The sequence below is a fragment of the Nocardia asteroides genome (genome assembly GCF_900637185.1).
Classification (GTDB): domain Bacteria; phylum Actinomycetota; class Actinomycetes; order Mycobacteriales; family Mycobacteriaceae; genus Nocardia; species Nocardia asteroides.
This window is the reverse complement of record NZ_LR134352.1, coordinates 1259138-1720510: the sequence shown is the minus strand read 5'-3', so window position 1 is coordinate 1720510 and position 461373 is coordinate 1259138. Positions and strand designations below refer to the sequence as shown.

The window sequence follows — 461373 nt, the reverse complement described above, 5'->3', positions numbered from 1 at the left end:
CGGCAGGTAGACCGTGTCCATCCGGTCGCCGGAGCCGTCGGCGGTGGCCAGCGCCACCGGCTTGGCCGACTCGGCCAGCGGCAGCTTCGTGCCGGCGAGCAGCGTCACCGCGGCCCGCTCTGCCGGACCGTCCACCGCGCTGCCCTGCGCGGCCACACCCGGGTTCTTGGTCCAGTTCAGGCAGGCCACCGGGGCGTCCTCGGCCGACAGGATGCGCGGCTTGCGTTCGGGGAAGTCGTCGATCGGCAGTGTGTGCAGCACCGGCATCCGGTCCAGGACGTCCGGGGCCAGCTGGGCGATCTCGCGCATGCCCCGTGAATCGGCGTTGCGCAGCAGGTCGGCGGTGAACTCGGACACGCGCTGCACGCCGTCGGCCAGCACCACGTACATCGTCTCCTGGCCCGCGGCCTGCACCCCGGTCACCGAGATGATGCCGCCGATCGGCACATTCGACAGCTTGCCCGGCCCCGGCTCGCCCGCGCGGTCGATGGCGGGCACGGCCAGCGGCGGCGCCTGCGTCGTCGCGCCGAGCAGCGCGCTGCCGATCGGGCGGACCTGCTTGCCGGTGAAGTCGAGGGTGCGCGCGACCACGGAATTGTTCGGGTCGATCTCGGCCCTGGTGCCCTGGTACACCAGGTAGGTCTTGTCGTCGCGGCGCACCAGCAGCGCGTCGTCGGCGCCGGTGGCGCCGATGCGGTCGCCGGTCTCCAGCTGCCCGACGATGGCGGTGGTGATGCCGCCGGTGGCACCGGACGCGCTGCCGGATGCGGAGAGCTGGGTGGTCTCGCACAGGGTCCAGTTCGAGCTCGCGCCCTGCTTGGAGCCGGGCATGGCGGCGGGCGCGCCGGGAATGCCGAGCAGCGGGCCGCGTGGCATCGAACCGAGTTTGTCGTCCTTCACCGATTTCGGGGTCTGCGCCTCGCCCGCGATCAGCCGGGCCGAAGCCAGATTGAGGACCGGGTGGAGAGTTTTCTCTCCCTCTTTCGCCTCGACGACCACATACATGGCGCCGCTCTGCTTACCGCTCACGATCAGCGCGTCGCCGATCGCGCCCTGCGGTTTGAGAAAGCCGAGGATGGCCGCGCCCGCCACGATGATCAGCCCGAGCACCGCGCCGACCATCATCGACCTGCTCTGCGACCGCATGGGATCGTGCAGCATGCGCACGTCCCGGCGGACCAGCGCGTGGTCGAGCCTGCGCAGCAGGAAACGATAACCGTTGACCTGGGCCTTGGTTGTCAGCTGTGCCGGCACAGGGACTCCATTGCTGCGTTGATCACCATCTCGTCGGACACGGTACCGTAAATCCGGAATTGTCCTTCACCATGATTCGACGGATGCCAAGCAGGGACAACGATTTTGAACGACAGTATGAACGCCGGGCAAACCGGCGGCGACAATGCCTACGACACGCTGCGTGACCCGGAATTCTGGTTGTTCCGAATGTATCCGTTGCGTGCGTGTGTGCCGGTCGCGGTGCTCGCGGCGATCGTGGCCTGGGTGGTCCTGGCGACCACGGATTCGGGATATGGGGCGATCGGCGGCGCTGTCGCGGTCCTGCTGATCGGGCTCGTCCCGATCCGGCGGCGCACCCTCGCGGTGCGGTTCGGCGAATGGCTGGGGCGCCGGGTCCGCGGCCGGACCGAAACCCTCGACCGGGCGCCCGCGTTCGACGTGCCGCTGCCCGAGGGCGGCGGCTGCGGCGTGCGCTGGGACGGCGACCTGCTGCTTACCATGCTCCGCATCGATCCGCCGCCGGACACGCTCACCCTGCTGCGCCGCGGCACCCTGAGCGCGGATCAGCTGTTGCCGCTCACCGAGGTCGCGCGCTGCCTCGATCAGTTCGACGTGGAACTGGTGAGCATCGACGTCATCGCGACCGGCGCGCGCACCGCGGGCACCGGCGCCGCCGCGCACCTCTACGACCGGATCCTGGGCCCGCTGCCCGCCATCGCGCACCGCACCTGCTGGCTGGTGCTGCGCCTGGACCCGGTGGCGAACGCGGCGGCGGTGGACAAACGCGGCGGCGGCGCGACCGGCGCGCTGCGCACCATGATCATCGCCACCCGCCGGGTCGCCAACCGGCTCGCCACCCACGGCATCGACGCCGCGGTGCTCACCGCCACCGAGATGAACAGCGCGGTGCGCGAACTGACCCACGGTTTCGACCCGCTGACCCTGACCGAGTCGGCGCACGGCCTCGAGTCCGAGTTCGGCAGGCACCTGACCCACTACCAGCTCACCGCGCCGATGATCGGTACCAACGGGCTGGCCGAGATCTGGTCGCTGCCGTCGCTGTCGACGACGGTGACCCTGCGCCTGCATCCCGGCTCGCGGCGCATCGGCCGCGCGTCCGACAAGGCGGGCACCGTCGTGCTCAATGCCGTCGTCCGGCTCGATTCGGTGGCGCCCTACGAGCAGGTGCCGGTCGCCGGACTGCGCGAACTGCCGGGCAGTCAGCGCCGGATCCTGCTGGACACCTTGCCGATCGGCGCCGCCGACGACCTCGGCGGCCGCGACGGCTACCGCGGCACCCTCACCGCACTCACCGACATCTCCGTGCCGACGACCGGATGTGGTCAGCTCATCGGCGCCGACGAGCGCGGTCAGGGCATCGCGGTCCCGCTGATCGGCGCGGGCACCCGGCACGTGGACGTGATCGGGAACCTGGACCTGGCTCAGCAGGTGGTCCTGCGCGCCACCGCGCTCGGCGCCCATGCCGTCGTGCACACCACCCGCCCGCAGGCGTGGCAGTCGATGGTGGCCAACCTGGCCACCCCGCAACTGCTCTCGATCGCCCCGCGCGCGGCCGGCGCGACACCGCAGACACCGCCGGGGCCGCCGCCGGTACCCGCCGCGCCGTATCCGACGACGACCGTGCTGGTCTTCGACGGCATCGCCCCGACCAGCCACCTGGGTGGGGCCACCATCGTCGAGGTTCGCACCGCCGAACGCGATTCGGAGGCGCTCGCCCCCGACGTCACCCTCGTCCAGGACCCGTACGCGCCCAACCGGATCACGGTGCGGACGAGTACCGGCAGCGCCACGGTGTCGATGGTGACGACCCCTGACGAGATGCACTACATCGGCGAATCACTCGCGGCGAGATGAGTTCGGACTGATCGACGACCTGAGCCCGAACTCAGCGCCGACCAACCCCGCACGGGCCGACCTCGAGGAGGCCCCGCCCGCGCAGCGGGCGTAGCGGCCCGGCCCGACGAAAACGGGGCGAGACCATGTGCCGCAGGCACGAGTCTCGCCCCGTTTTCGTTGGGCCCCAAGGGGACCGCGCTCGAGCGCGCCGGCGCTCCGACAACTCAGAAGTCGGCGAAACCGTCGCCGACTTTGCCGTCGGCCTCGAGCGCGCGGTTGAGCGCGGACTCGACCTGCGCGGCGAGCTTGTCGAGCTTGTCGAGGGTGTCGGTCAGCTCGGTGGTGACGTTCTTGTGCGCGGTGTCGAAGTTCGAGATCGCGTTGTCACCCTGCAGGTTGTTGCGGAAATCCGAAGCGGCGCCCTCGAGTTCGTCGATCTCGCCCTTCATCTTCCCGCCGTAGGTCTGCAGGTCGCTGAACAGCTCGTTCATCGCCGCGGGATCGTAAAGAATGGTCATGAGCTCAGTTCCTGTTCGTGTCTGATGCGCGGTCAGAGGTTGGTGTAGCTGCCGCCACCGCTGGAGGCGCCACCGCCGGACAGGCCTTGGCCGTCCATGTTCACCAGGGTGGACTTACCGGTGTTGACGGCTTCGGTGAGCCGGTCGAACTTCTTGTTCAGCGCGTCGGCCTCGTCGTGCCAGGCCTGGGCGACCTTCACGAACTCGTCGGAAGCGTCACCCTTCCAGCCACGCAGCACGGCCTGGGCCGCGTCGTCGATCTGGCCGACCGACGTGCGCAGGTTGTTGATCGTGCCTTCGAGCTTGGAGACGACGCCGTCTACGCCGCCGGCTTCTACACCTACTGGTCCCTGAGGGGGCATGTGCCGAACCTTTCCTACTTGATGGTTGAAACGAGAGATGGCTCAATCGGGCCGCCACCCCCCACCGGGAAGCCCCTCGAGGAGCGCACCGACGGCCTGGGTGAGGCGATGATCGGTGCCCGGAGTTATGGTCGACCACACCTGCCCGTCGGGCGCCGTCATCGGCGCGACGACGATCCGGCCGCGCGCGGTGTCGTACACCGCGACCGCGCCAGGGGCTCGGGTGGTCAGCCCGTCATGGTGGACTACGGCGACGATCTCGGTGTAGCCATGGCAGGAGCCGAAGGCCGCGCCGAGGACGGTCGCCTGGTGCGCGTCGATACCGAGCGCATACATCGCGTCCACGTACTGGGAGGTTGTCTCGGCCGCGTCCAGCCGGGCGGCCAGGTCGTCGGCCGCGACGCTCACCCCGGCCACCTCGGCGGGCGCGCAGTGCGGCAGCGCGGCCAGCAGCAGCCGGGTGAGTTCACGGTCGGAGCCGTCGATGGTGCTGGTGCCGATCTCGAAATCGGCGCCTAGGCGCACCGCGCTGGCGTGACCCGCGCCGCGGCGGGCCAGGCAGATGCGTCTGCGGTCGTCCTCGCCGAAGCTGCGGGCGACCAGTTCGGCATCGGGCTGGGCCAGGGTGTACAGCGCGTCCGCCAGCTCGGGTTCGACGTCACCGTAGGCGTCGAAAATGCCTGCGGCGGTGAGTTCGGCGACGGCGGCGTCGCGAGCGGCTCGCCACGCGTCGAAGCTGTCCTGCTGCGGCCCGACCGCCAGGACCAGGGGCAGGGTCTGCACACCCAGGCGTTCGGCGACGGCCAGCAGCGAGTCGTTGGTGAGGGTGGTCATGGCCTGCCCTCCGTGGTGGCGGAGGTGCCGCCGGTCTGCGGCGCGGCGCGTTCGGCGACGCCGAGTACCGCCGGGGCGGCCTGGATCTCACCCTCGGCGACCAGCTGGTCGGACTCCTCGTAGGCCAGGCCCGCGCGCGGGAAGCGGGCGGCGGAGTCCTGGCCACCCGCACCGGGCGCCATCGCACCGGGAACGAGCGGGGCGGCCTGCCCGGTGGGCGTGGCGACCGGCGTCGTCTGCGGCGTGCTGACCGTCGCGGTGGACTGCACGAAAACCGGTGCGCGATAAGCGGTTTGCACGGGCGCGGGCAACGACGGCAAGGCGCCGAGCCCGATCGCCCCGATGCCGGGGGCCACAGCGCCCGGCGTACCGGGCGTCTCGGGCTTCGCCGATCGCTCGCCCGCCAGCGCGGCCTCCGGTGCGATCGGCGGCGGCGGGGCGTGCAGCCACGGGGTGGCCAGCGGCTCGGTGGCCGCCTCATAGCTGCGCATCACCCGGGAGGCGACCGCCTTCGCGACATCGGACTCGGCGTCGGTCTGCGCCGCGATCGCCTTGATCGGCGCACCGAGCGCGGTGCCGACCTGTTCCAGCGCCTGCTGCATCGCGGTGATGGCCGCGATGTCGGCGGTGTTCGGCATCGCCAGGGCCGCGACCTCGTAGGCCAGGACCTGGGCTTGCAGCCGGGCCGCGTTCGCGGTCGCCGCCGCGGCGGTCTCGAGCAGCCACTCGCGCAGGGTCGAGATCCGTTCCCACACCTGTTCGCTGCGCCCGGATGTCCAGGAGCCACGCAGGGTTTGCAGCACCTGCTCGTAGTCGAGCACGGCCGCGCCGAAGGCCGCGGCGAGCCGCGTCCAGGCGGCGGCCGCGTCGGCCATCGGCAACGGTCCGGCACCGGTGGTGAGGTCGGTGGCGAGCTTCTGCGGCTCGCGCGCCTCCCACACCACTCCGGTGAAACCGGGCTGCGGTGGTTCGATCATCGGTGATGGACGCCTTTACGCCGCGGGTCCGGTGAAGCCGGTGGTGTTGTCGGTTTCCATCTGATCGAACTCCGACACCTGCGCACGCAGGGTGGCGGCGAGCTTGCTCATCTCGTGAGCGCCGGCCTCCGCACCGGTGAGGTAATCGTCGGCGACACCGTTGGCGGTGGTCGCGGCGCGCGCGGACACCTCGTCGGCGCCCGCGGGCACCACCCGCAGGGTAGGCGCCACCGCGTTCAGCTCGGTGGTGAGCCGGTCGGCGATCCCGTCCAGTGCCGCGGCGGCCTTGCTCGCCGCAGCCGAATCGAATTCGAAGGTGTTACTCATCTGCCACTCCTGTCGTGGTCGTCCCGCGTCACAGTGAGAGTTCTTTGTCCGGCGGCGCTTCGGTGGTCGCCGGTTCGGCGGCACCGACGACCGGGGTCGCCACTCCCGCGATCTGGCCGACGACCTCGTCACCGTGGTTGCCGGTCACCAGCTGGGAATGCACGGCCTCGTTGCCGCCGCCGTCCACGGCCCGAGCCAGCGGCATACCGGCGCCGCCCGCTCCGCCCATCGGCATGTAGCCCGGGGACGTACCACTCGCCGAGGCGGTGGTCATGGAGGCGCCACCGGTGGTGCTGCCTCCGGTGCCGACCGCGCCGGTGGCACCGACGGTGGACAGCCCGCCACCGCGGCCGCCCTGCCACGGGCTCAGCGGCGACGAGGCGGCTGCCGCGCCACCGATCGCGCCGACGCCACCGATCGCGCCGCCACCGCCGCCCGCGCCGGCCAGCCCCTCGGCGGTCTCGGCGTCGGTATCGGCGATCTCGGTGCCGGTGGTGGCCGAATCCCCGGTGGTCCCGGTCGTGCTGGTCGACAGCGAGCTCACCTGTCCGGCCAGCGTGCCCAGCGACGACACCGCGGTGCTCGCCGTGCTGATCAGCGGCGAGATCAGGCTCATCAGCTGGCTCAGCGATTCACTGCTCGCGTCGACACCGGTGGGCGCGTTGGTGACCTGCACCTTCTCCCCCGCCTGCGCCATCTCCCCGCTGCGCGCGACCATCTCGGCCTTGGTCTCGGCCGTGATCGCCAGGCCCTCGGCCATGGCTTCCATCGTCGCCGCGATCAGCACTGCCTGGCCGCCCGGCGTGGCCGCGTAGAGCGGAGCGAGGGCCAAAGTGGCGGAATAGCGGGCGATCACCGCGGCCAGCTTGGCGCCGCCGACCGCGACATTGCCCGCCGCGTGGGTGAGCACCGCCTTCTCCTGCGTGCTCTGTGCCGCGAGCTTGGCGCCGTCGGATTGGGCGGCGGTCGCCTTGTTCGTCGCCTCCATCGCCGCGGCGCTCTGCCACAGCTGCATCACCGTCTGCAACGCGGTCGACCCGAGCGACATCGCCGTCTCCAGCACCGAGGTGATGTTCGACAGCGCGTCGGTGGGATTCGACGACGTGCCGTTCGCGGTACCGGTACCGCCGAGCGCACCGGTGCCGAAGGCGGAGGCGAGGTCGGTGAGCGGACGCATCAGCGCGGTCAGATCGATCGTCGGCAGCGCGGGCATCTCCGGCAGCTGGATGAACTCCGGCAGCTGTGGCAGCTGCGGCAGTCCCATCGAGCTGAGTACCTGGCTCACCGGCTGGTCCAGCATCGGCGCCAGGGAACTACCGCGCAGCAGCTCGAGCACGGTCGGATCGACCGATGCCGCCGCGCTTCCCCCGGGATACGTCATGGCTACAGATCGACCGCGGCGATGCCCAGCTTGGCCGCACCGTCGGCGCCCTCGTACGTCGCCGCGGCCTGCGTGGCGGTGAGCGCGGTACCCGCGTGCACGGCGGCGAGCTGCGCCACCGACGTCAGGTGATTGGCCTGGGCGTAGGCGAACGACAGCAGGAATTCCTGGCCGATCAGGCCGAACACGGGCACAGCCGCGGCCATCGTCGCGGCCTGGTCGACCGCTCCGGCCTGGGCGACCCCCGCCGCCATGGTGGCCGAGGCCCCCGCGTACGCGCGGACCGCATCGGGAACTACCGCAACGTGATTCATGGCTCTCGTCCAATCTCGAAACAGCCCATGGTGTTTCGTTACCTTATCTACCCGTCGGAAACCCGCGCCACACAAATCGGCGGTTAAGACCAGTTGAATCTCACGTGCCGGTTTGGTTGTACGCGTTCACCAGCTCGGCCCGTTCGGCGAAGGCGCGATGCGCGGCCGCCTGCGCGGTCCGCACCAGCGTGCTCTCGAAGTCCGCCGGCGACAGCGCGCCGACCGCCGCGGTGAACTCCAGTCCGACCAGCGCGCCAGCCCCGTCGACGGTCACCGTCACCGCGCCGTCGGGCGAGGTTTCCTGCGCCCGGATGCGATTGGTGGCCTCGGACAGATCCTGCAGCCGGTAGAGCTGACCCTGCACCTTCGCGATCAGCTCGTCCATGGTTTCGACCATCGCCGTGTCCTCCCCGCTCGCTAGACCGACCGCAGCCAGCTGTCGGGCTCGGTGTCGTAGTCCTGCTCCTCGACGATCTCCGCCGCCGCGACCTCGGCCTCGGTCGGCAAGCCCGTCGCCGCCAGCAGCGCCGGATCGAACCCGGCCGCCGCCAGCTGATTACGCCGGGCCAGCCCGGCCCGCTTGGCCGACTTCTGGCACAGCCGCAGAATCTCGGCTGCCAGATCGGCGGGGTCGCGGCGCAATTGATCCGCGTCGACGGTGATGCCCACCGGCAGACCCTGCTCGGTGGTGCGCACCGCGATCGCCCCGGTCAGCGAGGACGCGCTGAACTCGGTCGGAAACTCTTCCATCGATTCCCCTCCCATCCGCACTACGCCCGATCATCCCTGATGGCTCTGACAACTTCGGCGATCTGGCTGTTGATCAGCGACACCACCCGCCTGCGATCGGCGCCGACCGCCACCGGTGGCGTGCCGGGCACGATCACATAGCGACCGTCATCGGTCAGATCGCGCCAGCCCAGGCGCAGCCGCAGGATGCCGCGCGGGCCGAATCGCGACCAGCCCTGCTCGATGTCGATGAACCCGTCGCGGTCCAACCTGGCCTGTTGAAAAGTCTGAGTCTGCACCGCGGAATCGTCGTCGTAGTGCTGCACCAGCGAACGGCCGTAGCTGTGGTCGAACTGATCGCTGTCCGGTTCGTCGAGGCGGATCTCCTGGCCGCGGCCCGCCTCGGCCTCGGGCAGGTGATCGGCGATCACGTCACCGAGGGTCAGCGCACCGTGCCGCGTGACGACGAATCCTTCGGCGTGATACAGGGTTTCACCCGGCCGTTGCCGCACCAGATATCCCAGCTCGCCCTTGCGCGCGGCGAGCATGCGCACCGAGTAGGCGGGATCGAGCAGCTTGTCCCCGCCACCGTAGCCGCGCACCGCGATCCGGATGTCGGGGTGGGTGAGGACGTCGATGATCTCGTCGAGCTCGTGCCCCCACCGCCGCCGGATCCGCGCCCACGCTTCCTTGCGCGCGACTTCGGCTTCGTCCGCGTCGCCCGCCGCGCCGGTGTGGATGAACGGGTCGGGCATGTACTCCTCGTCGATGCCCGACCACAGCGCGTCGAACTCGTCGCCGGTGAATTCCCAGGTGGGCGTCACTGTTCCACCACCGGCCTCGCCACGATCGGCGCGTCACCGATGGCCTCGTCCAGGTGGTCCACCGAGTCGAGGTAGTCGGCCCGCTTGTGTTCCTTCTGCTGGCCCTGACCACCCGCGCCCGCGCCACCCATCGGCGCCATGGGCATGCCGCCCATCGGCGAGCCCGCAGCCGAGGACGCGATGCCGGTGCGGAAACCCTCGGCGCCGGTCACGGCCGAGGCGCGCGGGAACAGCTTGGACGCACTGTCCAGGCTCGGCGACAGCGCCGCGGCTCCCCCGCCCGCGCCGCCACCGCCCGCGCCCGAGCCGCCGCCACCGCCGCCGCCCTTGCTCGCGGCGCTGAGCGCCTTCTTGGCTTGATCCTGCAGCGAACTGAGCGCGGCCGAGCTCGGGATGCCGGCCAGGGAGCTCTGTTCGGCAGCCGAAGCCGCCTGTTCCAGAGCCGATTGCGCGGCGGAACTGGCCTGTTCGAGACCGGACTGCAGCGCCGAGGTCAGCTGATCGGCACCCGACGATCCACCCGAGCTGCCGCCGTTCTGACCGCCGGAACCGTTCTGACCGCCGGTGTTGTTCTTGCCGCCGGTGTCGCTGCCCGACTTCTGTTCCTGCAGCTCGGCGAGCGCCCGATCGAAGGCCGCCAGGGATTCACCGGATTTCGAGCTGCCCGAGCCGGAGCCCGAGCCCGAACCCGACCCGCTGCCGTTCCCACTGCCGCTGCCGTTGCCGTTGCCATTCCCGTTGCCGTTCCCGGTTCCATCGCCCGTGGTGGGCGCGGTGGGCTCGGGCAGCGTGGGAATGTGGCTCGTCGTGCTGTTGAGGCCGGGGACATAGGTGTTCCACATGACCTGGCGGCCGTTCTTGGCGCAGGTCTCCTTGTCCGCCTGGGCCTGGGTGCCATTGGGGTCCGAATAGCAGCGGGGCAGCATGAGCGCCGTCGCCAGCCCCTTGGAGGTGGCGTTGATCCAGCCCACGCTGTAATCGAGCGCCGCGCCGACCTGCTTGGTCTGCTCGACCAGCAGTCCGTTGGCTTCGTGATAGGCCGACATCGCCGACATGGCACGGGTGGCGCCGCCCGGGCTGGTCCAGCTCTTCTTGCTCGCTTCGACTTTGGCGTTCAGATCGTCGAATCCGGTTTTGAGCAGGTCGGCCAGATCGCCCCAGAACAGCGCGGTGTGCGCCAGGCTGCTGGGCACCGTCGACAGCGACGACAGGATCACCTGCAGTTCGCTGTAGTTGTAGTTGGGCGTCTCGGCCTTCATCCCGGCCGGATCGAAAGTCTTACCGTCGGCGAGGATCTTCGGCAGGTTCACCGCGGTGGCCACCGCCGGATACTGGATGACCGTGGGCGGCAGGACCACCTTCATGCTCGCGCTGCGGCCCTGCTCGATCTTGGTGCGCAGCGATTCCAGATCGACTTTGCTGCCGTCCTCGGCGCCCTTGTAATGCCGGGCGGCGTCGAGAAAGGTGTTGGCGACGTTGTCGAGGACGGTCTCGTGCTTGCCGAGCACGGTCTTGAGCTGACCGGCCTTGCCCTCGAACTGCTTGGCGAGCTGTTTGCCCGACTCCAGCGAGGAGAAATCGGGCAGGTTCCCGACGCCCTCGGCGGCGGACTTGACGGAATTGACCCAGTAGCGGGCGTTGTTGGCGGCTTCGACCAGGTTCGGCAGCGCCGACGGCTCGAGCATCAGCGATCCGTCCGAGGCTGCCGAACGCAGACCCGCCCACTGATCCTGCGCCGATGGTCCCGTCATGAAGTCGACCCTCCCTGTCCGTACCGGTGCCGCCTCGCGCCCCGCCTGGCACCGCTACCACGACACCGCCGATTCGCACGGCTTGCTAACGATTCTACGGTCTGACAGATGAATTCCGCATGTACAGCGACGATCCCGCCGGTGGCGATGGCTGGACCATCCGCCGACGACGCCGCGCTCACCAGCTCGCGTCGGTAGCGGCGCGCGACGGATCCCGCGAGCCGTCCTCGTCGGCCGACAGCCGTTCCCGCTCCGGCGAATTGGGCGGCTCCAGCGAGGCCTCCACCGGTTGCGGAATGGCGAATCCGTCCATGTCGTCGACCAATTCGGTGATCTTCGGCAGGCGTGCGCGCTCCTGCTGGATCGGCGCCATCATCTCCTGCGTCAGGCGCGCGACCTCGGTCGCGGCCTGCTGGGCGGCCTCGGTGACGGCCTTGGCGATCTCGGTGTAGGTGAGATCGTCGATGTCGGGGGTGAACTTCGTTTCGATCACCTTGTAATCCGCGTTGACCGTGACGGTCACCCGCTTGCGCACGGTGGCGCTGGCGACGATCTTCGCCCGGTCCTGCTGCACCCGCGCGATCGCCTGCATCTGCTTCTGCACCGTCTCGAGGATGTCCGCCATCTGCGCCTTGGCGTGTTCGTTGGTCATACCCGATTCCCTCCGCCTGCCGAGCCGTCCCGCCCGGCTCTTCGGTGAGCGAGCACACCACACCCGCACCGACCGCGCAACAGCACCGGCGGTCAGCTCACTCGGCCAGGCCCACGTGGTGGGTGCCGAGCAGACCGGCCAGATTCAGTTCGAACCAGGCGGCGTCGACGTGATAGGTGTCGGCGGGGAAGACCCGCGTGAAGGCCTCCCTGGCCACGGCCGCGCGCTCGGCGGCCTCGACCAGTCCGAGCACGCCCTCTTTCTGCGCCTGCGAGGCCCGCTCGCCGAGCAGCCCGGTGAGCACGTCGACGACAGTCCTGGTGTCCCACATCCCCGGCACCGCGGGAGCGAGCGCGTCGGCGCCGACGGAGGCGCCCCGGTACCAGCGGCCGCCCTCCCACCAGTAGCAGAAGGTGAGCAATCCGCTCTCGGCTCGCCGGTTGAGCACCGGCGCCGCGACCCAGTCGGGGGCGCCGAGATAGAAGTCCGGCATCGGCAGGTCTTTGTTGTAGACAGCGTCGAGTTCCGGTGCGTTCCACACCCCGCCGGAGAGCACGGCGCGGTCACCGGGCAGCAGGCACAGGGTGGAACCACTGAACTTGGACCCCTCGAAGACATGGAACGCCGGCGTCACCCGCGGCCCCCACTTGGAGCCGACCGCCACGAAAGCGGCCGCGATCAAAGCCCATCGGCGCGCCATCGGCACGAGCGCGGGGAACTCCACATCCGGCGCCGAGCCGACGGCGTGCCGGCCCGCGGCGATGTCCGCGCGCGCCTGCTCGGCGGCGGCCACCGGTCCCCGCAGCTGCCGGTTCCCGTGATAGATATAGGCGGCCAGCCAGATCGGCAGGTGATCGCGCGGATAGATCTCGATGTCGGTGCGATACACCGTCGGCGGGAAGAGCTGATCGTCGGGGAACGGCTCGTCGCCGTAGTCGTAGTCGACTTCCATCCGGCCCGCGTTGGTCAGCGTGAGCAGGTAGCGCCACCACGGGCCGTCGCCCATCGAGGCGGAGATGTGCCGGTGCTCGCGCAGCAGGTCCAGCAGTTCCGGGCTCGGGAAGACCCGGGCGAATCGCTGCTGCTCGTCGTGGAACACGACCATCGACACCTCGGCCGCCGCCGTCAGCGCGAACGACGCCTCGACCTTGGTCCACCCCGGCGGGCCCAGCGCCGCCACGGTTTTCGCGATGCGATGGCTCAGCGCGGCGGCCCGCTCCGAGATCCCGCCGTCGTCGGCCACCACCGTGGTGAGGGTGAATCCGACATCGGGATCACCGGCCAGCTCGTCAGCCACTGTGCACTCCTTCGCCTAGTCCCGGTGCTCGCCGTGCCGCGCGATCACGGCACCCGACTCGTCCCATCGGGTCCGGGTGAGCAGGGCGCCGTCGGGCGCGAAGACGGTCTCTTCCTTGCGGTTTCCGGTGGGGAACCATTCGATCCAGCGGCCCACCTCGTGCCGGTCGGCGTAGTCGCCGGTGTAGCGGGGGGTGCCGTCGAAGTACCAGCCGCGTGTCGGCCCGTCGCGGTAGCCGTCGGCGTAGGTGGCCAGCTCGGTGATGGGGCCGCTCGGCGCGGCGCGGCGGAACTCCTGGCCGGTGAACGGCGCGCCGCGGTAGTACATGCGGTTTTCCGTGTCGTCCCAACGCAATTCGGGATCGTCGGAGGAGACAGCGTCGGTGGCGACGCCCTTGCGCGAGCGTTCGTCGTCGAACTCGATCAGCTCGCCCGCCTGGTCCCAGACCGAGTGGGTGAGCAGGACGCCCTCGATGTCGTAGACATCTTCCAGCCTGCGGGCGCCGTCGGGGTACCACTCCTGCCAGGTGCCGACCGGGCGGTTGCGGTAGAACTCACCGTTGTAGCGCATGGTGCCGTCGGGGTACCAGCCCGACCAGTCGCCCTCGCGGTCGCCGTCGTCGTAGCTCCAGTACTCGCGCCAGGAGCCGTCGTCGCGGGTCCAGGTCACCGCGCCGGTGTACGGCTCACCGCGATAGGACAACCGGCCGGTCGCCGCGTCGATCGCCACGTCCGGATCGGTCCATTCGATCGGATCGTCACTCACCTGGGGATACCTCTCCGATCGGTCAGGCTCGGTCGCTGAACATTGTCATCCGGCTGGCCGGATCGGCAACCACGTTACGGATCAGCAGCCCGAGGTCCAGTTCGGGTGGGAGCGCGCGGTACACCAGCTCACCCATCGGCCTGCCGTCCACCGCGACCGCGAACCGCGTCATCCGCTGCGGTGACCGTTCCCAGACCACGTGCGCGGCGCCGCTGAGCTCGATCGCCTGCGTGCCCACCTGCACCATCAGCCGATCACCGAGCCGGTAGAAGATCACCGTCACCCCGCCGAGATCGCCGTACAGACCGTCCCCGCCGTACTGCCCCGGCGGCGCGGGCCGCAACGACCCGGAACGCGGATCGAACTCGGCCGCCACCCCACTCGCGTACGGCCGCACCACCAGCACGACCCGCTCGGTCGGCGTCTGATACACGGGCCGATACGGACTGCGCTGAGCACCCTGCCCACCCTGCTGCGGCGGCATCGGCGGCGGATACATCGGCGCCCCACCCGCCGAATACCCCGGCTGGCCCGCGGACCCGGCGCTGTTCCCCGGGTTGTGGGACTGTCCGGTCCCCGGCGAATACGGCTGACCGTTACCCGGTCCCGAAGGCTGACCGTTCCCCGGTGAGTACGGCTGACCGTCCACCGACGGGTAGTAGGGGCTGCCGCTCCCCGGCGCGAACGACTGACCGCTCCCTGACGGGTTGTCAGTGTCCCCGCTCGCCGGCGAGGACGACTGTCCACTCCCCGACGGGTTGTCAATGTCCCCGCTCCCCGGCGAGGACGACTGACCATTCCCCGACGTGAACGGCTGACCGCTCGCCGGTAGCGAGTAGGGGCCCTCGCTTCCCGGCGAGAACGACTGACCGTTCCCGGGCTGGTACGGCTGGCCGGTGCCGGTCGGGAAAGGCTGACTGCTCCCCGAGGGGTCGTTGGGGTTGTCGCTCCCGGGTGTGAACGGCTGCCCCTCCCCTGACGGGTAGTAGGAGCTGGCACTTCCCGGCGGGTACGGCTGCCCGGTCCCCGAGGGGTAGTTGGGCGTGCCGACCCCCTGCGAGGACGGCTGACCGCCCGCCGACGGGTTGTAGGGAGTGCCGACCCCAGGCGAGGACGACTGACCGTTCCCCAGCGGGTGCAACTGAGTACTCCCCGGCCGATAGGGGTTGTCGTTGCCAGGCGGGTACGGCTGAGCGTTCCCCGTCGGGTTGTAGGGGTTGTCGTTCCCAGACGGGTACGGCTGACCGGTCCCCGGCGGGAACGGCTGACCATCGCCCGGCGGGAACAGCTGACCATCGCCCGGCGGGAACAGCTGACCGGTCCCCGGCGGGTAGTAAGGGTTGTCGTTCCCCGGCAGGTTCGGCTGACTGGTGCCCGGCGGCATCGGCTGGCCACTGCCCGGCACGAACGGCTGATCACTGCCCGGCACGAACGGCTGATCACTGCCCGGCACGAACGGCTGGCCGCTACCCGGCACGAACGGCTGATCACTGCCCGGCACGAACGGCTGGCCACTGCCCGGCACGAACGGCTGATCGCTACCCGGCGCGAACGGCTGGCCGCTACCTGGCGGGAACGGTTGACCATCGCCCGGAGAGAAGGGCTGACCGGTGCCCGGTGGGAACGGTTGGCCGATCGGTGGGTACGGCGTGCCCGGGGTCGGCGGAGGGGTGCCCCACGGTGGGAGCGGCGGCAGGCTGGGGCCGCCGCTCGGCGGGGGTTGAACGGGCCACGACGGCGCCGTCGGCCCGTTGGACGGCGGCACGGTCGGCGTCGGGGACACCGGCGGCTGCGGTGGGACCGGTGGTGCCGGCGGGTGGTGTGGCTCGGGCGGGCACGGCGGCACCACGGGCGGCCGCGGCGGCTCGGGCGCACGCGGCGGCTCCGGCGAACGCGGGGGCTCCGGCGCACGCGGCGGCTCCGGCGCACGCGGCGGCTCCGGCGCACGCGGCGGCTCCGGCGCACGCGGCGGCTCCGGCGAACGCGGCGGCTCCGGCGCACGCGGCGGCTCCGGCGCACGCGGGGGCTCCGGTGGGCGCGGCGGATCCGTCGGCTCCGGTGTCAATTGCAGTGGCGGAACCGGCCAGGGGACGGGGTCGAATCGCGGCACCTCGAGCTCGACCTCGTACTCGTGCGGCGGATGCGGAATGTGTGAGCGGTAGGCCGATCCCGGCAGATGCCGACCCATACCCGGCCGGTCCCCATCCGGAGTTCTCGGCGGCACCTGCCCATCCGGATCGAAACCCTTGTCCGGATCCCGATCGGCGCCCGCATCACCGGAGTCACCCCGATCACCACGGCCATCACCCACGTCACCGGTGTCACCACGACCGCGACCGCCATCACCGAGGTCACCAGCGTCACCTCGATCGCGGCCGCCATCACCCACGTCACCAGCATCACCACGATCGCGACCGCCATCACCTCGTTCAGCGGAATCACCCCGATCGCCGCTGTCGTCACCTGCATCACGACCCACCGGTGGCCGAGGACGTGAACCGTCACCGGCCTCCGATGGACCGGTACCTCGACCAGCGTCCGACCCAAATTCCGCCGGATCACCAGCCGTCGGAGGACGAACACCGTCACCACCCTGAGGGTCGACCGGGACGCCAGGATCACCGGGATCGACGACCGGCCCCAACAGCGGCGGACGAGACGAGTCGTTCTCGCCCACACCATCACCCGAACCGGCCGGCGGGCGACGACGCGAACCATCGCCGGGCTCTGACGGCTCGGCACCCCGCTGGGGATCCACGCCTGCTACATCCCGATCACCAGCTGCCGGACGGCGAACACCATCGCCCGCCTGACGATCGACCGGAAGGCCGGGATCACCCGGATCGGTCACCGGCCCCACAGCCGGCGGGTGCGACAGATCATGCTCGGCTGCAACATCATCCGGATCAGCGGTCGGGCGCGACTCAGACAGGTCGGAGCCGCGCGGGAGGCCGCGATCGGCATTCTCCGCCGGAGTCCGGGTCTCGGGACCCGCGGGCAGGCCGGGGCGCACCGGCGCGCCGGTGACGGACGGGTCGGGGGTGTGCGGGTCGGGCGTCGGTCCGGGGACTCGGGCGGCCGGAGCGGCAGGCGCACCGAGTTCGGGGTCGGTGACGAACGGCTCGGCCAGCAGTTCCCGCAACCGGGCGATATCCGCTGCCGCCCGGCGGATCTCGTCGCGGATCTGTTCGTGGATCTCGGCGAGCTTGTCCAGGGTGAGGCGCTCGTGCTTGTCGATGCGCCCGTCGCGGAACCAGTCGTAGACCTTCGCGACCTTCTCGTCGTCGGCGTCGGTGAGGTCGGCGCCGAGCAGCCGGGCGTGGTCGCGGCTCGGGCCGGGGGCGGCGTCGGTGGGCGCGGGTGGCAGCGGCGACCGGTCGGCGAGGTCGTCGGCGCCCACTTCGCGCAGGAAGTCCAGGGCGTCGCGGTCGTGCACCGGCGGATCGTCGCCGACGGCGCGCGGATCGGTCGCCGGGTCGTAGACCAGGTCGTCGGCGTAGGGATCGATCTTCGCCAGCGCCCGGACATAGTCGGCGAGCGGTCCGGTCAGATCGTCGAGGTCGCCGCGCGCGGCCCGGTTGGACAGCGCCTCGGCCAGCGCCGCGCCGTCCAGCGGAAGACCTCCGCGCGGCAGCCCGAGGTGTGGAGCGAGCGCGTCACGCGCGGCATCGACGGCGGTCGGGTCGAACGCGCGCAACAGCTTCGCGTAGTCGGTGAGGTTGGCCGACCGCTGCCGGTGCAGTTCCACCCGGGTGGCGGGATCGGCGAGGCGACCCGCGACCAGCTCCGGCCCGAGATCGCCCGGTTCGACGCCGAACCGCAGTGCCAGTGCGCTCCGCGCGTTGTGCAGGGCGTTGAAGTTGTCGACCGCGTCGACGCTGAGCGCGTAGTCGACGGCCGCTTCGAGCTGCCTGGCCCGCACGTGATTGGCCCGTTCCAGCTCGGCGACCAGCTCGGTCAGGCGCTCACCCGAGAGGTTCGACGGATCATCGATGCCCAGCCTGCCCGCCACCTCGGCGAGTTCGGCTCGGACCTCGGCCAGCGAACGCGGTTCCCGGACCGGCTGATTCGCGTCATCGGCGACGACCGGCAGGTTCGTGTCCGGGGCCGGGTGCCGGGGCGGTGTCTCGATCATCCGCCACGGGCCCGAATCGTCACGCACCATGGTCGCGTCGACCGTGCGTCCGTCCAGCTCACCCCGCAGGTGCCGCACCTCGGGAGCGTCGACTTCCAGGACCCGCACGCGCCCCTGATCATCGACGCCGACGATCCTGATCTGGATCTCGACCTCGCCCCGGTTGAGCCGGTCGATGAAGCCCGCGTCGGCCTCGGCCAGTGCCCGAGCCAGCGCGGCCTCGTGCCCGGCGCCGGTGTCGACGATGGCGATCGTGCCGTTCTCGGCGTCGACCACCAGCCGGTCACCGGTGTCGGCGGCGTCGAAATCGGCCACCCGCTGGGTGAATTCGCCCAGCACGCCCACATTGTCGTCGAGCTGCCCACGCAGCCTGGCGATCTCGCCGTCGAGATCGCGGACCAGCGCGTCCAGGTCGGCGGCCGCCAGATGCGCCCATGTCGAGCGCTCGTCGCGCAGCCCAGCGCGGCGCAGCGCGTCGTCGAAGATCTTGCGCGCGTCCTCGGCGTGGACGGTGCCCGAACCGCCGTCGTCGCTCAGGTCGGGCCAGATGTCGACCCATTCGCCGCCGTTGTTCACGCCGCGCCAGTTCAGCATGTCGAAGCTGAACCCGTCGCCCCTGGCCGCGACGACTTCCTTCAGGTAGGCCCCCAGCGGGTCCTTGCTGAAGAAGTTGGCCGGCCGGAACGGGATGTCGGCGTGTTCCTGGTTGAAGAACCGCGCGGCGGCCTCGAGCGCCTGGATCACACCGTCGCGACGCAGCAGGCGGTATTCGGCTTCGGCGAGTGCCTTGCGCAGGCCCTCCTCGCTGAAATCGCTGATCCGCACGCCGAGTTCGCGGGCGAGCGCGTCGAGCACGGTGGCGTCGGCGATGCGCTGGTTGACCGCGTCGACGACATCCCGCAACCACGGTGCCACCGGCTCGGCGACCGCGGGCGACGATTCGTCCGCCGGCTGCCGTGGCTCCGGCGCTTCGGTGAGTTCGTCCGCTTCGCGCGCGTCCAGTTCCGCCGGGGTCAGGCTCTCCGGTTCGAGCAGGTGCTCGAGTCCGGCGTCGCGCAGTTCCTGTTCGATCTGGCGGCGCAGCTCCGGATCGGCATCGGAGATCCAGGGCTTGTACTCGGTGCCGTCGAGATTGCGCAGTGGCAGGAATTCCCCCGCCTGGTCGGCGATGCGCGAGGACAGGTGCCGCAGGATCGGCACCAGCTCGCGCTTGCGCCACATCTCGATGCTTTCTTTGAGAATGCGCACCGGGCTGAACTTGATCTGCAGCTGCTCGTACTCACCGCCGGGGGCGTCCGGGGTGGCGTCCTTGGTCGCGGTCAGCGGCAGGCCCGCACCATGCCCCAGCATCGACTGGCCCGCGCTGTCCTGGCTCGACCCGGAGGGGTACTTCGGGTTCTCGCCATGGAAGCCACGATTGGCGATCCGGTCCCAGAGCCTGCGCAGCCAGTTCTTCTTCGGCGTCTCGGCGGCGGTCGCCGCGGGCGGCGCCTGCGGGGCCGGCTCGGGCCGCGCGACGGGTTCCAGGTGCCACGCGTCGGGACCGTCCTCGACCCGCCGGACCAGCGTCTGATCACCGTCGACGTCGACCGACAGCATGCGGTCGTCGAGTTCGGTGCGCGCCAGCCGATCCAGGTGCGAGAGGTCGGCGGCGTCGCGGGTGACGCCGGCGCGCAACCGGGTGAGGTCGTCGGCGGCCCGGGTCAGACCCGGATCGGCCGGCAGCCCGAGCCGCGCCGCCCAGCGACGCGCGACGGCTTCGCGCACCGCCCGCTGCTGCGGATCGGTCGCGGCCTCGGCGTGGCGCACCGCCGAGGCGAACGCCTCGATCGCGCCCGCGCGCAGCAACTGCCGGTACCGGGCGCCGTCGAGCGAACCGGGATCGGTGAGGTCGACCCCGAACCGCGCGGCCAGCCGGTCCAATGCCTGCTGAGCCGGCTCCATCCGCGGTCCGCCCGGCTGCTGGGCGCCATCGGCGGGCGGCAGGATGGCGGTGGGGTGCAGTGGCCGGGCCTGCTGGTCCGGTTCCGGCTCGGTGCCGAGCGACGGTCGGGAGCCGTCCGCGAGCCCGGCCCGGCGCAGGTCCTCGGCGGTCTGAGCACGGACCTCGGGATCGCCCTCGACGCGCCACTGGTCGAGACCGTCCTGGAGCTGGTCCAGGTTCAGCGGCGCGTAGTCGTCCGGGTAGCGCATCGGCGCGCCGAGTTCGGCGTCGGGATCCAGTGCGCTGTCGAGGAATCCACGCGCCCTGGCCATGTCGGCGATCTCGGCCAGCGCGCCCAGCGGATCACGCTGCCCGGCGAGCAGGTCGCCGAGACCCAGTGCCTCGGCGAGCCTGCGCACCTGCTCGGTCTGCTCCCGGGTCAGCGGCGGCGCGTCCGCGTGGGTCGACGGCGGCAGATCAGCGAGATCACGCAGGAACTGTCGGACATCGTCGATCCGGACGTCGCGCTGCTCGGCCCGGCTCGGCGGATCGGCGGGGGCGTCCGCACCCGGCCGATCCAGGCCCGCGGCATCGGGCACCGCGAGTTCGGCGGGCGCCTGCGGAATTCCCCGGTCGAACGGCGACGAAGTCTTCGACGGCTCTTCGGGTTCCGGGCTGAGCGCGGTCGGCGGATGCGCGGGCGGTTTCGACGGCGGGCCGCCGGGCGCGGGCTTCGGCGCGGGCGGCTCGCCCGGATCGTCGTCGCCCCGCGATTCCGGAGCATCGTCGGACCCGTTCGCGTCGCGGTCGGTGGACGTGCCCGAGTCGCCGGGGAGTTCCGGCTCGGTGTTTCGCGCGGGCGGCGGGTTCTCGGAACCCGTCGCCGTGTCGCCCTCGGCAACCGGCCTGGCGGGCAATCCGGCCCGCTCCGGCGAGCCGGGGACGGACGGCGTCGGGCCGGGCATCGGTGCCCCCGGGACACCGTCGGGGCTCTCGAGCAATGGCCGGTTCGTGTCACCCAGCTCGGGATCGGTCACGAACGGCTCGTTGAGCAGCGCGCGCAGCCGGGCGATGTCGGCGGCTCGTTGCCGGATCTCGTCGCGGATCTCCGCGTGCACCTGGGCGAGCTGTTCGAGGGTCAGGCGTTCGTGCTTGTCGATGCGGCCGTCGCGGAACCACTCGTAGACCTGGGCGATGCGGCGATCGTCGGCATCGGTGAGGTCGACGCCGAGCAGCCGCGCGTGGTCGCGGGTCGGGCCGGGGACGGTGCCGTCCGGCGCGGGTGGCAGCGGTGTGCGATTCGTGAGGTCGTCGGCGCCGACTTCGCGCAGGAAGTCCAGGGCATCGCGATCGTGCACGGGCGCGTCGTCGCCGACAGCCCGCGGATCGGCAGCCGGGTCGTAGACCAGGTTTTCGGCGTACGGATCGATCGTCGCCAGCGCGCGCACGTAATCGGCGAGCGGTCCGGTGAGGTCGTCGAGATCGCCGCGCGCGGCCCGGTTGGACAGCGCCTCGGCCAGCGCGCCGGCGTCCAGCGGCAGACCGTCGCGCGGCAACCCGAGATGCGGGGCCAGCGCCGCGCGCGCCGCGTCGACGGCGGCCGGATCGAGCCCGCGCAACAGCTTCGCGTAGTCGGTCAGGTTGGCCGACCGCTGCCGGTGCAGCTCCACCCGGGTCCCGGGATCGGCGAGCCCGCGCGCGATCACCTCCGGCGTCAGCGCCTCCGGCGGCACGCCGAACCGCAGCGCCAGCGCACTGCGCGCGTTGTGCAGCGCGTTGAAGTTGTCGATCGCGTCGGCGCTGCGCGCGTAGTCGACCAGGCCCTCCACCTGCCTGGCCCGCACCTGGTTGGCCCGCTCCAGGTCGGCGAGCAGATCGTGCAGCCGCTCCCCCGACAGGTTCGACGGATCGTCGATGCCGAGCCGCTGCGCCACCTCGGCGATATCCGCCCGCACCTCGGCGAGCGAACGCGATTGGGAGACCGACTGATTCGCCTCATCGGCCACGACGGGCAGTTTCGCGTCCGGCTCGGCGCTCGCGGGCGGCGCGTCGATCATGCGCCACGGACCGGCGCCGTCGCGCACCATCGTCGCGTCGACGGTGTGTCCGTCCACCTCGGTCCGCAGGTGCCGCACCTCGGGCGGGTCGACCTCGAGCAGGTGCACGCGGCCGTTCTCGTCGATGCCGACCAGGCGGATCTCGATGTCCACCGCACCGCGGTTGAGCCGATCGATGAAGTCCGCGTCCGCCTCGGCCAGTGCCCGGGCCAGCGCGCGCTCGTGCCCGGCCCCGGTGTCGACGATCGCGATCGTGCCGTTCTCGGCGTCGAGCACCAGCCGGTCGCCGGCGTCGCTGTCGTTGAAATCCGCGACGCGACGCTGGAATTCGTCGAGCACGCCGACGTTGTCGTCGAGCTGGGTGCGCAGCTTCGCGATCTCGGCGTCCAGGTCGCGGACCAGCGCCTCCAGGTCGGCGCCGGCCAGATGCGCCCAGGTCGAGCGCTCGTCGCGCAGTCCGGCGCGGCGCAGCGCGTCCTCGAAGATCTTGCGGGCGTCCTCGGCGAGCACGGTCGGATCGTCGCCGTCGTCGCTCAGGTCCGCCCAGGGGTGGACCCATTCGCCGCCGTTGTTCACGCCGCGCCAGTTCAGCATGTCGAAGTCGAAGTCGCTGCCCCTGGCCGCGACGACTTCCTTGAGGTAGGCCCCCAGCGGGTCCTTGCTGTTGATGTTGGCGGGCCGGAACGGGATGTTCGCGTGCTCGGCGTTGAAGAACCGGGCCGCCGCGTCCAGCGCCTGGATCACGCCGTCGCGGCGCAACAGCCGGTACTCGGCCTCGGCCAGCGCCTTGCGCAGACCCTCCTCGGAGAAGTCGGTGATCCGCACGCCGAGTTCGTTGGCCAGCGCTTCCAGCACCGTCGCGTCGGAGATGCGGCCGTTGACGGCGTCGACCACGTCCCGCAACCACGGCGGCAGCGGCTCGGCGACGGCGGGGACCTTCTCGCCGTCACGCGAGACCTGCACCGGCTCGGCCGATTCCGGAATCGCCTTCGACTCCCGCGCGGCGAGTTCGGCGGGGGTCAGGCTCTCCGGCTCCAGCAGATGCCCGAGTCCCGCGTCGCGCAGGTCCTGTTCGATCTGACGACGCAGCTCCGGATCGGCATCGGAGATCCACGGCTTGTACTCGGTGCCGTCGATGTTGCGCAGCGGCAGGAACTCGCCCGCCTGGTCGGCGATCCGCGCGGACAGGTGCTTGAGAATCGGCACCAGCTCGCGGTTCTGCCACATGTACACGCCCTCTTTGAGGATGCGCACGGGGTTGAACTTGATCTGCAGCTGGTCGTACTCGCCGCCGGGCGCGTCGGGGGTCGCGTCCTTCACCGAGGTCAGCGGCAGCCCGGCCTGGTGGCCCAGCAGCGACTGACCAGCGCCGTCCTGGCTCGACCCGGACGGGTACTTCGGGTTGTCGCCGTAGTAGCCGCGGTTGGCGATGCGGTCCCACAGCCTGCGCAGCCAGTTCTTCTTCGGCGGCACCTCGACGGCCTTCGCGGTCGTCGGCGTGCGCGGGGCGGGCTCGGGGTGGGCGGTGGGTTCCAGATGCCAGCTGTCCGGTCCGTCGACCACGAGCCGCACCAGCATCTTCTCGCCGTCGATGTCGAGCGAGAGCACCCGGTCGCCGAGGTCGGTTTGCAGCAGGTGATCCAGATGGGCAAGGTCGCCCGCGTCGCGGGTGACCCCGGCGCGCAGCCGGTTGATGTCGTCGGCGGCGCGCGCGAGTCCCGGATCGGCGGGCAGGCCGAGCCGGGTCGCCCAGCGCCGTGCGACGGCTTCGCGCAGTGCCCGCTGCTGGGGGTCCGACGCCGCCTCCGCGTGGCGCACCGCGGCGGCGAATGCCTCGACCGCGCCGGCGCGCAGCAACTGGCGGTAGCGGGCGGCGTCGAGCGAACCGGCGTCGGTGGGATCGACCCCGAACCTGGCCGCCAACCGGTCCAGTGCCTGCTGAGCGGGCTCGAGCCGCGGACCACCCGGTCGTTGCGCGCCGTCCTCCGGCGGCAGGATGGCGGACGGGCGCAGCGGCTGCCCCGGCGCGTCCGGCTCCGGCTCGCTGCCCAGCGACGGGCGCGAGTCGTCCGTCAGCCCGGCCCAGCGCAAGTCGTCGGCGATAGCGGCGCGGTCGGCGGGATCGCCCTCGACCCGCCACTGGTCCAGACCGTCCTGCAGTTCGTCGGCGTCGAGCGGCTCGTAGTCGTCCGGGTAGCGCATGGGCTGCCCGAGTTCGGCGTCGGGATCCAGGGCGCTGTCCAGGAATCCGCGCGCCCTGGCCATGTCGGCGATCTCGGCCAGCGCGCCGAGCGGGTCGCGCTGACCGGTCAGCGCGTCACCGAGGCCGAGCGCTTCGGCGAGCCTGCGCACCTGCTCGGCCTGCTGCGGTGTCAGCGGCGGCGCGTCGGCATGCGCCGACGGCGGGAGATCGCTCAGCTCCTGCAGGAACTGATGCACGTCATCGAGGAAATCGCTGCGCTGCGTGGCGCGTTCCGGGCCACCGGGAGTGGAGGCTTCGGCGTCGGGCAAGGCGGCCGTGGACTCACCCGGCACCGCCAGCTCGGCGGGCTCCCTCGGCACACCGAAATCGAACCGCGACGAACTCCGCGACGGGTCGACGGGTTCCGGACCAGGAGCCACCGGCTTACCCGGCGGGTCCCCGAGCCCCGCGCTCGGCTGGGCCGACGAACGTGACGGGTCTACGGGCTCCGCACCCGACGCCACCGGCTGACGCGACGCCTCCCCGAGCCCCGCACCCGGCTGGGCCGACGGACGCGACGGGTCGGCGGTTTCCGCACCCGACGCCACCGGCGGACGCGACGACTCCCCCGCTGTCGGGCTCGGCGTCACCGGTGGACGCGACGACGCTCCCTGATCCGAACCCGACGAACTCCGCGATGGCTCTTCGGGTTCCGGGCTCAACGCGGTCGGCGGTCGTGATGGGGGCTTGGACGGCGGACCGGCGGGCGCGGGCGACGGAGCGGGCGGCTCGCCGTCACCGTCGTCGCGCGAGCCGTCGTCGTTGCGCGACGCGGTGCCGTCGCCCGAGACAGTGCTGTCACCCGAACCGATCACGCCCGGGGCAGTGCCGTCGCCCGAGCCGGTCACATCGCCCGAGACAGTACCGTCGCCCGAACCGATCGCGCCCGGGGCAGTGCCGTCGCCAGAGCTGAGTCCGTCGCCCGAGCTGAGTCCGTCGGCCGAGTTGAGGCCGTCGGCCGAGTTGGTGACTTCGGCGGAGGCGCCAAGTTGCGAATCCTTGTCGCCGCGTGCGGATCCGGCGGGGTCCTCGGCTACTCCGTCGCCGACCGATTCCGGTGCGTTCTGCCGCTCGACCGCGGCGGCGAACCTGGCCGCCATTTCCGCGCGGGCGGCGTCGAATTCCTGCTGTGCGCGCAGGTACGACTCCAGCGCCCGCTGGTCGGCGAGGGCTTCGGCGTCGAGGTCGTCGGGCCGGACCTGCGCTGCTTCCGCCAGTTCGGCGCGCAAGGCGTCGAACTTCTGCTGGGCCGCGAGGTAGGACTCGAGCGCGGCCAGGTCCGCGACGCGCATCGCGAAGTCGGGGTCGGTGCCGTCCGCACGCTGTGCGGCGGCCTGGGCATCCTGGGCCGCCAGTTCCTCGAAACGGGAGGCGATCTCGGCCTGCGCGGCGTCGAACTCCCGCTGCGCGCGCAGGTACGACTGCAGCGCGGCCAGATCCTCGTCGACGCCGTCGAGATCACGCAGGGTGTCGTCCAGCGCGGCGTCGGCCGCGTCGGTGCGCCGCTGATCGGCCTGGTCGGCGAGCCGGTTCTGGCGCTCGACCGCTTCGTCGATCCGCGCCAGCGGGTCGACGGATTCGCCGGGCCCGACCAGATCGTCCAGCGAGGCGATCGGCTCGGCCAGCTCGTCGGCGACCTCGTCCAGCTTGCGCATGGTCTGGTCGAGCTTCGCGTCGGCCCGATCGTCGAGATCGGCCCCACGCTCCGACGGCAGTCCCGCCTCGCGATCGATACCCGAATCCGGCTGCTTCCCAGCGGGTTTCGAACCGCCAGTGGCCGGTTGCGAACCATCGCCAGCCGGCTGCGAACCGTCGCCAGCCGGCTGCGAACGGTCGCCAGCAGGGCGCGAACCATCGGCAGGCGGTTGACCGGCGGCCAGCTCACGCGGCCCACCCGGCAACGCATCAGGCTCAGGACCTTGGTGCGGCCTGGCCGAGGGGGAATCGGCGGCGGGCAGGTCGGCGACCGGTCGGTAGAACTCTTCGGTCAGCGCCTGCAGCTGCCGGATCTGCTCGGTCCTGAGCCGGATCTCCTCGCGGATCGCGGCGATCTCGGCGGCCAGCTTCTCGGGGCTGAGTCCCTCGTGCTTCTCGATCTTGCCGTCGCGGTAGGCCTCGTAGATCTCGACGAACTTCGCGTCGTCGGCGGTGGACACATCCACCCCGACCAGTCGCGCCCAGTCCCGATTCGGCAATGGCCGTGGATCGTTCGGACCGACCGGCTCATCGGCACCGTAGGAGCGGGCGACATTGTCGGCGATCTGTGCGGCGAGATCGGCCGGGCCGCCCGGCTCGGCCGCGTCGGCCGCCGCGCGCAGGCCGTGGATCGCGTCGAGGTCGTAGATGTGCGGATCACCGGTGGTGCGCGGATCGCGCGCCATGGTGCCCGCAGGGTGGTCGGTGTACGGGTCGATGCGCAGCAGCGCGTCGGCGTACGCGGCGAGCGCGTCCCGCGCGAAGTCGCCCGCGCCCATCCGGTTCAACCGGGTGACGAGCTTGCGGAGCTTGGCCGGATCGATCCCGCTGTCGGCGGGCCCGTAGGTCGGCCTGCCGAAGCGATCGATCGTGGCGACGACCGGCCGCAACCGGTCCGGGTTGTCCGGGCTCAGCGCGCGGATCAGCGCGTCCTGCGCCGCCTGCACCGTGTCCGCGTCGACATTGCGCAGCTGCTGGGAGTAGCCGGCGGTCTTGCTCGGATCGCGCTGCTGCCCGTCGAGCAGGTCCTCGAACTGCTGCTGGCGGGTGCCGCGCCGCTGCTTCGGGTTGGTCAGTGCCTCGGCGATCCGGCGCGGCGTGAGCTCGCCCTCCGGGATCCCGAGTCGCGTGGCCAGCTGTCCCCGCGCGTCACCGATCAGGTGGAACGTCTCGATGTCGGCCATCGTGCGGGCGTAGTCGCCCAGCGCCTCGGTCTGCCCGGCGCGCACCGCGTTGTCCAGGTGCAGCGCGCGGATGGTGGCGTCGATGTTGTCCGGGTGCAGCGCGGCCGGGCCGAGGTTCAGTTCCCGTGCCAGGTCGACGATCTCGCGCACCATCTCGGCGCGGTCGCGCGGAGCGGGCGGCGGTTCGGGCGCGGGCTGCACCGGCCGCCACTGGCCGTCCTCGCCGCGCAGCATCGTCACCTGCAGTTCGGCGCCGTCCACGGTGCGCCGGATGTGCTGCACCTCGGGGGTGGCCACCGGGTCGAGGAACTGCCTGCCCGCGCCGTCGGCGTGCACCGCCCGGAAGTCGGGCTTCAGCAGCCCGTTGTCGATGTCGACACCCAGCTCCGGGTTGTCCCGCAGGGCGCGGGCCAGCGCCTCCTCGCGGTCGAGCGGACCGTCGACCACGAGCAACCGGTCGGGTCCGCCGTCGGCGTCGGGCACCCGGGCGACCTGATCCCCATAGGACCTGCCCACCGGTTCCGCGTCGTCCCCTCGCAGGATCGGCTGCGCGGCGTCGATGAAATCGGCGAGGTGCTGCGCCCGCTGCCGCGCGGAGTCGCGCAGCTCGTTCAGCGTCGAGTCCATCCGGTCGCCGGACAGATCGCTCAGGTCCCGGCCGAACATGGCCGCCCAGCTGGACAATTCGTCGCGCAGCTGGTCGCGGCGCAACGCGTGCTCGAAGAACTCGCGGGCCCGCGCCTCGTCGCGACCCGGCTCCCGGTCGTCGGAGAAGCTGGCCCACTCGGGCAGCCGGTCCGCGCCGTTGCCGACCCGGTCGTAGTCGCGCAGCGCGGTGACGCCCTCGAAGGCGACGATCAGATCGCGCAGGAACCGGCCCAGCGGGTCCTTGTCGAGGAAGCTGACCTCGCGCGAGAACGGCACCGGACGCGGAGCGCTGGTGTCGCCCCAGTGGTTCCGCGGCGGTTCGGCGCCGTCGAGTTCGTCGTCGTAGTAGTCGTCATCGTCGCGCGGTTCGTCCGACTCGACCTCGCGCAGCCGGTCCGGCCGGGACAGCGTCCGGTCGTCGGGCGCGGGAGCCGGCTCGGCGGGATGATCGGCGCGCCGGTACGGGCGAGTCTGCTCCTCGTCGGCGCGTCGAGCCGCGTCGGCCAGCCCCTCGATCGCGCCGATCTCGCGCAGCAACCGGTGGCTCTGGCGGTCGATCGCGCGGCGCACATCCTGCGGGCTCTCGCCGTCGAGCTCGATGCCGAGGCGCTCGGCCATCTCCGTGAGCGTCTCGCCCTCGGGCGGCGGCCCCGGCTGTTCCGGCGTCGGATCGGCGGGCGGGATGGGCGTGTCCTCCAGCGCCCGCGCCTCGTCGGCGTCGATGAGGTTGTTGAATTCCAGATCGTCGATCAGGTCCTGGCGCAGTCGCGGATCCCGCGCGGCATCGAAGAGTTCCTTCAGGACATCGCGGACCTCGTCGGGCTCCATCCGGTTCGCCCGCAGCTCGCTGACCACGGTCTCGCGCACCGCGTTGGGATCGGCGTCGGTGATCCACGGCCGGTACTCGGTGCCGTCGGGGAAGTACACGGGCCGGTAGTCGCCGGCCACGTCCGCCTGCCTGCCCAGCACCGGTCCGAAGATCGGGATGTGCTCGCGGTTGTGGTACCAGGTGAGTCCTTCGCGGCCGATCCGCGCCACGTTCAGCGCCGGATCGCCGGGACCCGGCGGAGGCGCGCCGATCACCGGACCGTCGACCGGCGGCGGCGCGGGCTGCGCGGGCGGATCGGTCACCATGTGCACGCCACCGGTCACACCGTCCCGAATGGCAGTCTGGCCGCGTCCGTCGAGCCCCGACCCCGACGGGTACTTGAGGTTCAGCCCCTCGTACCCGGCATTGAGCTGGTCGACCAACCGCCGCAGGGTATGCCGGGTATCCACCTCGGGAATATCGTCACGCCGGGCCGGGGGGCGCTGCGTACCGTCGTCGCCGTCGGTGCGCGCGACCACCCACTGCCCGTCGTCCAGCCGCACATGCAGCGCGACGACTTCCCCGTTGTCCCCGAGCTCGACCCGTACCTCGCGCTGCGGCGGTTCGGGATCGGCGAAATCGGGCTGTCTGTTGCGTCTTTCGCCGTCCTCGTCGCCCATGTAGTCGATCGAGTCGTCGTCGGCGAGGCGATCCAGGGTGGCCTGGTCGACGGGCAGCGGCACATCGGCCAGCACGTCGGTACCGTCGCGGACGAGCCGCAGGTCGGTGACGCTCACCTCGCCCTTCGCCGAGGCGTGCACCAGCTTGTACTCGACCCGCAGGGTGCCGTTCTCGCGGGCCGCGAGCAGTTCCGCCACTGCTTGCCGGAATGCCCGGCCCTCGGGGGTGTCAGGGTCGATCCCCCGCGCGCGCATCTGCTCCGGCGTCTCGTTGAGAATGCGCTGCAGATTCTGATCCATCTCGAGCGTGCGGCGCAGATACTCCGGCGAACCCTGTTCCGCCCGGGCGATTTTCGAGCCTCCGAGCGTGGCGCCGACGCCCTTGGCCTCCACCACGAGCAGGGTCGGCGGGTCGCCGGGACGGGTCGGCGGCACGATCGAGGCGATGTCGACGACACCCGCGCCGTCGAAGGCACCGATGAACGGAGTGAGCAGGATCGAGCCGGGACGGCTCAGCGCGTAGTCGAGTCCGGCGGTCTCCCCCAGCAGCTTCGACAGGGCGACCATCTTCACGCCCATCTTGAAGTACTTGTTCGCCGTCGACTCCAGGGCCGTCAGCTTCGCCGCCTTGGCTTCCTTCTCGGCCTGGGTCAGTGTCGCGTCGTTGTCGATCGCGGCGGACAGGTCGGCGATCTTGCCCGCCACCTTGTCCGGAGCCAGCTCGTTGCGAGCCTTCACACCGAACTCCGCCATCAGGCGGTCGAGCTTCACCCGTTGCTTGTCGCGCTGCGTCTGCAGCTCGAGCCGCTTGTCCGAAGCCTCCTTCAGCTCGTCGGCGCGGCCGGGATCCTGCATGGTGTGCGAGTCGGTGTCGCCCTTCTGCACCTTGTACTCGTAGTCGGCGCCCGCGAGCGGGTCGTCGTCACCTCGGTAGAAGCCACCGCTGTCGTTCTGCAGCCGGAACCGCTTGTCCCGGAAGGTATCCGCGGGATCGTCGACGTGATGCCAGGTGCCGTCCGGTTCCCGGTAGCTGTCCGTTCGGTCGCCCGGCCGATGCAGCAGCCCGTCGTCCCCACGGACCATCCCCGCCGGCACGGGATCACCGGCGCCGCTGGGCGGATTCGCGACATCGTCGTCGTCGCCCATGAAGTCCGTCTCCGGGGGGTACTCCGGCGACACCAGCCGCGGCTCGATGACATTGCCCTCGGCGGCGGCCCGTTCGATGTCGACGTGCCGGATCGGGTCGACGCGCGGCGCGCCCTCGTCGATGATGTGGCCCGCGGTGCTCTCGGTACCCTGCACCACCCGCGTGCAGTTGGCGCAGCAGGGCGCCTCGGCGCCGCGGCTGGGCACGTAGGGCGAGTTGAGGATGGAGGCCAGGCCGTCGAAGTCGGTCGGCAGCTGGTCGCTCGGGTCGCGCTGCTGGTTGAGCAGTTCCCGGTCGTGCAGGGCGGCGTTGGTGCCGCGGATCTCGGCGTGTCCCAGGGGATTGTCCGTGTGCGGGAAGTGCCGCGGGTCGCCGCCGTTGTGGTAGACGTCCGTGGGGTCCTGGTACTGGGAGACGTTGTCGTGCAACGTCGGATGCAGCTCGGTCGGATGGATCCGCTGGTCGGAGGTGCCGTTGGCGGCCTCGTACACGCGACCGGTGAGGCGGTCGATGGTGATGGACGAGACATGGCCGCGCCGGGCGGCGGGCAGCCGGTTGGCTTCGGCCTTCTCCAGCCGCTTGGCGGGCGAATTGCCCGCCTCGGCCTCGGCCTTGTCGGCGGCGATGAAGTTGTCGAGGGCGATCTTGGCCGCCTTGGCCTTGTCCTTGGCCGCCGCCAAGTCCTCCTGCGCGCTGCGGACCAGCTGCTCGCCGTCCTCGGCGCCGCGGTCCCGTGCGTTCTGGGCGTCCTTGAGCGCCATGGCCGCGTCGCGGACCCCACGGCCCGCCGCGGCCTTCTCGGCTTCCAGCCCCTTCTGCTGCGCCTTGTGCTGCTCGTATTCGGCGACCAGGGCCGCGTCCTGCATGGACGCGTCGACGAACGCCCGGCCCCGCTCCTCGCTGAGCCGGTGCGAGAACTGGTCGATCGGCTCCCCGCCGACATGGGTGATCCGGGGCGGGTCGCCCGCGGTCTGCACCATCGGGTCGTTCATGTCCAGCACGCCGAGCAGATGCGCGTCCACCCCGGGTGTCTGACTGAACGGCGCGTTGACGGTCCCGGCCTGCGGGTCGAGGAACGACATCGCGGCGGGCCTGGTCTCCGGGTCCTGGTCGCTCATGAAGTCGACGAGTTCGCGGTCCAGCGGTGGACTGTCGCCGTCGAGGCTGTCGTGGTCGCGGGTGCCGTCCGGATCGGAGTCCGGGCGCGGTGAGGTGGTGTCGCCGGGCAGGGTGGCGGTCTCGGGGCTGAAGGTGCGCCACTTGCCGCCGCGATCGATGACCGGGTCCGAGCCGGGTTCGCGGCGCACACCGACCCGATCGGTGGGCGCGGTGACGTCGACGCCGAGCTGATCGGCGATGTACTGGGCCCAGCCGTTGGCATTGCCCGCGTGGCAGGACAGCAGCCGGATAGGAGTGCCCGGCACGTAGTTCGGGTTGCTGCGGATCGCGTCGACGATGTCCTGCGGGTGGACCGCGTCGCCGTTGCTCGGCGTCACCGACCCGTCGCGGCGCCCGTGCACGACCACGTCGTGGGCGCCGTCGTTGCGCACGTTCTCGCTCACGCGATGGGTGCGCGCGTCCTCGCCGATCGCGGTGCCCGTGGGGTGATGGACGACGCCCTGCCCGTTGGGCAACCGGGTGTCGTAGACGGGCCCGCTGTCGTCGTCGGGCTGCGGCTGCCTGCGATCGTCGCCGCCGTCGGCGCGATCGCGCGGGGTGCCGGTCTCGTCGGTGCCCGCGCGTCCGGGGCGGCTCGCGTCCGGGCCGGACCGGGCGGGGCTCGCCGCCGGATCGGCGCCGACGATCGGCACCACCGGCGGGATATCGGTGAGCGGATCCGCCCGCACCTCGGCTTCCCCGGTGCGGGCCGGGTCGGCGGTGACCTCGGCCTCCGAGCGGACCGGCGGCGCCTCACCGGGTGCGGCCTGCAGACCCTGCAACGGCGTGTCCGCGAGACCGGCCCCACTGCGCGGTTCGGCTGCGCCGGCGCGGCTTTCGCCGTCGACCCTGGTCTCGCCGTCGGCGTCCGCACGCGACTCGCCGGTTCCGGCGTCACCGAGGACTTCCGGTGTGGCGGAACGGTTTTCCGGCACCGACTGGGTTCCGTCGGGCAGTCCGGTCCGAACCTCCGGCGCACCGGGGCGGGTGGACGGCTGCCCGCCCTGCCCCTGCGTCGCCTGCTGAGCAGGCGTGGACTGCTGACCCGGCGTGGATTGCGCTGGGGTGGAAGCCGATTGCGTCGGGGCCGTCGCGGGCTGACCGGTGGTCGGCGTCGCGGCCTGACCGGTGACGGGCGCCTGGCCGGTCGCGGTGGTCGGTCCCCCGGTCGCCGCGGGGCCCGCACCCGCCATCCCCGCCGCGGGCGCCGCCCCGACCTGCGAGGTGGTGTCCCGATTGGCCGTCTGGCCGTCGTTGACCTGGGTGACCGGCTGACCACCGGACTGCGCGTCGGTGCGAGTCCCGTCGTTGACGCCCACGCCGTCGGCGTCCGCGTCGGCCTCACCGGCCCGCGTGTTGTCGTGCCCCGAATCCGACTGCGCCGCAGGGCCTTCCCCTTCGGCGCGAGCCCCACTGTCCTGGCTGCCGCCGTCCTGCCGCCCACCGTCACCGGCCTGCGTGTCCCCGGTCTGCACCTCCGGCTTGGACTCCTGCCGCCCGGTGCCGGCGCCGCCGCCGTCCGACGAGGTCTGACCGTCGTCGCCCGCGTGCTGATTCGCCTGTCCCGCACCGGTATTCGTCGGCCCGTCGCCCTCGGCCTCCGGTGTCGTGCCACCGGCCGGGCGCATGGACTGGCTGTCGTCGCCCGCACCGGCCCGGGTCTCACCCGAGCCTTCGCCGCCCATGGTGTCGTCGCCCGCGCCCGCGCGCGCACCGTCGTCGCCGCCCGCTCCGGTCGCGCCGTCGTCGGCACCGGCCCGGTTCTCGCCGTCGGCGCCGGGACGGTTGGACGAACCGTCCCCACCGGCGGTGTTGCCGTCCTGCCCGAAGGTCCCGAGGTCGTAGCCGGGCCCCATGGCGTCGCGGATCTGGGAGCTGAAACTCGGACGCTCGAACAGGCCGGGGTTCATCTTGGACCACGCGGCGTTCGCGCCCGCCTTGTTCAGACCGGAGATGCCACCGTTGCTCGCGCCCGCGCTCCACATGAGCGGATCGGAGGCGGCGGTCTGCAGGTTGTCCCAGGCCTTGTCCCAGCCCTGGGTGAAGCCGTCGTAGCCGAACTGGCCGAGCATGCCGCCGCCCGCACCGACCAGACCGGCGCCGGTGCCGGTGATCGCGCCTTTCAGCCACGGCGCCATCCCGTCGCCGAGCCGCTTGCCGAGGAAGTTGCCGAACGGGCCCGCCGCCAGGCCGCCCGCGGCGGAGCTGACCGCCGCCGCCTTCACCTGGTTCCAGTCGACTTCCTTGCGGTGCCCCTGATCCACCTGCCACTGCTGGACACCGAGTTCCTGCAGAGTGCCCAGCGCGGTGTCGATCGCCACGTGCTGGCCGATGAACTTCAGCACGCGGGTGATCACGGCCTTCGCGCCATGGCGCAGGATCGCGGCGAGCACGCGGCCGAAGATCGTCCGCGCCACCACCCGGGTCGCCGCGATCGCGGCCGCCTCCACCGCCGGCGCTGTCGGCGGAAAGATCCACGCCGCAGCGATTTCCAGCGCCAGCAGGCCCAGCGAGGACAGGAACATGATCTTCGTGTATTCGATCTCGGTGCCGGTCTGATACACGGAATCACCGAGGATGTCGAACAATTCGGCGAGCTTGGTCACCGACTGATCGCCGCGAGCCATCCCCTCGAAGGCCTTGAGCATGTCGTCGACACCCTCGCCCTGCGGATATGCCTTGAACGCGGCGTCTTTGGCGGCATCGATGTCGTCGACGAGACCGCGCAGACTGTCGGCGGCCGTGCGCCAGTCCTCGGCCATGGCCCACATCTCGTCTTCATTGCCTTCTGGCCATTCCATGCCAGCGAGAATCGAGAGCCAGTGCAGCCCGGACGGCAGATCGATCATGGAGGGCTACGTCACCAGCTCGAGTCCGTGAACGTCGCCATCGCCCCTCATCCCTCCGCAGTGGTGCCGGGTCGAGCACACCACAACTCGTTCGCCTGCGCAACAGAGTCGCAGGCACCGGCGAATCGGCGGTGACGACAGAATGAACGCCAGGCGGCCGGCACGCGCGCACCGTCGCCCCCGCGCCGCGAACTTGACGACCGGCCGGAGCGCGCGAAGGATCGAGGTCGGCGGCTCGCCGCGGCGCGGGCGCGACCGGCGCGCACGGACCGACGCGCGCGACCGCCGGGCACAAACTCCATGACATCGAGAACGGGACGCACGCAATGGAATTGAAGCCCGTGGCCATGTACCGCGAGATGTACGAGGGCACCCACGACGAGCTGCCCTCGGTCCACGACGCGCCCACCGGCGCCGTCGAGACCGACCGCGAGCGGGTTCTGAACTACATGCGCAAGGTCCGCGCCATCTTCGACGTCATGGGCGAGGCCCCCGACCTGTTCACCCCCGGCGCCGACATCGAGGGCGGCCCCTCCCTCTACTCCGACGGTGTCTGGATCTGGCGCGAGGACTCCCTGAAGTACCTCGCCGACCAGCCCCTCGTCCTCCCGCCCGACTTCGTCGACCACGTCCGCGCCCTCGACTACACCCCCCAGAACTTCGACACCCGCGACCCCGATTTCGACGCGGCGTTCCTGTCGTACTTCTGACCGCACCGTCTTGCCTGCCGCGAGCCACGAGGAGAAACCGTTGACCGACTTCCGAACCCGGACCCCCGACGAGGTCGCCGAGCTGGGCAGTCGGCTGCGCGCACTCGACTGGTCCTGGCAGCTCGCCGAGATACCCGAGATCGCGCGGCAGTTCGGCTGGCGGGTCGTCACCACGTCGGAGGACGACGACTGGGCCATGCTCGACACCGGCATGGGCCTGGCCAGCGGGAAGGTCTTCGCCGACGACGGCGACGTCGAGAAGATCCAGGTCAGCGTCAGCACCATCGGCCCCGACACCGGCGAGACCCACACCCTCGTCCAGCAGGCCTACACCACGATGGCCGAGCGACTGGCGGCGGCGTTGGGCGCCCCGAGCGCCCAGCTCACCGGCGACAACCCCCAGGTGCGCTGGGCCGGCTCCGAATCGACCCTGATCCTCGCGGCACCGACCCGGACCATCACCCTCACCCTGGCGTCGAACGAATGGCTGGAACTCTTCGACGACGGCGTCGAGCTCTCCCGGCAGGGGCAGCTGTGACCGGCTGGACCGAGTTCGCCGAACACCTGGCAGCCGAGCTCGCGAAGCTCCCACTCGGCGCACGGGTGATCGTGTTCGAACCCGAGCCCGCTCGCATCCGCCGATTCGTGCAGTTCGCCCGCGACGAAGACGTGCTGTCGGCACAGCTGATCGGTGACCGGTACCTCGACGAGAACCGGCGACCCACCCCCGCCGGATACCAGGCGATCACCGACGGCGGCTGGAACCAGCCCGACGTGGACAACGGCCATCTGTGGTGGGTCGACTTCGACGCACCCGTCACCGCCGAAGACTGCCACCGCGCCGCCGAACTCGCCGTCACCGGCCTGCGCGACGGCTACACCATCACCAGCCCCACCGAACTCGCCTACAACGCCTGGACAGACCACGCCGGTCACCCCGACCTCGACCTGCCGACCCTCGGCCTACCCCGCCAGCCGATGCAGTAGCACCGACCGCGCACAGCACATCGAAAGGCCGGAGATTGCGCACCTTTCGGACTATCCCGATCGACAAGGTAGCCGACCTCGCCGACAAGCTGAGCACCCTGGACTGGTCCTGGACCTTGGCCGACGCTCCCGCCATCGCCGAACAGTTCGGGTGGACCGTCATCACACAACGTGCACGCTGGATCATGCTCGACACGGGGTACGGCCCGGGCAGCGGCACCTTCCGCGCCAAAAACGGCCAGGTAACCGAAATCGAACTGCAACTCACCGACTTCGACACTCCTGACCAGAACGCCCAGTTCTCAGCAACTTTCGACAGCATCACTGCCGCGATCACCGAAAAACTCGGTACGCCGACCATGGACGACGCCGTCCCGCCCCCGCAGTACCGCTGGGCCGGCCCAAAAGCCACGATCGTACTGAAACACTCCGCCGCCTCGGTGTGGCTGTACCTGATCACCAACGCGCGCCTGGCCGACGACGATCGCAATATCGAGCTCGACGAACTGGGACTGCTGTGAGCAGCGGGTCCCGGTTCGCCTACTTCAAACCGTTGCGGTTGCCCTGTTCCATCTTGTCGATGTAGTCGGCGCTCTCCGTCTGGCCGTCGGCGAAGTCGCCCATGGACTTGGCCATGGTCTTGACGTTGTCGCTGGTGTTGGTCCAGGAAGAGTCGTAGCCGTCGTTGCCGCCGGGGCCGTCGTTGAAACTCTGGCCGAGTTTGTCGTTGCCCCAGACGTTTCCGCGCGAGTTCAGCGAGCTGTTCAGCGTGTTGATGATGTTGGTGAGCTGGGTTCCGACATTGCGCGACTTGCCTGCCGCGGTCCGGAAGTTGTCGGCGTCGTATTCGAACGTCATCGCCCTCATCCCTCCACGAGTGGTGGCTCCGAGCACACCACAAGTCCTTCGCGTACGCAACAGCCTCGCACGGTGGAACGAACCCGGTGTGACGCCGTTGTGAACGGCCGGTGCTAGGCGTTGGCCTCCCAGTGGGATTCCACCCGCGACATCATGCGTTCGATCGAGGCGTTGACCGCGTCGACGAGATCCGACCGCGACATCGGTGTGGCGACCGGGTTCTCGTTCGGCAGGCCGATGACGTAGCGGCCGTCGTCGGCCAGGTCGCGCCAGACCAGGATGTCGCGATGCATGCCGCGGGAGCCGAACATCGACTGGTTCTGCAGGATGTTGATGGTGCCGGTGCGTTCGGCCCGCCGATTCAGGAATTCGGTGCTGCGCTGGACGATCGAGGTGTCGGCCTCTTCGAAGAACATCGACGTGGGCCGCTGATGATCGTCGCGCCCGGTGTCGGTGACCAGCGGGATGATGCCGCCGCGACCCGCGCCCGCCGCGGGCATGAGGTCGACGATCGCGTCGGCGAGACCGTAGGGACCGACATCGACGACGACATAACCGCCACTGTGCGTGGGAGTTTCACCGGGCAGCTGATAGATCAGGTACCCGTTCGCGCCGGCGCGGGCCGCCCGCGCCTTGAGCCAGTACTCGGCGTTGTCGCGCTCGTCGTCCTTCCAGCCACGCAGGCGCACATACGCTTCCGGCCGTTCGAGCACGTCGAAGACCGAACGCAGCGCCGGATCGGCGGTGTGCTGCAGGCGCTGCCAGACCTGGTACTTCTCGGCCTCGTAGTCCTCGTGCAGGCGGGTCGTGGTCTGGAAGGTCAGCGGACGCGGCAGATCGGTGCCGACGAAACGCTGCCACAGCACCCGGAATTCGATGTCGGTGAGTTCCCAGCGCTGGCTCACGCGCCGACCTCCGGCCGTGCGCGCGTGATCGAGCCGGGATCACCGGCGTCGAGCGGTTCAATCGGCGCGTGGAACTCCTGGTCGGGCAGGGCGAACGGCTGGTCGGGCACGTCGAGCACCGGGATGGTGGTTTCGGCGCCGACGGCCGCCTCGCCCAGCTGGGCGGGCGCCTCGGTCGCCAGCGACTCCGCGACCAGGCCGGTGATGGGGGCGACGATGTCGTCCAGACCGGACAGCAGGTTGGAGAAGTCGGGCAACGAAGCCCGCGACGCGGTGAGGCCCGCGGCGGATTCCGTCGTCTCGCCGGGGACGCCCGCACCGGTGGCCTGCGCCGACGCGGTGTCGACGCCGAGCAGCTCGGCCAGTGGGCTCAGCGCCGGGTTGCTCGCGAGCAGGCCGGTGAGCTCGGGCGACTGGGCGAGCATTTCCTTCAGATCCGGGAACTGGCCGAGGAGATTGCCGAGCTGGGTGAAATCGGGCAGGCCGGACCCGGTGGCCGATCCGGTCATGTCCGAGGAGACCTGTTGCAGCGCGGTGGCCAGCGAGGGCAGCGCCTGCGTCAGCGAACTGACGGCGGAGGTGACCGCCGACATCACCGAGGACAGGATGCTGGACATATCGCCCGAGCCCGAACCGCTGCTCGAGCCGGTGGAACCGGTCGACCCGGCGACCGAGCCGGTCGAACCGTTCTGACCCGTCGACCCGTTCTGGCCCGCAGTGTTCTGCGAACCCTTGGTCCCGTTCTGCTGCAGCGCGGACTGCGCCTGCTGGGCGGCCTGCAGAGCCGCCTGCTGGGCAGCTTGACTGGCGGCCGTCTGCTGGGAACCGCCGCCGGAATTGTTGCTCCCGCCACCGGAATTGTTGCTGCCGCCGCCATTGTTACCGGCGTTGTTGTTGCCACCGCCGTTGTTGTTGTTGTTATTGTTGCTATTGTTGTTGTTATTGTTGTTATTGTTCGGCGTGGTCACAGGCCCCTTCGGCGCCGACGGTTCAGCCGCCGCCGGGAACAATTTCTCGGTATTCATCACCCCGTTGACATAGTGACGCTCGTACCGATCGCGATTCTCCTGCAGATCGTCGTCACACTTGTCTTCGGTTTCGATCGGCATGCACACCTTGGTCGCGTACAGCCAGTTCGCGGTGTACTCCAGGTTCGACTGCATCATCTTGAAGGAGTCGCTGGCCACCATCGCCGACTGACCGAAAGTGGCGATCGCCGCCCGCGCGGTGTCGCCACCCTGACTCTGCCACCGGTCGGCGGTGATCGCGGCCAGCTTCTGGTCCAGGTCGTAGGCGGCGCCGTGCACCGCGTGGGCCATCGCCTCCCAGATCGGGGCGTCGTTGGCCACTTCCTGCCAGGAGATGCGCTGACCGAGGTCGTACATGTCACGCCAGGACATGTTCTCCGCCGCCCGCACCGGAATCCGCACCCCCACCGCCTCCGCGGTCGCGGTACCCGCGTGCTTGGGCACGTTCGCGGTCTCGATGTCGTAGTTGTGCTTCTCCATCTTGATTTCCATGCCGGTGCCCTGCCGGATCTTGACATCGACTTCCCAGTGCGCGGGCTTGTAGCCACCGGCCTCGGTGACCTCGCCCTTCAGATCCTTGGCGCCGGGCGCGGACTTCACGTCCTTGAGCTGGCCCTTGAGCGCGGCGATGTTGTCGCCGGAGCCCTTGTCGGTCTCGGTGTAGGACTCGCCCGCCGCCTTGAACATGATGACCAGGTCTTCGAGCGAATCGATGTAGCGCCCGATGAGATCCTTGGCCTGCGTGGCCTCGGCGATGAACTTGCTGCGCAGCGGCGGACCCGCGTCGACCTGGCTGCCGCCGAGCTTCGATTCGTCGTAGTTGTTGAGATCGTGGTCGCGGATCAGGTTCTGACAGCCCTTGAACACCTCGATCGCCGTACTACACGCCTTGGCGGCTTCGAGCGCGGCGCCCGTCTCCACCTTGACCTTGGCCTTGCCGGCCAACCCCTCGTAGGGAGAATCGCCCACGCCAACCGCTCCTCGCAGCACCCCACCGACGACCTTCGCGCAGTCGGCTCGATCGCATGCATTCTAGTAAGCAATGCGAAATATGCACAGCCACAGGGAAACACCGGCTCGCTCCGGGATGAACATCCGGCTTCGCCCGACGAGCGGGCACCACCCACCGATCTGTGACAAACTCGAACGACACCCAGCGGCCGGGTAGCGGTCGTGTTCGAACGATGGATGAGGCCAGGATTGACGTCGCGATGGAATTGCTCATGACCGATGTGAGCGGCCTCGAACGGCGCGTAGCGGCCGACCGCGCTGCCACCAGGAGCCAGCGTCCGGAGGACTACCTCAAGCTGGCCGGCTCGCTCACCGAGCTGGCCCAGGGCCTGCTCGCCACCCGCGACGATCCGGCGGGCCGCGACCGGACCGCCGAGTCGCTGGAACCGGCGCAGGAAGCCGTGGCGATCCGGCTGCACTGGCTGGTCGGCGGCTATGTCAGCTACGAGTACGCGGGGGCGCTGCAGGATTCGCTGCGGCTGTTCGAACAGGCCACGCGACTGGTCGGGCACCGGCAGCTGGCCACCAACACCATCCGCAGTGCGTGCCGCGCCTATCGGCAGGTCGCGCAGGACTATCCGGACGTGCAGCCGATGTGCGCCGACGGACTGTCCAAGTGCGGCGTCTGGCTGATGCGGCTCGATCACGACGCCGCGGTGGCGGCCACCGAGGACGCGGTCCGGATCCGCGCCGCCATGTACGCGCGCACCTCCGAGCAGCCGGGCAAGTACCTGGCCAGCCTGAGCACGTTGCTGCGCACCATGATGGTGGGCCGCTCGCGCAAGCAGGCCATCGCGACCTACCGCGCGGTGTACTCCGAGGTCACCTCCACGGCGAGCACCGCGCGGCTGCGCGAAACCCGGGTCGAGGAACTCGATCTCACGCTGAAGACCACCCAGGCCCTGGTGAAGCTGGGCGCGCCGACGCTGGAGCGGGCGGGCAGGCTGACCCAGCAGCAGATCCTCTATCAATCGGGCGGCGACCTCGCCACCATCGACGAGATCAACTGGCGACTCGCGCTGGTCGGCCTCAAGCCGCTCGCCGCGGGCGCGATGCCGGAGCCGCCGTCGCGGCCGGTGGAGATCTCGGCGACCTACGGCGCCCTCGCGGTGCGCTGCTCGGCGCCGGACGCGCTCGAGCAGGTGCGCGCGGCCATCGTGGCGGCCTTCGCGCGCGACGGGGTCGAGCCGGTGGACGCCGGGCGGTTCGCCGGGGTGCACGAAAAGCACTGGGGCGTCAAGGAACCCAAGATCAACCCGGCCACCGAACTCGACGCTGACGTAGTACTGGTCGAGAAATCCTCGGGCAGCTGGATTTCGGTAAAGTCGCTCAACTGGGAGATCGGCGCGCTCGGCAAACATCCACTGGCCGTGCGGCTCTCGGAGAAGTGGCCGGTGCTCACCGTCGCCACCATCGAGAACATCTCCTACGAGCTGTGCCTCTACGACAGCGGCGTCGCGACCCAGTACGCCGCGCTCGGCAGGCCCGCGGGCCAGGCGCCGCTCGATACGCCGCTGGCCCCACTGGATTTCGCGACCCTGGCCGACTACGGCGCCGACTACGCCTCCGAGACACAGGTCCGCGCCGCCTTCGGCAACGCCCCGATGTTCGCCAAGGTGACCGAACTGCCCGGCAGCGGCATCCGCCAGGCCGCCGAGCAGCGACCGCTCACCGAATACGGGCCCGACATCCTGTTCTTCGGCAAACCCTGACACGAACCGGGCACCGCTGCCCTCCCGCCAGGCAGCGGCGTCCGGGCACGTGTCGGGCGCGCGACCAAGCTATCTCGCAGCACGCCGTCCTGCCTAGCCCGCGCGGTAGGACAGAATGTCCCACCGCGTGCGCCGGATTCCCGGCGGTCCGGCATGATCGGATGCTGTGCGAGTACTGCTGCAGCGGGTGACCAGTGCCCAGGTGAGTGTGGACGGCGAGGTCGTCGGCCGGATCGAGCCGGGCGACACCGGCGCACCGCACGGCCTGCTCGCCCTCGTCGGCGCGACCCACACCGACACCGAGGCCACCGCCAGGCAACTCGCCGACAAGACCTGGCGCCTGCGCATTCTCGACGACGAACGCTCGGCCGCCGACCTGAACGCGCCGATCCTGGTCGTCAGCCAGTTCACCCTCTACGCCAACACCGCGAAGGGGCGTCGGCCGTCCTGGAACGCCGCGGCGCCCGGCCCGCTCGCCGAACCGCTCGTCGACACCTTCGCCGACACCCTGCGCGAACTCGGCGCCACCGTGGCGACCGGACATTTCGGCGCGCACATGTCGGTGCAGCTCACCAACGACGGTCCCGTCACGGTCCTGCTCGAAGGCTGACACGACGAAGGCGCCGAGATCGATGATCTCGGCGCCTTCGCGACAGTGCGTTACTCCGGACGGAGCGTGAGGATGCGCGGCCCGTCCTCGGTGACGGCGACGCTGTGCTCCCAGTGGGCCGCACGGCTGCCGTCGGTGGTGACGACGGTCCAGTCGTCGTCCAGGGTCTTGGTCTCGGTGGTGCCCAGGGTGAGCATCGGCTCGATCGCCAGGACCGATCCGACCACCAGGCGCGGACCCTTGCCGGGCGCGCCCTCGTTCGGCAGGAACGGGTCCATGTGCATCTCGCGGCCGATGGCGTGCCCGCCGTAGCCGTCGACGATGCCGTAGGCACGGCCGTGCTCGCGCTCGGCGGCGCGGGTGCCCAGCTCGATGGCGTGCGAGACGTCGGTGAGCCGGTTGTCCGGCAGCATCGCGGCGATGCCGGCCTCCATCGACAGCCTGGTGGCCTCGCTCAGCAACCGGTCGGCCTCGATGATCGGGCCGATACCGAAGGTCCAGGCCGAATCACCGTGCCAGCCGTCGAGAATGGCGCCACAGTCGATCGACACGAGATCGCCCTCGGCCAGGATGTCCTGCGCCGAAGGGATGCCGTGCACGACCCGGTCGTTGACCGAAGAGCAGATCGAACCGGGGAAGCCGTGATAACCCTTGAACGACGGGACCGCGCCCGCGTCGCGGATCGTCTGCTCGGCGACCTCGTCCAGTTCCAGCGTCGAGACACCGGGCTTGGCCGCGGCGCGGACGGCGACCAGCGCCCGTCCGACCACCGCGCCCGCCGCCGCCATGGCATCCAGCTCGCCGGGCGAACGGAACGGTACGACCTTCTTCTTCCGGTTGAAGACCATCAGTGGCCGAGAGCCTTCAGCGCCCGCGTGTTGACCTCGTCGACCTCACCGATGCCGTCGACGGTCACGACCAGGCCGTCGTAGTACTCGAGCAGCGGCTCGGTCTCCTCGCGGTACACCCGTAGGCGGTTGCGGATGACGTCCTCGGTGTCGTCGGCGCGGCCACGGGCGAGCATGCGCTCCACCACGGTGTCCTCGGCGACCACGAAGCACAGCACGGCGTCGAGCGCGGTGCCGTTGTGCTCGAGGATCTTCTTCAGCGCGTCGGCCTGGTCGACCGTGCGCGGGTAGCCGTCGAGCACGAAGCCGTTGGCGGCGTCCGGCTCGGCTACGCGGGCCTCGACCATCCGGTTGGTGACGTCGCTGGGGACGAGGTCGCCCGCGTCCATGTACTTCTGCGCTTCGCGCCCGAGGGCGGTCTGCTGGCTGATGTTCGCGCGGAAGAGGTCTCCGGTGGAGATGTGCGGAACGCCCAGCTTCTCCGACAGCAGGACGGCCTGAGTACCTTTGCCGGCACCCGGCGGACCGAGCAGAACAACTCTCACTTGAGGAACCCTTCGTAATTTCGATTCATCAGCTGGCTCTCGATCTGCTTGACCGTGTCGAGACCCACGCTGACCATGATGAGCACCGCGGTACCGCCGAACGGCAGGTTCGCCACCGCACCCGAGTTACCCATGTCCAGGAACACGTTCGGGAGCACGGCGACCACGCCGAGGTAGATCGAGCCAGGCAGGGTGATGCGGCTCAGGACGTAGTTGAGATAGTCGGCGGTCGGCTTGCCGGGACGGTAGCCCGGGATGAAGCCGCCGAACTTCTTCATCTCGTCCGCGCGTTCCTCCGGGTTGAAGGTGATCGCGACGTAGAAGTAGGTGAAGAAGACGATCAGGCCGAAGTAGATGGCGATGTAGACCGGGTTGGACGGATTCACCAGGTACTTCTGGATGATCTCCTGCCACCAGCTGGGGTCGGTCGCCGTGCTCGAACCGGTGAGCTGCGAGACCAGGTTCGGCAGGTAGAGCAGCGAGGACGCGAAGATCACCGGGATGACGCCGGCCTGGTTGACCTTCAACGGCAGATAGGTCGACGACCCGCCGTACATCTTGCGACCGACGACGCGCTTGGCGTACTGCACCGGGATCCGGCGCTGACCCTGCTCGACGAAGATGACGGCCACGATGATCGCCAGCACGGCGACACAGACGAGACCGAAGACGAGGCCACCGCGGGTGTCCAGGATCGACTTGCCGTCGATCGGGATGCGGGCGGCGATACCGGCGAAGATGAGCAGCGACATGCCGTTGCCGACGCCACGCTCGGTGATCTGCTCGCCGAACCACATGACCAGTGCGGCACCGGCGGTCATCACCAGCACGATGATGATCATGCCGAAGATGCTGGTATCGGCCAGGATCTCCTCCTGGCAGCCCTGCAACAGCTGGCCGCGGGCCGCCAGCGCCACGAGACCGGTGGCCTGCAGGATCGCCAGGGCGATCGACAGATACCGGGTGTACTGCGTCATCTTGGTCTGGCCTGCTTGGCCTTCCTTACGCAGCTCCTCGAAGCGCGGGATGACGACGGTCAGCAGCTGGATGATGATGCTCGCGGTGATGTACGGCATGATGCCGATCGCGAACACCGACAGCTGCAGCAGCGCACCGCCGGAGAAGAGATTGATCAGCTGGTAGATACCCGCGGAATCACCGCCGGAGACCAGCTTCACGCAGTCCTGGACCGCGCGATAGTCGACGCCGGGGGACGGCAGCGCGGCACCCAGCCGGTACAGCGCGATCAACCCCAGCGTGAAGAGAATCTTCCGCCGTAAGTCCGGAGTCCGGAAGGCCGATACGAAGGCGGAAAGCACAGATCCTCCTGGCGAACGACATGGTCATGCCATGCGACTGGACCAACACTGCTTCGTGCGGGAACGTCAGCCGATGACGAGCTTGGCAGACAACACTTGAACTCTAACAGTGACACCGGACGAGCTCACGACTCGTCCGGTGTCTGCTGCTAATTACAGTACCGTCAGGCCAGTTCGGTGACGGTGCCACCGGCGGCGGCGATCTTCTCCTTGGCGGAGCCGGTCACCTTGTCGGCGGTCACCTGGACCGCGACACCGATTTCACCATCGCCGAGGACCTTGACCAGCTCGTTCTTGCGAACGGCGCCGGCGGCGACGAGCTCGGCCTTACCGACCGTGCCACCCTCGGGGAACAGCTCCGCGATGCGGCCCACGTTCACAACCTGGTACTCCACGCGGAAGCGGTTGGTGAAGCCCTTCAGCTTCGGCAGGCGCATGTGCAGCGGCATCTGGCCACCCTCGAACGCCGGGGAGACGTTCTTGCGGGCCTTGGTGCCCTTGGTACCGCGACCGGCGGTCTTGCCCTTGGAGCCCTCACCGCGACCCACACGGGTCTTCTCGGTCTTGGAACCCGGCGCAGGACGCAGGTGGTGCAATTTGATGGTCATGTCAGACCTCCTCAACAGTTACGAGGTGGCGCACGACGTTGATCAGACCGCGGTTCTGAGCGTTGTCCTCACGGACAACACTCTGACGGATCTTGCGAAGGCCCAGCGTACGCAGGGAGTCCTTCTGATTCGCCTTGGCGCCGATGGTGCTCTTGATCTGGGTCACCTTGAGATCAGCCATGGTCAGGCTCCCTGTCCCGCACGCGCACGCAGCATGCCCGCCGGAGCGACATCCTCGATCGGCAGACCGCGGCGGGCGGCAACCTCTTCGGGACGCTGGAGCATCTTGAGCGCGGCAACCGTCGCGTGAACGACGTTGATCGCATTGTCGCTACCGAGCGACTTGGCCAGAATGTCGTGAATGCCCGCGCATTCGAGCACGGCACGCGCCGCGCCACCGGCGATCACACCGGTACCGGGCGAAGCCGGACGCAGCATGACGACACCGGCCGCCGCCTCACCCTGCACCGGGTGGGTGATGGTCGAGCCGATCATCGGGACGCGGAAGAAGCCCTTGCGAGCCTCCTCGACACCCTTCTGGATGGCCGCGGGAACTTCCTTGGCCTTGCCGTAGCCGACGCCGACCAGACCGTTGCCGTCACCGACGATCACGAGGGCGGTGAAGCTGAAGCGACGACCACCCTTCACGACCTTGGAGACGCGGTTGATCGCGACCACGCGCTCGAGCTGGTTCTTCTCGGCAGCGTTGTCCCGACGGTCGCCGCCACCGCGACGATCGCCACCGCGGCGGTCGCCACGGTTGCCCTCGGGGCCATTGCTGTTCTGTCCGGCGGGTCCGTTGCCGCCGTCACGCCGCTGACGTCCCGGCATCAGACGTTCCTTCCGTTCGAAATAACAGTCATCAGAACTTCAACCCGCCTTCACGAGCGGCATCGGCCAGCGCCGCGATGCGGCCGTGGTAGTCGTGACCACCACGGTCGAACACGACCGACTCGATACCGGCAGCCTTGGCACGCTCGGCGATCAGCTGACCGACCTTGGCGCCCTTGGCGGACTTGTCGCCCTCCAGCGCGCGCACGTCGGCCTCGATCGAGGACGCGGCGGCGATGGTCTTGCCCACCGAGTCGTCGACGAGCTGAGCGTGCAGGTGCCGCGAGGAGCGGTTGACCACCAGGCGCGGACGCTCGGTGGTGCCGACGACCTTCTTGCGCAGACGGAAGTGACGGCGGGTCTTGGACAGCCGACGCTTGGTCGAGACGTCCTTGCCCAGCGGAATCCGCTTGGCCTTCTGGTTAGCAGTTTGCGCCATGATCACTTACCCGTCTTTCCGACCTTGCGGCGAACGACCTCGCCGGCGTAGCGGATGCCCTTGCCCTTGTACGGGTCGGGCTTACGCAGTCCGTGGATGACAGCGGAGATCTGGCCGACCTTCTGCTTGTCGATGCCGGACACAGAGAACTTGGTGGGCGATTCCACCGCGAAGGTGATGCCCTCCGGGGCCTCGATCGGCACCGGGTGGCTGTAGCCCAGGGCGAACTCGAGGTTCGAGCCCTTGGCGGCCACACGGTAACCGACACCGAAGATTTCCATCTTCTTCTCGTAGCCCTTGGTGACACCCTCGATCATGTTGGCGATCAGGGTGCGGGACAGGCCGTGCAGCGAACGGTTGGCGCGCTCGTCGTTGGGACGGGCCACCTCCAGCTCGTTACCCTCACCCTTGGTGACGGTGATCGGCTCGGCCACGGTGTGCGACAGGGTGCCCTTGGGCCCCTTCACCGTGACGACCTGGCCGTCGATGGTGACGTCGACGCCGGCCGGAATCTCGATGGGCTTCTTACCAATACGCGACATTTGTCCTGACCTCCCTTACCAGACGTAGGCGAGGACTTCGCCGCCCACGCCCTGCTTGGCCGCCTGACGGTCGGTGAGCAGACCGGTCGACGTGGAAATGATCGCCACGCCGAGGCCGCCGAGGACCTTGGGCAGGTTGGTGGACTTCGCGTACACACGCAGACCCGGCTTCGAGACGCGACGCAGGCCCTGCAGGCTGCGCTCACGGCTGGGGCCGTACTTCAGATCGACGACGAGGGACTTGCCCACGGTCGCGTCTTCGGTGCGGTAATCGGCGATGTAGCCCTCACGCTTCAAGATCTCGGCGATGTTCGCCTTGAGCTTGGAGTGGGGCGCCTTCACCTGATCGTGGTACGCCGAGTTGGCGTTGCGCAGACGCGTCAAGAAGTCTGCGATCGGATCAGTCATGGTCATGGTTAGACCTCGACACCTTTCTCGCTGCGGTTCCCATGCAGCATCTCCGCACTCACGCGCGGAGACCGTGGGCCTACAACAATTCGGCTGGTCCGGACGGCACTTACCGACCGGATGAGTTCTCGTAACGAGCTCTCGGTGCCCGGCAACTCGTCCGCCTACGCGAGGCGCCAGCGGACACAGATCTGCCCAGGCAACCGCTCTAGTGTAGGCAACGCCGTGGTCAGGACCAAATCCGGGTCAGGCGAGGGCGGCGCGCTTGGCCTTGGCGGTGAGCAGGACGGCGGCGGCGGAGACCGCGGCGGCCATGATGATCATCAGCTCACCACCGACCAGCAAGCTGACCACGCCACCGAGCAGCGCGCCGCCACCGAAGGCCGCGTACTGCAGGCCGTAGCCCAGCCAATCCCGCGCGCTGCCGCCGCTGACGTGGCTTTCGATGCCCTGACTCAGCTTCACGACGGTGCCGGTGGCGTAGCTCAGCGGGACGCTGGTCTCCCCGTTCTTCACGAACGCGGTGTTGAGCGCGCCGACGGCGAAGGCGACGAACGCGATGGGGATGAAGCCCACCTCCTGACCGCCGGTGCGGTCCAGGGCGTAGTCGACGACCGCGGCCACCGCCAGCGCCACGGTGGTGACGACGGCGGCGCCGTGCCTGCTGTCGCGCCACAGCCTGCGCCGTAGCAGCGAGGCCACGATCACCCCGAGCCCGAACGAGATCAGCAGCGTGATGGCGCCGGTCGCGAGCAGCACATCATTGTCGAACCAGCCGAGGACGGCCCGCTCGGTATTTCCGGTCATGAATGTCACGAAATATCCGGCGGAATGGGTATACGCGGCCGCGCCGATAAATCCGGCCAATGCCGAAAGAAACGCGACCATCGGCATGGCGCCGGCCGGGATGCCGCGAAAGGTCGGCCGGTGGGCCAGGTCACGCCCAGCTTCTTCGGTGATCGTCGTCACAATCCCACACCCTCTGCATTTCGTCGGACAAGGGATCGACATTGACACCCATCAGTACCTGTATCGCGGTGCGACCATGCCGACAGTAGTGCCGGATAATTCATCCGGACAGGACGCAGAACACATTCTTGGGAAGAACACAGAATTATTCATCGCGCGTAATACCACGTTAACCGGAACAATTCGAACTAAATAGCGGGGAGAGTGGGCTCCGACACCACCCTTGCCGGGTGGCCCGGCGAATCCCGTTCGCCGCCAACTAATTTCCCGCACTAAGCATGTGGTAGCTTCGCGTGGTTCGTCGGATCTGCGCAGGAGGATCGGCCCGTTGTTTTCGCGCCAGGGGCGCCAGTCGACTCGCCCGGGCTGGGCCTGCCTGCTGGCCGCCGTGCTCGCCACCGCCGCCCTCGCCGTCCCCGCCCCGGCCGCCGCCGCGCCCGCCGACCCGTACCTCGACCCGCTGGCCGAAGCCGCCGCCACCCCGGCCCTGGACTGGACCGACTGCGAGGACGGCTTCCGCTGCGCCCTCGCGCGGGTACCGCTGGACTACCGCGAACCACACGCCGCGCAGATCGACCTGGCCGTGATCCAGCTGCCCGCCACCGATCCGGCCCGGCGGATCGGCACCCTGTTCGTCAACTTCGGTGGACCCGGCCCCTCGGGCGTGGACCGGCTCCGCGAGCGGGCGCACTGGCCGTGGCTGTTCTCCGACGAACTGCGCGCACGGTTCGACCTGGTCTCCTGGGATCCGCGCTCGGTCTCCCGTAGCGCCCCGACCAACTGTTTCGCCTCCACCGACGAGCAGCAGGCCTACCTGGCGACCTTCCCCGGCACCCCGGAGAGCCCCGCCGAGGAGCCGGAGTTCTTCGCCCGCTCCGCCGATATCGCGGCGCGCTGCGGGGAGTCGGCGGGCCCGATCCTCGCCCACGCCTCGACCACGAACACCGCACGCGACCTGGAATTGCTGCGCCGCGCGGTCGGCGACACGTCGCTGACCTATCACGGCATCTCCTACGGCACCCAGGTCGGCGCGGTCTACGCCAACATGTTCCCGGGCCGCGTGCGGGCGATGGCGCTGGACGGGTCGCTCGACTTCGAGGGCAACGCCGACGGGCACGGCGCCGACGGGACAACCCTGCCGCTGGACACCAGGCAGGGTGTGGCCGACGCCGTCGCCGAGACCTTCGACGCGTTCCTGCGGGACTGCTCGGCCGCGGGCCCGCGGTGCGCGTTCTCGGCGGGCGAGCCGAAACTCAAGTGGATCGCGCTCGCCGAACGCGCGCGCCTGGCCCCCATCGTCGTCGACGGCACCGCGTGGACCTACGGCCAGATCGTGGCCGCCGCGGGCAGCCTCGCCCGGCCGGAAACCTATCCCGACCTGGCCCTGCTGCTCCAGCAGCTCTTCGACGCCGGCACCGCGCTGCTGCCTGCCGTGACCCACGACTCGGTGTTCGCGAAGGAGCAGCCGGGCAACCGGGTCGAGGCGTTCTATTCGATCCAGTGCGCCGACAGCGCCGTGCCCACCGATCCCGCCGCCTACAGCCGGGCCGGCGCCGCCGAAGAGCTGCGCGTCCCCTATTTCGGCCGTACCGCCGTCTTCAACGCCACCCCCTGCGCCTTCTGGCCCGCCCACGACGCCGAGCGCTACACCGGACCGTGGAACCGCGGCACCGCCGCCCCGATCCTGGTCCTGAACAGCAGATTCGACCCGGCCACTCCCCTGCGCGGCGCCCTGGCCGGCGCGGCCCAACTGGCCGACGCCCACGTCGTCGTCGTGGAGGGCGCAGGCCACAGCACGATGTACGTGCCGAGTACCTGCGCCGAACACGTCAAACGCGACTACCTCTTCACCGGACAACTACCCCCGGCCGGCCTCCGCTGCGGCATCGACCACTCCCCCTTCCGCTGACCAGCTAGCGGTTGACACACACCGCGACGAGCAGCGGCCCATACGGGTTCTCCGCACTCCCCGCCGCCACGAGCAACCCACCGACCGGACTGCACAGCACATCCAGACTGGACGATCCGGCCCCCGCCGCCACCGGCGCCTGAGCCTGCGCGGTAGTAGCGGCGACAGCCGGAGCGAAAACGGACAGAGCAAGAGCGGACAACACAACGATCTTCTTCATCGCTCCACCGTGCCGCCCGAATACCCGATCCGCACGCCCCGACTTGCCGGGGCACAGATTTCGCCGTCAGGCGATCAGGCAGAGGAGGTCGTAGAGGGGCGGTTTTTCGACGCTGCCGGTGGCGAAGGCGAGTTGGGCGAGGGGGGAGCAGATCAGGTCCGTCTCCGAGGAACCCGAGCCGCCGCCGGAGCCGGAACCGGCGCCCGCGGAGCCGGATTCGGCGACGGGGGCGGGGGTGGACGGGGCGGCGGAGGCGACGGCGGGTGCCGCGAGCAGCGCACAGGACAGAACAGCGGCCGTAGCGATCTTCTTCATGCGCCAAGGGAACACGAAACAGCCTGCCAAAAGGAGTGAAATTCGAATATTTCACCCATCTTCCGGAAACCGCGCGCGGCCACGGCCGAATTGTCGGTGCGGACTGCCATCCTGAGGATTCATCGACACCAGGGGGCCATCAATGACCTACGACGACTGCGGCTGGCACTCGGACACGACCTCGGAGCTGGGCTTGGACAGCGCGGCCGGGGCGACCCACATCGGGATGTTCTACGCGTGGGCCGTCGCCAACGACCTGCATTCGCCGACCGTGCCCGTCTGGGGCGAACCGGAACCCCGGCCGCGGCCGGAACTGGCGGCATTGCGCGAGCGCTCGAAGACCCCGGGCCGCTATCTGCTCGACCACTGCTGCGGAGAACTGAACGTGGGCGACCTCAACGCCCGCGGCCAGGCCTTCGCAGCGGCCGCCTACCGGCCGTACTTGCGCGCCTACGACTGCGTCCCCGAGGTCGCGCGGCATGAGACCACCTATCACGTCCCCGACACCTGGGAGACCTACGACGCCGTCGCGGCATTGCTGGACGAGGCGTGGGCGGAATGGCAGCTCCAGGGCGGTTGATCTGCGCCGGAAACGCGCGAAGGCACGGACTGCCTCGCGGAAGTCCGTGCCTTCGTTCGATATTCGCCTAGGTGGCTGCGCTCACGAGGAGCGCGGGGTCACCAGGAGCTCTTGTGCACGCCCGGGAGCTCGCCACGGTGGGCCATCTCGCGCAGGCACACGCGGCACAGGCCGAACTTGCGGTACACCGCGTGGGGGCGGCCGCAACGCTGGCAGCGGGTGTAGGCGCGGACCGCGAACTTCGGCTTGGCGTTGGCCTTGTTGACCAGTGCTTTCTTGGCCATGTGCTCAGTTCTCCTTGAACGGGAAGCCGAGGTGCTTGAGCAGCGCACGGCCTTCTTCGTTGTTGGTCGCAGTGGTCACCACGGTGATGTCCATACCGCGCGGGCGGTCGATGGAGTCCACGTCGATCTCGTGGAACATCGACTGCTCGCTCAGGCCGAACGTGTAGTTGCCGTTGCCGTCGAACTGCTTCGGCGACAGGCCGCGGAAGTCGCGGATACGCGGCAGCGCGATGGAGACCAGGCGGTCCAGGAACTCCCACATGCGGTCGCCACGGAGGGTGACCTTGGCGCCGATCGGCATGCCCTCACGGAGCTTGAACTGCGCGATCGACTTGGTGGCCTTGCGGACCTCCGGCTTCTGGCCGGTGATCAGCTCGAGGTCCTTGATGGCACCGTTGATCAGCTTCGCGTCGCGGGCGGCGTCACCGACACCCATGTTCACGACGACCTTGACGACGCCCGGGATCTGCATCACGTTGGCGTACTCGAACTCGCTGTTCAGCGCGTCCTTGATCTCGGCGCGGTAGCGCGCCTTCAGCCGGGGCTGAGTCTGCTCGGAGGTGGTCATGTCAGATGTCCTTCCCGTTCTTACGGGAGATCCGAACCCGCTTGCCGGTCTCTTCGTCGGTGCGGTAGCCGACGCGAGTCGGGTTACCGTCGGAGTCGACGACCATCACGTTGGAAACCTGGATGGGGGCTTCCTGGGTCACGATGCCACCCGAGGAGGCGCCGCGCTGGTTCGCGGAGTCCGCGACGTGCTTCTTGATCCGGTTCACGCCCTCGACGAGAACCTTGCCGGTCGCCGGGTAGGCCTGGATGACCTTGCCCTTGGCGCCCTTGTCCTTGCCCGAGATGACGAGGACGGTGTCACCCTTGTGCACCTTCATGGTCAGAGCACCTCCGGGGCCAGCGAAACGATCTTCATGAAGCGCTTGTCGCGCAGCTCACGGCCGACCGGGCCGAAGATGCGGGTGCCGCGAGGATCGTTGTCGGCCTTGATCAGCACGGCAGCGTTCTCGTCGAACTTGATGTAGGAACCGTCCGGACGGCGGCGCTCCTTGACGGTGCGCACGACGACAGCCTTGACGACGTCGCCCTTCTTGACGTTCGCGCCGGGGATGGCGTCCTTGACGGTGGCGACGATGATGTCACCGATACCGGCATAGCGACGCGACGAGCCACCGAGCACGCGGATGCAAAGGATTTCCTTCGCCCCGGTGTTGTCGGCGACGCGCAGTCGCGACTCCTGCTGAATCACTTCAGCACCTCCTGGACCTGGATGTATACGTACGCCGGATTGCCGACCCGACGCACATGGTCAGTCACCCTCCGGACGCGCGCCTGCCAGCGGAAATACCTACCACTGGGGGTTCACTGCCGGATTGCGGGCGCAGAGCTCCCGCAGGCAACCGGTCTAGTGTAGGTGAATCCCCAGGTCGACCCAAATCGGGGGTGCCGCCCGGCAATTTTGAAGCAGATATGTTTCAAACTCCTGTGAGCGCGCTCACGCCGTTGCTACGGTCGCCCTGCTCGTCGAGGTACGAGCTGATGAGGAGTCGCACATGAACATCACCCTGCCGACCGCCCGCCGCATCGCGACCACCGCGAGCGCCTTCGCCGCCGTGCTCACCCTGGCCGCGCCGCACGCCACCGCGGGCCCGATCATCGACATGCTCACCGACACCCTCACCGTCGGCTGCACGTCCAAGATCGATGTCGTCGGCCTCGACGACTATGTCGGCGCCCAGGTGGACTTCGTCGCCAACGGCAAGTTCTTCGCCAGCGACACCGTGGACCTGGAGGTGACCGTCGGCGGCGTCACCGTGGCCAAGGCCACCGCCTTCTACCACGTCGAGACCGAGGTGGAGGTGCAGCTCTCGTTGCTGCTGCACGCCACCGGCGCGCCACTGGTCACCAAGCGGGTGCCTACCGTCGCCAAGATCCTGAACGCGGGCAGCGGGCTGGCGTGCGACCTGGCCACCGGCAGCTCGGGCATCTCCTCGGACTAACCGCCCCTGGCCCGACCCGGCCCGGAAACGGGCCGGGCTCGCGGCTACCCCACCCATCGGCCCGCCCGCCGGTAGCCTGGGCGGGCTGGATCGCAACGAGCAGGGGTGCGGCTGCCGCATCGGGGAAGGAACCTAGTGACATCGTCCGGTCGTCCGTCGGTCGTGGATCGGCGCGCATTCCTGATCGCCATGGGCCTGGTGCCGGTGGCGGCGGCGCTGGCCTCGTGCACCTCCGACTCCCCCGAAGTGCAGCTCACCGGCGTCGACATGAGCGGTGGCGACCCGGCGATCCGCCCGCAGGACGATCTGTACCGCCACGTCAACGGCGCCTGGCTGCGCGACTACCAGCTGCCGCCGGACAAGGCCTCGGTCGGCGCGATCACCGACGCCAACGACCGCACCCTCGCGCAGCTGCGCGCCATCATCGAGGGCATCGAGAACCCGAAGCCGGGCACCGAAGCCCAGCAGATCAAAGACCTCTACGACGCGCGCCTCGACCTCGACGAGATCGAGCGCCTCGGCATCACGCCGCTCGACGGCCTGTTCGCCGCGCTGGACAAGGCGGCGGACAAGCCCGCGCTGGCCAGGATCATGGCCGAGGCGCCCATCTCCGGCCTGATCGGCATGGGCATCGGGATCGACCGCAAGAACTCCAAGGCCTATATCCCCAGCGTCAGCCAGGCCGGGCTCACCCTGGGCGAGCAGTACTACCGCAAGCCCGAGTTCGCCGCGCAGCTGGCCGGCTACCAGACCTACCTCGAACAGCTGGCCAAGGGCCTCGGCATGGCAGACCCGGCCGGAGTCGCGCAGCGCACCGTCGACTTGGAGAAGCGCATCGCCGCGAACCACTGGGACAGCGTGCGCCTGCGCAACACCGACGCCACCTACAACCTGATGAGCTGGCAGGAACTCACCGCGCTCGGCCCGCAGTTCGACTGGGACCCGTGGCTGGCGGGCATGACCGACCGGCCCAAATCGCTGTTCGACAAGATGGTCGTGGGTCAGCCCTCGTTCGTCACCGCGGCCGCGCAGCTGTGGAGCGAGGTCGACATCGCCCAGTGGCGCGACTACCTCAAGCTGCACATCGCCAACACCTACGCCCGCTTCCTGCCCAAGGCCATCGCCGACGCGCGCTTCGACTTCGTCGGCCGGGTGCTCAGCGGCCTGGAGGAGAAGCCGGAGATGTGGCGCTCGGCGGTGGGCGTGGTCGACGACAATCTCGGCGAACCGCTGGGCAAGCTGTACGTGGACAAGCACTTCCCGCCCGCGGCCAAGGAACGCGCGATGGAGATGGTCGACGACCTGCGCGCCGCCTACCACGACAACTTCACCAACTCGACCTGGATGTCGCAGCCCACCCGCGAGGCCTCGATCGCCAAGCTGGACAAGATCGTCGCCCAGATCGGCTACCCGGACAAGTGGGTCGACTACTCCTCGGTACAGGTCACCCGTGGCAAGTTGATCGAATCCCTCATCGCCATCAACGCTTTCGAGTCCAAGCGCGCCTTCGCCCGGCTCGGCACCGAGGTGGACAAGTCGGAGTGGAGCATGTCGCCGCAGACGGTGAACGCCTACTACAGCCCGACCACCAACCAGATCGTCTTCCCCGCCGCCTACCTGCAGCCGCCGTTCTTCGACAAGGACGCCGTGGACGCGGTGAACTACGGCGCGGTCGGCTCCACGATCGGTCACGAGATCGGTCACGGCTTCGACGACCAGGGCTCCAAGTACGACGGTGACGGCAACCGCCGCGACTGGTGGACCCCCGAGGATCGCGCCGCCTTCGACGCCAAGACCCAGCAGCTCATCGCGCAGTACGACGTGCTGGTGCCCGAGGGCGCGCCGGAGGGTCAGCACGTCAACGGCGCACTGACGGTCGGCGAGAACCTGGCCGACCTGCGCGGGCTGCAGATCGCGCTGGCGGCCTATCGGAAGCTCGCCGAGCGCACCGGCGCGCAGGCCGACTTCCAGTCGATGTTCTTCTCCTGGGCGCGGCAGTGGCGCGACAAACAGACCGAGGAAGCGACCCTGCAAGGTCTGCAGGACACGCACTCCCCCAACGAGTTCCGCTGCAATCAGGTGGTCCGCAATATCGCCGAGTTCTACTCGACCTTCGGCGTGGTCGAGGGCGACAAGCTGTTCATGGCGCAGGATCAGCGGGTCACCCTGTAGGGACTGTTCCCCTCCGCACCGAGCGTAGGTTAGCCTAGGCTGACCTACGTTGAACCGGCTCGACGAGCCGATCGAGGACCTTTCCTCGGTGAAGGAGGATGCGACGATGACGTCTGTTCGGACTACGCGCGGTTGGCGGCGCGCGGCGGTGGCCGTGTTCGCCGGTGCGCTCGCCTTCGGCGTCACCGCCTGCGGTTCCAGCGACGACGCGACGGGCTCGGGCGAGCCGGTGACCATCACTCACGCGCGCGGCGAGACCACCGTCACCGGCACGCCGGAGAAGGTCGTCGCCCTGGGCAACCAGTGGCTGGACTCCTCGCTGGCGCTGGGTGTCGTGCCCGTCGGCTACATCGACAATGTCGCCGCGGTCTCCAAGACCACCCCGCCGTGGGAGCCGGAGAGCCTGAAGTCGGGCAAGGCGCTCAACACCACCGGCAATATCGCCGAGCAGGTCGCCGCCCTCGAACCCGACCTCATCCTGGTCGACCCGTTCATCGCCGACCAGAAGACCTACGACGACCTGTCCAAGGTCGCGCCGACGCTGCCCGCGCTGACCAAGGACGCGGTCACCCCGTGGCAGGAGCAGGTCACCGCGCTGGGCAAGGTGCTGCGCAAGGAATCCGACGCGGCCGCGGTGATCAAGAAGGTCGACGACAAGGTCGCCGCCATCGCCACCGCCAACCCGGGCCTGAAGGGCAAGACCTTCGCCAGTACCTGGCTGGCCAGCCCCGCGCAGCTGATGGTGCTGACCGACCCCAACGACGGCTCGGCCAAGGTGTTCACCCAGCTCGGCATGGGCATTCCCGCCAACCTGACCGCGCAGCCCGCCAACCAGGGCCGCCTGGCGCTGTCGCCGGAACGGGTCGACGAGCTGTCCGCCGACCTGCTGCTGGCCGGCTACTCCCCCGGCCTGGACGAGAAGTACCGCCAGCTGCCCGGCTACAACGAGCTGCCGTCGGTCAAGAAGGGTTCGGTCGTCTTCCTGACCACGCAGGAGATCAGCGCGATCAACCAGCCCAGCGCGCTGTCGGTGCCCTACATCCTCGACAAGCTGGGGCCGGCTTTCGCCGCCGCGGCGAAATAGCCTCCCGATCACCGACGTTCGACCCAGCAAGGACTCGCAGTGCTCGCCTCCGCTTACCCCGCCCAGACCCGATTCGCGCTGCGCGCCGGGGTCACCTGCCTCACCACGCCCGCGGGCGCGGTGCTGCTGAACCCGCCGCGCAACGTGAAACTCACCGGACTGGCGGCCGGCGCGCTGCAAGCACTCAAGACGCTCAACCAGGGCCCGGCGACGGCGGCCGAGATGACGACCGCCGCCGCCGGAGCCGACATCTCCGGACTGATGCGTGAACTCACCGACGGCGGCTGGCTGGCGGTGACGGTGCGCGACGGCGGCCGCGACCTCTACAGCATCCGCCCCTTCTCCGAGCCCGCGCCGCGGCCGGAGACACCGCTGCCCTCGTGGTCGGCGGCGCTGTCGAAGTTCGCCGTCCTGCATCGTGATTCGCAGGGTTTCGTGCTGGAGCACCCGCGCGCCTGGTGCGATCTGCGCATCCACGATCCGCGGCTGCTGGCCCTGCTCGACGGCCCGATGGCGGCGGACTCGCCGGTCCCGGCCACGGTGAAGTCGCAGTTCATGGCCGATCTGCAGTGGTGTGGCTTCCTCGTCGACGGTGACGCCGAGGACACCGAGTTCACCACCCGCTCCTGGAACGCCCCCGACCTGTGGTTCCACCGCCGCAGCACGCTCGGCGCCCGCACCGTCACCTGGGACGACTTCGGCCCGACCCGCTGGGCCGACGGCCGCTTCCCCGAACCGCCCGCGCGCCGTGTGCCCTTCGCCGGCGCGCCGATCGCGCTGCCGCGCCCCGACCTGGCCGCCCTGCGCGCGTCCGACCCCGCCCTGACCGCCGCGCTCGAGGACCGCGTCTCCACCCGCGCCTTCGACGACGCCGCCCCCATCACCGCGGCCCAGCTCGGCGAGCTGCTGTTCCGCAGCGCCCGCACCCGCGAGGACGGCTCGCGCCCCTACCCCTCCGGCGGCGGCGCGTACGAGCTCGAGGTCTATCCGGTGATCCGCGATGTCGCAGGCCTGGACAACGGTATGTACCACTACGACTCGGTCGAGCACGCGCTGCGCCCTGTCGCCCCCGCCGACTCCCCCGCCGTACAGAAGCTGCTCAAGGCCACCTCCGCCACCCTCGCCGGCGGCGCGGAACCTCAAGTGCTGCTGCTGGTCTCGGCTCGCGCGGGCCGGGTCATGTGGAGCTACGAGCAGGTCGCCTACGCCAATATCCTCAAGCACGTCGGCGTCTTCATGCAGACCGTCTACCTGGCCGCCACCGCCATGCGCCTCGGCGTCGTCGCCCAGGGCTTCAGCGACACCGCCGCCTTCGCCACCGCCACCGGCCTCGACGAACTCGAGGAATGCAACGTGGGCAGCATCATCGTGGGTTCCCCCGCCCGCTGATCCGCCGACGGGTCGCTACCGTTGGTGCGGATGCCATATGAGCGGGCGAAGCTGCGGGAGTTCTTGCGGCGAGTCGCCGCGCGCACGCACAGTTCGCGACCATCGCCGTCGCAGCGTCCGAATCTCGCCGACCTTCCTCGGGATCCCGCACCGACTTCCGAGGAAGAGGTAGTCGCCTACCTTCAGCGGGTGTTGGGCACGCAGCGGGAGTTCGATGTCCGGGAGTCGGCGGCGGTCTGGGTTTGCCAGGAGCGCGCGGATCCCGAGCAGGAGCGCCGCCTGACTCGCGAGACGGCCGAGCGGGCCTCTCGCGGGCTTCCGCCGGAACCCGCTGGTGGACACCGGATCTACGGAGTCGAGAAGCGGAACCTGCACGTGTTCCACCTCGGACAGAATCCCCCCGACCATCCGGCGCTACTGCTCGATCGGACATCCTGGGTCACAACCTATTTCGGGACCGGACAGATCCACCCGAAACCCTGGCAGGTGCGAATCGACCTGGTGTCGGCGGACAGCCGGGTGCTGACGTACCGGATCCGAGCCGTGTCGCGGGCGGATCCCCCGCTACAGCCGATCGACCATCACATCACCATCGACACGGTTACCAACAAGGTCGACTATCGCGAGGCACCCTTGTCCCGCTTCCTCATCGATGCGGTGGAGCACCTCACGCATCCCCGCTACCAAGGAAAACCCTGGCCGACGACGACGAGCTTCGACCTTTGACCCATTCGGGCCGCGGGGAGCCATCAGGATTGACACACGAACTTATTCACCGCAGATTTTGCGGTGAATAAGGCATAGAATCGGCGTATGCCCCTCGAACGACGTAGGTATATCTGGGAGGACCCGGAGTGGCCGACGCTCCGGTATGACGTTGGGGCATTGACCGGGATGATTGCCGAGGTCGCCCATGCGCAGGGGCGATTGGTCGGGCGGCTCGCCGACAGCCAGGACGAGGTCAAGGACCACGCGGGCCTGCTGGCCTTGACAGACGACGTGGTGAAAAGCAGCGAGATCGAGGGGGAACTGCTCGATGCCGCTTCGGTTCGCTCGTCGATCGCCCGCAGGCTCGGGGTGGATATCGGCGCCGCGGTTCAGTCGGATCGACGTGTCGACGGCATCGTGGAGATGACCCTCGATGCCACTACCCGCTGTGACCGGCCGGTCACAGCGGAGCGGCTGTTCGGGTGGCATGCCGGATTGTTCCCGACCGGGTACTCCGGGATCTCCCGGGTTCGGGTCGGCGGCTGGCGTACCGACGAGGCCGGGCCGATGGAGGTGGTGTCCGGGCCCTACGGTCGCCAACGCGTGCATTTCGAGGCGCCGCCCGCCGAGCGGCTCGATGACGAAATGGGGCGGCTACTCGACTGGTTCGGGTCGGATACCGCGGCGCCCGCCATCGTCCGGGCCGGGATCGCACACCTGTGGTTCGTCACCATCCACCCGTTCGACGACGGAAACGGCCGTATCGCACGAGCTCTCGGCGATCTGGCTCTTGCGCGGGCAGACGGTAGTTCGCGCCGGTTCTACAGTGTGTCGGCGCAGATACAGCGGGATCGCAATTCCTACTACGACATCCTCGAACGCACACAGCGCGGCACTCTCGACGTCACCGAATGGCTGCGATGGTTTCTGACGACGGTGCAGCGCGCGGTGGCGATCGCCGACGAGAACGTGGATGCCGTGCTCCAGAAGGCGAAGTTCTGGCGACGGTGGGATCAGACCGCCCTGAACGCGCGGCAGATCATGGTGCTCAACCGACTGCTCGACGGATTCGAGGGCAAACTCACCACCCGAAAGTGGGCGATTCTCACCAAATCGTCCCAGGACACGGCGCTACGGGATATCAGCGAACTCATCGAGATCGGAGCCCTCCGCCGATCGCAGTCGGGTGGGCGCAGTACGTCCTATGAGCTCGTTATGTAAGCGGTGTCTCGTCAGCTGACGGGACCGGATCCCTGCTCGCTGTGCTGTTCCCAGAAGTCCACGATCAGGTCGGTGAGACGGTCGGGGGCCAGGAGTAGGGGGGCGATGTGGCCGCCGCCGGGGAGGGCGGCGGAGCGGGCGTTCGGCATGGTGGCGGTGGCGGATTCGGCGTCGGTGGGGTGCCAGCCCATGGGGTCGTCGGCGGCGGCGAGCATGAGGGTGGGGGTGGTGATGGTGGGGAGGAGGGGGTCGAGGGAGGGGCGGTTCAGCATGACCGAGCGCATGGCGCGGCGCATGGCTGGGCGGTCGGCGGTGCGGAAGGCGTTCATGACCAGTGCGGATTGTTCGGGGGCCGCGGTGGTGGCGGCGGTGCCCAGCAGGGAGTCGGTGAGGGCGCCGACCACGAATGAGCTCGGGCCGACGAGTCGGTAGAGGGCCACCAGGGGGACGATCTTGGTGCGGCGTTCCCGGCGGGAGATGGCCTGGATCGGGGTGCCGATCGTCGTCACCGATCGCAGGCGATCGGGGCTGGTCGCGGCGAGCACCAGGCCGACGTGGCCGCCCCAGGCGTTGCCGACCCAGTCGACGGGTTCGTCGATGCCGAGCAGGTCGAGGACTTCGGTGGCGGCCGCGGCGCAGTCGTCGAGGGTGAAGTCGTGGTCGGGCATGCCGCTGCGGCCGTGACACGGGCCGTCGACGACGACGAGCCGTCGATGGGCGGCCAGCGCCGGGAGCACCGGGTCCCAGGAGCGGGAATCGACGAAGAGGCTGTGCCACAGCAGGGCCGGCGGTCCGCTGCCGATCTGCTCGACATGGAGCCGGCCGAGCGCGGTGCCGACGAAGTTCGGGGTGTGCGTGCTCATGATCGCCTCGCTCAATTGCTTCGGGATCCGAAACTTCGGTAACCGTAGTATCCTCCGGTCGTATGACGTCGTCAAGGGATCTGCCCGCCGATCGGCTGGCCGTCGGGCAGCTCCTGGTGCGGCTGCTGCGGGAGTTCCGCCGCGAGATGCTGGCACCCGCCGCCGAGAGCGAGTTCGGGGATATCCGGGAGGCGCACCTGCAGATCTTCGGCGCCATCCGGATGGGCGGGGTGCGGTTGACCGAGCTCGCCGCACGCGCCCAGCTGAGCCTGGCGGCCGCTTCGGAGCTGGTCAACGACCTCGAAACGCTCGGCTACCTCTACCGCAGGCCCGACCCGGCCGACGGCCGCGCCAAACTGATCGATCTCACCGAGCGGGGCCGGGCCTTGCAGTCGGCCGCGGGCGATCTGGTGGCGGGTATCGAGCAGCGGTGGGCGGCCGCGGTCGGCGAGCGAGGCTTCGCCGCGATGTGCGCGACCATGCAGCGGCTGCTCGACGAACTCGACCCGGCCGAATCCCGCCGGTGAGGCAGCGGCAGTTACCAGGCTTCGATGAACGGGGGTTCGTGCTCGTGCCGCCGCCACTGGGCCGTGACGCGGGTGAGGTGATCCGGGGTGGCGATGCTGCGGATGGCCGCGATCTTGTCGCCGCGCAGGTCCAGGACCGCGATGCCGATCACCCGGTCGTCGAGGGTGACGATCATCGCGGGCGAACCGTTGATCAGGCCGGCGTTGACCGCCGGTGAGCCACCGGCGTGACGGCGCTTGGCCGGGGTGGGGCGGAAGCCGGTGCGGATGGCGGCGGCGAGGCGCTGCGGCGTGGCGTAGCGGATGAGCTTGCCCGCCAGGCCCGCACCGTCGGAGATGCCGGTGGCATCGTCGGTGAGCAGCGCGATCAGGCGATCGGTGCGGCCCGAGGAGGCGGCCGCGACGAAGGCCTCGACGATCTGCCGGGCGGCGGCGCGGTCGATGTCGCGGGTGGCGCGCTCGGCGGTGAGGTGGCGGCGCGCGCGATGGGCGTGCTGCTGGCTGGCGGATTCGGTGATGTCGAGGATGTCGGCGATCTCGGCATGGGTGTACGAAAACGCTTCGCGCAGAACGTAGACCGCGCGTTCGACGGGCGAGAGCCGCTCCATGAGCAGCAGGACGGCCAGGGTCACCGATTCCCGCTGCTCGACGGTGTCGGCCGGGCCGAGCATGGGATCACCGTCGAACAGCGGCTCGGGCAGCCAGGTGCCGACCGCGCGTTCGCGCCGGGTCTTGGCCGAACGCAATCGGTCGACGGCCAGATTGGTGACGATCTTGGTGAGCCACGCCTCCGGCACTTCCACGTAGTCGTGATCGGCGGCCTGCCACCGCAGGAAGGCGTCCTGCACCGTGTCCTCGGCGTCGGCGGCCGAGCCGAGCAGCCGATAGGCGATCGAGGCCAGCCGGTCGCGGCTGGCCTCGAAGCGGGCCACAGTGGCAGTGTCCATGCGCCCGACTCTAGGCGGAGACCACGTCGGGTACGGCGAGCCGGTAGCGGTGGTCGGGCTTGCCGAAGGTCGGGCGGCTGATGGCCCATCCGCTGCCCGCCACGATCGCGGTTTTCACCCAGGCCGCCGGACGACCGGTCAGCGCACCGGATCTCGCCTGCGCGGCGCCGTCGACCAGCTGGAAGATGGCGTCCCTGCGCCCGAGGCTGATGTGGTTGCCCACGTAGCTCAGGGAGGTCGCCTTGACCTTGCGCCCGGTCAGGTCGCCGATGATCGCGGCCGTCGCCTGCATGCCGGTGAATCCGGCCGACGCGCACGACATCGGCAGTGGCAGACCGTTCTCGCCGAGCACGAAGACGCTGTCGCCCGCGACATAGACGTCCGGATGCGACACCGACCGCAACTGCCGGTCGACCCGGATCCGGCCGTCGGGCACCACGTCGAGGCCGCTCGCCGCGGCGATCGTCGGCACCGCGAATCCGGCCGCCCACACGGTGGCGTCGGCGGCGAAGACGGTGCCGTCGGCGGCGATCGCGGAGTGCGGTTCGACGCGCGCGATGGTGGTGTGCTCGTGCACGGTGATCCCGAACCGGTCGAATCCGCGCAGCAGGTGACGGCGAGCCTTCGGGCCGAGCCAGCCGCCCAGCGCACCGCTGGTGGCCAGCGCGACCCGCAGCCCGGGATGGGCTTCGGCGAGTTCGGTGGCGGTCTCGATCGCGGTCAGGTTGCCGCCGACCACCAGGACCGCGCCGCCCTCCCCCAGCTCCGCCAGGTGCGCGCGCAGGCGCAGCGCGGCGGGTCGGGCGGCCACGTGGAAGGCGTGCTCGCCGACACCGGGAACGCCGTGGTCGGCGGCGGTGCTGCCGAGGGCGTACAGCAGGGAGTCGTAGCCGAGCCGGTCGCCGTCGGCGAGGGTGACGGTCTTGTCGTCGACATCGATCCCGCTCACCCGCGCCACCCGCAGCCGGACGCCGGTACCGGCGAACACCTCCGCGAGCGGCCGGTGCCGCAGGTCCCGGCCCGCCGCCACCTGATGCAGACGCAGCCGCTCCACGAAATCGGGTTCGGCGTTGACGACCGTGATCTCGAAGTCGTCGGAGTGGAGCTGTCGGGCCAGGTAGCCGGCGGAGAACGCCCCGGCGTATCCGGCTCCGAGGACGACGATGCGGTGCTTCATGATTCGCTCCTGTCTGATTCGCGTGACCTCTGAACGAGACAGCCCGCGAATCCATGACAGGGCGGATCGGTGATCTGGGTCACGCCACGGCGGTGCCCTCGAGTTCGATCAGCTGGCCGGGGACCGCCAGGCGGGTGACGCCCAGCATGGTGGTCGCCGGGGCGACGCCCGCGGCGCCGAGCCGGGCCGCCAGCACCCCGTAGTGCTGGAAGAGCAGGTCGACGTCGGTGGTGTAGACGTTGAGCCGGACCAGGTCGGCCAGCGACATGTCCGCCGCGGCGAGGACGGCCTCGAGATTGTCCAGGCTCAGCGCGACCTGGGCCGCCATGTCACCCTCGTGCGCGGGTTTGCCGTCCTCGGTCATGGCGGTCTGCCCGGAGCAGTACAGGGTCCTGGTGTGGCCGGAGACCAGCTCGCCCTGGTTGAATCCCATCTCGACCGACCAGGTGACCGGGTTGACCGCGGTTCGTTGCACTGCCACTTCAGCTCCATTCACTCTGCGCCGGACGGGTATCCGTGCGCGGGAGGAAGCCTCGCAAGCAATCACGACATCCTCTGTCGGGTATTCGGTAGGGTTTTCCACATGCGCGCCGACCGGTTGGTTTCGCTGGTGCTGCTGCTGCGTCAGCGCGGCAGGCTGACCGCGACCGAGCTGGCCGAGGAACTCGAAGTGTCCACCCGCACCGTGCTCCGCGATATCGAGGCGCTGTCCACGGCGGGCGTCCCGGTCTACGCCGAGCGCGGCAGGCACGGCGGTTTCGCGCTGCTGCCCGGGTTCCGGACCGAGCTCACCGGACTCACCCACGACGAGGCGCTGGCCCTGCTGATCGCCGGATCCCGGCGCGGCGCACAGGCATTCGGGCTCGGCACGGCCCTCGCCGGGGCGATGCTCAAGGTGGTCGACGCGCTGCCGCCGACCTATCGGGATACCGCCGCCGACGTGGCCGAACGACTGCTCATCGAACCGGAGACCGATCTGCTGTCGCGGCGCCGGGTCACCGAGGAGGTGCCGGGCGCGATTCTGGCGGAGATCCGGCGAGCGGTCTTCGCCGGCACCAAGCTGCGCATCCGGTACGCGGCGCTCGACGAGGAGCCGCGGTGGCGCACGGTCGACCCGATCGGCGTGGTGATCGTCCGTGACCAGGGCTATCTGCTCGCCACCCGGTCCGGCGCGGACCGCACCTACCGGCTGTCGCGGGTGTCGGCCGCCGAGGAACTGCCCGAGCCGGCGCGGCGACCGGACCGGGTCGACCTGGACCGGGCCTGGCGCGACCGCGCCACCCGCTTCCGCGCCGGCGGCGACCAGCTCGCCGTGCTGGTCCGGGTCGATCCGGCCCGCCGCGACGACCTGGTCGCCACCGCGGTGGCCGTCCACGCGGAACACACCGACCCCGACGGCCTGCTCCGCATGGACGTGACCTTCCAGGACGCTCGCCACGCCGAATGGGCCCTCTGGCAACTCGGCCCCGACGCCGAAGCCCTCACCCCGGCCGCACTGCGCACCGCCCTGCACACCCGAGCCACCACCCTGGCCACCAGGTACCGCGGGCCCTGACGCTACTTTCCGCGGAGGCCGAAGGGGTTGCCGTCGGGGTCGGTGAGGACGCAGATGCGCAGGCCGGGGGCCACCTCGCGGGGGGCGGCGTGTTCGGCGGCGCCCGCGGACAGCAGGGCCGTGCGGGTGGCGTCGAGGTCGGCGACGTCGGTGTAGGCGACGGGGCCCGCGGCGGAGTCGCCCTGCGGGTTGAGGCTGATCTCGAAGCCGTCGACGTTGTAGCCGACGTAGTAGGGCTGGTCGGTGTGGGGTGTGCCGTAGAGGGCGGTGTAGATCTTCTTGGCCGAATCCAGGTCGGAAACGGGGATCACGACGGCACCGATGGTGGGACTCATCTTGACTTCCTTCCGGAGGAGAGCGGACTTCGCCAGCCTAACCACCGGAAACGCCGAACGCGGGCAGCCGAGGGCCGCCCGCGTCCGGTGTCTCGCTAGCGGCCGACCGCGTCGACCAGCGCGCTGAGCGCCTGTTCCCAGCGTCGCGCGAAGCGTGCGGCCTCGGCCTCGGTGAACAGGGCCGTGCTCCAGCGGAAGTTGGTCGTCAGCGCCGGGCCGTCGGGCGTGGTGCCGATACCGGCGATGACGTCGACCGCGTAGCGCAGCGGCAGGTCGGGTTCCGGGTCCAGCGGCAGCGCGTCGTCGTGCGCGCCGACCAGCAGCGACCAGGGCTTACCCTCGGTGCCGGACAGGTCGACGCGGCCCAGGTAGTTGAACTCCACCTGGGGTTCGGCGGCGGCCCGCAGTTCGGCGACGCGGTCCACATAGCGGAGCAGACCGTAGTCCAGACCCTGGTTGGGGATCTCGCGCAGGTGCGTCGCCACGCTGTCGAGCAGGAGCCCCACGGCATCCGGATCCGCTTGCGCCCGAGAGACATCCACCGCCTGCGTTCCCACGCCGAGACGGACCGGGAACACACTGGTGAACCAGCCGAGGGTGTTGGCGGTGTCGGTGCCGAGTTCGGCGTCGGCGCGGCCGTGTCCCTCCAGCGCGATCAGCGCGCCCGCGGCGGGGTCGTTGCCGTTGTCCGCGTGGATCGAGGCCATGGTGACGGTGAGGGCGGTGAGCAGCAGTTCGCGCACGCCCTCGTCCTTGCCCGCCCGGGCCAGCAGCCGCTCGGTCAGCGCGACCGGGGTCGCGACCGAGCTGACCCGCAAGGTCGACCAGGTGTCGGTGGCCGGTGCGGGCAACCGCGCGCCGAGCGGAGCGTCCGGCGCGCTGACCTGCGCGGCCCAATAGTCGCGCTGGGCCAGCACTTCCGGTTCGGTGGCGCGCTGCCACATGGCCTCGGACCACTGCCGGTAGGAGGTGAACTCGGGCAGCATCTTGGGCGCCACCCCGGACTGGATCTGTTCCCAGGCGGCGGCGAGTCCGTCGATCATGATGTGCCAGGACACGACGTCGACGGCCAGGTGGTGGATCGACAGCAGCAGCGCGTCTTCCGCACCGGCGAACCACACCGCGCGCACCATCTCCCCCGCGCGCGGATCGATGGCGTCGTTGGCGAGGCGCGCGTATTCGGTGATGGCCGAATGGAGTTCGGCACCGGTGAGGTCGCGCGGCGCCTCCAGGACGACATCGGCCGCCCGCACGGCACCGGGCGCCCGGGTCACCAGGCGCGGCCCGTCCGGCGTGTCGGTGAGGGTCGCGCGCAGGGTGTCGTGCGCGTCCAGCAGGGCCTGGAGCGTGGCCTCGAGACCGGCTCGGTCGATGCCGGCTGGCAGGCGCAGCAGGGCGCTCTGGGTGAAGCGGCGATAGTTGCCGTACTCGTACATCCACGACACCACCGGCAGCGGCGGCACCACTCCGTAGGCCTCGGCACCGGCCGCGGCGGCGACCGCGGGACCGTCGTCGACGGCGGCGGCCAGCTCGCGAATCGTGGGGCAGGCCAGCACCATTCGCGGGTTCAGCGCGATGCCGCGGCGCCTGGCCTTGTTGACCAGCGAGATCGCGACGATGCTGTCCACGCCGAGCTCGTAGAAGTCGGCGTCCACACCGGGGGCGCGGCCGTCGAACAGCTCGGCGAACACCTCGCTCAGCGCGATCTCGGTGGGGGTCTCGGCGGCGGCGTTGCTCTCGGCGGCCGAGAGGGCCTGGGTGGCCAGTTCGGCCAGCGCGTGGCCGTCGAGCTTGCCGTTGACGTTCACCGGCAGCCGCTCGAGCACGATGATTCGCGCGGGAATCATGTACGCGGGCAGGCGCTGGGCCAGATCGGCGCGCACCCGGCTCACCACCACGGCACGGTCGGCCTTGCCGACGACGAACCCGACCAGCGACGCGCCACCGGCGCGGCGCACCACGGTGACCGCGGCGGTGTCGATGTCGGCGGAGCGGCGCAGCGCGGTCTCGATCTCGCCCACCTCGATGCGGTAGCCACGCACCTTGACCTGCGCGTCGGCGCGGCCGAGGTAGCCGAAGCGGCCGCCGGGCAGCCTGCGCACCAGGTCACCGGTGCGGTACATGCGCTGACCGGGCCGTTGCGGGTCGGCGCAGAACCGGTCGGCGGTGACGGCGGGTTTACCCAGGTAGCCACGGGCCAGCTGCGCACCGGACAGGTAGAGCTCGCCGACGATGCCGGGCGGCACCGGCCGCAGCCGCGAATCCAGGACATAGCCGACCATGCCACCGTTGGCGGTGCCGATGGTCGGGATCTGTGAGGTTGCGACGGGCGCGACCACGGCTTCGACGGTGGTCTCGGTGGGGCCGTAGCAGTTGTACACAGCCGTCCCCGGCAGGGCGCGCAGCCGCGCCCACAGGGCGGTGTCGATGGCCTCGCCACCCAGCGCCAGCACCGGCAGTTCCCGGTCGAGCAGGCCCGCCGCGGCCAGCTGGGCCAGCATGGACGGGGTGGTGTCGATCATGTCGATGCCGAATTCGGCCATGCCCGCGACGATCCGGTGCGCGTCGCGCATCTCCTCGGCGTCGAACAGGTGCAGCGCCTGGCCTGCGAAGAAGCCGACCATCGGCTGCCAGGACGCGTCGAACCCGAGCGACCAGGCGTGCGCGATCCGCAGCGGCCGGCCGAGTTTCGCCATGGCGGGGCGGTAGAAGCGCTCGTCGTGATCGGCGAAATAGGCGGCCAGGGCGGCATTCGTGCCGACGACACCCTTGGGCTCGCCGGTGGAGCCGGAGGTGAAGATGATGTAGGCGCTGTGGTCCGGTTCGCGGCGGACCTCGGGAGCCTGCGCGGCGCGCGCGGCGACGCGTGCGACGACGGCGGGGTCGTCGACGAACAGGGCCGCTTGCTGGATGCCTTCGCCGTCGAGCAGCGCGCGGTCCTGGGTTCGGAGAACCGCGAGCACCGGGTTCGACTGGCGCAGAATGGATTCGATGCGGCTCGCGGGCAGGGTGATGTCCACCGGCACGTACGCGGCGCCCGCGGCGAAGGTGGCCAGGATGGCGACGATCGACGCGGTGCCGCGCGGGAGCATCAGCGCGACAACGGTTTCCGGACCGACACCGTCGGCCGCGAACTCCCCCGCCAGTCGGCAGGCCTGATCGTGCAGTTCGCGGTAGGTGAAGACCTCGCCCGCGGTGGTGGTGAGCGCCACCGCGTCCGGGGTCGCCGCGGTCTGTCGCGCGAACAGCTCCCACGGGGTCGCTGTCGGGGCGGGAGCGAGATCGGTTGCCGCCGAAAGCAGTTCGGCGTGCTCGTCGGCGGTGAGCAGGTCGATGGCGTCGGGAGTCGCCTCGGCGTCCAGCTGCGGGAGCGCGCGCAGGACCGTGACCAGGCGTGCGCCCAGATCGGCGGGATCGAGGTGGCCGAGCAGGGCCGGGATCGCCTCGACGAGGACCAGGAGGTCGCCGTCGCTCAGGTGCGAGACCACCGTGAGCGGGTAGTGGGCGAGGCTCTCCATCTCGATCGGCCGGAACCGGGCGCCGTCGGGGGCGGTGACGGTCTGGATGGCGTCGTCGATGGGGGCGTTCTCGAAGACGAACAGGGTGTCGAACAGGGCGCCGTGCCCGGCCGCGCGCTGCAGGGTCGACAGGCTGAGGTAGCCGATGTCGCGCATGGCGGCCGAATCCCGTTGCAGGCGTGCGCACTGCGCGACCACCGGTTCGGCGGGGTCGAGGCGGTGCACCACCGGGACGGTGTTGATGAACAGGCCGACCATGCCCTCCACGCCGGTCAGCTTCTCCGGGCGGCCGGAGATGGTGGTGCCGTAGACGACATCGCGGCGGTCGGTGATCCGGCCGAGCAGCAGGGTCCAGGCGAACTGCACGGCGGTGTTGAGCGTCATGCCGTTGGCGCGCGCCCACTGCTGGAGCCGGTCGGTCTCGGTGGCCGACAGGCGCAGGCGGGTGGTCTCGGGCACCGTGGCACCGGTGGCGGCCGCGCCGTCGGCCAGTACCAGCGGCGCGCTGACCTGTCCCAGGTACTCGGCCCACCGGCGGGCGGCGGCGTCGTGGTCCTGGGCGCCGAGCCAGCCGATGTAGTCGCGGTAGGGGCGCGGGGCGGGCAGGCCGTCGAGGCGGCCACCCGTCCGGTAGACGGCGAGCAGTTCGGTGAAGAACACCGCGACCGCCCAGCCGTCCATCAGGATGTGGTGCGCGGTGAGGATCATCCGCCTGCGCGGCTCCGGCGCGTCGGTGACGTTCAGCAGCAGCACCCGCAGCGCCGGGCCACGGCTGAGCGCGAACGGCACCCGGCGCTCGGATTCGGCGATCGCGTCGAATTCCGTAGTGCGCGCGTCCCGCTCGGTCCACGGCAGCTCGGCCCGGGACGGAATGATCTGCACCGGCTTGGGCACATCGGTGTCCCAGAACGCGGCGCGCAGGTTCGGATGCCGGTCCAGCATCGCCTGGGCGCTGCGCCGCAGCAGGCCGGCGTCGAGCGGTCCGTCGATGTCGACCACGAATTGCATGGTGTAGAGGTCGATCTCGGTCCCCGCCAGCCGCGACAGGGAGAACAAGCCTTCCTGCAACGGGCTCAGCGCGAGCACGTCCTCGATCTGCGGCGCGCTCATGCCTGTGCGTTCCAGGCCGCGGTCAGGGCCGACAGGGCGTCGGATTCCAGACCGGAGGCGCTCATCGGCGCGTGCGAGACCTGCTCGGGCTCCTCGGCCGGAGCGGGTCCGGCCGCGGCGGCCGCGTCGACGGCGGCGGCCAGTTCGGTGATCGTCGCGCACTCGAACACCAGCTGCGGGGTCATCGGCAGGCCGAGCGCGTCGGCGCGGGCCGACCACTGGATGGAGATGACACTGTCGCCGCCGAGGGCGAAGAAGTTGTCCTCGCCGGTGACCTCGTCGATCTCGAGCAGTTCCTCGATCAGCGTGATCAGCGTGCGCTCGGTGTCCGAACCGGCCACGCCCGCACCCGCTCCGGCGGCCACGGCGACCGGCTCCGGCGCGGCGAGCAGCCGCTCCAGGTCGGCATGCGGGAGCACCGTCAGTTCGGCGACCGGCAGGTCCGGCGTCTCGGCGAAGGCGCGCAGGGTGGCGGCGAGCGCGTCGGCGATCAGCGCGGCGGTGGCCGGATCGTAGAGATCGGCGTTGACCACCACACGCACGTCCATGCCGCCGTCGGCGGTCACGTTCAGGCTCAGGTTCAGGTCCAGGAACGAGACGTCGAAGTCGGCGGGCACCACGGTGACCGTCGAGGCCCCGGAGGACGCGAACGGCAGGGTGGCCGGTGCCCAGTCGGCGCCGCGGAAGTGGATCATGCTCTGGAACAGCGGGTTCCGTGAACGCGAGCGACGCGGGTTGAGCGCCTCGACCAGCCGCTCGATCGGCAGCTCCTGGTGCGCGTTGGCGTCGAGGACCACATCGCGGGCCCGGTTCACCGTGTCGCGCAGGGTCGGCGCGCCCGACAGGTCGTTGCGGAGCACGACCATGTTGGCGAACAGGCCGATCAGGTTGGTGGTCGCCGCGTCGGCGCGGGCGGCCACCGGCGTGCCGAGGGTGATGTCGGTGCCGCCGCCGAGGGTGTGCAGCAGAGTCGCGACCGCGGCCTGGCAGACCATGAATTCGGTGGCGCCGCTGCGCATCGCCAGCGCTTCCAGGCCGGAGCGCACGCTCGCGGGCAGCGCGAAGGTGACCACCTCGCCGCGCTTGCCGAGCACCGGCGGACGCGGCCGGTCGTGGGCGACCGAGATCTCCTCGGGCACCCCGGCCAGGGTGGTGCGCCAGTAGTCGAGCTGCGCCTGCGCGAATTCGTTCGCCGCCGCGTTGTCGAACAGCTCGCGCTGCCACAGGGCGTAGTCGGCGAACTGGATCGGCAGCGGGGTCCACGACGGCGCGCCGCCCTGCTCGCTGCGGGCCCGGTACGCGGTGGTCAGGTCGTCGAGCAGCACGCCGAAGGAGGCGTGGTCGGCGACGATGTGGTGCACCAGCAGCGACAGCACGTGCGTGTCGGCGTCCAGGACCAGCAGCTCGGCGCGGATCAGCGGCTCGCCGTCGAGGGTGAAGGCGTAGCCGGCGAGGGCGGCGAGCTCGGCGGACAGGTCGGCGGCCGCGATCTCCCGGATCGGCAGCGGCACCGCGGTGGCGGGGTGCACCACCTGGTAGGGCACGCCGTCGTGCTCGGGGAAGGTGGTGCGCAGCGACTCGTGCCTGGCCACCACGTCGTCGAGAGCCGAACGCAGCGCGGCGATGTCGAGCGCGCCGTCGAACCGCAGGGTCAGCGGCAGGTTGCCGACGGTGCCCGCGCCCTCCATGCGGTACTGGAACCACATGGCCAGCTGCGAGTACGACAGCGGGATCCGCTCGCCGCGGTCCCGGCCGCCGATGGCGGGACGGCCCGGATTCGCCGGGGCGACAGCGGGTTCGGCGACCTCGGTCGAGGCCGTGTCGTCGAAGTCGGCGTCGACCGCGTCGAGGTCGATGTCGAACTCGGCCAGGAAGCGGGCCACCAGGTTCGCGGCCAGCGCGGCGGGCGTGGGGCTGTCGAAGACGACGCGCACGTCCAGCTCCACACCGAACTCGGCGCGCACCTGGGCGACCAGGCGGGCGGCGAGCAGCGAGTGGCCGCCGAGCTCGAAGAACGAGTCCTCGGCGCCCACCTCGTCGAGGTTGAACAGGGTGCCGAACAGGGCGCACATCTTGCGCTCGGTGGCCGTGGCCGGGGCGCGGTGGGTGCGCACGACCGCGGGCGTGGCCGCAGGCAGGGCGCGCTTGTCGAGCTTGCCGTTGACGGTCAGCGGGATCTCGGGGATCACCGCGAAGGCGCTGGGCACCATGTATTCCGGCAGCGCGGCGGCGGCGAAGGCGTGCACCGCTTCCAGGTCGACCGCGTCCGCGGCGGGCACCACGTAGGCGGCGAGCAGGGCGCCGATGGCCGGGTCCTCGGTCACCACCACGACGCAGTGCGCGACGGCGGGGTGCGCGGCGATCGCGGACTCGACCTCGCCGAGCTCGATCCGGAAGCCACGCACCTTCACCTGCTCGTCGGCCCGGCCGACGAACTCCAGCTCACCGAAGGTGTTGCGGCGCACCAGGTCACCGGAGCGGTAGAGCCGCGCGCCGGGGGTGAACGGGTCGGCGACGAACCGCTGCGCGCTGAGCGCGGGCCGGTCCAGGTAGCCGCGGGCCAGCTGGTCACCACCCAGGTACAGCTCGCCGACGACGCCGTCGGGCACCAGGTGCAGCGCCTCGTCCAGGACGTAGGTGTAGACGTTGCGGTTCGGGATGCCGATGGGCACCACGCCGGTGCCCTGCGGACCCGCGACCGGCATGTGGGTGGAGCACACGACGGCCTCGGTGGGGCCGTAGTGGTTGCGCAGCTCCGCGTCGAGAGTGTTGGCGAAGCGATCGGCCACCTCGCCCGGCAGCGCCTCGCCGCCGACGGGCACCTGGCGCAGCGACCGCCATTCGCTCACCTCGGGCAGCAGCAGGAAGGTGCTCAGCATGGACGGCACCATGTGCAGCACGGTCACCTGGCGCCGGGTGATCAGGTCGGCCACGTAGCGGATGTCGCGGAAGGCGTTGGGCTTGGGCACGATCAGCTGCGCGCCGACCGTCAGCGTGATGGCGATGTCGACCAGCGAGGCGTCGAAGCTCACCGACGACGACTGCATCAGCCGGTCCCGCGCGGTCATGCTCCAGTCGGCGGTGAAGCACACGATGTGCTCGGCGATCGCCGCGTGCGGCACCGGGACGCCCTTGGGCTTGCCGGTGGAGCCGGAGGTGTAGATGACGTAGGCGAGGTTGGCGGGCAGCAGCGGACGCAGCCGGTCGGCGTCGGTCGGCGCCACCTCCGGCAGCTCGGCCGCCGCCGACTCCGCGGCCGCGAATTCGACGGCGCCGAGCAGCAATCGGGGCCTGGCGTCGGCGACCAGGTAGTCGATCCGGTCGTCCGGGTAGGCCGGGTCGATCGGCAGGTAGGCGCCACCGGCCTTCAGCACGGCGAGCACGGCGACGATGAACTCCACCGAGGTGCCAAGGCGCAGGCCGACGATGTCCTCGGTGCCGATGCCCTGCGCGATCAGCCAGTGCGCCAGCCGGTTCGCGCGCGCGTGCAGCGCGGCGTAGCTGAGTTCGATGTCGTCGGAGGCCAGCGCGGGCGCGTCCGGGCTCGCGCCCGCGGCGGCCTCGAACAGCGCGGTCAGGGTGGTCGCGGGCTGGTCGGCGAGGACGCCGTGCGAGCGCTCGAGCAGCGCGGCGCGGTCGTCGGCGCCGAGCATGTCCAGGTCGGCGAGCCTGCGGCGCGGGTCGGCCAGGGCGGCGTCGAGCAGCCTGCCGTAGTGCGCGAGCAGCTGGTCGACGAGGGCCTCGGTGAGCACGTCGGTCTGGTATTCGGCCTCGACCACGGCGGTGCCGTCGTCCTCGAGCACGATCGCCAGCGCCAGCGGCACCTGCGCGCTCACCGCGCCCAGTTCGAGCTGCCGGGAGGTGACGCCGTCGATGGCGAACCCGTCGGCGCTCTTGCGGACGCTGAAGCCGAGGCGGACCAGCTGGTCCATGCCGTCACGACCGGCGACGCGGTCCGGGTTGGCCTCGCGCACGACCCGGTCGATCCCCACGCCGCGGCGGGCGAAGCCGTTCGCGCAGGTGTCGCACACGGCGGCGACGAGACCGGCGAAATCGTCGCCGGTGCCGAAGGTGGCGCGCAGCAGCAGGGTGTTGCCGAAGTAGCCGATGAGCTCCTCGGTGCCCGCCGGACGATCGGTCACGGGGATGGAGACCAGGAAGTCGTCGGCGGCGGTGTAGCGGTGCATGAGCGCGTCGAAACCGGCCAGCAGCACCATGAACGGGGTCGCGGCCTGCTCGCGCGCGAACTGCTCGGTGCGGGTGACCAGCTCGGCGGGCAGCCGGTGGGTGCGGCGCTGGGCCTGGCGGCCGGGGGCCGCGGCGGCGGAGCCGGGCAGCTCCAGCGGCTCGGGCAGCGGGCGCAGGGTGTCGCGCCAGTAGGCCACGTCGGCCTCGGCGGGCTCGGCGGTGGGCGCGAGCGCGGCGAACTGCACGGTGCCCGCGGCGCCGGAGCCCGCGCGGTAGGCGGCGTTGAGCTCGGCGAAGAACACCGCCCACGAGTCGTCGTCCCAGCAGATGTGGTGGACGGCGAACAGGATGACGTGCTCGTCGGCGCCGGTGCGGATCAGCGTGACGCGCACCGGCAGCTCGGTGGCCAGGTCGAACGGGCGGCCGAACTCACGCCGGGCCAGCACCTCCACCCGCAGGTCGCGGCCGGATTCGGCGAGGTCGGTCAGGTCGTGGGTCTGCCACGGCGCCCGCGCGTCGTCGGTGAACACCTGGAACGGCTCGCCTTCGGCGTCGGCGCCGTAGGTGGTGCGCAGGATGTCGTGCCGGGCCACCACGGTGTCGAAGGCGGCGCGCAGGCGCTCGCCGTCGAGCGGGCCGGTGAGCCGGTAGGCGACACAGATGGTGAGGGCGGTGTCGTCGGCGTCGCGGGTCTGCAGGAACCACATGCGGCGCTGACCGGGCGTCAGCGGACGCCGCTCCCCCGCCGCGATGCGCGGCACGGCGACGGGTTCCGGGGTGGCGGCGGCCATGCCGCTGTCCCGCAGCTTCTGCTGGAGCAGCAGCTTGCGGCGTTCCGCGACGGACAGGGTGGCTTCGGTGTCAGACATGTTCTTTCGGCCCCTCAGCCCTGGTTGGTGTTCTGTGCCATGAGCAGCACGACGTCGTCGAGCGACGCGCCGCCGAGAATCGCCGCGACCGGCAGGTCCTGGTCCAGCTCCGCTTTGACCCGCTTGCGGAAGTCCAAGGCCTGCAACGAGTCCAGGCCGAGCGCGACCAACGGCATGGTGGCGTCGATGGATTCGGCGCTGTCGCCGCCGATCACCTTGAGCAGCTCGGTGCGCATGCGCAGGTCCAGCGGGACCCCCGCGGCAGGCGCGGCGCTCGGCGCCGCCGGGACGGCGTCGGGCGCGGGTTGCGGGCTCGCGATCTCGGCGGGTGAGCTCACCTGCCGCGCCGGGACATTCGATTCGAGGCCGGTGAGCAGGCTGGCCTGGCCGAACGCGCCGAGCACGTCGCGCAGGAAGTCCCAGTCGGAAGCGATGATCACGCCGTCGCGGACCGGCTCCACGAGTCCGGCCGCGATGGCGTCGGCGGGCACCATCGGGTACACGCCCGCCTCCTCGACCCGGGCGAACCCGGCGTCGTCGAGCGGACCGGCCACGCTCCACAGGCCCCATTGCAGACTGCTCGCGGCGATGCCGCGTGCGCGCAGCCGGCGCGCGGCGCCGTCGAGCATGCGGTTGGTCACCGCGTAGAGGATCTGGCCGCGCCCGCCCAGGGTCGCCGCCATGGACGAGCAGAGCAGCACGCGCGCGTCGCCGGTCAGCGGGACGGAGTCGACGAGGTTGTCCAGGCCGTGCAGCTTGGCGCTCGCGGCGGTGCGCACGGCGTCCTCGGTGATCTGACCGAGTTCGGCGTCGACGTAGTTGACGGCGGCATGGATCACCAGGTCGACCGGGCGGTCGGCGATCTCGGCGCCGAAGGCGGCCGCCGCGGCGGCATCGCTCACGTCACAGGCGCGCACCACGATCTCGGTGTCGCCGAGACCACGCAGACGGCTGAGCTCGCCTGCCAGCGCGGGAGTTTCGCCGCTGCGGCTGAGCAGGGTGACCCGGCCCGCGCCGACCCGTGCCAGATGATCGGTGAACCGCAGCCCCAGCTGACCGGTGCCGCCGATGATCACCACGTGGTCGAGCCCGGCGCCGAGCGAGCCGCTGTCGGTGACGGTGTCGGCGACCAGGCGCTTGACGAACACCTTGCCCGAGCGCAGCGCCAGCTCGGCCTCACCGCTGGAGTGCAGGGCGCCGACGATCTTGGCGGCCTGCCCGGAGACCGGTTCGGTCGCGGCGAGGTCGAGGTGCCGGAACAGGATGCCGGGATGCTCGATGCCGACGCTGCGGAAGCCGGCGGTGACGCCCGACTGGAACAGCGCGGGCAGCGGATCGCCGTCGCGGACGGTCTCGCCGCCCACGGTGAGCAGCCAGCATTCGCCGCCGGGACGCAGCGCGGACAGCGCGGTGGCCCAGGGGCGGTCGGCGTAGAAGGCGGTGAGCGCGTCGATCGCGGCGGCGGTGTCGTCGTCGGTGGTCGGCGGCACCAGCACCACGACCGTGTCGGCGGGCGAACCGTCCCCGAGGGTGAACGCGGCGTCGGCGGCCAGGTCGGCCGGGCCGAAGACGCGCGCGCCCGCGCCGTGCCGGTCGGCGGCCGCGAGCAGCGCGGTGGCCAGGTCGACGCAGGCGCCGGTGTGGTCGACGATGAGCAGGTTGCGCGGGGCGGTGAGGGTGCGGCGCTGCACCGGCGTCCACTGTTCCACCAGCCGTTGTGGTTTCGGCGTCTCGACGACCAGCTCGGCCGGTGTGACGTTGGCGCCCAGCGGCGCCCACAGGCGCTTGGACGCGGTGACCGTGTGCGGGAAGTCGCGCAGCGGCAGCGACACCGCGTCGTCCACACGCAGCGCGTCCCAGCGGTAGGTGCTGTCGAGCACCGCGACCTGGGCGAGGTTGCGGGTGAACTCCGACAGGCCGTCGGCGGTGCGCAGGGAGGTGCCCAGCACGCGGAAGTCGCGCGGGGGCAGGCCGGGACGGTTCGGGACCAGGCTCAGGTTCTCCTGCAGCGCCAGCTGCAGCACCGGATGCTCGGCAACCTCGATCAGCAGGTCCACGCCGTCGCTGCCCGCGCTGACCACGGCGCGGTCGAAGCGCACCCGGTTGCGCAGGTTCCAGTACCAGTACTGCTCCTGCAGCAGGTCGGGAGTGATCGGCTCGCCGAGCGTGGCGCCGTAGCAGGGGATCTCGGTGGCGGCGAAGTTCGGCGAGCTCATCTCGTCACCGAGGAAGCCCTCGAATTCGGACCGGACCTCGGCGACGATCGAAGTGTGCGCCGGGAAGGCCACCCGGATCTCCCTGGCGAACTGGCCACGCGCGGTGGCCGCCTCCACCATCTCCACGACCGCGCCGCGTTCACCGGAGATGGCGATGATGTGCGGCGAGTTCACGACCGCCAGCTCGGCCCAGCTGGAGTTGCGGGCCATCAGCGCTTCCACGCTCTCGCGGTCCATGCCGAAGACGGCCATCGAGTAGCCGCGCGGGGACAGCCGGTCGGCGAGCAGCGCGCGGTGGGTCACCGCGAGCACCGAGTCGCGCAGCGTCATCACGCCGGAAACCGCGCCCGCGGCGAGTTCGCCCTGGCTGTGGCCGACGGTCGCGTCGGGGTCGACGCCCGCGGCCCGCCACAGCGCGGCCAGGCCGGTCATGTGGAACATCAGGGCGGGCTGCACTTCCCACACCGTGTCCTCGTACTGCCCCTCGTGACCGAGCAGGTAGTGCAGCGGCTGGGCGTGGCCGAAGCGTTCGGCGTGGATGGCGGCGCACTCGTCGACGACGGCGCGGTAGGCGTCGGACAGCTCGTAGAACACCGCGCCCATGCCGGGACGCTGGCTGCCCTGACCGGGGAACACGAAGCCCACCTTGCGGGCGCTCGCCGCGGTGTCGGCCCGCACGACCAGCTCGTGCGGCTGGTCGGCGGCGATCGCGTCGAGGGCGGCGAGCAGCTCGGCCGGGTCGGCGGCCGACGGCGTCGCCAGGATCAGGGCCCGGCGGCGGCGCGCGACGCGGGTGCGGAACAGCATGTCCGCCAGGCGTTCCGCGGTGACGCCGGGATGGGCGCGCAGGTAGTCGCCCACGGCGACGGCCTCGGCGCGCAGGCCGTCGACGCTGTCGGAGGACAGCAGGACGGGAACGCGGCCGTCGGGCAGACGGTACTCAGCCATGGTTGGTCTCCTCCAGCACCGGCAGGCCGACGATGGCGTGCGCGTTGGTTCCCGCGACGCCGAACGAGGACACCGCGCCGTAGCGCATGCCGTCCGCGTCGGGCGCCCAGTCGGTGAGCGCGGCGGCGAGCCGCAGACTGGTGGCGTCCCAGTCGATGTCGGTGGTCGGGGCGTCGGCCCACAGGCTCGGCGCGATGGCGCCGTGCGCACCGCACAGCAGCACCTTGATGAGCCCGAGCATGCCCGAGGCTGCCTGGGCGTGGCCCGCGTTGGACTTCACCGAGCCCAGCAGGGGGCCTTCCGCGCGCTCCGGGTCGCCGTAGGTGGCGGCCAGCGCGGTCAGTTCGAGCGGGTCGCCGACGGCGGTGCCGGTCCCGTGGCCCTCGATCAAGCCGATGTCGTGCGCGCTGATGCCCGCCGCGGCCACGGTGGCCTCGATGAGCCGCTGCTGCGCGGCCGCGCTGGGCACCGCGATCGGCGCGCCCGCGCCGTTGTGGTTGACCCGCGAACCGAGCAGCTGCCCGTAGATCCGGTGGCCGAGCGCCTCGGCACGCGATTGCCGTTCCAGCACGATCACGCCCGCGCCCTCGCCCCACAGGGTCCCGGTCGGGTCGGCGGCGTAGGAGCGGCAGTGCCCGTCGGTGGCGATGGCGTTGTTCTTGGAGAACTCGTAGAACGCGCCGGGCGAACCCATCACGCACACCCCGCCTGCCAGCGCCCAGTCGCATTCGCCCGCCCGGATGGCCGAGGCGGCCTGGTGCACGGCGGTCAGCGAGGACGCGCACGCGGTGTCGACGCTGATCGATGGACCGACCAGGCCGAGCCCGTGCGAGATGCGTCCGGCGACGGCGCCGAGCGCGGTGCCGGTGGCCCGGTAGCCGCTGTACTCGTTGACCTCGCCGACGCGCGGCCCGTACTCGGCGGCGGACACGCCCATCCAGACACCCGCCGAAACACCCTCGAGCGCACCGGGATTGATGCCCGCGTGCTCGAGCGCGCGCCAGGCCACCCGCATCGCGACCCGCTGCTGCGGGTCCATCGCGACCGCCTCACGCGGGGTGATGCCGAAGAACTGGGCGTCGAATTCGGTGGCGCCGTCGAGGAACCCGCCCGCGTCGCGGACCGGGGCCCAGCCGTCGAGCCTGCCGAGGGCGAACAGCTCGTCGAGCGGCCACTCGCGATCCCGGGGGAACGGGCCGATCAGTTCGCGGCCCTCGGCCAGCGCCGCCCAGTACGCGGGCAGGGTGTCGACGCCGCCGGGCGCCTCGACGCCCATGCCGACGATGACGATCGGGTCGGACTCGGGGCTCATCGGCTGATCGCCTGACCGGCCAGCGCCTCGGCGACGGCGTCCAGGTTCTCGTCGAGATAGAAGTGCCCGCCCTCGAACAGGTTCACCTCGATTCCACCGCTGGTGTTGGTCTCCCAGGCGTAGAGGTCGCGCGGGCCGACGAACGGGTCGTCGTCGCCGCCGAGCACCAGCAGAGGCGCGGCGACCTGCACGTCGGTGCCGCAGGAGTAGGCGTCGAAGGCCCGGTAGTCGGCCTTGAGGACGGGCAGGGCCATCCGCATCACGTCACGGCTGCCCATCACGTCGGCGCCGGTGCCGTTGAGCGTGGCCATGTGGTCGAGCAATTCCTCGTCCTCGGTGGGATGGCCGGGCAGGTCGGCGATCCGATGCGGCGCGGCCGCGGCGGAGGTCACCAGCAAACGCACGGACAACCCGGCGGCCTCGGCCAGCCGGACGAATTCGAAGGCGACCAGCGAACCCATGCTGTGCCCGAAGACGGTGACCGGCGCGCCGGTGTCGTGGGCGGAGGCGCGAAAGGCCTCGAAGGCACCGGCGGCGAGCTCGGGCAGGGTCTCGGCGGCGGCCTCGCGCGCGCGATCCTGGCGACCCGGGTACTGCACGATGACTGTGTCGAAATCCTGGCTCATACGCTTGGCGAACACCCGGTAGGCCGAGGCGCCCGCGCCCGCGTGCGGGAAGACGATCAGCGGCGGTAGGGAATCGGTCCGGGGAGCCTGGAATTGCCGGATCCAGCCGAGTTCTCTTGCCATGTCGTTCTCCCTCACCGGCGCCGCGTCGCCACGTCGCCGTTTTCACACTGTCCAACCGTGCTCCAGGCACGGGTCCGCCCGGCACGGTCGTCCGGGACCGGGGCGAATCCTGTTGCCTCCGATGCCGACCCGGTTCGGGCACTCTCCGGCAACCACCGGGCGATCGGTTGGGCAACAGTAACACCCGGGCATTAGTATAGGCTAGCCTTACCAACTGAGTTGACCAAGGTGATGATCGAACGGAGCACCCAGCTGATGACCCGCGCCGGGACCCCCTACGTGCTGCCCCGCGAGCAGACCGACCTGCCCGCCGACGTGGCCGCAGCGCCGGCGCCCGCGCTGCCGGTGTTCGAGGCACCGTTCTCGATGCGCGTAGCCGACCCGGACGGCACCGACCCCGAGCTGCTGGCCGAGTGGATGGCCCGCCCGCACCTGCTCGAGTCCTGGGAACAGGACTACGACGCCGACCGCCGCCGCGCCGACATCCGGGCCCAGCTGGCCGGAACCTATTCGCGCCCACACATTCTCAGCCTCGACTTCGCCGTCCTCGGCGAGCCCGAGCTGGGCGTGCGCGACATCGCCTACATCGAGCTGTACCGCGCCGCCAAGGACGAGATCGGCCGCCTCTACGACGCCCGCCCCGGCGACATCGGCTTCCACATCGCCACCGCCGACACCCGGGTGATCGGCAAGGGCATCATGTCCGCCTGGATCGCAGGCATGGCCACCGCGATCTTCGCCGCGAATCCCGAATGCCGCCGCGTGGTCGGCGACCCGGACCACCGCAACCAGGCCATCTGCCGCAGCTTCGACAAGATCGGCTGGCACCGCGTCGGCGAATTCGACGTCCGCCCCACCCGCCGCATCGCCCTCTACGCGACCCCGCGCACCCCGGCCGACCTCCCGGTCGCCCGCGACTGACTCCCACCGGGCCCCGCACGCCCCGACCCCGAGGAGGGGCAGGCCGCGCAGCGGCCGTCGCGGCCGTCCCGCCGGTCAGGCGCCGTTGCGTACGCGACGAAGGAGCAAGCAACGGTGCCTGACCGGCGGGACCCAAGGGGCCGCGACCTCGAGCGCGCCAGCGCTCCGAAAACTCAGCGAGCGGCGAGCGCCGCGCCGGCGCGAGCCCTGGCCGGCTCGGTGCGCAGCACGCGGTCCGAGAGTTCGCCCAGGCAGGACAGATTCGGGAAGCCGGGGCCCTGCGCCATGGCCGCCATGTTCGGCAGGTACAGCTTGCCCGCCAGGCCGGTGACGGCCAGGTCGTAGCCGATCGAGGACTCGATCCGCTGCTGGGTGAGCGGGCCGCCCACCGCGAGTTCGAGCAGGTCGGCGGTCTGCTGGTCGAACAGGTCGACGAACCACAGCGGCTGTCCGCCGGTGGCGTCGACGACCAGATCGAAGTTGTGCACCTGGTCGGCACGCAGCTCGTTGCTGAGGGTCAGCGCCAGCGCCTCGCCCTGCGCCGCAATCTTGGTGACCCGGCCCTGCAGGTGGTGGACCCGGTTGTCGCCGAGCAGGCTCTCCTGCACGCGCACCGAGAACACCCCGCGGTCGGTGCGGCGGATCACGTCGCGGCGCTCCTGGATGCTGAGCGCGTTCCACTTCACCGGATCACTGAACAGCGAGTTCTCGAAGAAGCTCTCGCCGCGGGTGTAGAGGGTGGCCATCGGCGAGATCACCGAGATGGTCAGCATCTCGTGCCGGACCAGCTCGTCCAGCGCCGAACCCGCGGTCTCGCCGCCGCCGATCACCGCGGCGCGGGAGGCGGCGGGCAGGCTGCGCTTGCCTGCCAGATCCCAGAACTCGGCGATGCTGAGCACGCGCGGGTCCTCGGCCAGCGCGCGGCTGCTGCGGCCGGGGCCGGTGATCATCAGTCCGTCGGCGGTGAGCTCGGAGCGGTTGCCGTCGGCGTCGACGACCTCGACCTGCCACTGCTCACCGGTGCCACCGTGGCCGATGCTCGTGACCCGGCCGAGAACCAGGTCGAGATCGATCGACTTGGCCACCCACTGCAGGTATTTGGCCCACACGTGGTGCTGCGGGCTCGGCCTGCCGCGGTCGATCCATTCGGAGTAGGTGCCGTGTTCGATGAGGAACGCGGTCCAGCTGAAGGCCGACATCGCCTGGTCGATCTCGCGGTTGTGGCCGCGCGCCCAGGTGGAGCGGTACGGGAAGCCGATGTCCTTCTCGGGGCTGGTGCCGAGGCGGTGCTGTCCGTCGGTCCAGCCGCCGCTGGGCAGCCAGTTGCCGCCGACCGCGTGCGACTCCACGACGACCACGCGCGGCGCGGGCAGGCCGAGAGTGCGCAGGACGTGCGATTTCGCTGCCACCGCAAGGGCTTTCGGCCCCGCGCCGACTACCAGGAGGGTTTCCACCGGTTCGTTCTCCGCTCTCTCACGCATATCGCGCCGGGATCGTCCACAGGGCGAATCCCCGGACACGAACCCCATATTTGCATAGGCTTACCTTATCTGACCAACGCGCCCCCCGAACGCCTATGCAGACAAACAAGTGACCTTAGGCTAACCTAACGGCATGGGTAAGGGATTGAACGGCCTCATCACCAAGGCCTGGGGTGGCGCCGACTACAAGCTGACGGTGACGTCCTCCGAGCAGATCACCGACAAGTTCATCCGGATCGGCGTCGACCTGGGCGGCCTGCTCGCCGACCACCCCGTGCACCCCACCCAGTGGATCCGCCTGTGGATCCCCGACGCCGAGAGCGACAAGCTGCACCACCGCGGCTACACCCTCGTCGACCCCGACCCCGAGACCGGCACCGCCTACATCGACTTCGCGCTGCACAACGGCCCGGCCGCCAACTGGGCCGCCCGCGCCAAGGCAGGCGACCCGCTCGAGGCGACGGTCCTCGGCTCGGACTTCCAGCTCCCCGAGCAGACCCCCGGCGAGTACGTCGTCTTCGGTGACACCGCCTCGCTGCCCGCCATCAACTCGCTGCTCGACGCCATCGGTGACACCCCGGCGCGGGTCTGGCTGGAGTGGCAGTACGAGTCCGACCAGACCATCCCGGTGCGCAACAAGCCGCACCACCAGCTCACCTGGCTGCAGCGGGTCGACGACGGCAGGCTGATGCGCGAGGCCGCGCAGGAGATGAGCTGCGCGGGCGACGCCTTCGCGTGGGTCGCGTGCTGCGGCCAGACCACCCGCTCGATCGTGAAGACGCTCAAGGGTCAGCACGCGCTGCCCAAGACCGCGATCAAGTCGCAGGCCTACTGGAAGTGAGACCCGCGGTCATCCTCCGGGGTGACCACGGATCGGCCTCGGTGCCGATGCGCGCGTAGCCGCCACCGCGGCAAGCTGATCGAGCCGGTCGGTGATCCGCGCACCGACCCCGAGCGAAACGAGCGCGCGTGTCCGTCCTCGACGCCGTCCTGCTGGTGGCCACCGTGGCGCTGGCGATCACCTTGGTCGCCGCGCCCCGGATCGGCAGGCGGGCCGCACCCTTCGCCCTGCCGGTCCTCGTCATCTACGCCCTGCTGCTGGCGATCGTCGAGGACTACTACTGGCACTGGCTGCCCGCCTACCTGCTGATCGCGGTGATGTTCGCGTTCGTGATGACCGCGGGTGCGGGCAAGCGCGTGCTGTTCCGCTCCGGGATCGGGGTTCTCGCCGCGCTGTCGCTGCTGCCGTGGGCGCTGCCGCCGGTGCCCGAGCTGCCCGAACCCACCGGGCCCTACGCGGTCGGCTCGGAGATCTTCCGCTGGGTCGACGAGTCGCGGCCCGAGCCGGTGACCGCGGCCGATGACCGGCGCAATGTCGTCGCGCAGGCCTGGTATCCGGCCGAGCAGGTCTCCGGCAGGCAGTACGTCTACCTCGACGGCGACGGCAGGCTGCCCGATCGGGTGTCGATGATTCCCGGCTTCGTCCTGTCGAACTACAGCCACATCGACACCAACGCGGCGGCCGACGTCGATGTCGCGCCGGAGCGGGAACGCTGGCCGGTGGTGCTGTTCTCCCCCGGCTACGGCGCGCCGCGCGCCTTCTACACCGGACTCGCCACCGACCTGGCCAGTCGCGGTTTCGTCGTCCTCGCCGTCGACCATCCCTACGAATCGGGCGTCACCGAACTGGCCGACGGCACCGTCGCCACCACGGTCGAGAACATCGCCGCCGACGATCCCGACCAGCTCCGGTACATGACCGAACGCCTCGACACCCGCACGGCCGACCTGCGTTTCGTGCTGGACCAGCTGGGCCGACCGGACACGCTCGGCCCGCTGGCGGGCCGCGTCGACCTCGCCCAGGTCACCGCGATCGGCCACTCCCTCGGCGGCGCCGCCGCGCTGTCGGCGCTGTCCACCGATCCGCGCCTGACCGCCGCCGCCAATATCGACGGCACGCTCTACGGCGACCTGACCGAACGCTCGCTGGACCGCCCGGTACTGCTGCTGGAGAGCGACCACGACGTGACCGGCCACTCCGCGCGCTACACCGACGGCAACAACGCCGTCCTGCACCGGTTGCGGGCCCCCGGCTTCCGCTACGAGATCACCGACGCCGACCACTACGGCTTCGCCGACGTGCACCAATTCCTCGCCGCACCGGTCCGTGTCGTGGCCCGCAATCTGTTCGCCGGATCGCGCGACGCGGTGGACACCCAGCGCACCGCCAACGACATCCTGGTGCCGTTCCTACGCGGCGAGCACGCCGCGATCGCGGCAGCGGCGGCCGCGCACCCCGGCGTCGAGGGCGGACCGGTGGCGGGCCGGTAGCGGTCGCGGCCGAGTTCGGCCAAGGTGGAGACCAGGACGCCGTCCGGCACCCGACCCCGCGAGGAGCACACCGTGACCGTTCCCGACGAGAGCACTCCCTTCGGCGCCCAGGTGGCCCGCCGCCTGGCCGACGAGCACGTCATCTGGCTCACCACCCTCGGCGCCGACGGCACCCCGCAACCCAACCCGGTGTGGTTCCTGTGGCAGGACTCGACGTTCCTGATCTACACCATGCCCGCGGCGAAGCGGCTGGCCCACCTCGCCCGCAATCCCCGGGTGGCGCTGAACTTCAACAGCACCGACACCGGCGGCGAGGTCGCCGTGTTCACCGGGACCGCGCGGGTCGGCGAGCCGGTGAGCGCGGAGACGGTGGCCGACTACGTGCGCAAATACACGCAGGGCTTCGTCGACATCAAGATGACCGAGGACGAGTTCTTCCAGACGTACTCGACCCCGATCCACATCACACCGGATCGCCTGCGCGGCTTCTGAACACACGAAAAGGGGCCGTCGCACGCGCGACGGCCCCTTTTCGGTCCGGATCAGGCGGAGACGGACTCCAGTCGCCAGCCGGTGGCGCGTTCGCGCTCGTTCCAGAAGGCGGCGTAGCGCCCGTCCAGCGCCAGCAGTTCCGCGTGGGTGCCGCGTTCGGCGATCCGCCCGTTGTCCAGGAACAGGATCTGGTCGGCGTGCGCGATGGTCGAGAGCCGGTGCGCGACGACGAGAACCGTCTTGTCCCTGGTCAATTCGTGGATGCCGCGCACCACCACGGCCTCGCTGTGCGGGTCGAGCGCGCTGGTCGCCTCGTCGAGCAGCACGATCGGCGCGTCCTTGAGCAGGGCGCGGGCGATCGAAACCCGCTGGCGCTCACCGCCGGACAACGAGGTGCCGCCCTCGCCGACCATGGTGTCGATGCCGTCGGGCAGGCGCTCGACGATCTCGTCGACCCTGGCCGCGACCGCCGCGCGGTCGAGCTCGGCGTCGGTGGCGCCGGGCTTGCCGATGCGGATGTTGTCGGCCACCGAACGGTTGAACAGGTAGACGTTCTGGAAGACCAGCGACAGCTGATCGAGCAGGGTCTCCGACGGCTGTTCGCGCACATCGTGTTCGCCGACCGACACCGCGCCGGACTCCACGTCGTAGAAGCGGGCGGCCAGGCGCAGCAGCGTGGTCTTGCCCGCACCGCTGGGTCCGACGATCGCGGTGGTCGTGCCCGCGGGCACGGTGAACGACAGGTTCGACAACACCGGCTCGCCGGGGCGGTAGCCGAAGCTCACGTCGTCGAAGACGACCGCGGGCGCGCCGGGGGTCACCGGCTCGGTGGGCGCCGGCAGGGTGGGCTCGGCCAGCAGATCGGTGATCCGGTCGGCGGCGGCCGCGGCCGAGCGCAGCGCGGCGCCCAGCTGCGCGGCCTGGTTGACCGGTTCGATGAAGCGCGAGCTCACCGCGATCAGCGCGATCGCCGCGGCGGCCGAGATCGAGCCGTCGGTCACCTGCACCACCGCGATGTAGGCCAGCACCAGGAACACCGCCTGCACGAAGAGCGCGAAGACGATCAGTCCCGGCACCGTCGCGACCATCATCTTGCGCACCGCCGAGCGCTGCCCGACCAGCGCCGCGTCCAGCGCCTTGTTGCCCGCGCCGACCGCGCCGAAGGCCCGCAGCACCGGCTGCGCCTGCGCGAATTCCACGACCCGCGAATCGGCCTCGGCCGCCGCGGCGTGCAGGCGCGCGTCGGCGCCCGTGTAGGCCCGGTTGGCCAGGTTGTTCACCAGGTAGAGCACCGGCGCGGCCAGCAGCATGGCCACGCCGATCCGCCAGTCGACGACCAGCATGCCGAGCGCGACGACCAGCGGCACGATGATGCCGGTGAGCACCTTGGTGAGCAGGTAGGCGATCAGGCCCTGCATCTCGCGGACCTGCTCGACCATCACCCGCGACAGCGGACCGGCGTCGCGGCCCTCGAACCAGCCCAGCGGCAGCGCGTTGAGCTGATCGCCCAGGCGGGTCTGCAGCCCGCGCTGCATCCCGAGCCCGATCCGCAGCCCGATCACGGCCTGCAGATAGCCGAAGACGATCACGCCCGCCACGGCGGCGGCCATGCCGAGGGCCCACAGCCAGGCCTGGTCCAGATCGTCGCCGAACAGCGCCTCCAGCACCGGCACCAGCAGCAGATACGCGACGGCCTGGCACAGCGCCTGGATCACGATGGCCGCGAGCAGGCGCGGGATGAGCGGGGCGAACTCGTCGGGGACGAGCCGGAAAACCTTGCGGATCATCGTGTTTCCTCCACCAGCGCGAGCGTGCCGAGCGCGGCCTCGTTGATCTCCCAGAGCCGCTGATACAACCCGCCCGCGGCGTGCAGTTCGGCGTGTGTGCCCTGTTCGACGAGGGTGCCGTTCTCCAGCACCAGGATCCGGTCGACGCCGGTGATGGTGTGCAGGCGATGCGCGATCACCAGCACCGTGCGGTTGGCGACCAGCGCGGCCAGCGCGTCCTGGACCGCGGCCTCGGATTCGGGGTCGGCGAAGGCGGTGGCCTCGTCGAGCACCAGCACCGGGGTGTCGGCCAGCAGGGCGCGGGCGATCGAGAGCCGTTGCGCCTCACCGCCGGACAGGGTGGCGTCGACGCCGATCTCGGAGTCGTAGCCGCGCGGCAGCGCCGTGATCCGGTCGTGGATCTGGGCGGCCCGGCTGGCCCGCTCGATGGCGGCGTCGTCGGCGTCGGGGCGCGCGATCAGCAGGTTCTCCCGGATCGAGCCGCGGATCAGGCGCACGTCCTGGAACACGAATCCGACGGTGCGGTACAGCTCTTCGCTGCTGAATTCGCGGATGTCGCGGCCGTCGATGGTGATCCGGCCCGCGCCCACGTCGTAGAACCGGGGCAGCAGCTTGGCCAGCGTCGATTTGCCCGAGCCGCTCGGGCCGACCAGCGCGGTGATGGTGCCCGGCGTCAGCTCGAGGTCGATGCCGCGCAGCACGTCGTGACCACTGCGGTAGGCGAATTCGACACCCTCGAAGCGGACGACACCGTCCGGACCGCCCGCCGCCGTGGTCGACGCGACGATCTCCAGCTCCGGCGTCCGCTGCAGCTCGTGCAGGCGCTGCGCCGCGGCCGCACCGGCGCGCAGGGCCTGCGAACCGTAGCCGAGGCCGAGCAGCGAACTGCCGATACCCAGCCCGACCAGCAGGAACGGCAGCAGGTCGAGGGGGTCCACCCAGCCGAGGCCGACGAAGCCGAGCCCGCCGACGATCACGATCAGCATGACGAAGACCGGCATCACCACGATGTCGGAGGCCGACTGCACGCGGATGATCGGCATCTTCATCCGGTGCGCCGCCTGCACCTGGCCGTCGACCGCCGCCTGGAACTCGGTGTGCGCCTTGCCCGCCTGACCGAACGCGCGCACCACCTGGATGCCGTCGACGAATTCGATGGTGGCCTCGGCGGTGCGCCGCTCCCAGCGGGTGTAGACCGCGAGCCGGTCGCGGCCGTCGCGGTCCATGATCTTGCCGAACAGGAAGAAGTAGGCGATCAGCGGGATCAGCAGCACCAGGGTGAGCCGCCAGTCCACGGTGAACAGGTAACCGAGGGTGACCAGCGGCACCACCAGCGCGCCGACGAACTCCAGCCGGGCGTGCGCGACCAGGTAGTGCAGCGCTTCGACGTCGTCGCGCAGATACGTCTTGACCTCGCCGGAGCTGCGTTCACCGAACCAGCCGAGCGGGACCCGGGTGAGCTTGTCGGCCAGTGCCCGGCGCAGGGTCAGCTGGTAGCCGGCGTCGACGGCGTGCGACCAGGTGAGCGCGACAGCCTGCAGCAGCGCGCGCACCACCAGCACGACGACGGCCGCGCCGAACAACCACCACACCCGGTCGGTGTCGACCGGGGACTCCAGCAGTTCCCGGCAGGCCTGCACGATCAGCAGGAACGGGACCACGGTGCAGATCGAGGCGAGGGCGACGAGCAGGCTCGCCACCGTGAGCATCCCCGACACCGGCGCGAGAATCTCCTTGCGCGCCTGCGCCTCCTGTTGTTTCTGCGCTTTCGCGGCCGCCCTGGGCAGCCGGTTCCCCGACTCCGCCCCCGGCGGCGGCGCTACCTGCACCGTCATACCTTCTCGCCCTCTCGACCTGTCCACGGCAGTGTGCCAAGGGTAGGTTAGCCTAAGTTGAGCGGTTGTGGCCGACCGGGGAAGCTTGTGTGAACTGCCAGTCAACCCCCTCGGCAATTCGACATACCGGGCGTAATTTCCTCCCTACCTCCGAATCCCTTTTCGCGGCGGGAGAGCGAATATGTTTGTCACGTCAATAATTTCGGCGACCACGGACTGCTACACCGACCCCGGAAACCTGACACCCGAACAGGCGCATCGGGCCATGCAGATTCACCTCGAATGCAGCGTCGATCTGTGCCGGGTACGGCGACGGGCCCGGCACACCCTGGTCGAAGCGAAATTGATGGTCCTCGACCAGCGCGCCGGTTAGCGATTGAGCACGAGAATTCCGGGAATGCCTTTATGGTGTTCACCCCTTTGCCACCCTCGGCCGCCTGGCGGCATCAGCAGGCGCGCACCGGGTTCGAAGTGACCTATTTCCGCGACGACGAACGCGGAATCCTGGTCGAGGGCTGCGCGACGGCGGTCGAGGACGGACTGGCCTGGGCGATCGACTACCGGCTACGCCTGGACGGCAGCTGGCACACGCGATCGGCGCAGGTCACCGGCCGATACGCGGACACGCGGCGCTCGGTCACCGTGCAGTCCGACGGCCTGGGCCGCTGGCAGGTCGACGGTGTGCCCGCGCCGGAGTTCGACGGCTGTCTCGACATCGACCTGGAAGCCTCGGCGTTCACCAACGCGCTGCCGGTCCACCGGCTCGGCCTCACGATCGGCGACGCCGCCGACGCCCCCGCGGTCTACGTCGGTGCCACCGACCTCGCGCTGCGCCGGCTACCGCAGCACTATCGCCGGCTCGCCGACGGCGCCGGGCACCGCTACGACTACCGAGCGCCCGCCTTCGACTACCACGCCACGCTCGACTACGACCCGTCCGGATTGATCGTCGACTACCCCGGCCTCGCCACCCGCACGGCCTGACATCGGGGGCCGCCGGCGCGAGCGCGCCGACCCGCCGTGGACACTGGGTCCATGCGACGCAGGCAGCAGCCGCCGCTGCCCAAGCGGCACGGCCTCGATCCGGCCCGGCTCCGATTCCCGGAGGACGGGCACTGGACGACCGTGCGCGAGCACCTGGTCGAGCGGCTGCCGCGGGTGGACCCAGCCCGGATCGACGAGATGCTGCGGTCGGGCGAGATCGTGGATCTGGACGGGCCGGTCGCCCCGGACGCGCCCTTCGTCCCCGGCGGCGCGGTGTGGTTCCACCGGGACCTGCCGAACGAGATCGAGGTGCCGTTCGAGATCGGCGTCGTGCACCGTGACGACGACATCCTGGTGGTCGACAAGCCGCACTTCCTGGCGACCATCCCCCGTGGGCAGCACATCCTGCAGACCGCGCTGGTGCGGCTGCGCCGCGAACTCGACCTGCCGGATCTGATCCCGGCCCACCGGCTCGACCGGGTGACGGCGGGACTGGTGCTGTTCGTGGTGAACCCGGCCGCGCGCGGCGCCTATCAGACGATGTTCCATCGCCGCACCGTGCGCAAGGAATACGAGGCGATCGCCCCCTACGATCCGGCGCTCGAGCTGCCGCGCACCGTGCGCAGCCGGATCATCAAGGAGAAGCAGGTCCTCGCCGCCCAGGAGGTGCCGGGCGAGCCCAATGCCGAGACCGAGGTGGAACTCGTCGAGCACCGCGACGGGCTCGGGCGCTACCGGCTGCGGCCGCACACCGGCCGCACCCATCAGCTGCGGCTGCATATGAACAGCCTCGGCGTGCCGATTCTGGGCGACGATTTCTATCCGGTGGTCACCGACAAATCGGTCGACGACTACACCCGGCCGTTGCAGTTGCTGGCCGCGTCGCTGGAATTCACCGATCCGCTCAGCGGGCAATTGCGCCGGTTCGAGACCGCGCGCAGTCTCCAGGCCTGGACCGACCTGCCCGGCTGGGCCGGTGTCGAGTAGCTCACAGCACCGCCCCCATTTTCGATCTTGATCGGCGCCCTGGATCCCGGTCGGCCCCACATTCGCCTGGCGACCGGCATTCATCCGGCCGTTTCCATTTCGTGATATTTCCGTACACTCGGTCGGGTGCCAGTTCCCGCCACCGTCGCCGCACCCCGGCCCACGCTGCACGCGTACATCGATATCGCCGTGGTCGTCGTGGTCCTCGCCGGGACGAATCTCATCGCGCATTTCACCACCGCGTGGGCGAATATCGTCACCGTGCCGGTGGCGGCCTTCGCGCTGCTGGCGCTGATGCGCAAGCGCGGACTGGGCTGGGCAGAACTCGGCCTGTCACCCCGGCACTGGCGGCGCGGCACGGTCTACGCGCTCGGCGCGGTCGGCATCGTGCTCACCGCGGTCGCCATCGGCGCGTTGCTGCCGATCACCCGGCCGTTCTTCCTCGCCGACCGGTACGCCACGATCTCCGGCGCGCTCATCGCGTCGATGATCGTCATCCCGCTGCAGACCGTGATCCCCGAGGAACTCGCATTCCGTGGCGTGCTGCACGGCACCCTCGACCGGGTGCTCGGCGTGCGCGGACTGTTCGCGGCGGGCTCGCTGTTGTTCGGCTTCTGGCACATCGCGTCCTCGCTCGGCCTGACCAGCGGTAACAAGGGCCTGTCCGGGATCGTCGGCGGCGGCATCGTCGGCCAGGTCATCGGCATCACCCTCGCCGTCGCCGCGACCGCCGCCGCGGGCGTCGTCTTCACCTGGCTGCGCCGCCGCAGCGGCAGCCTGCTCGCCCCCATCGCGCTGCACTGGTCGCTCAACGGCGCGGGCGCCCTCGCCGCCGCCATCGTCTGGCACACCGCGCTGCGCTGAGTCAGCGGTCGGTCGCCAGGGCGGGGTCGGTGGCGTCGCGGACGGCGGCGAAGATGTTCGCGCAGATCTCGACCAGGTCGTCGGGGTGGGTGGTGCGCTCGTCCATCAGCCAGTCGACCAGGAGATGGTTCACCCCGCCGACCACAGCGACGCAGGTGAGACGACTGCGCTCGGGCAGCGGCCGGGCCCGCGCCGACGCCCACAACCCCGCCACCAGCTCGGCGTAGTCGCGCAGCACGCCGTGCCTGCGCTCCTCCATCGTGGCCGACACGCCGACCACCTCGATGAGCACCACCCGGGCGCGGCGCGGGTCCTCGGTGAGGTAGGCGATGAAGGCGGCTAGGCCCGCGGTGATCATGTCGTCGAGGTCGGGGCCGGCGATCTGCAGCGCGGCCAGGGTGCGGTCCCGCAGGCCGGCGGTCAGTTCGCCGTACAGCGCGGCCAGGCAGTCCTCGCGATCGCGGAAGGACTCGTAGAAATAGCGTTCCGTCAGGCCCGCGATGCCGCACAGCTGCTTCACCGAGCCGGCCGCGTAGCCCTGGGTGCCGAACAGTTCGAGCGCGGCGTCGAGCAGCGCGGCGCGGCGCTGCGTCACCCGCTCGGCGGGGGTGCGTCCCGAGTACCGCCGACCCGCCGGGCGCTCGGCGGACTGTTCTGTCATCGGAGCCCTGTCCTTCTGGTGCGACTGCGTGGAATACTAGGCCACGATTTTCTGACATGACATCATGTCAGAAAGGTATACGCGCTGGATCGAAAGGCTTTTGTCGATGAAACGCACCCACGCCGGCCGGGTCGTCGCGGTGACCGGCGGCGCCGCAGGCATCGGACGCGAGATCGCCCGGCAGTTCGCCGAGGCCGGCGCCCGCGTCTGCATCGGCGACCTGTCCGGGACCACCGCCCGCGCGACCGCGAGCGAACTCCCCGGCACGGTGCACGGCTGCGAACTCGACGTCACCGACGAGCGCTCCTTCCACGACTTCCTCGCCACCACCGAGGCGCTGCTCGGACCGATCGACGTACTAGTCAACAACGCGGGCGTGATGTGGGTCGGCGCGTTCGACACCGAACCCGACACGGCGACCACCCGGATGATCGCGGTGAATCTGCACGGGGTGATCCGGGGCGTGCGCCTGGCCGCGCCCGCGATGCGCACGCGTGGACGTGGGCACATCGTCACCATCGCCTCGGTGGCGGCCAAGGTCTCCCCCGCCGGTGAATCCACCTATGCCGCAACCAAACACGGTGTCCTCGGCTATCTCACCGGGGTGCGCGAGGAGTTACGCGGCAGCGGGGTGCGGCTGTCGGCGATCATGCCGGGCGTGGTCGACACCGAGCTCGCGGCCGGAACCGCCACCGGCGCAGCGCAACTCCTCCAGCCCGCCGACGTGGCACGCGCCGTGCTCGACGTGGTGGAGCGGCCGCGGTTCGAGGTGATCCTGCCCGCGCATGTCGGACCGCTGCTGCGGCTGGTCGGCCTGCTCCCGCAGCGCGTGCGCGATATCGCGTTGCGCCGCACCGTGCCGAATCAGGTCGCGGCCGTCGGTTCCTCGGCGGCGCGCGCCGACTACGAGCGACGAGCACTGCGCCCCGAACGCGACTGACCTGTCCCCGGCGTGTCGGACCGCCGGTTTCCCTTCCGGGCGCCGTTGTCGTTGACCGGCGACCGGACGGCGTTTACGCTCTCTGGCAATCACACATATGTTCGATAGTCCATATGTTCGAGTGACCGGAAGGCGCCAGATGTCCGACGATCGGTCGATGGAGGATGCCGTCAGCTCGCCGAACACCGAGATCACGGCACTCGCACAGCAGGTCGCCACCGCGCGCGGCAAGCTCCCGCTGCAGCACGACACGGCCCTCTACGACGCACTGTCCGACTCCGAGATCCGCGCCGAACGAGAACTGGCCGAGTGGATCCGCGCCCAGCGCCGCAAACAGCGGCGCCGCGCCGTCGCCGACGAACTCGCCGCCGAGCAGCGCGACCGGCGCACCGGCGCCCTCATCCGCCGCTCCGACGAGGCCGACGCCCGCTGGCACCGCAAGGCGCTGGCCGCCCGCCGCCGCGTCGCCAGCCCTGACGCGCGACTCGCCCAGCTCTACCGCAGGGCGGAATGGTCGTCGCGGGCGCTGATCGGCGTCGTCGTCCTCGGAATGGTGTGGGCGGGCGTGAACGTCCAGCACAACCTGGTGCCCAGCGGCGACATGAGCGATCCGCTGTACTGGCTCAGTTTCGGCATCGAGGCGATGATCTCCATCCCGATCATCACCATCATGGTCGCCGCCACCACCGCCGCCCGCTGGGGACGCGAACTCGAACGCGGCAAGGTCCTCGTCTTCGAACTCGCCCTCCTCGGCACCACCGTCGCCCTCAACGCGGGCCCCCACCTGGCCAGCGGCTCCTACGGCCGGGCCGCCGAATTCTCCATCGCCCCGGTGATGGTGGGCGTGGTGATCTGGTTGCACGCCTGGGTTTCGGCGCGATACGCGGTACTGATCGAAGGGGCGTCGGTGGAGTTGCCGGGGTCCACCGCGAATTACGCCGCTACCGAGCGGGTTTCGTCCGACGAGCCGGTGGTTTCCGGTATCGGGCCTGCGCCGGTTCGCAGCGCGGCTGTTCAGCCTGCGCTCGATATCGAGTCGGCACCGGCCACACCAGGCTTCGCGGCGGCGCAGGCCCACACCGACAGTCCCGCAGCCGCCTCCGCTGCCACCGCGGCGGACACCGTCGACGCTCCGCTCACCCCGACCGCGGCACCCGCGAATGCGCCGACGCCCGCAGCCGAGGCCGTCCTCGGTACGGCACCCACGAAGAACGCTCCCGTCGCCGACGGGCCCACCTCCGAGCGCGTGGCCGAGCCGAACGCCTCGACCACGTCGGCAGCCGGCGAGTCCGACGCGCTCAACCCGTCCGCGCAGGAGACCGGCACTGTCGAGAACGAACCCACCGTCGATGAGTTTGCCTCCGAGCTTCTGACCGACACCGCCTCGCGCTCGGTCATGACGGAACCATCTGCGCCGGTATATGACTCGGCTGACAAGCTCGCCGCGCGCTCTACGGTGACGGAACCGTCCGCGCCGGTAGACAACTCGGTCGACATGCCCGCCATACGCTCTACGGCGACGAAACCGTCCGCGCCGTTGGACAACCCGGTCGACGAACCCGCCGCACGCTCTACGGTGACGGAACCGTCCGCGCCGGTGGACAACCCGGTCGACAAGCCCGCCGCACGCTCCGCAGGGACGGAATCGCCTGTGCTGACAGGCAACTCGGCCGACGAACCGCCGCTCGCCACTCCTCGCACGCCCGAGCGCCCGCAGTCACCGGTGATCACCCGCCGGCTCACCGCCGACAAGTCGAGCGCGCCCGGCACCCTCGAACTCATCCACAAAGCCGCCGCCGAGCACCGCCGCAACGGCGACCACACCCGCGTCAACGGCTCCCCCGCCGTGCGGCGAATACCGGTGACCGCCGCCGCGCACTCCCCCGCCGGCGACGCGACCGGTACCGACCCGGTTCCCGAGGCGACGGCGCACGCCGGCTCCGTCGCCCGTGACCGCAACGGCGACACCTCGGCACCTACCGATTCGGTAGTACTGCACAAGGATCCACAGCCGGCCGACGAGCCGGAACAGCTCACCCTGCTGGCCCAGCCCACGCTCGAAGGCGCCACCGCCGACCTGCCCCGCGTGCTCGAAACACCGGCGCGCGAATCCAGCTCGGCGGACAGCCCACCGACGTCCGAAGCCGCCTCCGGAACCGAGACCGACGCCAGTGCCGCCATCGGAACCGAGACCGACGCCGAATTCGCTTCGGACTCCGAGACCGACGTTGCCGAGTCCGATCTGGTGGAACCGCACTCGATTCACACGGCAACCCCCGATGCTGTCGACGTCGCCGAGGACGACGCCGATTCGGACGAGCCCGAAGAAGACCTCACCGAAGACTACGACTTCGACGACGACAACGAGGTCCGCGCCCTGGCCCGCCAGATCGCCCACCGCAACCCCCTGCGCCTGACCCTGGCCCAGATCGAGGAAATCCTCGAACTCACCGACCAGTCCTGGTCCGCCCGCAGCATCGGCGCGGAGGTGGGCGTCTCCGGCAGCACCGTCACCAACATCGTCGAATTCGCCCGAAAGATCCGCCAGCCCTACGCCTTCACCGGCTGACCCCCCCGATCCGCGCCCCGGCCCCACCCCCGTGGGGCCGGGGACGCTTCCTGTCACCCGGCGCCGTCGAGCATCCGCCCCTGCGCACGGACAGTTTCAGACGCGGCATCGGAGAGCGGGTTCGTCACGGCACGGACACCGACAAGGACCGCGAGCCCGACGCCGACGGCGACGCCGAACACACCGGCGAGGCCGAATCCGGATCTGGCGCCGCCGAGTTCGATGGCCGTCCCGCCCAGGACGCTGCCGAGCGCGCTGCCCAGCGTCATCGAAGCGCCGTACCAGCCGATCGCCTCACCGCGGCCGCCCTCGGGCACGATGCGGCTCAGGTGGTCGATGGTGGCGGTCAGGGTCGGAGCGCAGAGGAGGCCGGCCAGGAACCCGGTGATGCCGAGGGTAACGGGGCCGGTGGCGACGGCCATGGGCAGCGTGCTGAGACCGAGGGCGATCAGCAGGAGGTGGGAAGGGAGCGGGCGGCTGAGCGCGCCGTAGAGGAGACCGCCGAGCAGCGAGCCGAGGCCCCAGATCGCCATGACCAGCCCGAGCCACCGGTCGGCGTCGAATCCGCGGACCGCCGAGACGAAGGTGAGCTCGGAGGCGGCCAGCACGCACACCGCCGCGCCCGTGGTGCCGCACAGGGCGACGAATTCGAGGCGGAACCAGGAGTTCCGTCGCACGGGTTCGGCCGCCCCGGTCTCGTTGCGCAGCGCCGGGTTCCACACCCACAGCACCACCCCGGCCAGTACCACCAGCATCTGATTACCGAACAGCGCCGCCGTGGTCGACCAGTGCACGGCAGCGGCGACACCGAGCACCGGACCCACCATGAACGCCGCCTCCACCGACACCGCCTCCAGCGCCAGCGCGGGCTGACGCTGCCGCTCCGTCGTCGCGGCGATGACCGCCATCCGCACCACGCTGAACACCGGCACGTCGTACAACCCGGCCACCGCGGCCAGGATCAGCAACGGCAGATAGCCCACGAACGGCGCGATCGACCAGCACACCGCACCGAGCACGATCGCCGGCGCGATGGTGGCCCGCAACCCGAACCGGTCCACCAACCGTCCCCGCCACGGCCCGCTGATCGCGACACACACCGTCACCACCATCGCCAGCGCCCCGGCCTGCAGAAACGACCCGTGCAGCGTCTCCACGACATGCACCGCGAGCAGCACGGCCCCCGCGAAGTGCGGCACCCGCACCACCGCCCCGAGCAGCAGAATATTCCGCACCGCCCCGACCGCCAGCACCTCCCGATAGGCCCGCATCGCCAGAGCGTGACACCCCACCCACCCCACCGCCACCGAATTTCCAGCGGGTGATTCAGTCGCAGTCGTCGGGAAACAACCGGAACGCCGGATAGCCGTTGAGCGGCCGGAGGACGCGGAAGTCGCGCCGATCCAACGTGAGGATCGCGTCGGTATCGAACTCCGCAGCCAGAGCTACCCCGACCGCGTCTACCAAGTCGAGATCAAGGCCGTCATACCTCGCCCGCACCGAGATCGCGGTCTCCAATTGCGCCGCGTCGACCTGTGCCAGCACGATGCGAGTAGACGCGATCCGCTCGGCGAGCAACGCGAGAATGCGGTCGGCGACCTTGCGGCCCGCCCGAACACTGGCCACATGGTGGACCTCGGTCAGCGCCAATGGACTGACCACCAGCGCGCTGGCCGAGTCAGCTGCGCGCCGCACCGCGAAGTGCTCCGGGTCCGAGCGATTGAACAGTGCGAGCAGACCCGAAGTGTCGGCTACGACGATCATGCGGACCGGTTCATCGCATCATGAATGTCGTCCTTGCCGATCGGCCCGCCGAGGTCGAACGTCTCGTCGTCACCGAGGAGCGGGGTTTCCCAGATCCGGTTGCGCAGCAGGTAAGCCCGCAGGGCGTCGCGCATGATCTCGTTCTTCGACCGACCCTCGTCCTCGGCTTGCGCTGCGAGCGCCGCCTCTTCCTCGTCGGTCAATCGCATGGTCCATGCCATTCGCCCATGGTATCAAAGGTGACACCACTCCATGTCCGGGTATGACGAAGGCCCGCTTCCCAGGGGAAACGGGCCTTCGTGGTAACGATCTCGATGGATCGAGGAGGGACCTTACTTGGCCTTCTCCAGGACCTCGACCAGACGCCAGCGCTTGGTGGCCGACAGCGGACGGGTCTCCATCAGCTGAACGCGGTCGCCGACGCCGGCGATCTCGTTCTCGTCATGCGCCTTCACCTTGGAGGTGGTGCGAATGATCTTGCCGTAGAGCGGGTGCCGGTGACGGTCTTCCAGCTCGACGACGATCGTCTTGTTCATCTTGTCCGAGACGACGTAGCCGCTGCGTACCTTGCGGCTGTTGCGCTCTTCCTGGTTCTCGCTCATGCCGCGTCTCCCTTGCCAGCGGGTGCCGTGGCCAGGCCGAGCTCGCGCTCACGCATGACCGTGTAGATGCGCGCGATCTCGTGGCGGACGACGCGCAGACGACGGTTGTTGTCGAGCTGACCCGTCGCCATCTGGAAGCGCAGGTTGAAGAGCTCTTCCTTGCTCTCGCGCAGTTTGGCCACGAGCTCTTCTTCGTTGAGCTCGCGGAGCTCTGCGGCCGGTGTTCCGGTAGCCATCAGAACTGCTCCTCCCTGGTCACGATCCTGCACTTCATCGGGAGCTTGTGCATCGCGCGACGCAGGGCCTCGCGAGCGATCTCCTCGTTCGGGTAAGACATCTCGAACATGACCCGACCGGGCTTCACGTTCGCGACCCACCACTCCGGCGAACCCTTACCGGAACCCATGCGGGTCTCGGCAGGCTTCTTGGTGAGCGGGCGGTCGGGGTAGATGTTGATCCAGATCTTGCCGCCACGCTTGATGTGGCGGGTCATCGCGATACGCGCCGACTCGATCTGACGGTTGGTGACGTAGGCGGGCTCGAGAGCCTGGATGCCGTACTCACCGAACGCCACCGCGGTGCCGCCCTTGGACATGCCGGAGCGGGACGGGTGGTGCTGCTTGCGGTGCTTGACGCGACGGGGCATCAGCATGCGTCAGCCCTCCTGGTTCTCTGCCGGTGCGTCCGCCACAGCGGTGGCGGCGCGACCGACCTCGGTCGAGGTCGCGGTGGTGCCGGCGGAACCGGAACGACGCGGGCGGCTCGGACGCTCGCGACGCGGGCGCTCCGGAGCAGCGGCGGCGGCGGTCAGCTCACGACGACCACCGACGATGTCACCCTTGTAGATCCAGACCTTCACGCCGATGCGACCGAAGGTGGTCTTGGCCTCGTAGAGGCCGTAGTCGATGTCCGCGCGCAGCGTGTGCAGCGGGACGCGACCCTCGCGGTAGAACTCCGAGCGCGACATTTCGGCGCCACCGAGGCGGCCCGAGCACTGCACACGGATGCCCTTGACGTTCGGCGAACGCATGGCCGACTGGATGGCCTTGCGCATCGCGCGACGGAACGCCACACGGTTGCTGAGCTGCTCGGCGACACCCTGAGCGACCAGCTGCGCATCCGACTCGGGGTTCTTGACCTCGAGGATGTTCAGCTGGACCTGCTTCTTGGTGAGCTTCTCCAGCTCGGCGCGGATGCGGTCGGCCTCCGCGCCACGGCGACCGATCACGATGCCGGGACGCGCGGTGTGGATGTCCACACGCACGCGGTCACGGGTGCGCTCGATCTCGACCTTCGAGATGCCTGCCCGCTCCATGCCGGTGGCGAGGAGCTTGCGGATCTGAACGTCTTCCTTCACGTATTCCGCGTACTGCTTGTCCGCGTACCAACGCGACTTCCAGTCGGTGGTGATACCGAGGCGGAAGCCATGGGGGTTGATTTTCTGTCCCATTTACTTTGCCCCTCCCTTCCGGCGGCTACGAGTGGCAGCGCCGGCAGTGGGCACGCTCTCGACCTCGATGGTGATGTGGCTGGTGCGCTTGCGGATCCGGAACGCGCGGCCCTGGGCCCGCGGCTGGAAACGCTTCATGGTGGCACCCTCGTCGACGAACGCGGTCGAGATGACCAGGGTGGCCGGGTTCAGGCCGAGGTTGTTCTCGGCGTTCGCCGCGGCACTGGCCACGACCTTGGCGACCGGCTCGCTCGCGGCCTGCGGCGCGAACTTCAGGATCGCCAGGGCGTCCTCGACGCGCTTGCCGCGGACCAGGTCCACGACGCGACGCGCCTTCATCGGGGTGACCCGCACGTGCTTGGCGGTAGCGCGGGCAGTCGGGTTCTGAACCGTTTCGGTGTTGGTTTCAGTCATCGCCGCTTGCTCTTCCGGTCGTCCTTGACGTGGCTCTTGAACGTCCTGGTCGGCGCGAACTCACCGAGCTTGTGGCCGACCATGTTGTCCGACACGAACACCGGGACATGCTTGCGACCGTCGTGGACGGCGAAAGTGTGGCCGATGAAATCGGGGATGATGGTCGAGCGACGCGACCAGGTCTTGATGACCTGCTTCGTGCCCTTCTCGTTCTGCACGTCCACCTTCGCGAGGAGGTGGTCGTCGACGAACGGGCCCTTCTTGAGGCTGCGTGGCATTTCTTACCTCCTCCTTAGCGCTTCTTGCCGGTCTTGCGGCGGCGGACGATGAGCTTGTCGCTCGGACGGTTGGGCTTGCGGGTGCGGCCCTCAGGCTGACCCCACGGGGAGACCGGGTGGCGACCACCGGAGGTCTTACCCTCACCACCACCGTGCGGGTGGTCGACCGGGTTCATGACGACACCACGGACGGTGGGACGGCGGCCCTTCCAGCGCATACGGCCGGCCTTGCCCCAGTTGATGTTCGACTGCTCGGCGTTGCCGACCTCGCCGACGGTGGCGCGGCAGCGCACGTCGACACGGCGGATTTCACCGGAGGGCATACGCAGGGTCGCGTACGGCCCTTCCTTGCCCAGCAGCTGGATGCTCATGCCTGCGGCACGGGCCATCTTGGCGCCGCCGCCCGGACGCAGCTCCACGTTGTGGATCGTGGTACCGGTCGGGATGTTGCGCAGCGGCAGGTTGTTGCCCGGCTTGATGTCGGCCGTGGGGCCGGACTCGATCGGGCTGCCCTGCTGGATGCCCTTCGGCGCGATGATGTAGCGCTTCTCGCCGTCGGCGAAGTGCAGCAGAGCGATGTTGGCGGTGCGGTTGGGGTCGTACTCGATGTGCGCGACCTTGGCCGGGATGCCGTCCTTGTCCAGGCGACGGAAGTCGATGACACGGTAGGCACGCTTGTGACCGCCACCGCGGTGACGCGTGGTGATGCGACCGTGCGCGTTACGACCACCGGACTTGGTGAGCGGGCGCAGCAGCGACTTCTCCGGCGTCGACCGGGTGATCTCGGCGAAGTCCGAGACGCTGGAGCCACGACGGCCCGGCGTTGTCGGCTTGTACTTACGGATTGCCATGAGTTCTTCTCTACTTTCTGGATGACCAGCCGCTTACGCGACCGGGCCTCCGAAGATCTCGATGGGCTTGCTGTCGGCCGAGATGGTCACGAGCGCGCGCTTGGTGTCCTTGCGCTTGCCGTAACCGAAGCGGGTCCGCTTGCGCTTGCCCTGACGGTTGGCGGTGTTGACGCTGGTGACCTTGACGCCGAAAACCTTCTCGACGGCGATCTTGATCTGCGTCTTGTTCGAATCCGGGTGCACCAGGAAGGTGTAGGTGCCTTCCTCGATCAGTCCGTAGGACTTCTCCGAGATGACCGGTGCGAGCAGGATGTCGCGGGGGTCGGCGATGGTGCTCACTTGCTCTCCTCCTGGGCCGCCTCGGCGGGACCGTGAACGAACGCGTTCAGGGCCTCGACGCTGAACACCAGTTCGTCGCTGTTGAGGACGTCGTAGGTGTTGAGCTGATCCGGGGCGATCGGCAGCACGTTCTGCAGGTTCGCCACGCTCTTCCACGCGGCGACGTCCTCGCGACCGACGACGACCAGGAACTTCTTGCGGTCCGACAGCTCGGACAGGAAGCTCTTGGCGGCCTTGGTCGACGGGGTCTGACCCGCGACCAGCTCGGTGATCACGTGGATGCGCTCGTTGCGGGCCCGGTCGGACAGGGCGCCACGCAGGGCGGCGGCCTTCATCTTCTTGGGGGTCCGCTGGCTGTAGTCACGCGGCTGCGGGCCGTGGACGGTGCCACCGCCGGCGAACTGCGGCGCACGGGTCGAGCCCTGGCGGGCGCGGCCGGTGCCCTTCTGGCGGTACGGCTTCTTGCCACCACCGGAGACCTGACCACGAGTCTTCGTGGCGTGGGTGCCCTGGCGAGCGGCGGCCAGCTGCGCGATGACGACCTGGTGCATCAGCGCGACGTTGGCGGTCACGTCGAAGATCTCCGCGGGGAGTTCGACGGTGCCTTCGGTCTTGCCGCCTGCGGCCTTCACGGTCAGCGTCAGGTTGGCCTTCTTGTCGAGGCTGGTCATGCGTGCGCACCACCCTTCACGGCGCTCTTGACGATCACGACGTTGCCCTTGCGGCCCGGGATGGCACCCTTGACCAGGAGCAGGCCGTTCTCGGCGTCGACCTTGTGAACCGAGAGGTTCTGCGTGGTGACGCGGTCGTTACCCATACGGCCCGACATGCGCATGCCCTTGAACACGCGGCCGGGAGTGGCGCAGCCACCGATCGAGCCCGGACGACGGTGCACAGCCTGCGCACCGTGCGAGGCGCCCTGGCCCTTGAAGCCGTGACGCTTCATGGTGCCGGCGAAGCCCTTGCCCTTGCTGATGCCGGTCACGTCGACGTAGGTGCCCTCTTCGAAGACGTCGGCGGAGAGCTCCTGGCCGACCTCGAAGGTGGAGGCATCCGCGACGCGGATCTCGGTGACGTGGCGGCGCGGGGTGACACCGGCCTTGGCGAACTGGCCGGAAGTCGGCTTGTTCACCTTGCGCGGGTCGATGGCGCCGAAAGCGATCTGCACGGCCGAGTAGCCGTCGCGCTCCACGGTGCGGATCTGGGTGACCACGTTCGGGCCCGCCTTGATGACGGTGACCGGGACGACGCGGTTCTTCTCGTCGAAGACCTGGGTCATGCCGAGCTTGGTGCCCAGGATGCCGGCTGCGGGCCGGTTCTTGTTGTCAGTCATATCTCGAGTCCCCGTCACTGAATGTTGACGTCGACGCTGGCCGGCAGGTCGATGCGCATGAGCGCGTCGACCGTCTTCGGCGTCGGGTCGAGGATGTCGATGAGGCGCTTGTGCGTACGCATCTCGAAGTGTTCGCGCGAGTCCTTGTACTTGTGCGGCGAACGGATGACGCAGTACACGTTCTTCTCGGTGGGCAACGGCACAGGCCCGACCACACGGGCGCCAGTGCGGGTCACCGTCTCCACGATCTTGCGCGCAGACGCGTCGATCGCCTCGTGGTCATAGGCCTTGAGCCTGATGCGGATCTTTTGTCCCGCCACGCTAAGTGTCCTTTTCTCCGCTTTCCTTCGTGGTCACAGGAGCTGGCTCCTGCACCACCCTCATTTGCACAGCCCGAACACACGAAGACGTCTCAGTTTGGAGACCGCAACCGGGCACCGCCCAGTCCTCGCCGCTGTTCATCTGTCATGGTTCTCCGGCCCACGCGGTCGGGCGTGTCGCCTTTTCGCTCATTCTTCAGCCCCGGTCACTTGCTCACCCTTGGCCTGGAACGTGGTTCCGGACGTATCCACACCGGCAAACCGGCGGGACACAAACTACTGCTCGCCCGACTCGACCCGTCTCCTCCGGAGAAAAGACATGATCCTGTGCAAGGCAACCCGAACAGTATGCACCATGCCGTCGACGGTCTTCAAATCGGGGGTCATGAGGTATCGATCACGCCCCGCGGGGGCGTCTACCTGGACCGCACCGCCGATCGAGCTGTGCCGACCCATGGTAGCTGGCGTGCTGCCGGAGCTCGCCCGCGGCGGGTTCCGCGCTACCTTACTTTTGAGTAAGATACGGACATGGCACAGGAAACCGCGACGTACCGCGGCTGGAAGAAACTGCCCGACAACCGGCTCGGGCACACACTGTTCTCGCTCGGCATGGTCGCCCGGGTCCCCTACTTCGGCACCGTGCTGCCGCAGGTGGTGCGGCTCGAACCCGGCATCTGCGAGGTGACCTCGCCCAAGTGGTTCGGCATCCACAACCATCTGGGCACCTTCCACGCGATCGCGGCCTGCAACCTGGCCGAGGTGGCGATGGGCATGCTCAGCGAGGCCACCGTCCCCACCACCCACCGCTGGATCCCCAAGGCGATGAACGTGCAGTACCTGGCCAAGGCCGAATCCGGGCTGCGCGCGGTGGCCCGGCTGGCCGAGGTCCCCGACTTCGCCGCGATCACCGAGGGCACCGAACTGACCGTGCCCGTCTCGATCTACGACAAGGACGGCGTCGAGGTCGTGCACGCCGACATCACCACCTGGGTCACGCCGCGCTGACCTGAACTTGCGGCCCCGAAAAGCGTTGGATCGGTACGGTTGTGGCGAGACGACAACAGACGGGGAGTTCGATGTTGGAAGTCGCGCAGCTGGTCCGGCGCTTCGGCGCGAACGTCGCGGTCGACGACGTGTCGTTCGCCGTGCCACCGGGGGAACTCACCGGTTTCGTCGGTGGCAACGGGGCAGGCAAGACCACCACCATGCGGATGATCATGGGCGTGCTGGCCGTGCACGGGGGCGAGGTCCGATGGAACGGCAGGCCCGCGACCGCCGCGGACCGGCGTTCCTTCGGGTACATGCCCGAGGAGCGCGGGCTCTATCCCAAGCAGCCGGTGCTCGATCAGCTCGTCTATCTGGCCCGGCTGCGCGGGCTGGGCGCGGGCGAGGCCAAGGCGCGGGCCGCGCAGCTGCTGGAGCGGTTCGGGCTGGGCGAGCGGGCCAAGGACAAGCTCGAGTCGCTGTCGCTGGGTAATCAGCAGCGCGTGCAGATCGCGGCGGCGGTGATCGCGCAGCCCAGCGCGCTGATCCTGGACGAGCCGTTCTCCGGGCTCGATCCCGTCGCGGTGGATTCGATGGCCGAGCTGCTGCGTGAATACGCCGCGCTGGGGGTGCCGGTGCTGTTCTCCTCGCATCAGCTGGATCTGGTGGAGCGGCTGTGCGATCAGCTGGTGATCCTGGCCGGCGGACGGGTCGTCGGGCAGGGCACGGTGGCGTCGCTGCGGGCCGGGAGCACGGTGCGGTACCGGCTGGTGGTCGACGGTGATCCGGCGTGGTTGCGGGACTTCGCCGGGGTGCGGGTGCTGGAGACCAACGGGTCGGCGGCGGTGCTCGAGCTCGACGGCGTCGACGCCGACGCGGTGCTCACCGCGGCGCTGGCACGGGGATCGGTCCGCGAGTTCGCTGAACTGCGGCCGACGGTCGCCGAGATCTACCGGGAGGTGACGGCGTGAACGCCGCGTCACGTGGAGTGTGGCGGATCGTTGCCGCCAGGGAGATCGTGGTGAAGCTGCGCGATCGGAACTTCCTCATCTCGACCGCGATCACCATCGTGGCCATCGTCGCCTCGCTGGCGATCAGCGGGTTCGTCAGCAGCAGGCCCGACCAGGTCGAGATCGCGATCACCGGGCCGGACACCGCCGCGGTGGTGCAGACGGCGGGCGGGCTGGCGCGGGCGGCCGACAGTGATGTCACGTTCGTCGCGCGGCCGGTGGCGGATCGGGCCGCGGTCGAACAGCAGGTGCGCGACGACGCGGTCGAGGTCGGGCTGGTGCCGGTGCCGGGCGGCTGGGCGCTGATCGGCAAGACCGCCGAGAACGACAACGCCTCGACCTATGTCACCGCGGCGGCGGCGCAACTGGCCGTACAGCGCAACGCCGCCGCCGCGGGGGTGTCGCTCGAAGAGCTGGGCCGCGGCGGCGGGGTCACCTACGACCTGCTGGAACGCGGCGGAGTCGACCCGGGGCTGGCCAAGATCGTGGCGTTCGTGTTCGCGTTCCTGTTCTATGTGGCCTCGGTGCTGTTCGGGATGTCGATCGCGCAGAGCGTGGTCGAGGAGAAGCAGAACCGGATCGTGGAGATCCTGGCCAGCGCGATGCCGCTGCGGCAGTTGCTGATCGGCAAGGTGCTCGGCAACGCGGTGCTGGCGTTCGCGCAGCTCGCGCTGTTCGTGGGCTCGGGGCTGCTCGGGCTGGCCGCCATCGGGCAGGGCGATCAGCTGGCCCGGATCGCCGGTGCGGCGGGCTGGTTCATCGTGTTCTTCCTGGTCGGCTTCCTCGCCCTGGCCAGCCTGTGGGCGGTGGCGGGCGCGCTGGCCACCCGCAGCGAGGACCTGCAATCCACCGCCACTCCCCTGTCGATGCTCATCATGATCGTGCTGTTCGCCGGCATCTTCCTCTCCGGCACCGCCCGCGTGATCGCCTCCTACGTCCCGATCATGTCCATCGTCGCCATGCCGGGCCGCCTCGCCGAAGGCACCGCCGCCTGGTGGGAACCCATCGTCTCCCTGGCCCTGATGGCCGTGGCCACCTACGCCATCGTCATCGTCGCCGAGAAGATCTACCGCCGCTCCCTCATGCAAACCCAGGGCCGCCTCACCATCCGCCAAGCCCTGGCCCTGGAGGACTGACCGACGTGAGCCCCGCCGCACCGTGCTTGCGCCCGATTCGGGCAGCGGTTTGAATGCGGGCGTGAGTGTTGTGCGGGAGTTCGATGTGTGCGTGGTGGGGTTGGGGCCGGCCGGGCGGGGGTTGGCGCATCGCGCCGCGGTGGCGGGGTTGCGGGTGGCGGCGGTGGATCCGCGGCCAGAACGGCTGTTTCCGCCGACGTTCTCCTGCTGGGTCGACGAGCTGCCGGGGTGGTTGCCGGAGAGTGTGATCGCGCAGCGGATCGCGGCGCCGACGGTGTGGACCAAGACCGAGCACCGGATCGAGCGGCCCTACTGTGTGCTGTCCAAGGCGGGGTTGCACGCGGCGCTGGCGCTCGACGACGCGACGGTGTTCGCGCAGCGGGCGCGACGGGTCGACCGGCACGAGGTGGAACTCGCGAACGGGCGGGTGATCTCGGCCGCGACGGTGTTCGACACCAGGGGCCTGCCCGTGCTCGGCAAGCGCAGGGCCGCCTCGGCGCACGGCATCTTCGTCGACGCGGAGACCGCGGCGCCGATGGTCGCCGACGGCGAGGGCCTGCTGCTGGACTGGCGCCCGGAGAACGGCGCTGGCCCGGACGAGCCGCCGTCGTTCCTCTACGCGGTCCCGCTCGGTGACGGCACGGTGATCTTCGAGGAGACCAGCCTCGGCCTACGCGGCGGCATGCCCCAGCACGAGCTACGCAAGCGGACACTGAGCAGGCTCGCGGCGCACGGAATCCGGCTCGCCGGGGACGAACCGCACGAGGCCGCCCACTATCCGCTGGATCAGCCGCCGCCGAAGAAGGGCACCGCCGTCGCCGTGCCGTTCGGGTCGCGCGGCGGGATGATGCACCCGTGCACCGGCTATTCGGTGGCCGACTCGCTCGCCCTGATCGACACCGCCGTCGCGGCCGTCCAGGAGGGCCGGGACCCGATCGAGGCACTGTGGCCGTGGCAGGCGCGGGCGGTGTACTGGATGCGGATGCGCGGGCTGTGGGGCCTGGGCAGGCTCACCACCGACCAGTCGATCGCCATGTTCGAGGCGTTCTTCACCGAGTCGCCGCGCGGACAGCGGGCGCTGCTGTCGGCGCACGCCGACTACACCGCGCTCGGCGCCGTCCTGTTCAACACCGTCGCCCACACCTGGCCGTTCCGCTGGCGCTACGACCTGGTCGGCTGGACCAACCGCGATCGGTGGGTCGACTACCCGTTCGCACCGGCCGAGGCGCCGACGCACTGAGACGACGATCGCCCCGGAGTCACACGGACTCCGGGGCGACCGCCGTAACTCACGACGACTGCGCGGCGCGCTTGTAGCCGGCGATCGCCGGGTAGGCGAACACCGCGATCATCCCGATCGTCCAGGCCAGCGTCTTCAGCAGCGGCTCGGCGACCGGTCCGCCGTAGGACAGGCCGATCATCGCGTTGATCGCGCAGCTCATCGGCTGGTTCTCCACGATGGTCTGCAACCAGGTCGGATAGGCGAAGATCGGCACGAAGCCGGTGTTGAAGAACATCAGCAGCGTGTTGACGATGCTGATCAGGCTGATCAGCATGACGCCCTCGGTGACGGTGGCCAGCGCGGTCACCATCACCGCGAAGCCGAGGCCGAACAGCACCGGCACGCAGACCAGCGCGATATTGGTGAGCGGGTCCTCCATGAACAGGAACCCGAGCGGCACCGCCACCAGGAGCACGATCACGGTGGTGATCAGGATGCGCACCGCCTCGGCCAGCAACCGGCCGGTCAGCAGCGAGGCCTTGTTCAGCGGCATCGTGTAGAACCGGCTGAGCAGTCCGGCCGCTTTCTCCCGCTTGAAGCCGAGCGCGCTCACCACCGCGCCGGTCATGGCCGCCACCAGGGTGAGCAGCGCGGCCTGGCCGTAGATCGCGGGCATGCCGCCGTAGGCGGTGATGTAGTCGCCGAGCACGATGCGGAACATCAGCAGCGTGACGGCCGGGTAGACGATGGTCTGGATCGTGGTCGCCGGGTCGCGCAGCCACACCATCAGCAGGCGCTTGCACTGCAGGAGGCTGTGGGACGCCCACATCGACACCGCGCCTTCCGGCTTGGCGTGCACCACCGGCAGCAGCGCCGCGGTCTCCTCGACCGGCATGGAGTGCCGATCGGGCGTTGTCGTGGTCATGATCGCCTCACACTCGCCCACACAGCCAGTGGGAGGAAGAAGATGGTCAGCCCGGCCAGCCACACCAGCGACACCCAGGTCCCGGCCCAGCTCAGATGGCCAGCGGCCATGTCGCTGAGGGTCTGGGCGGCCTGGGAGATCGGCTGATTACGGGCGAAGCCCCGCGCCCAGCTCGGGAAGGCCTGCTCGGGCACGAACCCGGTGGAGAGCATGCCGAAGATCAGAATCGGCAGGGTCAGCGCCTGGCTCAGCGACTCGGGGTTCTTGGTGAGGCTGCCGAGCGCGTCGGCGCCCAGCGTCAGCACCAGCCCGACCGCCAGCGCGAAGCCGCAGAAGGCCAGCGCCTGCAGCCAGCCGCCGGAGAACCGGAAGCCGATCAGGTACCCGTAGCCGATGGTGGCGATCAGCGAGATCACCGAACGCACCAGCCCGGCGCTGATCCGCGAGACCAGCGGCACCAGCGAGCCGATCGGCATGGTCTGCAGCCGCGAACTCAGGCCGGTGAGCGCCTCGAACGCGGCCAGCTGGGCGTTGGACATCATCGTCATCGCCATCGTCTGGAGCACGATGATCGGCATGACGTACTGCGCGTAGTCGATGCCCTGCACCTTCATCACGTAGCGCAGCGGCAGATAGAAGGCCACGGTGATCACCAGCGGGAACAGCACCGCGACGATCAGCTCGCCCTTGGTGACCATGGTCCACACGACGCGGCCGGTCAGCGCGCGCCACTGCGCGAAGCTGCTCGGCCGGGCCTGGGGTAGGTCGTCGAACAGGGTCGTTTGCGCGACCGTGGGAGCACTCACTAGTGGCCGCCCGAATGACCGGTGATCGACAGGAACACGTCGTCGAGCGAGGGCCTGCGCAGCGCGATGTCGGCCAGGTCGATGCCGGCGCTGTCGAGTCTGCGCAGCGCCTCGGCGAGGGTGGCGGCGCCGTCGGGCGCGGGCACCGAGAGCTTGTCCGCGCCGGCGATGTCGGCGGCGACGGCGGCGGGGACCAGGTCGCCGAGCGCCTCGACGGTCGCGGCCAGGCGGCTCGGGTCCAGCGGGACGATCTCGCAGAAGCTGCCGCCGGTCTTGGCCTTGAGCTGGTCGGCGGTGCCCTCGGCGATGACCGTGCCCTTGTCGATGACGATGATGTTGTCGCTGAGGACGTCGGCCTCTTCGAGGTACTGCGTGGTGAGCAGCACCGTGATGCCCTGGTTCTTGAGCGCCGTCACCAGGTCCCACACGCCCTGGCGGCTGCGCGGGTCGAGGCCGGTGGTCGGCTCGTCGAGGAACACCACCTCGGGACGCACCACCAGCCCGCAGGCGATGTCGACGCGCCTGCGCATGCCGCCGGAGTAGTTGCGCACGGCCCGCTTACCGGCGCTGACCAGGTCGAATTCCTCGAGCAGCACTTCGGCGCGCTTGCGGGCGGCCGACTTGGTCAGGCCCATCAGCCGGCCGAACAGTTCCAGGTTCTCGCGGCCGGTCAGGTTCTCGTCGAGCGCGGCGTACTGGCCGGTCATCATGATCGCCCTGCGCACGCCCGCCGCGTCGGTGCGCACGTCGTGCCCGGCCACGATCGCGGTGCCGGAGTCGGGGCGCAGCAGCGTCGACAGGATCTTGACCGTGGTGGTCTTGCCCGCGCCGTTGGGGCCGAGGATGCCGAGCACGCTGGCCTTCTCGGCCTGGAAACTGATGCCTTGCAGGGCGTGCACGTCACCGAAGGACTTGCGCACGTCGGACACCAGCACCGCGGGCTCGCCGCCACGCGCGGCGACATCGCCCGCGGGCGCATCCACTGAGATCGAACTCGGCATCAACTCTCCACCATCGGCCGGTGCGGCGCCCACACGGACGAGCGCACACGGAATTTTCTTCTCGGTAAGTGATCCATACCGTTCGGCGCGATGTTACCGGTCCGGCCCTTTTCCGGCTCCGGTCTGCGCGGACCGGGCGAGCGGTTTCCCGCAACCCTGTGGTTTTGCTCACGAGGGCAGTGGAAGGGCAGTGCGATGACCTTGTCGGCGTCGCGGCGCGCCCATACTCTGGCCCTCGGGGAAACACTCGTCTCACCGGCCCGTACCCGGGCGTGTTCGAATTCGGGAGAGGTGACGATGGCCGAGTCAGCAGCGGCGAGCGCCGTGCCGACCGGGCGATCCGACGTGCTGACGTCGTTCGACCCGCGCACCGGCGAGCAGCTCGCGCAGTATCCGGTGCACGGGCCCGCGGAGGTCACGCGCGCGGTCCGTACCGCCAGGGCCACCCAGAACTGGTGGGGCGAACTGGGATTCGGTGACCGCAAGCGCCTGCTGCTGCAGTGGCGCGGTCATATCGCCAGGCACACCGGCGATCTGGTCGAGGTGCTGCGCAACGAGACCGGCAAACCCGAGGCAGACGCCACGCTGGAGGTGATGCTGGCGGTGGAGAACCTGGACTGGGCCGCCCGCAATGCCGAAGCGACACTGGGCCGTCGACGGCTGCCGACCGGCTGGTTCACCCGCAACCAGCACGCCTCGGTGGGCTATCTGCCGCTGGGCGTGGTGGGGGTGCTCGGCGCCTGGAACAACCCTGTCTTCACGCCGATGGGGTCGATCGCCTACGCCATGGCCGCGGGCAACGCGGTGGTCTTCACCCCGCACGAGCTGACCACCGGTGTCGGCACCTGGCTCGCCGAGAGCTGGGCCGCGATCGCGCCCGACCAGCCGGTGCTGCAAGCCGTCACCGGCGACACCCGCACGGCGACCGCGCTGTGCAAGTCCAAGGTCGACAAGATCGCCTACGCGGGCCCGGAGGCGGGCGGGCGCGAGGTGATCGCGCTGTGCGCGCAGACGCTGACACCCGTGGTGGTCGAGCACACCGGCAAGGGCAGCATGATCGTCCACGTCGACGCCGATCTCGACGCGGCGGCCGAGGCCGCGGTCTTCGGCGCGATGGCGAATTCGGGGCAGAACGCCTCGGGCATCCAGCGCTGTTATGTGGCCGACTCGGTGTTCGACGACTTCCTGGCCAGGGCGGCCGACCGCGCCGCGCGACTACGTCCCGGCGCCGACAATCGCGCCGCCTACGGCCCGATGATCAACGCCGCCCAGGTCGACGGGGCCCGCAGGCAGGTGCGCGACGCGGTCGCCCGCGGCGGGTACGCGGTCCTAGGCGGGCTCGATTCCTTCCGCGACCCGTATGTGGAGCCGATCGTGCTGGCCGAGGTGCCGGAGGAGAGCATCGCCATCACCGGCGAGGGCATCGGCCCGATCCTGGTGGTGAACCGGGTCGCCGATCTGGCCGACGCGGTGACCAGGGTGAACGCGGCGGGCAACGGCATCGCGGTGACCGTGTTCACCCGCGACATCCCCAGCGCCGAGCTGGTCGCCGACCAGCTCCGGGTGGGCGTGGTGACGGTCAATTCGTCGACCGCGTTCACCGGCATCCCGGCCCTGCCGTTCGGCGGGGTCGGCGAGTACGGGCAGGGCCACAGTCACGGCCAGCAGGGTCTGCGCGAGTTCAGCCGCACGATGTCGATCGCGCGACGCCGCTACCGGGCGCCGGTGCGGCTGTCGACCTTCGACCGGCAGCCCGGTCATCTCACCACCGCCAAGGCCCTGTTCCGGCTGCGGCACGGTCGCGGCTGAGGCGGCTCAGTCCCGGTCCGGCTGCCCGCCGAGCAACACGGCCCCGGTCAGGGCCGCGAGACGGGCGAGCTGCTCGGGGCGGGAGTCGAAGCGCAGCAGCCGGCCCACGTCGATGATCTGGCCGATCGCGGCGTGCACGCGGAAGCGGGCCTCGATCGGATCACCGTCGAGCAGGTTGGCCCATTCGAGCACGTTCTGGCGCTGGATCGCGCGCAGCCGGTGCTGTTCGGCCTGCGGGAGGTTGCTGAACTCGGCGTAGTAGACCGGCATGATCTCCGGCGTCGCGAAGGTGAGCCGGGCGTAACGGTCGGCGATGCGGCGGGCGGCGTCGCCACGGCTCTCGGACTCGGCCAGCGCCTCGCCGATCGCGACGGCCAGCCGGTCGCCGGTGCGGTGGAAGGCGGCGGCGAGCAGGTCGGCCTTGCTGTCGAAGTGGCGGTAGACGCTGGAGGCGTTGATGCCGACGGCGGCGCCGATCTCCTCGATGCCGGACTCGTGATAGCCGTTGCGGCCGAAGATCCGGATCGCCTCGGTGAGCAGCTGTTCACGTTTCGAGGTCACCGGCAGGCCGCGGTTCTGTTTGCCCGGCTCGGCGTCGGCGGGCGCGGGCGGCAGCTCGGCGCGCACGATGGACCAGGCCATATCGAGTTGCAGGGCCAGGATCCGCGCGTGCGAGAGAGTGGTGCGGTGCGCGGCGATACTGGCCAGCGAGCTCAGCGCGCCGACCGCGAGCAGGGTGACGTCCTCGGGGCTCGCCTCGGGCCGCAGGTCGGCGATCGGCGCGGCCACCATGGCCTCGAGTTCGCGGTAGAACGCCCGGATGCGGACCCGGTCCTCGCGCTCGAGGTAGCGGCGTTCCCAGCGGTACAGCCCCGCCTCGCGGCGGAAGTCGATGTTCTGTTCGGCGACGGCGGTGAGCAGCGCGTCGAGCCTGGCCTCGGGCGGCAGCGCCGGGTCGTCGGCGGCCGCGGCACCGTCGCGCAGGCCGCGCGCGCCCGCCTCGGCGGCGGCGACGAGCAGGGCGTATTTGTTGGCGAAGTGGCGGTACAGGGCGGGTCCGGAGATGCCGACCTCGGCGGCGATCTCGTCGACCCCCACCGGGTAGTACCCGCGGGCGCTGAAGGCACGGGCGGCCGCGCGCAGGATCTGCATCTTGCGATCCTTGGGCCTGCGGCGCACGACCCGCGCCGGAGTGCTGGTCGGCTCGCAGGCGCGTTCGGCCTCACTGCGATCGGCGACCATGCACTCACTTTCCGTTCCGCGAATCCGGGTTGTCACGACTGGCGGCGCGGCCACTGGGCAGCGCCGCACCAGTCAACCTAAGTTAACCACAATTCGCAAACGGCGAGAGTAAGTCCGGCAAACGAAAACCGCCCCGGTCGGCCGGGGCGGTTTCGGGGTGCGCGGTGCCCGCTACAGGCCCAGGCCGCGGGCCAGGGTCGGCCAGGACAGCTTCAGCTCGTCCTTCCAGTAGCCCCACGAGTGGGTGCCGTTGGGACGGAAGTTGAAGGTGGCCGGGATACCCAGCTCGTTGAGCCGGTTGGCCAGGTTGTGCGTGCAGTAGTTGGTGCCCGCCTCGATGACGCCACCGATCACGATCTGGTTCGCCAGGCCGTAGGCGCCGGGCAGCGCGTACGGACCGTCGAGGGTGTCGTACGGGCCGGGCAGGCCGTTGCCGGTGGAGATGTAGAGATCCAGCCCGCGCAGCCCCTCGGCGTGCACGTACGGATCGTTGGCGACCCACTCCGCGGAACCCTGCGGGCCCCACATGTTCATGGTGTCGCCGCCGCCCCAGGTCTCGACCGTGAGCTTGACGAACTCCGAGCCGACCGGGTCGGAGGTCTGCGCGCAGCCGGAGTAGGCCGCGACCGCCTTGTACAGGCCGGGCTTGGCGATCGGCAGCGCCAGCACGGTGGTGCCCGAGGTGGACAGACCCGCGATCGCGTTCACGCCGTTGGTGCCCAGCGCGCCGTCGACCAGCGGGGGCAGCTCCTCGGTGAAGAAGGTCTTCCACTTGTTGCGGCCGACCACCGGGTCGTCGGCGATCCAGTCGGTGTAGTAGCTCCAGGCGCCACCGATCGGCTGGATGACGTTGACGTTCTTGTCGCCGAGGAACTCCAGCGCGTCGGTCTTGGCGACCCAGGACGCGGAGTCCTCGCCGCCGCCCGCGCCGTTGAGCAGGTACAGGGTGGGGCGCGGCACCGAGGCGTCGGCGGGACGCTGCACGTCGACGATGATGTTCTCGTCCATGGCCGCCGAGTACACGTGCAGCCGCAGGCTGCGCGAGTCCTTCACCTCGGCCTTGACGATCTTGGAGCCGTCCTCGGAAACGGGGTTGGCGAGCAGGCTCTTGGAATCGATGATCGGATCAGCCGAGGCCGGGCTCGCGCCGAGGCCGGACAGCAGTCCGGCGGCTACCGCGGTCGCCGCGATCATCGCCGCGGCGCGGGAGCCACGACGCCGGGAGTGCCGACGAATCAATTTCGCACCTTCGCTTCGTTTCGAATGGGTTGCACCACGGGCAAACCCTACGGGCTACCCGAGCGATACAACAGTAGGAATCGTTACAACAGCGCGGTCACATCATGCCTCACCGGCATCACCGATGTCATCGCGCCCCGGCCTCCCGGTCGCCCGCATCCAGCAACTCCGCCAGGCGCGGGCCGATCTCGGCCAGCGCCTGCGGTGAGGTCATCTGATCATGCACCACCGGGACCGGCCGGTCACGGACCTCGCCCTCGACATACGGCGCCCAATTCCGTGCCGCCGCCTCGTGTCCGAGCGCGCTGAAGTACTCCAGCCTGCCGCGGAACACCGCGGGCCGGTGCTCGGCGATGAGCTCGGCCGAGCGCACCGCGCTGCGGTAGATGCGGCGCACCCGCTCGGGGGTGAGCACGGCCATGTTGGCCGGGATGATCGCGTGCAGCGCGGCCAGCCCCTCGTCGCTGAGTTCGCGCACCCCGGCCGCGGGCAGCGCCTTGCCCAGGTCGACGCCGAGTTCGGCGAGCGCGTCGCGCACCGCGGTGTGGAAATCGGGCACGTCGATGTCGGGGTGCGAGTCCAGCATGGCCAGCAGCGAGACCCGCTCCCCCTGCGCCTGCAGTTCGGTGGCGACCGCGTGCGCGAGCACACCGCCCAGCGACCAGCCCATCAGCCGGTACGGGCCGTGCGGCTGTTCGGCCTTGATCTCGGTGACGTAGCGCCGGGCCATCTCGGTGAGCGTGCCGGGCAGGTAGCCCGCCTCGCTCAGCGCCGGGGACTGCAGGCCGAAGATCGGCCGCCGCGCCGGAATGTACTGGGCCAGCCCGGCATAGCACCAGGACAGGCCGTACATCGGATGGATGCAGAACAGCGGGCCGCCCGCCTCGGTGCCGTGCGGCACCCGGTTGCGGATGGGCAGCAGCACGCCGAGCGCGTCGTCGGATTCGGTGTCGTAGTCGCCCGCGCCTGCCTGGGTGGCGTCGATGCGGGCGGCCAGCGCGGCGACGGTGGCGTCGGTGAAGAACCACTGCACCCGCACGTCGGCGCCGACCCGGGTGCGCAGCCTGCTGATCGCCTTGGTGGCGACCAGCGAGTTGCCGCCGAGCTCGAAGAAGTCGTCGTCGAGACCCACCTTGCCCGCACCGAGCACCTCCGCGTACACCTCGGCGACGGCGCGTTGCAGCGGCGTCGTCGGCGGGCGGTAGGGCCGGGTGGTGACCGCGGGCACCGGCAGCGCCTTGCGGTCGAGTTTGCCGCTGGCGTTGAGCGGCAGCGCGTTCAGCACCACCAGCGCCGACGGAACCATGTACGCGGGCAGCGCGGCGCGGGCGTGCGCCAGCAACGCGGCCTCGTCGAGTCCGGCCTGCGGCGTCCCCGCGGCGAGCGAGTAGCCGGCGGGCGACGGCGCGGCGGGCGCCTGCTCGGGCTCGGCCGGCTCGACGGGCACCACGTAGCCGACCAGCCGGTCGCCGGTCGGGCCGTGCACCAGCGCGACCGCCGCGTGCCGGACCGCGGGATGGTCGAGCAGCACCGCTTCGACCTCGCCCAGCTCGATCCGCTGACCGCGCAGCTTCACCTGGAAGTCGCTGCGGCCCAGGTAATCCAGCTGTTCCCCGGCGGTCCAGCGGACCACGTCGCCGGTGCGGTAGAGCCTGCCGCCGCCGGGCCGGGCGACGAACCGTTCGGCGGTGAGCCCGGCCGCGCCGAGATAGCCCCGGGCCAGCTGCACGCCTTCCAGGTACAGCTCACCGGCGGTGCCGGGCGGTACCGGGCGCAGCTGCCGGTCGAGCACGTGGACGCGGGTGTTGGCGACCGGGGTACCGATCGGAATGCTCACGCCCGCACCGGCTTCGGCCCGCGCGGCGGTGACCACGGTGGCCTCGGCCGGGCCGTACCAGTTGATCAGCTCGACGCCGGGCAGCGCCTGGGCGAACCGGCGCGCGGTCGCCGCCGACAGCGCCTCGCCGGCGGCGAAGACCCGGCGCAGCGAGCCGAATTCACCGGTCGTGTCCGCGAGGAAGGCGTCGAGCATGGACGGCACGAAATGCACGGTGGTGACGGCGCGCTCGCCGATCACCCGGGCCAGGTAGGCCGGATCGCGGTGCCCGTCGGGCGCGGCGATCACCACGGTGGCGCCGGTCTGCAACGGCCACAACAGCTCCCAGGTGGAGATGTCGAAGGTGACCGGGGTCTTGTGCAGGACGACATCACCGGGCCCGTGCGGGTAGGTGCGCTGCGCCCAGCGGAACTGCGCCGCCAGCTGCCGGTGGGTGAGCATGACGCCCTTGGGCAGTCCGGTGGAGCCGGACGTGTGGATGACATAGGAGAGGTTGTCCGGCTGGGCCGCGGCGAACGTCGCCGTGCCGGTCGCGGTGTCGAGCGTGTCGATCTCGACGACGGGAACCGCTGCCGCGGTGCTGAATCCGGTCGCGGTGGTGGTGAGCACGCACAGCGGCGCGGCGGTACCGAGCACCCGATCGGTGCGCTCGGCCGGATGGTCCGGGTCGACCGGCACGTAGGCCGCGCCGGTGCGCAGGACCGCGTAGATCGCGGTCACCAGGTCGACGCCGCGGCGCACGGCGACCGCGATCAGCGTCTCCGGACCGGCGCCGCGGGCCAGCAGCGCTGCCGCCAATGTGCGCGCGCGGGCGTCGAATTCGGCGTAGGTGAGCGAGGTTCCGCCGTCGATCAGGGCGACCGCGTCGGGTGTTCGGGTGACCTGCGCGTCGAACAGCGACATCAGGGTCGCCTCGGTGAGCAGTTCCGGCACGTCGGTGGCGTTGATCGCGGTGAGGCGGGCCCGTTCCTCGGCCAGCAGCACGTCGATCTCGGCGATGCGGTCCTGCGGCGCGGCGGTGAACCGGGCCAGCAGCATCGAGAGCCGCTGTGCCAGTGCGGCCGCAGTGTCCTCGCCGAAGACGTCGCGCAGGTACTTCACCGACACCCGCAGCCTGCCGTCGGCCACGACCTGCACGGTCAGCGGGTAGTGGGTGCCGTTGGCCGCGTCCATGCCGAGCACGCTCGCGGATCCGGAAGCGGCCTGCGCCAGGCCTTCCCGGTCCACCGGGAACGACTCGAACACCACCAGCGAGTCGAACAGGGCGTCGATGCCCGCGATCTCCTGGATCTCGCCGAGGCCCAGGTGGTGATGGTCGAGCAGCTCGGCCTGGTCGGCCTGCAGCCGGCGCAGCAGGTCGGCCACGGTGTCGCCGGGCCGCATCCGCACCCGGACGGGGATGGCGTTGAGGAACAGGCCGACCATGCGTTCCACGCCGGGCAGCGCGGCGGGCCTGCCGGAGACGGTGGCGCCGAACACCACGTCGTCGCGGTCAACCAGGCGGGCGATGAGCAGGCCCCACGCGGCCTGGACCACAGTGTTCACCGTGACGCCCAGCCCGGCGGCGAGTTCGGACAGTGCGGCGGTGTCGGACTCCGACAGCGCGAAGCCGGTTTCGCCGGTGCCGGTGGCGATCTCGCGGCCCTGGTCGACCGGGGCCAGCGGCGTCGGCTCGGCGAGCCCGGTGAGCGCGGACCGCCACGCCTGCCGGGCGGCCTCGGGATCCTGGTCGGCCAGCCAGGTCAGGTAGTCCCGGTAGGGCGCGACCTTGGGCAGGCGCCTGCTGCGACCGCCCAGGGCGTAGGCGGTGAGCAGTTCCTGCAGCAGCAGCGGGGTGGACCAGCCGTCGATCAGGATGTGATGGCTGGTGACCAGCAGGTGCGCGCCCTCGGGCGTGCGCACCAGGGTGAACCGCAGCAGCGGCGCGGTGGCCATGTCGAAGTGCTCGGCCAGGTCGGCGGCCTTGATCCGCTGGTAGGTCTCGGCGTCGGCGTCGATGATCTGCCACGGCACGTCGATGTCGTCGAGCACGATCTGCAGCGGGGTGCCCGCGGCGTCGGTGGCGAAGGCGACGCGCAGGTTGTCGTGCCGGTCGAGCACGATCTGCGCGGCCTGCCGGAGCCGGTCGGGTTCCACCGCCGGGTCGAGGTCCAGGACGAACTGGGTGATGTAGGGGTCGACCGAGTTCTCCGCGAGCAGCGCGTGGAAGAGCATGCCGGACTGCAACGGGGTGACCGGCCAGATGTCGCTCACCAGCGGGTACCGGCGCACCAGCCGGGTGAGTTCGGTCTGGCCGAGCCGCACCAGCGGGAAGTCCGACGGCGTGAATCCGCCCGCGCCGGGCCGCAATCCGTGTTCGGCGAGACCGCCGAGCGCGCGGATCCAGTGTTCGGCGAAGGTCTTGACCGCGTCGGCGGTCAGCACCGCGGTGGCATAGTCGAAGCGCGCGACCATGCCGTCGTCGGTGGCGTCGACGGTGAGGGCGAGGACCAGTCCGTCGGCGGCCACATCGGTGTGCATCTTCGCCGGGCGCAGATCGCGGAAGCGCACGGCGAACCGGCCGCGATCGAGGGTGCGCACGCTGTCGACCGCGTCGACGTCGAGGTAGCGCAGCAGGCCGAAGCCGGCGCCGTGGGCGGGCACCGTGCGGCGCAGTTCCTTGATCTGGGCCAGGGCGGCGCCCGCGGCCGGACCGCCGACGAGCGCGTCGGCGATGTCCACCCCGTCCAGGCGCAGGGTGAGCGGGTAGTCGGTGGTGAAGCCGCCGACCACGGTCTCGGCGTCGGCGCGGCCGAGCACCCGCTGGTCGGCGCGCAGCCGGACCACGGTGCCGATCGCCCTGGCCACGGCCGATTCGGCGGCGGTGTGCAGGGCCAGCGCGGCGGCGGTGAGCAGCACCTCGTCGACGGTGGCGCGGTAGGCCTCGGCGACGGTGGACACCGCGGCGGTGCCCTCGCCGGTGATGCTGAGCGAGACCCGGTTGCGCTGGTGCAGGTCCACCGAGTCGTCCGCGCGGGAACGGATCGCGCGATGCCAGTACTCGCGTTCGGCGCGGGCGCGCGGCGAGGACGGGTAGTCGGCGAGCCTGCGCACCAGGTCGCCGAGCCCGGCGTCGGGCGCGACGGGGGCGGCATGGCGGCCGCGGCTCCACGCGGTGGTCAGCTGGTCGACGACCGACCGCCAGGACGACTCGTCGAGCACCAGCGAGTTGGCGACGACGACCAGCGTGGCGCCGGTGTCTCCGTCGCCGGTGAGCACGAAGTGGATATTGCGGCCCTCGTCCGGGTCCAGGGCCGCGGCGGCCGCGGCGACGACGTCGGCGACCGGCAGCGAGGACTCGCCGTCGGTGGCGTCGAGCCTGCGGAAGGCGTCGCCGGTGCGTTCCTCCTGCGACGGGATGACGAGCACCGGTTCGGCACCGGTGCGGTCGAGGACCGCCCACAGCATCGGATGCTGGTTCATCACCGCGGCGACCACGTCGGCGACCGCGTCGTCGGGGCAGTCGGCGGGCACGTCGAGCAGCACGGCGCGCGGTTCGACCGCGCTCTCACCGGCCTCGAGCAGTTGCGCGGCGGTGGCCGTGAGCGGCAGCGCGGCGGGCTGTTTGCCCACGTCGATGCTCACCTCGGCGCGTTCGGCCAGGGCGGCGACGGTACGCGCGTCGAACAGGTCGCGCGGGCGCAGCACCACGCCGGCGGCCGCGGCCCGGGAGACCACCTGGATGGCGGTGATGCTGTCGCCGCCGAGGGCGAAGAAATCGTCGTCGAGGCCGATCCGCTCGTGCCCGAGCACCTCGCCCACGATCTTGGCGACGGCCCGTTCGGCGGCGGTGCGCGGTGGGCGGTGCTCGCGCCGTTCGGCCGCCGGGTCCGGCAGCGCGGCGCGGTCGAGCTTGCCGACCGGGGTCAGCGGCAGCTCGTCGAGGACGACGACGGCCGCGGGCACCATGTAGTCGGGCAGCACCTGCGCGGCCAGCGCGGTGAGCTCGGCCGGGTCCAGCCGCTCCCCCGGTTCCGCCAGGACATAGGAGACCAGCATGGTGGCCCCGGTGCCGGTGGTGCGGCCGAGGGTGGTCACCCAGGCGACGCCGGGCGCGGCGGTGAGCACCGCGTCGATCTCGCCGAGCTCGATCCGCAGGCCGCGGATCTTCACCTGGAAATCGTTGCGGCCCACGAACTCCAGCACATCGCCGCGCCTGCGCACGAGGTCGCCGGTGCGGTAGAGCCGGGTGCCCGCGGGGCCGTACGGGTCGGCGACGAAGCGGGCGGCGGTGAGCGCGGTGCGGCGGTGATAGCCGCGGGCCAGCTGGATACCGCCCAGGTACAGCTCGCCGGTGACGCCGTCGGGCACCGGGCGCAGCCGCTCGTCGAGGACCAGCGCGGTGGTGCCGCGGATCGGGCCGCCCATGTGCACCGGCTCGCCCGGCGCCAGCGGGTCGCTGATGGCGGCCATGATGGTGGTCTCGGTGGGTCCGTAGCCGTTGTGGAACTCGCGTTCCGGCAGCGTGTTCCAGCGCGCGGCGAGGTCGTCGGGGACGTGTTCGCCGCCGACCACCAGGTGCCGCAGGCCGGGCACGGCGTCGGGGTCGATGGTGGCCAGCACCGTCGGGGTGAGGAAGGTGTGGGTCACGCCTTCGGCGCGGATCAGCTCGGCCAGTTCGGCGCCGCCGACGGACCCGGCCGGAGCCACCACCAGCGTGCCCGCGCCGCCGAGGGCGAGCAGCAGCTCCAGCATCGACGCGTCGAACGAGGGCGAGGCGAAAGCCAGTGCGCGCGAGGCGGGTCCGAGCCGGTAGCGCTGCTTCTGCTCGGCGCAGAAGTTGGCCAGGCCCGCGTGTGTCACGACGACGCCCTTGGGCAGCCCGGTGGAGCCGGAGGTGTAGATCATGTACGCGCCGTTGCCGGTGCGCGGCTGGGCGCGCAACTCGATCTCGCGCAGCCCGACCGACGCCGCCGCGGCCACCTCGGCGGTGAACTCACGGTCGTCGAGGGCGACCCAGCTCGCGTCACCGGACAGCGTGGGCAGCCCGGCGAGCTCGGCGGACAGGGTGACGCCGAAGACCGCGCCCGAGTCGGCGGCCATGTGGCTGATCCGCTCGGCGGGGTACCCGGGGTCGATCGGCACGATCATCGCGCCGGTCCGCGCGATCGCCCAGACGGCGAGCACGGATTCGATGGAGCGCCGGATGGCTACGGCGACAGCCACTTCCGGCCCGGCGCCCCGGGCGATGAGCGCGCGGGCGAGCTGGTTGGCCGCCGCGTCGAGGTCGGCGTAGGTGAAGCCGCGCCCGTCGCCGCGCACCGCGATGCCGGACGGATTGGCCAGCACCGCGGCGTCCATCAGCTGCGAGAGCGTGCGTTCCGGCTCGGCGGGCGGGCCCGCGAAGGTGGTCTGCGTGGTGAATTCGGCCGCGTCGAGCAGGGCGACGTCACCGACCGCGATCTCCGGATCGGCGACCAGTTCCCCGAGCAGCCGGACGAACCGCGCGCCGAAGTCCTGGATTGTCGCGTCGTCGAACAGGTCTGTGGCATAGGTGAATTCGGCGTGCATGCCGCCCTGGGCGGGCTGTTCGCGCACGGTGAGCAGCAGGTCGAACTTGGCCTCGGCGGTGCGCGCGTCCAGCGCGCCCACCGTGATACCGGGCAGCTCGATCGCGACCGGGGCCAGGTTCTCGAACGACAGCGCCACCTGGAACAGCGGATGCCTGCCCGCCGACCTGGCCGGCTGCACCGCGTCGACGACGCGCTCGAACGGCACGTCGGCGTGGGCGAAGGCGCGCAGATCGGTGTCGCGGGTCTGGCGCAGCAGGGCCGTGAACGGCTCGGCCGGGGTGATCCGGCTGCGCAGCACCAGCGTGTTGACGAACATGCCGACCAGATCGTCGAGTTCCCGCGCGCCACGACCCGCGATCGGGGTGCCGATCGCGACGTCGTCGGTACCGCTGGTGCGGGCGAGCAGCACCGCGAGCGCGGCCTGCACCACCATGAACACGGTGACGCCCTGCGCGCGGGCCAGTCCGGCCAGCGCGGCGTGCAGCGGCGCGTCGATCTCGACCGTGCGCTGCGCCCCGGCGAAGGACTGCACCGGCGGGCGCGGGCGATCGGCGGGCAGCGCGATCTCCTCGGGCAGCCCGGCCAGTTCGGTGGTCCAGTAGGCGAGCTGAGTGGCGGCGGTGGAGGCGGGGTCGGCTTCGTCGCCGAGCGAGTCGCGTTGCCACACCGCGTAATCCGCGTACTGCACCGGCAGCGGCGCCCAGGTCGGCGCGGCGCCCTCGGTGCGGGCGGTGTAGGCCAGCACCAGGTCGCGGGTGAGCGGGCCCATGGAGAAGCCGTCGGCGGCGATGTGATGGGCGACGAACACCAGCACGTGATCCTCGGCGTCCAGGCGCAGCAGCCGCAACCGCACCGGCGCCGCGGCGGTGACGTCGAACCCGGTGGCCACGGTGCGGCGCACCTCCTCGACGAGGCCGTCGGCGGTGACCGGCACCGGGTTCAGGTCGACCCGCACCGTGTCGGGCGCGAGCACCTCTTGCACCGGCGTGTCCGGGGCATCGTCCATCACCGGGTAGCGGGTGCGCAGGATCTCGTGCCGGGCGAACAGGTCGCCGACCGCGACGCGCAGCGCGGCGACATCGAGTACACCAGTGAGCCGGATGGCGGCCGGGATGTTGTAGACGGTGGCGTCGGGGTCGAGCCGGTTGAGCAGCCACATCCGCTGCTGGGCCAGCGACAGCGGCAGCCGGTCCGGGCGCGGTCCGGCGACCAGCGGCACCGCGGCCAGCTCGGCGGAGCGGTGCACTCGGAGCGCCAGGTCGGCCACCGTCGGCGCCTCGAACAGCTGGCGGACGCCGACCGCGCGGTCCAGGGCGGCGCCGATCCGGGCCGCCGCCCTGGTGGCCAGCAAGGAGTTGCCGCCGAGGGCGAAGAAGTCGTCGTCGGCGCCGACGGTGTCCACGCCGAGGATGTCGGCGTAGACGCCGGCGACGAGCTGTTCGGTCGGCGTCGCGGGTGCGCGGAAGGCCGCGGCCTCGAAGACGGGCGCGGGCAGCGCGGCCCGGTCCAGCTTGCCGTTGACGGTGCGCGGCAGGGTGTCGAGCACGACGAAGGCTTCCGGCACCAGGTAGGCGGGCAGCTTCGCCCGCAGCGCCGACTTCACCTGCGCCACATCCGGTTCGGCACCGGCCACGTAGGCCACCAGCCGATCGCCGAAGTGCGCGTCGGTGCGGGCGAGCACCGCGGCCTGGGTGATCCCGGGCAGGCCGAGCAGCACGGCCTCGATCTCACCGGGCTCCACCCGGAACCCACGCACCTTCACCTGGAAGTCGCTGCGGCCCAGGTAGTTCAGCGCGCCGCTGCCGTCACGGGCGACGAGGTCACCGGTGCGGTACATGCGGGCGCCCGGCTCGAACGGGTCGGCGACGAACCGTTCGGCGCTGAGGGCCGCTTTGCGCAGGTAGCCACGGGCCAGCTGCACGCCCGCCAGATACAGCTCGCCCCTGACCCCCGGCGGGACGGGCCGCAGGCGCTCGTCGAGCACGTAGACCCGGCTGTTCCATTCGGGGGTGCCGATGGGAACGGTCAGCACGTCGGCGGCGGTCACGCGGTGATCGGTGATCGACACCGCGGCCTCGGTCGGCCCGTACAGGTTGTCGATCCTGGTGTGCGGCAACGCGGTCAGCAGGCGCTGCGCGAGCGCGGCGGGCAGCGCCTCGCCGATGGCGAGGATGCGCGCCAGCGGCGAGTCCGGCGCGGCGGCCCAGTAGCCGGCCAGCGCGTCGAGCAGGGACGGCACCGCGGTGAGGGTGGTGACGCCCGCGTCGGCGATGAGCGCGTCCAGGTAGGCGGGGTCGCGATGCCCGTCGGGCGCGGCGATCACCAGCTTGCCGCCGCTCACCGCGGCCGACCAGAACTCCCACACCGACAGATCGAAGGTGGCGGGGGTCTTGAGCAGGAACGCGTCGGTCGGGCCGGTGCCGAATTCGCCACGCAGCCACTGCAACTGGTTGACCACGGCGGCGTGCGGCACGGCGACGCCCTTGGGCCTGCCGGTGGAACCGGAGGTGAAGATGACGTAGGCCGTGTTCTCCGGGCGCAGCGGCGCCCTGCGGTCGGCGTCGGTGACCGGCGACGGGTCGGCCGCGGCGATCACCGGATGATCGACCCGCACGACCGGTGCGGCATCGGTCCGGAAACCCTTGCTGAGCACACAGATCGGGGCCGCGGTGCCCAGGATGTAGTCGGTGCGGTCGGCCGGCTGGTCCGGATCGATCGGCACATACGCGCCACCGGAACGGGCCACCGCGTACATGGCGACGACGAGATCGATCGAGCGCGGCAGCGCCAGCGCGACCAGCGTCTCGGGACCGACGCCGAGCGAGATCAGATGCCGGGCCAGGCGATTGACGCGGGCTTCGAACTCGGCGTAGGTCAGCTCCAGCCTGCCCTCGGGCAGATCGGCCACCAGTGCGACGGCCTCGGGCCTGGCCTGGGTGGGCAGATCGGCGAGGGTGCCGCCGGGCACAGCGAGATCGGCGGCGCCGGAGGTGATCTCGGCGGCGCGTTCGGTCTCGGTCCGCAGGTCCACGTCGCCGACCCGCACCGCGGGTTCGCGCACCACGGCGTCGAGCAGCAGCGTCAGCCGGTCGGCGAAGGCGTGCACGGTGGCCGCGTCGAACAGGTCGGTGGCGTAGGTGAAGAAGCCCTCGATGCCGGTGGGCGTGCCGTCGGCGGCGTAGCCGTCACCGACGATCAGATGCAGATCGAACTGGGACACGGCGAGTTCCGCCGAGACCGGCGCGATCCGCAGGCCCGGCAGCTCCAGCGCGGCCCGGTCCACGTTCTGGAACGACAGGCCCACCTGGAACAGCGGATGCCGGGCGGTCGACCGCGGCGGGTCGAGCACCTCGACGAGTCGTTCGAACGGCACGTCGGCGGCGGCGAAGGCGGCGAGGTCGCTCGCGCGCTGCGCGATCAGCAGGTCGGTGAAGGCGGCCCCGCCGTCGTAACGGGTGCGCAGCACGACCGTGTTGACGAACATGCCGATCAGGTCGTCGAGTTCGCGTTCGCCACGGCCCGCGACCGGGGTGCCGACGGCGATGTCGGTGCCGCCGGACAGCCGGGCCAGCAGTACCGCGAAGGCGGTGTGCAGCACCATGAACACGGTGGCGCCGTGCTCGCGCGCGATCCGGGCCAGGCCGGCGTGGAGGTCGGCGTCGATCCGCACCGGCACCCGGCTGCCCGCCAGCGAGGCGACCGCGGGGCGCGGCCGGTCGGCGGGCAGTTCCAGCAGGTCGGGCAGGCCGGTGAGTTCGTCGCGCCAGAACGAGATCTGTTTGGCGGCGGCGGAATCGGCGTCGTCCTCGGCGCCGAGCCGGTCCAGCTGCCACAGCGCGTAGTCGGCGTACTGCACCGGCAGCGCGGGCCAGCCGGGCGCGTGGCCCGCGGTGCGGGCCAGGTAGGCGGTGGTCACGTCGCGCACCAGCGGCGCCATCGAGGACGCGTCGGCGGCGATGTGGTGCACCACCACGGCGAGCACGTATTCGGCGGGCGCGTCGGGGGCGTCGGCGGTGATGTCGAGCAGCCGGACCCGCAGCGGGACCTCGGTGGTCACGTCGAAGGCGGTCGCGGCGAGCGCGGTGACCTCCTCGATCACCTCGGCCGCCGCGGTCCGGCGCACCGCGACGTCCAGGTCGACCCGCTCGACCGGCAGCACCTGCTGGATCGGGCCGTCACCGGTGTCGGGATAGATGGTGCGCAGGACCTCGTGCCGGGCCAAGACGTCGCGCAGGGCGGCGCCGAGCGCGGTCACGTCCAGGGTGCCGGTCAGGCGCAGCGCGAACGGCAGGTTGTAGGCGGCGGCGCCGTCACCGGCCACCTCGCCCGCGTCCTGGTCGAACCGGTTGAGGAACCACATGCGCCGCTGAGCGGGCGAGAGTGGGAGCACCGCGGGCCGCTCGACGGCCCCGAGACCGCTGGTCGAGGCGGTGGCGGCGCCCGGGTCGAGCACGGCGGCCAGCCCGGCCACGGTCGGGGTTTCGAACAGGGTGCGCACGGCGACGCGGCCGCCGGTGGCCGCGCCGAGGCGGGCCACCAGCCGGGTGGCGATCAGCGAGTTGCCGCCGAGGGCGAAGAAGTCGTCGTCGGCGCCGATGTCGGTGCGGCCCAGCACCTCGCCGAACAGGTCGGCGACCAGGCGTTCCTGCTCGGTGCCCGGCGCGCGGAAGGCGCGGGCGGTGAAGCGCGGTGCGGGCAGCGCTTTACGGTCGAGCTTGCCGCTGGCGTTGAGCGGCAGCGCGTCGAGCACCGTGACGGCCGCCGGAATCATGTACGCGGGCAACGTCTTCGAGGCGAACGCGCGCAGCCGGTCCGGGTCGGCGGCCTGGCCGGGAGCGGGGACCACGTAGGCAACGAGCTGGTCGCCGAGTTCGGTCGGCACCACCAGCGCCACCGCCTGGCTGACCGTTTCGTGGGCGAGCAGCGCGGTCTCGATCTCGCCGAGCTCGATGCGCTGACCACGGAACTTCACCTGGAAGTCGATGCGCCCCAGGTAGTCCAGCCGGTGCGGCGCCGACGGGGTGGGCAGGCGCCACACCACCAGGTCGCCGGTGCGGTACATGCGGCAGCCCGGGTCGAACGGGTCGGCGACGAACCGGTCGGCGGTCAGGCCGGGCCGGGCGACATACCCGCGCGCCAGCTGCGCGCCCGCCAGATAGAGCTCACCCGCGACGCCCGGCGGCACCGGTCGCAACCGCTCGTCCAGCACGTAGACGCGAGTGTTCCACTGCGGCAGGCCGATCGGCACGGTTCGCTCGCCTGCCCTGGCGGGCCAGTAGGTCACCGAGACGGCGGCCTCGGTGGGGCCGTAGAGGTTGTGCAGGCGGGCCGAGCCGATCGCCGCCATGGCGTCGACGGTCTCCGGCGGCAGCGCCTCGCCGATCACGAACACCTCGCGCAACGACCCGAGCGAGCCGGGCGCCGCCTGCGCGGCGAACACGGTGAGCATCGAGGGCACGAAATCGGTGACGGTGACGCGGTGCCGGGCGATCAGATCGATCAGGTAGGCCGGGTCGCGGTGCCCGTCCGGGGTGGCCAGCACCAGCGTGGCGCCGACCCGCAGCGGCATGAAGTAACCCCACAGCGACACGTCGAAGGTGGTCGCGGTCTTCTGCAGGTACACATCACCCAGGGCCAGCGGGTATTTCGCGAGCATCCACACCAGCTGGTTGTGGATGGCCGCGTGCGTGATCGCCACGCCCTTGGGCTTGCCGGTGGAACCGGAGGTGAAGATGACGTAGGCCGGGTGCTCGGGCCGCAGCGGGGCGCGTAGCTCGTTCGCGCGCACCATGTCGACCGGGACACCCCTGGTATCGAGCTCGTCGAGCCGCAGCAGCGCGGTGCCTTCCGGGACGGGGATCGTCTCGGCGCTGAGGACCGCGGCGGGCCGGGCGGTGTCGAGGATGTAGGCGATGCGCTCGGCGGGGTGGTCCGGGTCCAGCGGCACGTAGGCGGCGCCCGCGGTGAGGACCGCGTACATGGCCACGACCAGCTCGGGTGAGCGCCGGATGGCCAGGCCCACCAGCCGTTCCGGGCCCGCGCCGGCCTGGATCAGCAGCCGGGCCAGCGCGTTGACACGTTCGTCGAACTGCCGGTAGGTGAGTTCGGCGCCCTCGTAGATCAGCGCGGTGGCGTCCGGATGCGCTTGGACCGCACGGCGATACGCGTCCAACATGAGTTCCGGGGCGACCGGGTGCGTGGTCCCGTTCCAGGCGACCAGCGTCAGTTCCCGCTCGGCCGCGGTGGTCAGCTCGACCTCGGCGATCGGGCGATCGGCGTCGGCGGTGACCGTGGCGAGCAGGTGGGTGAAGCGCGCGGCCATCGTCTCGATGGTGGCGGCGTCGAACAGGTCGGTGGCGTAGTTGAACGAAGCGGCCATCGGTTCGGCCGGATCGGTGCCGGGGACGATCGTCAGCTGGAGGTCGAATCTGGCTACGACACCGTCGAATTCGACCGGCGCCGCGTCCAGGCCGGGTAGCCGAAGGTTCGGCAGGTCCAGGTTCTGGAAGAACAGGGCCGCCTGGAACAGCGGGTGGTGGGCCTGGGAGCGGACCGGGTCGAGCAGTTCCACCAGGCGCTCGAACGGCAGGTCGGCATGGGCGAAGGCGGCCAGGTCGGCGCGCTTGGTCTCGCGCAGGAGTTCGGCGAAACTCGCCCGCTGATCGATGCGCGAGCGCAGCACCAGCGTGTTGACGAACATGCCGATCAGGTCGTCGAGTTCGCGCGCGCCGCGACCCGCCACCGGCGTGCCGACGGCGATGTCGTCGGTGTGGGAGAGCTTGCTCAGCAGCACCGCGAACGCGGCGTGGGTGACCATGAACTCCGAGGCGCCCAGGCGCTGGGCCAGCGCGGCGACCGCACCGTGCGTCTCGGCCGGGATCTGGAAGCCGAATTCGGCACCGCGGCCGGTGAACACGGGCGGCCGGGGCCGGTCGGTGGGCAGGTCGAGCCGGTCCGGCAGCCCGGCCAGGGTGTCGCGCCAGAACGTGATCTGGGCGGCGGCGACCGACGCGGGATCGTCCTCGGCGCCGAGCACCTCCCGGTGCCACAGCGTGTAGTCGGCGTACTGCACCGGCAGCGGCTGCCAGCTGGGCCGCGACCGGTTGCGCCGGGCCAGGTAGGCCCCGAGCAGATCGCGCAGCAGCGGGGCGACCGAGGCGCCGTCGGCGGTGATGTGGTGCAGGGCCACGGCGAGCACGTGATCGCGCGGACCCAGCTCGGCCAGCGCGACCCGCAGCGGCACGCCGGTGGCGACGTCGAAGCCGGTGGCGGCGAATTCGCCCAGCCACAGCGGCAATTCGTCCTCGTCGAGGGTGTCGATGAGGACATCGGGCACGGCGTCGGCGATGGGCAGCACCACCTGGTGGCCGACACCGTCGACCGCCGGATAGTAGGTGCGCAGCGATTCGTGCCGCTGTACGAGGTCGGTGAGCGCGGCGTGCAGTGCGCGCGGGTCGAACGGTCCGGCCAGCCGCAGCGCGAACGGGATGGTCTCGGCGGTGGAGCCGGGATCGAACTGGTTGAGGAACCACATCCGCTGCTGGGCGGGCGAGAGCGGGATCAGGTCGGGACGTTCCCGTGGCGTCGGCGCGGTCTGACCGCCGGTGCCGGCCAGCGGCGCGAGCAGCGCGGCCAGGCCCGCGACGGTGGGGCTTTCGAAGACGTGGCCCGCGGGCACGCGCGTGGACAGTTCGGCGCCGAGGCGCGCCGCGGCCTGGGTGGCCAGCAGCGAGTTGCCGCCGAGGGCGAAGAAGTCGTCGTCGGCGCCGATTCGGCGCTCGGGGCTGAGCAGTTCGGTGAAGACGCGCGCGACCAGTTCCTCGATCGCGCCCGACGGCGCGCGGAACTCCTTGGCGCGCAACACCGGTGCGGGCAGGGCGGCGCGGTCGAGCTTGCCGACCGGGGTCAGCGGGATGGTGTCGAGCACGGTGAGCGCGGTGGGCACCATGTGCGCGGGCAGGCCCGCCTTCGCGTGCGCGAACAGCTGCTCGGTGTCGATCGTCGCGCCGGGGGCCGCGTGCACGTAGGCGGCGAGAATGGTGGTGCCGTTGTCGAGTTCGTGCCCGACGGTGACGGCGAAGTCGACCGCCGGGTGCCCGGTGAGCACGGTGTCGATCTCGCCCAGCTCGATCCGGAAGCCGCGCACCTTCACCTGGAAGTCGTTGCGGCCGACGAACTCGATCGCCCCGTCCACGCGCCTGCGCACCAGGTCGCCGGTGCGGTACATGCGCCCACCGGCCGGGTCGAAGGGGTCGGTGACGAACCGGGCCGCGGTCAGCGCGGGCTGCCGGTAGTAGCCGCGGGCCAGACCGGCGCCGGCGATGTACAGCTCGCCGATCATGCCGTCGGGCACCCGGACCAGCCGTTCGTCGAGCACGTACTCGGTGACCCCGCGCAGCGGCGCGCCGAAGTTCATGGTGTCGCCGGGCATCAGCGGCGCGCTGATATTGGTGACGATGGTGGTCTCGGTCGGCCCGTAGCAGTCGTGGAACCGGCGCGGCGCCCCCGACGGGAGCGGGCCGGCCCAGCGCTGGATCAGATCCGGCGGGCAGGCCTCGCCGCCGGTGGTGACCACGGCCAGCTCGTCCAGGCCCGCCGGGTCCAGCGAGGCCAGCGCGGCGGTGGTGATGAAGAGGTGGGTGACCGCCTCGCGACGCAGCACCTCGGCCAGTTCGGTGCCGCCGAGAATGCCCGCGGGCACGATCACCATGGTCGCGGCCGCGCCGACCGCCATCAGCAGTTCCAGCACCGCGCCGTCGAAGGAGGGCGAGGCGAAGTGCGCGGTGCGGGCCGAGGGCTCGACGCCGTAGTGCGCGCGCTGCTCGGCGCAGTACCCGGCCAGCCCGGCGTGCGTGAGGACGACGCCCTTGGGCAGACCGGTGGAACCAGAGGTGTAGACGACATAGGCCGGGTGGGTCAGCCGCAGCGGGCGCACCCGGTCGGCGAAGGTCACCGGGTCGCCGGGCTGCTCGTCGGCGGCGCGGCGGACCGCGTCGTCGTCCAGGCACAGCCAGCCGACGGTGCCGGGCAGGCGATCCACGGCCGCGGTGACGGAGACACCGAGCACCGCGTCGGAGTCGGCCAGCATGTGCGTCACCCGGGCGGGCGGGTAGTTGGGGTCGACCGGCAGGAACGCGGCGCCGGTCTTGGTGACCGCCCACATCGCCAGCACCGACTCCGGCGAACGCGGGATGCCGACCGCGACCACGTCCTCGGGGCCCACCCCGCGCGCGATCAGCAGCCGGGCCAGCCGGTTGGCGCGTTCGTCGAGCTCGGCGTAGGTCCAGCGCACCGGCGCCGACACCCCGTCGTCCCAGGACAGCGCGAGACCGCCCGGGTTCGACTCGACGGCGACGGACAGCAGCTGCGGCAGCGACTTCCCGCGCTGCCTGGCACGGGCACCGGAAACCCTGCTCGCCCGGGTCACGCCCGCTCCCTCCGATCGACGGAGTCGACTAGCCGTTGCCCGGTCATGCGCACCTGCACCTATCCATCCATCCCGACCACCGGTCGCCGCTGCTGCGGCTGTCCGGTGTTGCCGATCATCTCACTCAGCGCCACGATCGTCGCACCGGTTCCGTCCCCCGGCGCCCCCACCGCCACCGCGGACTCGGTGAACACGTGGCTCACCTCGTCCTCCCCGCCGTCGTCCGGCGCCATCACCAGCGTCGCACCGGCAATTCCGGTCGCGACGATCTCCAGCACACCCGCCACCGAATCCGGCCTGCCCGCCGCCCTGGTCCGCGACTCGAAGTTGAGTCCGGTCCGCTGGGCCACCCGCTCGGCGGCACCGGCCAGCTCGTCGTAGCTGAGCGTGCGGCCACCGCCGATGAAGGCCACGTCGTCGCCGCGCAGGGCACGGGTGCGATGCGCGTACCCGATCGGGCGCGGCGATTCCGCGGCCAGCTCCGCGATCAGGGCCGGGTCGGCGAGGTCGTACCAGTCCAGGCCGTCCGGCGGGTCGAGGATGTCGAGGGCCAGGCCCAGTTTCACCTCGAGCCGGCCGGGCAGCGCGGCGTCCATCGTCATCAGCGGGACCACCGCGGCGCCCGCCTTGAGCACCGCCCAGGTGGCGATCGCCGCGTGCTGTCCGCGTTCCAGCCGCACCGCGACGCCGGTGCCGGGGCCCGCGCCGCGCGCGATCAGCGAGCGGGCCAGCTGGGAGGAGCGAGCGTCGAGCTCGCGGTAGGACAGCTCGGCGTGCGTCAGCTCGATGGCGGGCGCCTCCGGGTCCTCCTCCACCGCGGCCGCCAGCTCCTGGGCCAGCGCGGCGCCGTTGGCCGACGGGGCCGGGGCGTAGGCGGCGGCGGTCAGTTCGCGTTCGCGTTCCCTGGCGTCGCGCAGGTCGATGTCACCGATGCGGACCCCGGGGTCGGCGGCGACGGCGGCGACGATCTCGGTGAGACCACGCGCGAACGCCGCCACGGTGGACTCGTCGAACAGATCCGTGGCGTAGGTGAACACCAGCCCGAGCTCGTCGGGCTCGCCGGTGGCGGTGAGCCGCGGCTCCACGTTCACCTGGAGGTCGAACTTGGCCGGCCGGGCGGCCAGGTCCATCGCCTCGACGGTGAGCCCGGGCAGCCGCAACACCGGCGTCTCGGTGTTGTGGAACGACAGCACCACCTGGAACAGCGGATTGTGCGAGACGGTGCCGGTGGGGGCCACCTCCTCCACGATCCGCTCGAACGGCAGGTCGGCGTGCGCGAAGGCGGCCAGGTCGACCTCGCGGGCCAGCGCGACCAGTTCGTCGAAGCCACGCTGCGGCGACACCTCGGTGCGCAGCGTGAGCGTGTTGACGAACATGCCGACCAGGTCGTCGAGTTCCGGCTCCCCGCGACCCGCGATCGGGGTGCCGATGGCGATGTCGGTGCTGCCGGAGACCCGCGCGAGCAGCACCGCCAGCGCCGCGTGCACCACCATGAACAGCGACGCGTTGTGCGCGCGGGCGAGCTCGGCCAGCCGGGCGTGCACATCGGCGGGCCAGGTGGTGATCACGTCGGCGCCGCGCAGCGAGGCGTGCGGCGGGCGCGGATGATCGTGCGGCAGCTCCACGGTGCCGGCCTGGCCGGCCAGCGTGTGCCGCCAGAAGTCCAGTTGCCGTGCGGCGGTGGACGACTCGTCGTGCTCGTCGCCCAGCACCTCGCGCTGCCACAGGGCGTAGTCGGCGTACTGCACCGGCAGCGGGGCCCAGCTGGGCGAACGGCCCTCGACCCGGGCCCGGTAGGCGATCACCAGGTCGCGAGCCAGCGGCGCGAGCGAGGCGCCGTCGGCGATGATGTGCTGCACCACCACCGCGAGGACGTGTTCCTCCTCGGCCAGCGGATCGTCGTCGGGCACGGTGAACAGCCCGGCGCGCAACGGAACTCGCTCGGTGACGTCGAATCCGCCTGCCAGCAGCCACATCACGCGGTCGCGGGGATCCTCGCACTCCTCCACCGGCAGCCCGGTCGGCAGCACCGCGCTGACCGGCAGGATCTCCTGGTACGGCACCGCACCCGGCCCGTCGGCGGGGAACCTGGTGCGCAGCGCCTCGTGCCGTTCCAGCACGTCGGCGACCGCGTAGCGCAGGGCCGAGGTGTCCAGCGCGCCGCGCAGCCGCAGCACCAGCGGGATGTTGTAGGCCGGTGAGTCCGGGTCGATCCGGTTGAGCAGCCACATCCGCTGCTGCGCGGGCGAGAGCGGGACGACGCCGCGCTCCTGCGCCGGGATCAGCGGCGGCCGTGGCGCGGTGACCGCGCCGGGCCGGACCCGCGCGGCCAGCGTGGCCACGGTCGGCGCCTCGAAGAGGTCGCGCACCACGAGGTCGGCGCCCAGCGCCTGGTCGATCCGCGCGATGGCCCTGGTGGCCAGCAGCGAGTTGCCGCCGCGGTCGAAGAAGTCGTCGTCGAGGCCGATCTCGGGCACGCCGAGCAGGGTGGCGAAGACCTCGGCGACACTCAGTTCGATGGGCGTGGTCGGCGCGCGGAAGGTGGTGGTGGCGGTGAACTCGGGCGCGGGCAGCGCGGCCCGGTCGAGCTTGCCGTTGGCGGTCAGCGGCAGGCTCGCCAGCACCACGACGGCGTCGGGAACCATGTAGCCGGTGAGGAATTCGGCGACCGCGTCGCGCACGGCGGCGGGATCGAGCGCGGCGTTGTCGGCGGGCACCACGTAGGCGATCAGCCGATCACCGGCGAGTTCGTCGGCCCGGACGACGACCGCCGCCTGGCCCACCCCTGGCACCCCGAGCAGAGCCGCCTCGATCTCGCCGGGCTCGATCCGGAACCCGCGCAGCTGCACCTGCTGGTCGCCGCGCCCGCCGTACTCGAGCGCGGGCGTGCCACGGAACCCGATCCAGCGACCGAGGTCGCCGGACCGGTAGCGGCGGGCGCCGGGCGGGCCGTACGGGTCGGCGACGAAGCGGGTCGCGGTGAGCCCCGGCTTGCCGAGGTAGCCGCGCGAGACCTGCCCACCGGCGATGTAGAGCTCACCGGCGACGCCGAAGGGCACCGGCCGCAGCCGGTCGTCGAGCACCGCCACCGACAGGCCGGGCAGTGCCCGCCCGATCAGGCTGCTCGGCAGCTCGGCGGCACCGGAGTCCATGGTGAGGTGCGAGACGTGCACCGTGGTCTCGGTGATGCCGTACATGTTCACCAGTTGTGGTGCGCCCGAACCGGTTCCGTACCGGCCGTACCAGCGGGCCAGCTTGCGCGGGTCGAGCGCCTCGCCACCGAAGACGATGTAGCGCAACGGCAGTGGCGCCGCGCCCGCGGCCTGGGCGGCGCGGTCGGCCTCGTCGAGCTGGGCGAACGCGGTGGGGGTCTGGCTCAGCACCGTCACCCGCTCGCGGGCGAGCAGCTCGCGGAACTGGATCGGCGAGCGCGAAGTGATGTGGTCGACCACGACCACCGACGCGCCACCGGCCAGCGCGCACCACAGTTCCCAGATGGAGAAGTCGAAGGCGAAGGAGTGGAACGCCGTCCACACGTCGTCGGGGTCGAACTCGAACAGCAGCTGGGTGTTGGCGAACAGCTCTAGCACATTGCGATGGCTCACCCCGACGCCCTTGGGCAGGCCGGTGGAGCCGGAGGTGTAGATGACGTAGGCCAGATGATCCGGCCGCACCGGCGCCCGCCGCTCGCCCGGCCGCAGCGGGCCCGCCGGGTAGCCGAGTTCCGCGTCGACCAGCACCACCGGCAGCTCCGCGGGCACGTACTGCCGCTCGTCCGAGGTGGTCAGCAGCACAGCGGGTTTCGCGTCGGCGAGAACGTATTCCAGCCGCTGGACCGGGTATCCGGAATCAATCGGCAGGTAGCCTGCGCCCGAGAGCAGCACCGCGAACAGCGCGACCGGCAGCTCCTCGGTGCGCGGAACGGCAACGGCCACCAGAGTTTCCGGGCCGGCGCCCTGCGCGATCAACGCGCGGGCCAGGGCCGAGGCGCGGCCGAGCAGGTCGCCGAAGGTGAGGGTGCGATCCCCCGCCCGTACCGCGATCGCGTCGGGCCGCTGGGTGGCCTGCGCGCAGATCAGATCGGCCAGGGTCACTTCCGGCACCGCGATGCCCGCCGATTCGCCTTCGCGCAGGACCAGTTCGCGTTCGCCGGGGGCGAGCACGTCGATGTCGCCGACCGGCGCCGCGGGCTCGGCCACGACCGCGGCCAGCACCCGCGTCCAGCGGTCGGCGAAATCGGCGACGGTGGCGTGCTCGAACAGGTCGGTGGCGTAGACGAAGGACGCCGTCATGCCCTGCGGCGCGCCGTCGGCGCCGATCCGCTCGGCCAGCTCCACCTGCAGGTCGAACTTGGCCAGCGGCACGTCGAAATCGGCGCCGGACACCGACAGACCGGGCAGCGCCAGGTCGGTGCGGGCCAGGTTCTGGAAGGTCAGCATCACCTGGAACAGCGGGTGCCGCGCGGTGGAACGCACCGGCTCGAGCAGTTCCACCAGGCGCTCGAAGGGCACGTCGGCGTGGCCGAAAGCGGCCAGGTCGCCCGCCCGCACCTCGGCGAGCAGCTCGGTGAAGCTCACCGCCGGGTCGACCTGGGTGCGCAGCACGAGGGTGTTGACGAACATGCCGATCAGCTCGTCGAGCGCCTGTTCGCCGCGCCCGGCGACCGGGGTGCCGATGGCGATGTCGCGGGTGCCCGAGAGCCGGGCCAGCAGCACCGCCAGCGCCGTGTGCACCACCATGAACAGGGTGGCGTTGTGGTTGCGCGCCAGGCCGGCCAGTCCCGCGTGCACCGAGGCGGGCACCTGGATGCTCAGCGTGCCGCCCGCCCGGCTGGCGACGGCGGGCCGCGGCCGGTCGGTGGGCAGATCGAGCTGTTCGGGCAGGCCGGCCAGGGTGCGGCGCCAGAAGCCGACCTGCTCGGCGAGCAGCGAGGTGGGGTCGTCCTCGCTGCCGAGCAGCGCGCGCTGCCACAGCGTGTAGTCGGCGTACTGCACCGGCAGCGGCGGCCAGTGCGGCGCCCCGCCGCCCCGGCGTTCAGCGTAGGCGGCCAGCAGATCCCTGGTCAGCGGGGCGAAGGAGAAGCCGTCGGCGGCGATGTGGTGGACCACGCACACCAAGACGTGCTCGGTCGGCTCGTTCTCGGGGTCGCGTATGGATCCCGGCTCGACCAACGCGAACACCCGTACCCGCACGGGCGGGGCCGCGGTGACGTCGAAGCCGGTCAGCGCGGCGTGCGCGATGGCCGCGCTCAGCTCGTCGTCGGCGACGTCGACGACCGCGAAGTCCGGCGCCGCCGCGGGATCGCCGGGCGCGAGCACCACCTGGTGGCCCTCGCCGTCCAGCGCCGGGTACACCGTGCGCAGCACTTCGTGCCTGGTCACCAGGTCGGCGACGGCCGCGTGCAGCGCGGGCAGGTCGAGCCGGCCGGACAGCCGCACCGCGACGGGGATGTTGTCCACCGCCGAGGCCGGGTCGAACCGGTTGAGGAACCACATCCGCTGCTGGGCGTAGGACAGCGGGATCAGCGCGGGCCGCTGCTGCAGCACCAGCGCGGGCGCGCGGCCCGAAACCCGGTGCTGCTCGGCCTTGTTCGCCAGCGCCGCCACGGTGGGCGCCTCGAAGACGGCCTGCACCGGCACCCGCACGTCCAGCGCGGCGCCGATCCGGGCCACCGCCTGCGCGGCCAGCAGCGAGTCGCCGCCGAGTTCGAAGAAGTCGTCGTCGGCCCCGACGCGCCCGGAACCGTCGCGCAGCAACAACGCGGCGAACACGTCGGCGACCACCTGTTCGGCCGGGGTCGCCGGGGCGCGGAAACCGCGGGCGGTGAACACCGGGGTCGGCAGCGCGGCACGGTCGAGCTTGCCGACCGAGGTCAGCGGCAGCGCGTCGAGCACCATGATGACGGCCGGGATCATGTACGCGGGCAACGAGGTGGACAGGAATTCCGCCAGCGCGCCGGTGTCGACCGTGCGGCCGACCCGCGGCAGCACATACGACACCAGCGCGGTCGCGCCCGAGGGCATGGTCTTGCCGATGGTCACCGCGTAGTCGAGGTCGGGGTGCGCGGTGAGCGCGTTGTCGATCTCGCCCAGCTCGATCCGGAAACCGCGCACCTTCACCTGGAAGTCGGTGCGGCCCAGGTATTCCAGGGTGCCGTCGTGCTCGACGCGGCGCACCAGGTCGCCGGTGCGGTAGAGCCTGCCCGTGCCGAACGGCGAGGCCACGAAGCGTTCCGCGGTGAGCCCCGGCCTGCCCAGATAGCCCTGCGCCAGCGCGGGACCGGACAGATACAGCTCACCGACGACCCCCGCGGGCACCGGCCGCAGCCGGGCGTCGAGGACGTACAGACCCGTGCCGGGCACGGCGGAACCGATGGTGATCGGCGCGCGCGGATGCAGCGGCGCGGTGCTGGTGGCGAGAATGGTGGCCTCGGTGGGTCCGTAGCCGTTGTAGAAGGCGCGGCCGTTGCCCGCCCAGCGGCCCACCAGTTCCGGGCCGAACCGGTCACCGGCGACGATCACCGCGCGCAGATCGGGCAGCCCGGCCGGGTCGACCGACTCGAGCGCGCCCGGGGTGATCAGCATGTGCGTGATGCGTTCGCGCCGAAGCAGATCCGACAGTTCGAAGCCGCCGAAGATCCGCGGCGGCGAGATCACCAGGGTGGCGCCGGAGGTGAAGGCGAGCAACAGCTCGAGCACCGACACGTCGAAGTTCGGCGAGCAAACATGCAGCACACGGGAATCGGGGTCGACGCCGAAGTGCTCGCGTTCGGCGGCGACCAGCGCGCCGAGGCCAGCGTGGGTCACCACCACGCCCTTGGGCTTGCCGGTGGAGCCGGAGGTGTAGATGACGTAGGCCGGGTGGCGCTCGTCGATCTGCCTGACCCGGTCGGCGTAGCTCACCGCGTGCCCGGGCCGCACGGCGATCCGCCCCGCGACCACCGGGTCGTCCAGTTCCACCCAGTACAGGCCGGTGCCGAGGGTGGCCCGGTGCGCGGCGGTGGTCAGGCCGAGGACCGCGCCGGAGTCGGTGACGATGTGCGCGATCCGGTCGCGCGGGTAGGCCGGGTCGACCGGCACGTAGGCCGCGCCCGCCTTGGCGACGGCCCAGACCGCGAGGACCGACTCGATGGACCGCGCGATCGCGATGGCGACCACGTCGCCCGCGCCGATGCCGCGGTCGATGAGTTCACGTGCCAGGCGCGAGGATTCCACGTCGAGTTCGGAGTAGGTGAGCTCGCGTTCGGCACCCGGCATGCCGGTCGGGTTGTAGCGGACAGCTATCGACCCGGCCGCGGATTCGACGGCGGCCGTGAGCAACTGACCCAACAGCGGTGCGCCGGTGGTACGTCGACGACCGGCACGGCCAGTGCGGCGGGGGGTTTCCACAGACCAATACACCTCTCGCGTCCGGCAGCCGAGTCGGACACAGCATAGTCACACCTAACTGCTGCCGCCGACCGTCGCCGAGGTGTGCGCCACGACACACCCACTCTCTGCAACAGAATCGTAATCTGTGGAGAGCCTGTTACGTAGAGCTATCGATGGACCGGCTGGAAACGGCCATGACCTGCGCAATTGCCGGGCCGACTGTGGGGACGGCCACCGGGGCCAACATCTGTTGATGACTCGCGTCCACCGGATGGTCGGTGATGACCCCACTGAAATGGGGGCGCCAGCGCGAGGCGCCGCCGGGCGCGACGCCCTCGGTCCGCATGGCCGTGAAGTAGGTGAGATCACCCACGAATCGCGCGGGCTTCAGCTGGGTAACCAGACCGACAGTGTGCAGCGCGCCCCGGTACATCCCGACGAAGCGCGGCAGCGAGATCGGCGTGGAGCCGGCCAGCGCCGCGTGCAGGGCGGCCAGGGCGTCGTCGCCGAGACCGGCCATCCGATCGGCGGCGGGCAACTGGTGCTCGGGAACGCCGAGTTCGTGCAGGGCCTCGCGCAATTCGGCGCCGAAGTCGGCCAGGTCGGCGCCCGGCAGGCTGTCCAGCATGGTCAGCGCGGCGACCGTCTCCCCCGCGGCCTGCAGTCGGGTGGCCACGGCTTGCGCCAGGACACCGCCGAGCGACCAGCCGAGCAGGTGGTACGGCCCGTGCGGCTGGGTCGCGGTGATCTCGGCGACGTAGTGGTCGACCAGTTCGTCGACGGTGGCGGGCCGGAAGGCCGGGTCGGTCAGGGCAGGCGACTGGAGGCCGATGATCGGCCGGTCGTCGGGCAGATACGGCGCCAGCGCGCCGTAGGCCCAGGCCAGGCCCGACACCGGGTGCAGGCAGAACAGCGGTTCGGCGGTGCCACCGCGACGCAGTGGCAGCGTTGGCGCGAGTGCCGCGTCCAGGTCACCGGCGAGGCCGGCCGGTCCGGCGGAGAGCCGCTCGGCGAGCCCGGCGACGGTCGGGTCGGCGAAGAAGGCGGCCACGGTCAGTTCGGTGCCGGTGCGCTCGCGCAGCCGGTGCACCACCCGGGTGGCCAGCAGTGAGTTGCCGCCCAGGGAGAAGAAGTCGTCGTCGCGGCCGGGGCGCGGTACTCCGAGCACCTCGGTGAACACCTCGGCCACCGCGCGCTCGTTGTCGTCCGCCGGCTCCCGATAGGCGCGGGGTTCGAGTACCGGCGCGGGCAGCGCGGCCCGGTCGAGTTTGCCGTTGGCGTTGAGCGGCAAGCGGTCGAGGACGACGAAGGCCGCGGGCACCATGTACGACGGAAGCACCTGCGCCACCGCGGCTTTGGCGGTCGCGGCGGTGACCTCGGCATTCGCGGCGGGTACGACGTAGGCGACGAGCCGGTCACCCAGCTGCGCGTCGGCGGTGGCCAGCACCGCGGCCTGCGCGATGCGCGGCGAGGCCAGCAGCGCCGACTCGATCTCACCCAGTTCGATGCGGAAACCGCGGATCTTCACCTGGAAGTCGGTGCGCCCCCGGTAGTCCAGTTCGCCGTCGGCGGTCCAGGCGACCAGGTCGCCGGTGCGGTACATGCGTTCGCCCGGCGGGCCGAACGGATCGGCGACGAAGCGGTCGGCGGTCAGATCGGCACGGCCGAAGTAGCCGCGCGCCAGCTGGGCGCCCGCGAGATACAGCTCGCCCGCCACCCCGGCGGGCACCGGCCGCAACCGCGCGTCCAGCACGTAGACCCGGCTGTTCCACTCCGGCGCGCCGATCGGCACCGACAGGCGATCGGCCACGCCCACGCGGTGGTCGGTGATCGATACCGCGGCCTCGGTCGGACCGTAAAGGTTGTGCAGCGCCGCAGAATTCGCGGTGACGAACCGGCGCGCGGTCGCGGCGGGCAGCGCCTCACCGATCGCCAGCACCCGGCGCAACGTCGACGGCAGCACGCCGCCGGACTCGGTGAGCAGCGCGTCGAGCATCGAGGGCACTACGTGCAGCGTGCTGACCCTGCGCTCGGCGAGGACACCGAGCAGGTAGGACGGATCGCGATGCCCGTCCGGCGCGGCGATCACCAGCGTGCCGCCGCACACGGCGGCCGACCAGAATTCCCACACCGACAGGTCGAAGGTCGCGGCGGTCTTCAACAGCACCGAATCGTCGCGGCCGAGCCCGAAAGAGTCCGTCTTCCACAGCAACTGGTTGACGATCGCGCCGTGCGGCACGGCCACGCCCTTGGGGGTGCCGGTCGAGCCGGACGTGAAGATCACGTATGCCGTGTTCTCCGGGCGCAGGACACCGCGTCGCTCGTTCGCGGTGATCGGCGTGCCGGGCAGCGCGGACAGGTCGAGCGCGGTCAGGTCGAGCACCGTCGGTCCGGGCCCGTCACCATCCGTCACGACAGCCGCGCCCGTGGTCAATACACAGACCGGTGCGGCGGTGCGCAGCACGTGCGCGATCCGGTCGGCGGGTTGTGTGGGATCGACCGGCACATAGGCGGCGCCGGTCTGGGTCACCGCGTACATCGCGACCACCAGCTCGACCGAGCGCGGAACAGCCAGTGCCACACGGTCTTCCACACCGACGCCGAGCGCGATCAGCTGCCGCGCGAGACGGTTCACCCGCTCGGCGAACGCGCGATAGGTCAGGGCGGAACCGTCCGGCGCGACCAGCGCGATCCCGTCGGGATGCGCAGCGGCGGTCTCGGTGAACAGCGAGGCCAGCGTGGCGGGCGGGCAGGGATGCCCGGTGGCGTTCCAGCCGTGCAGGATTCGCTCGCGCTCGGCCCCGGACAGCAGGTCGAGTTCGTCGGCGGGGCGCTGCGGCGTCGCGGCCACCGCGGCCAGTACCCGGGCGAAGCGGTCGGCGTAGGTGCGCGCGGTGGCTTCGTCGAAAAGGTCGGTGGCGTAGGTGAAGACGCCGCTGATGCCCTGGGCGACGCCGTCGGCGTCGTAGGTGTCGGCGACCACGGCGTGCAGATCGAACTGCGACACCGCCAGATCCACGTCGACGCCCTCCACCGCCAGCTCACCGAGTTCGAGGCCGGTGCGGGTCAGGTTCTGGAAGGACAGGCCCACCTGGAACAGCGGGTGCCGGGCGGTGGAGCGGGCCGGGTTGATCGCTTCGACGAGCCGCTCGAACGGCAGGTCGGCATTGGCGAACACCTGCAGATCGGTGTCGCGCTGCCGGGCGAGCAGGTCGGTGAACGGCTCGCCGGGGCGCAGGGTGGTGCGGAAGACCAGCGTGTTGACGAACATGCCGATCAGGTCGTCCAGCGCGGCCTCGCCACGACCCGCGACGGGCGTACCGATCGCCAGGTCGTCGGTGCCGGCCAGCCGGGCCAGCGTCACCGCCAGCGCGGTGTGCACCACCATGAACAGGGTGGCGCCGTGGTCGCGGGCCAGGGCCAGCAGGGCGCGGTGGGTGTCGGCGTCGATCTCGACCGGCACCCGGCCACCGGCGAAGGACTGCACCGCGGGCCGGGGCCGGTCGGCGGGCAGATCGAGCTGGTCGGGCAGGCCGGCCAGCGCCGCACGCCAGTAGGCCAGCTGGGCCGAGGCCAGCGACGCGGGATCGTCCTCGCTGCCGAGCAGTGCCCGCTGCCACAGCGCGTAATCGGCGTACTGCACGCTCAGCGGCGCCCACTCCGGCGCCGCGCCCGCCGAGCGCGCGGCGTAGGCGAGCATGAGATCCCTGGTCAGCGGGGCGAGCGAGGAGCCGTCACCGGCGATGTGGTGCACCACGACGGCCAGCACCGACTCGTCCGGGCCGAGCTCGAACAGCGCCACCCGCAGCGGCACCTGGCTGCGCACGTCGAAACCGGACGAGCCGAGCGCGTGCATGGCCGCGGTGAGCTCCGCCGGATCCACCCGGCGCACCTCGAGCCCCGGTGTCGCGGCCGAGGGGTCGAGCACCCGCTGGATCGGGCCCGCGTCGGTCTCCGGGTAGACGGTGCGCAGGGTCTCGTGCCGGTCGACCAGGTCACCCACGGCCGCGCGCAGGGCGGCCACGTCGATCGCACCACTGAGCCGCACGGCCATCGGGATGTTGTAGGCCACCGACTCGGGATCGAACTGATTGAGGAACCACATCCGCTGCTGGGCCAGCGACAGCGGGATCAGCTCCGGCCGCTCCCCCGCCACCAGCGCCGGACGCGCGCCCGCGCCCGCGGATTCGGCGAGCCTGCGCGCCAGCGCCTCCACCGTCGGCGCCTCGAACAGCAGGCGAACCGGGAAATCGGTGTCCAGGGCCGCGCCGAGGCGGGCCGCGATCTGGGTGGCCAGCAGCGAATTACCGCCGAGGGCGAAGAAGTCGTCGTCCAGACCCAGCTGGGTATCGGCGTCGAGGTCGAGCACCTGGGCGAAGGTCCCGGCGACGATCTGCTCGACCGGTGTAGCCGGAGCGCGGAATTCGGCGTGCTCGAGCACCGGCGCCGGCAGGGCGCGCCGGTCGAGCTTGCCGACCGGGGTCAGCGGGATGGTGTCGAGTTCCATCAGTGCCGTCGGCACCATGTGCGCGGGCAGGCTGCGCTCGGCGAAGGAGATCAGCGCGGCGGTGTCGACCGTCGCACCCGGCGCGGCGTGCACGTAGGACACGAGAATCGTGGCGCCGCTGTCGAGTTCGTGCCCGACGGTGGCGGCGAAGTCCAGGCTCTCGTGCGCGGAGAGCACGGCATCGATCTCACCGAGCTCGATCCGGAAGCCGCGGATCTTCACCTGGAAGTCGTTGCGGCCCACATACTCCAGCGCGCCGTCGGCGGTCCAGCGCACCAGGTCGCCGGTGCGGTAGAGCCGGGAACCGGCCGGGTCGAAGGGATTCGAGACGAACCGCGACGCGGTGAGGCCGGGGCGGGCGTGATAACCGCGGGTCAGCTGGGCGCCGGTGATGTAGAGCTCGCCGGTGACGCCGGGCGGCACCGGGCCCAGCCGATCGTCGAGGACGTACTGGGCGACGCCGCGCAGCGGGCCGCCGATGGTCAGCGGATCACCGGGCTTCAGCGGCACACTGATATTGGTGACGATGGTGGTCTCGGTGGGCCCGTACACATTGTGGAACTGGCGCAGGGTGCCGTCGGCGAGCGGAATCGCCCAGCGCCGCAGCAGATCCGGCGGTACGGCCTCGCCACCCACGGCGACCACCCGGAAATCGTCGAGCCCCGCCGGGTCGATGGAGGCCAGCGCGGCCGGGGTGATGAACGCGTGGCTCACCCGCTCCCGGCGCAGCAGGGCGGCCAGGTCGTCGCCACCGTAGACGCTGGGGTCGACGATCACCATGGTGGCGCCCGCGCCGACCGCCAGCAGCAGCTCCAGGATCGACGCGTCGAACGAGGGCGACGCGAAATGCAGCGTGCGCGAGTGGATTTCGACGCCGTAGTGCAGGCGCTGTTCCGCGCAGAAACCGGCCAGCCCGGCCTGGCTCACCGCCACGCCCTTCGGCAGGCCGGTGGAGCCGGAGGTGTAGATGACGTAGGCGAGGTCCTCGGCGCGGACCTGGCGCAGCCGGTCGGCGTTGGTGATCGGATCGCCGGCGAACTCGTCCAGGCGCGCCGCCACGGCCGTGTCGTCGATGGCCAGCCAGTCCACCTGGGTGGGCAGCCGGTCGGCCACCGCGGCCACGGTCAGGCCGAACACCGCGCCGGAGTCGGTGACCATGTGCGCCACCCGGTCCGGCGGATAGTTCGGGTCGACGGGGACGAAGCCCGCACCGGTCTTGGTCACCGCCCAGACCGCGAGCACCGACTCGATCGAGCGCGAAATGCCCAGTGCCACCAGGTCTCCGGCCCCGATACCGCGCGCGATCAGCAGGCGCGCGATCCGGTTGGACCGCTCGTCGAGTTCGGCGTAGCTCAGGCTGCCCAGGGTGCGGGCCGCGTCGGCGAGGACCACGGCGACACCGTCGGGATTGGTCTCCACGGCGGTGGCCAGCAGCTGCGCCAGCGCGGTCACCCGCGCCGGGCGGGTGCGCACCGGTCGAGTCCGTACCGGTCGTGTCATCGCGAATCCACCTCACCCATCCCCGGAACTCTCGAGCCCGGCACCACAGCCACGGTTCAGGCTACCGACGTACGCAGGTCCCCGAGCACCAGCACCACCTCGGCCGGACCGGTGTTGCCCGGTGCGGCGTCGTCGGTGATCAGGGCCTGCAGATCGTCCAGACCGGCGGTGTCGACCGCCTCGAGGCCCGCGCGGTCACCGAACAGGTGGCTCACCCACTCCTCGGCCAGCAGCGTCGACAGGCTGTCCCCGGACTGCGAACCCAGCACCATCGACGCGCCGGCCACACCGGCGGCCACCGGCTCGACGAGCGCGGCGAAGCTCTCCGCCGCCGCGGTGCCGAACGTGCGCGACTCGAAGGTCAGCTCGGTACCGGTGCGCACCTGCGCGCCCGCCGTGGCGAGTTCGTCGTAGCTGCGCACGCCGTCGGCGCCGACGAAGGCCGGGTCGCCGCCGCGCAGCGCCCTGGTGCGGTCGGCGTAGGTGACCGGCCGGGCCGACTGGGTCGACAGCTCGGTCTTGATCGCCGGATCGTCCAGGACGACCCACTCGAAATCACCGTCGGCGGCGACACCGGCGGTGATGCCGATCTTCGCGGCCGGTTCGGTCGGCAGTGCGCCCACACTCGCGGCGGGCAGCACCGCGGCGCCCGCCTTGAGCACGGCCCATACCGCGATCGCCCAGTCCACGCCGCGCGGAAGATCAACGGCCACACCGGATCCGGGGCCGAAGCCACGGCCGATCAGCAGCCGGGCCAACCGCGAGGAGCGGGTGTCGAGCTGCTCGAAGGTCAGCGCCTGCTCGCCCCAGACCAGGGCGGGACCGTCCGGATCGTCCTCGGCCGCGGCGGTGAACGCCTGCGCCAGCGTGGTGCCGCCCGTCGGCGCGGCCGGAGCGGGCTGCTGCGCGGCGCCCGCCAGCAGCCGGGCGCGTTCGGCCTCGTCGAGGATGTCGATGTCACCCACCCGCAGCTGCGGGTCGGCGGCCACCGCGGTGAGGATGCGCGCGAAGCGCTCCCCGATGGTGCGCACCGTGGCCTCGTCGAACAGGTCGGTGGCGTAGTTGAACAGGGTCACCAGCTCGTCGGGCTCGCCCGCCGCGGTGAACCGGGGCTCGACGTCGACCTGCAGGTCGAACTTCGCCGCCACCGCGGTCTCCAGGGCAGCCACGGTGAGGCCGGGCAGTTCGAGCGCGGCCGCCTCGTTGTTGCTGAAGGTCAGCGCCACCTGGAACAGCGGGTTGTGCGCGCTGCCCTTGCCCGGCGCGACCACCTCGACGACCCGCTCGAACGGCAGGTCGGCATGGGCGAACGCGCCCAGATCGGTCTCCCGGGCCAGGTCGACGGCCTCGTCGAAGGAACCCGCCGGGTCCAGCGCGGTGCGCAGGGTCAGCGTGTTGACGAACATGCCGACGAGTTCGTCGAGCGCCCGCTCGCCGCGCCCGGCGACGGCGGTGCCGATGGCGATGTCGGAGGTGCCCGACAGCCGGGCCAGCAGCACGGCCAGCGCCGCGTGCACGACCATGAACAGCGACGACTTGTGCTCGCGCGCGATGTGGTTCAGCCGCGCGTGCACCTCGGCGGGCAGCCGCAGTTCCGTGGTGGCGCCGCGCAGGGTCGGCACCGCGGGGCGCGGGCGGTCCTGCGGCAGCTCCAGCAGCGGCGGCACCCCGGCGAGCTGGGTCCGCCAGTAGTCCAGCTGGGCGGCGGCGACCGAGCCGGGCTCGTCGTCGGCGCCCACGGCGGCCCGCTGCCACAGCGCGTAGTCGGCGTACTGCACCGGCAGCGGGGCCCAGCCGGGCGCCTGCTGCCCGGCGCGGGACACGTAGGCGGTCACCAGGTCGCGGGCCAGCGGCGCCAGCGAGGCGCCGTCGGCGGAGATGTGGTGCACCACCACGACCAGCAGCCAGTCGGCCGCCGATCCGTCGGTGAGCAGCCGCGCCCGCACCGGGACCTGGGCGGTCACGTCGAAGCCCGCCTCGGCCAGCGCGGCGGCCCTGGCCAGGACCTCGGTGGTGGTCTCCACCTCGAGCCCGGCCGGGAGCACGTCGCCCACGGCGAGGATCTCCTGCACCGGCGACCCGTCGACCGCCGGGAACCGGGTACGCAGCGACTCGTGCCGGTCCAGCACGTCGCGCACCGCGGCGTCGAGCGCGGCCACATCGAGCGCGCCGGTCAGCCGGATGGCGAACGGGATGTTGTAGGAGCCCGAGGCGGGGTCGAGCTGGTTGAGCACCCACATGCGCTGCTGGGCCAGCGACAACGGAATCCGTTGCGGCCGTTCACCGGCCACCAGCGCGGGCCGGGCGGCACCGCTCGCCGCACCGATCCGGGCGGCCAGCGCGGTCACCGTCGGCGCCTCGAACAGGTCGCGGATGGAGACGTCGGCGTCGAGCGCCTCGTTGATCCGGGCCACCGCGCGGGTGGCGAGCAGGGAGTTGCCGCCCAGCGCGAAGTAGTCGTCGTCGGCGCCCACCCTGGCCATCCCGAGCAGCTCGGCGTACACGCCGGCCACGATCTCCTCGGTGGGCGTGCTCGGCGCACGGAACTCGCCCGCGGTGAAGGTCGGCGCGGGCAGTGCCTTGCGGTCGAGCTTGCCGCTGGGGTTGAGCGGGAACGCGTCCAGCGCGACCAGCGCGGCCGGAATCATGTACGCGGGCAGGGACTCCCCGATCGCGGCCAGCAGCGGCGCCTGCTCGATCTCGGCGCCCGGCTTGGGCACCACATAGGCCACCAGCTGTTCGCCGGCGGGCGAGTCGGCCACGATCGCCACCGCCTGGCTGACCGCGGGCTGCGCGAGCAGCGCGGTCTCGATCTCGCCGAGCTCGATGCGCTGGCCACGGAACTTCACCTGGAAGTCGGTGCGGCCCAGGTACTCCAGCACGTGCGTGTCGGCGGTGGGCGTACGCCACACCACCAGGTCGCCGGTGCGGTACATCCGCGCACCGGGCGCGAAGGGGTTGGCCACGAAGCGATCCGAGGTCAGGTCGGGCCGGGCGACATACCCGCGCGCGAGCTGGTCGCCGGCCAGGTACAGCTCGCCGACCACACCGGCGGGCACCGGCCGCAGCCGCGAATCCAGCACGTACACCTGGGTGTTCCACTGCGGCACGCCGATCGGCACCGACCCGCGATCGGTCTCGCCCGCGGGCCAGTAGGTCACCGACACCGCGGCTTCGGTGGGCCCGTAGAGGTTGTGCACCTGGGCGGGCGAGACCGCGCGCAGCGCCTCGACGGTCTCCGGCGGCAGCGCCTCACCGATGGCGAAGACGTCGCGCAGGGTGGGGATGGAGCCCGCCGTGGTGTGCGCGGCGAAGACGGTCAGCATCGACGGCACGAAGTCGGTCATCGTGACGCCCTGCGCCGCGATGGTTTCGGCGATGTAAGCCGGATCGCGGTGTCCGTCGTGCGTCGCCACGACCAGCTTCGCGCCGGTGCGCAGCGGCATGAAGTAGCCCCACAGCGACACGTCGAAGGTGGTCGCGGTCTTCTGCAGGTACACATCGCCGGGCGCGAGCGGGTACTCGGCCAGCATCCACGCGATCTGATTGTCGATCGCCCGGTGCGAGACCGCGACGCCCTTGGGGCGCCCGGTGGAACCCGAGGTGAAGATGACGTAGGCCGGGTGCTGCGGCAGCACCGGGCGGATCAGCTCCGCGGTCTCCAGCGGTGCGCCCGAGAAGTCTTCCAGCGCGACGGTGTCCATGGTGATCACGGGCGTCGCCGCGGGCACCTCGACCGCGTCGGCGGTGGTGGTCAGCACGCATACCGGCTGGGCGGTGTCGAGGATGTGGGCGATGCGCTCGGCCGGATGATCCGGGTCCAGCGGCACATAGGCGCCACCGGCGGTGACGATCGCGTACATGCCGACCACGAGGTCCAGCGAGCGGCGCACGGCCAGGCCGACCAGCGATTCCGCGCCGACCCCGCGCCGCACCAGCAGCCGGGCCAGCCGGTTCACCCGCTCGTCGAACTCGCGGTAGGTCAGTTCCGTGCCCTCGTAGGCGAGCGCGACGGCATCCGGGTGCGCGGCGACCGCGGCCCGGTAGCCGTCGAGCAGCAGGGCCGAGGGCAGTTCGTGCCGGGTGTCGTTCCAGCCCAGCAGGATCCGGTCCCGCTCGGCCGGTTCCAGCAGCTCGATCGCGCCGACCGGGCGGGCCGGATCGGCCACCACCTCGGTGAGCAGGCGCACCAGCCGGTCGGCGAATCCGGCCACGGTGGCCTCGTCGAACAGGTCGGTGGCGTAGGTGAACGCCGCCGACACACCGCCGGCCACGCCGTCGGTCTCCAGCGGGACCATGGTCAGCTCGAGGTCGAACTTCGCGAACGGCACCGCCAGGTCGACACCGGCGACGGTGAGGCCGGGCAGGCGCAGCTCGGTGCCCGCGAGGTTCTGGAAGGTGAGCATCACCTGGAACAGCGGGTGCCTGGCCATCGACCTGGCCGGGTCCAGCAGCTCGACCAGGCGCTCGAAGGGCACGTCGGCGTGGCCGAAGGCGGCCACGTCGGTGCCACGCACGGTGCCCAGCAGTTCGTCGAAGCTGCGGGCCGGGTCCACCTCGGTGCGCAGCACCAGGGTGTTGACGAACATGCCGATCACATCGTCGAGCACCGCTTCGCCACGACCCGCGACCGGGGTGCCGACCGCGATGTCGGTGGTGCCGGACAGGCGTGCCAGCAGCACGGCGAGCGCCGCGTGCACCACCATGAACAGCGTCGAATTGTGTTCGCGCGACAGCCGATCCAGCGCGGCGTGGGTCTCGGCGTCGATACGGAAGTCGTAGCTCGCGCCGCGGTTGGTCATCGCCGCGGGACGCGGACGGTCGGCGGGCAGATCCAATTGTTCGGGCAGCCCGGCCAATTCGTCACGCCAGAAGGAGATCTGCTGGGCCAGCAGCGATTCCGGATCGGACTCGGCGCCGAGGGTATCCCGCTGCCACAGCGTGAAGTCGGCGTACTGCACCGGCAGCTGCCGCCACTGCGGCGCGGCGCCGCGCAGCCGGTCGGAGTAGGCCGCGATCAGGTCGCGGGTCAGCGGCGCCATCGAGAAGCCGTCGGCGGCGATGTGGTGCACCACGCACAGCAGCACGTGCTCCTCGGCGCCGAGACGGAACAACCGCACCCGCACCGGCGGCGCCACCGCCACGTCGAAACCGGCCACGGCCTGCTCGGCGATCAGCGCGGGCAGCTGCTCGGCGGTCGCGTCGACCACCTCGAGCACCGGCACGGCGCGCGCGTCGCTCACCGGCAGCACCAGCTGCACGGCGTCGCCGTCGACTTCGGGGTAGACGGTGCGCAGCACCTCGTGGCGGGCCACCAGGTCGGCCACCGCGGCGCGCATGGCGTCGACGTCGAGGGTGCCCGACAGCCGGACCGGCAGCGGAATGTTGTTGGCGCCGCTGGCCGGGTCGAACCGGTTCAGGAACCACATGCGCTGCTGGGCGTAGGACAGCGGAATCTGCTCGGGCCGGTCCTGCGCGGTCAGCGGGTTGCCGGTGCCCGCGCCCACGTGCGATTCGACGCGGGCGGCCAGCGCCGACACGGTGGAGGCCTCGAACACCAGCTGCACCGGAACCCTGGCGTCGAGCGCGGTGCCGATCCGGGCGACGGCCTGGGCGGCGAGCAGCGAGTTGCCGCCGAGTTCGAAGAAGTCGTCGTCGGCGCCGACGCGGGTGTCGTCGTCGGCCACCAGCAGCGCGGCGAACACCTGCGCGACGATCTCCTCGATCGGCGTGCTCGGCGCGCGGAACTCGCGGGCGGTGAACGTGGGCTCCGGCAGGGCCTTGCGGTCCAGCTTGCCGACCGGCGTCAGCGGGATCTCGTCGAGCAGCATGATCGCGGCGGGCACCATGTACGCGGGCAGCAGACCCGACAGGTGCTGGGCGAGCTCGGCCGGGGTCACCGTGGCGCCCGCGCGCGGCAGCACGTAGGCGACCAGGGAGGTGACGCCGTTGGTGAGCGTGCGGCCGAGCGTGGCGGCGAAGTCGACGTCGGGATGCGTGGTGAGGGCGTTGTCGATCTCGCCGAGCTCGATCCGCAGGCCGCGGATCTTGACCTGGAAGTCGGAGCGGCCGAGGTACTCGAAGTCGCCGGTGGTGTCGCGGCGGACCAGGTCGCCGGTGCGGTACAGGCGGCCGCCGGGCGCGCCCGCGTCGGCGCCGAACGGGTTGGCGACGAACCGCTCCGCGGTCAGCTCGGGCCGGTCCAGGTAGCCCTGGGCCAGCGCGGGACCGGCCAGGTACAGCTCGCCGACCACGCCGGCGGGCACCGGGCGCAGCCGCGCGTCGAGCACGAAGGCCGCGACGCCGGGGATCACCGAACCCAGCGTCACCGGAGCGCCCGCGCGCATCTCACCGGTGGTGACCATGACGGTCGCCTCGGTGGGGCCGTAGGCGTTGAACACCGAGCGGTCCGCGTTCGACCAGCGCTCGACCAGCTCGGGGCCGAGCTTGTCACCGCCGGTGACGACCACGCGCACGCTGGGCACCCGGTCCGGGTCCACCGACTCCAGCGCGCCCGGCGTGATCAGCAGGTGCGAGACCTGTTCGCGGCGAACGAGATCGGCGAGCTCGTCGCCACCGAACACGGTCGGCGGGACGACGACCAGGGTCGCGCCCGCGGTGAAGGTGAACAGCATCTCCATCAGGGAGAAGTCGAAGCTGGGCGAGCTGAGGTGGGTCACCGTGGCGCCCGCGTCGACCCGGTACTGCCTGCCCACCGCGGCCATGGTGGCCAGACCCGCCTGGGTCACCACGACGCCCTTGGGCAGTCCGGTGGAGCCGGAGGTGTAGATGACGTAGGCCGGATGCCGTTCGTCGAGGGTGCGCGCCCGGTCGCTGTAGGAGATGGCGTGCGCGGGCCTGGCCGCGATCTCGGCCGCGACCACCGGGTCGTCGAGTTCGAGCCAGCGCGTGGTGTCGCCGAGGGCGGCGCGGTGCGCGGAGGTGGTCACACCGAGCACGGCGTGCGAGTCGGTGACGATGTGGGCGATGCGCTCGGCGGGGTAGGCCGGGTCGATCGGCACGTAGGCGGCGCCGGACTTGGCCACGGCCCACACGCTGAGCACCGATTCGACCGAGCGGGTGATCGCGACGGCGACGATGTCGCCGGGGCCGACACCGCGGGCGATCAGCTCCCTGGCCAGCCGGGAGGACTCCTCGTCGAGCGCGCGGTAGGTGAGCTCACGCTGATCGGCCGGGTCGCCGGTGGGGTTGAAACGCAGGGCGACGGTATCGGCGGCGGACTCGACGGCTGCTGTGAGCAGCTGCCCGAATGTCGGACTGCTCGACCGGCGACGGCGGTTACCGCGGGCAGAACGGCGGGCAGTTTCCATTCGGGTTCATTCACCTCTCATCGAGCCTGGACACGACGGACGGCCGCGCCATGCAGATCGAGCCATCATATCGAGGACCGGCAGCACCACCGAAACGTCGTGCACCGAGATCCCCCATCCGGTAGACCCCGGTTTTCGGGCCCTGAGGAGTATCGGCACGCTCACGAGCGGTGTTGCCGGAACATACAGCAAAGTGACGGGGCTCATACCGAGCCACCGTCACTCTGCTTACACGGGTCGAGCCCGCACTCGGACGCTCAGTGCGCGGAGGGGCCCCACTCCATCGGCACGCCCTTGGACGCGAGGTAGGGCAGCGGATCCATCTTGCCGCCGGACTGGTCCCAGATCTCGAGGTGCAGGTGCGGGCCGGTGGACTGGCCGCGGTTGCCGACGGTCGCGATGACATCGCCCGCGTTCACCCGCTGACCCTGGGTGACGAGCATGTCGTTGACGTGGCCGTAGACGGCGGTGGTGCCGTCGTCCTGGAGCACCCGCACCCACAGGCCGAAGCCCGAGGCCGGGCCCGCCTCGATGACGGTGCCACTGGACACGGAGTGGATCGGGGCGCCGAGCGCGTCGGCGAAGTCGAGACCGTAGTGCATGGCACCCCAGCGGGCGCCGTAGCCGGAGCTGATCGGGCCGGCGACCGGGCGGGCGGCCTGCGGCGGCGCGACCTGGTGCTGGATGCCCTGGATGATGTCCTCGACCTGGGCCAGCGGGGCCGCGATCTCGGGCGGCAGGTTGCCGATGCCGAAGGGCGCGGCGACGGGGGCGGCGATCGGCGCGGCGACGGCGTCGACCTGCACCGGGGCGTCGGCGGCGGCGGGCGCGGCGACCTGCTTGGCGGCGACCAGGTCGACGTCGGCGGTCCGCGCGGAATCGGGGACGACGGATTCCTCGACGTCGTCGTTGTGCGTCGGCAGCAGCGGGGCCGCGTAGGCGATCGTCGGCGCGACCTGAGCGGCGATGCCGACCAGCGCGCCGGTGGCGACCGCGGCACTCGCGGCGACGCGCATCCGGTCGGTACGCGAGGGCTCGGCGCGGTGCCGGCTGGGGCGCCCGGCGCCTCCGTCACCCAGCAGGGTCTTGACGGAGATGGATTCGGGGCCCATACGGTGCTGCGACAACGGTTCGTCCTAGCGTCCGACAACAAGGAAGACGAAACCAGCTCCCACCGGCCCGGAATCCGCTCGCGCGGTTCCCGTTGCCGATCCGTGTGTAACGTTTCGGCATCCGTCGTGACGGGAACTCTACCCCGTCGTGACCATTCCGCAACCTTCGATCTCGAAGTCGCAGGTAGGACGCCCGTCACACCGTCACGATCCCGCCTCCGAGGCCGTTACCGAGGCCTCGGCGATGCTTGAATCCCCGCCGAGGGGACAGACTCGGAGCATGGTGATCGAGAGTTTGCGCGTCCCTGTCGTCGCCGCCCCCATGGCGGGCGGCCCCTCCACCCCCGAACTGGTCGCGGCCGTCGGCCGGGCGGGCGGTTTCGGCCAGCTGGCCGCCGGGTATCTGGCCCCCGCCGCGGTGGCCGAGCAGATCGCGGCGACCAGGGCCGCCACCTCCGAACCCTTCGGCGTGAACCTGTTCGCGCCCGGCCCGGTCGCCGACCCGGCCTCCTATGCGAGCTACCTGGCCGAACTCGGCGTGCGGTTCCCGCTCGGCACCCCCAAGCACGACACCGACGCGTGGGAGGACAAGGTCGACCTGCTGGTGGCCGACCCGGTGGCGGTGGTGTCGACCACGTTCGGCTGTCCCACCGCTGTCGAGGTGGACCGCCTGCACGCGGTCGGCACCGAGGTCTGGGTGACGGTGACCTCCCCGGCCGAGGCGCTGATCGCGATCGACGCGGGCGCCGACGCGCTCATCGCGCAGGGCGCCGAGGCCGGTGGGCACCGGGCGACCTTCCTCGACGATCCGGCCGAGGACGCGGTCGACCCGCTCGGCCTGCTGGCCCTGCTCCAGCTGCTCACCGCCGTCACCGACCGCCCGATCGTCGCCGCGGGCGGCATCGCCACCGGCGCCGGCCTGGCCGGCGTGCTGGCCGCGGGCGCGGCGGCCGGGCAGCTCGGGACCGCCCTGCTGCGCTGCCGGGAGGCCGGGACCAACGCCGTGCATCGCGACGCGATCGGCTCGGCGGAACCCACGATGCTCACCCGGGCCTTCACCGGACGCCGCGCGCGCGGAATCCGCAACCGTTTTCTCGTGGAGCACACCGCCACCGCGCCCGCGGCCTACCCCGAAATTCATTACGCCACCGCGCCGTTGCGGGCCGAGGGCCGCTCCGCCGGCAACCCCGACGATGTGAATCTGTGGGCGGGGCAAGCCCATTCGCTGACCACCGGGCAATCGGCAGGCGAACTGGTGGCCGACCTGGCCGCCGACGCCAAAACCGCACTCCGGAAAGCACTTTCGGAGTGAATCCAGGGTTATTGACAACGAATATCGTTTAGACTCGAGGAGGCATCGCAGCCCGCCGACCACCACCAAGCAGGAGGAGAGCGCCATGTCCCTCGATGTACCAGCAGCATTGCTCGAGCGCGCCGAACAGGGCGACATCGACGACGCGGAATTCGTCGAATGTGTCCGCACATCACTGCCCTACGCCTGGGAAGTGGTGAGCCGGGTCGCCGGCGAGCTGCGGTCCGGTGACGCGGAATTCGCCGACAACGTGGTGCCGCCGCCGGACGAGGTGGCCCGCGGCCAGCTGCTGCGCGCCCTGGCCTCCGACTCCATCCGCGGTGGCCTGGAACGGCACTTCGGCGTGAAGCTGGCCTTCCAGAACTGCCACCGGGTCGCGGCCTTCCCGCTCTCGTCGGTCGGCAACGAGACCTACACCCGCTACATCAGCCCGCGGGCCCAGCTTCTCAACCAGAGCCCCGAGCTCCGGAACTGTTGAGCACCAGCGTTTCTGTCGACAACTGAATATCGACAACTGCATCGCACAACAGGATCCGACAACAGAACAAACAACTGAAGAGACAACAGAACAGAAACGGCGGGCGTGGAAGCGATTCCACGCCCGCCGTTTCGTGCGGGGATCAGCCCAGGGTCACGACATCCAGCTCGCCCTCGGCGTACTGCGCGCGCAGACGCTTCTTGTCGAACTTGCCGACGCTGGTCTTGGGCACCTCGGCGATGAAGGTCCAGCGCTCGGGCAGCTGCCACTTGGCGAACTTGTCGGCCAGGAAGTCACGCAGCTCGGCGGCCTCGGCGCCGGAACCCTCGGACAGCACGATGGCGACCAGCGGGCGCTCGTCCCACTTCTCGTCCGGCACACCGATGACCGCGGCCTCGGCGACGGCCGGGTGGCCCATCACGGCGTTCTCCAGGTCCACCGAGGAGATCCACTCGCCACCGGACTTGATGACGTCCTTGGAGCGGTCCACCAGGGTGAGGTAGCCGTCGGGGCTGATCTTGCCCACGTCGCCGGTCCGCAGCCAGCCGTCGTCGAACTTGTCCGGGTCGATCTCGGCGCCGGACGGCGAGTAGTACGAGCCGGTGATCCACGCGCCGCGGACCTGGAGCTCGCCGAGGGACTCGCCGTCGTTCGGGACGACCTTGCCGTCGTCACCGACGAGCCGGGCCTCGACATTGGCCGGGAAGCGGCCCTGGGTGTAGCGGTAGGCCCAGGCCTCCTCGCCCTCCACCCCGGCGGGCGCGTGCGCGACACTGCCCAGCGGCGAGGTCTCGGTCATGCCCCAGGCGTGCAGGATGCGCACGCCGTGCTTCTCCTCGAACGCGCGCATCATGGCGGGCGGCACCGCGGAGCCACCGACGACGGCTGTGCGCAGATGCGAGATGTCCTGCGGCTTGGCCGCCAGACCGGCCAGCACGCCGCCCCAGATGGTGGGCACCGCGGCGGCGAAGGTGGGCTTCTCGGCCGCCATCATCTCCAGCAGCGGACCCGGCTGCAGGAAACGGTCCGGCATCAGCACGTTCGCACCCGACATCAGCGCCGCGTACGGCAGGCCCCACGCGTTGGCGTGGAACAGCGGCACGATCGCGAGCACGTAGTCCGAGCCCTGGAAACCCATGCCGTTGGGCGAGTTCACCTGCATGGCGTGCAGCCAGTTGGAGCGGTGCGAGTAGACGACGCCCTTCGGATCGCCGGTGGTTCCGGAGGTGTAGCACATCGCGGCGGCCGAGCGCTCGTCCACGACCGGGAAGTCGAACTCGGCGGACTGGCTGTCGAGCAGCTCGCGGTAGGAGTGCACCTGGATGCCCTCGGGCGCGGTCAGCGCCGACGCGTCACCGTTGACGACGATCACGTGCTTGACCGTGGTCAGGTTCGGCAGGTACTGCGCGAACAGCGGCACCAGGGTGCCGTCGACGAGGACGACCTGGTCCTCGGCGTGGTTGGCGACGAACACCAGCTGCTCCGGGAACAGCCGGATGTTGAGCGCGTGCAGCACCGCGCCCATCGCGGGCACCGCGATGTAGGCGACCATGTGCTCGTTGTTGTTCCACATGAAGGTGCCGACGCGGTCGCCCTCTTCGATGCCGAGTCCGCGCAGCGCGTTGGCCAACCGGGCGGCGTCGGCGCCGAGCTCGCGGTAGGTCATGGTGCGCACCCCGTCGCCGGTCCAGGTGGACACGGTCGAATCGCCCTGGAAGGTGGCGGCATAGTTGAGCAGTTTGGCCAGCGACAGCTGGTCGTCCTGCATGGTGCTCAGCATCGGGAAACTCCTTCGGTCTCGGCGCGGCATGAGCCACGTCACATCGGATGCTACCGAAAAGAGACCAAGCGGCAATTGTTTCCCAGTGCAACTTTTCCTGGTGAACCGCGTGTTCAGCGTCAGCCCTCTTGCGCGCCGTGCGGCGGCTCGGCGCCGGGTCCCCGATGATGCGCCGGCACACCGGGACCCGCGTGCTCGGCGTTGTGCACGGCGTCGACGACCAGCCTGCGCACATGGTCGTTCTCCAGGCGGTAGTAGATCGTGGTGCCCTCGCGCCGGGTGTGCACCAGCCGGGCCATCCGCAGCTTCGCCAGGTGCTGGGACACCGACGGACCCGGCTTGCCGACCTCGGCCGCCAGCTCGTTCACCGACAGCTCCCCCGCCGCCAGCGCCCACAGCACCCGCACCCGGGTGGGGTCGGCGAGCATCCGGAACACCTCGACGACCAGCCCCACTTGATCGTCGGCCAGTGGTGCGGATGCCGGGCGGCCGTCTGCGCTCATGCGCAGATGATAGGCACGCTCAGCGCAGGGCCAGGTCGGCCAGCGCGGTCCAGTCGGCCAGCACCTGCTTGCGGCGGACCCGGTCGCGGCCGACCATCTCGTCGAGGGTCGCGCCGCGCACCAGGTTGATGGTGAGCCAGAAGGTGCTCTCCAGCCGCTCCCGGGTGATCGCGGGGTCGATCAGCCCGGCACAGCGGTCGAGCAGTTCCACGGTGAGCTCGTGCTGGACCCGCAGCATCTCGCGACGCAACGGCGGGTCGTTGGCGATGCCGACATAGAGCTCGACGGCGGCGCGGCCGAGCTTGCCCGCGAACGTCGCGGTGACCAGTTCCACGAGCACCGCGCCCGCGGCGGTGTCGCCGGGCAGGGCCCTGGCCCGGCGCTGCATGGCTTCGCGCTGTCGCTCGGTGAGATGCCCGATGGTCTGGGCGAACAGTTCGCTCCTGGTGTGGAACTGATGCAGCTGCGCGCCCCGGGTGACGCCCGCCCTGGCCGTGATGTCGGCGATGGAGGCGCCCGCGTAGCCGGCCTCGGCCAGGCTCTCGATCGCGGCATCGAGCAGCAGCGCCCGCGTCCGCAGACTCTTCTCCTGATGCTTGTTCGGTGGCAACTCCGGCATCACCACAGTATAGGGCCCGAAAATTCCGTGCTGCCTTGCACGCAATTCAATGCTGGACGTACTGTGTCGAGCATGGCTGTTGACCGGATGCTGCCCACCGACGAAGCGCGCGAGCTGATCGAGCTGACCCGCGACATCGCCGACAAGGTGCTCGAACCGCGCGTCGCCGAGAGCGAGAAGACCGGCGTCTTCCCCGACGGCGTCTTCCCCGCGCTCGGCGCCGCCGGGCTGCTGAGCCTGCCGTACCCGGAGGAGTTCGGCGGCGGCGCGCAGCCCTACGAGGTGTACCTGCAGGTGCTCGAGGAACTGGCGAGCCGCTGGTCCGCGGTCGCCGTCGCGGTGAGCGTGCACGGCCTGTCGTGCCATCCGCTGTTCACCTACGGCACCGACGAGCAGAAGCAGCAGTGGCTGGCAGGCATGTTGTCCGGCGAGACCGTCGGCGCCTACAGCCTGTCCGAGGCACACGCGGGTTCGGACGCGGCCGCCCTGCGCTGCCGCGCCACCCCCGTCGACGGCGGCTACCGGATCACCGGCACCAAAGCCTGGATCACCAACGGCGGCCGGGCCGACTTCTACACCCTGTTCGCCCGCACCGGCGAGGGCTCGCGCGGCATCTCCTGCTTCCTGGTCCCCGCCGACACCCCCGGCCTCAGCTTCGGCAAGCCCGAGGAGAAGATGGGCCTGCGCGGCATCCCCACCACCACCGCCGCCTACGACGACGCCTTCCTGCCCACCGAACGCCGGATCGGCGAAGAGGGCCAGGGCCTTTCGATCGCCTTCAGCGCGCTGGACGCGGGCCGCCTCGGTATCGCCGCCGTCGCCACCGGCCTCGCGCAGCGCGCCCTCGACGAGGCCGTCGCCTACGCCAAGGAGCGAGAGGCCTTCGGCCGCAAGATCATCGACCATCAGGGCCTGGGCTTCGTCCTCGCCGACATGGCCGCCGCCGTCGACACCGCCCGTGCCACCTACCTCGACGCGGCCCGCCGCCGCGACGCCGGCCTGCCGTATTCGCGCCAGGCCAGCGTCGCCAAGCTGGTCGCCACCGACGCCGCCATGAAGGTCACCACCGACGCGGTGCAGGTCTTCGGCGGCTACGGCTACACCCAGGACTTCCCGGTGGAGCGCTACATGCGCGAGGCCAAGGTCATGCAGATCTTCGAGGGCACCAACCAGATCCAGCGACTGGTGATCGCACGTCATCTCGCGGGCTGAGCTACCCCGCAACGCGCTGATCATCGCGGCTGCGAGGCTTCCGGCAACCGATCAGTAAACTGGACAGCATCTCGAGACCTCGGACGAAAGAGGTGCGCGATGCTGTGGTGGTTGATCGTGATCGTCGTCGTGTGCGTGGCGGCGCTGCTGTACCTGCGAGCCGAACAGAACAAGCGGACCGCGCGCGAGCTCGAAGAAGCGCAGGCCGACGCCAGGGTGACGATCGAACGCCTCGGCGGCCAGGTCTACCAGCTGTCGCCGCGCAACGAAGCGGCCCGGCAGGCCCTGGCCGACGCGTCCGAGCGCTACAACGCCGCGGGCGGCCAGATGGACCGGGCGAACTCGCCCGTCCAGGCCCGCCTGGCCAAGCAGACGGCGCTGGAAGGGCTCTATTACATCCGGGCGGCGCGCACCGCGATGAATATGGACCCGGGCCCGCCGGTCCCCGCCCTCGATGGTCAGGACATCGCGGGACAGGTCGACCGGCCACGGGTCGTCGAGCACAACGGCCGCCGCATCGCCGCCTCCCCCACCCCGTCCCAGGGCACGCCGAACTACTACCCCGGCGGTCGGGTGGCCGGTCGCCCGGTCCCCGCGGGGTGGTATTCGGAGCCGTGGTGGAAGCCCGCGCTGATAGCCGGCGCCTGGGGCGCCGGTTCGGCACTGCTGTTCACGACATTGTTCGCCGGGATGTCCGGAGTCGGCTACGACGCCCAGGCGTTCGAGGACGGCACCGGCGAAGCGGCACTCGACCAAGGCGACCAGGGCTTCGGCCAGGATCCGGGGTACGACCCGGGTCAGGATTCAGGTGACTGGGGCGGCTCCTCCGATGGCGGGTTCGACAGTGGATTCGACGGGGGCGGATTCGACGGGTTCTGAACCCGGGCGGGGTGGGGCATTGGCGTTGCCGATGCCGCCGGTACTGCGCCGCGGGCCGGCTCGCGCGCCCACCAGGTGATCGGTGTCGGCCCGGCTCCGACCGCATCGGCAGTGCGGTTGGGAAGTGTTGTGGGCGTACATGTCTCGGTTCGATCGCCCTGAAGCCGATTTTCCGCCGCCCGGATCGCGGTCCGGACCGGCCGATGACGACGTATCGCCTGCGGGGTCCCAGCCCAGCACGGCAGCGGACCACGTCGAGAACCGGTCGCCGGGATCGCAACACGGCGACACTTCTTGCTCGGGCGCGGCCCGACGGCCGGGTGCGGATCTCAGGTCGGGACCTCGGCCCAGCTTGTGGTGTGGCGGCGGCACCGCAGGCCGGTCCGCAGGTTCCGAACCGCGCGTTCCGCGAGGTGCCCGATCCCAGGCAGTCCGGTGGCCGACCGCACGCCGACGGGGACCACCAGCCGGAACGGTGCCGGTCAGCACGGTGCTGGCGACGAGGGCGAAGGCGATCACCATCGCGGCGACGGCGAAGCCGAGGAACGCGTGATGGAGGGAGTCGTAGGCGGAGCTGGGTGCGGTATCGATCGATTCGTCGCCCGTCGGGCCCTCGCCGAGCTCGATCGGGGTCGCGTGCACCGGCGGCATCACGAGAGGCGTTGCCTCTACGTCACTTTCGGCAGACACCGCGACGGTCGCCGTCACCGGGCCGGACGCGGGCCGTGCGCCGGGGTCGTCCGGCGGCGCCTGCGCGTCGACCGGCGGTCCGGCCTGCGGCCCCACCTCCGGCGGCGCCTGCCATGGCCCGATCCACTCGGCGAACGGCCCGAGGTCGACCAGCCCACCGAGCAGATCGACGAGCCGATCCGGCTGCCGCAGCTCGGGTGGCAACCAAGCCGCCAGCCCGCCGAACATCGACTCCGGCTGGGGTGATGCCACCGAAACCCGCGCGTCGACCGCCAGCGCACGACCGTCGTCCGCCGCCGCCACCCCGCCGACCGACATGGCTCCTGACACCATCCCGGCCAGCACGATCCCACGAACGATCCGAGCTCGGAACATCACCCTCCTCTCCCACTCCTCGACAGACAGCAGCAAGTCGTGCGCGCACACAAGTAACCCCCGGGCGTAAGCCGACGGGAACGCTAGACCACAAAACCCGCAGGCCAGACGCTCACAGGCGTTTCAGATCAGCGTGTCGCGCGACCCCGGCCGGTATCCTCGATGCTGCGCGCGACCAAGACCATTCCGAGCGGGAGAACGAGAATGACGCAGATCGCGGTTACCTCTTTCACGCACTCCACCATCCGCCTCGAACACGGCGGCCAAGCCCTGGTGATCGACCCCGGCGCGTTCGCCCCCGCCAACGCGTTCAGCGGCGTCACCGCCTTCCTGGTCACCCACGACCACCAGGACCACGTCGATGTCGAACGGCTGGCCGCGGCCCTCACCTCGAACCCCGAGAGCCACGCCTGGACCTCCGCCGACGTCGCCGACCAGCTCACCGCCGCGGGCGCCCCCACCGCCCGGATCACCGCCGTCACCGGCGACGAGACCTTCACCGCCGCAGGCTTACCCGTGCAGGCGTTCGTCGGCGAACACGCCGAGATCTACCGCACCCTGCCGACGTCCCCGAACATCGCCTACCTGATCGACACCCGCCTCCTGCACCCCGGCGACGCCTTCCCCACCCTCCCCGGCGACCCCACCGTCGACGTCCTGTTCCTCCCCGTGAGCGGCCCCTGGATGCGCTTCGCCGACGCCGTCGACTACGTCGACACCGTCCGCCCCCGCGTCATCGTCCCCATCCACGACGGCGACCTCATCGACGCGGGCCGAGCCCTCACCGACCAGATGAGCGCCCTCTTCCCCGGCAACCCCGAGTACCACCGCCTCCCCACCGGCGAACGCACCCTCCTCTGATCCCCCACCGACTCCGTCACCCCACCCCCGCACGCTATACTCGGCTCGGTTCGAACCGGTCCCCCAAGCCCGGTCCCCACCACCGAACAACCCCGCCTTCGTAGCTCAGGGGATAGAGCACCGCTCTCCTAAAGCGGGTGTCGCAGGTTCGAATCCTGCCGAGGGCACAAGAATCCGCCTGGCGCGAGGAGGAACGACAATGTCGAATCCGTCGACAAAGTTCCCCCCGCTGCCGGATCGCATGACCTGGGCCGAGTTGAGCGCCCTGCCCCCGGACCAGTCAGAGCGCATCGAATTGATCAAAGGGCGCCCGGTGTGGGTTCGTACCGGCCCGCCGGAACACCAGCGCTTCGCCACGCGCCTGCGCAACGCACTGGAGAACGCCGCGCGACGCAGCATGAAAACCCGCCCCGGTGAGTGCTGGCAGGTCGACACAGAGACCAACGTCTTCCTGAGTCGCGCAAAGGATGATTTCCTCACCCCGGATTTCATGGTCTATCACTGCCCTGACGAGCCGTGGACACCGATCTTTGCCGAGGACGTCGTCATCGTCGGCGAAGTGCTCTCCCCGTCCAACCACATCGGCCAAATGCTGATGAAACAGGCGCGCTACGCCGAGGCCGGGATCGAAGAGTACTGGGAAGTACTGCTCGATCGCGAAGGCCGCCGGATCGACACCATCCTGACCTACGTGCTGGCGACTCCCACCGACCTTCCGCCCGGCGTCACCCCGTTGCGCCCGCGACAGTACGCACTGGTCAGCGAGTGGTCCCCGACCGTCCACCCCGAAGTCGAACTGAACCACCCCTTCCCACTCACCCTGAGCTGGGCCGACCTCGAATACTGAGAGCCTGTCAGTCCTGCTGCCTAGACTTCACGGCGAGGCGGCGTCTCGACGACAAGACTTCAGGGAATACATGCAGGCCAATTGCGCGCCATGGGCGCGAAGATCGAATTGCTGCGTCGACTGGGTGCGGTCGAGGAATTCGAGCGTCGATTCGAACAGGACGAGGAGTTCGGCGAGATATACGACGTCTCGCGTTTGTCGCTCCCCGCGGGCGTGGCAGGGGCCGAGCATCTGCCGGGGGGGACTTCGAGCTTTCTGTGCGCTGACCGAATGCGCCGCAGTTCGGTGACCTGGAGTTCCACGGGCACAGAGAGTTTCGTCCGCAACGGCTGATCGATCACAACGGTGAGGTCATCGATGTCGGCAACACGCTGACCGTCGGCCGGGTGGGAGACAACTCGTCGATCGTCGTCGATGTCGATACCGAAGCGATGTTCATCTTCGACTTCCTGTACTTCCGGCATGCCTTGGATACCGGGTTCGTGCTGCGGTGCGGCAGCGTGGCGGAGTTCATCGACACGGTGGCGTTGGGACCTCGGTACCTGGACATCTACGGTCCTCACGAAGGCCGGAACGAGGCGTGGTGGTCGACCGACCCCTGGTATCTATATCTCAGGGAGCTGGACCTCATCTGAATCCGGTCCGGCGGACTCGAACTCTGCTGAGGGCAGATTGCGACCAGCCCTCGGTCGCGAAGTATCCGGGCGGGAAGCATGGCCGGTCTGCGCGATGGAGGAAGGTGTGCGTAATGAATCCGCTGATGTCCGCCGATCCGTCTGTGCTGCATCCGATGCCGGAGCCGAAGAGAACTCGGCATCGACCGCGGCTGCGGGGGCCTCGCCGGCTACGTTGTCAGTCCGGGTCGATCCAGCTGGGAAATCGTCGAGTCGCTCGCCGTTCGGGGCGGTCCAGATTGCCCGACTCCCATCGATGACCTTCCGATGACCATGCACTACGGACAATCCCGACCCAGTGGCCGTCGTCATCGATCAAGCAGTGTTCTTCTGCATTACCGGAGCAGATCGCCTCGACCAACCCGAGCGCAGGAACCGGGCGGTCGCGGTCCACGGACACATAGTCGACAACTATGTTGAAACACCAACCTGTCTCGATCCGCGCAGCTTCGTCATCGAAGCGGGTGACCCGGATGCTTCCACGAGACTGACCATCGGGCTGGATTACGCGCGCGGATAGGACTACTACCTCCTCGTAGAGGAATGTATCGGCGTCATACTTCACCGCGAGGTCGCACAACCCGACAACGAGTGCTTCCCAGCTGCCCTGGTCGCTCACCGTTGCACTCCTTGCTCAGCCACAGGGGTTGGTAACCGTTCCCGAATATTGCCATGCCATGGACCCAGTCTTCGCTGCGATGGAGGGTGACTTGGTGCGACATGGGGTCTCCGATTCCGATACGGCGGACCAGTAGTACGTGGGCCGCCGACGGCTTATGGTCGTGCTCGCGTTCATGACGAGCGCATCGAGAGAGGTAAGAAATGGCGGTGGCCAGCACTGAAAGGTCACCGGTCCCCACCGCCGTTGAACCTCGTCAGATGACTGCCACTCATCGAGCGAGGCGATCAGTTCCTCGAGACGCTGCGGGGACATGCGCTTGACGTTTTCCCGTCCGCAATGTTCAACGCGGTCCCGCGTACCAGCCGACGAAGTGAGCCACGGCCGAAGAGAACTCGGCTTCGACCGCGGCCCGGTCCTCGCCGGCTACGTCGTCAGTTCAGGTCGATCCAGCTGGGAAACCGCCGTGTCGCGCGCTGTTCGGGACTGTCCAGGCTTCCCGATTTCCAACGGTCACCATTGGGAGCCCAAGCCTCGAAAACGACTCCAACCCATCGACCGTCGGCGTCGATCAGGCAGTGTTCTTCGGCGTTGCCCGAACAAATCGCTTCGACCAACCCGAGTGCGGGCACCGGACGGCTGTGGTCTCCGGCGACATAGTCAACGACCAGATCGAAGCACCATCCGGTCTCGATCCGTGCCGCTTCATCATCGAAACGGGTGATCCGCACGGTGGCTGACTCGTGGCCTTGACGGGGAGTCCGTGAAGCCAGCGAGACCACCGATTCATACAGGTAGGCCTCGGCATCAAACTTCACCGCCAGATCGCACAACCCGAGAACGAATTCTTCCCAGCCGCCCTGGTCGCTCACCGTTGCACTCCTTGCTCAGCCACAGGGGTTCGTCACCGTTCCCGAATACTGCCATGCCATCGACCCGGAGGGGCGACCCCCGTATACGCCGCTCCCCTTGGCAGCGGTCCTGAACTCGCCTGGCTGGCACTGCAACTGGCCCTGAGCGGTGTACTTCTCGTTCGCCTTGGGCCCGGTGACTGGATTACTCCCAGACGTACCGACCGCAACCCATTTTCCGTTCTCCTTCTTCTCGAGCTGGACCAACACGTCCAACGAGTCGATGGCGGCCGTGCAGGAGATTCGCCCTTTGCCGACGATCCAACCGGGCGACCCCTTCGAGTGGTGTGGATTGTTCGCCTCCACATGGCATGCGGCATTGCCCGGCGCTGCACCAGCGATGGTGGGCGAGAGCCCCGGCGCGATCAAAGCTGCCGCGACCAAAGCTGCGGCGGGTACAGACATTCATGCGCATCAGGTGGTGAGAGAGTCTGTGTGATGGAGGAAGTTTTCGAGCAGAGGACATTGATGAATCCGCTGGTGTCCGCCGATCCGACTGTGTTGCATCCGATGCCGGAGCAGCCTCGGGTGGTGTTGTTGAAACCGCTGGTCAGCTCGCCGTTGATCGAGGTGGGTGAGTTCAGTTATTACGACGATCCGGATGATCCGTTGGGGTTCGAGACGCGCAACGTGCTCTATCACTATGGGCCGGAGAAGCTGGTGATCGGGAAGTTCTGCGCGGTGGGGACGGGGGTGCGGTTCATCATGAACGGGGCCAATCATCGGATGGACGGGCCGTCGACGTTTCCGTTTCCGACCATGGGTGGTGGGTGGGCGGAACATTTCGATCTGCTCACCGGGTTGCCCGATCGGGGGGACACGGTGGTGGGGAACGATGTGTGGTTCGGGTATGGGGCCACGGTGTTGCCGGGGGTGCGGATCGGGCACGGGGCGATCGTCGGGGCGGGGGCGGTGGTGAGCGCGGATGTGCCGGATTACGGGATCGTCGGCGGGAATCCGGCCCGGCTCATCCGGAAGCGCTACAGCGACGACGAGATCGCGCGGTTGCTGGCGGTGGCCTGGTGGGATTGGCCGTTGTCCGAGATCACCCGCCATCTCCGCGTTCTCATGTCGGGCAGTGTCGACGAACTGGAAGCCGCGGCGGGCTGATTCAGGCCAGGGCGGCCCGCATGGTCGCGGCGGTGGTGGCGGGGTCGTAGTTCTCGGAGACGCCGGCGACCAGGATGATGTCGCCCTCGATGTGACGGGAACGCAGGGGCGCGATCTCCTGGTAGGCGGGTGAGTCCCACCAGGCCCTGGCCTCGTCGATGCCGGGGAAGCCGATGACCACGACGCCGCCGTCCCAGCGGCCCTCCTTCACCTCGTGCGGGGTGACATGGACGAGGAAGCGGCCGCCGTAGGGGGCGAAGGTGGCGGGGATGCGCTCGATGTAGTCGGCGATATCGGGGTGCGGCTGCGCGTCCCGCAGGTGGGCGATGGCGTAGGCGGTCATGGTTTCGCTCCTTGCTTCGTTCGGTGTGCTCACCACGCTAGGCAGCAAGGGGCGGTGCGGAATCTGTCGTCTATAGGTAATTCCGGCGGCGCGTGACCGTAGCCGGATCCTTCGCCGACGTAACATTTCGGGGAGCTTGTCCGACGATCACCGTGACACCGGAGGAGTTTCCATATGAAACAAGTACTTGTCGCTGCGGCCCGGGTCGCGGTCGCTGGGATTTCGGGTTTGGCCGCTGTGGCGATCATCGGGTCCGGGTCGGCGCAGGCGGCGCCGCAGGACTGCGCGGTGCAGCGGGATCTGTTCGGGGCGTCGGCGGTCTGTCAGCCGGACGGGGGGAGCAACTATGTGCTGCACGTCGATTGCGTGGGGCTCTATGCCAGCGGGCCGTTCCCGCTGTACGCGATCGGGCCGTACTACGCGCTGAGCTATCCGTTCACGCCGGACGGGCAGCGCGTCACCACCGGCTGCACGGGGATGGGTCCCGGCGTCGTCGCGGTGGCCACCAACGCCTATGTCGAGGTCTATCGCGGATAGCGGGCAGCGCCGCACGGAAACAGTGCCCAACGGTTGCGGCCGTGGAAGACTACCCGTGCGGCGATCGGCATCCGTGCGCTCAAAGCAGTTGGGACGCGGAGTGTTCGACGGACAACCCGGTCCAGCGCGGTCCGATGCGTCGCACGGTGTGTCGGCGATGGACAGAGGTTTTGATGAACGCACAGTACGCGGTCAGGTGGGCGGCCGAGCACGGGCTGCCCCGGCTGGGTTTGCTCGCGCTGAACCGCAAGGGTGATCCGTTCGCGCGGCTGCTCGGCAGCGAGGAGGGCCGCGACGACCCGTATTCGCTGATCGACGAGCTGCGCGGGGACGGCGGGATCCACGTCACGCCGACCCGCGGCTACGCCACCTTCGACTACCAGCTGTGCCGGGAGATCCTGCGCGACCGGCGGTTCGGCGTGCGCACCCCGATCGACCCCGCGGTGCCGGGCCCGCTGCGCTGGCTCGCCGAACGAGTGGTGTTGCCGCCCAACCCGATCGAAGCGCCGTCGATGTTCATGCAGGACCCGCCCGAGCACAGCCGGTTGCGCAAGCCGGTGGCCTCGGCGTTCACCCCGCGGGCGGTGGCCCGGCTCGGTGACCGGGTGCGGGAGGTCACCGACGAACTGCTCGACGGTATGTCCGGCAACGATTCCGCCGACCTCATCGCCGAATTCGCCGCCCAGGTGCCGGTAGCGATGATCGGCGAGATGCTCGGCTTCCCGGCCGCCGACCGCGACCTGTTCCTGCGCTGGGGCGAGGTGGTGACACCGCTGCTCGACGTGGGCATCTCCTGGGAGACGCACCGGCGCGCGATGGCGGCGACGGCGAAGATGGAGGGCTACCTCACCGAGCACATCCGGAAGGTGCGCGACAACCCCGGCGACGACATCTTCAGCACCCTGGTGACCTCGGGCGACCTGAACGACACCGAGCTGATGGCCAGCGCGAACGTGCTGATGGGCGCCGGCTTCGAGACCACCATGAACCTGCTCGGCAACGCGATCCCGCTGCTGCTGACCCACCGCGACCAGCTCGACCTGCTCCAGGCCGAGCCGCAGCGCTGGCCCAACGCGGTCGAGGAACTGCTGCGCTACGAGCCGCCGGTGCAGCTGACCGCGCGCCGCGCGCTGGAGCCGCTGGAACTCGGCGGGGTGGAACTGCAACCGGGAAAGTCGATCATCGTGTCGCTGGCGGGCGCGAACCGCGATCCCGAGAAGTTCCCCGAGCCGCACAAGTTCGACGTGACCCGGGCCAACGCCAAGGAGCACATCTCCTTCGGCTCCGGCGTGCACGCCTGCATCGGCTCGAGCCTGGCCAGGCTGGAGGGCACCTACGCGCTGCCCGCGCTGTTCGAGCGGTTCCCGAACCTGACCCTGGACGGCGAGCCGCACCGCCGTCAGCTGTCCACGCTGCACGGGTTCTCCAAGATGCCCGCGCTGCTCGGACAGGCCGCCACCGTGCCCGCCGCCGCGTCGGAGGCGTCCGGCGACTGACCCGCGGTCAGAATTTGCCCGTGTGGTGGGTGACGCGGTGGCCGAGCAGGTCGGCGAACTCGGTGACGAATTCGCCGGCCAGCGGTGGCCAGCCCCAGAAGTCGAAGGCGAGGGCCCCGAGGGCGAAGTCGTCGGCCCATCCCCAGGTGGTGACGGGGCTGGCCGTGCCACAGGTGGCGCAGGTGACCGCGCCCGCCCCGGTCTCCTGCCAGTCGTCGATCGCGTCGGAGAAGGGTTGCCAGACGGCGGGATCGGGCTCCCACTGCTGGGGGTAGTCGATGATCACGGTGGTGACGTCGCAGTGCGGGCAGTCGGCGGCGGACGGTGGGATGGCGCCCTGACCTGGGTGATGCGGGTGCCTGCCGACGATCACCGCCACCGGCCCCGGCTGCCAATCGGCACCCCAATCCTGCGCGACCCGCCCCCAATCCGCGCCCGCCACATACCCTTCGTCGACCTGCAGGCTGTACACCCCGGCCCGCGAGGTCTCCCGCACGAGCACACCACGTGCCACCAACCGGGCCACCACGCGCTCGGCCAGCGCGGCGGCCTCGTCCGCCGTCACCTCGACATCGACGATCCGCTCGAAATAGTCACCCACGCCCAGCATGCTGCCACCGCCCACCGACAACCGCCGAGCCGTGACCGAATCGCCTCCACCGCACGGAAACCCGGCGGCTAGACGGCCTTCTTCACCAGCTCGGTGATACGGGCCTCGGTGGCGGGGGTGAGTTCGGTGACGGCGAAGGCGGTGGGCCACATCTGGCCGTCGTCGAGGGTGGCGATGTCGTTGAAGCCGAGGGTGCCGTAGCGGGCCTTGAACTTGGCCGCGGGCTGGAAGAAGCAGACGATCTTGCCGTCCTTGGCCCAGCCGGGCATGCCGTACCAGGTCTTGGGGGTGAGGTCGGGGGCGGCGGACTTGACGATCTCGTGGATTCGGGTGGCGATGCCGCGATCGGGCTCGTCGAGTTCGGCGATCTTGGCGAGCACGTCGGCCTCACCGTCGGCCTTGGTGGTCTTGCCACGACGGGCCGCGGTCTTCAGTTCCTGGGCGTGCTCCTTCATCGCGGCGCGTTCCTCGGCGGTGAACCCGGCGCCACTCTTGGACGTAGCCATCAAGTTTCCTCTCTCGACCGATCAGCGGCGGTACTTGGCGGCGACGAAGAGGCCGATGCCCGCGGTCAGCGCGAGGACCACCGCGACGCTCAGCAGGATCAGCGGGGTGGTCGCGGCGGCGTCGACGCTGGTGGCGCCGCTGCGCCGGATCAGCAGGGCCGCGACGAGCGGGCCGATCATCGCCAGCCCGGCCGCCGTCAGCAGCAGTCCGCCGGTGGCGAGTTCGACCGGACCGAGCATCGAGCTCGTCCGCCGGGCCCGGGAGCCGGATAGCAAACGGAGGTCGACGGTCATGCCCTCCCCTTTCGGTCATCCGCACGAAATGCTTCTGAACTGGAACTAAAGGTACCTCGCCGAGACACCGAACCGTGTGAGGCGAGACATGAACGATCCCGGGACCGACATCAGCAACCAGGTAGCGACCAGAAGTGCCACCTCGTTCGCCCGATTGCGTCAGCCGGCCCGCCGGGACAGGATCCACTCCCGGTACTCCGAGGGCGTCATGCCGGTCTCGGCGCGGAACACCCGGTAGAAGTTGCGGTCGTTGGTGAAGCCGCAGGCGTGCGCGATGGCGGCCACGGTCCGGTCCGGCGCTGTCGCGAGCAGCTCACGAGCGCGGGTGACGCGCAGCCCGCGCAACAGCGCGGTGGGGCCGCCCTCGTCGGCGCCGATCACCCGGAACAGCTTGCGCCGGGACATGCCGCACGCCTCCGCGATCCGCTGCGTGGTGAGTCGCGGGTCGGCGAGGTTGTCCTCGAGATACCGGATCAGATGTTCCCGGTCGAGCCTGCGGCCCGACGGCGGCGCAGGCGCGCGCCCACGGTCCACGGCGAGCGCGGCGCCGAGCAGTTCGACCCCGGCGTTGAGCAGCGGGATCACCCCGAAAGCGGGCGGCGGCAGCATCGCCAGCCGCCGGAAATAGTCGATGACCAGCCCACCGTGCGCGACCGGCTCGACCAGGGTGACCGCGGGGAAATCGCCCTCGCCCAACCCCGAGGAACGGATCAGCGCCTCCTTCGAGACCCGCACCAGCACACCCTGATACGCCGAGGTCCGCGCCTGCTGCGGGTGTTCGCCGTCGATGATGAACATCGTGCCTGCGGGCGCCCGCAGGGACCGCCCGTCCCCGGCGGCGACCTCGGTGATCCCGGACAGTGTCAGCCCGGCCAGCACGTACGGCGCGGGCACGCGGGCGATATGGCGACGGTCGCGCCGGGCGATCTCGGCGGAGTTGGCGGCGACGGCGATCGACAGCGTCTCGGCGATGATCTTGGGCGTCAGCGACCCGAAGAACGGGCCGTCGCCGAGCGGTTCCAGCGAGCACGGCAGCACCGCCTCGCTCATGATCGACGACCAGAGGTCGAACGACTCCCTGGCCGAGACCTCGGCGGTCGACAGGACCGGACCGCCGATGACGACCTCGTCCTCGTCCATGGCAACCATGGTGGCACCGAAGTGCGGCCACGAACGGCTCCGTTCTCAGCGTGTCCGCTCGGCCCGCGCTCTGGCCCGGGCGTGGGCGTCACGCAGGAGCCGCCTGGCCGCCTCGTCGGTCGCGGCGCCCGGGGCCACGATGGCGAGCCAGCCCGCCGCGCCATAGACCGGATGCGCGAGGACCGTGTCGGTGACGCTCGCGTCCGTGTCGTCGGGGCCATGGCCGGGCGCGTGCCCGGTCCAGGCGGTGAACGCGTCGCGGCCGGCGGCGATGTTGAGCCGGAAGACGCCGGGTCGGTCGAGCCGCGAGGTCGTGTCGTCGGGATAGTCCTTGGTGACGATGGTGGCGAACGGCTGGCCGGTGCGCGGCAGGACGCCGTCGGGCGCGTAGTAGAAGAAGGAATCACCCCAGCTGATCTCGGGGAATTCGCCGCCGGGCCCGGGGTTCAGGTGCAGGACGCCGCCGAGGCCGGTCACGTACTCGATGATCTCGTCTATCGTCATGATTCGAGCGTCTCATTCCGGTGCTTGTGTGGACTTTTCCCCCGATGACGAGGAGTTTCCGGTGGAAAACCTCAACTCGCCGGTTGGTCGGACTGTCGACGTGGCCCGGCTGGCCGGGTATTCAGTGCAGCAGATCCGCAATCTGGAACGCGACGGTGTACTGCCACCGGCGCAGCGCTCGCCGGGCGGGCACCGGCTCTATCGGGAGATCCACGTGCGGTCGGCCCTGGCCTATCGCGCGCTCGCGGTGGGGGTGGGTCCGGTCGAGGCCAAACGGATCGTCCGAACCGCGCACACCGAACCGGCACGCGTTCCGGCGCTGCTGGACGCGGCCCACGCCGGCCTGCACACCGAACGCGAGGAGCTGACGCTGGCCCGACAGGCCGCCGCAGCCATCGCGACGGAACCGATCACCGAGGTGCGGGGTTCGGACGCCATGAGCATCGCCGAACTGGCCGACGCGCTGGGCGTGCGCACCTCGACGCTGCGGCACTGGGACGCGGAAGGTCTGGTCGTCCCGGATCGCGCCTCGACCGGGGACGCGCGCCGCTACTCCCCAGCCCAGGTCCGCGACGCCCGCATCGTCCACCAGCTGCGACACGCGGGATACCGGGTGCCGCAGGTACGCGCGATCATGCCGCAGTTCCGCGCGCACGCGGCGACGGTACGGGAAGCACTGGCCGCCAGGGATTCCGCGCTCACCACGCGTTCCCTCGCACTCGTCGACGGCGCGACAGCGCTACGCGCGCTGCTCGGCGATGCTCAGGGCCGCGGGCCCTCGGCGGTGCTGCCCGACAGCGGCATGGCGGGCAGGCCGAGCTTGCGGTGATCCCAGGACCGGACCCGGGTCGGCTCGACCCGCACCACGATCCGCTTGTTCATCATGGCCTCGACGAACGGCCGCAGCTCCGGGCTGTAGGCGCCGACATAGCGCTCGTAGATGTCGATGCCGGCCCGCCAGTACTCCTCGGACTCGGTGTCCTCGATCAGGTGGGCGGTGCCCTCGATCGAGACGCCGCGCAGCTGGTCGTAGGTGTCGCCGGCCTCGGCCATGCAGGTGATGGTGGGGTCGCGGCGCAGGTTCACCGCTTTCTGCGACTTGGCCTTGGTCTCGAAGTAGATGACGCCGTCGATGTGCCCGAACCACATCGCGGTCAGGTGCGGCTTGCCGTCGGCGTTCAGCGTCGCCATGGTGAGGACGCGGCTGCGGTCGAGGAACTGCGCGATCTCCTCCGCGCTCATCTGCACCACGGCTCGCTGCTTGATACCCACCGGGTTCCACCTTTCCTGCCTGTCGATTACGGCCGACCCTACCGAGACATCGACCGCGCCGAACCCGAAGCGGCCACATCCGGACGCGGCCGCACCCGGTGGGCACGGCCGCGTCGACGGTTCGGTCAGGGCGTGACGATCGCGAAATTCGGGTCGGGATCGTCGAGCAGGCCGAGCAGCCGCGACAGGACGCCGGGATCACCGCTGTGATCGATGCCGTCGAGCCCCTTGCCCGCGAGGATGCCCAGCAGCTGCTGCTTGGTGAGGTTCAGGGTGAGGTCGATGTCGGCCTTGGAGCGCGGGTCGACCGTGCGGACCAGCACGCCGTTGGACATCGTCAGCCGCATCACGGTGTCGAGATCGGTGAAATGCCATTCGATCCGGAACGATTCGCCCGCCGCGCGCGGCCCGTTCACCCGGATCGCGAGGGTGTCGAAGAGCTGGTCGATCGACAGCGCCGCGGCCATGCCGCCGCCCAGGTTCAGCACGGTCGGGCGGACGCCGTTGCGCAGTTCCTCGTCGCCGGTGAGATAGAAGCAGCGCCAGGTGGCGTTCTCGGCGCCGAAGCCGAGCCGGCGATAGGTCTGGGCGAGGGCGGCTTTGGCGTCGGCGTTGTCCGGCTCGGCGAAGACCGCGTGCTTGAGCAGTTCGGCGGCGAAGCGCAGGTCGCCCGCGTCGGCGTAGGCGCGGCCCTTCGCGATCACCGTGTCGATACCGCCGATGGTCTCGACATAGCGGATCGCCTTCTCCTGCGCGGGCCACTCCCACAGCGAGCTCGGGTTGCCGTCGAACCAGCCGAGATAGCGCTGGTAGATGGCTTTCACGTTGTGGCTGACCGAGCCGTAGTAGCCGCGCGCGCTCCACGCGTCGGCCAGGCCCGACGGCAGTTCGATGGCCTCGGCGATCTCCGGCCCGGTCAGGCCCGCGTTCATCATCCGCAGGGTCTGGTCGTGCAGGTACATGTAGAGGTCGCGCTGCAAGGACAGGAACGCGACGATATTGTCGACGCCCCAGGTGGGCCAGTGGTGCGAGGCGAAGGCGACATCGGAGTCGATGGCGAACATCTCGATCGCCTCGTCGATGTAGTGCGACCAGATGCGCGGGTCACGCACCTGCGCGCCGCGCAGGGTCAGCAGGTTGTGCAGGTTGTGGGTGGCGTTCTCGGCCAGACACAGGGCGCGGTGGCGCGGGAAGTAGAAGTTCATCTCCGCGGGCGCCTCGGTGCCGGGCGTCATCTGGAACACGATGGGCACGCCGTCGACGGTCTCCTGCTGGCCGGTGTGGGTGATGTCGATCGTCGGCGGGATCAGGCCGAAGGTGCCACCCGAGGTCTGGATACCGAGACCGGTGCTGCACTGGCCTTCCGGGCCGGGCGTCATGCCCATGCCGTACATGTAGGTGCTGCGCCGGGTCATGGCGGTGCCCGCGTAGACGTTCTCCGACACCGCTTCGGCCATGAATCCGGCGGGCGCCAGGATCGGCACGTCACCGCGTCCGTTCGGCAGTACCCCGTCGACGCCGCCGAAATGGTCACCGTGCGAATGGGTGTAGATGACTCCGGTGACGGGCCGGTCGCCGCGATGCTCGCGATAGAGCCGCAGCCCGGCCGCCGCGCACTCGGCCGAGATGAGCGGGTCGATGACGATGACGCCGGTATCACCCTCGACGATCGTCATATTGGAGATGTCGAAGCCGCGGATCTGATAGATGCCCTCGGTCACCTGGTACAGCCCGTTCTTCACGCACAGCTGCGCCTGCCGGAACAGGCTGGGGTTCACGGTGTCCGGGCACGGACCGTCCAGGAAGGAATAGGCACTGGTGTCGAAGACCACCGTGCCGTCGTCCTTGGTGATCCGCATCGGCGTCAGCGTCGCGATGAACCCACGGTCGGCGTTCTCGAAATCGGTGCGATCGTCGAAATCCAGTGCCATCGGATATCAGCTCCTCAGCTCGGTCGAGTCGTCACTGACGATGCTGGGTGTCCGGTGCGGTCGCGTCATCACCCGCCGTGGGTGAATTCCGGTCGGAGCCGCGTCTAGACCGGACCCAGGAACGGGAGTACCGGGCGGCAACTCGCGGGCACGATGTCCTGGTCGGCCAGGGCCGCGATCACCACACCGATCGCCACCGGGTCCGCGGTGAGTTCGTAGTGCTCGGTGTAGTCCTGGGCGCACAGATCCTGGACCACGACATTGCGGACGTTGGCGCCCGTCAGCATTCCGGTCTCGTAGGGGGTCGCGATCTGGTCGTAGCGCGTGACGATGGTGGTGAAGTCGACATCGGGCGCCGCGGCGGGATCCGGGTCGAGCTCGCGCAGATACGGTGAGCCGTAGGTGAACTGGCACGGCCCGCAGTGCGGCGTGATCGCCACGTCCAGGGCAGGCGCGGTGGCGAGGACCTGGGCGAACATCGACTGGATGCCGCTGAGCGTGGTGCCGTGGAACGGGGCGCCCATCGCGATGTAGTCGTCGATCTTGGACGCGCCGCCCAGATGGTTGAGGTAGTGGAACGGGATCGCGCCGCCCATCGAATGGCCGACGAGATCGACCTGACCGGCGCCGGTGGCGGCCAGGACGCGGTCGATGAACGCGCCGATCTGCTCGCCGCTCTCCGCGATCGGCGCCACGGCGCCCACCGGACCGAGCGGTCCCGTGCCGTAGGTGGTGCTGAAGACGCAGTAGCCCGCGGCGGCCAGCACAGGCGCGAGCGTGTTCCAGGTGACGGTCTGGTTGCTGAGACCGTGCAGCAGGACCACCGGTTGCGGATGCGCGCCATCGGGGCGGCAGTCCCAGTCGTTGGCGCCGGGCGGCGCGGTGTCCGGCGCGCGGAACTGTGCCGCCACCCCACCGAGGTAGCTGTAGGACGGTTCCGGTTCCGGTTCGGCGAAGGTGGGCGCGGAAGTCGACAAAGAGACGATCGCCGCCGCCGACAACACGGCGATGCGAGCTGGCCAGCCTGACATGTTTGCTCCTGATCCATGCACTGCCCGGCCCTATGACCGACCGGTCGGTCATAGCCTAGATCGCCGAGCACGCACTGTCGACAGCCAGGACAGAAGGCGGAGCGAGAACTGCCGAATTCGTGCTCGCGCACCAGCTTCGCGTCAGCGGGCCGGAGGATGTTCGGGGAGATCGGCGGCCGCGGCGGCCACGGTCGGGTAGATGCCGATCGGGGTGTCGCCTGCTTCGGCGGAGCCGAGGGCGTCGCCGAACTGGGCGATGGAACGGGCGATGCGGAAGTCGATCCGGCGGTGCGCCAGGGTGTTGCGCAGGTCGAGCAGCATCTCGGCGGCGGTGACATCGAGCGAGGGCGAGGTCTCGGCGTCGAGGACGACCAGCCGGGTGGCGTCGGTGCACAGCTTCTCGATGCTGGACTCGATGTAGTCGGCGTTGCCGAAGAACAGCCCCGATTCGACCCGGACCACCAGCAGATCCGGTCGCGCGGCGAGTTCGGGGTGGCGGGCCGTATCCACCCACAGGGAACCGGTTTTCGCCAGCGCGGCCACATGCGGCTGGGACGTCCGGTAGACCAGCAGCAGCACCGACACGCCGACGCCGATGAGCAGGCCGGGCAGCGTGTCGAACAGCAGGACGCCGAACAGCGCGGCCATGGCGGCGAGGAAGTCGGCGCGCGCGGCCCGGCCGTAGATGCTGCCGAGCAACTGGGTCCACACCCGGTAGAGGCGGCGCAGGGCGGCGATGTCGACGAGTTCGATCACCGCCGCGATCACCACCGCGGCCAGCGTCGCCTCGGGCAGATTCTCGAACAGGCCGGTCAGGAACAGCAGCGTGAGGACGGTCAGCGCGGCCACCACCAGCCCGCTGAGCTGGGTCTTGGCCCCCGCCCCACCGTTGACGGCGGTCTTGGACAGGCTGCCGTTGACCACCATGCCCGAGCCGAGCCCGGATCCGAGATTGGCGGTGCCGAGCCCGAGCAGTTCCCGGTTGGCGTCGATGGGATAGCCCGCCTTGGCCGCATAGGTTTTCGCGGCGCCGAGCCCCTCGGCGAAACCGATCAGCAGCACGCCGAGGGCGGGGCCGAGCAGGTCGAGGTAGTCGTCGAAGCCGACGCCGGCGGGCATTCCGACCGTGGGCAGGCCCGCGTCGATGTGCCCGACGATGTCGACGCCCTTGTCGTCGAGGCCGAACAGCCGCACCGCGACGATGCCGAGGAGCACCGCGAGCAGCGAACCGGGAACGAGCGGCAGCCAGCGCTTCACGCCGAGTACGACGGCCAGGCTGAGCAGGCCGATCAGCAGTGTGCGCCACTGGGTGTCGCCGAGTCCGCGCAGCACACCCCAGGCCTGTTCGAAGAAGTTGCCGCCGTGCTTGTCGATGCCGAACAGCTTGGGCACCTGGCCGATGATGATCGTGAGCGCGAGCCCGACGATGAAGCCCTTGAGCACCGGTTCGGAGATGAACGCGGCGATGAAGCCGAGCCGGATCAGCCCGGCCAGCAATCCGGCGATGCCGGTGGCGATGGCCAGCGCGGTCGACAGCGCGACGTAGCGGCCAGCGTCGGCACCGGCCAGCGGGGTGATGATCGCCGCCGACAGCGCCGCCGTCGCCGACATCGGCCCGACGACCAGGTGCCGCGAACTGCCGGCCAGGGCGTACAGCACCAGCGCGGGCACGGCCGCGTAGAGCCCGACGACCGGCGGCACGCCCGCGATGGACGCGTAGGCCAGTGCTTCGGGCACCAGCACCGCCCAGACCGTGAGCCCGGCGATGATGTCGGGCCGCAGCCAGCCGCGCTGATAACCGTGCAGCGATTCGAAGATCGGCAGTGCCTTCACGACGAGCCCCCCACCGTCAGAGTCCGCCGATGCCCTTGCCGAGCACGACCGCGCCCATCACCAGCAGCACGATCGCCATCACCGCGTGGTTGTTGTCCTGCAACCATTGCCGGGCGCTGTCGAGGGTGGGGCGCAGCCGGTCGGCGGCCACCGCGTAGCCGAGTACCACCGCGAGCACGGTGGCCGAGCCGATCAGGGTGAACACCAGGATCGCCACGATGTCACCGCCCGCGCTGAGCCCGCCGGACCCGATCGCCACACCCGCCGACAGGCACAGCAGCAGATTCTTGGGGTTCACCCCGGACAGCACCGCGCCGAGACCCGCCGCCTTGGCGACGGTGAGAGTGTCGATGGCCTGCATCCAGCCGGGCACCGCGGTATCGGACCGCGCGTGCCACTGCTCGGCGGCGAGCACGATCAGCAGCGCGCCCAGCACGATCTTGACCCAGGACGCCGCGGTCGACGGTTCGGTGTCGCCCGAACCGCCCAGCGGCCCGGCCAGCAGCGTCACGACCACGGTCACCAGCAATATCCCGCCGACCCAGCCCGCCGCGAAGCCGCGCGCCGCACCACCCGCGTTCTTGGACAGGATCATGAGAATGGCCGCGACGATGGGGATCGGCGAGATCGCCACACCCACCGCCAGCGGAAGCAGATCGCCGATGACAGAGCCCATGCGGCTCACGCTAAGCGGGCGGCCCGCACTCCCGCGTCACACATTGTGGGTGAGATCCGGAACCGGCGCACGGGCGCCGAGCAGTTCGTACAGGGCGGTGATGCTCTGCTCGCCGCGGTCCTCGGCCACCGCGCGGCGCAGCAGCTCGTGCATCGGTTCGTGCCACGACAGGTCCACGCCCGTCTCGGCGGCGAGCCGGGCATCGTCGTCGAGTGCGGTGTGGAACAGGCCGACGCTGGAACCGAGGCGGGTGTAGTCCTTGTCGTCGATCTCGGCCGCCAGGACCGGCAGCAGCGACTCGATCATCCGCAGCCACTTCGCCGAATACGGCACCATCGTCCGGGCGGGCAGGCCGCGTGAGGCGAGCATGGCTGCGCCTTCCAGAAACCCGAGCAGCGCGGGCAGCAGGGTCGCGCCGACGGCCGATTCGTAGAGGGCGGCGAGATCCGGTTCGGCGCCGAGGAAGTCGAGTTCGCCGCCGAGGACCCGCAGGGTGTCGGCATGGGTGTCGAAGACCGCGCGGTCGCCGCCGAAGTACAGCAACGTGTCGCGCGCGCCGACCGCGGCGGGCACGTTCTTGATCGCGCCGCCCAGGTAGCGGGCGCCGGCGCAGCGCACCCACCGCGCGAATTCCCGCGCCTGAGCGGGTGTTCCGCTGTTGAGGGTGATCACGTCGCGGCCGGCGAGCACGTCGGTGGCGTCGGCCAGGCTCGCGCGAGTCGCCTCGAACCCGGTGAGCACGGCGATGCTCAGCGCACCCGCCTCCACCGCGCCGGCGATCTCGCGATGCACGACGGCACCGGCGGCAGCCAGGCCGGCGGTCCGCTCCACGCTGCGGTTCCACACGTGCGTCGGGTATCCGGTGGCGAGAAGGGCGTGCGCGAGCGCGCTGCCCATGGACCCGGTGCCGAGTACGGTCACCGACGGTCGTGGCGCTGTGGTCATCTGCGACTCCGATCAGTGCGCGGCGATCGGCCGACCGCCGCGATGAACCGAGTGTCGGCGCGCGCCGAAGAGCCGACAAGTACGCACTTTTCCCGCCAGTTCCGCACCTACGGGTAATCGTCCAGGTCAGGACGATTCGGTCGACCCGTCGTCGGCCAGATCGATCGTGAAGGCCACACGCGCGAGGCCAGGTCCGTCATAGTCGCGAAGGACGTCGGAGGCCGCGAAACCCAGGCGGGCGTGGAACGCTCGGGAGCCCGCGTTCTCCGGGCTGGTGACGCAGTGGACGAAACGTCGGCCGTCGGCGCGGGCCAGCGCGAAGAACGCCTGGTAGAGGGCATGGCCGAGGCCCTCGCCCTGTAGCGCGGGATCGACGCCGACGAAATGTATGTAGGCGGTGTGCGGTTCGGACTGCGACAGGAATCCGACCAGAAACGCGGCCAACTGCCCGTCGGATCGTTCGACCAGAAAACTGGTCGTGGTGAAATGCTGAAAGTACAGGCGGGGCAACAGCAGTGCTCGTTCCATGGCGCCCGCCTCGCCCTTCAATCCTCCCCACCACGCGTCCAGCACGGCGAGGACGCGCGGGTGGTCAGCATCGGTGGGGTGCCGGGCGAGGAGGCCCGCGGGAAGTCCGTCGATCACCGCGACAGTCTGTCACCCACCGGGCGCGGGATCCGCGGGGTCCTGACTGCCCGGTTTGTGAAGATTGCCAATGTGGGCTTCGCTCTGACCAGGGATTCGAGCGCACGACGTACAGTTTTCCCATGCCGGATCCCGAGATGACCGAGTTGGTTCAGCGCAGCGTGGAAGAGGCGTTGCTCGCCGGGCCGCGCCGCTATACGCGGACCCAGGTCGCCGAGCAGTCGGGCGTGGCGCAGGCCGACTCGCGACGCCTGTGGACCGCGCTCGGCTTTCCGGCGAACCCCGACGACGAGGTCGACTACACCGAGCTCGACGTCGCCGCGGTCACCGGCTTCCGCAGGATGAAGGTCGCGGCCGCCTCCGACATCCGCCAGCAGGCCGCCGCCGCCCGCACGATCGGCCAGGGCATGGCCCGGTTGACCGAATGGCAGGCCGACCTGGTGCTGGCCGAGATCAGGGCGCGGGTCGCCGCGGCCGATCCGGACCTGCCGCTCGGCGAACGGGTCAGGGCGGCGACCGAATCCACCATCGCGGGCATCGAGCAGCTCCAGACGTATGTGTGGCGCAGGCATCTGGCCGCGGCGGTGGCCCGGTCCATCGACGACACCACCGAGGGCACCGAGTCGATGCGCACGCTGGCCGTCGGCTTCGCCGACATGGTCGGGTTCACCCGGCTCACCCGCCACCTGCACCGCGACGAACTGTCCACGCTGCTGGAGGCCTTCGAGTCGACCACCACCTCCGCGATCACCGACAACGGCGGCTGGGTGATCAAGAACGTGGGCGACGAGGTCATGTTCGCCGCCGAGACCGCGGCCGACGCCGCGCGCATCTCGCTGGCCATCCAGGAGTCGACCATGCTGGTCGGCGGCACCCCGGAGCTGCGGGTGGCCTTCGCCTACGGCGAGGTGCTGCAACGCTTCGGCGACCTCTACGGCTCGGTCGTCAACATCGCCGCCCGGCTCACCGGCGTGGCCAGGCCGGGCAACATCCTCATCGATGACGCCGCCGCCGAGTCGCTGGCGGGGCACCCGGAATTCGCCATCCGGCACCTGCGCAGCGTGCGCGTGCGCGGCTTCAACCGGCTGCGCCCGCACCGGCTGCGCCAGGCCTCCTGACCGGCGGCGGGCACACCGTTCTCTAGGGTGTCGACGTGGAGATGGACTGGCAGAGCGTGCGCGAGCGGTACACCGTGTTCGCCGACGACGCGGTGCTCGCGCTGAACAAGCCGGCCGGGATCTCGGTGACCGGCGAGCGGCACGACACCGACCTGGTCGAGCTGGCGCAGGCCGCGGGCACCCAGCTGTATCCGGTGCACCGGATCGACAAGGTCACCTCGGGGCTGGTGCTGCTGGCTGTCGACCTGGCCGCGCACGGCCAGTTGACCAGGCAGTTCACCAAGCAGACCGCCCGCAAGGCGTACCTGGCGATCGTGTCGGGGACCGACCTGCCCGAGCGGGGTGAGATCGACCTGCCGCTCAGTGTCGGCCGCAAGAACCGGGTGCGGATCGCCGCCCCACGTGAGGCGATCCGGCGCGCGGGCGAGCGGTGGTTCGTCGACGAGGCGGACCTGCTGCCCGCGAAGAACTATCCCTCGCTCACCCGGTTCGCCACCGTCGCCCGGCACGGCGAGCACACGCTGCTGGCCGTCGCGCCGGTCACCGGGCGCAGGCATCAGATCCGGGTGCAGCTGGCCTGGATCGGCCATCCCATCCTGGGCGACCCGCTGTTCGACCGCACCGCCGCGTTCCCCCGCACCCACCTGCACTCCTGGCGGCTGGGGCTGGACGCCGACTGGCTGACCCCGCCGGTGCTGGATCTGACGGCCACGCCGGACGCGGACTTCTTCGCCCCGCTCGGCGCCGACCCGGACACGGCGGCATTGCTGCGCGCCGCGTCCGAGCGGCTGACCACGATCGCGGGCTGAACTCACGCCTCGACCAGACCGGCCCGGTCCCCCGTCACCGTGACGCGCCTGCGCCGGCTCGGCATCAGCGCCGTCGGGTGCCCGACGCCCCAGGCCGCGCCCGCGCAGATCATCTCCTTGACCCGCGCGGCGAACCGACCGGTGAGCACCGTGGAGGTGGGCTGGTCGGCGTGGGTCACCCGCTGCATGATCGCGTCGCGGCGGCCGAGGCTGATGCACTGCGAGACATAGCCGATCGTCTCGTCCGGCACGGGCCGCCCGGTCAGCCGGGCCGCGATGGCGTCCCCGGCCCGCCAGGCCATCGGGGTGCCCGCGGCGCACGACATGCGCAGCGGCACGCCGTCGGGTCCGGGCGCCAGCGCGGCATCGCCCACGGCGTACACATCGGGGTGCGAGACCGAGCGCATGGTGGCGTCGACGACGATGCGGCCGGTGCCGTCGACGGTGAGGGTGGTCGCGGCCGCGATCGGGTGCACGGCGAAGCCCGCGGTCCAGACGGTCACCGCGGCCGGGATCTCTGTCGCGGCGCCGGTGATCACGCCGTCCGCGGTGACCCGGGTGACGTCGGTGCGCTCGGTGACAGTGATGCCGAGCCGGTCGAAGGCCGCGCGCAGGTGCCGCCGCGCCTTCTCGTGCAGCCAGTCGCCGACGCCGCCACGGGCGAGGATGGTGACCCGCAGGTGGGGGTGCGATTCGGCGATCTCGGTCGCCGCTTCGATGGCGGTGAGCCCGCCGCCGACGATCAGCACCGCGGCGCCGGTGTCCAGGGTGGCCAGGCGGTCACGCAGGCGCAGGGCCTGCTGTTTCCCGGCGACGCTGTGGGCGTGCTCGGCCACACCGGGGACATCGGCGGCGCCGGTGCTGCCCAGCGCGTAGACCAGCGTGTCGTAGGCCAGGGGTTCGGCGTCGGCCAGGTCGACGGTCTTGCGCTCGGCGTCGACCGCGGTGACCAGGGCGGTGACCACCCGGACCCCGGTGCCGGCGAAGGTGTCGCGCAGCGGGCGGCTGCGCAGCTGCTGTCCGGTGGCGAGCTGGTGCATCCGCACCCGCTCGACGAATTCGGGGTCGGCGCTGACCAGGGTGATCTCGACGTCGTCGCGGTGCAGCCGCTTCGCGGCGCGGCCCGCGGCGATGGCTCCGGCGTATCCGGCTCCGAGGACGACGATGCGGTGCTTCATGGCTGGCTCCTATCGGGTTGGACTCCCCTCCTGAACCGGACAGCCACCCGATCCCTGACACCAACCCGATGTGATCTGGATCACCACGCCACGGCGAGCGGCGTGTGCACCCCCTCGGCCACCCACCGGTCGGTGAGCCGGGCGAGCTTCTCGGGGTTGACCTGGATGTGCACCGCCGCGATGCCGTCGTCGGTCGGCTCGACGCTCAGCACCGCGACGACCTGCCCGTCGACCACGGCGAGCACGGCGGGGTCGCCGTTCACGACGTCGGCGTAGAACACCGGATCGCCGCCCACGTACTTGCGCTTGGCCGGGGTCGGCCGGAAGACGTGACTGAGGTAGCGCGCGACTTCGACCGCGCCGAGCACCGGCGTCTTGCGGGCGGGGATCCGGCCCCCGCCGTCGGCGATACCGACCGCGTCGGCGGTGAGCAGCCGGATCAGCGGGTCGGTGTCGCCGCTGAGCACCGCGGCCAGGAACTCCTCGACGATCCGCTGGGCGACCGCCGTGTCGACCGTGGTGCGCGGGCGCCCGGCCGCGTGCTGTTTGGCCCGGCGGTAGATCTGCTGGCAGTTCGATTCGGTGAGTTCGAGCATGTCGGCGATCTCGGCGTGCGGGTAGCCGAACGCCTCGCGCAGCACGTAGACCACGCGCTCGTTGGGCGAGAGCCGTTCCAGCACGACCAGCATGGCCAGCGAGACCGATTCGCGCTGCTCGACGGTGTCGGCCGGGCCGAGCATCCGGTCACCGGCCAGCACCGGCTCCGGAAGCCACTGCCCCACATAGGTTTCCCGCTTCACCCTGGCGGAGGTGAGCTGATTGAGACACAGGTTGGTGAGCACCTTGGTGAGCCAGGCCTCGGGCACCTCGATCAGGTCCCGGTCAGCGGCGTGCCAGCGCAGATAGGTGTCCTGCACGGCATCCTCGGCATCACCGGCCGAGCCCAGCAGCCGGTAGGCGATCGCCTCCAACCTGCCACGGGAGGCTTCGAACACATCGGCCTCGTCGACGCTGAGCTTCATCAACCCATCGTCGGCCATGCAGCCGGACCGCCGCCACCCGGCCGCCACTGCGGCGACCGGCCGAGCAACCGCAGGATCCTGTCCAGGGTGCTCCTCGGCCGAGCGCAGATAGTCGTCGACCGGAACACCTTCCTGCGCGTACTACAAACGCTGGCGCGGCGCAGCGGAACCTCCGATCCGGGGGCATGATCGATGACACAAACCGGGGGTGAGGTTTCGGCCCGTGGTACGCCTCATGAAGACGGGAAAGCCCAGGTCATCTAGCCTTGAGAGGTGCCGACGAGTCATACCGGCACACTCTGACGCAACGGAGCGATCCCAGAGAAGAAAGCGACTGCCGATGATCCTGGCGGCTCAGCTCAGCGATACCCATTTCGACCTCACTCCGCGCAACACCGAACGCGTGGAGCGCGTCATGGCCTACCTGGCGGACCTGCCGCGCAGGCCCGACGTCATCCTCGTCACCGGCGACATCACCGACTCCGGCAAGCCGGAGCAGTACGCCGAAGCCCGCCTGGCCCTGCAAGCCGACATCCCGGTCTACCTGCTGCCGGGCAACCACGACGACCGAGCCGCCTTCCGCACCGACCTCCTGGGCGAACCCGCCTCGAACGCTCCGATCAACAGCGCCCACCGCGTCGGCGCGCTGACCGTGATCCTGCTCGACTCCACCATCCCCGGCGAACCGAGCGGCCTGCTGGCCGAGGAAACCTACGCCTGGCTGGGCGAAACCCTCGCCGCGGCGCCGGCCGACGGGCCCATCCTGATCGCCCTGCACCATCCGCCCAAACGGGTCGCCAGCCCGGTCGTCGACGTGATCGCCCTGGCCGAACCCGATCGCCTGGCCGCCGTCGTCGCCGGTGACCCGCGCGTCCTCGGCGTGCTCACCGGGCACGCGCACTCCCCCATCGCCACCACCTTCGCGGGCAAACCCATGATCACCTGCCCGAGCACCGCCTCCGTGCTGGGCGGCGCCTGGGAGCTGACCTTGCCGAACAAGGTGATGGACTACGCGCCCGACCCCGCCGTCGCGCTGCACGTCATCGACGAGACCAACACCCTGACAACCCATTTCCGCACCGTGGCGATGGGCGGCTGGCTGGCCACATTGTGATCACAGACCGGCCACAGAGTGCCCTGGCAGACTGGGTCGGGTGAGAGACACGCCAGCGGAGCTTCCCCGCGGCCCCCTGCGCCCCATCGAACTGGCCACCGGCGCCGTCATGGCCGGCCTGACCGTCGGCCTCATCACGGTCGGTTCCCTGGTGCCGATGGCCGCGGCACTGCAGCTGGTCGCCGCGGTGCCGCTGGGCCTGCTGGCCCATCGCTACCGGCTGCGCGCGCTGGTCACCGCGACCGTCGCGGCCGCCCTGGTCACCTTCGTCGCGGCGGGCGTCATGCCCGCGCTCGGTGTCCTCGGCGCGGCGACGCTGGCCGGCATCATCGGCATCGTGAAGCGCCGCGGCGGCGGGCTCAGCACGGTCGTCGCGCTCGCGGTCGTCGCCGGTATCGGCTGGGCGCTGTTCTCGGTGGGCTCGCTGCTGGTCTTCGCCCGCACCCGGCAGCTGTTCTTCGACGCCATCCGCAATACCGCCAAGGGCATCGAGGACCTGGCGAGCAGGCAGGCCGCGCTGGAACCGCTCGGCCGCGCCACCGCCGAACTCACCGACGCGCTGCTGCGCTGGTGGTGGCTGTACCTGGGCGGCACGGTCGCCTTCGGTGTGCTGGTCAGCGCCATCGTGTCCTGGTTCGTGCTCGGCTCGGTGCTCGACCGGCTGGCCTGGCTGCCGGGGACCGACCGGCTCGACGCACCCGACGACGATCGCCCGGTGGGCCCACTCCCGGTAACGCTGCACGGCGCGGGCTACCGCTATCCCGGCGCCACCACCGAGGCGCTGTCCGGGATCGACCTGACCATCCGGGCCGGGGAGTTCGTCGCGGTGGTCGGGCACAACGGCTCGGGGAAATCGACCCTCACCCGGCTGCTCGCGGGCAGGCCGCCGACCACGGGCGCGGTCAGCAGGCCCGGCTCGGCCGGCCTCGGCGAGCTGGGCGGCACGGCCCTGGTGCTGCAGCGGCCCGAGAGCCAGACCCTCGGCGTCTCGGTGGCCGACGACGTCGTGTGGGGCCTGTCGGCCGAACAGGCCGCCGAAGTCGACGTCGACGCGCTGCTGGCCGAGGTGGGACTCGACGACATGGGCAGGCGCGAGACCGCCACCCTGTCCGGCGGCCAGCAGCAGCGTCTCGCCGTCGCCGCGGCCCTGGCCCGGCGTCCCGCCCTGCTCATCGCCGACGAGGCCACCTCGATGATCGACCCCGACGGCCGCCGCGACCTCGTCGCGCTGCTGGCCGCACTGCCACGCAGGCACGGCACCGCGGTCGTGCTGGTGACCCACCACGAGGCCGACGCGGCCGCCGCCGACCGGGTGGTCCACCTGGCGAACGGCCGCACGGTCGACCACCTCGCCCGCTGGCCGCAGCCCGCGCGCGACCAGCGCCGCAGCCCGATGGGCGCGCCGATCCTGGAACTGGCCGACGTGCGCCACACCTACAACCGCGGTACCCCGTGGGAGGCGCCCGCCCTGCACGGCGTCGACCTGACGGTGCGCCAGGGCGAGGCACTGCTGATCGTGGGCGGCAACGGTTCGGGCAAGTCGACGCTGGCCTGGATCATCGCCGGACTCGTCGCGCCGAGTTCGGGCCGCTGCGAGTTGCGCGGCGCGCCCGTCGACAAGCAGATCGGCCGGATCGCGCTGGCCTTCCAGCATTCTCGGCTCCAGTTGCAGAAGCAGACCGTCGGCGCGGAGATCGCCGATTGGGGCGGCCGGGCCACCGGCTCCGGCGCGGTCGGCCGGGCGCTCGACGCGGTCGGCCTCGATCGCAGGCTCGCGGCCCGCTCGGTGGAGGAGCTCAGCGGCGGACAGGCCAAGCGGGTGGTGCTGGCCGCGATGGTGGCCAGCCATCCGCAGGTGGTCGTGCTGGACGAGCCACTGGCCGGTCTCGATCCGCAGGGCCGCGCGGAGATCGTGGAACTGCTTGCCCGGCTCCGGGATTCGGGCCAGACGCTGATCGTCATCTCGCACGACGTGGCCGACGTGGCCGCGGTGTGCGACCGCACCGTGCACCTGGACGCCGGCGTGGTCGTGGAGACCGCGGGCGCGCGCAGCACGGTCGGCGCGCAGCCGGCGCCGCTGCGGCCCCCACGCGCGGAAGCCGTATGGCGCCTGGACAATCCGCCGCACAACGAACCGGGAAGCGGGGTCGTCCGATGAGTACCGTGCTGCTGCGCGAAGTCCCCGTCGACAGTGTCGTGCACCGGCTCTGGGCCGGTACCAAGATGATCGCGGCCTTCCTGCTGAGCCTGCTGCTGATGTTCCTGCCCACGTGGCCGGTGCTCGGCGTGATCGTGGTCTTCCTGGTGGTGATCTTCGTGGCGGCCCGGCTACCGCTGGGCGCGCTGCCCCGATTGCCCTGGTGGTTCTGGGGTCTCGTGCTGCTCGGCGGGCTGATCAACGCGCCGATCGGAACCAAGGCCGTGCTCGGGTATCTGCAGGTCTTCGTGTTCGGCATGGTGCTGGTGGCCGCCTCGTTCCTGATCGCGTTCACCACGCCGATGGGCGAGGTGGCGCCCGCGCTCGCGAAACTCGGTGCGCCACTGCGCAAACTGCGCCTGCCGGTGGACGAATGGGCGGTGGTGGTGGCACTGACCCTGCGCGGCCTGCCGCTGCTGCTCGACGAGATCCGGGTGCTGCGGGCCGCGCGCAAGCTGCGCCCCAAGGCGAATCTGCTGCACCGCGCCGCCGACCACAATCCGCTCATCGACATCCTCACCGCGTGCATGGCCGTGTCCAGCAGGCGGGCGGGCGAACTCGGCGAGGCGATCACCGCGCGCGGCGGCACCGGCATGCTCACCGCCCATCCGAGTGGTCCCACCAGGCGCGATGCCGTCGCGCTCGGCATCGTGTCGGCCGTCTGCGCAGGCGCGATCGCGCTCAGCGCGGCACTCTGACAGCCCGGGTTGTCATAGCGAATAACTATGAAGAATTTGAGGTTTAAAACTCGAATTCACTGTTCCGCAACCCTCACGCGGGCTATGGTTCAACTCGATATCGAGCTGGACCGCTTTAGGCGCCGTCACAAGCTTCTGGGGGAGCCATGCATTCGGCGCTTCGTTGGGCACGTCACCTGATGAACCAGATGGGAATGTTCACATGATCATCCGTAAGATCGCCGCCGCGGCCATTCCGGTCCTCGCGGTAGCGCTCGTGGGTACCGGCGTCGCGAACGCCGATCCGGTCACGCCGAACGTCGAGTACCGCACCGAGCTCGTCGGCAACACCGTGATCACCAGCCTCACCCACGGCACCTTCAGCATCACCGGCAACACCGTCGACATCCGCGACGAGGCCGGGGCCACCCTGGTCTCGCTGCCGCTGTCGGTCCGGGACGGCAGCCTCGAGTACTCGCTGCCCGCCACGCTCCGCGAGGACAGCAGCGTCCTCGAGATCACCGCCGTCAAGGACGTGGCCCTGGCCAAACCGAACCTGACGCCGGTCGCCTCGCCCGCGGAAAACTATGCGTCCCAGGCGAACTTCGCCTCCACCTTCGGCCTGGCCACCGCCATCGGCAGTTTCGTCGGCATGGCCATCGGCGCGGTCATCGGCCTCGTCGTCGGTGCGGCCGCGGGCGGCGTCGGCGCGATCCCCGGTCTCATCACCGGCGCCAGCGTCGGCGGCATCATCGGCTCGCTGGTCGTCGGCGGTCCGACCCTGATCGTCGCGGGCATGGACCTGATCAACACCCTGATGGCCCCGCCCGGCACCACCCAGTGGGCGCAGAAATAGTCTGGGCGACAGCCTGATTGCCGGTCGCGCCGACGCCTACACTGGCGTCGGTGCGACAAGGCAACGGACTCGACATTCCGGATACTCTCGACGATCTGTGCGCGCCCGATCGGATGGCGCTGATCGTCTACGACATGCAGGTCGGCGTGCTCGGCCAGCTGCCCGACGGCCAGGAGGTCGTCGACCGCGTCGTCCGCGTGGTCGAGGCGGCCCGCGGCGCCGGCTATCCGATCATCTTCCTGCGGCACTTCTTCCCGCCGCGCCGCCTGTCCGGCGTCTACGCCCTGCGCCTGCTGATGAGCTGGCAGCAGGCCGAATCCGTCGACGAAGTGCAGTTCATCCTGCAGCGCGACACCCCGGCCTTCGACCTGGTACCCGAGCTGGTGCCGCGCGAAGACGAACTCGTCCTGGACAAGATGACGATGTCGGCGTTCGAGGGCACCCCGCTGGCAGCCCTGCTGCGCGACATGAAGATCGGCGCCTACGCCATCGCCGGTGTGGCACTCGAGATCGGCATCGTGCCGACCGTGGCCCATTCCACCGACCTGGGTTTCGTGCCCGTGGTGATCGGTGACGCCTGCGGCGGTCGCGACAAAGAGGCGATGGCGCGCGCCTACGACGAGTTCGCCTTCCAGGGCAACGCGCTGGTCACCGACGTCGCGACGATCACCGGCCTGATGTCGAAGGGATAGGGCAAACTCACAGCGCACACTCCCTCGACACGTTTTCGGCCGCCTCGCATCCGAGGAGCGAGACGTAACGCCGTAGGCGCAGTATCGCTCCTCGGATGCGAGGTCACGAGGCCGAAAACCCGCGGCGCCAGCCGCCGTGTCTCAGTCGCGGATGGCGTTCTTGGCGGCTTCCTGAGCCGAGTCGACCTGGCCGGCGAACTTGCCGCCGGTCTTCTCGTCCACCACGTCACCGGCCTTCTCGATGACGCCGTCGACCTTGTCCGCATGCTGGGCAGCCAGGTCCATCGCCTTGCCCGCCAGGTTCTTGAAATCCACCGTGCACTCCTCGCTGATTCGATCCGGGGCCGAGGCGCGCGGCGGCGCTCGGCAACGCGATCACCCTAGCAACACCGCAGCTTTCGCGGGAGGTCTCAGGTCGGCGTCACACCGTCCCACACGGGATGCCACAGCCGTCCGGTGTCGGTCCAGGCTTGGAAGCGCACCGTGCCGGTGAGATTCGGGGTGACCCATTCGGCGTCGCGGCGCTCCTCGGCGGTCATCTCGTTGACGAACGGGGTGGTCTCCCGGCGCAGGCGGCGCAGTTCGGCGCTGATCCGCCGCGCCTGCTCAGTGTCGAAGCCGGTGCCGACGCGGCCCACGTAGATCAGCCCGTTCTCGTGCGGTATCCCGAGCAGCAGCGATTTGAACTCGCGTTTGTCGCTGCGCCGCCACCCGCCCACCACCACCTCCCTGGATCGCCAATTCCGCTCCTTGATCCAGGTCTGGCTGCGCTTGCCCGGCTGATACACCGATTCCAGCCGCTTGGCGACCACGCCCTCCTGTCCCTGCTCCTGACTGGCCCGCATGGCCTCGGCTCCCGAACCGTCCAGCAGCGCCGACACATTCAGCGAGGGCGCCAGCCTGCCCAGCGCCTCCAGCACCGCGCGCCGGTCGCTGTACTTCTTGCGCAGCAGCGAGGTGCCGTCGAGGAAGAGCACATCGAAGGCGACGAACACCGCGCGCGCCGAATCCGCCTGCAGCGCCGAGATGTCCGAGAGGCCCTTCGCGTCGAACACCACCGCCTCGCCATCGAGCACCACCCGGTGCCCGGCCAGTTCCTCGCCGAGCGCGGCCAGGCGCGGGTAGCGGCCGGTGACGGTGTTGCCCGCCCGGCTGCGGACGATGACGGCACCGTCGGTGACCTCGACGATCACCCGGAAGCCGTCCCACTTGGTCTCGAACGCCCACTCCTGCGCGCTCAGCTTCGTCACCTCGCCCGCGGTGGCGAGCATCGGCGACAGGCCGCGCGGCAGATCGCCGGTGCCGTTGTCCGCCACCGGTTCCCGTCGCACCTGGTCGCGCATGAAGTGCATGAGCCACTGGTCGCCCTTGGTCTGAATGAAGGCGTAGCGGCCGTGCAGGCGCTGCCCGTCGAATTCGACGATCACCTCGTCGTCGCGCCACTTCTCGGTGACGTAGGTGCCGGTGTCCCAGATCGTCATCTCGCCCGCGCCGTATTCGCCCTTCGGGATGGTGCCGTGGAAGTGCAGGTACTCGATCGGGTGGTCCTCGGTGCGCACGGCGAGGCGGTTGTGTTTCGGCTCGGTGGGCGGGCCCTTGGGCACCGCCCAGGACGCCAGGACGCCGTCGCGTTCCAGGCGCACGTCCCAGTGCAGCCTGCGGGCGTGGTGTTCCTGCACCACGAACCGGTCGCCGGGACCCGGCCGCGGCGCGTCGGCGGGTACGGGTTCCGGGGTGCGCTCGGCATCGCGCATGCTGCGGTATTTGGTGAGCGAGTCGGGGCCGCTCGGCAGCGGCGGGTCCAGCTCGGCCAGCAGGTCGCCGTCGGCCCGCCAGCGCGCGAGTACCTCGTCGAACCGGAGGTGGCGCAATGCTTTCGCGTCCTCGAGCTCGCTCCAGTCGCGGGGTGCGGCGGCATTGGGCTCGGCGCGTCCGCGCAGCGAGTACGGGGCGATGGTGGTCTTGGCCGCGTTGTTCTGGCTCCAGTCCAGGAACACCTTGCCGGTGCGGGCCGACTTCGCCATCGTCGCCGTCACCAGATCCGGGTGCAGCTGTTCGAGATTGGCGGCGACCTGCTTGGCCACGGTCGACGCGCCCCGCGAGCTCAGCGGACGCTCCAGCGGCACGTAGACGTGAATTCCCTTGCTGCCGCTGGTCACCGGGAAGGCGCGCATCCCGATGCCGGCGAGCATGTCGCGCACGTCCAGCGCCACCCGCGCGCATTCGGGCAGACCGGCGCCGGGACCGGGGTCGAGATCGAAGACGATGCGGGTGGCGTCACCACGCTGATCACCGTCGAAACGCCACTGCGGCACATGGACTTCCAGTGCCGCCTGTTGCCCGAGCCAGGCCATGCCCGCCTCGGAGTCGATCAGCGGGTAATGCACCCTGCGGTCGGAATGCTCGAGCGCGCGGCGCTGGATCCACGCGGGGGCGTGCTCGGGCAGATTCTTCTCGAAGAAGTCGGACTGGTCGACCCCGTTCGGCCAGCGCTTCCTGGTGACCGGGCGGCCCGCGATATGCGGCAGCATCGCCTCGGCGATCGCCGAGTAGTAGGCGATCACCTCGCCCTTGGTGGTCCCGGTCTCCGGGTACAGCACCTTGTCGAGGTTGCTGAGCTCAACCTCGATGGCCGGCGCACCCGGCGGACCCCGGAACTCCCGGCGGACCATCGACTCACCTTCGGCGGCGGGGACCAGTGACGCCCGGCCCCCGCGCACCGAATCAGGCCTGCGGTCCCGGTTCGGTCGGGGCGGTGCCGCCGGGCGTGGTGCCGGGGTCGGTCGTGGGCGGCTTGGTGCCACCGGCCGCGGGCGGCGTGGTGCCACCGGCCGCCGGGCCCTCGCCCGCCTGCGGCGGGACGACCTTCTTGGCCGCGTCCTTGCCCTTTTCGATCTTGTCGCTGTACTTGCCGCCGGTCTTCTCATCGATGAACGTGCCGGCCTTGTCGACCGCGTCGTTGATCTTGTCGGCGTTCTGTTCGACCGCTTCTTTGCCCTTACCGAGCAGGCCCTTCAAGGTATCCACGAGACTCATCTAGCGATGTTCCTTTCCCGAAAGGTTCACTCCACATCTTCCCACCACGAAACCCGCGGTGGGAGGTCATTCGGAACCACCCGCTCACCCGGCTTGGGCACAGCTGTGGCGGTGCCCGCGTCGGCCGCCGCGGACACGAGCCGGCGCACCGGTTCGGACCATCCGTGGAAGGCGAGATTGAACGTGGCCCAGTGGATCGGCACGAGCAGCCCGTAGCCCGGGTCGCCCAGGCACAGGTCGGCGTGCGCGCGCACCGCCTCCTCCGGGTTCATGTGCACATCGGTCCAGCGCTCGTCGTAGGCGCCGATCGGCAGCAGCGTCAGATCGAACGGGCCGAGCACCGCGCCCGCCTGCGCGAACGCCTTGGTGTAGCCGGTGTCGCCGCCGAAGTAGACCCGCTTGGTGGGCCCGGCCAGCGCCCACGACGCCCACAGTGTGGTGTTGCGGACCAGGCCGCGGCCGGAGAAGTGCCTGGCCTCGGCGCAGGTGATGGTGAGCGTGCGCTCCGGACCCAGCGAGACCGAGCCGCCCCAGTCCAGCTCGATCACCCGGTCCTCGGGCACACCCCACTGCCGCAGGTGGGCGCCGATGCCGATCGGCACCACGAACGGCGCGAGCTGGTCGCGGACCAGGGCGTCGACGGTGGGTTTGTCGAGATGGTCGTAGTGATCGTGGGAGATGACCACCGCGTCGACGACGGGCAGCTCCGCGATCTCCCCCGGCACCGGGTGCAACCGCGCCGGGCCGATCAGCGGGGACGGCGAGACCCGGTCGCTCCACACCGGATCGGTGAGCACCCGGAAACCGTCGAGTTCGATCAGCGCGCTCGCGTGCCCGTACCAGGTGACCGCCAGGTCGGCGGCCTCCTCGGGCACCGCGGGGGTGACCAGCGGCACCGGCCGGGACGGCCGGCCGACCCGGCCCTGGGTGAGTCCCGACCACAGCAGCGACGGCGCCGCGCCCGCGGCGAGCATGCTGCTCGGTTCGGTGTTGTGGAACCGGCCGTCCCGATAGGACGACGTACCGAGCGCGGTCGGCTCGATCGCCGACGGCCCGGCACCCAGCGCGGCGGGCAGACCCCACACCGCACGCGCCACCCAGGCGAGTCCGAGCGAACTCGCCACCGACCCCGCGACGCGTGCGAGCCGCATCAGCGGCCCACGAACTTCGCGGGGCGTTTCTCCTGCCGAGCCAAGCGGCCCTCCTTCGCATCGTCGCTGGTCCAGGCGGCTTCCAGCGCAGCCTGCTGCTGCGCGCTCGCCGCCGCCCGCGTCCCGTCGTCGTTGACCATCAGTTTCATCGCGCGCAGCGACAGCGGCGCCAGCGCGGCGATCGACTTCGCCCAGTCCTGCGCGTCGGCCAGGGTGCCGAGCTTGTTGGCGAAGCCGTAGTTGTAGGCGTCGGCCGCCGTCACCGGGTCGGCCGCGAGCAGGATGGTGCGCGCCGGGCCGCCGCCGATCAGCGAGACCAGCCGCGAGACCGTCCAGCGATCGACCGAGATACCCAGCTTCGCGGCGGGCACCGCGACATAGGCGTCCGGCTCGATGACCCGCAGATCCGAGGCCAGCGCCAGCTGCACGCCCGCGCCGAGCGCGCCGCCGTTGATCGCCGAGATCACCGGCACCGGCAGCGCTTCGATGGTGTGCAGCATGTCGAGCAGACCGTCGAGGAACGACTCCGAGTACACCCCGGACAGATCGGCGCCCGCACTGAAGATCGGACCCCGGCCGGTGAGCACGATGACCCGCGCCCCCTGGTCGACCGCGTCGAGCAGCGCGGCGCGCAACAGGCCGACGAGCTCCTCGTTGAGCGCGTTGCGCCGGTCCTCGCGCTGCATTTCGATGGTGATCACGTCACCGTCGCGGGTAACGCCGAGCATGCATCCTCCCCAGGACTACTACGACATCGTGGATGCCATAACTCTGCCACAGGCGGCCGTCGGCGCCCCGTAAGGCGATACCATCGGCGGCTGTGGCGACCGACTTCGACATCCTGGTGATCGGTGCGGGCCAGGCGGGTCTGTCCGCCGGTTATCACCTGCGCAGGCGCGGGCTGGTCCCCGAACGCGACTTCCTGATCGTCGACCACGCGCCGGGCCCCGGCGGCGCCTGGCAGTTCCGCTGGCCCTCGCTCACGCTGACCACCGTGAACCGGGTACACGATCTGCCCAGGATGTCGTTCGCCGAGACACTGCCGCCCGGATCCGAGACCGCGCCCGCGGCCACCGCCGTCCCGCACTACTACGAGCTCTACGAAAAGCGCTTCGACCTGCGGGTCCGCCGCCAGGTGACGGTGCAGGTGGTCTGCGACCGGACCGCCGACGGGCAGTCCTGCGCCGGTCGCGGCGAGGTGTTGCAGGTCGAGACCGAGGGCGCGGGCACCCTGCGCACGCGCGGGCTGATCAACGGCACCGGCACCTGGGAGCACCCGTTCATCCCCGTCTATCCGGGCGCCGCCGACTTCACCGGACGGCAGCTACACACCCGCGACTACCACTCGGCGGCCGAGTTCGCGGGCAAACACGTGGTGATCGTCGGCGGGGGTATCTCGGCGGTGCAATTGCTCGACGAGATCTCCCTGGTGACGTCCACCACATGGGTCACCAGGAGCGAGCCGGTGTTCCGCTCCGAGCCGTTCCGTGAGGAGGACGGGCGGGCCGCGGTGGCCATCGTCGAGGATCGGGTGCGGCGCGGTCTGCCGCCCGGCTCGGTCGTCTCGGTCACCGGCCTGCCGCTGGACGCGCGGCTGCGCGCCGCCCAGGACCGGGGCGCGCTGGTGCGGCAGCCGATGTTCGAGCGGATCGAGCCCGACGGGGTGCGCTGGGCGGACGGGCGATTCCAGCGGGCCGACGTCATCCTGTGGGCGACCGGGTTCCGCAGCGCCCTCGATCACCTGGCCCCGCTGCGGCTGCGCGGGCCCGGCGGCGGCATCACCATGACCGGCAGGCTGGCCACCCAGGTCGCGGTCGACCCGCGGATCCACCTGATCGGCTACGGGCCCTCGGCCAGCACCATCGGGGCCAATCGGGCGGGCCGGGCCGCGGCCGCCGAACTGACCGCCTACCTGGGGATCAGCTCAGACCAGCGCTGAAGGTGCCCGGGTCGGGGCCGACCCGCTTCCCGACGTCGAGCCGGTTGATCGCCTCCATCGCCTGCGCGTCCAGCTCGAAGGAGAACACGTCGAAGTTCTCGGCGATCCGCGACGGGGTGACCGACTTCGGGATGACAATATTGCCCAGCTGCAGATGCCACCGGATGATGATCTGCGCCGGCGTGCGATCCAGCTCCTTGGCCAGGGTGACCACGGTGGGGTTGTCCAACAGGGTGCCCTGGCCCAGCGGGCTCCACGCCTCGGTGGCGATCGCGTGGTTGGCGTCGTACTGGCGCAGTTCGCGCTGCGCGAGCGTGGGATGCAGTTCGATCTGGTTCACCGCCGGGGTCTCGCCCGCCTCGGCGATCACGGTCTCCAGGTCGATCACACGGAAGTTGGAGACGCCGATCGAGCCGATCCGGCCCTGCGCCTTGAGCGCCTGGAAGGCGCGGAAGGTGTCGACGTAGCGGCCCGCCGATGGCACCGGCCAGTGGATCAGATACAGGTCGAGATAGTCCAGGCCGAGTCGCTGCATGCTGGCGTCGAAGGCGCGCAGCGTGCTGTCGTAGCCCTGATCGGCGTTCCACAGCTTGGTGGTCACGTAGATCTCGTCACGCGGGATGCCCGAGGCACGGATCGCGCGGCCTACGCCTTCCTCGTTGCCGTAGACCGCGGCCGTGTCGATGCTGCGGTAGCCGACTTTCAATGCCTCGGCCACCACCGGGGTGACGTCGTCCTCCGGCACCTGGAAGACACCGAAGCCGAGCTGCGGGATGACGTTCCCGTCGTTGAGCACGATGGTGGGAACTTGGCTGCTTGCGCTACGGAAGGTCACCCTTCCGACGGTAGAAGTGCTCGGCCGTAGCGTCAACGACGCGACCTCGCGTGTTTCCCCGCTTCCAGGACTGGGTAGAAAGCGGGGCGCGGGTCAGCCGGTCACCCCGGGCAGCCCGATCCGGCGGTAGCGCGCCTGCCGCAGGGCGCGCAGTTCCGCGGCCGGTTTCGCGCGCAGCTCGGTGAGTTCCTCGGTGACGGCCAGGACCATGCGGCGGGCGAAGGCGACGGGCTCGTCGGCGGCGTCGGGATACTCGGCGACGATCCGGTCGACGACACCCGCCGCACGCAGGTCGAGCGCGCGAATGCCCTGGGCGGCGGCCAGTTCCGGGGCGTGCTCGGTGTCGCGGAAGACGATGGCGCTGGCGCCCTCCGGTGGCAGCGGGGCCAGCCAGCCGTGGGCCGCGGCGATTACCCGGTCGGCGGGCAACAGCGCCAGGGCGCCGCCGCCGGTGCCCTGACCGAGCAGAATCGAGACGGTGGGGGTGTCGAGGGTGACCAGGTCGGCCAGACAGCGCGCGATCTCGGGCGCCAGCCCGCGCTCCTCGGCCTCCTTCGAGAGCGCGGCGCCGACGGTGTCGATCACCAGCACCAGCGGCAGGCGCAGCTCCTGGGCCAGCGCCATCGCGCGGCGGGCCTCGCGCAGGGCGGCCGGGCCCATGGTGTGCTCGCCGTCCTGGCCGCGGCGGTCGTGGCCGAAGACCACACAGGGCTGTCCGCCGAAGCGGGCCAGGGCCAGCACCACGGTGCGATCGGATTCGCCCTGGCCCGTGCCGCTCAACGGAACTCGCTGGGTGACATGGCGCAGCAGGTCGCGGATGCCGGGGCGGCCCGGCCTGCGAGTGCTCAGCACCGAGTCCCACGCGGTGGCGTCGGTCGCCGCCGCTCCGGCCGGACTGCGTACCGGCGCAGCCCAACCCGGCTCCGCGGTGATCGGCAGGACGACGCCGCTGGCGACGCTCAACGCCCGGTGCGCGATGCGCCGGAACACCTCCACCGGGACCACACCGTCGATCACACCGTTGCGATACAGGTTCTCGGCGGTCTGCACGCCCGGTGGAAAAGGCTTGCCGTACAACGCCTCGTACACCCGCGGGCCGAGGAAGCCGATCAGCGCGCCGGGCTCGGCGAAGGTGATGTGCCCCAGCGATCCCCACGACGCGAACACCCCTCCCATCGTGGGATTGCGTAGATAGACGAGATACGGATGGCCCGCCGCCTTGTGCACGGCGACCGCGCCCGCGATCTTCACCATCTGCACGAAAGCGACTGTGCCCTCCTGCATCCGGGTGCCGCCCGAGGTGGGCGAGGCGATCAGCGGCAGGCCGAGTTCGGTCGCGCGTTCCACCGCGGTGACGATCCGCTCGGCCGCGGCGACACCGATCGACCCCGCCAGAAAGCCGAATTCGCAGGCGATCACGGCCACCCGCCTGCCGCGCAGCAGCCCCTCCCCCGTCACCACCGACTCGTCGGTGCCCGCCCGCTGCGCCGCCGCGATCAGCTCCTGCCGGTACTTCGGCGAAACCGCGGGCTCGACCGGTGACCGGTCCCAGCTCAGGAACGAATCGGTGTCGAGCAACTGCCCGATCAGGTCATCCGCCGACATGCGCACGCGCTGAGCCTAACCGGCCGCGGGGGATCACGAGACCAGGGGAAACCCTCCCGATCTTCAATCGCATCGCGGTGCTGCGCGCCGAGCACCGGATGAGCAGGGCGGCCCTGGCCGACGCCGTCAACGTCAATGTCCAGACCATCGGCGCGCTCGAACGCGGCGATCACTACCCCAGCCTCGACCTGGCCCTGCGCATCTGCGATGTGTTCGAGCTGCCGGTCGAAGCGGTGTTCTCCCGCACCGAATTCGGCCCGCTCTCGGCCGAGCTCTACCCACGGACGAAAGGCACGTCATGAGCAGCGCCATCGGACTGATCGACCGCTACCAGAACTATCGCGTGCGGCGCTGGCTCGTCCAGGAGCAGCGGACCGCGGGCATGCTGACCGGCTGGCGGACACGGCAGCGCAGGCGGCTGCTCGTCGTCGGCGTGGTGATTGCGCTGTCCGGCCTGGCCTTGACCCAGTCCCTGACGATGCCGCCACTGGCCTACCTGATCTTTGCCGGCGCCATCGCCCCGGAAGCCGCGGCCTACCGCACTGCCTACGCGGGCGGCCTCATGATGCTCGCCGCCCTCCTGGCCGGCGGCTGCGCCCCAGCCATGATCCTCGCCTGGACCCGCCCCGACCCCGACCCGGAAGCCTGATCCGCCCGACCCGGCTGTCGCGCAGGCACAATGGCTGCCATGAGCTTCCGACTCCCGGCCACACCGGAGGATCGGCATCTCGTGCAGCGGTGGGTCATCGGCGAGGTGGTCCGTCCCGGTCGCTACATGACGCTGCTGGGGCTGAACCCGTTGCGTGACAGGCCCTGTCGCGAACGGCTCGAAGCGGGACTCGCCGCGGACGCCCGGCAGATCACCGACGCGGAACTGCGCCTACTGCTCGAGCTGGATTGGCGGCCACGGCTCACCGCGGCCTGGCTCATCGCGCTCGACCGCCGCACCGAATTCCGGGGCGAGCTGGCTGAACTGTTACTCGCCGACGAGGTCGTCCACGCGGGCTGGGGCTACTGTTTCGCGCTCGCACGCTTCGGAACCACCGACGACGCCGAGATCCTGGTCGAATATCTGGCCGGGGACCTGCGAGGCCGTCGACGCCCCAGCCGGACTGCTGCGATGCATGCGCTACTCACCATCGACGCGGAGCTTGCGACACCGTTCGTCGAGGGTTTCGGGTATGGGCGATTGCCGAGTGCCGCAGAGCATCTGATCGATCCGCTGTGCGCGTTCGCCGAGCGGATCATGGGCGCGGCTGAACGCGCCTGATCGAATACGGGGCTGCTGCCTTCATCGCGGCAGCCCCGGATTCGGCTCAGTAGCCCTGCATGACCTTGCGCAGGGCGTACTCGGTCAAGGAGACCAGGGCCTGCTTGGCGGGTTCCCGGCGGCGGGCATCGATCGACATGATCGGCACGTCGGCGGGGACCGCGAGAGCCTGGCGGATGTCCTCGAGCGGGTACTTCGGTGCGTCGTCGAACTCGTTGAGCGCCACCAGGAACGGTAGACCGCGAGCCTCGAAGTAGTCGACAGCGGCGAAGCTGTCTTCCAGCCTGCGGGTGTCGACCAGCACCACGGCGCCGATGGCGCCGCGGATGAGGTCGTCCCACATGAACCAGAACCGGTACTGGCCGGGCGTGCCGAACAGGTACAGGACCAGGTCGTCGGCGAGGCTGATCCGGCCGAAGTCCATCGCCACCGTGGTGGTCGACTTCATCGGAATGCCGGTCAGGTTGTCGATTCCGGTGCTGGCGTTGGTGACCAACGCCTCGGTGCGCAGCGGAACGATCTCCGACACCGCACCGACCAACGTGGTCTTACCGACACCGAAGCCACCGGCGACAACGATCTTCGCCGAAGTCGGCTTGCTCGTGCGGGTGTCGACCTGCGCCGTCGAATCAAATACGCCGGAGTCCACTGAGAACCCTTTCGATCAGCTCGCGACGTTCATCGTCGCTGGAATCGTCTTTCAAAGTCGCCGAGACCCGGACATGACCGGCCTCGATGAGGTCGGCCACGAGTACCCGCGCTACACCGATCGGGATACCCAATTGGGCGGCTATCTCGGCGACGGACGGCGATTGCCTGCACAACTCCACGATGGACGTTTCGAGGTTGTTCAGTTCGAACTGCCGCTCCATGGCGACCGGATGCGATGCAACGAGCGCCTCCAACGCCAACTCGACCGCCGGCCTGGTGCGGCCGGCAGTCAGCGAGTACGGGCGGACGAGGCTTGGCTCGGCGCTCCCCATGCGGTGATCGTCTATGTCCATCCCACCATCAGGAACCCATCGTGACGCGTGGCGTGGCCTGGACTGTCTGGCCCACACGCTCCACCAACAGAGCCATTTCGTAGCCCACCTGACCGATGTCACACGAGGTGTTGGTCAGGACCGCGAGATACGAGCCGTCGCCCACTGCCATCAGCAATAGGTAACCGTGCTCCATCTCGACGACGGACTGCAGTACCGTACCGCCTTCGAACAGATTCGACACACCGACGGACAGGCTTGCCAGTCCGGCGGTGACAGCCGACAGCTGCTCGGCGCGGTCGACGGGGAGCTGTGCGCTCGCGGCCATCAGCAGGCCGTCAGCCGAGACCAGGACGGCATGGGCTACGCCAGGAACCTCGTTGGCGAAGTTCGAAACCAGCCAATCCAGCTGACGGTTCGTACCACCTAGATCGGGGTTCATCGGTCTCCTTTATCTCCGGTTAGGTTCATTGCCTTCATTGCGCGGCCATCCCGGACGCCCTGCTGGTGACGACTCAAGCTGGACCTGATCGTTTCGGGATCACGTTGCGGGGTGGTGTCGGCCTTACCGGTCACACCGCCAGGCACGAGCCTGCCGCCCGGGTTGCGCTGAGGCAAGCCCGCAGCGGTACGGACCTCGGGCTGAGCCTCGCTGGCCCGCCGCGCGGCCTGCCATCCTTCGTCACCCGGTGATTCGAAGGCGGCAGCCATCTGGGACCGGTCGGAATTCTCATCCGTGAGCCACGCCGACATCATCTCCGCGAAGATCGGCGTTCCGCCCATGACGGAATCACCCTCGGGTGCCGGCTGCAACCTGGTCTGGAAGAACGACGCAGTCTTGGCCGGATTCGACCGGTAACTGTGCCGACCCGGATCGCGCCCTGCCGACGCAGCGTTCTCCGGCCCCGCAGGTTCCCGATCCCGTTGCGGCAGAGCCACTCCCGGCCCGGCGTTCGCCTGCGGTACCACAGTAGCGCCGGGATCGCGCTGCGGCAGCCCAATCGAGTCACCGGCACGCTGCGGCAGCCCGTTCGGCGCCTCCCGCTGCGGCAGACCGGCCGCGGGCGAGCGCTGCGGCAGGCCGTTGCCCGCCGGATCACGCTGCGGCAGACCATTGCCCGGACGCTGCGGCTGACCGCCGGCCGGATCGCGCTGGGGCAGCCCGCCCGGTGCCGCGCCACGCTGCGGCAGTCCGGTAGCCGGATCACGCTGCGGGAGACCGCCGGTCTGGTCCCGCTGCGGGAGACCACCGGCCGGATCGCGCTGCGGCAGGCCGCCGGTCTGCTCACGCTGGGGCAGGCCGGTGGACGGATCACGCTGCGGCAGGCCACCGGTCTGCTCCCGCTGCGGCAGCCCGTTCGACGGGTCACGCTGCGGCAGGCCACCGGTCTGGTCGCGGTGCGGCAGGCGCGGCACCGGACCGGAGCCGGGGGCGGACAGGCCGTTGGACGGCGCGCGCTGCGGCAGTCCGTTCGACGGATCGCGCTGTACCGGAGCGGAGTCCCGCTGCGGCGCACCGTTGCCCGCGGGATCACGCTGCGGCAGGCCACCGGTGGCCTCGCGCTGGGGTAGGCCCGTGGACGGATCACGCTGGGGTAGGCCACCGGTCTGGTCCCGCTGCGGCACGCCGTTGGCGGGACGCTGCGGCAGCCCGGCCGACGGGTCACGCGGCGGCGCGCCGTTGGCGCCCGGCGACCGCTGCGGCAGGCCACCGGCGGTGGTGTCGCGCTTGGGCGGCACCGCCTCGCGCGGCGGCTGGGCCTGGTCACGCGCGGGCGCGCCGTTGGCACCCGGCTGACGCTGCGGCAGGCCACCGCCCGCCTGCGGCGCACCGGCGGGCTTGGGCTCGCCGGGCTGACCCGGCGCGACCTGCGGACGCTGCGGCGCACCCGGTCCACCCGGACCGCCGGGGCCACCGGCGGCGAGGTTGCGCTTGGGCAGGTTGGCCGCGGCCAGCTTGCCGCGCTGCGGCACATTGCCCTGGCCGGGCGCGGCCGGGCGCAGCGTCGGCGACGACTGCTCGGCGGCGTCCTGCTGCGCGCCCTGGGCCATCGAGTTGCCCGGCTGACGCTGCGGCAGCCCGCCGGGGCCGGCCGGGGCCGGACCGCTGACGCCGGGGTCGACGGTGACCATCATGTTGCCGCCAGGGGTGCGGGTGATGGCCCTGGTCTGCATGGTGCTCGGCTGGTTCTGCGGCGCGGGACGCTGCTGCTGCGGCTGCTGCGGCGACGGCGCGCTCTGCTGCGGCGGCAGCACCGGACCACCGGCGCCGGAGACGATCAGGCCGACCGGCACGTGCACGGTGACGGTGACGCCCGGATCGCGCGCGGTGTCGAAGGTCGGCCGCAGGCGCACGGTCAGGCCGTGCCGCTCGGCGAGCCTGCCGACCACGAACAGACCCATGTGGCGGGCGGTGTCCGGGCCGGGCTCGGCGGTCTGCTCGAGCCTGCGGTTGATCTCCGACATCTCCTGCGGCGGCATACCGATACCGCGGTCGGCGACCTCGATCAGCAGACCCTGGTCGTGGGCCTGGGCGAAGGTGAACTTGACGTCGGTCTCCGGCGGGGAGGCCCGCAGCGCGTTGTCGAGCAGCTCGGCGAACAGGTGCGCCATGTCGGAGGCGGCCGGTTCGACCAGCGAGCCACGCGGGGTGGCGCCGAGCTTGACCCGCTCGTAGTCCTCGACCTCGGAGATCGCGGCACGCAGCACGTCGGCGATCTCGACCGGGGCGGACTTGGTGCGACGCTGCTTGGTACCGGCGAGGATGAGCAGGTTGTCACCGTTACGGCGCATGCGCGCCGCGAGGTGGTCGAGGCGGAAGAGGTTCTCGAGCAGGCGCGGGTCCTTCTCGTCGTACTCCATCGCCTCGATGAGGGTGAGCTGATGGTCGACGAGCGACTTGGAGCGCCGGGCCAGGGTCTCGAACATGTCGTTGACCTGCGAACGCATCTGCGCCTGGTCACTGGCCAGACGCAGCGCCTGACCGTGGATGTCGTCGACGGCGCGGGCCAGCTGGCCGATCTCCTCGTCGCTGCGCACCGGCATCGGCTCGAGCGGCACGTCCTCCGGGGCGGCGCCGTTGCGGAGCTGGGCGACCTCGTGCGGGAGGTCGGACTCGGCCACGCGCAGCGCGGCCAGCCGCAGGCGGTGCAGCGGCACGATCATCGACCGGGCGACGAACACGGCGAGCAGCAGCGCGGCGAGGATGGTCGCGATGACGACGGCGGTGTAGGACCAGGCGCCGGTGGAGGCCGCGGTGGTCAGCTCGTCCATGGCGGACTCGATGGCCTTGGTGGCCTGGTCGACGACGCCCTCGTAGCCGACGAGGCTGCTGACGAGCGAGGTACGCATGTCGCCGATGGGCAGCTTGCCCGCCGCCACCTCGGGACTGCTGACCAGGTTCTGCCGGACGTCGGCCTGAGCCTTGAGGTCCGCGATCACCCGATCACCGTCGGGGAAGCGGTTGGCGAGCACGTCGAGCAGGTGCCGCTCGGTGGCGACACCGGTGATGAAGTCCTGGGAGCCCTGCGGCAGGCCGCGCAGCATCTCGGAGATACCGGCGAGCTGGTCGACGAGCACCGAACGGGTGTTGAGCGAGTCGACCAGACGCAGCTTGGCCTGGTCCATGACCGGGTCGCTGACCTGCGCGATGGTGGTCTCGACGATGTCGACACTGTCTTTACGCATCTGCTCGACCGAGGCCAGCGCCGGCTCGGCCGACGAGGTGAGGGCCTTGCCCTGCGCCCGCACGACCTTGGCCTGCTTGATCATGCGCTCGAGCGCGTCGTGCGCCCGGGGCAGATCGGTGAGCCTGCCGAGCGAGGACTCCGCCGCGGCGATGGCGGCGTCGAGATCGGAGAGGTCCTTGTCGGTGACCAGGGTGACCCCCGGTCCCGCCGGAACCATCTGACTACCGGTGACTCGCGCCGAGGTAGCACTCAGCGAGGTGACCGACGGAATCGAATCGACCTGCTCATTGATGCTCGACAGCCGGTTGGCTTCCGAGAACTCCGAGGTAATTCTCGACACGCCGAGCCCGACCGCGACCGCGAGCGGCACGGCCAGCACGGCCGTAACCTTCCAACGCAGGTCCCAGTTGCCGAGCGCCCAGCGCTTGCTGCCGGACCTAGCGGCGTCACGCATCTCCCACTCACTTTCCAAACTGGCCTCGTACCGTGAGCCATCAGCGAACCTCCACAGGCGCAAAGGTGGCTCGCCAGAGTGACTGGCCGAGAACTGCGGCTGGCCGAGAAATTGCGTCTACGACTGCCCGAATAAGTGACAACAGATTCTAACGGATCAATAACTTCTTGGCTGACTCCCGGTAGAGGTCCGCGCGATGACCTGCCCGTTCCAGGCAAAACCAAAGGTCGCGGCACCCCCTCGGGTGTCGCGTGAAGTCTGCCACAATCATCAGGATCTATCGAGCGGGCATCGAAGCGAGGCTAGGGAGTCACGGGCTTGGACGTGGAACACGAGTACCGGCCGGTCTATCAGACCAGCCTGGTCGACCCAGCCGACTTCTGGTCAGCCGCAGCTCAGGGCATCGAGTGGGACGTGCCACCGCAGCAGATCGTGGACGCCGCCGACAAGCGCTCGGCCCGCTGGTTCCCCGACGGCAGGCTCAATACCTGCGTCAACGCCCTGGACCGGCACGTGCGGGCGGGCACCGTCGCCGAGGGCGGGCGGGCTGATCAGGCCGCCCTCATATATGTCTCCGCTATGACGGACACCACCACCGTCTACACCTACGCCGAACTGCTCGAGGAGGTCGCCCGCTTCGCCGGTGCCATGCGCGATCTCGGTGTGGTCGCCGGTGACCGGGTGGTGATCTACCTGCCGATGATCCCCGAGGCCGTGATCGCGATGCTGGCCTGCGCCCGCATCGGCGCGGTCCACTCGGTGGTGTTCGGCGGCTTCGCCGCGCCCGAGCTGGCCGCGCGCATCGACGACGCCGAGCCCGTGCTGATCGTCACCGCCTCGGGCGGGATCGAGCCGAACCGCCGGATCGAGTACCCGCCGATCGTGCTGCAGGCCCTCGACCTGGCCCAGACCGCCTCGGTGCGCACGGTGATCGTCAAGCAGCGGGCCGGTTTCCCGACCATCGAGTTCCCGGCCGCCCAGCCCGCCACCGATGTGCTGCCATCCTCGGAGCAGACCGTGGCCGCGCGCTGGGTGGACTGGAACGCCACCGTCGCCGACGTGACCCCGGCCGAGCCGGTCCCGGTCGCGGCGACCGATCCGCTCTACATCCTCTACACCTCCGGCACCACCGGGAAGCCCAAGGGCGTGGTTCGCGACAACGGCGGGCACGCGGTGGCGCTGTCCTGGTCGATGCGCAACATCTACGACGTCGGCCCCGGTCAGGTGTTCTGGGCCGCCTCCGACGTGGGCTGGGTGGTCGGCCACTCCTACATCGTCTACGCGCCGCTGCTGGTCGGCGCGACGACCGTGCTCTACGAGGGCAAACCGGTCGGCACCCCCGACGCCGGCGTCTTCTGGAAGATCATCGACGAGCACGACGTGCGGGTGCTGTTCACCGCGCCGACCGCCCTGCGCGCGATCCGCCGTGCCGACCCGGAAGCCGCCGCGGCCCACCGCCACGACCTGTCCCGGTTGCGCGCGCTGTTCTGCGCGGGCGAGCGCCTGGACCCGGCCACCTTCGAATGGGCCACCGGCACCCTGCTGGCCGGTCATCCGGACACCCCCGTGGTGGACCACTGGTGGCAGACCGAGACCGGCTGGCCGATCTGCGCCGACCCGCTGGGCCTGCAGGAACTGCCCGTCAAGCCCGGTTCGTCCTGCGTGCCGGTGCCGGGCTACCGGCTGCGGGTGCTCGACGCCAACGGCAATCCGGTGCCCACCGGGGTCGAGGGCAACATCGTCATCGGGCTGCCGCTGCCGCCCGGCGCCCTCACCGGGCTCTGGCGCGACCGCGACCGGTTCATCCGCTCGTACCTGTCGGCCTTTCCCGGCCACTACCTCACCGGCGACTCCGGCTACTTCGACGAGGACGGCTACCTCTACGTCCTCGGCCGCAGCGACGACGTGATCAACATGGCCGGGCACCGCCTGTCGGCGGGCAGCATCGAGGCCGCCATCGCCGGGCACGACGCGATCGCCGAATGCGCCGTGATCGGTGTGCCCGACGAGCTCAAGGGCGCACTGCCGCTGGCATACGTGGTGCTCAAGCAGGGTGTCGAGGTGGATCCGGAGCAGTTGCGGGCCGAACTCGCCGAGCGGGTGCGCGAGCAGATCGGCGCGATCGCCACGCTGCACAGCGCGATCATCGTCTCCGGGCTGCCCAAGACCCGCTCGGGCAAGATCCTGCGCAAGACCATCCGCCAGCTCACCGCGGGTGAGCAGGTGGAGACCCCGGCCACCATCGAGGACCCCGCCGTCCTGACCGCGCTGGCCGACCGCATCCTGGCCAATCCCCCGCTGGGCAATCCGGCCGACGGCCCGTCGACGCCCGATCGCGACGGCGACCCGGTGGCCCCGACCACCTGACCAGCGGACTCGGCGGCGGCCCGCGCCCATAGGATTGCACCCGTGACCGATCGTGCTGCCGCCACTGTCCTCGTCGTCGACGACGACTCCGACGTCCTCGCCTCGGTCGAACGCGGCCTGCGGCTGTCCGGCTTCCAGGTGCTGGTGGCCCGCGACGGTGCCGCCGCGCTGCGGGCCGTCGCCGAGCACGCGCCCGACGCGATCGTGCTGGACATGAACATGCCGGTACTCGACGGCGCGGGTGTGGTGACCGCGCTGCGCGCGATGGGCAACGACGTGCCGATCTGCGTGCTCAGCGCCCGCTCCTCGGTCGACGACCGGATCGCCGGGCTGGAGTCCGGCGCCGACGACTACCTGGTGAAACCCTTCGAGCTGGCCGAACTGGTGGCCCGGATCCGCGCCCTGCTGCGCCGCCGCACCGACACACCGGAGCAGGTCGCGCCGGGCACCATCACCGTGGGCCCGCTGCAACTGGACGTGGCCGGATACCGGGCGCTGTTGCACGGCAAGGAAATCGAGCTCACCAAACGTGAATTCGAATTGTTGTCGACGCTGGCCAGGAATGCCGGCGTGGTGCTCACGCGCGAGCGGCTGCTGGAATTGGTCTGGGGCTACGATTTCATAGCCGATACGAATGTCGTCGACGTGTTCGTCGGATACCTGCGACGCAAACTCGAAATTGATGACACGCCAAGGATTTTGCACACCATTCGCGGCGTCGGGTTCGTGCTCCGGGAACCGAAATGACCGAGGCACCGCCGAAACGCCGTCGGAGACAATCCTTTTCGCTACGCACCCGGGTAGCGGGGGCGGCCGCGGCCGGTGCCGTCGTGATCGTCACGATCGCCGCTTTCGTGAGTTTCCAGGCGATCGAACGCAACAATGTCACCCAGACCGACCAGCAGCTCGAGATCGCCTCGCGCATCGTGCTGATCGAGCCGGTGCTGGCGACCGGGTTCGTCAATCTGACCGGTTTGCAGAACACCATGGCGCTCACCGTGCGCGACAACGGCCAGGTGACCGCGTCCAGCTCCACCCAGCTGCCCGACCTGCCGCCGGGTTCGCAGACCGTCGAGGTGGACGACCAGCCCTACCGGGTGCTCACCACCACCGAGAACCAGCCCGCCGGGCGCACCGTCTCCCTGGCCATCCCGACCACCGAGGCCACCAAGGCCACCGCCGACCAGCAGCGCTGGGTGCTCGCGGGCGCCGCCATCGCGGTGGCGGCCGCGGCGGCGCTGGGCTGGCTGCTCGCCGGCCGCGCCGTGCGCCCGATCGTGAAACTGACCAGGCAGGTCTCGGCCCGCAGCACCTTCGGCGATCCCGAAGACCCCGCGCAGCCGGTCGACGGTTCCGGCGTCGACGAGGCGGTGAAACTGGCCGACGCGGTGAACACCATGCTGGCCCGGGTCGACGAGGCCCAGGCCGAGACCGCGGCCGCGCTGGAAACCGCCCGCGACTTCGCCGCGGTCTCCGCGCACGAGCTGCGCACCCCGCTCACCGCGATCCGCACCGACCTCGAGGTCCTGCGCACCCTCGACCTCACCGACGAGCAGCGTCGCGAGATCCTCGACGACCTGGCCCGCAACGAGACCAGGGTGGAGACCACCCTCACCGCGCTGGAACGGCTGGCCCGCGGCGACCTCACCGCCGAGGCCGACCACGTCCCCACCGACGTGGCGGATCTGTGCGATCAGGCCGCCCACGACGCGATGCGCCACAATCCCGGCCTCTCGGTGCGGATCGAGACCGACGCCGAACTCGTCACCCGCGGGCTGCCGGCGGGCCTGCGCCTCGCGGTCGACAACGCGCTGACCAACTCGGTCAAGCACGGCGGCGCCACCAGCGCGGTGGTCTCGGCGCACCGCACCGCCGACGAGCACATCGTCATCGCGGTCGACGACAACGGCACCGGGATACCGCCCGCCGAGCGCGCCGCGGTCTTCGCCCGTTTCGCCCGCGGCACCAATGCCAGCAAGGGCGGCTCCGGGCTCGGGCTGGCACTGGTGGCCCAGCAGGCCCAGTTGCACGGCGGCCGCGCCTATTTCGAGGACAGCCCGCTCGGCGGCGCCCGGCTGGTGCTGGATCTGCCGATCCGCCGCGCACCCTGACACGCGAAAAGCCCCGCGTTCGCGACGAACGCGAACGCGGGGCTATCGTCCGGCTATCCGGTTACCCGGCAACCACCCTGGACAAGATCAGGGCAGCACCTGCGGGACCGACTCCGGGATGACCAGGCCGATGACGGCGCCGATCACGGCACCGGTCAGCGCGGTGGAGATCACCGACGGAATGGCGCAGAAGACGTAGCCGATGATGAACGCGGCCAGCGCGGGAACGCACATGATGGCGGCGGCGATCGCGCCGATCGCGGCACCAGCGGCGGCACCGTTCTGGACCGGGTCGTGGTTCGCGGCGGCCGGGTCGGTGGCGATGTCCTTCAGCTCGGTGCTGGTGTCGGCGGACAGCTGCGGCGCCATGGACAGGGTCTTGCCGTCCTCGGAGACCACCGAGGCCACCGCGATGGCGTTGCCGTCGACGGTGTTCAGCTTCAGCGGGACCTGGCCCACCGTGACACCGGCGGCGGAGACCACGGTGACGGCGTCGGGGGTGATCACGAAGCGGCCGTTGTCGACCGTCGCGGAGATGCTGCGCAGGTCGGGCGCGACGACGGTGGTGAAGTCCACGCCGTCAGCGGCACCCGCGCTCGACAGACCGGTGGCGATCTGCGCCTGGCGCTCGGTGTCGACGTCAGCGGCCGCGGTACCGGCGGTGACCAGCGAGGTCGCGACGGCGAGCGGCAGCGCGGCGACGAGCGCGCGACGGCCCGCGCGGGTGATGCTGTGGTGGAACATGTTCGATGTCTCCCTCCCGATGCCCCCGGTGAATCCCCGAACCCCCCGGACGAATCGATGAAATCTCGATGTCGATTTGACTCGAGATTTGTATCGGACCGATCGAAACAATGGAAGGGGCTGTGACGCACTACATATCGTGACCCGGTTTGACAGTCCCGGTGAGCGGGAACCGCGTATTCCAGCACACCGTCGGCAAATTCCGGGCGGCATCCTCACCGAACTCTCAGACATCTCCCACTCCCCGGCGTGAACTGTCCCGATACGGTCGCGCCGTGATCGGAAAACGTGCCCGGATGGTCTGTCTCGTCGCTGCTGTCGCGTTGACGGGTGGTGGAATCGCCGCCTGCGCGGGCGGCGACCGCGCGCCGACGGGGTTCGCGCTCGTCGACGGCGATACCGGGCCCACCGGCGCGCGGGTCGCCAAGGCGGTGCAGGACGCGGGCGGCTACGAGTGGACGCTGGCGAAGCCGGGCGAGGTCGATCCGGCCGACTACGCCGCCGTCATCACCCTGCCCGCCGACCTCACGTCCTCGATGGCGACCCTCGCTACGCCGAATCCGCAGCGCGCCAAGATCACCGTCACCGCGCACGACGGCGCGGACGAGGGCACGGTGAACGGCGCGGTGGCCGCCGTGACGCATCGGATCGGCGCCTCCGGGGTGGACGCCGCGCTCACCGCGGTCTCCCAGGCCCGCAATCAGATGACGTCGGTGCAGTTCACCGCGCAGCTGCTGAGCGCGGGCGTCGACGCGGCGGCGGGCAGCGCCGATCAGTTCAGCGGTGGGGCGCAGGAGATGCTGGGCTTCCTCGACTTCGCGAAACAGGGTGCGGGCGAACTCACCTCGGCCATCGACCTGCTGAACCGGACCGTCGACGGCGCGACCACCCAGGCCGGTCAGCTCGCCGACGCGCTCGGCGCGACCGGGCTCACCATCGCCGGAGTGGAGCGCAGCGCGACCGCCCTGTCCACCGGCCTCGACCAGATCCTGCCGCTGCTGCGCGCCCTGCCCTTCGCCGGTGACCCGCAGCTGGCCGACATCATCACCAAACTCGAAGCGCTGCGCGGCATCTCGGGTCAGGCGGGCACCCAGCTGACCGGCCTGGCCGACCTCACCGGCGCCGCCGTCGACCCGAACACCGACCTGGGCACCCTGCTGCGCACCGTCGTCGCCCGCCTCGACAGCGCCCGCGTCCAGCTGAGCCAGGGCGCCGAACTCGCCAAGGGCCTGCCCGCCCTCGCCGAACAGGGCGGCACCCAGATCACCTCGGCGATCAGCCAGATGACCACGGGCGTCACCGCCCTCCAGACCATCATCGGCAACCTCAACACCCAAACCGGCAAGGCCCTCGAAGCCCTCCCCGCCCGCGGCCAGTCCCAGACCACCGCCCTCGCCCTCGCCCTCACCGACCCCGTCGAGATCATCCGCGAGTAGTCGCCCACCGAAGACAACTGTGGCCGGGTTCCCATGGGGAGCCCGGCCACAGTGGTCGATCAGGGGGTCAGTTCGCCTCGAGGAGGTCGATGACGAAGACCAGGGTCTTGCCGGAGAGGTGGTGGCCCGCACCTTCGGGGCCGTAGGCGAGCTCCGGCGGGATGGTCAGCTGGCGGCGGCCGCCGACCTTCATGCCGGGGATACCTTCCTGCCAGCCCTGGATCAGGCCGCGCAGCGGGAAGGTGATGGACTCGCCACGGTCCCACGAGGAGTCGAACTGCTCGCCGCTGTCGAACTCGACGCCGACGTAGTGCACCTCGACGGTGCCACCCGGCACCGCTTCCTTGCCTTCGCCCTCGACGAGGTCCTTGATCACGAGCTCGGTGGGCGCGGGGCCCTCCTGGAATTCGATCTCCGGCTTGGTCATTCGGCTATCCCCTTCGATAGTTGAGTTGTCGCCAGACAGTGGTCGAGATCAGCGGGTGCCGATGTCGAGGTAGTCACGCTCACCGTAGCCGGTGTAGATCTGGCGCGGACGGCCGATCTTGAGCGGCTCGGAGTGCATCTCACGCCAGTGGGCGATCCAGCCGGGCAGGCGGCCCATGGCGAAGAGCACGGTGAACATGCGGGTCGGGAAGCCCATGGCCCGGTAGATGACGCCGGTGTAGAAGTCGACGTTCGGGTACAGGCGACGCGAGACGAAGTAGTCGTCGGTGAGGGCGGCCTCTTCGAGCTGCTTGGCGATGTCGAGCAGCTGGTCGTCGCCGCCGATCTTCGACAGGATCTTGTCGGCGGCCTGCTTGACCAGGGTGGCGCGCGGGTCGTAGTTGCGGTAGACGCGGTGCCCGAAGCCCATGAGCTTCACGCCGTCTTCCTTGTTCTTGACCTTGCGGATGAATTCCTTGACGTCGCCGCCGTTGGCCTTGATCTCGTCGAGCATCTCGAGCACGGCCTGGTTGGCGCCACCGTGCAGCGGGCCCCACAGCGCGTTGATGCCGCCGGACACCGAGGTGAACAGGTTGGCGTCGGAGGAGCCGACGAGGCGCACGGTCGAGGTGGAGCAGTTCTGCTCGTGGTCGGCGTGCAGGATCAGCAGCATGTCGAGCGCGGCCGCGATCTCCGGGTCGACCTCGTAGGGCTCGGCCGGGAAGCCGAAGGTCATCCGCAGGAAGTTCTCCACCAGCGACAGCGAGTTGTCCGGGTAGAGGAACGGCTGGCCGACCGACTTCTTGTACGAGTAGGCCGCGATGGTGGGCAGCTTGGCCAGCAGGCGGATGGTGGACAGCTCGACCTGCTCGGGGTCGCGCGGGTCCAGCGAGTCCTGGTAGTACGCCGACAGCGCGTTCACCGCGGACGACAGCACCGGCATCGGGTGCGCGTTGCGCGGGAAGCCGTCGAAGAACCGCTTCAGGTCCTCGTGCAGCAGGGTGTGGCGGCGGATGCGATCGGTGAAGTCGTCGAGCTGGGCCTGGGTCGGCAGCTCGCCGTAGATGAGCAGGTAGCTGACCTCGATGAAGGTCGAGCGGCCCGCCAGCTGGTCGATCGGGTAGCCGCGGTAGCGCAGGATGCCCGCTTCACCGTCGATGTAGGTGATGGCCGACTTGGTCGACGCGGTGTTCATGAAACCGGGGTCGTAGGTGACGTAGCCGGTGCTGGCCAGCAGCTTGCCCAAGTCGAGTCCGTCGTTGCCCTCAGCGGCCTTGGTGACCGAAATAGGGAACTCGCCACCCGGGTACTGCAGTACCGACTTGGCGTCTTCGGCGACGTTGGTGATGTTCTCAGCGGGCACGGAAGGATCCCTCTCAGGCTAGAACCGTAGGCACCGATGCGGTCGGCACGCGGTGCGCTTGCGCTAACGCTAGCTGTTGCTCGGTCGAGACGAGCAATCAGGGTTGTCCTGCGCCGTTCTCACACCGGGGCCGATCGGCGGTGAGGTCGGCGCGTAGCCGCCGACCTGCGCCGATCCCCTGTTTGCCGTCGTCGCGAGCGGCTGCCGCGCGTGGCCACGGCGTCCCTTCCGCGCGAATCGGCAAAATTCATGTAATCCCTTCTGCCACAACTCAATTGACCATGGAATCGGTGTGCGCCCTGGCAACCCGGTAGCGCACGAAGGCGGGGAAGGCGAGCGCGGCGACGACCACGCCGATCACCACCAGGACACCGCCACCCGCGGCAGCTACAGCGGTACCCAGGCTGGCCGCGGCGAAACCGTGGGCAACATCACCGATCCGCGGCCCACCTGCGACAACCACGATGAACACGCCCTGCAACCGGCCGCGCATCTCGTCGGTGGAGACGTTGAGCAGCATCGCCGTGCGCAGGGCCGCCGAGATCATGTCGACCGCGCCGCCCAGCGCCAGGAACGCCACCGCGATGCCCAGCCAGACGCCGAGCCCGAACAGGTGCCCGGCCATGCCGACGGCCAGTCCGAAGCCGATCATCGCCACGCCCCAGATCACGATGCACCAGATCACCGCCAGCCCCTGCCTGCGGATACGCGGCACCCAGCCGGAGAACACCCCGCCCAGCACCGCGCCCGCCGAGATCGCGGCGAAGAGCAGGCCCAGCGCCACCCCGCCCTCGGCCGGGTCGTGGAAGGTCTCGTGCGCGATCTGCGGGAACAGCGCGCGGGGCATGCCGAACACCATGGCGATGATGTCGACGACGAACGAGGCGAGCAGGATGCGCTGCCCGGTGAGGTAGCGGAAGCCGTCGAAGACCGCGCGCAGACCCGCCCGGCGCTGGTCGCCGGTGGGCGGGAAGGACGGCAGCTTCCACACCGCCCACAGCGTCGCCAGCAGCGCGATCGCGTCGATCAGGTACAGCGTGGGCAGACCGAGCACCGGGATCAGCAGACCGGCCAGCACGGGCCCAGCGATCATGCCCACGTTCTGCACGGTCATGCTCAGCGAGCTGGCCGCGGCGATCTGCTCCGGCGGCAGCAACCGGGCGATGGCGGCGCTGCGGGTGGGCTGGTTGACCGCGAAGAACGCCTGCTGGGCGGCGAACAACCCCAGCACCAGCCACACATTGGTCATGCCAAGCGCGGCCTGCGCCCAGAAGGCCAGCGCCGTGACGCCCGTGCCCGCGGTGGTGATGACGAGCAGCGTGCGCCGGTCCATCACGTCGGCCAGCGCTCCACCCCACAGCCCGAACACCACCAGCGGGACCAGACCGAACAACCCGGCCAGGCCGACGTACCCGGAACTGCCGGTGATCTGGAAGATCTGCTGCGGAACCGCGACTACCGAGAGCTGCGCGCCGATGACCGTGACGATGTTGGTGGTCCACAACCTGCGGTAGTCGGGATGACGCAGGGGTTCGGTGTCGGCGAGCAACTTCACTCGCCGCAGGGTAGCCACCGCCGCGCGTTCCGAGAATGGATGCGCTCGGTGACATAGCCCACCACTAGTTAGGGCTGCAAACGTTCCACGGTTGTGCCTGCGTCGCCGATCCGCACGACGATCCGGTTGTGCAGCCTGCCGCGCCTGCCCTGCCAGAACTCCACCTCGTCGGGCCGCAGCAGATAGCCACCCCAGTGCGGCGGCACCGGGATCGCGTCGACCTCGGCGAAGCGGGCCGTGGTCTCGGCCAGCGCCCGGTCCAGCTCGGCGCGCGCGGCGGCGGGGCGCGACTGCTGCGAGGCCCACGCACCCAGCTGGGAGTCGCGCGGGCGGGCCCGCCAGTAGGCCTCGGTGACCTCGGCGGGCACCCGCTCGGTCCGCCCGCGCACGTGCACCTGCCTGCCTAGCGCCGGCCACAGGAAGGTGGCCGCGGCGTACGGGTCGGCGGCGAGCTGGTTGCCCTTGGCGGAGTCGTAGTTGGTGTAGAAGGTGATGCCCTCGGGTGCCAGTCCCTTGCACAGCACGGTGCGCGCCACCGGGCGCGGGGCCGGGCCGGTGAGCGAGACGGTGGCCAGCACCATCGCGTTGGGTTCGGCGACGCCCAGACCGCGCGCCTGCTCGATCCAGCTGCGCAGCAGGGGTTCCCAGCCGCCGGCCACCCAGGTCTCGTCGAGATCGGGTTCGGCGGCGATCGCGGAGAGCTGGTCGCCGTAGTCCACGCGCATGGCCGCCAGGTCGGCGCCCGCGGCGCGGGGGTTGCTGAGGATGTCGGACGGTGCGCCGACGGGATCGGGCGCGGTGACCGCCGAAGGGTCCAGGTCAGGCATAGGGTCGACGTTACTACCGAGTATCCCCGGGGCTATGGTTCAGGAAGATCGGCATGCCCCTGCAAGGAGAGTCACCATGACTACCAGCTCGGTACCACAGGATTTCGTCAGCGGATTGGAAGGCGTGGTGGCCTTCACCACCGACATCGCCGAGCCGGACAAGGATGGTGGCGCGCTGCGATATCGCGGCGTCGACATCGAGGACCTGGTGGCCAACCGGGTCACCTTCGGCGACGTGTGGGCCCTGCTGGTCGACGGCCAGTTCGGTCGCGGCCTGCCGCCCGCCGAGCCGTTCCCGCTGCCGGTGCACACCGGTGACGTGCGCGTCGACGTGCAGGCCGGTCTTGCCATGCTCGCCCCGATCTGGGGCTACGAGCCGCTGCTCGACATCGACGACGAGACCGCCCGCGAGAACCTGGCCCGCGCCTCGGTGATGGCGCTGTCCTACGTCGCCCAGTCCGCGCGCGGCATCTACCAGCCCGCCGTTCCGCAGCGCAAGATCGACGAGTGCACCACCGTCACCGAGCGGTTCATGACCCGCTGGAAGGGTGACCCGGACCCGCGCCACACCGAGGCGATCGACGCCTACTGGGTGTCGGCGGCCGAGCACGGCATGAACGCCTCCACCTTCACCGCCCGCGTCATCGCCTCCACCGGCGCCGACGTGGCGGCCTCGCTGTCCGGCGCGATCGGCGCCATGTCCGGCCCGCTGCACGGCGGCGCCCCCGCCCGCGTGCTGCCGATGATCGAGGCCGTCGAGCAGTCCGGCGACGCCCGCGCGCTGGTCAAGGGCATCCTGGACCGCAAAGAGAAGCTCATGGGCTTCGGCCACCGCGTCTACCGCGCCGAGGACCCGCGCGCCCGCGTGCTGCGCGCCACCGCCAAGCGCCTCGACGCCCCGCGCTTCGAGGTCGCCGCCGCCCTGGAGCAGGCCGCCCTGGCCGAACTCCGCGAGCGTCGTCCCGACCGCGCCATCGAGACCAATGTCGAGTTCTGGGCCGCCGTGATCCTGGACTTCGCCGAGGTCCCCGCCCACATGATGCCCGCCATGTTCACCTGTGGCCGCACCGCGGGCTGGTGCGCCCACATCCTGGAGCAGAAGCAGCTGGGCAAGCTCGTCCGCCCCGCCGCCATCTACACCGGGCCAGGCCCCCGCACCCCCGAAGAGGTCGCCGGCTGGTCCACCATCGCCGGCTGACCCACCCCACCCCGCCCGACCGGGTGTCGACGGCCACTCACACCGTCGACACCCGGTCGTTCGCTGTCCGGCCTCAGAACTTCCAATTCATCACTCGACGTGGTGTCACCGTGCTCGAGAACCGGACATGATCGACCGCGTTCACGATCTCCGTACCACGCGGCGTGAATGAGCCCCCCAAACCGACCGCAGGTACGCATATCCATACATAGTCGAATCGTCTAGTTCCCCCAATTTCTTGTACAGCCTGCCGAACAGTGGTCTACCGTCGCCATTCTCATCCAACATATCTAGATCAAACTTCAAGGCAACGAGAATCTGAAGCCGCGTTTCCAAATCATCTACCATGATCGACCGGAACCACAAATTCATTTAGCGGATCAATAGTCAGACTCACCCCAGTCCTTTTTCCCCACATGGCGACAGTTCAGAATGCCGTGCGCGTAAATGGCACCCATTCATCATCGAATGGCAGCCACAGCCCCTCGATCCAGTCGTCGACGGCGGGCTGCCACTCCTCTGGATTGCACAACCAGAACAGCCCGTCGACATATCCGGGGAAGCCGATCTCGCGCCAAATATCCAGCAGCAATCCCGGCACCGCGCCCGAATATTTGTCTATGACACGGCCTTCTGCACCTGCGTAAGAGGATGACCCCCCAGCCGTGCAGCAATATGGCTCACATCAATATCGTGCACGGATTCAATCTTCACTCGGATCTCGCCCCGCCAGGATGATTAAATTCACTCATTTCCGCCCAACCGACGAATCGACTGTATGACCACAATTAGTCTGCCGTCGTCTCCGCCAGGTTCTCTAACGCGAACCACACCCGTTGACCGTGGCGATGCTCGGGATCTCTGCTAAACCCCCGCCGCCCGTGACCACTTGGCGCTCGCCCAGCACCACCTGCAGACCAACTCAATCATCCACATTCGCCCACTCCAGCACCAGGTCGCTGACGGGCAACTTCCCCGTATCTCGAAGTCTCAAATAGAGGTCCTCGGCACCCAGATCAGTCCATTCACCGCACGTTCCTGATTCTCTCGCCAGATCGCCGAGCTGATCACTAGACAAAGTTACCGGAACGTCGTGCAGTACAATAGATTCTCGAATCCCCAGAGCGTCATAGACGCGCCTCAACGCTCCGGCAGCCAGCCATCTGGTCTCGCCATATCGATATGGAATGCCAGTTACACATGGTGACCTATCGTCGAGCAGAGCCTCAATAAAGGGAATAATACGAGCCTCGGGGTAGGGCGACTTCTTGAGTGTCCGCAGAGTAACAACTACCTCATGTTTCGAGCCCTTGAAAGATTTAGCAAAGTAGTCGAACTCTTCGTCTCGTTGCACTTGTTCCGAATTGTTCATTTACTCTTCCTAGCCGAACCCAATCTATTACAGGTGAGAACTTTATCTTAAACTGTCGATCCGCAGAAATTTTATGCGCTGCAGAAGATCGCTTTGAGTCAGCTGGGTTCCGCGGGGCAGGCCGAGCCTGGCTCGAGTCGAAGTCGCTCAACGGCATGATCGAGTTGCGGCCCGTCAAGCTCGGGAATGCTGCCTGCCAACCGTTCTCGTCGATGCCGGATAGTCCACCGCGGTGCAAACCCGCTTCAGAAATCCTGATATCCACGCCCGTTGAGATCTCGACGTTGGGCGCGGCCGCCGGCGCCCTTGATTCCTGGATGTCCGCACTCGGTTGTCTTCGATCTTCTGTCCGTTCTCCAGTCGGCAAGCTTGTGCAGCGACGCTCCGGCGCGAACGTCGGCAGGCGTGCTCCGACCTACCGGCGCACACTGGGAACTGAAGGCCCGATTTGGGGTCCGGGGTGACTACCGGCGTTAGTGTTGGCGGCGGGCGGATCGACAGGGGTGGACTATGCGTGACCAGGGGCTTTCGCGGCGCGGGTTGTTCGGGGCCGCGGCCGCGCTCGCCGTCGGCGCTCTCGCTGGATGTGCTGCGGCGCAGGGTGATTCATCGGCGCAGGTGTACCCGGCACCGTCCGCCGAGCGTCCGGTTCCCACGGCCCGGCCGATATCCACCGTGGTCGAACCACCCCTCGCCACCTCGCTCGGTGTCTCCCCGGCCGACGTCGCCGCGAGGTACGCGGGCGCGCAGCCGCGGGCATGGGGTGTGGCGATGCCCGGGATCACCAGTAGTTTTCCGGCGGTCGGCAAGCAGGTGGCGCTCACCCTCGACGCGTGCGGCGGGCCGGGGAACAGCGAGATCGACCAGGCGCTGCTGGATCTGCTGGTCGCCGAGCGGGTGCCGGCGACCCTGTTCCTCAACAAGCGCTGGATCGACGCCGATCCCGGCCGGGTGCAGCGGCTGGCAGCGAATCCCCTGTTCGAGATCGCCTCCCACGGTGTGGCGCACAAACCGCTCTCGGTGACCGGCCGGGCGGCCTATCGGATCGCGGGCACCGCGTCGGCCGACGAAGCCGTGCACGAGGTGTGGGCCAATCACGAACGCATCCGCGAGCTGACCGGGCGCGCACCTCGCTTCTTCCGCGCGGGCACCGCCCACTACGACGACGTGGCGGTCGCCATCGTCAACGACCTCGGCGAAATCCCGCTCGGCTTCACGATCAACGCCGACTCCGGCGCCACCGCCTCGGCCACCCAGGTCCACCACACCCTGACCACAGCAACCCCCGGCGCCATCGTCCTGGCCCACATGCACCGCCCGAAGTCCGGCACCGCCGCCGGCCTGTCCACCGCCATCCCCACCCTCCGCAACGCGGGCTTCACCTTCGTACACCTGTAGCCGCATGCCTCGGCGGCCGCGACCTCAGCTCAGGGTCGAGAAGTCGATGGCTACCGAGGCGCCGCGGTCGACGGTGAAGAAGGCGGCGTCGAGGCGGGTGCCGAGTTCGATGAGGCCGACGGCGGCCAGGGGGACGGGCTGGATGAGGCGGACTCGCCAGGGGGTGGGTTCGTCCCAGGCGCGGAGTTCGAGGTCCAGGCGCAGGATGGGGTCGTCGCGGCCGGTGTAGTCGGCGGCGATGGGGGCGACGGCGAGGACCGTGGCCTCGGCGCGGCGGCCGTTGGCCAGGATCTTGGCGGCGGCGCTGCGGCCGGACTGCGGGACCTCGGGAACGAACAGCACCACGCGTTCGCGGTCGCCGGGGTCGACCCGGCAGCCGACGGTGTCGCCGGGCTGCATCCATTCCAGGTCCTGGCTACGGACCCGCTGGCGGACGCGGGCGTCGTAGGCCAGCTCACCGGGCAGGTGCACGCGCACCGAGAAGCGGTAGCCGCCCTCGCCGCGACGGGACCGCGCCGACAGCACGGTGGCTGTCGCGGGTAACCCCCTGATCAGCAGTTCCCGCCGGGAACTCTCCGCCAGCAACCCCGGCCGACGGCCGAAAGCCCAGGCAAACCGGTCGAGCAGGGTCCGACCCGAGTCGGCCACGGCGAGGCTCATAGCGAAACTGTAATGCGAACGGTGTACTCACCAAGGCAAATTCCCCGCATGCCCCGCGCCCAGCCGAGCGCCCCGCCCCGAATCCACCTGGTCACCCGACCACTTCGCCCGCGCCTACCAGGTAGTAGCCGTGAACCGAGTGGGGCGCCTCACAGCCGCCTCCCCACCCCTCCCCCGTGCGCGTTCGACCATCGGCGAACCACTAAACTCGCCCGCATGACCAGTGCGTTCCCGACCATTCCCGCCGACCTCAAGCCCGCCGACGGACGGTTCGGCTGCGGCCCGTCCAAGGTCCGTCCGGAGCAGCTGCAGTCCCTGGTGACTGTCGGCGCCTCCGTGTTCGGCACCTCGCATCGCCAGAAGCCGGTCAAGGACGTGGTGGCGCGGGTGCGCAACGGCCTGCGTGAGCTGTTCTCCCTGCCCGAGGGCTACGAAGTGGTGCTCGGCAACGGCGGCACCACCGCGTTCTGGGACGCGGCCGCCTTCGGCCTGATCCGTGAGCGCTCGCTGCACCTGACCAACGGCGAGTTCTCCTCGAAGTTCGCCTCGGTCGCCAAGGGCAACCCGTTCATCGGTGACCCGATCGTCGTCTCGTCGGAGCCGGGCAGCGCGCCCGAGCCGGTCTCGGACCCGACCGTCGACCTCATCGGCTGGGCCCACAACGAGACCTCCACCGGTGTCTCCATCCCGGTGTCGCGTCCGGCCGGTTCGGAGAACGCCCTGATCGCCATCGACGCCACCTCGGGCGCGGGCGGTCTGCCGGTGAACATCGCCGACTCCGACGTGTACTACTTCGCCCCGCAGAAGTGCTTCGCCGCCGACGGTGGCCTGTGGATCGCGATCATGAGCCCGGCCGCGCTGGCCCGCGTCGAGGAGATCAAGGCCTCGGGCCGCTGGACCCCGGAGTTCCTGTCGCTGCCGATCGCCATCGACAACTCCACCAAGGACCAGACCTACAACACCCCGGCGCTGGCCACCCTGCTGCTGTTCGCCGACCAGATCGAGTGGATGAACGCCAACGGCGGCCTGGACTGGACCGTCAAGCGCACGCTGGACTCGTCCTCGCGCCTGTACTCGTGGGCCGAGTCGAGCTCCTTCGCCACCCCGTACGTCACCGACCCGGCGCACCGCTCGCAGGTCGTGGGCACCATCGACTTCGACGACGCCGTCGACGCCGCCCAGGTCGCGAAGATCCTGCGGGCCAACGGCATCGTCGACACCGAGCCGTACCGGAAGCTGGGTCGTAACCAGCTGCGTGTCGGCATGTTCCCGGCGATCGATCCGGAAGACGTTTCGCAGCTGACCCGTTCGATCGACTGGGTCGTCGGTCAGCTCTGAGATAAGACCGCAATCAGGGCCGGTGCCCGGTGAACTTTTTTCGGTTCGCCGGGCACCGGCCCTTTGCGTGCCTTCGCCGCGGATTCGCAATATTTGCATTCCGAGGTGGGTCCACGGTGCGCGAATTGATGTTGATCCATCACCAAACTGCCTGCACACGACCAGGATTCGTGTGCTGAGCCGATCAGATTAGCGGGACCTGAGGTCCCGGTGCGCGATTTCGGTCGTGCGTGTCTGCTGCGGCGGGCAAGTAATGTGCACTACTGTCTAGGAAAGTGGGCGGTGTCGTAGCCGACGCGATAGGGAGGTAACGGTGCGTGAACTTCGAGTGATCGGGGTGACGCCCGACTCCACGCACATCGTGTGCAGTGACACCGAGTCCGGCACCAAGTTCCGGTTGCCCGCCGACGACAAGCTCCGCGCGGCGGCGCGCGGCGACCTCGCACGATTCGGCCAGATCGAGATCGAAACGGAAGCGTCTATGCGTCCTCGCGATATCCAGGCCCGTATTCGAGCCGGAGCGTCCGTCGAGCAGGTCACGGCGGAGTCCGGGATGCCGGCCACCAAAGTCGAACGATTCGCTTATCCGGTGTTGCTGGAACGTGCCCGGGCGGCCGAACTGGCCCAGAAAGCGCACCCGGTGCGGCCCGACGGTCCGGCGCTGGAAACGCTGCACGAGATCGTCACCGCGGCGTTCGCCGAGCGCGGCCACACCATCGAACAGGCCGAGTGGGACGCCTGGAAGGACGAGAAGGGGTTCTGGGTCGCGCAATTGCAGTGGCGGCACGGACACTCCGAGATCGCCGCGCACTGGCGCTACCAGCCCGACGCGCACGGCGGCTCGGTCTCCCCGCTCGACGACCCGGCCAACGACCTGATCGACCCCGACTTCGGTCGCGCGCTGCGCGGGCTGGCCACCATCCTGCCGACCCCGGCCGAGCAGGCCGCGCCGGTCGTCGAGGCACCCAAGCCGGTCGAGCCGCGTCCGCGCGAGCCCGTCGCCGCGCCCACCGCGCGCCCGACCAGTCGTCCGGCCGCGCAGCCGACGCTGGACGAGTACTTCGAGCAGCGCGCGGTCGCCGCCGGTGGTGGCGCCGCGGCCATTCCGGCCGCGCCGGTACCCACCGCGCCGATCCCGGCGGTGCCCGCAGCGCCCGCTCCGCAGCCGGCGGCTCAGGCGGAGAAGGAACCGGTCGCCAAGGAACCGGCGGCGGACAAGCCCGCGGCCAAGCCGGCGCGGACCAAGCGGGGCAAGGCGCCGATGCCGTCCTGGGAAGACGTCCTCCTGGGCGTCCGCAGCTCCGGGCACTGACTCCCCCGCCTCTCCGCGATTCCGGCCGGGCTCAGGATTCGGAGCGAGTGTCGTCGGCGGCCGGCGGGCTGTAGCGGGTCGCGGGAGCCCGTGCCCGGTGAGTTACCCATGTTCTTGCGTTGGCTGGTTATTCGGTTGAGGTGGGAGGTGGTGGTTGGTGCATTCGGCTTCCACTCTCTGGTACGTGGATACGGCCGATCCGCTCAGCGTGCTGCGGGGGCGTCCCGAGCCGGATGCCGCCGCGGCGGCGGCGTTGGCCGGGCAGCTGTATCACGAGCATGATGTGCGGCCGATCATGGTGGGGACGCTGAACGGGTGTGCCGCGCCGGATCGGGACGAGGTCTACATCGGGTGTTATCCGGGGCTGACCGTCGTGTGTACGGCGGAGGCGGCGCTGGTGCGGCCGACGAAGCTGCCCGATCTGCTGGTGCGGCCGCTGGCGTCGGAGCACACCTATCTGGTGTCGTTCGACTCGACGCTGCACTGGGGTGCGTTCGCGCACTGGGAGCGCGGCGAGTTCCGGCGGTCGTTCAGTTCCACCCGGGTCGACATCCTGGAGAACGAGGGACTGCCGATGGTGTGGGAGCGGCCGTTCTGGGCGGGCGAGCGGCCCGTGCCCTGGCGGAGCGAGGACCGGCCCGGCCCGCAGTCGCTGCCGTTCGACCCACCCGACTTCGCCGACGCGGCCAACGGCGCCTGGCTCGGCTTCCGCTACCGCACCCCGGCCGTGCCGGACCGGCTCGCCCCGGGCGACCTGGCGGTCTGCGGTTTCACGCTCTACCCGAAAGGCCAGGCGCCGCAGCCGCAACCACAACCGGTGCAGGCGGGCAGCCCGGGCGCGGCCACCCGGCGCAAGCGCGGCCTGTTCGGCTGGCTGCATCGCACCGACCGGGTGCTCTGAGCTAGCCGGTCAGCACCTCGACGAGCACGGCGAGCCAGCCTGCCACGACACCCAGCGCCGCGCCCGCCAGCACCCAGCGCACCACGGGCGTGAACCGCCAGCGCCACGCGGTCGGCGCCACCCCGCCCGCGGCGACCACGTTCACCACCAGCGCCAGCAGCGGATGCACCGTCGCCAGCGCGGCCCCGAACGCGTAGACCCCCACCGCGCCGAGCGCCGCGACCAGCACGATCACGGTGCAGCCCGCCGCCCACGGCACCGAATCCGGCTGGGCGCGATAGGGTCCGTCCGGTTCCTGCTTCACGATGTCCGCACCCGCTCGTAGAACGCCATGGCCGCCGCCGTGGCCACATTCAGCGAATCGGTGCCCGGCGACATCGGAATCCGCGCGCGCACATCGGTGGCCCGCATCGCCTCCTCGGTCAGGCCGGGGCCCTCCGCGCCCAGCAGCAGCGCCACCCGGTCGCCGGTCATCGCCGTCGCCAGGTTCACCGCCGCCGGATTCGGGGTCAGCGCGATGATCTGGAAACCGCGCGCCCGCAACAGGTCGAGCCCGCCGGGCCACTGCGGCAGCTGCGCGAACGGCACCCGCAGCACATGCCCCATCGACACCCGGACCGCGCGCCGGTACAGCGGGTCGGCGCATCGGTCACCGAACAGCACCGCGTCGGCGCCCAGGCCCGCCGCGTTGCGGAACATCGACCCCAGATTCTCGTGATCGTTCACGCCCTCGAGCACCGCCACCGTCCGCGCGCCGTCGAGCACCTCGTCGACACTCAGCTCGGCGGGCCGCGGCGCCACGGCCAGCACCCCACGATTCAGATGGAAACCGACCACCTCCGCCATCACCTCGGCGCTGGCCCGGTAGTACGGGATGTCGCGGCCGGCCAGGTCGTCGGCCAGCGCGGCGTAACGCTTCTCGACGCCGAGCAGGGCGCTCGGGGTGAACCGTGAGCTCAGCATCCGCTGCACGACCACCACGCCCTCGGCGACGACCAGGCCCTTGCGCCCCGGCAGGTCCGGTCTGCGGTCGGCGGAGGACAGGTCACGGAAGTCGTCCACCCGCGCGTCGGCGGGGTCGTCGATGTCGATCACTTCGGCCACCGGACAATCCTGGCATGATGAATAGATGAAGATCGTCCAGTTGATCTTGAACATCCTGTGGGTGGTGCTGTGTGGCTTCTGGATGGCACTCGGCTACCTGCTCGCGGCGCTGATCTGCTTCATTCTCATCATCACCATTCCGTTCGGCATCGCCGCGTTGCGCAACGCCGGCTACGTGCTGTGGCCGTTCGGCCGCTCCGTGGTCGACAAACCGGGCGCGGGCGCGGGCTCGCTGATCGGCAACATCATCTGGTTCATCTTCGCGGGCTGGTGGCTGGCGATCGGGCACATCGCCACCAGTCTGGCGCTGGCGATCACCATCATCGGCCTGCCGTTCGCGTGGGCGAACCTCAAGCTGGTGCCGCTGGCCCTGTTCCCGCTGGGCCACGAGGTGGTCGACTCCGACGACGCGCGCAGGCCGGCCTGATCACTCCGAGCCGGCGACGATCTGGTTCATGATCTCCACGGCCTGATCCAGGATCTCGATCTGCTCGGGCCGCAGCCCGGCCAGCTGCTCGGTCATCCAGGCCTCGCGGGCATGGGTCTCGTCCGCGATGAGCGCGCGACCCGCGGGCGAGAGCGAGACGATGATCTGCCTGCCGTCGGTCGGGTGCGGACGGCGCTGCACCAGATCCAGGTCCGACAGCGACGCGATGACGCGCGTCATCGACGGCGGCTGCACCCGCTCCCTGCCCGCCAGCGCGCCCGGCGTCATCGCACCATCACGCGCCAACGTCGCCAGCGCCGACAGCTGGGTGAGCGAGATCTGCGCGTCGGCACGGCGGCCGCGCAGGTGTCGCGTGAGCCGTACGACGGCCAGTGAGAGGTCACCGGCCAGGGCACGGACGTCCGATGGCGTTGTCACAGTGCAGAACTCTACGGTACGGCCGCGCCCCCTGATGAGTTTCACCCCGCTACGATTTGGGTATGGATAACGGCCGCGTCAGTTCCGCGATCCCCGAACTGCCCCACAGCCTGGTCGATCCGCGGCCGGTGGTGCTGGCCGGTTTCGTCGCGTGGCTGGTCGCGACGGCCCTGGTCTGGCTGAATCCGGCCTGGTCAGAGGCCCGTCCGGTGTGCCTGATGGGCCTGGCGGTCGGCGTGCTCGGCGTCTCGATCTGGTTGGCGCAGCGCCGGTCGGCCCGGCGCGGCGACAAGGGTGCCCAGGTGGGTCTGTCGACCGACTAGCCGGTCACCTCGAACTCGGCGCTGGTCCCGCTCACCGGACGCAGGGCGCCGTCGGCACCCAGCGCGTCGGCGAAATGGACGAACCGGTGCGTGCCCGGTGTCGCCGCCGCGGGCACGTCCCAGGTGAAGCGCGCGATCGAGATGCCGTCGCCGTCCTTGCGCCAGTGGAACCGCACGTCCCACTCCCCCTCGTTGGCTACCCGGACCCACTCGCCCGCGCTCGTCCGGCGCTGCACGAGCAGGAAGGTGTCACCGCGCCGGGGATTGTGTTTCGGATGCGCCGAGACGAATTCGACGGCGACGCGCGAACCGCGGGCGCACTGCGCGGGCGGCTGCACCAGGACGTCACCGAAGGCACGCCCCCGCGGCGTCGCGTCCGGGCCCGGCGCGACCGCCAGATTCGGCTGCAACGCCGACACGTCACGCGGCGCCGGGCCGCGCCCGATCGCCGCGCCCGCCACGAAAGCCGCAGCGAGCCTGGTGAATTCCTGCTGGTACGCGCACAGCGTGTAGCGCCCGAACAGGGTCGACGCGCCCTCGTACTGCTGCACGTCGTACTCCTCCGGGGTGGTGACGTACTCGTGGTAGGAGTTCGCGTAACCCTGGAGCAGCACCTGTTCCGCGTCGACACCCAGCGCGGCGGCCACCGCGCGGCGCACCCGCAGACCCGCGACGATGGTGAATTCCGCCCCCGCAGCGGCCAGATACAGCCCACCGATCCGGATCAGCTGGATCGGCACCACATTCGGCACCCACGGCACCGGCGGCAGCAGGCCCAGCGGCACCGCGATCGCCTTGGGCGCCTGCGCGTCCGCCAGCCAGGCCGGGTGCGGGTGGTCGATGCCGCCGAGGAAGTCCACCATCGGATTGCGCACGCCCTCGGGAATCGGGCCGCCGGGCAGGCCGGGGCCGTCCTCCACGCTGCCCGCGATCAGCGAGACACCCGCCGCGGCGGGCGAAGTGCGGTGCGGCGCGCCGTCGGGGGTGAAGCGGCCGTCGACGGACACCGCAGCCAGGTCGATGTAGCACAGCAGCGAGTCGACCGCGCCGGTCATCGAGACCGCCTGCGCGGCAGCCGCTCTGGAGGCCGCGTACTGGCGTTCGCCGAGGATGCGGGTGTTCTCGAATTCGTCGGTGGTCGGCCCGTCGCCGGGACGCAGGTTCAGGTTGGGCGACATGTCGCCCGCGTTGGTCTGCGCGAACGCGGCGAGATAGGACGGCTGCCCGTCCAGGTGGCGGACCCCGTGCTCGAGGTGCTCGGCGGCGTAGCTGGCGTAGCCCTTGTTGTCGGAGCTGATCAGGCGGTTCGCGTTGGTCATCGAGGTGTTGTGGGTGGCGAACCAGGTCAGCGCGCCCACCTCGCGGCCAGCCCTGGTGAAGACCAGCGTGGTCACCGCGGGGTCGATGGCGTCGGGGAACAGGGCGCGCTCGGCCTCGGGGTTGCGGTCGAAGGCCACCCGGGAGCGGTTGACGCTGGCGTCGTGCAGGGTCGAGCGGCCGAGGGCGATGGCGCCGGGCCCGAAATCGGCGTCGGCGGCGACGATCGCCTCCACGATGCCGTTCACCTCGGCGTCGTAGACCTGCTGCTGAAATCCCAGGGTCGCCAGGGTGTAGGCGTAATCGTGTGCGGAGCCGCCACAACTGGCGTGGGTATGGGTCGAGGTGAGCACGACATTTCGCTCGGTGTACCGGTCACCGAATCGCCGCGCGAGTGCCAGCAGTACCCCGCCGTGCACCGAACCGAACACCGCGCCGTTCTCCACCGCGACATAGGCGATGCGATTTCCGCCCGCGCCGATCACGAAGGCGCGCGCACGCGGGCGCAGATGAATTCCGGCGGTCGCCTGGTCGAGTTGGGAGTAGCCCATCATCCCGCATTCCGCGGCCGGGCCGGTGAGATCGGCGATGCCGAGCCCGAATTCGAACTCGCCCGGCGCGGTATTCGCGCGCGCGGCGGGTGCGACCGCGTCGGCGAGTGCCGAGAGGGCAGGCACGGCGGCGACACCGAGCGCCGAAGCGGTCAGCACAGTACGGCGGGACAGGGGCATGGGAACTCCTTCGCAACTTCCGTTTCGGAGACAACCACATCAACTGGTCACATGTCCAGGATTTTCTCGCGGACCGGCGAATTGACTGTTTGCCACGCGAGCGCTTAACTCGCTCACGTGTCCTCCCGATTGAGCGTCGAAGAACGACGAGCCCACCTGATCGAGGCAGCGATCGGTCTTGCCGAGAAAAAGGGCGTCGCGGGCGTGACCACGCGCGATGTCGCCCAAGCGGCCGGTGTCTCGCTCGGTGTGGTGCATTACTGTTTCGAAAACAAGGACGCGCTGATGACCGAGCTGGTCAAAGCGTTGTCCGTGGAATTGCGCGATTCCGTCGATGCCGATGATTCGCTCTGGACCGAAGCCGGAACCGGAAAAGAAGCGCTTCTGAAATTGGTCCGTTCCGGTCTCGAACTGATGTGGCGCAACATCGAAGCCACTCCGGAACGACAGTTGCTCACCTACGAGACCACCACCTATTCGCTGCGCGAGGGCGAGGCCACACCGGCCAAGATCGCGATCTCCCGCGAACAGTACGCGTTCAACGACGGCACCGTCCGCGACATCATCGACCACTGCCGCGAGGCCACCGGCACCGCCTGGAACACCCCGGTGACCGACCTGAGCCGCTTCATCCTCAACGTCATCGACGGCATCGTGCTGCGCTGGCTCGTCGACGACGACAGCGAGGCCGTGCAGACCCAGCTCGACCTGCTGGCCGAGATGATCGTGGCGCACGCCGAGTAGTCAGACCCGCGGCACCTGGACGTGCACGGCGTCCTCGGTGCGCCACCAGGGCACCCGCACGGTGCCCGTGAGCGCGCCACGCAGGTGCACCTCCAGGGTCTCGTGCAGGACCAGCGCGCCCGTGGTCTCCACCGGGGACCAGAGCCTGCGCAGCACCACGCCCATCGGGTCGTCGGCCCAGGTGGTCCAGCGGCCGGTGCCCAGTACCTCGGCACTCACCTCCTCGGAGACCAGCGGCAGATCGAGCAGGGCCGCCAGCGCCTCGGCGTTGACGTCGTCGCCCGCCACCAGCCGGTCCGGGGGCACGACCAGGCCGAAACCGGGCTCGTCCAAGACCATCACGCTGCCCGCGTCGACGACGGCGCCCGAGAGCGCCCGCACCTGCGGCGGCAGGTCGAGTTCGCGCGGGTCGAGCGCGCCCGCGGCGACGGCGGCGGCCAGCCGGGCATGGGTGCGCGCGACCACCTCCGGCGCCGGGGTGTTGGCCGGGTCGGCGAGGGCGTCGAGGAGTTCCTCGGCCAGTTCGGCCGACATCACGTCCGGGTGCACCAGGACCGGGCGCAGCGCGTCCAGGTCGGCGCCGGCGAAGCCGTCGGCCGCGAACACGGGCAGCAGACCGGCGAACTCGTCGTCGGCGGGGTGGCGGAACCGGCCGAGTGCGATGCCGTCGAGCTGGGCGTGGCGGTGCAGCCACCAGGCCGTGTAGCCGTCGCGGTCGGCGAGCAGGGCTCGGGTGCGCGGATCGTCCAGCAGGCGGCGCAGGGCGGCGGGCCAGCGGTTCTCGTCGACCAGATCGAGGTCGCGGACCGCGGCCAGCTCGCGCGGGTCCTCGGGAAGGGTGTCCCACCAGGCGGATTCGTCGTCCAGGTCGTGGTCCGGGCCGATCGGGTCGGGATCGGTGACCACGGCGAAGTCCCAGCCGACGCCGATCGCGCGCAGCGCCTGGTCGCCGTATTCGGCGACCACGACGTCGTCGACGGTGCCGAAGGGCGAGTCGTCGACCTGCACGGCGGCGAGCGGGGCGCCGGGCAGCAGCAGTTCGTCGGCCGGGCGCAGTTCGCCGGTGTCGTCGGGGAGTTCGAGCAGGCCGAGCCAGGCCGGGAGCAGTTCCGCCGTGGCGAACGGGGCCAATCGCAGCACCGCCTCGACGGTGTCGGGGTCGGCCGGGTCGTGCTCGAGCAGATCGTGCAGGCCCGGGTCGGACAGCAGGTCCTCGGCGGTGGCGCTGCGGGCGCCGAGGCGGGCCAGCAGGGCATGGGTGGCGTCCGGGTGGACCAGGCGAGCCCAGTGGACCGGAACGGCCACGGTGAGCTGGTCGTCCAGGACGACGGTGCGCGGGCCGGTGACGAGTCGTCCGTCGGCCAGCGGGACCGCCAGCGCGCCGAGTTCCTCGGCGGTGAGGGTGTCGGTGACGAACGGTTCCAGGGTGGCGTAGAACCGCTGCCACCAGTGTGGTTCGCGATCGAGACCGCTCGACAGGTCCGCGAGCGCGGCGGGACCGAGGCGGTGCACGTCCAGCACCGAGAGCTTTTCCTGGGCGGCGCGGTCGGAGAGTTCCGGGATCACCAGGGGGCCGGTGATGTCGGCGAGCATGGTCGCCAATTCGGGGGTGAGATCGGGGAAGACGTGGGCGCGGGTGGGGATCGCGCACGGGGCGGGTCGGGTGATCGAGTCCGCGTCCTGTGATCCGGTTGATCCCGGAACATCAGTGGTGGACCAGTCGAACTCAGCCGGGGCTTCTTCGGCGGCAGTCACGGTCGACTGCGGCGCGGCCAGGGTGAAAGCAGCTGTGGGATCGGTGGTTCGGAGACTGTCGCCGACCGAGTGGAGTGCGGGCAGCTCGGCCGCGTCCTCGACGGTCGTGAAGCAGACGGGGAGCCAGGCGTTGGCGCGGAGGTCCGCCAGGACGGCTTCGCGCAGGAGACCGTCGGCCTCGCTGCGGGCGAAGCCGGGGGTCGGGACGAGCACGAGGCGGTCGGCAGGCGGGAGGGCGCGGGCGAAATCGGCGTAGCCGGTGGCCAATTCGGTCAGGCGGGCGCCGGGGAGGAGGCGGCGGCGGTCGGGCTGCATGGGGATGTCGGCTACCAGGACGGCGGGCAGCGACAGTTCCTCGTCGGAACGGGTGGGGGCGCGCAGCACGTCCGGGGCGGTGGCGACGGGGCGGCCCGCGCGTAGTGGGAGCAGCCAGCGGGCGCGGGTGGTGCGGTACTGCCACCAGCGCTGTGTGATTCCGTCCGGGCCGGTGATCGACAGTTCGGTCAAGCCGTCCCGGCCGGAATCCTTCTCCGTGCTGGTGAATTCGTCGCCGTTGACGCGAATCCGGTGCAGGGCGGGCAGTTCCAGGAGGAGATCGGCTGCTTCGGCGCGCAGGGCGTCGAGCAGGGCGGCGGAGTCGATCTCGTCGCGCAGGTGCACGACGATCTCGGTGTCGTAACCGGTGACCGGGGTCGTCGGGACCGGCCAGGCCAGGCGCAGGACCGGCGGGGCGATGGCCGCGAGATCGTCCGGGATCTCGATGCCGTTGTCGTGCAGCGCGTTCAGTGTCGCGACGCGAGAGAAGCGGATCGAGCCGGTCGTGGAGCGGACCTCGATCTCGTCGCCGACCGACCGCACCGCCGTGAAACCCACACCGAACCGGCCCACCTGATCGGCCGCGGACTTACCGGAGGCGCGCAGCGCGGTGAGCGCGTGCACGCCGGAAACGTCGAGCGGCGCACCGGTATTGGCGACATGCAGGCGCCCGTCGAGCACCCGCACCGCGAGCTCACCGGCCACCCCCGCCTTGGCCGCGGCATCGGCCGCGTTCTGCGCGAGCTCGGTGAGCACCCGATCCCGGTAGCCCGCGGCCACCAGATCCGCCTCGGTGGCACTGTCCTCGCGCAGCCGCGTCGGCGAATCACGCCAGGCGGCAAGCACTCCGGCACGCAGCTCCGCGGTACCGAAGGGATCCGCCGAACCGTTCAGCGCGCCACCGACGATCCGTGCTCGTCCACCGGCTCGCCCTCGGCGCCCGCGGGCCCCGAAGCCGGCGGCACATCGACCTCCGCGGCAGCGGCGATACTCGCCACCCCGTCAGCGGCCGAATCGGTTTCGTCGACCGGCTGGTCGTCACCGGCGGCCGCGGCGGCCAGCGAACCCGCCGCGTCGGCGGCTTCCTGCGCCACCGATTCGCCACCGGGCTGGGCGACGTCGTCTGCCGCAGGCTTCTCCGCCGAGACAGACTCACCAACAGCCTGGATCCCGACGTTCGCCGTCGGCTCGGAAGTCTCGGTCGCCGTGTCCACCGCGATCGGCTCGGCGGAAACCTCGGTCGCCGTGTCGGCCGCGATCGGCTCAGCGGGAACCTCGTCCGCGGCGTCGGCCGTCGTCAGCTCGGCAGGACTTTCGGCCGCCGCGTCAGTCACCGTCGGCTCGGCAGATTGTTCGGCCGCCGTGTCAGTCGCGAACAGCTCAGCAGGCGCCTCTGTCGCCGGGCCCGAAGCCGGGGGGACCTCGACCTCGATGGCGACGCTCGCCGCGACCTCTGCGGCCGAAAGCGATTCGCCGACCTGGTCTTCTCCGGCAGCGGCCGTGGCCGGCGCAGAGGCCGCCGAAGCGGCTGCTTCCGCCACCACGGGCTCGACGCTCGAGCGAGCATCCCCGCCCTCGGCGCCTGCAGGACCGGCGGACGCGGATTCGGCAGCCGGTGCGGCGGTGCCCGCAGCATCGACGCCCGCAGCGGCGGGAGCGGTGGTGGGCGTCGTGTCAGCGCCGGAGGTGGCCGCAGCGCCAGCGGTCGGTGCATCGCCAGCCGCAGCATCGCCAGCCGCAGCGTCAGCGGCAGCGGCGTCAGCCGCAGCGGCAGCGGCAGCGGCGTCAGCCGCAGCGGCAAGGTTGGCTGCGTTGTTCTCGTCGGCAGCAGTTTCTGCCGACGAGCTGGAGGCCGTCGTAGTGGACTGGTCGGCCGCTGCTTCGGTCCGGTCGGTGGCGGACAGCGATTCGGATTCCGGGGCCTGCTCGGCGGCTACGACTTCGTCGGCCGATTCCGGGGTGGCACCTTCGGCCAGGGCGGCGCGGTCGGCGGCGGCCGCGTCGGCGGCCTCGGCCTCGGCGGTTTCCTGGTCGAGGACAGGCTCGGTGGCGGTCGACTCGGCCGAGACGACGGTGGCAGCCTGGGCATTGTCTGCGTCGGCAGCAGCGGCGTCAGCGCCTTCGGCAGCACCATTGACGCGGACGACCTCCACGATGTCCACCGCGTGGTCGTCGAACGCTTCGTAGCGGGGGGAACCGTTGCCGCTGGGGGCGACGACGTCGGAGTGGGCACCGCAGCCGTATTCGATGTGGACGACGTGGCCGTCGGCGCCCATCGCGTTGCCGCAGACGCCGAAGGATTCGCGCAGGGCGCCGGCCAGGGGCAGGTAGAAGCCGCAGAGGCCGCAGGTGGAGGGGGCCGCCTTGGCCATCTCGGTGTCGGGGCCGAACTCGGTATACCAGCGCTGGGCCGCTTCGACGCGGCCCTCCAGGCTGAGCACCTGGGTGCGGCCGAGGCCGACCTCGCGGGCCACCTCGTCGACGACCGGGTCGCCGGTGGCCACGTAGCCGGGGACGAGGCGGGGATCGTCGGCGGGCGGGGCCAGCAGGTCGCCGGGCCCGAGGTCGCCGGGACGCACCCGCTGCTCCCACGGGATGAAGTCGGGGGCGATCAGGGCATCCGGCCCCGGCAGCAGCGCCGACTCGCTGACCGTGGCGTATTCCGCCTCCGGCGGCGCGGCCACGACCACAGCCCACTGCCAGCCGCGATAACCGGCCAGGGTCGTCGCGAACCGGTGGGTGGCCGCCGTCTCGTCCTCGGCGGTCACCCCCAGATGCTCGCCGACGCCCTCCGGCTCCAGCTCGACGAGCGCACGACGTGCGACTTCGGCCGCATCGGCCAGAACAGGACGCACGCCGGACTCCGAAACAGATACTGCGCTCACGGCATACATTTTGCCGTATGAAGCGCAATCGGAGTTCGTTGGCCGTCGCCGCGCTGGTCAGCCTGCTCGGCGTGGCCGCCTGCGGCACCTCGGGGACGGCCGATCCGCCGCGCTGGCGGGTGGAGGTGATCGGCTCGTCACCGCACGATCCGCAGGCGTTCACGCAGGGTCTGGAGGTGGTCGACGGCGTCCGCTACGAAAGCACCGGCATGTGGGGCGTGTCGACCGCGCGCACCGCCGATCAGGCGACCGGCGCCGAGACCGCCCGCGCGGAGCTGCCTGCGGAGATGTTCGGCGAGGGCATGACCAAGGCGGGCGACATCGTCTGGCAGCTCACCTGGCAGGACCACGTGGCCTTCGCCCGCGACCCGCGAACCCTGGCCGAGGTGCGCCGCGCCGAGTACGCGGGCGAGGGGTGGGGGCTGTGCGCGCAACCGCAGCGGCTGGTGATGAGCGACGGCACCCCGACCCTCACCTTCCGCGATCCGGTGACCTTCGCCGAAACCGGTTCAGTGACCGTCACCGGCTATCCGGACGCGAAGCCGAACGAGCTGGACTGCGCGCCCGACGGCACCGTCTACGCCAACAACTACCCGTCCGACGAGATCCTGCGCATCGATCCGGCGACGGGCGAGGTGCTGGCGGTGATCGAGGCGGGCGGACTGCTCACCCCGGCGGAACGGGCCGGCGCGAATGTCCTCAACGGCATCGCCCACCTGCCCGGGACCGACCGTTTCCTGCTCACCGGCAAGTACTGGCCGCGGCTGTTCGAGGTGCGATTCGTGCCGAAATAGCCGGGTGTGGCGGACATGGCCGCGCCGCGGGTGAACGCGCGAAGCCCGCGTGCGCCAGAATTGGACTGTGACTACGCCCCGCGATCCATCCGGTCCCGACCGTGGTCGCCGGGACGGTACCGCGGGCACCCCGCCCGGCAGGCACCCCGGTTTCGGGCAGTACCCGCCGCGCGCAGGCCGGGGCCGGGACGAGCGGGCGCGCCCGCGCAAGGTGTTCCCCCGCCCGGACTCCCCCGACCCGCCGACGGTTCGGTCCAAGGGCCTGTTCCACCGTGGCCGCGCCGAACCGGACGCCGCCCCGACCACCCCGCTGCGCGGTCCGCAGCCCCGCGAACGCGCCCTGCCGCCGCCGGAGGACAAGAGCGGCCCCGCGGGCACCCGCCCGCTCCCCCGCGGCGACGAGCCCGACGACGAGCCGGTGACGCAGCAGCGGATCCCGCGCAAGCTCACCGTGACCAGGGTCGCCGCCATGCGCAGCCGGGAACTCACCGAACGCGGATTCGCGACGTTCCAGCGCGCGGCCAAGGCCGACGGCGCCGACCAGTCCGGCCTGACCGCGCTCACCTACGCCACGATGGCCAACTTCGCCCTCGACGCCGCGATCGCCGTCGCCCTGGCCAACACGCTGTTCTTCGCCAGCGCCACCGCCGAGTCCAAGACCAAGGTGGCGCTGTACCTGCTGATCACCATCGCCCCGTTCGCGCTGATCGCGCCGCTGATCGGTCCGCTGCTGGACCGGTTGCAGCGCGGCCGCAGGCTGGCGCTGGCGACGACCTTCGGTGTCCGCGCGGTGTTCGCGGTGCTGCTGATCGTGAACATCGACACCTGGGGGCTGTATCCGCTGGCCCTGTGCATGATGGTCGGCTCGAAATCCTTCGCCGTTCTCAAGAGCGCGGTGACGCCGCGCGTGCTGCCACCGGACATCGACCTGGTCCGCACCAACTCCCGGCTGACCGTGTTCGGGCTGGTCGGCGGCACCATCGGGGCCGGCGCGCTGGCCGCGCTCGCGGCGCTGATCGCGTCGTCCACCGGCGCGCTGGTGCTGGCCACGGGCATCGCGCTGGCCGGCGCGTACCTGAGCCTGCGGATTCCCTCGTGGGTGGAGGTGACCGAGGGCGAGGTGCCCGCGACGCTGAGCTATCACGGTCCCGACGCGCACACCGAGGTGCTCGAATTCGGCAAGGAGTCCGCGGTGCCGGCGCGCAAACGCCGCCAGCCGCTGGGCCGGGCGGTGGTCACCGGCCTGTGGGGCAACAGCTCGATCCGCGTGCTCACCGGCTTCCTCACCTTCTACATCGCCTTCGTCGCCAAGGGTTCCGGCGGCAGCCCCACCGAGCAGGCGGCCATGCTGGCGCTGGTGGGCGCGGCGGCCGGGATCGGCAATTTCGGCGGCAATGCCACCGGCGCCCGGCTGCAGCTGGGCAGGCCGTCGCTGGTGGTGCTGGGCTGCACGGCGGCGAGCGCGGCGGTGGCGGTGTTCGCGATGTTCACCGGCAACCTGTTCGGTGCCGCGTTCGCCGCGCTGGTGGCCTCGGCGGCCAGCGCGCTGGCCAAGGTGTCGCTGGACGCCGCCATCCAGGACGACCTGCCACCGGAGTCGATCGCGTCCGGGTTCGGCCGGTCGGAGACGGTGTTGCAGCTGAGCTGGGTGGTCGGCGGCGCGGCCGGTGTGCTGCTGCCGATCGAGTTCTGGAAGGGTTTCGCGGTGATCAGCGTGGTCCTGGTGGCCGGGCTGATCCAGACCTTCGTCAGCTACACCGGACATTCCCTGCTCCCCGGTCTGGGCGGCAACCGCCCGCAGCACGCCGAACAGGAAGTGCCGAACACGCATCCCGGCCGGGTCGGTCCCGGTCCGGGTCACCGAGAGACAGGAGACCCCATCCGGTGAGCAAACCAGGAGTCCGCACGATCGTCGCGCTGGTCGCGGCAGGCCTGGTCGCGGTCGCCGCGGTGACGACGGGTGTGGTGGCCTACGCCGCGTCGAACGCGACCGAGCACGACCCGCAGATCACCGCGTACGCGAACCGCGAGACGATCACCGTCGACCCGTTCCTGTACTGCACGGTGACCATGACGGACTGCCGGTACGGCGAGACCGCGGTGCTGGCGACGAAGACCGGTGAGCCGGTGCAGCTGTCGCTGCCCAGCCAGATCGCCGAGTCGCCCTGGCTGGTCCAGCTGATCTATCAGCGTCCCAGCGGCGAACAGGTCGACCGGGTGCTCAGCTTCGCCGACTACACCGCGGGCGCCCGCGCGCTCACCATCGAGACCCTGCCCGAGCCGGAGCTGCGCCTGGCCGGGATCGAGGTGCAGCTGCCGATCCTGGCCCGCGACACCGTGACCGGCCGCGAGACCTACATCCCGCACGCCGCCTGGTCGATCAGCACGCCCGAGGCCTGACACGACGCGGCCCCGGACACGTGCGGTGTCCGGGGCCGGGTCGGTGACTCAGTGGTGTCGTGACTCAGTGGTCGAGTTCGCGGGCCACGGCCCGCACGACCTCGGAGATCCGCTGGGACAGCTTGCGATCCGGGTACTTGCCGCGGCGCAGATCCGGCTGGACCTTGGTCTCCAGCAGCGTGATCATGTCCTCGACCAGGCCGTGCAGCTCGTCGGGCGACTTGCGCGGGCCCGCGTCCTTGCGGCTGGTGGCCTGCTGGGACTGGTTGCCGCGCACCGTCGGCGGCGCCTCGAGCAGCTTCAGGCTCAGCGCCTGCGGGCCGCGACGGCCTGCCGCCATGCCGAATTCGACGCGCTGGCCGGGCTTGAGCCCTTCGACGCCGTCGGGCAGCGCGGAGGAGCGGACGTAGACGTCCTCACCCTCGTCTTGGGAAAGGAAGCCGAAGCCCTTCTCGACGTCGTACCACTTCACCCGGCCGGTCGGCACTGCGCTCACCCGTTCATCATTCGTCAACCCGGACCCTTGTGGCCCGGGTTACAGCTGCTTGTCGCGAAAAGAACGCGCCCCACAACAAGGCAGGACGCGCGATGTGCCCAGAGTCTACCCCGGTGGCTATAACGCGAGCACATCAGTTTTACGGTGCAACGGTGACCAACACACCTGAGCCCGCCACCCCGCCGCCCGCGGAGGGTCCCCGCCGATCCGGCGATCGCCTGCTGCAGCTGGCCGTCGCGCTGTTCGGTATCGGGATCCTGGCCGTGGTCGCCATCTTCGTGTGGGCGATCGTGGCGGACTCCGCGCCGGGGCTGTGGCTGTACCTGTTGGCGATGCTCACCCCGGTCGGCTTCCTGCTCGGCCTGGTTTTCGCGTTGTGGTCGGGGCGACGCGCGCGTTGACGCGTCAACCGGTTACCCCGGCGAATCGATACCCAGACGCGGGTGTGATCCTCGTCACATAACGACAAGGTCACGAACTGAGCGTGCAGGCGTCGCGCACACCTAGCACCCCGACTACCTGCGCCGACACTCGGGGATCACCCTGAGACCACCCCGAGACCGCCGCGTACACGCCGGTTACCAAATAGTGACTTTCCCCGCTGTCCGTCGTACCGTTTCTCTCAGCCGGGGCAACCCCCGGAACCACCGGCCCGCCGCACCGAACCTCACCCCGCGGGTACCGGACCCCGACTGGAATCAGGGGTGGGGGCGGACCGGGAGACCTCTCGATCCGGGCCACATGCAGGTGCGCACGAGAGGAAGAAACCCGATATGAGTGGACGCCACCGCAAGCCGACTTCCACCGGCCGCACTGTCGCCAAGGTCGCCGTCACCGGCGCCATCATCGGCACCGCCAGTGCAGCTTTCGCAGGAAACGCCAGCGCGGCCCCCGACTCCGACTGGGATCGCCTCGCGCAGTGTGAAGCCGGCGGCAACTGGGGCATCAACACCGGCAACGGCTACCAGGGTGGGCTGCAGTTCTCGCCCTCCACCTGGAACGCACACGGTGGTGGCGAGTACGCCGCCACGGCCAACCAGGCCACCCGCGAACAGCAGATCGCGGTCGCCGAAAAGGTTCTCGCTTCTCAGGGTTGGGGCGCCTGGCCCTCCTGCTCGTCCAAGCTGGGCTTGAGCAGCGGCCCGACCGAGCGGATCGCTCCCTCGGCCCCGAGCTGGGCCCCGCAGGTCAACGTCCCGCAGGTGCAGGACCCGAGCCAGGAAGTCTTCCAGGCCGTGGACCGCGCGCTGTCCGTCGTGCAGCAGCAGGGCGTCGCCGTGCCGCAGCAGGCGCTCGATTTCTTCAACTCGGCCAAGGGCACTCAGCTCGACCCGGCCGTGATCGACTTCTTCGAGGCGAACAAGGGCCTGCTGCCCTCCTGATCGCCCGCGCACACAACTAGAGCCCGCATCCATGAGGATGCGGGCTCTTGTCTTTCCCGTCCGAACTACACCCGGTTGATGACAGTCTGGGGGTGGATGTACGGCAGCGACGATGCCGGGACGGGAAACTCGGTGTCCTCACCGAAGGGCGAGAGGTTACCGGCGCGGGTCGCCGACAGTTCGGTCACGGCGTGCTCGCCGTCGGCCACCTGCGGCCAGCCGTTGTCGACGTAGGGTTTCTTCGATTTGTTCACCACGGGCTCATTCTGGCATACCCGCCCAGGGCTGTTTCGCGGCTGGCGCCGCAGTTCTCGGCCTGCTCCCTCGACCTTCCCTCACTACGGGCACTCCTTTGTCGCACCCTCCGCTCAGTCCAGGTCGAGGCGGCCGCGAACTGTAGGCTGGATCGGATGATCGCGACGGACTCCCTCGCCGATTGGCTCGGTGCGCGCACCGATGCCCAGCTGGTGAAACTGCTGCAGTTGCGGCCCGACCTCGCGGTGCCGCTGCCCGCGTCGATGTCGGTGCTCGCGGTGCGGGCCCAGCAGCGCGCGTCGGTGCTGCGCGCCGCCGACGACCTGGACACGCTCGAGTTCGCGATCATCGAGGCGCTCACCGTCAACGAGGACGCCCGCACCATCGGCACCGAGCTGACCCCGCTCACCAAGACCACCCTGCAGGCGCAGTTCACGGGCCGGGTCACCAAGACCGCGCTCACCGCCGCGCTGACCCGGCTGCTCGATCGCGCCCTGGTCTGGCAGACCGGCGACGCCCTGCACCTGGCCCCCAGCGCCGCCGAGGCCCTGCCCTGGCCCCTCGGCGCGACGACGGCGCTGCCGGACGCGCTCACCGAGCCCGAGGTGAACACCGCGCTCGCCCAGGCGAGTCCGCCCGAGCGCGCCCTGCTCGACAAGCTGGCCACCACGGGCCCGCGCGGCCGCACCAGGGATGCCGCGCCGGGGACCCCCGCCGATCGTCCGGTACAGCGGTTGCTGGCGGCCCGGCTGCTGCACTGGATCGACGCGGAGACCGTCGAACTGCCGGTGACCGTCGGCCAGGTGCTGCGCGGCGACCCGGTGACCGACCCGCACGCCCTCGCCCCACCCAAGCCCACGCTGACCAAGAACCCGCCCGCCGAGGTGAACGCCGTCGGCGCGGGTGAGGTGGGCGAGCTGCTGCGCGACTGCGCCGATCTGCTCGACGCGCTGGGCAAGCTGCCCGCACCCGCCCTGCGCGCCGGCGGACTCGGTGTGCGCGAACAACGCAGGCTCGCCAAGTCGACCGGTATCGACGAGCAGCGCGCCGGGCTGCTGCTGGAACTGCTGGCCGCGGCCAAGCTGATCGAGAAGGGCCTGCCCGAGCCGCCGCCGGAACTCGACACCACCGACGACTTCTGGGCCCCCACCCCCGCCGCCGACGCCTGGCAGGACGCGCCGCCCGCGACCCGCTGGGTGCTGCTCGCGCAGGCCTGGCTGGACCTGGACCGGATGCCGTGGATGATCGGCCTGCGCGACGCCGCCGACAAGCCGATCGCCGCCCTCTCGGCGGAACTGCGCATCCCGCACGCCGTGCGCGACCGCCACGCCATCCTCGGGCTGCTGGGTGAGTACCCCAGCGGCACCGCGCTGACCGCGACCGATATCGGCAAGCTGCTGGCCTGGCGGATGCCGCGCAGACGCAGGCACTTCCGGCTCGACGCGGTGACCGCGACGCTGGCCGAAGCCGCCGCGCTGGGCCTGCTCGGCCGCGGCGCGCTGGATTCGGCCGCCAGGGCGCTGTTGCACGGCGCGGCGACCAGTGTGGCCGACGCCGAGGCGGAGATGGCCGCGGCGCTGCCCGAACCGGTCGACCATGTGCTGGTCCAGGCGGACCTGACGGTGATCGCGCCCGGCCCGCTGGTGCCCGAGCTCCAGGGCAAGATCGCGCTGGTCGCCGATGTGGAGTCGGCGGGCGCGGCCACCGTGTACCGGGTGGGCGACGCCTCGGTGCGCCGGGCACTGGACGCCGGACTCACCGCCGCCGAGCTGCACGCCCTGTTCGCGACGCATTCGCGCACACCGGTTCCCCAGTCGCTGACCTACCTCATCGACGACGTGGCTCGCAGGCACGGACAGTTGCGCGCTGGCATGGCGCAGTCGTTCCTGCGCAGCGACGACCCGGCGCTGCTGGCCCAGGTGCTGGCCGCGCCGGTGGCCGAGACGCTGGCATTGCGCGCGATCGCGCCGACGGTGGCCATCGCGCTGGCCCCGCTGAGCGAACTGCTCGAGCAGCTACGCGCGGCCGGATTCGCCCCCGCGGGCGAGGATTCCGCGGGCGCGATCGTCGACCTGCGCCCGCGCGGCTCCCGCATCGCGGTCCGTCCGCTGGCCCGCAAGCCCTACCGCCCGAATCCGCCCAGCGAGGAGCAACTGGCACTGCTGGTCACCGAACTGCGGGCGGGCGAGCGCGCGGCGGGCGCCCGCACCGGCCAGTCGGTGCGCGCCGACGGCACTCGCACCGGCACCGCGGCCACCCTGGCGCTGCTCCAGCTGGCCGCCAGGGTGGGCCGCCCGGTGAACATCGGCTACGTCGACGCCCAGGGCGTGGCGAGCCAGCGCGTGGTCGAACCGCTGCGCGTCGGCAACGGCCAGCTCGACGCCGTCGACCCCGTCACCGGCACCACCCGCCACTTCACCCTGCACCGCATCGCGTCGGTGGCCTTGCTGGACTGAACCCACCAACACAACTGACCACCACGACCCGACCCCGAGGAGGGTCCGCCGCGCAGCGGCGGTTCGCGGCCGTCCCGCCGGTCAGGTGCCGGTGCGTAGGCGACGCAGGAGCAAGCACCGGCGCCTGACCGGCGGGACACCAGGGGCCGCGAACTCGAGCGCGCCAGCGCTCCAAAATTACGGCTTGGCCAGGCAGAACGTCGCCTTGGGATCGGCGACCGTGCGGAACTGGGTGGCGTCGGCGCCGCACTGGAGTTCGTCGGCGACGCCGTCGATGCGCTTGACGACCTTGAAGGTGGCCTCGGGCGCGGTGCAGGCGACGGCTTCGGCGGGGCGCTTGCCCGCGTCGGCGTAGCAGTTGCCCTGGGCGAAGTTGGGTGACAGGCACAGCGCGGTCTTGGTGTCACCGACGGTGCCGTTGAAGGTCGCGTCCTCGACGGCGCAGGTGAGCGGGGCCGCGCCGACCTGCACGATCCGATAGTTCGAGGCGGACGCGGCGCAGTCGCCGACCTTGCCCTGCATCGCGTCGGCCGCGTTGTCGGTGACCTCGACGCAGGAGCCCTTGGCGAGCGAGCCGCCAGCGGCGGAATCGCTGTCCGACGAACAGGCGGCGACCGCCCCGACCAGCGCGACCGTCGCCACGGGGGCGAGCACGAGCCGTGCCAGCAGTCGCTTTCCTGGGAACAACACTGAAAACCTCACTCACCGAACGGTTCAGGCATACATGACCGCCGGTGACGATACCCAAGCCGGTGTGGAGTGTGTTCGGCTACACCACACCCTGGCTACCATCACAAAGATGACCCTCGACGACGTCGCAGGCGAGCTGTACGGCCTCGACCCCGGCGACTTCGTGGCGACCCGCACCGAGCGGGCCGCCGAGGCGCGCGCGGACGGGGACCGTGACCTGGCCAAGGCCATCACCGCGCTGCGCAAACCGACCGTCGCGGCGTGGACGGTCAACCTGCTGGCCCGGCACGCTCCCGGGGAGATCGCCGCGCTGCTCGACCTGGGCGACGCCCTGCGCTCGGCGCAACGCCAGCTCTCCGGCGACAAACTCCGCGCGCTCGGCGCCCAGCGTCAGCAGGTCGTCAACGCCATGACCAAGCGGGCGGGCGAGCTGGCCGCCGAGCACGATCGCCCGGCGAGCGAGCAGGTGCTCCGCGAGGTGGGTCAGACGCTCACCGCCGCGCTCGCCGACTCCGATGTCGCCGAGGTGGTCCGCTCCGGCGTCCTGCCCGCCACCGTCACCTACGACGGTTTCGGACCCGCCGGCCTGGTCGCCATCACCGGCGGCAAGGCCTCGGCTCCGGCCAAGCGGGCGAGCACCCGCAAGTCCACGGCGTCGGCCGAGGACGCGGAGAAGAAGCGAAGGGCCGAGGCACAGCAGGAACTCGACGACGCCGAATCAGCCCTGGAGACAGCGCGTTCGGCACGCGACGAGGCGGAAGAAGCCGCCGCCCAGGCGAAAACCGAACTCGACGAGATCGAGTCCCGCATCGACGAACTGCGCGCCGAGCTCGAGCACGCCGAACAGCAGCGCCACTTCGCCCGCACCACCGAACACCGGGCCCGTGGCGAGTTGACCTCGGCGCGTACACAGTTCGATCGCATGCGGCGGTGGGCCGAGCGGGCGCGGGACCGGCTCGACGAGCTCTGAGTCAGCGCGCCAGCGTGCCAGGGAACAGGAAGGCCTCGCGCGGCGCCGCCGTGGTGTCCAGCCATTCGGCCAGGAAGTCGCGCAGCGGCAGCGAGGTCCGGCTCTGCAGGAACTCGCGGAACTCGGGCATCGAGCCGTGCCCGTCGCGGCGCGCGTCGACGTAATCGTGGACGGCGGTGAAGAACACGTCCTCGCCGAGGAGTTTGCGCAGCGCGTGCAGGAACAGCGGACCGCGGTAGTACACCGAGGTGAACTCCTCGCCCGCACCGGGATTCGCGAGCGGGATCGCCCAGAACTCGGGGTCGTCCCGGTACTTCGCCACGGTCTCGCGGTACTCGGTGTCGACGTCGGCGCCGTCGATCCGCTCGGGCCACAGATAGTCGGCGGTGTAGCTGGCGAAGCACTCGTTCAGGCAGATGTCGGACCACTGCCGGATCGACATGGTGTCGCCCCACCACTGGTGCGCCAGCTCGTGCACGACGGTGTTCAGGTCGGCCCACGGCGCGTAGGTGGGCCGGGTCTGGGTTTCCAGCGAGAAGGGGATCTCGGTGTCGACGTAGATGCCGCCCGCCACGTCGAACGGGTAACGACCGTAGAGCTTTTCGAGGAAGTCGAGGATCTGCGGCACCCGGGTCTCGTCCTCGCGGTTGCCGTCGGACTCCGGCGCGAACGCGCTCAGCACGGGCGTGCCGTCGGCGCGGCGCTGTTCGAGGAAGGTGAAGTGGTCGACCGCCATCGTGGTGAGGTAGCCGATCACCGGCTGCCTGGTCTCCCAGGTGGTGAACAGGCGGCCGTCGCGCACCTCGTGCGCGGTGCGGTCGCCGGTCGACATCACCTCCCACTCGGCGGGGACCGAGGCACGCAGGGTGAAGGTGGCCTTGTCGAGCGGGGTGTCGTTGAGCGGATACCAGGTGGCGGCGCTGTGCGGCTGGCCGACGGCGAACGCGCCGCCGCTGGGCGCGTAGGTCCAGCCCTCGCCCTCGGTGTCGGCGGCCGGGCCCGCGTAGTCGACGACGATGCGCATCGGCAGGCCGGGCAGCAGCGGGAGCAGCGGCGTCACGACCAGTTCGCTGTCACCGTCGCGGGCGAAACCCGCCGGCTGCCCGTTGACGGTCACCATCAGCACCTCGGGGCCCCGGTAGTCGAGGTTGAACTGCGTCAGCGGCTGGGTCGCCCTGGCGTCGATGCGGGCGGTGCCGCGCAGCAGGTAGGTGGACGGCTCGTAGTCGATCGTCAGGTCGTAGTGGCCGACGTCGTAGCCGCCGTTGCCGTCGAGCGGATAGTAGGGATCGCCCAGTCCGGGCGCCCCGATATGCCCCGGATCGGCGCTCACCGGGCGCGGTCCGAGCGCCAGCAGGGCGAGCACCGCGACCGCACCGGCCGACCATCGCATCAGGGCAGACACCTTTCACCGGCTGGTCAGTGGACGTACTCCATCGTCGCAGCCGCGCCGCGATACTCCTAGCCCAGCTCGCCCGGCAGCTGCTGCGGGTCGAGCAGCAGGCGCTTGGTGGCGGTGCGCCGCACCCGGGCCGCGAGGGCCAGATTCTCCGCCAGCAGCCGCCATTCGAGTTCGGTGATGGCGCCGCGGGCCCGCTCGATCACCGCGCTGTCGCGGGTACCCCAGGCGATCGGCATGGCGGTGACGAGCTGCCAGCGCTCACCGACCTGGCGCGGCGCGCGGTCGGTGCGGACCGCCACGGCGGGCACCCGCTCCCCCGGTTCGGGCGCGTGGCCGGGCAGGGCCCGCACCTTGCGGGTGATCAGCGCCCAGCTGCGGGTGGGCGCGGACGGTTCGGCCACGTCGACGAGGGCGAGCAGCACGATGCCGGTCGGTTCGGCCTCGGTGACCACGGCGGGCACCAAAGCGCCGTCCTGGTACAGCTTTTCGATGCTGGACCGGTGCGGGGTCCACAGCGCCACCCACAGCGCGATGACGGCGGCCAGCACGCACACGACGGCCAGCAGATACCCCCAGGCCTGCCCGCTCCACAGCAGCGCGGCGGTGGCCGCGACGGCGAGCCCGGCGGCCAGCAGCGCCACCAGCCGCAGTCTGCGTAACCCGGTGAACGTCTCGTTGACCGCGTGAGCATGCTCGCGGTCGACCACGAATTCGAAGCGGCGCACGCTTTCCTTCCTAGCACAGGTTGCGGAGGGATTGCCTCCACTTATCTGCCGAGGGCGTCACCGCACGCTACCGCGATCCGACCGGGCGATCGGCGTCCCGCGCCGCCGGAGACCGAACCGCGACCGGCGCGATCACCCGCCGATGGCGGGCCCGAGCAGGTCGTCGGCGTCGGTGATGCGGTAGGCGTAGCCCTGTTCGGCCAGGAAGCGCTGCCGGTGCGCGGCGTACTCGGCGTCGAGAGTGTCGCGGGCGACCACCGAGTAGAAATGCGCCTGTCCGCCATCCTGTTTGGGCCGCAGCAGCCGGCCGAGGCGCTGCGCCTCCTCCTGCCGGGACCCGAAGGTGCCCGAAACCTGCACCGCCACCGACGCTTCCGGCAGGTCGATGGAGAAGTTGGCCACCTTGCTCACCACCAGCACCGGGATCTCGCCGGACCGGAAGGCGTCGAAGAGTGCCTCGCGCTCCTTGTTCTTGGTGGCGCCGGTGATGACCGGCGCGTTCAGGTCGACGCCGAGTTCCTCCAGCTGGTCGAGGTAGGCGCCGATCACCAGCGTCGGCGCGCCCTTGTGCCGCTCGAGGATGGACTCCACCACCGGGATCTTGGTGCGCGCGGTGGAGCACAGCTTGTAGCGCTCCTCCGGCTCGGCGGTGGCGTACGCCATCCGCTCGGCGTCGGTGAGGGTGACCCGCACCTCCACGCAGTCGGCGGGCGCGATCCAGCCCTGCGCCTCGATGTCCTTCCACGGCGCGTCGTAGCGCTTCGGGCCGATCAGCGAGAACACGTCGCCCTCGCGGCCGTCCTCGCGGACCAGGGTGGCCGTGAGGCCGAGCCTGCGCCGGGACTGCAGGTCGGCGGTCATCCGGAAGACCGGCGCGGGCAGCAGGTGCACCTCGTCGTAGATCACCAGGCCCCAGTCGCGGCTGTCGAACAGCTCCAGGTGCTTGTACTCGCCCTTCGACTTGCGGGTGATCACCTGGTAGGTGGCGATGGTGACGGGCCGGATCTCCTTGCGCTCACCGGAGTACTCGCCGATCTCGTCCTCGGTGAGCGTGGTGCGCGCCAGCAGCTCGCGGCGCCACTGCCTGCCCGCCACGGTGTTGGTGACCAGGATCAGCGTGGTGGCCTTGGCCTTGGCCATGGCGGCGGCGCCGACCATGGTCTTGCCCGCGCCACACGGCAGCACCACCACACCGGACCCGCCCGCCCAGAACGAGTCGGCCGCCATCTCCTGGTAGTCGCGCAGGTGCCACTTGCCCTCGGTGTAGTCCAGGCCGATCTCGTGCGCCTCGCCGTCGACGTAGCCGGCCAGATCCTCGGCGGGCCAGCCGATCTTGAGCAGCATCTGCTTGATGTGGCCGCGCTCGGACGGGTGCACGATCACCGTGTCGTCGTCGATGCGGGCGCCCAGCATGGGCGCGATCTTCTTGTGCCGCAGCACTTCTTCGAGCACCGCGCGATCCAGGCTGACCAGGCACAAGCCGTGCGCGGGATGCTTGACCAGCTGCAGCCTGCCGTAGCGGCCCATGGTGTCGACGATGTCGACCAGCAGCGGCTGCGGCACCGCGTACCGCGAGAAGCTCACCAGCGCGTCGACGACCTGCTCGGCGTCGTGGCCCGCCGCGCGCGCGTTCCACAGCGCCAGCGGCGTGATCCGGTAGGTGTGCACATGCTCGGGCGCGCGCTCGAGTTCGGCGAACGGCGCGATGGCCTGGCGGGCGTTGCCCGCCAGCTCGTGGTCGACCTCGAGCAGGAGGGTCTTGTCGCTCTGCACGATCAGCGGACCGTCGGTCACAGTGCTCCTTGGCGTCCGGGGCCGCGTTCGTCGGGCACGCCCCGTTCGGGGTGCGTTCGGCCGGGATGGTTCTGCGGGATGCCTGCGGTTGTGCCGCATCGGCAGCCTCGGTCGATTGTACGGACCCGCGCCGACACGACCTGGGGCGATGGCGCGGGGGCAGGGTCCAGCCGCTGCCGACTGGACCGCGACAAGACCCACCTGACCAGGTCAGACTCGACACGTGCTTCAGACGACGGCGGTTCTCGGGGTTGCGGCGGCGGCGCTCGGCATGGTGCTCACGCCGGGACCGAACATGATGTATCTCGTGTCACGCACGGTGGCCCAGGGCCGCCGCGCGGGGCTGATCTCGCTGGCCGGGGTGGCGGCGGGTTTCGGGGTGTACCTGCTGGCGGCGACGGCCGGGATCACGGCGGTGTTCGCGGTGGTTCCCGGCCTCTACCTGGCCCTCAAGCTCGCGGGCGCCGGGTATCTGCTGTGGCTGGCCTGGCAGGCGCTGCGGCCGGGCGGGGTGTCGGTGTTCACGCCGGTCGACCTGCCCGTCGACCCGGCCCGGCGGCTGTTCACCATGGGCTTGGTCACCAATCTGCTCAATCCCAAGATCGCGATCATGTACATGGCGCTGATCCCGCAGTTCGTCGATCCGGGACGCGGGGCGCTGTGGTGGCAGAGCCTGTCGCTGGGTGCGGTGCAGATCACCGTCGCGCTCACCGTCAACGCGCTGATCGTGCTCGGCGCCGCCGGGCTGGCCGGCTTCCTCACCGCCCGGCCGCTGTGGCTGCGCGCGCAGCGGTACCTCATGGGCACCGCGCTCGGCGCCATCGCGGTGCTGCTCGCCACCGACCGCACCCGGCCCGCGCCCGCCTGAGCCCGCACACTCCCTCCCGCGACCCGGTGAGACCGGTCGCGCCGGGCGCGGCACCGCGTGTCACGCTGCTGGGTGGACCGGGCGAGAAGGAGTGAGCGGTGAGTGTTGGGGTGCTGGTGGCGACGGTCGCGGCCGAGCCATCCGGGCTGGATTCGGCGGCCACCGCGCTGCACCGCGGTGGCGAGCTGATGGGTGTGGTCTCGTTCGCGGCCTCGGGCGCGTTGGTGGCCGTGCGCAAGCGGCTCGACCTGTTCGGCATGGCCATCCTGGCCACCGCGACCGCGCTGGGCGGCGGCATCGTGCGCGATCTGCTGATCGGGCGCACCCCGCCGGGCGCGTTCACCGACCTCACATATCTGTCCGCGTCGCTGCTCACGGCGCTGGCGCTGTACTTCATCGCCCCCTCGCGCCGTCTCACCAAGGGCCCGCTGGAGGTGGCCGACGCGATCGGGCTCGGATTGTTCTGCGTCACCGGCACGGTGATCGCCTACGGCGCGGGCATCGGCGCGCCCACCGCCGCCCTGCTCGGCATGACCACCGCCATCGGCGGCGGTGTCCTGCGCGACGTGCTCAGCGGCGAGGTGCCCTTCGTCCTGCGCCCCGACCAGGACCTCTACGCCATTCCCGCGCTGTTCGGCGCGGCCGCCACCGCCACGCTGCTGCATTTCGACCTGTACCGGTCGTGGACCGGCCTGCTGGCCGCGCTCGGTGCCATCGGCTTCCGGCTGCTGGCTCGGCACTACCAGTGGCACGCGCCGCTGGCCCGGCACGCCCGCGACTGATCAGTGCCCGGCACGCAGCCTGCGCACGCCCTCGTCGATGGTCTCGTCGCGTTTGCTGAACGTGAAGCGCACCAGGTGATTCCACTCGTCGGGATGGTCGGTGAACACGCTCACCGGCACCGCGGCGACGCCGAGGCGCGCGGGCAGTTCCCGGCAGAAGGCCATGCCGTCCGCGGCGCCGAGCGGGCGGATGTCGGCGCACACGAAGTAGCCGCCGGAACTGGCCGACACCCCGAACCCGGTGTCGCGCAGTGCCGCCGACAGCCGCAGCCGCTTGTCCGCGAGGCTGTCGCGCATGGCGAGCACCCAGCCCTGCTCGGCGTCGATCGCGTGCGCCACCGCGGGCTGGAACGGACCGCCACCGACGAAGGTGAGGAACTGCTTGGCCGTGAGCACCCCGTCGAGCAGCGGGGCCGGCGCGCACACCCAGCCGATCTTCCAGCCGGTCACATTGAACGTCTTGGCCGCGCTCGACACCACCACGGTGCGCTCGCGCATCCCGGGCAGGGTGGAGATGCTGATGTGCTCGGTCCCGTCGTAGACCAGGTGCTCGTACACCTCGTCGGCCAGCACCAGCAGATCGTGCGCGCACGCCAGTTCGGCGATGGCGGCGAGTTCGGCGTGGTCGAGCACCGAGCCGGTGGGGTTGTGTGGTGAATTGATCACCAGCATCCGGGTTTTCGGGGTGATCGCGGCGCGCAGGCTGTCCAGGTCCAGGACGAAGCGGTCACCGTCGGCGACCAGGCGCGCGGTCCGTCGCCGGGCGCCTGCCAGCGCGACCGCCGCGGCGTAGGAGTCGTAGTACGGCTCGATGAGGACGACTTCGTCGCCCGGCTCCACCAGCCCGAGCAACGCCGCGCTGATGGCCTCGGTGGCGCCGACGGTCACCAGGATCTCGGTGGCCGGGTCGTAGGCGGTGCCGTAGCGGCGGGCGCGGTCGTCGGCGATCGCCCGGCGCAGTACGGGGACGCCGCGGCCCGGCGGGTACTGGTTCATGCCGTCGGCGATGGCCGCCCTGGCGACCTCGAGCATGCCCGCGGGCCCGTCGGTGTCGGGGAATCCCTGCCCGAGATTCACCGCGTCGTGGCGTACGGCGAGTTCGGTCATCTCGGCGAAGATCGTCGACGCGAACGGGCGCAGACGGGACACGGTGGGCGGCACAGACGGCATCCCCGCAGCGTATCCCACCTTTCGGCGACGTTGCCGACCGATAGCGAACACGCATGTTTCACAAACATTTTGCCCACTTGACCTGGGCTATTGTGCGATGACCCAGGCTGAGCTAGCCTCGCCGTGTTCTACCTCACACACCACAGCGTGGTGGCATATCGAAAGGGGCTCCCAATGGCCTCACCTCTGCTCGATTTCATCACCGGACCGGCAGCGTCGGAGGTTGCCGGTTCGGCTCTGCGGTTCATCCACGACCATCTCGTCGGCAGCCCAATCGTCGACTACTTCACCGGTTCGGCGACCCCGGACAACAACATGGGCTCCTCCACCGGTGACATGAACCTGGGTTCGTCCACGGGTGACCACCAGTGGGGCTCGACCTACCCGTAGACACGCGTCGCGTCGGACCGGATCGCGCGGGTCCGGTCCGATGCGCGAGGTCAGCGCATCCGCGCGCCCGACAGCTTCGCCACATTGGCGAAATCGTAAGCAGCCCAGACTTTCCCGTCCCGCACCGCGAAACCGAGCACCCGCACGGCCCGCCCGAACGGCGAGTTCGGATCGGTGAGCACGAGGCCCGACTGCCCGTTCACCGCCGCGAAAGCGAGCTCCAGCCCCGACTCCGCCATGTTCTTGCGCCACAGGCCCACGGCCAGCCGCGCCACCTTCTCCGCTCCCACAACGACATTCAGCGCCGTCCTGGTGGAGCCGCCCGCGTCGGCGGTGAACGAGGCGTCCGGATGCAGGGTCGCGGCGACGGCGGCGATGTCGCCAGTGGCCAGCGCGGCCAGGAACCGCTGCACCGCCTGATCGTGCACGTCGTCGGTCACCGGCTCCGGCGCCCTGGCCGCGGCCTTGCGGGCGCGCACGGCCAACTGCCGGGCCGCCTCGGACGACACGCCGAGGATGTCGGCGATCTCGTCGAACGGCACGTCGAGACTGTCGTGCAGGACCAGCGCCACCCGCTGCTGCGGAGTCAGCGCGTCGAGCACCACCAGCGCCGCCATCCGGCTGTCCTGATGGCGCACCACTGCCTCCAGCGGGTCCGGCATGCGCGAGGGCATGGTCACGATCGGCTCCGGAAGCCACTGCCCCACATAGGTTTCCCGACGCACCGCGGCACTGCGCAGATGGTCCAGGCAGATGCGGCTGACCACCGTGGTCAGCCACGCGCGCAGGTCCTCGATCTCGGACTGGTGTACCCCGGCCATCCGCAGCCAGCTCTCCTGCACCGCGTCCTCGGCGTCGCCGACGCTTCCGGTGAGCCGGTAGGCGACCGAAAGCAGATGCGCTCGATGTGATTCGAACAGGTCGGTGAGAAGCGGGGAAACCATCGCCGATGATCCTACGGACCGGAAAACCTGGTGAGAAACCGGGCGTCGACCTGCCAAGATGACGTCATGTACGAACACGTACTCACCGACGGCACCGTCTGGCTCACCCGCCCCACCGGGGCCGATCTCGACCGCATCGTCGAGTGCTGCCAGGACCCCGAGGTAGGCCGCTGGACGACGATCCCGGTCCCCTACGGCCGCGCCGACGCCGAACAGTTCCTCGACCTGGTCGTCGCGCCCGGCTGGGCGAGCAACACCCCGGTCTGGGCGATCCGCACCGCCGCCGACGGCCGCGTCGAGGGCATGCTCGGCACGCACGACCGCGGTCCCGGCGTCTGCGAGATCGGCTTCTGGCTCACCGCCGACCACCGCGGCCGCGGCCTGATGTCGCGCGCCGTCGCCCTGGTCTGCGACTTCGCCTTCGCCCCCGACGGCCTGGCCCTGGCCCGCCTCACCTGGCGCGCCATGGTCGGCAACCACCCCTCCGCCGCCGTCGTCCGCCGCAACGGCTTCCACTACGAGGGCCTGGCCCGCCAGGGCGGCATCCAGCGCGGCGCCCGCGTCGACGAATGGCACGCCGCCCGCCTCACCACCGATCCCCCGGGCCCCGCGTCCGGCTGGCCTGCGGATGTCATCGCGACGTGACGGTTTGCCCTGGTTGACCAAGCGTGGACACCACCGTTAGCATGTATCCACCAACCCAGTCCTCACGCAGGGCTGGGTCTTTTTTTGCCCGGCGCATCGGCCCGGGGTGGGGCTCGTTCACATCGCACTTCGTTGGGGGCGCAATGCGGGTTGGCGTGTACATCGATGCTTACAACTTGTACTACGGCATGCGGGGCATCTGCGGCCGAGGCACATCCGGCTGGCGCTGGCTCGATATCCGCGCGCTCGCCGAATCGCTGTGCGGGTGGCAGGGTGCGACCGTGGACCGCGTCGTCTACTGCACAGCCCGGGTCGACGCGACGGACAATCCGGATGCCCACCGGGACCAAGGCGTCTATCTCAATGCGCTGCAGGCAAGCGGGGCGATCGATGTTCTCGAGCTCGGCCGCTACGTCGCCTGGCCGAAATCGGCTCCGCTCGCACGCCCGAACAAGGCTGGCCGGGCCGACGTTGTGACCGCCACCGGAAAACACCACTGGTCACCAGATCTTCCGATCCGCACGTCCACCAACGGTGCCGGCGACTGCGTGCTCATGGCGACGGTGCGGATGCGTGAGGAAAAGGGTTCGGACGTGAACGTAGCGACGCACCTGCTGACCGATGTGTTCGGCGGCCGGATCGACGGCGCGATCGTGATTTCCAACGACTCCGATCTCGCGCTGCCCCTGCGCATCGCACGACAGCATGTGCCGGTCGGGACCGTCAATCCCGGCTCTCGGCAACTTGCCGGGGCATTGCGCGGCACCGCGACCGAAGGCGCGGGCCGACACTGGTGGGCAAGGCTGTCGGCGCAGCACTATTACTCGTCTCAGCTCGCCGACCCCGTGGACAGCCATTGGCGGAAGCCGACAGGCTGGTAGTTCGATCGAGACCGATCGGAGGACTGATGCCCGATGACGTGCGGTTCGACTGGCTGGCCGAGGCCATGGGCGTGGGGCCGGAGGATCGGGTGCTGGAACTCGGGCCCGGCGTCGGGGCCTCGCTGGTGCGGGTCGCGGGGCGGCTGCGGGGTGGGCGGGTCGTCGGGGTCGACAGGTCGGCGACGGCGGTGCGCCGGGCGCGGGAGCGGTGTGCCGAGGAGATCGCGGACGGGCGGGTGCGGGTGGTCGAAGGCGCCATCGGGCCCGCGTCCGTAGGTGCGGTGCTGGCCGAGATCGGCGGCGGGCGGTTCGATCTCGTGTTCGGGGTGAACGTCAATCTGTTCTGGACCGGGCCTGCGGTCGGCGCGTGGGCGATGGTGCGTGAATGTCTGTCGCCGGGTGGGCGGTTCTGGCTCTGCTACGGCTACGGCGGGCCCGATGCGCCGTCCACGAGCCCGAAGCCGGATCTCGCCGTGCTCGAGAGTCGCGCCGCCGCTGCGGGATTCGGCTGCCGGGCGCGCACTGCCGGCGATCTGCTCGCGGTCGAACTCACAGCGGCGGGCTGACGATCACGTCAGTGTGCTGGTTTCGCGGCGTCGCGGCGCCCGCGGCTAGCGATCTGCTCGCGGTCGAACTCACAGCGGCGGGCTGACGATCACATCAGTGTGCTGGTTTCGCGGCGTCGCGGTGCTCGCCGCCGGCGATCTGCTCGTGTCGGAATCACTCCCGGCTGACGATCACGTCAGCGAGCTGGTTTCGTGGCGTTGCGGGCTGTGCCGCGGTGGGCGGTGACGGTGGTGGGGTCTTCGGGCCAGGAATGTTTGGGGTAGCGGCCGCGCAGGTCGGCGCGGACCTGGGGCCACCCATTCTTCCAGAAAGAGGGCAGGTCGGCGGTGACGGCGACGGGACGCTGGGCTGGGGAGAGCAGGTGCAGCAGGATCGGGGCGCGGCCGTCGGCCAGGGTGGGCGGGGTGCTCCAGCCGAAGATCTCCTGGACCTTCACCGCCAGGACCGGCGGGTCGGCGGTGTAGTCGAGGCGGACGCGGCTGCCGGACGGGACCTCGAGGCGTTCGGGAGCCAGCTCGTCCAGGCGGGCGGCCTCGGGCCACGGGAGCAGACGGCGCAGGGCGGTGCCCGCGTCGATGCGGGTGAGGTCGGTGCGGCGGCGGGCGATGGTGAGTTCGGGGCCGAGCCAGGGGTCGAGGTCGGCGAGAAGGGCGTCGTCGTCGACGGCGGGCCAGGGCGCGCCGAGGATGCGGTGCAGGAAGTCGAGGCGCTGACGCAGGGAGCGGGCGTCGTCGTCCCAGCGCAGGAGCTCGAGTCCCTCCGAACGCAGACCCTCCTGGAGCGCCTCCTGGAGTAGGGCCGAATCCGGTTCGCGCAGCGGCTTTTCCGTCAGGATGATCGCGCCCAGCCGCTCCACTCGCCGGGCGACCACGTCACCGGACTCCCACCGCACCTCCTCCGCCGAGACGACGAGCCCCGGCGCAGCAGCCCGCGCCAGTTCCTCATCGGCGATGGCCGCCAACCGAATTCGCCCTTCGGCGCGCCCGGGGTCGCGATCCGCGACCGCCACCGCGAGCCATTCCGCCGCACCGAGTCCCGACCCCGGCGGCAAAGTGACCGCCGTACCGCCTGCCATGAGATACGACTGCCCGCTCGTCCGCCGCCGCGCCAGTCGCTCGGGGTACGCCAAGGCGATCATGAGCGCTGCGGAGTCGGCTCGCCCACCGACCCGGTCCCCCACCGACGGGCCGGAGTCGCCGTCGGCTGTCGCCATACCTCGGCCCACGTCGGCGGCACCCACTCCCTGACCCGCGCCGACGGCCGACCCTACTCGGCCCGGACCTTGCGCGCCGGAGTTGTCACTCGCTGCCGGTTCCGAAGGTGGCCCCGAATTGCCTGCACGCTCTAGTTCGTGGGCCGCCAGTTCGCGTACCTGCGCGGAATCCGCGGGTGTGCCCCCGATCTCGCGGGGCAGATGCGCGGCGACGAGGTCGGCCAGGCGCCGGACTTCTCTGGTCCAGCGCTGTGGGCGTTCGGCCCGGAGGGTCCGCAGCGCGGCGGCCGCGTCCACTCCGGAGGCCAGGGAGTCGTCGTCCATGAGGGCGACCATTTCGGCGGCCGCGCGGGGGCCCACCTCGCGGGCGCCGTCGAGGAGGGCGCGGGCCAGGCGGGGATGCAGACCGAGGGCGGCCATGGCGCGGCCGCGGTCGGTGACGGTGTCGGTGTTGTCGAGGGCGCCGAGCGCGCGCAGGACGGCGCGGCCCGCGGCCAGGCCGCCTTCGGGTGGGGCGTCCCACCAGGACAGGCCGGAGCCGTCGGGCGTGCCCCAGCACGCCAATTCCAGTGCGAGACGGGTGAGTTCGGCCGTCCGGATCTCGGGTTCGGGGTAGGCGGGCAGAGTCTGGTGCTCGTATTCGGGCCAGCAGCGCCAGGCGTGGCCCGGCCCTTCCCGGCCCGCGCGGCCCGCGCGCTGTTCGGCCACCGCGGCCGATACCCGCACCGTCGCGAGCCCGGACAGTCCACGCCGATGGTCGATGCGAGGCACCCTGGCCAGTCCGGAATCCACCACCGCGCGCACGCCCGGCACGGTGAGGCTGGATTCGGCCACCGCCGTCGACAGGACGACCCGGCGCCGGGCGCCCGCGCGCAGCGCCGAATCCTGCGCCGCGGCGGCGAGGCGTCCGTGCAGCGGCAGCACGTCGACGTCGTCGAGGTCGCGCAGCAGTCCCGCGGTCCGGTTGATCTCGCCGACCCCGGGCAGGAAGACGAGCACGTCACCGTCACCACCCGCGAGCGCGGCGCGCACCGCCCGCGCCACCTGCGCTTCGACCCGCTCACGCGGCAGAGCGGGCAGATAGTCGAACGCGACCGGATAGGCCCGTCCGCGCACCTCCAGCACCGGCGCCCGCCCCGACGGTGCGTCCGGTTCCCCGACGGCGAGCAGCTGGGCCAGCCGATCCGCCGCGACCGTCGCCGAGGTGGCGAGCACCCGCAGGTCCGGCCGCAATCCGGACCGCGCGTCGAGCAGCAACGCCAACAGCAGATCAGCGTCCAGGTGCCGCTCATGACATTCGTCGAGCACGACCGTGCCCACCCCGGCCAGCTCGGGATCGCGCTGCAACCGCCGCACCAGCAGCCCCGAGGTCACCACTTCGATCCGCGTCCTCGGCCCGACCTTCCGGTCACCGCGCACCGCGTACCCGACGGTCTCCCCGACCCGCTCCCCCAGCAGCGCCGCCATTCGCGCCGCCGCCGCCCGCGCCGCCAACCGCCGCGGCTCGGCCACGACGACCCGCCCCTCGGTCCCCGCGGCCAACGCCAACGGCACCAGGGTCGTCTTCCCGGTCCCCGGCGGCGCGACCAACACCGCGACGCCCCGCTCGACCAGCGTCTCGACGATCCCGCCCAGCGCGGACCGCACCGGCAGATCAGGAAGTTCAGGCAGCTTCATCGCCCACCAGTCTGCCGACCCGGAACCCACCCCGGAAACCCGCCTGGCGGACCCCGCTCAGCGCAGCGTTTCCTCGATCGTGTCCGCGGTCAGAATCTGCCCGGCCCACCGATTCAGATCGTCGGGATCAGCCACCCGAACAGTCTCGACCACATCCTCAGGAACGACACCGAACTTCAACCGAAGCTGATTCAGCAACGTCTTGACCACGCCCCGAACCTCACCACGGGCCTCGCCCTCGGCACGTCCACGCAACTCACCCTCGGCACGAAGCCGATCAGCAGTCGTCACCAGGGCCTCCGGTTCGCTCATGATGCCGCGAAAGAAGCTGTCGTGTGGGTTGTCTCGGCGCCCAGTCACCGGCACACCATACGCCCGGGCAAAAGGGGGTTTTCCGAGGTGGCGGTGGTGGTTACTGTGCGGGGGATGAGTATCGAGTTCGCCTTGACCACACTCGTTGTCGTCGCTACGCCGGGGACGGGGGTGTTGTTCACGCTCGCGGCGGGGTTGGCTCGTGGGGTGCGGGCGAGTGTGGTGGCGGCGTTCGGGTGCACGCTGGGGATCGTGCCGCAGGTGGTGGCGGCGGTGACGGGACTGGCGGCAGTGCTGAACGCGAGTGCGGTGGCGTTTCAGACGTTGAAGTATCTCGGCGTGGCGTATCTGCTGTACATGGCGTGGAATACCCTGCGCGACAAAGGCGCTCTGGCGATTCCCGAGCTCGAGTCGGGACCCGCGCCGTCGGTGCGGCAGGTGATCACCTCGGCGGTGCTGCTCAATATCCTGAATCCGAAGCTGACGATCTTCTTCTTCGCGTTCCTGCCGCAGTTCGTGCCCGCCGGCGCACCGAATGCCTTGGCGCACATGCTCGAACTGAGCGGCGTCTTCATGCTGGCGACCTTCGTGATGTTCGCTCTCTACGGCGCCGCCGCGGCCGCGGTCCGCAAGCAGATCCTGTCCCGCCCACCGGTCGTCACCTGGATGCGCCGCGCCTTCGGCGCCACCTTCGTCGCCCTCGCCGGACGCCTGGCAGTCCAGAATCAGTAGCCGGACCGTGCGCCGAAGTATCGACGGGTCGATAGATCGGCGGGGAGATATGTCTCGACCGCGAGCTCGTCCAGCGCGGTATCGAAGGCCGCCCCGAAGGTGGCGACCGTGTTGACCAGGCAGAGTTCGGTCCCCTGATAGTCGAGCAAGATCCGCAGCGCCGCCTCGGACGGATCGGGCGGACCCGGCTCGGGGCCGAACACCACCAGTTCTTCGTATAGCTCGTGCAGGAACAGATCCCCACTGCGCGCGGCCTGATGCGCCAACCGCGACAGCAGGTAGGACCGCACCTGGTCCAGGTTACGCAGTCTGGGCGCGAGACCGTCGGGACGCAGACCCACTCGCATCATGTTGATCGGCGGCCGTAGCAGTTCCGCGGCAGCACCTTCCAGGAACATCGCGACAGCGCTGTTGGCCAGTACCAGATTCCAGTGCCGGTCCACTGCCAGCGCGGGATAGGGCTCGTGTGCGAGCAGTACCTGCTGGACTGTTTCCCGCGCCCGTACCGAATCCGACTCATCCATAGGCGACTCGCGCAGAACGGGCGCGTGCCCGGCGGCGACCAGCAGTCGATTGCGTTCGCGCGGTGGCACTTCGAGAACGTCGGCCAGATGCAGCACCATGGCGATGCTCGGCACCGCGCGCCCGGTCTCGACGAAACTGATGTGGCGTGCCGACACCTCGGCCTGGATCGCCAGGTCGAGCTGACTCACCTGCCTGCGCCGCCGCCACTCCCGCAGCAACTCACCCACCGGACGATCGTGCGTCATCCCCCGAGTCTGCGCCCACACCCGGCCGCACCGCCATTACCAGGCACGTCATCGACGAGGCGGCACCGCGTCGGCGACAGTCGGCCCATGGACAACAGACAACTCGTCATCGACGGCTTCCGGCGCTTCGCGGCGGGCGACATCGAGGTACTCCGCACCCTGCTGCACGAGGACTTCGTCGAACACAGTCCCGGAAACCCCAGCGGGCGAGACGCATTCATCGAACACATCGGCAACGCGCCCGTCGCCGGGGCAGCGCTGGAACTCCACCGCGTCGTCGCCGACGACGATCTAGTGGTGGTGCACTACGCGATGACCCCGCGCGGCGCCACCACGAGCAGCGCTGTCGTCGACATCTGGCGACTCGCGGACGGCTTGATCGTGGAGCACTGGGACGTCGTCCAGCCGGTGCCCGCGCCCGACCGGATCCCGAACGGCATGTTCTGAGAAAGCCGAAGGACGCCCCCCGGGAGAGGGGCGTCCTTCGATGGGGGTCAGGCCTTGCGGCGGGTTTCGACGGCGGCGGCGAGGCGGTCGAGCTGGGCGGCGGTGGTGGTCCAGTCGATGCATGCGTCGGTGATGGACTGGCCGTAGGTGAGGTCGGCGGCCTTGCCGAGGGTCAGGTCCTGACGGCCGGCGACCAGGAAGGACTCCAGCATCACGCCGACCACGCCCTGCTCGCCCGCGGCGAGACGGTCGGCGATGTCGGTGACGACGTCGACCTGGCGGTTGTGGTCCTTGTTGCTGTTGCCGTGGCTGGCGTCGACCACCACGCGCTGCGCGAGCGAGGACTTCTCCAGCCGCAGCTTGGCCTCGGCGACCGAGGCGGCGTCGTAGTTGGTGCCGTTGCTGCCGCCGCGCAGGATGACGTGGCAGTCGGGGTTGCCCGAGGTGCGGATCAGCGCGGAGCGACCGTCGAGGTCGGTGCCGGGGAAGACGTGGCTGGCCGCCGCGGCGCGCACGCCGTCGACCGCGACCTGCACGTCACCGTCGGTACCGTTCTTGATGCCGACCGGCATGGACAGCGCCGAGGACAGCTGGCGGTGCACCTGGCTGGCGGCGGTGCGGGCGCCGATCGCGCCGTAGGAGACCAGGTCGGCGATGTACTGCGGGGTGATCGGGTCGAGGAACTCGCAGGCCACCGGCAGGCCGAGCGCGGTGATGTCGACGAGGACCTTGCGGCCGATGCCGAGCCCGGTGTTGACGTCGAACGAGCCGTCCAGGTGCGGGTCGTTGATCAGGCCCTTCCAGCCCAGCGTGGTGCGCGGCTTCTCGAAGTACACCCGCATCACCACGTGCAGCCGGTCGCTCAGCTCGGCGGCCTTGTCGGCCAGCTTGCGGGCGTAGTCCAGCGCGGCGGCCGGATCGTGCACCGAGCACGGGCCGACGATCACCATGAGGCGGTCGTCGTCGCCGTTGAGCACGTCGACGGTGGCCTTGCGGCCCGCGCGCACGGTGTCGGCGAGCTCGTCGGTGATGGGGTGGACCAGGCGCACCTCGGCGGGCGAGCGCAGGGGGCTCACGCTGAGAGTGCGCTGGTCATCGAGATCGGAATGCCGCGAGTCGACATCGGCTGCGGTGGTCATGTGTGGGTTTCCTATTCTTCGAGGCCGACCCACGGACTTTCGCGAACCCGTCGAGCCGGTCAGTGTCCGGCTCGGGGTGGAAGAGGTCAGCGCGCAGGGTCGCAGACCGGCCCACCCAGGGCCGGCTCGCTAAACCAGAAATATGCGCGCTGCATGCCGTGGACTGTACCACCGGTGAAACGTCGCCCGGCCGGGCATGGTTGCCCGGAGTGCGGACCATCACACTCCGGCGGTCGGCACGATTCCGTCGAAACCCTTGACCTCGAGTTAGCTAGAGCTTTTAGCGTCGGTAGTCGAGGAAAGGAAATCGACTGTGACAACACTGGTTACGGGCGCGACCGGCAACACCGGCCGCCAGGTGGTCCGCGAACTCGTCGACCGCGGGGAGAAGGTCAAGGCGCTCACGCGCGATCCCGATGCCGCGCGCATCCTGTTCGGCCCGGAGGTGGAGCTGGTCACCGGCACCCACACCGCGCCCGCGACGCTCGACGACGCCTGGCACGGTGTCGACCGGCTGCACGTGACGGTCACCGCGGGCCTGGCCGACGTGGGTCAGGAGCTGATCAGCCGGGCCGTCGACGCGGGCGTGCGCCGCATCACCGTGGTCTGGGGCGGCGGCGTCGGGCCGGTGGAACGGGCCGTGGCCGAGTCCGGTGTGGAGTGGACGCGGCTGGAGCCGCAGGAGTTCATGTCGAACGCGCTCACCTGGCGGGAGACGATCCTGGCCGACGGCGTGGTCCGCGAGCCCTACGACCACCCGAGCGCGGTGGTCCACGAGGCCGATATCGGCGCGGTGGCGGCGGTGGCGCTGCTCGAGGAGGGCCATCAGGGCCGCGCCTACAACCTGACCGGGCCGGCGCCGCTCACCGTCACCGAGCGCATCGCGATCCTGGCCGAGGCGGCGGGCACGCCGATCGAGTTCGCCCGGATCACCCACCAGCAGGCCGTCGACCGGCTGCTGGCCACGGGCGTCTCGCGGGCCGACGCCGACTATGTGATCGGCTGGTACGCGGAGGCGAAGCCGGAGTCGTACACGGTGGATCCGACGGTCGAGCACGTGCTCGGCCGCCCGGCGCGCACCTTCGCGCAGTGGGCGGCCGAACACGGACACCGGTTCGCCCGGGCCTAGGAGCCGGGGCGGGTCAGCCCCACTGGCCGGGGACGTAGTCGCCCGCGGGGGTCCGGGCGATGGCGTTCATCCGGTTCCACGCGTTGATCATCGCGATGGCGGCGATCAGGGCGGCGGTCTGGTCGTCGTCGAAGTGCTTGCGCACGTGCTCCCAGGTCCCGTCGGTGACGTGGCCGCCGTCGGCGACGCGGGTCGCCTCCTCGGTCAGGGCGAGGGCGGCCCGCTCGGCCTCGGTGAAGACGGTGGCCTCGCGCCAGGCGGCGACCAGGTTCAGCCGGGTCGCCGACTCGCCCGCGTGTACGGCGTCCTTGAAGTGCATGTCGGTGCAGTAGCTGCAGCCGTTGATCTGCGAGGCGCGCAGCTTCACCAGCTCGTAGGTGGCCTTGTCCAGCGTGGAGTCGTCGATCACCTTGCTCGCCATGGTGAGTCGCTTGGCGAAGCTGGCGGCGACCGGGTTGCCGAAGAGGTTGAAGCGCGGTTCCATGATGGCTCCTTCGTCGTTCCGTGGGGTTCTACAGAGAGGACGACGGAGCCACCGCGCGTGTGACATCACCGAATGTGATGCCGGTCACCCGGTTTCAGATCAGGCCGCAGAGCTTCTCGGACAGCTCCCACAGCTCGGCCGCGACGGCGCGGTCCTTGGACGCGGCATTGCTGCCGCAGCGGGCCGGGTACCCGCGCAGGCCGAGCAGGCCGTCGGGGCCGTAGAAGGCGCCGGGCACGATGTCGGCGGTGGCCGCGAACAGGGTCGGCAGCGCGCCCTGCGCGGCGCTCTGGGCCAGCGTCCGGTTGCCCAGCCACATGATCGCGTCCTGGACGGACTCGGTGTGCGACATCAGTTCGGTGGCGGCGTAGCCGGGGTGCGCGGCCACCGAGACCACCGCGGAACCCTCACCGGCCAGCCTGCGCTGCAGCTCGTAGGCGAACATCAGATTGGCCAGCTTGGACTGGCCGTAGGCCAGCCAGCGGTCGTAGCGGCGGCGCTCCCAGTTGGGGTCGTCCAGGTCGATCCGGCCGACCCGGTGCGCGCCGCTGGAGACGGTGACGACGCGGTCGGTGATCCGGTCGAGCAGCAGGTTGGTGAGGGCGAAATGGCCCAGGTGGTTGGTGCCGAACTGCATCTCGAAGCCGTCGGCGGTGCGGCGCAGGGGCAGCGCCATCACGCCCGCGTTGTTGATCAGCACGTCGACGCGGTCGAGCGAGTCGGCGAAGGCACGGACCGAGTTCAGGTTGGCCAGGTCGAGCTCGCGGACCTCGGTCTCGCCCGGCAGACTCGCCGCGACCCGCTCCGCCTTGCCGGTATCTCGGCAGGCCAGGATCACCTGGGCGCCCGCGGCGGCGAGCGCGCGCGTGGTGGCGGCGCCTAAGCCACTGTTGGCTCCGGTGACGACGATGGTGCGGCCGGTCTGGTCGGGCAGGTTAGCGGTAGTCCACTTGCTCACCGGCGAAATTCTACGTCGACCTGGGAAAATCGCGAATCGACAAGAGCCGGTGCGTGGTTCGCACCGGCTCCGGACATCAGGACTGGGCCAGGATCTCCTCGTCGGTCATCGCCGCGACCTCGAGGTACATCGCGGCGACCGCGTCGAGCCTGCCCGTGGCGCCGGCCGCGGTCTCCCGCTCCAGCATCCGCGCGGCCAGCCCGGCGACGCCGCGGGCGGTGAACAGGTCGGCCACCACCGTGTCGGGCGCGTCGAGCCATTCGCGGACGCGGGCCACGGCGGTGGTGGCCAGCACCGAGTCGCCGCCGAGGGCGAAGAAGTCGTCGGTGACGCCGATCCGCTCGACTCCCAGCACCTCGCCGACGACCGCGGCGAGCGCGCGTTCCAGGTCGGTCCGCGGCGCGACGAACTCCGTCGCGGTCTCGCCGCGCTCGAGCACGGCGCGCACCGCCTTGCGGTCCGGCTTGGCGTTCGAGGTGAGCGGGAGTTCGGCGAGCAGCTCGAGCCGGGTCGGCACCATGTAGGCGGGCACCAGCTCGCCGGTGGCGGTCAGCACGGCGTCGGGGTCGAGGGCGGTGCCCGGGGTGGCGACGATCGCGGCGACGAGCTTCGGCGCGGCGGTGCCGACCACCGCGGCGACCGCGTGCCGGATGCCGGGCACCGCGCGCAGGGCGCTCTCCACCTCACCGAGTTCGACGCGGTAGCCGCGGATCTTCACCTGGTGATCGGCGCGGCCGAGGAATTCCAGGCCGCCGTCGGGCAGGTAGCGGGCCAGGTCGCCGGTGCGGTACCAGCGCAGACCCTCGTGGGTGACGAACCGGTCGGCGGTGCGCTCGGGATCGGCGCGATAGCCCGCGGCCACGCCGTCCCCACCGATCCACAGCTCACCGGTGACCCAGTCCGGGCAGTCGTTGCCCGCCGGGCCGACGACCCGGCACTGCACATTGCGCAGCGGGGTGCCGTAGGGCACCGCGCCCCACTCGGCCGGAACCTGTCCGCCGACGACCTCGCAGATGGTCGAGTGGATCGCGGTCTCGGTGGCGCCGCCGAGGCCGGCGAAGCGGCACTCCGGCGCCACCGCGGCCAGGCGCGCGGGCAGGGCCACGTCGACCCAGTCGCCGCCGAGGATCACCGTGCGCAGCGACGGCAGCGTCTCCCCCGCGGTCGCGGTGAGCAGCATGTCGAGCAGGCTCGGCACGCAGTTGAGCATCGAAACCCGGTGGCGGCGGATCAGTTCCACCCACCGGGCGGGGTCGGCGCGCTGGGTGTCGTCCACGGCGACGACCGCGCCGCCCACCGCGAGCAGGCCGAAGATGTCGTAGACGGAGAGGTCGAACTCCAGCGCCGACAGGGCCAGCGCGCGATCGCCCGCGCCGAGTCCGAAGCGCTCGTTCAGGTCGTCGATGGTGTTCATCGCGGCGCGATGCGGGACCTCGACGCCCTTGGGCTTGCCGGTGGAGCCGGAGGTGAACAGCACGTAGGCGATGTTCTCCGGATCGCCGAAGACGGGGCGTGCCAACGGTTCCGCGTGCTGGCGGGCCTCGGCCAGATCGATCGCGCGCGCGTCGGGGATCTGCGCGCCGCCGACGGTGAGCACCGCGACCGCGTCGGCGGTGCGCAGGATCTCCGCGCGGCGGGCGGCGGGCTGGTCGAAGCCGATCGGCACGTACACCGCGCCCGCCGCCAGCACACCGAGCACCGCGACGACCTGATCCGGCCCCTTGGGCAGCTGCACCGCGACCGAATCACCCGGCGCCACACCGGCTTCGCGCAGCGCGCCCGCGACGGCCAGCGCGTCGGCGGCCAGCTCGCCGTAGGTCAGCTGCCCGGCGGGCTCCCAGATCACCGCGGGTGCGGACGGGTTGGTCGCGGCATTGGCGAAGAAGCCGGTGTGCAGCAGGCCACCGCTGACCGGACCCGCCGTGGCATTGACCCGAGCCCGAGTCGCGGCCTGCTCCACGGGAATTCGCACCCCCGCCTCGGCCTGCCAGCCCGCGTGACCGAGCCGTTCGATGGCGTCGATGTAGCGGGTGAACATGGTCTCGACCATGCCGGCGGGGAAGGCCGATTCGCGGATGTCCCAGTTGAGCAGCAGGCCGCCGCGGACCTCGGTGATCTGCGCGTCGAGCAGCACCTGCGGGCCCTGCGAGATGATCCAGACCGGCTCGCCGAAGGTCTCGGTGACGGTGTCGGCGAACAGTTCGCCCAGGTTCAGCGCACTGGTGTAGACGATGGGCGCCAGCACCGGCTCGCCGCGGTGCCGGCCCAGGTCACGCAGCACCTCCAAGCCGGAGTACGCCGAGTGCGCGCCCGCCTCGTGCAGGCGCTGCTGCAGGGCCAGGGCCCGGTCGGCGACGGTGGCGGGCTCGGTGACGTCGACTTCGAGCAGCACCGAGGAGGTGAAGTCGCCGACGACGCCGTCGACCTGCGGGTGCACCGGTTCACGGTGGAACAGCGGCAGATTCAGCAGGAACCGGCGCTGCGCCGACCAGCCGCCGATGGTCTCGGCGAAGACCGAGGCCAGCGCCATGGCCGGGGTGATGCCGCGCGCGTGGGCGGCGTCGAACACCTGCACCTTGGCCTCCGGCGACAGCCAGCGGTGCAGGCGGACGGTCCGGCTGGGGTCGGCGATGTGCGGGGACTGCGGCAGTTCCGGCGAGCCGGGGAGTTCGCCCAGGCGGTCCTGCCACCAGGCGCGGTCGCGGGCGTGCTCGTCGCCGGTGCCCGCGGGGTGCTCGGCCAGGTACTGGCGGAAGGTGTAGTCCTGCGGCGGCAGCTGCTCACCGTGGTAGAGCCGGGCCAGGTCGGTGATGAGGACGCGGTAGCTCATCGCGTCGGCGGCGAGCATGTCGACATCGAGGTGCAGGCGGGTGCGGCCACCGGCCAACCGGGACAGCGCGATATCGATGACCTGGCCGTCCTGGACCGCCATGCGCTGATGGGTGCGCGCGGCGCGCAGTTCCTCGAGTCGCTGCTCCGCCTCCGCCACGGGCAGGCCGCGCAGGTCGGCGACGCTGTACACCGGGCGGCCGGGGCGGTCCATGGTCTGCTGGGTGCCGTCGGGCAGGAACCGGGTGCGCAGCATCGGATGACGGGCGAGCAGTTGCTCCACGGCCCGTTCCAGGCGTTCGGGATCGACCTCGGCGCCGTCGAATTCGACGTAGAGGTGCGCGGCGACGCCGCCGAGTTCCTGGCCGTCGGAGCGGCCGATCCAGTAGGCGTGCTGCATCGGGGCCAGCGCGAACGGGGTGCCGTCGTCCGGGACGATCACGGATTCGGTTGCGGGCGAATCGCTGTCGTCCGCGGGCGCGGCCGGCGCGCTCGGCTCGGCGGGCGGGTTCTCCGGATCGCCGCCGTTGAGCAGGGCGAACCACGCGTCGACGGTCGGATGCGCCGCGAGCAGCGCGAAGTTCACCGCGATGCCGCGCTTGCGCCAGCCGCCGGCGAGCTTCATGGTGCGGATCGAGTCGAGGCCGAGCTGGATGAGGTCGGTGGCGTCGGCCACCTCCTCGGGAGTGAGGTCGAGGTGGCGGGCGATCGCGGCACGGATCTCGGCACGGTCGATCACGACGCCGTCGGGTGCTGTGTCCATCTGCCGATTCACTCCTTGCTCGCCGTCCCTGTTCGAACGGATTCGGTACTGCCCGGCGGCAGCCTACTCCATTGAGATAGGGTTGCCTAACCTATGGAAGGTTACCCTGTCGCCTGGACCGCCGAACCGCGTTCCCGGCTCGCCAGGGCGGAGCACACCGCGGCGCCGGCCGCATCGAGACAGTGAGGCAGACGTGACGTCGACATCGGCCGCAAGCCACCGCGAGGGCTACGTCCCGTTCCCCGACGAGGCCGCGCGGGACTACCGCGCCGCGGGCTACTGGACCGGCCGCACCCTCGGCGACCTGCTGCGCGACTCCGCCCGCACCCAGCCGCAGCGCCCCGCCGTCCTCGGCGGCACCGGTCCGCAGACCTACGCCGAACTCGACGCGGCCGCCGACCGGATGGCGCACGGCCTGCTCGCCCTCGGCATCAACCCCGGCGACCGGGTGATCGTGCAGCTGCCGAACATCCCCGTCTTCGCCACCGCGCTGTTCGGCCTGCTGCGCGCGGGCATCATCCCGGTGCTCACCCTGCCCGCCCACCGCCGTGCCGAGATCGAGCACCTGGCCGCGCTGTCCGGCGCGGTGGCCTACCTGATCCCCGACACCCTGGGCGATTTCGACTACCGCGAGCTCGCCGCGACGGTGCGGGCGGCGGTGCCCTCGCTGCGCCACGTGCTGGTCGCCGGTGACCCGGGCGCCTTCACCGCGCTGGATTCGATCGCGCGCGACGGTGCTTCGCTGCCCGAGATCGACCCGGCCGAGATCGCGCTGATGCTGGTCTCCGGCGGCACCACCGGCCTGCCCAAGCTCATCGCCCGCACCCACGACGACTACGTCTACAACGCCACCGCGAGTGCCGAGGTCTGCGCGCTCACCGCCGACGACGTCTACCTGGCCGCGCTGCCCGCCGCGCACAACTTCCCGCTGGCCTGCCCCGGCATCCTCGGCACCGTCGCCACCGGCGGCGCGATCGCGTTCACCCTCGATCCGAGCCCGGAGGCCGCCTTCGCCGCGATCGAGCGGCACCAGGTCACCGTCACCGCGCTCGTCCCGCCGCTGGCCCAGCTCTGGAGCGCGGCGGTGGACTGGGAGGACGCGGATCTGAGTTCGCTGCGGCTGCTCCAGGTCGGCGGCGCCCGGCTGGCCGAGGTCAACGCCCGCGACGTGGAACCGGCACTGAACTGCCGGCTGCAGCAGGTGTTCGGCATGGCCGAGGGCCTGCTCAACTTCACCCGCCTCGACGATGACGACGAACTGATCTGCACCACCCAGGGCCGCCCGCTCTCCCCCGCCGACGAACTGCGCGTGGTCGACGCCGAGGGCGCGGACGTGGCGCCCGGCGAGGAGGGCGAACTGCTCACCCGCGGCCCCTACACCCTGCGCGGGTACTACCGCGCGCCCGAACACAACGCGCGCGCCTTCACCCCCGACGGCTTCTACCGCAGCGGCGATCTGGTGCGGCAGCTGCCCAGCGGGCACCTGGTGGTGAGCGGCCGGATCAAAGACGTGATCAACCGCGGCGGCGAGAACATCTCCTGCGACGAACTCGAGGAACACCTGCTCGCCCACCCCGCCGTCCGCCACGCCGCCGCCGTCGGCCTGCCCGACGCCGCCCTCGGCGAGAAGGCCTGCGTGGTCCTGGTCGTCACCGGCGAACTCCCCAGTTTGGGCGAACTCAAGCTCTTCCTCACCGAACGCGGCCTGGCCACCTACAAACTGCCCGACGTTGTCCGCCAAGCCGATTCCCTCCCGATCACCGCCGTCGGCAAGATCGACAAGAAGGCCCTGCGCGCCCTCCACGGCTGACCCCGCCCACGAAAACGGCGGCCCACCGAAACCGGTGGGCCGCCGTTCTGGTTCGGCCGGCAATCAGGCCTTGACGACGTAAGGCGCTACGCTGCCCAGCTTTTCGCAGGTCTCCTCGAACTCGCGTTCCGGGCGGGACTGGCCGACCACGCCGGCCCCCGCGCGCAGCCACGCGCCCTCGCCGGTCTGGTAGATCGCGCGCAGGACCAGGGTCGCCTCGAGTGCGCCGGTGGGGGAAACGCACACCACCGCACCGGAGTACAGGCCGCGCGGGTCGTGGTCGTTGCGGAAGACCGAGTCGACGCCCTCACGCTTGGGGATGCCGGAGGCGGTCACCGACGGGAACAGCACCTCGAGCGCGTCCCAGCTGGTGCGGTCGGGGGCCAGGGTGCCGCGCACGGTGGAAGCCAGGTGCTGCACGCTGCCGCGCTCGCGCACCGCCATGAAGTCGGAGACGGCGGGCGTGCCGGGGGTGGCGACCGCGGTGATCTCGGCGAAGGAGGTCTGCACCGAGATCGCGTGCTCCACGATCTCCTTGGGGTCGGCGAGCAGGTCGGCGCGGGCGGCGTCGTCGGCTTCGACGCCGAGGCCGAAGGCCCTGGTGCCCGCGAGCGGCTCGGTGGTGACGACGCGATCGTCGTCGACCGAGGCCACCAGTTCGGGGCTGAAGCCCGCGGCCTCGAGCCCGCCCAGGCGCAGCAGGAACGAGCGCGCCGGGGTGTTGTTGGCCCGGCCGAGGCGATAGGTGGCGGGCACGTCGACCGCGAAGGGCAGGTCGACCTTCCGCGACAGGATCACCTTCTGGTAGTCACCGGCATGGATCTCGGCGACCGCGGTGGCGACGCGACCCTGGTAGTCGGTGGGATCGGGGCGCACGTCCACCGGATGCGCGACCGGCAGTTCGGTGCCCTGCGACTCGGCGATCAGATCGTGGATGTCGCAGGCCTCGGCCGGGGTCGCACCACTGATCCGCACGCCGGAGGCGTCGATGCGCACCTCGATGCGCGGGATCATCAGGTGGGCCAGCGAGGTCAGCCGGTTGAGATAGCTGGTGGCCCGCAGCGAATAGGCGCAGAATTCGAACCCGATCCAGCCGAAGGCATTGCGGCCATCCAGTGGCAGTTCGGCCAGCGCGGCGTCCACCACCTGGGCGGGGCTGCCGGTCCACGCGCGGGCGGTGGTCTCGCCGCCCCACACCACCCGCAGTTCGCCCGCGTCGAGCTCGACGCTGCCCAGCGGATCCGCGGCGAACACCCATTCGCCGGGCTGCTCGTACATCACGTACTCACCGAACCGGTCGGCCGCTGCCAGGCGGGACATCGCTGCCGCCGGATCGGTCACATACTCCACCCGCACGGGCTGTTCCGTCGACGACAACGATCCTCCAAGGTAATGCTGACCTAACTTTCTCGGGTTAGGTTAGCATTACCTCGTGGATTGACCAGCCTCGATGCTGGGTATTCCGCACCACCATGTCCTGACGACACGGGCGCTGTGGTCGAAGTTCGATGCGCCGAGGCGGATCTGCCGCTTGAATGGAGAGATGATCGAGATCGGTGGGCGGCGCGGCCCGCGAACGGGACCCATGGCGGACTCGGTGGTCGCCCTGGTCGACGCGACCTCCGGCGTCGAACGCGAACTCATCGGCACCTGGATCGCCGAGGGCGGCCTGGCCCGCGACATCGGCTCCGACGCCCCGGTGACCCAGCTCGACCTGGACGCGAAGGCGATCACCAAACGCCTCGTCGGCAGGCACGACGACCCACTCGTGGTGCCGGTCCGGGTGCTGTGGCTGCCCCCGGAACGCGACGGCGTCCGCCGGGTGACCTTCGCCGACCTGGCCATGCTCACCAACCCGCGCAAACCCAACCGGCTGGTCCAGCGCAGGCTGCTGCGCACCGACCCCGACCGGCACCGGGTCCTGGTCGGCGCGCCCGCCCGGCTCAGCGAACTGCGCACCAACAATCCCGAGGCCGCCGCCCTGCTGCGGGCGGGCTCGGCCGATCCGTTCGCCAGGTCGGTGGTGCGCGCCGCCGTCGTCGCCCTGGAACGGGCCGAGCGCACCGTCATCGGCGACCGGTACAAGGTGCCGCAGCTGGTGGCCGAGGAGATCCTCGACTCCCCCGAGTTCCAGCGCAAACTCGACTACATCGCCGACGAGGTGGGCGCCAATCCCGACCAGATCTACCGCAACGCGGAGAAGGCGCTGCGCGAACTGGTCGCCGCGCAGAGCAGGCTGGTCTCGGACCTGTTCACCCAGGCCATGCGGCCGGTGCACGCCTCCACCTGGAAGGTCGACACCGACCTGCCCGGCCTGGACGGGCTGCGCAAACTCAACCGCAAGTACCCGCTGGTGTTCCTGCCCTCGCACCGCTCCTACGTCGACGCGTTCGTCCTCGGTGACGTGCTGGCGCGCAACGACTTCCCGCCCAATCACGTGATCGGCGGCGCGAACCTGAACTTCTGGCCGATGGGTCCGATCGCCCGGCGCACCGGCACGGTGTTCATCCGCCGCAGTTTCGGCGACGACGAGGTGTACAAGGCCGTCGTCGAGGAGTACTTCGCCTACCTGCTGGCCAAGCGCTTCAATATGGAGTGGTACTTCGAGGGCGGCCGCACGCGCACCGGCAAGCTGCGGCCACCGCGCTACGGTCTGCTCAATTACCTTGCCGCCGCGGTCCGTTCGCGGCGCGTCGAGGACGTGATGCTGGTGCCGGTCTCGATCACCTACGAACGTCTCAACGAGCTGGGCGCCATCGCCAGTGAACAATCCGGCGGCGCCAAGAAGCCGGAGGGCATCGGCTGGCTCGCCAGATACGTGCGCAGCCAGCAGCATTCGGCCGGACGGGTGTATGTGCGCTTCGGCGAGCCGCTGTCGGCGCGCGAGCGGCTCGGCGCGCACGGCGACCCGCTCGACCCGCGCCCGACGACCATCCCGCTGCGCGATACCAGCACCGGCGCCGCGAGCGTGCCCGACGAGTCCGAACTCGCCGAGAGCGAGCGCAAAGCCGTGCAGCGCTTGGCCTTCGACGTGGCGGTCGGCATCAACGAGGTCACCCCGATCACGGTGAACGCGCTGGTCACCCTGGCGCTGCTCGGGGTGGAGCGGGCGCTCACGCTGGGCCAGGTGCGCACGGTGGTGGATCCGGTGCTCGGCTACATCGCCCAGCGCGGTCTGCCCAGCGGCGAACTGTCGACCCTGCGCGACGAACAGGGCCTGCGGGTGGTGCTCGAGCAGCTGGCGCTGGCCGGGGTGGTCACCGTGTATCGCGGTGGGCTGGAACCGGTGTACGCGATCGAGGCGGGCGCGCACCTGGAGGCGGCCTTCTATCGCAACAGCGCGGTGCACTGGTTCGTCAACCGCGCCATCCTCGAACTGGCCGCGCTGACGGCGGTGGAGGAACCCGGCGACGACCCGCTGCGCTCGGCCTGGAAGGCCGCCTTCGGCCTGCGCGACATGCTCAAGTTCGAGTTCTTCTTCCCCGAGCGCCAGGAGTTCGCCGAGCAGATCATCGACGAGGTGCGGCTGATCGTGCCGGAGTGGGACGAGAACACTCCCGACGACCGGCTCGACCGCCAATTCCTCGGCGCGCTCACCGATTCCGGCTTCGTGATGGCGCATCGCGTGCTGCGCTCGTTCTTCGACGCGCAGCTGGTCGTCGCCGAGCGGCTGGCGGCCCGTGCGGCGGACGCGCAGATCGATCGCAAGGAGTTCATCGACGAGTGCGTGGCCGTCGGCAAGCAGATGCTGCTGCAACAGCGGCTGCATAGCCCCGAGTCGGTCTCCACCGAATTGTTCACCAGCGCCTGGAAACTGGCCGCCAATCATGGCCTGGTCGCACCCGCCACGCCCGGCGCGGAGGACGAACTCAGCGCGCGCAGGCAGGAATTCGCCGACGGGCTGCGCGATATCGGCGAGCGCATCGCCCGCGCGGCCAGCCTCGACCCGTCGAACCGGACGGCGATCTGATGGGCGGGCTCGCCGCCGCCCTGGCGGCCATCCGAACAGGTCCGCAGGGCCCGGGGGTCGCCGCGGTGTTCGACGTGGGCGGCACCGTCGTCGACGGGCTGCCCCGGCGCGGCCTGCCGAGCCGGATACTGCGGCGCGGCGACGCCCGCACGGCCGCTCTGCTCGGCGGCATCCGGCGCGGCGGCACCGACGGCGACTTCGGGCGCTTCCTCCAAGCCGTCGAGCGGACCTGGGCCGACCTGCCCGAGGCGGAACTGGAAGAACTGGGCCGCAAGGCTTTCCGTCAACAGATCTACGGCAGGCTGTTCCCGGAGGCCTGGCAGCTGGTGCGCGCGCACCAGCTGGCGGGACACACCCTCGTACTGGTCAGCGAGCTCACCCGGTTCCAGGTGCAGCCCATCGCCGAGCGGCTCGGTATCGACCATGTGCTGTGTACTCAGCTGGCCGTGGACGACGGCGTGCTGACCGGACAGCCCGACGGCGCACCGCTGTGGCGGGCCGAGAAGGCCGAGGCGGTAGTCGAATTCGCCGCCGCGGCCGAGGTGGAGATCGGCTATGTCTACGCCGACAGCATCACCGACCTCACCCTGCTCGACCTCGCCGACCTCCCGACCGTCATCGATCCCGACCCCGAGCTGGCTGCGGTCGCCACCGAACGGCACTGGCCCGCACTGACTTTCCGCCCCCGGCTCGCCCCGCGCCCGGTCGACTACCTGCGCACCGTCGCCGGTTTCGCCGCCCTGCTCGGCGGCGCGCTGGTGGGTGTGCTGCGCAAGTCGGTCACCGGCAGGCGGCAGGCGATGGCCGACGCGCTCATGCACGACGCCACCACCGCCACCCTGGCCGCGCTCGATGTGCGCCTGCGGGTGGTCGGCGCCGAGCACGCCCGCGCGCCCCGGCCCGCGGTGTTCCTGTTCAACCACCAGAGCCAGTTCGACGTGATCATCGTGCCCAAGGTCCTCGACGGCGCGGTCACCGGCATCGGCAAGAAGGAACTCGCGACCAACCCGCTGTTCGGGCCGCTCATGCGGTTCGTCGGCGTCACCTTCATCGACCGCACCGACACCGCGCGCGCCAAAGCCGCGCTCGCGCCGGTGGTCTCGACGCTGCGCGACGGACTCTCGATCGCGGTGGCCCCGGAGGGCACCCGGTCGTTCACACCGGGGGTCGGGCCGTTCAAGAAGGGCGCCTTCCACATCGCCATCCAGGCGGGTGTGCCGGTGATCCCGGTGGTCATCCGCAACGCCGGCGAGATCGCCTGGCGCGACTCCCCCATCGCGCGCTCCGGCGTCGTCGACGTGGCGGTGCTGCCCCCGATCGACGTCTCCGGCTGGGACCCCGCCGACATGGACGACGAGGTCGAAGGCGTCCGGCGGCTGTTCGAGGACACCCTGCTGGACTGGCCCGCGAGCTGAGTCCGGCCGGGCATCGCTCCCGGCCGGACCCGTGCTCAGTCCTCGAACAGCTGTTGGCCGAGGTAGTGGCCGGGGCCGGGCACGCCGGGCGGGACGGCGAAGACGGCCGAGCCGACGGGGGTCGTCCACTCGTTCAGCGCGTCGAATTCCGCCAGTCGTGCCTGGACCGGCAGGAACTGGGTGTCGATGTCGCGTTGGTAGGCGACGAAAAGCAGTCCCGAATTCGACAGCTGTCCCGGTGCGGGGGCCTCGTCGTAGTTGAACCCGCGGCGCAGGAAGCGTTCCCCGTCGTGGGTGTGCCTGGCCCTGGCGACGTGCGACGACGGCGGGATCACCGGGATCCCGTTGCGGTCGACCGCGGCCAGGTCGGGTTCGTCGTGCTCGGCGGTGCCGGTGAGCGGGGCGCCGTCGGCGATCCGGCGGCCGACGGTCAGTTCGCGGCCGTCGGCGTCGAGCTCGTCCCAGGTGTCGAGGTCCATGGCGATGCGCCGCAGCACCAGCGACGTACCACCGGCCAGCCACGGCGCGGACGTGCCGTCGTCCCACACCAGCCGATCGAAATCGACCGTGCGCGGGGCGATGTTGACGGTGCCGTCGACCTGGCCCATGAGATTGCGCATGGTCTGGCCACGCGGTGCGTCCCGGAATCCCCGCTGCACCCAGCGCACGGTCACCAGCGATTTCACGTGCTTGGACAGCACCCGGACCGCGTGCGCGACCGTGGTCGCCTCCTCGGCGCAGACCTGGAGCACCAGGTCCGCGCCGGTGTAGGCTGGGTCGAGCCGGTCGATGGGGAACGCGGGCAGCTGCCGCAGCCAGGCCGGCTTGCGCGCGGTCAGCCCGGCGGCGGTGAACAGCTCCGGGCCGAACCCGACCGTCACCGTCAGGCGGGCGGGTCTGGCCGCGAGCTCGGGCTCGGTGTCGGCCAGGGCGGGCAGACCCTGGGTGAGCCGGGCCGCGTCGTCGGTCCAGATCCGCAGCAGGCCGACGATGTCGTCCCGGCCGACGCCCGGCGCCAGATCGAAACCGGCGAAGGCGACGTGACCGGGCGGCGTCGTCTCGATACCGGCCTGGTGCGGCCCGTAGAACGGGACGACCTCGAGCGCCGGATCCCGCTCCGCCGTCTCGCTCCGCAGACCCGCCGATCCCCAGCCGATTCCGGCCGCGCCGACGACACCGGCGGCCGCGGCCGTCCCGCCGAGCAACCGGCGCCGCGACAGTCCGGCGCGCGGATCAGCCACCGTGCGCGGGATGTTCGGTGCCGGGCGCGTAGTTCTCCTTGCCACCGGCGAAATCGCGGACCTGCGCGGTGACGACGGTGCTCGACCCGTCGGCGAAGGTCAGCGTGAGCGCGGTTTCCGCGCCGGTGCGCAGCGGCTGCTTCAGATCCATGAACATCAGGTGCTCGGCGCCGGGCTTCAAGGTCACCTCGCCGTGCGCGGGGATGGTGATGCCACCCGCCTTGGGGCGCATGGTCTTGGCGCCGGTGCTGTCGGGCACCACCTCGTGGATCTCGACGCGATCCGAGGCGGGACTGGTCGCGGCGACCAGCGTCATCGGCTCGTCGCCGGTGTTGCGCAGGGTGCCGAACGCGGCGGACATGCCGGAATCGGCGGCCTTGATCCACTGGTCGCTCATGGTGACCCGGTCACCGGTGGGCGCGGCGGGCGCGGGCTCGGCGTCCGAACAGGCGGTGGCGAACGCGGCGAGCACGGACAGGGCGGCCGCGGCGCCGAAACGACGGGCGGCGCGAGGGGAACGCAAAGGGGTACGCGGGAACGCGGACACGGGAACTCCGATCATCGGGTGTGGGTGAACCCGGACCGGCACGACGGAAGATCCACCGGGACGGCGGAATTCGGCGGCTACGCCGGTACGGGGTGAAGTGCGGTAACGCCCGCGAGCGGCGGTCCGCGCAGCCCGATACCGGGACGCAGCAGGAGTTGACGTGCGATCGCACGTTCGTCGGCGGGCGGCATCCCGGCCCGCGGCGCCGAGGGATTCGGCGGGCCGCCCAGCACGATGACCAACCCGCGCACACTGGTGATCGCCCGCCGCACACCGACCTCGGCGCCCCGGATGGCGAGCGCGCCCGCCGGGATCGCCACCACGTGGGCGAGCAGCATGACGACGGAGAAGTGGTGGTGATGCGCGTGCCCCAGCGACAGCGCGGTGTGCCCGACACCCTGTCCGACGGCGAGCACCGCCATGGTCGAGGCCGCGCCGCGCCCGCGCGGCAGCGTGGGGACCACCACGCCGACCAGGGCGCAGGCCGCGAACAGCAATGTCAGCGAGGCGCCGTCGGGAACCATGGTCGCGCCACCGAGACCGTGCGCGAGCACGGCGACCGCACCGGAGGCGGCACCCACCGCGGCGCCGCGTAGGCGCGCGGTGTGATCCGTCGGTGAACGCACCTCGTCATGCTACGACCCACTGTCGTAGCAACGGGGCACAGGGCGCGTGACCAGCGTCTCAACCGGTTCGCGCAGATTGATCGAGTCGAGCCCTTGACCTAAATAATAGTTCAGGTTTGATGATGGTCTCACCACCGAATGAGGGAGAACATCATGACCACCACCACCGCCACCCCGGCCACCATCCGCTCGCTGCCCGCGCTGAACCGGCCGGTCGCCGTCCTGGGCGGCGTGGTCGTCGCCGTCGTGGCGAACTTGATCGTCTGGGGTGTCGGCGCGGCCGCGGGCGGGTCCTTCGTCACCACCGACGCGGGCAAGGTGATGGACGTCGCTCCCGGCGGGGTGATCTTCATGTCGACGGTGCCGCTGCTGATCGGCTTGACCGTCGCCGTGCTGGTGTCCTACCTGTGGTCGGGGGTGCTGCGCGTCGGCGCGGTCGTCGGCTCGGCACTGTCGATCGCGACGATCGCGCTGACGGTGGACGCCGACTTCGACACCGCCTCCACCATCGCGCTGTCGGTGATGCACGTGGTGCTGGTGCCGGTGATCGTCGTCGCGCTGGAAGGCGTGCGCAAGAGCATCAACGCCCGTTGATCGCCCCAAACGAAAAGGACCCCGCCGGAGATCTCCGGCGGGGTCCTTCGTATGTCGGTAGCTACACCGCGCGGCCGAAGAGCAGCTTCCACGGCATCAGCGCCGACTCCAGCTGCACCTTCAGGCTCATCTTCGAGGCACCGATGGTGCGCTCCTCGAAGCGGATCGGCACCTCGGCGATCGTGTAGCCCTTCTTGATCGCGCGGTAGTTCATCTCCACCTGGAACGAGTAGCCGTTGCTGCGGATCGACGACACGTCGATCGCGCGCAGGGTGTCGGCCTTCCACGCCTTGAAACCGGCGGTCGCGTCCTTCACGCCCAGGCGCAGGATCAGGTTCACGTAGAAGTTGGCCCAGGCCGAGAGGGCCTTGCGGTACCACTTCCACTCCGCCGCGGTCGAGCCGCCGGGCACGTAGCGGGAGCCGAGGACCACGCCGACATCGGCGGAGCTCAGCTTCTCCAGCATGGCCGGGATCACCTCGGCGGGGTGCGACAGGTCGGCATCCATCTGGATAACCACGTCGGCGCCCTCGTCCAGCGCCTGCGTGATGCCGGCGATGTAGGCGCGGCCCAGGCCGTCCTTCTCGGTGCGATGCAGCACGCTCACCACGTTCGGCAGGTCGGCGGCCAGTTTGTCGGCCACCTCGCCGGTGCCGTCCGGTGAGTTGTCGTCCACCACCAGGACGTGCAGATCGGGAACCGGCAGTGCCGTCAGCCGCTCCACCGCCACCGGCAGATTTTCCCGCTCGTTGTAGGTCGGCACAACAACGGTAACCCTCAAGGGTCGCCCTCCCTGCTCACCTGGTTACGCCCCGCGTCCCAGCTGGTGGGCGCGCGAGCATGTCATCGATTCGTTATGACCGTACTCGATCGACCTGACGCGAACCTGAGCGGCCGTGCGGCCGCGTCACCACAACCGGCCCGCGTGGACCAGCGCGTCGACCACCAGGACCACGCCGAACACCACGAAGAGCACCCGGACGGCGGGCGGCCCGTAGCGGGTGATCCCGCGGACCAGCAGCCGGTACACCCGGCGGGCGCGCGGGGTCCGGCGCATCGCCATGGCCAGCACCAGCAGCGGCAACAGCAGCGCGATCACGCAGTAGGCGACCACGATCGCGGGCCACACCACCGGCAGCGGCCGCTGCGCCGACAGCAGGGCCAGCGCGGCCAGGTACGGCACCGAGGTCGGTACCTTCGCCAGCCCGAGGGTGAGCCCGACGACCCCCATCAACCAGGGATACCGGCGCACCTGCCGCGTCCACCGCCCACCCCCGGCACCGAGCGTGGAATCCATCGGCAGCGCCGCGACCACCAGCAACACCACGCCGATGAGCAGCTCACCCCAGTACCGCTGCAGATCCGTGAGCTCGAAGTCGAACAGCCGCACCAGGAAGTCGATCCCCAGCACCGTCACGATCCCGAACGCCACCGAGACCGCGAACACCCCACCCAGAAAACTGAGCCCACCCACCAGCGGCGACCGCCGAGCCACCCGGCTGTCCGCCACCACCGCCGTGGTGATCGCCACCAGCAACACATCCAGCGCGTCCACCACAGCGAACCCGAGCAACGTGATCAGCAGGACACCCATGACCCCCGCGACCCTACTCGCCGGTCAGCGAGCCTCCTCTGTCCCGGCCGTCAGTCCGCGGCCATCGGTTCCGACGCATCCTGATCCGCCGCGTCACCACCCTGCCGCCGATTCCGCCGCCGCTCAGCCGCCTCCCACGCCTTGCGCCCGACGATGCCTACACCCGCGGCACCCGAATCCACACCACGCGCACCCAGCTCCCGCACCGAGTCCCCGAATGCCTTGAACCGATTCCCGATCTCGGCCAGCGCGTCCCCGATCCGCGGATCCTCATGTTCCTGCCACCCCGCTACCTGACTCCGCCGCGCGGCCGCGAACCCGTCGAGATCGGCCTTCAACTGGGCCATGTCGCGTTTGAGCCTGCTGCCCGAGATCTTGCGCGCGATCTCCAGCGGGCGGATCGCCGCATAGTGCGCGAGCTGCTCACGCGCCTGCAACAGCAGCCGCCCGTCCGCCGCGAGATGCTCGGCCAGCATCGCCCGCGCCCCGTCGATCACCGGTTCCAGCAGCTGCGGCTCTGTGTTCCGGACTCGCTCGATCCGCAACCGCTGCCACTGGTAGAGCGAGTCCTCGGCGACGACGAGCAGATCGAGCGCCGCGCCCAGTCGATTGGCCTCGAGCGCGTCACGCAGATACTCGGCCCGCTGCTGTACCGGCTTCCCCGCGTCGAACCCGTCCAGCGTCGACCGGATGTGCGCCCGCAACCTCTCGACGACCACCTCGGCGGCAGGCCCGAGCGAGGCGATCGCATCCCAGTCCGCCGCCGGAAAAACACCGGACTCGTCGAACGCCCGCACGATCCGTATCAGCGCGGCGTGCTGCCCCAGCACATCACCCGAGGTCGAGGCCTTGACCAGATCGAGCACCTGCTCGACCTTCCCCTCCACCCGCTCGACCGCCGCCGTCGCCTCCGCGATGGCGGTCTGCAGCGCCACGGTCGCGATCGTCATCTGCAGACTGAGCGCCTTGGTCCCGGCCAGCGACACCGGCTTCCACTGCAGCTGAGCCCGGATCTTGCCCGCACCGTCGGTCAGCGACATGCGGTGGTATCCGCCATTGCCCGGCATCACCCCGAACTTCGACATCTTGGCGGCATCCTGTGGCCGCAATTTGACGAAGGTGCCGTGCTGCGCACGCAGTACGCCCAGTCCGGCGCTCAAACTCGCGGCGCCCGTCGCCGAGCCCGGCGTGACACCCGCGATGTGGTAGAGCTCGACGCCGTGGGACTTGAGGCGTTCCAGGTAGCTCTCCACCGCTTCCGGGTCACCGGCGACCAGCAAGCCCTCGGGTTCGACGACGACGGCGAGCGACGGGTCTTCCTCCTCGGCGAGCGGATTCGCGTCGGTCTTCGCCAAATCGACCATGGCAGTGCCCTTCCCCTGTTTCGCACGATGCGGGAGACATCATGCCCGTGCCCGGCGACATCGGTGGGGTGGTCGGGAGTGTTTCGGGCGAGCTATTGCCGAGTGACCTTTCGGCGATGGACGGGTGGGGGCGGAAGCTTCACCCTGGGGCGTTCGGCTGGTTAGGCTTTTCGTGCCGGGAGTGCTCGAGAGCACCCGCGATCGTGAAGGGGAAGACATTATGGCGGAAATGTCGTTCGACCCGTCAGCGCTCGACGCGTACCAGCGCGCTGCAGCTCGGGTCGCAGATCTACTCGGAGAAGCGGCGACGAACACGACGACCGCGGCGGGGGTCGACCTGTCCGGGCTCGGTGTGCTCGGGCGGGAATTCGCCGCGGCGTGGACGGCGGCGGCGGGTGCGCACGCCTCGACCTTGAGCACCGCGGGCAATCTCGTCACCGCGTATCAGGACATCCTGAACCGGTACGGCACCGACGTCACCGGGATCGACACCGACCTGGCGGCCGACCTGCGCGCGACGCAGAGCGAGGTGGCGTGATGCGTACCAAATCCCTGGCCACCGAGACCACACTGAGCACGATCTCGCAGGCCGAGGCGGAAGCCAAGATCGAACCGGTGATCGCCCTGCTCGAGGTGCCACTGCTCGAGCTGCGCAAATCGCTGGGCGCCAACACCTCCGCCGACCCGGACGCCGACGTCGTCGCCGCGCTCACCTCGGCGAGCACCGCGACCAGCGCCACCGAGGACCCGCACCGGCTCGGCCTGTACGCGCTGGAGTCGACCGACACCGCGGCCCCGGCCACCCCGGCGCTGCGCCGGACCGCGACCGAGGTGTCGGCGGCCGCCGACCGCGGTCAGCAGCTGAGCACCCTGCTCGGCCAGGCGCATTCGACCCAGGCCACCGCGGCCGCGAAGGTCGACGCGATCATCGCCGACTTCCGCGCGAAGGCGAAGGCCGCCGCACCCGCGGTGAACGGCAACAACCTGGACGCGATCGTGGAACTCGCCGAGGAGGCGATCCAGGAGGCCGTCGGCGTGGTCGGCACCGCGAGCACCGAGATGGACGAACACACCCGCAACACCCGGGGTCTCACCTCCGACCTGGGCGGCACCAACGGCGTCACCGTGCCGCCCGGCGCCACCGAGGTCGCCCCCGGCGTCTACGTGCTCGGCACCGGCGGCACGTCCACCGAGTTCGACACCGACACCGACACCACCACCACCGATCCCGCCGTCGCGGCGCAGATCGCGTTGCAGGAGGCGCTGATCGACGGCGGCGTCGCACTGGGCACCGCGGCGATCGACGCCGGCGTCACCTTCGGCACCCACCTGATCGACAAGATCGCCGAGGTCGCCATGCACGGCATCGACACGGGCGCCGACCTGGCCACCACCGGCATCGACACCCTCGCCGCGAACGTCACCGGCACCGAGAGCACGACCACCACCCCGGCGGGCACCACGCCGACCGCGCCGTCGACCAACGGCGGCACCAACTCCGGCGGCCTGTTCGCCGGGCTCGGCAACGGCGACACCGCCACCAAGCCGGACCCGTCGACCAGCGGCAACTCCACCAAGCCCGCGCCGAGCACGCCGGACCCGGTCATCCAGGCCCCGGCCAACCAGACCCCGAAAACCGATCAGCCGCAACAGGCTCCGGCACAGACCCCGGCCCCCGCCCAGCAGCAGCCGATGCAGAGCGGGGTGATCCCGCCCGCCGGGCGTCCGCAACAGGATCAGGAGAGCGAGAAGCCGCAGGCGGCGCCGAAACACGGCCAGCCGGGAGTCGTCCCGGCGCCCGCGTAAGGGCCGCATATGGACAACCCGTTCGGGTCCTACTTCGCCTCGCCCGCCGATCCGGCGCGCCGTCGTCCCCAGGGCAAACGGCGACGCCGGCGGCGGCGCGAGGCCGAGCCGCAGACCATCGGCACCAATCCGGAGGTATGGCCGCCGCCGGAGCCGGAGACCTTCGACGAGGTGCGCGAGCAGCCGGCGCCGACCGAGCCGATCTACCGGACCCCGGCCGAGGACGACGGCTTCACCGGCGACTGGAACGACTGGACCGACGGCCTGCCCGCGGCGGAACCACCGCAGCGCACCGACGACATCGACTGGAACGACTGGGCCACCACCACGGCGACCGAGCAGAGCGGCGACCACGTCGAGATGCCGGTGCTGCCGCGGCTCAAGGACTTCGGCGGCGGCGGGACGGTCACGCGCAGGCCGCGCAAGCGCTACGACGACGAACGCTACGACGATCCCCACGGCCGCGCCAAGGCGGCGGCCGCGGTGAAGGGCGTCGTCGGTGCGCTCATCTTCGTGGCGCTGGTCGGGGTGGCGGCCAATATCTTCCTCGGCTCCGGCGATCAGCCCGCCGCGGCGCAGCGGGCGGCCGTATCCGGCGCGCCGGCAACGGGTTCCACCGCGACCACGGTCGCACCGCCGCCCGCGCACGCGGTCGCGGGCTGTGAGACCTTCCGTAGTCAGTCCATCACCATCAGCGCCGAGCGCGGCGACACCGCCACCCCGCAGGGTGCGATCCTGGGCTTCGAATACAGCTATTACGTCGACCGGGACGCCGCGAAAGCGCGCACCTACGTCACCGACGACGCCCATGTCGGCGACGAGTCGGCGCTGGCCGCGGGCATCGCCACCTTCCCGACCGGCGTCAAGTACTGCATCCACATCACCCGCGCCGACTCCACCGATCCGACCGTCTGGAATGTCACCGTGCAGCAGCAGTGGCCCGGCGGCACCGAGATCGAGAAGATCCAGCAGACGATGCGCACCGCCGAGGTGGCGCCCGGCCGCTATCGGATCACCAGCATCGACCACCGGAACTAGCCACCCGGAACGCGAAAACCCCGGTACCGCAGTGCGGTACCGGGGTTTTCGGTATGGCGACCCTGACGGGACTCGAACCCGCGACCTCCGCCGTGACAGGGCGGCGCGCTAACCAACTGCGCCACAGGGCCGTGCCGTGTATCGCTACACCGAGGGTGGACTGTACCTGCTGGAACGACCTGGACGGTAATCGCGCTGGTCGCGACCGCGCCGCCCCATTGACATTGACGTCAATGTCAATGAAACTCCGAACGGTGACCACGAGTGCGGCGCAGGAACGGGCGCGATCGGCGCGCAAGGACAGCGGCGGACCCCGCCGCGGCGAACTGCTCGACGCGGCGGCCCGCTGCTTCGCCGAGCTTGGCTACGACCAGACCTCGGTGGAGACCGTCACCACCAGGGCGCGGGTCTCCCGGGCGACGTTCTACGCGTACTTCTCCTCCAAGGACGAGGTGTTCCGGGCCGTCACCGAGCGGGTGAGCGCGCAATTCCTGGAAGCGCAGCAGGTGGTGGACGTGGCGATCACCGAACCGGTCGACGTCATCGCCGCCACCACCAGGGCCTTCGCCGACGCGGTGTTCGCCAACGGCGCCCTGGTGCCCCTGATCGAGCATCGCGCCGGCGTCGACCCGGCCATCGGCGCGCAGTGGCGCACTGTCCGCGATCGCCTGCGCAAGCGCTTCACGACCTTCCTCGCGAACGTCGACGCGGAGCGTATCGATCCGTGCGCACCACTGCCGCGCGTGGTCGAGACCCTCACCGACGCCCTGCTCATCGGCGCCTCCCGGGTCGCCGATGCCGCACCCGACGAGCGCGAACAGTTCGTCGCCGAGCACATCGCCATCGCCGAACGCCTCATCGGCTTCACCCGATGAGCGCGACAACGACCCACCCCGAAGGACAGCCGGTGAAACTCCTGATCGCCAACCGTGGCGAGATCGCCCTGCGCGTCATCCGCACCGCCACCGAACTCGGGGTGCGCACGGTGGCGGTGTACGCCGAGGACGACGCGGACAATCCGAACGTGCACGCCGCCGACGAGGCGATCGCGCTGGCCGGCGCCGGTCCCGCCGCCTATCTCGACCACGCCGCGATCCTGTCCGCCGCCGAGAAGACCGGCGCGGAGTTCGTCCACCCCGGTTACGGGTTCCTCAGCGAGAACGCCGATTTCGCGCGGGCCTGCGCGGCGGCGGGCCGCACCTTCGTCGGCCCCGACCCGGATGTGCTCGACCGGTTCGGCGACAAGTCGGCGGCCCGCGCGACCGCCGTCGCGGCCGGTGTCCCGGTCCTGCCCGCCACCGACGGCCCCGCCGACGTGGCGCGGGTGCGCGCGTTCCTCGCGGTGCAGGCGGGCCCGATCATGATCAAGGCGCTGGCCGGTGGCGGCGGCCGCGGCATGCGGGTGGTGCGGACGGCCGCCGAGGTCGACGAGGCGTACCGGCAGTGTGCCGCCGAGGCCGAACTCGGCTTCGGCAATCCGGCCGTGTTCGCCGAGGCACTGCTGGAGCGAGCCCGGCACATCGAGGTGCAGATCATCGCCGACGGCACCGTCGCGCTCGCGCTCGGGGACCGCGATTGCAGCGTGCAGCGCAGGCATCAGAAGCTGCTCGAAATCGCGCCCGCCCAAGGACTCTCCGCGGCACTTCGGCGCGACCTGCACGCGGCCGCGGTCCGGCTGTGCGCGCACGTCGGCTATCGCGGGCTCGCGACCGTCGAATTCCTTGTCTCCGGCGCGGAATTCGTGTTCCTGGAGGTGAATCCGCGGATCCAGGTGGAACACACCGTCACCGAGGAGGTCACGGGCGTCGACCTGGTCGCCGCGCAACTCGCCGTCGCCCGGGGCGCGCGCCTGGCCGAACTCGGTCTGCCGAGCGGAATCACCTCCGACGCAGCGGCTTCCGAACCGGCGCCGGCCGAGGGTATCGCCATCCAGGCCAGGGTGAACATGGAGACCATGGCCGCCGACGGCTCGGCGATCCCGACCGCGGGCACCCTCACCGGATTCGCGCCGCCCACCGGCCCCGGCGTCCGGGTCGACACCTTCGGCAGGCCGGGCCTGACCCCGAGCCCCCGCTACGACTCCCTGCTGGCCAAGGTGATCACCCGCACCCGCGGCGGCTCCTTCCCCGCGGCCGCGCGCAAGGCCGCCGTCGCGCTGGGCGAATTCGGCGTCGACGGCCTGCGCACCAATATCGGCTTCCTGCGGGAAATCCTCGCCGACAAGGAATTCCAGTCCGGCACCGTCACCACCGCGTGGCTCGGCGAACGGCTGCCCGCTTTCGTGGCGGCCGCCGAAGCGGATCGGCCGGAGCCCACCGCCGAAGCGGTGGAACTGTATCCGGGGCAGGAGGCGATCCGCGCCCAGCTGGCGGGCACGGTGGTGGAGGTGCTCGCCGAGGGCGTCGAGGTCGGCGCGGGCGGACAGCTCGTGGTGCTGGAGGCGATGAAGATGCAGCACGTCGTCGCCGCGCCGCGGGCCGCGCGCACGGCCAGGGTGCTCGTGCATCCCGGACAGGTCGTCGCGCCCGGCGACGCGCTGGTGATCGTCGACCCCACGGGTGGCGACGACACCGCCGAGACCGGCGCCGACCTCGACCCCGACCGGCCCCGCGCCGATGTCGCCGAGATCCAGGCGCGCCACCGCGTCACCCTGGACGAATCCCGGCCCGAGGCGGTCGCCAGGCGGCACCGGCTCGGCCGCCGCACGGCCAGGGAGAACATCGCCGACCTGGTCGACGCGGGCAGCTTCGTCGAATACGGCGCGCTGGCCTTCGCCGCCCAGCGCAGCAGGCGCGCCGAGGCCGACCTCATCGCCAACACCCCCGCCGACGGCCTGGTCACCGGCCTGGCCACGATCGGGGCCGACCGCTTCGGCGCCGCGGCCGAGGCGGTGGTGATCGCCTACGACTACACCGTGCTCGCGGGCACCCAGGGCCGGATCAACCACCTCAAGACCGACCGCGCCTTCGAGCTGGCCGCCCGCAAGCGGGTGCCGGTGGTGCTGTTCGCCGAAGGCGGCGGTGGCAGGCCCGGCGACACCGACACGACCGGCATGATGCTCGAGGTCACCACCTTCCGCGCGCTCGGCGCGTTGCGCGGGCTGGTGCCGCTGGTGTCGATCGTGTCGGGCCGCTGCTTCGCGGGCAATGCCGCCCTGGCCGGGACCTGCGACGTGATCATCGCGACCCCCGACGCCAATATCGGCATGGGCGGCCCCGCCATGATCGAGGGCGGCGGCCTCGGCGTCTACCGCCCGGAGGACATCGGCCCCATCGACGTGCAGCGCCGCAACGGCGTGGTCGACCTGGTCGCCCGCGACGAGGCGCACGCGGTGGCGCTGGCCAAGCAGTACCTGGGCTACTTCCAGGGCCCGGTCGACGACTACGAAGCACCCGATCCGCGCCTGGCCCGGCACGTGGTGCCGGAGAACCGGCTGCGCGCCTACGACATCCACCGCGCGATCGAGGCGATCGTCGATGTGGGCTCGATGCTGGAGTTGCGCGCCGACTACGGCGTCGGCGTCGTCACCGCGCTGGTGCGGGTGGCCGGGCAGCCGTACGGCCTGGTCGCCAACAGCAGCCACCACCTGGGCGGCGCCATCGATGCCGAGGCCGCCGACAAGATGGGCGATTTCCTGCGGCTGTGCGAATCGTTCGGAATGCCGATCGTGTCGCTGTGTGACACACCGGGATTCATGGTCGGACCGGAGGCGGAGAAGACGGCCACGGTACGCCGGTTCAGCGACCTGTTCGTCCTCGGTGCCCGGCTGAGCGTCCCGTTCGGCACGATCATCCTGCGCAAGGGCTACGGCCTCGGCGCGATGGCGATGACGGCGGGCCACTTCCGCGCGCCCCGGTTCACCATCGCCTGGCCCACCGGCGAGATCGGGCCGATGGGCCTGGAGGGCGCGGTCCGCCTCGGGTTCAGCAAGGAACTCGCGGCCGCCGACCCGGCCGAGCGCGACACCCTGTTCGAGCAGCTGCTCGCCCTGGCCTACCAGCAGGGCAAGGCGCTGACGGCGGCCACCGGCTTCGAGCTCGACGACGTCATCGACCCCGCCGACACCAGGGCCTGGATCGCGACGCTTCGTTCTTGATGTTGACGTCAACTTCGAATACGGTCGAGGAAAGCGCCGTCCCTCCACTCCACCGGGAGCCACCGCATGTTCCAACTCACCGACCGCGCCGCGAAGTATCGCGACGAACTCCTCGACTTCATGGACACCCACGTCTATCCGGCCGAGCCCGTGTACGAGGAGCAGATGCGCGCTTCCGGTGACCCGCACTTCCAGCCGCCGATCCTCGAGGAGCTCAAGGCCGAGGCCAAGCGGCGCGGCCTGTGGAACCTCTTCCACCCGCATCCCGGCCGCGGCCCCGGCCTGACCAATCTCGAGTACGCGCCGCTGGCCGAGATCATGGGCCGCAGCCACCTCGCCTCGGAGGCCTGCAACTGCAACGCCCCCGACACCGGCAACATGGAGGTGCTCGAGCTGTTCGGCACCGAGGAGCACAAGCGCAAGTACCTCGAGCCGCTGCTCGACGGCACCATGGCCTCGGCCTTCGCGATGACCGAACCCGCCGTGGCCAGCTCCGACGCGACCAATGTCGAGCTGTCGATGGTGCGCGACGGCGACGAGTACGTGCTCAACGGCCGCAAGTGGTTCGCCACCAACGCCCTGCACAAGAACTGCCGGGTCCTGATCGTGATGGGCAAGACCGATCCGCAGGCCGCGCCGCACCGGCAGCAGTCGATGATGGTGGTCCCGATCGACGCCCCCGGCGTGACGATCGTGCGCAGCCTCCCGGTGTTCGGCTATCACGACCGCGAGGGCCACGCCGAGATCGACTTCTCCGATGTGCGAGTGCCCGTCACCGATGTACTGAAAGGCGAGGGCGAGGGGTTCGCGATCAGCCAGGCCCGCCTCGGACCCGGCCGTATCCACCACTGCATGCGCAGCATCGGCATGGCCGAGCGGGCACTGGAACTGATGTGCAAGCGGGCGCTGTCGCGGGTGACCTTCGGCAAGCCGATCGCCGAGAACGCCAATATCCAGGACTGGATCGCCGAGGCGCGCGTCGACATCGAGATGATCCGGCTGCTCACCCTCAAGGCCGCGTATCTGATGGACACCGTCGGCAACAAGGCCGCCCGCACCGAGATCGCCGCGATCAAGGTCGCCGCCCCGACCATCGCGCTGAAGATCCTGGACCGCGCGATCCAGGTGCACGGCGCGGGCGGCGTCACCGACGACTTCCCGCTCGCCCAGGCCTGGGCCGGATTGCGCACTCTGCGCCTGGCCGACGGCCCCGACGAGGTGCACAAACGATCCATCGCCCGTCAGGAGCTGGGCAAGTATCGCGAGCAGGCGGTGCGCGCGTGAAGGCCTGGCAGCTGAGCGAACTCGGCGAACCCCGCGACGTCCTGCGGCTCACCGACGTCGACGACCCCGTCGCCGGTCCGGGCCAGGTGCTGGTGCGGGTGCTCGCGGCGCCGGCCAACTTCCCGGATGTGCTGCTGTGCCGTGGGCAGTACCAGGTGAAGCCGCCGCTGCCGTTCACGCCGGGCGTCGAGCTGTGCGGCGAGGTCGTCGCGGTCGGCGCGGGGGCGAACCGGTTCGCGGTCGGTGATCGCGTCGTCGGCACGACGACGCTGCCCGGCGGCGCGTTCGCCGAGCTCGCGGTGCTGGACGAGGAGAACGTGTTCCCCGCACCGGACGCGCTCGACGACGCCGAGGCCGCCGCGCTGTGCATCGGCTACCAGACGAGCTGGTTCGCGCTGCACCGCCGCACCCAGCTGCGGCCGGGCGAGACCCTGCTGGTGCACGCGGCGGCGGGCGGTGTCGGCAGCACCGCCGTGCAGCTGGGCAAGGCCGCGGGCGCGCGGGTGATCGGCGTGGTCGGCGGGCCCGGCAAGGTCGACTACTGCCGCAGGCTCGGCGCCGATCTCGTCATCGACCGGCACACCGAGGACATCGTCGCGACCGTCAAGGAGTTCACCGGCGGCCGCGGCGCCGACGTGATCTACGACCCGGTCGGCGGCGACGCCTACGCCAAGTCCACCAAGTGCGTCGCCTTCGAGGGCCGCATCCTGGTGATCGGCTTCGCCGGCGGCACCATCCCGCAGCCCGCGCTCAACCACGCCCTGATCAAGAACTACTCGATCATCGGCCTGCACTGGGGTCTGTACAAACAGTACAACCGGCCCGCGATCGCCGACTGTCACACCGAGCTGACCCGGCTCGCCACCGCAGGACTGAAACCCCTGATCAGCGAACGCCTTTCGCTGGCCGAGGTACCCGACGGCCTCGGCAGGCTGGGCGACGGCTCGACGGTCGGGCGCATCGTCTTCCAGCCCTGAGCGCTATAAATACAGCATGGACGACCTCGCGAACCACGACAGCGACGGTGCGCCGCCCTCGATGGCGCGCACCTCGCTGTTGCGCGAGCTGCCCACCACCCAGCGTGGCCTGCGGACGCGGGCCGCGCTGATCGAGGCGGGCCGGAAGGTGTTCGAGCGGCTGGGGTATCTCGATGCCCGGCTGGTGGACATCACCCAGGAGGCCAACTGCTCCTCGGGCACCTTCTACACCTATTTCGCCGGCAAGGAGGAGATCTTCGCGGCGATCCTGGAGCACGCCCAGGAGGACATGCTGCACCCCGGCATGCGGCGGGTACTCGACACCGACGACCCGGCGGCGATCGTCGAGGCGAGCAACCGCGCCTATTTCGAGGCCTACCGGCGCAACGCGAAGCTGATGGGCCTGCTCGAGCAGGTCGCCACCATCGACCCCGAGTTCAGCGCGCTGCGCCGACAGCGGGCCGACGCCTTCATCCACCGCAATGCCCGCGGCATTGCCGAGCTGCAGCGACGCGGCCTGGCCGACCCCGACCTCGATCCGATGCTCACCGCACGGGCGCTGTCGAGCATGGTCAGCCGCATGGCCTTCCATCATTTCGTCGTCGGCGGAGACGACCAGCCACCGCTGGAGGACCTCGTCTACACCGTCACCCGCCTGTGGGTGAACGCCCTGCGCATGCCGACCGGCGGCTGAAAACGCGAAATCCCCTCGACCGGAACCGGTGAGGGGATTTCGTTGGTGGCCAGGGCCGGGATCGAACCGGCGACCTTCCGCTTTTCAGGCGGACGCTCGTACCAACTGAGCTACCTGGCCGCAGGCACCCGTACTGAATGCCATACGCGAAGCGCCGGATCACTCCGGCGCTTACTTGCGACCCTGACGGGACTCGAACCCGCGACCTCCGCCGTGACAGGGCGGCGCGCTAACCAACTGCGCCACAGGGCCTTGCTGTACTGCTACACAGTCCGAAGACTGTACCCCCTACGGGATTCGAACCCGCGCTACCGCCTTGAAAGGGCGGCGTCCTAGGCCGCTAGACGAAGGGGGCTCGTCCCGGATCTCTCCGGACCGGCTTTCAACGTTTCCGTTGGGAGCTCGCATAGCTTATGACAGGTGTGCGCAGACTTCCAAATCGGCTGGTCAGGCGCCCAAACCGAGGTCGTCGAGCCGAGCCTGCGCACGCCAGCCGTCGCTGCGGAAACTCTGGATCCACACCGGGGTCGCCATCGCCTCGACGATGACCTCCAGCACCTCGGCGAACCGCGCGCGCAGATCACCCGCCGCGCCGCTGGCGATCGGGTCGATCAGATAGCGCTGGCCGGCCAGGGCCGCGGAGAGGGTGCGGGTGAACCGGTCCGGGTCGGCGTCGGCGCGCAGCTGCCCGTCGTCGATCGCGCGCACCGCGAGCACCCGGGTCGCCCGGCCGACGATGCGGCCGCCACCGTTGCCCGCGTCGCGGTGGAACTCGGGCTCGATCACCAGCCGGTACTCGGCCTGCACGATGGTGTCGTGCTCGAGCCGCAGCGCGATCTCGTCGACCATGCCGTGCAGCACGTCGAGCGGACCGAGGTCGCCGCGCGCCAGCCAGCGCTCGGCACACCCGCGGTAGCGCTCGACCGCGGTGTCGAGCACCGCGCGCGCCAGGTCTTCCTTGGAGTCGAAATGAAAGTACATCGCGCCCTTGGTGGCGCGCGAACCCTCCAGAATGCGGTTGAGCGATGCCGCGGCATACCCGCTCTTCCCGAACTCGACGGCCGCGGACTTGATTATCGCCGCGCGTGTCCGGCGGGCCCGCTCTTGCTGCCGTGCCATGCTCGAAACGCCTCCGAACCTTCTAGTCACCCGCGTTCAATAACCGACCGCAGGTGCAAATAGTGGTTTTAATTCAAACTTTCGGTATGAAATCTCGCAGAAAAGCCGGTACCCCTCCGGCTGCTATAGTTCGCCTGCCCGAGTGCGCCGCAGGGGGTGCACACTCGGGCTCAACTACCTGTGAGAACCGCCTCCTCCTGCGGTAACGATTGCCCCTTCGCCGAAGGTTTCGCGCGCCATCGCGTTCACCCCGGCACTTCGAACCCTCGATGAATTCCTTGCCGCCACACCCGGCACCGAACCGCGCGATATCACGGCAGCGGTGATTGTCCCGAAATTCATCAGGCGATCACCGTACCCGCATTTCGCTGCCGACACGCGGCAAATGAAGCACCCATCCGGGCATCCGGTCCGGATATCTCACCCAGCAAACCGAGCGCAACCGAAAAGGTTTCGTCGGCTACGAATTCCGCAGGCGCACAGCCCGGTTGACCGGCCCCGCGACCCCTCGGCGAACCCCCTGCTGTTCGCCCGACGGTCGCGAGCTCGCGCCCACACCGGACCACTTTCTCCGCCACGTATCCCCTGCTCATCGAAAACTGTTGCAATACAACAGTATTCGATACCACGTCGGCGCCCGAAGCGCGAACGATGCTGAGTACCAGCCGGTTACCGGGAATCGTCCCTACCGTAATCTTTGTTACGTCCGCCGACCAGCCGCGATCCACCCCGCCGACAGCACCGGGGACCGGTATTCGGCCGGACGGCGCACCGTCGGTTAGACTCCCCTCCGCGCCCCTTTAGCTCAGTTGGTAGAGCTGGTGACTTTTAATCACTAGGTCGTAGGTTCGAGTCCTACAGGGGGCACCACGCTTCACCCGCCCCACCTGGGGTGACAGGGTTTTTCCGCGCCCGTCGCGGGCCCCGAACCCAGCGCAGATCCTTCCCCTGTCCGGTCGCCGCACCGCCTCACGCCAGGGTCTTGCTGTGATTCCCACCACCCCGATTTCAGCGGTCGTCGGGGTGTGGGGGCAGGTCTGGGCAGACGGGGCGGTAGGCGAGGTCGGGCGAAACCCAATCGGCCCACTGCTGGCGGCTCATGTTGAAGGTGAGTTTGTCGCAGAGGTGATCGGCCCAGGATTCGGGGCCGGGCCAGGTCCACATCTCCGACTTGTCGGCGTAATCCTGATACCTGGTCAGCACGCGGGTGCCGTCCGCACTGATCCAGATGTTCTCGATCCAGCCGGGCGACCCGCGCAACGGCTCGCCGACCGCGTGGCCGTCGGTGAGGTCCCAGAAGCGCACTGTCCGGTCGCTGGAACCGGAGACGATATAGCGGCTGTCGGCGCTGATGGCGAGACTTCGCACCCAGTCCTTGTGCCCTGCCATCGGCGGACCGATCTGCTCGCCGGTTCGCATGTCCCAACGGCGCAGCGCTGATTCCTCAGCGGTGACGAACCGGGATCCATCGGGAGCCGACGCCAGCGCCCAGATGAAGCTGGCACGGATCTCTGTGACGACGGCGCCGGTGCCCAGGTCCCAGAGACCGACCGATCCCGCCCGGCGGATGAGCAAGCGAGTACCGGCGGCATCGAATTCGACGTCCGCGACGTCGTCCTCTCCGGTCATGGGATCGCCGATCGGATCACCGGTCTCGGTGCTCCACAGCCGGGCGGTCTTGTCGTGAACGGCAACGAGATACCGGCCGTCCGGGCTGAGGGCGATCCAGTCGGCCTCGGGTAGCCCCACGAACGGCCCGCCGATGGGCGCGCCGATGTCGGTGTCCCACACCTGCACGACGCCCTCGTCGGTGACGGTCGCCAGCCGCGAGCCGGTCGCGCCGAAGTCCAGATCGTCCACCCGCCCGGCGAATCCGGTCAGGGGGCGGCCGACCTCTGCGCCGGTGTCGGCGTCATAGAAGGTCACCGACTTGTCAGGTCCGGCTACGGCGATGCGGCGGCCGCCCGGACTGATCGCCGCGTCGGTGGCGAAATCGTCGGGATAGTCGACGAACCGGATGCCGCGGCCCGTCCGCGAATCGACCACCCAGACCGAGGCATCCGCTTCGACCTGCTTGACGAGGCGATCACCCTCCAGCGCCAGGATCGCGCCGAAGCCCGGTGTCGAGGATCCGCCGTCCGGCCATGGCGAGCCGAGTGAACCGGATCGGCTGACATCCCAGATGCGCATCGTCCCGTCCCACGCGATGGAAGCGAGACGGTGGTTGTCGGGACTGAACCCGACACCGACGACCCAACCGGAGTGGCCCGTCAGTGGCGTCCCTTCCGACGCCCCTGTGCCCGCGTTCCACAGCCTGATGGTGCCGTCCGTCGCCCCCGACGCCAGCCTGGTGCCGTCCGGACTGAATGCGACGGAGTTGACGAGTCCGTCGTGCCCGACGAGTGGTCGGCCGACGGGCTGTCGAGTGTCGGCGTCCCAGAGCAGGAGCCCGTTGCCGAACTCGGGTGCCGCGGCCGCGATATCGACTCCGCCGATACTGCCGGACGCGATACGCCGGCCGTCGGGGCTCCACGCGACAGACTTCACCTGCTGGCTGTGCCGACGCAGGATCTCCGGCGGGTCCGCCGGCGACATCACATTCCAGATCCGCACGGTGGTGTCGTCGCCACCGGATACGAACTGTCGCCCGTCCGGACTGAACGCCACGGAGTTCACCGTGCCTTCGTGACCGGGGAACACCGCGGTGCGGCCGTCGACGACATCCCACCAACGGATCTCACCGTCCTGACCGCCCGCCACAACAGACCGGCCGTCCGGCGAGATAGCGAGCGTATTCGCGACGCCGGTCATCCCCGTCAGCGCCGGCGCGACCGATCGGCCGGTCTCGGCATCCCAGATCTGGATCCGGCCTTCGGCGTCTGCCCCCAAGATCCGCCGACCGTCCGGGCTGAACACCGCTCGCAATGCGCGCGGCTGGGGTTCGAAGAGCCGATCGATGCGAGCGCCGGTCGCCGCATCCCAGAGCCGCATCTCGACACCGCTGGTGAGGATTCGATCACCCGCCGGACCGAACGTGACACTGAAGTCCGGTGTCGCCGTCCGATACACCTCAGCCAAACGGTCGAGACTCCCGAGCAGATCGTTCATGCTGAACGGCTTCCCCGTCTGCACGATCTTCTCCACCGCCGCTTCACCGTTCAACGTGCGCAGCAGCGCCCCTTCGTCGAAGCTCGGCGAGATCTGCTGGGCGGCGAGGGTCTGCTGGATGGCCCGCACGTCGTCACGCGGACGCGCGCCGGCCAGCATCGACTCGGTGTCGGCGACCAGGCGCAGGCCGATCGCCTGGTTGCGTTGGCGTTCGGCCTCGCGCTGCCGGTCGACGGCGATGTAGGCCGCGGCCAGCGCGAGGACGGTGAGCAGGATCAGGGTCAGCACCGCGATCCGGCGGATGCGCCGGAACCGGCGTTGTTCGCGCAGGTCCTCGCCCGCCAGTTCGTATTTCGGTTTGCCGTGGATGGGGGCGGCCAGGTCGGTCAGTTTCTCGCGGAACAGGGTGGCGCGGGGATCCCATGGCGCGTCTTCGCTGACGTCGACGTAGAGGGGTTCGGTGGGGAGTGCACCCGGCTCGGTCAGGACGGGCAGTGCCACGGTGGAGCGGTCGGGGTCGAAGCGGTGGGTGTGGCGATCCCATTTCACCTGTCCGCCGGCGACGACGAACAGCAGCTGTTCGGGGCCGCGGGTACGCAGCCAGTAGGCGATCTCGCGGTCGACCCATTCCGAGGCGGCGGAGGCGGGCGAGAGCACCACGATGCAGTAGCGGGCCCGGTCCATGGCCTCGGCGACCTTGCCCCACAGGTCGGGGCTGGCGGTCAGGTCGGTCGCGTCGCGGAACACGCGCAGGGCGTGCAGGCGGCCCATCCGGCGGCCGATGCGGTGCAGGCCGCGCTGGATACCGGCCGCGACGGCCCGGTCGGCGTGGGAGTACGACAGGAAGGCGTCGTAGGACGTCGGTGTCACGCGGGCATCCGGCGGGATTGTCGTCGCCTCGGCCATGGTCTGCTCCCAGCATCGGGCCAGGTGTTCTCCTCCACCGTCCGTCTCCGGCGCGCGCCGGGCACGCGTACCGGGCTACTCGGGTTCGCCGCGCGGTGCCCGCGGGCAACGTCACGTGGCGACGCGCCCACCGCAGACGCCGCCGAAAACGCGGGGTACGGCCCGGTCGGTCTTCTACCCTGAGCCCGACCCGGGCTGTACCGGGCACCACTCGACACAGGCGGAGCCGATGACTTCCTTCGATGATTTGCTCTCCCAAGTTCCGATCGCCCAGATCGCCGACCAGCTCGGCGTCGACCAGGCGACCGCGACCAACGCGGTCCAGGCCGCGTTGCCGACGCTGCTGGGCGGGCTGCAGGCCAACGCGGCCGAGCCGCAGGGCGCGGCCTCGCTGCTCGGCGCGCTCGACAGCCACGGCGGTCTCGTCGAGGGCGAGGGCGCCGTCGATCTGCAGCAGGTCGACGTCGCCGATGGCGAGAAGATCGTCGACAACGTGTTCGGCGACGAGAAGAACACCGTCATCAGCGCGCTCGGCGGGACCGGCGGGACCGGCGGCAACGACCTGATCGGCAAGCTGCTGCCGATCCTGGCGCCGATCGTGCTGGCCTATGTCGCCAAGCAGCTCACCGGCGGTGGCGCGGCCGCGCCGGCGCCCGCGCCGCAGCAGCAGTCCTCCGGCGGCGGCCTTGGTGACCTGCTGGGCGGGCTGATCGGCGGCAGCAGTTCCAGCGGCGGGCTGGGTGGGGTGATCGGCGAGGCGCTGGCCAAGAACGCGGGCGGCGGTCTCGGCAGCATCCTGGGCGGCATCCTCGGCGGCAAACGCTGAGAGTTCCCCGACCGGGGCTAACACCGCGCGGCCCGCAGCGATAGTCCCTACGCTGCGGGCCGAACACCTAGACTCGTCCGCATCACCTAGCGGAATCTTACGAGGTTGTGGCGTTGCTCAACTTCGGCGGAAATCCGTGCTGTTGCGTTTCGCGTCACACCTACGGTGCCGTAAGGTATGGCCGCATCGCGACGTTCGACCGCAAGCAGACAGCGAAGGGTTTTTACATGGCAAGGGATCTGACTCAACTCGAACTACTCACGGAGTTGGAGCCGGTTGCCGAAGAAAACGTCAACCGGCACCTGTCGCTGGCCAAGGAATGGCATCCCCACGACTACGTGCCGTGGGATGAAGGCCGCAACTTCGCCGCCATGGGCGGCATCGATTGGGATCCTGAGCAGTCCAAGCTCAGCGAGGTCGCCAAGGCGGCGATGATCACCAACCTGCTCACCGAGGACAACCTGCCGTCCTACCACCGCGAGATCGCCGAGAACTTCTCCCAGGACGGCGCCTGGGGCACCTGGGTGGGTCGCTGGACCGCCGAGGAGAACCGGCACGGCATCGTGATGCGTGACTACCTGGTGGTCACCCGCGGCGTCGACCCGGTCGCGCTCGAGAACGCCCGCATGATCCACATGACCAACGGCTTCGCCTCCCCCACCGAGGTGGACGCCGGCTTCCTGCACTCGGTCGCCTACGTGACCTTCCAGGAACTGGCCACCCGGGTCAGCCACCGCAACACCGGCAAGGTCTGTGACGACCCGATCGCCGACCGCATGCTGCAGCGCGTCGCCGCCGACGAGAACCTGCACATGATCTTCTACCGCAACCTCTGTGGCGCGGCCCTCGACCTGAGCCCCGACCAGGCGATCGAGGCCATCTCGCTGATCGTGGAGAACTTCCAGATGCCGGGTGCCGGCATGCCGAACTTCCGGCGCAACGGCGTGCTGATGGCCAAGCACGGCATCTACGACCTGCGTCAGCACCTCGAAGAGGTCGTGCAGCCGGTGCTCAAGAAGTGGAACATCTTCGAGCGGACCGACTTCACCGCCCGCGGTGAGGCCACCCGTGAGCGCCTGGCCGGCTTCCTGGACCAGCTGGGCCAGGACGTGCTCAAGTTCGAGGAGCAGCGCGACAAGATGCTCGCCCGCGAAGCGAAGAAGCGCGAGCTGGCCGGCGTCTAGCCGCCACGACGACCAGCGCCCCGCCCTCCGGTCCGGAGGGCGGGGCGCTGTCGTTTCGCCGCTACTTGGTGGGCAGGGCGCCGTCGGTGCTGCCGACGTCGGTGATCTTCCAGCCGTTGCCGGAGTCGACGGAGATGTTGTAGGTGACGGTGTTGCGCAGGCCGTCGGGGTTCTGCGCGTTGGTGGTGCTCACGTCGACGAACGCGGCGACCTTGTAGACCCCGCCGTCGCGCGACTGCACGGTGGCGGCGATCGGGGTGGCGGTGGAGGTCCACTTCAGCGGGACGATGATCTGCTCGAGCTTGGTCCCGGTGGCGTCGAACTTGTTCGACAGCTCCGGCGAGGTGTTGGCCTTGAGCTTGGCCACCCAGGCGTTGACGTCCTGGTAGTTCAGCGTCGCCGAGCCGACGGCGTAGTCGAGGGCCACCTGCTCGGCCTTCGCGTCGTCGGCCTGCTCGGCCTTCAGGTCGGAGAGCTGCGAGCGGGCCGAGCCGAGCAGCACACCGAGCACGAGCGCGATGATCGCGAGCACGGCGATCACGGCGCCGCCGATCAGCGACGAGATCCGCACCGCGACGGTGCCCTGGTCCGGCTGGGCGGCGGGGGCGGCGGGCTTGGTCAGGTCGGTGGCGTCGTCGGCCATGGGTTTCTCCGATTGCGTGGGGACAGCGCACCGCGCGTGCGACGGTGCAGGCAGTGACAGGTTACTGAGCCGTAGCGGGCGGATCGATCCGCCGCGGCCGAAAGCTGTCGCGTCGCTCACACTCCGTCCGCGTTCGGCGCCGTAGTGATGCTGTAACCACCCGAAACAGGTACTGAGCGATATCGATCACATCGGCCGCCGGAGGGCTCTCGACCGGGCCACTCGACGGGCATTCGGCGTCGGCCGTGATCGATCGCACCCTGGGGTTTTCGGTCGCGACCTCGGGTGATGAGACAATGGCGAGCGTGACTACGACGATGCCCGAGGCCGCGACGGCACTGCGGATCGGCCCCTACCCGGTCGATCCGCCGGTCGTGCTCGCTCCGATGGCGGGCATCACCAATCGCGCCTTCCGCACGCTGTGCCGCGAATTCGGCAGCAGCACGTCCATCTACGTGTGCGAGATGATCACCGCCCGCGCGGTGGTCGAGCGCAACGAGAAGACGCTGCACATGATGTCCTTCGACGCCGACGAGAACCCGCGCTCGATGCAGCTCTACGGCGTCGACCCGAAGACGCTCGGCGAGGCGGTGCGCATCATCGTCGGCGAGGGCTGGGCCGACCACATCGACCTCAACCTGGGCTGCCCGGTCCGCAAGGTCACCCGGCTCGGCGGTGGCTCGGCGCTGCCGTACAAGCGCAGGCTCTTCGCCAACATCGTCAAAGAGATGGTGCGCGCGGCCGAACCGGCCGGTGTCCCGGTGACCTTCAAGTTCCGCATCGGCATCGACGACGACCACCTCACCTATCTCGACACCGGGCGCATCGCCGAGGCCGAGGGCGCCGCCGCGGTGGCGCTGCACGCCCGCACCGCCGCCCAGCTGTACTCCGGCGCGGCCGACTGGTCGGCCATCGCCCGGCTCAAGGAAGCCGTCACCACCATCCCGGTGCTCGGCAACGGCGACATCTTCTCCGCCGACGACGCACTGCGCATGATCGCCGAGACGGGCTGCGACGGCGTCGTCGTCGGCCGCGGCTGCCTCGGCCGCCCCTGGCTGTTCGCCGAACTCAGCGCGGCCCTGCGCGGCGAGCCGATCCCCGAGGGACCGACCCTCGGCCGCGTCGGCGAGATCCTGATCCGCCACGCCACCCTGCTCACCGCCCACGACGGTGAGGACAAGGCGATGCGCGACATCCGCAAGCACATGGCCTGGTACCTGATGGGTTTCCCGGTCGGCTCGCAGCTGCGCCGCAGCTTCGCCACCGTCTCCCGGCTGGCCCAGCTCGAGGATCTGGTCGGGCAGCTCGACCCCGCGATCCCCTACCCCACCGACGCGCTCGGCCCGCGCGGCAGGCAGGGCTCCCCGCAGGCCAAGGTTTCCCTGCCCGACGGCTGGCTCGACGACCCGGAAGACGACACCGTCCCCGCCGCGGCCGACGTCATGCACAGCGGCGGCTGAATTCCGCCAACCCTTCCAACCCGCTCCGCCGCCGGTCAGAGCGTCGCAACGAGATCGTCAGCGAATCTGTTGTGTACAGGAGTGGCTACTCGTGGCGGAATCGTTATCATTGCGGACATCGTTCGGCTCCGGTTCGGCGTGGGGCCGAACGATGACGCGCATGCTGCGGCAGATAGAGAAGTGAGGTTCGTTGGTGGGTGACGATCGGCGCGGGCGTACGCCCCGGCCCGGAAGTCGCGCCCCCTGGGAGCGCTATCCGACGGCCGAACCCACCGAGCAGCCGGAAGCGGGCGCACGACGCTCCCGCCACGCGGACGCGACCCAGGACGCCGGTTCGGCGCCCCTGACGGTCCAGGACCTCGTCGACCGGGTCGACAGCGAGCGCACCCGCCGCGGCAGGCGGTCCGACAGCGACGGCTCCCGCGCCGGCCGCAGGGCCCGCGAACAGGCCCCCCGCCCCACCCAGCGCCCCGACCTCGCCCCGCGCGCCGCCAGCTCCCCCGTCGCCGACGACATCGCCGGCGCACCGCACCGCGCCGAGTCCCCCGCCGACCGCACCGCGACCACCGCGCTGCCCACCCAGGCCCCCGAGCCCCGCGCCCCGCGCAAGCCCCCGCCTGCCCGGCGCCAGCACGACCCGCTCGAAGAGCCCGCCACCGACATCCTCCCCGCGGTCACCCCCGAACCACCGCAGCGCGCCCGCCCGGCCAAGACCGCGGGCGCCGCGCCCCCACGCCGCCCCGCCGACGGCAACCGCCGCGGCAAGCAGGCCCGGATGGCCGGCCGAGGCGCACTCGTCTTCTTCGCGGTACTCACCCTGGTGGTCACCGGCGGCGGGTGGAGCTACCTGCGCGCGACGAACAACAGCTTCACCCAGGTCTCCGCCCTCGACGGCACCACCGAGGACGTGCTCGACGGTGATATGCAGCTCGGTGACGAGAACTACCTGATCGTCGGTACCGACACCAGGGCCGGCGCAAATGCCGAGGTGGGTGCCGGCACTATCGACGACGCCGAAGGCTCCCGCGCCGACACGGTGATGCTGGTGCACATCCCGAAGAACCGGTCGCGTGTGGTCGTCGTTTCCTTCCCTCGCGATCTGGACGTCTCCCGGCCCGTCTGCTCCGGTTTCGACAACGACAAGAACGCCTACACCGATCAGAAGTTTCCCGCGTTCTTGGGTGACAAGCTCAACGCCGTCTACGCCGTCGGCGGTCCGCGCTGCCTGGTGGACGTGGTCCGCAAGATGTCGGGCCTGAGCATCGGCCACTTCATCGGCATCGACTTCGCCGGGTTCGAGGCCATGGTCGACCACATCGACGGTGTCGAGGTTTGCTCCACGAAGCCGATCATCGACGGTGTCCTCGGTCCCATCCTCGAAACCTCGGGCAAGCAGCGCGTCACCGGCGAGACAGCCCTCAATTATGTGCGCGCGCGCCACGTCATCGGCGAGGAGCGCAGCGACTACGACCGAATCCACCGTCAGCAGCAGTTCCTCTCGGCACTGCTTCGTGGCGCGTTGTCGAGCAAAGTGCTGCTCGACCCGGCGAAACTCCAGGGCTTCGTCGAGGCCTTCAGTCAGCACACCTTCGTCGATGGCGTCGGCACCCAGGATCTGATCCTTCTCGGGCGGTCGTTGCAGAAGGTGAGCGCCGGTGCGGTCACCTTCATCACCGCGCCGACGGCGGGCACCACCACCTCCGGCAACGAGATCCCGCGGATGTCCGACATCAAGGCGATCTTCCGCGCCATCATCGACGACCAGCCGCTGCCCGGCGAACAGACCGCACCACCGGTCACCAGCTCGTCCGAGCCGCCGCCGACGCAGGCCCCCAAGATTGCCGCTGTCAGCCCGGGGTCGGTCTCGCTGCGCGTCTCCAACGGCAGCGGCCGCGCCGGCGTCGCGCAGGAGGCCGCCAACAAGCTCAGCGCGGTCGGCTTCGGCATCTACCTGGTGGGCAACTATCCCGAGGGCAGTGAATCGACCCTGGTCCGCTACTCCGCTGGAAACGAGGCCGCGGCGGCGACGGTGGCCAGTTCGATTCCCGGCGCGACCATCGAACGCAACGACGAGCTGGACGGCATCGTCGAGGTCGTACTCGGCACCAACCACTCGGGACAGATCCGCAAGCCCGTCTCGGTAGGCATGGAAATCCCCAATATCGAAACCGGGAAGCCCGTGACAGCCGCCCCGGTCGCCCTGCCCGCCGACCTGGAGCACATGAACGCCGCCGACACCAGCTGCGATTGAGCACCAACGCCGCCATCGACCGAGCGCCCGGTCTGGCGGGGTCGCCGACTACCCCACCCTAGAGATTGTGAAGTGGATCACATGATGGAACCCGGGGTTACCACCCTACGTCCAAACATGTAGTTCAACCGAACACTATTGCCACGGAGAGGATTTGAGCTTCACGCTCTACTGTCCGGGCTGTCGAACTGGGGAGGAAACACATGAAGAAGGCGATTTCGGCTGCCCTTGTCATCGGAGCAGCAGCTGTGGGTGTCACCGCCCTGATCCCAGGAGTCGCGAGTGCCGTCGAAATGGACGGGCTCTACAAGACCTCGGGTGAATGCTGGGATGCGATCGGGGAGATGACACGAAACGGGACCTACGACGCCCCGCCGATGACGTACTACTGCAAGCAAACGCCCAGCGGTTACTGGGTCATCACCCGCTAGTTCGGGTTATCGCGGGGTTCGTCGACGGCCTCATCCAGCACGGCGCTGCGACGGCCCCGCCCCTGACCTCATCGACCTGCGGACGTAGGTCGGTGAGGTCAGGGCGAAGGCCTGCGTCCAGGAGGACGGAGATCGGCACACGCCGAGAGCAGATGCAGGCCGGCTGCGAGATCCGGCCCGTAGCGACCCCCACTGAGCTGGCACAACACTGCCATGCGGCATTAACCTACCGTTGGGTGACAGCACCCGGCGGTACCCACTAGGGTCTGCAATTATGCGTGTCATCTACAACGAGCAAATGGCCGATCTCGCCAACCTCCTGGGTGAGATGGCCGGTCTCGCTGGCCAGGCGATGGAACAGGCCACTCAGTCGCTGCTGCAAGCCGACCTCGCCCTGGCCGAGCAGGTCATCGGCGAGCAGGACCGGATCTCGGTGATGATCGCCGAGGCCGAGGAGAAGGCCTTCGCCCTGCTCGCGCTGCAGGCCCCCGTCGCAGGCGACCTGCGCCAGGTGGTGAGCGCCATCCAGATCGTCGGTGACGTCAACCGGATGGGCGCGCTGGCGCTGCACGTGGCCAAGGTGACCCGCCGCCGCCATCCCAACCACGCGCTACCCGAGTCGGTCAACGGCTACTTCGCCGAGATGGGCCGCATCGCGGTGAACATGGGCGCGGGCGCCAAGGAGGTGCTCGAGACCCGGGATCCCGAGCGCGCCGCCCAGCTCAACCAGGACGACGAGGCGATGGACGACCTGCACCGTCACCTGTTCACCCTGCTGATGGACCGGGACTGGAAGTACGGCGTGGCCCCCGCGGTCGACGTCACCCTGCTCGGCCGCTACTACGAGCGCTTCGCCGACCACGCCGTGGAGATCGGCCGCCGCGTGATCTTCCTTGTCACCGGCGTGCTCCCGTCCGACGAGGACATCGAGAGCTGAACTGGCATTGCCCCGCGCTCACATGAATGCGGGGCAATGCCAGTCCGGTGCCGGCATTACCTATCGCCGGTCCGCCTCGGCATAGTCATCACGCGTATACCTACGACACCTGAATTCGCCTCGCGAATACTTCAGGTCGTTGTTTCCGGACTCGCCTGGGTTCGCTGGCCCGAGAATGTTCGGTCCCATATTCGATCGCGGCCGACTTCGGATCAAAAGGTGGGCGAGCCGCCGAGTTCAGGCTTGCGACTCCCGATGGGCCGGTTGACCGACGTCAACAGAATGCGCGCTTCCTCTGCGTCGAGCCCGAGAGCCGCCGTCAGCCGCTTGACGGATTGGACATGCGGATACCTGGTGCGGCCGCGTTCGATGTTCCGTAGCGCACGCACGCTCAGCTGAGCTCTTTCGGCAACCTCTTCCTGACTCAATTTCGCTCGCACCCGGTATCTCACAAGCAGCTCGGGTATATCGGCAGTGGTGCGAACATGCGAACCCCGTGAAGCTCCACAAGAAGTCAGACGTGGCCATGACCCGGTCGAATCGAGATTCATTGCGCCCTCCCCGTCGGTACGCGGTATCAGCGTAGCGACACAATTCCATGACTGAACCAGAGAAGCCTGATCCGGGACCATCGATTGCGACGATCTACACTTCCGGACAGCGACTCTTTTGCCGTACATCATGATTGGACGCGTTCGGCGCGAATTCGGTTCCCGGACATCGAAATACAAGCACTGTGACGGGGGACACATTTGCGACTGGTCCGCGGGACGTACCATGCCCACACAGCGGAACCTCTCTTCATAGCAAAACGGCCCGTGCACAAGGTGCACGGGCCGTCTCGTCGGGCTTTAACCGAAGCGGCCCGAGATGTAGTCCTCGGTGGCGCGCTGGGTGGGGTTGGAGAAGATCTTCTCGGTGTCGTCGATCTCGATCAGCTTGCCGGGCTTGCCCTGGGCCTCGAGGTTGAAGAAGCCGGTCTGGTCACTCACACGCGCGGCCTGCTGCATGTTGTGGGTGACGATGACGATGGTGAATTCCTTCTTCAGCTCGGTGATCAGGTCCTCGATCGCCAGGGTGGAGATCGGGTCCAGGGCCGAACAGGGCTCGTCCATCAGCAGCACGTCGGGCGAGACCGCGATCGCGCGGGCGATGCACAGACGCTGCTGCTGACCGCCGGAGAGGCCGCCGCCCGGCTTGTCCAGGCGGTCCTTGACCTCGTTCCAGAGGTTGGCGCCGCGCAGCGAGCGCTCGGCGACCTCGTCGAGCTCCTTCTTGTTGCGCACACCCTGCAGCTTCAGGCCGGCGACCACGTTGTCCTTGATGGACATGGTGGGGAACGGGTTGGGCCGCTGGAACACCATGCCGATGGTGCGGCGCACGCCCACCGGGTCGATGTTGGCGCCGTAGATGTCCTCGCCGTCGAGCAGCACCGCGCCTTCGACGCGGGCGTTCGGGGTCACCTCGTGCATCCGGTTCAGCGACCGCAGCACGGTGGACTTGCCACAGCCGGAGGGACCGATGAAGGCGGTGACGCTGCGGGGCAGCACGGTCAGGTCCACGCTCGACACGGCGTGGAAGGCGCCGTAGTAGATGTTGAGATCTTTGACGTCGATCCGCTTGGCCATCTGAGTAATCCGTTCGCTTCTATCGGTTCCGGGTGAGCAGCTTGTTGACACCGGCGGCGGCCAGGTACAGCGCCGCGATCAGCAGGATCAGCGTGAGCGCCGCTCCCCAGACTCGTTCGCGGCCCGCGGCCTCCGGGTTGGCCAGCTCTTGGTAGATCAGCAGCGGCAGCGAGGCCATGTTGCCGTCGAAGATGTTCTGGTTGATCGACTTGCTGTAGCCGACCAGGACGAGGACCGGCGCGGTCTCGCCCATGACGCGAGCCAGCGACAGCAGGATGCCGCTGATCATGCCGGGCAGCGCGGTGGGGATGACGATCCGCACGATCGTCTTCCACTTCGGCACGCCGAGCGCGTAGGACGCCTCGCGCAGCTCGTCGGGCACCAGCTTGAGCATTTCCTCGGTGCTGCGCACGACCACGGGCAGCATCAGCAGCACCAGCGCCAGCGAGACGGCGAAGGAGCTCTGGGGCATGCCGAAGGTGGCGATCCACAGCGCGAAGATGAACAGCGCGGCCACGATGGAGGGGACACCGGCGAGGATGTCGACCATGAAGGTGGTGACCCGGGCGAGCCGGCCACGACCGTATTCGACCAGGTAGATGGCGGCCATGACGCCCAGCGGCACCGCGATCAGCGAAGCGACGGCGGACTGCACGATCGTGCCGTAGATGGCGTGGTAGACACCGCCGCCGGTCTGGTCGGGCAGGATGCCCTTCTGCGAGTTGAACCACCAGTCCGAGCTGAGGATCGCGGTCAGGCCCTTGCTGACGACCAGCCACAGGATCCAGCCGAGCGGAATCAGCGCGATGCCGAAGCACGCGGTGATCAGGCCGGCGGCGACGTTGTTGCGGATCCGGCGATTCGTGCTGACATGCCGGAAGGTCGGTGCCTTGACCGGCTTGTCCAGGGTCGAGGTAGTGGTCATCAGCCGTTCACCTTTCCACCGGCGGCCAGCCGAGCCAGCGCGTTGACGATGAAGGTCAGCGCGAACAACACGAAGCCGGCGGCGATGTAGGCACCGGTCGGCAGCGGTGCGCTGAACTCCGAGGCCGCCGAGGCGATCTTGGAAGCGAAGGTGTAGCCGCCGTCGAACAGCGACCACTCGCCGGGCACCGTCGCGGTGCGCAGGACGATGAGCACGGCGATGGTCTCGCCGAGCGCGCGGCCGAGACCGAGCATGGATCCGGCGATCACACCGGAGCGCCCGTAGGGCAGCACGGTCATCCGCACCACTTCCCACTTGGTGGCGCCGAGGGCCTGGGCGGCCTCGACGTGGGCGCGGGGCGTGAGCGCGAACACCTCGCGGGAGACCGAGGTGATGATGGGCAGGATCATCACCGCGAGCACGATGCCCGCGGTGAAGATCGTGCCGCCGCTGTTGATCGAGACGCCGCCCTCGGTGTGCGAGAACAGGAAGAACCAGCCCAGATTGCGGTTCAGGAATTCCTGCACCGGGCCGATCTGCGGCGCGAGCACCAGCACGCCCCACAGACCGAACACGATGGACGGAACCGCCGCCAGCAGGTCGACCAGCATGGAGAACGGCCGCGACAGCCGGGCCGGCGCGTACTGGGTCAGGAACAGCGCGACGCCGATGCCGATCGGCACCGCGATGATCAGCGCGAAGATCGAGCTCAGCACGGTCACCATGAACAGATCGCGGATGCCGAACCGCAGGTGATTGGCGTCGCCGGTGGCGAACTCGGTGCTGGTGAAGAAGTTGACCTCGTCGGCCTGGACCGACGGCACCGCGCGGATCAGCAGAAACAGTGCGATCAACGCGATGGCCGCGACGATCGTCGCACCCGCAGCGGTGGCCAGCCACCGGAAGACCGTCTCGGCGTTCAGACGGCCCACGCGACCCGACTCAGGGGCCTTGTCGATTTTCGGTTCGGTCGGCATATTCGCAGTATCTCCGGCCGCCCGTGGGCTCGTCGAATTCGACGAGCCCACCGCGGTCACCTCGGGGTGCATGGTCATGGCCAGGAAGCGATCAGGAGATGGCGTTGATCGCGGTGGTCAGCTTGGTCTTGAACGCGTCCGGCAGCGGCACGTAGCCGGCGTCGGCGAGACCGTTCTGGCCGTTGGTGACGACCGAGGTCAGGAACGCCTTGACGGCCTTGCTGGTGTCGGCGTCGGCGTACTTCGAGCACACGATCTCGTAGGTCGCCATCATGATCGGGTAGGAGCCCGCGACGGTCGGCTTGTAGAACGAGCTGGTGTCGAGCACCAGGTCGTTGCCCTCGCCCTTGACCTTCACGCCGTCGATCGACTTGGCGGCGGTCTCGGCCGACAGCTTGACCGGGTCCTTGGACGCGGAGGTGATGATCTGCGCGATCGACAGGTTCTGCGCCTTGGCGAAGGACCACTCGTTGTAGGTGATCGAGTTCTTGGTGTTCTTGATCGCGGCCGAGGTGCCCTCGTTGCCCTTGGCGCCTTCACCGACGCCGCCGTTGAAGGTCTTGCCGCCGCCCTTGCCCCACGCGCCGTCGGAGGCGGCGTCGAGGTAGAGCTGGAAGTTGTCGGTGGTGCCCGACTCGTCGGAGCGGAAGATCACGGCGATCTTCTCCGAGGGCAGCTTGGCGTTGGGGTTCAGCGCCTTGATCTCCGGGGCGTCCCAGGTGGCGACTGAGCCGTTGAACACCTTGGCGGCGGTCGGGCCGTCGAGGACCAGGTCGGTCACGCCGTCGACGTTGTAGGTGATGGCGATCGGGCCGAAGACGGTGGGCAGGTTCCACGCCGGGGCGCCGCAGCGCTCCTGGGCCTTGGCCGGCTCTTCCTTCTTCGAGCTCAGCGCGGAGTCGGAGCCACCGAAGTCGGTCTGGGCGCCGATGAACTCGTTCACGCCTGCGCCGGAGCCGCTGGAGGTGTAGTTCAGGGTGTAGCCGTCGCAGTTCTGCTCGTAGGCGGCGACGAAGCGCTCCATGGCGTTCTTCTGCGAGGAGGCGCCGGACGCCTTGAGCGCCTTCTTGCCGCCGCAGTCGACGCTGGTGTTGGCGTCGCTGCCGCCGGCGGTGGCGTTGTCGTCGCTGCCACAGGCCGCCAGGGTCATGGTGCCCACGGCGAGGACACCGACCAGGGCACTGGTGCGCTTGAAGTTCACTTTTCCTCCGACATTGCTGACGACTCGCTCGGTCCCTCACCGGCCCGGGCGAGTTGGGGGTGCGGATCGCGGGGGAACGCGTGCACCAGGCGACGACTGTGCCGCCCAGAAGTAACTTAAAGTCGCCCGGTTGACAGTTGGCCCGACGTGGGTTAACGGAGAATGAACAGCCCGGCGCGAATAGGGCCGCGAATGTGACGTTTGCCCCAGTTTTACTCCGGCGTACCCGGTCATGCGCCCACTATTCAGCGGTGCGGCGGAAATCCGCCGTGGTGTGAGGTGTCTCGCACCGCTCAGGAGGCGGCGTAGGCGACGTCGATGTGGGCGGGCGCGAAGCCCAGCCGAGTGTAGGTGTGGACGGCGGCGGTGTTGTCGGCCTCGGTGTAGAGCAGCACCTCGGTGAGTCCCTCGGCGCGCAGATGCCGCAATCCCGCCAGGGTCAGCAGCCTGCCGAGGCCACGGCCCTGCGCGGCCGGGTCGATGCCGACCACGTAGACCTCGCCCGCGGGCGCGGCGTCGGGATGCGCCTTGGTCCAGTGGAAGCCGAGCAGCCGCTCCGGATCGGCGGCGTCGAACGCCAGGAACAGGCCCGCCGGATCGAACCAGGACTCCGCGCGCCGGGCGGCGATGTCGGCCTCGGTCCAGCCGCCCTGCTCCGGATGCCAGGCGAAGGCCGCGTTGTTGACCCGCAGCAGTTCGGCGTCGTCGGCGGGCCCGGCGTAGGTGCGCAGGACCAGATCGTCGGGCACCACCAGCTCCGGTAGCTCCGGTGTTGCCAGCGACCTGCGCATCTGCCACAGCTCCCGCGCGGTGACCAGCCCCAGCCCGGTCGCCAGCGCCTTCGCCGCGGGCAGATCACCGTGCGCCCACACCCGGGCGCCGGGTCCACCCTCGGCCAGCGCGGTGCGCACCAGCTCGGCGCCGATCCCGGCGTTGCGCGCGTCCGGGTCCACGGCGACCTCGGCCATCGCGGGGTGTTCGTCATGTGCCGCAACGAGATTCGCGTAGCCCACGATCTCGCCCGCGCGTTCAGCGAGCAGCTGCCTGGTCGACGGGTCGACGGCGGCCAGCGAGAGCACGGCCTGCTCGGACACCGGGGCGACGCCGTCGGCGGCCCTGGCCCGGTCGAGCAGCGCGCGAATGCGCGTCGCGGTCGCGGGCTCGACCCGGTCGGTCCAGGTCAGGGTTGCTGTCTGCGGCATCGGGCCGTCCTCCCCCGTCGAGAGCGCTACTGCGCGGTGCCGTTGTTGACCGGGGCGAAGGACTCGTCGCCGTCGACATCGTCGTCGGCGAAACTCACCACCTCGCCCTTGGCGGCGGGCGTCCTGGCCGGACGGACCGCCTTGTAGCCGACATTGCGCACGGTGCCGATCAGCGACTCGTACTCGCTGCCCAGCTTGGCGCGCAGGCGCCGCACGTGCACGTCGACGGTGCGGGTGCCGCCGAAGAAGTCGTAGCCCCACACCTCCTGCAGCAGCTGGGCGCGGGTGAACACCCGGCCCGCGTGCTGGGCGAGGTACTTGAGCAGCTCGAATTCCTTGTAGGTGAGGTCGAGCGGGCGTCCGCGCAGCCGCGCGGTGTAGGTGCCCTCGTCGATCACCAGCTCACCCAGGGTGATCTTGCCCGTGTTCTCCGGGCTGGCCACGCCGCCGTTGCGGCCGACCAGCAGCCGCAGGCGTGCGTCGAGTTCGGCCGGGCCGGTGCCGGGCAGCAGGATGTCGTCCAGGCCCCAGTCCGCGTTGACGGCCACCAGGCCGCCCTCGGTCAGCACGGCCACCACCGGCACCGACGACCCGGTGCTGCCGAGCAGCCTGCACAGGCCGCGGGCGGCGGCGAGATCGGTTCTCGCGTCGACCAGCGCCACGTCGGCGCTACCCGCCTCTAGCAGCGACGACACCTCGGTCGGCGCGGGCCGCACGTTGTGTGCCAGCAGGGACAACGACGGCAACACCGAATCGGGGTTGGGGTCGGAGGTCAGCAGGAGCAGCTCCACCGGGCTCTCCTCCTATCTCGTGGCCGGCGCGGACGACAGCAGCCGCGCAGCTACGTCGCCGAAACACAGGTAAGTCGTGTGCAACATTAGCGTGTGCGCGGCCATGACCTCGCCTCATGGTGCCGAAGCCGGGACGAGTCGGCGCGGGCGTGGCCCGGAGGGGGGCGCCGGATAGGCTGGCTCGCATGCGCAAGCTGATCATCGGGCTGCTGTGCCTGGCCGGGGTGGCGGTGGTGATCGATTTCGGCGCCGCCGCCTACACGGAGTACCACGTCTCGCGGCAGTTGCGGGCCGGAGCCGAGTTGTCGGCCGACCCCGAAGTGACCGTCAAGGGATTCCCCTTCTTCGCCCAGGCGGCGTCGGGCCGCTACGACGACGTGCTGATCCGGGCCCGCAGCATGCGCCCCGATATTCCGGGCGAGATCGCGCTCGAGGCCAACCTCTACGGCCTGCACGCCCCGGTCGGGCAGCTGCTCGACGGCACGGCGCGCACGGTCCAGGTCGACCGCGTCGAGGCCCAGATGGCGATCGAGCCCACCGAACTCGGCCGCCTGTTCGGCATTCCCGACCTCCAGGTCCTCGGCCCGCCCGCCGACAAGTCCGACGGCACCGGCGGTTCCGGCGGCTCCGGACTCACCACCGCGGGCGCGCATGTGCTCAAGGGCACACTGCCGATCGCGCCGAACGGCCGCATCCTCGGCCCCGGCGTCATGCCGACCTCCACGACGACCAGGGTCGAAGTGCAGGTAGAGGCCGATCTGATGCTGGACGGCGACAAGATCCGGATCCAGGCCACCCGCTTCTACACCGACCGGTCCTCCACCGCCGACACCCCGGCCGCGAGCACCAAGACCGAGATCCTCGACGTCGATCGCCCGGCGGTGCTCGAGCGGTTCAGCCGTACCATCGATACGAAAGAACTGCCGTTCGGCATCGCCCCCACCGAGGTGGAGGCCAAAGGTGGCCAGATCATCGTCTACGGGGTCGGCCGCTCCCTGACCATCGACCTGGACCGATTGCTGCAACCATGATCGAAATCGTCATCCTCGCCGCCGTCGTGCTGGCCGCCGTGGCGGTCGGGCTGCTGCTACGCCGCAACCAGGGCCGGGTGCGCCCGGCCACGCTCGATCCGGAGACCGCGCAGCGCGCCCGGCTGCTCGGCGCGGCGGGCGTCCTCGGCGCCAGCCCCGCGGTCCTGCACTTCTCGGCCGACTGGTGCGGCCCGTGCGACGCGGTCCGGCGGGTGGTCGCCGGCGTCACCGCCGATCTGTCCGATTCCCCGAACGCGCCGCGCGACATCGAGATCGACATCGACGCCGATCCCGCGCTGGCCAAGGAACTCAACGTCCTCTCGCTGCCGACGACCTTCGTCTTCGACGCCGCGGGCAAGGAGCGTTTCCGCATCTCCGGGGTGCCGAAGGCGGGCGATCTGCGCACCGCGCTCGAACCGCTGACGGTGTGATCCAGCCCCCTGTTCCGGGGCCCCGAGACATTTCCCGGGGAGACCGGGTAAACTACTTCCCGTGCAATCCGACCACGAGCTGATGCTCACCCGACGCCGCACAGTTGATCTGTGTCGGCTCGGTGGTTGTTGCTGCCTGTGCCGCTGAACGGTCGGCATCTCTGAACGAGATTCCTGACGCCGACCTATGTCCGCCGCGCGAGTGATCGTCTCGATCCCCCGGCGAACTGGCAGATCCGAAGTCAACAGACTCATCTCAGCGCAGGAGTTCGCACAATGACCATTTCCCCTGATTCCCCGCCCCGCGTGGACGTCCGCGGGCCGCGTTTCGTGGCCTGGGTGACCACCGGCGTGCTGGTCCTGGTGCTCGTCACCGCCGCTTTCTCCACCGTCGCCGCCGCGATCCTGATCGGCCTGCAGGCCGTCGTGTTCGCGATCGGCGCGGCGGGCGGCCCGGCCAAGCACCCCTACGGCCGGATCTACGCGGCGTTCGTGGCGCCGCGGCTGGGTCCGCCCACCGAGACCGAGCCCGTGCCACCGCTGCGTTTCGCGCAGCTGCTCGGCTTCGTGTTCGCCGGTCTCTCCCTGCTGGGCTTCGCGCTCGGCTCCCCGATCGTCGGCGCGGTGTTCGCCGGCTTCGCCCTGTTCGCGGCGTTCCTGAACGCGGCGTTCGGGGTCTGCCTGGGCTGCCAGATCTACCCGCTGGTGGCCCGCCTCCGCCGGACCACTGCCCCGGCACCGTTCTGACCCCTGCAAGTCATCTCTGAAAGGAACAACATGGCTCGCTCCGATGTCCTGGTCTCCGTTGACTGGGCCGAAGAGAACCTCAACGCCCCCGGCGTCGTCTTCGTCGAGGTCGACGAGGACACCTCCGCCTACGAGGGTGGCCACATCGAGGGCGCCGTCCGGCTGGACTGGAAGACCGACCTGCAGGATCAGGTTCGTCGCGACTTCGTGAACCAGGAGCAGTTCTCCGACCTGCTCTCCGCGCGCGGCATCGCCAACGACGACACCGTCGTGCTCTACGGCGGCAACAACAACTGGTTCGCGGCGTACGCCTACTGGTACTTCAAGCTGTACGGCCACAACGACGTCAAGCTGCTCGACGGCGGCCGCAAGAAGTGGGAGCTCGACGGTCGCCCGCTCTCGCGTGACGCGGTCTCGCGCCCGGCCACCCAGTACAAGGCCGCCGCCCCCGACACCTCGATCCGCGCGTTCCGCGACGAGGTCATCGCCGCCATCGGCACCAAGAACCTGGTCGACGTGCGTTCGCCCGACGAGTTCTCGGGCAAGATCCTGGCTCCGGCGCACCTGCCGCAGGAGCAGAGCCAGCGTCCCGGCCACATCCCCGGCGCGATCAACGTGCCGTGGAGCAAGGCGGCCAACGAGGACGGCACCTTCCGTTCCGACGCCGAGCTCGCCGAGCTGTACAAGGACGCGGGCCTGGACGGCGAGAAGGAGACCATCGCCTACTGCCGTATCGGTGAGCGTTCCTCGCACACCTGGTTCGTGCTGCAGGAGCTGCTGGGCCACCAGAACGTCAAGAACTACGACGGCAGCTGGACCGAATACGGTTCGCTCGTCGGTGCACCTATCGAGTTGGGAGCGTAAATCTATGTGTGCAGCACCTACCCAGGGTCAGGCCATCCCGGCCGGCGTCGACGTGGAGAAGGAAACGGTCATCACCGGCCGTGTCCTGAGCGCCGACGGTCAGCCGGTGGGCGGCGCGTTCGTGCGTCTGCTCGACGGCAACGGTGACTTCACCGCCGAGGTCGTGGCCTCCGGCACCGGTGACTTCCGCTTCTTCGCCGCGCCGGGTTCGTGGACCCTGCGCGCGCTGTCCTCGTCGGGCAACGGCTCGGCCGAGGTCCGCCCCGAGGGCGCGGGCATCCACTCGGTGGACGTCGAGGTCGCGAAGTAAGAACCTCACAACGGCCCTGGTAGTTCCTGTGCGGGAACTGCCAGGGCCGTTGTCGTGTCCGCGCATCGGAGTCGCTAGACTCCGAACGTGGTCATCTTCTTCGAGATTCTCCTCATCGCCGTGTCGATCCTCATCGGCTGGTTCGGCCTGTACGTCTTCTACCGGCTGTTCACCGAGTCATGAGCGGACTCGCGAGCGAAGGTCCCGATCCGGCTGAGCGAGCGAGTAACGAGCAAGGCGCTCCGGCCGAGCGTCGCAGTGGCGACGAGGCCGTGAACATCGCCGCCGAACGCGCGAAAGAGACCGGCGTCCGAAACATCTCGGTCCTGCCGGACCTCCCGCTGCCCGAGGACACCGCCAACCTGCGCGAGGGCCCCGACCTGAACCACGCCATGCTGGCGCTGCTGCCGCTGGTCGGCGTGTGGCGCGGCGAGGGCGAGGGCAACCACGCCACCGACGGCGACTACCGCTTCGGCCAGCAGATCGTCGTCTCGCACGACGGCGGCGACTACCTGGTCTGGGAATCGCAGAGCTGGAAGCTGGACGCCGAGGGCAACTTCGAGCGCCCCGATCTGCGCGAGAGCGGTTTCTGGCGGGTCGGCACCGACGGTGACGACGAGATGCTCGAACTGCTGCTCACCCACAGCTCCGGCATCGTCGAACTGTTCTACGGCACCGCGCGCACCCAGTCGTCCTGGGAGCTGGCCACCGACGTGGTGATCCGCAGTCAGTCCGGCGCGGTGGTGGGCGGTGCCAAGCGGCTCTACGGCATCGTCGAGGGCGGCGACCTGGCCTACGTGGAGGAACGGGTCGACGCCGACGGCGCCCTCGAACCGCGCCTCTCGGCCCGCCTGCAGCGCTACATCGGCTGACAAGCGTTCGAAGGCCCCGCACGATATCGTGCGGGGCCTTTCGCATTCTCCGGCGGACATGGAGCGACCCCCGAGCCATATCGTCGCGTTCCGGGGAACGCGGCGATCCCGGTTGGATCGTCCGGGGGCTCGGGGGTCGGGTGACTGCCTGGGATTCGCTCAGCGCACCGCTGGGGAATCTCCCGCAGTGGAGCTGCTAGCGGGCAGCCACCTCACGCATCCGATGAACATACATTCTTCAGACCACCTCCTCTCTTGTGTACCGATGAATCTATCGGTGCGCCGAGAGCTCGGCAATTGATTTTCTCGTGGGGCTGACCTGGGCGGATGCCGATCAGTGGGTGACGTGGCAGGCACCCGACCCGTCGACGGTCACGACGGTGTCGGCGCGGTGGTCGGCCGGGAGCTGGTGGGTGACCACGACGACCGTGCGGTCCGGGTCGACCAGGCCGCTGTCGGCGTCGAGCAGGTCGAGCAGGAGCCGCTCGCCCTCAGCCGCCGCGAGGTGCTCGGTGGGCTCGTCGAGCAGCAGGGTGGTCGCCGGGGCGACGAGGGCGCGCGCGAGCAGGATCCGGCGGCGCTGACCACCCGAGACGGCCGCGGCGCCCGCGGTGAGACCGGTGTCGACGCCGTCGGGCAGCGATTCCAGCCACGGGCCCAGCCCCACCGCGCGCAGGGCGTCCTCGGCGGCTTCACCGGTGAGGTCACCGCGCGCGACGCGCAGGTTCTCCAGGATGGAAGTGCCGAACAGGTGCGCGTCCTCGGCGAAGAAGGTGACACCCCCGTTCGGTGTGCCGAACAGTCCGGCCCACTCCATGAGCAATGTCGTCTTGCCGGCGCCGCTGGGTCCGACGATCGCGATACGTCGCCCTTTCGGCAGCGGAATCCGCGACGGGCGCGGCGCTGCCCGGTGCGCCCCGTGCCCCGGTCCCGCTTCGCGGTGGGCGTCGATGCCCGGCCTTGGCGCGCCGGGTGTGCCAGGTGAGCCGGCCGTGCCAGGCGTCTCCGTCGTGCCAGGCGTCTCCGCCGTGCCAGGCGTCTCCGCCGTGCCAGGCGTCTCCGCCGTGCCAGGCGTCTCCGCCGTGCCGGCGGAGCCGGGCGCGCCGTGTCCTCCGGTCGCCGGGGTCGCCTGGACCGCGACAGTCACGTCGGACTCCGCGAATGCGGCGGTGGTCGTGGCTGTCTCGACGATGCGGAGGCGGTGGAGGGCAGCTCTCGAGGTGGTGAGGGTGGTCGCGGCGGCGGGGAGGGCGGCTACGGCTTCGAACGCCGAGAGGGGGACCAGGACGAGGATGGTGAGGGCCATCGGGGTCATGCCGCCGGGGAGGCCGCCGGTCGGGCCGTAGGCGGCGATGCCGACCAGCAGAGCGCCCAGTGCGCTCACGCCGATGGACAGCGGGGTCGCCGCGGCGGCCCAGGCGCTGTGCGCGGCGGCGGTGTCCTCGGCCGCGATCGCCCGCCGATTCGCTGTATCCGCCTGTGCGAGCGCGGTATCGAGCCTGCCCGCCACCCGCAGTTCGGCGGCGTGATCGAGCACGGTGAGCGCCTCCGCGGTGAACTCCGCCCGATCGGCTCGCACGGCCTGCTCAGCCTCCCGCGCGGCCACACCGGACAACCACGGCGCGACAATCCCCGAAACAGCAAGGGCGACAGCCAGAATCACCGCGGCGGTGACAGAGATGAACGCGATCAGCCCGACCGCCGCCAGCGACAACACCACCGCCACCACAACCGGAACGAGCACCCGAACCACCACCGCACCGAGATCATCGATATCGGCCCCGACCCGTACGAGCAGCTCCCCCCGCCGCATCCCCCGCAGATCCCCAGCCCCCGAATGCCCGGCACCACGATCCACTACCGCCCCGCCCAACTCCGCCCGCGATGTACCGCGCCCCACAGCACCAGCACCCGCATCCCCACCTGCGCCCATGCAAGCGGCACCTGCGCCTACACCTACGCCAGCGAGTGGAGCTGCTCCTACGCCGGCACCCACGCCAGCGCCAGCACCCGCATCCCCGCCTGCGCCCATGCCCGCGGCGCCTGGGCCGGCGAATGGAGCTGCGCCCTCGCCTGCACCCGCACGCAACCCCGCGTCAGCGCCAGCGAGTGGAGCTGCGCCTACGCCGGCACCTGGAGCTGCACTTTCGCGGCCGGAGTCCTCCTGCGGGTCCGTTGATCCACGCCACCACCAGATATCCGCCTGCGCGAGGGCGCGATACACAGTGGTGCGCGCGGTCGTCATCGCACGCAGCGCCACGTCATGGGTGGCCAGGCGCTCCAGATAGCGGCACACGCCTCTTGTGATGCCGAGCGCGCGCACGGCCACCACCGCCACGCTCAGGTACAGCACCGGCGGCATCTGCCAGGCGCGCGCGATCAGCCACGCGGCCAGCGCCGCCAACCCGAGCCCACTGCCGAGCGCGACCACACCCCACGCGATCGCCACGACAACCCGCCATGGCGACAGCGCCAGCAGCGCCCACATCTCCCGCAGATCCCGCCGCAGCGATCCACCACGCACAGCCCGTTCGCCACTCACGACACCACCCCCTGCCCACCGTCCACGGCGCATATACCACCGGCCGCCACCCCATGGCGCCCACCGTCCACCGCGCTTCCACGGCCCTCTTCCGCCCCTTGGCGCCTACCGCCCGATGCGCTTCCACGGTCCGCCGCCACCTCGTTGCACCCACCGTCCGGTGCGCCTCTACGGCCCATCGCCACCGCGTGGTGTCCACCGTCCGATGCACTACCGCCACCGGCTACCACTTCGTGGCGCCCACTGTCCCCGGCCGACGTGCCAGAACCGCCGCCGTCGGCCTCGGCCTGCCCGTGCCCCGCTTCTGACGTGACAGCGTTGCGCCCACTGACTGTCGCGCAGCACGTGCCTGAATCAGCCTTCGGCTCATTGCCTCCGGCACCTGTCGCCACGGCGCTGCAGGGCGAGGGTGCTGCATCGCCGTCTTCCGGCGTGGACATGTTCGGGCTGTCGCCCGTACCGGCACTCGGGTGGTCCGCCCCGGTCGTCGGCGCGCTATCGGCTGTACCGGCACCCGTGTGGTCCGCCCCAGTCGTCGGCGCGCTGTCGGCTGTACCGGCACTCGCGTGGTCCGCCCCAGTCGTCGGCGCGCTGTCGGCTGTACCGGCACCCGTGTGGTCCGCCCCGGTCGCCGGCGCGCTGTCGGCTGTACCGGCACCCGTGTGATCCGCCCCGGTCGTCGGCGCGCTGTCGGCTGTACCGGCACTCGTGTGGTCCGCCCCGGTCGCCGACGCGCTGTCGACAGGAATGGGGTCGTTGGTGCTTGCGCTGGTGCCGACGACCTCAACGACCGTGTCGGCGGCCGCCAGGACTGCGGGGCGGTGGCCGATGACGACGACGGTCGCGCCCTCGTGGGCGAGGGTGCGGAGGGTGGTGAGGACCTGGTGTTCGGCGGCCGCGTCGAGGTGGGCGGTGGGTTCGTCGAGGAGCAGGACGGGGCGGCGGGAGGCGAGGACGCGGGTGAGGGCCAGGCGCTGGCGCTGGCCGAGGGACAGTCCGAGGCCGCCCTGGCCGACCGGCGTGTGCCAGCCGTCGGGGAGGGCGGCGAGGACGGTGTCGAAACCGGTGGCGGCGCTGATCTCGTCGAGGTCGGCGGTGGCGGGGGCGCCGAGCAGGTCGACGTTCTCGCGCAGGGTGCCGGGGACCAGGACCGGTCGTTGGGGCAGCCAGGCGATACGGGACCACCAGGCATCCGGATCGAGGTCACGGACGTCGGTTCCCTCGACGAGGACGGCACCGGCGTCCGGCGTGATCAGGCCGAGAATCGCTTGCAGCGTGGTCGATTTCCCACAGCCGTTCGGGCCGGTCAGCACGGTCACCGAGCCGGGGGCGAGTGCGGCGGTCAGGCGATCGGGGGCATTCCCGGCGCGCGCGGCGATCGTCAACCCGCGCAACGTGATTTCCGTGCCGATCGGCAGTGGACCCTCGTCGCCGCCCACACCGGCCAGGCCCTTCCCTGGCGCTCCGACGGCCATTCGCCGCGCAGCGCCCGTGGCGGCCGGATCCTTCCCCGGCGTCCCGGCGCCCTTCGGCCGCGCAGCGTCCGTACCGGCCAGGTCCCCCGGCATTTCGGCGCCCATCGGCCGCGCGGCGTAGGTCGGCGCGGCATCCTGCGAACGGTCACCGCTCCGTCCATACGCGGAGTCGGCCGAGTTCCCGAGCGCGGCTCGCTTATCCCCGGGACCCACCGTGTCCAGCACCGCGAAAGCCTTGTTCGCAGCAGCCATTCCGTCCTGGGCCGCGTGGAACTTCTCCCCCACCTGCCGCAACGGCCAGTACACCTCCGGCGCCAGGATCAGCGCGACGAGCCCGGCGTACAGCGTCATCTCGCCGTAGACCAACCGCAGGCCGATGGCGACGGCGATCAGCGCGACGCTCAGGGTCGCCAGGGATTCCAGCACCATCGAGGACAGGAACGCGATCCGCAGCGCCCGCATGGTCCGCTGCCGCAGTGAATCACCCAGGGCCTGGACCTGATTCACCATGCTCGGCCCGGAAGATCCCTCGCGGCCCAGGGCGCGCAGCGTCGGCATACCGGCGAACAGGTCGAGCAGCTGGTCGGACAGGCGGGTGGTCGCGGCGAGGGTCGCCTCGGCGCGGCCCTGGGTGAGCAGGCCGATGAGGATCATGAACACCGGGATCAGCGGCACCGTGATGATCGCGATCATGGCCGAGGTCGGATCGTGGAATCCGATGACCACCAGCACGATCGGTGACACCAGACACGCCAGCAGCAGGGCGGGCAGATAGCCGGTGAACCATCCGCGCAGCCCGCTGAGCCCGTTGCCGACGACCACCGCGAGCTCGGTGCGCCGCGCGTCGAGCGCGCGCGGGGACAGCTCGGCGCCCGCCCGCAGCACCGCCGATTCGAGTTCGGCGACGACGTTCGCCCCGGCCCGGTGCGCCAGCCGCGCCTGCCACCAGCTGGCGGCGGCACGCACGGCGATCGCCACCGCCAGCCCGGTCAATTCGGCTGTCCACGCGGCGAACTCACGCTTTCCGGGATCGGTGACAACTCCGGCCAGCACCCGGCCCAGCAGGATCGCGATCACCACGATCGTCGCCGTGATCACCAGCGCGAGCAGGATCGACACCACCAGGTGGACCCGCGCCGAGCGCGCGTACCGCCACAGGCGCGGATCGATCGGCCGCCGGCTCGCCTTGGCCGTGTCCCCGGCCGGCCCCGCCGAGCCGACAGCGGACTCGACGGCGGGACCGTCCGTGGACACGCTCATCACCTAGTCCTTGCTGTTCAGCGGCAGCCCGATGGGCGCCGGGATCTGGTCGACCGTGAGCCGCTTGCGGAACACCCAGTACGTCCAGGCCTGGTACACCAGCACCACCGGGGTGGCCAGCAGCGCGGCCCAGCTCATCACCTTCAGTGTGTAGGCGCTGGAGGAGGCGTTGTAGATGTTCAGGTCGAACACCGGGCTGATGGTCGAGGGCAGCACGTTCGGGTACATCGAACCGACGATGAGCACCGTCGCCGAGATGATCGTGACCGTGGTGCCGACGAAGGCCCAGCCGTCGCGGTGCGCCGCGTTCGCCGCGGCGGTGACCACCAGGCCGAGCACGGCCGTCACCAGCACCGCCCAGGTCCAGCCGGTGCCGTAGGCCAGCTGGGTCCACAGGCCGAACCCGCCGACGATCAGCGCGGTCGGCGCCAGCAGCAGCCGGGCGATGCGCTGGGCGTCGTCGCGGACCTCGCCACCGGTCTTGAGGACCAGGAACACCGCGCCGTGCAGGGCGAACAGGATGCCGGTGGCCAGGCCGCCGAGCAGCGCGTACGGGCTGAGCAGGTCCCAGACCGAGCCGACGATCTGGCGCTTCTCGTTCAGCGGCACGCCGCGCACCAGGTTGGCGAACACCCAGCCCCACGCCAGCGCGGGAATCCAGGAGCCGATCCCGATGCCGATGTCGCACCAGGCCCGCCACTTCGGGTCGTTGATCTTGGCGCGGTACTCGATCGCGCAGATTCGCAGGATCAGCGCCACCAGCAACAGCAGCAGCGCCAGGTAGAACCCGGAGAACATGCTCGCGTACCACTCCGGGAACGCCGCGAACATCGCGCCACCGGCGGTGATCAGCCACACCTCGTTGGCATCCCACACCGGGCCGATGGTGTTGAGCACCACGCGCCTGCGGGTATCGGAACCCTTGCCGAGGATCGGCATCAGCATGCCGACGCCGAAGTCGAAGCCCTCCAGCACGAAGTAGCCGGTGAACAGCACGCCGATCAGAACGAACCAGAATTGCTGCAGATCCATCACCGGCTCCTAGTAAGCGAAGGAAAGTTGTTCGACGGCGGGCTCTTCCGGTTTGTGATGCCTGCCGGTGTCGGGGCCGTCGGGCCCGTCGTCCGGGGTCGGCGGGGTCGGCTCGTCCGGTCCGGCCACGGTGTAACGGCGGATCAGGTAGAACCACACCACCGCCAGCACGCCGTAGAGCAGGGTGAAGACCACGAGCGAGAAGATCACGGTGGCGGGGGCGTGGTCGGAGACCGCCTGCTGCACCGTCATCCGGATGTTCGGGTCGCCGGTCGGGTTGGGTACCACCGCCCAGGGCTGACGGCCCATCTCGGTGAACACCCAGCCCGCGCTGTTGGCCAGGAACGGGGTGGGGATGGCGAGCAGGCTCAGCCAGGAGAACCAGCGCTGATCGGGCACCCGGCCCCCGCGCGTCACCCAGAAACCGGCCAGCAGCAACAGCACCGAGCCCGCGGCCAGGCCGATCATCGCGCGGAAGGACCAGTAGGTGACGAACAGGTTGGGCCGGTAGTCGCCGGGACCGTACTTGACGGTGTAGGTCTGCTGCAGATCGACGACGCCGTCGAGGGTGACATCGCTGAACTTGCCCTCGGCCAGATACGGCAGCACATAGGGCACCTCGATGACGTGGGTGACGCTGTCGCAGTTGTTGTGCGTGCCGACGGTGAGGACGGAGAAGTCGGGATCGGTCTGGGTGTGGCACAGCGATTCCGCCGAGGCCATCTTCATCGGCTGCTGCTCGAACATCAGCTTGCCCTGGATGTCACCGGTGAAGATCACCGCGACCCCGGCCAGCGCGACGACCACCAGCGAGGCGCGGCCCACCGGCCGCCACATGGTGCGCGCCTCCTCGAGTTTCGCCGGGTCGCCGCTGCGCGCGTTGCGCACCATCCACCAGCCGGCGATACCGGCGACGAAGGTGCCCGCGGTGAGGAACGCCCCCGCGACGACGTGCGGGAACGCGGCCAGGGTGGTGTTGTTGGTGAGCAGCGCCCAGATGCTGTCCAGCTCGGCGCGTTTGGTCTCGGGGTTGTAGCTGGCGCCCACCGGATGCTGCATGAACGAATTGGCCGCGACGATGAAGTAGGCCGAGGCGTTCACGCCGAAGGCGACGATCCAGATGGTCGCCAGGTGGACGAGTTTGGGGAGCCGGGTCCAGCCGAAGATCCACAGGCCGATGAACGTGGACTCCATGAAGAAGGCGATGAGCGCTTCCAAAGCCAGTGGCGCGCCGAAGATGTCGCCGATGAAGCGGGAGTATTCGCTCCAGTTCATGCCGAACTGGAATTCCTGCACGATGCCGGTGGCGACGCCGATGGCGAAGTTGATCAGGAACAGTTTGCCGAAGAACTTGGTGAGCCGGTACCAATGTTCCTTGCCGGTGATCACCCAGGCGGTCTGCATCATGGCGATCAGGGGCGCCAGACCGATGGTCAGCGGAACGAAGATGAAGTGATAGACGGTGGTGATACCGAATTGCCACCGGGAGACATCCACAATGTCCATCCGACCCTCCAGCCTCTACTACGACATGTCGTAGTAGATCCTACGCCGGGGTAGGCCCCCACAAAGCGTGACAACCGCCACGACACGCTGCGCGATTGCCGAACGATTGCGCAAGCGCCGCCGCCGGATCCACCCGGCCGCAGGGGCACGCCCACCCGTGCCCCTCACACGACTCACCAGTCGCCGATGGTCCCCGGCCGCTCGATCCCCAGATCCACCATGTCGATGATCTCCTGCGCGTTGTCCGGTGCCGACATCCGCACGCCGTCGAGCTGATTCACCCGCGCCGCCAGGGTGATGCTCGACAGCAGCCAGATGCTGTCGCAGTCGAACAGGTCGGCGGTGAACAGCGACTGGTACTTGCACTCCCAGCCCTGCTTCTCCGCGACCGCGAACAGCGAACGCTGGGTGACGCCGGGCAGCACACCGCTCTTGGCGGGCGGGGTGATGAGCTGCTTGTCGCGGGCGATCACCACGGTCGAGCGCGGGCCCTCGAGCACCCGATGCTCGGTGCTGTGGAAGATCACGTCCTCGGCGCCCATCCGGCGGGCGAAGCGCAGCGCGGCCATATTGGTCGCGTAGGACAGCGTCTTGGCGCCGAGCAGTTGCCAGGGGGCCGCCTGCGCGAGGTCGGTCGAGATGCCGCGGGCCAGCGACATCACCTTCACGCCTTCGGCGCGCGCGGTGGCGACCCGCGCCGGGACCGGGGAGACGAGTACGTAGGCGGTGGGCTTGGGTTCGGTCGCGGCCAGCCCGGCGGGCGCGTCGTATTCGGAGTCGCGGCCGCGGGTGTAGATCAGCCGCAGCATGCCCTCTTCGTCGGCGCCCCATTCCTTGCACGCGAGTTCCACCGCGGCCCGCCACTTGGACAGGCCGGGCTCCGGCAGATCCAGCGCCTGCGCGGACCGGCGCAGCCGCGCCAGGTGGAATTCCAGCGCGGTCGCCGTGCCGCCGCGCACCAAAATCGTTTCGAAGACGCCGTCGCCGCGCAAGGCGCCGATGTCGTCGGCATAAAGCAACGGCGCGTTCGCATCAGCGACCGCGCCGTCGAGTGTCACAAGTACCCGTTCTCCCATGTGACGAGCGTAGGCGTTATCGGTCCGTTATGCCTACGGCTGCTCCGAATCGACCGCCCGGCGTGAGCGCGTGTCGGGATACGCGCCTACAGTGGGTGTCGTGTCGGTGGTCGTCGCCCCCAGTCCTGTTCTCCACACTCCGGGTGCCGTCGCGGGCGCACCAGGGTCCCCTGATGCCGCCGTCGCCTGGCATTACGGCGATCCGTTCGGCGAGCAGAAGGCCGCCGAGCAGCGCGTCGCGGTGGTCGATCGCTCCCATCGCGCCCTCGCCACCATCACCGGCGCCGAGCGGCTGAGCTGGCTGCACACCATCTCCAGCCAGCACATCGCCACGCTGGCCGACGGGCACAGCGCCGAGAACCTGGACCTCGATCTCAACGGCCGGGTACTGCACCACTTCGTGCTCACCGACCTCGACGGCACCGTCTGGTTCGACACCGAGGCCGAGCGCGGGCCCGAGCTGCTGTCGTTCCTGCAGAAGATGGTCTTCTGGGCCGACGCCAAGCCGGAAGCCGCGCCGGAGTACGCCGTGCTGAGCCTGCTCGGCCCCGAGGCGACCGGGCTGCTGGACACTCTCGGTGTCACCGCACCGGCACAGGTCTACGCCGCCGTCGCGCTGCCCGGGGGCGGATTCGTCCGGCGGATGCCGTGGCCGAGCGCCGACTCCTTCGACCTGATCGTCCCCCGGGCCGAACTCACCACCTGGTGGGGCAGGCTCACCGAGGCGGGCGCGAAGCCCGCGGGCATGTGGGCCTTCGAGGCGCTGCGGGTGGCCGCGCTGCGCCCGCGCATCGGCGTCGACACCGACGAGCGCACCATCCCGCACGAGGCCCGCTGGATCGGCGGCGTCGACGAGCACGGCGCGGTGCACCTGAACAAGGGCTGCTACCGCGGCCAGGAGACGGTCGCCCGGGTGCACAACCTGGGCAAGCCGCCGCGCAACCTGGTGCTGCTGCACCTGGACGGCTCGGCCGACGAGCGCCCGGCCACCGGCGACGACGTCACCGCGGGTGGCCGCGCGGTGGGCAGGCTCGGCACCGTCGTGGACCACTACGAACTCGGCCCGATCGCGCTGGCTTTGATCAAGCGCTCGGTCCCCGCGGGCACCGAGCTGGTGGCGGGCACCATGGCCGCCGCCATCGACCCCGATTCGGTCCCCGCCGACGACGGCGTGCAGGCGGGCCGGGCGGCCGTCGACCGGCTGCGCGGGCGATGAGCAGGCCGCTCATGCGCGTCGGGGACACCGGCCGGGTCGAGGCCGTGTGTGTCGTGCACGCCGAAATCGAGGTGCGGACCAGGGTCGGGCGCACCGCCATCGACAAGCGTCCGGTCGACGGGCGCGTCGCGGTGCGGGTCCTCGGCCTGGCAGGCGACCACGTCTGCGACACCACCAACCACGGCGGCGAACACCAGGCCGTCTACGCCTACGCCGAGGCCGACGCCGCCCGCTGGGCGAGCGAGCTGGACCGCGAGCTGCCGGTCGGCTGGTTCGGCGAGAACCTGCGGGTGAGCGGCCTGCCGCTCAGCGACGCGGTGCTCGGCGCGCGCCTGGCGATCGGCGACACCCTGCTCGAGGTCAGCGCGCCCCGGGTGCCCTGTTCGACCTTCCAGCAGTGGGCGGGCGAACCGCAGTGGGTGAAGCGCTTCACGCTGCAATCCGACACCGGCACCTACTTCCGCGTGCTCACCGAGGGCACGATCGGCGCGGGCGACGAGGCCAGGGTGGTGCACGTGCCCGCGCACGGCATCACCGTGCGCGACGTGTTCACCGGCGCCGACCCCGCGCTGCTGGAACGGCTGCGCACCGAGGAGCCCACCATCTCCGACGACATCGTGATGCAGATCGACCGGCACAGCCGCCGCAACCGCACCGATCTCACCGTGGAGGCCAGGCCATGAGCGTGGAACTCGTCGAGGTGGTCCGCTCGGGCTTCCGGGAGTGCGTGCACCGCGGCTCGGTGGTGGTGCTCGATCCCGACGGCACGCCCACGCTCGAGCTCGGCGAGGTGCACGGCCCGATCTTCCCGCGCTCGACCAACAAACCGATGCAGGCGCTGACCCTGCTGCGCAACGGCTTCGAGCCCGTCGACGACGACGAACTCGCCATCGCCACCGCCTCGCACTTCGGCGAGCCCGACCACGTCGCGCTGGTGCGCCGCCTGCTCGACCGCTTCGGCCTGTCGCCCACCGAGCTGGCCTGCCCGCCCGACCTGCCCTTCGAGGAACGCGCCCGCGCCGCCGCGCTCACCGGCGCCGGACCGAGCCCGCTGTACATGAACTGCTCGGGCAAACACGCGGCGATGCTGGCCACCTGCCTCGTCAACGACTGGCCGCGCACCGGATATCTCGACCTCGATCACCCGCTCCAGCAAGCGGTACTGGCCACCGTCGCCGACGTCACCGGCGAACCGGAGACCGACCTGGGCATCGACGGCTGCGGCCTGCCGATCGTGCCCGTCTCGCTGATCAATCTCGCGCGCGCGTTCGCCGGCTTCACCACGGCCGAGACCGGCACCGCGCCGCGCCGGATCGCCGACGCGGTCCGGGCGAATCCGCGAGTGATTTCGGGCACCAAGGGCCCCGACCTGCTGGCCATGTCGGCCACGCCCGGCTTGTTCTGCAAGATCGGCGCGGACGGTGTACACGCGGGCGCGCTCCCCGACGGACGGGCCTTCGCGTACAAGATCGACGACGGTCACGACCGTGCCAGGATGCCGCTGACGCTGGCGATTCTGCGCAGGCTGGGAGTGGACTGGACCGATCGGCACACCGACCTCGCGGCCACCGCGGTGCTCGGCGGCGACGCCAGAGTCGGCGTCATCCGGGCGATCCCGGGAGTGCTCTGAGACCAGGCGGTTCGGGCGAAGAAGGGGCAAACCGCGGCGGTTCGGTAGTTCTTCACCCACTCCTGGGAGCGCGACCGTCTAACACACGCTAAAGTGTCTGTCAGGAAGAGTATTAATTCGAACGGGGCCGCCAACAAACCCCAGGCCGCCCCGCAGTGACGCGAGGGGGTCAGCCATGGGCCGTGGCCGGGCTAAGGCAAAGCAGACCAAAGTCGCACGTGAGCTCAAGTACAGCTCCGCGCCGACCGACTTCGCGAGCCTTCAGCGCGAGCTGTCGGATAGCACTCCGCTCTCCCAGAGGAGCGGCGGTGTGATTTCCGACGAGCACGACGCGGACGAGTCGTCATCCCGTTGGAACAACGAGGACGACGACTACGACAGCTGGCGTCGCTGACCGAACGTCGGCGAAGGGGGAGGCCACGTGGCCTCCCCCTTCAGCCGTTGTCCGGACCGTGACGCCTGGCTCGCAGAAGTACGGCGAACATCCGAATAGACGAACGAGCGTCCTGTGCACACACAGGACGCTCGTCGTGTTCGCCGCCTCGAAGCCCCGACCACCCCGAGCCGACGCGCACCTACCCCTCTTGTCCGGGGTAGCCCGGTAGGCCGTCGGGCAAACCCCGGCAGACAGGTGAGCCGGGCCGCCCCCGCGACCCGGCTCATCCGAAAGCTGTCGATCAGAACCGCGGGTGGTCACCCAGCAGCACGGCGCGCGGCGCGTCGGCGTCGGCGGCCTTCTTGACCTGGCCCAGCGTCCAGCAGTCGATGTGGCGGGCGGTGAGCACCGCCAGGGCGCGGTCGGCGTCCTCGGGCGCGACGATCGCGACCATGCCGACGCCCATGTTGAACGTCTTCTCCATCTCGACCCGCTCGACACGGCCGCGCTGGGCGATCATCTTGAACACCGGCGCCGGGTTCCAGGTGCCACGGTCCAGCTCGGCGACCAGGCCCGCGGGCAGCACGCGCGCCAGGTTGGCGGCCAGGCCGCCGCCGGTGACGTGCGAGAAGGTGCGCACATCGGTCTCGGCGATCAGCGCCAGGCAGTCCTTGGCGTAGATGCGGGTGGGCTCGAGCAGTTCCTCACCGAGGGTGCGGCCGAACTCCTCGACGTAGCCGGTCAGCGACATCCGGTCGATGTCGAGCAGCACCTTGCGGGCCAGGCTGTAGCCGTTGGAGTGCAGGCCCGAGGAGCCCATCGCGATGACCACGTCACCGGGGCGCACGCGGTCGGGTCCGAGCACGGAGTCGGCTTCCACGACGCCGACGCCGGTGGCGGACAGGTCGTAGTCGTCGGGATCCATCAGGCCGGGGTGTTCGGCGGTCTCGCCGCCGAGCAGCGCGCAACCGGCCTTGATGCAGCCCTCGGCGATGCCGGAGACCAGCTCGGCGACCTTCTCCGGGACGACCTTGCCGATGGCGATGTAGTCCTGCAGGAACAGCGGCTCGGCGCCACAGACCACCAGGTCGTCGACGACCATGGCGACCAGGTCGAGGCCGACGGTGTCGTGCTTGTCCAGCGCCTGCGCGACGGCGATCTTGGTGCCGACGCCGTCGGTGGAGGCGGCCAGCAGCGGCTCGCGGTATCCGCCCTTGAGCGCGAACAGACCGGCGAAACCGCCGAGTCCGCCCTGCACCTCGGGCCGGCTGGCCTTCTTCGCCAATGGTCCGAACAATTCGACGGCGCGGTCACCGGCTTCGATGTCCACGCCTGCCGCGGCGTAGGAAGCGCCGGCACCGCTGGGGGTCTGTTCAGTCATTGTGGGGGAAAGCTCCAAACCGAATCGGCGGACAGATACCTGGTAACTCTAAGTGATCCGCCGGTACAGCTGTCGTGCGGCTCCTAGCTCATTGTTCCAGCTCCGTCGCGGATGTAGGCGCTTCGCGCCCGGAAAAGGCGCCGATCCCAGCCCGCCGCGCCCGCTGTCGCACCGGGTCCGGGACCGGAACCGCGGCGACCAGCCGACGGGTGTACTCGTGCCGCGGCTGCCGCAGGATCTGTTCGTTGCCGCCCTCCTCCACGCAGGATCCCGCGCGCAGCACCATGATCCGGTCGGCCAGCTGGTCGACGACGGCGAGGTCGTGGCTGATGAACAGGCAGGCCCAGCCGCACTCGCGTTGCAGCTGCGCGAACAGCTCGAGCACCGCCGCCTGCACCGAGACGTCCAGCGCGCTGGTCGGTTCGTCGGCCACCAGCAGGTCCGGGTCCAGCACCAGCGCCCTGGCCAGGCTGGCGCGCTGCCGCTGGCCGCCGGACAGCTCGTGCGGATACCTGGCCTCGATGCCCGCGGGCAGCTGGACGTCGTCGAGCAGCTTCCTGACCCTGGCCGCGACGGCGCCGCGGTCGCCCGCGCGGTGCACGACCAGCGGTTCGGCGACGCAGTCGCCGATGGTCAGGCGCGGGTTGAGCGAGCCGGCCGGGTCCTGGAAGACGAAGCCGAAGCGCCGCCGGATGGGCCGCAGCTTGCGCTGGGACAGCGCGGCGATGTCCTGCCCGCGGATCAGCACCCGCCCGGAGGTGGGCCGTTGCAGCGCGGCCACGCAGCGGCCGATCGTCGACTTGCCCGACCCCGACTCGCCGACCAGTCCGAGGGTCTCCCCCGGCCGGATCCGCAGGCTCACCCGGTCGACGGCCCGGAACGGCGGTCGCCCGAACGGCCCGGGGAACTGCACGACCAGATCGGTCACCTCGAGCACGGGCGCGGCGTCCTGGTCGACGGCGGGCCGTTCGGTGGTGGCCGCCCCGAGATGCGGGACGGCGTCGAGCAGCGCGCGGGTGTACTCGGCCCGGGGACTGGCGAACAGTTCGTGCACCGGCGCCTGCTCGACGACCTCGCCCGCCCGCATCACCACCACCCGGTCGGCCAGGTCGGCGACCACGCCCATGTTGTGGGTGATCAGCACGATCGCGCTGCCGAGCCGGTCGCGCAGATCGCGCAGCAGGTCCAGGATCTCGGCCTGCACCGTCACGTCCAGCGCGGTGGTCGGCTCGTCGGCGATGATCACCCTGGGTTCGCACGCGATGGCGATGGCGATCATCACCCGCTGCTTCTGGCCGCCGGAGAGCTGGTGCGGGTAGTAGTCCACGCGGTGTTCCGGATCGGGCAGGCCCACCGTGCGCAGCAGCTCGATCGCCTTGGCGCGGGCCTCCTTGCGGCCGAGCCCGCTGTGCGCGCGCAGCGCCTCGCCGAGCTGGAAGCCCGCGGTGAACAGCGGGTCGAGCGCGCGAGCCGGTTCCTGGAAGACCATCGAGACCTCGCCGCCGCGCAGTGCGGTCAGCTGTTTCTCGGTGAGCGAGGTGACCGCGCGGTCGCCGAGGGTGACCAGCCCGCGCACCCGCGCGGTGTGCGGCAGCAGCCCGATCGCGGTGCGCGAGCTCACCGACTTCCCCGACCCTGACTCCCCCACGATCGCGAGCACCTCGCCGGGAAACACCTCGTAGGACACATTCCGCACGGCGGCGACCGGACCCGCGTCGGTGGCGAAGCTCACCGACAGTCCCGACACCGACAGCGCGGGTGTGCGCTCGGCGGTCTCAGTCATCGACCGTCTCCTTCTCTTCGGCCGTGGTGACCGCGCGGCGGGTGCGCAGCAGTGGGTTGAGCGTCTCGTCGATGCTCTCGCCGACCAGCGTCATCCCGAGCACGACGAGCACGATGGCGGTGCCGGGGAAGATGGAGGTCCACCAGATCCCGTTGGACACGTCGTTGAGCGCCTTGTTCAGGTCGTAGCCCCATTCGGCGGCCTGCGTCGGCTCGATGCCGAACCCGAGGAAGCCCAGCGCCGCCAGGGTGAGGATGGCGTCGGCGGCGTTGATGGTGACGATCACCGGCAGCGACCCGGTGACATTGGACAGGATGTGCCGGAACATGATGCGCGCCGTCGACGCCCCGGTGACGCGCGCCGCGTCGACATACGGTTCGGTCTTCACCGCCACCGTCGCGTTGCGCACCACCCGGAAGTACTGCGGCACATACACGACCGTGATCGCGATGGCCGCCGACAGCATGCCGCCCAGGCTGCTCGACGTACCACCGGCGACGACGATCGAGACCACGATGGCGAGCAGCAGCGTCGGGAACGCGTAGATGGCGTCCATGACCAGCACCAGCACCCGGTCGATCCAGCGCCCGACGTACCCGGACAGCAGCCCCAGCGGCACCCCCACCAGCAGCGAGAGCACCACCGCGATCACGATCACCAGCAGTGCGGTGCGCGCGCCGAACAGCACCCGGGAGAACACGTCCTCGGAGCGCACCGAGGTACCGAACCAGTGCTGCGCCGACGGCGGCTGCTGCGATGCGAAAGCCACACCGTCGGAACTGTTCTGGGCCAGCCCGTACGGCGCGAGCAGCGGCGCGAACGCCGCGACGAACACGAACCCGGCCACCAGCACCAGGCCGGTGATCAGCGTGATCCGTTGCAGCCCCGCGGTCTTCGACAGCAGATCGGCGCCGAGCAGACGCCGCCGGTTCCCGCTCATCAGAACCTCACCCTCGGGTCGATCAGCGCCACCACCGCGTCGACGACGAAGCTCATCACCGCCACCACCACCGCGATGAACGCGACGATGCCCTGCACCGCGATGAAGTCTCTGGCGCGCAGGTACTCGGCCAGCTGATAGCCCAGGCCCTTCCACTCGAAGGTGGTCTCGGTGAGTACCGCGCCGCCGAGCATCATCGCGATGCACATGCCCATCACCGTGATGATCGGGATCAGCGCGTTGCGCACCGCGTGCCTGCCGGTGACCACCCGCGCGGACAACCCGCGCGCCCTGGCCGCCTCCACGTAGTCGCTGCGCAGGATCTGTATGAGATTCACCCGGATCAGCCGCAGGAAGATGCCGCCGGTGAGCAGCCCGAGCGCGACCGCGGGCAGCACCGCGTGCTCGAGCACGTCGAGCACATAGGCGGGTTCGCCGTAGAGGATCGAGTCGACGATCAGGATGTTGGTCTTCGGCGAGACGTGTTGCAGCGCCAGTTCCACGTCGGTACTGGCCCGTCCGCCCACCGGAAACCAGCCGAGCCACACCGAGAAGATCAGCTTGAGCAGCATGCCGACGAAGAACACCGGCGCCGCATAGGCCAGCACCGCCGAGAAGCGAAGCACCGCGTCCGAGGTCGAATCCCGATGTGTCGCGGCGTATCTGCCCAGCGGGATCCCGATGGCGAAGGCCACCAGCAGGCCCCAGAACACCAGCTCGAAAGTGGCGGCGCCGTAGGTGATCACCACGTCGGCGATGGCCTGATTGTCCTGGGTGCGGCCGAAGTCGCCGTGCAGGAAACCGGTCAGGTACTCCCAATACTGGGTCAGGATGGGCCGATTCAGCCCGGCGGCCTCCTTGCGCTGCTCGATCTGGTCCTGGGTGAGCCTGCCGCCCATCGCCGCGCTGATCGGGTCGCCGATCACCCGCATCAGGAAGAACACCACCGTCACCAGCAGCCACGCGGTCGGCAGGATCAGCAGCAGCCGGATCAGCAGATACCGCAGCAACGCCACCTGGCGGGAGTCCCCGCCGCGCATCCACTCGAGGCGCCGCACCCGGATCAGCGATCCGGATGCGGCGGGCACATCACTCACTTGCTCAGTACCGTGAACCGGAACTTGAAGGAGCCGTCGAGGGTCTGGTCGACACCGGTGACGCCCGGCTTCGACACCGCGACCTGCTTACCCGACAGCAGCGGGAGCGTGGGCAGGAAGTTCTGCGCCAGGTCGGTCTGGATCTTGCGCAGCAGCTCGACCCGCTTGGCCGGGTCGGCCTCGGTGGTCTCGGCGGTCAGCTGGGCGTTGATGCCCGGGTTCTCGAAGTGCGACTGCAGGAAGTTGTTCGGCCCGAAGAACGGCGAGAGGTAGTTGTCGGCGTCCGGGAAGTCCGGGAACCAGCCGAACTGGTAGAGCGGGTAGCCGTCGGCGGCGCGTTCCCTCTGGTAGGTGACCCATTCGGTGGACTGCAGGTTCACCTTGAACAGGCCCGACGCCTCGAGCTGGGACTTGACCGCGGCGTACTCCTCCGACGAGCTCGACCCGTAGTGGTCCGGGTTGTATTGCAGGTTCAGCGTCACCGGGGTGGCGACACCGGCGTCGGCCAGGAACTTCGCCGCGCGAGTCTTGTCCGGCTTGGCGCCGTAGAGCTCCTTCAACGGCTCGGCCGCGCCCGTCATGCCCTGGGGCACATAGCCGTACGCGGGCTGGTAGGTGTTCTTGTACACCGAGGCGGCGAGGGCTTCGCGGTCCACCGACGACGCGAGCGCCTTGCGCACGGCCAGCTTCTGCTCGGGGGTCCCGCCCGGCATGGTGTTCATGTTGAACACGATGTAGCGCAGCTCGCCGCCGGGTCCGTCGGTGACCTCCACCTTGGAATCGGCGCGCAGCGAGTCGATGTCGGTGGGCGTGAACGAGCGGTAGCCGACGTCGATGGCGCCGTTCTGCAGGTCCAGCTTGAGGTTGTCGGAGGTGGCGTAGTACTTGGTCGACACCGAGGTGTTCCTCGGCGTGCCGAGGATGCCCTGGTAGGCCGGATTCGCTTGGTACTCCACGAGTTTGTTCTTGTCGTAGCTGGTGATCGTGTACGGGCCGGAGTAGCCCTTGCCCGCGACCACCTCGTCGTCGGTGGCGACCTTGTCGGCGGGGAACACCCGCTCGTCGACGATCGGCCCGGCCTGGGTGGGCAGGATCGTCGGGAAGGTCTGGTCGTTGGCGACCTTCAGCGTGAACGCGACGGTGAGATCGTCGACCACGTCGGTCTTGTCGAGATTGCCGAGCAGCGAGGCGGGACCGTGCGGATCGTTGATCTTCAGCATCCGGTCGAAGGAGAACTTGACGCTCTTGGCGGTCAACGGATTACCGCTGGCGAATTGCAGTCCGGATTTGATCTTGCACGTGTAGACGGTGGGTGCGGTGAACTCGCACTTCTCCGCCGCGTCGGGCTTGGGCGTGGTGTCGCCGGGCGCGAAATTCAGCAGATACGAATAGATCTGGTTCTCCACCAGCAGCGAGCCGTTGTCGTAGGCGGCGGCCGGGTCGAGCGAGAAGATCTTGTCGGTGGTGCCGACGACCAGCCCCGCCCCGGAACCCGCCTCGTCCGTGCGGCCCGACCCGCACCCCGCCAGCGCGGCCGCGACGACCGCCGCAACCCCCACTGCGGCAACTTGTTTCGCGCGATTCCTGCGAGCATTCCCTGCACTGTTCAACATCAGGTCCATTCTCGAACGCCGTGTCGCCGCCACACCCGGATCACGGACGCGGCGCCGGCGCGGTGAGCCAGCGATATAACGGGGGACCGTACAGGCGAACCATTACCGCCCAGTTTCAAATCGGGCGAAAAATTGCGGGGATGTTATGAACTAATCTTACGTAAATATCGTCGACCGGAATTATTCACGTACACAACGCAAAAGGGGCCGATCAGGTTTATCCTGACCGGCCCCGTGCGTCGGCGATGCGGCGCTACGGCCTGCTCAGCGCGTCGGCGTTCACGTTCTCGGCGAGCAGCTTCGCCTCCGGCTTGCCCGACAGCATGCCCTCGAGCACGTTCTTGCCGATGGCGGCCTCCTCCGGCAGCGGGATCGGGTACTCGCCGGTGAAGCAGGCGGTACACAGCCGCGAGGCGGGCTGCTCGGTGGCCGCGATCATGCCCTCGGTGGAGATGTAGCCCAGGCTGTCGGCGCCGATCGAGCGGCGCACGTTCTCGACCATGTCCTCGTAGCTGTCGTCGGAGCCCGCGCCGTTGGCGATCAGCTCCGCGCGCGAGGCGAAGTCGATGCCGTAGAAGCAGGGCCACTTCACCGGCGGCGACGCGATCCGCACGTGGATCTCCAGCGCGCCTGCCTCCCGCAGCATGCGGATCAGCGCGCGCTGGGTGTTGCCGCGCACGATCGAGTCGTCGACGACGATCAGCCGCTTGCCGCGGATCACCTCGCGCAGCGGGTTGAGCTTGAGCCGGATACCGAGCTGGCGGATGGTCTGGCTGGGCTGGATGAAGGTGCGGCCCACGTAGGCGTTCTTCATCAGGCCCTGGCCGTAGGGAATGCCGGAGCCCTGCGCGTAACCGACCGCGGCCGGGGTGCCCGACTCGGGCACCGGGATCACCAGATCGGCGTCGATCGGGTTCTCCTTGGCCAGCTTGCGGCCGATCTCCACGCGGGTGGAGTGCACCGAACGACCCGCGATGGTGGTGTCGGGGCGCGCCAGGTACACGTACTCGAAGACACAGCCCTTGGGCTCGGGGTTGGCGAAACGCATCGAGCGCACGCCGTCGGAGTCGATGGCCAGCAGCTCGCCCGGCTCGATCTCACGCACGAAGGCGGCGCCGACGATGTCGAGCGCGGCGGTCTCGGAGGCGACCACCCAGCCGCGCTCCAGCCGGCCCAGCACCAGCGGGCGCACGCCGTGCGGGTCACGCGCGGCGTAGAGGGTGTGCTCGTCCATGAACGTCAGGCAGAACGCGCCGCGCAGCTGCGGCAGCAGTTCCATCGCGGCCTGCTCGATACTCGAGTCGGCCGCGGCGTGCGCCAGCAGCGCGGTGACGATGTCGGAGTCGGAGGTGGCGCCGGTCATCTGCGGGCGGCCGTCGATGACGCCCGCCCCGATCAGCCCCAGTTCGCGTGCGCGACCGGCCAATTCGGCGGTGTTGACCAGGTTGCCGTTGTGCCCCAGCGCCAGGCCGGAGCCGACGGCGGTGGTGCGGAAGATCGGCTGCGCGTTCTCCCAGGTGACGCCACCGGTGGTGGAGTACCGGCAGTGACCGACGGCGATGTGCCCCGGCATGGCGCCCAGGGTCTGCTCGTCGAAGACCTGGCTGACCAGGCCGAGATCCTTGAAGACCAGGATCTGGGAGCCGTCGGAGACGGCGATGCCCGCCGCCTCCTGCCCGCGATGCTGCAGGGCGTAGAGGCCGTAGTAGGTGAGCTTGGCGACGTCCTCGTCGGGAGCCCAGACGCCGAAGACGCCACACTCCTCGCGGGGCTCGTTCTCGGGCTGGTCCGGAAGTGCGGAAGTACTGTCGATCGTGCGATCGGCGTCGTTCACCGTTTGCTCCCTGTTCGGGCGGGCTGGGGGCACCCGTCATTCTACGGGTGATCAGGACCTCGACGTACACCGCGGCGCAAACCCGGCGCAATCGACCGTGGGCGATCACCCGGATTCCGGGGGCGCAGCTGCTACGGTGCCGATCGTGACCACCGATGACAGTGCGCACGAATCAGCCGATTCCCCGGCGTCACCTAGCGTCAACGCCGATTCGGCGCCGAAGGATTCCGATACGTCGCCGCGTGGTGCAGCGAGATTGGACACAGTCGGGATCTCTCGCAGGCAGTGGGCCAGGATCGTGCTGGCGCCGACCACGGTGCTCGCCGTGGTGTTGTCCCTGCTCGGCATCATGTATCTGGCCTACATCGCCGATCCCGAGGGGAATCTGCACGATTTCCCGATCGTGCTCGTCAACCAGGACGTCGGCGACACCATCGACACCGGCGCGGGGACCGAGCAGGTGAATTTCGGCAAGCAGGTCGCCGACGCCCTCGTCGCGGGAGTGCCCGCCGACCAGGTCGACCTGCGCGTGGTCGGGATCAGCGAATCCGATCGGCTGATGCGCACGGCGCAGATCTACGGCGCCATCATCATCCCCAGCGATTTCAGCAAACGGCTGGGAATTCTCGGTGTGGGCAGTGTGGTGGGCGGTGAGATAGAGCGGCCGATCATCACCGTGCAGACCAATTCCGGCATGGGTCCGTACTCGGCGGGGATCGTCACCCGCATCGGCGCGCAGGCGATGACCGAGGTGAACAAGCAGGTCGGACAGCAGCTGAGCGCGCGGGTCCGCGACACCCTCGCCGCGACGCCCGCGGGCGCGCCGGCGCCGGAGATCTCCGGCGCCGCCCAGCTCACCCTGGCCCAGCCCATCCAGGTGGTGGAACGCGAATGGCGACCGCTCGGCAAGGGCTCCGGCCTCGGCCTGACCGCCTTCTTCTACGCGCTGCTGATCCTGATGGCGGGTGTGGTCGGCGCGATGGTCATCCACACGATGGTCGACGCCCAGCTCGGTTTCCAGCCCACCGAGTACGGCCCCTGGTACGTGCACTATCCGCCGACGCCGATCTCCCGGTTCCGCACGCTGCTGATCAAGTGGGGCGTGATGATCTTCGTGGCCGTGGTGATCTCGCTGCTCTACCTGGTGGTGGCGAAGATCCTCGGCGTAGCCGGTGACCAGCCGACGCAGCTGCTGCTGTATTCCGTCCTCGCGCTGGTCGCGGTCGGGATGACCTGTATGGCGTCGCTGGCCGCCTTCGGTACCGCGGGCCTGCTGATCAACCTGGCCGTGTTCGTCATCCTCGGCCTGCCCTCGTCGAGCGGCACCGTCCCGATTCAGGCGGTGCCCACCTACATCGCCTGGCTGGCCGAGTTCGAGCCGATGCACCAGGTGTACCTGGGCATGCGCTCGATCCTGTACTTCGAATCCGACTACACCGCCGGACTCGGGCGCGGGATCTGGATGGCGCTGCTCGGGTTGGCCCTGGCCATCGTCGGCGGCATCGTGATCACCAAGTACTACGACGCCAAGGGACTGCACCGGGAGAACATGATCGGGAAGAAGGCCGGCTGACCGCGCGCCGGTCTCACCCGGCGTCGACCGGCACGATCGGCAGCCACGCCGCGATCTCCCCCGCCCGCGTGCCCGAGACCGACAGCGCGCCCGCGGCCACCGCGTCGTCGAATTCCAGCAGTCCGGTGGCCAGCAGCAACCAGGTCCGCGGATCGGTTTCCACCACATTCGGCGGGGTCCCCCTGGTGTGCCGCGGGCCCTCGACGCACTGCACCGCCACGAACGGCGGTACCCGCACCTCCACCGAATGCCCCGGCGCGTCCGCCGCCAGCGCCCTCGCCGTCGCCCGCACCGCCGCCGCGACCGCCGCCCGCTCCGGCGCGGGCGCGTCCGTCGCCCGCAACCAGTCCGCCACCGCCACCACCGCCGCCCGCACCTGCGCGGGTTCCACCGCCTTACGTCCAGCCATCCCGGAAACGCTACCGAAGGGGTGCGACGGGTCAGCCGCGTCCCGCGCGGAGGGCTTCGATGCGGAGGTCGAGGTATTCGAGCATCATCGGGCGGGCGTCGGCGCCGCCGCTGAGGAGGGCGAGGCGTTTGGTGTGGGCCAGCAGGAGCAGGCCGGACAGGTGGGCGAGGACGTCGGCGGTGACGACGCGGGCGCGTTCCTCGGAGGCGCCCAGTTCCCTCGCCGCGGAGACGATCGGGCCGAGGCCGGCGAGCATCGCCGCGTTCAGGCCGGCGTCCAGTTCGGCGCCGAGGCCGTGCGGGCGGATGCCGCCGCGGAAGAGGTAGAAGCCCAGGTCCAGGTCGCGGGGGTTGCCGTCGTAGAAGTCGAAGAAGGCCAGGCCCGCGGCACGGAAACGGGCGGCGGGGTCGTCGAGGGCGGTCACCGCCGCCACCTCGGCGGACAGGCGGGCCAGCGATTCGCCCAGCAGCGCGGCGTAGATGTGTTCCTTGCTCGGGAAGTAGGCGTAGAGGGCGCCGGGGGTGTAGCCGGCGGCAGTGGCGATGGCCCGGATATTGGCCGCGTCGACGCCGCTGTCCTCGAAGATCGTCCTGGCGGCGCGCAGGATGATCGCGCGTTTGGCCTCGGTGATCTCGTCGCGACGCCCGGCCCGGCTCGATTCGGCCACTGGTCCCCACTTCCCTTCGATCGGGGGATCAGGCTACATTCTGAACAACGTTCAGCACAGTAAACAACGTTCAGGAGGTGCCATGCCGAGCTCGATCGAGCCGACCACGGTGCGACTGCGCAGCGCCGACGGTCTCACTCTGGTGGCCGACAGCTTCGGCCCGGAGCAGGGCCAGCTGGTGGTGATGCTGCACGGCGGCGGCCAGAACCGGCACTCGTGGAAGCGCACCGGCGCCGCGCTGGCGGCAACGGGGATGCGCGTGGTCGCGGTGGATGCGCGCGGGCACGGCGACAGCGACTGGTCGCCCACCCGCGACTACACCCGCGACGCCATGGTCGGCGACCTGCGCACCGTGCTCGAACAGCTCGGCGCCACCCCCGAGGCGGGCGCCGTCGTCGTCGGCGCGAGCATGGGCGGCATCACCGGCCTGCTCGCCACCGCGTCACCCGGCGGCGAACTGATCCGCGCGCTGGTCCTGGTCGACATCGTGCCGCGCTCGGAATCGGCGGGTGTGGAACGCGTCATGGACTTCCTCGGCAGGCACCGCGACGGCTTCGACACCCTGGACCAGGTGGCCGACGCGGTCGCCGCCTACCTCCCGCACCGCCCCCGCCCCGACAATGCCGAGGGCCTGCTGCGCAACCTGCGTCAGCGCGACGGCCGCTGGTACTGGCACTGGGACCCCGACCTGCTCACCGGCCTCGAGGACCAGCCCGCGGTCCGCATCGCCGAGATGGAGGCCGCCGCCGAGGCGCTCACCATCCCGGTCCTGCTGGTGCGCGGCGGCAAGTCCGATGTCGTCAGCGACGAGGGTGCGGCCGCCTTCCTGGCCCTGGCTCCGCACGCCCGCCTCGCCGAGATCTCCACGGCGGCGCACACCGCCGCGGGCGACGACAACGACGCCTTCACCGACGCCGTCGCCGGCTTCGTCGCCACCGCCTGAGCCATCCCGGTTGGGGACGCTAGCTCCCCCGCCCCGATCCGAGTTCGATCCGCAGCGCGGCCAGCGGCAGCAACGCTCCCCCGGCATTGATCGCGAGATGGACCAGTGCCGGAGCGGTCGCGCTACCGGTGCGCCTGCGCAGGAAGCCGAAGACCAGGCCCGCGGCGGTGGTGACAGCGACTGTGCCCGCCACCGATTCGCCGACGCTGCGGGCCGGATCGACGTGCCACACACCGAAATCCAGCGCGCCCAGTGCCGCGGCGAGCGTCGGGTGGGCCACCTCGTCGAGCAGCGGGTCGAGGGTGCCGCGGAACACCGCTTCTTCGGCCAGCACGGTGCCGACCGGAATGTGCAGGGCGATCCACTCGAGCGTGGAGGTTTCCGGCACCCGCTCAGCGACCTCGAGCGGCAGTCGGCGCAGAGCCGGAACCGCCAGTGCCACACCGTAACCAGCGAAGACCATGGCCGCCCCGCCGATTCCCCACCGGAAACCGGCGGCCGACAACCAGTTCGGCCGAGCACCGAACAGCGCCGCGTAGCTCACCGCGAAGGCCAGATTCGCCGCGGTACGCCCGCGCAGCGGCAGTCGCAGACCCGGCAGCACGAGATTGTTCCACGCAGCCGGAACAGCCAGTGCCACCGCCGCTTCCGTCTTCGTGCGCAGTCGCGGACGCAACAGAGCGGGCAGCATGCGCCCCGCCACCCTCACTTGACCTGCCGTTCGTACTCTTCCGCCGATTCCAGCGCGGCCCGGATGCTCTCGACGATCTCCGGCGTGACCCCCGGCGGCACCGCCACCGCCAGCCAGCCGTCCAGCACCAGCGAGCCGTAGCGATGCCCGTGCCCGTCCGAAACCCCTTGCGCGTTGGTCAGATCGGCCGTCACCTGCCAGAACGTGACGAACGGCGCCCACCGCATCTGCGTCGACACATCGGGCCCGCGCGGTTCGCTGAGCCAGTCCGGCTGGGTGAAGATCAGGTCGGCCGACCACCACACGATGGGGTCGGAGGGATGCTGGAGGTAGGCGATGCGCGGCGCGCGCCAGGTGGCGGCGGGCGCGAAATCATCGGCGTCGTCGGCGAATCGGACGACGAGCCCGTCGGCGTAGATCGGCGCCACCGCGGGCGACCCGGGATCGCGCCGGTCGACGAACTGGCGCCACAACCGATTCGAGTTCGGCGGCCCGACCCACAGGGCGCCGTCGACCTTCTCCCGCAGATCCCCGAGCCCGGCGAAGGCCTCCTCCGACCCCTGCGATCCCAGGCTCTCCCCGTAGACGAACAGCTTCGGCCGCTGGCCCTGCGGCTGGGCCAGCCAGCGCTGATACACCGCGTCGAACAGTTCCCGGCCCGCCGCCGCGGCCTTGTCCCGGTCCGACAGGAACGACAGCACGCTCGGCAGATACGAGTACTGCGTGGCCACCACCGCGGTGTCCCCGCCGTAGAGGTATTCGAGCGCGCCCGCCGCCATGGCGTTGACCCAGCCGGTGCCGGTGGTGGTCACCACCACCATGGCCGCGCGATCGAAGGCGCCGGTGCGCTCGAGCTCGGCCACCGCCAGCTGGGCCGCGGTCTGCTCGCCGGTCACCGATTCCAGGCCGACGTAGGCCCGGATCGGTTCGCGCGCAGTCCTTCCCGTCACCTCGGTGATGTCGGCGGCGCTGGGTCCGTTGGCGACGAACCAGCGTCCCTCGAAGCCAAGGGTCCCCCACGGCGCCAGCGAGGCCGGGCTGCCCGAACGTTCCGGTTGCCCCGGCTGGACCGCGTACGCGGTGGTCCGGTCGTTGCGCACACTGAACGCGGAGTTGGCGACGGCGAAGAAGGCGCGCGAGGCGACACCGTTGACCACTGTCACGGTGAGCACGACCAGCACCAGCGCCCCGGCGGCGGGCGCCAACTCGCGCGGCACCCGGACCCAGCGATTGAGCTGGCGGGCCAGCACCAGCACCAGGATCCGCAGGGTCCGGTACGCGGCGACGACGGCGACCCCCACCGCCACGCTGAGCAACCCGGTGCGCAGGTAGGCAGGCGTGGTGGTGCCCTCCATCCCCATCAGCGAGGTGATCTCGCGTTGCCAGCGCGCCGACTGCACCAGCATCACCGCCGCGACCAGACCACAGGTGACCAGCACCGTCGCCTTGATCACGTACCGCACCCGATCCGACGGGCTGGGAATCGGCAGCCGTGCGCGCACCCAGCGGCGGAACGCCCACTCCAGCACGCACCCGAGCCCGTATCCGATGGCGGCGTTGATGCCGCTGATCAGGCCCTGGAACAGCCAGTCGCGCGGCACCAGCGACGGCGTCACCGACAGCGCGAAGAACAGCGTGGCCAGGACCAGGCCCACGTAGTTGAGGTCCACGACATCCTCGACACGGCGCGCCAGCGTGGCGCCGCGCGCACGCAACGTCACGAGGGTGGAGCCTGCCGCAGACACCAGTCCAGTATGGCTGGCCGGTTCGGGCGCGGCGCGATGTTGTGGATGGCGGGTCGGTCACTATCGGCCGGTAACTACCCAGCCCACTCGAGTAGTTTCACGCGCCCCCGCGAACAGCCCGCTCAGCACACTTGTTCCCATGAGCACACCCAATGCCAAGCCGAAGAACACCTCGGCCTACATGGTCCAGGCCGCGATCGCGTTCGGCGTCAGCCTGATCGGGACCGGCGCCGGGATCGCCTATCTGCCGCTGGACGCCTGGCAGCGCGGCTTCCTCGCGATGTCGGGCCTGTTCCTGGTGACCAGCTGCTTCACCCTCGCCAAGGTCGTGCGCGACCAGCAGGAGGCCCAGTCGCTGATCGGGCGGATCGACGAGGCGCGGCTGGAACAGCTGATCGCCGAACACAATCCGTTCCGGTCGGTGTCGTAGCCGGGCGGCCGGGGCAGCTCCGATCGAGGGGTTCGGCGCTGCCCCGCCCGCTACTTCAGCTCGTGTTCCACCGCCGCCGACTCGACCAGGAACGCCTTGATCCGGGCCGCCAATTCCGGTGTGTAGTCCGGCGGTTGGGCCACCGCGGCCCACGCGTCGGGCACCACATTGCCGTAGTTGTGGCCGTGCCCGTTGGAGACCGCCTGCGCGCGCGGCAGATCCGCGGCGACCTGCCAGAACGTGACGATCGGATACCACGACATCGCCGGTGACACATCGGGTCCGCGCTTCTCGCGCAGCCAATCCGGCTGCTCGAACAGCAGATCCGGCGACCACCACACCACCGGATCGGACGCGTGCTGGAGATAGACGATGCGCGGATCGGTCCAGTTGTCCGAGGGCCGGGCCAGCTGATCGGCACTGGCGGCGAACCGCACCGACAGCCCGTCGGCGAAGATCGGCGTGATCTCCTCGGTGCCCGGGTCGCGCCTGCGCACGAACTCCGCCCAGAGCCGGTTGGAGTTGGGCGGGCCCACCCACAGCACGCCGTCGGTGCGGTTGCGGATGTCGGCCAGGCCGGAGAACGCGCCCTCGGAGCCCTGCGAGCCGAGGCTCTCGCCGTAGACCAGCAGCTTGGGCCTGGTGTCCTCGGGCAGCGCGGCCCAGCGTTCGTAGACCTTGTCGAACAGCAGCCTGCCCATGGTCATGGACTTGTCGCGGTCGGACAGGAACGACAACGCGCTGGGCAGATAGGAGTACTGCGTCGCGACCAGGGCGGTGTCGCCGTTGTACATCAGCTCCACCGACTCGGCGCTGGTCGAGTCGACCCAGCCGGTACCGGTGGTGCTGATCACCACCAGGACCTCGCGGTCCCAGGCCTTGGTCCGGTCGAGTTCGGCCACCGCCAGGTCGGTCTGCGCGTCGAATCCGTCGGCCGATTCCAGGCCCGCGTACACCCGGATCGGCTCGCGGGCGGGCTTTCCGGTGACCTGCCCGATCGCCAGCGCGGTCGGCGCGTGCGACACGAACCACCGGCCCTCCGACCCGAGGGTGTCCCACTTCGCCAGCGACTCCGGGCTGCCGGAACGTTCGGGCAGCGTCGGCTGGACGGCGTTCGCCGAGGTGTGGCTGTTGCGCGCGCTGAACGCCGAATTGGCCACGGTGAAGAAGGCTTTCGCCAGCACACCGTTGAACAGCAGCACCGCGGCGACGATCACGATGACCACCCCGAGCGGCCGGGCGACCGACGCGGGAATGCTCACCCACTTGTTCAGCCCGCGGGCGATGGCGCGCACCAGCCGGACAACCCCGCGCGAGATCCAGATCAGCAACCCGACCACCACCGCGCCGACCAGCACCGTGCGCGGATAGCCGGTGTCGGAGACCGGCTCCATGTCCATCAGATCGGTGATCTGGCGCTGCCAGTGCGCCGACTGGATGCTCAGCAGCACCGCGAAGAGCAGGCACGCCAGCACGATCGCGCCCTTGATCGCGGTGACCGTCCAGCTCGGGCGCCGCACCCACTGCTCGCGCACCCGCTGCGGCAACGTCACCCGGGGGACCACCCAGCGGCGCCAGGCCCAGGCCAGGGCACAGCCGATGCCGTAACCGATGGTGGCGTTGATGCCGCTGACCAGGCCCTGGAAGAACCAGTCGCGCGGCAGCAGGGACGGGGTCAGCGACCAGCAGAAGAAGATCGTCGCCACGACCAGGCCGGTGTAGTTCGGGTGGAAGAAGCGCTCGACCAGGTGGATTCCGCGCAGGAACGGACTCTGCGGCGCGGTCGTCGCAGCGGACGCGGCCGGGGCGTCGGGGGTGTCCTGCGCGGTCGGAGTGGGAGTCGAGCTGGTGTCCTCTGTGGTCAAGCTCGACTCCCTCATCCGGCGGTTCAGGCGGTATGCGCTCCGAACAGCTTAGGCAGGGTGCCCTCGAACGCCTCGCGCAATTCGGCGAGTGTCACCGAGAACTGGCCCTGCACCTCGATGGAGTCCGAGCCCTGGTCGACCACGCCGATGCGCGCCCACGGCAGCTGACGCGCGTCGCACATCTTGGTGAAGCGGGTCTCCTCCGAGCGCGGCACCGCGACGAGCACGCGCCCGGCCGACTCGGAGAACAGCTGCACGAACGGGTCCGAGCCCTCGGGCAGCACGATGCGGCAGCCGGTCTCGCCCGCCAGCGCGGCCTCGACGACGGTCTGCGCCAGGCCGCCCTCGGACAGGTCGTGCGCGGCCGAGATCATGCCGTCGCGCGAACCCGAGGTGAGCACCTCCGAGAGCAGCTGCTCCCGGGCGAAGTCGACCTTCGGCGGCACGCCACCGAGGTGGTCGTGGGCCACCTGCGACCAGATCGAACCGTCGAGCTCGTCGTGGGTCTCGCCGAGCAAGATCAGCGATTCGCCGGGCTCCAGGCCCAGGCCGGTGGGGATGCGGCGGTGCACGTCGTCGATGACGCCGAGCACGCCGACCACCGGGGTGGGCAGGATGGCGTCCTTGCCGGTCTGGTTGTAGAAGCTGACGTTGCCGCCGGTCACCGGAATGCCCAGCGCCGCACAGCCGTCCGCCAGACCGCGCACGGCCTGCTGGAACTGCCACATCACGCCCGGATCCTCCGGCGAACCGAAGTTCAGGCAGTTGGTGACGGCCTTCGGGGTTGCGCCGGTGGTGGCGACATTGCGGAACGCCTCGGCCAGCGCCAGCTGCGCGCCGGTGTACGGGTCGAGCTTGGTGTAGCGGCCCGAGGCGTCGGTGGCCAGCGCGATACCGCGGCCGGACTCCTCGTCGATGCGCACCACGCCCGCGTCGGCGTGCTCGGCCAGCACGGTGTTGCCGCGCACGTAGCGGTCGTACTGCTCGGTGATCCACTTGCGGCTGCACAGCTGCGGGCTGGCGACCATGGTGAGCAGGGTCTCGCGCAACTCGTCGGCCGTCTTGGGCCGGGTGAGGTTCGCGGTGGTGTCGGCGATCAGCGCGTCCTGGGTGTCGGGACGCTGCACCGGGCGCTCGTAGACCGGGCCCTCGTGGGCGACGGTGCGCGGCGGCACGTCCACCACGGTCTCGCCGTGCCAGGTGATGACGAGGTGGTCGCCGTCGGTGACCTCACCGATGACGGTGGCCAGCACGTCGTGGCGCTTGCAGACGGCCATGAAGGCGTCCACGTTCTCGGGGGTGACGACCGCGCACATGCGCTCCTGCGACTCGCTCGACAGGATCTCGGCGGGGGTCATGTGCTTGGCGCGAAGCGGGACCTTGGTCAGGTCGATGTGCATGCCGCCGTCGCCCGCCGCGGCCAGCTCGGAGGTGGCGCAGGACAGCCCGGCGCCGCCGAGGTCCTGGATACCGACGACGAGTCCGGCCTTGTAGAGGTCCAGACAGCACTCGATGAGCACCTTCTCGGTGAACGGGTCACCGACCTGCACGGCGGGCAGCTTCTTGCGGCCGGTGCCGGTCTCCTCGCCGGAGAAGGTGTCCGAGGCCAGCACGGAGACGCCACCGATGCCGTCGAGGCCGGTGCGCGCGCCGAACAGGATGATCTTGTTGCCCGCGCCGGAGGCGAAGGCCAGGTGCAGGTCCTCCACGCGCATGGCGCCCGCGCAGAGCGCGTTCACCAGCGGGTTGCCCTGGTAGGAGGCGTCGAACACGGTCTCGCCGCCCACGTTCGGCAGGCCCAGCGAGTTGCCGTAGCCGCCGATGCCGCGGACCACGCCGTCGACCACGCGACGGGTGTCGGCCGCGTCGGCCGCGCCGAAGCGCAGCTGATCCATCACCGCGATCGGGCGCGCGCCCATCGCCATGATGTCGCGCACGATGCCGCCGACGCCGGTGGCCGCGCCCTGGTACGGCTCGACGTAGGACGGGTGGTTGTGGCTCTCGACCTTGAAGGTGACCGCCCAGCCGTCGCCGATGTCGACCACGCCGGCGTTCTCGCCGATGCCGGCCAGCATGGAGGCCCTCATCTCGGGGGTGGTCGTCTCACCGAAGTAGCGCAGGTGCACCTTGGAGGACTTGTAGGAGCAGTGCTCGCTCCACATCACGGAGTACATCGCCAGTTCGGCGTCGGTGGGCCGACGGCCCAGAATCTCCTTGATGCGGGCGTACTCGTCGTCTTTGAGACCGAGTTCCTTGTACGGCTGCGGAGCATCCGGGGTGGCTGCGGCGGTGGCGACGGTGTCGACCTGCAGTGTCACGGGAGACCAGGGTCCTTTCGGCCGGGGAACTTACCTGCAGAGTCTACTGGCGGCCTCATCACACCTGCGCTTCGGCCGGGCAACCACCCGTTAGTCTGACGCCGTGAACGAGAGTCCGGGGGTTGCCGAGCAGGTCGAGCCGCCTGTTTCCGCGCGTGGCGCGGTTCCGAGTTCCGCTCCGGCGGGGCCGTCGGCAAACCCACCTGAGCAAACAGCGCGCGACCGACGAAAGCGCCTGCTGGCCGTGGCGATCGGGCTGTTCGTGTTCTCCGCCGCGATCGCGCTGCTGGCGCACTGGTGGCACGGCTTCATCGACCTGCAGGTCTACCGCAACGGCGCCCGCGTGTGGCTCGACGGCGGCGACCTGTACGGGCCGATGCCGCCGGTCTACGGGCTGGGCCTGCCGTTCACCTATCCCCCGCTGGCCGCGGCGTTCTTCGTGCCGCTGGCGCTGATGCCGCTGGTCGTTGCCGAGATCGTGGTCTTGCTCACCTCGCTGCTGAGCCTGGCCGTCGCGCTGTGGCTGGTGCTGATCCGGGTGCGCCCCGGGCTGGACCGGATCTCGGTGTTCACCGTCGTGCTCGCCGGGCTCGGCCTGGCCCAGTACCTGGAACCGATCCGGCAGACCTTCAACTTCGGCCAGATCAACCTCGTGCTGATGGCCGCGATCACCCTCGACGCGCTGGTCCGCAAGCCGTTCTGGCCGCGCGGCATGCTGATCGGGATCACGGTGTCGATCAAGCTGATTCCGGCCGGCTACCTGCTGTACTTCGTGCTGCGCCGGGACTGGAAGGCGGTCGCGACGATGATCGTGTCCGCCGCGGGCGCGGTCGGCGTCGGCTTCCTGCTGTTCCCGAACGACTCGGTGCAGTACTGGTTCCACACCGTCACCGACACCGGCCGCATCGGCACGCCCTACTTCGCGGGCAACCAGTCGATCAAGGGCACGCTGTACCGGCTCGGCCTGGACGAGGCGCTGGCCACCGGGCTGTGGATCGCGCTGTCGGTGCTGACCGTCGGGCTGGCCGCGGTGTGGATGTACCGGCTCATCGGCGCCGGGCGCGATGTCGCCGCGCTGCTGGTCAACGCGGCGGCGGTGCTGCTGGTCTCGCCGGTGTCGTGGTCACACCACTGGGTGTGGGTGGCGCCCGCCCTCGTCGTCGCCGTGGACCAGGCCACCCGCCGCCGCTCGCGCGCCTTCACCACGGTGGTGGCGTTGTTCACGGTGATGTTCATCGTCGGCCCGCAGTGGGTGCTGCCACATTCGGCCGACAAGGAACTCGGCTGGGGCTGGTGGCAGCAGATCATCGGCAGCAGCTACGTGTGGACCACCTTCGCGGTGATCGTCTACGCGGTGTGCACCTACCACCCGGCCCGGAAAGCCCCCGCCGCACCGGAACTCGCCACCGCCTGACTCAGTCGACCGCCTCCGGCGTGAGGAACGCCGCCAACGCCGCGGCGTAGGCGGGCACGTCCGCGGCGCCCATCAGCTCGCGGCACGAGTGCATCGCCAGTTGCGGCGCGCCCACGTCGACGGTGGAGATGCCGGTGCGGGCCGCGGTCATCGGGCCGATGGTCGAGCCGCACGGCAGGTCGGCGCGATGGACATAGCGCTGCAACGGAACTCCGGCCTGGGCGCAGGCCAGCGCGAACGCGCCCGCGCCCGCCGCGTCGGTGGCGTAGCGCAGGTTCTGGTTGACCTTGAGCACCGGCCCGCCGCCGACCTCGATGCGGTGCGCGGGCTCGTGCCGGTCCGGGTAGTTGGGGTGGGTCGCGTGCGCCATGTCACCGGAGGCCACCACCGACCCGGCCAGCGCGGCCAGGTAGTCGGCCCGGCCACCGCCGCGGGCCAGCACGATCCGTTCCAGTACCGCGGGCAGCAGATCCGACTGCGCGCCGCGGTCGGACTGGCTGCCGACCTCCTCGTGGTCGAACATCACCAGCACCGGCATCGCGGCGCCCGGCTCGTCCACCGCGGCCAGGAACGCCTGCAGACCCGCGTAGCAGGTGCCCTGGTTGTCCAGCCGCGGCGCGCTCACCAGGTCGTGGTCGCGCCCGACGAGCGTGCTGTGCGCGAGGTCGTGGGTCATCAGTTCCCAGCCGAGCACGTCGCCGCCGTCGACCTCGGCCCGCTCGGCGACGAAGTCGAGGAAGGAACCGGGGGCGTCGCCGATCCCCCAGATCGCGTTCACGTGCCGCTGCGGGTCCAGCGTCACCCCGCGCCGGTCCTCGGACAGGTGGATGGCCAGCTGCGGCACCCGCAGGATCGGCTCGTCGATCCGGACCAGCACGTCGCGCATCCTGGCGCCGTCACGCACGCTCAGCCGCCCGGAGACGCCGAGCTCACGGTCCAGCCAGGAGTTCAGCCACGCGCCGCCGTAGGGCTCGAGCCCGACCAGCTGCCAGCCCGCGCCCGCCAGATCCGGATGCTGCTTCACCCGCAGGTTGGGGCTGTCGGTGTGCGCGCCGACCACCCGGAACGGGTCGGCGGGCGCGGCGTCGAAGTCGGCCCACGCGATCAGCGAACCACCGCGCACCACATAGTGTTTGCCGCCCGCGTCGTCCCAGGGCTGCGCCTCGCTCAGGGGCGTGAACCCGTTGGCGGCCAATTCGGCGGCCACCGTCGCGCAGACATGGAACGGTGAGGGCGAGGCATCGATGAAGGCGCACAGGCCACTGGGCGTCGCCGCGGTCAGGGATACAGGCACATCCGCGATCCTAGGCGCACGAACGCGCCCACCGCCGCCCGTTAATCACACCTCGGCGATGACGGCCAGCGCGGCGACCAATTCGTTGTAGCGGCGCGCGCCCAGGCGGGTGCGCAGTTCTTCCTCGGCGGATTGTTCCTGCGCGCGGATCTTGGCGACGAGTTTCGCGCCCAGACTGCTGAGCCCGATCAGGATGCGCCTGCGGTCGTCGGTGGCGGCGACCCGGAAGATCAGGCCGCGTTCGGCGAGGTGGTCGGCGTGCCGGGTGGCCGAGGACGGGGCCAGCCGCGCGGCGGCCGCCAATTCCGACATGGTCATGCCGTCGTCGGTCGACAACTGCGCCAGAATCGCCCAGTGATCGGCGCTCAGATTGTCCGCCGACAGCGCCGATTCGAGGCGGCGAACCCAGTTGCGCTCCGCCGAGCGCAGCGCGCCGTGCAGCGTGGAACACCCATTTATGATGGACACCGATTGCATTCCCACCCACCTGCCGACACATACATTCGAACATTCCTGTTCGCACTTCAGCGATAGAGTACAGAATGCCCACGTTCGACGAGAGTCGGGACGAGACGATCGAGATTCTCTCGATCGTGCCCACGCAGGGCCCGGGCGGGATCATCGCTCCGTCGTGCACCGCGGCAATTTCGCTGGCGGTCGACGAAATCAATAGTGGGACAGGAATTCTGGGCCGCGAAATTCGGCTCACCACCATCGACGGTGGACGCCCGCCCTACGAGGTGGCCACCGAGGTCGAGGCGTTCCTGGCGACCGGCATGGTCGGCGCGATCACCGGCTGGCACACCTCGGCGGTGCGCCGCGCGGTCGCCGACATCGTCGACAGCCGGGTCCCCTACCTCTACGCGACCGATCACGAGGGCCTGCCCGACGAGCGCCCGGGAGTGCTGCTGGTGGGCGAGCATCCCGACCATCAGACCGTGCCCGCCGTCGCGTGGCTGGCGCGCGAACTCGGAGTGCGCCGCTGGGCGGTGATCGGCAACGACTACATCTGGCCGCGCCAGACCGTCAACGCGCTGCGCCGGGCGCTGCCGTCGCCCGCCGACATCGTGGTCGAGCAGTACGTCCCGCTGGGCACCACCGATTTCCACGCGTTCCTGGACAGCCCGGCGCTGCTGCACGCCGACGCGGTGCTGATCCTGATGGTCGGCGCCGACACCGCCCGCTTCAACCGGCAGTTCACCGCGACCGGCCTGCCCGCGATCATGCCCAGGCTGAGCCCGGCGGTCGACGAGAACGTGCTGCTCAGCGCGGGCCCGGCGGCCAACCAGAACTTGTACGTGGCCTCGGGCTTCTTCGTCGACGAGCACTCCGCCGACGGCCGCGACCGGCGCGCCCGCTATCGCGCGCACCAGGGCGCCTTCGCCCCGGCCCTGACCACTTTCAGCAATTCCACCTACGAGGCGGTCCACCTGCTCGCCACGCTGGCCGACACGGTGGGCACCCTGGATGTGCCGACGATTTCGGCCCGGCTGGCCTCGGGCATCGCCCTGGACGGCCCGTCCACCCGCCGTGGCTTCGCCGGAAACCAAGCCGTCGGCCCCGCCTATCTGGCGCGGGCCGACGGAGTGGACTTCGACATCATCGACGAGCTGGACTGATCAGGCGTTGACCAGGCTGTCGAGGACCGAGTAGAACATGCCGAGGCCGTCGTCACTCGGGCCGGTGAGAGCCTCGGTGGCGTGCTCGGGGTGCGGCATCAGGCCGACGATGCGGCCGTTGGCCGAGGAGATGCCGGCGATGCCGCGCTGCGAGCCGTTCGGGTTGTCGCCCGCGTAGCGGAACACCACGCGGCCTTCGCCCTCGAGCTCGTCGAGCACCTGCGTCGACGCCTGGTAGCGGCCCTCGCCCGACTTCAGCGGGATGAGGATCTGCGCGCCCTGCTCGTAGCGGGAGGTCCAGGCGGTGTTCGTCGCCTCGACCTGCAGCCACTCGTCGCGGCAGATGAAGTGCAGGCCCTCGTTGCGGGTGAGCGCGCCGGGCAGCAGGCCCGCCTCGCACAGCACCTGGAAGCCGTTGCAGATGCCCAGCACCGGCAGGCCCTGACCGGCCGCGCGCACGACCTCGCCCATCACCGGCGCGAACCGGGCGATGGCGCCGCAGCGCAGGTAGTCGCCGTAGGAGAAGCCGCCGGGCACGATGACCGCGTCGACACCCTTGATGTCGGCGTCGGCGTGCCAGAGGCTCACGGCCTCCGCGCCGGCCAGCCGCACCGCGCGGGCCGCGTCGACGTCGTCGAGCGTGCCGGGGAAAGTGATGACGCCGATACGCGCGCTCACGAGACCCGCACGACCTTCCAGTCCTCGATCACCGTGTTGGCCAGCAGCGCCTCGGCGATCTGCTCGAGCTCGGCGTCGGAGACACTCTCGTCGACCTCGAGCTCGAAGCGCTTGCCCTGCCGCACATCCGAGATTCCGGCGAATCCCAGACGCGGGAGCGCGCCGACCACGGCCTGTCCCTGGGGGTCCAGGATCTCGGCCTTCGGCATGACCTCGACCACGACTCGTGCCACGCGTTGCTCCTCATGTGGTGTGGGGGTTACGCACAAATCCTAGTTGACCCGGCCGTCGTGCCGACGTTCCGGGGTCACCGCGGCTTAGCATCGGGTGTATGCGCATCGCCCACTTCGGTCATTCCTGCATCCTGGTGGAACTACACGGTGTGAAGGTGCTGTTCGATCCCGGCACCTTCGCGCACGGATTCGAGGGCATCACCGGGCTGGACGCGATCGCGGTGACCCACCAGCACCCCGACCACATCGATCCCACCCGGATCGAGGCGCTGATCGAGGCCAACCCCACCGCCCGCCTGCTGTCCGATCCGCAGACCGCCCAGCAGCGCAGCGAGGGCTGGGAGCCGGTCTCGGCGGGCCAGGTGCTCGACATCGGCGAGCTGCAGATCACCGGCGGTGGCGGACGCCACGCGGTGATCCACCCGGACATCCCGGTGATCGACAACACCGTCTTCCAGCTGGGCACCCGGTCCGATCCGGCGCAGCTGGTCCATCCCGGCGACTCGCTGTGGGTGCCGCCGGTGCCGGTGGGCGTGCTCGCCATCCCGGCCGCCGCCCCCTGGATGAAGATCTCCGACACCGTCGACTACCTGCGCGCGGTCAACCCGCGCACCGCGCTGCCGATCCACCACGGCATCATCGCGCCGCAGGCACAGGGCATCTACTTCGGCAGGCTGAGCGAAATGGCCCCGGCCGGCACCGAGTTCCGCGTGATCGAACCCGAGGACCAGGGCCAGTTCTGATCAGCGGTAGCTGCTCAGGAACAACGCCTCGGCCAGGGCCATGTGCTCGATCTCGGTGGGGTCCACGCTCTCGTTGGGCGCGTGGATCAGGCACTTCGGCTCCTCCACGCCGATCAGCATGATCTCCGCGTTCGGGTAGGTGTCGGCGAAGACGTTGCACAGCGGAATCGAGCCGCCCTGCCCCTCGGTGGTCACCGACCGGCCGTAGGAGGTCGCCATCGCCTGTTCCAGTGCCGACCGGGCGGGCCCGTGCTCGGCGGCGACGAACGGTTCGCCCAGCGCCTCGAGCTCGATGTCGAGCTGGGCGTTCCACGGCAGGTGCGCGCGCAGGTGCTTCTCCAGCAGGTCGTAGGCCTGCTTGGGCTCGGTGCCCGGCGGGATGCGCAGATTCAGCCGGGCCCTGGTGCTGGGCTGGATGGCCGCCGACGACCCGACCACCGCGGGCACGTCCATCCCGAGCACGGTCAGCGCGGGCCGGGCCCACACCATGTCGGAGACGGTGCCGCGGCCGAGCAGGTCGACGCCGTCGAGTACGCCCGCGTCGGCCCGGAAGTCCTCGGCCGGATACTGCGCGCCCGCCCACTGCTGGTCGTTGGTGAGCCCGTCGATGGTGGTGTTGCCGTCGGCGTCACGCAGTGTCGACAGCAGCTGGATCATCGCGGCGAGCGCGTCCGGCGCCGGACCGCCGAACATGCCCGAGTGCATCGGACCGGCCAGCGTCTTCACGGTGAGCACCACGTTCACCATGCCGCGCAGGGTCTGGGTGAACGTCGGCACGCCCACCGCGAAGTTGCCGCAGTCGGCGACCAGGATGGCGTCGGCGCGCAGCAGTTCCGGATTGGCGGCGACGAATTTCTCGAGTCCGCCGGTGCCCTGCTCCTCGGAACCCTCCGAGACCACCTTGATGCCGATCGGGAAGTCCGGCCCGATCGCCCGCAGCGCCGTGAGGTGGGTGACGATATTGCCCTTGCAGTCCGCCGCGCCGCGCCCGTACCAGCGGCCGTCCTTGTCGGTCAGCGTCCAGACCGGGGTGTGCCAGGCATCGTCGCCCAGCGGTGGCTGCACGTCGTAGTGGCAGTACAGCAGCACCGTCGGCGCGCCGTCCGGGGCGGGCTTGGACGCGATGACGGCCTTGCTGCCGTCGGGCGTCTCGTGCAGGCCGACCTCGGTGAGCCCGGCCGCGGCGAACGCGTCGGCCACCCACTGGGCGGTCTGCTCGCAGCCCTCCGGCGGGAACTGGCGCGGGTCGGCCACCGATTTGAGCGAGATGAGCTGGGCCAGATCGGTTTTCGCCCGGCCCATCAACCCGGCGACCTTGGTGCGCAGGGCAGCCACTTCGGGGGTGTCGGTCATCGATCACGCCTCACTTCGTCGTGTCGTCCAGTTTCAGGGAGTCCAGTTGAGAAAGGTAGTCCGACAACCGATCCGGGCAATAGGTGGCGATCGTCAAGGCCACCGCCTCGGTGGCGTCGCGCGGGCCGATCACCGGCCGCTGCCCCGGCCCGGACGCGCCGTTGGTGATGGCGGCCTGATACCTCGCCTTGGTCAACGCCGCACTCGGGTCCTGGCACACCGAGCCGCCGTCCTCGCCGAGCGCGTCGGCGATCACGTCGGCGTCCGGCGCGGGCAGCCCGGCGGCGAGCAGGCTGTTGTGCAGCTGTTCGGCCTTGTCCTGCGCCTTGGCGCTCTCCCGGATCTCGCTGAAGGTGAGCAGCCCGATCAGGGCGAACACCACCAGCAGCGCACCCGCCGTGATGTAGATCCAGCGCCGCTTGTGGTACGGGGCGTCTCCGGTGGTCATACCTGTTCTCCTTCCGGGACAGCGCGTTTCCAGCTCTCACTGCGGTTGCGATAGAACAGGTACGGGATCAGCAGGCCGACGATGCCCATGCCGCCGCCGACGATGAGCAGATACACCCACGGGCTGCCGGACCCGAACTGCGAGGGCGGCACGAAGCCGATGGCGAACGCCGCCACCGAGGACAGCGCGCCGAGCCCGCACAGCGCGAACAGCGCGGGCGCGCGATAGCCGCGCGGATGATCCGGATCGTCCCTGCGCAGCTTGGCGGCCGCGGCGAACATCAGCACGTACATGATCAGATACACCTGCGTGGTGATCACCGACAGAATCCAGTACGCGCTGGAGACATTCGGGATGAACGCGTAGAGCAGCGCGATGAAGGTGGTGAACACACCCTGCGCGACCAGCATGTTCTGCTGCACCCCGTGCTTGTTCATCGTGGTCAGCCACGGCGGTAGATAGCCCTCGCTGCGCCCGATCAGCAACAGCCCCTTGGACGGCCCGGCCAGCCAGGTGAGCATGCCGCCCACCGCGGCCGCCACCAGCGCGATGCCGACGATCGGGGTGAGGAACCCGATGCCGAAGTGGCTGAAGAACCCGTCGAAGGCCTGCATCACGCCCGCGGTGAGACTCAGGCTCGCCGAGGGCACCACCCAGCTGATCGCCAGCGCGGGCAGGATGAAGATGACCAGCACCAGGCCCATGGCCATGAACATGGCCTTCGGGAACTCCTTGGCCGGGTTCTTCAGCGACGACACGTGCACCGCGTTCATCTCCATGCCCGCGTAGGACAGGAAGTTGTTGACGATCAGCACCAGGCTCGCCAGACCGGTCCACGCGGGCAGCAGGTGCGACGAATCCATCGGCGCCGCAGACGGATTGCCCTGCGCGAGGAACACCAGGCCCAGCACCACCAGCAGCGTGCCCGGGATCAGCGTGCCGATCACCAGCCCCATGCTCGACAGGCCCGCCACCGTCTTGGTGCCCTGCGAGGACACGTACACCCCGGCCCAGTAGACGGTGATGATCACGATCGCCACATAGAGGCCGTTGGAGGCCAGGGACGGGTCGATGATGTAGGCGAAAGTGCTTGCCACATATGCGAGCAGGCTCGGATAGTAGAAGATCGTCATGGCGAATTGGCACCAGACGGCGAGAAAGCCGAGCGGCTTGTTCAAGCCCTCCCCGACCCATTTGTAGATGCCGCCCTGCCAGCCCGATGCCAGTTCCGCGGCGACCAGCGAGGTCGGCAGCAGGAACAGAATCGCGGGAATGATGTAGAGGAATACGCAGGCGAGTCCGTAGACCGCCATGGTGGGAGCGGACCGGAGGCTGGCCACCGAACTGGTGGTCATCAACGCCAAGGTCACCCAGGACAAATACTTCGTGGTATTCGCGGCTTTCGTCGCGGTGCCCGTCATCAGCGCTGCCTCCTGCTGTGGTCCTGCACAACTAGCGGAAACCCTTGATCACCTACTCATGCATAGTAACTGTCGAGCATCCTCCCGGTAGCCTCGAATCGAGGGCATATGCAACGGAATCGTTGCAGAATGCCTCCAGAGCAACCACCTGGCAGTGCACCCTCTGAGTGGAGGAACAGTGGCCGAGAATCTCGATCCCCATGACCTTTTCAGCCTCCCCGGATTCACCCGGCCCGCCCCGCACGGCGGATTCCCGATCTACGAGCTCTTCCCCGATGTCGCCTTCGAGATCGTGCACGACGAATTGATCCTCGACGGCGCGGCCAGAATGAACCTGGCGACCTTCTGCACCACCTGGATCGACGATCAGGCACGCAGGCTGATGGCCGAATCGATCGACAAGAACATCGTCGACAAGGACGAATACCCGCAGACCGCCGAACTCGAGAAGCGCTGCGTGCGCATGCTCGCCGACCTCTGGCACGCCCCCGACGCGGCGGGCACCCTCGGCACCTCCACCACCGGCTCCAGCGAAGCCGCCATGCTCGGCGGGCTGGCGGCCAAGTTCCGCTGGCGGGCCGCCGGCGGCACCGGTACCCCGAACCTGGTGAGCGGTCCGGTCCAGGTGTGCTGGGAGAAGTTCGCCCGCTACTTCGACGTGGAGCTGCGCCAGGTCCCGCTGCGCGACGGCCGCTACACCCTGCACCCCGACGACCTGCCGAAGTACTGCGACGCGAACACCATCGCCGTGGTACCCACCTTCGGCCAGACCTTCACCGGCCTGTTCGAGGACGTCGCCGCGATCAGCGCCGCCCTCGACGACCTGCACGCGGGCGGCGGCCCCGACATCCCGATCCACGTTGACGCGGCCAGCGGCGGTTTCCTCGCCCCGTTCACCGCCCCGGACCTGGTGTGGGACTTCCGCTTACCCCGGGTGAAGTCGATCAACGCCTCCGGGCACAAGACCGGCCTCGCGCCGCTCGGGGTGGGCTGGGCGATCTGGCGCGAGGCCGCCGACCTGCCGCGCGAGCTGGTCTTCGACGTCGACTACCTCGGCGGCAACATGCCGACGTTCAACCTGAACTTCTCCCGGCCGGGCGGGCAGGTGATCACCCAGTACTACGACTTCATCCGGCTCGGCCGGGCCGGCTACACCCGCGTGCAGTCCGCGATCTACCTCGTCGCACGGCATTTCGCGAAGGGACTGGCCCAGATCGGCCCGTTCGAGCTGATCCACGCGGCCGAGCCGGAACACGGCATCACCGCGGTGGCCTGGCGGCTGGCCGAAGGCGCCGACTACAACCTCTACGACCTGTCCGACCGGCTGCGCGCCCGCGGCTGGCTGATCGCGGCCTATCCACTGCCCGCCGACCGGCAGGACGAGACCATCATGCGCGCGGTGTTCCGGCACGGCTTCACCGTCGACATGACCGAACTGCTGCTCGCCGACATCCGCCGCGGGCTGCACCAACTCGCCGAGAACCCGTGGCGCACGCCGCTGACGAGGGCGCAGGCGGGCGGTTTCACCCACGACGCCGCCCCGGAAGTCCCGTGAAATGCGGCCACCGTCGCGCGCCTGATCGCCGACGCGCGCGACGGTGGCCGGTCAGGCAGCCCTGGCCGCGGTGAAGGGCTCCCAGCGGTAGACCTCGCTGCGCGCACCGTGATACAGCGCCAGGTCGACGGCGTCGAGCATCGCCTGCCGCGGACCCGACCGCTGCAACTGCGCGGCCGAGACCGCCAGCCGCAGCACGCCGCCGCGCCGCGCGGTGCGCTCGGCGCCCATTACCAGCGCCCGGCACCACCACGGCTCGGCACGGAATCCCTCACCGATTCCGTACACCCGCGCGCGCTGGGCCACATCGCGTTCCAGATCGAGGATGCTGGTGAGCCCGAGCGCCAGCCGGAACCCGACCTCGGGCAGCGCGGCCAGCGCGCCCGCCGAGGCGTCCCAGCGCGGTGCGGCGAACAGGCGGGTGCGCAACTGCACCTGTTCCATCACCCGGTCGGCCGCCTTGAGCCGCAGGGTGGCCTCGTGCCGGGGCAGGCTCGCGAACTCGGCCCTGCGCCGTTTGGTGGCGGCCTGGTCGTAGCCGTGCAGCACGATCGCGTCGCCCTCGTGCCTGCGACCGCGCAGCCACGACTGGGTGGCCGGATCGTCGAGCAGCCGGTACTTGCCCTTCAACCGGGGCGCCACCAGCAGCGACAGCCGCACATTCCGCTGGTCCATCTCCGCCGCGAACTCGATCGCGGCGTCGCGCGTCGTGTCCCGGATCCCCGATACGGAAACGATCAGCTCAGCGTTCATGGACCTACGGTGTCAGCCCCGGGTGACGCCCGAGTGCTGCACCGATGACGCCCCGACGAACATCGGCGCACGGTTCACCCGAAAACAAGACGAGACGTTCCGTCTTGACAAAACGCCGGAACCGGTGCAGAGTCTTGACCATCAACGAGACGCAACGTCTCGCCCGAAACTGGAGGAGCGTGCATGACCCGCGCACACACCTGGTTCATCACCGGCGCCAACCGCGGCCTGGGCCGGGCGTTCACCGTGGCCGCTCTCGCGGCGGGCGACACCGTCGTCGCGACCGCCCGCGATCCCCGCACCATGGCCGACCTGGCCCACGAGCGCCTCACCGTGCTGCCCCTCGACGTGCGCGACCGCGACCAGGTATTCGCCGCGGTGGCCGAGGCTTTCGAGGTCACCGGCCGCCTCGACGTGCTGGTCAACAACGCGGGTTACGGCCTCGTCGGCGCGCTCGAGGAACTCACCGAGGCGCAGATCCGCGACCAGATGGACACCAACTTCTTTGGCGCCCTCTGGGTTTCGCAGGCGGCGGCACCGGCGCTACGCGCACAGGGATCGGGCCACATCGTGCAGATCTCGACGGTCGGCGCCGTCGGCTCCCTGCCGCTGTTCAGCATGTACAACGCGAGCAAATGGGCGCTCGAAGGATTCAGCGCCTCGCTCGCCGACGAGTTGCGCCCGTTCGGCGTCAAGGTCACCCTCGCCCAGCTGGGCGGCTTCGACACCGACTGGGCCAAGTCGAGTATGCAGTTCGCCCAGGGCGATCCGGCCTACGCCGACGTCCGCGAGGCCATCCTCGGCATGCGCGACTACCCGGACCCGGCGGCCTTCCCGCAGCCCACCGACGACAGCGCCGCCGAAGGCGAATGGACCGAGGCGGCACCCGAGGTCGCCGCCGAGGCACTGCTGGCGCTGGTCGCGGACCCGAACCCGCCGCTGCGCAAGATCATCGGGCCCGGCGCGCACCAGATGGTCGCCATGGCGCTCGACGCCCGCCGTCAGGACTACCTGACCGATCCGGAATTCACCTGGCCCGGGGCTGCCGGCTCGTAGGCTGCCGCGTAACGGCTGTCCCCCGCTCTCGACTCGCAGGAGAAACACAATGACACGTGAACTGGTCTACACGGGCTTCATGTCGCTCGACGGCGTCCTGGACTCCCCCGGCGGCAAGGAGGAAGGCCACCGCAGCGGCGGCTGGGTGATGGAGACCGAATTCGTCCCCGAGGCCTTCGCACTCAAGGGCGAGGAGCTCGCCGACACCACCGCGCTGATGTTCGGCCGCCGCAGCTACGAGGCGTTCGCGCCGATCTGGCGCGATTCCGAGGACCACGCCGCGTACAAGGACCTGCCCAAGTACGTGGTGTCGACCAGCCTCACCGACGACGACCTGATCGACGGCTGGGGCCCGATCACCATCCTGCGCTCGGCCGCCGACGTCGCCGCGCTGAAGCAGAGCGAGGGCGGCGCCGTGTTCATCCACGGCAGCGCCGAGCTGGCCCGCAACCTGTCCGACGCCGACCTGATCGACCGGTACAACCTGCTGGTGTTCCCGGTGCTGCTCGGCGCGGGCAAGAGCCTGTTCACCCACGCCGACCGCGACAAGCAGCAGCTGCGCCTGCGCGAATCGGCGGCCTACGCCAACGGGGTGGCCAAGCTCGTCTACGAGGTCGTGCGCTGAGCGGTAGCGGTGTCCCGGGTGCACCGGGACACCGCCGCCGCTTCGCTACGCGTCGGCCAGACCCACCTTGTCCAGCACCCAGGCGTACTCGAAGCCGACTTCCTTCCACTTCTCGTAGCGCCCGCTGACACCGCCGTGGCCCGCGCTCATCTCCGTCTTGAGCAGCAGCTGGCTGTCGCCGGTCTTGGTGGCGCGCAGCTTGGCGACCCACTTGGCCGGCTCCACGTAGAGCACGCGGGTGTCGTTGAGGCTGGTGATCGCCAGGATCGCCGGGTAGTCCTTGGCCTCGACGTTCTCGTACGGCGAGTACGACTTCATGTACTCGTAGACGTCCTTGTCCGCCAGCGGGTTTCCCCACTCGTCCCACTCGATCACGGTCAGCGGCAGCGACGGGTCCAGGATCGAGGTGAGCGGGTCGACGAACGGCACGTTGGCGAGGATGCCGGTGAACAGCTCCGGCGCCAGGTTCGCGACCGCGCCCATCAGCAGTCCGCCCGCGCTGCCGCCGTCGGCGATCAGCCGGTCCGCCGCGGTGGCGCCGGTGTCGATGAGATGACGTGCGCAGGAGACGAAGTCGGTGAAGGTGTTCATCTTCGCCAGCGTCTTACCGTGCTCGTACCAGAGCCGGCCCATCTCGCCGCCGCCGCGCACGTGCGCCACCGCGAACACCATGCCGCGATCCAGCAGCGACAGTCGCGACACCGAGAACGACGGGTCGATGCTGGCCTCGTAGGAGCCGTAGCCGTAGAGCAGCATCGGCTTCGGTCCGTCGGCGGGCAGGTCGCGGCGCTTGATGATCGAGATCGGCACCCGGGTACCGTCGTGCGCGACCGCCCAGTCACGGTGCTGCTCATAGTCGTTCGCGTCGTAGCCGCCGAGCACCGGCTGCTCCTTGCGCAGCAGCAGCTCGCCGGTGGCCGGCACGTAGTCGAACACCTGCATCGGGGTGATGAACGAGGTGACGCCCACCCGCAGCGTCGGCTGCTCCCATTCGGGGCTCGAACCCGCACCGGCGGAGAACAATTCGAGGCCGAACTCCAGCTCGGTGAGCTCGCCGTAGCCGTCGGCGGTGAGCGGCCACACCGACAGGCGGGGCAGCGCGTCACGCCGGTAGCCGAGCACCAGGTGGTTCGCGAACGCGTCGATATCCTCGAGCCGCACGTCCTCGCGGTGCCCGATCAGGATGGTCATGTTCGACGGATCGGTGGCCGGCGCTTCGGCGAGCACGAAGTTCTCCGCTTTCACCCCGTCGACCACGTCGTTGTGCAGGATCAGGAAGCGATCCTCGCCGCCGATCACCGCGTGCTCGGCCGAGTACTCCACACCCTCGCGGCGCGGCAGCAGCACCCGGAACTCGCCCTCGGGGTTGTCGGACTCCAGCACCCAGCCCTCGGTGGTGATCTTGGAGCCGAGCCAGATCATCAGGTACTTCTCGGAGCGGGTGGCGCCGACGCTGACCCAGTAGCGCTCGTCGGGCTCGTGGAACACCGTCACGTCGGCGTCGGAACCGGTGCCGACGCGGTGGCGCCACACGGTGTCGGGGCGCCAGGACTCGTCGACGGTCTGATAGAAGATGTGCGTGCCGTCCAGCGACCAGGTCGCGCCCGGCGCGGCGCCGACGACCTCGTCGGGCAGCAGATCACCGGTGCTCAGGTCCTTGATCCGCAGTGTGTAGCGCTCGTCGCCGGTGCTGTCGACCGAGTAGGCGAGCCGGGTGCCGTCGTGGCTCAGCGAGAACGCGCCGAGCGCGAAGAAGTCCAGGCCCTCGGCCAGGACGTTGCTGTCCAGCAGCACCTCCTCGCCCTCGATGACCGAGTCGGCCTCGAGCTGCGGCGGGGTCCAGGCCGCGATGCCGTCGGCCTCGGCGTCGATGGGACAGCGGCAGTGCACGCCGTACTGTTTGCCCTCGAAGCTGCGCGAGTAGTACCAGTACTCGCCGAGCCGGGTCGGCACGGACAGGTCGGTCTCCTGGGTGCGGGCCTTGATCTCGTCGAAGATCTTGTCCCGCAGCGGCTGCAGCTGGTCGGTCTGCGCCTCGGTGAAGGCGTTCTCGGCCTCCAGGTACGCGATGACCTCGGGATCTTCCTTGTCCCGTAGCCACTCGTACTCGTCGACGAACGTGTCACCGTGATGCACCCGCTCGACGGGCACCTTCTTCGCGATCGGCGCCGACACCGTCTCATTCTCGCCAGCCATGGGTCCACCGTAGCCGGACCTTTGCGGCCGGGCCCGCCAACTCGGCCGCGGCGGGCCCGCGCGGGCCGCGGGTAGGTAATTCTGCGCATGTGGGGGCGGCGGCGACTGCGTAACCTGCTCGCATGGGGATGCGGTACGCAATCAGATCGTTCGTCGTGACGCTCGGGGTGGTGCTGGCGGCCGGGTCAGCCGCGGTCACGCCGGCCGCGGCCTGTGCCTGCGGCGGGGTCGTGAGCAGCGGGAACGCGGCGCGGGTGGACAGCGAGACGGCGGTGATCGGCTGGGACGGCACGCGGGAGACGGTGCTGATGCGGCTGGGAATGCGGTTCGACGGCGCAGACGCGGCTTTGATCGTGCCCACACCCACCCCGGCGACAGTGTCGGCCGGGAACGCGGCCGCCTTCGCGGAGCTGTCGTGGCTCACCGCGCCGGAGGTCGTCACCGAATACCGCTGGTTCGGCAGCGACGGCGACGGCGCCACCGCCGGCGCGGGCCCCGGTTCCGGCCCCGAGGTGCTCGGCAAGGTCCAGCTCGGCCCGCTGGAGGCGACCACGCTGCGCGGCGGCGACCTCACCGGGGTGCGGGAATGGCTGGCCACCAACGGCTATCAGCTGCGACCCGAGGTGAGCGCCACCCTCGACCCGTATCTGCGGGAGGGCTGGTCGTTCGTCGCCATGCGGCTCACCAGCGCGAAACCGCTGTCGGGCGCGCTCGATCCGGTGCGGCTCACCTTCGACTCCGACCGCCTCGTCTACCCGATGCGCATGTCCGCCGCCGCCACCGGCCCGCAGTCGGCCCACCTCTATGTCTTCGGCGACCACCGTGTGGTCCGCACCGACGCCGACGCCGCGAGTCAATCCACCTTCACCGAATTCGCTTCGCCCGTCGCCGAACTCACCGATCCGGACCTGAAAGCGCTTGCCGCGGGCCGGAACTACCTCACCGAACTCTCGGTGCGGATCACGCAGCCCGCCGCCATCACCACCGACTTCACCTTCGGCCCCGCGCCGACCGACGACGTCGTCCGCGACCGGGTCGTCTCCACCGAGTACGTCGAATTGCTCGGCTTCCCAGCGGGTTACGTCCTGATCGTCGTCGCCCTCTCGGTCATCGGCGTCGTCGCGAGCGTGATCCTGCGCCGCCGATCCACCCGGTGAACGTACCGCGGCCCGGTCCTCCACCAGGGAGAACCGGGCCGCGCGTGCGAATTCTCAGGCCCCGAGCGCGGGACCGATGGTCGGCCAGGAGGCGTGCAGCGCGTCCTGCCAGTAGGACCAGGAGTGCGTGCCGACCGGATGCCAGTCGATCTTGGCGCCGATGCCCGCGGCCCGCAGCCGCTGCTCGAAGGCCACCATGCAGGTGTTGACGCCCAGCTCGATCGGGCCGCCGAGGAAGATGTTCTCCGCCAGCTGCGGCTTGAGCTCGGCCTCGTGCGGGCCGGGGATACCGGTGCCCGTGGACATGTACAGCGCCTTGCCGCGCAGCGCCTCGATCATCAGGGCCGGATCGTGCGACGCCCAGTCCGGGCTGCCCGGCGCGCCCCACATGTTGAGCGGATTGCCGCCGCGGTTGGCGATGGAGAACATGATCGCGCCCGCCGCCATGGCACTGTCCGGGCACGCGCTGTACCCGGCGACGGCCCGGTACATGCCGGGGTGGCGGGCGGCCAGGATGTAGGCCGCGTTGCCGCCCATGGACAGGCCGCCGATGCCGTTGACCCCGTTGCCGTCGAACTGCGCGTCGATCAGGCCGGGCAGTTCCTGGGTCAGGAAGGTCTCCCACTTGTACCGGCCGAAGCGCGGGTCGTCGGCGATCCAGTCGGAGTAGTAGCTGGCCTGGCCGCCGGTCGGCATGACCACGTTGACGTTCTTGCCGCGGAAGAAGGCCTCGGCGTCGGTCGCGTTGGTCCAGGTGCTCTGGCCGATGCCGGGATCGAGGCCGTCGAGCAGGTAGTACGTGGCGCGCGAGCCGCCGCCGGCCGGGTGCAGCACCTGCAGGTCGATATTGCGGCCCATCGCGGGCGAGGCGACGGTGATCGCCGTGCGGGTGGGGCTGAGGTCGTTCACCCCGATGATCTGCGCGGCAGCGGCGGGGGCGGGGTTCACCGCCGCGGGTCCGATCAAGGCGATGGCGAAAGCCAGCACTGAAGCAGCAACACCTGTACGACGCACGATCCACCCTCCATAACCGCATGCCAATGACAGTCCAAAGTAACCCACAGGTGAACGATCGGACAGCATTCGGCGATTTGGGCGTTTCTTCAGCAAACTCTCCGGTACGCAATGCCCGGTTCGCCCGAAAACGCAGGTCAGCGGGACAAAGCGCCGCGAATGGACCCGGCCAGATAATCGAGGTCGGCACGGGCGGGCGAGGTCGGCCGGGCGCGCAGCCCGAAGCCGTCGCCCGGCGTCCGCGGGATCACGTGCAGATGCACGTGGAAGACTTCCTGCCCGGCCGTAACCCCGTCGGCGAGAAAGAAATTCACGCCGTCGGCGGCCACCTCACTGGATCGCAGCGCCGCCGCGATCCGCTGCCCCACCTGGAACAGCTTGCCGCCGAGGGCCGGATCGAGATCGGCCAGACTCGGCGCGGCCACCTTCGGCACCACCAGCACGTGGCCCGGCGTCACCGGACGGATGTCCATGAAGGCCAGCACGTCGTCGTCCTCGTAGACCCGGGAGGCGGGCGCCCGGCCCGCGACGATATCGGTGAAGATCGTGTACGGATTCACCCGGGTACGGTAGCCAACCCGCGCCCGGATCCGTCGCGCGAGCGCCCGCCGCCGGTGCCGCCACAGCGACAGCGGCGGGCTGACACGCACTCCCGGCTCAGAGAATCGGCGACGGCGTGTAGCGCGCGGCCTCGGGATTGGCCTCGACCAGCTTCTGCACCTGCGCGACCACCTCCGACACCTGGTCCGACGCGGCGCCGATGAACGCCGACTTGTCGGCCAGCGCGGCGTCGAGCGCGGCGCGGTCCAGCGGCATCCGGTCGTCGGCGGCCAGGCGGTCCAGCAGGTCGGGTTCGCGGCCCTGCTCGCGCATGGCCAGCGCCACCGCCACCGCGTGCTCCTTGATGACCTCGTGCGCGGTCTCGCGCCCGACGCCCGCGCGCACCGCCGCCATCAGGATGCGGGTGGTGGCCAGGAACGGCAGGTACCGGTCGAGCTCGCGGCCGACCACCGCCGGGTACGCGCCGAACTCGGCGAGCACGGTCAGGAAGGTCTCCATCTGGCCGTCGATGGCGAAGAACGCGTCCGGCAGCGCGACGCGGCGCACCACCGAGCAGAACACGTCGCCCTCGTTCCACTGCGCGCCCGCCAGCTCGGCGGCCATCGAGCCGTAGCCGCGCAACACCACCTGCAGGCCGTTGACGCGCTCGCAGGAGCGGGTGTTCATCTTGTGCGGCATCGCCGAGGAACCCACCTGGCCGGGCTGGAAGCCCTCGGTGACCAGCTCGTGGCCCGCCATCAGCCGGATGGTGTGCGCGAACGAGGACGGCCCGGCGCCCAGCTGGACCAGCGCCGACAGCACGTCGTGGTCGAGCGAACGCGGGTACACCTGGCCGACGCTGGTGAACACGGTGGCGAAGCCGAGGTGGGTGGCCACCTGCTGCTCGAGCGCGGCCAGCTTGCCCGCGTCACCGTCGAGCAGGTCGAGCATGTCCTGGGCGGTGCCCATCGGGCCCTTGATGCCGCGCAGCGGGTAGCGGTCGATCAGCTCGCGCACCCGGGTCAGCGCGACGAGCACCTCGTCGGCGGCCGAGGCGAAGCGCTTGCCCAGCGTGGTGGCCTGCGCCGCGACATTGTGCGAGCGACCCGCCATCACCAGCGTCTGGTACTCGGCGGCCCGCTCGGCCAGCCGCGCCGCCACCGCGACGCCGTGGTCGTAGATGTGCTCGAGCGAGAGCCGCACCTGCAGCTGCTCCACGTTCTCGGTGAGGTCACGGCTGGTCATGCCCTTGTGCACGTGCTCGTGCCCGGCCAGCGCGTTGAACTCCTCGATGCGCGCCTTCACATCGTGGCGGGTGACCCGCTCGCGCTCGGCGATCGAGGCCAGATCGACGTGGGCGAGCACGCGCTCGTAATCGTCGATCACCCCGGCGGGCACGTCGATCCCGAGCGCGGCCTGCGCCCGCAGCACCTCGAGCCACAGCTTGCGCTCGAGCACGATCTTGTTCTCGGGCGACCAGAGCGCGACGAGCTCCGGGCTGGCGTATCGGGTGGCGAGGACGTTCGGGACAAGGCTCACGAACACTCAGTCTAGTTGGCGCGCCCGTTCCAGCTGCTGGGGCATCATGTTGGGGACCACGGGTGGGGCGACGATGTCGATCATGTCCAGCAGACCCGCCCGTGCGGGGCGCCTCGGCTCCGGATGTCCCTCGATCAGCGCCGCCACCACCGCACCGTCGACCACGGCGACCAGCCTGCGCAACTGCTCGGGGCGCACCACTCGGTCGGAGCGGCGCAGCACGTCGGCGAGCAGCTCTTCGAGCTGGGTGCGTAGTCGGAGCTGGACCTCGCGCAGTTCGGGATGCCGGGCCGAGGCGACCGAACGCTCGTAGCGGGCGATCAGCTGACCGCGGGCGTCGAGATCGCCGTCGTCGGGGCCGACCAGCACGTCGAGCACGAGATCCACGGTCGCCTCGCTGCCGCGGCGACGGTGGCTGACCTCGCCCACCCGGCGGCGCATGGCGTCGAGTTCGATCGCGCCGCTGAACTCGACGGCACGGGCGATGAGATCTTCCAGGGACTCGAAGTAGTAGGTGGTCGAGGCGAGGGGAAGATCGGCCCGCGACGCCACCGAGCGATGTCGCACGGCGTCGAAGCCGCCTTCGAGCAACAGTTCAGCCGCCGCCGCCACCAGTGCCTGGCGACGTCGTTCGCCTTTCGGGGTCGTTGCGGTGGTCACCGTGCCATCGTGCCAGTCATCATCAGTTCAACCGTGCGCAATCGTCATCGGGGAAACGCTGGGAAATAGGGATAACTGAGTTTTACCGCATCCTGGCGGCGAAGTGTTCGTACTAGGCAAAGTTGTTGTCGCACATCACTGTTGACAGCGAACCGATCAGCCCTTCAGGAACCGTCCCAACCGGTCGAGTGCTGCGGCGATGTCGTCTGTGGCACCTGCGAAGGAGAAGCGAACCGTGCGGTCGCCGTGCACGGTGTCGAAGTCCAGGCCCGGCGCGAGCGCGACCCCGGTCTCGGCCAGCACGCGCGCACACCAGGCCCGCGAGTCGTCGGTCAGATGACCGATATCGGCGTAGGCGTAGAAGGCGCCGTCGGCGGGCGCGAGCTCGGTGATGCCGATGCTCGGCAGACCCTCCAGCAGCAGGGCGCGGTTGCGCGCGTAGCGGCGCACGTGCCCGTCCAGCTCATCCTTGGCTTCCGCGCCGAACGCGTGCACCGCCGCGTACTGGGAGATGGCGGGCGGGCACACCGTCATGTTCGAGGCCAGCCGTTGCAGCGCCGGACGCAGGTCGGCGGGGGCCAGCATCCAGCCCAGGCGCCAGCCGGTCATCGAGAAGTACTTCGAGACCGAGCCGATCACCACCGCGTCGCGGGAGAACTCCCAGGCCGAGGAGGTCGGCGTACTCGCGCCCGCGTAGGTGATGCCGTGGTAGATCTCGTCGGAGATGAGCAGCGTGCCGTGCCGCTCACACCAGCGCGCCAGGGCCGCCAGCTCGGCCGGGTCGATCATGGTGCCGGTGGGGTTGGCCGGGCTCGCCACCACCAGGCCCGCGGGCGGCTCGGGCAGGGCCTCGAGCATCGCCACGGTCGGCTGGAAGCGGGTCTGCGGGCCGCAGTCGAGTTCGACGACCCGGCAGCCGAGCGCGGTCAGGGTGTTGCGGTAGGCCGGGTAGCCGGGCCGGGCCACCACCACGGTGTCGCCCGCGTCGAAGGCGGCCAGGAAGATCAGCGTGAACGCGCCGGAGGACCCCGTGGTCACCACGACCTCGTCCGGGTGCACGTCGTAGCCGTAGGTCTCACTGTGATGGGTGGCGATGGCCTCGCGCAGCGGCAGGATGCCGAAGGTCTCGGTGTAGCCGAGCAGCTCGGCGTCGATCGCGGCCTTGGTCGCGCGCAGCACCGGCGCCGGCGCCTGCGTCGACGGTTGACCCGCCGCGAGCACCAGCACGTCACCGTGCGACCTGGCACGTTCGGCGGCCGCCTTCCACACATCCATCACGTAGAAGGGGGGAATGGTCGACCGGCGCGATTCTCTGGACACCCGGAAGACGGTAGAGCACCCGATTGCGGGCGTTGGCGGATATGGTCGGCACAATGGCTCCGACAGCACAGACGCAGCCACCGGCGCAGCGGTCCCACCCGCGTCGGGGCCGGGCCGCGGGGGCACGATGGAGTGGGTGAGGACGGCGGGGAGAGTGCGGCGGGCGCAGACGGAAACGGTGGACGACTCGGCCACCGGCCGCTCACCGGACCCCCGCAGGCGGGTTGTCAGTATCAACGGCCTTGTTCTGCAAGCGAATTGGCGCGAGCAGCTGCCCTCGCGAGCCGGTGTCCGAGAGCGTCTGACGACCTGGCTCGGAGACCATCCCGGCATCGGGGAGATCGCGGACGACCTGCGCCGAGGCGACCTGCGCACAGTGTTCTGGCAGCGCCCCAAGACGCGGGCCGAAGCACTGTGGGCGCGGCGCCCCAGCCGGGAGCGGGTACGGCAGGTCCTGCTCGAGCGGCGGGTGCTGATCGCCGGTGTGGCCGTGGTCGCGGTGTTCGTCGCCGCCGACGCGCAGTTCGGTGACGTACCGAGCGACCGCCCGCTGGAGCTCGGCGAGGCGCAGCGGGTGTCGATCGCCTATCCCCCGGAGCTGGCGCCGAACCCGCAGTCGTCGAGCCGGCTGCTGGCGGCCATCGCCAGTGGTGAGAAGCGCCGCGAGGCCGCCGTGGTCGCCGCGGCCGCCCGCGCCACCCTGGAACGGGCGAAGGCGGAGGCGGCCGCCGCCGCGTCGGGCGAGTGGCAGGACTGGATGGGTCAGCGGGCGCCGGTCGTGCCCGGCGTGCTGACGCCCGGCTCGACCCCGTCCCTCGGCGGTTTCAGCCTCCCGGCCAAGGGCGCGTTCACCTCGGGCTTCGGGTCACGCTGGGGCACCATGCACCGCGGCATCGACATCGCCGCCCCGATCGGCAGCCCCATCTACGCCGTCGCCGACGGCACCGTGGTGGAGGCGGGTCCGGCGCAGGGCTTCGGCCTGTGGGTCCGCATCCGCCACGACGACGGCACCATCAGCATCTACGGCCACATGTACGACTTCTTCGTCTCGCAGGGCGAGCGAGTCCCGGCGGGCATGCAGATCGCCCGCATCGGCAATCGCGGCGACTCCACCGGTCCGCACCTGCACTTCGAGATCGTGCAGAACGGCCAGCACGTCGACCCGCAGGCCTGGCTGGCCATGCACGGCCTGCGGCTGACGTGAGCTACTTCGCGCGCTCCGGCACGACGACCTCGGTGGCGCCGATATCGGTGCGGAAGTGGCTGCCCGGCAGCTTGATCTGGGCCAGCCGGGCGTAGGCCCGCTCCCTGGCCTCGGCCAGATCGGCGCCGACGCCGACCACGTTCAGCACCCGGCCACCGGCCGAGACCAGCGCCTTGTCCTCGCGCTGCCCGGTGCCCGCGTGCAGCACCAGCGTCTCACCCTCCAGCGCGCCGTCCTCGGCACCGGTGATCACGTCACCGGTGCGCGGGCGGGCCGGGTAGTTCTCGGCGGCCAGCACCACGGTGATCGCCGAGCCGTCCTTCCAGCGCGGCGCCGCCACGTCGGCCAGGGTGCCGGTGGCGGTGGCGAACAGCAGCTCGGCGAACGGGCTGTCCAGCAGGGCCAGCACCGCCTGGGTCTCGGGATCACCGAAACGACAGTTGAATTCGACCACGGCCGGACCGTTGGTCCCCACGGCCAGACCCGCGTACAGCAGGCCGGAGAACGCACTGCCCCGGCGGACCAGCTCGGCCGCGACGGGCTTCACCACGTCCTCGACGATCTCGGTCAGTGTCTCCGCGGGCAGCCACGGCAGCGGGGTGTAGGCGCCCATGCCGCCGGTGTTGGGACCGGAGTCGCCGTCGCCGACGCGCTTGTGATCCTGCGCGGGCAGCAGCGGGACCACGGTCTCACCGTCGACCAGGCAGAACAGCGACACCTCCGGGCCGTCCAGGAACGACTCGAGCAGCACCGGGTGTCCCTGTTCGAGCAGCTCGGCGCCGTGATCGCGGGCCGCGCGCCGGTCGGTGGTCACCACAACGCCCTTGCCCGCGGCGAGCCCGTCGTCCTTGACCACCCAGGTGGGGCCGAAACGGTCCAGCGCGGCGTCCAGGTCGCCCGGGTTGTCCACGATCTCGCTGTGCGCGGTCCGCACCCCGGCCGCGGCCATCACGTCCTTGGCGAAGGCCTTGGACCCTTCGATGCGGGCCGCGTCCTTGGACGGGCCGAACACCGGGAACCCGGCCGCGCGCACGGCGTCGGCGATGCCGAGCACCAGCGGCACCTCGGGCCCGATCACCACCAGGTCGGCCGCGACCTCGGTCGCCAGCGCGACCACGGCCTCGCCCGAGCAGGGGTCGACCTGGCGGAGCTCGGCATGCTGACCGATGCCCGGGTTACCGGGCGCGGCGATGACCGCGGCGACCGAGGGATCTCGGCGCAGGGCCAGGACGAGGGCATGTTCACGGGCTCCGGAACCGATGACGAGTACGCGCACGCCAGAGAGATTAGTCGCGCTGCGCGCAGGCCGCGCGCACGGCCCGTTCCGGGCGCCCGCACCGGTCGGCGACGGCGACGGCCACCGCGAATTCACCCGCGCATGCCACCCACGACGGGTTCGGTTGGGGGACAATGATCCTGGTGCGAGGACCGCGCGCCGCGAACGGACGAGGGGAGAACGTCATGGGTCTGCTCGACGGAATGATGGGCAACGCGGGCCGGATCGACCCGGCCGCCGCCCAGCAGGAATACGCGAAACTGTTCGGCCAGGGCGAGCAGGTGTATTCGGCGTTCATCCTGGTCCGCGACGCGATGCTGTTCACCAACCGGCGGCTGATCCTGGTCGACAAGCAGGGCGTCACCGGCCGCAAGGTCAGCTATCACAGCATCCCGTACCGCTCGATCAGCCACTTCGCCGTGGAGACCGCGGGCACCTTCGACCTCGACGCCGAGCTGTACATCTGGATCGGCAGCGGGAACGAGCCGGTCAAGCAGCGGTTCAACCGTCAGGTCGACATCTACGAGGTGCAGGGCATCCTGTCGCATTTCGTGGGGATCTAGTTAGGCTCGCCGCTATGGCATCCGTCTTCAGCGCGATCATCGCCGGCCAGCTTCCCGGCCGCTTCGTCTGGGAGGACGACGAGTTCGTCGCCTTCCTCACCATCGCCCCCGTCACCCAGGGTCACACCCTCATCGTGCCGCGCGCCGAGATCGACCAGTGGCAGGACGTCGCCCCCGAGGTCATGGCCCGCCTCACCGGCGTAGCCCAGAAGATCGGCCAGGCCGTCCGCATCGCCTTCGATGCCCCCCGCGCCGGCCTGCTCATCGCCGGCCTCGAGGTCCCCCACCTGCACACCCACGTCTTCCCCGCCTACACCATGGGCGACTTCGACATCTCCAGCGCCGACCCCTCCCCCACCCCCGAATCCCTCGACGAGGCCCAATCCAAGATCAAGGCCGCCCTCCGCACACTGGGCCACGAGGCCAACGTCCCGGCCTGAGGCGGTTTTCGCGGTGCGGCCCCCGCCGCGTCGATGCGGGTCGGGGGCCTGGCCAGTCAGGCTCGCGTGGTCACTGGGTGACGCAGTGTGGGGGTGGGGCGGGGCTCCAACTGCCGAAGCAGCCTGCGGCGAAGTAGGCGAGCAGGTCGATGACGGCCGAGCCGGTTTGCAGGACGACCGGCTGGGCTGTCGGCGGTTGGCTGAGGGCGGGCTGGGCCGGGGTCGCGGTGGCGAGTCCGGCGGAGGCTGCGCCGATCGCGGTGACCGCGGCGGCGAGGATGGCGAAGCGTTTCACGAGGATCCCTCTCGAACAGATACGCCGGGGTCGGCGTGCGAGCGAGCCTAGTGAGAAACACCACCGTTTCGGAGTGGATCGATCGCCCCTGCTTTCATGGGCAGGGGAATCGGATCAGAGCACCGTGCAGGCGTGGTCGCGATCGAACGAGCCGGCGCTTCCGGTGCCGGTGGGGAGGTTGCGGGTGGCGTCCGCGATCGCCTCCCCCGGGTTCGTCCCTTTACCGAAGCCCATGATCGGGACCCCGGCGACGATCGAGAGCGGACTCGTCACGACCGCACCGCAGCCGTCCGCGAACGTCACAATCGTGCGGCAGTCGATGATGCCCTGCCCCTTGCACGCCCGGTCCGCGGCCCGAACAGCGTCGGCTTCCGTCGGATGGTTGACCGAGAACGCGTAGACGTTGCCCCACGCGCTGAGGGACACGGCGCCCCAGTTGACCGGCTCGGCGGTGGCGGACGGTGCCGCGAGGACGGCAGCGGCGCTCACCGAGAGCACGGCGGCCGCAAAGGACTTGGTGAACATGTGGAGCGTCTTCCTCTGCGCGCCGACCCTTGCGGCGATCGCATGGAAGATACCTCACCGCGTGGTCGCGAGGTCGCCCCAAAAGTCTTGGGGTCACGCCAAAGACGCGGCGGACTGCCGCGCGTCCGGATGCCGTTCCGATCCGGAAGTTCGCCGAGGAATGGCAGCGCAAGCCTGGTCGTCCTCGAAAGAACTGCGCCTGACTCCGAGCGCAGCGCCGTCAGGGTGGGGTCAGGCGGGTGAGGGTGCCGAGGAAGCTTGTCACGTAGAGGGCGTGGTCGGACCAGCCTGGGCCCGCACCGAGGCGGACCGACGAGGACAGGGGGAGGCCGTCGGCGATGGTGCAGGTCTGGTTGGTGTCCAGGTCGACCCGCTGGATGCGGCCCGCGACGTTGAGGGCGACGTAGGCGATGCCGTCGGGGCCGACGGTGAGGTCGTCCGCCGAGTTGAGCGGGCCGAAACCGGGGAGCACGGTCTGCGGGGTGGGTCGGGTGGGGTCGGCGTAGTCGACGTAGGTGACCACGGTCGCCGGGTCGAACGTGGTCGAGACGACGAGCCGATTCCGCGCCCCGTCGAAGGCGAGGCCGTTGGTGGAGGTGAGGGCGGGCGCGTAGGGGCTCGCGCTGCCGTCGAGGCCGACCCGGGTCATGGAACCCGCGCCCACATCCCGGCTCACCACGAAGTCGCCGTCGGGCAGCCGCGCCAGACCGTTCGGCATCGTGAGCCCGGCCGCGACCGTGGTGACCGCGCCGGTGTCGAGGTCGAGCGCGCCGATGGTGCCGTCCGTGCGGCCCGCGAGCGCGGCCGTGGCGGTGTTCCCGGTGGTGAAGTAGGCCGTGTCGCCGTCGACGAGGACACCGCCGGGCCCGTCGACATCGCGCACCGCGACAGATCTCGCGCCATCGGCGGCCAAGCGCTGCACGGCCCCGGCGCCCCCGGTCAGGGACTGCTCCGACAGCAGCGCATTGCCGCGCCCGTCGAAGGCGAGATTCTCGAGCACGCCGTACCCGGCGGCGACAGTCTGTTTCGTCCACTGCGGACACGATTCGGGCGCGGCACCGGCCGGACCGGCGGCGGGCAACAGGGCGGCGGTCACGGCAGCCGCCAGCACGCCGATCGAACGGCGCGCCGAACCAGAGATATCCATCGAGCGCAGAATAGTCCGCTCGGGACCGGCGATCAGGGCGAAAAAAGAACCTGGCCTGTCGTCGCAGGCCAGGTTCGGGCTGAGCCCCCTGTCAGGATTGAACTGACGACCTTCGCTTTACAAGAGCGGTGCTCTACCACTGAGCTAAGGAGGCGGGTTGGTACGTGATCCCGAAGGCATCATAGCGGGGCGCGGCGGCCGCGTGGCATCGGTAGAGGTGCCACGCGGCCGTCGCGCTCAGCGAGGTCCCGGCGCAGTATCTGTGTTACTGCTCAGGACTGGGCGCGGGCCGCATCGTCGGCGGCCATCGCGTCGCGCAGGCTCTTGGGACGCATGTCGGTCCAGTTCTTCTCGACGTACTCGACGCACGCGGCCCGGCTCTCTTCGCCGAACACGACACGCCAACCCGCCGGGACCTCCGCGAAAGCGGGCCACAGGGAGTGCTGCTCTTCGTCGTTGACCAGAACGAAGAAGCGGCCGTCCTCGTCGTCGAAGGGGTTGGTGCTCAATTTCACCTCACTGGATACTGGCGCTGTGTACGGGATCGCGCCGGGCGCGAACCCGGGCGTTGTGTCGACCCTAGCAAGGCTGACGTTACGTGTAGGCGGTTACCTCAGCCTCGACGGTCAAGCCGCGAAGAAATCGAGGAGGATCTTGTTGACCGCCTCGGGGCGTTCCAGGTAGCCGTAGTGGCCGGTGTCCGGGATCTCCTGGTACCTGGCGCCGGGGATGGCGTCGGCGACCTCCCGCGACAGATAAGGCGGAATCATCCTATCATCGGCGAAGCCAATTGCCAGGCAGGGCACCGTGATTGCGCGATAGGCCGCCACCCGGTCGAACTCGTGGTCCATGGCCCGCTGGGCCCGGACACCCGGGGTGGCGGCACCGCCGGTGAACTCGAACAGGTCCAGCCAGTCGCGGGCCGCGTTGGTGTCGGCCATGGTCGCGGGTGACAGGTTCATCACGGCGGTCAGCGCCGCCTCGAATTTGGCGGGCAGCTGCACGCCCGCGGCGTCGAGGTCCTGCTCGCCGGCCGACAGCGTCTTCTGGAACTGGTCCAATCGGGCGTGACCGGCCATGAACACGGCCTTGCGGACCAGGTCGGGACGGGCCAGCGCCAGCTCCTGGGCGACGCGCGCGCCCATCGAGGTGCCCGCGACCAGCGCCGGGCCCTCGTCGATGAGCTCGATCAGCGCGGCGGTGTCGGCCACCAGCTCCTCGATCCGCATGCCGGAGGCCGCCTCGAACGAGGGCGCGATACCCCGGTTGTCGAAGGTGCACACCCGGTAGCCCGCCGCGACCAGCGCGGGCACCTGATGGAGTTCCCACACCCGACCGGGCGATCCGGTGCCCATGATCAACACCACCAGCGGACCGCCGCCCTTGACGTCGGTGCCCTTGGTACGGTCGCCCTTGACCTGATAGTTCAGTGCGATGCCGTTCACCGTGGCCACTGGCATGGAAAAACCTCTCTGCGGGGTGGAGCTGTCCGACCATCACGGTAACGGGACCGCCACGGCCCTGCACCGGGGTGGGGTGATCGGGTCGGGAGTTCATCGGCCGTGCACGAGCGACCGATAGTATTGACCACTCGCACGTAGAGCGTTTGGAAACCGGGAGGACGAACCACTATGGCCGCCAAGAGCAGCGCCAACGACATCGCCGACGACGAGCTCGAGCCACTGGCCGACGAGACCGCTCGCCAGGCACAGCGGGTCGTCGCGGCGTACGCCGAAGACGCCGACGAGTGCCGGATGCTGCTGTCGATGCTCGGCATCGGCCCCAGCTGACCCCTCCCCGACTACCACAACCTCAAAGCGGGACCCTGCGACGCGCAAAGGATGCGTGAGTGGACCAGATGATCGACCAACAGTCCAACGACCGTCCGTCCGAGACCAGCCACACCGTCGCGGCCGCACCCACCGGTGCCGGCTCGGGATTCGTCGTCGTCGCGAACCGGCTTCCGGTCGACCTCGAACGCCTGCCCGACGGCACGACCAGGTGGAAGCGCAGCCCCGGCGGCCTGGTGACCGCCCTGGAACCGGTCCTGCGCAGCAACAAGGGGGCCTGGGTCGGCTGGGCGGGTGTGCCGGACGTCGAGGTCGAGCCGATCATCGAGGACGGGCTCGAACTGCATCCGGTCCCGCTGACGGCCCAGGAGGTCGAGGACTACTACGAGGGATTCTCCAACGGCACGCTCTGGCCGCTGTACCACGACGTGATCGTGCGCCCGGTGTACGACCGGGCCTGGTGGGCGGCCTATGTCGAGGTCAACCGCCGATTCGCGGAGGAGACCGCCAAGGTGGCCGCCGAGGGCGCCACCGTCTGGGTGCAGGACTACCAGCTCCAGCTGGTGCCGAAGATGCTGCGGATGCTGCGCCCCGATCTCACCATCGGCTTCTTCCTGCACATTCCGTTCCCGCCGGTCGAGCTGTTCATGCAGATGCCGTGGCGGACCGAGATCGTCGAGGGCCTGCTCGGTGCCGACCTGATCGGTTTCCACCTACCCGGCGGCGCGCAGAACTTCCTCTACCTCGCCCGCAGACTGGCCGGTCAGCCCACCTCCCGTGGCACCATCGGCGTGCGGTCCAAGCTGGGTGTGGTGCAGGTCGGTTTCCGCACCGTGCGGGTGGGCGCGTTCCCCATCTCCATCGACTCCGCCGAACTCGACGAGCACTCGCGGCGGCGTTCGGTGCGGGAGCGGGCCGCCAAGATCCGCGCCGAGCTGGGCAATCCGAAGAACATCATGCTCGGCGTCGACCGGCTCGACTACACCAAGGGCATCGACATCCGGCTCAACGCGCTGCAGGAGCTGCTCGAGGAGGGCCGGGTGGATCCGGCCGAGACGGTGATGGTGCAGCTGGCCACGCCGAGCCGCGAGCGCGTGCAGAGCTACATCAAGATGCGCGGCGACATCGAACGCCAGGTCGGCCGGATCAACGGCGAGTTCGCCCGCGTCGGCTACCCGGTGGTGCACTACCTGCACCGCCCGATCCCCCGCGACGAGCTCATCGCCTTCTTCGTCGCCGCCGACGCCATGCTGGTCACCCCGCTGCGCGACGGCATGAACCTGGTGGCCAAGGAGTACGTGGCCTGCCACAGCGACCTCAACGGCGCCCTGGTGCTCAGCGAGTTCACCGGCGCCGCCGCCGAGCTGCGTCAGTCCTACCTGTGCAACCCGCACGACCTGGACAGCGTGAAGGACGCCATCGTCGGCGCCCTCGACGACGACCGCGACACCCAGCGCCGCCGGATGCGCTCGATGCGCCGTCAGGTGCTCACCCACGACGTGGAGCGCTGGGCGCGGGCCTTCCTCGACGCGCTCTCGCAGGGCAATGTCGCCGGGTCGGCCCTGCTCAGCGAGGACTCCGACGTCTTCAGCGAAGGTCACTGAGCGCACACAGCGACCTCACAGCATGGGTCCAGCCACTTCCCAGCGAGGTGGTGGACCATGAGACCCATGACCGGTGTGCCCCAGACCCCCGAAGCCAGGGTGCTCGTCGTCGACGACGAACCGATGATCGTCGAGCTGCTGGCGGTGAGCCTGCGCTACCAGGGCTTCGAGGTGGCCACCGCCGCCGACGGCGCCGAGGGTCTGGACAAGGCGCGCTCGTTCCGGCCGCAGGCGCTGATCGTCGACGTGATGATGCCCGGCATGGACGGCTTCGGCCTGCTGCGCCGGTTGCGGGCCGACGGCATCGACGCCCCGGTGCTGTTCCTGACCGCCCGTGACGAGGTCGACGACAAGATCACCGGGCTGACCCTGGGCGCCGACGACTACGTCACCAAGCCGTTCAGCCTGGAGGAGGTGGTGGCCCGGCTGCGGGTGATCCTGCGCCGGGCCGGGCAGACCGCGCCAGAGCGGGCGAGCACCCGGCTGCGGTTCGCCGACATCGAACTCGACGACGACACCCACGAGGTGTGGAAGGCGGGCGAGCCGGTCGCCCTGTCCCCCACCGAGTTCACGCTGCTGCGCTACTTCATGGTGAACGCGGGCAGCGTGCTCAGCAAACCCCGGATCCTGGATCACGTGTGGCGCTACGACTTCGGCGGTGAAGTGGGCGTGGTGGAGACCTATGTGTCGTACCTGCGCAAGAAGGTCGACACCGGCGAGCAGCGATTGATCCATACCCTGCGCGGCGTCGGGTACGTGATGCGGGAGCCGGCCGCGCGATGAGTGCGCGCGCCCGGATCGCCCGCAGGCTCGCGGCGATCCCGCTGCGGGTGACGCTGGTGCTGATGCTCGTGGCGATGGCCGGATTCGGTTTGGTCGCTTCGGGTTTCGTGGTCACCAAGGCGATGGAGAACTCACTGCAGAACCGCACCGACCAGCAGCTCACCGATGCCGCGGTCGACTGGGAGCGCCGCGTCGGACTGCCCGCGCCCACGCTGCCCCTGCCCGCGCCGGATCGGCAGCCGCCCGGCCGCTACTACCTGAAGGCCGAGAGCGCCGACGGCGCCCGCACGGTCACCCTGGACAACGTCTTCGGCACCGACGCCACGCCCGATCTGCCGGATCCGCCCGCGCTGCAACCGGTCACGGTCGGTTCGCTGGGCGATTCCACCGAGCAGTGGCGGGTGCTCACGGTGACCGGGCATCGCGCCTCGGCGACCGTGGCGTGGCCGCTCACCGAGAACATCGAGACGGTCCGCAATCTCGTGGTGCTGCAACTGGTGGTCGGCGCGATCGTGCTGGTGGCGCTGGCCGTCGCGGCCTATTTCGTGGTCCGGGGCAGCCTGGCCCCGCTGCGGCGGGTCGAGGCGACCGCGGCCGCCATCGCCGAGGGACAGCTGCACCGGCGGGTTCCGGTGCGCGGCACCGACACCGAGGTGGACCGGCTGTCCCGCTCGCTCAACAGCATGCTCACCCAGATCCAGCAGGCCTTCGCCGCGACCGAGGCCTCGGAGTCGGCCGCCCGCGAATCCGAGGCCAGGATGCGGCGTTTCGTCGCCGACGCCAGTCACGAACTGCGTACTCCGCTCACCACCATCCGCGGTTTCGCCGAGCTGTACCGGCAGGGCGCGACCGGCGATCCGGCGATGTTCATGCATCGCATCGAGCACGAGGCGCAGCGGATGGGCCTGCTGGTGGAGGACCTGCTGATGCTGGCCCGGCTCGACGCGCAACGCCCGGTGGACCTGAAACCGGTCGACCTGCTCGCCCTCGCCGGCGACGCCGTGCACAGCGCCCGCGCGGTCGAGGCCGCCGCGGGCGAGCACCGGCCGATCAGCCTGGAGATCGCCGAGGGCACCGGCACCCTGGAGATCCTCGGCGACGACCACCGCCTGCGCCAGATCCTCACCAACCTGCTGAACAACGCGCGCACGCACACACCGGACGGCACCGCCATCACCGTGCGGCTGACCCCGGCGGCGGACGAGGTCCGGCTGGAGGTCGCCGACACCGGGCCCGGCCTGTCGCCGGAGGAATCGGCACGGATCTTCGAACGCTTCTACCGCACCGACACCTCACGCACCCGCAGCAGCGGCGGCACCGGGCTCGGTCTGTCCATCGTGGCGGCGCTGGTGGCCGCGCACGCGGGCACCGTCGAGGTGACACCGACTCCCGGCGGCGGCGCGACCTTCGTGGTCCGGCTGCCCCGAGACGACCGCGGCCCGGCCTGAGTCAGGCCGGGCCGAGGCTACGGAGGAGATACTTCGGGCCGGGTCAGACCGGCGTGACCTGCGAGACCAGCCAGCGGTCACCGGACTTGTCCAGCGACACCCGCACCCGGCTGCCGGAGGTGTTGCCGTTCGGGGTGTCCTTGCTGGTGGTCAGCTGGTTCAGGTAGAGCAGCACCACGGCGTGCTCGGGCTCGGCGGAGACGACGCCCTCGGCCTGGGTGGTGGCCTTGACCGTGAGCTGCTTCTCCTTGGCGCCCGGCGCGATGGCTTCCTTGATCAGCTTCAGGTAGTCCTCGCGGAACGACTCGGTCAGCCCGTCGGCCGCCTTGGGCAGCTCGGTGTCGACGGTGGCGGGCTCGTAGGTGAACATGGCGCTGACCGTGCGGCCCGCCGTGCTCATCGCGTCGTCGCGAGCCTGCACGGTGCGGTCGTGCTGCCAGAGCTGATAGCCGCTCACGCCGAGGACGACCGCGGCGATCAGGCCGAGGACGGCGAGGCCGCCGAAGACGATCTTCATACGCTGGCTCATCCGACGAACTCCACCTTCGACACGGTCATTCCGGTATCGCCGTTCGACACGGTGACCCGGAACCGGTACTGCCGCGACTGCGGTTCGGGCGAGCCGTTGTTGCTCACCGTCTGCTTCGCGGCGACGAGAACCTGCGCGGAGTCGGCGTCGGCGGTGACGATGCCCGACTCGACGACCTCACCGTTGGAGACCACATTCGCCTGCTTGACGACGTCCATGAACGGGTCGACGCGACCGTCGAACTCGGTCTTGAAGTCACCGGAGGCCACCGACAGGATCCGGTCGATGTCCTCCTTGGCCGTCTGGGCACGGATGGTGGTGAGGTTCAGCACCGCCTGGCGGGCGGTCTCGGTGTACTGCGCGCGCAGGTCCTCCTCGCGGTTCACCGAGTAGGCGGTGAAGGCGGTGTAGCCCGCGCCGGCGACCAGGGCGAGCACGAGCACGATCGCCGCGGCCAGCGCGAAGACGCGGCCGCGGGCGCGCGGCGCCGTCTGGTCGGCGGGTTCGGCCGGCTCGCTCGCCGCGAGCTTCACGGTGACGTCCTCCGACTCCGCCGCGGCGTCGGCCCATTTCACCGTCGGGTCGGCAGCCTTCACCGTGGCGTCGGAGAGCTTCACCGTGGCGTCCCCGGAGTCGGCCGACTTCGCTGTCGCGTCGGTGACCGAGGTTCCGGCGATCTTCACGGTGGCGTCCGCCGACGGTGATGCGGTTTCGCTCTTGCTCACGCTGACCGTCGCGGCCGTCGCCTCCTCGACCGGAGGTCCGGCCGAGCGCGCGGCCCGCCTGCGCGGGCGGCGGTTGTCGTTGTCGTTCATCGTTGCTGCTCCTCCAACATCGCCTGCCAGCTGGCCGGCACGGTGCCCGAGCCGTCCGCGGCGATGTCACCTTGGCGGTACGTGCGTCCGTCCGTGCCCAGATAGCTGCCCGTGGACGGATCATAGGGGCGCGCTGCGGCGGGGGTCACACCGCCCGTCGATGCGCCTGCCGGTGCCGATGCCGGAGCGACCGGGGTGACCGGTCCGAACGGCGGGTTGTTGCCTTCCGGCACGAAGCCCGTCCGGCACAGTTCGGGCGTGGGTGCCCGTACGCCGGGGAATTCCATGCACGGCGTGTTGCGGATGCCGCGGACCGCGATGTTCGAGTCCTGCGGCACCTTGCAGTAGAGCCCGGGCGGCGTGTCCATCGGGGTCAGTTCGCTGGGCGAACGCCATTGGTCCGCGGGCAGGAAGCCGGTGGTGCAGGCGGGCGGGTCGTTGAGGACGGTCATGAAGTCGACCATCACGCCGTACTTCGCCGGGCCGCGAATGGCGGTGCGCAGCGCCGCGAATGGCGGTGCGCAGCGCCGCGATCAGCGGCGGGAACACGACCATGAGCTGTTCCAGGCTCGCGTGGTACGTCACGCCGACCTGCCCGAGGCTCACCAGATTGCTGGCCAGCAGCGGCAGGGTCGGACGCAGGTCCTGGAACTGCTGGTTCACCGTTTCCATCGCGGAAGGGCTGTTGTTCAACAGGTTTCGCAGGGCCGGGTCGTGCTCACGCAGCTGATCGGTGACCGTGGCCAGATCGGCTGTCCAGGAACGGATGTCGTCCGCGGACCGGGTCTGGGTGTCCAGCAGCGGACCGATCTGGTCGAGCAGCTTCTTGGTGGGCTCGATATCGGTCTCGGCCTGCTGCACCAGCAGTGCGGCCGAGTCGATGAACCGCTGCAGATCCGGACCGGCGCCGTTGAACGCGAGGAACGCCTCGTCGATCACCTGGCGCAGGCGGGTGTCGGCGACCGTCTCGAGCAGCTTGTCGGCCTGGTCCAGCATCGCGCCGACATCCTGGGGCAGGTGGGTGCGCTGCTCGGGGATCACCGAGCCGTCACGCAGGTTCCCGTCGGCGGGCTGCTCGGACGGCACCAGGTCGACGTACTGCTCGCCGATGGCCGACACACTGCGCACCCAGGCGCTGGAATCGGCGGGCACCTTGTAGTCGCTGTCGATCGACAGATCGGCTTCGACGCCGGCCGTGGTCAGGCGGACCGCCTCGACCTTGCCGATGTTCTGCCCGCGGTAGGAGACGTTCGCGGTGGGATACAGGCCCCCGGTGGCGGCCAGCTGCACGGTCACCGCGTACCGGCCGATGCCGAGCATCGCGGGCAACTGCAGGTAGGTGGCACTCATCACGGCGAGACCGATCACCGTGAGCACCGCGAAGATCGCGAGCTGGACTCGCACGAACCGGGTGAGTTTCATCGACCCGCCCCTTCCTGGCCGGGCAGCGGCGCGGTGATACCGGGAATCGCGGGCAGACCGGGAATCGCGGGCAGCCCCGGGATGAGCGGCGCGGGCGCCGCCGGGGTCGCGAACGGCGCGGTGGCCGGGTCGGCGGTATCGGTGGCGGTCGACGGCGCGAACGAGCCGACGACGCCCTCGACGCCGCCGAAGCGACCGCCCAGCGGGGTGCCGGTGAGCCAGTTGCTGTCGAGACGACTCGCGGTCAGGTCGAACGTGATGAACAAGTTCATGTAGTCGCCCATGATCGCGTTGTCGATGTTCTTGATCGGGAACGGGAAGGTCGGCAGGATGCCGAGCGCCTGGATCAGGTTGTTCCCGGTGTCGGCCAGCGTCTTCAGCACGGGGCCGAGGCTGCGCAGGTTGGCCACCAGGTCGTCGCCGCTCGTCTTGATGAGCCGCTCGCTGACGTCGCCGAGCTCGCCCAGCGCGGTGATCGCGGTGGTGATGCTCGCCGACCGGTCGGCGAGCGCGGTGAGCGCGGGATGGATCTGCTCGATCGCCTCGGCGATCACGTCACGCTGGCCGGCCAGGCGCACCGAGAGCTGGTCCAGGCCTTCCATCGCCGCGATGATGCTGCCGGTCTGGCGCTCCAGGCCGGTGGTCAGCTCGTTGAGCTGCGGCAGCAGGTCGGCGATCTCAGCCTCGCGGCCGTTCACCATCGCGTTCAGTTCGGTGGTGATGGTCTCGAGCTGCGCGATACCGCCGCCGTTGAGCACCACCGACAACGACGACAGCACCTGCTCGGTGGTCGGATAGGCGCCGGCCCGGTCGAGCGGGATGACGTCGCCGTCGCGCAGCTGCCCGGTCGGCGCGACCGTCGTCGGCTCGGACAGCTCGACGTGGTTGCTGCCGAGCAGACTGGTCTGGCCGATCTTGGCGACCGCGTTGGCGGGCAGGCGCACATCGGGGTTGAGCGAGACCGTCACCAGCGCGTGCCAGCCCTCGACCTCGATCCCGGTGACATTGCCGACCTCGACGTCGTCCACCCGCACCGGCGAATTCCGGGTCAGGGTGGTGACATTGGGCATCTGGATCCGCACGGTGTAGGAGCCGGCCATGCGGCCCTCGGAACCGGGCATGGGCAGGGAGTTGAGCCCGTCGAACTGACAGCCGGTGGTGCCGAGCGCGACGGCGACGCCGACGGCCAGCCCGGCGAGGGCGCGTTGCCGCCTCATCGATGTCCTCCTGGAACGGCAAGCCCGGCAAGACCTTCGGGCACGGTGATCGGGGCGGCGGCCGGCGCCGAGTTCGGCTGGCCCGCGCCCTCCAGGCTCGGGTCGCTGTACACCAGCTGATCCGGGAAGGCGGTGACGCCGCTGGCCGGGTTGGTCATGATCGGCACGTAGTTCATCGCCAGCGAGCTGATCACCGGCGCCAGGAACTCCGCGCACAGATCCGCGGACTTGTCGGAGTTGTTGTTCTCCAGCGCCCGGACCGAACCGCACAGGAAGCTGAGCGGGCTGGCGGAGTTGTTCAGGGCGACAGCGCCGGTGAGCGAGCCCTGCGCCGGCTTGTAGAGCTGGTAGAAGTTCACCATCGCGGTCGGGCCGGAGTGCAGCACCTGCTCGATCTGGGGCCGCTTGTCGACCAGGGTCTGGGTGACGTCGGCGAGCTTCTCCACGCCCTCGGTCAGTTCACCACCGGTGCCGTCGAGGAATCGCTTCACATCGGCGAGCGCCACATCGAGGCTGTCCAGGCCAGCGCCGAGTTCCGCCGACGCGCCGGCCAGGACCGAGGACACCGAAGCGAGCCTGCCGCTGAACTGCACGATCTGCTCGTTGCTCGCCGAGAGCACCTCGACGAACTTCTGCAGGTTGCGGATGGTGCCGAACAGGTCGGTCCGGCCGTCGGACAGAGTGGTCATGGTCGCGGACAGTTCGCGCAGGGTGTCGCGGAACTTCTGCCCGTTCCCGTCCAGGTTCTCGGCCGCGGTGTCGACGAAGCGGCCGAAGGAGCCCTGTTTGTCGTCACCGACCGGACCCAGCGCCGTCGACAGTTTGGTCAGCTCGGCCTTGATCTCGTCCCACTCCACCGGAACCGCGGTGCGCTCGAGCGGAATCTGGGCGCCGTCGGCCAGTTTCGGGCCACCGCTGTAGCCGGGCGCGATCTGCACGAAACGCGCCGACACCAGCGACGGCGCGATGATCACGGCCCGCGCGTCGGCGGGCAGGTCGACATCGCTGTCGATGCTCATCCGCACCCGCACCTGACCCTTGCCCGGTTCGATCGAGTCGATGCTGCCGACGGTGACGCCGAGGACCCGCACCTCGTCGCCGGCGTACAGACCGGTCGTGGAAGTGAACGACGCGGTCACCTTGTTCTTCCCGGCGCCCGTGACGAGGTAGACGGCCACCGCGACCAAGGCCACGATCACCACCACCGCCACCGCGATCGTCCAGCGCGGCAACCCGCGCACCTGCTGGCTCATGCTCATCGCGGGGGATCCTCCTCGGCAGGAGCGATGTAGGGCGTCCTCGGGTTGGTGAAGATGTCGATCAGGTCCTGCGGCACCTGTTCCGGCCAGACCAGGGCGTCGACGAGGGGACGCAGCTCGGTACTGGTCGCGTTCACCACGTAGGCGTTGAACCAGGGGCCGTTGCCGACCTGTTCACCGAGCGCGGCGGCGTAGGGGCCGAGACCGTCGAGCGCCTCGTTGAGGTTCTGCTCGTTGCGCTGCAGCAGCGCGAGCACCGAGTTCAGGCGGTCCAGCGTGGGACGCATCTGCGGCTCGTTGTCGGCGACCAGACCAGAGAGCTGCTTGGCCACGTCGTCGATGTAGACGACGAGCTGGTTGATCGCGGCGCGCCGCCGGTCGAGTTCGCCGAGCAGTTCGTTGCCGTCGATGAGCAGCGTGTTGAGCTGGGTGCTGCGGTCGGCCAGGATCTTGGTGACGTTCTGGGCCCGGGCCAGCAGATCGGTCAGCGCCTGATCACGCACGTTGATGCTGCGCGAGAGCGCGGTGACGCCGTCGAGCGCGTTGCGCAGCGGACCCGGTGTGTCGGCGAAGGCCGCCGACAGCGTGTCCAGGGTCTGGTCCACCTGATCCAGGTCGAGATCGCGCACGGTGCCGCCGAGGTCGCTCAGCGCTTCGTTGAGCGAATAGGGCGAGGTGGTGCGCTCGAGCGGAATGGTGTCGTCGGCGTCGATCGCGCCGGGGCCGGTGGGCACCACGTCGAGGGACTTGCGGCCGAGCACCGTGTTCGTCTTGATCGCGGCGGTGGTCTTCTCGCCCAGCACGATCGACTCGTCGAGGTCGAACTTCACCAGCACCTTGTCACCGTCGAGGCTGACCTGGCGCACCTCACCGGAACGCACCCCGGCCACGTGCACCGGGTCGCCCGGGACCAGGCCGCCCGCGTCGAGGAAGTTCGCGGTGAACGTCGCGCCCGAGCGGATGAAGGGCAGCTCGGTGAATTGCAGCGTCGCGAGCGAGATCGTCACCGCCAGCACCACACCGACGATGCCGATCGTCGCCGCCGACGATTTGTTCTCATTCATTGGGCGTGCACCTTCCGGTCGCCTGCAGACCCGGCGCGTGAATTTCCATCGGCTGGCCGTTGGGACCGCTGACCAGGAAGTTGGTACCGCAGATGTACAGCTGCAGGAAGGAGCCGTAGGCACCGATCCGGATGAGCTTCTTGTAGGTGTCCGGCAGTTTTCCGAGCACCCACTCGATGTGATCGGAACCCTCGTCGAGGTTGGTGGCGAGCCTGCCGGTCTGTTCGATGGTGTTGCGCAGATCGGGACGGGCCTGCACCAGCAGGTCGTTGAGTTCCTGGGTGGCGCCCGCGATCCGCGGCAGCGCGTTGCCGATCGGGTCGCGCTGCGCGGACAGGTCGCTGACCAGGCGCTGCAGCTCGTCGATGGTGGTGGCGAACTGGTCGCCGCGGTCGGCGATGGTGCCGAGCACGATGTTGAGGTTGTCGATCACGCTGCCGATCAGCGCGTCCCGGTCGGCCAGGGTCTTGGCGAAGCCGCCGCCGCTGTTCAGCAGCGACACCAGGGTGCCGCCCTGGCCCTGGAAGATCTGCAACAGCGCCGCGGTGAGGTCGTTCACCTGGGCCGGATCGAGCCCGCGCAGCAGCGGCTTGAAGCCGCCGAGCAGCAGGTCCAGATCCAGTGCGGGCGAAGTCTGCTCGCGGCTGATGGTGTCGCCGTCGGAGAGCCGCCGCGCCGAGCCGGGACCTTCGAGCAGTTCCATGTAGCGGTCGCCGACGAGGTTCTCGTACTTGATCGCCGCACGGGTGCTGGCCAGCACCGCGTACTTGCTGTCGACGTCGAATTCGACGTGCGCGAAGTTGTCGTCGCCGACCTTCACCGAGGTCACCGAGCCCACCGGCACGCCGGCGATGCGCACCTTGGCGCCGGGCAGCATGCCCGAGGAACTGGTGAACACCGCGCGATAGCCGTTCTCGCTGGAGAACCGCGCCTGACTCAGGACGATCGCCAGGCCGGCGAACACCAGCGTCATCACCACGGTGAAGATCGCCAGTTTGATCGTCGTTCCCGTGTTCCTCACCGCGTCACTCCCGGCAGTCCGTCCAGCAGCAACTGGAATACCTTTGGTACACCGTGGAATTCGTGCTGGGTGTTCGGCGTGTACACCGCGCCCTGGCTGGTGTCGGTCACCAGGTAGTCCGAGTGGCTCTCCGGGACCCGGTCCACCACGCCCTCGCAGCGCGGGCCGCCGGTGGCGTTCACCTTGGGCAGGTCGTTCGGATAGGTGTAGGGCTGGGCGCCGAGCATGAAGCTGGCGTTCATGCCGACACCCGGCAGCAGCCCGCCCATCATGTCCTCGGCGATCGGCATCAGCGGGCCGAGGCCGTCGATGACGCAGCCCAGCGCGGGCGCGTACTCGAACAGCAGGGCGGTCGTCGGCCGCAGCAGGTCGAGCGCGGTCACGAGGTCATGTTCGTTCTCGCGCAGGACCGAACCCACCGTGTCGGACAGGCCGGTCACGTTGACCAGCACGTTGTCGAGCTGAGCCTGCATCTCGGAGATGGTCTGCGAGGTGACCGTCGCGTTGTCGACGGTGCGCAGCAGCGGGTCGGTGACCTCGGCGTAGAGGCCGGTCACCGCGGCGGTCTTGTCCAGGTCGGACTGCAGGGTGGGCAGGTACGGATTGAGTTCGCGCAGATAGCGATCCGAACGCACCAGCAGGTCGCCGAGCTTGTCGCCGCGACCTTCCAGCGCCGTACCGAGCGCGGTCAGCGTCGCGTTGAGCTTCTCCGGCTCCACCTGGGCGAGCACGTCGGACAGGTGCTGGAACAGCGTGTTGAACTCGACGGTCACCGAGCTCGCGGCCACGGTGCTGCCCGGGGCCAGCGCCGTCGCGGACGGCTGCTCGGGGACGACGAAGTTCACGTACTTGGCGCCGAACACCGTGGTCGAGCGGATGTCGACGCCGGCGTTGGACGGCACCAGCTTCAGCTGGTCGGGGTCGACTTCCAGGCGCAGCTGGGCGCCGTCGTCGTGCAGGGCGATGTCGGCGACCCGGCCGATCTCGACGCCGCGCACCTTCACCTTGGCATCGGGGTCCAGGACCAGGCCGGTGCGTGGCGTGTCGACCAGCACCACAGCGGTATTGGTGAACGCGCCTTGGAACAGCGCGAGCGCGAGCGAGGCGCCCGCGACGAGCAGGCCGACCAGCGCGAGCGCGGCGAGCTTGCGCCCGAGCCCGCCCTGCAGTGCGGCAACGAACCGATTGGTATCCATCGCGCTATCCCGAGAGGTGGAAGTTGCCGGAGGTGCCGTAGATGGCCAGCGAGATCAGCAGCGTCACAGTGACGACCGCGACCAGCGAAGCCCGCACCGCGTTGCCGACCGCGACACCGACACCCACCGGTCCGCCCGCGGCGGTGAAACCGAAGTAGGTGTGGATCAGCATGACGGCCAACGCCATGACGATCGCCTGCGCGAACGACCAGAGGATGTCGCTCGGGATGAGGAACGTCGAGAAGTAGTGGTCGTAGACGCCGGCCGACTGCCCGTAGATCACCACGGTCGCGAAGCGGCTGGCGAGGAAGGAGGCGATCACCGCGAGCGCGTAGAGCGGCACGATGGCGATCAAGCCGGCCAGCACCCGGGTACCGACGAGGAACGGAACGGGCCGGATCGCCATCGATTCCAGCGCGTCGATCTCCTCGGCCACGCGCATGGCGCCGAGCTGGGCGGTCGCGCCCGCGCCGATGGTGGCGGCCAGGCCGATGCCGGAGATCACCGGGGCGGCGATGCGGACGTTGATGAAGGCGGCGAAGAAGCCGGTCAGTGCCTCGACGCCGATATTGCCGAGCGAGCTGTAACCCTGCACCGCGATGGTGCCACCCGCCATCAGGGTCAGGAAGCCGACGATCACGACGGTGCCGCCGATCACCGCCAACGCGCCACTGCCCATGCTGATCTCGGCGATGAGCCGGATGGTCTCGGTGCGGTAGTGCACCAGCGCGCGCGGCACCGAACCGAGCGCCTTGACGAAAAAGATCGCCTTGTCGCCCAGGGAGTCCACGGATTTCGACGCGCGTTCGAAACGGCGGACCGTGCGGGGGAACTTACTGCGAACAATGAATGCCATTTCGCCTCACCGCACCGTGAATTTCAGGCCGATCGCGGTGACGACGACATTCACCACGAACAGGGCCATGAAGGCGAATACCACTGTTTGGTTCACCGCGTCGCCGACACTCTTGGGGCCGCCTTTCACCTGCAATCCGAGATAACAGGCGACCATTCCGGCGATCAGCCCGAACAGGCCGGCCTTGATCTCGGAGATGATCAGCTCGGGCAGATTCGTCAGCAGCGGAATGCCGTTGACGAACGCGCCGGGGTTCACCCCCTGCAGGAAGACCGAGAAGGCGAAGCCACCCACGATGCCGACGGTGCACACCAGGCTGTTGAGCATCAGCGCCACGAACATCGAGGCCAGCACGCGGGGCACCACCAGCCGGCTGACCGGGTCGATGCCGAGTACCTTCATCGCGTCGATCTCTTCGCGGATGGTGCGCGCGCCCAGGTCGGCGCAGATCGCGGTGGCGCCCGCGCCCGCCACGATCAGCACCGTGACGATGGGACCGACCTGCGTGACGGCGCCGAACGCGGCCGCCGCCCCGCTGAGGTCGGCGGCGCCGATCTCGCGCAACAGGATGTTGAGGGTGAAGACCACCAGCACCGTGAACGGGATCGCCACCAACAGCGTCGGCACGATCGAGACGCGAGCGACGAACCACGACTGGTCGATGAACTCACGCCACTGGAACGGGCGCCGGACCGCGGCCTTGGCCACGTCCGCGCCGAGTTCGAAGAATCCGCCGACCGCCCGTAACGGGACAGCAAGGAGGTCGTTCACGCGAATTCCTCCTTCTTCGACGGGCGGATCGATCGACCCGCGTACCCGTACTTCACCGCCACCCCGTTCTGAAGACTGCCCAAAGACTAGAACATGTTCCTATTGATGTCTGGCGTTTGGAGGGACTTTTACCGGCACTTTTTCGAAAAATGTGCCGCCGAACTGAAACGAAACCTTACCGAAACGCCCGACACCTCCTGTGAGGCGTCACACACCCCGACGCTCATGTCTACCAACAGCTGGACCGGTGTTCAACACAACACGACAAACACGAGCGCCGGAGTTCGGCGCGGGCCACCATCTGGCAAACCGCGCCGCCGGAATCAGCCCAGATCGCGCAGCGCGCGAGCCGAGAACGTGTGGTCGGCGGGACGCTCGGAGAAGTAGCCGGACAGCGTCGCCGCGAGGTCGCCCTCGGACCACTCCGCGCCCGCGGCGTCGAAGCGCGCCTCGACCTCCGGAGCCGCCATCAGCGCGACCATCGGCCCGTAGACGACGAAGACCTGACCGTTCACCGCGTCGGCGGCGGGCGAGGCCAGGTAGGCGACGAGCTTGGCCACGTGTTCGGGCGCCAGCGGGTCGACGGTGCCCTCGGGCGCGTCAGAGAAGACGGCCTCGGTCATCGCGGTGCGCGCCCGCGGGCAGATCGCGTTCGAGCGCACGCCGAAGCGCGACAGGCCACGCGCGGCCGACAGCGTCAGCGCGGTGATACCCGCCTTCGCCGCACCGTAGTTCGCCTGGCCCTCCGGCCCGAGCAGCCCCGCCTCCGAGGAGGTGTTGACCAGCCGGCCGTACACCGGCTCGCCCGCGGCCTTGGAGGCCGAGCGCCAGTAGGCGCCCGCGTTGCGCGAGAGCAGGAAGTGACCGCGCAGATGCACCGCGATCACCGCGTCGAAGTCCTCGTCGGACATGTTGAACAGCATGCGGTCGCGGGTGATGCCCGCGTTGTTGACGACGATGTCGAGGCCGCCGAGGGATTCCTGGGCGGTCGCGATCAGCGCGTCGGCGGTGGAGCGCTCGGCGATGCTGCCACCGACGAACTCCGCCTTGCCGCCCAGCTCGCGGATCGCGGCGATGGTCTCGGCGGCGGCGTCCTCGGTGAGGTCGTTGACGACCACGGCCGCGCCCGCCGCGGCCAGCGCGAGTGCCTCGGCCCGGCCGAGACCCGCGCCCGCGCCGGTCACGATCGCGACCCGGCCGTCCAGTGAAGTCTGCATCACACTCATCGGGCCGACTTTAGAACGTGTTTCACTCTCCGGCAAGACCGGATCACGCCAACCTCAGCGCGGCCTTGGGACACTGCGCCACCGCTTCCTCGACATCGGCGACGCGATCGTCGGCCACATCGCCCTCGAGCACGTGCAGGTTGTCGTCGTCATCGAGTTCAAACATGTCAGGGGCGATTCCTACGCACACGCCGTTCGCTTCGCACCGGTCGAAATCGACGATGATCTTCATGAGAACTTCCTTCCACGCGGTCTCCGCGACACTAACCCAGACAGCATGGCCCGCGCGGCGGAACAGCTGCCGATTCACTGTCAATACTGGAACATGTTCCAGTTCGTATGCAATGATCGGTTTCGGCGGGGCCCATCCCCTGCGCCCCGCCGACGTCCGTTTCCGCAGCTGAGACCGAGGTAGGAACCATGCGCGTCGCGTATACGCCGCAGCAGGAAGAATTGCGCGCCGAGCTGCGCGAGTATTTCGCCCGGCTGATGACGCCGGAACGGCGCGCGGCGCTGAGCCTGCAGACCGGCGAGTACGGCGAGGGCAACGTCTACCGCGAGGTCGTGCGCCAGATGGGCAAGGACGGCTGGCTCACGCTGAGCTGGCCCAAGGAGTACGGCGGCCAGGACCGCACGACGATGGATCAGCTGATCTTCGTCGAGGAGGCCGCCATCGCCGGTGCGCCCGTCCCCTTCCTCACCCTGAATTCGGTCGCGCCGACGATCATGCAGTACGGCACCGAGGAGCAGAAGAAGTTCTTCCTGCCCAAGATCGCCTCGGGCGAACTGCACTTCTCCATCGGCTACTCCGAGCCCGGCGCCGGCACCGACCTGGCCTCGCTGCGCACCTCGGCCGTGCGCGACGGCGACGACTTCGTCATCAACGGCCAGAAGATGTGGACCAGCCTGATCGCCTACGCCGACTACATCTGGCTGGCGGTGCGCACCGACCCGACCGCGAAGAAGCACAAGGGCATCACGATGTTCATCGTGCCCACCGATGTCGAGGGCTTCTCCTGGACGCCGGTACACACGATGGCCGGGCCCGACACCAGCGCCACCTACTACCAGGACGTGCGGGTGCCCGCCTCGTCCATCGTGGGCCCGGAGAACGGCGGCTGGTCGCTGATCACCAACCAGCTCAACCACGAGCGCGTCGCGCTGACCTCCGCCGGGCCGCTGAGCCTGGCCGTCGGCCAGACCGTGGAATGGGCGCGCAACACCACCCTGCCCGACGGCTCACGCGTCATCGATCAGGAATGGGCCAAGCTCAACCTGGCGCGCGTGCACGCCAAGGTCGAATACCTCAAGCTGCTGAACTGGGAGATCGCCAGCCGTGCCGACCTGGGCGGCGAGGCGGCGCCGCGGCCGTGGGACGCCTCGGCGTGCAAGGTCTACGGCACCGAGCTGGCCACCGAGGCCTACCGCCTGCTGATGGAGGTCGTCGGCTCGCACGCCTACCTGCGCCAGGACTCCCCCGGCGCGGTGCTGCTCGGCAGGCTCGAGCGGATGCACCGGGCCGCGCTGATCCTCACCTTCGGCGGCGGCACCAACGAGGTGCAGCGCGACATCATCGCCATGACCGCCCTGCGCCAGCCCGCCGCGGCCCGCTGATCCCGAAAGCCGGTACCCATCATGGATTTCACTCCCACCGAAGCCCAGACCGATCTCGCCCGGCTGACCGCCGAGATCTGCGCCAAGCTGGTCACCGCCGACCGGGTGCGCGAACTGGACGTCAACGGCCGCTTCGACGAGCAGCTGTGGAAGTCGCTCGCCGAGACCGGCGTGCTCACCGCGGCCCTGCCGGACGCCCAGGGCGGCGGCGGTTTCGGGATGCTCGAGCAGACCGCGATCCTGCGCGAGCTCGGCCGTTCCGTGGCCGCGGTGCCCTACCTGTGGTCGATCGTCCTCGGCGCGGGCGCGCTGGCCCGCTTCGGCGACACCGCGCAGCAGGAACTCGCGGCGCGCGCCGGGGCAGGCGAGGTCGTGCTCACCGCCGCGCTCGCCGAGGAGAACCTCGCCACCACCGGCACGCCGGGCATCACCGCCACGGCGGCCGGCGACGCGTGGACGCTGACCGGCACCGCGACGACCGTTCCCTATGCCGATCGGGCCGAACGAATCCTGGTGCCCGCGCGCACCGCCGAGGGCGTCGCGGTCTTCGCGATCGATCCCGATCACGCCTCGGTGACCCGCTCCGCGCAGCAGGTCGTCGACCTCTCCCCCGAGTTCCTGGTCGAATTCGCGGCCACCCCGGGCGAATTGGTCGGCTCGGTGGCCGCGGGTGCCGAGATCCTCACCTGGCTGCGGGAACAGGCATGGCTCGGGCTCGCCGCCCTGCAGCTGGGCACCCTGGAGCGCGCACTCGAACTGACCGCCGAATACACCCGCACCCGCGAACAATTCGGCAAGGCCATCGGCTCGTTCCAGTCCGTCGCCCAGCGCCTGGCCGACGCCTACATCGACGTCCAGGGCCTGCGCCTGACCGTCACCCAGGCCGCCTGGCGCGTCGCCGAGGGCCTGCCCGCCACCGAGGCCATCCACATCGCCAAGTTCTGGGCGGCCGACGCGGGCCACCGCGTCGCCCACACCGTCGTCCACGTCCACGGCGGCATCGGTATCGACCGCGACCACATCGTCCACAACTACTTCACCGCCGCCAAGCACCACGAATTCGCCCTCGGCGCCGCCACCCCCCACCTCCTCGCCCTCGGCACGGAACTGGCGTAGACCTTGCGGGCTGCATGACAGCAAGGTAACTTGGCGTCATGCAGCCGGAACCGGTGATCGCGTCAAGTGCCTACAAGCACGGCATCGACTCCGGCGACATGGTGCACGCTTTCAATAATGCGCTCGCCGCGTTCGATCTCGATGACGGTTTCATCATGCTCATCGGACCGGCAATGGACGCGACGATGTTGGAAATCGGCTATGTGACCAGCACCGACTCCCACGTCATCATCCACGCGATGGAAGCCCGGCCGAAGTTTCTGAGGTGATGAACATGCCACGTACGACCAAAGACATCCTCGCCCATGCCGACGAGCTGGCGAAGCGATTCGAGAACTACGAGCCGCGGGTGGACGATCAGCGTGACCCCGCCGCGCTCGCCGCTTTGCGAGCGGCCGTGGTCGCAAGGGCCGAAGCGGAACGACAGGTCATCGACGGTGTCGCCGCCGCACGAGAGCGGGGCGTGCCGTGGTCGACCATCGGCGCCGAAGTCGGCACGTCCGGCGAGGCCGCTCGCCAGAAGTACGGCCCACTCCTCGCCTCCTGACGGGCTGCTCGCCGCACTGTCTACTCGGCGAGCCGGTTCGACAGATGTCGATGGCGCACGGCGAAGTCCGCCGACATCGCCGGCACTTCCGCCTGCCCATCGTCAGCCCCAGCCGACACGGGCTTATTCACGCAGGAGCCTTCCGCCAGCCGACGATTCAGCTCGGCACTCACACGAAGCACCTCGCGCGCGACTTCGCTGAACCGGCGCTCGCAACCGGCAGGTTCGCTGGGTCCGTCCATGTGCCCACGTTACGCGCCGCCAACTAGCGATCCGGCACCGAGGTCAGGTAGCCCTGGATGACCGGGGAGACGTCGGCGATGAGTTGGTCGGGGCGCATTTCGACGACCGGGGGTAGGCGCAGGATGTAGCGGCACAGGGCGATGCCGAGGAGTTGGGTGACCACGAGGCCGCCGCGGCGGGGGGCGTCGGCGGGGTCGCCGAAGCGCAGGACCGCGGGCAGGACCTGTTCGGCGAAGATCGCGCGGAAGCGATCGGCGACCTTGTCGTCGGTGATCGAGGACCGCAGCAGGATCAGCAGGACCGTGTTCTCGCGGCCCTCCCAGATCGCCAGGAACCGCCGGACCAGCAGCTCACCCATGGCTTCGGGCGGTGCGGCCGCGAGATCGGGCAGGTCCAGGTCGATCTGGACGGCCGCCGCGAAGAGCCCGTCCTTGCTGCCGAAATACCGCATGACCATGGACGGGTCGATTTCCGCGTCGGCGGCGATGGCGCGGATGGTCGCCTTGGCGTAGCCGTCGACGGCGAAGCGCGCCCGCGCGGCGTCGAGGATGACGGCCTTGGTGGCATCCGAGCGGCGAGCCGGGGTGTGCTGATCGGCGGAAGTCATGCCAACAAGTGTAGGCCAACAACTGTTGACATTCATCCACGGCCGGGTTTACCGTTATGCCTACAAGCGTTGGCAAACAAGCGTTGACCAGGAGTCGCAGATGTCCGCCACCCAGCTCCCCGCCACCACCTCCGTCGTCATCGTCGGCGCGGGCCCCGCCGGGCTCACCGCCGCGATCGTGCTCGCCGAAGCCGGCGTCGACCACGTCCTCATCGACCGGCTCGGCGAAGGCGCCAATACCTCGCGGGCCGCGGTGGTGCACGCCAGGACTCTCGAGGTGCTGGCCGAGCTCGGGATCGCCGACGAGCTGGTCGCCCGCGGCATCGAGGTGCCGACCTTCAAGGTGCACGACGGCGCGAAGACGTTGGCCACCATCGAATTCGGCGAGCTGCCCACGAAATTCCCGTACACGCTGATGATTCCGCAGGACGTCACCGAGCAGGTGCTGCTCGACCGGCTGCACCGCGCGGGCGGCAGCGTGCACCGGCCGCTCACGGTGACCCGTGTCGCCGACGAAAACGGCGGTGTCACGGTCGAATACACCGATAGCGACGATCAGCCCGGCACCATCGCCGCCGACTACGTGATCGGCGCCGACGGCATGCACAGCGTGGTGCGCGAGCAGGCAGGCATCGGCTTCACCGGCGACACCTACCCCGCGTCGTTCGTTCTCGCCGATGTCCGGATGAGCTGGCCGACCCCGCGCACCGAAGTGTCGCTGCATCTTTCGCCGGAGGGCGTCACCGTGGTCGCGCCGCTGCCGGACGCGGCGCAGGAGCGCTATCGCGTGGTCGCCACTGTGGACGACGCGAGGGAACACCCCACCCGCGCCGATATCCAGGCCATTCTCGACGCCCGCGGCCCGGCAGGAAACGTCCAGGTCGACGAGGTGCTGTGGAGCTCACGGTTCCGCGTGCACCACCGCGTCGCCGACCACTACCGCGCGGGCCGGGCGCTGCTCGCGGGCGACGCCGCGCACGTGCACAGCCCGGCGGGCGGACAGGGCATGAACACCGGCATCCAGGACGCCGCCATGCTGGCCGGACTGCTGGCGAAAGTGGTGGCGGGCGCGCCGGATTCGCTGCTCGACGAGTACGAGACGGTCCGCAGGCCGGTGGCGCTCGAGGTCGTCGCCTTCACCGACCGGATGACCAGGATGGCCACCCTCCAGTCGGCGCCCGCCCGGGTCGCGCGCAACACCGCGATGCGCCTGCTCACCGGCATCCCCGCGGTCCGCGGCAAGCTGGCCTACCAACTCGCCGAGCTCGCCAACCGCTGACACACGGACAGGGGCCCTTCCGGCGACATTGCCGGAAGGGCCCCTGCTGCTGTGGATATCTAAGCGGATCCCGCCTCGGCGTGCTCGTCGGCAGGCCGCTCGTCGGTCTGCGCCTTGGCCCACCGGTAGTCCGGCTTGCCCGCGGGCGAACGCTTGATCTCGTCGACGAACCACAGGCTGCGCGGCAGCTTGTACGACGCGATCTCCTGGGTGAGAACCGGCTTCAGCTCGGCCAGCGTCGGCCGGGATTCGCCGCGACACTGCACCACCGCGACGACCCGCTGGCCCCAGCGCTCGTCCTCGACCCCGACGACCAGCGCGTCGAAGATCTCCGGATGCGCCTTGAGCGCGCCCTCGACCTCTTCGGGGTAGATCTTCTCGCCACCGCTGTTGATGCTCACCGAACCACGGCCGAGCATGGTGACGGTGCCGTCCTCCTCGACGCGGGCGAAGTCGCCGGGGATCGCGTAGCGCTTCCCGTTGAACTCCTTGAACGTCGCGGCCGACTTGACCTCGTCCTTGTAGTAGCCGAGCGGGATGTGGCCGCTGCGCGCCAGCAGGCCGACGACGCCGGAACCCGGCTCGACCGGATTGCCTTCCTCGTCGAGCACCTGGGTGGCCGCGTCGATCTTCACCCGCGGGCCGCCGGTGTGGGTCTGGCCCTTGGCGATCGTCGCCAGGCCGCCGAAGCCGGTCTCCGAGGAGCCGATCGAGTCGGTGAGCAGGCGGTTGGGCAGCAGCTCCAGGAACTTGTCCTTGAGCGGCGGCGAGAACAGCGCCGCGCTGCTGGCCAGCACATACAGCGACGAAAGGTCGTAGGGCTCACCGGTTTCCGGGTTGCCCTCCTCCAGCGCGTCGAGCATCGGGCGGGCCATCGCGTCGCCGGTGATGAAGATCAGGTTGATCTTGTGCTTGTCGACGGCCTGCCAGACGCCGTGGCCGCTGAACTCGGGGATCATCACGGCCTTGCCGCCGCCGAACAGGCTGTGGAAGGTGGCCCACTGCGCGCCGCCGTGGATCATCGGCGGGATCGGGTACCGGACCATCTGCGGGTTGGCCGCGCCGACCTTGGCCAGCTCCCACTCGTCCTTGGTGTACTCGCCGGTGATGAAGTTGATGCCGGCGCCGAGTACGCGCCAGACATCCTCGTGCCGCCACATGACGCCCTTGGGCAGGCCCGTGGTGCCACCGGTGTAGAGCATGTAGATGTCGTCGGGCGAGCGCTCGCCGAAGTCACGCTCCCCGGAGGACGCCGCCAGCGCCGCCTCGTACTCGACCGTGCCGGGCGCGGTCGGGCCGTCGGTGCCGTCCTCGACGACGAGCACGGTCTGCAGCGCGGGCACCTTGGGCAGCACCGCCGCGACCTTGTCGGTGTAGCGGCGCTCATGGATCAGCGCCACCATGTCCGAGTTGTCGAAGATGTGCAGTAACTCGTTCTCGACGTAGCGGTAGTTGACGTTGATCATCACCGCCCGCGCCTTGAAGATCGCGACCATCGCTTCGACGGCCTCGACGGTGTTCCGGGAGTAGATTCCGACTTTGTCGCCGGGTTTCACACCCTGTTCCAGCAGGTAGTGGGCCAGTTTGTTGGCCCGCTCCTCCAGTTCGGCGTAGGTCGACTCGCGATGTTCGCCGACCAGCACGATCCGGTCGGGCATCAGGTCGACGGCGTGTTCGACGAGATCGGCTATGTTGTAGCTCACAGGAACAAAAATAGAACGTGTTACTGTTTCTGACAAGGTCGAACGTCAGGAGATATCCAAAATGGCCCACTGTCTGGTCGAGAAGCGAGACCACGTCCTCATCGTCACGATGAATCGGCCGGAGGCGCGCAACGCCCTGTCGGGCGAGATGATGGCGATCATGCGCGACGCCTGGGACCAGGTGGACAGCGATCCGGATATCCGCGTCGCGATCCTCACCGGTGCGGGTGGGGCCTTCTGCGCAGGGATGGATCTGAAGGCGATGAGCGCGCAGCATCCCGGCGACACCGCCTCCGCGGGCAGCTGGGATCCGGCCTACCTGCCCGCCCTGCTGAAGGGCCGGCGCCTGGCCAAGCCGCTGATCGCGGCGGTCGAGGGCCCGGCCATCGCGGGCGGCACCGAGATCCTGCAGGGCACCGACCTGCGCGTGGCCGGGGAAAGCGCCAAGTTCGGCGTCTCCGAGGCCCGCTGGGGCCTGTTCCCGCTCGGCGGTTCCGCGGTGCGGCTGGCCCGCCAGATCCCCTACACCGTGGCCGCCGATCTGCTGCTGACCGGCCGGCACATCACCGCCGCCGAGGCCAAGGAGATCGGCCTGATCGGCCACGTGGTCCCCGACGGCACCGCCCTCGACAAGGCCCTGGCACTGGCCGGCCAGATCGCCGACAACGGCCCGCTCGCCGTCCAGGCGATGCTGCGCACGCTGCGCGAGACCGAGGCGATGCCGGAGAACGAGGCGTTCCCCATCGAGGCGAAGATCGGCATCGAGGTGTTCCGGTCGGCCGACGCCAAGGAAGGTCCGCGCGCCTTCGCCGAGAAGCGCAAGCCGAACTTCACCGGGCAGTAGTCACCGCGGACAGGGCGCCGGCCGTCGGCCACGCGCCCTGTCCGGCCGGACGCTACGCGCCCGGGTAGTTCATGTAGAACGGCTCCCACTGGTGGCCGTCGGGGTCGAGGAAGGTGCGGCCGTGCATGCCCACCTGGGCCTCCTGGGCGCGCTTGTCCTCGTTGACCTGCTCGGTCGCGCCAGCCGCGACGGCCGCGTCGGTGAGCGCGTCGACTTCCTCCGCGCTGGCCAGCGAGAGCGCGTAGCCCGCGGCGGCGGTGTTGATCGTGTCGGCGATCGGGCGGGGGCTGAAGGTGGAGAAGAACGGCTTGGTCAGCAGCATCAGGCAGATGTTGTCGTCGATGACGATGCACGACGCGTTCTGATCGGTGAAATCCTCGTTGACCTTCCAGCCCAGCGCCTCGTAGAAGCTCTTGGAGCGGTCGAGGTCGGCGACGGGGAGGTTGATGAAGATCATCTTGCTGCTCATGGGTGTCAGCCTTTCGGGAGCGTCGTTGCGGTCTCGTTCATGTAGACGCGGCGAGGCCCGCCGATTCATCGGTCCGTTTTCACCTCTGTCGAGTGTCGGACCCCTGTGGCATCGTGGGAAACTATGAGCGACGCCACAGTCACCACCACCGGTCCCGACCCCGAGGTCCTGGCCGAATTCGAGACCCACCGGCGCGAATTGTGCGCGTACGCCTACCGCATGCTCGGTTCCTCGTTCGAGGCCGAGGACGCGGTGCAGGAGACCTTCACCCGCGCCTGGCGCTCCTACGATTCGTTCGAGGGCCGCGCGAGTCTGCGCTCGTGGCTGTACAAGATCGCCACCAATATCTGTCTGGACATGCTCGACCGGCCACAGAGCCGCGCCAGACCGATGGATCTGAACGGGCCCGGCAGGCCGGATTCGCCGCTGCCCGCCCCGCAGCCCGACTACGTGTGGATCGAACCCATCCCGAACGCGCTGGCCTTCGGCGCCGACCCGGCCGAGCACGCGTCCACCAAGGACACCCTGCGGCTGGCGTTCGTGGCCGCCTGTCAGCATCTGCCCGCCACCCAGCGCGCCATCCTGATCATGCGCGAGGTGCTGCGCTTCTCGGCGAGCGAGACCGCCGAGGCGCTGATGATGTCGCCCGCGTCGGTGAACAGCGCGTTGCAGCGGGCCAGGGCCACCATGTCCAAGGTGCAGCCCACCGTCACCGACGGTTTCGACGAATCCGATCCGGGACAGCGCAAGCTCGTCGACGATTTCGTGCAGGCCTTCGAGGCCTACGACATGGACGCGCTCACCACGCTGCTCAAAGCCGATGTGGCACTGTCGATGCCGCCCTTCGACCTGTGGATCTCCGGGCCGGAGAACGTGGCCGCGTTCATGCTCAGCACCGGCAGCGCCTGCCGCAATTCCCGCATGGTGCCGCTGGCGGGCGCGAACGGACTGCCCGCCTTCGGTCACTACAAGCCGAGCGAGGAGCCCGGTGTCTGGGTGCCGTGGTCGATCACGGTGCTGGAACTCGAGGGCGAGACCATCGCCGGCCTCAACTTCTTCCTCGACACCGAGAAGCTCTTCCCGCTGTTCGGCCTCGCGCCGGAGTGGCGCGAGGCCGTCTGAGCGGCACCGGTTCTCAGAGCAGGCGACGCTTGTACAGCTTGCCGTTGGGGTCGCGCGGCAGCTCCGCACGGAATTCCACCGTGCGGGGCAGCTTGTACTTGGCGAGCTGACCGGCGGCGAACTCCAGGATCTCCGCGGTGAGTTCGTCGTCGCCGTTCGCGCCGTCCACCGGCTGCACGAACGCCTTGACCTGCTGGCCCCAATCCGGGTCGGGCACACCGAGAACCGCCACGTCGGCCACCTTCGGGTGGCTCATCAGCACGCCCTCGATCTCGGCCGGGTAGATGTTCACGCCACCGGACAGGATCAGGTCGGAGCGGCGGTCGCAGAGGAACAGGTAGCCGTCCTCGTCGAGGTAGCCGATGTCGCCGACGGTGAACAGGTCACCGACGCGCGACTCCTCGGTCTTCTCCTTGGCATGGTGGTACTCGAAGCTGGAGGCGCCCATCTTCATGTAGACCATGCCCTCTTTGCCCGCGGGCAGTTCGGAACCGTCGGTCTCGTCGAGGATCTTGATGACCGACCACGGCCAGGCCTTGCCGACCGAGCCCGGCTTGTTCAGCCACTCGGTCCCGTTGATCACCGTGCCGCCGCCCTCGGTGGCCGCGTAGTACTCGGTGACGACCGGACCCCACCAGTCGAGCATCTGGCGCTTGGTCGCCTGCGGGCACGGCGCCGCGCCGTGCACCATGCTGCGCAGCGAGGACACGTCGTAGCGGCCGCGCACGTCCTCGGGGAGGGCGAGCAGGCGATGGAACTGGGTGGGCACCATGTGGCTGTGCGTCACCTTGTGGCGCTCGATCAGCGCCAGCATGTCCTCGGGATCCCACTTGTCCATGAGCACCAGCTTGTGCCCCATCTGGATGGAGATCGTCGAGAAGTTCAACACGGCCGTGTGATACAGCGGCGAACCGCAGATGTGCACGTGCTCGTCGTAGGGGGCGAGCTCGAACAGGGCGAAGAAGGCCTTGTTCGGCGCGGGGACCTGGTCGGGATCGGCGCCGGTCAGCGGGCGGCGAACGCCCTTGGGGCGACCGGTGGTGCCGGAGGTGTAGAGCATCGGCGCGCCGACCGAACGCTCGTCGGGGCGTCCGGTGTCGGCGGCGCCGAGCCACGACACCGGCCGGAACCCCTCGATGGTGCCCGCCGAGAAGCGGGCGTCGGCGGGCAGATTCGCCAGGTCGGCGGCCTCGGCCGCGGTGGCGGCGAACCGCTCACTGGCCAGGAACGCCGAGGCTTCGCTGTCGCCGAGGATGTAGGCGATCTCGGGCGCGGTGAGGTGCCAGTTCACCGCGACGATGTAGAGGCCCGCCTGGTAGGCGGCGAAGTACGCGGCGATCGCCTCCACACCGTTGTGCAGCATGCTGACGACCACGTCGCCGGTGCGCAATCCGATGCCGCGCAGCCCGTTGGCGTAGCGGTTGGCGAGGGTGGCCAATTCTCGATAGCTGATCTCCCTGCCGTCCGGGTCGACGACGGCGATCCGCTCGGGATCGGCCGCGGCGATATTCCACAGTCCGAGGACTTCCGTTGTCTGCTGGCTGCTCACCCCATCGAATTTAGAACGTGTTCTAGGTGGATACAAGGGTTTGAAGTCGACGCATCTGATCGACATCGGAAACCGAGATCAGCATCATCGTCACGCCGGCGTCCTCCCATTCCTTCAGCCGCGAGCGCACGTGCGCCTCGTCGCCGAAGATCGCGGTGTCGGTGATCAGCTCATCGGGCACCGCGGCGGCGGCCTCGGCCTTGCGGCCCGCCTGGAACAGCGCCGAGATCTCGTCGACCTCGGCGACGTAGCCCATCCGCTTGTAGACCTGGGCGTGGAAGTTCAGCTCGGGCGCGCCCATGCCGCCGATGTAGAGCGAGGTGACCCAGCGCATCCGCTCGATCTCGGCCGCGGGGTCGTCGGTGAGCACCACCTGCGCGCTCGCGGCGATCTCGAAATCGGCTCGGCTGCGCCGCGCGCCCGGCCGGGCGAAGCCCTCGTCGAGCCACTCGTTGTACATCCCGGCCAGCCGGGGCGCGTAGTAGATGGCCAGCCAGCCGTCGGCGATCTCGGCGGTCTGCGCCACGTTCTTCGGACCCTCCGCGCCCAGCCAGATCGGCAGGTCGGCGCGCAGCGGATGCACGATCGGCTTGAGCGGTTTGCCGAGTCCGGTCGCGTCCGGTCCGGTGTAGGGCAACCCGTAGCTCTTGCCGTCGGAGGTCACCGGCGCCTCCCGGGCCAGCACCTTGCGCACGATGTCGACGTACTCGCGGGTGCGCCGCAGCGGCTGCGCGAACGGCTGGCCGTACCAGCCCTCCACCACCTGCGGACCGGAGACGCCGAGGCCGAGGATGGCCCGCCCGCCGCTGAGGTGGTCGAGGGTGAGCGCGTGCATCGCGGCGGCGGCGGGCGTGCGCGCCGACAGCTGCGCGACCGAGGTGCCCAGGCGCACCCGCGAGGTGGACGAGCCCCACCAGGCCAGCGGAGTGAACGCGTCCGACCCCCAGGACTCGGCCGCGAACACGGCGTCGAAGCCGGTTTCCTCGGCCGCGATCACCAGCTCGCCCGCGTTGGCTGGCGGCTGCGCACCCCAGTAACCGAGTTGCAGTCCGAATTTCATGGCCGACGTCCTTTCCGGCGAATCCTTGCCAGCAGAATAAGAACCTGTTCTACTCGATATCGTGACCCAGGGGAATACCGCAGTGGAAGTATTGAGTGCACCCCTTCGGGTGCAGTTCGACTACACCAGGTCCGTCGGACCCATCATCGGCGCCTTTCTGACCGGACTGCGCGACCGCCGGATACTCGGCGTGCGCGGCAGTGACGGCCGGGTATTGGTGCCGGCACAGGAATACGACCCGATCACCTCGGCCCCGCTGGCCGAGCTGGTCCAGGTCGAATCGACGGGCACGGTGCAGTCGTGGACATGGGTAGCCGAGCCGCTGCCCGGCCAGCCGTTCGACCGCCCGTTCGCGTGGGCGCTGGTCCAGCTGGACGGCGCCGACACGGCGATGTTGCACGCGCTGGATGTGACCGACCCGAGCCAGGTGAGCCAGGGCCTGCGCGTGCGGGTGCGCTGGGCCGAGGAACGGACCGGCACGATTCACGACATCGCCTGCTTCGAGCCGGGCGAACAGGCCGCCGAGGCACCGTCCGAGGACACCGCCGAGCCGGTGACCATGCTGACCACACCGGTCGACATGCACTACAAGCACACCGCCTCACCGCAGGAGAGCGTCTACCTGCGCGGCCTCGCCGAGGGCAAGCTGATCGGCGGCCGGTCCGAAGCCGGCGGGCGGGTCTACTTCCCGCCGCGCGGCGCGAACCCGACCGACGGCACCCCCACCGACGACCTGGTCGAGCTGCCCGACAAGGGCACCGTGACCACCTTCTGCATCGTGAACGTGCCGTTCCTCGGCCAGCGGATCAAGCCGCCGTACGTGGCCGCCTACGTGCTCCTCGACGGCGCCGACATCCCGTTCCTGCACCTGGTTCTCGGCTGCGAGGCATCCGAGGTCCGCATGGGCATGCGGGTCGAGGCCGTGTGGAAGCCGCGCGAGGAATGGGGCCACGCGCTGGCCAACATCGACCACTTCCGGCCGAGCGGCGAGCCCGATGCCCCGTACGAGTCCTACCAGCACCACCTCTGAGAGGCGACGTTGAGTACACCAGAAATCGCGGTGGTCGGGTTCGCCCACGCACCGCACGTGCCGGAGACCTTCGGCACCACCAACGGCGTCGAGATGCTCGTGCCGTGCTTCCAGCAGCTCTACGCCGACCTCGGCATCACCAAGACCGACATCGACTTCTGGTGCTCGGGGTCCTCGGATTACCTGGCGGGACGGGCGTTCTCGTTCATCTCCGCGGTCGACGCGATCGGCGCCGTGCCGCCGATCAACGAGTCGCACGTGGAGATGGACGCCGCGTGGGCCCTCTACGAGGCCTGGGTGAAGCTGCTCTCCGGTCAGGCGCAGACCGCGCTCGTGTACGGCTTCGGCAAGTCGTCGGCGGGCACCCTGCGACAGGTGCTGTCGCGTCAGCTCGACCCGTACCTGGTCGGTCCGCTGTGGCCCGACGCCGTGTCGGTCGCGGGCTTGCAGGCCCGCGCGGGCCTGGACGCGGGCCGCTGGACCGAGCGCGAGATGGCCGCCGTCGCAGGCGGTGACATCGACTCCCTGCTCGCCGCACCGTATGTCGCCGATCCGCTGCGCGCGCACGACATCGCCCCGATCACCGACGGCGCCGCCGCGATCGTGCTCGCGGTCGGCGATCGCGCCAGGGAGCTGTGCGAGCGACCCGCGTGGATCACCGGCATCGCGCACAATATCGACGCCCAGGCGCTCGGTGGCCGCGACCTGACCCGCTCGCCCTCCACCACCAGGGCGGCCGCGGCCGCGACCGGTGGCAACACCAGCTTCGACCTGGCCGAACTGCACGCGCCGTTCAGCCATCAGCAACTGATCCTGGCCGAGGCGATCGGCCTGTCCCCCGAGACCAAGGTCAACCCGTCCGGCGGCGCGCTGACGGCGAACCCGATGTTCGCGGCGGGCCTGGAACGCATCGGCAACGCCGCCACGGCGATCATCTCCGGCACCGCCGACCGGACCCTCGCTCATGCGACCAGCGGCCCCGCGCTGCAGCAGAACCTGGTCGCCGTTCTGGAATCGGAGGCACGATGAGCTTCCCCGCGGCGGTGCTCGGCACCGGCCAAACTCATCACGTGACGAAGCGCGCGGACGTATCCATGGCGGGTATGTGCCGCGAGGCGATCGATCGGGCGCTCGATGACGCGGGCCTGACCATCGACGACATCGATGCCGTCGTCGTCGGCAAGGCCCCCGACTTCTTCGAGGGCGTCATGATGCCCGAGCTCTACCTCGCCGAGGCCCTCGGCGCCATCGGCAAGCCGCTGTTGCGCGTGCACACCGCCGGTTCGGTGGGCGGCTCGACCGGCGTCGTGGCCGCCAATCTGGTGCAGGCGGGCGTGCACGGCAAGGTGCTCGCGATCGCCTGGGAGAAGCAGTCGGAGTCGAATGCCATGTGGGCGTTGTCGATTCCGGTGCCGTTCACCATGCCGGTCGGCGCGGGCGCCGGCGGCTACTTCGCCCCGCACGTGCGCTCCTACATCCGCCGCTCCAATGCCCCGATGCACATCGGCGCCATGGTCGCGGTGAAGGACCGGCGCAACGGCGCGAAGAACCCGCTGGCCCACCTGCACCAGCCCGACATCACCATCGAATCGGTGCTCGCCTCCCAGATGCTGTGGGATCCGATCCGCTTCGACGAGACCTGCCCCTCCTCCGACGGCGCCTGCGCGCTGGTGATCGGCAATGCCGAGGCCGCCGCGGCCGTCGAGGCCGAGGGCAAGAAGGTCGCCTGGGTGCACGGCACCGCGATGCGCACCGAGCCGACCACCTTCTCCGGGCGTGACCAGGTCAATCCGCAGGCGGGTCGCGACGCGGCCGCCGCGCTGTGGAAGTCGGCCGGGATCACCGACCCGCTCGAGGAGATCGACGTCGCCGAGATCTACGTGCCGTTCTCCTGGTTCGAGCCGATGTGGCTGGAGAACCTGGGCTTCGCCGCCGAGGGCGACGGCTGGAAGCTCACCGACAAGGGCGAGACCGAGATCGGCGGCCGGATCCCGGTGAACCCGTCCGGCGGCGTGCTCTCCTCCAACCCGATCGGCGCCTCCGGCCTGATCCGCTTCGCCGAGGCGGCCAAGCAGGTCATGGGCCGGGCCGGCGACTACCAGGTCGCGAACGCCCGCAAGGCCATGGGCCACGCGTACGGCGGTGGCTCGCAGTACTTCTCGATGTGGGTCGTGGGAAGCGAGCGTCCGGAATGAAGTTCACCGTCGGCGTCGCGCTGAGCCCGCTCGACCAGCTCACCGAGCTGGCCAAGACGGCCGAGGAATGCGGTTTCACCTCGATCGGCCTGCCCGACTCGCTGTTCTACATGAAGTCGCAGGCCGCGGACTACCCCTACACCCCGGACGGCAGCCGCTTCTGGGGTCCCGAGACGCCGTGGGTCGACCCGCTGATCGCCGCGGCGTCGATGGCCGCGGTGACCACGAAGCTGCGCTTCTACACCAATGTGCTCAAGCTCGGCTCGCGCAATCCGCTGTTGCTGGCCCGGCAGGTCGGCTCGATCGCCAACATGTCGGGCAACCGCTTCGGCTTCGGCCTCGGCATCGGCTGGGCGCCCGAGGAATTCGAGTGGTGCGGGGTGCCCTACGAGCGGCGCGGCGCCCGGGTCGACGAGATGATCGAGATCATCCGGCTGGTCCTCGACGGCGGCATGGTCGAGTACCACGGTGAGTTCTTCGACTTCGACGAGCTCCAGATCAGCCCGGCACCAACCGAGCGGGTGCCGTTCTACGTGGGCGGACACACCGGCCCGGCGCTGCGCCGGGCAGCCAGGATCGGTGACGGCTGGACCTCGGCGATGATGAAGTTCGACGACCTGGTCACCACCATCGCCACCCTGGGCGACCTGCGCGCCGAGTACGGCCGGTCCGAGGTGCCGTTCGAGATCCAGGCCGTGTGCATCGACAAGTTCGGCCGCGACGGCTATCAGGATCTGGCCGACGCCGGGGTCACCGACACCATCGTGGTGCCGTGGCTGGCCGACGGCATCGGCTTCGACGGCGAGCTCGCCGCCAAGCAGGATTCGCTGCGCAAGTTCGCCGAGAAGTACATCGCGGATCCGATCGTCGCGAAGGAGCCGGCATGACCGAGACGGCAGTGGATCGTTCGGCGCGCGCGGCGGGCCTGGCCTCCCAGGCCGCCGTGCGGGCCAAGGACCGGGCGGCCTGGGTCGCCCTGTTCGCCGCCGACGGGATCGTCGAAGATCCGGTCGGCCCTTCGGGTTTCGACCCCGAGGGCGTCGGCCATCGCGGCCACGAGGCGATCGGCGCGTTCTGGGACAAGGCGATCGCGCTGACCGAGTCGATCGAGTTCCTCTTCGAGGACTCCTTCGCCTGCGGCAACGAGATCGCCTTCACCGGGATGATCCGCACCACCATGGCGGGCCACGTGATCGACGCCGAGGGCGTGTTCACCTACAAGGTCGACGCCGAGGGCAAGATCGCGGCGCTGCGCGCCTTCTGGGAGGTCGACCGCGCGATGGCGACCACCCGCAAGGTCTCCTGACCCGCACCGACGAGAACAGCCCCGGACCTTTCGGTCCGGGGCTGTTTCGTTTCCGGGATTCAGTGCGCTACCGGGCACCCGGAGGTCTTGTAGTCGACCGGCAGTTCCTTGATGCCGTTGAGCCAGCCCGAGTGCAGTCGCCGCGGGTCGCCCACCTTGGTGATGTCGGGCAGGTGATCGGCGATCGCGTTGAAGATCAGGTCGATCTCCAGGCGGGCCAGGTTCGCGCCGACACAGAAGTGGGCGCCGGTTCCGCCGAAGGACAGGTGCTGGTTGTCCTTGCGCATGATGTCGAACTTCTCGGGATCCTCGAAGACGTCCTCGTCGAAGTTCGCCGAGCGGTACAGCATCACCAGACGCTGCCCCTTCTTGATCTGCACGCCGTTGAGTTCGGTGTCCTCGAGCGCGGTGCGCTGGAAGGAGGTCACCGGGGTGGCCCAGCGGATGATCTCGTCGACCGCGGTGGACGGGCGCTCCTTCTTGAACAGCTCCCACTGGTCGGGGTTGTCCATGAAGGCGATCATGCCGTGGCTGATGGCGTTGCGGGTGGTCTCGTTACCGGCGACGGCCAGCACGATGACGAAGAAGCCGAACTCCTCCGGGGTGAGCGCCTCACCGTCGACGTCGGCCTCGATCAGCGTGGTGACCAGGTCGTCGGCCGGGCAGGCCTTGCGCGCCTCGGCCATCTGGTACGAGTAACCGAGCAGTTCCATGGACGCGGTGACCGGGTCGACGTCGACATTGTCGGGATCGTCGTAGCCGGTCATGTCGTTGGACCACTCGAAGACCTTCATCCGGTCTTCCTGCGGCACGCCGATGAGCTCGGCGATCGCCTGCAGCGGCAACTCGCAGGCGACCTGGGTGACGAAGTCGCCGCTGCCGGACTCGGCCGCGGCCTTGACGATCTTCTCCGCGCGGGCCGACAGCTCGGCGCGCAGGCCGTTGACCGCGCGCGGGGTGAAGCCCTTGGCGATCAGCTTGCGAAGCTTGGTGTGCTCCGGCGCGTCCTTGTTGAGGATGACGAACCGCTGCAGTTCGATCTGCTCGCGGGTGATGTCGTCGTTGAAGCGCGGGATCGCGGTGTTCTCGTACGTGGAGAACACGTCGCTGCGCCGCGACACCTCCTTCACGTCGGCGTGCTTGCTCACGACCCAGAAGCCGTCGTCGTGGAAGCCGCCCACGTCGGGCGACTTCGGGTTCCACCAGATCGGCGCGGCGCGCCGCAGCTCCGCGAATTCCTCCGTCGGGACACGCTGGGCGTAGATAGCAGGGTCGGTGACGTCGAACCCGTCCGGCAGGTTCGGCCGACCCGTGGCTTGACCGGGGCCGGCGTGTTCGGTGCGCGGATCTACCACCAGATGTCTCCTTCGACAAACTGAAACACGTTCTACAATCATTCAAGCACAGGGCATGCCGTGACGGAAGAACCACGCGGTTTTACCCTGGGCTACAGAACAGAACTTGTTGCAGTTACGAGGGAGAATCACATGGGCACACCCGTGATCGTCGAGGCCGTGCGTACCCCGATCGGCAAGCGGCGCGGACAGCTTTCGGGACTGCACGCCGCCGAGCTGCTCGGCCTGGCCCAGCGCGGCCTGCTCGACCGGGCCGGCATCGACCCCGCCGAGGTCGAGCAGGTGATCGGTGGCTGCGTCACCCAGGCGGGCGAGCAGTCCAACAACGTCACCCGCGTCGCCTGGCTGCACGCGGGCCTGCCCTGGCAGACCGGCGCCACCACCATCGACGCCCAGTGCGGTTCGGCCCAGCAGGCCAACCACCTCATCGCCGGCCTGATCGCCACCGGCGCGATCGACACCGGCATCGCGTGCGGCGTCGAGGCGATGAGCCGCGTGCCGCTGGGCGCCAACGTCGGCACCGAGGCGGGCCCGCGCAGGCCCGCGTCGTGGTCGATCGATCTGCCGGATCAGTTCGGCGCGGCCGAGCGAATCGCGCGGCGGCGCGGCATCACCCGCGCCGATATCGACGAATTCGGTTTGCGCTCACAGCAGTTGGCCGCCCAGGCGTGGGCCGAGGGCCGCTTCGACCGCGAAGTGCTCCCGGTCTCGGCGCCGGTGCTCGACAGCGAGGGCAACGCCACCGGCGAGAAGCTCGAGGTGACCAGGGACCAGGGCCTGCGCGCCACCACGCTCGAGGGCCTGGCCGCGCTCAAGCCGGTGGTCGCCGACGGCATCCACACCGCGGGCACCTCGTCGCAGATCTCCGACGGCTCGGCCGCGGTGCTGCTGATGGACGAAACCGTCGCGCGGAACAAGGGTTTGCGTCCGCGCGCCCGGATCCACACCCAGGTCCTCGTCGGCGCCGAGCCGGAGTTCCACCTCGACGGTCCGGTGCAGGCGTGCACCCGGCTGCTCGAGCGCTCCGGAATGAAGATTTCGGATATCGACCTTTTCGAGATCAATGAAGCATTCGCCTCGGTGGCACTTTCGTGGGCTTCTGTACATCAGCCGGACATGGACCGGGTAAATGTCAACGGCGGTGCGATCGCAATCGGGCATCCGGTCGGCTCCACCGGCTCTCGGCTGATCACCACGGCCCTGCACGAGCTGGAACGCACGGGCAAAGGCACCGCCATGGTGCTCATGTGCGCCGGTGGCGCGCTCGCCACCGGAACGATCATCGAACGCCTGTAGACTGACCCACACCGAAACCGGGCGCCCAGGTTGAACATTCATCCCAGGGCGCCCGGAACGTGTCGTACGCCACACAATCCAGGGGGCGAGGGGGATCATGAGACATCAGCTAACATTGGGCTACCATCGACCCGAGGTTGAAGAACCCCGCGACGGGCACGAACTCGGGCACCCCTACGCTCCACAAGAGTCGTTGGCGTGACCCGCAAACGCGACCGTCGCGGCCCCTGCACGCAGGTGAGCGTCGGAAACCGCAGAGAAATCCCGAATCAGGCGTAGGTTTTCAGTTACTGAGCCGCTAATATCAATGATACGTATCCGAGATAACGACTGTTAGTACAGTGAAGGGAATTGGGCGGCTCACAATGGCTGATTTCGCGGCGCGGCTGAACAAGCTGTTCGAAACCGTGCATCCCCCGGGGCGCAAGCCGCACACCAACGCAGAGGTTGCGGCTGCGCTGACTGCCTCCGGGCATCCGATCTCGAAGCCGTATCTCTCGCAGTTGCGGTCGGGACAACGAACCAACCCGTCCGACGAGACGGTGGCCGCCCTGGCGAAGTTCTTCAAGGTCAAGCCTGACTACTTCTTCAACGACATCTACGCGGCCAAGATCGATCACGACCTGGAACTGCTCGCGCAGTTGCAGGGCTACGGGCTGCGTCGACTGTCCAGCAGGGCATTCGACCTCTCGGAAGAATCACAGAATTTGCTCACCTCCATGGCGGAGAAGTTGCGGGCCAGCGAAGGCTTGCCCGAAATTCCTCCGGACGGAACGGAATAGGATACACACAGCGGTCGGCTCGAAGCACCCGTAGGTGGTGTACCGGGTCCGGCCGGGCAAGACGGATACGTACCCAGTGAACGGGCCTGAGACGGTGTGATCCACCACCTCAGGCCCGTTCTCTGTCGGCGTATGACGTCGAATCAGCTCGGCGCGGCCGCGCTCTTGGGCGTGGATTTCGCGGCGGCCACCGCCGCGTCGTACTCGCTCGCGATCGCCAGCACCCAGCCGCGGGGGCTCACCCCGGGCGGCGGCGCGATCCAGCGCGCGTCGACGAACAAGTCCCCCAATGGATCTCGCGCCCACTCCGCCACCACCGCGGCCCGCTCGGGCACCGAGGTGGGCGGCTCGCCCGCGGCGGGGATGACGATGCCGCTGCCGGAGAGCAGATACAGCGCGTCCATCACCTGGGCGACATGGTCGGAGGCCTTGAGCTGGGTGGAGGTCGCGTTCTGTTCGGGGGCCACCACATCGGGGAAGCGGCCGACCATCAGCTTGTGCAGCGGCCGGATCCGGCGCAACAGAATCCGCGCCCGCCACCACAGCTCCACCACGATCGACACCGCGCCGAACGCGATCAGCAGGCCGGCGATCTCCCACGCCTGCCAGCCCCAGGTGGGCTGGCCGGGCGGCGTGGGCTCGGCGTCCTGGAAACCCCGGCCCGCGTTGGCGACCGCGAGCACCGCGACCAAAGCCGTTCCCGCCGTGTAGATCGCGATGCCGCGACCGAGCGTGGTCCAGTCCAGATTGCGCAGACCGGTGGTCACGATGAACACCGCGCCCAGGGCCACCACGATCCAGCCGAAGGTGAACGACCAGGCCAGGGTGATGGCGATGGCGAGCGCGCCGAGGCCGTAGATCACCAGGGCGATCTGGCGCAGATTGCGCCGCGACACCACCGGCCACGCCGCCGAGGCGACCACCGAGGTGGCGGTGGTGAACAGGATCCAGGCCGAGGCCACGACACCGGTGGACAGCCAGCCGCCGCGCACACCGCCGGGCAGCAGATTGTCGACGGCCACCGCGATATCGGGAATCGCGACGGTCGCCGCGAGCGCGACGGCCGACACCGCGACGACGATGGCCACGCGGGCGGTCGTCGCCGGCTTCACCAGCACCCGACCCACGCGCGCGCCCGCGGCGACCCAGACCAGCAGGGCTGTCAACCACAGAGTCATCCGAGCGCCTCATCGAATCGAAGGACCGAGACGCCTGCGCCCCGGTTGTTGAACACGCGCAGCCGGGTCATCAGCATCGCCGCGAAGGTCTCGGCCTCCCATTCGGCGAGGTCGTCGGCGCCGTCGTCGACGATCTGGGCGTGCGCGCGCTGGCTGAGCATGTAGGCGATCAGGTCGTCGCTGACCTCGAGCGTCGTCTCCACCGCGGGGGCGCCCTCGTGGTCGAAGACGATATGGCCCAGCTCGTGGGCCAGGGTGTGGTCGCGGCTGGGCAGCGCGTCGGCGAGCACGATGATGTCGCGCTCGGGATAGAAGCGCCGCTGGCCGCACACGCCGGGGCCCAATTGCGCACTGGTGATCTCGATTTCGCGCTGCCGCTCCAGGGAGATCGCGGCGACCACCTCATCGAGGGTCGTCGCGTCGGAGTCGGCGGCGACCGCGCACACCGCGTCGACGGCGGCGGCGACGCGGCGGTAGGACCTCGACGTGCTCTGGGTCTTGCTCTTGCTCATCGAAGATCCCCTCACGACCTGGGTCCGAAGAATTCGGCACGCGCCGCGTTGACCCGAGCCTGGGCAGCCGCGGCACCTTGGAAACTCACTGCGCCCGAACCGGTTCCGGCCAGTGTCAGGGCGATCAGCCCACCGATCACCGACAGCAGTTTGGGCTCGGGCAGCCCGCTGTTGTCACTGGTCGGCTTGAAAGCGTGGTTCGGCGCGGCGGCCGGAGCCGGCGCCGGGGCGGCGGCAGGTGCCGCGGCGGGTGCGGGCGCTGCTGGCGCTTCCGGCGGAACCGGTGCGGCCACAACGATATTCGGCACCGAGGGCACCGACGGTGCGGTGGGCGCGGGCGGAATGGCGATCGGCGGCAACGCGGGCGCGGCCGGGACCGACGGGAGGGGGATCAGCAGCAACAGCAGCGGCGAGGCCGAACCGACCGCGGCCGAACCGACGGCCGCGGAGCCGACCGCCGCCGAGCCCGCGCCGGCGGAGCCGACGGCTGCCGAACCGATACCGGCGGAACCCACTGCGGCGGAACCGGTTCCGAGCAGCGCGGCACCGAGGCCGAGCGCGGCCGAGCCGGTGCCGACGGCGGCGGAGCCGACTGCTGCCGAGCCGGTCCCGAGCACGGCGGCGGCGCCCGCCGAACCGGTACCGAGCACTGCGGCGGCACCGGCGGAACCGGTACCGAGGACCGCGGCGGCGCCGGCGGAACCGGTACCGAGGACGGCGGCCACACCGGCCGAGCCGGTGCCGAGGATGGCGCCGACACCGGCCGAACCGGTGCCGATCAGCAGGCCGATGCCCGCCGAACCGGTGCCGAGGACCGCGGCAGCGCCCGCCGAACCCGCGGCGGCGGCCGAACCGGCGGCCGCGGAGCCGGTGCCCGCGACCTCTTTCTTGGGAACATCGGCGGTGGACTGGCCGGGAATCGTCAGCGGCTGCCACTCACCCTCGCCCGCGACCGGCGCGCCCGCTGGCCGCTGTGGATCGACGGGGTCGGTGCCGACGCCCTGACTGTCGTCACCGCCCTGGGTGCCTTGGTCACCGCCTGCCGAACCGCTGGGCAGCCGCAACTCCTGGGGTTTGCCGTTGCCGGTGGTCGGACCGCTGTCGCCCTGACCGTTGCTGCCGTTGCCACTGCTACCGCTCCCGGGCGCCTGAGCGGCGGGAGTGGGTGGCTTCTCCGGCGCGGCGAACGCGACGGCGGGCCCGAGTAGCGCGGAACCGGCCAACACGCTCGCAGCGGCAAGCACGCGCAAGATGCGACCAACGGCCATGCGCTTGTCATCCCCTTAGTTTTTCAGCGCAGCAATACCCCCGGTCGCGACACATTCCGGGATCGACGAACAGTAGCCCATAGTAAACCCACCGTTGATTCCACGCAGAAGAGCGCAAGAGTCGTCCAGCCCCCTGAACGCGTGTGACATGCCATAAGCCCAGGCCGGAGACATATCTCCGACCTGGGCTCAGGAGGTTTGCTATGCGCCGTACACCGGCTCCGGCGGCACGCCCTTCTCGATCAGTTCGGCGACGACCGGGCCCAGCTCGGCGGGGTTCCAGCGGGCGCCGCGGTCGACCGGGGCACCGTGGCGCCAGCCCTGCGCCAGGCCGACCTTTCCGCCTTCGACCTCGAACATCCGGCCGGTCACCCCGGCCGACTCGGTGCTGCCGAGCCACACCACCAGCGGGGAGACGTTCTCCGGGGCCATGGCGTCGAAGCCCGCGTCGGGCGCGGCCATGGTGTCGGCGAAGACGGTCTCGGTCATCCGGGTGCGGGCCGCGGGGGCGATCGCGTTCACGGTGACGCCGTAACGGCCGAACTCGGCCGCCGCGGTCAGGGTGAGACCGGCGATGCCCGCCTTGGCCGCGCCGTAGTTGCCCTGGCCGACGCTGCCCTGCAGGCCGGCGCCGGAGCTGGTGTTGATGACGCGGGCGTCGACCGGACGACCGGCCTTCGACTCACCGCGCCAGTACTCGGCCGCGTGCCGCATGGTGGCGAAGTGGCCCTTGAGGTGCACGCGCACCACCGCGTCCCACTCGTCTTCGCCCAGGTTGACCAGCATCCGGTCGCGCACGAAGCCCGCGTTGTTGACCAGCACGTCCAGCCCACCGAAGGTGTCGACGGCTTGGCGGATCAGGCGGCGGGCGCCCTCCCAGTCGGCGACGTCGTCGTAGTTGGCCACGGCCTCGCCCCCGGCGGCGACGATCTCGTCGACGACCTGCTGCGCGGGGGTCTCGGTGGTGGCGGCGCCGTCCAGCGCGGTGCCGACGTCGTTGACCACCACGCGCGCGCCCGCCGCGGCGAAGGCCAGCGCGTGCGCGCGGCCGATCCCGCGGCCCGCGCCGGTGACGATGACGGTGCGGCCGGCGCAGATCTGCTGGTCGTCCATGTGAAGCTCCTGTATCTCTGGCGGCTGGTGCCGCGGGTTTCCGGCCTCGTGACCTCGCGTCCGAGGGGCGATACTGCGCCTGCGGCGTTCCGTCTCGCCCCTCGGACGCGAGGCGGCCGGAAACCGTGGTGGTTGGGTTGGGTCTAGTGGTTGGCGTTGGCGGCGTCGAGGAAGGCGGGGCGTTCCCCGCCGCCGTGGACGAGCAGCGTCGCGCCGCTGACGTGCGCGGCCAGCGGCGAGGCGAGGAACAGCGCGGCGTTGCCGACGTCGGCCGGGCTGGCCAGCCTGCCCATCGGCACCGTCTGGGCGACCGCGGCCACCCCGTCGGCGTCGCCGTAGTGCAGGTGGCTGAGTTCGGTCTCCACCGGGCCGACGACCACGGAGTTGAGCCGCACGCGTGGCGCCCATTCGACGGCGAGGGACGTGGCCAGGTTGTCCAGGCCCGCCTTGGCCGCGCCGTAGGCCGCGGTGCCCGGCGAGGGCCGGTGCCCGCTGACGCTGGTGATCATCACGATCGAGCCGCCCGCGTCCTGCTTCTGCATCACCGCGTTGGCCTGCTGCGAGATGAGCAGCGGCGCGAGCAGATTCAGCTCCACGATCTTGGCGTGGAACTTCGGGCTCGCGGCGTCGGCCAGGGCGAACGGGGCGCCGCCCGCGTTGTTCACCACGTGGTCGATCCGGCCGTGCCTGGCGACGATCTCGGCGAACATCGCGGCGACGGCGTCGGGATCGCGCACATCGCAGGTGAAGTGTTCGGTGCCGCGATCCCCCACCGTGATCGGTTCGTCGGCGGGCCTGCGCGCGCAGGTCAGCACGGTCGCGCCCGCGGCGAGGAAGGCCCGGCTGATTCCGGCGCCGACGCCACGCACACCACCCGTCACCAGAACGATCTGCTCGGAAAGGTCGATTTCTACAGCCACCGTGCTAACCTACCAAGCAATTGCTTGCTTTGTCTCGGGGTTGGCCCGAGTCGCGCACGATGGGACATGCGATGGGGATAAACCGTCACACCGAAACCGAGGGCGTCGAAGTCGTCACAGTCGACTACCCGCCGGTCAACGCACTGCCGTCCGACGGTTGGTTCGCCCTGGCCGACGCGGTCCGGGAGGCAGGCCGTAATCCGGAGACCCGGGTGGTCGTCCTGCGGGCCGAGGGCCGTGGCTTCAACGCCGGCGTCGACATCAAGGAGATGAACGCCGACACCGGCCACACCGCGCTGATCCGCGCCAACCACGGCTGCTTCGACGCCTTCGCGGCCGTCTACGACTGCCAGGTTCCGGTCGTCACCGCCGTCAACGGGTTCTGCCTGGGCGGCGGCATCGGCCTGGTCGGCAACTCCGACGTGATCGTGGCCTCCGACGACGCCACCTTCGGCCTGCCCGAGGTGGACCGTGGCGCGCTGGGCGCGGCCACCCACCTGGCCCGGCTGGTCCCCCAGCACCTGATGCGGACCATGTTCTACACCGCCGGCAAGCTCACCGCCCAGCAGCTGCACCACTACGGCTCGGTCTACAAGGTGGTGCCGCGCGCCGAACTCGACGCCGCCGCCATGGAGGTCGCGAAGAACATCGCGAACAAGGACGGTCGCGTGATCCGGGCCGCCAAGCGCGCGCTCAACGGCATCGACGTGCAGGACGTGCACCGCTCCTACCGCTACGAGCAGGGCTTCACGATGGAGCTCAACCTCGCGGGCGTGGCCGACGAGATCAGGGCCCGCTTCGACGACGACCTCGCCGCGCAGAAGAAGGAGAACTGAGACGCTATGCGCGACAAGCGAATGACGCTCGACGAGGTGGTCGGCGAGCTGCGCAGCGGAATGACCATCGGCCTCGGCGGCTGGGGCTCGCGGCGCAAGCCGATGGCACTGGTGCGCGCCCTGCTGCGGTCCGACGTCACCGATCTCACCGTGGTGACCTACGGCGGCCCCGACCTGGGTCTGCTGTGCTCGGCGGGCAAGGTGCGCAAGGCGTACTACGGCTTCGTCTCCCTGGACTCGGCGCCGTTCTACGATCCGTGGTTCGCCAAGGCGCGCACCGGCGGCGAGATCACCGTGCGCGAGATGGACGAGGGCATGGTCAAGTGCGGCCTGCAGGCCGCCGCCGCCCGGCTGCCGTTCCTGCCGATCCGGGCGGGCCTCGGTTCCGCGGTGGTCGACTTCTGGGAGGGCGAGCTGTCGACCGTGCGCTCGCCGTACCCGGCTGCCGACGGCCGGACCGAGACCCTGGTGGCGATGCCCGCGCTGAACCTGGACGCCGCCTTCGTCCACCTGGACCTGGCCGACAAGCACGGCAACGCCGCCTACACCGGCGTCGACCCGTACTTCGACGACCTGTACTGCCTGGCCGCCGAGAAGCGCTACGTGTCGGTGGATCGCGTCGTGGAGACCGAGGAGCTGGTGAAAGCCGTTCCCCAGCAGGCGATCATCCTCAACCGCATGCTCGTCGACGGTGTCGTCGAGGCACCGGGCGGCGCGCACTTCACCTTCTCCGGCAGCTACGGCCGCGACGAGAAGTTCCAGAAGCACTACGTGGAAGCCGCGAAGACGCCCGAGTCGTGGGCCGAGTTCAAGGCCCGCTACCTGGATGTCTCCGAAGCCGAATACCAAGCCGCCGTCCACGCTTTCGCCGAGGAGCAGAAATGAGTACAGCATCGCTAGGCGATTCCGTGAGGGGTGGCGGCCAGGAGACGGGCGGGCACATCACCCGTGCCGAGGTCTGCGTCGTGGCCGCCGCGGAGATCTTCCGCGGAGCCGGTGAGATCATGGCGAGCCCGATGTCGACGGTCACCACCATCGGCGCCCGGCTGGCCCGGCTCACCTTCGAGCCCGACCTGCTGCTGTCCGACGGCGAGGCGCTGTTCTTCGCCGAGGTCCCCGCGATCGGCGCCAAGGCTCCCGTCGAGGGCTGGATCCCGTTCTCCAAGGTGTTCGACGTGGTCGCCTCCGGCCGCAGGCACGTGGTGATGGGCGCCAACCAGCTCGACCGCTACGGCAACCAGAACCTGTCCGCCTTCGGCCCGCTGCAGCAGCCGACCCGGCAGATGTTCGGTGTGCGCGGCGCGCCCGGCAACACGATCAACCACGCCACCAGCTACTTCGTCCCCAAGCACAACGCCAGGGTGTTCTGCGACAAGGTCGACATCGTCTCCGGCGTCGGCTACGACAAGGTCGACCCGGAGAACCCAGCCTTCCGCTTCCACCACCTGCACCGGGTGGTGTCGAACCTGGGCGTGTTCGACTTCGGCGGACCCGGGCACACCATGCGGGCGCTGTCGCTGCATCCGGGCGTGCGCGCCGACGAGGTCGCGGAGAACACCTCCTTCGAGATCGCCGGGCTGGCCGAGGCGGGCGAGACCCGTCTGCCCACCGAGGAAGAGCTGCGGATCATCCGGACCGTGCTCGACCCCAAGGGTTTCCGTGAGAAGGAAGTGGCGGCGTGAGCGGTCAGCGGCCGGAGGCGGCAGCGGAGCGTAACCACGTAGGCCGCCCGAGCACGCCGAGAGGAGACAGCGTGAGCCGGCTGCGGACTCCGCTCACCGAGCTGGTCGGGATCGAGCATCCGGTCGTGCAGACCGGCATGGGCTGGGTCGCCGGCCCGCGCCTGGTCGCCGCCACCGCCAACGCGGGCGGGCTCGGCATCCTGGCCTCGGCCACGATGACCTTCGAGGAGCTCGAGGCGGCGGTCGCCAAGACCAAGTCGCTCACCGACAAACCGTTCGGCGTGAACATCCGCGCCGACGCGACCGATGCCGTCGACCGCATCGACCTGCTCATCCGCGAACAGGTCAAGGTCGCCTCCTTCGCGCTCGCGCCGAAGAAGGACCTCATCGCCAAGCTCAAGGACGCCGGTGTGGTGGTGGTGCCGTCGATCGGCGCCGCCAAGCACGCGGTGAAGGTGGCCTCCTGGGGCGCCGACGCGGTGATCGTGCAGGGCGGCGAGGGCGGTGGGCACACCGGCCCGGTCGCCACCACGCTGCTGCTGCCCTCGGTGCTCGACGCGGTCGACATCCCGGTGGTGGCGGCGGGCGGTTTCTTCGACGGGCGCGGGCTGGCCGCGGCGCTGTCCTACGGCGCCGCCGGCGTCGCGATGGGCACCCGCTTCCTGCTCACCCAGGAGAGCACCGTGCCCGATGCCGTGAAGCAGGAGTACCTGGCGCGCGGGCTGCAGGACACGGTGGTCTCGGTGAAGGTCGACGGCATGCCGCACCGGATGCTGAACACCGAACTGGTCGACAAGCTGGAGCACTCCGGCGGCTGGCGCGGCCTGTCCGCCGCGGTCGGCAACGCAGCCAAGTTCAAGTCCATGACCGGCATGAAGTGGTCGACGCTGATGCGCGACGGCCTCGCGATGCGCAAGACCAAGGACCTGAGCTGGTCCCAGGTCGTGATGGCGGCCAACTCGGCGATGCTGACCAAGGCCGGTCTCGTCGAAGGCCGCACCGACGCGGGCGTGCTGCCCGCCGGCCAGGTCACCGGCATCATCGACAGCCTGCCCACGGTCGCCGAGCTGATCGACCAGATCGTCACCGACGCGCTCGCCCGCATCGAGGCGATCTCCTCGCTCACCGCCGTGCCCGCCCCCGAAGCGGGCTGACCCCCCAGAACCGAATCCGGCGTGCCGCGCTCACCATTCGCGCGGCCGCCGGCCGGACTCGCCCTGCCCGACGGCCCAGAGCCAACCGTCGGAGTCGAACCGGGGCGATCGAGCACCGGATCGGACGCCGCACCCACGAAGTGCGCGCCCGGTCCGGTGCTCTTCTTTTCAGACCACGTCGACGGTGAATTGCACCGTGCCGGGCAGATGCGCCAGCGGCGTGGTGCGCACCGACGCCTCGATCCCGCGCCCGTCGGCAGCACCACACCGACCGCCCGGCCGGTCTGCCCGGCGGGTCCGCCCGCCACGACCACCGCGGTCGACCCGCTCGCCCCGGTGTCGCGGTTGCGCCATTCCACGGTGGCGGTCACCGAGCACCCGCTCTCGTGTGAGCCCGGTGTCGCGCTCCAGGAGGTGCCCGGTGGGCGGGCCGCGCAGCGGTTCGGCAGGAAACACCTCGGTCTCGATCGGCGCGCGGAGCCGACGCCCACCGCCCATGGTCGCTTAGAATTTGCCGGAAATCGCCATCCCCGTGGGAGGTCACGTGCGGATCGAGGCGCTACGGCAGGTCCGGGCCTCGACGCCGCCCGTGTGCACGATGATTGCCGACCGCGGCCAGTCAGCTCGCAGGATCGATCCGGAGGAGTAGCGCGATGGCCACCTCGGAACAGACCGCGACGAAGACGATGCCGTTGCTGACCTTGTCGGCGATGGTGGTCGGCTCCATGGTCGGCGCGGGCGTCTTCTCGCTGCCGCGCAACTTCGGGCAGGCCACCGGCGGTTTCGGCGCGCTGATCGCGTGGGCGATCGCGGGCACCGGAATGCTGATGCTGGCCTTCGTCTTCCAGACGCTGGCCGTGCGCAAACCCGACCTCGACGCCGGTGTGTACGCCTACGCCAAGGCCGGCTTCGGGGAATACCTTGGCTTCTTCTCCGCGTTCGGGTACTGGGCCAGCGCCTGTGTGGGCAATGTCAGCTACTGGGTGCTGATCAAATCCACGCTCGGGCAGGTGCTGCCCATCTTCGGCGAGGGCAACACCGTGCCCGCGGTGCTGCTGTCGACGGTGTGCATCTGGGCGTTCCACTTCATGGTGCTGCGCGGGGTCCAGGAGGCCGCCGCCATCAACCAGATCGTCACCGTGGCCAAGCTGGTCCCGATCCTGGTGTTCATCGTGGTGCTGCTGTTCTACTTCGACGCGGGCGTGTTCGCGGACAACTTCTGGGGCGGCGACGGGTACTCGGAATCGCTGGTGGAACAGGTGCGTTCGACCATGCTGGTGACGGTCTTCGTGTTCCTCGGCATCGAGGGCGCGAGCGTCTACTCCAGGTACGCCCGCAAGCGCGAGGACATCGGGCGCGCCACCGTGCTCGGCTTCCTCAGCGTGCTGGCCATTTTCGCGTCGGTGACCATGGTGTCGTTCGGCATCATGCCGCGCGAGGAACTGGCCGTGGCCCAGCAGCCGTCGATGTCGCCGGTCTTCGAATCCGCGGTCGGCACCTGGGGCGCGTGGTTCATCAGCATCGGCCTGATCATCTCGGTGCTCGGCGCGTACCTGGCCTGGACCCTGATGGCCGCCGAGGTGCTGTTCGTCGCGGCGCAGGACCGGGACATGCCCGCGTTCCTGGCCCGGGTCAACGGCAACAAGGTGCCGGTGGTCGCGCTGATCTTCACCACCGTGCTCATCCAGATCGTGCTGATCACCACGCTGTTCTCCGACGATGCCTTCACCTTCACGCTCAAGCTGTGCAGTTCGCTGTCGCTGGTGCCGTACCTGCTGGCCGCGGCCTACGCTCTCAAGCTCGCCTACACCAGGGAGACCTACGAGCGGATCGAGCCCGGCGACCGCACCAAGGAACTCGTCATCGCGTTCGTCGCCACCTTCTACACCGCGTTCATGCTGGTGGCGGCCGGGCTCGAATTCCTGCTGCTGTCGTGCATCATCTACGCGCCCGGCACCCTGCTGTTCGCGCTGACCCGCCGTGAGGCGGGCAAGCGGATCTTCTCGCCGTGGGAGGCGATCCTGTTCACCGGCGTCGCCGTCGGCGCCGTCATCGGCATCGTCGGCCTGGCGACCGGCGCCATCTCCATCTGAGTCCGTCCGACCCCGAGGAGCAGAAATGACCGGAACCACCGAATTCGGCGTCCATTCCGAAGTCGGCACGCTGCGCAAGGTGCTGGTGTGCGCGCCCGGCCTGGCCCACGAGCGGCTCACACCGACCAACTGCGACGATCTGCTCTTCGACGACGTGCTGTGGGTGCAGAACGCCAAGCGCGACCACTTCGACTTCATGACCAAGATGCGCGACCGCGGCGTCGAGGTGGTCGAACTGCACAATCTGCTCGCCGAGACCCTCGCCGTGCCCGGGGCGAAGGACTGGATCCTGGATCGCAAGATCGTCGCCAACGAGGTCGGGCTCGGCCTGGTCGACGACACCAGGGCCTACCTGACCAGCCTGGACGACCGCACCCTGGCCACCTACCTGATCGGCGGACTCGCGACCGCGGACCTGCCCGCCGACTTCCGCTCGGGCTACCTGGCGCTGGCGCGCGAACAGACCGGCGTGCGCGAGTACCTGATGCCACCGCTGCCGAACACCCTCTACACCCGCGACACCACCTGCTGGCTCTACGGCGGCGTCACGCTCAATCCGCTGTACTGGCCCGCCCGGCACGACGAGACCCTGCTGATGAGCGCCGTCTACACCTTCCATCCCGACTTCACCGGCGCGAAGATCTGGTGGGGTGATCCCGAACAGGACTGGGGGCTGGCCACTTTCGAGGGCGGCGACGTGATGCCGGTCGGCAACGGGGTGGTGCTGGTCGGCATGAGCGAGCGGACGTCGCGGCAGGCGATCACGCAGGTCGCCGCGTCGCTGTTCGCGGCGGGGGCGGCCGAGCGGGTGATCGTGGCCGGCATGCCCAAGCTGCGCTCGGCCATGCACCTCGACACCGTGTTCACCTTCGCCGACCGCGATCTGGTGACGGTGTACCCCGACATCGTCTACGGCATCCACCCGTTCTCGCTGCGGCCCAGCGACCGCTCCCCCGGCATCGAGGTGACCGAGGAGAGCGCGCCGTTCCTGGACGTGGTGGCCGAATCGCTGAACCTGCCGAAGCTGCGGGTGGTGGAGACCGGCGGCGGCTACTACGCCAACGAACGCCAGCAGTGGGACAGCGGCAACAACCTGGTCGCCGTGGAACCCGGTGTCGTCTTCGCCTACGACCGCAACACCCACACCAACGCCGCCCTGCGTAAGGAAGGCGTCGAGGTGATCACCATCGTGGGCGCCGAACTCGGCCGCGGCCGCGGCGGCGGTCACTGCATGACCTGCCCCCTCGTCCGCGACGCCGTCGACTTCTGACCCGGTTCACCACGGCAGGACGCCGTACTCGTCGCCGTCGGCGGCGCCCCAGCGGTAGCCCCACAGCTGACCGGTGGGGCCGTCGGCGGGCAGCGTCGCGAGATGGACGCTGACCTCGGCCCCCTGCTCGGCAGTGCGAAAACCGCTGTCGGCGTTGAAGTCCGTGGCGCAATAGCCGGGGTTGGCGGCATTGACCTTGATCGGGGTGTCCCAGAGTTCCTTGGCGTACATGGCGGTGAGCATGGTGAGCGCCGTCTTCGACGCGGGGTACGGGACCGCGGCGGCGGGCCACATCGGCCCGTCGGGGTCCATCATCAGGGTGATGGACCCGACCTCGCTGGACACGTTCACGATGCGCGCGGCCTGCGCCCGGCGCAGCAGCGGCAGCATCGCGTTGGTGACCGCGACGGCACCGAAGACATTGGTCTCGAAGACCTCGCGCATCATCGCCGGGTCGGTCGCCGAGGGCGCGCCGAAGCCGCCCGCGATGCCCGCGTTGTTGACGAGAACGTCCAGCACGCCGCAGGTTTCGTCGATGTGCGCCGCGGCGGCGGCGATGGACGCGGCGTCGGTGACGTCGAGCTGGATCAGCCGCGCGTCGGCGCCCTCGGCGCGCAGCTTGTCGACGGCGGCGGCCCCTCGGCCCGCGTCGCGCGCGCCGACCAGAACGGTCATCCCCCGCGCTGCCAGCGCCCGCGCGGTCTCGTAGCCGATGCCCTTGTTGGCGCCGGTGATCAATGCTGTGGTGGTCATGTCGACGAGCGTGGCAGCGACCGTCCCGCCCAGGGAGGACCAAGCTGTACCACCCTGCGACGGCCTCGCCGGGCCACACTGGAAGACGTGGCGAAACGCGAGGAACTGGCGGCCTTCCTGCGGGCCCGGCGGGCGGCACTGCGCCCCGCCGACGTCGGGCTGCCCGACATCGGGCCGCGGCGCACCCCCGGGCTGCGGCGTCAGGAGGTCGCGCAGCTGGCAGGCATCTCCGTCGACTACTACATCCGGGTCGAGCAGGCGCGTGGCGCGCGGCCGTCCCGGCAGGTACTGACCGCGCTGGCCCGCGCGCTCCTGCTGACCGTCGACGAGCGCGACTACCTCTTCCGGATCAGCGGGGAGAATCCGCCGCCGGTCGTCGGGCCGAATCGCGAGGTGTCCGGCGCCGTGCGGATCATGCTGGACAACCTGCGCGCACCGGCCTACGTCGTGGACGCCGCCTTCGAGATCCTGGTCTGGAACACCGCGGCCACCGCGTTCATCGGCGATCTCGCGACCGTGCCCGGGCACGAACGCAATCTGGTGCGCTGGATGTTCCGGATGCCCGCCGACGATCCGCACTGGACCGACCCGGAGACCCTGCGCTACGTCCGCTCCACCGTCGCCGAGCTGCGCGCCACCTACGCCCGCTACCCCGGCAACCCCGACCTGGCCGCCCTCGTCACCGAACTGCTCGGCACCGCACCGCGATTCGCGCGGATGTGGGCCGACCACGAGGTCGCCACCCGCCGCTGTCACACCAAACACCTCACCCACCCGGTCCACGGCGAGCTCGAATTCACCTGCCAGGAGCTGCGGATAGCCGACACCGACCAGCGCATGATCGTCTACTGCGCCGAACCGGGCTCCCCCACCGCGCGGGTCTTCGACTCGCTGAGCACCGCCGCGGCGGCAGCGCCTGCCTAGCGGGGCCGGATCTCGACGCGGTTGTCGTGGAAGACCGCGCCGCCCGCGTAGTCGGCGTCGCGTTCGGCGATGGTGGCGTTGACGGTGGCGCCCGCGGTGAATTTGGCCCAGCGCCCCTTGGTGGTGGCGGCGACGCCGGGGCGAACGCGGTCGGACACCTCGGCGACGGCCTCGAAAGAGCCGCGGGCGTTGGTGACCAGGACCGGAGTTCCGTTGGTGATCGCGCGGGCGGTGGCGTCGTCGGGGTGCAGGGTGACGGTGGATTCGCCTGCGCGGCGGCGGAGTTCGGGGTTGCTGCCGAACGTGGTGTTCAGGAAGTAGTGGGAGGCGGCCGAGATGAGCACCAGACCGTCGCCGGGGTCGGCCGACGGGGTGTAGCCGGGCAGCGGTGACTCGCCCGCGAGTTCGGCTCGGCTGGAGACGAATTGGAGCTTGCCGGCGGGGACCGAGCCGGGCTGGATCTTGAGGAAGCCGTCGGCACGGAGCCGGTCGAGGTCGTGGCCCTTCAGCAGTTGCCGGGCCAGCTCCTCGTCGGAGTCGTAGAGCGCCGGTTCGGTGAGGCCGAGGCGACGCGAGAGCCTGCGGAAAGTCTCGGTGGTGGACAGGCATTCGCCCGGCGGCTCGACGGCGGGTTCGTTCCACACCAGGTAGAGGTGCCCGTAGCCGGCGATGACGTCGAGGTGTTCGGGCTGCATCGTGGCGGGCAGGACGATGTCGGCGTAGTCGACGGTGTCGGTGGCGAAATGTTCCAGGACCACGGTGAACAGGTCCTCGCGGGACAGCCCCTCAATCACCCGGCGCTGGTCGGGGTTGGAACCCACCGGGTTGGCGCCGATCACGAACAGCGCCTTGACCGGCGGGTCGTCGGTCTCCAGCAGCGCTTCACCGAGCCGGGTCATCGACAGGGTGCGGACCGGGTGCGGCAGCAGATCGTCGCGGACCAGCGCGGCGTCGTCGAGGCGGAAATGACCGCTGGTCGAATAGTGCAGTCCGCCACCGGGAATCGCCCAGTCCCCGGTGACGCCGGGCAGGCAGGCGAGCACCCGCAGCGCCATCCCGCCGCCCGCGTGACGCTGCATGCCCTGCGAGGCGCGGATGGCGGTGGGTCTGGTGCGGGCGATGCGCTCACCGAGCGCGACGATCCGCTCGCGCGGCACCCCGGTGATCTCGGCACTCCGTTCCGGGGTGTATTCGGCGATCCGGTCCCGGAATTCGGGCCAGCCCTCGGTGTGTTCGGCGATGAACGCCTCGTCCTGCGCGCCGAGCGAGACCACCACGTGCAACAGCCCGAGCGCCAGTGCGGCATCGGTGCCGGGCAGCGGCGCGATGTGCTCGTCGCAGCGCTCGGCGGTCTTGGTGCGCACCGGGTCGATCGAGACCAGGTAGGCGCCGCTGTCCTGCACGAACTTCCACAGGTGGTGACCGGAGGTGAGCGGGTTGGTGCCCCACAGCAGGATCAGCTTCGACTTCGCGAAGTCCTCCGGGTCCATGCCGCCGGAGGTGCCGAGCGTGTAGCGCAGCCCGGCGCCGCCCGCGACGGAGCAGATGGTGGCGGCGTGCTGCGAGGCGCCGAGCACGTTGAACATCCGCCTGCCGGGATAGCCCTCCAGGCCCTGGAGGTAGCCGAGGCTGCCGGTGCCGTGGAACGGCCAGATCGCCTCGGCGCCGAACTCGTCGACGATGCCGGTGAGCCGGGTGGCGATCTCGTCGAGCGCGGTGTCCCAGCTGATCCGCTCGAACCGGCCCGAGCCCTTCGGCCCGACGCGGCGCAGCGGGTAGCGCAGCCGGTCGGGCGAACCGACCTGCTCGAGGTAGCGGTTCACCTTGACGCACAGCGCGCCACGGGTCACCGGATGGTCCTTGTTCCCCCGCAATCCGGTGGCGGCGCCGTCCTCGACGGTCACCACCCAGGAGCACGCGTCGGGGCAGTCCAGCGGGCACGCGCCGAGCACCTTCACCGATTCATCGTAGGCCCGGGGTACGACAGCGCGCCGGGCGAGCACGGCGGTAACACCGACCATTCGGAATGTGATGTAAATCACGTAAGGGTGGTGTCGCGGACGCGCGGCATCACCAGGGATCGAATGCGCGGAGGCCCCTGCCATAGTCGGGGGCATCGTGCCCCCACGCGGTCAGTGGGAGGTAGGAGATGAGGTCACTCGGGAAGAAATTGATGGTGAGCGCGTCGGCGGCAACGCTGCTCGGCGCGGGGGTGGTGATGGGTGCCGCGCCTGCTCAGGCGCAATGGGGTCCGTCGGGATGCTCGGCGTATCCGGTCAACAACACGTCCGCGTACTCGCAGTGTTATTGGCCGATCCGGCATCAGGTGCGGATCGAATGCAGGCAGTGGTGGGGCTGGTTCGGCAGCAGCTGGGCCACCTACGAACGCCGAGGCCCGGTCGCCTGGGACGGCCAGCAGTCCTGGGCCCACTGCGATTTCCCCGGAACTCTCCAACGCTGGGAGGTAGTGACCTACTGGTGGTGAACGAGATGTGGTCCCCGGCGCTGCCCGCCGGGGACCACCACACTGCTCGGACGAGAGTTACTCGCCCGCGCCGAGCCGCTCGATGATGGTCACGTTCGCCGTGCCGCCACCCTCACAGATGGTGAGCAGGCCGTAGCGGCCGTTCACCCGCTCCAGCTCGTGCAGCAGGGTCGCGAACAGCTTGGCGCCGGTGGCGCCGAGCGGGTGACCCAGCGCGATCGCGCCACCGTTGACATTGACCTTCGCCGGATCGGCGCCGATCTCCTTGATCCAGGCCAGCACCACGGGCGCGAAGGCCTCGTTGATCTCGATGACATCGATGTCGTCGATGGTGAGACCGGTCTTCTCCAGCGCCCACTGCGTCGCCGGGATCGGCGCGCTGAGCATGAAGATCGGGTCGGCGCCACGCGCGCTGACATGGTGGATGCGGGCGCGCGGGGTCAGGCCGTACTCCTGCACCGCCCACTCCGAGGCGAGCAGGGTGGCGCTGGCGCCGTCGGAGATCTGGCTGGCCACCGCGGCGGTGAGCGGGCTGCCCTCGCCGAGCGGCTGCAGGCTCGCCATCTTCTCCAGGCTGGTTTCACGCGGGCCCTGGTCGACGGTGAACTCACCGACCGGCACGATCTCGGCCTCGAAGCGGCCATCGGCGATGGCGGCGCGGGCGCGCTCGTGGCTGCGCAGCGCCCACTGTTCCATGTCCTCGCGGGTGATGCCCCACTTCTCGGCGATCAGCTCGGCGCCACGGAACTGCGAGACCTCGCCGGTGCCGTAGCGCGTGTCCCAGCCGGTGGCGCCGACGAACGGCGACTCGAAGCCGTACTCCTTGCCCGCGAGCATCGCGGCCGAGATCGGGATGGCGCTCATGTTCTGCACGCCGCCCGCGATGATCACCTCGGCGGTGCCGCTCATGATGGCCTGGGCGCCGAAGTTGATGGCCTGCTGGCTGGAGCCGCACTGCCGGTCGACGGTGACGCCGGGAACCTCTTCGGGGAAGCCTGCGGTCAGCCACATGGTGCGGCCGATATTGCCCGCCTGCGGGCCGATGTTGTCGACACAGCCGACGATCACGTCGTCGACGACGGCCGGATCGATGCCGGTGCGCTCGACCAGCCCGCGCAGCGCGGCTGCGCCCAGGTCGGCCGGGTGCACACCGGCCAGCGCGCCACCGCGCTTGCCGACGGCGGTGCGCACCGCATCGATCACATAGGCCTGCCGCAGCGGGGTGTACGGGCGGCGCTCGGCGGGTGCGGTCATGGGATAACTCCTACTTCGGACTGCTCCCGGGCACGGTGAGCCCGTCGAGCACGATGGTCAGGTATTGCTGGGCGAGGCTTTGCACGGTGATCGGGCCACCGGGGGTGTACCAGCGCACCGCCACCCACACGGTGTCGCGCAGGAAGCGGAAGGCCAGTTCCACGTCGAGTTCCGGACGGAAGCTGCCGTCGGCCACGCCGGCGGCGAGCACCTTGTGCCACAGCTCGCGGAACTCGGTGTTGAAGTCGCGGATGTAGCCGAAGCGTTCGACGTCGCGCAGGTTCTTGGCTTCGGCCTGGTAGATGGCGACCGCGGCGTGGTGCCGGTCGAAGGCCTCGTAGGAGGCGATCACCAGCGATTCCAGGGTGTCGCGCGAGCTGAGCCCGGCCGCGCCGATCTCGCGGTAGCGGCCGAACAGGTCGTCGAGGAAGCCGCGCAGGATCTCGTCGACCATCGACTCCTTGGAGTCGAAGTGGTGGTAGAGGCTGCCGGACAGGATCCCCGCCGAATCGGCGATGTCACGCACCGTGGTGGCGCGCAGGCCGCGTTCGGCGAACAGGTTCGCGGCGAGGTCGAGGAGTTCGGCGCGGCGAGTGCGTTTCACGGTGTCGGGTGCGGTCACAACGTCATCCTACAACCAAGCATTTGCTTGGTTTCCGATTTGTCCGCACTCGGGCGCCCGCTCGTCATGCGCGCTGACTGCTCACCGAGACCACCTCGCCGGTCAGGTACGAGGTGTAATCGCTGGCCAGCATGGCGATCGTCGCGGCGACCTCCCACGGCTCGGCGGCGCGGCCGAAGGCCTCCCGCTCGCTGAGGGCGTCGAGCAGCTCGGTCGAGCTGACCTTGTCCAGGAACGGATGCCGGGCGATGCTCGGCGCGACGGCGTTGATCCGCACCCCGAACTCGGCGGCCTCGACCGCACTGCACCGGGTCAGTGCCATCACGCCCGCCTTCGCCGCAGCGTAGTGCGCCTGGCCATGCTGCGCACGCCAGCCGAGCACGCTCGCGTTGTTCACGATGACCCCACCGTGCCCCGCCGACCGGAAGTACCCGAGCGCGGCCCTGGTGCAGCGGAAGGTGCCGGTGAGGGTGATGTCGAGGACCTGGTCCCACTGCTCGTCGGTCATGTCGACGACCGGGGTCTCCCCGCCGAGACCGGCGTTGTTGACCATGATGTCGATCCGGCCCAGCTCGGCCGCGGCCGCGGTGAGCAGCTCGTTCACCTGGGCGGTGTCGCGCACGTCGCAGACGACCGCGCCGACCTTGCGCTCGGGGAACTCCTTGGCCAGCAGCTCGGCGGTCTCGGTGAGCCTGCGCTCGTGCCAGTCGGAGACGACGACATCGGCGCCCTCCTCCAGCAGCCTGCGCGCGGTCGACGAGCCGATGCCGGTGCCCGCCGCGGCGGTGATGACGGCCTTGCGGCCGGTCAGCAGGCCGTGGCCGGGGATCGACGGGGGCGGGACGGACAGTGGGCCGGTCACGGGCGAGCCTCTCGCGGCAGGCCGAGCACACGCTCGGCGATGATGTTGCGCTGCACTTCGTTCGAACCTCCGTAGATCGTGTCGGCGCGGCTGAACAGGTACAGCCGCTGCCATGCGGTCATGTCGTCGGGACCGAGGACGAGCCCGGCGGCGCCCTGCACCGCCATGGCCAGTTCGCCGAGTCCGCGATGCCAGTTGCCCCACAACAGCTTCGACACCGAGGCGCCGCCCGCGTCGTGGGTGTCCTCGCTCATGGTGCGCAGCGCGTGCGCGCGCAGCACCCGCAGTCCCACCCAGGCCGCGTCGATGCGTTCGGCGACGAGCGGGTCGGCCGCGGCGCCGGTGCGCTGGGCCAGCGCCTCGATGTCGGCGAGTTCGCGGGCGAAGCGGATCTGCTGGCCGAGCGTGGAGATGCCGCGCTCGAAGGTCAGGGTGCCCATGGCGACTCGCCAGCCGTCGCCCGGCTCGCCGACGACCAGGCCCGCCTCGGTGACGGCGTCGTCGAAGAACACCTCGTTGAATTCCGACGTGCCGGTGAGCTGTTCGATCGGGCGCACCTCGATGCCCGGCTGGTCCATCGGGACCAGCAGGTAGGACAGGCCCTTGTGCCTGCTCGAGCCCTTCTCGGTGCGGGCGATGACGAAGCACCAGTCGGCGACGTGCGCGAGCGAGGTCCAGATCTTCTGGCCGTTGATCACCCAGCGGTCGCCGTCCAGGCGGGCGGTAGTGCTCACCGCGGCCAGGTCGGAACCCGCGCCCGGCTCTGAGTAGCCCTGGCACCACAGCTCGCCGACCGAGCGGACACCGGGCAGGAAGCGCCGCTTCTGCTCCTCGGTGCCGAAGGCCAGCAGCGTCGGGCCGAGCAGCTCCTCACCCACGTGCGAGACGCGCGCGGGCGCGTCGGCCTTGGCGTACTCCTCGTGGAAGATCACCTGCTGGCGCACGCTGGCACCGCGGCCGCCGTATTCGACCGGCCACCCGAGGCAGGTCCAGCCCGCCGCGGCGAGGTGCCGGTCCCAGGCCAGCCGCTCCTCGAAGAACTCGTGCTCGCGCCCCGGCCCACCGGTGCCACGCAGGTCACGGAACTCTCCGGACAGGTTTTCGGCCAGCCAGTCGCGTATTTCCGCGCAAAACTCCGCGTCGGAGGTCGCGGTATCGGAATCTGAGGTCTGGATCACGCCCACGCCGGTAGGATAACCTACCAAGCACTTGCTTTGTTAGCCGATTGGTGAGGACCCCGTGACAACCCCTGCACAGACCACCCCGCAGGCGCTGCGTGATGTCGCCGCGGCGTATCCGCACGAGCCGGCCCTGATCGACGGCGCGACCCGGCTGACCTGGGCGGACCTGCTCGACCGGGTGCGGATCGCGGCGCGCGCGCTGATCGCGCGCGGCATCGAGCCCGGCGACCGGGTCGCGATGTGGGCGCCCAATACCCATCACTGGGTGGTCGCGGCGCTGGCCGCGCACTCGGTCGGCGCCGCGCTCGTTCCGCTCAACACCCGCTACGTCGCCGACGAAGCGGCCGACGTGCTGGTGCGGGTGGACGCGAAGGCGATCTTCGTCGCCGGGCCGTTCCTCGGCCGCGACCGCGCCGCCGAACTGCGCGCGACCGCGCCGGACCTGAAGATCGGCACCGTCGTCGTGATCCCGGTCGAGGACGACACCCCCACCGACGACTCGTCGCTGAGCTGGTCGGCCCTGCTCGAACTGGCCGACACGGTGTCCGCCGAGGCGGGCGAGGAACGCGCGAACGCCGTCTCCCCCGACGACATCTCCGACATCCTGTTCACCTCCGGCACCACCGGCCGCAGCAAGGGCACCCTGGTGGCGCACCGGCAGGCACTCGGCGTGGTGCGCGGCTGGGTCGAGTGCTCCACCCTGCGCGCCGGCGATCGCTACCTGATGATCCCGCCGTTCTTCCACAACTTCGGCTACAAGGCGGGCATCCTCGCCTGCCTGGTCACCGGCGCCACGATCGTGCCGCAGGCCACCTTCGACGTGCCCGCCGCGCTGGCGCTGATCGAGTCCGAGCGGATCACCGTGCTCACCGGTCCGCCGACGATCTACCAGACCATCCTCGAACACCCGCAGCGCGACGAGCGCGACCTGAGCTCGCTGCGGGTGGCCGTCACCGGCGCCGCGACCGTGCCGGTGGTGCTCATCGAGCGGATGCGCGACGACCTCGAGTTCGAGGTGGTCATCACCGCCTACGGCCTGTCCGAGTCGGCCGGCTTCGGCACCATGTGCCGTCCCGACGACGACGCGGTCACCATCGCCAACACCTGCGGCGGACCCATCGCCGACTTCGAACTGCGCCTGTCCGAGGCCGGTGAGGTGCTGCTGCGCGGGCCGAACGTGATGCTGGGCTACCTCGACGATCCCGAGGCCACCGCCGAGGCCATCGACGCCGACGGCTGGCTGCACACCGGCGACATCGGCATCGTCGACGAGCGCGGCTATCTCAAGATCACCGACCGGCTCAAGGACATGTACATCACCGGCGGATTCAACGTGTACCCCGCCGAGATCGAACAGACCCTGGCCCGGCTCGACGGCGTCGCCGAATCGGCCGTGTTCGGCGTGCCGGACGAGCGGATGGGCGAGGTCGGCAAGGCCGTCGTCGTCCGCAAGGCCGGCTCGACGCTGACCGCGGACGAGGTGATCGCCTTCGCCGCGAGCAAGCTGGCCAATTTCAAAGTGCCCCGGCTCGTGGAGTTCCGCGACCAGCTGCCCTACAGCGCGGCGGGCAAGGTGCTCAAGCGTGAGCTACGTGAGGAGAAGTCGTGAGTTCCGAAACCGACGAGGTCGTCACCTATGAGGTGCGCGGATCGGTCGCCGTCGTCACCATGAACCGGCCCGAGTTCCGCAACGCGCAGAACTCGAAGATGACCTACGCCCTCGACGCCGCCTTCGTGCGGGCCGTCGAGGACCCCGAGGTCAAGGTGATCGTGCTGGCGGGCAACGGGAAACACTTCAGCGCGGGCCACGACATCGGCACGCCGGGGCGCGACCACCACGTGCGCTACGAGAACAAAGCCGCGCTGTGGTGGGACCACGTCGACCGCGCGGGCGGCGATCAGCGCTTCGCCCGCGAGTCCGAGGTGTACCTGGGCATGTGCCGCCGCTGGCGGGAGATCCCCAAGCCGATGGTGGCGATGGTGCAGGGCGCCTGCATCGCCGGCGGGCTGATGCTGGCCTGGGTGTGCGATCTGATCGTCTGCTCCGACGACGCGTTCTTCTCCGACCCCGTTGTCCGCATGGGTATCCCGGGCGTGGAGTACTTCGCGCATCCGTGGGTGATGGGGCCGCGCGCGGCCAAGGAGTTCCTCTTCACCGGCGACCGGTTCGACGCGGCCCAGGCCAAGGAGTGGGGCATGGTCAACCGGGTCGTGCCGCGCGCGGAACTCGAGACCGAGACGATGACGCTGGCCGAGAAGATCTCGGCCATGCCGCAATTCGGCCTCGCGCTCACCAAGAAGGCCGTCAACCAGGCCGAAGACCTGATGGGAATGCGCTCCGGAATGGACTCGGTCTTCGGGCTGCACCATTTCGCGCACGCGCACAACGCCGAAGTCGGCGCCGATTCGCTCGGCGGGATGAACGCCCGCTCGATGAAGGGCGCCGCGACCGAACAGAACGGGACGAAGTAAGTGGACCTCGAGATCGACCCGGCAGTCCGGGAGTTCCAGCTGGAGGTGCGCGATTTCCTCGCCACCCATGTGCCGCGTGAGCCGCTGCCCTCCATGGACACCAAGGCGGGCTTCGAAGCGCATCGCGAGTGGGAGGCGAAACTGGCCGACGCGCGGCTGTCCGCGGTGTCCTGGCCCGCCGAATACGGCGGCCGCGACGCCTCGATCCTGGAATGGGTGCTGTTCGAGCAGGAGTACTACGCCGCGGGCGCGCCGGGCCGGGTGAGCCAGAACGGCATCTTCCTGCTGGCGCCGACGCTGTTCGAGCACGGCACCACCGAGCAGCTGGCGCGGATCCTGCCGCGGATGGCGCGCGCCGAGGACATCTGGGCGCAGGCCTGGTCGGAGCCCGAGTCGGGCAGCGACCTGGCGAGCCTGCGTTCGACCGCGCGGCGCGCCGAGGGCGGCTGGATCCTCAACGGCCAGAAGACCTGGAGCTCGCGCGCTGCGTTCGCGGACTGGGGCTTTGGCCTGTTCCGCAGCGACCCGGAGGCGCAGCGGCACCACGGGCTGACCTACCTGATGTTCCCGCTCACCGCCGAGGGCGTGAGCGTGCGCCCGATCCCGCAGCTCGACGGCGAGCCCGGTTTCGCGGAGATCTTCTTCGACGACGTGTTCGTCCCCGATCAGGACGTGATCGGCGGGGTCAACGAGGGCTGGCGCGTCGCCATGGCCACCTCGAGCAACGAGCGCGGCCTGTCGCTGCGCAGCCCCGGCCGGTTCAGCGCCACCGCGCAGCGGCTCATCGACCTGTGGACCGAGACCGCCGAGCCCACCGACACCGCCGCGCGCAATGCCGTGGTGGACGCGTGGATCGGGGCCGAGGCCTACCGGCTGCACACCTTCGGCACCGTCACCCGGCTGACCGACGGCGGCCAGCTCGGCGCCGAGTCCTCGATCACCAAGGTGTTCTGGTCCGACCTCGATATCGCCATGCACGAGACGGCACTGGACCTGCTCGGCCCCGCGGCCGAGCTCGCGAGCAAGTGGACCGACGGCTATCTCTTCTCGCTGTCCGGCCCGATCTACGCCGGTACCAACGAGATCCAGCGCAACATCATCGCCGAACGCATCCTCGGCCTGCCGCGCGAGAGCAAGCGATGAACACCGGCAATCACGGGGCCCGCATCGCCCTTCCCAGCACAGGAGGTCCGCGATGAGATTCGCGCTCAGCACCGAACAACTCGACTTCGCGGCGGAGCTGCGTAAGATCCTCGACGCCGGACAGGTGCCCGCCGCCGTGCGCGCCTGGTCGGCGGGTGAGACCGGCAAGGGCCGGGCGCTGCTGCGCCAGCTCGCCGAGATGGGTGTGTTCGGCCTGATCGTCGACGAGCGGTACGACGGCGCCGACGCGACCCCGGTCGACCTGGTCGTTGCCCTGATCGAGACTGGTCGCGCCGCACTGCCAGGCCCGGTGATCGAATCGGCCGCGGTGCTGCCCGCGCTGCTGCAACGCCTTCCCGACGCGGCCCTGGCGCAGCAGTGGCTGCCCGCGCTGGCGAGCGGGGAATCGCTGGGCGCCATCACCTTCGAGTCCCAGCGCGGTATCGCGCTCGATGCCGAGGCGGCCGATCTCGTCCTCGTGGCCGCCGGTAATCAGCTCACCCAGGCGGGCACGGCGGCGGAGGCGGTGACCTCCATCGACCCCGCGCGCAAGCTCGCCAGGGTCGTCGCGGGTGACGTCCTCGCCGAGAACGCCGCCGCCGCACTCGACTACGCCTTCGACGTGGGCGTGCTCGCCTGCGCCGCGCAACTGCTCGGCGCGGGTCGGGCGATCCTCGAGCAGACCACCACCTACGCCAAGCAGCGCAAGCAGTTCGGCCGGGTGATCGGCGAGTTCCAGGCCGTGAAGCAGCAGCTCGCCGAGGTGCTGATCGCCCTGGATCTGGCCGAGCCGCTCGTCTATCGCGCGGCCCTCACCCTGGATTCGGCCGACCGCGCCCGCGACGTGTCGGCGGCGCTGGTGGCCTGCGGCGATGCCGCCCATCGTGCCGCGCGGGTGGGTCTGCAGGTCCACGGCGCCATCGGCTACACCGCCGAGTGCGACCTGTCGCTGTGGCTGACCAGAGTCGCCGCCCTGCGCACCGCCTGGGGCACCGCCGATTTCCACCGCGGACGCGTCGCGGACGCGCTGCGCGCCCCGGCCGCGGTCTGAGAGGAACCCTCATGTCATCGAACGAACTGCTGGAATTCCGGACCAGCGTGCGCGCCCTGCTGGCCAAGCACGCGACGCCGGCGGCCCTGCGTACCGCCATGGACACCGACCCGGGTTACGACCCGAAACTGTGGTCGATGCTGTGCGAGCAGGTCGGCGTCGCGGCCCTCGCCGTTCCGGAGGAGTGGGGCGGCGCGGGTGCCGGCCTGGTCGAATCCCTGATGGTGGTGGGCGAACTCGGCGCCGCGCTGTCCGGGGTGCCGATGCTCGGGTCGGCGGTGCTGGGTGTGCAGGCGATTCTGCTCTCGGGTGACGAGCAGGCCTGCGAACGGCTGCTGCCCGATCTGGCCGAGGGCTCCCGCACCGCGGCCCTGTGCTGGGCCGACACCACCGGCTGGGATGCCGCCGGTGTCCGCGCCGAAGACGGAAAGCTCACCGGCGCCGCGCATTACGTGCTGCACGGCGGCCAGGCCGAACTGCTGCTCGTCCTCACCGACGACGGCCTGTTCGAGACGACGGCCGACGCGGCTGGCGTGTCCGTCGTCTCGACCCCGGCCCTCGACCCCACCCGCCGGCTGGCGACGATCACCTTCGCCGGCACCCCGGCCACCCGGATCGGCACCGGCGACCCGGCCGCCCTGCGCACCCGGCTGCGTGAGATCGCCTGGGCCGCGGTCGCCGCCGAACAGGTCGGCGCGGCACGGCGCTGCCTGGACATGACGGTGGCCTACACCGCTTCGCGGGTCCAGTTCGGCAGGCCGATCGGCAGCTTCCAGGCGCTCAAGCACCGGATGGCCGATATGTACGTGCTGGTGGAGTCGGCCGAGTCGACGGCGCTGGCGGCCGCGCAGGCCGTGGCCGAGAACAGCCCGAGCGCGGCCGAGGACGTGTGGGTCGCGCGCAGGCACTGCACCGAGGCCTTCTCGCACGTGGCCGCCGAGATGATCCAGCTGCACGGTGGCATCGCGATCACCTGGGAGCACGACGCGCACCTGTACTTCAAGCGCGCGCACGCGACCGCCCAGCTGTTCGGCACCGGCAGCCGCCCGGTCGTCGCCGCCTGACCGTCCCGCTCCGAGAGCCCCAGCCGCAGGTCGGCTGGGGCTTTCGGCGTCTGTGCGAGATGTCACGACGGGGAAAGCTCGGTTTAGATAGTTAGCTTATGCAATAATATGGAGCGTGCAGCAGACAGAGCAGCCCTCCCCGGACGACATCGTGGTCGACCTGTTGGTCACTGCCGGTCGGCTCACCCGGCTCGCCGGGGCGATCAGCGACGACGACCTGCCCCGCGCGGTCATGCGGGCCCTCGCCGTGCTCGACGAGCACGGCGGCATCCGGGTCAGCGAGTTCGCCCGGATCGATCGATGCTCACAGCCGGCGGCAACGGCGCTGATCGGCAGGCTCGTCGCCGACGGACTCGCCACCCGGACCAGGGATCCGCAGGATTCCCGGGCGGTTCTCGTCGAACTCACCCCGGCGGGCCGAACCCGCCTCACCCAGGCCAGGCGCGCCTTCGCGGCCGCCATGGCGCCCGGACTGGCCGACTTCGATCTCGATCGGCTGATCCGGCTCGACACCGACATGAACGACCTGCTGACAGCCCTGCGTGCGGTTGCCCGCGGTCATCAGTGAAGCAACCAGGAGTGCCCATGAGCATCCAGCAGTTGACTCGCGACAATGACGCCGCGCCGACCACCCCCTCCGGACAGCCCAAGGCCGTCTGGGCTGTCGCCTTCGCGAGCGTGATCGCGTTCATGGGCATCGGCCTGGTCGACCCCATTCTCAAGCCGATCGGCGAGCAGCTGAACGCGAGCCCGTCGCAGGTCTCGCTGCTGTTCACCAGCTACATGGCCGTCACCGGCGTCGCCATGCTGGTCACCGGCGTGATCTCGAGCCGCTTCGGCGCCAAGAAGACGCTGCTGTCCGGCCTGGCGATCATCGTGGTGTTCGCCGCGCTGGCGGGCATGTCGAGCACGATCGGCGAGATCATCGGCTTCCGCGCGGGCTGGGGCCTGGGCAACGCGCTGTTCATCGCGACCGCGCTGGCCACCATCGTGGGCGCGGCCACCGGCGGCGTCGCCAAGGCGATCATCCTCTATGAGGCCGCGCTCGGCATCGGCATCGCGACGGGACCCCTGCTGGGCGGACTACTCGGCGGAATCAGCTGGCGCGGACCGTTCTTCGGTGTGTCGGTGCTGATGGCCATCGCCTTCGTCGCGATCGTCGTGCTGCTACCCGAGATGCCCAAGCCGGCCAAGCCGACGTCGATCACCGCGCCGTTCAAGGCCCTTCGGCACCGGGGCCTGCTGACGGTGAGCGTCACCGCGCTGCTGTACAACTTCGGCTTCTTCACCCTGCTCGCCTACACCCCGTTCCCGCTGGACATGGGCACCTACGCGATCGGCTTCATCTTCTGCGGCTGGGGCATCCTGCTCGCGCTGGCCTCGGTGTTCCTGGCACCGAAACTGCAGGCGCGCTTCGGGACCCTGCCGATGATGGGCCTGTCACTGGGCCTGTTCGCCGCCGACCTGGCCGTGATGGGCCTGTTCGCCGAGCACAAGATCGTGCTGATCGTCGGCGTGGTGATCGCGGGCCTGTTCCTCGGCGTGAACAACACGCTGATCACCGAGGCCGTGATGATCTCCGCCCCGGTCGAGCGCTCCACCGCCTCGGCGGCCTACAGCTTCGTCCGCTTCGCCGGCGGCGCGGCGGCCCCGTGGGTGGCGGGCAAGCTGGGCGAGCACAGCGTCTCCCTCCCGTTCTGGCTGGGCGCCGCCTTCACCGCCGCCGCCGTCGCCGCGCTTTTCGCCGGCCGCAAGGCCCTGGCCCACCTCGACGACCACGACCCGGCGCCCCACAGCGTCGAGGAAGCCCAAGCCATCACCGTCGGCGACTGACCCGTCCCGGTGCCATCGAAGCCGGCCCCGCAGCCACGAGCCGCGGGGCCGGCTTCGTGTCACGAGGACGGCGTAGCGTCGGGGACATGAGCGACGACAAGCGTGGGCGGGTCAAGGTCGAGTCGGCGCACAAACGCGTGCGGGCGTACCTGAACGGGCTGCTGGTGGCCGATACGCTGCGGCCGCTGCTGGTCTGGGAGATCCCGTACTACCCCACCTATTACGTTCCGCTGACCGACATCAAGGCCGACCTGGAACCGAACGGGGTCACCGAGCACTCCCCCAGCCGCGGTGAGGGCACCGGGTACGACGTGCTGGTCGACGGCCTGCGCGCCGAGGCCGCCGCCCTGCGCTACCTCGACTCACCGCTGCCCGATCTGAAAGACGCTGTGCGGCTGGACTTCGCCACGTTCGACTGGTTCGAGGAGGACGAGCCCATCTTCGTGCACCCGCGCGATCCGTACTCGCGGGTCGACATCCTCGGCAGCTCGCGCAATGTGCGGGTCGAGATCGACGGCGTCACCGTCGCCGACTCGTCCTCGCCGCGCATCCTGTTCGAAACCGGGCTGCCCGCGCGGTTCTACCTGCCGCTGCCCGATGTGCGGATGGATCTGCTGACCGCCTCCGACACCCACACCAGCTGCCCGTACAAGGGCACCGCCGACTACTGGCACGTCCAGGTCGACGGCACCGAGCACCGCGACATCGTGTGGATCTACCGCACGCCGTTGCCGGAGAGCCAGAAGATCGCCGGCCTGGCGTGCTTCTACAACGAGAAGGTCGACATCTACCTCGACGGCGTGCTGCAGGAACGCCCGCACTCCCCGTTCAGCTGATCACTCGGGAATCTCGAGCACGCCCTCGTCGACCGCCCACTTGATGGACTTCTCCAGCGACGGGCACGATTCCGGCCTGCCCGGCCGCGCGCCGTGCGCGCTGAGCTGGGCGAAGATCGGGCAGTGCGTGTCCGGCCGTTCGGTCCACTGGACCGAGGTCTGGTGCGCGCTGGACTTGCGCACCAGGACCTCGGCGGAACAGGCCTGACACCGCACCGGTGTCAGGCCGTCGTCCAGGTAGTGCTGCTTGTCGACCGTGGTCTGGGCCCGCACCGCGGCCTGCCGCACGGGCTGATCGGCGAAGTCGGGTGCCTTGGCCCAGGTCGAAGCCATGGTTACACGCCCGCTTCGGCTTCTGCCTCGGCCTTGCGGCGCAGGTTCTCCGCCACCTCGGCCTCCCAGGCCTGATTCGCCTTGGTCGTGTCGACCTCGAATTCGAACCGCTGGGTCATCTTCTCGGTGACATCGGCGACATCCACGTAGAACTGCTCGTACCAGCGGCGCAGCTGGTAGACCGGGCCGTCCTCCTCGCACAGCAGCGGATTCTCGACCTTGGACTTGTGCTTCCAGATCTCGACGTCCTGCAGGAAGCCGTCACCGAAGAACTCGGTCATCGAGGCCGCGAGCTTCTCGGCGGTCGCGTCGTCGATGCCCTTGGGCTTCTCGACGGTCAGGCCGTACTGCAGCACGAACTCGTCCTGGCTGACCGGGTAGTGGCAGTTGATCAGCACGACCTTGATCTCGTACCCGCCGTAGATGTTGACCAGCGGATTGATCATGTAGGACGGACCGAAGTAGGACGCCTCCGACTTCAGCAGCGTCTCACCGCCGTACTTGGCCGCCATGCCGATATCGGGACGGCCCTTGGTCTCGAGGAACTGCGTCGCCACGTGCCCCTCGAAGACGTTCTTGAAGTACGTCGGGAAGGCATAGTGGATGTAGAAGAAGTGCGCCATGTCCACGACGTTGTCGATGATCTCGCGGCAATTGGAGCCCTCGATGCGCATCGTGTTCCACGTCCACGGCGTCCAGCCGCTGTCGCGCTCCTCGCTGGGGTTGCCCTCCGCGTCGGTGAAGGGGCCCTCGATGTGCGGGATCGTGACGTCCTCGGGTGGCTCGTTGCCCTCGTGGTCGTGCCAGATGAACAGCTGGCCGTTGCGCTCGAGCGTCGTCCACTTCCGGGTGCGGGCCAGCGGCGGAACGCGGCGCGCGTACGGAATCGAGGTGCACTTGCCGTTGGCGCCCCAGCGCCAGTCGTGGAACGGGCAGGCGATGTCGTCGCCCTTGACCGTGCCCATGCTCAGATCGCCGCCCATATGCCTGCAGTAGGCGTCGAGCACGCGGATCTCGTCGTTGGTGTCGGTCCACACCACGAGCTTGGTCCCGAAGATCTCGATCGCGTGCGGCTTGCCGTCGCGGTACGACGAGGCCAGGCCGACACAGTGCCAGCCACGCGCAAACCTCGTCGGCACTGTGCCGACATCGAGTTCCCTCACCTTGGGGTTGACTGCCATCCCGAACCCTCCTTGTTCACTAGAACACGTTACAAAACGAGGCCACTTCACGCCAGCTGTCCAGCGAACTTCTCTGTCGCGTCTTGTTATATACGAGGTAGGGCGATCTTCTCGACAGAAATGAGAACCTGTTCTAGTCTCAGAGTCGAACAAGAACCGGTTGTCGATCCGACAAGGCAGGAGCGGGCTCCGAAATGACGCAAGAAGTGACCGAACGGGTCGAGGCACTGCTGCCGACGCTGCGTGAACGTGCGCAGGAGGCCGAGGACCTGCGCCGCGTCCCCGATGAATCCATGAAGGCGCTGCAGGAGACCGGCTTCTTCCGGCTGCTCCAGCCCAAGCAGTGGGGCGGCCACGCCGCCGACCCGGTCGTCTTCTACGACACCGTGCGCAAGATCGCCAGCGCCTGCGGTTCGACCGGCTGGGTGGCCGGCATCATCGGCGTGCACAACTGGCACCTCGCGCTGTTCGACCAGCAGGCCCAGCAGGACGTCTGGGGCGAGGACACCGACGTGCGGATCTCCTCCTCCTACGCCCCGATGGGCGCCGGTCAGGCGGTCGAGGGCGGCTACATCGTGCGCGGCTCGTGGGCCTGGTCCTCGGGCTCCGATCACGCCACCTGGGCCGTGCTCGGCGGGCCGGTGATCAAGAACGGCAAGCCGGTCGACTTCGGCTCCTTCCTGATCCCGCGCTCGGACTACCGCATCGACGACGTCTGGAACGTCGTCGGCCTGCGTGGCACCGGCTCCAACACTGTGGTCGTCGAGGACGTGTTCGTCCCGTCGCACCGCTTCCTGAGCTTCCGCGCGATGAGCGAGGGCCGCGCGCCGGGCCTCGAGCAGAACACCGACGCGGTCTACAAGATGCCGTGGGGCACCATCCACCCCACCACCATCTCGGCCCCGATCGTGGGCATGGGCTACGGCGCCTACGAAGCGCACGTCGAGCACCAGGGCAAGCGTGTGCGCGCGGCCTTCGCCGGCGAGAACGCCAAGGACGACCCGTTCGCCAAGGTGCGCGTCGCCGAGGCGGCCAGCGACATCGACGCCGCGTGGCGTCAGCTCTCGGGCAATGTGGCCGAGGAGTACGCGCTGCTGCAGGCAGGCGAGGAAGTGCCGTTCGACCTGCGCGTGCGCGCCCGCCGCGACCAGGTCCGCGCGACCGGGCGGGTGATCGCCTCGATCGACAAGCTCTTCGAGTCCTCCGGCGCCACCGCACTGGCCAACGGCACTCCGCTGCAGCGCTTCTGGCGCGACGCGCACGCCGGCCGGGTACACGCGGCCAACGATCCCGAGCGCGCCTACGTCATGTACGGCACGCACGAGTTCGGCCTGCCCGTCACCGACGCCATGGTGTAGCCGATGACCCAGACCGCTGAACTCACCTACGAATCGACCTCCCGCTACGCGCAGGTCACCCCCGACCTGAAGCTGCACTACCACGAGGCCGGCGTCGGCAACGGACCCACGATCGTGCTGCTGCACGGCGGCGGGCCCGGCGCCTCGGCGTGGTCCAACTTCGCCCGCAACATCCCGGTGCTGGCGCAGAACTTCCACGTGATCGCGCTCGACCAGCCCGGTTTCGGCAAGTCCGACAAGCCGGTCGATCACCCGCAGTACTTCGTGCACGCGTCCACCGCGCTGCTCGCGCTGCTCGATCACCTCGAGATCACCGATCGAGTGCACCTGCTGGGCAATTCGCTCGGCGGCGGCACCTCGGTGCGCTTCGCCCTGGACAACCCCAAGCGCGCGGGCAAGCTCGTGCTGATGGGCCCGGGTGGGCTGAGCACCAACCTGTTCGCGCCGGATCCGACCGAGGGCGTCAAGCTGCTCTCGGCCTTCAGCTACGCGCCGACCAGGGAGAACCTGGAGAAGTTCCTGCGGATCATGGTCTTCGACCAGTCGCTGGTCACCGAAGAGCTCATCGACGAACGGTTCGCCCTGGCGAGCACTCCCGAATCCCTGGCCGCGGTCCGCGCGATGGGTAAGTCCTTCGCCGGTGCCGACTTCGAGAAGGGCATGCTCTGGCGCGACGCGTACAAGCTGCGTCAGCCGGTGCTGCTGATCTGGGGCCGTGAGGACCGGGTCAACCCGCTCGACGGCGCGCTGGTGGCCACCAAGGTCATCCCGCGCGTGCAGCTGCACGTCTTCGGTGGCTGCGGCCACTGGGCCCAGCTGGAGAAGTTCGACGAGTTCAACCGGCTCACCCTCGATTTCCTCGGAGACAAGCAATGAGCATTCGTGCCCTGGGCTACATGCGCATCGAGGCCACCGACATGGCGGCCTGGCGCGAGTACGGCCTCAAGGTGCTCGGCATGATGGAGGGCACCGGGCTCAACCCCGACGCGCTCTACCTGCGCATGGACGATTTCGCCGCACGCCTGGTGATCGTCCCCGGTGAGCAGGACCGGCTGCTGGTCTCGGGCTGGGAGGTCACCGACGCCCGCGGCCTGCAGGAGCTGCGCGAGACACTGGCCAAGGCCGACGTCGCCTTCACCGAGGGCACCAAGGAAGAGCTGGGCGAGCGCCGCGTCGAGGGCATGATCCGGTTCCAGGACCCGTCGGGGAACACCCTCGAGGCGTTCTACGGCGCGCAGTACCTGGGCCGCCGTTTCGTGAGCCCCTACGGCCACAAGTTCGTCACCGCCGAGCAGGGCCTGGGCCACGTGGTGCTGACCTGCACCGACGACGCCGCCGCCCAGGCGTTCTACCAGGACGTCCTCGGCTTCCGGCTACGCGACTCCATGCGGCTGCCACCGCAGATGGTGGGTCGCCCAGCCGACGGCGCCCCGGCCTGGCTGCGCTTCTACGGCTGCAACCCGCGCCACCACGCGCTGGCGTTCCTGCCGCTGCCGAATCCCACCGGCATCGTGCACCTGATGGTCGAGGTGGAGAACTCCGACGACGTCGGCCTCTGCCTGGACCGCGCCTACCGCAAGAAGGTCAAGATGTCGGCCACCCTCGGCAGGCACATCAACGACAAGATGCTGTCCTTCTACATGAAGACTCCCGGCGGGTTCGACATCGAATTCGGCTGTGAGGGACTGGAAGTCGACGATCACGACTGGGTCGCCCGCGAATCCACCGCGGTCAGCCTGTGGGGTCACGACTTCACCGTCGGATTCAAGCAGCAGTAGGAATGGCGGCGAGGGACATGACCGAACAGACACCGGCGATCGACGGCCGGCAATTTCGTAATGTGCTGGGGCAGTTCTGCACCGGCATCACCGTGATCACCGCGCTGGACCCGGCGGGTGAGCCGATCGGCTTCGCCTGCCAGTCCTTCGCCGCCCTGTCCCTCGACCCGCCCCTGGTGCTGTTCTGCCCCACCAAGGGGTCGCGCTCCTGGGCGGCGATCGAGGCGGCGGGCAAGTTCTGCGTGAACGTGCTCGCCGAGGCACAGCAGCCGACCTGCGCGCGCTTCGGCTCGCGCGAGACCGACAAGTTCGCCGGCGTCGCCTGGCACACCTCCGAGCTGGGGGTGCCGGTGCTCGACGAGTCGCTGGCCACCATCGAATGCACCGTCGACTCCGTCGTCGACGGTGGTGACCACTACATCGTCATCGGCCGGGTGCACGCCCTGTCCGAATCGGAGACCACCAACGGCCGCCCACTGCTGTTCTATCGCGGGCAGTACACCGGCATCGAGCCGGACAAGACCACGCCCGCACCGTGGCGCGCGGACCTGGACCATTTCCTCACGACCACCAGTCTCGACACCTGGTTGTGAATATCGCTGCCGCCCCGCTCATCACACGATGAGCGGGGCGGTTCGCGTTTCCGGGGGACTCGGTCCGGCCAGCTCTAGGCGAGCTGCCCCCGTGGCGCTCAGGTGCCGCCCGTACCGGTCAGGTGCCGCCGATATCGATCAGGCACGGCCGATTCGGCTCGGATGCCGCCGGTTCCGCTCGGCCGCCGCCACTTCCGCTCAGCCGCCGCCGGTACCGCTCGAGTGCCGCCGGTTTCGCTCGAGTGCCGCCGGTTTCGCTCAGGCCGCCGCCGAGAACCGCTTGGGGCCGCCGGCACCGATCAGGTGCAGCTTGGGTGTCGACGGTGGCGCTCGGGTGCCGTCAGTGCCCTCAGCGCGCTGCGACCAGCGCGGTCAGCAGGGATGCGGACAGCGCCGTGGCGTTGGCTTCGGGGCCGGACCAGCTGCGGGTGGTGACCGTCATCGCGTTCGGGGCAGGGGCACCGATGCAGTGCGGGGCGAAGGCGGTGAAGAAGCGGTCCGGGTCGAGCAGGGTCTCGGGGGCGTGGACGCCCGGCTTCGGGTCGGCAGCCATGAGCAGTGCTCCCACAGCCAGTGGGACGCCGGTGTTCTCGGCCATCGACAGGCCGGGTACCTGGGACAGTGCCGTGGCCGCCGTCGCGGGTGCACCGTCGCGCAGGCCGGTGGCGATCGCGAACAGCGGCGGGAGTCCGCCTGCCGCGACGAGCGTCGCCGGGTCGGCGGGAAGCAGGCGCTCGACGCGGGCGGCGAGGCGGGCCGCCCGGTCGAGAGTCAACAGGCGGCGGTCGATGGTCCAGCGCAGCGCGTGCAGAGCGGCCGTAGTCGGGCGATCGGCTACCACCACCGAGGTCGCCGCGCGGAGGCCGGGGAACGCCAGCGGCAGCGTGATCGCCTCCGGGTGACCGAAGCTGCGACCCACGCCGGTGCCGAGCCCCGGGTAGTCCAGCCGGAGCCGTTCCAGCGCAGGACGTTCGGTGCGAACACCATCGCGAGTCACCGGAATCTCGCCACTGATCTGACGCATCCCATGCACGACGGCGGCGGTAGGCCCGGCAGCCGTTCGGCCGGCCGCGGACGACCCAGCTATCGCGGGTCCGGCACCAACGGACGACCCGGTCGCCGCGGATCTGGCACCAACAGACGATCCGGTCGCCACAAGTCCGGCACCACCAGACGACCCGGTCACGGCAGGTCCAGCCGCATCGAGCGACCCGGTCGCAGCAGGCCCGGCACCACCAGACGACCCAGTCGCCGCGGCCCCAGCCGCATCGCGCGACCCGGTCGCAGCAGGCCCGGCACCACCAGACGACCCAGTCGCCGCGGCCCCAGCCGCATCGCGCGACCCGGTCGCAGCAGGCCCGGCACCACCAGACGACCCAGTCGCCGCGGCCCCAGCCGCATCGCGCGACCCGGTCGCAGCAGGCCCGGCACCACCAGACGACCCAGTCGCCGCGGGTCCGGCAGCATGAAGCGACCCCGTCGCGGCGGGTCCGGCGGAGATGAACCGGACGGGTTCAGGGTGGGCGGAGTGGATGTTCCAGCCGGTGACCAGGTCATCGACCCGGTCGAGTTCGGCGCCCGCGCGCACCGCGAGCAGGTTGGCGAGGCCGGGGCTCGCGCCCATGCCGAGCAGCGCGGTCACGCCGGCCGCCTTCGCCCGCGCGTCCAGTTCCAGCATCTCGATGGTGGGCTGCGGGTCGTCGCAGATGTCGATGTAGTCGCAGCGCGCGTCGATGGCGGCGGCCAGGATCGGTGGGCCGAAGCGGAAGTACGGGCCGACCGTGTTGACGACCAGGTCGGCCGCGCGCAAAGCCGCTGCCAGCGCCGAGGCATCGGTGACATCGAGACCGAGGGCGTCGGCACCCAGTTCCGCGGCGACTTTCCGCGCCGCCGACTCGTCCCGATCGGCGATCGTCAAGGCGCTCACCCGGCTGTCACCGCGCAGGACCCGCGCCGCGACCCGCCCCATCTCCCCCGCCCCACCCAGTGCCAGAACTCGCATGACTGCCTCCCCGTCGAATATATTGACTATCATGACAGTAAATAAAGTCGGCCGACCGAGCAAGGCCAAGGAGCGCGTCGCCCAGATCCTGCGGGCGGCGCGCTCGGTGGTGGCCGCGGAGGGCTTCTCCGCCACGACACTGTCCCGGGTGGCCACGGCCGCCGGCGTGCAGCGCACCCTGGTCCTGCACTATTTCGGCAACCGGGACGGGCTCATGCAGGCCTTCATCACCGACGCGGTGGCGGCATACGGCGACGCGATGCTGCGCCTGGGCGCCGACGAGCCGATCGAGGATCGAGTGGCGCGCATGTTCGAGCCTGGCGCCTACACGAACCGCGACGACCTCGTGGTGTGGTGCGAACTCGTCGCCCTCGCCGCCCGCGATTCTCTTGTCCGCCGGCGACTCACCGAGCTGTGGACACAACGGTGGCTACCCGCCCTGGAACTCCAGCTGGCCGACACCTACCCCGGGGCGGCACCGGCACAGATCGCAGGCACCGCGTACGCGCTCGCGTGCCTGTTCGAGGCGCACTGGGCCTTCCACCTCCAGGGTGTGGACGGTCCCGAACGCGCCGAACAGGGCCGACAAGCCGCCCACGCCCTACTCGCCATGCTCCAGACCGCGCGGTAAACATCCCAGCGGCTCACATCTTCGCAGTCGTCAAGCACCTGAGGCCGTGCGAGCGCCGGCCCGAAATCAACGTGTGAGCACCCACCGCGCGACGCGCGAACACCCGCCGGAACACCTAGGCAGGGCCGAGCACGCGTGCGGCCGAACCCGGTTGAAAAACTGCTCATTCGGTGAGCACTTTGAGGTGCAGGATGGTCTTCATGAACCAGATCGACTTCATCACCTGCGCCGACGCCACCGAATGGGAAACCTGGCTGGCCGCGAACCACGCCACCGTGGACGAGATCTGGGTCCGCATCGCCAAGAAGAACGCCCCGAGCCCGTCGGTGACCATCACCGAAACGCTCGACGGCGCGCTCTGCTACGGCTGGATCGACAGCCACCGCCGCGCCCTCGACGCCCACCACTACCTCCAGCGCTACTCCCCGCGCCGCGCGCGCAGCCCCTGGTCCCAGGTCAACGTCGCCAAGGCCGAAGCCCTCATCGCCGCGGGCCGCATGCGACCGGTCGGCTACGCCGCCATCGAAGAAGCCGTCGCCGACGGCCGCTGGGCCGCCGCCTACGAACGCCAGCGCACCGCCGAGATCCCTGCCGAGTTGGCTGCCGCGCTCGCCGAAATGCCCGGGGCGCAAGCCGCCTACGCCGCCCTCGGCCGCTCCGATCAATACCGCCTCTTCCTGCCGATCCTGAAAGCGACGAGCCCCACCGCACGCGCGAACCGCGTCTCCCAGGCCATCGACGCCCTCACCGAAGAACTCGCGGTCCACCGGCTAGGCTCGTCCTCTTCGCCACAGAGCGGAGTCCCGGGAGCCGTGCACCATGAGCGACCACATTCAGCTGCAACCCCCTGACTACCACCGGTGCCTCGACACGGTGTTCGCCTCACCCACGGCATGCCGTGCACTACTGCAACGGCTCGCCGACATGACCGAGCACGACATCCACTCGCGGTGGTCGCCCTGGCAAGGACAGGAGCCGCCGCCGCACGGGCCCCAGGTGGCCGACCGGATCCCCGCCGAAGTGCGGCTGGCGATGGTGCAGGCCGAGCTCGATTCCTCTCGCGAAATCGTCAACTTCCAACACCGCGAACTGGCTGCCGTGATGGATGTGCCGCCGATGCAGCTGAGCTACGTCGAGCTCATCGTCGGTGTGCGCGGAATCCTCGCGGATCAACGGCGCCGGATCGTCGAGCTGGAGGCCGAACCGCCCCTGGACCGCTGAAGCCTCGGCACCCGTCAGACTTCCTTGACCAGCACCGCGCGGGTGTACAACAGCGAGAAGCCCCGCCCCTGGGCGTTCCGCTGCGACTTGGAACCGGGCTGGGTGGTGATGACCGCGAGGTCACAGCCTTCCGCGGCGGCCTCGGTCAAGCGGGTGGACAGCATGGCCGTCTGCACGCCGTTCCGACGATGCGCCGGCAACGTGGCCGCGCCCGCGAGAGCCGCGATCCCGCCACCGGTACGCATACTCGCGCCACCGGCGGGTTCGCCGTTGCGATAGGCGACGTATCGCCGGGTGTCGTTGGTGGAAGCCATATCCCGCATCACCGCCGCGATCGCCTCCCGCGGGAACTCCTCGTGCGAGGGCACCCCTTCGTCATCCGGATGCGCGAACCCGTCGACCACGACATCGAGCCACACCCCCAAATCCTCGTCCTCGTCCCGCCGCACCTCCACCCCCTCCGGCACCTCCCACCGCCGCCCACCCAACTCCACCCCGAGCACATTCTCGAACGACACCAACCGATACCCCCGCCCGGTCAGCATCTCCCCGATCCGCGGATCCGCCAACTGCGACAACTCCACCTGCACCGCCACCCCCACCTCGGCACAAGCCCTCTCGACCTCCTCCCACTCCCCCACCGAAGGCACCCCACCGAACCCCACCCCCACCACCTTGTTCAACGGCGACCCCACCCCCGCAAAACACACAGCCCCACCCCCGAACTCCCGCACAAACCCCCTACCCCCCGCCCTCGCCGCCCCAGCAATAGCCCCCATCTCCAACCCCTCAACCCGAGCCGCCAACGCGCTTCCACAAAACAACGTCCCCACAAATTCGCTCATAACCCAGTTATAAACACCCCGTCCAGCGAGTTTCCCCACCCCACGCGAACGATCAAGATCACCACGCTCTGGCGGCGGCATAGCGCGAGAGCGGTACACCGCCAGGGCGTGGTGATCATGTGTCCAAGGGGGCGTTGCGGGTGGCGAGGGCGGAGTAGATGCGGTCGAGGAGGACGTGGGGGCGGCGGTGGAGGAGGTTGGCGCTTACGCGAACGATGTGCCAGCCCGCGTCGGCGAGTGCGGCGGCGCGGTCGATGTCTTTGGTGCGTTGGGTGGGGTCGGTCCAATGGTGGGCGCCGTCGTACTCGACGCCGACGCGTGGTGCGGACCAGCCCATGTCCAGGCGGGCGATGAATCCCCCTGAGCGGTCCCGAACCACGATCTGGGTGGTCGGCGCGGGGAGGCCGTTGGTGACGATCAGAAGTCTCGTCAGGGACTCCGGCGGTGATTCCGCGCCGGGGTCGACCATGGACAGAGCGGTTCCGGCCCGCACGGATCCGCGGGCACCCGCGTGCCCGGCCGCGTAGGCGCGACCGGCGGACGGAGTGAGTCCGGTCGCGCGGCACAAAGCATCGAGGGCAGGGACCGCGGAGCGGAGCGGCAGAGTTCGCGCGAGGTCGAAAGCGGTTCGCTCGGGGGTGGTTACCGGGAAGCCGTCGATATCGCGGCGGTCTTCGCAAGGGATCCGCGCCTGGCGCGAGATGATCCATGGCGGCGGTCGGCGGTAGGTCGGCATCGCGATCTCGGCCGGGGTGTCGGCGTCGATCCATTTGCTCCCGAGCATCGCAGACGCCGAAAGCCCCAAGAGCACGCCTCGGCCTTTGGTCCAAAGCACCGCGGCTTTCGCGCGCCCTACCGCATCCAGCCGGAGCCCACGCGCAACGTACACATCATGAGCCACCCGCTCGAAGTCGTGCCGCAATTCCCACCGCGTCAACACCCCCGCCGCAACCGCCCGAGACCCCACAAACGCCCCACCAAATCCCCCCATACCCAGCCATCCTCCCCACCCCCACCGACAAACAAAAGATCACCACGCTCTGGTGGCGGCATCGCCCGAGAGCGCAGTGCCACCAGAGCGTGGTGATCGGATGTCCAGGGGGGTCAGGCCGAGGCGGTGGCTTCGCGTTGGAGTTCGAGGGCGATGTCGATGAGTTGGTCTTCCTGGCCGCCTACGAGTTTGCGTTGGCCTGCGCGGACGAGCATTTCGGCGGCGGAGACGTTGTAGCGTTCGGCTTGGCGTTCGGCGTGGCGGAGGAAGCTGGAGTAGACGCCGGCGTAGCCCATCATGAGAGCTTGGCGGTCGAGGAGGCATTCGGTGGGCATGGCGGGGCGGACGACGTCTTCGGCGGCGTCGGTGACGGCGAAGAAGTCGACGCCGGTCTTGACGCCGAGCTTGTCGCAGACGCCGATGAAGGCTTCGACCGGCAGGTTGCCCGCGCCCGCGCCGAAGCGCCGGGCCGAGCCGTCGATCTGGGTGGCGCCGGCGCGCACGGCGTAGACCGAGTTCGCGACCGCGAGGCCGAGGTTCTCGTGGCCGTGGAAGCCCACCTGGGCGTCGTCGCCGAGTTCGGCGACCAGGGCCGCGACGCGGTCCGAGACCTGTTCGAGGACGAGCGCGCCCGCGGAGTCGACGACGTACACGCACTGGCAGCCCGCGTCGGCCATGATGCGGGCCTGCTTGGCGAGCTTCTCCGGCGTGGTGGAGTGGGCCATCATCAGGAAGCCGACGGTCTCCAGGCCGAGTTCGCGCGCGAGCCCGAAGTGCTGGATGGACACATCGGCCTCGGTGCAATGGGTGGCGATGCGGCAGATGGACGCGCCGTTGTCCTGGGAGATCTTGATGTCTTCCTTGACGCCGACACCCGGCAGCATGAGGAAGGCGATCTTGGCCTGCTTGGCGGTCTCCGCGGCGGCCTTGATCAGTTCCTGCTCCGGGGTTTTCGAGAACCCGTAGTTGAACGAGGATCCGCCGAGGCCGTCACCGTGGGTGACTTCGATGACGGGCACGCCCGAACCATCCAGGGCGGCAACGATATTGCGCACCTCGTCCACGGTGAACTGGTGGCGCTTGTGGTGCGAGCCGTCCCGCAGCGAGGTGTCGGTGACGCGCACGTCGAGTTCGCCCGAGAAGGGCTTCAGGATATTGCTCATGGTCGAATCTCCTTACACCCGAGCCGAGATGATCTGATCGGCCACCACATCGCCCACGCGGGTCGCGGCGGCGGTCATGATGTCGAGGTTGCCCGCATAGGGGGGCAGGAAGTCGCCCGCGCCTTCGACCTCGACGAAGATCGAGACCTTGGCCATGCCACCGGAGATCACCGACGGGTCGTCGAACTGCGGGTCGTTGAGCAGCCGGTAGCCGGGCACGTATTCCTGGATCGACTTCTCCATGGCGACGATGCTCTCGGCGATGGCGTCGCGGTCGGCGTCGTCGGGGATGGAGCAGAAGATGGTGTCGCGCATGATCATCGGCGGCTCGGCCGGGTTCAAGATGATGATGGCCTTGCCGCGCTCGGCGCCACCGATGGTTTCGACCCCCTTGGAGGTGGTCTTGGTGAACTCGTCGATATTGGCGCGGGTGCCGGGGCCGGCCGAGACCGAGGACACCGAGGCGACGATCTCGGCGTATTTGACCGGCACGACGCGGGATACGGCCGCGACCATGGGGATGGTGGCCTGGCCGCCGCAGGTGATCATGTTGACGTTCGGCGCGTCACGCAGCGAGTCCAGGTTCACCGGCGGGATCACCGCAGGACCGACCGCGGCCGGGGTGAGGTCGACGGCGCGAATGCCCGCGGCCTCGTACTTCGGCGCGTACGCGCGATGCACGTAGGCGGAGGTGGCCTCGAACACCAGGTCCGGCTTCTCGTCGAGGGCCAGCAGCCAGTCCGCGCCCTCGGCCGAGGTCTCCAGACCCAGCCCGCGTGCCCGCTTCAGCCCTTCCGACTCCGGGTCGATGCCGATCATCCAGCGCGGCTCGATCTTGTCCGAGCGCAGCAGTTTGTAGAGCAGGTCGGTGCTGATATTGCCGGACCCCACGATCGCGGCGGTGACTTTGCTGGTCACGGTGTACTCCTTGGAAGTCTGGGTCAGCTGAAACGCAAACGGACGGAACCGAGTCCGGCGAAGTCGGCGAGGAATTCGTCCCCCGGGCGGGCGTCGATGGCGCGGGTGCAGGAACCGGGCAGCACGATGTCGCCCTTCTTCAACCGCACCCCGAAGGTCGCGACCTTGCGCGCCAGCCACGCCACCGCGATCACCGGGTCACCCAGCACCGCGTCGCTGCGGCCCTCGGCGATGACCTCACCGTTGCGGGTGAGCACGGCATCGATGGCCTTGATGTCGATGTCGCCGGGCGCGACGCGCTGTTTGCCGAGGACGAAACCGGCGGAGGAGGCGTTGTCGGAGATGGTGTCGGCCAGGCCGATCTTCCAGTCCTTGATCCGCGAATCGATCAGCTCGATCGAGGGCGCGTAGGCGACGGTCGCGGCGAGGACGTCGGCTTCGGTGCAGTCCTCGCCGGGCAGGTCGGCGCCGAGGACGAAACCGACCTCGACCTCCACGCGCGGGAGCAGGTATTTCGAGGTGTCGACGGGGACGTCCTCGAAGACCTCCATCTCGGCGAGCAGGTGTCCGTAGTCGGGCTCGTCCACGCCCATCATCTGCTGCATGGCCTTCGACGACAGGCCCACCTTGTGACCGACGACCTTGGCACCCGCCTTCAGCCGGCGCTGGATGTTGAGCAGCTGGATCTCGTAGGCGTCGACGACATCGATATCGGGATACCGGTCGACCAGCGGCGAGACGGCGACCCGCTCGTCCTCGGCGCGGGCCAGTTCGTCGGCGAGTTGAGTTCGTACCGCGTCGGGCAGCACGCGGACCTCCTAGGCAGCACGGGCGGGATGGATCACGACGTCAAAACTGTAACCGGTTTCCCGGAGCCTCGTCAGCCGTTCACCTGACAATACAACGCGACTGTGGGTGATTTCTATAACACGTTCCAGTATGTGGAGAGGAAACGCCGAGCCCACTGGAACAAGTTCCAGTTTGGGCTGTCAAACCGCCAACCCCTTCTATAACGTGTTCCACATGAGTGATCGGGAATACGATGTGGTGGTCGTCGGTAGCGGCGCCGCCGGGATGACGGCCGCCCTCACCGCGGCCCACAACGGACTGAGCGTCGTGCTGTTGGAGAAGGCGGCCCACTACGGTGGCTCGACGGCCCGATCCGGCGGTGGCGTCTGGATCCCGGGCAACAAGGCGCTGAAGGCCTCGGGCCGCCCCGACGACCGCGAGGAGGCGCGCACCTACCTGCACAGCATCATCGGCGACGCGGTGCCCGCGGAGAAGATCGACACCTACCTCGATCGCGGCGCCGAGGCCTTCGACTTCGTCCTCGACCACACCCCGCTGAAGATGAAGTGGGTGCCCGGCTACTCCGACTACTACCCCGAAGCGCCCGGCGGACTCGGCCAGGGCCGTTCGTGCGAGCCGACGCCGTTCAACGGCAAGGTGCTCGGCGCGGAACTGGCCAACCTGGAACCGCCCTACGCCAAGGCGCCGCTGAACGTGGTCGTCATGCAGGCCGACTTCGTGCGGCTCAACCTGATCAAGCGCCACCCGAAGGGCATGATGCGCGCGCTGCGCGTCGGCGCCCGTACCTACCTGGCCAAGTTCACCGGCAAACACCTGCTCGGCATGGGTCAGGCGATCATGGCCGCCATGCGTAAGGGCCTGCTCGACGCGGGCGTTCCGGTGCTGCTGAACACCCCGCTCACCGACCTCGTTGTCACCGACGGGCGGGTCACCGGGGTCAAGGCCACCGTCGACGGCGAGCCGGTGACCTTCACCGCGCGCTACGGCGTGGTCCTGGGCAGCGGCGGGTTCGAGCACAACGCCGACATGCGCGCCAAGTACCAGCGTCAGCCGATAACCACTGAGTGGACAACCGGCGCCGCGGGCAACACCGGAGATGGCATCGTCGCCGGTATGGCGGCGGGAGCGACGGTCGGATTCATGGAGGATGCCTGGTGGGGTCCGACCATCTTCAAGGGCGGCAAGCCCTGGTTCGCCCTCGCCGAGCGCAATCTGCCCGGCACCATCATGGTCAACGACCGGGGCGAGCGGTTCGGCAACGAGTCGGCGCCGTATGTCGAGGCGGTGCACACCATGTACGGCGGTGAGCACGGCCAAGGCGCCGGTCCCGGCGAGAACGTGCCCGCGTGGCTGGTGTTCGACCAGCGCTACCGCAACCGCTACATCTTCGCCGGCCTGCAGCCGGGTCAGCGGTTCCCGTCGCGCTGGATGGAGAACGACTACATCGTCAAGGCCGACAGCATCGCGGAACTGGCCGAGAAGATCGGCGTCCCCGCCGACAGCCTGGACGCGACCGTGACCCGGTTCAACGGCTTCGCCGCCACCGGCAAGGACGAGGACTACGGCCGCGGCAACAGCCACTACGACCGCTACTACGGCGATCCCACCGTCAAGCCCAACCCGTGCCTGGCCGAGATCTCGCAGGGCCCGTTCTACGCGGCCAAGATCGTCCCGGGCGACCTGGGCACCAAGGGCGGACTGGTCACCGACACTTCCGGTCGCGTACTGCGCGAGGACGATTCGGTGATCGAGGGCCTCTACGCCGCGGGCAACACCAGCGCCCCGGTGATGGGCCACACCTACGCCGGGCCCGGCGCCACCATCGGCCCCGCGATCACCTTCGCCTACCTCGCGGTGCTCGACATCGCGGCCGCGAAGCAGGCCGAGGCCGCCGCGTGACCACCGAATCCACCATCTAGCAGGAGTAGATCCCATGCCCATCGACCTCCAGACCGCGCTCGGCGCTCCGCTGCCGGAGCGCGAGTTCAGCTGGACGCCCACCGATGTCCAGCTGTACCACCTCGGCCTCGGCGCGGGCGCGCACCCGACCGACCCGGTCGAGCTGACCTACCTCGACGATCGCGCGCCCCAGGTTCTGCCGACGTTCGCGACGGTGGCACCCACCCTGGGCGAGACCGATCCGCCGAAGGTCAGCTTCCCCGGCATCGAGATCGACCTGGCCAAGGTCGTGCACGGGCACCAGGAAGTGGTGGTGCACCGGCCGATTCCGGCGTCGGGCAAGGCCACCAGCACCGGCCGGATCAGCGAGCTCTGGGACAAGGGCGCCAACGCGGTGATCGTGCAGGAGAACACCGTGGTGGGCTCCGACGGCGAACCGCTGTGGACGGTGCGTTCGTCGATCTTCGCCAGGGGCGAGGGCGGTTTCGGCGGCGAGCGCGGGCCCAGCGCCAAGGTCGCGCTGCCCGAGCGGGCGCCCGACGCGGAACTGCTCGTCCCGACGCTGCCGCAGCAGGCACTGCTCTACCGCCTCTGCGGTGACCGCAACCCGCTGCACTCGGATCCCGAATTCGCCAAGGGCGCGGGCTTTCCCGCGCCGATCCTGCACGGCCTGTGCACCTACGGTGTGGTCTGCAAGGCGCTCACCGACGGCCTGCTCGACGGTGACGCGAGCCGGGTCGGCGGATTCCGGGCCAAGTTCGCCGGCGTGCTGTACCCGGGCGAGACGCTGCGGGTGAAGGTGTGGCGTGAGGGTGACGAGCTGATCGGCACCGCCACCGTCGTGGAGCGCGAGGACGCGCCGGTACTGGGTGACATCGCGCTGAGCGTGCGCTGAGGTCGAAGCCGCGAAAGCCCGCCGGACCTGCTGGTCCGGCGGGCTTCGTCGGTCAGGCGGCAGGCACCTCGGGCTCGACCCGCTTGCCGTTGCCCGCCAGGCCGCCCACCAGCAGCGCGTAGATCAGCATGATCAGCACCGGGGCCGCCAGCGGCGCCCAGACCAGTTCGACCGGCACCAGCGCCGCCGTAGCCGCCGCGATGCTGAACAGCACCGCGCCGCCCACCGACGGAATCGTCGTGGGCACCACGCCTTCCGGCGCGTGCAGTACGGCCGCGTTGAGCAGGTAGGTCGTCGCGACCAGGCCCGCCGCCGCGGCGGCGACCACCCCGATGTCGGCGAACGCGATGGCCGCGATCGCCACCAGGACCGCGCCGACGGCGGCGGGCCGCCACCACCAGCTCAGCACCACCAGCGCCAGCGCGGCGACCCCGCCGAACGGGTTGATCAGCGCGACCGCGGCCACCAGCAGCAGACCGGCCAGCAGGGCGAGAAATCTGGTCATCGGCGCACCCGCACTGTCCGGCGATGGTCGGGCAGCAGGCGCATGGCCTGGTCCAGACGGGTGTCGGCGGGCCAGGCGATGATGTCGACGCCGACGGTGCCCATGTCGCGGTACATCGACGCGCGTTCGAGCTGCCACATCTTGGCCATGGTCGGGTCGAGTCCCTCCTCGAACGGGGTGCCGCGCAGCACGTCCACCGCGATCACCACGTGGCCGCGCTTGCGCAGGTCGATCAGGGCCAGCGCGAACTGGGTGTCGAGCAGCGTGGAGAAGGCGACCACGATCGCGCCGATCGGGACGGCCGCGTGCGGCGCCAGCGTGCCGGTGGTCTCGACGTGTTCGTCGCCGACGCCGAGGACGGTGTCGACGATGCGGTAGAACTGCCTGCGGCCGATGTCGGGGCGTAGCCAGCGCGGGGTGTCGCCCAGGCAGACCACGGCGGTACGGTCACCGGCCTGCAGCGTGGACTGCACCACCTGCGCGGCGCCGCGCACCGACAGTTCCAGCGAGGCGGTGGCCGGGCCGGGCGCCTGCTGGGAGGTGTCGACCAGCACGACGACATCGGCGGAGCGGTTGGTGAATCGTTCGGTCACATAGAGCCTTCCGCGCCGCGCGCTGACCGGCCAGTTGACGGTGCGCAGCTGATCGCCGGGCGCGTAGGCGCGGATGTCGGCGTATTCGACGCCAGGGCCGTGCTTGCGGGTCAGGTGGGTGCCGATGCGGTCGGGAAGTTCGGTGCGCGGCAAGCGCATTCGCTGCGGATCGGCGATCGGGTAGACGTACAGTTTCGCCGCGGGCAGTTCCGTGGTGGCGACCGCGAGCCCGGCCGGGCTCAGCGCGGACACCTTGACCTGCACCGGATAGCGGCCCCAGCGCGCGGCCGAGAGCCCCAGCTGCATGCCGGCCGGCGCGCCACCGGAATCGTGCGCCTCCTCGACCTCGAGCTCGAGCCCGGTCAGCGGGACCGCCGACATCCGTAGCAGCGCGTGCCCGTTCTCGACGAACGCGGCGGCGTTGACCCCGACCACCTCGCCCTCGAAACAGCGCACGGTGCCGCTGCCGTCGACCTGGATCCGGGTCGGGTTCTGCTGCCACGGCGCGGTGACCAGCACCCCGAGCATGGGGGCGGCGAACACCACCAGCTGCCACTGCCCGCGCAGGACGGCGACGACCAGCGCCGCCGCGGCGCACCCGGCCAGGATGAACACCAGCGGCGCGGGCCGCCAGCGCAGGTCGACCTCGACCGTCCTGGATTCGTCGCGGTGCTTCATGTGCTGGTGGCGCGGGGTACCGGTAGCCTGCGCAGCAATTCGGAGATGACGTCCTCACCCCGGATGCGGCGCACCCACATCTCCGGACGCAGGGTGATGCGGTGCGCCATCGCGGGCACCGCCAGTGCCTTCACATCCTCGGGGATCACATAGTCGCGGCCGAGCAGCAGCGCGCGGGCCCGCGACATCTGCACCAGATCGAGTTCGGCGCGCGGGCTGGCGCCCACCTCGACCTGCGGATGACTGCGGGTCGCCGAGGCCAGCGCCACCACGTAGTTCACGACATCGGGATGCACCGTGACGAACTCGACCGACTGGCGCATCTCCATCAGGCCCTGCGCGTCCACGACCTGGCCGACCTGCGGCGGCGTCGACCCGCGTTCGAGCCTGCGCCGGATCATCTGGGTCTCGTCCTGCTCGGACAGATACCCCAGCCGCAGCTGCAACGCGAACCGGTCGAGCTGCGCCTCGGGCAGCGGGTAGGTGCCCTCGTACTCGATCGGGTTGTCGGTGGCCAGCACGATGAACGGCTGCGGCAGCAGGAAGGTCTCGCCGTCGATGCTCACCTGGCCCTCGGCCATGGCCTCGAGCAGCGCCGCCTGCGTCTTGGGCGGGGTGCGGTTGATCTCGTCGGCGAGCAGGACATTGGTGAAGACCGGACCGCGACGGAAGTTGAAGCGGCCCGACGACATGTCGTAGATCGTCGACCCGAGCAGGTCGGCGGGCAGTAAATCAGGCGTGAACTGCACCCGGGTGAAGTCCAGGCCCAGCGCGGCCGCGAACGACCGCGCGATCAACGTCTTACCGAGGCCGGGCAGGTCCTCGATGAGAATGTGTCCTCCGGACAGCACGGCGATCATGATGAGTTGCAGCTCATCTCGCTTGCCGACCACGACTCGGCCCAGCTCACGCAGTACGGCGTCGGAGCGCTGGACGGTCACGTTCAACGGCATGGTCATCGGTGGCCTCTAACCCCTCACATCGTCTGCAATCGGCGCAGGATCTCGTCCAGCGCCGCCCTACCCGGTGCGCGACCGGTCTGATCGCGCAATGCCGAGTTCGCCGGGTCCACCCAGCGCCACAGTTCCAGACCGAACAGCAGCTGACCCGCGGCCTCGGTGGCCCGGCGATTCTTGGAAACCCGCAGACCGGTGGACAATTCGAATTCCTTGGCCAGCAGCGGTCGCAGGTGCCGATCCCAGTCGGCGCGGGTGCCGTCGGCGCGCGCGGTCAGCATCTCGGCGCGCGCGTGCCAGCGGCCCAGCATCTCGGCGGGTCCGTTGTCGATGTACTCGGTGAGCGGTTCCTCGCGGACCACGCGGTGCCGCATCGACCACAGCAGGGTGGCGAGCGCGACCGCGACGGGCAGGGCGACGGCGAGCAGCACCAGGTCGCGGGCCATCCGGACCAGCGCCACCTCCAGCACCAGCACCACCACGACAGCGGCCGCGACGACGGCCGAACGGCTCAGTCCCGCGCCACCTCCCGGGCTCGTCATGCTGCCTCCATCGAGCATGCTCGGGCGCCCTGCGTGGTTACGCGAGCTACCGCCTCCGGGCGCTGACCGCTCATGCTGCCACCAATCGGCGCTGCAGATCCGAGAGCACGATGCGCAGCAGCTGTTCGGCGCGCATGCGCTGCCATTCGAGCATCGAGTGCGGGCTGAACCGCGCCTCCTCGAACAGCGCGACCAGCTCGCGGGCCGAGGCATCGTGCAGCACACCGCTTTCGAACGCGCGGGCGAGCACTTCCATGGGGGTGTCGGAGGCCAGCGGGCGGGCGGCGTTGTCGCTGGACAGGCCGCGTTCCATGGCCACGTAACAGGCGATGATCGCGGTGCGCGGGTCCTGGCCGGGCGCGTTCATCGCGGCCAGGCCCATTTCGGCGGCCCTGGTGAGGGAGTCGACGTCGCTGGGTTCGGGTTCGGGCGCCGCGGGCGCGACCGGGGCGGGTTCGCGGCGCGCGGCCACCGCGACGACCACCAGGCCGAGCAGCGCGATCACGATCAGCACCACCGCGAGGGCGGCCCCGATCAGCAGTGCGGTGCCGGTGAGTTCGGCGGGGCCGGTGCCGGGGTCGGGCGCGGGGGCGTCGACCGGCGTCGGCACCGGGCCCGAGCCCTCGGGCAGGGTTTCGGACGCGGGACGCATCGGCTTGGCGCCGGGCAGCAGGAACAGCGCGGTGACCCCGCCGGCGAAGACGAGGGCGATCACGGCCACGACGATCGGTCCGAGCAGCGCCAGCCTGCGCCACCGGAAGCGCGGCGTGGCTTCGCGTTCGGCTTGCGGCATGGCCAGCGGGAGACGATGCTGACTGGCGATCACTCCGGCGACCAGGATGACGATGGAGACCAGCAGCAGCACCGGCATCACCGCGACCAGCAGCGGCGACGGAGCGCGGCTCGAGTCGGCGGGCGCGCCGGGGAGGTAGCCCTGCAACGCGATCGTCGCAGCGGCGAGCAGTGCGATCACGACGATCGCCCGCGTAATGGGCTGACTCACCCCGATCACTGCTGTACCACCAAACCCCAGAGCCTGCACAAAACAGCCACATAGTTACACGCCGAGTGGTTCGCTCGGGAGGAAATCGATACTTTGGATGACCTCCCCTTTTATTCTCCCCCTCAATTCTGTGGCTTGTTACGCACTGCGAACGAACGTGGCTCCGACCAGCGGCAATTCCCCTAATCTGCTCGCCGTCCTGGCCAGATCGGGCACCGCGGGGACATCGGCGGTGAGCTCGGGGGCCGGTACGGCGGCGTGGATCGTGCACGGCAGGTCGGCGTCGTAGAGGACGTCGATCAGGTTGACCAGGCGCATCGCCCAGTCCGGCGGCACCGTACGCAGCGGGGGCACGGCGCACAGGGTCCAGCGGCGGAAACGGCTCGTCAGGCGCAGATAGTCGGCGGCGCTGGTGGGGGTGCCGCAGAGCTGGGCGAAGTCGAAGGTGACCGCGTCGCCGTCGACGTCGCGGGCGCGGACGGTGCGGCCGGCGCCCAGGTCGAGGTCGACTCGGGTGTCGGCCGGTTCGCCCTGGTCGAGGACGTAGCGACCGGCCACGAAACCGGTGTCGCGATGCGTGCCGACGGTGCGGTAGTCGAGCGGGCCGTCCAGGGTCACCACGTCGAGGTGGGCCAGGATGCGGTCGATGGTCGGCACGAAGCGGTCGTGGAACAGCGGGTTGGGCAGCAGGTCCCGGGGCGGGTAGTTCGAGGTGACGACCAGGGTGCGGTGCTCGGCGAACAGGGTGTCGAGCAGGCGGGCGATGAGCATGGCGTCACCGATGTCGTTGACGTGGAACTCGTCGAAACACACCAGGTCGGCGTCGCCGAGCAGCTCGGCCACGGCCCGTTCGATCGAGCCGAGCGCGTGGGCGGCCGCGTGCAGCTGGGCGAAGAAGGTGTGGAAGTGGAAGCGGCGCTTGTGCTTCGGCGCCGCCGTGGCGAAGAACCGGTCCATCACCATGGTCTTGCCGCGTCCCGGCCTGCCGTGCAGGTAGACGCCGCGGTGCCGCCTGCGCGGGCGGCCGTGCCGGTCGAGCAGTGCGGCGAGCGCGTCGGCCGCGGCGAGCTGGGTGGGATCGAGAACCAGCGGTGCGGATGTCATGGAAACCTCCTCGTCCTCTACAGTTGTAGAGGCTTCGGGGTTCGGCGACCAGAGAAGGTGACGATGTCCACAGACCGGCGCACGCGGATCGTGACGGGCGCGATCGATCTCATCGCGACCAGCGGTATCCGCGCGCTCACCCACCGCGCGCTCGACACCGGACTCGCGCTCCCGCAGGGTTCGACCTCGTACTACTTCCGCACCAGGCAGGCGTTGATCGCGGCGGTCGCCGAGGGCATCACCGCCCGCTCCCGGGCCGATTTCGCGGCCGCCCAGGCCACCGGGGCGGCACCGGACGCCGAATCGGCGGCCACCGGGATCGCGCACTGGCTCGATCAGCTGCTGGCGCACCGCCGCAACGAGCTGATCGCCCGGCACGCCCTGCTCATCGAGGTGCTGTCCGATCCGGAGCTGCACGACCGCCTGGTCGGCGGGTTCTTCTCGCACGCGCGGGCGACCGAGTTGTGCGCCGCGCTGGGCGCAGGCGACCCGGACACCGCGGCGGCGGACTTCCTGGCCCTGCTGGAGGGCCTGGTCTTCGACCGCTTCGCCGGCGCGCGCACCGGACTGGCGGCGGGCACGCCGGACAGCGTCGCTCAGCTCGCGCGGCCGCTGCGGCGGTTCCTCACCGCGCTGGACTGAGCGGGCCGGTCAGGCATCCGGCCAACCGAATTCGGAATACGGGTCACCCGAATTCAGCGCGGCTATTCCGAGCGCGGAATACCGGATGAGATCGCCGGGTATTTCGCCGAGCGGGAACCATTGCACCGCATAGCATTTGTCGGGCTCCCGATTGAAAGGCTTGCCCTGCCAGCGCTCGACGCGAAAGAACAGGCCGACCCGATCGTCGCGGCCGGGCGCGACGACATGGGCGACGTGGATCAACCGCAGGTCGCCCGGATCTATCCCGACCCCGATCTCCTCCCCCGCCTCCCGCACCGCCGCCGCCGTCGCCGACTCGCCGACCTCCACCTTCCCCGACGGCAGATGCCACCGGCGATCGAATTCGTCCCCGCTGCGGCGCAGGCTCAGCAGCAGCGCGCCGTCGCGGATCAGCAGCAGATGGACGTCGACCAGGTGGCGTGGAGTCACCCGGTCGAGCCTACGAAACCGCTCAGTCCAGATCGCGCTGGTAGTACAGGGCCAGCGGCCCCGACGTCGCGCCCTCGTGGCAGGCGAAGCCGTGCTTCTCGTAGACCCGGCGCGCGGCGGTGTCGTCCTCGGAGGTCGACAGGCCGATGAAGTTCGCCCCACGCGCGCGGGCGCGGGCCAGTACAGCGGTCAGCAGGGCCGAACCGAGGCCACGGCCGCGCACGCCGGGGACCACGTAGAACTCGTCGAGATCCACCTCGACGGTCGCCGCCCACGTGCTGACCCGCGCCCGCAGCACCGCGACGCCCACCGCGGGCGCGCCGATGAGCAGGACATCGGTGTCGCCCGCGGCGATCAGGTCGGCCAGATGCGGGGCCAGCAGCTCGGGTTCGGGCGCGGGCTCGTCGAACTCCTGGTTGAAATCGACCAGGAGCTGCGCGGCGGCCGCCAGGTCGTCGGGGGTTCCGGCGAGCCGGACGGCCGTCGCGGTGTCGGGCTGGGTAGTCATCTCCACCTCGTTCTCGATGCTGTTCCACCGGTTCGGTTCCGCGACGCGGGCCGACGTTACAGCGAGGAGGTGGAAGGCGACCGGCTACGAGGTGAGGACCAGGCCCGAGGTGGGGACGCCGGTGCCCGCGGTGACCAGGATGCGGTTCAGGTCGTCGACCTGGTTGACCGAGGTGCCGCGGATCTGGCGGACCGCCTCGGCGATGCCGTTCATGCCGTGGATGTAGGCCTCGCCCAGCTGGCCGCCGTGGGTGTTGAGCGGCAGCCTGCCGCCGAGTTCGATGGCGCCGTCGGCGATGAAGTCCTTGGCCTC

General features: G+C 70.1%; 402 protein-coding genes, 7 tRNA genes and 4 pseudogenes (2 of these 413 only partly in view). 171 read left to right on the top strand and 242 right to left on the bottom strand.

Annotation, left to right across the window (positions count from 1 at the left end; all coding sequences use genetic code 11):
• Positions 1-1254, bottom strand: partial view of a type VII secretion protein EccB gene (gene eccB / locus EL493_RS08075; protein ID WP_019045100.1) — the 5' portion only. The gene continues 252 nt to the left of window position 1, outside the view; 1254 of the gene's 1506 nt are visible here — the first part of the coding sequence; its start codon is at positions 1252-1254; the stop codon falls past the left edge of the window.
• A gap of 117 nt (positions 1255-1371) precedes the next feature.
• On the opposite strand from eccB, the gene eccE reads away from it, so the two are divergent.
• Positions 1372-3111 carry a type VII secretion protein EccE gene (eccE, locus tag EL493_RS08070; protein ID WP_019045099.1) on the top strand — a complete coding sequence of 580 codons (1740 nt, stop codon included), beginning with the start codon at positions 1372-1374 and terminating at the stop codon, positions 3109-3111.
• A 206-nt stretch (positions 3112-3317) separates the two neighbouring features.
• Here eccE and EL493_RS08065 read toward each other — a convergent pair whose 3' ends face one another.
• The 15 genes from EL493_RS08065 to EL493_RS07995 all read right to left on the bottom strand — a co-directional run bounded on the left by EL493_RS08065 (position 3318) and on the right by EL493_RS07995 (position 34303).
• Positions 3318-3611, bottom strand: coding sequence for a WXG100 family type VII secretion target (locus tag EL493_RS08065; protein ID WP_022567327.1), 294 nt, complete (start codon positions 3609-3611; stop codon positions 3318-3320).
• Between the two features lie 32 nt (positions 3612-3643).
• On the bottom strand, positions 3644-3973 hold the full coding sequence (locus tag EL493_RS08060; protein WP_019045097.1) for a WXG100 family type VII secretion target: 330 nt from the start codon (positions 3971-3973) through the stop codon (positions 3644-3646).
• A 42-nt stretch (positions 3974-4015) separates the two neighbouring features.
• The gene (locus tag EL493_RS08055) at positions 4016-4807 is read right to left on the bottom strand and encodes an ESX secretion-associated protein EspG (protein ID WP_019045096.1); all 792 of its coding nucleotides are present in this window, start codon (positions 4805-4807) and stop codon (positions 4016-4018) included.
• Positions 4804-5784, bottom strand: coding sequence for a PPE domain-containing protein (locus tag EL493_RS08050; protein WP_019045095.1), 981 nt, complete (start codon positions 5782-5784; stop codon positions 4804-4806). Before EL493_RS08050 ends, EL493_RS08055 begins: the two co-directional genes overlap by 4 nt.
• 15 nt (positions 5785-5799) lie before the next feature.
• Positions 5800-6111 (bottom strand): PE family protein, encoded by a 312-nt coding sequence (locus EL493_RS08045; RefSeq protein WP_019045094.1) that lies wholly within the window; start codon positions 6109-6111, stop codon positions 5800-5802.
• Positions 6112-6139: 28 nt separating this feature from the next.
• Entirely contained in the window at positions 6140-7492 is a 1353-nt protein-coding gene (locus tag EL493_RS08040; protein ID WP_019045093.1) for a hypothetical protein, read from the bottom strand.
• Positions 7493-7494: 2 nt separating this feature from the next.
• Positions 7495-7806 (bottom strand): type VII secretion target, encoded by a 312-nt coding sequence (locus EL493_RS08035; protein ID WP_022567328.1) that lies wholly within the window; start codon positions 7804-7806, stop codon positions 7495-7497.
• A 100-nt stretch (positions 7807-7906) separates the two neighbouring features.
• Positions 7907-8203 carry a YbaB/EbfC family nucleoid-associated protein gene (locus EL493_RS08030; protein ID WP_019045091.1) on the bottom strand — a complete coding sequence of 99 codons (297 nt, stop codon included), beginning with the start codon at positions 8201-8203 and terminating at the stop codon, positions 7907-7909.
• A gap of 20 nt (positions 8204-8223) precedes the next feature.
• Positions 8224-8556: a hypothetical protein gene (locus EL493_RS08025; RefSeq protein WP_019045090.1), complete on the bottom strand. Its 333-nt coding sequence runs from the start codon at positions 8554-8556 to the stop codon at positions 8224-8226.
• Positions 8557-8576: 20 nt separating this feature from the next.
• Positions 8577-9359, bottom strand: coding sequence for an ESX secretion-associated protein EspG (locus tag EL493_RS08020; protein WP_019045089.1), 783 nt, complete (start codon positions 9357-9359; stop codon positions 8577-8579).
• Complete coding sequence (locus tag EL493_RS08015) at positions 9356-11110, bottom strand: hypothetical protein (RefSeq protein WP_022567330.1); 1755 nt, start codon at positions 11108-11110, stop codon at positions 9356-9358. The genes EL493_RS08020 and EL493_RS08015 overlap by 4 nt, the downstream gene beginning before the upstream one ends.
• 178 nt (positions 11111-11288) lie before the next feature.
• Complete coding sequence (locus tag EL493_RS08010; RefSeq protein ID WP_019045087.1) at positions 11289-11762, bottom strand: YbaB/EbfC family nucleoid-associated protein; 474 nt, start codon at positions 11760-11762, stop codon at positions 11289-11291.
• A gap of 97 nt (positions 11763-11859) precedes the next feature.
• The gene (locus tag EL493_RS08005) at positions 11860-13059 is read right to left on the bottom strand and encodes an antitoxin YezG family protein (protein ID WP_019045086.1); all 1200 of its coding nucleotides are present in this window, start codon (positions 13057-13059) and stop codon (positions 11860-11862) included.
• A gap of 15 nt (positions 13060-13074) precedes the next feature.
• Entirely contained in the window at positions 13075-13824 is a 750-nt protein-coding gene (locus tag EL493_RS08000) for a toxin-antitoxin system YwqK family antitoxin (protein WP_019045085.1), read from the bottom strand.
• 22 nt (positions 13825-13846) lie between these two features.
• Entirely contained in the window at positions 13847-34303 is a 20457-nt protein-coding gene (locus EL493_RS07995) for a WXG100-like domain-containing protein (protein ID WP_126405619.1), read from the bottom strand.
• A 374-nt stretch (positions 34304-34677) separates the two neighbouring features.
• Here EL493_RS07995 and EL493_RS07990 point away from each other — a divergent pair, with 374 nt between their 5' ends.
• The 4 genes from EL493_RS07990 to EL493_RS07975 all read left to right on the top strand — a co-directional run bounded on the left by EL493_RS07990 (position 34678) and on the right by EL493_RS07975 (position 36569).
• Positions 34678-35061 (top strand): hypothetical protein, encoded by a 384-nt coding sequence (locus EL493_RS07990; protein ID WP_019045083.1) that lies wholly within the window; start codon positions 34678-34680, stop codon positions 35059-35061.
• A gap of 40 nt (positions 35062-35101) precedes the next feature.
• Positions 35102-35599 (top strand): DUF6301 family protein, encoded by a 498-nt coding sequence (locus EL493_RS07985; protein WP_019045082.1) that lies wholly within the window; start codon positions 35102-35104, stop codon positions 35597-35599.
• A complete protein-coding gene (locus EL493_RS07980; protein WP_019045081.1) occupies positions 35596-36048 on the top strand; it encodes a TY-Chap domain-containing protein in 453 nt (150 codons plus the stop codon). The genes EL493_RS07985 and EL493_RS07980 overlap by 4 nt, the downstream gene beginning before the upstream one ends.
• A gap of 116 nt (positions 36049-36164) precedes the next feature.
• Positions 36165-36569 (top strand): DUF6301 family protein, encoded by a 405-nt coding sequence (locus tag EL493_RS07975; RefSeq protein ID WP_126405617.1) that lies wholly within the window; start codon positions 36165-36167, stop codon positions 36567-36569.
• Between the two features lie 19 nt (positions 36570-36588).
• Here the strand turns inward: EL493_RS07975 and EL493_RS07970 are convergent, their stop codons facing one another.
• The 3 genes from EL493_RS07970 to EL493_RS07960 all read right to left on the bottom strand — a co-directional run bounded on the left by EL493_RS07970 (position 36589) and on the right by EL493_RS07960 (position 39808).
• Positions 36589-36906, bottom strand: coding sequence for a hypothetical protein (locus EL493_RS07970; RefSeq protein WP_019045079.1), 318 nt, complete (start codon positions 36904-36906; stop codon positions 36589-36591).
• A 113-nt stretch (positions 36907-37019) separates the two neighbouring features.
• Positions 37020-37811: an ESX secretion-associated protein EspG gene (locus tag EL493_RS07965; protein ID WP_019045078.1), complete on the bottom strand. Its 792-nt coding sequence runs from the start codon at positions 37809-37811 to the stop codon at positions 37020-37022.
• Positions 37808-39808: a hypothetical protein gene (locus tag EL493_RS07960; protein ID WP_019045077.1), complete on the bottom strand. Its 2001-nt coding sequence runs from the start codon at positions 39806-39808 to the stop codon at positions 37808-37810. Before EL493_RS07960 ends, EL493_RS07965 begins: the two co-directional genes overlap by 4 nt.
• A gap of 254 nt (positions 39809-40062) precedes the next feature.
• Here EL493_RS07960 and EL493_RS07955 point away from each other — a divergent pair, with 254 nt between their 5' ends.
• Both EL493_RS07955 and dtd read left to right on the top strand, forming a co-directional pair.
• Complete coding sequence (locus EL493_RS07955) at positions 40063-41562, top strand: hypothetical protein (protein WP_126405615.1); 1500 nt, start codon at positions 40063-40065, stop codon at positions 41560-41562.
• Between the two features lie 166 nt (positions 41563-41728).
• Positions 41729-42172 carry a D-aminoacyl-tRNA deacylase gene (gene dtd, locus EL493_RS07950; protein ID WP_030200452.1) on the top strand — a complete coding sequence of 148 codons (444 nt, stop codon included), beginning with the start codon at positions 41729-41731 and terminating at the stop codon, positions 42170-42172.
• Between the two features lie 50 nt (positions 42173-42222).
• On the opposite strand, the gene map is transcribed toward dtd, so the two are convergent.
• The 10 genes from map to EL493_RS07900 form a co-directional block, all read right to left on the bottom strand.
• Positions 42223-43020 carry a type I methionyl aminopeptidase gene (gene map, locus EL493_RS07945; RefSeq protein WP_019045074.1) on the bottom strand — a complete coding sequence of 266 codons (798 nt, stop codon included), beginning with the start codon at positions 43018-43020 and terminating at the stop codon, positions 42223-42225.
• Entirely contained in the window at positions 43020-43565 is a 546-nt protein-coding gene (locus tag EL493_RS07940; RefSeq protein ID WP_019045073.1) for an adenylate kinase, read from the bottom strand. Before EL493_RS07940 ends, map begins: the two co-directional genes overlap by 1 nt.
• Positions 43562-44884 carry a preprotein translocase subunit SecY gene (gene secY / locus EL493_RS07935; RefSeq protein ID WP_022565759.1) on the bottom strand — a complete coding sequence of 441 codons (1323 nt, stop codon included), beginning with the start codon at positions 44882-44884 and terminating at the stop codon, positions 43562-43564. The genes EL493_RS07940 and secY overlap by 4 nt, the downstream gene beginning before the upstream one ends.
• A 164-nt stretch (positions 44885-45048) precedes the next feature.
• Complete coding sequence (gene rplO, locus EL493_RS07930; protein WP_019045071.1) at positions 45049-45492, bottom strand: 50S ribosomal protein L15; 444 nt, start codon at positions 45490-45492, stop codon at positions 45049-45051.
• A 1-nt stretch (position 45493) separates the two neighbouring features.
• Positions 45494-45673: a 50S ribosomal protein L30 gene (gene rpmD, locus EL493_RS07925; protein WP_019045070.1), complete on the bottom strand. Its 180-nt coding sequence runs from the start codon at positions 45671-45673 to the stop codon at positions 45494-45496.
• Positions 45674-45675: 2 nt separating this feature from the next.
• Positions 45676-46323, bottom strand: coding sequence for a 30S ribosomal protein S5 (rpsE, locus tag EL493_RS07920; protein WP_019045069.1), 648 nt, complete (start codon positions 46321-46323; stop codon positions 45676-45678).
• A 31-nt stretch (positions 46324-46354) separates the two neighbouring features.
• The gene (gene rplR / locus EL493_RS07915) at positions 46355-46762 is read right to left on the bottom strand and encodes a 50S ribosomal protein L18 (protein WP_030200461.1); all 408 of its coding nucleotides are present in this window, start codon (positions 46760-46762) and stop codon (positions 46355-46357) included.
• A 2-nt stretch (positions 46763-46764) separates the two neighbouring features.
• The gene (rplF, locus tag EL493_RS07910) at positions 46765-47304 is read right to left on the bottom strand and encodes a 50S ribosomal protein L6 (RefSeq protein ID WP_019045067.1); all 540 of its coding nucleotides are present in this window, start codon (positions 47302-47304) and stop codon (positions 46765-46767) included.
• A 15-nt stretch (positions 47305-47319) separates the two neighbouring features.
• Positions 47320-47718 carry a 30S ribosomal protein S8 gene (gene rpsH, locus EL493_RS07905; protein WP_014981717.1) on the bottom strand — a complete coding sequence of 133 codons (399 nt, stop codon included), beginning with the start codon at positions 47716-47718 and terminating at the stop codon, positions 47320-47322.
• A gap of 240 nt (positions 47719-47958) precedes the next feature.
• On the bottom strand, positions 47959-48600 hold the full coding sequence (locus tag EL493_RS07900) for a DUF1275 family protein (RefSeq protein WP_232017303.1): 642 nt from the start codon (positions 48598-48600) through the stop codon (positions 47959-47961).
• Here EL493_RS07900 and EL493_RS32230 point away from each other — a divergent pair.
• Together EL493_RS32230 and EL493_RS07895 are read left to right on the top strand one after the other, a co-directional pair.
• Positions 48518-48877 carry a hypothetical protein gene (locus tag EL493_RS32230; protein ID WP_162178103.1) on the top strand — a complete coding sequence of 120 codons (360 nt, stop codon included), beginning with the start codon at positions 48518-48520 and terminating at the stop codon, positions 48875-48877. The two genes, EL493_RS07900 and EL493_RS32230, sit on opposite strands and share 83 nt — an antisense overlap.
• 132 nt (positions 48878-49009) lie before the next feature.
• Entirely contained in the window at positions 49010-50590 is a 1581-nt protein-coding gene (locus tag EL493_RS07895) for an alpha/beta fold hydrolase (protein WP_022565760.1), read from the top strand.
• A 4-nt stretch (positions 50591-50594) separates the two neighbouring features.
• Here EL493_RS07895 and EL493_RS07890 read toward each other — a convergent pair whose 3' ends face one another.
• Together EL493_RS07890 and EL493_RS32225 are read right to left on the bottom strand one after the other, a co-directional pair.
• Entirely contained in the window at positions 50595-50810 is a 216-nt protein-coding gene (locus EL493_RS07890; RefSeq protein ID WP_022565761.1) for a hypothetical protein, read from the bottom strand.
• A gap of 66 nt (positions 50811-50876) precedes the next feature.
• A complete protein-coding gene (locus EL493_RS32225) occupies positions 50877-51125 on the bottom strand; it encodes a hypothetical protein (RefSeq protein ID WP_019045064.1) in 249 nt (82 codons plus the stop codon).
• Between the two features lie 142 nt (positions 51126-51267).
• Here EL493_RS32225 and EL493_RS07880 point away from each other — a divergent pair, with 142 nt between their 5' ends.
• Positions 51268-51705 carry a DUF7832 domain-containing protein gene (locus EL493_RS07880; RefSeq protein ID WP_019045063.1) on the top strand — a complete coding sequence of 146 codons (438 nt, stop codon included), beginning with the start codon at positions 51268-51270 and terminating at the stop codon, positions 51703-51705.
• A 98-nt stretch (positions 51706-51803) separates the two neighbouring features.
• Here EL493_RS07880 and EL493_RS07875 read toward each other — a convergent pair whose 3' ends face one another.
• Genes EL493_RS07875 through rplN form a run of 4 tightly spaced genes read right to left on the bottom strand, consistent with a single transcriptional unit; the run spans position 51804 to position 53247 of the window.
• The gene (locus tag EL493_RS07875; RefSeq protein WP_014981705.1) at positions 51804-51989 is read right to left on the bottom strand and encodes a type Z 30S ribosomal protein S14; all 186 of its coding nucleotides are present in this window, start codon (positions 51987-51989) and stop codon (positions 51804-51806) included.
• A 4-nt stretch (positions 51990-51993) separates the two neighbouring features.
• Entirely contained in the window at positions 51994-52557 is a 564-nt protein-coding gene (gene rplE, locus EL493_RS07870) for a 50S ribosomal protein L5 (protein WP_019045062.1), read from the bottom strand.
• Position 52558: 1 nt separating this feature from the next.
• Positions 52559-52876: a 50S ribosomal protein L24 gene (rplX, locus tag EL493_RS07865; protein ID WP_019045061.1), complete on the bottom strand. Its 318-nt coding sequence runs from the start codon at positions 52874-52876 to the stop codon at positions 52559-52561.
• A 2-nt stretch (positions 52877-52878) separates the two neighbouring features.
• Complete coding sequence (gene rplN / locus EL493_RS07860; RefSeq protein WP_019045060.1) at positions 52879-53247, bottom strand: 50S ribosomal protein L14; 369 nt, start codon at positions 53245-53247, stop codon at positions 52879-52881.
• 304 nt (positions 53248-53551) lie between these two features.
• Here rplN and EL493_RS07855 point away from each other — a divergent pair, with 304 nt between their 5' ends.
• The 6 genes from EL493_RS07855 (at position 53552) to EL493_RS07830 (ending at position 60572) form a co-directional block, all read left to right on the top strand.
• Positions 53552-53998, top strand: coding sequence for a hypothetical protein (locus EL493_RS07855; RefSeq protein WP_019045059.1), 447 nt, complete (start codon positions 53552-53554; stop codon positions 53996-53998).
• 135 nt (positions 53999-54133) lie between these two features.
• Complete coding sequence (locus EL493_RS07850; protein ID WP_022565763.1) at positions 54134-56170, top strand: M13 family metallopeptidase; 2037 nt, start codon at positions 54134-54136, stop codon at positions 56168-56170.
• Between the two features lie 106 nt (positions 56171-56276).
• Positions 56277-57254, top strand: a complete 978-nt coding sequence (locus tag EL493_RS07845) for an ABC transporter substrate-binding protein (RefSeq protein ID WP_022565764.1) — start codon at positions 56277-56279, stop codon at positions 57252-57254.
• A gap of 39 nt (positions 57255-57293) precedes the next feature.
• The gene (locus tag EL493_RS07840; protein WP_019045056.1) at positions 57294-58643 is read left to right on the top strand and encodes a SagB family peptide dehydrogenase; all 1350 of its coding nucleotides are present in this window, start codon (positions 57294-57296) and stop codon (positions 58641-58643) included.
• Between the two features lie 189 nt (positions 58644-58832).
• Positions 58833-59369, top strand: coding sequence for a hypothetical protein (locus EL493_RS07835; RefSeq protein WP_019045055.1), 537 nt, complete (start codon positions 58833-58835; stop codon positions 59367-59369).
• An 87-nt stretch (positions 59370-59456) separates the two neighbouring features.
• Positions 59457-60572, top strand: a complete 1116-nt coding sequence (locus EL493_RS07830) for a Fic family protein (RefSeq protein WP_030200467.1) — start codon at positions 59457-59459, stop codon at positions 60570-60572.
• Positions 60573-60583: 11 nt separating this feature from the next.
• Here the strand turns inward: EL493_RS07830 and EL493_RS07825 are convergent, their stop codons facing one another.
• Complete coding sequence (locus EL493_RS07825) at positions 60584-61435, bottom strand: alpha/beta fold hydrolase (protein ID WP_030200469.1); 852 nt, start codon at positions 61433-61435, stop codon at positions 60584-60586.
• Positions 61436-61497: 62 nt separating this feature from the next.
• Between EL493_RS07825 and EL493_RS07820 the strand changes: the two genes are divergently transcribed.
• On the top strand, positions 61498-61962 hold the full coding sequence (locus tag EL493_RS07820) for a MarR family winged helix-turn-helix transcriptional regulator (RefSeq protein ID WP_019045052.1): 465 nt from the start codon (positions 61498-61500) through the stop codon (positions 61960-61962).
• A gap of 11 nt (positions 61963-61973) precedes the next feature.
• On the opposite strand, the gene EL493_RS07815 is transcribed toward EL493_RS07820, so the two are convergent.
• The 3 genes from EL493_RS07815 to EL493_RS07805 all read right to left on the bottom strand — a co-directional run bounded on the left by EL493_RS07815 (position 61974) and on the right by EL493_RS07805 (position 64561).
• On the bottom strand, positions 61974-62909 hold the full coding sequence (locus tag EL493_RS07815) for a sigma-70 family RNA polymerase sigma factor (protein ID WP_019045051.1): 936 nt from the start codon (positions 62907-62909) through the stop codon (positions 61974-61976).
• Positions 62910-62919: 10 nt separating this feature from the next.
• On the bottom strand, positions 62920-64086 hold the full coding sequence (locus EL493_RS07810; protein ID WP_019045050.1) for an NAD(P)/FAD-dependent oxidoreductase: 1167 nt from the start codon (positions 64084-64086) through the stop codon (positions 62920-62922).
• A 79-nt stretch (positions 64087-64165) separates the two neighbouring features.
• Positions 64166-64561 (bottom strand): RidA family protein, encoded by a 396-nt coding sequence (locus EL493_RS07805; protein ID WP_019045049.1) that lies wholly within the window; start codon positions 64559-64561, stop codon positions 64166-64168.
• Positions 64562-64669: 108 nt separating this feature from the next.
• Between EL493_RS07805 and EL493_RS07800 the strand changes: the two genes are divergently transcribed.
• Entirely contained in the window at positions 64670-65641 is a 972-nt protein-coding gene (locus EL493_RS07800) for a helix-turn-helix transcriptional regulator (protein ID WP_019045048.1), read from the top strand.
• 2 nt (positions 65642-65643) lie between these two features.
• Here EL493_RS07800 and EL493_RS07795 read toward each other — a convergent pair whose 3' ends face one another.
• From EL493_RS07795 to EL493_RS07770, 6 genes are all read right to left on the bottom strand, one after another.
• Positions 65644-65976, bottom strand: coding sequence for a VOC family protein (locus EL493_RS07795; protein WP_019045047.1), 333 nt, complete (start codon positions 65974-65976; stop codon positions 65644-65646).
• 95 nt (positions 65977-66071) lie between these two features.
• On the bottom strand, positions 66072-70604 hold the full coding sequence (locus EL493_RS07790; protein ID WP_019045046.1) for a non-ribosomal peptide synthetase: 4533 nt from the start codon (positions 70602-70604) through the stop codon (positions 66072-66074).
• A complete protein-coding gene (locus EL493_RS07785; RefSeq protein ID WP_019045045.1) occupies positions 70601-75661 on the bottom strand; it encodes a non-ribosomal peptide synthetase in 5061 nt (1686 codons plus the stop codon). The genes EL493_RS07790 and EL493_RS07785 overlap by 4 nt, the downstream gene beginning before the upstream one ends.
• A 14-nt stretch (positions 75662-75675) precedes the next feature.
• Positions 75676-78825 (bottom strand): nocobactin polyketide synthase NbtC, encoded by a 3150-nt coding sequence (gene nbtC, locus EL493_RS07780; RefSeq protein WP_019045044.1) that lies wholly within the window; start codon positions 78823-78825, stop codon positions 75676-75678.
• On the bottom strand, positions 78818-80137 hold the full coding sequence (locus tag EL493_RS07775; protein ID WP_019045043.1) for a beta-ketoacyl [acyl carrier protein] synthase domain-containing protein: 1320 nt from the start codon (positions 80135-80137) through the stop codon (positions 78818-78820). The genes nbtC and EL493_RS07775 overlap by 8 nt, the downstream gene beginning before the upstream one ends.
• A complete protein-coding gene (locus EL493_RS07770) occupies positions 80134-80886 on the bottom strand; it encodes a thioesterase II family protein (RefSeq protein ID WP_019045042.1) in 753 nt (250 codons plus the stop codon). The genes EL493_RS07775 and EL493_RS07770 overlap by 4 nt, the downstream gene beginning before the upstream one ends.
• Positions 80887-81117: 231 nt before the next feature.
• Between EL493_RS07770 and EL493_RS07765 the strand changes: the two genes are divergently transcribed.
• The gene (locus EL493_RS07765; protein ID WP_198040794.1) at positions 81118-81807 is read left to right on the top strand and encodes a GNAT family N-acetyltransferase; all 690 of its coding nucleotides are present in this window, start codon (positions 81118-81120) and stop codon (positions 81805-81807) included.
• A gap of 173 nt (positions 81808-81980) precedes the next feature.
• Here the strand turns inward: EL493_RS07765 and EL493_RS07760 are convergent, their stop codons facing one another.
• Complete coding sequence (locus EL493_RS07760; RefSeq protein ID WP_030200479.1) at positions 81981-83261, bottom strand: SidA/IucD/PvdA family monooxygenase; 1281 nt, start codon at positions 83259-83261, stop codon at positions 81981-81983.
• 160 nt (positions 83262-83421) lie between these two features.
• Here EL493_RS07760 and EL493_RS07755 point away from each other — a divergent pair, with 160 nt between their 5' ends.
• From EL493_RS07755 to EL493_RS07745, 3 genes are all read left to right on the top strand, one after another.
• Entirely contained in the window at positions 83422-84129 is a 708-nt protein-coding gene (locus EL493_RS07755; RefSeq protein WP_022565768.1) for a siderophore-interacting protein, read from the top strand.
• Between the two features lie 128 nt (positions 84130-84257).
• Positions 84258-85619, top strand: a complete 1362-nt coding sequence (locus EL493_RS07750; protein WP_019045038.1) for an alpha/beta hydrolase family protein — start codon at positions 84258-84260, stop codon at positions 85617-85619.
• Positions 85620-85691: 72 nt separating this feature from the next.
• Entirely contained in the window at positions 85692-86111 is a 420-nt protein-coding gene (locus EL493_RS07745; RefSeq protein WP_022565769.1) for a TIGR03667 family PPOX class F420-dependent oxidoreductase, read from the top strand.
• Between the two features lie 50 nt (positions 86112-86161).
• Here the strand turns inward: EL493_RS07745 and EL493_RS07740 are convergent, their stop codons facing one another.
• Positions 86162-87898, bottom strand: coding sequence for an ABC transporter ATP-binding protein (locus tag EL493_RS07740; protein WP_019045036.1), 1737 nt, complete (start codon positions 87896-87898; stop codon positions 86162-86164).
• On the bottom strand, positions 87895-89733 hold the full coding sequence (locus tag EL493_RS07735; protein WP_019045035.1) for an ABC transporter ATP-binding protein: 1839 nt from the start codon (positions 89731-89733) through the stop codon (positions 87895-87897). Before EL493_RS07735 ends, EL493_RS07740 begins: the two co-directional genes overlap by 4 nt.
• 405 nt (positions 89734-90138) lie before the next feature.
• On the opposite strand from EL493_RS07735, the gene EL493_RS07725 reads away from it, so the two are divergent.
• From EL493_RS07725 to EL493_RS07715, 3 genes are all read left to right on the top strand, one after another.
• Positions 90139-90717 carry a putative glycolipid-binding domain-containing protein gene (locus tag EL493_RS07725; protein WP_019045033.1) on the top strand — a complete coding sequence of 193 codons (579 nt, stop codon included), beginning with the start codon at positions 90139-90141 and terminating at the stop codon, positions 90715-90717.
• A 51-nt stretch (positions 90718-90768) separates the two neighbouring features.
• Positions 90769-91704, top strand: a complete 936-nt coding sequence (locus EL493_RS07720) for an RluA family pseudouridine synthase (RefSeq protein ID WP_019045032.1) — start codon at positions 90769-90771, stop codon at positions 91702-91704.
• A gap of 126 nt (positions 91705-91830) precedes the next feature.
• Positions 91831-92568 carry a CPBP family intramembrane glutamic endopeptidase gene (locus EL493_RS07715; RefSeq protein ID WP_019045031.1) on the top strand — a complete coding sequence of 246 codons (738 nt, stop codon included), beginning with the start codon at positions 91831-91833 and terminating at the stop codon, positions 92566-92568.
• A 1-nt stretch (position 92569) separates the two neighbouring features.
• On the opposite strand, the gene EL493_RS07710 is transcribed toward EL493_RS07715, so the two are convergent.
• On the bottom strand, positions 92570-93229 hold the full coding sequence (locus EL493_RS07710) for a TetR/AcrR family transcriptional regulator (RefSeq protein WP_019045030.1): 660 nt from the start codon (positions 93227-93229) through the stop codon (positions 92570-92572).
• Positions 93230-93335: 106 nt separating this feature from the next.
• On the opposite strand from EL493_RS07710, the gene EL493_RS07705 reads away from it, so the two are divergent.
• Together EL493_RS07705 and EL493_RS07700 are read left to right on the top strand one after the other, a co-directional pair.
• The gene (locus tag EL493_RS07705) at positions 93336-94169 is read left to right on the top strand and encodes an SDR family oxidoreductase (RefSeq protein ID WP_019045029.1); all 834 of its coding nucleotides are present in this window, start codon (positions 93336-93338) and stop codon (positions 94167-94169) included.
• 139 nt (positions 94170-94308) lie between these two features.
• Complete coding sequence (locus EL493_RS07700) at positions 94309-96738, top strand: helix-turn-helix domain-containing protein (RefSeq protein WP_020684139.1); 2430 nt, start codon at positions 94309-94311, stop codon at positions 96736-96738.
• 53 nt (positions 96739-96791) lie between these two features.
• Here EL493_RS07700 and EL493_RS07695 read toward each other — a convergent pair whose 3' ends face one another.
• The 14 genes from EL493_RS07695 to rpsJ form a co-directional block, all read right to left on the bottom strand.
• Entirely contained in the window at positions 96792-98009 is a 1218-nt protein-coding gene (locus tag EL493_RS07695; protein WP_019045028.1) for an MFS transporter, read from the bottom strand.
• Positions 98010-98064: 55 nt separating this feature from the next.
• Entirely contained in the window at positions 98065-98502 is a 438-nt protein-coding gene (locus EL493_RS07690; protein ID WP_019045027.1) for a type II toxin-antitoxin system VapC family toxin, read from the bottom strand.
• Positions 98499-98723, bottom strand: coding sequence for a ribbon-helix-helix protein, CopG family (locus EL493_RS07685; protein ID WP_081723012.1), 225 nt, complete (start codon positions 98721-98723; stop codon positions 98499-98501). Before EL493_RS07685 ends, EL493_RS07690 begins: the two co-directional genes overlap by 4 nt.
• A gap of 111 nt (positions 98724-98834) precedes the next feature.
• Positions 98835-99104: a 30S ribosomal protein S17 gene (gene rpsQ / locus EL493_RS07680; protein ID WP_019045025.1), complete on the bottom strand. Its 270-nt coding sequence runs from the start codon at positions 99102-99104 to the stop codon at positions 98835-98837.
• The gene (gene rpmC / locus EL493_RS07675) at positions 99101-99340 is read right to left on the bottom strand and encodes a 50S ribosomal protein L29 (RefSeq protein ID WP_019045024.1); all 240 of its coding nucleotides are present in this window, start codon (positions 99338-99340) and stop codon (positions 99101-99103) included. Before rpmC ends, rpsQ begins: the two co-directional genes overlap by 4 nt.
• Entirely contained in the window at positions 99340-99756 is a 417-nt protein-coding gene (gene rplP / locus EL493_RS07670) for a 50S ribosomal protein L16 (protein WP_019045023.1), read from the bottom strand. The genes rpmC and rplP overlap by 1 nt, the downstream gene beginning before the upstream one ends.
• 3 nt (positions 99757-99759) lie before the next feature.
• Positions 99760-100554, bottom strand: coding sequence for a 30S ribosomal protein S3 (gene rpsC / locus EL493_RS07665; RefSeq protein WP_019045022.1), 795 nt, complete (start codon positions 100552-100554; stop codon positions 99760-99762).
• Complete coding sequence (rplV, locus tag EL493_RS07660) at positions 100555-100968, bottom strand: 50S ribosomal protein L22 (protein ID WP_019045021.1); 414 nt, start codon at positions 100966-100968, stop codon at positions 100555-100557.
• Complete coding sequence (gene rpsS / locus EL493_RS07655) at positions 100965-101246, bottom strand: 30S ribosomal protein S19 (RefSeq protein ID WP_019045020.1); 282 nt, start codon at positions 101244-101246, stop codon at positions 100965-100967. Before rpsS ends, rplV begins: the two co-directional genes overlap by 4 nt.
• A gap of 14 nt (positions 101247-101260) precedes the next feature.
• Positions 101261-102097, bottom strand: a complete 837-nt coding sequence (gene rplB, locus EL493_RS07650) for a 50S ribosomal protein L2 (protein ID WP_019045019.1) — start codon at positions 102095-102097, stop codon at positions 101261-101263.
• Positions 102098-102130: 33 nt separating this feature from the next.
• Positions 102131-102436, bottom strand: a complete 306-nt coding sequence (gene rplW / locus EL493_RS07645; RefSeq protein WP_019045018.1) for a 50S ribosomal protein L23 — start codon at positions 102434-102436, stop codon at positions 102131-102133.
• Positions 102433-103107 (bottom strand): 50S ribosomal protein L4, encoded by a 675-nt coding sequence (gene rplD / locus EL493_RS07640; RefSeq protein ID WP_019045017.1) that lies wholly within the window; start codon positions 103105-103107, stop codon positions 102433-102435. The genes rplW and rplD overlap by 4 nt, the downstream gene beginning before the upstream one ends.
• Positions 103104-103769 (bottom strand): 50S ribosomal protein L3, encoded by a 666-nt coding sequence (gene rplC / locus EL493_RS07635; protein WP_019045016.1) that lies wholly within the window; start codon positions 103767-103769, stop codon positions 103104-103106. The genes rplD and rplC overlap by 4 nt, the downstream gene beginning before the upstream one ends.
• A gap of 14 nt (positions 103770-103783) precedes the next feature.
• Positions 103784-104089 carry a 30S ribosomal protein S10 gene (rpsJ, locus tag EL493_RS07630; protein WP_003938093.1) on the bottom strand — a complete coding sequence of 102 codons (306 nt, stop codon included), beginning with the start codon at positions 104087-104089 and terminating at the stop codon, positions 103784-103786.
• A 528-nt stretch (positions 104090-104617) separates the two neighbouring features.
• On the opposite strand from rpsJ, the gene EL493_RS07625 reads away from it, so the two are divergent.
• From EL493_RS07625 to EL493_RS07610, 4 genes are all read left to right on the top strand, one after another.
• Complete coding sequence (locus tag EL493_RS07625; RefSeq protein WP_019045014.1) at positions 104618-105094, top strand: hotdog fold domain-containing protein; 477 nt, start codon at positions 104618-104620, stop codon at positions 105092-105094.
• Positions 105095-105165: 71 nt separating this feature from the next.
• Entirely contained in the window at positions 105166-106044 is an 879-nt protein-coding gene (locus EL493_RS07620) for an ABC transporter ATP-binding protein (RefSeq protein WP_022565774.1), read from the top strand.
• A complete protein-coding gene (locus EL493_RS07615) occupies positions 106041-107219 on the top strand; it encodes an ABC transporter permease (protein WP_022565775.1) in 1179 nt (392 codons plus the stop codon). The genes EL493_RS07620 and EL493_RS07615 overlap by 4 nt, the downstream gene beginning before the upstream one ends.
• 61 nt (positions 107220-107280) lie before the next feature.
• Entirely contained in the window at positions 107281-108459 is a 1179-nt protein-coding gene (locus EL493_RS07610; RefSeq protein ID WP_030200490.1) for a lycopene cyclase family protein, read from the top strand.
• A 49-nt stretch (positions 108460-108508) separates the two neighbouring features.
• Here the strand turns inward: EL493_RS07610 and EL493_RS07605 are convergent, their stop codons facing one another.
• From EL493_RS07605 to EL493_RS07595, 3 genes are read right to left on the bottom strand one after another with little or no spacing between them, the layout of a single operon-like run.
• Positions 108509-109366, bottom strand: a complete 858-nt coding sequence (locus tag EL493_RS07605; RefSeq protein WP_022565777.1) for an ABC transporter permease — start codon at positions 109364-109366, stop codon at positions 108509-108511.
• Positions 109363-110172: an ABC transporter permease gene (locus EL493_RS07600; protein ID WP_019045009.1), complete on the bottom strand. Its 810-nt coding sequence runs from the start codon at positions 110170-110172 to the stop codon at positions 109363-109365. The genes EL493_RS07605 and EL493_RS07600 overlap by 4 nt, the downstream gene beginning before the upstream one ends.
• Entirely contained in the window at positions 110172-111173 is a 1002-nt protein-coding gene (locus EL493_RS07595; RefSeq protein WP_051719380.1) for a daunorubicin/doxorubicin resistance ABC transporter ATP-binding protein DrrA, read from the bottom strand. Before EL493_RS07595 ends, EL493_RS07600 begins: the two co-directional genes overlap by 1 nt.
• A 297-nt stretch (positions 111174-111470) precedes the next feature.
• Between EL493_RS07595 and EL493_RS07590 the strand changes: the two genes are divergently transcribed.
• Complete coding sequence (locus tag EL493_RS07590) at positions 111471-112982, top strand: aldehyde dehydrogenase family protein (protein WP_019045007.1); 1512 nt, start codon at positions 111471-111473, stop codon at positions 112980-112982.
• 6 nt (positions 112983-112988) lie between these two features.
• On the opposite strand, the gene EL493_RS07585 is transcribed toward EL493_RS07590, so the two are convergent.
• From EL493_RS07585 to EL493_RS07555, 7 genes are all read right to left on the bottom strand, one after another.
• On the bottom strand, positions 112989-114224 hold the full coding sequence (locus tag EL493_RS07585) for a TetR/AcrR family transcriptional regulator (RefSeq protein WP_019045006.1): 1236 nt from the start codon (positions 114222-114224) through the stop codon (positions 112989-112991).
• Positions 114225-114395: 171 nt separating this feature from the next.
• A complete protein-coding gene (locus EL493_RS07580) occupies positions 114396-115418 on the bottom strand; it encodes an alpha/beta hydrolase (RefSeq protein WP_019045005.1) in 1023 nt (340 codons plus the stop codon).
• Positions 115419-115590: 172 nt separating this feature from the next.
• Positions 115591-132279 (bottom strand): non-ribosomal peptide synthetase, encoded by a 16689-nt coding sequence (locus tag EL493_RS07575; RefSeq protein WP_019045004.1) that lies wholly within the window; start codon positions 132277-132279, stop codon positions 115591-115593.
• A gap of 59 nt (positions 132280-132338) precedes the next feature.
• On the bottom strand, positions 132339-139607 hold the full coding sequence (locus EL493_RS07570) for a non-ribosomal peptide synthetase (protein WP_019045003.1): 7269 nt from the start codon (positions 139605-139607) through the stop codon (positions 132339-132341).
• Positions 139608-139806: 199 nt separating this feature from the next.
• Positions 139807-145629, bottom strand: coding sequence for an amino acid adenylation domain-containing protein (locus EL493_RS07565; protein ID WP_020684138.1), 5823 nt, complete (start codon positions 145627-145629; stop codon positions 139807-139809).
• Positions 145630-145712: 83 nt separating this feature from the next.
• Positions 145713-152987, bottom strand: a complete 7275-nt coding sequence (locus tag EL493_RS07560) for a non-ribosomal peptide synthetase (RefSeq protein WP_020684137.1) — start codon at positions 152985-152987, stop codon at positions 145713-145715.
• A gap of 257 nt (positions 152988-153244) precedes the next feature.
• A complete protein-coding gene (locus tag EL493_RS07555; RefSeq protein ID WP_030200504.1) occupies positions 153245-154114 on the bottom strand; it encodes a M23 family metallopeptidase in 870 nt (289 codons plus the stop codon).
• A 265-nt stretch (positions 154115-154379) separates the two neighbouring features.
• Between EL493_RS07555 and EL493_RS07550 the strand changes: the two genes are divergently transcribed.
• Both EL493_RS07550 and EL493_RS07545 read left to right on the top strand, forming a co-directional pair.
• On the top strand, positions 154380-155411 hold the full coding sequence (locus EL493_RS07550; RefSeq protein ID WP_022565778.1) for a nitronate monooxygenase: 1032 nt from the start codon (positions 154380-154382) through the stop codon (positions 155409-155411).
• Positions 155412-155496: 85 nt separating this feature from the next.
• The gene (locus EL493_RS07545; RefSeq protein ID WP_022565779.1) at positions 155497-155889 is read left to right on the top strand and encodes an SCO5389 family protein; all 393 of its coding nucleotides are present in this window, start codon (positions 155497-155499) and stop codon (positions 155887-155889) included.
• A gap of 142 nt (positions 155890-156031) precedes the next feature.
• On the opposite strand, the gene EL493_RS07540 is transcribed toward EL493_RS07545, so the two are convergent.
• The 3 genes from EL493_RS07540 to EL493_RS07530 all read right to left on the bottom strand — a co-directional run bounded on the left by EL493_RS07540 (position 156032) and on the right by EL493_RS07530 (position 158791).
• Positions 156032-157669 carry a long-chain fatty acid--CoA ligase gene (locus tag EL493_RS07540; RefSeq protein WP_019044999.1) on the bottom strand — a complete coding sequence of 546 codons (1638 nt, stop codon included), beginning with the start codon at positions 157667-157669 and terminating at the stop codon, positions 156032-156034.
• Positions 157670-157788: 119 nt separating this feature from the next.
• Complete coding sequence (locus EL493_RS07535; RefSeq protein WP_051719381.1) at positions 157789-158172, bottom strand: ArsR/SmtB family transcription factor; 384 nt, start codon at positions 158170-158172, stop codon at positions 157789-157791.
• Between the two features lie 19 nt (positions 158173-158191).
• Positions 158192-158791, bottom strand: a complete 600-nt coding sequence (locus EL493_RS07530; protein WP_019044997.1) for a TetR/AcrR family transcriptional regulator — start codon at positions 158789-158791, stop codon at positions 158192-158194.
• A 72-nt stretch (positions 158792-158863) separates the two neighbouring features.
• Between EL493_RS07530 and EL493_RS07525 the strand changes: the two genes are divergently transcribed.
• Positions 158864-160003, top strand: a complete 1140-nt coding sequence (locus EL493_RS07525) for an acyl-CoA dehydrogenase family protein (RefSeq protein WP_030200511.1) — start codon at positions 158864-158866, stop codon at positions 160001-160003.
• Between the two features lie 99 nt (positions 160004-160102).
• The gene (locus tag EL493_RS07520) at positions 160103-160882 is read left to right on the top strand and encodes a hypothetical protein (RefSeq protein WP_019044995.1); all 780 of its coding nucleotides are present in this window, start codon (positions 160103-160105) and stop codon (positions 160880-160882) included.
• On the opposite strand, the gene EL493_RS07515 is transcribed toward EL493_RS07520, so the two are convergent.
• Positions 160808-161947, bottom strand: a complete 1140-nt coding sequence (locus tag EL493_RS07515) for a hypothetical protein (RefSeq protein ID WP_022565781.1) — start codon at positions 161945-161947, stop codon at positions 160808-160810. The two genes, EL493_RS07520 and EL493_RS07515, sit on opposite strands and share 75 nt — an antisense overlap.
• 204 nt (positions 161948-162151) lie before the next feature.
• Between EL493_RS07515 and EL493_RS07510 the strand changes: the two genes are divergently transcribed.
• The 5 genes from EL493_RS07510 to EL493_RS07490 all read left to right on the top strand — a co-directional run bounded on the left by EL493_RS07510 (position 162152) and on the right by EL493_RS07490 (position 164290).
• On the top strand, positions 162152-162808 hold the full coding sequence (locus EL493_RS07510; protein WP_019044993.1) for an MBL fold metallo-hydrolase: 657 nt from the start codon (positions 162152-162154) through the stop codon (positions 162806-162808).
• A gap of 94 nt (positions 162809-162902) precedes the next feature.
• Positions 162903-162975 (top strand) — tRNA-Arg (locus tag EL493_RS07505).
• Between the two features lie 32 nt (positions 162976-163007).
• The gene (locus EL493_RS07500) at positions 163008-163655 is read left to right on the top strand and encodes a Uma2 family endonuclease (RefSeq protein WP_022565783.1); all 648 of its coding nucleotides are present in this window, start codon (positions 163008-163010) and stop codon (positions 163653-163655) included.
• 90 nt (positions 163656-163745) lie between these two features.
• The gene (locus EL493_RS07495; RefSeq protein WP_126405611.1) at positions 163746-163988 is read left to right on the top strand and encodes a hypothetical protein; all 243 of its coding nucleotides are present in this window, start codon (positions 163746-163748) and stop codon (positions 163986-163988) included.
• 53 nt (positions 163989-164041) lie between these two features.
• The gene (locus tag EL493_RS07490; protein WP_019044990.1) at positions 164042-164290 is read left to right on the top strand and encodes a hypothetical protein; all 249 of its coding nucleotides are present in this window, start codon (positions 164042-164044) and stop codon (positions 164288-164290) included.
• 217 nt (positions 164291-164507) lie between these two features.
• Here EL493_RS07490 and EL493_RS07485 read toward each other — a convergent pair whose 3' ends face one another.
• Together EL493_RS07485 and EL493_RS07480 are read right to left on the bottom strand one after the other, a co-directional pair.
• Positions 164508-164948: a hypothetical protein gene (locus tag EL493_RS07485; protein WP_022565784.1), complete on the bottom strand. Its 441-nt coding sequence runs from the start codon at positions 164946-164948 to the stop codon at positions 164508-164510.
• Positions 164949-165382: 434 nt separating this feature from the next.
• Entirely contained in the window at positions 165383-165820 is a 438-nt protein-coding gene (locus EL493_RS07480) for a hypothetical protein (RefSeq protein WP_022565785.1), read from the bottom strand.
• A 175-nt stretch (positions 165821-165995) separates the two neighbouring features.
• Between EL493_RS07480 and EL493_RS07475 the strand changes: the two genes are divergently transcribed.
• A complete protein-coding gene (locus EL493_RS07475; RefSeq protein ID WP_126405608.1) occupies positions 165996-166298 on the top strand; it encodes a hypothetical protein in 303 nt (100 codons plus the stop codon).
• Between the two features lie 29 nt (positions 166299-166327).
• Positions 166328-166969 (top strand): CatB-related O-acetyltransferase, encoded by a 642-nt coding sequence (locus EL493_RS07470; RefSeq protein ID WP_019044988.1) that lies wholly within the window; start codon positions 166328-166330, stop codon positions 166967-166969.
• 1 nt (position 166970) lies between these two features.
• On the opposite strand, the gene EL493_RS07465 is transcribed toward EL493_RS07470, so the two are convergent.
• On the bottom strand, positions 166971-167312 hold the full coding sequence (locus EL493_RS07465; RefSeq protein WP_019044987.1) for a DUF1330 domain-containing protein: 342 nt from the start codon (positions 167310-167312) through the stop codon (positions 166971-166973).
• A 174-nt stretch (positions 167313-167486) separates the two neighbouring features.
• On the opposite strand from EL493_RS07465, the gene EL493_RS07460 reads away from it, so the two are divergent.
• Together EL493_RS07460 and EL493_RS07455 are read left to right on the top strand one after the other, a co-directional pair.
• On the top strand, positions 167487-167849 hold the full coding sequence (locus tag EL493_RS07460) for a hypothetical protein (RefSeq protein ID WP_022565788.1): 363 nt from the start codon (positions 167487-167489) through the stop codon (positions 167847-167849).
• Between the two features lie 173 nt (positions 167850-168022).
• Positions 168023-169345 (top strand): cytochrome P450, encoded by a 1323-nt coding sequence (locus EL493_RS07455; protein WP_019044985.1) that lies wholly within the window; start codon positions 168023-168025, stop codon positions 169343-169345.
• A 7-nt stretch (positions 169346-169352) separates the two neighbouring features.
• On the opposite strand, the gene EL493_RS07450 is transcribed toward EL493_RS07455, so the two are convergent.
• From EL493_RS07450 to EL493_RS07430, 5 genes are all read right to left on the bottom strand, one after another.
• On the bottom strand, positions 169353-169955 hold the full coding sequence (locus EL493_RS07450) for a hypothetical protein (protein WP_022565789.1): 603 nt from the start codon (positions 169953-169955) through the stop codon (positions 169353-169355).
• A 68-nt stretch (positions 169956-170023) separates the two neighbouring features.
• Positions 170024-170461 (bottom strand): iron chaperone, encoded by a 438-nt coding sequence (locus EL493_RS07445; RefSeq protein WP_019044983.1) that lies wholly within the window; start codon positions 170459-170461, stop codon positions 170024-170026.
• A 21-nt stretch (positions 170462-170482) separates the two neighbouring features.
• Complete coding sequence (locus EL493_RS07440; protein ID WP_019044982.1) at positions 170483-170755, bottom strand: hypothetical protein; 273 nt, start codon at positions 170753-170755, stop codon at positions 170483-170485.
• Positions 170756-170914: 159 nt separating this feature from the next.
• The gene (locus EL493_RS07435; protein ID WP_019044981.1) at positions 170915-171895 is read right to left on the bottom strand and encodes an AraC family transcriptional regulator; all 981 of its coding nucleotides are present in this window, start codon (positions 171893-171895) and stop codon (positions 170915-170917) included.
• 45 nt (positions 171896-171940) lie between these two features.
• Complete coding sequence (locus EL493_RS07430; protein WP_019044980.1) at positions 171941-172399, bottom strand: DUF6194 family protein; 459 nt, start codon at positions 172397-172399, stop codon at positions 171941-171943.
• Positions 172400-172460: 61 nt separating this feature from the next.
• Between EL493_RS07430 and EL493_RS07425 the strand changes: the two genes are divergently transcribed.
• Positions 172461-173228, top strand: coding sequence for a MerR family transcriptional regulator (locus tag EL493_RS07425; RefSeq protein ID WP_022565791.1), 768 nt, complete (start codon positions 172461-172463; stop codon positions 173226-173228).
• Here EL493_RS07425 and EL493_RS07420 read toward each other — a convergent pair.
• The 7 genes from EL493_RS07420 to EL493_RS07390 all read right to left on the bottom strand — a co-directional run bounded on the left by EL493_RS07420 (position 173162) and on the right by EL493_RS07390 (position 180732).
• The gene (locus EL493_RS07420) at positions 173162-173671 is read right to left on the bottom strand and encodes a pyridoxamine 5'-phosphate oxidase family protein (protein WP_019044978.1); all 510 of its coding nucleotides are present in this window, start codon (positions 173669-173671) and stop codon (positions 173162-173164) included. The genes EL493_RS07425 and EL493_RS07420 overlap by 67 nt on opposite strands.
• A gap of 125 nt (positions 173672-173796) precedes the next feature.
• Positions 173797-175602 (bottom strand): alkyl/aryl-sulfatase, encoded by a 1806-nt coding sequence (locus tag EL493_RS07415; RefSeq protein ID WP_019044977.1) that lies wholly within the window; start codon positions 175600-175602, stop codon positions 173797-173799.
• Positions 175603-175706: 104 nt separating this feature from the next.
• Positions 175707-176633 (bottom strand): esterase/lipase family protein, encoded by a 927-nt coding sequence (locus tag EL493_RS07410; RefSeq protein WP_030200522.1) that lies wholly within the window; start codon positions 176631-176633, stop codon positions 175707-175709.
• A gap of 141 nt (positions 176634-176774) precedes the next feature.
• Positions 176775-178466 carry a SulP family inorganic anion transporter gene (locus EL493_RS07405; RefSeq protein WP_019044975.1) on the bottom strand — a complete coding sequence of 564 codons (1692 nt, stop codon included), beginning with the start codon at positions 178464-178466 and terminating at the stop codon, positions 176775-176777.
• 16 nt (positions 178467-178482) lie between these two features.
• Entirely contained in the window at positions 178483-179142 is a 660-nt protein-coding gene (locus EL493_RS07400) for a GAP family protein (RefSeq protein WP_019044974.1), read from the bottom strand.
• Positions 179143-179178: 36 nt separating this feature from the next.
• Positions 179179-180087 carry an NAD(P)-dependent oxidoreductase gene (locus EL493_RS07395; RefSeq protein WP_022565793.1) on the bottom strand — a complete coding sequence of 303 codons (909 nt, stop codon included), beginning with the start codon at positions 180085-180087 and terminating at the stop codon, positions 179179-179181.
• Positions 180088-180213: 126 nt separating this feature from the next.
• A complete protein-coding gene (locus tag EL493_RS07390; RefSeq protein ID WP_019044972.1) occupies positions 180214-180732 on the bottom strand; it encodes a GNAT family N-acetyltransferase in 519 nt (172 codons plus the stop codon).
• A gap of 122 nt (positions 180733-180854) precedes the next feature.
• On the opposite strand from EL493_RS07390, the gene EL493_RS07385 reads away from it, so the two are divergent.
• Positions 180855-181850 (top strand): adenylate/guanylate cyclase domain-containing protein, encoded by a 996-nt coding sequence (locus EL493_RS07385; RefSeq protein ID WP_019044971.1) that lies wholly within the window; start codon positions 180855-180857, stop codon positions 181848-181850.
• Between the two features lie 41 nt (positions 181851-181891).
• Positions 181892-182659, top strand: coding sequence for an RluA family pseudouridine synthase (locus EL493_RS07380; RefSeq protein ID WP_036834892.1), 768 nt, complete (start codon positions 181892-181894; stop codon positions 182657-182659).
• Between the two features lie 2 nt (positions 182660-182661).
• Here the strand turns inward: EL493_RS07380 and EL493_RS07375 are convergent, their stop codons facing one another.
• Together EL493_RS07375 and sigJ (EL493_RS07370) are read right to left on the bottom strand one after the other, a co-directional pair.
• Entirely contained in the window at positions 182662-183837 is a 1176-nt protein-coding gene (locus EL493_RS07375) for an NAD(P)/FAD-dependent oxidoreductase (protein ID WP_019044969.1), read from the bottom strand.
• Between the two features lie 80 nt (positions 183838-183917).
• Positions 183918-184859 (bottom strand): RNA polymerase sigma factor SigJ, encoded by a 942-nt coding sequence (gene sigJ / locus EL493_RS07370; RefSeq protein WP_036834893.1) that lies wholly within the window; start codon positions 184857-184859, stop codon positions 183918-183920.
• A 340-nt stretch (positions 184860-185199) separates the two neighbouring features.
• Here sigJ (EL493_RS07370) and EL493_RS07365 point away from each other — a divergent pair, with 340 nt between their 5' ends.
• The 5 genes from EL493_RS07365 to EL493_RS07345 all read left to right on the top strand — a co-directional run bounded on the left by EL493_RS07365 (position 185200) and on the right by EL493_RS07345 (position 190395).
• Complete coding sequence (locus EL493_RS07365; protein WP_019044967.1) at positions 185200-185973, top strand: metallophosphoesterase; 774 nt, start codon at positions 185200-185202, stop codon at positions 185971-185973.
• Positions 185974-186082: 109 nt separating this feature from the next.
• Complete coding sequence (locus EL493_RS07360; RefSeq protein WP_019044966.1) at positions 186083-188131, top strand: ABC transporter ATP-binding protein; 2049 nt, start codon at positions 186083-186085, stop codon at positions 188129-188131.
• Positions 188128-188868, top strand: a complete 741-nt coding sequence (locus EL493_RS07355; protein ID WP_019044965.1) for an energy-coupling factor transporter transmembrane component T family protein — start codon at positions 188128-188130, stop codon at positions 188866-188868. The genes EL493_RS07360 and EL493_RS07355 overlap by 4 nt, the downstream gene beginning before the upstream one ends.
• A gap of 202 nt (positions 188869-189070) precedes the next feature.
• Positions 189071-189703 (top strand): hypothetical protein, encoded by a 633-nt coding sequence (locus tag EL493_RS07350; RefSeq protein ID WP_019044964.1) that lies wholly within the window; start codon positions 189071-189073, stop codon positions 189701-189703.
• A 50-nt stretch (positions 189704-189753) separates the two neighbouring features.
• Entirely contained in the window at positions 189754-190395 is a 642-nt protein-coding gene (locus EL493_RS07345; protein ID WP_030200531.1) for a cysteine hydrolase family protein, read from the top strand.
• A 141-nt stretch (positions 190396-190536) separates the two neighbouring features.
• Here the strand turns inward: EL493_RS07345 and EL493_RS07340 are convergent, their stop codons facing one another.
• The 5 genes from EL493_RS07340 to EL493_RS07320 form a co-directional block, all read right to left on the bottom strand.
• Positions 190537-190710 carry an antitoxin gene (locus EL493_RS07340; RefSeq protein WP_019044962.1) on the bottom strand — a complete coding sequence of 58 codons (174 nt, stop codon included), beginning with the start codon at positions 190708-190710 and terminating at the stop codon, positions 190537-190539.
• 95 nt (positions 190711-190805) lie between these two features.
• Positions 190806-193067, bottom strand: coding sequence for an ATP-dependent DNA ligase (locus EL493_RS07335; protein ID WP_022565797.1), 2262 nt, complete (start codon positions 193065-193067; stop codon positions 190806-190808).
• A 52-nt stretch (positions 193068-193119) separates the two neighbouring features.
• The gene (locus tag EL493_RS33845) at positions 193120-193431 is read right to left on the bottom strand and encodes an antitoxin (protein WP_022565798.1); all 312 of its coding nucleotides are present in this window, start codon (positions 193429-193431) and stop codon (positions 193120-193122) included.
• 26 nt (positions 193432-193457) lie between these two features.
• The gene (locus EL493_RS07325) at positions 193458-194582 is read right to left on the bottom strand and encodes an MBL fold metallo-hydrolase (RefSeq protein ID WP_019044959.1); all 1125 of its coding nucleotides are present in this window, start codon (positions 194580-194582) and stop codon (positions 193458-193460) included.
• A complete protein-coding gene (locus tag EL493_RS07320; protein ID WP_019044958.1) occupies positions 194582-195310 on the bottom strand; it encodes an enoyl-CoA hydratase in 729 nt (242 codons plus the stop codon). The genes EL493_RS07325 and EL493_RS07320 overlap by 1 nt, the downstream gene beginning before the upstream one ends.
• Positions 195311-195402: 92 nt before the next feature.
• Between EL493_RS07320 and EL493_RS07315 the strand changes: the two genes are divergently transcribed.
• On the top strand, positions 195403-196521 hold the full coding sequence (locus EL493_RS07315; protein ID WP_019044957.1) for an NAD(P)-binding domain-containing protein: 1119 nt from the start codon (positions 195403-195405) through the stop codon (positions 196519-196521).
• On the opposite strand, the gene EL493_RS07310 is transcribed toward EL493_RS07315, so the two are convergent.
• Both EL493_RS07310 and EL493_RS07305 read right to left on the bottom strand, forming a co-directional pair.
• Positions 196502-197356 carry an aldo/keto reductase gene (locus EL493_RS07310; protein WP_030200537.1) on the bottom strand — a complete coding sequence of 285 codons (855 nt, stop codon included), beginning with the start codon at positions 197354-197356 and terminating at the stop codon, positions 196502-196504. The two genes, EL493_RS07315 and EL493_RS07310, sit on opposite strands and share 20 nt — an antisense overlap.
• Before the next feature lie 93 nt (positions 197357-197449).
• Positions 197450-198961: an acetyl-coenzyme A carboxylase carboxyl transferase subunits beta/alpha gene (locus EL493_RS07305; protein WP_019044955.1), complete on the bottom strand. Its 1512-nt coding sequence runs from the start codon at positions 198959-198961 to the stop codon at positions 197450-197452.
• A gap of 32 nt (positions 198962-198993) precedes the next feature.
• Here EL493_RS07305 and EL493_RS07300 point away from each other — a divergent pair, with 32 nt between their 5' ends.
• The 3 genes from EL493_RS07300 to EL493_RS07290 all read left to right on the top strand — a co-directional run bounded on the left by EL493_RS07300 (position 198994) and on the right by EL493_RS07290 (position 200231).
• Positions 198994-199263 (top strand): helix-turn-helix transcriptional regulator, encoded by a 270-nt coding sequence (locus EL493_RS07300; protein WP_030200689.1) that lies wholly within the window; start codon positions 198994-198996, stop codon positions 199261-199263.
• Positions 199260-199610, top strand: a complete 351-nt coding sequence (locus EL493_RS07295) for a hypothetical protein (protein ID WP_019044953.1) — start codon at positions 199260-199262, stop codon at positions 199608-199610. Before EL493_RS07300 ends, EL493_RS07295 begins: the two co-directional genes overlap by 4 nt.
• 126 nt (positions 199611-199736) lie before the next feature.
• Positions 199737-200231 carry a DUF6000 family protein gene (locus EL493_RS07290; RefSeq protein ID WP_126405606.1) on the top strand — a complete coding sequence of 165 codons (495 nt, stop codon included), beginning with the start codon at positions 199737-199739 and terminating at the stop codon, positions 200229-200231.
• Between the two features lie 46 nt (positions 200232-200277).
• On the opposite strand, the gene EL493_RS07285 is transcribed toward EL493_RS07290, so the two are convergent.
• From EL493_RS07285 to EL493_RS07270, 4 genes are read right to left on the bottom strand one after another with little or no spacing between them, the layout of a single operon-like run.
• A complete protein-coding gene (locus tag EL493_RS07285; protein ID WP_019044951.1) occupies positions 200278-200880 on the bottom strand; it encodes a GTP-binding protein in 603 nt (200 codons plus the stop codon).
• Positions 200861-201235, bottom strand: coding sequence for a DUF742 domain-containing protein (locus EL493_RS07280; protein WP_019044950.1), 375 nt, complete (start codon positions 201233-201235; stop codon positions 200861-200863). Before EL493_RS07280 ends, EL493_RS07285 begins: the two co-directional genes overlap by 20 nt.
• 7 nt (positions 201236-201242) lie before the next feature.
• A complete protein-coding gene (locus EL493_RS07275) occupies positions 201243-201656 on the bottom strand; it encodes a roadblock/LC7 domain-containing protein (RefSeq protein ID WP_011207200.1) in 414 nt (137 codons plus the stop codon).
• Positions 201653-205357: an ATP-binding protein gene (locus tag EL493_RS07270; RefSeq protein WP_083415771.1), complete on the bottom strand. Its 3705-nt coding sequence runs from the start codon at positions 205355-205357 to the stop codon at positions 201653-201655. Before EL493_RS07270 ends, EL493_RS07275 begins: the two co-directional genes overlap by 4 nt.
• Positions 205358-205675: 318 nt before the next feature.
• Between EL493_RS07270 and EL493_RS07265 the strand changes: the two genes are divergently transcribed.
• The 3 genes from EL493_RS07265 (at position 205676) to EL493_RS07255 (ending at position 209835) form a co-directional block, all read left to right on the top strand.
• Complete coding sequence (locus EL493_RS07265; RefSeq protein ID WP_022565889.1) at positions 205676-207724, top strand: AMP-binding protein; 2049 nt, start codon at positions 205676-205678, stop codon at positions 207722-207724.
• 42 nt (positions 207725-207766) lie between these two features.
• Positions 207767-208471 (top strand): response regulator transcription factor, encoded by a 705-nt coding sequence (locus EL493_RS07260; protein WP_019044947.1) that lies wholly within the window; start codon positions 207767-207769, stop codon positions 208469-208471.
• Positions 208472-208554: 83 nt separating this feature from the next.
• Positions 208555-209835 carry a sensor histidine kinase gene (locus tag EL493_RS07255; RefSeq protein WP_019044946.1) on the top strand — a complete coding sequence of 427 codons (1281 nt, stop codon included), beginning with the start codon at positions 208555-208557 and terminating at the stop codon, positions 209833-209835.
• 87 nt (positions 209836-209922) lie between these two features.
• Here EL493_RS07255 and EL493_RS07250 read toward each other — a convergent pair whose 3' ends face one another.
• A complete protein-coding gene (locus EL493_RS07250; RefSeq protein WP_019044945.1) occupies positions 209923-210579 on the bottom strand; it encodes a hypothetical protein in 657 nt (218 codons plus the stop codon).
• Positions 210580-210854: 275 nt separating this feature from the next.
• Here EL493_RS07250 and EL493_RS07245 point away from each other — a divergent pair, with 275 nt between their 5' ends.
• Positions 210855-212015 carry a YhgE/Pip domain-containing protein gene (locus EL493_RS07245; protein WP_126405604.1) on the top strand — a complete coding sequence of 387 codons (1161 nt, stop codon included), beginning with the start codon at positions 210855-210857 and terminating at the stop codon, positions 212013-212015.
• A gap of 67 nt (positions 212016-212082) precedes the next feature.
• On the opposite strand, the gene EL493_RS07240 is transcribed toward EL493_RS07245, so the two are convergent.
• The 4 genes from EL493_RS07240 to pdxH all read right to left on the bottom strand — a co-directional run bounded on the left by EL493_RS07240 (position 212083) and on the right by pdxH (position 216084).
• Complete coding sequence (locus EL493_RS07240; protein WP_019044943.1) at positions 212083-212442, bottom strand: FKBP-type peptidyl-prolyl cis-trans isomerase; 360 nt, start codon at positions 212440-212442, stop codon at positions 212083-212085.
• 48 nt (positions 212443-212490) lie between these two features.
• Positions 212491-213804 carry a citrate synthase gene (locus tag EL493_RS07235; RefSeq protein ID WP_019044942.1) on the bottom strand — a complete coding sequence of 438 codons (1314 nt, stop codon included), beginning with the start codon at positions 213802-213804 and terminating at the stop codon, positions 212491-212493.
• Positions 213805-214075: 271 nt separating this feature from the next.
• Positions 214076-215359, bottom strand: a complete 1284-nt coding sequence (locus EL493_RS07230) for an MFS transporter (RefSeq protein ID WP_019044941.1) — start codon at positions 215357-215359, stop codon at positions 214076-214078.
• A gap of 68 nt (positions 215360-215427) precedes the next feature.
• A complete protein-coding gene (gene pdxH / locus EL493_RS07225) occupies positions 215428-216084 on the bottom strand; it encodes a pyridoxamine 5'-phosphate oxidase (protein ID WP_030200561.1) in 657 nt (218 codons plus the stop codon).
• Between the two features lie 178 nt (positions 216085-216262).
• On the opposite strand from pdxH, the gene EL493_RS07220 reads away from it, so the two are divergent.
• Entirely contained in the window at positions 216263-217384 is a 1122-nt protein-coding gene (locus EL493_RS07220) for a citrate synthase 2 (RefSeq protein WP_030200564.1), read from the top strand.
• Positions 217385-217811: 427 nt separating this feature from the next.
• On the opposite strand, the gene EL493_RS07215 is transcribed toward EL493_RS07220, so the two are convergent.
• Together EL493_RS07215 and EL493_RS07210 are read right to left on the bottom strand one after the other, a co-directional pair.
• Complete coding sequence (locus EL493_RS07215) at positions 217812-217985, bottom strand: GAD-like domain-containing protein (RefSeq protein WP_022565885.1); 174 nt, start codon at positions 217983-217985, stop codon at positions 217812-217814.
• Between the two features lie 321 nt (positions 217986-218306).
• Complete coding sequence (locus EL493_RS07210) at positions 218307-218756, bottom strand: hypothetical protein (RefSeq protein ID WP_022565884.1); 450 nt, start codon at positions 218754-218756, stop codon at positions 218307-218309.
• A gap of 675 nt (positions 218757-219431) precedes the next feature.
• Here EL493_RS07210 and EL493_RS07205 point away from each other — a divergent pair.
• A complete protein-coding gene (locus tag EL493_RS07205; RefSeq protein WP_019044937.1) occupies positions 219432-220154 on the top strand; it encodes a polysaccharide deacetylase family protein in 723 nt (240 codons plus the stop codon).
• A 24-nt stretch (positions 220155-220178) separates the two neighbouring features.
• Here EL493_RS07205 and EL493_RS07200 read toward each other — a convergent pair whose 3' ends face one another.
• Positions 220179-220814: a hypothetical protein gene (locus EL493_RS07200; protein ID WP_019044936.1), complete on the bottom strand. Its 636-nt coding sequence runs from the start codon at positions 220812-220814 to the stop codon at positions 220179-220181.
• Positions 220815-221030: 216 nt separating this feature from the next.
• Here EL493_RS07200 and serC point away from each other — a divergent pair, with 216 nt between their 5' ends.
• The 3 genes from serC to EL493_RS07185 all read left to right on the top strand — a co-directional run bounded on the left by serC (position 221031) and on the right by EL493_RS07185 (position 224365).
• A complete protein-coding gene (gene serC / locus EL493_RS07195) occupies positions 221031-222152 on the top strand; it encodes a phosphoserine transaminase (RefSeq protein WP_019044935.1) in 1122 nt (373 codons plus the stop codon).
• Positions 222153-222465: 313 nt separating this feature from the next.
• Positions 222466-223464 (top strand): septation protein SepH, encoded by a 999-nt coding sequence (gene sepH, locus EL493_RS07190; protein ID WP_022565882.1) that lies wholly within the window; start codon positions 222466-222468, stop codon positions 223462-223464.
• A gap of 157 nt (positions 223465-223621) precedes the next feature.
• A complete protein-coding gene (locus tag EL493_RS07185; RefSeq protein ID WP_198040795.1) occupies positions 223622-224365 on the top strand; it encodes a DUF6928 family protein in 744 nt (247 codons plus the stop codon).
• Between the two features lies 1 nt (position 224366).
• On the opposite strand, the gene EL493_RS07180 is transcribed toward EL493_RS07185, so the two are convergent.
• Both EL493_RS07180 and EL493_RS07175 read right to left on the bottom strand, forming a co-directional pair.
• A complete protein-coding gene (locus tag EL493_RS07180; protein ID WP_019044932.1) occupies positions 224367-224669 on the bottom strand; it encodes a DUF2537 domain-containing protein in 303 nt (100 codons plus the stop codon).
• On the bottom strand, positions 224666-225469 hold the full coding sequence (locus EL493_RS07175; RefSeq protein ID WP_019044931.1) for a TrmH family RNA methyltransferase: 804 nt from the start codon (positions 225467-225469) through the stop codon (positions 224666-224668). The genes EL493_RS07180 and EL493_RS07175 overlap by 4 nt, the downstream gene beginning before the upstream one ends.
• A gap of 25 nt (positions 225470-225494) precedes the next feature.
• On the opposite strand from EL493_RS07175, the gene EL493_RS07170 reads away from it, so the two are divergent.
• Positions 225495-225896 (top strand): YccF domain-containing protein, encoded by a 402-nt coding sequence (locus tag EL493_RS07170; protein WP_019044930.1) that lies wholly within the window; start codon positions 225495-225497, stop codon positions 225894-225896.
• On the opposite strand, the gene EL493_RS07165 is transcribed toward EL493_RS07170, so the two are convergent.
• Complete coding sequence (locus EL493_RS07165) at positions 225897-226334, bottom strand: MarR family winged helix-turn-helix transcriptional regulator (RefSeq protein WP_019044929.1); 438 nt, start codon at positions 226332-226334, stop codon at positions 225897-225899. It lies immediately after the preceding gene.
• A gap of 62 nt (positions 226335-226396) precedes the next feature.
• Here EL493_RS07165 and EL493_RS07160 point away from each other — a divergent pair, with 62 nt between their 5' ends.
• A complete protein-coding gene (locus EL493_RS07160) occupies positions 226397-226657 on the top strand; it encodes a DUF2530 domain-containing protein (RefSeq protein WP_019044928.1) in 261 nt (86 codons plus the stop codon).
• Here the strand turns inward: EL493_RS07160 and EL493_RS07155 are convergent.
• The gene (locus tag EL493_RS07155; RefSeq protein WP_019044927.1) at positions 226654-228705 is read right to left on the bottom strand and encodes a neutral/alkaline ceramidase; all 2052 of its coding nucleotides are present in this window, start codon (positions 228703-228705) and stop codon (positions 226654-226656) included. The two genes, EL493_RS07160 and EL493_RS07155, sit on opposite strands and share 4 nt — an antisense overlap.
• A gap of 204 nt (positions 228706-228909) precedes the next feature.
• Between EL493_RS07155 and EL493_RS07150 the strand changes: the two genes are divergently transcribed.
• Positions 228910-229449, top strand: a complete 540-nt coding sequence (locus EL493_RS07150) for a TetR/AcrR family transcriptional regulator (protein ID WP_019044926.1) — start codon at positions 228910-228912, stop codon at positions 229447-229449.
• Here EL493_RS07150 and EL493_RS07145 read toward each other — a convergent pair whose 3' ends face one another.
• Both EL493_RS07145 and EL493_RS32930 read right to left on the bottom strand, forming a co-directional pair.
• Positions 229450-232365 carry a sacsin N-terminal ATP-binding-like domain-containing protein gene (locus tag EL493_RS07145; protein WP_019044925.1) on the bottom strand — a complete coding sequence of 972 codons (2916 nt, stop codon included), beginning with the start codon at positions 232363-232365 and terminating at the stop codon, positions 229450-229452.
• A gap of 1217 nt (positions 232366-233582) precedes the next feature.
• A pseudogene (locus tag EL493_RS32930) lies at positions 233583-234413 on the bottom strand (DUF3027 domain-containing protein); the annotation flags it as partial.
• A gap of 8 nt (positions 234414-234421) precedes the next feature.
• Here EL493_RS32930 and EL493_RS07135 point away from each other — a divergent pair.
• From EL493_RS07135 to EL493_RS07125, 3 genes are all read left to right on the top strand, one after another.
• On the top strand, positions 234422-235198 hold the full coding sequence (locus tag EL493_RS07135; protein ID WP_019044923.1) for a glutaminyl-peptide cyclotransferase: 777 nt from the start codon (positions 234422-234424) through the stop codon (positions 235196-235198).
• Positions 235199-235265: 67 nt separating this feature from the next.
• Entirely contained in the window at positions 235266-237086 is a 1821-nt protein-coding gene (locus EL493_RS07130; protein ID WP_022565875.1) for an MFS transporter, read from the top strand.
• A complete protein-coding gene (locus EL493_RS07125) occupies positions 237083-237598 on the top strand; it encodes a DUF2771 domain-containing protein (RefSeq protein ID WP_019044921.1) in 516 nt (171 codons plus the stop codon). Before EL493_RS07130 ends, EL493_RS07125 begins: the two co-directional genes overlap by 4 nt.
• Before the next feature lie 64 nt (positions 237599-237662).
• Here EL493_RS07125 and EL493_RS07120 read toward each other — a convergent pair whose 3' ends face one another.
• Positions 237663-238085 (bottom strand): cold-shock protein, encoded by a 423-nt coding sequence (locus EL493_RS07120; RefSeq protein WP_019044920.1) that lies wholly within the window; start codon positions 238083-238085, stop codon positions 237663-237665.
• A gap of 161 nt (positions 238086-238246) precedes the next feature.
• Between EL493_RS07120 and EL493_RS07115 the strand changes: the two genes are divergently transcribed.
• On the top strand, positions 238247-238495 hold the full coding sequence (locus EL493_RS07115) for a hypothetical protein (protein ID WP_019044919.1): 249 nt from the start codon (positions 238247-238249) through the stop codon (positions 238493-238495).
• A gap of 372 nt (positions 238496-238867) precedes the next feature.
• The gene (locus EL493_RS07110; RefSeq protein ID WP_019044918.1) at positions 238868-239476 is read left to right on the top strand and encodes a transglycosylase family protein; all 609 of its coding nucleotides are present in this window, start codon (positions 238868-238870) and stop codon (positions 239474-239476) included.
• Positions 239477-239541: 65 nt separating this feature from the next.
• Here EL493_RS07110 and EL493_RS07105 read toward each other — a convergent pair whose 3' ends face one another.
• Complete coding sequence (locus EL493_RS07105) at positions 239542-239733, bottom strand: hypothetical protein (protein WP_019044917.1); 192 nt, start codon at positions 239731-239733, stop codon at positions 239542-239544.
• Between the two features lie 153 nt (positions 239734-239886).
• On the opposite strand from EL493_RS07105, the gene EL493_RS07100 reads away from it, so the two are divergent.
• Positions 239887-242187 (top strand): helicase-associated domain-containing protein, encoded by a 2301-nt coding sequence (locus EL493_RS07100; protein ID WP_019044916.1) that lies wholly within the window; start codon positions 239887-239889, stop codon positions 242185-242187.
• A 177-nt stretch (positions 242188-242364) separates the two neighbouring features.
• On the opposite strand, the gene EL493_RS07095 is transcribed toward EL493_RS07100, so the two are convergent.
• Positions 242365-242877, bottom strand: a complete 513-nt coding sequence (locus EL493_RS07095; RefSeq protein ID WP_019044915.1) for an LppU/SCO3897 family protein — start codon at positions 242875-242877, stop codon at positions 242365-242367.
• 109 nt (positions 242878-242986) lie between these two features.
• On the opposite strand from EL493_RS07095, the gene EL493_RS07090 reads away from it, so the two are divergent.
• On the top strand, positions 242987-243847 hold the full coding sequence (locus EL493_RS07090; protein ID WP_019044914.1) for a hypothetical protein: 861 nt from the start codon (positions 242987-242989) through the stop codon (positions 243845-243847).
• Position 243848: 1 nt separating this feature from the next.
• On the opposite strand, the gene EL493_RS07085 is transcribed toward EL493_RS07090, so the two are convergent.
• The 3 genes from EL493_RS07085 to EL493_RS07075 form a co-directional block, all read right to left on the bottom strand.
• A complete protein-coding gene (locus EL493_RS07085) occupies positions 243849-245240 on the bottom strand; it encodes a M1 family metallopeptidase (RefSeq protein ID WP_019044913.1) in 1392 nt (463 codons plus the stop codon).
• Between the two features lie 68 nt (positions 245241-245308).
• Entirely contained in the window at positions 245309-245974 is a 666-nt protein-coding gene (locus EL493_RS07080) for a DUF3239 domain-containing protein (protein ID WP_019044912.1), read from the bottom strand.
• A 132-nt stretch (positions 245975-246106) separates the two neighbouring features.
• Complete coding sequence (locus EL493_RS07075) at positions 246107-247768, bottom strand: DNA repair helicase XPB (protein ID WP_019044911.1); 1662 nt, start codon at positions 247766-247768, stop codon at positions 246107-246109.
• A gap of 271 nt (positions 247769-248039) precedes the next feature.
• Between EL493_RS07075 and EL493_RS07070 the strand changes: the two genes are divergently transcribed.
• A complete protein-coding gene (locus EL493_RS07070; RefSeq protein WP_019044910.1) occupies positions 248040-248636 on the top strand; it encodes a LysE family translocator in 597 nt (198 codons plus the stop codon).
• Between the two features lie 188 nt (positions 248637-248824).
• Entirely contained in the window at positions 248825-249418 is a 594-nt protein-coding gene (locus EL493_RS07065; RefSeq protein WP_126406064.1) for a trimeric intracellular cation channel family protein, read from the top strand.
• Here the strand turns inward: EL493_RS07065 and EL493_RS07060 are convergent, their stop codons facing one another.
• Positions 249419-250588 (bottom strand): pyridoxal phosphate-dependent aminotransferase, encoded by a 1170-nt coding sequence (locus tag EL493_RS07060; protein WP_019044908.1) that lies wholly within the window; start codon positions 250586-250588, stop codon positions 249419-249421.
• A gap of 174 nt (positions 250589-250762) precedes the next feature.
• Here EL493_RS07060 and EL493_RS07055 point away from each other — a divergent pair, with 174 nt between their 5' ends.
• Positions 250763-250978, top strand: coding sequence for a hypothetical protein (locus tag EL493_RS07055; protein ID WP_019044907.1), 216 nt, complete (start codon positions 250763-250765; stop codon positions 250976-250978).
• Positions 250979-251028: 50 nt separating this feature from the next.
• On the opposite strand, the gene sigJ (EL493_RS07050) is transcribed toward EL493_RS07055, so the two are convergent.
• Positions 251029-251922, bottom strand: a complete 894-nt coding sequence (gene sigJ / locus EL493_RS07050) for an RNA polymerase sigma factor SigJ (protein ID WP_019044906.1) — start codon at positions 251920-251922, stop codon at positions 251029-251031.
• Between the two features lie 66 nt (positions 251923-251988).
• On the opposite strand from sigJ (EL493_RS07050), the gene EL493_RS07045 reads away from it, so the two are divergent.
• From EL493_RS07045 to EL493_RS07035, 3 genes are all read left to right on the top strand, one after another.
• The gene (locus EL493_RS07045; protein ID WP_019044905.1) at positions 251989-252567 is read left to right on the top strand and encodes a GNAT family N-acetyltransferase; all 579 of its coding nucleotides are present in this window, start codon (positions 251989-251991) and stop codon (positions 252565-252567) included.
• A 155-nt stretch (positions 252568-252722) separates the two neighbouring features.
• Entirely contained in the window at positions 252723-253448 is a 726-nt protein-coding gene (locus tag EL493_RS07040) for a PIN domain-containing protein (RefSeq protein ID WP_019044904.1), read from the top strand.
• 26 nt (positions 253449-253474) lie between these two features.
• Positions 253475-254014, top strand: coding sequence for an SAM-dependent methyltransferase (locus EL493_RS07035; RefSeq protein WP_019044903.1), 540 nt, complete (start codon positions 253475-253477; stop codon positions 254012-254014).
• A gap of 176 nt (positions 254015-254190) precedes the next feature.
• On the opposite strand, the gene EL493_RS07030 is transcribed toward EL493_RS07035, so the two are convergent.
• Positions 254191-256905, bottom strand: coding sequence for an ATP-dependent RNA helicase (locus EL493_RS07030; protein WP_019044902.1), 2715 nt, complete (start codon positions 256903-256905; stop codon positions 254191-254193).
• 57 nt (positions 256906-256962) lie between these two features.
• Positions 256963-257217, bottom strand: coding sequence for an RpnC/YadD family protein (locus tag EL493_RS07025; RefSeq protein WP_022565871.1), 255 nt, complete (start codon positions 257215-257217; stop codon positions 256963-256965).
• Positions 257218-257331: 114 nt separating this feature from the next.
• Here EL493_RS07025 and EL493_RS07020 point away from each other — a divergent pair, with 114 nt between their 5' ends.
• The gene (locus EL493_RS07020) at positions 257332-257949 is read left to right on the top strand and encodes a LysE family translocator (RefSeq protein WP_030200580.1); all 618 of its coding nucleotides are present in this window, start codon (positions 257332-257334) and stop codon (positions 257947-257949) included.
• Here EL493_RS07020 and EL493_RS07015 read toward each other — a convergent pair.
• Positions 257943-258719, bottom strand: a complete 777-nt coding sequence (locus EL493_RS07015; RefSeq protein ID WP_030200582.1) for an MmyB family transcriptional regulator — start codon at positions 258717-258719, stop codon at positions 257943-257945. The genes EL493_RS07020 and EL493_RS07015 overlap by 7 nt on opposite strands.
• Positions 258720-258806: 87 nt before the next feature.
• On the opposite strand from EL493_RS07015, the gene EL493_RS07010 reads away from it, so the two are divergent.
• Entirely contained in the window at positions 258807-259166 is a 360-nt protein-coding gene (locus tag EL493_RS07010) for a nuclear transport factor 2 family protein (protein ID WP_030200583.1), read from the top strand.
• Between the two features lie 47 nt (positions 259167-259213).
• On the opposite strand, the gene EL493_RS07005 is transcribed toward EL493_RS07010, so the two are convergent.
• Entirely contained in the window at positions 259214-260305 is a 1092-nt protein-coding gene (locus EL493_RS07005) for a 3-deoxy-7-phosphoheptulonate synthase (RefSeq protein ID WP_030200587.1), read from the bottom strand.
• Positions 260306-260618: 313 nt separating this feature from the next.
• Between EL493_RS07005 and EL493_RS07000 the strand changes: the two genes are divergently transcribed.
• Positions 260619-261434, top strand: coding sequence for an NAD(P)H-binding protein (locus EL493_RS07000; RefSeq protein WP_019044896.1), 816 nt, complete (start codon positions 260619-260621; stop codon positions 261432-261434).
• 13 nt (positions 261435-261447) lie between these two features.
• On the opposite strand, the gene EL493_RS06995 is transcribed toward EL493_RS07000, so the two are convergent.
• The 3 genes from EL493_RS06995 to EL493_RS06985 all read right to left on the bottom strand — a co-directional run bounded on the left by EL493_RS06995 (position 261448) and on the right by EL493_RS06985 (position 266468).
• Positions 261448-261918: a carboxymuconolactone decarboxylase family protein gene (locus EL493_RS06995; protein WP_019044895.1), complete on the bottom strand. Its 471-nt coding sequence runs from the start codon at positions 261916-261918 to the stop codon at positions 261448-261450.
• Positions 261919-262012: 94 nt separating this feature from the next.
• Complete coding sequence (locus tag EL493_RS06990; RefSeq protein WP_019044894.1) at positions 262013-262876, bottom strand: oxidoreductase; 864 nt, start codon at positions 262874-262876, stop codon at positions 262013-262015.
• Between the two features lie 76 nt (positions 262877-262952).
• On the bottom strand, positions 262953-266468 hold the full coding sequence (locus EL493_RS06985) for a non-ribosomal peptide synthetase (RefSeq protein ID WP_019044893.1): 3516 nt from the start codon (positions 266466-266468) through the stop codon (positions 262953-262955).
• Between the two features lie 193 nt (positions 266469-266661).
• Between EL493_RS06985 and EL493_RS06980 the strand changes: the two genes are divergently transcribed.
• Positions 266662-268278, top strand: a complete 1617-nt coding sequence (locus EL493_RS06980; RefSeq protein ID WP_019044892.1) for a (2,3-dihydroxybenzoyl)adenylate synthase — start codon at positions 266662-266664, stop codon at positions 268276-268278.
• 63 nt (positions 268279-268341) lie between these two features.
• Here EL493_RS06980 and EL493_RS06975 read toward each other — a convergent pair whose 3' ends face one another.
• Complete coding sequence (locus EL493_RS06975) at positions 268342-269628, bottom strand: salicylate synthase (RefSeq protein WP_019044891.1); 1287 nt, start codon at positions 269626-269628, stop codon at positions 268342-268344.
• Between the two features lie 193 nt (positions 269629-269821).
• On the opposite strand from EL493_RS06975, the gene EL493_RS06970 reads away from it, so the two are divergent.
• Together EL493_RS06970 and EL493_RS06965 are read left to right on the top strand one after the other, a co-directional pair.
• Complete coding sequence (locus EL493_RS06970; RefSeq protein WP_019044890.1) at positions 269822-272248, top strand: glycerol-3-phosphate 1-O-acyltransferase; 2427 nt, start codon at positions 269822-269824, stop codon at positions 272246-272248.
• Positions 272248-273663 (top strand): HAD-IB family hydrolase, encoded by a 1416-nt coding sequence (locus EL493_RS06965; protein WP_019044889.1) that lies wholly within the window; start codon positions 272248-272250, stop codon positions 273661-273663. Before EL493_RS06970 ends, EL493_RS06965 begins: the two co-directional genes overlap by 1 nt.
• A 35-nt stretch (positions 273664-273698) precedes the next feature.
• Here EL493_RS06965 and EL493_RS06960 read toward each other — a convergent pair whose 3' ends face one another.
• From EL493_RS06960 to EL493_RS06950, 3 genes are all read right to left on the bottom strand, one after another.
• A complete protein-coding gene (locus tag EL493_RS06960; protein WP_019044888.1) occupies positions 273699-274904 on the bottom strand; it encodes a Dyp-type peroxidase in 1206 nt (401 codons plus the stop codon).
• Complete coding sequence (locus tag EL493_RS06955; protein ID WP_081723028.1) at positions 274897-275466, bottom strand: copper chaperone PCu(A)C; 570 nt, start codon at positions 275464-275466, stop codon at positions 274897-274899. Before EL493_RS06955 ends, EL493_RS06960 begins: the two co-directional genes overlap by 8 nt.
• A 62-nt stretch (positions 275467-275528) precedes the next feature.
• Complete coding sequence (locus EL493_RS06950; protein ID WP_022565865.1) at positions 275529-276077, bottom strand: hypothetical protein; 549 nt, start codon at positions 276075-276077, stop codon at positions 275529-275531.
• A 153-nt stretch (positions 276078-276230) separates the two neighbouring features.
• Here EL493_RS06950 and EL493_RS06945 point away from each other — a divergent pair, with 153 nt between their 5' ends.
• Positions 276231-276671, top strand: coding sequence for a DUF6069 family protein (locus EL493_RS06945; RefSeq protein ID WP_019044885.1), 441 nt, complete (start codon positions 276231-276233; stop codon positions 276669-276671).
• Positions 276672-276732: 61 nt separating this feature from the next.
• Here EL493_RS06945 and EL493_RS06940 read toward each other — a convergent pair whose 3' ends face one another.
• The 3 genes from EL493_RS06940 to EL493_RS06930 all read right to left on the bottom strand — a co-directional run bounded on the left by EL493_RS06940 (position 276733) and on the right by EL493_RS06930 (position 279629).
• A complete protein-coding gene (locus EL493_RS06940; protein WP_019044884.1) occupies positions 276733-277434 on the bottom strand; it encodes a polyprenol monophosphomannose synthase in 702 nt (233 codons plus the stop codon).
• A gap of 144 nt (positions 277435-277578) precedes the next feature.
• On the bottom strand, positions 277579-278265 hold the full coding sequence (locus tag EL493_RS06935; protein WP_019044883.1) for a GAP family protein: 687 nt from the start codon (positions 278263-278265) through the stop codon (positions 277579-277581).
• A 50-nt stretch (positions 278266-278315) separates the two neighbouring features.
• Positions 278316-279629 carry a hypothetical protein gene (locus tag EL493_RS06930; RefSeq protein WP_019044882.1) on the bottom strand — a complete coding sequence of 438 codons (1314 nt, stop codon included), beginning with the start codon at positions 279627-279629 and terminating at the stop codon, positions 278316-278318.
• A gap of 181 nt (positions 279630-279810) precedes the next feature.
• On the opposite strand from EL493_RS06930, the gene EL493_RS06925 reads away from it, so the two are divergent.
• The 3 genes from EL493_RS06925 to EL493_RS32220 are packed head-to-tail and all read left to right on the top strand — an operon-like array spanning position 279811 to position 282473.
• Positions 279811-280167: a hypothetical protein gene (locus tag EL493_RS06925; RefSeq protein WP_126405602.1), complete on the top strand. Its 357-nt coding sequence runs from the start codon at positions 279811-279813 to the stop codon at positions 280165-280167.
• Positions 280167-281435, top strand: coding sequence for a hypothetical protein (locus tag EL493_RS06920; protein WP_019044880.1), 1269 nt, complete (start codon positions 280167-280169; stop codon positions 281433-281435). The genes EL493_RS06925 and EL493_RS06920 overlap by 1 nt, the downstream gene beginning before the upstream one ends.
• Positions 281436-281444: 9 nt before the next feature.
• Entirely contained in the window at positions 281445-282473 is a 1029-nt protein-coding gene (locus EL493_RS32220) for a hypothetical protein (protein WP_019044879.1), read from the top strand.
• Between the two features lie 54 nt (positions 282474-282527).
• On the opposite strand, the gene EL493_RS06910 is transcribed toward EL493_RS32220, so the two are convergent.
• Positions 282528-282604: transfer RNA gene (locus tag EL493_RS06910), tRNA-Asp, on the bottom strand.
• 123 nt (positions 282605-282727) lie between these two features.
• Between EL493_RS06910 and EL493_RS06905 the strand changes: the two genes are divergently transcribed.
• The 5 genes from EL493_RS06905 to EL493_RS06885 all read left to right on the top strand — a co-directional run bounded on the left by EL493_RS06905 (position 282728) and on the right by EL493_RS06885 (position 289524).
• On the top strand, positions 282728-283348 hold the full coding sequence (locus EL493_RS06905; protein WP_162178104.1) for a TetR/AcrR family transcriptional regulator: 621 nt from the start codon (positions 282728-282730) through the stop codon (positions 283346-283348).
• The gene (locus EL493_RS06900; RefSeq protein WP_174435974.1) at positions 283345-286569 is read left to right on the top strand and encodes an acetyl-CoA carboxylase family protein; all 3225 of its coding nucleotides are present in this window, start codon (positions 283345-283347) and stop codon (positions 286567-286569) included. Before EL493_RS06905 ends, EL493_RS06900 begins: the two co-directional genes overlap by 4 nt.
• A 66-nt stretch (positions 286570-286635) precedes the next feature.
• On the top strand, positions 286636-287853 hold the full coding sequence (locus EL493_RS06895) for an acyl-CoA dehydrogenase family protein (protein WP_019044876.1): 1218 nt from the start codon (positions 286636-286638) through the stop codon (positions 287851-287853).
• A complete protein-coding gene (locus EL493_RS06890; RefSeq protein WP_019044875.1) occupies positions 287850-288830 on the top strand; it encodes an NADPH:quinone oxidoreductase family protein in 981 nt (326 codons plus the stop codon). The genes EL493_RS06895 and EL493_RS06890 overlap by 4 nt, the downstream gene beginning before the upstream one ends.
• Before the next feature lie 16 nt (positions 288831-288846).
• Positions 288847-289524, top strand: coding sequence for a TetR/AcrR family transcriptional regulator (locus EL493_RS06885; RefSeq protein WP_019044874.1), 678 nt, complete (start codon positions 288847-288849; stop codon positions 289522-289524).
• A gap of 43 nt (positions 289525-289567) precedes the next feature.
• Here the strand turns inward: EL493_RS06885 and EL493_RS06880 are convergent.
• The 4 genes from EL493_RS06880 to EL493_RS06865 all read right to left on the bottom strand — a co-directional run bounded on the left by EL493_RS06880 (position 289568) and on the right by EL493_RS06865 (position 290643).
• Positions 289568-289644, bottom strand: a tRNA-Phe gene (locus tag EL493_RS06880).
• Between the two features lie 58 nt (positions 289645-289702).
• Positions 289703-289776, bottom strand: a tRNA-Asp gene (locus EL493_RS06875).
• 30 nt (positions 289777-289806) lie between these two features.
• Positions 289807-289879: transfer RNA gene (locus EL493_RS06870), tRNA-Glu, on the bottom strand.
• A 92-nt stretch (positions 289880-289971) separates the two neighbouring features.
• Positions 289972-290643, bottom strand: coding sequence for a TetR/AcrR family transcriptional regulator (locus tag EL493_RS06865; protein WP_019044873.1), 672 nt, complete (start codon positions 290641-290643; stop codon positions 289972-289974).
• Positions 290644-291437: 794 nt separating this feature from the next.
• Between EL493_RS06865 and EL493_RS06860 the strand changes: the two genes are divergently transcribed.
• Positions 291438-291513 (top strand) — tRNA-Lys (locus EL493_RS06860).
• Positions 291514-291651: 138 nt separating this feature from the next.
• On the opposite strand, the gene EL493_RS06855 is transcribed toward EL493_RS06860, so the two are convergent.
• The gene (locus EL493_RS06855; RefSeq protein WP_019044872.1) at positions 291652-294621 is read right to left on the bottom strand and encodes a TIR domain-containing protein; all 2970 of its coding nucleotides are present in this window, start codon (positions 294619-294621) and stop codon (positions 291652-291654) included.
• A 265-nt stretch (positions 294622-294886) separates the two neighbouring features.
• Here EL493_RS06855 and EL493_RS06850 point away from each other — a divergent pair, with 265 nt between their 5' ends.
• Entirely contained in the window at positions 294887-295483 is a 597-nt protein-coding gene (locus EL493_RS06850) for a DUF937 domain-containing protein (protein ID WP_019044871.1), read from the top strand.
• Between the two features lie 227 nt (positions 295484-295710).
• Positions 295711-296667: an acyl-ACP desaturase gene (locus EL493_RS06845; RefSeq protein WP_030200599.1), complete on the top strand. Its 957-nt coding sequence runs from the start codon at positions 295711-295713 to the stop codon at positions 296665-296667.
• A 61-nt stretch (positions 296668-296728) separates the two neighbouring features.
• Here EL493_RS06845 and EL493_RS06840 read toward each other — a convergent pair whose 3' ends face one another.
• Positions 296729-297310 carry a hypothetical protein gene (locus EL493_RS06840; RefSeq protein ID WP_019044869.1) on the bottom strand — a complete coding sequence of 194 codons (582 nt, stop codon included), beginning with the start codon at positions 297308-297310 and terminating at the stop codon, positions 296729-296731.
• A 296-nt stretch (positions 297311-297606) separates the two neighbouring features.
• Here EL493_RS06840 and dusB point away from each other — a divergent pair, with 296 nt between their 5' ends.
• From dusB to phoU, 4 genes are all read left to right on the top strand, one after another.
• A complete protein-coding gene (gene dusB / locus EL493_RS06835; protein ID WP_030200600.1) occupies positions 297607-298770 on the top strand; it encodes a tRNA dihydrouridine synthase DusB in 1164 nt (387 codons plus the stop codon).
• Between the two features lie 193 nt (positions 298771-298963).
• Positions 298964-301021, top strand: a complete 2058-nt coding sequence (locus EL493_RS33495) for an LCP family protein (RefSeq protein WP_019044867.1) — start codon at positions 298964-298966, stop codon at positions 301019-301021.
• Between the two features lie 203 nt (positions 301022-301224).
• A complete protein-coding gene (locus tag EL493_RS06825; RefSeq protein WP_019044866.1) occupies positions 301225-301452 on the top strand; it encodes a hypothetical protein in 228 nt (75 codons plus the stop codon).
• A 274-nt stretch (positions 301453-301726) separates the two neighbouring features.
• A complete protein-coding gene (phoU, locus tag EL493_RS06820) occupies positions 301727-302389 on the top strand; it encodes a phosphate signaling complex protein PhoU (protein WP_019044865.1) in 663 nt (220 codons plus the stop codon).
• Between the two features lie 212 nt (positions 302390-302601).
• Here phoU and EL493_RS33840 read toward each other — a convergent pair whose 3' ends face one another.
• The 7 genes from EL493_RS33840 to EL493_RS06785 all read right to left on the bottom strand — a co-directional run bounded on the left by EL493_RS33840 (position 302602) and on the right by EL493_RS06785 (position 309113).
• Positions 302602-302940, bottom strand: a complete 339-nt coding sequence (locus tag EL493_RS33840) for a helix-turn-helix domain-containing protein (RefSeq protein WP_126405601.1) — start codon at positions 302938-302940, stop codon at positions 302602-302604.
• A gap of 300 nt (positions 302941-303240) precedes the next feature.
• On the bottom strand, positions 303241-304017 hold the full coding sequence (gene pstB / locus EL493_RS06810; RefSeq protein WP_019044864.1) for a phosphate ABC transporter ATP-binding protein PstB: 777 nt from the start codon (positions 304015-304017) through the stop codon (positions 303241-303243).
• A gap of 19 nt (positions 304018-304036) precedes the next feature.
• On the bottom strand, positions 304037-304942 hold the full coding sequence (gene pstA, locus EL493_RS06805) for a phosphate ABC transporter permease PstA (protein ID WP_019044863.1): 906 nt from the start codon (positions 304940-304942) through the stop codon (positions 304037-304039).
• On the bottom strand, positions 304942-305919 hold the full coding sequence (gene pstC, locus EL493_RS06800; protein WP_019044862.1) for a phosphate ABC transporter permease subunit PstC: 978 nt from the start codon (positions 305917-305919) through the stop codon (positions 304942-304944). Before pstC ends, pstA begins: the two co-directional genes overlap by 1 nt.
• Before the next feature lie 91 nt (positions 305920-306010).
• Entirely contained in the window at positions 306011-307120 is a 1110-nt protein-coding gene (gene pstS, locus EL493_RS06795) for a phosphate ABC transporter substrate-binding protein PstS (RefSeq protein ID WP_019044861.1), read from the bottom strand.
• A 293-nt stretch (positions 307121-307413) separates the two neighbouring features.
• Positions 307414-308322, bottom strand: a complete 909-nt coding sequence (gene mshD / locus EL493_RS06790; RefSeq protein ID WP_019044860.1) for a mycothiol synthase — start codon at positions 308320-308322, stop codon at positions 307414-307416.
• A gap of 26 nt (positions 308323-308348) precedes the next feature.
• The gene (locus EL493_RS06785) at positions 308349-309113 is read right to left on the bottom strand and encodes a winged helix-turn-helix transcriptional regulator (RefSeq protein ID WP_019044859.1); all 765 of its coding nucleotides are present in this window, start codon (positions 309111-309113) and stop codon (positions 308349-308351) included.
• A 185-nt stretch (positions 309114-309298) separates the two neighbouring features.
• Here EL493_RS06785 and EL493_RS06780 point away from each other — a divergent pair, with 185 nt between their 5' ends.
• The 6 genes from EL493_RS06780 (at position 309299) to EL493_RS06755 (ending at position 313368) form a co-directional block, all read left to right on the top strand.
• Positions 309299-310144 carry an LmeA family phospholipid-binding protein gene (locus tag EL493_RS06780; RefSeq protein ID WP_019044858.1) on the top strand — a complete coding sequence of 282 codons (846 nt, stop codon included), beginning with the start codon at positions 309299-309301 and terminating at the stop codon, positions 310142-310144.
• The gene (locus tag EL493_RS06775; RefSeq protein ID WP_019044857.1) at positions 310141-310575 is read left to right on the top strand and encodes a thioredoxin family protein; all 435 of its coding nucleotides are present in this window, start codon (positions 310141-310143) and stop codon (positions 310573-310575) included. The genes EL493_RS06780 and EL493_RS06775 overlap by 4 nt, the downstream gene beginning before the upstream one ends.
• 276 nt (positions 310576-310851) lie before the next feature.
• Complete coding sequence (locus EL493_RS06770) at positions 310852-311322, top strand: DUF4395 domain-containing protein (RefSeq protein WP_022565857.1); 471 nt, start codon at positions 310852-310854, stop codon at positions 311320-311322.
• Between the two features lie 30 nt (positions 311323-311352).
• Entirely contained in the window at positions 311353-312186 is an 834-nt protein-coding gene (locus tag EL493_RS06765) for a sulfurtransferase (RefSeq protein ID WP_019044855.1), read from the top strand.
• Positions 312187-312190: 4 nt separating this feature from the next.
• On the top strand, positions 312191-312496 hold the full coding sequence (locus EL493_RS06760; protein ID WP_022565856.1) for a DUF1416 domain-containing protein: 306 nt from the start codon (positions 312191-312193) through the stop codon (positions 312494-312496).
• 179 nt (positions 312497-312675) lie between these two features.
• Positions 312676-313368: an FABP family protein gene (locus EL493_RS06755; RefSeq protein WP_022565855.1), complete on the top strand. Its 693-nt coding sequence runs from the start codon at positions 312676-312678 to the stop codon at positions 313366-313368.
• Between the two features lie 334 nt (positions 313369-313702).
• On the opposite strand, the gene EL493_RS32680 is transcribed toward EL493_RS06755, so the two are convergent.
• From EL493_RS32680 to EL493_RS06715, 6 genes and pseudogenes are all read right to left on the bottom strand, one after another.
• On the bottom strand, positions 313703-315112 hold the full coding sequence (locus tag EL493_RS32680; RefSeq protein WP_198040797.1) for an ATP-binding cassette domain-containing protein: 1410 nt from the start codon (positions 315110-315112) through the stop codon (positions 313703-313705).
• A gap of 453 nt (positions 315113-315565) precedes the next feature.
• Positions 315566-315856: pseudogene (locus tag EL493_RS33835) on the bottom strand (ABC transporter ATP-binding protein); the annotation flags it as partial.
• Between the two features lie 827 nt (positions 315857-316683).
• Positions 316684-318555: pseudogene (locus tag EL493_RS06730) on the bottom strand (ABC transporter ATP-binding protein/permease); the annotation flags it as partial.
• A gap of 93 nt (positions 318556-318648) precedes the next feature.
• The gene (cydB, locus tag EL493_RS06725; protein ID WP_019044848.1) at positions 318649-319677 is read right to left on the bottom strand and encodes a cytochrome d ubiquinol oxidase subunit II; all 1029 of its coding nucleotides are present in this window, start codon (positions 319675-319677) and stop codon (positions 318649-318651) included.
• A gap of 9 nt (positions 319678-319686) precedes the next feature.
• Positions 319687-321183, bottom strand: a complete 1497-nt coding sequence (locus tag EL493_RS06720) for a cytochrome ubiquinol oxidase subunit I (RefSeq protein WP_019044847.1) — start codon at positions 321181-321183, stop codon at positions 319687-319689.
• 173 nt (positions 321184-321356) lie between these two features.
• Complete coding sequence (locus EL493_RS06715) at positions 321357-322259, bottom strand: aminodeoxychorismate lyase (RefSeq protein WP_030200605.1); 903 nt, start codon at positions 322257-322259, stop codon at positions 321357-321359.
• A gap of 100 nt (positions 322260-322359) precedes the next feature.
• Between EL493_RS06715 and ygfZ the strand changes: the two genes are divergently transcribed.
• From ygfZ to EL493_RS06695, 4 genes are all read left to right on the top strand, one after another.
• Positions 322360-323475: a CAF17-like 4Fe-4S cluster assembly/insertion protein YgfZ gene (gene ygfZ, locus EL493_RS06710; RefSeq protein ID WP_030200607.1), complete on the top strand. Its 1116-nt coding sequence runs from the start codon at positions 322360-322362 to the stop codon at positions 323473-323475.
• An 11-nt stretch (positions 323476-323486) separates the two neighbouring features.
• A complete protein-coding gene (locus EL493_RS06705; RefSeq protein ID WP_022565853.1) occupies positions 323487-324158 on the top strand; it encodes an MOSC domain-containing protein in 672 nt (223 codons plus the stop codon).
• Entirely contained in the window at positions 324155-325105 is a 951-nt protein-coding gene (locus EL493_RS06700; RefSeq protein ID WP_019044843.1) for an asparaginase, read from the top strand. Before EL493_RS06705 ends, EL493_RS06700 begins: the two co-directional genes overlap by 4 nt.
• A gap of 175 nt (positions 325106-325280) precedes the next feature.
• The gene (locus EL493_RS06695; protein WP_019044842.1) at positions 325281-325499 is read left to right on the top strand and encodes a DUF3073 domain-containing protein; all 219 of its coding nucleotides are present in this window, start codon (positions 325281-325283) and stop codon (positions 325497-325499) included.
• Between the two features lie 283 nt (positions 325500-325782).
• On the opposite strand, the gene purM is transcribed toward EL493_RS06695, so the two are convergent.
• The 6 genes from purM to purF all read right to left on the bottom strand — a co-directional run bounded on the left by purM (position 325783) and on the right by purF (position 334129).
• Positions 325783-326862, bottom strand: coding sequence for a phosphoribosylformylglycinamidine cyclo-ligase (gene purM, locus EL493_RS06690; protein WP_019044841.1), 1080 nt, complete (start codon positions 326860-326862; stop codon positions 325783-325785).
• 88 nt (positions 326863-326950) lie between these two features.
• Positions 326951-328645 carry an ABC transporter ATP-binding protein gene (locus EL493_RS06685; RefSeq protein ID WP_019044840.1) on the bottom strand — a complete coding sequence of 565 codons (1695 nt, stop codon included), beginning with the start codon at positions 328643-328645 and terminating at the stop codon, positions 326951-326953.
• A complete protein-coding gene (locus EL493_RS06680; RefSeq protein ID WP_019044839.1) occupies positions 328638-329585 on the bottom strand; it encodes an ABC transporter permease in 948 nt (315 codons plus the stop codon). Before EL493_RS06680 ends, EL493_RS06685 begins: the two co-directional genes overlap by 8 nt.
• Positions 329585-330625, bottom strand: coding sequence for an ABC transporter permease (locus EL493_RS06675; RefSeq protein WP_030200611.1), 1041 nt, complete (start codon positions 330623-330625; stop codon positions 329585-329587). Before EL493_RS06675 ends, EL493_RS06680 begins: the two co-directional genes overlap by 1 nt.
• A 53-nt stretch (positions 330626-330678) precedes the next feature.
• Entirely contained in the window at positions 330679-332295 is a 1617-nt protein-coding gene (locus tag EL493_RS06670) for an ABC transporter substrate-binding protein (RefSeq protein ID WP_197724366.1), read from the bottom strand.
• A gap of 253 nt (positions 332296-332548) precedes the next feature.
• Positions 332549-334129, bottom strand: coding sequence for an amidophosphoribosyltransferase (gene purF, locus EL493_RS06665; protein ID WP_019044836.1), 1581 nt, complete (start codon positions 334127-334129; stop codon positions 332549-332551).
• A gap of 256 nt (positions 334130-334385) precedes the next feature.
• On the opposite strand from purF, the gene EL493_RS06660 reads away from it, so the two are divergent.
• Complete coding sequence (locus EL493_RS06660; protein ID WP_232017278.1) at positions 334386-335702, top strand: YhgE/Pip domain-containing protein; 1317 nt, start codon at positions 334386-334388, stop codon at positions 335700-335702.
• A gap of 13 nt (positions 335703-335715) precedes the next feature.
• On the opposite strand, the gene EL493_RS06655 is transcribed toward EL493_RS06660, so the two are convergent.
• Together EL493_RS06655 and EL493_RS06650 are read right to left on the bottom strand one after the other, a co-directional pair.
• Positions 335716-336111, bottom strand: coding sequence for a sterol carrier family protein (locus EL493_RS06655; protein ID WP_030200613.1), 396 nt, complete (start codon positions 336109-336111; stop codon positions 335716-335718).
• A 31-nt stretch (positions 336112-336142) separates the two neighbouring features.
• Positions 336143-336778: a TetR/AcrR family transcriptional regulator gene (locus EL493_RS06650; RefSeq protein ID WP_019044833.1), complete on the bottom strand. Its 636-nt coding sequence runs from the start codon at positions 336776-336778 to the stop codon at positions 336143-336145.
• An 82-nt stretch (positions 336779-336860) separates the two neighbouring features.
• Here EL493_RS06650 and EL493_RS06645 point away from each other — a divergent pair, with 82 nt between their 5' ends.
• A complete protein-coding gene (locus EL493_RS06645; protein WP_019044832.1) occupies positions 336861-337721 on the top strand; it encodes an alpha/beta fold hydrolase in 861 nt (286 codons plus the stop codon).
• 19 nt (positions 337722-337740) lie between these two features.
• On the opposite strand, the gene EL493_RS06640 is transcribed toward EL493_RS06645, so the two are convergent.
• Positions 337741-338412 (bottom strand): CPBP family intramembrane glutamic endopeptidase, encoded by a 672-nt coding sequence (locus EL493_RS06640; protein WP_019044831.1) that lies wholly within the window; start codon positions 338410-338412, stop codon positions 337741-337743.
• Positions 338413-338426: 14 nt separating this feature from the next.
• Positions 338427-340157 carry an alpha/beta hydrolase gene (locus EL493_RS06635; protein ID WP_036834762.1) on the bottom strand — a complete coding sequence of 577 codons (1731 nt, stop codon included), beginning with the start codon at positions 340155-340157 and terminating at the stop codon, positions 338427-338429.
• Positions 340158-340296: 139 nt separating this feature from the next.
• Here EL493_RS06635 and EL493_RS06630 point away from each other — a divergent pair, with 139 nt between their 5' ends.
• Positions 340297-340587 carry a YiaA/YiaB family inner membrane protein gene (locus EL493_RS06630; protein ID WP_019044829.1) on the top strand — a complete coding sequence of 97 codons (291 nt, stop codon included), beginning with the start codon at positions 340297-340299 and terminating at the stop codon, positions 340585-340587.
• 50 nt (positions 340588-340637) lie between these two features.
• Here EL493_RS06630 and EL493_RS06625 read toward each other — a convergent pair whose 3' ends face one another.
• Both EL493_RS06625 and purL read right to left on the bottom strand, forming a co-directional pair.
• Positions 340638-342452 (bottom strand): alpha/beta hydrolase, encoded by a 1815-nt coding sequence (locus tag EL493_RS06625; protein ID WP_022565850.1) that lies wholly within the window; start codon positions 342450-342452, stop codon positions 340638-340640.
• A 23-nt stretch (positions 342453-342475) separates the two neighbouring features.
• The gene (gene purL, locus EL493_RS06620) at positions 342476-344770 is read right to left on the bottom strand and encodes a phosphoribosylformylglycinamidine synthase subunit PurL (RefSeq protein ID WP_019044827.1); all 2295 of its coding nucleotides are present in this window, start codon (positions 344768-344770) and stop codon (positions 342476-342478) included.
• Positions 344771-345014: 244 nt separating this feature from the next.
• Between purL and EL493_RS06615 the strand changes: the two genes are divergently transcribed.
• The gene (locus EL493_RS06615; RefSeq protein WP_019044826.1) at positions 345015-346184 is read left to right on the top strand and encodes a glycosyltransferase 87 family protein; all 1170 of its coding nucleotides are present in this window, start codon (positions 345015-345017) and stop codon (positions 346182-346184) included.
• 1 nt (position 346185) lies between these two features.
• On the opposite strand, the gene EL493_RS06610 is transcribed toward EL493_RS06615, so the two are convergent.
• Complete coding sequence (locus EL493_RS06610; RefSeq protein ID WP_022565849.1) at positions 346186-347478, bottom strand: M18 family aminopeptidase; 1293 nt, start codon at positions 347476-347478, stop codon at positions 346186-346188.
• A 45-nt stretch (positions 347479-347523) separates the two neighbouring features.
• Positions 347524-347955: a MarR family winged helix-turn-helix transcriptional regulator gene (locus EL493_RS06605; protein WP_019044824.1), complete on the bottom strand. Its 432-nt coding sequence runs from the start codon at positions 347953-347955 to the stop codon at positions 347524-347526.
• Positions 347956-348020: 65 nt separating this feature from the next.
• Here EL493_RS06605 and EL493_RS06600 point away from each other — a divergent pair, with 65 nt between their 5' ends.
• Entirely contained in the window at positions 348021-349097 is a 1077-nt protein-coding gene (locus tag EL493_RS06600; RefSeq protein WP_019044823.1) for a substrate-binding domain-containing protein, read from the top strand.
• Here EL493_RS06600 and purQ read toward each other — a convergent pair whose 3' ends face one another.
• Both purQ and purS read right to left on the bottom strand, forming a co-directional pair.
• Positions 349098-349775 (bottom strand): phosphoribosylformylglycinamidine synthase subunit PurQ, encoded by a 678-nt coding sequence (gene purQ, locus EL493_RS06595; protein ID WP_019044822.1) that lies wholly within the window; start codon positions 349773-349775, stop codon positions 349098-349100. It abuts the gene before it with no gap.
• Positions 349772-350008: a phosphoribosylformylglycinamidine synthase subunit PurS gene (gene purS / locus EL493_RS06590; protein WP_022565847.1), complete on the bottom strand. Its 237-nt coding sequence runs from the start codon at positions 350006-350008 to the stop codon at positions 349772-349774. The genes purQ and purS overlap by 4 nt, the downstream gene beginning before the upstream one ends.
• Before the next feature lie 98 nt (positions 350009-350106).
• Between purS and EL493_RS06585 the strand changes: the two genes are divergently transcribed.
• Positions 350107-350751, top strand: coding sequence for an MBL fold metallo-hydrolase (locus EL493_RS06585; protein WP_019044820.1), 645 nt, complete (start codon positions 350107-350109; stop codon positions 350749-350751).
• Here the strand turns inward: EL493_RS06585 and EL493_RS06580 are convergent, their stop codons facing one another.
• Genes EL493_RS06580 through EL493_RS06570 form a run of 3 tightly spaced genes read right to left on the bottom strand, consistent with a single transcriptional unit; the run spans position 350752 to position 353907 of the window.
• On the bottom strand, positions 350752-352104 hold the full coding sequence (locus tag EL493_RS06580) for a dipeptidase (protein WP_019044819.1): 1353 nt from the start codon (positions 352102-352104) through the stop codon (positions 350752-350754).
• Positions 352105-352114: 10 nt separating this feature from the next.
• Positions 352115-352552 carry a hypothetical protein gene (locus EL493_RS06575; RefSeq protein ID WP_019044818.1) on the bottom strand — a complete coding sequence of 146 codons (438 nt, stop codon included), beginning with the start codon at positions 352550-352552 and terminating at the stop codon, positions 352115-352117.
• Positions 352549-353907 (bottom strand): APC family permease, encoded by a 1359-nt coding sequence (locus tag EL493_RS06570; RefSeq protein ID WP_232017277.1) that lies wholly within the window; start codon positions 353905-353907, stop codon positions 352549-352551. The genes EL493_RS06575 and EL493_RS06570 overlap by 4 nt, the downstream gene beginning before the upstream one ends.
• 244 nt (positions 353908-354151) lie before the next feature.
• Between EL493_RS06570 and EL493_RS06565 the strand changes: the two genes are divergently transcribed.
• On the top strand, positions 354152-355528 hold the full coding sequence (locus EL493_RS06565; protein ID WP_019044816.1) for a glutamate decarboxylase: 1377 nt from the start codon (positions 354152-354154) through the stop codon (positions 355526-355528).
• A 51-nt stretch (positions 355529-355579) separates the two neighbouring features.
• On the opposite strand, the gene EL493_RS06560 is transcribed toward EL493_RS06565, so the two are convergent.
• Positions 355580-356281, bottom strand: coding sequence for a DUF2334 domain-containing protein (locus EL493_RS06560; protein ID WP_019044815.1), 702 nt, complete (start codon positions 356279-356281; stop codon positions 355580-355582).
• Between the two features lie 183 nt (positions 356282-356464).
• On the opposite strand from EL493_RS06560, the gene EL493_RS06555 reads away from it, so the two are divergent.
• Both EL493_RS06555 and EL493_RS06550 read left to right on the top strand, forming a co-directional pair.
• Complete coding sequence (locus EL493_RS06555; protein WP_019044814.1) at positions 356465-357337, top strand: SDR family NAD(P)-dependent oxidoreductase; 873 nt, start codon at positions 356465-356467, stop codon at positions 357335-357337.
• A 49-nt stretch (positions 357338-357386) separates the two neighbouring features.
• Positions 357387-357962 (top strand): dihydrofolate reductase family protein, encoded by a 576-nt coding sequence (locus EL493_RS06550; RefSeq protein WP_019044813.1) that lies wholly within the window; start codon positions 357387-357389, stop codon positions 357960-357962.
• 45 nt (positions 357963-358007) lie between these two features.
• Here the strand turns inward: EL493_RS06550 and EL493_RS06545 are convergent, their stop codons facing one another.
• Complete coding sequence (locus EL493_RS06545; RefSeq protein WP_019044812.1) at positions 358008-360158, bottom strand: S9 family peptidase; 2151 nt, start codon at positions 360156-360158, stop codon at positions 358008-358010.
• 122 nt (positions 360159-360280) lie between these two features.
• Between EL493_RS06545 and EL493_RS06540 the strand changes: the two genes are divergently transcribed.
• On the top strand, positions 360281-361315 hold the full coding sequence (locus tag EL493_RS06540) for a DUF2330 domain-containing protein (RefSeq protein ID WP_074965512.1): 1035 nt from the start codon (positions 360281-360283) through the stop codon (positions 361313-361315).
• 54 nt (positions 361316-361369) lie between these two features.
• Here EL493_RS06540 and EL493_RS06535 read toward each other — a convergent pair whose 3' ends face one another.
• The 5 genes from EL493_RS06535 to EL493_RS06515 form a co-directional block, all read right to left on the bottom strand.
• Positions 361370-362302: an alpha/beta hydrolase gene (locus tag EL493_RS06535; protein ID WP_019044810.1), complete on the bottom strand. Its 933-nt coding sequence runs from the start codon at positions 362300-362302 to the stop codon at positions 361370-361372.
• A 164-nt stretch (positions 362303-362466) separates the two neighbouring features.
• A complete protein-coding gene (locus tag EL493_RS06530) occupies positions 362467-362889 on the bottom strand; it encodes an HIT family protein (protein ID WP_030200630.1) in 423 nt (140 codons plus the stop codon).
• A gap of 97 nt (positions 362890-362986) precedes the next feature.
• Positions 362987-364408 (bottom strand): adenylosuccinate lyase, encoded by a 1422-nt coding sequence (purB, locus tag EL493_RS06525; RefSeq protein ID WP_022565843.1) that lies wholly within the window; start codon positions 364406-364408, stop codon positions 362987-362989.
• 6 nt (positions 364409-364414) lie between these two features.
• On the bottom strand, positions 364415-365068 hold the full coding sequence (locus tag EL493_RS06520; protein WP_022565842.1) for a TetR/AcrR family transcriptional regulator: 654 nt from the start codon (positions 365066-365068) through the stop codon (positions 364415-364417).
• Positions 365069-365224: 156 nt separating this feature from the next.
• On the bottom strand, positions 365225-366388 hold the full coding sequence (locus EL493_RS06515; RefSeq protein ID WP_126405597.1) for a pyridoxal phosphate-dependent aminotransferase: 1164 nt from the start codon (positions 366386-366388) through the stop codon (positions 365225-365227).
• 178 nt (positions 366389-366566) lie between these two features.
• Here EL493_RS06515 and EL493_RS06510 point away from each other — a divergent pair, with 178 nt between their 5' ends.
• Complete coding sequence (locus EL493_RS06510; RefSeq protein WP_232017276.1) at positions 366567-367592, top strand: M23 family metallopeptidase; 1026 nt, start codon at positions 366567-366569, stop codon at positions 367590-367592.
• Between the two features lies 1 nt (position 367593).
• On the opposite strand, the gene purD is transcribed toward EL493_RS06510, so the two are convergent.
• On the bottom strand, positions 367594-368868 hold the full coding sequence (gene purD, locus EL493_RS06505; protein ID WP_019044804.1) for a phosphoribosylamine--glycine ligase: 1275 nt from the start codon (positions 368866-368868) through the stop codon (positions 367594-367596).
• A 185-nt stretch (positions 368869-369053) separates the two neighbouring features.
• Between purD and EL493_RS06500 the strand changes: the two genes are divergently transcribed.
• Positions 369054-369431, top strand: coding sequence for a PH domain-containing protein (locus EL493_RS06500; protein WP_019044802.1), 378 nt, complete (start codon positions 369054-369056; stop codon positions 369429-369431).
• 14 nt (positions 369432-369445) lie between these two features.
• The gene (locus EL493_RS06495) at positions 369446-369871 is read left to right on the top strand and encodes an HIT family protein (RefSeq protein WP_019044801.1); all 426 of its coding nucleotides are present in this window, start codon (positions 369446-369448) and stop codon (positions 369869-369871) included.
• Between the two features lie 70 nt (positions 369872-369941).
• Here the strand turns inward: EL493_RS06495 and EL493_RS06490 are convergent, their stop codons facing one another.
• The 6 genes from EL493_RS06490 to EL493_RS06465 form a co-directional block, all read right to left on the bottom strand.
• Positions 369942-370166, bottom strand: coding sequence for a hypothetical protein (locus EL493_RS06490; protein ID WP_019044800.1), 225 nt, complete (start codon positions 370164-370166; stop codon positions 369942-369944).
• Between the two features lie 114 nt (positions 370167-370280).
• Entirely contained in the window at positions 370281-370691 is a 411-nt protein-coding gene (locus EL493_RS06485) for a DUF4189 domain-containing protein (RefSeq protein ID WP_019044799.1), read from the bottom strand.
• Between the two features lie 220 nt (positions 370692-370911).
• On the bottom strand, positions 370912-371838 hold the full coding sequence (locus EL493_RS06480; protein WP_022565840.1) for an SMP-30/gluconolactonase/LRE family protein: 927 nt from the start codon (positions 371836-371838) through the stop codon (positions 370912-370914).
• A gap of 82 nt (positions 371839-371920) precedes the next feature.
• A tRNA-Thr gene (locus EL493_RS06475) sits at positions 371921-371992 on the bottom strand.
• 118 nt (positions 371993-372110) lie between these two features.
• A complete protein-coding gene (locus EL493_RS06470; RefSeq protein ID WP_022565839.1) occupies positions 372111-372347 on the bottom strand; it encodes an MbtH family protein in 237 nt (78 codons plus the stop codon).
• Between the two features lie 117 nt (positions 372348-372464).
• Entirely contained in the window at positions 372465-373298 is an 834-nt protein-coding gene (locus tag EL493_RS06465) for an alpha/beta fold hydrolase (RefSeq protein ID WP_022565838.1), read from the bottom strand.
• A 171-nt stretch (positions 373299-373469) separates the two neighbouring features.
• Here EL493_RS06465 and EL493_RS32215 point away from each other — a divergent pair, with 171 nt between their 5' ends.
• The 4 genes from EL493_RS32215 to EL493_RS06450 all read left to right on the top strand — a co-directional run bounded on the left by EL493_RS32215 (position 373470) and on the right by EL493_RS06450 (position 377463).
• Complete coding sequence (locus tag EL493_RS32215; RefSeq protein WP_019044795.1) at positions 373470-373628, top strand: hypothetical protein; 159 nt, start codon at positions 373470-373472, stop codon at positions 373626-373628.
• Positions 373629-373696: 68 nt separating this feature from the next.
• Complete coding sequence (locus EL493_RS06460) at positions 373697-375232, top strand: alpha,alpha-trehalose-phosphate synthase (UDP-forming) (protein ID WP_051719395.1); 1536 nt, start codon at positions 373697-373699, stop codon at positions 375230-375232.
• Between the two features lie 66 nt (positions 375233-375298).
• Entirely contained in the window at positions 375299-376015 is a 717-nt protein-coding gene (locus EL493_RS06455; protein WP_019044793.1) for a response regulator transcription factor, read from the top strand.
• On the top strand, positions 376012-377463 hold the full coding sequence (locus EL493_RS06450) for a sensor histidine kinase (RefSeq protein ID WP_019044792.1): 1452 nt from the start codon (positions 376012-376014) through the stop codon (positions 377461-377463). Before EL493_RS06455 ends, EL493_RS06450 begins: the two co-directional genes overlap by 4 nt.
• A 43-nt stretch (positions 377464-377506) precedes the next feature.
• On the opposite strand, the gene EL493_RS06445 is transcribed toward EL493_RS06450, so the two are convergent.
• The 12 genes and pseudogenes from EL493_RS06445 to EL493_RS06390 all read right to left on the bottom strand — a co-directional run bounded on the left by EL493_RS06445 (position 377507) and on the right by EL493_RS06390 (position 389071).
• Complete coding sequence (locus EL493_RS06445; RefSeq protein ID WP_022565836.1) at positions 377507-377992, bottom strand: hypothetical protein; 486 nt, start codon at positions 377990-377992, stop codon at positions 377507-377509.
• Positions 377989-378807 (bottom strand): hypothetical protein, encoded by an 819-nt coding sequence (locus EL493_RS06440; protein WP_019044790.1) that lies wholly within the window; start codon positions 378805-378807, stop codon positions 377989-377991. The genes EL493_RS06445 and EL493_RS06440 overlap by 4 nt, the downstream gene beginning before the upstream one ends.
• Positions 378804-380229, bottom strand: a pseudogene (locus tag EL493_RS06435) (MCE family protein). The gene EL493_RS06440 and the pseudogene EL493_RS06435 overlap by 4 nt, the downstream one beginning before the upstream one ends.
• Positions 380226-381446 carry an MCE family protein gene (locus EL493_RS06430; RefSeq protein ID WP_019044788.1) on the bottom strand — a complete coding sequence of 407 codons (1221 nt, stop codon included), beginning with the start codon at positions 381444-381446 and terminating at the stop codon, positions 380226-380228. The pseudogene EL493_RS06435 and the gene EL493_RS06430 overlap by 4 nt, the downstream one beginning before the upstream one ends.
• Positions 381443-382705 carry an MCE family protein gene (locus tag EL493_RS06425; RefSeq protein ID WP_019044787.1) on the bottom strand — a complete coding sequence of 421 codons (1263 nt, stop codon included), beginning with the start codon at positions 382703-382705 and terminating at the stop codon, positions 381443-381445. The genes EL493_RS06430 and EL493_RS06425 overlap by 4 nt, the downstream gene beginning before the upstream one ends.
• Positions 382702-383769 (bottom strand): MCE family protein, encoded by a 1068-nt coding sequence (locus tag EL493_RS06420; protein WP_019044786.1) that lies wholly within the window; start codon positions 383767-383769, stop codon positions 382702-382704. The genes EL493_RS06425 and EL493_RS06420 overlap by 4 nt, the downstream gene beginning before the upstream one ends.
• Entirely contained in the window at positions 383762-384790 is a 1029-nt protein-coding gene (locus EL493_RS06415; RefSeq protein ID WP_019044785.1) for an MCE family protein, read from the bottom strand. The genes EL493_RS06420 and EL493_RS06415 overlap by 8 nt, the downstream gene beginning before the upstream one ends.
• A complete protein-coding gene (locus tag EL493_RS06410) occupies positions 384787-385986 on the bottom strand; it encodes an MCE family protein (RefSeq protein WP_019044784.1) in 1200 nt (399 codons plus the stop codon). Before EL493_RS06410 ends, EL493_RS06415 begins: the two co-directional genes overlap by 4 nt.
• Before the next feature lie 4 nt (positions 385987-385990).
• Positions 385991-386842, bottom strand: a complete 852-nt coding sequence (locus EL493_RS06405) for an MlaE family ABC transporter permease (protein ID WP_022565834.1) — start codon at positions 386840-386842, stop codon at positions 385991-385993.
• A gap of 6 nt (positions 386843-386848) precedes the next feature.
• On the bottom strand, positions 386849-387613 hold the full coding sequence (locus EL493_RS06400; protein WP_019044782.1) for an MlaE family ABC transporter permease: 765 nt from the start codon (positions 387611-387613) through the stop codon (positions 386849-386851).
• Between the two features lie 323 nt (positions 387614-387936).
• Positions 387937-388839, bottom strand: a complete 903-nt coding sequence (locus EL493_RS06395) for a 3-oxoacyl-ACP reductase (protein ID WP_019044781.1) — start codon at positions 388837-388839, stop codon at positions 387937-387939.
• Positions 388840-388882: 43 nt separating this feature from the next.
• Positions 388883-389071, bottom strand: coding sequence for a ferredoxin (locus tag EL493_RS06390; protein ID WP_019044780.1), 189 nt, complete (start codon positions 389069-389071; stop codon positions 388883-388885).
• A 188-nt stretch (positions 389072-389259) separates the two neighbouring features.
• Between EL493_RS06390 and EL493_RS06385 the strand changes: the two genes are divergently transcribed.
• From EL493_RS06385 to EL493_RS06370, 4 genes are read left to right on the top strand one after another with little or no spacing between them, the layout of a single operon-like run.
• Positions 389260-390453, top strand: coding sequence for an acyl-CoA dehydrogenase family protein (locus EL493_RS06385; protein WP_019044779.1), 1194 nt, complete (start codon positions 389260-389262; stop codon positions 390451-390453).
• A 21-nt stretch (positions 390454-390474) separates the two neighbouring features.
• Positions 390475-391569: an acyl-CoA dehydrogenase family protein gene (locus EL493_RS06380; RefSeq protein WP_019044778.1), complete on the top strand. Its 1095-nt coding sequence runs from the start codon at positions 390475-390477 to the stop codon at positions 391567-391569.
• 38 nt (positions 391570-391607) lie between these two features.
• Complete coding sequence (locus EL493_RS06375; protein ID WP_019044777.1) at positions 391608-391838, top strand: hypothetical protein; 231 nt, start codon at positions 391608-391610, stop codon at positions 391836-391838.
• Positions 391839-391843: 5 nt separating this feature from the next.
• Positions 391844-392116 carry a hypothetical protein gene (locus EL493_RS06370; RefSeq protein WP_030200649.1) on the top strand — a complete coding sequence of 91 codons (273 nt, stop codon included), beginning with the start codon at positions 391844-391846 and terminating at the stop codon, positions 392114-392116.
• A gap of 20 nt (positions 392117-392136) precedes the next feature.
• Here the strand turns inward: EL493_RS06370 and EL493_RS06365 are convergent, their stop codons facing one another.
• A complete protein-coding gene (locus EL493_RS06365; protein WP_022565833.1) occupies positions 392137-392358 on the bottom strand; it encodes a hypothetical protein in 222 nt (73 codons plus the stop codon).
• 23 nt (positions 392359-392381) lie between these two features.
• Positions 392382-392966, bottom strand: a complete 585-nt coding sequence (locus EL493_RS06360; protein ID WP_019044774.1) for a TetR/AcrR family transcriptional regulator — start codon at positions 392964-392966, stop codon at positions 392382-392384.
• A 100-nt stretch (positions 392967-393066) separates the two neighbouring features.
• On the opposite strand from EL493_RS06360, the gene EL493_RS06355 reads away from it, so the two are divergent.
• On the top strand, positions 393067-394245 hold the full coding sequence (locus EL493_RS06355) for an FAD-dependent oxidoreductase (protein ID WP_019044773.1): 1179 nt from the start codon (positions 393067-393069) through the stop codon (positions 394243-394245).
• A gap of 59 nt (positions 394246-394304) precedes the next feature.
• Here EL493_RS06355 and EL493_RS06350 read toward each other — a convergent pair whose 3' ends face one another.
• Entirely contained in the window at positions 394305-395948 is a 1644-nt protein-coding gene (locus tag EL493_RS06350; protein ID WP_019044772.1) for an acyl-CoA synthetase, read from the bottom strand.
• Positions 395949-396009: 61 nt separating this feature from the next.
• Between EL493_RS06350 and EL493_RS06345 the strand changes: the two genes are divergently transcribed.
• Complete coding sequence (locus EL493_RS06345) at positions 396010-396792, top strand: crotonase/enoyl-CoA hydratase family protein (RefSeq protein WP_019044771.1); 783 nt, start codon at positions 396010-396012, stop codon at positions 396790-396792.
• A 52-nt stretch (positions 396793-396844) separates the two neighbouring features.
• Here the strand turns inward: EL493_RS06345 and EL493_RS06340 are convergent, their stop codons facing one another.
• Complete coding sequence (locus EL493_RS06340; protein ID WP_019044770.1) at positions 396845-397261, bottom strand: VOC family protein; 417 nt, start codon at positions 397259-397261, stop codon at positions 396845-396847.
• Positions 397262-397384: 123 nt separating this feature from the next.
• On the opposite strand from EL493_RS06340, the gene EL493_RS06335 reads away from it, so the two are divergent.
• On the top strand, positions 397385-398383 hold the full coding sequence (locus EL493_RS06335; RefSeq protein WP_019044769.1) for a sigma-70 family RNA polymerase sigma factor: 999 nt from the start codon (positions 397385-397387) through the stop codon (positions 398381-398383).
• Positions 398384-398396: 13 nt separating this feature from the next.
• Here EL493_RS06335 and EL493_RS06330 read toward each other — a convergent pair whose 3' ends face one another.
• Positions 398397-399932 (bottom strand): acyl-CoA synthetase, encoded by a 1536-nt coding sequence (locus EL493_RS06330; RefSeq protein ID WP_019044768.1) that lies wholly within the window; start codon positions 399930-399932, stop codon positions 398397-398399.
• Between the two features lie 22 nt (positions 399933-399954).
• Positions 399955-400992 (bottom strand): LLM class F420-dependent oxidoreductase, encoded by a 1038-nt coding sequence (locus EL493_RS06325; RefSeq protein WP_019044767.1) that lies wholly within the window; start codon positions 400990-400992, stop codon positions 399955-399957.
• A gap of 61 nt (positions 400993-401053) precedes the next feature.
• On the opposite strand from EL493_RS06325, the gene EL493_RS06320 reads away from it, so the two are divergent.
• From EL493_RS06320 to EL493_RS06300, 5 genes are read left to right on the top strand one after another with little or no spacing between them, the layout of a single operon-like run.
• Entirely contained in the window at positions 401054-402022 is a 969-nt protein-coding gene (locus tag EL493_RS06320) for a Zn-ribbon domain-containing OB-fold protein (protein WP_030200659.1), read from the top strand.
• A 9-nt stretch (positions 402023-402031) separates the two neighbouring features.
• The gene (locus EL493_RS06315) at positions 402032-403051 is read left to right on the top strand and encodes a thiolase domain-containing protein (RefSeq protein ID WP_022565831.1); all 1020 of its coding nucleotides are present in this window, start codon (positions 402032-402034) and stop codon (positions 403049-403051) included.
• Positions 403048-404217 carry a thiolase domain-containing protein gene (locus tag EL493_RS06310; protein WP_019044764.1) on the top strand — a complete coding sequence of 390 codons (1170 nt, stop codon included), beginning with the start codon at positions 403048-403050 and terminating at the stop codon, positions 404215-404217. The genes EL493_RS06315 and EL493_RS06310 overlap by 4 nt, the downstream gene beginning before the upstream one ends.
• Positions 404214-405104 carry a TIGR03619 family F420-dependent LLM class oxidoreductase gene (locus EL493_RS06305; protein ID WP_019044763.1) on the top strand — a complete coding sequence of 297 codons (891 nt, stop codon included), beginning with the start codon at positions 404214-404216 and terminating at the stop codon, positions 405102-405104. The genes EL493_RS06310 and EL493_RS06305 overlap by 4 nt, the downstream gene beginning before the upstream one ends.
• Entirely contained in the window at positions 405101-405523 is a 423-nt protein-coding gene (locus tag EL493_RS06300; protein WP_019044762.1) for a nuclear transport factor 2 family protein, read from the top strand. The genes EL493_RS06305 and EL493_RS06300 overlap by 4 nt, the downstream gene beginning before the upstream one ends.
• A gap of 59 nt (positions 405524-405582) precedes the next feature.
• Here EL493_RS06300 and EL493_RS06295 read toward each other — a convergent pair whose 3' ends face one another.
• The gene (locus tag EL493_RS06295; RefSeq protein ID WP_019044761.1) at positions 405583-406878 is read right to left on the bottom strand and encodes a cytochrome P450; all 1296 of its coding nucleotides are present in this window, start codon (positions 406876-406878) and stop codon (positions 405583-405585) included.
• Between the two features lie 132 nt (positions 406879-407010).
• On the opposite strand from EL493_RS06295, the gene EL493_RS06290 reads away from it, so the two are divergent.
• Both EL493_RS06290 and EL493_RS06285 read left to right on the top strand, forming a co-directional pair.
• On the top strand, positions 407011-408174 hold the full coding sequence (locus EL493_RS06290; RefSeq protein ID WP_019044760.1) for a steroid 3-ketoacyl-CoA thiolase: 1164 nt from the start codon (positions 407011-407013) through the stop codon (positions 408172-408174).
• Between the two features lie 365 nt (positions 408175-408539).
• A complete protein-coding gene (locus tag EL493_RS06285; RefSeq protein ID WP_019044759.1) occupies positions 408540-408956 on the top strand; it encodes a helix-turn-helix domain-containing protein in 417 nt (138 codons plus the stop codon).
• Positions 408957-409099: 143 nt separating this feature from the next.
• On the opposite strand, the gene EL493_RS06280 is transcribed toward EL493_RS06285, so the two are convergent.
• The 5 genes from EL493_RS06280 to EL493_RS06260 all read right to left on the bottom strand — a co-directional run bounded on the left by EL493_RS06280 (position 409100) and on the right by EL493_RS06260 (position 413947).
• Positions 409100-410134, bottom strand: coding sequence for a hypothetical protein (locus EL493_RS06280; protein WP_019044758.1), 1035 nt, complete (start codon positions 410132-410134; stop codon positions 409100-409102).
• On the bottom strand, positions 410131-410646 hold the full coding sequence (locus EL493_RS06275; RefSeq protein ID WP_019044757.1) for an ImmA/IrrE family metallo-endopeptidase: 516 nt from the start codon (positions 410644-410646) through the stop codon (positions 410131-410133). Before EL493_RS06275 ends, EL493_RS06280 begins: the two co-directional genes overlap by 4 nt.
• 11 nt (positions 410647-410657) lie before the next feature.
• Positions 410658-411890: a hypothetical protein gene (locus EL493_RS33490; RefSeq protein ID WP_126405590.1), complete on the bottom strand. Its 1233-nt coding sequence runs from the start codon at positions 411888-411890 to the stop codon at positions 410658-410660.
• Positions 411891-412115: 225 nt separating this feature from the next.
• On the bottom strand, positions 412116-413027 hold the full coding sequence (locus tag EL493_RS06265; RefSeq protein WP_019044756.1) for an SDR family oxidoreductase: 912 nt from the start codon (positions 413025-413027) through the stop codon (positions 412116-412118).
• 143 nt (positions 413028-413170) lie between these two features.
• Positions 413171-413947, bottom strand: coding sequence for an SDR family oxidoreductase (locus EL493_RS06260; protein ID WP_022565829.1), 777 nt, complete (start codon positions 413945-413947; stop codon positions 413171-413173).
• A gap of 71 nt (positions 413948-414018) precedes the next feature.
• On the opposite strand from EL493_RS06260, the gene EL493_RS06255 reads away from it, so the two are divergent.
• The 4 genes from EL493_RS06255 to EL493_RS06240 all read left to right on the top strand — a co-directional run bounded on the left by EL493_RS06255 (position 414019) and on the right by EL493_RS06240 (position 417619).
• On the top strand, positions 414019-414783 hold the full coding sequence (locus EL493_RS06255; protein ID WP_019044754.1) for an enoyl-CoA hydratase family protein: 765 nt from the start codon (positions 414019-414021) through the stop codon (positions 414781-414783).
• Positions 414784-414789: 6 nt separating this feature from the next.
• A complete protein-coding gene (locus EL493_RS06250; protein WP_019044753.1) occupies positions 414790-415668 on the top strand; it encodes a CoA transferase subunit A in 879 nt (292 codons plus the stop codon).
• Positions 415665-416465, top strand: a complete 801-nt coding sequence (locus EL493_RS06245; protein WP_022565828.1) for a CoA-transferase subunit beta — start codon at positions 415665-415667, stop codon at positions 416463-416465. Before EL493_RS06250 ends, EL493_RS06245 begins: the two co-directional genes overlap by 4 nt.
• Positions 416466-416536: 71 nt before the next feature.
• Entirely contained in the window at positions 416537-417619 is a 1083-nt protein-coding gene (locus EL493_RS06240) for an NAD(P)H-dependent flavin oxidoreductase (RefSeq protein WP_019044751.1), read from the top strand.
• Positions 417620-417787: 168 nt separating this feature from the next.
• Here the strand turns inward: EL493_RS06240 and EL493_RS06235 are convergent, their stop codons facing one another.
• Positions 417788-418117: a hypothetical protein gene (locus EL493_RS06235; RefSeq protein WP_019044750.1), complete on the bottom strand. Its 330-nt coding sequence runs from the start codon at positions 418115-418117 to the stop codon at positions 417788-417790.
• A 155-nt stretch (positions 418118-418272) separates the two neighbouring features.
• Between EL493_RS06235 and EL493_RS06230 the strand changes: the two genes are divergently transcribed.
• Positions 418273-419712, top strand: a complete 1440-nt coding sequence (locus EL493_RS06230) for a basic amino acid/polyamine antiporter (protein WP_019044749.1) — start codon at positions 418273-418275, stop codon at positions 419710-419712.
• Between the two features lie 25 nt (positions 419713-419737).
• Positions 419738-420982: an arginine deiminase gene (arcA, locus tag EL493_RS06225; RefSeq protein ID WP_019044748.1), complete on the top strand. Its 1245-nt coding sequence runs from the start codon at positions 419738-419740 to the stop codon at positions 420980-420982.
• Between the two features lie 6 nt (positions 420983-420988).
• Here arcA and EL493_RS06220 read toward each other — a convergent pair whose 3' ends face one another.
• Entirely contained in the window at positions 420989-421735 is a 747-nt protein-coding gene (locus EL493_RS06220) for an SDR family oxidoreductase (protein WP_019044747.1), read from the bottom strand.
• 87 nt (positions 421736-421822) lie between these two features.
• Here EL493_RS06220 and EL493_RS06215 point away from each other — a divergent pair, with 87 nt between their 5' ends.
• Positions 421823-422659 (top strand): helix-turn-helix transcriptional regulator, encoded by an 837-nt coding sequence (locus EL493_RS06215; protein WP_019044746.1) that lies wholly within the window; start codon positions 421823-421825, stop codon positions 422657-422659.
• Here the strand turns inward: EL493_RS06215 and EL493_RS06210 are convergent.
• Positions 422656-424617 carry a molybdopterin-containing oxidoreductase family protein gene (locus EL493_RS06210; RefSeq protein ID WP_030200673.1) on the bottom strand — a complete coding sequence of 654 codons (1962 nt, stop codon included), beginning with the start codon at positions 424615-424617 and terminating at the stop codon, positions 422656-422658. The genes EL493_RS06215 and EL493_RS06210 overlap by 4 nt on opposite strands.
• A gap of 191 nt (positions 424618-424808) precedes the next feature.
• On the opposite strand from EL493_RS06210, the gene EL493_RS06205 reads away from it, so the two are divergent.
• The gene (locus tag EL493_RS06205) at positions 424809-425144 is read left to right on the top strand and encodes a hypothetical protein (RefSeq protein ID WP_022565826.1); all 336 of its coding nucleotides are present in this window, start codon (positions 424809-424811) and stop codon (positions 425142-425144) included.
• Between the two features lie 57 nt (positions 425145-425201).
• On the opposite strand, the gene EL493_RS06200 is transcribed toward EL493_RS06205, so the two are convergent.
• The 4 genes from EL493_RS06200 to EL493_RS06185 form a co-directional block, all read right to left on the bottom strand.
• A complete protein-coding gene (locus EL493_RS06200) occupies positions 425202-426398 on the bottom strand; it encodes an acetyl-CoA C-acetyltransferase (protein ID WP_019044744.1) in 1197 nt (398 codons plus the stop codon).
• A 10-nt stretch (positions 426399-426408) separates the two neighbouring features.
• Positions 426409-427020, bottom strand: a complete 612-nt coding sequence (locus EL493_RS06195; RefSeq protein ID WP_019044743.1) for a TetR/AcrR family transcriptional regulator — start codon at positions 427018-427020, stop codon at positions 426409-426411.
• A gap of 64 nt (positions 427021-427084) precedes the next feature.
• Positions 427085-427882 carry an SDR family oxidoreductase gene (locus tag EL493_RS06190; RefSeq protein WP_019044742.1) on the bottom strand — a complete coding sequence of 266 codons (798 nt, stop codon included), beginning with the start codon at positions 427880-427882 and terminating at the stop codon, positions 427085-427087.
• Entirely contained in the window at positions 427879-429066 is a 1188-nt protein-coding gene (locus tag EL493_RS06185) for an acyl-CoA dehydrogenase family protein (RefSeq protein ID WP_019044741.1), read from the bottom strand. Before EL493_RS06185 ends, EL493_RS06190 begins: the two co-directional genes overlap by 4 nt.
• A 55-nt stretch (positions 429067-429121) precedes the next feature.
• Between EL493_RS06185 and EL493_RS06180 the strand changes: the two genes are divergently transcribed.
• From EL493_RS06180 to EL493_RS06145, 8 genes are all read left to right on the top strand, one after another.
• Positions 429122-430672, top strand: coding sequence for a FadD3 family acyl-CoA ligase (locus tag EL493_RS06180; RefSeq protein WP_019044740.1), 1551 nt, complete (start codon positions 429122-429124; stop codon positions 430670-430672).
• A gap of 59 nt (positions 430673-430731) precedes the next feature.
• Positions 430732-431535 (top strand): enoyl-CoA hydratase, encoded by an 804-nt coding sequence (locus EL493_RS06175; RefSeq protein ID WP_232017301.1) that lies wholly within the window; start codon positions 430732-430734, stop codon positions 431533-431535.
• Entirely contained in the window at positions 431536-432678 is a 1143-nt protein-coding gene (locus EL493_RS06170; RefSeq protein WP_019044738.1) for an acyl-CoA dehydrogenase family protein, read from the top strand.
• Positions 432679-432730: 52 nt separating this feature from the next.
• Positions 432731-433729, top strand: coding sequence for an acyl-CoA dehydrogenase family protein (locus EL493_RS06165; protein WP_019044737.1), 999 nt, complete (start codon positions 432731-432733; stop codon positions 433727-433729).
• Between the two features lie 11 nt (positions 433730-433740).
• On the top strand, positions 433741-434793 hold the full coding sequence (locus EL493_RS06160) for an acyl-CoA dehydrogenase family protein (protein WP_019044736.1): 1053 nt from the start codon (positions 433741-433743) through the stop codon (positions 434791-434793).
• 115 nt (positions 434794-434908) lie between these two features.
• Positions 434909-435361, top strand: coding sequence for a MarR family winged helix-turn-helix transcriptional regulator (locus tag EL493_RS06155; RefSeq protein WP_019044735.1), 453 nt, complete (start codon positions 434909-434911; stop codon positions 435359-435361).
• A gap of 17 nt (positions 435362-435378) precedes the next feature.
• A complete protein-coding gene (locus EL493_RS06150; RefSeq protein WP_019044734.1) occupies positions 435379-436626 on the top strand; it encodes an MFS transporter in 1248 nt (415 codons plus the stop codon).
• 86 nt (positions 436627-436712) lie between these two features.
• Positions 436713-437462 carry a DUF427 domain-containing protein gene (locus EL493_RS06145; RefSeq protein ID WP_019044733.1) on the top strand — a complete coding sequence of 250 codons (750 nt, stop codon included), beginning with the start codon at positions 436713-436715 and terminating at the stop codon, positions 437460-437462.
• On the opposite strand, the gene EL493_RS06140 is transcribed toward EL493_RS06145, so the two are convergent.
• Entirely contained in the window at positions 437463-437795 is a 333-nt protein-coding gene (locus tag EL493_RS06140) for a hypothetical protein (RefSeq protein ID WP_019044732.1), read from the bottom strand.
• A gap of 2 nt (positions 437796-437797) precedes the next feature.
• Complete coding sequence (locus EL493_RS06135) at positions 437798-438976, bottom strand: Rieske 2Fe-2S domain-containing protein (RefSeq protein WP_019044731.1); 1179 nt, start codon at positions 438974-438976, stop codon at positions 437798-437800.
• 194 nt (positions 438977-439170) lie between these two features.
• On the opposite strand from EL493_RS06135, the gene hsaA reads away from it, so the two are divergent.
• From hsaA to hsaB, 4 genes are read left to right on the top strand one after another with little or no spacing between them, the layout of a single operon-like run.
• The gene (gene hsaA, locus EL493_RS06130) at positions 439171-440334 is read left to right on the top strand and encodes a 3-hydroxy-9,10-secoandrosta-1,3,5(10)-triene-9,17-dione monooxygenase oxygenase subunit (protein WP_022565825.1); all 1164 of its coding nucleotides are present in this window, start codon (positions 439171-439173) and stop codon (positions 440332-440334) included.
• A gap of 3 nt (positions 440335-440337) precedes the next feature.
• Positions 440338-441210, top strand: coding sequence for a 4,5:9,10-diseco-3-hydroxy-5,9,17-trioxoandrosta-1(10),2-diene-4-oate hydrolase (gene hsaD, locus EL493_RS06125; RefSeq protein ID WP_019044729.1), 873 nt, complete (start codon positions 440338-440340; stop codon positions 441208-441210).
• Positions 441207-442112, top strand: a complete 906-nt coding sequence (gene hsaC, locus EL493_RS06120) for an iron-dependent extradiol dioxygenase HsaC (protein ID WP_019044728.1) — start codon at positions 441207-441209, stop codon at positions 442110-442112. The genes hsaD and hsaC overlap by 4 nt, the downstream gene beginning before the upstream one ends.
• A gap of 17 nt (positions 442113-442129) precedes the next feature.
• Positions 442130-442705 carry a 3-hydroxy-9,10-secoandrosta-1,3,5(10)-triene-9,17-dione monooxygenase reductase subunit gene (gene hsaB / locus EL493_RS06115; RefSeq protein ID WP_019044727.1) on the top strand — a complete coding sequence of 192 codons (576 nt, stop codon included), beginning with the start codon at positions 442130-442132 and terminating at the stop codon, positions 442703-442705.
• A 349-nt stretch (positions 442706-443054) separates the two neighbouring features.
• Here hsaB and EL493_RS06110 read toward each other — a convergent pair whose 3' ends face one another.
• On the bottom strand, positions 443055-444707 hold the full coding sequence (locus EL493_RS06110; protein WP_083415773.1) for a saccharopine dehydrogenase family protein: 1653 nt from the start codon (positions 444705-444707) through the stop codon (positions 443055-443057).
• 31 nt (positions 444708-444738) lie between these two features.
• Here EL493_RS06110 and EL493_RS06105 point away from each other — a divergent pair, with 31 nt between their 5' ends.
• From EL493_RS06105 to EL493_RS06095, 3 genes are all read left to right on the top strand, one after another.
• Complete coding sequence (locus EL493_RS06105; RefSeq protein ID WP_019044724.1) at positions 444739-445338, top strand: TetR/AcrR family transcriptional regulator; 600 nt, start codon at positions 444739-444741, stop codon at positions 445336-445338.
• Positions 445339-445538: 200 nt separating this feature from the next.
• The gene (locus EL493_RS06100; protein WP_022566426.1) at positions 445539-446189 is read left to right on the top strand and encodes a YdeI/OmpD-associated family protein; all 651 of its coding nucleotides are present in this window, start codon (positions 445539-445541) and stop codon (positions 446187-446189) included.
• A gap of 73 nt (positions 446190-446262) precedes the next feature.
• Positions 446263-446559 (top strand): hypothetical protein, encoded by a 297-nt coding sequence (locus tag EL493_RS06095; protein WP_019044722.1) that lies wholly within the window; start codon positions 446263-446265, stop codon positions 446557-446559.
• Positions 446560-446573: 14 nt separating this feature from the next.
• Here EL493_RS06095 and EL493_RS06090 read toward each other — a convergent pair whose 3' ends face one another.
• The 5 genes from EL493_RS06090 to EL493_RS06070 form a co-directional block, all read right to left on the bottom strand.
• Entirely contained in the window at positions 446574-447383 is an 810-nt protein-coding gene (locus EL493_RS06090) for a GNAT family N-acetyltransferase (protein ID WP_407938940.1), read from the bottom strand.
• Positions 447384-447519: 136 nt separating this feature from the next.
• The gene (locus tag EL493_RS06085; protein WP_198041223.1) at positions 447520-448326 is read right to left on the bottom strand and encodes an endonuclease domain-containing protein; all 807 of its coding nucleotides are present in this window, start codon (positions 448324-448326) and stop codon (positions 447520-447522) included.
• 182 nt (positions 448327-448508) lie between these two features.
• Positions 448509-449558 (bottom strand): 4-hydroxy-2-oxovalerate aldolase, encoded by a 1050-nt coding sequence (gene dmpG, locus EL493_RS06080; RefSeq protein ID WP_019044719.1) that lies wholly within the window; start codon positions 449556-449558, stop codon positions 448509-448511.
• A gap of 12 nt (positions 449559-449570) precedes the next feature.
• Complete coding sequence (locus tag EL493_RS06075) at positions 449571-450476, bottom strand: acetaldehyde dehydrogenase (acetylating) (RefSeq protein WP_019044718.1); 906 nt, start codon at positions 450474-450476, stop codon at positions 449571-449573.
• Between the two features lie 23 nt (positions 450477-450499).
• Entirely contained in the window at positions 450500-451285 is a 786-nt protein-coding gene (locus EL493_RS06070; protein ID WP_019044717.1) for a 2-keto-4-pentenoate hydratase, read from the bottom strand.
• A 214-nt stretch (positions 451286-451499) separates the two neighbouring features.
• Between EL493_RS06070 and kstD the strand changes: the two genes are divergently transcribed.
• Both kstD and EL493_RS06060 read left to right on the top strand, forming a co-directional pair.
• Positions 451500-453185: a 3-oxosteroid 1-dehydrogenase gene (gene kstD / locus EL493_RS06065; RefSeq protein WP_019044716.1), complete on the top strand. Its 1686-nt coding sequence runs from the start codon at positions 451500-451502 to the stop codon at positions 453183-453185.
• Positions 453186-453219: 34 nt separating this feature from the next.
• On the top strand, positions 453220-454080 hold the full coding sequence (locus EL493_RS06060; RefSeq protein ID WP_019044715.1) for a MaoC/PaaZ C-terminal domain-containing protein: 861 nt from the start codon (positions 453220-453222) through the stop codon (positions 454078-454080).
• A 52-nt stretch (positions 454081-454132) separates the two neighbouring features.
• Here the strand turns inward: EL493_RS06060 and EL493_RS06055 are convergent, their stop codons facing one another.
• The 6 genes from EL493_RS06055 to zapE all read right to left on the bottom strand — a co-directional run bounded on the left by EL493_RS06055 (position 454133) and on the right by zapE (position 459461).
• Entirely contained in the window at positions 454133-454585 is a 453-nt protein-coding gene (locus tag EL493_RS06055; protein ID WP_019044714.1) for a hypothetical protein, read from the bottom strand.
• On the bottom strand, positions 454582-455856 hold the full coding sequence (locus EL493_RS06050; RefSeq protein ID WP_019044713.1) for a DUF58 domain-containing protein: 1275 nt from the start codon (positions 455854-455856) through the stop codon (positions 454582-454584). The genes EL493_RS06055 and EL493_RS06050 overlap by 4 nt, the downstream gene beginning before the upstream one ends.
• Positions 455853-456815 carry an AAA family ATPase gene (locus EL493_RS06045; RefSeq protein WP_019044712.1) on the bottom strand — a complete coding sequence of 321 codons (963 nt, stop codon included), beginning with the start codon at positions 456813-456815 and terminating at the stop codon, positions 455853-455855. Before EL493_RS06045 ends, EL493_RS06050 begins: the two co-directional genes overlap by 4 nt.
• Positions 456816-456832: 17 nt before the next feature.
• Positions 456833-457354 carry a hypothetical protein gene (locus tag EL493_RS06040; protein ID WP_022566431.1) on the bottom strand — a complete coding sequence of 174 codons (522 nt, stop codon included), beginning with the start codon at positions 457352-457354 and terminating at the stop codon, positions 456833-456835.
• Positions 457355-457424: 70 nt separating this feature from the next.
• A complete protein-coding gene (locus tag EL493_RS06035; protein ID WP_198041191.1) occupies positions 457425-458357 on the bottom strand; it encodes a DUF4129 domain-containing protein in 933 nt (310 codons plus the stop codon).
• 138 nt (positions 458358-458495) lie between these two features.
• Positions 458496-459461 (bottom strand): cell division protein ZapE, encoded by a 966-nt coding sequence (gene zapE / locus EL493_RS06030; RefSeq protein WP_019044709.1) that lies wholly within the window; start codon positions 459459-459461, stop codon positions 458496-458498.
• Positions 459462-459524: 63 nt separating this feature from the next.
• Between zapE and EL493_RS06025 the strand changes: the two genes are divergently transcribed.
• A complete protein-coding gene (locus EL493_RS06025) occupies positions 459525-460103 on the top strand; it encodes a TetR/AcrR family transcriptional regulator (RefSeq protein WP_019044708.1) in 579 nt (192 codons plus the stop codon).
• Between the two features lie 9 nt (positions 460104-460112).
• Here the strand turns inward: EL493_RS06025 and EL493_RS06020 are convergent, their stop codons facing one another.
• From EL493_RS06020 to EL493_RS06010, 3 genes are all read right to left on the bottom strand, one after another.
• Entirely contained in the window at positions 460113-460553 is a 441-nt protein-coding gene (locus tag EL493_RS06020; protein ID WP_019044707.1) for an NUDIX hydrolase, read from the bottom strand.
• Between the two features lie 22 nt (positions 460554-460575).
• Positions 460576-461061 (bottom strand): GNAT family N-acetyltransferase, encoded by a 486-nt coding sequence (locus EL493_RS06015; protein ID WP_022566433.1) that lies wholly within the window; start codon positions 461059-461061, stop codon positions 460576-460578.
• Positions 461062-461145: 84 nt separating this feature from the next.
• Positions 461146-461373, bottom strand: partial view of a lipid-transfer protein gene (locus EL493_RS06010; protein WP_019044705.1) — the 3' end only. 942 nt of this gene lie beyond the right edge of the window; the window shows 228 of its 1170 coding nt (coding positions 943-1170); its start codon lies beyond the right edge, outside the window; the stop codon is at positions 461146-461148.

Coding starts and splice junctions, on each gene's coding strand:
- EL493_RS33845 (WP_022565798.1), bottom strand. CDS start 193,431: ATGAGTCTCGTGGATACCTTGAAGGGCCTGCTCGGTAAGGGCAAAGAA.
- EL493_RS07580 (WP_019045005.1), bottom strand. CDS start 115,418: ATGATCGCGGCGACCGCGGTAGCCGCCGGACTGCTGTCCGGCCTCGGC.
- EL493_RS06605 (WP_019044824.1), bottom strand. CDS start 347,955: ATGCAATCGGTGTCCATCATAAATGGGTGTTCCACGCTGCACGGCGCG.
- hsaC (WP_019044728.1), top strand. CDS start 441,207: ATGAGCATTCGTGCCCTGGGCTACATGCGCATCGAGGCCACCGACATG.
- EL493_RS07970 (WP_019045079.1), bottom strand. CDS start 36,906: ATGACGTTCGAATACGACGCCGACAACTTCCGGACCGCGGCAGGCAAG.
- EL493_RS06275 (WP_019044757.1), bottom strand. CDS start 410,646: ATGAGCAAGAGCAAGACCCAGAGCACGTCGAGGTCCTACCGCCGCGTC.
- kstD (WP_019044716.1), top strand. CDS start 451,500: ATGAGTGATCGGGAATACGATGTGGTGGTCGTCGGTAGCGGCGCCGCC.
- EL493_RS07450 (WP_022565789.1), bottom strand. CDS start 169,955: ATGCTGGGCGTGGGTGACTATTTCGAGCGGATCGTCGATGTCGAGGTG.
- EL493_RS06765 (WP_019044855.1), top strand. CDS start 311,353: ATGGCTCGCTCCGATGTCCTGGTCTCCGTTGACTGGGCCGAAGAGAAC.
- EL493_RS06405 (WP_022565834.1), bottom strand. CDS start 386,842: ATGGCATTCATTGTTCGCAGTAAGTTCCCCCGCACGGTCCGCCGTTTC.
- EL493_RS06675 (WP_030200611.1), bottom strand. CDS start 330,625: ATGCGCGGCGGGGACTCCCGCCAGGTGGCGTTGCTGCGGTATCTGCTG.
- EL493_RS07830 (WP_030200467.1), top strand. CDS start 59,457: ATGCCCCTCGAACGACGTAGGTATATCTGGGAGGACCCGGAGTGGCCG.
- EL493_RS07365 (WP_019044967.1), top strand. CDS start 185,200: ATGATCCTGGCGGCTCAGCTCAGCGATACCCATTTCGACCTCACTCCG.
- EL493_RS07355 (WP_019044965.1), top strand. CDS start 188,128: ATGAGTACCGTGCTGCTGCGCGAAGTCCCCGTCGACAGTGTCGTGCAC.
- EL493_RS06385 (WP_019044779.1), top strand. CDS start 389,260: ATGCGCGTCGCGTATACGCCGCAGCAGGAAGAATTGCGCGCCGAGCTG.
- EL493_RS32215 (WP_019044795.1), top strand. CDS start 373,470: ATGGCCGCCAAGAGCAGCGCCAACGACATCGCCGACGACGAGCTCGAG.
- EL493_RS06640 (WP_019044831.1), bottom strand. CDS start 338,412: ATGCTGCCCGCTCTGTTGCGTCCGCGACTGCGCACGAAGACGGAAGCG.
- EL493_RS07595 (WP_051719380.1), bottom strand. CDS start 111,173: ATGCCGAGTTCGATCTCAGTGGATGCGCCCGCGGGCGATGTCGCCGCG.
- EL493_RS32225 (WP_019045064.1), bottom strand. CDS start 51,125: ATGAAGAAGATCGCTACGGCCGCTGTTCTGTCCTGTGCGCTGCTCGCG.
- EL493_RS06655 (WP_030200613.1), bottom strand. CDS start 336,111: ATGGCTGGACGTAAGGCGGTGGAACCCGCGCAGGTGCGGGCGGCGGTG.
- EL493_RS08055 (WP_019045096.1), bottom strand. CDS start 4,807: ATGACCACCCTCACCAACGACTCGCTGCTGGCCGTCGCCGAACGCCTG.
- rpsS (WP_019045020.1), bottom strand. CDS start 101,246: ATGCCACGCAGCCTCAAGAAGGGCCCGTTCGTCGACGACCACCTCCTC.
- EL493_RS06160 (WP_019044736.1), top strand. CDS start 433,741: ATGTCATCGAACGAACTGCTGGAATTCCGGACCAGCGTGCGCGCCCTG.
- EL493_RS06305 (WP_019044763.1), top strand. CDS start 404,214: ATGAAGTTCACCGTCGGCGTCGCGCTGAGCCCGCTCGACCAGCTCACC.
- pstA (WP_019044863.1), bottom strand. CDS start 304,942: ATGACCACTACCTCGACCCTGGACAAGCCGGTCAAGGCACCGACCTTC.
- EL493_RS08040 (WP_019045093.1), bottom strand. CDS start 7,492: ATGACGTATCCCGGGGGAAGCGCGGCGGCATCGGTCGATCCGACCGTG.
- EL493_RS06705 (WP_022565853.1), top strand. CDS start 323,487: ATGCGCGTCGGGGACACCGGCCGGGTCGAGGCCGTGTGTGTCGTGCAC.
- EL493_RS06220 (WP_019044747.1), bottom strand. CDS start 421,735: ATGACCACCACAGCATTGATCACCGGCGCCAACAAGGGCATCGGCTAC.
- EL493_RS07890 (WP_022565761.1), bottom strand. CDS start 50,810: ATGAAGAAGATCGTTGTGTTGTCCGCTCTTGCTCTGTCCGTTTTCGCT.
- EL493_RS06355 (WP_019044773.1), top strand. CDS start 393,067: ATGTCCGCCACCCAGCTCCCCGCCACCACCTCCGTCGTCATCGTCGGC.
- EL493_RS06780 (WP_019044858.1), top strand. CDS start 309,299: ATGCGCAAGCTGATCATCGGGCTGCTGTGCCTGGCCGGGGTGGCGGTG.
- EL493_RS06290 (WP_019044760.1), top strand. CDS start 407,011: ATGGGCACACCCGTGATCGTCGAGGCCGTGCGTACCCCGATCGGCAAG.
- EL493_RS07435 (WP_019044981.1), bottom strand. CDS start 171,895: ATGGACGAGGACGAGGTCGTCATCGGCGGTCCGGTCCTGTCGACCGCC.
- EL493_RS06550 (WP_019044813.1), top strand. CDS start 357,387: ATGACACGTGAACTGGTCTACACGGGCTTCATGTCGCTCGACGGCGTC.
- EL493_RS07775 (WP_019045043.1), bottom strand. CDS start 80,137: ATGAGCCCCGAGTCCGACCCGATCGTCATCGTCGGCATGGGCGTCGAG.
- EL493_RS07455 (WP_019044985.1), top strand. CDS start 168,023: ATGAACGCACAGTACGCGGTCAGGTGGGCGGCCGAGCACGGGCTGCCC.
- EL493_RS06825 (WP_019044866.1), top strand. CDS start 301,225: ATGAAGAAGGCGATTTCGGCTGCCCTTGTCATCGGAGCAGCAGCTGTG.
- EL493_RS07110 (WP_019044918.1), top strand. CDS start 238,868: ATGAGTGGACGCCACCGCAAGCCGACTTCCACCGGCCGCACTGTCGCC.
- EL493_RS06540 (WP_074965512.1), top strand. CDS start 360,281: ATGGGGATGCGGTACGCAATCAGATCGTTCGTCGTGACGCTCGGGGTG.
- EL493_RS06695 (WP_019044842.1), top strand. CDS start 325,281: ATGGGCCGTGGCCGGGCTAAGGCAAAGCAGACCAAAGTCGCACGTGAG.
- EL493_RS06920 (WP_019044880.1), top strand. CDS start 280,167: ATGCGTACCAAATCCCTGGCCACCGAGACCACACTGAGCACGATCTCG.
- rplC (WP_019045016.1), bottom strand. CDS start 103,769: ATGACTGACAACAAGAACCGGCCCGCAGCCGGCATCCTGGGCACCAAG.
- zapE (WP_019044709.1), bottom strand. CDS start 459,461: ATGACATCCGCACCGCTGGTTCTCGATCCCACCCAGCTCGCCGCGGCC.
- EL493_RS06580 (WP_019044819.1), bottom strand. CDS start 352,104: ATGACCGACACCCCCGAAGTGGCTGCCCTGCGCACCAAGGTCGCCGGG.
- EL493_RS06380 (WP_019044778.1), top strand. CDS start 390,475: ATGGATTTCACTCCCACCGAAGCCCAGACCGATCTCGCCCGGCTGACC.
- EL493_RS08045 (WP_019045094.1), bottom strand. CDS start 6,111: ATGAGTAACACCTTCGAATTCGATTCGGCTGCGGCGAGCAAGGCCGCC.
- rpsH (WP_014981717.1), bottom strand. CDS start 47,718: ATGACCATGACTGATCCGATCGCAGACTTCTTGACGCGTCTGCGCAAC.
- rpsQ (WP_019045025.1), bottom strand. CDS start 99,104: ATGAGCGAGAACCAGGAAGAGCGCAACAGCCGCAAGGTACGCAGCGGC.
- EL493_RS06285 (WP_019044759.1), top strand. CDS start 408,540: ATGGCTGATTTCGCGGCGCGGCTGAACAAGCTGTTCGAAACCGTGCAT.
- EL493_RS06560 (WP_019044815.1), bottom strand. CDS start 356,281: ATGAACGCTGAGCTGATCGTTTCCGTATCGGGGATCCGGGACACGACG.
- EL493_RS07855 (WP_019045059.1), top strand. CDS start 53,552: ATGAACATCACCCTGCCGACCGCCCGCCGCATCGCGACCACCGCGAGC.
- EL493_RS06325 (WP_019044767.1), bottom strand. CDS start 400,992: ATGAAATTCGGACTGCAACTCGGTTACTGGGGTGCGCAGCCGCCAGCC.
- rplD (WP_019045017.1), bottom strand. CDS start 103,107: ATGACCAGCCTCGACAAGAAGGCCAACCTGACGCTGACCGTGAAGGCC.
- EL493_RS06455 (WP_019044793.1), top strand. CDS start 375,299: ATGACCGGTGTGCCCCAGACCCCCGAAGCCAGGGTGCTCGTCGTCGAC.
- EL493_RS07005 (WP_030200587.1), bottom strand. CDS start 260,305: ATGACCACCGCAGCCGATGTCGACTCGCGGCATTCCGATCTCGATGAC.
- EL493_RS07800 (WP_019045048.1), top strand. CDS start 64,670: ATGCGCGCCGACCGGTTGGTTTCGCTGGTGCTGCTGCTGCGTCAGCGC.
- EL493_RS06340 (WP_019044770.1), bottom strand. CDS start 397,261: ATGAGCAGCAAGATGATCTTCATCAACCTCCCCGTCGCCGACCTCGAC.
- EL493_RS06145 (WP_019044733.1), top strand. CDS start 436,713: ATGAGCGACGACAAGCGTGGGCGGGTCAAGGTCGAGTCGGCGCACAAA.
- EL493_RS07385 (WP_019044971.1), top strand. CDS start 180,855: ATGCCGGATCCCGAGATGACCGAGTTGGTTCAGCGCAGCGTGGAAGAG.
- EL493_RS06105 (WP_019044724.1), top strand. CDS start 444,739: ATGACAGTAAATAAAGTCGGCCGACCGAGCAAGGCCAAGGAGCGCGTC.
- EL493_RS07790 (WP_019045046.1), bottom strand. CDS start 70,604: ATGAGCGCGCCGCAGATCGAGGACGTGCTCGCGCTGAGCCCGTTGCAG.
- EL493_RS07535 (WP_051719381.1), bottom strand. CDS start 158,172: ATGAGCGCAGACGGCCGCCCGGCATCCGCACCACTGGCCGACGATCAA.
- EL493_RS32230 (WP_162178103.1), top strand. CDS start 48,518: ATGAATGTCACGAAATATCCGGCGGAATGGGTATACGCGGCCGCGCCG.
- EL493_RS08030 (WP_019045091.1), bottom strand. CDS start 8,203: ATGGTCGAAACCATGGACGAGCTGATCGCGAAGGTGCAGGGTCAGCTC.
- EL493_RS07525 (WP_030200511.1), top strand. CDS start 158,864: ATGGCTGTTGACCGGATGCTGCCCACCGACGAAGCGCGCGAGCTGATC.
- EL493_RS06685 (WP_019044840.1), bottom strand. CDS start 328,645: ATGACTGAGACCGCCGAGCGCACACCCGCGCTGTCGGTGTCGGGACTG.
- EL493_RS07810 (WP_019045050.1), bottom strand. CDS start 64,086: ATGAAGCACCGCATCGTCGTCCTCGGAGCCGGATACGCCGGGGCGTTC.
- EL493_RS07100 (WP_019044916.1), top strand. CDS start 239,887: ATGATCGCGACGGACTCCCTCGCCGATTGGCTCGGTGCGCGCACCGAT.
- EL493_RS07785 (WP_019045045.1), bottom strand. CDS start 75,661: ATGTCTGACACCGAAGCCACCCTGTCCGTCGCGGAACGCCGCAAGCTG.
- EL493_RS06465 (WP_022565838.1), bottom strand. CDS start 373,298: ATGCCAGTGGCCACGGTGAACGGCATCGCACTGAACTATCAGGTCAAG.
- EL493_RS06985 (WP_019044893.1), bottom strand. CDS start 266,468: ATGGACACAGCACCCGACGGCGTCGTGATCGACCGTGCCGAGATCCGT.
- EL493_RS06900 (WP_174435974.1), top strand. CDS start 283,345: ATGAGCGCGACAACGACCCACCCCGAAGGACAGCCGGTGAAACTCCTG.
- EL493_RS07155 (WP_019044927.1), bottom strand. CDS start 228,705: ATGCCCCTGTCCCGCCGTACTGTGCTGACCGCTTCGGCGCTCGGTGTC.
- EL493_RS06945 (WP_019044885.1), top strand. CDS start 276,231: ATGACCACCACCACCGCCACCCCGGCCACCATCCGCTCGCTGCCCGCG.
- EL493_RS07820 (WP_019045052.1), top strand. CDS start 61,498: ATGACGTCGTCAAGGGATCTGCCCGCCGATCGGCTGGCCGTCGGGCAG.
- nbtC (WP_019045044.1), bottom strand. CDS start 78,825: ATGGCTGAGTACCGTCTGCCCGACGGCCGCGTTCCCGTCCTGCTGTCC.
- hsaA (WP_022565825.1), top strand. CDS start 439,171: ATGACGCAAGAAGTGACCGAACGGGTCGAGGCACTGCTGCCGACGCTG.
- mshD (WP_019044860.1), bottom strand. CDS start 308,322: ATGCCGCAGACAGCAACCCTGACCTGGACCGACCGGGTCGAGCCCGCG.
- EL493_RS06335 (WP_019044769.1), top strand. CDS start 397,385: ATGAGCGACGCCACAGTCACCACCACCGGTCCCGACCCCGAGGTCCTG.
- EL493_RS06015 (WP_022566433.1), bottom strand. CDS start 461,061: ATGACTACCCAGCCCGACACCGCGACGGCCGTCCGGCTCGCCGGAACC.
- EL493_RS07720 (WP_019045032.1), top strand. CDS start 90,769: ATGCGACGCAGGCAGCAGCCGCCGCTGCCCAAGCGGCACGGCCTCGAT.
- EL493_RS08010 (WP_019045087.1), bottom strand. CDS start 11,762: ATGACCAACGAACACGCCAAGGCGCAGATGGCGGACATCCTCGAGACG.
- EL493_RS06095 (WP_019044722.1), top strand. CDS start 446,263: ATGACCGAGCACGACATCCACTCGCGGTGGTCGCCCTGGCAAGGACAG.
- EL493_RS06585 (WP_019044820.1), top strand. CDS start 350,107: ATGCGCATCGCCCACTTCGGTCATTCCTGCATCCTGGTGGAACTACAC.
- EL493_RS07045 (WP_019044905.1), top strand. CDS start 251,989: ATGTACGAACACGTACTCACCGACGGCACCGTCTGGCTCACCCGCCCC.
- EL493_RS06345 (WP_019044771.1), top strand. CDS start 396,010: ATGGCCCACTGTCTGGTCGAGAAGCGAGACCACGTCCTCATCGTCACG.
- EL493_RS32220 (WP_019044879.1), top strand. CDS start 281,445: ATGGACAACCCGTTCGGGTCCTACTTCGCCTCGCCCGCCGATCCGGCG.
- EL493_RS06715 (WP_030200605.1), bottom strand. CDS start 322,259: ATGGGAGAACGGGTACTTGTGACACTCGACGGCGCGGTCGCTGATGCG.
- EL493_RS06930 (WP_019044882.1), bottom strand. CDS start 279,629: ATGGTCGATTTGGCGAAGACCGACGCGAATCCGCTCGCCGAGGAGGAA.
- EL493_RS06600 (WP_019044823.1), top strand. CDS start 348,021: ATGCCCACGTTCGACGAGAGTCGGGACGAGACGATCGAGATTCTCTCG.
- EL493_RS06230 (WP_019044749.1), top strand. CDS start 418,273: ATGGCCACCTCGGAACAGACCGCGACGAAGACGATGCCGTTGCTGACC.
- EL493_RS06840 (WP_019044869.1), bottom strand. CDS start 297,310: ATGGCCGACGACGCCACCGACCTGACCAAGCCCGCCGCCCCCGCCGCC.
- EL493_RS07395 (WP_022565793.1), bottom strand. CDS start 180,087: ATGACCACAGCGCCACGACCGTCGGTGACCGTACTCGGCACCGGGTCC.
- EL493_RS07065 (WP_126406064.1), top strand. CDS start 248,825: ATGGGTGTGGTCTCGTTCGCGGCCTCGGGCGCGTTGGTGGCCGTGCGC.
- EL493_RS07685 (WP_081723012.1), bottom strand. CDS start 98,723: ATGGCATGGACCATGCGATTGACCGACGAGGAAGAGGCGGCGCTCGCA.
- EL493_RS06245 (WP_022565828.1), top strand. CDS start 415,665: ATGAGTACAGCATCGCTAGGCGATTCCGTGAGGGGTGGCGGCCAGGAG.
- EL493_RS07495 (WP_126405611.1), top strand. CDS start 163,746: ATGGGCGCGAAGATCGAATTGCTGCGTCGACTGGGTGCGGTCGAGGAA.
- EL493_RS07795 (WP_019045047.1), bottom strand. CDS start 65,976: ATGAGTCCCACCATCGGTGCCGTCGTGATCCCCGTTTCCGACCTGGAT.
- EL493_RS07240 (WP_019044943.1), bottom strand. CDS start 212,442: ATGACCAAGCCGGAGATCGAATTCCAGGAGGGCCCCGCGCCCACCGAG.
- EL493_RS06970 (WP_019044890.1), top strand. CDS start 269,822: ATGATCGAGATCGGTGGGCGGCGCGGCCCGCGAACGGGACCCATGGCG.
- EL493_RS06250 (WP_019044753.1), top strand. CDS start 414,790: ATGCGCGACAAGCGAATGACGCTCGACGAGGTGGTCGGCGAGCTGCGC.
- EL493_RS07990 (WP_019045083.1), top strand. CDS start 34,678: ATGGAATTGAAGCCCGTGGCCATGTACCGCGAGATGTACGAGGGCACC.
- EL493_RS07755 (WP_022565768.1), top strand. CDS start 83,422: ATGGGTAAGGGATTGAACGGCCTCATCACCAAGGCCTGGGGTGGCGCC.
- EL493_RS07695 (WP_019045028.1), bottom strand. CDS start 98,009: ATGCGGGCCTATCGGGAGGTGCTGGCGGTCGGGGCGGTGCGGAATATT.
- EL493_RS07060 (WP_019044908.1), bottom strand. CDS start 250,588: ATGCCGTCTGTGCCGCCCACCGTGTCCCGTCTGCGCCCGTTCGCGTCG.
- pstC (WP_019044862.1), bottom strand. CDS start 305,919: ATGCCGACCGAACCGAAAATCGACAAGGCCCCTGAGTCGGGTCGCGTG.
- rplB (WP_019045019.1), bottom strand. CDS start 102,097: ATGGCAATCCGTAAGTACAAGCCGACAACGCCGGGCCGTCGTGGCTCC.
- cydB (WP_019044848.1), bottom strand. CDS start 319,677: ATGGATCTGCAGCAATTCTGGTTCGTTCTGATCGGCGTGCTGTTCACC.
- EL493_RS06235 (WP_019044750.1), bottom strand. CDS start 418,117: ATGGGCGGTGGGCGTCGGCTCCGCGCGCCGATCGAGACCGAGGTGTTT.
- EL493_RS06545 (WP_019044812.1), bottom strand. CDS start 360,158: ATGGCTGGCGAGAATGAGACGGTGTCGGCGCCGATCGCGAAGAAGGTG.
- EL493_RS06050 (WP_019044713.1), bottom strand. CDS start 455,856: ATGAAGCACCGCGACGAATCCAGGACGGTCGAGGTCGACCTGCGCTGG.
- EL493_RS07590 (WP_019045007.1), top strand. CDS start 111,471: ATGGCCGAGTCAGCAGCGGCGAGCGCCGTGCCGACCGGGCGATCCGAC.
- EL493_RS06265 (WP_019044756.1), bottom strand. CDS start 413,027: ATGGACGACCAGCAGATCTGCGCCGGCCGCACCGTCATCGTCACCGGC.
- EL493_RS06430 (WP_019044788.1), bottom strand. CDS start 381,446: ATGAGGCGGCAACGCGCCCTCGCCGGGCTGGCCGTCGGCGTCGCCGTC.
- EL493_RS06935 (WP_019044883.1), bottom strand. CDS start 278,265: ATGGGTGTCCTGCTGATCACGTTGCTCGGGTTCGCTGTGGTGGACGCG.
- EL493_RS07740 (WP_019045036.1), bottom strand. CDS start 87,898: ATGATCCGCAAGGTTTTCCGGCTCGTCCCCGACGAGTTCGCCCCGCTC.
- EL493_RS07210 (WP_022565884.1), bottom strand. CDS start 218,756: ATGAACAATTCGGAACAAGTGCAACGAGACGAAGAGTTCGACTACTTT.
- EL493_RS06770 (WP_022565857.1), top strand. CDS start 310,852: ATGACCATTTCCCCTGATTCCCCGCCCCGCGTGGACGTCCGCGGGCCG.
- EL493_RS07290 (WP_126405606.1), top strand. CDS start 199,737: ATGACGCTGCTGGGGCTGAACCCGTTGCGTGACAGGCCCTGTCGCGAA.
- EL493_RS07015 (WP_030200582.1), bottom strand. CDS start 258,719: ATGACGCACGATCGTCCGGTGGGTGAGTTGCTGCGGGAGTGGCGGCGG.
- EL493_RS07305 (WP_019044955.1), bottom strand. CDS start 198,961: ATGTCGGCGGATGACCTGATCGGGCAGTTGCTCGACACCGATTCGTTC.
- EL493_RS07415 (WP_019044977.1), bottom strand. CDS start 175,602: ATGGCACTGGATTTCGACGATCGCACCGATTTCGAGAACGCCGACCGT.
- EL493_RS07030 (WP_019044902.1), bottom strand. CDS start 256,905: ATGAAGCTGCCTGAACTTCCTGATCTGCCGGTGCGGTCCGCGCTGGGC.
- EL493_RS06885 (WP_019044874.1), top strand. CDS start 288,847: ATGGACGACCTCGCGAACCACGACAGCGACGGTGCGCCGCCCTCGATG.
- EL493_RS06395 (WP_019044781.1), bottom strand. CDS start 388,839: ATGAGTGTGATGCAGACTTCACTGGACGGCCGGGTCGCGATCGTGACC.
- EL493_RS07530 (WP_019044997.1), bottom strand. CDS start 158,791: ATGCCGGAGTTGCCACCGAACAAGCATCAGGAGAAGAGTCTGCGGACG.
- EL493_RS06110 (WP_083415773.1), bottom strand. CDS start 444,707: ATGCGAGTTCTGGCACTGGGTGGGGCGGGGGAGATGGGGCGGGTCGCG.
- EL493_RS06670 (WP_197724366.1), bottom strand. CDS start 332,295: ATGTTGAACAGTGCAGGGAATGCTCGCAGGAATCGCGCGAAACAAGTT.
- EL493_RS07825 (WP_030200469.1), bottom strand. CDS start 61,435: ATGAGCACGCACACCCCGAACTTCGTCGGCACCGCGCTCGGCCGGCTC.
- EL493_RS07620 (WP_022565774.1), top strand. CDS start 105,166: ATGTTGGAAGTCGCGCAGCTGGTCCGGCGCTTCGGCGCGAACGTCGCG.
- EL493_RS07540 (WP_019044999.1), bottom strand. CDS start 157,669: ATGCTGAGCACCATGCAGGACGACCAGCTGTCGCTGGCCAAACTGCTC.
- EL493_RS07325 (WP_019044959.1), bottom strand. CDS start 194,582: ATGCGGCTCGCACGCGTCGCGGGGTCGGTGGCGAGTTCGCTCGGACTC.
- EL493_RS06630 (WP_019044829.1), top strand. CDS start 340,297: ATGAGCACACCCAATGCCAAGCCGAAGAACACCTCGGCCTACATGGTC.
- EL493_RS06460 (WP_051719395.1), top strand. CDS start 373,697: ATGATCGACCAACAGTCCAACGACCGTCCGTCCGAGACCAGCCACACC.
- EL493_RS06845 (WP_030200599.1), top strand. CDS start 295,711: ATGGCAAGGGATCTGACTCAACTCGAACTACTCACGGAGTTGGAGCCG.
- EL493_RS07465 (WP_019044987.1), bottom strand. CDS start 167,312: ATGACCGCCTACGCCATCGCCCACCTGCGGGACGCGCAGCCGCACCCC.
- EL493_RS07560 (WP_020684137.1), bottom strand. CDS start 152,987: ATGGAAACTGCCCGCCGTTCTGCCCGCGGTAACCGCCGTCGCCGGTCG.
- EL493_RS07690 (WP_019045027.1), bottom strand. CDS start 98,502: ATGATCGTCGTAGCCGACACTTCGGGTCTGCTCGCACTGTTCAATCGC.
- EL493_RS06200 (WP_019044744.1), bottom strand. CDS start 426,398: ATGACCGCACCCGCCGAGCGCCGCCCGTACACCCCGCTGCGGCAGGCC.
- EL493_RS08065 (WP_022567327.1), bottom strand. CDS start 3,611: ATGACCATTCTTTACGATCCCGCGGCGATGAACGAGCTGTTCAGCGAC.
- EL493_RS07360 (WP_019044966.1), top strand. CDS start 186,083: ATGGCCGGCCTGACCGTCGGCCTCATCACGGTCGGTTCCCTGGTGCCG.
- EL493_RS06480 (WP_022565840.1), bottom strand. CDS start 371,838: ATGGATATCTCTGGTTCGGCGCGCCGTTCGATCGGCGTGCTGGCGGCT.
- EL493_RS07845 (WP_022565764.1), top strand. CDS start 56,277: ATGACGTCTGTTCGGACTACGCGCGGTTGGCGGCGCGCGGCGGTGGCC.
- EL493_RS07500 (WP_022565783.1), top strand. CDS start 163,008: ATGTCGAATCCGTCGACAAAGTTCCCCCCGCTGCCGGATCGCATGACC.
- EL493_RS07270 (WP_083415771.1), bottom strand. CDS start 205,357: ATGCGTGACGCCGCTAGGTCCGGCAGCAAGCGCTGGGCGCTCGGCAAC.
- EL493_RS07220 (WP_030200564.1), top strand. CDS start 216,263: ATGACTACCAGCTCGGTACCACAGGATTTCGTCAGCGGATTGGAAGGC.
- EL493_RS07380 (WP_036834892.1), top strand. CDS start 181,892: ATGGACTGGCAGAGCGTGCGCGAGCGGTACACCGTGTTCGCCGACGAC.
- sigJ (WP_036834893.1), bottom strand. CDS start 184,859: ATGAAGCTCAGCGTCGACGAGGCCGATGTGTTCGAAGCCTCCCGTGGC.
- EL493_RS07770 (WP_019045042.1), bottom strand. CDS start 80,886: ATGGCAAGAGAACTCGGCTGGATCCGGCAATTCCAGGCTCCCCGGACC.
- EL493_RS33840 (WP_126405601.1), bottom strand. CDS start 302,940: ATGAATCTCGATTCGACCGGGTCATGGCCACGTCTGACTTCTTGTGGA.
- EL493_RS06060 (WP_019044715.1), top strand. CDS start 453,220: ATGCCCATCGACCTCCAGACCGCGCTCGGCGCTCCGCTGCCGGAGCGC.
- EL493_RS06445 (WP_022565836.1), bottom strand. CDS start 377,992: ATGAGCCAGCGTATGAAGATCGTCTTCGGCGGCCTCGCCGTCCTCGGC.
- EL493_RS07460 (WP_022565788.1), top strand. CDS start 167,487: ATGAAACAAGTACTTGTCGCTGCGGCCCGGGTCGCGGTCGCTGGGATT.
- rplR (WP_030200461.1), bottom strand. CDS start 46,762: ATGGCGCAAACTGCTAACCAGAAGGCCAAGCGGATTCCGCTGGGCAAG.
- EL493_RS07710 (WP_019045030.1), bottom strand. CDS start 93,229: ATGACAGAACAGTCCGCCGAGCGCCCGGCGGGTCGGCGGTACTCGGGA.
- sigJ (WP_019044906.1), bottom strand. CDS start 251,922: ATGGTTTCCCCGCTTCTCACCGACCTGTTCGAATCACATCGAGCGCAT.
- arcA (WP_019044748.1), top strand. CDS start 419,738: ATGACCGGAACCACCGAATTCGGCGTCCATTCCGAAGTCGGCACGCTG.
- EL493_RS06965 (WP_019044889.1), top strand. CDS start 272,248: ATGGGCGGGCTCGCCGCCGCCCTGGCGGCCATCCGAACAGGTCCGCAG.
- EL493_RS07585 (WP_019045006.1), bottom strand. CDS start 114,224: ATGGTCGCCGATCGCAGTGAGGCCGAACGCGCCTGCGAGCCGACCAGC.
- pdxH (WP_030200561.1), bottom strand. CDS start 216,084: ATGCGCGTGGACTACGGCGACCAGCTCTCCGCGATCGCCGCCGAACCC.
- EL493_RS06645 (WP_019044832.1), top strand. CDS start 336,861: ATGCCGAGCTCGATCGAGCCGACCACGGTGCGACTGCGCAGCGCCGAC.
- EL493_RS06995 (WP_019044895.1), bottom strand. CDS start 261,918: ATGGAACCGCGCTTCAACCTCTTCGGCAACCCGGTCGCCGCCAGCTTC.
- EL493_RS07605 (WP_022565777.1), bottom strand. CDS start 109,366: ATGACCACGACAACGCCCGATCGGCACTCCATGCCGGTCGAGGAGACC.
- EL493_RS06135 (WP_019044731.1), bottom strand. CDS start 438,976: ATGGCAGTCAACCCCAAGGTGAGGGAACTCGATGTCGGCACAGTGCCG.
- EL493_RS07550 (WP_022565778.1), top strand. CDS start 154,380: ATGGTGATCGAGAGTTTGCGCGTCCCTGTCGTCGCCGCCCCCATGGCG.
- EL493_RS06895 (WP_019044876.1), top strand. CDS start 286,636: ATGTTCCAACTCACCGACCGCGCCGCGAAGTATCGCGACGAACTCCTC.
- EL493_RS07880 (WP_019045063.1), top strand. CDS start 51,268: ATGACCTACGACGACTGCGGCTGGCACTCGGACACGACCTCGGAGCTG.
- EL493_RS07400 (WP_019044974.1), bottom strand. CDS start 179,142: ATGGGCTCTGTCATCGGCGATCTGCTTCCGCTGGCGGTGGGTGTGGCG.
- EL493_RS08060 (WP_019045097.1), bottom strand. CDS start 3,973: ATGCCCCCTCAGGGACCAGTAGGTGTAGAAGCCGGCGGCGTAGACGGC.
- EL493_RS07875 (WP_014981705.1), bottom strand. CDS start 51,989: ATGGCCAAGAAAGCACTGGTCAACAAGGCCAACGCCAAGCCGAAGTTC.
- EL493_RS06360 (WP_019044774.1), bottom strand. CDS start 392,966: ATGACTTCCGCCGATCAGCACACCCCGGCTCGCCGCTCGGATGCCACC.
- EL493_RS07085 (WP_019044913.1), bottom strand. CDS start 245,240: ATGCGATGGTCGGCCGGTGCGGTCGCGGTGCTCGCCCTGCTGGCGCTC.
- rpsE (WP_019045069.1), bottom strand. CDS start 46,323: ATGCCGGGACGTCAGCGGCGTGACGGCGGCAACGGACCCGCCGGACAG.
- EL493_RS06280 (WP_019044758.1), bottom strand. CDS start 410,134: ATGACTCTGTGGTTGACAGCCCTGCTGGTCTGGGTCGCCGCGGGCGCG.
- EL493_RS06775 (WP_019044857.1), top strand. CDS start 310,141: ATGATCGAAATCGTCATCCTCGCCGCCGTCGTGCTGGCCGCCGTGGCG.
- EL493_RS07765 (WP_198040794.1), top strand. CDS start 81,118: ATGATCGAACGGAGCACCCAGCTGATGACCCGCGCCGGGACCCCCTAC.
- EL493_RS07295 (WP_019044953.1), top strand. CDS start 199,260: ATGAGCAGCGCCATCGGACTGATCGACCGCTACCAGAACTATCGCGTG.
- EL493_RS06370 (WP_030200649.1), top strand. CDS start 391,844: ATGCCACGTACGACCAAAGACATCCTCGCCCATGCCGACGAGCTGGCG.
- rplO (WP_019045071.1), bottom strand. CDS start 45,492: ATGACCATCAAATTGCACCACCTGCGTCCTGCGCCGGGTTCCAAGACC.
- EL493_RS06450 (WP_019044792.1), top strand. CDS start 376,012: ATGAGTGCGCGCGCCCGGATCGCCCGCAGGCTCGCGGCGATCCCGCTG.
- EL493_RS07440 (WP_019044982.1), bottom strand. CDS start 170,755: ATGACCGTCGACCTCCGTTTGCTATCCGGCTCCCGGGCCCGGCGGACG.
- EL493_RS06025 (WP_019044708.1), top strand. CDS start 459,525: ATGTCCACAGACCGGCGCACGCGGATCGTGACGGGCGCGATCGATCTC.
- rplX (WP_019045061.1), bottom strand. CDS start 52,876: ATGAAGGTGCACAAGGGTGACACCGTCCTCGTCATCTCGGGCAAGGAC.
- EL493_RS06680 (WP_019044839.1), bottom strand. CDS start 329,585: ATGAGCGGGAACCGGCGGCGTCTGCTCGGCGCCGATCTGCTGTCGAAG.
- EL493_RS08035 (WP_022567328.1), bottom strand. CDS start 7,806: ATGAATCACGTTGCGGTAGTTCCCGATGCGGTCCGCGCGTACGCGGGG.
- EL493_RS06165 (WP_019044737.1), top strand. CDS start 432,731: ATGAGATTCGCGCTCAGCACCGAACAACTCGACTTCGCGGCGGAGCTG.
- EL493_RS07995 (WP_126405619.1), bottom strand. CDS start 34,303: ATGGAATGGCCAGAAGGCAATGAAGACGAGATGTGGGCCATGGCCGAG.
- hsaB (WP_019044727.1), top strand. CDS start 442,130: ATGACCGAACAGACACCGGCGATCGACGGCCGGCAATTTCGTAATGTG.
- EL493_RS06140 (WP_019044732.1), bottom strand. CDS start 437,795: ATGGCTTCGACCTGGGCCAAGGCACCCGACTTCGCCGATCAGCCCGTG.
- EL493_RS06175 (WP_232017301.1), top strand. CDS start 430,732: ATGAACCGGCCCGAGTTCCGCAACGCGCAGAACTCGAAGATGACCTAC.
- EL493_RS07335 (WP_022565797.1), bottom strand. CDS start 193,067: ATGGTCCGCCGGGAGTTCCGGGGTCCGCCGGGTGCGCCGGCCATCGAG.
- EL493_RS08050 (WP_019045095.1), bottom strand. CDS start 5,784: ATGATCGAACCACCGCAGCCCGGTTTCACCGGAGTGGTGTGGGAGGCG.
- EL493_RS07445 (WP_019044983.1), bottom strand. CDS start 170,461: ATGGCTACGTCCAAGAGTGGCGCCGGGTTCACCGCCGAGGAACGCGCC.
- EL493_RS07200 (WP_019044936.1), bottom strand. CDS start 220,814: ATGAGCCTCGCCGTGGCCGACTCGGGTCGGACCCTGCTCGACCGGTTT.
- EL493_RS06865 (WP_019044873.1), bottom strand. CDS start 290,643: ATGGCACGGCAGCAAGAGCGGGCCCGCCGGACACGCGCGGCGATAATC.
- EL493_RS08015 (WP_022567330.1), bottom strand. CDS start 11,110: ATGACGGGACCATCGGCGCAGGATCAGTGGGCGGGTCTGCGTTCGGCA.
- hsaD (WP_019044729.1), top strand. CDS start 440,338: ATGACCCAGACCGCTGAACTCACCTACGAATCGACCTCCCGCTACGCG.
- EL493_RS06365 (WP_022565833.1), bottom strand. CDS start 392,358: ATGGACGGACCCAGCGAACCTGCCGGTTGCGAGCGCCGGTTCAGCGAA.
- EL493_RS07625 (WP_019045014.1), top strand. CDS start 104,618: ATGGCACAGGAAACCGCGACGTACCGCGGCTGGAAGAAACTGCCCGAC.
- rpsC (WP_019045022.1), bottom strand. CDS start 100,554: ATGGGACAGAAAATCAACCCCCATGGCTTCCGCCTCGGTATCACCACC.
- EL493_RS07735 (WP_019045035.1), bottom strand. CDS start 89,733: ATGACGGTGCAGGTAGCGCCGCCGCCGGGGGCGGAGTCGGGGAACCGG.
- EL493_RS07900 (WP_232017303.1), bottom strand. CDS start 48,600: ATGGTCGCGTTTCTTTCGGCATTGGCCGGATTTATCGGCGCGGCCGCG.
- EL493_RS06310 (WP_019044764.1), top strand. CDS start 403,048: ATGAGCTTCCCCGCGGCGGTGCTCGGCACCGGCCAAACTCATCACGTG.
- EL493_RS06570 (WP_232017277.1), bottom strand. CDS start 353,907: ATGACCACCAGTTCGGTGGCCAGCCTCCGGTCCGCTCCCACCATGGCG.
- EL493_RS07520 (WP_019044995.1), top strand. CDS start 160,103: ATGCTGTGGTGGTTGATCGTGATCGTCGTCGTGTGCGTGGCGGCGCTG.
- EL493_RS06100 (WP_022566426.1), top strand. CDS start 445,539: ATGAACCAGATCGACTTCATCACCTGCGCCGACGCCACCGAATGGGAA.
- eccE (WP_019045099.1), top strand. CDS start 1,372: ATGAACGCCGGGCAAACCGGCGGCGACAATGCCTACGACACGCTGCGT.
- EL493_RS06410 (WP_019044784.1), bottom strand. CDS start 385,986: ATGGATACCAATCGGTTCGTTGCCGCACTGCAGGGCGGGCTCGGGCGC.
- purM (WP_019044841.1), bottom strand. CDS start 326,862: ATGACTGAACAGACCCCCAGCGGTGCCGGCGCTTCCTACGCCGCGGCA.
- EL493_RS06955 (WP_081723028.1), bottom strand. CDS start 275,466: ATGATCGGAGTTCCCGTGTCCGCGTTCCCGCGTACCCCTTTGCGTTCC.
- phoU (WP_019044865.1), top strand. CDS start 301,727: ATGCGTGTCATCTACAACGAGCAAATGGCCGATCTCGCCAACCTCCTG.
- EL493_RS06850 (WP_019044871.1), top strand. CDS start 294,887: ATGACTTCCTTCGATGATTTGCTCTCCCAAGTTCCGATCGCCCAGATC.
- EL493_RS07700 (WP_020684139.1), top strand. CDS start 94,309: ATGTCCGACGATCGGTCGATGGAGGATGCCGTCAGCTCGCCGAACACC.
- EL493_RS07025 (WP_022565871.1), bottom strand. CDS start 257,217: ATGAGCGAACCGGAGGCCCTGGTGACGACTGCTGATCGGCTTCGTGCC.
- EL493_RS06440 (WP_019044790.1), bottom strand. CDS start 378,807: ATGAACGACAACGACAACCGCCGCCCGCGCAGGCGGGCCGCGCGCTCG.
- EL493_RS06575 (WP_019044818.1), bottom strand. CDS start 352,552: ATGACCACCGGAGACGCCCCGTACCACAAGCGGCGCTGGATCTACATC.
- EL493_RS07955 (WP_126405615.1), top strand. CDS start 40,063: ATGACCGATGTGAGCGGCCTCGAACGGCGCGTAGCGGCCGACCGCGCT.
- EL493_RS06425 (WP_019044787.1), bottom strand. CDS start 382,705: ATGAGCATGAGCCAGCAGGTGCGCGGGTTGCCGCGCTGGACGATCGCG.
- rplF (WP_019045067.1), bottom strand. CDS start 47,304: ATGTCGCGTATTGGTAAGAAGCCCATCGAGATTCCGGCCGGCGTCGAC.
- EL493_RS07170 (WP_019044930.1), top strand. CDS start 225,495: ATGAAGATCGTCCAGTTGATCTTGAACATCCTGTGGGTGGTGCTGTGT.
- EL493_RS06755 (WP_022565855.1), top strand. CDS start 312,676: ATGAGCGGACTCGCGAGCGAAGGTCCCGATCCGGCTGAGCGAGCGAGT.
- EL493_RS07090 (WP_019044914.1), top strand. CDS start 242,987: ATGACCCTCGACGACGTCGCAGGCGAGCTGTACGGCCTCGACCCCGGC.
- EL493_RS07250 (WP_019044945.1), bottom strand. CDS start 210,579: ATGTTCCACCACAGCATCACCCGCGCGGGCCGTCGCGCGCTCGTCGCC.
- map (WP_019045074.1), bottom strand. CDS start 43,020: ATGGTCTTCAACCGGAAGAAGAAGGTCGTACCGTTCCGTTCGCCCGGC.
- EL493_RS06205 (WP_022565826.1), top strand. CDS start 424,809: ATGAGGTCACTCGGGAAGAAATTGATGGTGAGCGCGTCGGCGGCAACG.
- EL493_RS07515 (WP_022565781.1), bottom strand. CDS start 161,947: ATGTTCCGAGCTCGGATCGTTCGTGGGATCGTGCTGGCCGGGATGGTG.
- EL493_RS06720 (WP_019044847.1), bottom strand. CDS start 321,183: ATGGACATTGTGGATGTCTCCCGGTGGCAATTCGGTATCACCACCGTC.
- EL493_RS07410 (WP_030200522.1), bottom strand. CDS start 176,633: ATGTCAGGCTGGCCAGCTCGCATCGCCGTGTTGTCGGCGGCGGCGATC.
- EL493_RS07725 (WP_019045033.1), top strand. CDS start 90,139: ATGGTGTTCACCCCTTTGCCACCCTCGGCCGCCTGGCGGCATCAGCAG.
- EL493_RS06390 (WP_019044780.1), bottom strand. CDS start 389,071: ATGAAGATCATCGTCGATTTCGACCGGTGCGAAGCGAACGGCGTGTGC.
- pstB (WP_019044864.1), bottom strand. CDS start 304,017: ATGGCCAAGCGGATCGACGTCAAAGATCTCAACATCTACTACGGCGCC.
- EL493_RS06700 (WP_019044843.1), top strand. CDS start 324,155: ATGAGCGTGGAACTCGTCGAGGTGGTCCGCTCGGGCTTCCGGGAGTGC.
- rplV (WP_019045021.1), bottom strand. CDS start 100,968: ATGACTGAAACCAACACCGAAACGGTTCAGAACCCGACTGCCCGCGCT.
- EL493_RS06255 (WP_019044754.1), top strand. CDS start 414,019: ATGGGGATAAACCGTCACACCGAAACCGAGGGCGTCGAAGTCGTCACA.
- EL493_RS07280 (WP_019044950.1), bottom strand. CDS start 201,235: ATGGACATAGACGATCACCGCATGGGGAGCGCCGAGCCAAGCCTCGTC.
- rpmD (WP_019045070.1), bottom strand. CDS start 45,673: ATGGCTGATCTCAAGGTGACCCAGATCAAGAGCACCATCGGCGCCAAG.
- dusB (WP_030200600.1), top strand. CDS start 297,607: ATGGCGAGCGTGACTACGACGATGCCCGAGGCCGCGACGGCACTGCGG.
- EL493_RS07350 (WP_019044964.1), top strand. CDS start 189,071: ATGATCATCCGTAAGATCGCCGCCGCGGCCATTCCGGTCCTCGCGGTA.
- EL493_RS07320 (WP_019044958.1), bottom strand. CDS start 195,310: ATGCTCGGCGTTACCCGCGACGGTGACGTGATCACCATCGAAATGCAG.
- serC (WP_019044935.1), top strand. CDS start 221,031: ATGACCAGTGCGTTCCCGACCATTCCCGCCGACCTCAAGCCCGCCGAC.
- rpmC (WP_019045024.1), bottom strand. CDS start 99,340: ATGGCTACCGGAACACCGGCCGCAGAGCTCCGCGAGCTCAACGAAGAA.
- EL493_RS07430 (WP_019044980.1), bottom strand. CDS start 172,399: ATGACGATAGACGAGATCATCGAGTACGTGACCGGCCTCGGCGGCGTC.
- EL493_RS06300 (WP_019044762.1), top strand. CDS start 405,101: ATGACCGAGACGGCAGTGGATCGTTCGGCGCGCGCGGCGGGCCTGGCC.
- EL493_RS06150 (WP_019044734.1), top strand. CDS start 435,379: ATGAGCATCCAGCAGTTGACTCGCGACAATGACGCCGCGCCGACCACC.
- EL493_RS06375 (WP_019044777.1), top strand. CDS start 391,608: ATGCAGCCGGAACCGGTGATCGCGTCAAGTGCCTACAAGCACGGCATC.
- EL493_RS06760 (WP_022565856.1), top strand. CDS start 312,191: ATGTGTGCAGCACCTACCCAGGGTCAGGCCATCCCGGCCGGCGTCGAC.
- EL493_RS06420 (WP_019044786.1), bottom strand. CDS start 383,769: ATGAATGAGAACAAATCGTCGGCGGCGACGATCGGCATCGTCGGTGTG.
- EL493_RS07020 (WP_030200580.1), top strand. CDS start 257,332: ATGAGTATCGAGTTCGCCTTGACCACACTCGTTGTCGTCGCTACGCCG.
- EL493_RS07275 (WP_011207200.1), bottom strand. CDS start 201,656: ATGAACCCCGATCTAGGTGGTACGAACCGTCAGCTGGATTGGCTGGTT.
- EL493_RS07375 (WP_019044969.1), bottom strand. CDS start 183,837: ATGAAGCACCGCATCGTCGTCCTCGGAGCCGGATACGCCGGAGCCATC.
- EL493_RS07470 (WP_019044988.1), top strand. CDS start 166,328: ATGAATCCGCTGGTGTCCGCCGATCCGACTGTGTTGCATCCGATGCCG.
- EL493_RS06500 (WP_019044802.1), top strand. CDS start 369,054: ATGGGTCTGCTCGACGGAATGATGGGCAACGCGGGCCGGATCGACCCG.
- EL493_RS07705 (WP_019045029.1), top strand. CDS start 93,336: ATGAAACGCACCCACGCCGGCCGGGTCGTCGCGGTGACCGGCGGCGCC.
- EL493_RS06045 (WP_019044712.1), bottom strand. CDS start 456,815: ATGACCATGCCGTTGAACGTGACCGTCCAGCGCTCCGACGCCGTACTG.
- EL493_RS07010 (WP_030200583.1), top strand. CDS start 258,807: ATGGACAACAGACAACTCGTCATCGACGGCTTCCGGCGCTTCGCGGCG.
- dmpG (WP_019044719.1), bottom strand. CDS start 449,558: ATGAGCAATATCCTGAAGCCCTTCTCGGGCGAACTCGACGTGCGCGTC.
- EL493_RS07815 (WP_019045051.1), bottom strand. CDS start 62,909: ATGGACACTGCCACTGTGGCCCGCTTCGAGGCCAGCCGCGACCGGCTG.
- rplE (WP_019045062.1), bottom strand. CDS start 52,557: ATGACCACCTCCGAGCAGACTCAGCCCCGGCTGAAGGCGCGCTACCGC.
- EL493_RS07545 (WP_022565779.1), top strand. CDS start 155,497: ATGTCCCTCGATGTACCAGCAGCATTGCTCGAGCGCGCCGAACAGGGC.
- EL493_RS06485 (WP_019044799.1), bottom strand. CDS start 370,691: ATGTTCACCAAGTCCTTTGCGGCCGCCGTGCTCTCGGTGAGCGCCGCT.
- EL493_RS07160 (WP_019044928.1), top strand. CDS start 226,397: ATGGATAACGGCCGCGTCAGTTCCGCGATCCCCGAACTGCCCCACAGC.
- EL493_RS06555 (WP_019044814.1), top strand. CDS start 356,465: ATGACCCGCGCACACACCTGGTTCATCACCGGCGCCAACCGCGGCCTG.
- EL493_RS07070 (WP_019044910.1), top strand. CDS start 248,040: ATGGTGCTCACGCCGGGACCGAACATGATGTATCTCGTGTCACGCACG.
- EL493_RS07510 (WP_019044993.1), top strand. CDS start 162,152: ATGACGCAGATCGCGGTTACCTCTTTCACGCACTCCACCATCCGCCTC.
- EL493_RS06055 (WP_019044714.1), bottom strand. CDS start 454,585: ATGACCAGATTTCTCGCCCTGCTGGCCGGTCTGCTGCTGGTGGCCGCG.
- EL493_RS06495 (WP_019044801.1), top strand. CDS start 369,446: ATGGCATCCGTCTTCAGCGCGATCATCGCCGGCCAGCTTCCCGGCCGC.
- rplP (WP_019045023.1), bottom strand. CDS start 99,756: ATGCTGATGCCCCGTCGCGTCAAGCACCGCAAGCAGCACCACCCGTCC.
- EL493_RS08025 (WP_019045090.1), bottom strand. CDS start 8,556: ATGGAAGAGTTTCCGACCGAGTTCAGCGCGTCCTCGCTGACCGGGGCG.
- EL493_RS07035 (WP_019044903.1), top strand. CDS start 253,475: ATGCCCGATGACGTGCGGTTCGACTGGCTGGCCGAGGCCATGGGCGTG.
- EL493_RS07135 (WP_019044923.1), top strand. CDS start 234,422: ATGAAGCGCAATCGGAGTTCGTTGGCCGTCGCCGCGCTGGTCAGCCTG.
- EL493_RS07055 (WP_019044907.1), top strand. CDS start 250,763: ATGGCCTCACCTCTGCTCGATTTCATCACCGGACCGGCAGCGTCGGAG.
- EL493_RS06040 (WP_022566431.1), bottom strand. CDS start 457,354: ATGACGAGCCCGGGAGGTGGCGCGGGACTGAGCCGTTCGGCCGTCGTC.